We start from the raw sequence: 461,373 nt of genomic DNA, 5'->3' as shown, positions 1-461,373 counted from the left end.
ATTTCCCAGTGAAACCGGATCGCCAGCAGGCGCAGTAGAAAGCCGCTGAACAGGGTCAGCAGAATCGCCTGTTCGCTGGGCAATTGCAGATACAGGCACAGCAAGTAGAACCAGGCGGCCAGGAACGACACGCTGGCGTACAGCTCACGGCGGAAGATCAGCGGGATGTCGTTGCAGAAGATGTCTCGCAGGATGCCGCCAAATACGCCGGTAATCACGCCGCTGACCGACGCCACGAGCATGCCATGCCCCATTTCCAGGGCGGTCATGCAGCCGATCAGGGTGAATGCCACCAGGCCCAAAGCGTCCAGCGCCAGAAACAGCGAGCGCAGGCGGCGCATCAGCGGTGCGATAAAGATGGTCACCAGCGCGGCCACCGAGGTCAGCACCAGGTATTCCGGGTGCTTGACCCAAGTCAGTGGGTAGTGTCCCAACAGCACATCGCGCACCGACCCGCCACCCAGCGCCGTCACGCAGGCAATCAACACCACGCCGAACCAGTCCATGCCGCGTCGACCGGCGGACAAGGCGCCAGTCATGGCTTCGGCGGTGATGGCGATGAGGTAGAGCATCAGCAGCATGATGGCGATCCTTGCAGGGAGGCCGGCAGTCTAATCATTTGCAGATAGCACCAGAAGGGGGCAAGGATAATCGCCGTCCCGCCTCCCCTCCCGCACTTGGGTTTGCAAAACCATTCAAATGTGGGAGGGGCTTGCCCCCGAAAAGGGAGTGTCAGTCCATGCATCCGGGCCTGACACACCGCCATCGGGGGCAAGCCCCCTCCCACATGTCCAGCGGTCGCGCCGATTTCAGGCCTTGATGAAGTGCTTGCGGTAATGCTGCAACTCGGCGATCGACTCGCGGATATCGTCCAGCGCCAGGTGGGTGCTGCCTTTGTGGAAGCTGTCTTTGACCTCCGGTGCCCAGCGCGCAGCCAGTTCCTTCAACGTGGACACATCCAGGTTGCGATAGTGGAAGTAGCTTTCCAGCCCTTTCATGTGCGTATAAAGGAAGCGACGGTCCTGGCAGATGCTGTTGCCACAGATCGGCGACTTGCCCCTGGGCACCCATTTTTCCAGGAAGGCGATGGTTTCGGCTTCGGCTTCGGCCATGCTGATGCGGCTGTCGCGTACCCGCTGGGTCAGGCCCGAGTTGCCATGGGTGCGGGTATTCCACTCATCCATGGTGGCGAGCACAGCATCGCTGTGGTGAATGGCGATCACCGGACCTTCGGCCAAGGTGTTGAGGTTGCTGTCGGTGACAATGGTCGCCATCTCGATGATAACGTCGGTGTCGGGGTTCAGACCGGTCATTTCCAGATCGATCCAAATCAGGTTCTGTGGGTTTTGCATGGCTTGATTCTCTTGGCACCTTGGCGTAGCTGCGCAGTTTAGCAGGCGGGGCCGTGCTAGACTCGCGACCGTTTTACCCAACTTTTGCATTATCGACACGGAACACCAATGGCCAAACGCCAGCTCAATCGTCGCCAAAACTGGCGCATCGAAAAGATTCAAGGTGAACGCGCAGCGCGCGCCGCCAAACGTGAATCCTCCGCCGTGGAAGCGCTCGAGGGCGGCGACCTGGGGCCCGAACAAACGGGCCTGGTGATCGCGCACTTCGGCGTGCAGGTCGAAGTCGAGGCGCTGGAAGGCGAACTCGCCGGCTCTGTGTCCCGCTGCCACCTGCGCGCCAACCTGCCTGCGCTGGTGACCGGCGACAAAGTCGTGTGGCGCGCCGGTAACCAGGGCATCGGCGTGATCGTCGCCCAGTTGCCACGCAGCACCGAACTGCGCCGCCCCGACAGCCGTGGCCAGCTCAAGCCGGTGGCGGCCAACGTCGACATGATCGTGATTGTGTTCGCGCCGCTGCCCGAGCCCCACGCCAACCTGATCGACCGCTACCTCGTCGCCGCCGAGCATGCCGGTATTCGCCCGCTGCTGCTGCTGAACAAATTCGACTTGATCGACGAGCAGAACGCTCCGGCGCTCAATGCATTGCTGGCGGTCTACCGCACCCTGGGCTACCCGGTGCTGGAAGTGTCGGCCCATCACGGCAACGGCATGGAACAACTGCAACAGCAGTTGGACGGGCGCATCAGCGTGTTTGTCGGCCAGTCAGGTGTGGGCAAGTCGTCGCTGGTCAACAGCCTGCTGCCAGAAGTCGACACCCGCGTCGGCCCGCTGTCGGAGCTGTCCGGCCAGGGCACACACACCACCACGACCGCACGGCTGTTCCACTTCCCAGGTGGCGGTGAGTTGATCGACTCCCCGGGTATCCGTGAATTCGGCCTCGGCCATGTCAGCCGCAGCGACGTGGAAGCGGGCTTCATCGAATTCAACGACCTGATCGGCACTTGCCGCTTCCGCGACTGCAAACACGACCGCGAGCCAGGCTGTGCATTGCTCAAGGCGCTGGAGGATGGCCGCGTGCAGCAGCAGCGGATGAACAGCTATCGGTCGATTATTGCGAGCTTGCCTGAGAGCAGTTACTAAGCTGCCTCCACCTCTGTAGGAGCGGGCTTGCTCGCAAAGGCCCCAAGAGCAACGCGGGCATCCTGGATACAGGCGTTTTCGTTGACGTTTTTCGCGAGCAAGCTCGCTCCTACAACGAGACGGGCAGATACAACAAGGCCGCGATAATCGCGGCCTTGCTGTCTTTAGAGCTTACGACCCCGGCACAGGCGCCGTCGGATCCTTCACCCCACCGTCATCAAACAGGTTCAGCTTTTGACGCAGCTCATGGGCCGGCAGCGGCTCCTGGCCTGGCGGCAGCGCATTCGGGTCCGCCGGCACTTCACCGGGGGCGCCCTCGCCCTGTGCAGGCGGTGGCGGCGGCTGATCACCCTCAATCGCTCGCTGGGCTTTTTTGGTCAGCACGACGATATCGATGCGCCGGTTGATCGGGTTGAACGGATCTTTCGGATCAAACAGCTGCGATGACGCAAAGCCCACCACCCGCGCCACTTGCGGGTCCGGATAGCTGCCGGCCACCAGCGCGCGGCGGGCGGCGTTGGCGCGGTTGGCCGAGAGTTCCCAGTTGCCGAAGTCGCCCTGCCCCGCATAGGGCTTGGCATCGGTATGGCCGCTGATGCTGATCTTGTTCGGCACCGCCTTGATAGTGTCGGCCATGGCCAGCAGGATATCTTCGAAGTACGGCTTCAAGCGCGCGCTGCCGGAATCGAACATCGGCCGGTTGGCGGCGTCGGTGATCTGGATACGCAAGCCTTCCGGGGTAATTTCGAAGGAAATCTGATCCTTGAATTTGAGCAGTTGCGGGTTTTCCTCAACCTTGTTCTGCAGCTCTTGCAGCAACAGCTCCAGGCGTTCTTTCTCGACCTGTTCGGCCATGCTTTCGACCCTATCGCGCTCGATCGGGATTTTTTCCTGGGGCGATTCGGTCTGCACTTCCGGATTGATGGTGCGCTCCGGCGCCAGTTGCGGCGAGCCGCCCAGGTCGATCACGAAGGGCGTACCACTTTCCGAAAAACCAATCGGGTCCTTGAAGTAACCCGCAATGGCGATCTTCTGTTCAGGGGTGGCGGTGGACATCAGCCACAGCACCAGGAAGAACGCCATCATTGCCGTGGCGAAGTCGGCAAAGGCGATTTTCCAGGCACCACCATGGTGCCCCGCAGCGAAGCGCTTGACGCGCTTGATGATGATCGGCTGGTTGTTTTCCATGGCTTAGCGACCGCGAACCGCTTGTTCCAGCTCGGAGAAACTTGGGCGATGTTTCGGGTACAGCACCTTGCGACCGAACTCCACCGCCAACGACGGCGGCATGCCCGACGCGGACGCCACCAGGCACGCCTTGATCGCTTCGTAGAGGTTGATTTCTTCCTTGGCGTCATGCGCCAGGGAGGTGGCGAGCGGGCCGAAGAAACCGTAGGCCGCGAGAATACCGAAGAAGGTACCCACCAGCGCCGCACCGACGTGCATGCCGATGGCCGCCTGATCGCCCTCACCCAGGGAGGCCATGGTCACCACGATACCCAGTACCGCCGCGACGATACCGAAACCAGGCATGCCGTCGGCGATGCCGGTCACGGCGTGGGAAGGATGTTCCAGTTCTTCCTTGAGGCTGAACAGCTCCATGTCGAACAGGCCTTCGAGCTCATGGGGCGCCATGTTGCCGGAGGACATGATGCGCAGGTAATCGCAGATATAGGCAGTCATGCGCTCGTCCTTGAGCACGGCCGGGTACTTGGCGAAGATCGGGCTGGCGGCGGCGTCTTCGATATCCCCTTCAATGGCCATCATGCCTTCGCGGCGGCTCTTGTTGAGGATTTCGTAGACCAGCCCCAGCACTTCCAGATAAAACGTGTGGGAGAAGCGCGAGCTGAACATGCCCAGCGACTTCTTGATCACGTGCATGGTCATGTAGCCGGGGTTGGCCTGCAAGAAAGCGCCAAAGGCGGCGCCGCCAATAATCAACACTTCGAAAGGCTGAATCAGCGCGGCAATCTTACCGTGGGACAGGACGTACCCACCGAGCACACTTGCGATGACGACAATGATGCCGATAATTTTAGCCATAGGGGATCTGTACTTGCGCCGTCGGGTTCATGGACATAGTGGGTGCAGCTGAAAAACTCTTGTTCTACTTATCGGCAAAACTGCGCCAGACTATAGCCCGTTAAGGCGAAAAGCCAATTCAGCCCGTTACGGGTGTGTTGAACACATATGATGATCGCGCCCCAATCATGGCTAATGAAACGACAGTCCCAACTGCAAAACCCGCCACCCTCGCCGCCTGGATCAAGTGCCTGGACGACGTGCTGCTGCCCGTTCCCCAGGCCAGCCACGAGCGGGTGTGCAAAGCCATCCGCGGCAGTCGCAGCTCATTGAGGGACATCGCCGAGCTGATGCAAGACAGCCCGGCCCTGGTGCTCAGCGTGATGCGCGAGGCCAACAGCCACACCCACGGCAGCCTGGCGGAACCGGCGGAAAACCTCGAAGTGGCGCTCAATCGCCTCGGCCTTAAACGCGCCGAAGAACTGCTGGTGCGCCTGCCGTCGGTGCCGGCCCGCGAGATTCCCGTCGCGCTGCGCCAACTGCTGCTGGTCAGCCAGCACGCTTCCCAGCAAGCCAACGGCCTGTTCGGCAGCCGCCTGGCGCGCCTGTGGCAGGACATCCATTGGGGCAGCCTGCTGTTTCTGTCACCGTTGTGGCCGATGGCCGTGGCCTACCCCAAGCTGCTTGAGGAATGGGAGCTGCGGGTGATCCACAAGGGCGAGTCGGCGCGCCAGGTCGAGCAGCACGTGTTCGGCGTGCGCCTGCTGGACCTGTGCCTTGGCCTGACTGCGGCGTGGCACCTGCCGATCTGGGTATCCCAGGGCTATAACCTGCTGCTGGGCGAGCGGCGTCTGCTGGTCAAGGCATTGCGTATCGCCCGCGAAGACGACCCGCTGCGCCACCAGCAATTACTCGACGCCGAACCCAACCTGCGCCGCTGGCTGAATCAGCCGGCCAACACGGTGCTGTTGGCCAACGGCCTGGCGCTGTCGGCGCAGGAGTCCTGGACCTGCCCGCACACCGAGCGCTGGCAATACCTCACTGCGCTGTACCTGCAGGAGCCACTGGGCGATGTGCAGCAGCAGGTTCACCAGCAAGCGGTCACCAGCGCCCGCAGCACTTTGATGCCTGATCTCTGGCACCCGGCCCTGTCGCTGATCTGGCCGTGGCACGTGCAAAAGGTCCATCGTGGCCTGCTGCCCGCGCCGCCGCCCACGGCCGAAGCACTGGCACTGTGGCGCAACCGTTGCACGGAGCTGCTGGTCGAACCGAGCCGCTTTGCCAATGCGATGCACCTGACCACGTGCGCCAAGGAAGCCCTGGTCGCCAGCGGCATGCAGCGCGTATTGGTGTTCATGGCGGATCGCGCCTTGAGCACCTTGCGCGTGCATCAGGCCGATGGCTTGCCGAAGGACGCTGCCAACCTGAGCCTGGATGTGGTCAACAGTACATTGCTGCAACGCTTGCTGGAAAAGTCCGCCCAGGTGCGTCTCGGTCCTGACAACCATGCGCAGTTCGCCGCCCTGCTGCCACCGATCCTGCGCCGCCTGTTTACCGGCGAGCACCTGCTGTTGCGCTCGCTGAGCTGTAATGGCCGCGTAGTCATGCTGATGGTGGCTGACCAGGGTGGCGGGCCGTTCTCGGAAACCACCGTGCAAGCCTTTGGCAAAACCGCGCAATGCGTCGAAAAAGCCCTGCACAGCTTTACCAACCGCAGCGCCTGATGCTTGCGCTACAATCGCCCTCCTTTATCGCCAACATTTGTGCCCAGGAGACCTCACATGCCTGACTTCTCTGGCTTGCCGCTGGTGATCGAATCCAGCGACCTGCAAGGTCGCCTTGATGCCGAACACCTGATTCTGGTGGACCTCACCAGTGCCGCCCGCTACGCCGAAGGGCATATCCCCGGCGCGCATTTCGTTGACCCCAAGCGCACCCAGTTGGGCCAACCGCCCGCACCGGGCCTGCTGCCGCACAAGGCTGACCTGGAAAAGCTGTTCGGCGAACTGGGCCACACACCCGATGCCACCTATGTGGTGTATGACGACGAAGGCGGCGGTTGGGCCGGGCGTTTTATCTGGATGCTCGACGTGATCGGCCATCAGAAATACCACTACCTCGACGGCGGCCTGCTGGCGTGGCTGGACGAGAAACACCCGGTGTCCACCGAGGTGCCCACCCCCGCTGGCGGCCCGGTCAGCCTCACCTTGCACGACGGCCCCACCGCCACCCGCGAATACCTGCAAAGCCGGCTCGGCGCGGCCGACCTGGGTATCTGGGACGCACGCGGCCCGCTGGAGTACTCCGGCGAAAAAGTCCTCGCGGCCAAAGCCGGGCACATCCCCGGCGCCGTGAACTTCGAGTGGACCGCTGGGATGGACAAAGCGCGCAGCCTGCGCATCCGCCGCGACATGCCGCAAATCCTCGAAGACCTCGGGCTGACCCGCGATAAAGAAATCATCACCCACTGCCAGACTCACCACCGCTCTGGCTTCACCTACCTGGTGGCCAAGGCGCTCGGTTACCCACGAGTCAAAGGTTATGCCGGTTCCTGGGGCGAATGGGGCAACCACCCCGACACCCCCGTTGAGATTTAAGGTTTAAGGACAGTTATGAAAAAGCAGTTGTTTATCCTCAGCCAGTACTTGCTGCCACACCACTTGCTCTCGCGCCTGGCCGGCTGCATTGCCGAGTGCCGCGTGCGCTGGTTCAAGAATGCCTTCACCCGTTGGTTCGCCAAGCGTTACCAGGTGGACATGTCCCAGGCGCTGGTTGAAGACCTGACCGCCTATGAGCACTTCAATGCCTTCTTCACCCGCGCACTGAAAGACGGCGCGCGCCCACTGGATCAAACGCCGGGCGCCGTACTGAGCCCGGCCGACGGTGCCGTCAGCCAGCTCGGCCCGATCGAGCATGGCCGTGTATTCCAGGCCAAGGGCCACAGCTTCAGCGTGCTGGAATTGCTGGGCGGCGACGCTGCGTTGGCTGCGCCGTTCATGGGCGGCGACTTCGCCACCATCTACCTGTCGCCCAAGGACTACCACCGGGTGCACATGCCACTGGCCGGTACCTTGCGCGAGATGGTCTATGTGCCAGGGCGGATTTTCTCGGTGAACCAGACCACCGCCGAGAACGTACCGGAACTGTTTGCGCGTAACGAGCGGGTTGTCTGCCTGTTCGACACCGAACGCGGCCCGATGGCCGTGGTGTTGGTGGGCGCGATGATCGTGGCATCGATTGAGACAGTGTGGGCCGGGCTGGTAACGCCGCCCAAGCGTGAACTGAAAACCTTCCGTTACGACGAAGCTGCCCGTGCGCCGATCCATCTGGAAAAAGGCGCTGAACTGGGTCGCTTCAAGCTGGGTTCGACCGCTATCGTGCTGTTCGGGCCGGATCAGGTGAAATGGACCGAAGCGTTGCTGGCGGGCTCACCCGTACAGATGGGCCAGGGCATCGCAACACCCAAGGCCTGACGCTGAACCAAATGTGGGAGGGGGCTTGCCCCCGATAGCAGTAGTCCAGTCAGAGCTGTATTGACTGACCCACCGCCATCGGGAGCAAGCCCCCTCCCACATTTTTGCCCGTATTTCTTCAGCTAGAGCTGGCCGTCACGGTCGCGCAAGCCCAGCAGATACAGCACCCCATCCAACCCCAAGGTCGAAATCGCCTGCTTGGCCGATTGCTTGACCAACGGCTTGGCGCGGAATGCCACACCCAGCCCGGCAATCGCCAGCATCGGCAAGTCGTTCGCGCCGTCGCCGACCGCAATGGTCTGTTCCAGGCGCAAGCCTTCTTTATGCGCCAGTTCCTTGAGCAGGTCCGCCTTGCGTTGTGCGTCGACAATCGGCTCCACCGCCACGCCGGTCACTTTGCCATCCACCACTTCCAGCTCGTTGGCAAACACGTAGTCAATGCCCAGCTTGGCCTGCAGTTGCTTGGCAAAATAGGTGAAGCCGCCGGACAAGATGGCCGTTTTGTAGCCCAGGCGCTTGAGTTCGGCGAACAGGGTTTCGGCGCCTTCGGTCAGGCGCAGGGAAGCGCCGATGGAATCGAGCACGCTCACGTCCAGGCCCTTGAGCAGCGCCAGGCGTTCCTTGAAACTGGCGCGAAAATCCAGTTCGCCGGCCATCGCCCGCTCGGTAATCTCGCTGACCTGCTCGCCCACACCCGCCGCTTTGGCGAGTTCGTCGATGACTTCGGCTTCGATCAGGGTCGAGTCCATGTCGAACACCGCCAAACGACGGTTGCGCCGGAACAGCGAATCCTCCTGGAAGGCGATGTCGACATTCAGCTCCTGGGCCACGCTCAGGAATTCGGCGCGCAGCGCTTGCGCATCGGCCGGCTCCCCGCGCACCGAAAACTCGATGCAGCCCTTGCCTTTGTCCGCCGGCGTGTCCAGCGGCATACGCCCCGACAGGCGGTCGATATGGTCGATGTTCAAACCGTAATGCGCCGTGATCGAGCTGACGCGTTGCAATTGTTCGGCCGTGACCTTGCGGGTGAGCAACGTCACGATATGGCGTTTTTTGCCCTGGCCTTCGACCCAATGCTGGTAATCGGCTTCGGACACCGGCGTGAAGCGCACCTGCTGATCGAGTTTGTAGGCCGTAAACAGGATGTCTTTGAGGACCGAGGATGCCTGTTCGGTGCTGGGAATTTCCACCAGGATGCCGAACGACAGGGTGTCGTGGATCACCGCCTGGCCGATGTCGAGAATGTTCACACCACCCTGGGCCAGAACACCGGTAATGGCAGCGGTGAGACCCGGTCGGTCAAGACCTGTGATGTTGATCAGGACAATTTCGCGCAAAGCGCACCCCCAGGCTGGAAAAAAACCGCATTCTACCCACTTTCAGTGACCATCGGGCACAGCCAGCGCTTTGCCGGTCATGGGCCTGTCGCTATACTGCGCGTCAACTTCACGGACCAAGAGCCGAGCGCAAGTGAACCGGCCCACGCCAGTAAAAACCGATAACTTCTTCCTGCTGATCTTCCGGGCACTGCGCCACCGCCGTGTACCGATCGCATTACGCATCGCCAGCCATAACGTGATCCTGGTCGCTCTGGCCCTGGTGATCTACGCCTGCGTGATGGGTTTGCAATTCAAGCAGGCCATGCATGAGCAAGCCGACGCCCTGGGCGAGAGCCTGACCACCCAGACTGCCACCTCGGCGACTGAGTTGCTGGTGTCCAACGACATTCTCAGCCTCAACGTGCTGCTCAACAACCTGACCAAGAACCCGTTGGTGGCCCACGCCGCTATCTATAGCGTGGACAACCGGATCATGGCCGAAGCCGGGCAGCGCCCGAAAAACGGCCTGCTGGGCGAAGCCGAGGGCCTGTACCAGAGCAATATCACCTTTCAGGATGTGAAAGCCGGCCAGTTGCGCATCAGCCTGGACATGCAACAGTTCCAGCAACCGATGACCATCAGCCTGCAGAGCATGGGCATCCTGAGCGCGATCCTGTTGGCCCTGGCCCTGGCCTTGAGCCTGCGCCTGGGGCGGCATATCTCTACGCCGTTGATGCAACTGCGCATCTGGCTGCGCGATATCGACGAACATACCCCGGCCACCGACCGCCAGGACGAAATCGGCGACCTCGCGCGCCAGCTGCATGCCAGCTTCGCCCCGGAGCCGACTGTACCTGAGGTTGAACCTGAGCCTGAGTACGACGACGCCGACTACAACGATGAGCCTGAGTTTGAAGTGCGTGACCTGCGTGACCCAGGCTTCGACGAAAGCGCTCCAGTGGCGGGTTTGAAGCCTGCGCCGCGACATGTAGTCAAGGCCGAAGAAGACGAGCTGGACGACGAAGACCCGTTCGCCGACCTGCGCGATACCGCCGATACCGCGCCCGCCGTAGCGCCGAAACCGCTTGCGGCCAACAGCACCGAGCCCCAGTACAGCGCCGTACTCGCCGTGCAGCTGGGTGCCCAGGACCAACTGCGCCGCCTGCCCCGCGCCCGCTTGACGGAATTGCTGGAACGCTACCGCGACTGTCTCGACCAGGCCGCCTCGCTCTACCAGAGCGAACTGCACACCCTGAACGATGGCAGCACGTTGATGCTGTTCCACAGCGAAGACAGCGGCGAAGACTACCTGACCAACGCCATCTGCTGCGGCGAGTTGCTGCGCGCCCTGGGCCATGCCTTGCAGATCGAAGTGGCGGACAGCGGCATTACGTTGCAATTGCAGTTGGGCCTGACGGTGGGCGATGGCCTGTTCGGCATCAGCCAGATCGACCTCTTGCTGACCGAGATTGCCCAGGACGCCCTGGCCTTGTCGCAGCACAGCCGCAACCTGCTGCTAGTGGAGCGCAAGATCAGTGAAGACACGCTGATCCGCCAGCGCGCACGCATCCGCCCGATTGCCAGCCCTGAGGGCGCCAGCTGTGTGGAGCGCCTGATGGAGCCGTATCCGTCGATGCTGGAGCGCCAACTTGCGCGTATGCATGAGACCCGCAACAAGAATTGAAGAACACCGCTAAACCCAATGTGGGAGGGGGCTTGCCCCCGATAGCGGTAGTCCAGTCAGAGATGCATTAACTGACCCACCGTCATCGGGGGCAAGCCCCCTCCCACATTTGATGTGGGGTGCAGCTTAAATTGCAGCGCAAACAAAAGGCCCGCTTACTCAGCGGGCCTTTTGTTTGTCTGGCATTCAGATCAAAACCTGAACACTTCCAGATCCGTACGAATCGGGGTTGCCATCGGCATCTTCGGCTTTTCCGGCGTTGCGGGCTTGGCTTGTGCCGGTGCCTGCTTGCGCGGTGCCTCGGCAATCGGCGGCTGGTTGGCCAGCGGCTTGAGCGCCACCGACAACTGCTGCGCCAGGTGCTGCAACAATACGCCCTGGGCCTGGACCTGGGACGCCGTGGTGCCGGCATGTTCTTCCTGCAGGTGCACGATACGGTTGTCCCGTACTTGCCCGCGACGGTCGATCAAGCGCCACTGTGCATCCAGGATCGCCGGTTGCGACTTGCCGGAGTCAAGCCGCGTGATAGTCAGCAACACCTGCACATCCGGGGAGAACCCGGATGGGCCTGGCGCCAGGACCACGCGCTGGCTGTCCAACTGACCGGCCACCTGACGCAACATCAATTGATTGATATCGGAAGAAAGGCTGCCCGCCCAACGACCATCCGTGGAACCTTGCAGGCTTCCGTCGTTCTGACGTTGGAGCAGGGTTTCGCGTTGCAGGTAATCAGCAACGATAACCGGACCCAGCAGGACCGCCATGCCGGCGGTTTGTGCCGGCTGAGCTGGACTTCCGCTGTCCAGCTGGTACAGCGACACCGGCTGGTGCGTGCTGCAACCCGCCAGCCCTAACAGGCCAGCGAGCATCAAAAATAGAGGAAGGCGTGGAGCAGTCATCATCCCATCCAGGTGGCTGCCACAAGGCGAACCACAATGTAATACTAAAAATAACCTAAACACGCTCGGCCACGCCGGCGCTGGAAAGGCCATATCATCCGTGAATATGCGCCATGACTCCAGCGCCAAAGCGTCGATCTACGCGTTAAATCGTAGATCGAGGCCTCTAGTTCGCCTTAAGCAGGCGTTTCCACCAACAAAGCATCCACTCGCTGGAAGCCCCGAGGCAGTTTGTTGCCGCGTCGACCGCGTTCGCCCTTGTAGTGCTCAAGGTCGTCAGGGCGCAGCGACAGCGTGCGCTTGCCGGCTTGAAGCACCAGCGTAGCGCCTTCGGGGATGACGGCGATGTCGGTCACGTACTCTTCGCGACTGGCCACCCGCTCTCCCGGGATACCAATGATCTTGTTGCCCTTGCCCTTGCCCAGCTGCGGCAGGTCGCTGATCTTGAACACCAGCAAACGCCCTTCGGTAGTCACCGAGGCCAGCCAGTTGTGCTCACGATCCTCCACCGGGCGCGGCAGGATCACCTTGGCATTGTTCGGCAGGCTCAGCAGCGCCTTGCCCGCTTTGTTCTTGGCCTGCAGGTCTTCACCCTTGACCACGAATCCGTAACCGGCGTCGGAAGCGATGACATACAACGAATCATCGTCCGGCAGCAGCACGCACTCGAAATTCGCCCCCGGTGGCGGCGTGAGGCGCCCGGTCAGCGGCTCGCCCTGCCCTCGTGCGGAAGGCAGCGTGTGGGCCGGCACCGAATAACTGCGCCCCGTAGAATCAATAAACACTGCAAATTGGTTGGAGCGCCCAGCCGCCGCAGTCTTGAAGCCATCACCGGCCTTGTACGAAAGACCGGTGGCGTCAATATCATGCCCTTTGGCGGAGCGAACCCAACCCTTTTCCGACAGAACGACGGTAATTTTCTCGTTGGGCAACAGCTCGGTTTCTGTCAGAGCTTTCGCTTCAGCACGCTCGACAATTGGCGACCTGCGGTCATCGCCGTAGGTTTCGGCGTCCTTGATCAGTTCGCTGCGCACCAGCTTCTTGAGCTTGGCTTCACTGCCCAGCAGCGCTTGCAGCTTGGCTTGTTCCTTGAGCAATGCGTCCTGCTCGTCGCGCAGCTTCATTTCTTCCAGTCGCGCCAACTGGCGCAAGCGGGTGTCGAGGATGTAGTCAGCCTGGATTTCGCTCAGTTCGAAACGCGCGATCAACTCGGCCTTCGGGTGCTCGGCGGTGCGGATGATATGGATCACTTCATCCAGGTTGAGGTAAGCGATCAACAAGCCGTCCAACAGGTGCAGGCGGCGCTCGACCTTATCCAGGCGGAATTGCAGGCGGCGGCGCACGGTCTGCACGCGGAACTCCAGCCATTCCACCAGCAGATTGCGCAGGTTCTTGAGCTGCGGCTTGCCGTCCAGGCCGATGATGTTGACGTTGACCCGGTAGCTGGACTCCAGGTCGGTGCTGGCAAACAGATGCTGCATCAGCACTTCATGATCCACCCGGCTGTTGGTCGGGATGATTACGATGCGGCACGGGTTCTCGTGGTCGGACTCATCGCGCAAGTCGGCGACCTGCGGCAGTTTCGACGGCTTGGCCTGCATCAACGCGGCGATCTGCTCCAGCACTTTGGCGCCGGACACCTGATGCGGCAACGCGGTCACGATAATGTCGCCGTCTTCGACGTGATACACCGCGCGCATGCGCACCGAGCCCTTGCCGGTTTGGTACATTTTCAGCAGGTCGGCGCGCGGCGTGATGATTTCCGCTTCGGTCGGGTAGTCCGGGCCCTGGATATGCTCGCACAGCTGCTCGACCGTGGCTTTGGGCTCATCCAGCAGACGAACGCAGGCGGAGGCGACTTCGCGCAGGTTGTGCGGCGGCACGTCGGTGGCCATGCCGACCGCAATGCCAGTGGTGCCATTGAGCAGGATATTCGGCAGACGTGCCGGCAATACCAGGGGTTCGTCGAGGGTGCCGTCAAAGTTTGGCCCCCAGTTCGCGGTGCCCTGGCCCAGCTCGCTGAGCAGAACTTCGGAGTAGCGCGACAGACGCGCCTCGGTGTAACGCATGGCGGCGAAGGACTTGGGATCATCCGGCGCACCCCAGTTACCCTGGCCGTCGACCAGGGTGTAACGGTAGCTGAACGGCTGGGCCATCAGCACCATGGCTTCATAGCACGCCGAATCGCCGTGGGGGTGGAACTTGCCGAGCACGTCACCGACGGTACGCGCCGACTTCTTGTGCTTGGAGTCAGCGTCCAGGCCCAACTCACTCATGGCGTAGATAATGCGCCGTTGTACCGGCTTCAGGCCGTCGCCGATATGCGGCAGGGCACGGTCCATGATCACGTACATGGAGTAGTTGAGGTAGGCATTTTCGGTGAAGTCAGCCAGCGATCGGCGTTCTACGCCATCTAAGCTGTCTGCGAGGATGTCACTCATGCGGGCCTCATCATTGGGTAAGGCGCAGCGGAACTGCCGCTGCGCTGATTCAATTCAAAAAAGTCGCGGCTCATGGCTGGGCACTCCAGCCACCGGCCGGCGCGGCGAAACGATAGACCACCGGGCGCTTTTCACCGTCGGCACGTGCGCCAAAATTATTGTCGATGCCAATCCAGGCGCCGTCGGCGTCCACCACCAGGGCTTCGGCCAGGCCATAGGGCTGGGGGTAACGCCGTTCGGGCGTCAGGGTGTCGTCGGCAAACGACCAGCACAGCTCAACCTTGGCCGTCACCGTATCGCGTCGGCAAATCTGGAACGCATTGCGCTCCAGGGTAAACAGCTTGCCGTCGAACAGCGCCAGGTCGGCAAAATCCTTGGACACGGCTTTGGCGTTGGTGAACTGCGCCGGCTGCACTTCCAGCCCGGCCTCGCTCAACAATACGCAAGCCCCCTCGCAATCCCACACGCTCTGCCCGCGCTTGATCGAGATCAGGCCACGGCGCTCACGCTCGGCGGCCAGCCAGATCTGATTGCCTTGCGGGTTCACCGTCAGGCCCTCGAACAACGCATTGAAGTGCAGCAACATGCCGCTGGCCCGCGCCTCGCGCACCATGCCCGGGGCGATTTTCAACCACTCGGGCGCACCGGCTGCCGGTACCTGCAACACCGCCGCATGGGCTTCGCTGACGATGTAACGGTTGCCTGCGGCATCACAGCTGATCCCTTCGAAATCCAGGTCCCCACCGCGAATGAACGAAGCCGCCGTGGTGCGCGAGCGCAGCCCCCACGGCAGGCCGGATTCGGGCACGGGGGGGACATTGATCTTCAATACCTCGGCGTTCCAGGTCGGCTCGCGGGTGTCCAGACGATAAATCTGCTCATCATCACGGTCCGATACCGTCCACAGGTCCTTGCCGCACAGCGCCAGGCCCGACAGGTTGCCGCCGCGCATGCCGTCTACCGGATGTTCCGACACCCACTTGAGCTCAGCCACGGGCGCGGCAGCCACATCGGTGGTCGCCAACCCGCACACCATCAGGATCGCCAGGGCGACGCCTGTGCGCATCAGCCCAGCACCTCGGCCAGGTTGCCCTTGGATTCGAGCCAGGCTTTGCGATCCGGCGCACGCTTTTTCGCCAGCAGCATGTCCATCATTTCCGAGGTACCGGCGAAGTCTTCCAGGGTCAACTGCACCAGGCGCCGGGTGTTCGGGTCCATGGTGGTTTCGCGCAATTGCGGCGGGTTCATTTCACCCAGGCCCTTGAATCGCGTGACCTGCGGCTTGCCGCGCTTCTTCTCGGCCACCAGGCGGTCGAGGATGCCATCGCGTTCGGCTTCGTCCAGGGCGTAGAAAATCTCCTTGCCCAGGTCGATGCGGTACAGCGGCGGCATGGCGACGTAGACGTGACCGGCATCCACCAGCGGGCGGAAGTGCTGCACGAACAACGCGCACAGCAAGGTGGCAATGTGCAGACCATCGGAGTCGGCGTCGGCCAGGATGCAGATCTTGCCGTAGCGCAACTGGCTCATGTCCGCCGCGCCAGGGTCGACCCCAATGGCCACGGCGATGTTATGCACTTCCTGGCTGGCGAGGACTTCGCTGCCATCGACTTCCCAGGTGTTGAGGATCTTGCCGCGCAACGGCAGGATCGCCTGGAACTCCTTGTCCCGCGCTTGCTTGGCGGAACCGCCAGCGGAATCCCCTTCCACCAGGAACAGCTCGGAGCGCATCGGGTCCTGCCCGGCGCAGTCGGCCAGCTTGCCGGGCAATGCCGGGCCCTGGGTGATGCGTTTGCGCTCGACCTTCTTGCTGGCCTTGAGGCGACGACCGGCGTTGTTGATCGCCAGCTCCGCCAGGGCCAGGCCCAACTCCGGGTGCTCGTTGAGCCACAGGCTGAAAGCGTCCTTGACCACACCGGAAACAAACGCCGCTGCTTCGCGGGAGGACAGGCGCTCCTTGGTCTGGCCGGAGAACTGCGGCTCCTGCATTTTCATCGACAGCACGAACGCGATGCGCTCCCATACGTCTTCCGGCGCCAGCTTCACGCCGCGCGGCAGCAGGCTGCGGTATTCGCAGAATTCGCGCATGGCGTCCAGCAAGCCCTGGCGCAAGCCGTTGACGTGGGTGCCGCCCTGGGCGGTGGGAATCAGGTTGACGTAGCTTTCCTGCACGCTGTCGCCGCCCTCGGGCAACCACAACAGCGCCCAGTCGACGGCTTCCTTGTTACCGGCCAGGCTGCCGCAGAACGGCGCGTTGGGCAGGCGCTCGAAGTCGCTGACCGAATCTTCCAGGTAAGAGCGCAGGCCGTCTTCGTAGTGCCACTCGACCTTTTCGCCAGTGCCTTTGTCTTCAAAGCTCACCAACAGGCCCGGGCACAGCACGGCCTTGGCCTTGAGCACATGTTTGAGACGGCTGATGGAGAATTTCGGCGAATCGAAGTATTTCGGGTCCGGCGCGAAGTACACGCTGGTACCGGTATTGCGCTTGCCGACGCTGCCGATTACTTCGAGGTCGGTGGCTTTGTAGCCATCGGCGAAGGTCATCTGATATTCGTTGCCGTCGCGCTTGACCTTGACCCTGACCTGCGTGGACAAGGCATTGACCACGGAAATACCCACGCCGTGCAAACCGCCGGAGAACTGGTAGTTCTTGTTGGAGAACTTGCCGCCGGCGTGCAGTTTGGTGAGGATCAGCTCGACGCCCGACACACCCTCTTCGGGGTGAATGTCCACCGGCATGCCGCGACCGTCGTCGGACACTTCCAGGGAGTGGTCGGCGTGGAGAATGACCTGCACCGACTTGGCGTGCCCGGCCAAGGCTTCGTCGACGCTGTTGTCGATGACTTCCTGGGCAAGGTGGTTCGGCCGACTGGTGTCGGTGTACATGCCGGGGCGTTTGCGCACCGGGTCGAGGCCCGAGAGGACTTCGATGGCGTCGGCGTTATAAGAGCTAGCGCTGGGAGTGGCCATGGGGTCTCGTCGTGAGTCGTTCGATTAAAAAGTGACCTGCGATTTTTACAGTGACGAAAAATCGAAGGATTGATACTGATCAGCGCCAATGCCGGCAAAGCACAGCAGTGCCGGCAATTGCTGGGCGAACCCTTGGTAACCGTGGTCGCCACCGGCCTGGATGCGCAAGGCACAGGCACGGTAATACTGCTGGGCCAGGCGATAATCCAGGGTTTCGTCCCCGGTCTGCAACCACACCTGATAACGCGCGGCGTCCTGAGGGGCCGGTACTTCCAGCTCGGCCAACGCCGTGACGTGGTCGAGGGTCAACTCCCAGCTTTCATCGGTGTAGAGGTTCTTCTGGGTCCCCAGGTAGCCGTCAAACATCCGATGGGGGCTGACCGCCGGGTTGACCAGCAGCGCCTTGAGGCCATGGCGTTCGGCAAGATGGGTTGCATAGTAGCCGCCCAATGAACTGCCGACCAGCAGCGGCCTGCCCAGTTCTGCGATGGCCTCCTCCAATTGAGGAATCGCCTGACGCGGATGGTGATGCAGCGCCGGAACACGTAACTGCTCGGACAGGCCAAGCTTGCCCATCACGGTGATCAACTGGCTGGCCTTGTTGGAGGCCGGCGCACTGTTGAAACCGTGGATATAAAGGATCGAAGCAGACATGCCGGGCTCTCCGCGACTCAGGCCAAAGAGGCGCAGTTTACAGGGATCGAGGGCCTGTGTGAGAACCCATGTGGGAGGCGGCTTGCCGCCGATGGCTGAGTGTCAGTCAGCACATGTGGCAGCTGACACAGCGCAATCGGGGGCAAGCCCCCTCCCACATTTTTGCTCAGTGTTTACAGCTATTAATAGCCGTTGCTGCCGTAGTCGACGGTAAAGGCGAAATCCTTGACCCGCTCCACCCCGGTCTCCAACCGCCCGTCGGCATGCAAGCGCAGCCAGCGATAGCCTGGGGCCTGGTCGCTGACCTGGAAGTCCTCACTGCCCGGCGCGAACTGGATGCAGGTGGACGGCGACGCCAGCAGGCGCACGCCGTTGCGCTCGCTGTCGATTTCCTGGTGCACATGCCCCCACAAAACGGCTTTCACTTGGGGGAACCGGTCAAGCACGGCAAACAGCGCGTCCGGATTGCGCAGGCCGATAGGCTCCATCCAGGCGCAGCCGATCGACACCGGGTGATGATGCAGGCACACCAGATGATGCCGGTTCGGTGCTTCACTCAAGGCCTGGACCAGCAGTTGCAGCTGCTGGTCCTGCAAATAGCCGGGCACGGAACCGGGTACGGCGGAGTCCAGCAGGGTGATGCGCCAGTTGCCCACGTCAACCACCGGCTCCAGCAGGTCGCTGTGCACGGCAGCGCTCGCCATGATCTGCGGCTCATCGTGGTTGCCGGGAAGCCAGCGCGCGGGAGCGCCTATAGGCGCAGTCATGTCGCGAAATTGCCGGTATGACGCCAGTGTGCCGTCCTGGGACAGATCCCCCGTGGCCAGTACCAGATCGACAGACGGCTGCTGTTCGCGCACAAGATCAATCACCCGCTGCAGGCTGTCGCGGGTATTCATGCCCAGCAATGTGACGTCTGCCTCGGCAAACAAATGGCTGTCGGACAGTTGCACCAACAGCGCAGCGTCGGGGTTCATGGCGGATACGCTCGGCAAGGCGCTCTCCCTAGCGGTCACAGGAATACACAGGTGAGGCAATTATGCTGGGGCAGGACACAAAGAGGAAACCCAGGGAAACAAACGCAGTTCACATCTAGCGCACGACTTCGAACTCATGGCCCAAGGCCAGGCAGTGGCTCAACCATTCGCCGAGGAACACATTGAGCTGTGCTTTCTCATCGGGCTGGTGCATGAACACATTCGGGTAAGGATAGATGCTGCGAAAGCGTCGCGCGTGTTCGGCGCTGATCACTTCGGCCATGCGTGCATCGTGGTACACCTGCACTTCCAGCTGCGGCACCGGCAGCCAGGGCAGGCTGTGCTCCTGGCGCACGCGCAGGGTGGTGGTGTACGGGCAATTGACGATGACTTCCAGGGTCAGCACGCCCAGCATCTGGTCGCCGTGGGTCACGGCAATGCGCCGCGCCTCTGGCGTGTGGCGCATGTCGGGGAGCAGGCGCATCAGCCGCGCATAGTTGGCCTCGCACGCGGCTTGCAGCCCGATCAGGTCAACCCGGTAACGTTCCCGTGCCTTTACTGCCATAGCCCCCTCACTTCCGCGCGATTAAGCGCAAGCCATTGCAGGGCGATGATGCTGGCTGCATTGGAAATCCTGCCGTCGCGCACAGCCTGAAAGGCATCTTCGAATGCCCAGGTGGTCACGCGGATATCTTCGGCCTCTTCTTCCAATCCATGGATACCACCGGCCTGTGAGCTGTCGCAACGGCCCAGGTACAGGTGGACGAATTCGGTACTGCCGCCAGGCGACGGGAAATATTTGGTGATCGGCCACAGTGCGGAGAATGTCAGCCCAGCTTCCTCCTCGGCTTCGCGGTGTGCAACCTCCTCGGGTTGCTCGTCCTTGTCGATCAGGCCGGCGACCATTTCCACCAGCCACGGGTTGTCGGTTCGGCCCATGGCGCCGACGCGGAACTGCTCGATCAGCACCACTTCATCGCGCTGCGGATCGTAGGGCAGTACGCACACCGCATCATGGCGCACAAAGACTTCACGATTGATCACGCGGCTCATGCCGCCGTCGAACTTCTCGTGGCGCAGTTGCACGCGATCAAGCTGATAGAAGCCCTTGTAGGCAGAGTCGCGCTGGACAATTTCGATGTTCTTCGGCGTCGCCTTCGTAACGTCCGTCATATTCTTCCTCGTCATAAGCCGTGCAATGGGCGCCATCCTAACGCGCCCAAGCGACTCGGCGCAGCCCCTTTCCGGTTGCCGGGATAGACGGCGGGCGTCAAACTCACGCTAATCAGTCTAGTGGCGAACTGGCGGCCCTGTTGGCAGTCCAAGCGCTACTCTTTTCGCTTTCCATCGATTTACGAAGGACACACATGTCGCTTTTAAAAATCGCCTCCATGGCTTGTATTGCCTTGACCCTGGGTGCCTGCCAGAGCCTGTTCCAGCCCGGCCAACTCAAACCGCTGGACGTCACCACCGACAAGTCGGAGCAGATCAAGCCCGGCTGCGGCAGCCCTGATTGTCCGCTGGTGAACATCGACACCGTGCATTTCCCCGCCGATCCGCAACTCGACAACCTGGTCGAGCAGCGCCTGCTGCAGATGACCCGCACCACGCCCGGCGCCAGCGTCCCTGCGACCCTGAATGCCTACCGGGACAAGTTCCTGCGCGAATCCCCCGACCGCCACAGCATGTACTTGCAGGCCAAGGTACGTGAGCAGCATGACGGACTGGTGATCGTTGAAGTGTCCAGCTACCTGGACACCGGCGTGGCCCACGGTGAACCTGGCCGCGGTTTCATCAATTATTCACGGGTGCTGCATAAGGAGTTGAGCCTGGCCGACATGCTGTTGCCCGGCCAGGAGCAGGCCTTCTGGAATACGGCAAAAGTTGCCCACAACAGCTGGTTGATCAACACCAAGATGGACCGCGATCCGGAGTTCGTGAAGAACTGGCCGTTCCAGAAAACCCCGAACGTGGCCTTGACCAGCGGCGGCGTGGTGCTCAAGTACAACGTCACCACCATTGCTCCCTACGCCCAGGGGCTGATCGAAATCACCATCCCCTATGCGCGCCTGACCGGGGTGATCAAGCCCGAGCTGATGCCCGCGCGCCACTGACCGCGCGCCCCAGGATGAACTGCAGCAACCCTGCCAGCAGCAATGCCGGCAGGGTTGCACCCAGATCCGGATAGAAGTGCGCCAGCAGGTGGTAGGTGCCGATGCCGCCCAGCCACGCCAGCAGCGCCGGCCAATGCAGCAGGGTCACTACGCCCTGGCGCCGACGGCGCAGGATGAAGTGATCCACCAGTACCACGCCGAACAGTGGCGCAAACACTGAACCGATCAGCAACAGGAAGTTCTGGTATTGCACCAGGGGCGCCAGGCAGGCGATCACGGTGCAGATCACACCAATGGCCAACGCCAGGTGCTCGACCTTCAAACGCAGCAGCATCCCGCTCGACACTGCCGCCGAGTGAATATCGGCAAACGCGTTTTCCGACTCGTCCAGCAGGATCAGCAACAGCGGAATACCCAGGCCGGCTCCGGCCAGGGCCAACAGCAGTGCATTCACTTCACCGCTGGGCGCAAATGCCAGGGTGTAGGCCACCCCCAGGCTCATCAGCCAGAAATTACCGATAAAGAACCCCAGCGCGGTGCCGCCGAACACGCTTTTCGCGCGTTTGCCAAAGCGTGAGTAGTCGGCGATCAGCGCCAGCCACGACAGCGGCATGGCGATGGCAATGTCAAAGCCCACCGCAAACGGCATCGAACCGTCACCGGCCTGGGCCCACAGCGCGACGAGGTCGGCCTTGGCGAACAGGTTCCAGGTCAGCCACAGACAGGCCGCGAGCAGCAGCCAAATGCCCCATTTGCGCAGGATTTGCCGCACGAACGTCAACGGGCCACTCACCGCCAGCACGGTGGCAAGGCCACCAAAAAACACGGTCCACAACAAGGGGTTCGCCAACAGGCTGCCTTCACTGAACGCGCGCGCGCCCAACAAACTGGCCGCATCGCGCATCACGATAATCTCGAACGCGCCCCAGCCAACCAATTGCAGCAGGTTCAACAGCGCCGGCAGGCTCGCGCCTCGGGTACCGAGGCTGAGCTTGAGCGCGGCCATGGCGGACAGCCCCGTGTCGCTGCCGATCACGCCGACGGCGCCCAGCAACAGCACGCCGACCAGGGTGCCGAGGAAGATGGCCAACAATGAGCCGGACAGCCCCAGACCCGGCGCCAGTAAAGCGCCGGTTTGCAACACCATCAGGCCGATGCCGAGAGAGAACCACAGGGAAAACAGGTCGCGGGCGCCGAAGACGCGCTTGTCAGAAGGCACCGCGATGTCAGGCGAGTAAGTGCTGGGTTGAATGCTCAAGGATGAAATCTCTGAGGGACATTTGTTGTTTGAAAGAATGCTATCGGGGGCAAGCCCCCTCCCACACTTGAATTGTGAACACAGTCAAATGTGGCAGGGGGCTTGCCCCCGATGAGGCCGGTACAGGCGCCTGCAATCCCGGATCAGACCTTTTTGTAGAGCTGACTGCCTTCCTGCCTGAAGCGCTCCGCCTGCTCGGCCAAGCCCTTGGCCACGTCCACATCCACCGCGTCAATGCGCTGGTTGGCCGCGTATTCACGCACTTCCTGGGTGATTTTCATCGAGCAGAATTTCGGTCCGCACATCGAGCAGAAGTGCGCAACCTTGGCCGAATCCTTCGGCAGGGTTTCGTCGTGATAGGCACGCGCGGTGTCCGGGTCCAGGCCCAGATTGAACTGGTCTTCCCAGCGGAATTCGAAGCGCGCCTTGCTCAACGCGTTGTCGCGAATCTGCGCGCCCGGGTGGCCCTTGGCAAGGTCGGCGGCGTGCGCGGCGATCTTGTAGGTGATGATCCCGGTCTTCACGTCATCCTTGTTCGGCAAGCCCAAGTGCTCCTTGGGCGTGACGTAGCAGAGCATGGCGCAGCCGAACCAGCCGATCATCGCCGCGCCGATGCCGGAGGTGATGTGGTCGTAGCCCGGCGCAATGTCGGTGGTCAGCGGGCCGAGGGTGTAGAACGGCGCCTCATCGCAGCATTCGAGCTGCTTGTCCATGTTCTCCTTGATCAATTGCATCGGCACATGACCAGGACCTTCGATCATGGTTTGCACGTCGTGCTTCCAGGCGATCTTGGTCAGCTCGCCGAGGGTTTCCAGTTCACCGAATTGCGCGGCGTCGTTGGCGTCGGCGATCGACCCCGGACGCAGGCCATCGCCGAGAGAGAAGCTGACGTCGTAGGCCTTCATGATTTCGCAGATTTCATCGAAATGCGTGTAGGTGAAGTTCTCCTTGTGGTGGGCCAGGCACCACTTGGCCATGATCGAACCGCCACGGGAAACGATGCCGGTGACGCGTTTGGCGGTCAGCGGTACGTAGCGCAGCAACACGCCGGCGTGGATGGTGAAGTAGTCGACACCCTGCTCGGCCTGTTCGATCAGGGTGTCGCGAAACAGCTCCCAGGTCAGGTCTTCGGCGGCGCCGCCGACTTTTTCCAGGGCCTGGTAGATCGGCACGGTCCCGATCGGCACGGGTGAGTTGCGGATGATCCACTCGCGCGTTTCGTGGATGTGCTTGCCGGTGGACAGGTCCATCACCGTGTCCGAACCCCAGCGGATGCCCCAGGTGAGTTTCGCCACTTCTTCTTCGATGGAAGAACCCAGGGCGCTGTTGCCGATATTGCCGTTGATCTTCACCAGGAAGTTACGGCCGATGATCATCGGCTCCAGTTCGGTATGGTTGATGTTCGCCGGGATGATCGCGCGACCACGGGCGATTTCTTCACGCACGAACTCTGGGGTAATGATCTTCGGTACGCTGGCGCCAAAGCTGTGGCCGGCGTGTTGCTGGTCGAGCAGGCCGCTGGCGCGGGCCTCTTCGAGCTTCATGTTTTCGCGGATGGCGACGTATTCCATCTCGGCGGTGATGATGCCTTTGCGCGCGTAGTGCATCTGCGTGACGTTGGCCCCGGCCTTGGCGCGGCGCGGGTTCTTCACATGGGCGAAGCGCAGCGCGGTCAACTCGGCATCGCTGAGGCGCTGTTGGCCGAAGTGCGAGCTGAGACCCGACAGACGCTCGGTGTCGCCACGGGACTCGATCCAGGGTGAACGCACATCGCCCAGGCCTTTGCGCACGTCGATGATCACGTTGGGGTCGGTGTACGGGCCGGAAGTGTCATAGACCACCACGGGCGCGTTGATTTCACCGCCGAAATCGGTGGGGGTCACGTCCAGGCTGACCTCGCGCATCGGTACACGGATGTCCGGGCGAGTGCCTTGTACGTAGATTTTCTGCGAGCGGGTAAACGGCTGCACCGAGCCTGCGTCGACCTTGGCCGATTCACTCAGGTGCACGGTATCTTTGAGTTTTGTACTTTTTATTTCTGTGCTCATCACGGGCTCTCCAACTTATCCAGGCGGTGGATTTTTGTCGGAGCGAACCTGTGGCGGACGGACGCACTGGAATCAGTGCTGTGCTTGGCGCACGAGGGCTGTTCGATGGTCGAACAACTTCCCGGACGAAGCACAAGAGGACTCGCCGGGTGACGAGAAATCTTGTTCCCTACGCAGGCGTTAACCTGATCAGGTTCAACGGGATCCGGTATTTACCGATCTCAGCCTTCCAACAAGGCACCCCGACAAGAACCTGCCCAGTCTAGACCAGGGCGTGGGCAAATTGCCAATGACGCTGTAGTCAGGATGATAAATGGCGTGATTACAGGATTGTTGTGCCGAGGCCCGGCCACTACACTCCTGAGCTGCCTCAAGGCTTGACGCTCCTGTTTCGTCACCGTAGCCTTGAGCGATAAATTATCATCGTAATATTTACTCAGGGATCGCCTCATGCTGCGCAAACTTTCACTGGCAGTTGCCGTGTCTTGTGCGACCAATGGAATGGTCTGGGCAGCTGAAGCGCCCTTGTCCGCCAGAACCGACCTGGTCAGCGTCTACCAGGAAGCGGTGGACAACAACGCCGATCTAGCAGCGGCCCGCGCTCAATACGGCGCGCAAAAAGAAGTGGTGCCCCAGGCCCGCGCCGGGTTGCTGCCGAACCTGACCGGTGGTGCCGACATCAATAACGTGCGCACCCAGATCGACACGCCGGCCGCCACCGCCAATCGCGATGCGCACTCCTGGCGTGCAACATTGAGCCAGCCGCTGTTTCGTGCCGACCGCTGGTTCCAGCTGCAAGCCGCCGAAGCCACCAACGAGCAGGCCGCACTGCAGCTCTCGGCGACCGAACAGAACCTGATCCTGCAGAGCGCCGAAAGCTACTTTGCCGTACTGCGCGCGCAAGACAACCTGGCCTCGACCAAGGCTGAAGAAAATGCCTTCAGACGTCAGTTGGACCAATCCAATGAACGCTTCGATGTGGGCCTGTCGGACAAGACCGACGTGCTGCAATCCCAGGCCAGCTACGACACGGCACGGGCCAACCGCATCCTCGCGCAGCGCCAGGTGGAAGACGCGTTCGAGGCACTGATCACGCTGACCAATCGCCAATACAATTCGATCCAGGGCATTGTCCACACACTGCCGGTGTTGCCGCCGCTGCCGAACGACGCCAAGGCCTGGGTCGAAACCGCCGGCCGCCAGAACCTGAACCTGCTGGCCAGCAACTACGCCGTCACCGCTGCCGAAGAAACCCTCAAGCAGCGCAAGGCCGGCCACGCGCCCACCCTCGACGCGGTGGCGCAGTACGAAAAAGGCGATAACGATGCTCTGGGTTTCAGCAACCCGAATGCGTTCGGCACGCCCTATCGCGGCGACGTCGAACAGCGCACCATCGGCCTGCGCCTGAACATCCCGATCTACAGCGGCGGGCTGACCAGCTCCCAGGTACGTGAATCCTACTCGCGCCTGGGCCAGACCGAGCAGCAACGCGAAGGCCTGCGCCGCCAGGTTGTGGAAAATACCCGCAACCTGCACCGCGCCGTAAATACCGACGTGGAACAGGTGCAAGCACGCCGCCAGTCGATCATCTCCAACCAGAGCGCGGTGGAAGCCACGGAAATCGGCTATCAGGTGGGCACGCGCAATATCGTCGACGTGCTGGACGCCCAGCGCCGGCTCTACTCATCGGTGCGCAACTACAACAACAGCCGCTACGACTACATCCTCGACAACCTGCGCTTGAAGCAGGCAGCGGGCACGCTGAATCCGGGGGACCTACAGGACCTGACGCGCTATTTGAAAGCCGACTACAACCCGGATAAAGACTTCCTGCCACCGGACCTGGCCAAAGCCGCCGCCGAGCAGCTCAAGGCCCGCCCGGGTTCTTGAAAACACCATAAACCAATGTGGGAGGGGGCTTGCCACCGATGGCAGTGGGCAGCCACCTATTGGGTGACTGACACACCGCTATCGGGGGCAAGCCCCCTCCCATATTCGGATGTATGTTGAATCAGTCCGCGATCAGCCTGTCCAGGCCGTCCAGCAAACGCTCAAGCGCTCCCTGATTGGCCTGCATCACTTTCAATCCCGCCTCTGCCATCCTGCGCGCATCCCGCGGCAGTTCGAACAATTGGCGCACCGCTTCGGCCAAACCTTCTGCGTCATCCACCTCGCGCAACGCCCCGGCCTCGCGCATCATCGCGCTGATTTCCAGGAAGTTGAACAGGTGCGGCCCCATGATCACCGGTTTGCCCAGCGCCGCCGGTTCCAGAGGATTATGCCCACCGGTCGGTACCAGACTGCCGCCGACAAAGGCGCTGTCGGCCAAGGCGTAGAGAAACAGCAACTCGCCCATGGTGTCGCCAAGCAGCACGCAGGTGTCGGCATTGACCGCTTCGCCACTGGAGCGCCGCACCGTGGCAAAGCCTTGCTGCACGCACCGCTCGAACGTCGGCCCGAAGCGTTCCTGATGACGCGGCACCAGAATCAGCAGCGCATTGGGATAGCTGGCCAGCAACTGGCGATGGGCGTCGAGCACCACGTCGTCTTCGCCTTCGTGGGTGCTGGCGGCGATCCATACCGGGCGCTCACCGGCACCCCATTGTTCGCGCAAGGCGGCGGCGCGTGCCGGCAGTTGGGGGTCGATGGTCAGGTCGAACTTGATCGAGCCGGTGACTTCAACGGTGGCAGGACGCGCGCCGAGGCTGCGAAAACGCTCGGCCTCGGTTTCGGTCTGCACGGCGAACCAGCTCATTTCGGCCAGCATCGGCGCGGTCAGTCTGGCGAACCGCGCATAGCCCCTGGCCGAGCGCGCCGACAATCGCGCGTTGGCCAGGGCCACAGGAATACCGCGTTGGGCGCAGGCGTGAATATGGTTAGGCCACAATTCGGTTTCCATGATCACCGCCAGCTTAGGCTGTACGCAATCGAGGAAACGCTTGGCGGCGCAGGGCAAGTCGTACGGCAGATAGCAATGCTGGACGCGCGGCTCATCGGCAAACAGCGCCTGGATTCGCTCGGAACCGGTGGGCGTCATGCAGGTGACGGTCATCGGCAACTGCGGATGACGCTTCAGGAGGGCCCGGATCATCGGCGCGGCGGCAATGCTTTCGCCCACCGACACCGCGTGCACCCAGATCCCGCCGGGCTGCATCACGGGCAAGCCACAGGAAAACCGCTCGCCCACGCGCCTGGCATAGGCCGGCGCCTTGCGCGCGCGCAACCACAGACGTAAAACCACCAACGGCAGCGCCAGGTAAAACAGACAGGTGTAGAGAGTTCTATTCATGGCGGCGGAGTTTATCGGCTTTTTCAGTCGATCGCCTGCAAGCACTCGGCAAAACGTTCAGCCAGAAAGCGTGCGGCAGGCCCAAGGTGCTCATCGCGGCGCCACACCAGCTCCACCACCAGCGCCGGCGGGGTCCATTCGCTGTGCAGTTCAACCATCTGCTGTTGATAGGTGGGGTATTGCACGATGTGCCGTGGCAACCAGGCCCAACCCAGGCCGCTCATCAGCCATTCGGCCAACACATAGAAGCTGTCGGCCCGCCATACCAGCGGGCTGGCGGCTTCACTGCCGGGGTAGACGCTGGTCTGGGTCGACATGAGCAACTGGCGAAACTGCGCCAGGCGTTGGCAGTCCACGTACTGTGCCGTGGCCAAAGGGTGATTCACACCGCACACCGTGACCATCTCCACACTGCCCACCACCCGCCGCTCAAGGGCTTCGGGAATCTGGTCGTGGTAGAACAACAGGCCCAGATCGGCCTGGCGTTCCACCAGCTTGCGCGCCACATCGCCTTGCGCTGCGCTGGACAACTGCACTTCCAGCAACGGATAGCGCACCGCCAGCGCCTCGAGGCTGTCGAGCACCGGCTGGAACAACATCGCCTCGTCCTGGGCCAGGCGCAGACACGCTTCCTCGCCACGGGTCAGCGCCAGTGCCCGCCCCGTCAGGCGCTCGCATTGGCGCAGCACTTCACGCGCTTCCTCCAGCAACACACTGCCGGCTTCGGTCAAGCGCGGCTGGCGGCCACTGCTACGCTCGAACAGGCTGACGCCGAGGTCCGCCTCCAACAGCGCAATCGCGGTGCTGACGGCCGACTGCGCCTTGCGCTGCCCACGCGCCACGGCGGAAAACGAGCGCTGTTCGGCGACGCTGACAAACAGGCGCATCTGTTCCAGATCCCACTGCACGCTCATGGCTGAACCTATCTTCAATTCGGATAGGTAATGACTTTACCGCATCTGTTGAACCTCTAGAATGCCGACCTTATCAAACCCGCTTCACCTTGAGGATCGCACCATGAACGCCGCTTACTGTTACCTGGCCATCGCCATTTGCTCGGAAGTGATCGCGACCGTTTCCATGAAAGCCATCAAGGGGTGGAGCACACCTATCCCGCTGCTGCTGGTGATCGTCGGTTATGGCATCGCGTTCTGGATGCTGACCTTGGTCGTGCGCACCGTGCCGGTCGGCGTGGCGTATGCCGTATGGGCCGGAATGGGCATTGTGATGGTCAGCATTGCCGCGCTGTTCATCTACGGGCAGAAGCTGGATATCCCGGCCATGCTGGGGATGGGCCTGATTGTGCTGGGCGTGGTGGTGATTCAATTGTTCTCGAAAACCGCGGGTCATTGAAGCGCTAGCCCAGCGACAAGTTTCAAGTTACAAGCGGCAAGAAAAAGCAGTACGGTCGGCTGCTAACTTGCCGCTTGCAGCTGATAACTTGCAGCTGCGCGCTATACTAGGCCCCCTTTTCTACCCATGAGGTCCCGCGCGCATGCCTATTTCCACCGACGTTCTGATTGTCGGCGCCGGGGTTGCCGGCCTCTGGCTCAATGCGCGCCTGCGCCGCCAGGGGTTTTCCACGGTACTGGTGGAAAGCGCGACCCTGGGTGGCGGGCAAAGCGTAAAGTCCCAGGGCATCATTCACGGCGGTGCGAAATACGCCCTGCACGGCGCCCTCACCGGCGCCTCCGAAGCGATTGCCGACATGCCGCGCCGCTGGCGTGAAGCCCTGGCCGGCAATGGCGAATTGGACCTGTCCGGCGTGCGCCTGCTTTCTGAAGCCCATTATCTGTGGTCCCCCGGCACCCTCGCCGGCAATCTCACCAGCTTTTTCGCCAGCAAGGCCGTGCGCGGCCGTGTCGATCAGGTCAAGGGCGACGAACTGCCGGTTGCGCTGCAGGATCGTCGCTTCAAGGGCAAGGTCTACCGCCTGGCAGAATTGGTCGTGGATGTGCCCAGCCTGATTGAACGCCTGGCGCACCTGGCCGGTGACGGTCTGCTCGCAGGCGAACACATAGAACCGCTGCGCGAAGGCGACACACTGGTGGGCTTGACGGTCGATGGCCGCCAAATTCGCGCCCAGCGCATCGTATTGAGTGCCGGCGCAGGCACCGCCGATCTGCTTGCGGCCCTGGGCTTGAGCCAGCCGGCGATGCAAACCCGCCCGTTGCACATGATCCTCGCCAAAGGCCCGGGCCTGAAGCCGTTGTATGCCCATTGCCTGGGCGGCGGCACCAAGCCGCGCCTGACCGTGACCACCCACCCGGCCGCGGACGGCAACTGGGTGTGGTACATCGGCGGCGATATCGCCGAGGCCGATGGTGTGGCCCGCACGCCGCAAGAGCAGATCGCCACCGCGCAGAAAGAACTTGCCCAGCTGTTGCCATGGATCGACATGAGCCAGACCCAGTGGGCCACCCTGCGCGTCAACCGCGCCGAGCCACTGCAATCGGGCCTGAGCCGTCCCGACAACGCCTTCCTGGCCGAACAGGGCCGCCTGTTGGTGGGCTGGCCGACCAAGCTGGCCCTGGCGCCGGACTTCGCCGACCGGGTCATCGACAGTCTGGAGCGCGCGGGCATCCGCCCAGGCGCCAGCGAACCGCTGCCCGACCTGCCCAAGCCTGCGATCGGCCAACCCGCCTGGGAGCACCTGTTGCCATGAGCCTGCCAACCCTGCACGAACTGTATCGTCCCCTGGGCAGCACCGGCCTGCTGGTGTCGCCCTTGGGCCTGGGCACCGTCAAGCTGGGTCGCGACCAAGGGGTCAAATACCCCAGTGGCTTCCAGATTCCGAATGACGACGAGGCGCGAATGCTGCTGCGCCAGGCGCGCCAGTTGGGCATCAACCTGATCGATACCGCACCCGCCTACGGCCGCAGCGAAGAGCGCCTGGGGCCACTGCTGCGTGACCAGCGCAAGGATTGGGTGATCGTCAGCAAGGTCGGCGAAGAATTCGAGGACGGCGTGTCCCGTCACGATTTCAGCGCCGCCCATACGCGGATGTCAGTCGAGCGCAGCCTGAAACGACTTGAAACGGATTTTATCGACCTGGTGCTGGTGCACTCCGATGGCAACGACCTGCACATCCTCAACGACTGCGAGGTTTACCAGACCCTGGCGGCGCTGAAAAAAGAAGGCAAGATCCGCGGTTTCGGCTTCTCCGGCAAGACCGTTGAAGGCGGCGTGAAGGCGCTGGAGCAAGGTGATTGCGCCATGGTGACTTACAATCTGAACGAACAGGCCGAAAAAGCCGTCATTGATTACGCGGCGGCCCATGGCAAGGGCATCCTGGTGAAAAAAGCCCTGGCCAGCGGCCACGTGTGCCTGGAACCTGGAATGGATCCAATTCAGGCCAGTTTCACATTGTTGTTTGCGCAAACGGGCGTCGCCAGTGCTATTGTCGGGACCATCAATCCGCTGCACCTGGCCCATAACGTGGCAACCGCTGCCCGAGTCATCCGTCAACTCTGATGCCGCCCACGCGGCCGACCCCGTCGCAAAAAGGAGCCGACATGCCGCGTACGCTCATAAGAAAGAACCCCAGCAACTTCAAGACACTGCCGCTGCACGTAGAAGCCACTCCCGAAGGCCTGAGCTACCAGAGCGTCGGCATGCCGCTCAACTTCGCCCAGACCCTGCAACGGCGCAAGCCGGTCGAGGTGCCGGACGCCGAACGCTTCGCCCTGGAACTGGCGAATCTCGGTGTCTCGGTGCGTTTGACCCTGCACTGGCAAAACAAGGATTACTGGGTGCTGGTACGCCAGCGTCGCCAGGATCGCGGCGATGTAGTGCTCAAGCTGATCTCCGGCTACGTCCCGGCCCATGAACTGAACCTGCCGCTGCATACGGCCATTCAGGAAATTGCCGAGGAATGCCTGCTGGAAACCCCTGAAGGCTGGCTCGGCGGGCGCTTCAACGATACCTGGCTGCCGGCGCCCTACTCCTCCGCGCTGCATTACCGTGAAGCCCTGCCGTTTCGCCTGAGCCCGCTGTCCGGCGCCGCGCGTCCGGTGCGCTGCGCCACCACCCAGTTGATCGAGCGTCCACGGGCCTACGTGCACCTGCCGACGGCGTCACTGCAGCTGATTTACGACTTGCGCCTGGAAGTGCCAAAGGAAGCCAAGTCCCTGAGCCTGTTCCATGTGGATGAGCGCCTGGAAGGTGATCAACTGGTCGCGCGCCTGGATCGCAAGCGTCCGGACCTGTACCTGATGCCGCTCAAGGACGGCGAGCCACTCGCCGAGCTGTACACCGTCAAGAAGGACCAACTGTATCCGGCGAGCACGCGGGGTTTGTACCTGGCCGAGAGCTTCGCCCGGCAGGACGGTTGGCTGGTGCGTGATGAGCGGATTCGCTGGAAGGACTGGCTCAGGCAGCAAGGCCTGGCAGAACCGGAAAAAGAGTCAAAGCTCAAGCGCTTGACCGGCAAGGCGCAGCAGATGCTGCGCAAGATTGTGCCGAAGAAAAAAGCCAGGGGCTGACGCACCAGCGTGCAACTCAGCCCTTCAGCAAGCGCTCCAGACCGACCTTCAACGGCGTAGGTTCAGGCAGGGTGAAGCTTGCCAGCAGGCGCCGATTGTCGGCCCGCGAGTGGCGGATATCTCCCAGGCGCGCCGGTCCGTAGGTGATGACCGGCAACGTGCCCACCACTTGCTCCAGTGCCTGCAGCACCTGCTTGAGCGTCGTGGCGTGGTTCCAACCGACGTTGATTGCCCCTGGTGCAATGGTCGGCAGTTCGATGGCCTGCACCAGCACATCCACCAGGTCCTCCACATACATGAAGTCACGGGTTTGCTCGCCGTCGCCAAACACGGCAATGGGCAGGCCCTGCTGCACCCGCTCGCTGAAAATGCTGATCACACCGGAATACGGCGATGACGGGTCCTGGCGCGGACCGAAGATATTGAAGAAGCGGAAAATGACCGGTTCCAGACCATGCTGACGACGGTAGAAGTCAAAGTAGTGCTCACTGGCCAATTTGTCCGAGGCATAGGGTGTCAGCGGCGCCTTGGTCGTCTCTTCATCGATGGAAGCACCCTCGCCGTTGTTGCCGTAGACCGCTGCGCTGGACGCATATACCACACGCTTCACGCCGGCCTTGCGCATGGCTTCGCAGATATTCAAGGTACCGATGAAATTGCTCTGATGCGTGCTGACCGGATCGTCCACAGACGCCTGGACCGACGCCACGGCTGCCAGGTGAACCACCGCAGACGCACCGATGACGACTTGAGCCAAAAGCTCGGCGTCGGCCACATCGCCTTGCACCAGTTGCACGCGCGGGTTATCCAGAGGCAGGTTGCTGCGCTTGCCGGTAGACAGGTTATCCAGCACCCGCACCGAATAGCCCTTGGCGAGCAGCGCGTCAACCAAATGCGAACCGATGAAGCCCGCGCCTCCGGTGATCAACACCCATTTATCAGCGTTATTCATTGTTACGAATTTTCTCGACGATGGCCGTGGTCGAACTGTTTTCCACCAACCCCAGCACTTTGACGGTGCCGCCGTAGGCGCTGACGATGTCCGCACCGACCACCTGGTCGACGGAATAATCACCGCCCTTGACCAGCACGTCCGGCTTGACCTGGGCCAACAGGTTTTCCGGGGTGCCTTCAGAGAAGCTGATCACCCAATCCACCGCGCCCAACCCGGCCAGCACCGCCATGCGCCGGTCGACGCTATTGATCGGTCGGCCCGGGCCTTTCAAACGGCTGACGGAGGCATCATCGTTGACCGCCACGATCAGGCGATCACCCTGGGCGCTCGCTTGCTCAAGGTAAGTCACATGGCCGGCGTGCAGGATGTCGAAGCAACCGTTGGTGAACACAATGCTTTCGTTGTGGGCGCGAGCGTCGTCAATCGCCAACAGCAATTGCTCGAGCCCCAGCACGCCGCGCTCCGAACCTTCGGAACGCTGGATGGCGCGACGCAATTCGGGGGCGCTGATAGCCGCGGTGCCCAGTTTGCCGACCACGATGCCCGCCGCCAGGTTGGCCAGGGCCACGGCATGGGGCAGTTCCTCGCCGGCCGCGATGGACGCGGCCAGGGTGGAAATCACCGTATCACCGGCACCGGTGACGTCGAACACTTCCCGCGCCCGCGCCGGCAAGTGCATCGGCGGGTGGCCGGGGCGCAGCAGGGTCATGCCGTGCTCGCCACGGGTCACCAGCAGGGCGCCGAGCTCAAGGTCGGCCATCAGCGCCGCACCCTTGCTCACCAGTTCGTGCTCATCGGCGCAACCACCGACGACCGCTTCGAACTCACTGAGGTTGGGCGTGATCAGGCTGGCGCCCCGATAAATCGAGAAGTCCTTGCCCTTGGGATCGGCCAGCACCGGAATGTTGCGGGCCTTGGCGGCCTGGATCAGCACCTGGTGATTCTTCAGGGCGCCTTTGCCGTAGTCGGACAACACCAGCACCTTGATGCCTTCGAGCAACGCGTTGACCTGGTCACCGAGGGCCAGGGCGTCGGTGGCGAAGGGTTCTTCGAAATCGATACGCAGCAATTGCTGGTGACGGCTCATGACCCGCAGCTTGACGATGGTCGGCTGATGGGCGATGCGCTGGAACAACGCGCGCACGCCGGCACCGCGCAGGCTGTTGGCCAGGCTGTCGGCCGCTTCGTCGTCACCGGTCACACCCACCAGGGAAGCCGGGGCGCCGAGCGCGGCAATATTGAGGGCAACGTTGGCAGCGCCACCTGGACGGTCTTCGATTTGCTCGACCTTGACCACCGGTACCGGCGCCTCAGGGGAAATCCGTGAGGTACCACCATGCCAGTAACGGTCGAGCATGACATCGCCGACCACCAAGACAGGGGCTTGATTGAATCGCGGCATGGACAACTTCATGGAGCAACCCACATACAAAATGAACAGGGGCGCGATATTAGCACAGGGTTTGCGATGGCTTGCGCCCACCACAGGGCAAATGTGGGAGGGGGCTTGCTCCCGATAGCGCAGTGTCAGCTTGCAGAAATGCTGACTGACCCACCGCTATCGGGGGCAAGCCCCCTCCCACACTCGAGGCGTGGCGCCCGTTGGATCAGGTGATGTCGGCCGCTACCGGCGCATCCAGGCCCATGGCATGCAGTCGCGCGTAGTAGCCGTTCTGCGCCAACAGTTCGCCGTGGGTGCCGCGCTCGACGATGCGCCCGTCGTCCATCACCAGAATCAGGTCGGCCTTCTCGATGGTGGACAGGCGGTGTGCGATCACCAGTGTGGTACGGCCCTGCATGACCTTGTCCAGCGCGGCCTGGATATGCCGCTCGGACTCGGTGTCGAGGGCCGAGGTGGCCTCGTCGAGAATCAACAACGGCGCGTTCTTGAGCAGGGCACGGGCAATCGCCAGGCGCTGACGCTGGCCACCGGACAACAGCACGCCGTTCTCGCCGACCTGGGTATCGAAGCCCTTGGGCAACTGGTCGATGAAGTCCTTGGCGTTGGCATCCGCCGCCGCCGCTTCAACGTCTTCGCGTGGCGCGCCGGCCAGGTCGCCATAGGCGATATTGTTGGTCACGGTGTCGCTGAACAGGGTCACGTGCTGGGTGACCTGGGCAATGTGCTTGCGCAGGTTGAGCAGCTTGTAGTCCTCGATCTCAATGCCATCAAGCAGGATTTCACCGCTTTCATGGTGATAGAACCGCGGGATCAGGCTGGCCAGGGTCGACTTGCCACTGCCCGAACGCCCCACCAGGGCGATCATCTGCCCGGGTTCGGCGGTAAAGCTGATGTCCTTGAGCACATGGCGTTCGGTACCGGGGTAGGTGAAGTTCAGGTTGCGCACTTCCAGGCGACCGCTGACCTTGTCGCGTTCGAGGGTGCCGTGGTCGACCTCCACCTCTTCGTCCAGCTGTTCGAAAATGCTTTCGGCCCCGGCCACGCCTTTCTGAATGGTCGAGCTGACTTCCGACAGTTGGCGGATCGGCTTGGGCAACAGGCCGGCCAGGGTAATGTAGGCCACCATGTCACCGGCCGACGCATCGCCGCGCAGATACAGCACCAGGAACATCAGCACCGCCATCGCGGAGTAGATCACCAGCTGCAGCGCCGGGGTGTAGATCGCCCCGGTGCGGGTCATGCGCAGTTGCTTGTTGGTATTGCTCTGGCTGGCCTTGAGGAAACGCTTCTCTTCATAGACCTCGCCACCGAAGCTACGCACCACGCGGTAACCCTGGATGGTTTCCGAGGCGACGTGGGTCACGTCCCCCATGGCCACCTGGATCTTCTTGCTCTGCTTGCGGAATTTCTTGCTGGCCGTGCTGACCATGACGGCAATCAACGGCAGGATGGCAATCATGACCAGCGTCAGGCGCCAGTTCATGAACAGCAGCGAGGCGAACAGGAAGATCACCGTCATGCCTTCGCGGATCACCACCTTGATGGCATCGGTCGCCGCCCCCGTGACCATGGTCACGTTGAAGGTGATGCGGGAAATCAGGTGCCCGGAATTGTGGTTGTCGAAGTAACGGTTAGGCAGCGTCAGCAGGTTGTTGAACAGCTGCACCCGCAAATCGTGGACCAGGCCCAGGGAGACCTTGGCCAACAGGTAGTTGCCCAGGAATGAGCCCAGGCCCTGCCAGGCCGCGATCAGAATGATCAGCAGCGGCACCGCCTGCAGCAATTGCAGGTCGCGCAGGAACGGCACGGTCGGAAACAGCACGGCCTCCGGGTTGGAAAGGCCGTCGACGAAGTACTTGAGGATGTAACCCAGCATCGGTTGGGTCGACGCGAAAATCAGAAATCCAAGGATACTCAGCGCGAACAAGCCCATATAAGGCTTAACGTAACTGAGCAGGCGGAAGTATATTTTCAAGCTCGAAGGGCTTGCGCTCGGACTGGAGTCGGTCATATCACGCGGCGTTTTGAAAAAGGAGGCTGACTTTAGCACAGCTTCTCTGTTGTACTTGCACCCGGCGTACGCCGCGGCCCGGTGGGATCACGCGGACGACATTACATAGCCACTACCTTAAGATGGTCGGCTTTCTCTTTCTGGAATGGCTCTATCGTATGCACTCCAAGCGCCTTATCTATGGCTCGAATCGCGTTTTTGACTTCCTGGTCCTGTGGATTTTGCCTGTTGGCTTGCTGTTGCTCTTGAGTGCACTGTTCTTCGTCGGCAACCGCAATGTACTGCACCGGATTGTCTACCTCCTGTTCAGCGTGCCCACCTTGTTCCTGTTGTGCATGCGCCCCAGGGAACTCAAGGATCTCTTGCGCGAACCGATCGCCCTGGCGTTCCTGGCGTTCTCCGCCTGGGCGCTGACCAGCCTGCTCTGGAGCCCTGAGCCCAGCGCCGACACCGACCTGTTCAAACGTCCGCTGAACACCTTCATGCTGTTTGGCGGCTGTGGGCTGCTGTTGCACTACCGCAATGAGTTGTTCAAGCCGATCTTCTTCGGTGCCGCAGTGATTGCGCTGGTGGTGTGCCTGGGCAACCTGGTGGCCTTCGCGAAGGCGTACGAACCTGGCATGCGCATGATCGGCGGCCTTGGCGCCCTCGATAACCCATTGCTCAGCTCCCACCTGTTCGGCTTTTTCACGGTGTACTGGCTGTTTATCTGCCTGACGACCCAGCGCCTGAACGTGTTGTGGTTCAGCGTCCCGGCACTGGCGATCATGGGCGTCACGGTGTTGGCGACGGGCTCTCGCACGCCGTTGGTGGCACTGATGATGGTGATCGTGTGGATGGCCCTGGTCAGTCGCAACCGCCGCTCGGCGCTGCTGCTCGGTGCAATGGTGCTGGCCAGCGCCGGACTGCTGCTTTTGTATCCGGAACTGATCACGGACCGTGGCAACTCGTTGCGTGTCGAGCTGTGGAAAATGTCGTTGAAGCTCATCGCCGACCACCCGTGGATCGGCCACAGCTACGACTCCGAACTGTACCTGACATTCGACAACGGCTACCAGCTGCGCGAGCCCCATAGCTTTGCCCTTGGCGTGCTCTATTACGTCGGCATCATCGGCTTCATCCCCTGGATCTTCATGCTCGGCTATGCCCTGTACAAGAGCATGCAACGACGCGCACAACCGCTGTTCATCCTGGCATCGTCCCTGCTGGTCTACGGCATCGGTGCGGGCCTGACTGAAGGCGGTGGCATCCTGTCGCGACCCAAGGAGCATTGGTTCCTGCTGTGGATCCCGCTGGCGATCATTACCGGCCTGAGTATCGCCCAGCGCCACCGCAGCCTGCTGCGCATACCGGTGCAATCGATCAAGGGCCCGGCGTTTGACCGGCTGAGCAGCAATGCCCAGGTGATTGAAGCCGATGGCCTGGGGCCCAAAGTCCTGCGCCTGGAAGACGGCAGCTTCCTCAAGCTGTTCCGCCCGCGCCGTTGGTACACCTCCGGCAGCTTCAACCCGTACTCCGAGCGTTTTGCCAGCAACAGCGAACAATTGCGCACGCTGGGCATTCCCACCCCGCACATCCTCGGTCTCTACCACTTGCCCGACGCCAGCGGTGCCGTGGCCTATACACCCTTGCCGGGCCTGACCCTGCGCCAGGCCCTGCAAAGCCTGGACAGCAGCCTGCGCGAATCGCTGGTCGAGCGTTTCGGCCGGTTCATGGCGCAATTGCACGAACGCGGTGTGTACTTCCGCTCGCTGCACCTGGGCAACGTGTTGCTGATGGACGACGGCGAGTTCGGCCTGATTGATGTCGCCGACCTGCGCATCTACCCCTCGCCCCTGCGCTACGCCTTGCGCCAGCGTAATTTGCGTCACATGCAGCGCTATCCGCAGGACCGCAACTGGCTGTTCGAAACGCACTTCGAACACCTGGTAAAAGGCTATGCGACGGTTGCCAGCCCAACGGCCACGGCGAAACTCCGCGAACAGGTACACAGCCTGGCCCGCCCGGCCAGCTGACAAAAAAAGGCGACTATCACTGCCGTGATGGTCGCCTTTTTTACATCCTTGGCCTTCAGCCTTTCAACGGCGTCAGATACAGCCGCACCAAGCCACGCAAGGTCTTGCGCCCCCAGAATTTCAGCGGGATCTGCTTGAGAATCTCCCGCGCCAATGGCCGGTCACGGTCGGCGGTCTTGAGGAACATCGAGTTCAGGAAGTTATAGCGCACCGCATCATAGGCCGGGTGGTCGCTGAACTTGGCGTAGGTCTTGAGGATGTTCTGGATCATGTAGCGGTGGTTTTTGTAGGTATTGCTGGCGTGCTGCCGGTACTGCGCCATGACTACGTCAAGCGCATCGATGGTGTAGCCCGCCGCGGTTATCTTCAATTGAATCAGCAGGTCTTCCAGGGGAATCAGCGGATCGAAACCACCGACTTCCTCCAGCGCTTGCCGGCGGATCAACATGGTTGGCGCAGGTGGAAACGGCTTGCGATCCATGAACATGTCGTCGAAGTCGAGACTGCGAAACGGCACATCACGGCGTTGTTTTTTCTCCGGATGCAGGTTGCCATCACCGTCGATCAGCTCGATGTTGCCGGCGCAGATCCCCACCCTCGGCTTGCCTTCCATATAGGCCACCTGGGTCGCGATACGCTCGGGCAGCATAATGTCGTCAGAGCCGAATGGCGCGATCAGGCTGCCTTTGGCGCGGGCAAGCGCGTTGTTCAGTGTGGCGGTCAGCCCCTGGTTCTGTTGCACCTGGAAATCAAACCCGTGCTCAGCCTGCAGCCGCCGGATGCATTCGACGCTGTCATCCTTGGAGCCATCGTCGATCACCAGCAGTTCGATATTCGGGTAAGTCTGGCCGAGCACACTCAGGATGCTCTGCTCGATGTACCGAGCGTGGTTGTAGGACGCGATAATCACCGAGACCAACGGTTGTTGCGCTGTCATGCTCTACCTGCTTCTTTCAAACCGGTTTCGATCAAATCCAGGTACTTGCCCTGGAACTCAGCCAAGGCGTGGTTTGCCTCCAGGTAACGGAACACCTGCTCACCCTTGGCGCGTAACTGTTCATCACTCATGGCCAGGTAAGTGTCGAGCGCCGCGGCCAATTGATCCACGTTGCCGGGCTCATGGGACAAGCCGCCCGCCCCTTCCACCAGCGGCAACATGGCCGGCCCGTTGGAGGCGATCACCGGCAGGCGCCCGCTCATGCCTTCCAGCAGCGCCAGGCCCAAGCCTTCAAGCAGGGACGGCATGGTCCAGATGTCGAAAGCGCGTACGTACTGCAGACCGTCCTCACGAAAGCCCAGCAAATGCGCACGGCCCACGAGCCCAAGACGCTCGATGTCCGCTCGCAGGTCAGCTTCGGCACGACCGGAACCGATGATACCCACCTGAGCCTGAGGATATTTGTCCTTGAGCCGGGCAAACGCCTGCAACAGGTGCGTGTGCCCCTTGATCGGGACCAGGCGCCCCAGGGCACCAATCATCCGGGCGTTCAGAGGCAGGCCAAGGGCCTGCCGCGCTTGCTCGCGCGGCAACTGCAAGGCCTCGGCCTGGGGGATGTCGATAGCGTTGGTGACGAAGGTGGTGTTCTCGTGGGTAAAGCCACAGTTCAGGCCCACCAGATAATCCCTCACCGCCGCCGAAACCCCGACAAACCGCCACGCCGGACTGACCATGCGGCGCATCTGGCGCCGACGATAGGCCCGCTCATACTCGCCGAAACCGTGGGAGATGCCGATGCACAGAGGAGTCTTCAACCAGCGGTTGAGCGCCAGCATCATGTTCACCGACTTGAAGCGGTTACAGATGACCACGTCGAACTTCTGCTCGCGGCAATACTTGTAGATTTCCCACATTGCCCCAAGACGAATGCCCTTCAGGGCTTTCTCGGGGAATTCGAAATATTTGGAATGGTCGGCCACGCTCAGCGGCTGGCCGGGCTGAGGGCGCCCACTGAGGAAGGCCGATGTGACCTCGAACCGTTCAACCGGCAACGACTTGACGATCTGCTCACCGAGGTCAGCAAAATCATGGAGTTTGACGTTGTAGTCCGGCTGTAACTGCAAAACCTTGAAACGAGGCTTCATATTGCTCCATGAGGCAACCAGGCTACTGCGCGCAGCCCGACGTAAAAATCAACTTCAGTCCTGCTTGAGCACCCAAAGCAGTTCGTGACGGCGCACGGCCTTGCGAAAAAACTCATTCTCGCCGTAAGGCGATGGACAACGACCCGCCAGCAATTGTTGCAGCAGACGGCGCATGCGACGCTTGAAAGGCGGCCGGGGTTGCAGGTCATGCATCATCCCCAGCGCCATGGCCTTGTCCTGCTGCTGGCTGACGCTCAACACACGGCAATACGGCTCAAACACCTGGCCGGCATCGAACTGCGGCGGCAACGCCACGCCGGCGCCCGAATCGCCCATGGGCCAGCGGTCGTTATCATGCAGGTGGTTGGCATAGCCGAGCAATGTGTTGGGTTGCCACTCGAGCCCTTGCAACGCTTCGATAACGGCGTTGTAGGCGCAGATATGATCCGGGTGAGGGTCAAGGAGCGGTGTCGGCAACACGATCACCTCGGGCCGCGCCTTGAGCAGCACCGCACGTAGATCGGCAACCAGGTTGACCCACGTCGGAGCACCGTCCCGATCGCCGGGCAGCGCCAGGCTGTTGAACCGGCGAAACAGCCGCGTATCGTCCAATTGCGCTTCGCGGGACGCCTGGGGCTGATCCGGCGCGGCCTGCATGGCCGGCAGTTGCAGGCAGAAGTAACCCAGTTGCACGCACTGTGCCTCGGGAACACCGGCCCAGCGCGGCACGCAAATGCTGTCCCAGGCCCGCAGGCGCCCTTTGAGTCGAGCGGCATCGACCTGCGTCAGGCCCATCTGCTGATAATGCTCGGCTTCGATTTCACCTGCGGTGAGGGTCACGATCCAGGCCTCATCCGCCTGGGCGTACAGGCCAAAGGCAGCCAGTTCGGCGTCGTCGGCGTGAGGGGCGATCACCATCACCCGCTGGCGGGCGTGATCCGGCTGACGGAAAATCCACAGCTTCGGCTGGCCGACCACGCGGCAGAATCGGCCGCGCAACGTCAACTCGCCAGCCGCCAGCGTTGCAGCAGAACCGGTCAGATTGAGGTACCGCTTGCCCGCCACACCGCGCTCAAACGCCTGACGATCCCCCGGCAGCTCGACCGCCGGGTCAAGGAAACGCCCGAGCCAACCGCTCTTGAGCTGCACTTGAAGGATCAGCGTCTCGTCACCTGCCAGTTCCAACGGCGTATCCGGCACCCACCGCCCGTTATCCAGGCGCAGGCCAACCTGCTGGCCGCCCGGGGCGAAGCGGTACTGATAGTCGTCCCTGGGCGAATAAAACAGATGATCGGCAAACCAGGCTTCGTGAGCCACCCACAGCAGCAGCGCAAGGATCAGCGGCAGCCACCAGGCCACCAGCACGCCCGTCACGATCAGTACCAGCAAGCCGATCAGCAGCGCGATGCGCTTGTTGCGCCGATGGCGCTTGAGCAATTGCTGTTTGCGGCTCATACGCTGAACACCGGCACCGGGTTGCACCAGCGCTCTTTATATTCACGGTCGGCACGCCCGAAAGAGAAGCGCAGCGGCAAATCCTGCGCGCGCGCATGCTCCCAGGCACTTTGTGTATTGAGGAAACTCAGCACACTCCCCGGGCTGAACGCACGGGTCTCAGGGTCGACGCCACCGTTGACGTACTCAACGCTTATCCATTCGGGCGCTTGAACGCGATACACCACTTGCACGGCGATCGGCGCGTCATTGAGAAACAGCACCGAACCGATCAGGAACGCCTTGAGCAATTCCAGAACCTCGGCCAGACGCACGGCACCGGTGGCAGGAAAGCCCCAGCGACGCTGGAACAGATCGCAATAAATCGCCGCCAGCTGCGCGCCGGAAAACTCGCTGACCGGGCGCGCCACGCCGCCTGCTTCTTCCAGCAAACGCAATTCACGGCGCTGGTTGTAGCGAAACTTTTTCGACAGGTCTTCGGGAGTACGCGCCATGGCCAATTGCTCGGCCTGGGGCTTGAGGGTGCTCACGCGCCCCTGGTTCAGCGCCGACAAATAACGGCCACGGTGACGCAGCGGCACCTGCGCATCGGCGGCTATCGGCAGGATGATCTCGGCATTGCCCAGGTCAAACAGGCCCTTTTTGCCGGTGCGCTTGAGTACGTCCTTGGACAGGGCCAGGTCGCGTCCCCAGGTGGCTATCGCGCCCTTGAGTTCACCGCCCTGCTCCCAGGCCAGGTAACGCACCGGAATCTGCGCCAACCCCGCCAGGCGTTCGATCACCTGGGGATGGGTCGCCACGCTGCCGCCGTAACGCTGCCAGGCCTGGGCATAAACTTCGGCGTCGACAGGCGTCCAGCCACGTTCACGCCAACCCTGGAAGCGGTTCAGCATTTAAACCACAGCGTCATAAGGGTCCACGCCATCCTTGACCACCAGGATGTCTTCCATGATCAGGTACTGCAGGTCGGAGCCGAAGAACATGTTCAGCGCGTCGGTCGGCGAGCAGATCATCGCTTCGCCACGACGGTTGAGCGAGGTGTTCAGGGACACGCCGTTGCCGGTCAGTACTTCCAGCTCTTTCATCATGTCGTAGTAGCGCGGGTTGTACTCGCGCTTGAGTACCTGGGCACGGGAGGTGCCGTCTTCGTGCACCACTTCCGGCACGCGGGTCTTCCACTCTTCCGACACTTCAAAGGTGAAGGTCATGAACGGCGCCGGATGGTCGACCTTGATCATTTGCGGGGCCACGGTGTCGAGCATCGACGGGCAGAAAGGCCTCCAGCGCTCGCGGAACTTGATCTGGTGGTTGATACGGTCGGCCACGCCGGTGGCGCTCGGGCAACCGATGATCGAACGACCGCCCAGGGCACGCGGACCAAACTCCATGCGGCCCTGGAACCAGGCCACCGGGTTGCCGTCGACCATGATCTTGGCGATACGCTGGGGCATGTTCTCGATCTTGCGCCAGTTCGGCTTGCTCTCGTGCTTGGCGCACGCGGCAATCACGTCTTCGTTGCTGTAGGACGGGCCGAGGTAGACGTGTTCCATCTTCTCGACCGGCACACCACGGGCGTGGGACACATACGCCGCCGCACCGACCGCAGTGCCAGCATCGCCCGACGCCGGCTGCACGAACAGCTCTTTGACGTCGTCACGGGCGATGATCTTCTGGTTCAGCTTGACGTTCAGCGCGCAACCGCCGGCGAAGGCCAGTTTGCCGGTGTCCTTGAGGATGTCGCCCAGGTAGTGGTCGATCATCTGCAGGGCCAGTTTCTCGAACAGCGCTTGCATGCTGGCGGCGTAGTGGATGTAAGGCTCGTCGGCGATATCGCCTTCGCGCTTTGGACCCAGCCACTCGATCAGTTTTGGCGAGAAGTAGAAGCCCTTGCCCTTCTCTTTGTAGCGGCGCAGGCCGATGACGTTGGCGTAGTCGGTGTTGATCACCAACTCGCCGTTCTCAAAGGAGGCCAGGCGCGAGAAATCGTATTTGCTGGCATCGCCGTACGGCGCCATGCCCATGACCTTGAACTCACCGTCGAGCATCTCGAAACCGAGGAACTCGGTGATCGCGCCATACAGGCCGCCGAGGGAGTCTGGATCGTAGAATTCCTTGATCTTGTGGATCTTGCCGTTTTCGCCATAGCCGAAGAACGTGGTGGCGTACTCACCCTTGCCGTCGATGCCCAGGATCGCGGTTTTCTCCTGGAAGCCCGAGCAGTGATAGGCACTGGAAGCGTGGGCCAGGTGGTGTTCGACCGGTTCGATCTTGATCTTCTTCGGATCGAAGCCCAGTTGCTCCAGGCACCAGACAATCTTGTTGCGATAGCGCTTGTAACGGCGATTGCCCATCAGGATCGCGTCGAGCGCGCGGTCCGGGGCGTACCAGTAGCGTTTGGCGTAGTGCCAGCGTGCCTCGCCGAACAGGCTGATCGGGGCGAACGGGATAGCCACCACATCAACGTCGCAAGGTTTGATGCCGGCCTGTTCCAGGCAGAACTTCGCCGATTCGTAGGGCATGCGGTTCTTTGCATGTTTGTCGCGTACAAAGCGCTCTTCTTCGGCGGCCGCAATCAGCTTGCCGTCGATATACAGGGCCGCGGAAGGATCATGGCTAAGGGCGCCGGACAGGCCAAGAATCGTCAATGCCACTGGGGTCTAGCCTCTTTTAGTCTGCATGCAGGCGCATTGCGCCTGAAAAAAGTGTGCCTCCCGCCCGGGCGAGAAACAGCTAAAGGGCGGGATTATAACTTAAAAGCAGCAGGAAGCTGTTAGCGGCAAGGGCTAGCGAATCTCGATGCTGCCATCGACGCTTTGACGGTAGAGCGTATAGGGCAGGAAAAGCGTGTCCATGACACCGGAGAGCGGCACATCAATGAATGTCCAGGGGACGCTATTGACCGCCAGGCTGCTCCCCGCATTCGGCGGCCCATGCAGGACACACAGGTTATACGTCACCCCACTGTAGATACGCGGCACGGACTGGCAATAGGTTTTATCCGCCTTGAGCGCGCGAACGGTGACGGCATCTTCACGCATCACAGTGGTGACGGTCCCGCAGCCAACCGTCATTGACGCAATCCACGCCAGCACCAGCAACTTCATAGGTGTTGTGCACATGCCCAGCTCTTTTTTCAGGAATGAGGTCGAAAATCTAGCATCGCCCCTCCAACAGTCCAGCCGCCTGGCGCCGTCGCTTTGCGTGGGAAACTTCCTGTTCAGCCCAACGGCAATCGGGTTCGGCAAAAATCGAGGGGAATCGTTAAACTTGCGACATTTGCGCCTACGCCACTCAACATGCGTTGCGCCACGGACTCGGCCTCTTCATGACCCTACCCGCTCCCTCCCGCCTCGCCCTGCTCCTGCTGGGCCTGTGCTCCACCGTCCAGGCCGAAGAAACGCCGTTGATGCTTGACCCCAGCGTGGTCACCGGCTCGCGCAGCGCCAGCCCGACCTTCGACCTGCCGTACTCGGTGGACGCTATCAACCGCGAACAGATCAGCGACGGCCAACTGGGCATCAACGCCTCCGAAGCCCTGTCCCGCGTCCCGGGCCTGGTGGTGCAGAACCGCCAGAACTATGCGCAGGACCTGCAGATTTCTTCCCGTGGCTTCGGCGCCCGCTCGGCGTTCGGGGTGCGCGGCATCAAGCTGGTTGCCGACGGCATCCCCGCCAGCACCCCGGATGGCCAGGGCCAGGCAGCAACGTTCAATCTCGACACCGCTGAACGCCTCGAAGTCCTGCGCGGCCCGGCAGCGACGCTGTATGGCAGCAACGCCGGCGGGGTGATCCAGATGTTCTCCCGCGACGGCGAAGGCCCGCCACGCATCGGCGCCGAAACCCTGGTGGGCAGCGATGGACTGAACAAAAACCACCTCACCGCCGAAGGCGCAGCCGAGGGTGCAGGCTTCGTGCTCGACGCCTCGCGCATGGACACCAATGGCTACCGCGACCACAGCAGCGCGCGCCGTGACCAGACGTTCGCCAAGTTCAACTTCCAGCCGGATGACGACAGCAAGCTGGCGTTGATCTATAGCAGCCTGGAACAGAACGGTACGCAGGACCCGCTGGGGCAGACCTGGGCGGCGTACAAAGCTGACCCGCGTTCGGTGAGCGCCAATGCGTTGACCTACAACACGCGTAAAAGTATCGATCATCAGCAACTGGGCATGAACTACGAGCGCTACATCGGTGCTGCGACGCTGCAGGTGAATGCGTATACGGGGCGACGGAGTGTGATTCAGTACCTGTCGATCCCCAGGGGCACACCCGCCAACGAGCGCGGCGGTGGCGTGGTGCAATTTGACCGCACGTTCTACGGTGGCAGCGCGCGCTGGATGCAACCCATCGAGAGCGCACCGGGGGCGTTGACGATCATCGCGGGCCTGGACTTCGACCAGAGCGAAGACAGCCGCCACGGCTACCAGAACTACAGCGGCGCCACCCTGGGCGTGAAAGGCCAGCTACGCCGCGATGAAATCGACACCGCGCGCAGCCTCGATCCTTACCTCCAGGCCAACTGGGCCCTGGACCGCTGGACCCTGCAAGCCGGCATTCGCCACAGCACCATGGAGCTGGAGGTGGACGATCAATTCCTCGGCAACGGCGACGCCAGCGGCAACAAGACCTACCAGAAGAACACGCCGTCGATGAGCGTGATGTACGCCTTCACGCCCGACCTGCACGGTTACGTCAGTGCCGGCAAAGGCTTCGAAACGCCCACCCAGGCCGAGCTGGCCTATGCGCCGGGTAACGTGGAGGGTTTCAACTTTGGCTTGAAGCCGTCTGAAAGCACGCAATATGAAATCGGTGTGAAGGCACAACTGAACAACACCCGCGTCAACGCTGCGCTTTTTCAGATCACCACTGAAGACGAACTGGTCGTGCAGCAATCCATCGGCGGGCGCACCAGCTACCAGAATGCCGGGCGCACGCTGCGCCGTGGCTTCGAACTTGGGGTCGAGAGCCAACTCAGCGAGCATTGGAGCGCCAACCTCGCCTACACCCGCCTGCAAGCGACCTACGACAGCGACTTCGCCAGCGGCGCTAATACCATCGACAAAGGCAACTACCTGCCCGGCGTTCCGCAAACCACACTGTTCACCGAACTGAACTGGAAACCGCGGGACTGGGTCAGTACCGCCATCGAAGGCATGTACCGCAGCAAAGTCTACGTCGAAGACACCAACCGCCAACACGCCGCACCGGGCTACAGCGTATTCAACTGGCGTGCGCGGTTTGAGCAGAAAGTGGAGCACTGGACGTTTCACCAGACCTTGCGCCTGGATAACCTGCTGGATCGTCAGTACGTGGGGTCGGTGATTGTGGGGGACGGCAATGGTCGCTATTACGAAGCGGCGCCGGGGCGCTCCTGGTATGCGGGGGCTGGGGCTGAATACCAATTCTAATGTGGGAGGGAGCTTGCTCCCGATAGCGGTGGGTCAGTTACACATGCATCCACTGACACACCGCATGGGGGCAAGCCCCCTCCCACATTTGACGGTATTTACACATCTGAAGCTGTGAACACAGTCAGTGTGGGAGGGGGCTTGCTCCCGATAGCAGTGGGTCAGTTACACATGCATTCACTGACACACCGCATTGGGGCAAGCCCCCTTCCAGATTTGACTGTATTTACATATCTGAAGGTGTGAACACAGCCAGTGTGGGAGGGGGCTTGCTCCCGATAGCAGTGGGTCAGTTACACATGCATCCACTGACACACCGCATCGGGGCAAGCCCCCTCCCACATTTGACGGTATTTACACATCTGAAGGTGTGAACACAGTCAGTGTGGGAGGGGGCTTGCCCCCGATAGGGCCGCAGGCCCGCTTCACCCGGCGACGCTGACCTCGTTGGGCAACCGCTGATCGATCACCTGATACAACGCACTGTCCTGCGGCCAGTTACGCATGAACCGCGCACGATCCTTGGCATACGCCGCAGCGAAGCTGGCGACCGAGGGGTGCTGGCACATCGCATCCAGATCGATCATCGCCCAGCGTCCTTCGCTCCAGAACAGGTTATGCCCCTTGAAATCCCCATGGCTGATGCGCGCTTCGATCAACTCGGCGAACAACTGGTCCAGCGCCAGCAGTTCATCTTCCGGCGCGTCGCCGCGTTCGACATAGGGCGCAAAGCGCTCGATGATGTCCGGCCCCGGCAGGTATTCGGTGACCAGATAGGCACGGCTGCGCAACCAGAAAAAGCGCTTCTCCAGGACCGCCAGCGGCTTGGGCGTAGCAAAGCCGAGGAACGCCAGGCGATTGCCTTCGCGCCAGGAATGCCAGGCACGGCTCGGACGCCAGAAGCGTTTGAGCCAGTGGGTGAAACCCTTGATGTTGTAGCGCTTGATCACCAGAGGCCGGCCGGCCACTTCGACCCTGGCCACGCTCGCGGCGCCGCCGGTCTTGTACAGATGGCCCTGGTCAAGCAGCGCATCGGCCTTTTCAAGCACTGGCAGCATGGCCGCCTCTTCCTCACGACGGATCGCACGCAGGCCAAAGGCGCCACGCACCACGCTGAACAGGGTGCACTCGCGGCCGACCTTGTTCAGGTAGTCGCGCAAGCGCCAGGCGCTGACTTTGCGCACCTGCTTTTCGAGAGCCTCCAGCGGCAAGGCATGTTCGCCGTTGGCCAGCAGGTAATACACCAGCAATTCTTCGGTAAAAGGCGCGAGGTTTTTCGGCAACTGGGCAAAGAACACCCCGAGGTTTTCCAGCACGCGATTGCGCGACAGCGGCTTGCCCGCCTCTTCGACACGAATCCCCGCGCCATCGATCAGATACAGCCTGCCGCCCTGGCGCAGCAGGTTGTCCAGGTGCAGGTCTTCCTGCCACAAGCCCTTGGCATGCATTTGCGCAATCGCGCCCAGCGCTTCGGCGAGCACGGCGGTTTGTTCGTCGGCCAATGGCGGCAGGCCTTCGACAGCGTGCCAGGCGTCGGCCAGGCTGTGGGCGTCTTCAAGAAACTCGAACAGCAGCCAGCCACCCTCGCCTTCCTGCAAACCGTCGGCCAGCAACAGCGGCGTGGTCAGGCCTTGTTCGGCCAGCACACGCACCCCACTGCGCTCACGCTGGAAATGCCGCGCCGCCGAGCTGCCAACCAGCAGCTTGGCCAGCACCGGGCGACCGCGCCACACCGCGGCGCCGACGTAGCGCTGCCCCGGCAATACCCGCAGCAGGCTGAGCAGTTGCAATTGCCCAGGGCCTGCCGCATCGACCAGGTCGAGGGTCAGCGGCAGGCTGGGAGTACGGCCGGCGTTTTTCAGCTCGGATAAACGCATCAGCGGTTCTCCTTGTGGCTGCGGCGCGCGGTAAGACGCTGATACCAGGTGGCGACCAGTGCACTGTCTTCAGGTTGCTCAAGATACGCCGCCAGGAGTTGTCGCACCTGCGCATCCGACCACTGCGGCGCGCGCCGCAGCAGCGGCTCCAGGTCCTTGACCCGGTCACGCCAGCCGAACAACAGCGGGCGGGTTTTCTCGAGGTCGATCAACTGCGCGGCGTAACCGTCAGCGGTGGCCTGCAGGAAAATATGCTTGGGATAAAAACAGCCGTGCACCTGCCCTACGCTGTGCAAATGACGCGCAAGCCTGCCGCACGCCAGCAGGATGGCGCGTTGCTGGACGTCGCTCGACTGCGACCAGTGCTCCAGCAACGAGTCCAGGTCATTCCAACCGTCCAGGGCGCGGGTAAGCAACATCGCGCGGCGCTCGCCCTTGACCCTGCGCTCGCCGAAGAACGCCGCCTGCAAGGCAGGAATGCCCAGCTTGCGGTACAGGCTGATATTGCGAAACTCACGGGCAAAACTTGGCTCGCCGAACGGCCGGTGCAAGGTACGCGTCAGGTAGTTGCTCTGGCGCTTGAGGTAGTAACCCTGACCTTCAAGTTCCAGGCGATACACGCTGCTCCATCCGTCGCCGCTGGTGTTGGGCTCATCCACCGCATCCAGTTGCTTGGCCCACAACGTGTCGAAGGTAGCCAGGCCGTTGCGCTCAAGCAACGCGCGGTCTTCGGCCGCCAGGAAATCACTCATTCACGCCCCTCGAAAAACTTCACCACATGGCGAATCCGTTGTTTGTCTGACGTCGTCAGGTGCGTGCGTTGGCGGTATTGCATGTAGAAACGCAGGCGCTGGGTGGCCGACAGGTGATACTTGGCGACCTTGTCCAGGCAGGCCAGGTCCTTGGTAATGCGGTATTTGAGCCAGAAGCCGCGCCAGAAGTCACCGTTGGGACAGTCGATCATGTAAAGGGTGCGCTGATCGTCCACCAGCAGGTTGCGCCACTTCAAGTCGTTATGGGTGAAGCGATGATCGTGCATGGTCCGCGTGTACTCGGCGAGCTGACGGCTGATACCGTCAACCCAGCGAGGGTCTTTCAGGCGCGGGTCATTACGCTCGGCCAACAGCGACATATCCTCGGTCCTGGGCAATTCCCGGGTGATCATTGCACCGCGGTCATAGGCCAGGCCCTTGCGATCCAGGCCCCAGGCCACCACATCGGCGGTGGGAATGCCCCATTTGGCGAAGCGCTTGAGGTTCTGCCATTCGGACTTCACCCGCGGCTTGCCCAGGTAGCGGCGCAGGCCTTTGCCGGCACCGACATAGCGCTTGACGTAATAATTGATCCCGCCCCGCTCCACCCGGATCACTTCCGACAGCGGATCGCGGGTCAGGCGCTCACCCTGCAGGGCGAACACCGCTTCCAGGCTGCCAAAGTCGTCCGAGAGCGCAGCGTAGGCCGGTTCCAGCGTCCAACCCGCCATCAGAGCGCATCCCCGTAACGCTGCTTGCGCGCGTAGAGCTTGTCGGCCTTGCCTTGCAGCCACAGCAACAGGGCGCTTTCCTCGGCGATGATCTGGCGCAGCGGCTGCTGGAAATAGCCCTTGAGAAAGCGCAGTTTGTCGCGGCGGGTCAGACCGATGTCCAGCGCCGAGAAGTACAGGGCCGCCAGGTCCTTGTCGCGCCAGCGCCGGCTGATCCGGTCGCGGGTCTGGGCGCGGTGCAGGTCGATGATCGAGAGTTTGAAATTGTCGGCCGTCACCGCTGTATCGGTGTGCAGCAGGAAGTGGCAGATGTAGCAATCACGGTGGTTGACGCCGCCGCGATGCATCATGCCGGTCATGCGCGCCACTTCGGCGATCAGCGCGCGCTTGAGACGCGGCTGCGGCGGCTGCTTGAGCCAGTCGATACTGAAATCTTCCAGGCTGACAGTCGGCGCCAATTCTTCGGTAATGATGAACGAGTGCTGATCAGCCGGGTTACTGCCGCGCTCGCCATAGGCCACGGCGGTCATGGTCGGCACGCCCAGTGCCTGCAAGCGCTGGATCGCCAGCCATTCCTGACCGGCGCCCAGCACTGGCAGCTTGGCGGTGACCAGGTTCTTGACGATCTCGCCCCAGCCGATCCCACGGTGGATCTTCACAAAATAGCCGCGGCCATCCACCTCGGTACGCAGTGTGCGACGCGCCTCCAGTTCACGGTACACCTCGCCTTCCAGGCGCTCGACAGCGGCGAACGCATCGTCCCCGGCCCAGAGGGTTTTGAACGGTTCGGCAAGCATCAATTTCATGGTTTTGGCTCCGCCAGAATCACATCCGCAGCGTGCTGCGGCATGCTGTAGAGGTCGGCCGTCTCGGCGAAGGCCAACCCATTGCGGCCCCAGGCCGCGCGCTGTGCAGAATCAGACAACATCCGCGCCAGGTACCCGTTGAGCTGCGTCTGGTCGAACGGCTCATCCAGCACCAGGCCACTGTCGGCTTCGCCGATGTAATGGGCATAACCACAGACCGCCGAGACCAGCACCGGCAACCCGGCCACCAGGGCTTCGAGCAGAACAGTGCCGGTGTTTTCGTTATACGCCGGGTGGATCAACAGGTCGGCGCCCAGCAGGAAACGCGGGATGTCGCTGCGCCCCTTGAGGAACTGCACGTTATCGCCCAAACCCAATGTGGCGCTCTGCAATTGGAATACTTTGGGGTCGTCCTGGCCGATTACAAACAGACGGGTGCGTTTCTTCAATTCGGACGGTAACGCCGCCAGCGCCTTGAGGCTGCGGTCGACGCCCTTGGTCTTGAAGCCGGAACCGATCTGCACCAGCAGCAAGTCATCCTCGCCCAGGCCGAATTCCTTGCGAAACCCTTCGCGAATCCGGGCCGCATCCGGCGGCGCACGGCGATCCTGGGCAATGCCCGGCGGCAGCAAATGGAAGCGTTCCAGCGGTGTGGCGTAATGCTTGATGAACAGCGGTTGCTGCACCTCGGAAATCATCAGGATTTCGGTCTTGGCGTCCTTGGCAAACACCGCGCGCTCGTAGTCGGCAAAGTGCTTGTAACGAGCAAAATAGCGGTACAGCGAATGACGCAGGTTTTGCGCCTTGTCTTCAAAGCAGCCATCAGCGGCGTAGTACACGTCCAGGTCGGGCATCTTGTTGAAGCCGATCAGGCGATCCACCGGGCGCCTGGCAAGGTCGGCTTTCATCCAGGCGCTGAGCTTTTCGTTGCGCCGATGGTTGAAGAAGGCCTTGACCGGTGCCACCAGCACTTCAAAGCCCGGCGGGATATCACCCTCCCAGATCAAGGTGTACACGCGGATTTTATGTCCGCGTTGCTGGCACTCCAGGGCGATGCGCATGAAGTCGCGCTGCAGGCCACCGAAGGGAAAGTATTTGTACAGTACGAAAGCCAGTTGCATCAGTGCAGCTCCTCAGCCAGTAACAACGTGCTCAGCCGGCTCGCTACACGCTCAGGATTCAGGCGCGTGAAGCACAGCGGCGACTCGCGCTTGATGTCGAACCGCCGCAGGTCATCGGCGGTGGGTTGATAAGTGCATTGCTTTTGCAGGCACGGCGCACACGGCCAGTCGCTGGCCAGGTGGATCTGGGCTTTGCCGTAGGCGCCGGTGAGCCCAGGATTGGTCGGCCCGAACAGCGAAATGGTCGGCACATCCAGCGCAGCCGCCAGATGGCCCAGGCCGGTATCCACCGCCACACAGGCACGGGCACCGGCCAACACACGGGCCACGCCCGCCAGGTTCAGTTTTGGCAGCACTTCGGCATTGGCCAGGCCTTGAGCCAGGCGCTCGGCGCGGGCTTTTTCGACGGCGTTGCCCCACGGCAATTTCACGTCCACGCCCAGGCGGCCCATGCGTTCGGCCAGTTCGCGCCAGTAGGCCTCGGGCCAGTGCTTGGTGTCCCAGGTCGTGCCGTGCAGCAGCAGCACGAAGGGTTTCTTCGGCGGCAGGCCCAGCAGTTTCTCGCCGCTCAGGCCATAGTCGCCCAGGCCCTTGGGCAGGTCGTAACCCAACGCCACGGCAAACAGTTGGCGCAAACGCTCCACCGCATGCTGCCCACGGGCCACGGCCAGGCGGCGGGAATAAAAGTGCGCCGCCAGGGGTTCGCGTGCCGAGCTTTTATCGAACCCGGCTACCGGCGCCCGCACGTAGCGCGTCAGCCAGGCACTTTTCAACAGGCCCTGGGCGTCGATCACCAGGTCATATCGGGTCGACTGCACTGCCTGTTTGAACCGCCGCCATTCGCCGCTCTTGAGGGTTTGCCAGAGGTTCTTGCGCCAGCGACGAATCGCCACCGGGATCACCTTGTCCACCGCCGGGTGCCAGGTCGGGATTTCGGCGAAGCCTTCTTCCACCACCCAATCGAAACGGATGCCGGGGATCGCCCGCGCCGCGTCGGTCAGTGCCGGCAAGGCGTGGATCACGTCGCCCAGGGATGAGGTCTTGATTACCAGTACCCGCAACTCAATGAACCTCGACCACGTCGCCCTGCAATCGCTGCAAGGCATCGTTCACCGGCTGCGGCAGCAATTGGCGCAGGCAATTGTAGTGGCCGAAACGGCAGGTGCGCTCAAAACAGGGGCTGCAATCCAGGCCCAGGCGCACCACTTCGACCTTGTCCGCCAGGGGCGGGGTGAAGCCGGGTGACGTCGAGCCGTACACCGCCACCAAGGGACGATTCAGCGCGGCGGCGACGTGCATCAGGCCGGAGTCATTGGACACCACCGCGTCGGCGCAGGACAGCAAGTCGATGGCCTCGGCCAGGGACGTTTCGCCACTGAGGTTGACCGCCTCTTCGCGCAGGCCCGGAATCAGGCGCTGGCGAATATCCTCACCCACCGAATGATCGTTTTTGGAGCCAAACAGCCACACCTGCCAGCCTTCGCGAATCCTGGTCTCGGCAACGTTGGCGTAGTGCTCCGACGGCCAGCGCTTGGACTCGCCGAACTCGGCGCCCGGGCACAGCGCCAATACCGGGCGATCCAGCGTCAGGCCGAACTTGGCCAACGCCGCAGCACGGGTCACCGGGTCAATCTGCAAGCTGGGGCGCGGGTACGGCTCGGGCAATTGCGCGCCCGGCTCGTAGGCCAGGGCCATGAAACGTTCGATCATCAGCGGGTAGCGGGCTTTATCCAGGGTGCGTACGTCATTGAGCAGCACGTAGCGAAACTCGCCGCGCCAGCCGGTACGCTTGGGGATGCCGGCAAAAAACGGCACCAGCGCCGACTTCAGCGAGTTGGGCAACAAGATGGCCTGGTCGTACTGGCCGGCCATGGCTTTGCCGATGCGACGGCGGGTCGCCAATTCCAGCGCGCCATGGCCGAGCGGAAAGCTCAAGGCCTTGCGCACTTGCGGCATGCGCTCAAGGATCGGCCGGCTCCATTCAGGGGCGAGCACGTCGATCTGGCAGTCCGGATAGCGCAGCCGCAGGCACTGGAACAGTGTCTGCGCCATCACCATGTCTCCGACCCAGCTGGGCCCAACGATCAGAATATTCATGTCATTTCCACAAACGATGCGGGGAGGCTTATGCCTCCCCGCCCTAATAGTGTTTCAGCTCAAGCCCAGCGTTTGCCAGATTCGCATCACCTGTCGCCGTTCGTCGGCGAACTGGTCACCGGGCACCGTACCGGCCTCGTTCTGCAAGGCTTGGCGGTGCGCGGCTGAGCGGTAGGCCTTATACACTTCACGCAACAAGTGAGCATCGGCGGCGGGCATCAGCCCGACCTGCTCCAGGCCCTCGAGGATGCGGATATTGTCGGTGTAGCGCAGCAACGATGGATGTTGCGCAGACCACGCCAAAGCCGCGTATTGCACCATAAATTCAATATCGACGATACCTCCGGCGTCCTGCTTGAGGTCGAACAGCGCCGTGGCTTCAAAGGCATTGGCGCCCCTGCCGGCCGCTGTGGCCCTGGTACCCAGGTTATCGCGCATCTTGGCGCGCATCTCACTGACCTCCAGGCGCAGCTTGGCCAGATCCCGCTCACGCCCCAACACGTTAGCGCGTACCTGCTCGAATGCATGGCCCACATCCTGGCTGCCGACCAGGACACGTGCGCGAATCAGCGCCTGATGCTCCCAGGTCCAGGCTTCATTTTGTTGATAGCGGTCGAACGCGCCCAGCGAACTGACCAACAAGCCGGACGCCCCTGAAGGTCGCAGACGCATATCCACTTCGTACAACTGGCCGGAGTTGGTCTGGGTGGTCAGCAGGTGAATGATGCGCTGGCCCAGGCGCGTGAAGAACTGCGCGCCGTCGATCGGCTTGGCGCCGTCGGTCTCGGCCTGCGGGTCGCCGTCATGGATAAACACCAGGTCCAGGTCCGAACCATGCCCCAGTTCGATACCGCCGACCTTTCCGTAACCGACAATGATGAACCCGGGATCGCACAGGCTGCCGTCCAGCCGTTGCGGCGAGCCATGCCGGGCCACAGTCTGGCGCCAGGCCAGGGCCAGCACTTGCTCGAGAATGGCTTCGGCGAGCCAGGTGAGGTAGTCGCTGACTTTCATCAACGGCAGGCTACCGGCGATTTCCGACGCGGCCACGCGCAGACGGTGCGCCAGTTTGAAATGGCGCAGCGCTTCCATCTGCTGCTCGAGGTCGTCTTCGGGGATACGCGTGAGGCGCTCGCGCAACTCGGCGGCCAGTTCCGGCGCCAGCGGTGGCTTGAACAGGCGCCCTTCGTTGAGCAATTCATCCAGCAACAGCGGAAAGCGCGTGATCTGCTCGGCGATCCACGGGCTCGCGGCGCACAGGGTCAGCAGACGGCGCAGGGCGTCGGGGTTTTCGGTGAGCAGCACCAGGTACGCGGAACGCCGGGCGACGGCTTCCACCAGCGGCAATACGCGCTCCAGTACCAGGTCCGGATTGGCGTGCTCGACCGCCTGCGCCAGCAAGCGCGGGATAAACGCATCCAGCCGCTCGCGACCGAGGCGCTGCATGGCGCGCAGTTGCGGGCTACCGCGCAGGCCGGCCAGGGCTTTGAGCGCCTTGGGCGCGTCAGTAAAGCCGCCTTCGCCCAATTGGCGGCAGGCCGCGTCGTCGTCCTGGGACTCTTCCCACAGCGGCAGCCATTCTCCGCCGACGACCAACTCGCTTTCTTCACCCTCTTCTTCATCAGGGTCGGCAATCACTTGGCGGAAATGCCAATCCACCCGCCCACGCCAATACATCAGGCGCTCGTGGAACGCGGCCCAATCGGCAAAGCCCAGCATGAAGGCAATGCGCGCCTGGTCTTCGGGGCTGTCCGGGAGCATCTGGGTCTGGCGATCGGCAATCGCCTGGATCGCGTGTTCGGTGTAACGCAGGAATTCGTAGCCATTGCGCAGCTCGGCGATCACCGCCGGCGGCAGGTAGCCCTGGCCTTCCAGGGTGCCGAGCACGTTCAACAGCGGGCGTTGCTGCAGGCTGAGGTCGCGACCACCGTGGATCAGTTGAAACGCCTGGGCGATAAATTCCACCTCGCGAATACCGCCCGAACCCAGCTTGATATTGTCGGCCATGCCTTTGCGCCGAACTTCCTGCTGGATCAACTGCTTCATGGTGCGCAGCGCTTCGATGGCCGAGAAATCCAGGTAACGGCGATAGACGAACGGGCGCAGCATGTCGAGCAGTTGCGCGCCGGCCACCTGGTCCCCGGCGACGACGCGGGCCTTGATCATGGCGTAGCGTTCCCAGTCGCGGCCCTGGTCCTGGTAGTACTGCTCCAGCGCATTGAAGCTGAGCACCAGCGCGCCCGCCGAACCGTAGGGGCGCAGGCGCATGTCAACGCGGAACACGAAACCGTCGACCGTCATCGGGTCGAGCGCCTTGATCAATTTTTGACCAAGACGGATGAAAAACTCCTGGTTATCCAGGGAGCGCTTGACCCCCACTGTCTCGCCGCCTTCGGGGTAAGCGAAGATCAGGTCGATATCCGACGACAGGTTCAGCTCCACCGCCCCAAGCTTGCCCATGCCGAGGATGACCATGTGCTGCGCCTCACCGCTGCGCCGCCCGGTGGGCGTGCCGAACTGCACGCAATGGCGCTGGTACAGCCACTGATAGGCCTGGTCGATACAGGCGTCGGCCATGTCGGAGAGATCGCGACAGGTTTGCACCAGGTCAGCCTGGCGGGTCAGGTCGCGCCAGATGATGCGCACCTGCTGGCGCGTGCGCTGGCGGCGCAGTACACGGCCCATCTGGTCTTCTGTTTCAGCCTGTTGCACGGCACCGGCAATCTGCCCGCACAGTTCACCTGGCGCAAAACTGCGGTCCAGCTCACCCCAGGCCACCAGTTCGAGCAACATCAAAGGGTCACGAACACTCTGTTCAATCACGAAATCACTGGCGGCGCACACCCGCGCGAAGTCGGCCCAGCGTTGCGGCGTCCAGCCAGAAAGGCCATGATCGTCATCCAGCGCGGCCACGGCGTCACGAAATGACTGCTCGGCCCGGCTGGCATAAGGCAACAGAATGGCCGGCAGTTCGGCCAGCGTTGGAAGGCTCATGGTCTATCCTTGATCGGCGGGTAAATGGCGGGTAGTTGTGAACGCAGGAGCCCTGCTCGATGAAGGACTGTCGAACAAAAGTTAGAAATAGCTGAAATTAAATTAATCTTGGCAGGCAACATCAAACTTTCACCTTTTCTTGTTCGCAATAGACCAACAATAACGATTATGCTCACCAGACAGACCGAGCCATACGCTCAGTCTTGTGTAGTTTTACTACTCGTATATACATTCGAAAGGCTGAAATGGCCGACGATTTGTAGTAAAACTACAGGACGCCGAAGCAACCTTCGGCCATCCAAGAATTTATGTCGTCTGCCCACAAGGCCAGTCGCAAACTTCAGGCAACCGATTCTGGTAGCCTTTCCGCCCTGGAGCAAGCCATGCAAGACCTCGATCCCGTCGAAACCCAGGAATGGCTGGACGCCCTGGAATCGGTTCTCGACAAAGAAGGCGAAGACCGTGCTCATTACCTGATGACCCGTATGGGCGAACTCGCGACCCGCAGCGGCTCGCAGTTGCCTTACGCCATCACTACGCCATACCGCAACACCATCCCCGTTACCCACGAAGCACGCATGCCTGGCGACCTGTTCATGGAACGCCGCATTCGCTCGCTGGTACGCTGGAACGCCATGGCGATGGTAATGCGCACGAACTTGAAAGATTCGGACCTGGGCGGTCACATCTCCAGCTTCGCTTCCAGCGCAACCCTGTATGACATCGGCTTCAACTACTTCTTCCAGGCCCCGACCGACGAACACGGCGGCGACCTGATCTACTTCCAGGGTCACACCTCGCCAGGCGTCTACGCCCGTGCGTTCATGGAAGGCCGCATCAGCGAAGAACAAATGAACAACTTCCGCCAGGAAGTCGACGGTCAGGGCCTGTCGTCCTACCCACACCCTTGGCTGATGCCTGATTTCTGGCAGTTCCCGACGGTATCCATGGGCCTGGGCCCGATCCAGGCGATCTACCAGGCACGCTTCATGAAGTACCTGGAAGCCCGTGGCTTCATCCCCGAAGGCAAGCAGAAAGTCTGGTGCTTCCTGGGCGACGGCGAGTGCGACGAGCCGGAATCCCTGGGCGCCATCTCCCTGGCCGGCCGCGAGAAGCTGGACAACCTGATCTTCGTCATCAACTGCAACCTGCAGCGCCTCGACGGCCCGGTTCGCGGCAACGGCAAGATAATCCAGGAACTCGAAGGCGTATTCCGCGGCGCTCACTGGAACGTGACCAAAGTCATCTGGGGCCGCTTCTGGGACCCACTGCTGGCCAAGGACGTCGACGGTATCCTGCAACGCCGCATGGACGAAGTCATCGACGGCGAGTACCAGAACTACAAAGCCAAAGACGGCGCGTTCGTTCGCGAGCACTTCTTCAACACGCCTGAACTCAAGGCGATGGTTGCCGACCTGTCCGACGACGAGATCTGGAAACTCAACCGTGGCGGCCACGACCCGTACAAGGTCTACGCGGCGTACCACGAAGCGGTCAACCACAAGGAACAACCGACCGTCATCCTGGCCAAGACCATCAAGGGTTATGGCACCGGTGCCGGCGAAGCGAAGAACACCGCGCACAACACCAAGAAAGTCGACGTCGACAGCCTGAAGCTGTTCCGCGACCGCTTCGACATCCCGGTCAAGGACGAAGAGCTGGAGAACCTGCCGTTCTTCAAGCCCGAGCCGAACAGCGCCGAAGCCCGCTACCTCAGCGAGCGTCGTAGCGCACTGGGCGGTTTCGTGCCGCAACGCCGCGCCAAGAGCATGAGCATCCCGACGCCACCACTCGATACCCTCAAGGCGATCCTGGACGGCTCGGGCGACCGTGAAATCTCCACCACCATGGCCTTCGTGCGCATCCTCGCGCAACTGGTCAAGGACAAGGAAATCGGTTCGCGCATCGTCCCGATCATCCCGGACGAAGCCCGTACCTTCGGTATGGAAGGCATGTTCCGTCAGTTGGGCATCTACTCCTCCGTCGGCCAGCTCTACGAGCCAGTCGATAAAGACCAGGTGATGTTCTACAAGGAAGACAAGAAAGGCCAGATCCTCGAAGAAGGCATCAACGAAGCGGGCGCCATGAGCTCCTTCATCGCTGCGGGTACTTCGTACTCCAGCCACAACCAGCCGATGCTGCCGTTCTACATCTTCTACTCGATGTTCGGCTTCCAGCGCATTGGCGACCTGGCCTGGGCAGCCGGCGACAGCCGTACCCGTGGCTTCCTGATCGGCGGCACCGCCGGCCGCACCACGCTGAACGGCGAAGGCCTGCAACACGAAGACGGTCACAGCCACATCCTGGCTGCCACCATCCCGAACTGCCGCACCTTTGATCCAACCTACGGCTACGAGCTGGCGGTGATCATCCAGGACGGCATGAAGAAGATGACCGAAGAGCAGCAGGATGTTTTCTACTACATCACCGTGATGAACGAGTCCTACCAGCAGCCCGCCATGCCGGCCGGCGTGGAAGAAGGCATCATCAAGGGCATGTACTTGCTCGAAGAAGACACCAGGGAAGCGGCGCACCACGTGCAGCTGATGGGCTCCGGCACCATCCTGCGCGAAGTGCGTGAAGCGGCGAAGATCCTGCGTGACGAATTCAACGTCGGCGCCGACGTGTGGAGCGTGACCAGCTTCAACGAACTGCGTCGCGACGGCCTGGCCGTGGAGCGCAGCAACCGCCTGCACCCTGGCCAGAAGCCAGCCAAGAGCTATGTCGAAGAATGCCTGGCCGGCCGTAAAGGTCCGGTCATCGCCTCTACCGACTACATGAAACTGTTTGCTGAACAAATTCGCCAGTGGGTCCCGTCCAAGGAATTCAAAGTCCTGGGCACCGACGGTTTCGGCCGCAGTGACAGCCGCAAGAAGCTGCGTCACTTCTTCGAAGTCGACCGTCACTTCGTGGTGTTGGCAGCCCTGGAAGCCTTGGCTGACCGTGGTGAGATCGAACCCAAGGTGGTGGCTGACGCTATCGTCAAGTTCGGGATCAACCCGGAAAAACGCAACCCACTGGACTGCTGAGGAGATTTTTTGTGAGCGAACTCATTCGCGTACCTGACATCGGCAGCGGTGAAGGTGAAGTAATCGAGCTGTTTGTGAAGGTTGGCGACACCGTCGAAGCTGACCAGAGCATCCTGACCCTGGAGTCGGACAAGGCGAGCATGGAAATCCCTGCTCCCAAGGCCGGTGTGGTCAAGAGCCTGAAAGTGAAGCTGGGCGACCGCCTGAAAGAAGGCGACGAACTGCTGGAGCTGGAAATCGAAGGCGCTGCCGATGCAGCCCCTGCGGCTGCCGCTCCGGCCGCCGCTGCACCTGCACCTGCTGCTGAACAGCCTGCCGCTGCCGCCGAGGCCCCAGCGGCCCCGGCTGCCGCACCTGCCGCCGCCAGCGTCCAGGACATTCACGTCCCGGACATCGGCTCGTCGGGCAAGGCCAAGATCATCGAGCTGCTGGTCAAGGTCGGCGACACCGTCGAAGCCGACCAGTCGCTGATCACCCTGGAGTCCGACAAGGCCTCCATGGAAATCCCATCGCCGGCTGCCGGCGTGGTGGAAAGCATTGCGGTCAAGCTGGAAGACGAAGTCGGCACCGGTGACTTCATCCTCAAGCTCAAGGTACAAGGCGCCGCGCCTGCCGCCGCGCCAGCGCCGGCGGCTGCTCCGGCTGCCAAGGCTGAAGCGGCTCCGGCCGCTGCCGCTGCAACACCTGCTGCGGCACCTGCTGCAAAAGCCGAGGCCGCACCGACCCCGGCGGCTGCGGCACCTGCGCCAAGCGGTGCCAAGGTTCACGCCGGCCCGGCTGTACGCCAACTGGCCCGTGAATTCGGCGTCGAGCTGAGCGCCGTCTCGGCCAGCGGTCCTCACGGTCGCGTGCTGAAGGAAGACGTGCAGGCTTACGTCAAGACCATGATGCAGAAGGCCAAGGAAGCGCCAGCTGCCGGCGGCGCTACCGGCGGCTCGGGCATTCCGCCGATCCGTACCGTCGATTTCAGCCGTTTCGGCGAAATCGAAGAAGTGCCGATGACCCGCCTGATGCAGATCGGCGCGGCCGGTCTGCACGCGAGCTGGCTGAACATCCCGCACGTGACTCAGTTCGACCAGGCCGATATCACCGACCTGGAAGCCTTCCGCGTTGCGCAGAAAGCCGTGGCCGAGAAGGCCGGTGTGAAACTGACCGTGCTGCCCCTGCTGCTCAAGGCCTGTGCGCACCTGCTCAAGGAACTGCCGGACTTCAACAGCTCGCTGGCGCCAAGCGGTAAAGCGATCATCCGCAAGAAGTACGTGCACATCGGCTTTGCGGTCGACACGCCTGACGGCCTGCTGGTACCGGTCATCAAGAACGTCGACCAGAAGAGCCTGCTGCAGCTGGCTGGCGAAGCTGCTGCGCTGGCCGCCAAGGCCCGCGACAAGAAGCTCACCCCGGACGACATGCAGGGCGCATGCTTCACCATCTCCAGTCTCGGGCACATTGGCGGTACGGGCTTCACGCCAATCGTCAATGCGCCGGAAGTGGCGATCCTGGGTGTGTCCAAGGCAACCATCCAGCCTGTCTGGGACGGTAAAGCGTTCCAGCCCAAGCTGATGCTGCCACTGTCGTTGTCCTACGATCACCGCGTGATCAACGGCGCCGCGGCGGCACGCTTCACCCAGCGCCTGAGCCAGTTGCTGAACGACATCCGCACCATCCTGCTGTAAGCCGCAGCGGCCTCCCCCTGACGGGAGGCCATTGCCGCCTCGATTTCCGAGCGCCACGCTCGTACCTCAACCCCGCCACTTGGCGGGGCTTTTTTTTGGGCTTTTTGTACACACAGGACAGGCTTGTACACCTTCCGTCACTTTGATTGCAGAAATCCCCCGCGTGGCCGATAACAGCCTTATAGCACTTAGCCTTCATCCTCTCTTGTCAGTGCGTGCCGCATGATGCAACCTTGCCGCAAGCAACAGTAAAGAGGGGCGTGAGCCCGGCGTCGTGCGCATTTTCCCAAGCGAGTTTCCCCCATGAAAAGCCAACCCGATGTTGCCCGAATGGCGACCGAGGTAGTGACGCAATTACCGGTGCCTTCGCGCCTCGGTATGCTGCGTTTCGAGCGGCTGAATGAGGCAAGCTGGGCGCTGCTCTACCTCGACCCCAATTGCGAGCGCCAATTCGGCTTGTCGGCGGTCGAACTGTGCGCCCTGCTGGGCACGCCGTACGCCAGCCTGATGGAACCCCAGGCGCGCTATCAACTGCACGACGCGATCCAGCAGCAACTGACCCACAGCGCCCACTACCTGGTGCGCTACACCCTGCACACCAACGATGGCCCGCTGAGCCTGCTCGAAATGGGCGAGGCCTATAAACAACACAACCGTCACCTGCTGCGCGGCTACCTGATGGTGGTGGATGGCTTGTTCAGCGAACTTCCCGTCACGGTGCCGACCGCCGACCTGGAAAACCAGAACAGCCGCCTGCAAATCGCCCTGGAACTCAACCAGCGCGCGCAGCAGGAGCAACTGCAGCACCTGGAGCGGGTGCGCGCCCAGCAGGAGTTGATCCTGCTGCTGGCGCGCCAGCGCTACACCACACCCAATTCGCTGCAAGAAGCCGCCGAATTGATCACCCGCAGCGCCTGCGACATCTATCAGATCGATTGCGCCAGCATCTGGAATCTGGAAGGCCAGCGCCTGGTGCCGATTTCGGCCTATCACCGCGCCGATCAACGCCACCATTTGCCCGAAGCGATCGACGCCAGTTGCTTCCCCGATTACCTCGAAGCCCTGCACAGCAGTCGCGCCATTGATGCCACCAATGCCATGCGCGACCCACGCACCCGGGAAATGGCCGAAAGCCTGATCGCCAAGGATGTCCACGCCATGCTCGACGCGAGCATCCGGGTGGATGGCCAGGTCGTCGGCGTGCTGTGCCTGGAGCAAAGCGGCAGTTCGCGGGCATGGCAGTCCGATGAGATCGCCTTTGCCGGCGAGCTGGCGGACCAGTTCGCCCAAGTCATCAACAACCACAACCGGCGCACCGCCACCAGCGCCCTGCACCTGTTCCAGCGCGCGGTGGAACAGAGCGCCAACGCTTTTCTGCTGGTCAATTGCGATGGCGTGGTGGAGTACGTCAACCCAAGCTTTACCGCCATTACCCAATACAGCGCCGAAGAAGTGCACGGCCACCGCCTGGCGCAGTTGCCGGCCCTGGAGAACCTCAGCGAATTGCTGTTCGACGCGCCGTCGGTCCTGGCCAAAAGCAACAGCTGGCAAGGCGAATTCAAAAGCCGGCGCAAAAACCTGGAACCCTACTGGGGCCAGTTGTCGATTTCCAAGGTGTATGGCGACAACCGTGAGTTGACCCATTACATCGGCATCTACGAAGACATTACCCAGACCAAGCTGGCGCAACAGCGCATCGAACGCCTGGCCTACACCGACAACCTGACCAACCTGGGCAACCGCCCGGCGTTCATCCGCAACCTCGACGAGCGCTTTACCCGCGACAGCGACAGCCCGATCAGCCTGCTGCTGGTGGACATCGACAACTTCAAGCGGATCAACGACAGTCTCGGCCACCAGACCGGTGACAAGTTGCTGATCAGCCTGGCCCGCCGTCTGCGCAACAGTTTGAGCAGCGGCGGCAGCCTGGCGCGCTTTGCCAGTAACGAGTTTGCGGTGCTGCTCGACGACGCCGACATGGAGACCGGCCAGCAGGTCGCCAGCCAGTTGCTGGCCACCCTCGACAAGCCGATGTTTGTCGACAACCAGTTGATCAGCGTGACCGGCTCCGTGGGCCTGGCCTGCGCGCCGCTGCACGGGCGCGACCCGCAGACCCTGATGCGCAACGCCGGCCTGGCCCTGCACAAGGCCAAGGCCAACGGCAAACACCAGGTGCAGGTGTTTACCGAAGCGCTGAATGCCGAGGCGAGCTACAAGCTGTTTGTGGAAAACAACCTGCGCCGCGCCCTGACCCAGAATGAGCTGGACGTGTTCTACCAGCCCAAGCTGTGCCTGCGCAGTGGTCGCCTGCTGGGCATGGAAGCGCTGTTGCGCTGGAACCACCCGGACAAGGGCATGATCCGCCCCGACCAGTTCATCAGCGTGGCCGAAGAGACCGGCTTGATCATCCCCATCGGCAAATGGGTCGCCCGTCAGGCGTGCCGCATGAGCCGTCAATTGACGGCGGCGGGCCTGGGTAATTTGCAGGTGGCAATCAACCTGTCGCCCAAGCAGTTTTCCGACCCGGACCTGGTGGCCTCGATTGCCACGATCCTCAAGGAAGAACAGTTGCCGGCCAATCTGCTGGAGCTGGAGCTGACCGAAGGCCTGCTGCTGGAAGCCACCGAAGACACGCGCCTGCAACTGGACCAGTTGAAAAGCTTCGGCCTGACCCTGGCCATGGACGACTTCGGCACCGGTTACTCGTCGCTGAGCTACTTGAAAAAATTCCCCATCGACATCATTAAGATCGACCGGAGCTTTATCCACGAAATCCCGGATAACCAGGACGACATGGAGATCACCTCGGCGGTTATCGCCATGGCCCACAACCTCAAGCTCAAGGTGGTAGCCGAAGGCATCGAGACCGCCGAGCAACTGGCGTTCCTGCGCCGGCACCGTTGCGACGTGGGCCAGGGCTATCTGTTCGATCGGCCAATCCCCGGTGCAGAGCTGCTGGAAAAGCTTAAACGCTATCCACGCGGGCCAATTGCCTGACAGCGCGGTAACACTCGGGCACACTGGCTGTCTGAAAATTTACTGTAACTCAACCTGACGAGAGGACTGATCATGGTCTTGCGCTCGGAAATTCTGGTGAACAAAAACGTGCTGCCTACTCAAGAACAAGCGTTGCCTGGCCGCGAAACCCCGATGGCATTGCCGGAAACTCACTTCGTCAACGGCAACCCGTTGCTGGGCCCCTTTACCGACGACGTGGGTTTCGCGATCTTCGGCCTCGGTTGTTTCTGGGGCGCTGAGCGCAAATTCTGGGAGCGCGATGGGGTGGTCAGCACCGTGGTCGGCTACGCCGGCGGCTTCACGCCGAACCCGACCTACGAAGAAGTCTGCTCAGGCCTGACCGGCCACAGCGAAGTGGTGCTGGTGGTGTACGACCAGGCCAAAGTGAAATACGAAGACCTGCTGAAGATGTTCTGGGAACTGCACAACCCGACCCAGGGCATGCGCCAGGGCAACGACATCGGCAGCCAGTACCGTTCGGTGATTTATGCCACCACGCCGGAGCAACTGGCGGCCGCCAAGGCCAGTGCCCAGGCGTATCAGCAAGAGCTGACCAACGCCGGCCTGGGTGAGATCACCACCGAAATCGACGAAGCGCCGACGGTGTACTTCGCCGAGGCGTATCACCAGCAGTACCTGGCGAAGAACCCGCAAGGCTATTGCGGGATCGGCGGCACAGGCGTGACCTGCCCGATCTAAAAAACAACGCCGATCAAAATGTGGGAGGGGGCTTGCCCCCGATAGCGGAGTGTCAGTTACAGATGTAATGACTGACACCCAGCCATCGGGGGCAAGCCCCCTCCCACATTGGGTCCGTGCTTGGCTTCAGAGCCGGTTACTCCGCGATAAGCCAATCCATGGATCGGCCGCACTGGCATGACCTCCCCGATCTAAAGCACAACACAGATCAAAAATGTGGGAGGGGGCTTGCCCCCCGATAGGGGAGTGTCAGTTACAGATGTAATGACTGACACCCAGCCATCGGGGGCAAGCCCCCTCCCACATTGGGTCCGTGCTTGGCTTCAGAGCCGGTTACTCAGCGATAAGCCAATCCATGGATCGGCGGCACCGGCATGACCTGCCCGATCTAGAGCACAACACAGATCAAAAATGTGGGAGGGGGCTTGCCCCCGATAGCGGAGTGTCAGTTACAGATGTAATGACTGACACCCAGCAATCGGGGGCAAGCCCCCTCCCACATTGGGTCCGTGCTTGGCTTCAGAGCCGGTTACTCCGCGATAAGCCAATCCATGGATCGGCCGCACTGGCCTGACCTCGCCGATCTAAAGCACAACACAGATCAAAAATGTGGGAGGGGGCTTGCCCCCGATAGCGGAGTGTCAGTTACAGATGTAATGACTGACACCCAGCCATCGGGGGCAAGCCCCCTCCCACACTTGGTTTTGTGTTTGCTTGAAAGCCGGTTACTCCGCGATAAGCCAATCCATCTGCCACCCACCCTGGGTCTGGCCAAGCTGTCTGGACAGCCACGGCAGCAGCTCACGCAATTCCTCTTCCAGGCCCCACGGCGGGTTGGCAATCGCCAGGCCCGAGCCGGTCAGGGTGTTGGGGGTGTCCAGCGGGTGCACCAGCAATTCCACGCGCAACAGTTTCGGCGCGCCGGTGCCGGCCAGGTCCTGGTAAAAGCGGCGCAGCATGCGCTGGTCCTTCACCGGGTACCAGATCGCCGCGACGGTCTGGCGCATGCGGCTGACGGCTTCCTTGAGGGACGCCGCGCAGCGCTGCATTTCATCGAGCTTTTCGAACGGTGGATCGATCAGCATCAGCGCGCGTTTTTCCGGCACTGGCAACAGGGCACGCGGTAGATGCCAGCCTTCGCCCAGGTGCACCTTGACCCGGCGATCGCCCTTCATGTTGTCCTTGAGCAGCACGCCATCTTCCGGGTGTTTTTCGTTGAGCAGCACACGGTCCTGGGGACGCGTCAGGCGCCGTGCCAGCTCCGGCGAGCCCGGGTAGTAGCGCAACTGGCCATCCGGGTTCATCTCGTGCAGCACGCGCATGTAATCGGCGGTGAGCGGCGGCAGGTCGTTTGCGCCCCACAGGCGGGCGATGCCTTCCAGGTATTCACCGGTGCGGTTGGCCTGGTCACCCTGCAGGTCATACAGACCAATGCCGGCATGGGTATCGAGGTAGGCGAACGGCTGCTCCTTGCGCGACATCAGGGCGATGAGGCGGGTCAAGGTCAGGTGTTTGAAGACATCGGCGTGGTTGCCGGCGTGAAAGGCGTGACGATAATTCATGGTTGCTCCTGCGCAGGGGGCGAAGTTTACCTTCTACCGGCACAAAGGTGCAGGGCCGCATGGCGGGTGGCGTCTTTGTCTAACTCAGCTGCGAAGCGAGGTAATCGACCAGTGCAGTATGGCTGGCCCCCGGCCTGCGCACGAACCAGCCGAGTTTGTGCTGCAAGGTGGCCGGCGTGAAGGCCGCATACAGATCAGGACGCTGCTCTTGCAGCCATTGCAACAGGTTGTCGATCAGCACGCCCGGCGCCTGTTCCTCCAGGTGCCTGAGCAACGACGCAGGCACTCGCCACCACGGGCACGCTTGAGCTGGCGTGACCGGGCCAGTTGCCACCGTCAGCGGCTGGCCATTGATCAGGTAACGCCCAAACACCGGCATGACCTCCCCTGCCTGGTCGCCCAAGTGCTGCCACATCGGCTGAAACCGGGCGCCGTCCCAGAAGCGGAAAAACACCGCCTGGTCATTGGGCATCAATACCTTGCTCAAGCCCTGCAGGTGGGCGACCACGCTTTCCAATGGACTGGAGGATACCGCCAGCCACCCCCAATCCGTGGCTTTTGCGGCGGCTACCCACTCGAGAAACGCGCTGCCCGGCTCGACAATGCCCACATAAGGCATCACCTCCTCCCAGTGCGCGTAGGCCGTGCCTGCCCAGATCGCTTGGGGCAGCGGCGCCGCCGCCGTGGCTTGCCAGGCGGCGAGCGGCTTGGCGTCGCTGGCATTGCCGAGTACGGCATAGATTCGCTCATCGGCAAGCAGGGGACGCTGTGCCAGCCAACTGCGGGGGTCCATGGGTGTGCGCATCAGGAAACACTCCGTGCATGCCCGGTGATATCACACTGCCCGGCCCGGCAACGCTCGCATTCTTCGCAAAACGGCGCGCTGCGCTTCAGGTTGGCCACTTGTACAGGGCTCAGAGGGCGCGGGGAAACCGCCTGCACCGCCTCCTTCAAGCCAGGCGTCAACGGCGCCGTCGTAGCTGCCGGCGCCCCGCCCGGCTGGATCGGCACACTGCTGAAAATGCCGCCCGCCGACAGCGTGATCGACTGCCCTCCCGCCTGAATCGTAACGCTGGCCCCTGCATCGATGACAATGCACTGCCCTGCCCCCAGTTCAAGCGTGCGAGCGGCGCGCATGTGCTGCGAACCGCCGACCATCAGGTGGTCATCCTGCTTGAGTTCAGTCAGGCGATTGCCGTGGGTGATGCGTTGCTCTTCGCCCTGCAATTCATGGTGCGACTCGGCGCCCACCGTGACCCGGCGCTGGTTATCGACTTGCACCTGCTGGTCATGCAACACGTGCTGGGTCCAGTCGCGCTGGGCGCGCAGGTAGATCTCCTCGGCGCCCTGGCGGTCCTCGATGCGCAGTTCGTTGTAGCCACCGCCACCGGGGCTGCTCTGGCTGCGGAAGAGACTGCGGGTCTTTTCCGCCGGCAGGTCGAGGGGCAAACGATTCGCCGCGTTGGGCAGGCAGCCCATCACCAGCGGCATGTCCACGTCGCCATCGACGAAGCCCACCAGCACTTCCATGCCGACTCGCGGGGTCAGCACCGCCCCATAACCGTCATGGGCCCAGCCGCTCGCCACGCGCAGCCAACAACTGGAATGTTCGTTGTGTTCCCCGTCGCGGTCCCAGGCCATCTGCACTTTGACCCGACCGTATTCGTCGCAATGCACCTCACTGCCGGCCGGCCCGGTGACCACCGCATTCTGGTAGCCCGACAGGTGGGGCCGGGGCATGATCAAAGGTGTTCGGAACGGCACATCCCAAGGCGTGACTACAAATTCGTTGCTGTAGCCTGCGCGCACGTCATCCCCATAGGTCTCAGGCGCAGACTCCTCCAATACTTGCGGCTGCTGCCCGGTATGGTGCAACTGGGTAACCAGCCACAAATCATTCCATTCCTGACGCGGGTGGTCGGCCATCTTCAGAAACCGCCCGGTGACCAGCGCCGGCTGGTCGCTGATACCGCTGGCCTGGCGAAAGTCGCTGCGGTGACGCTCCAACACACGTTGCGCCAGGTACTTGCCGTGCGCTCGGTCCGTAAAGTCACCCGGGTAGCGCTGTTCGTCGAGGGTCGGGCGTTGCCCGCTGGATGCCGTGCTTTCCAATACCAGGCTGGGCTTTTTGAAGTCGTAGGCCCGCAGGTTCACTCCGGCGGAACGGGTTTCGAGCCGCAGGATGAAGCGCTTGATCGCCGGGGCCCCGGCCACCATCCCGGAACCCGCCAGGTAGGACGTGTCCTGGTCCGGCTGGCTGAACACACTCTGGTCATCACCAAACACCAGCAAGTGACGCTCGGGACTGTGCTGAAAGTGATAGTGAATGCCCGACTCAACGCACAAGCGCTGGATGAACTGCAAATCGGTTTCGTCGAACTGAACACAGTACTCGCGCTCGGGGTATTGACCGCTCAGGCGAAACACGAAGGTATCCGCCTGAATATCCTGAGCCTCCAGCACCCGCGCAATGATCTGCGGGATGGTTTTTTGCTGAAATATCCGCTGGTGAGTGCTGTGTTCCAGATACGCCAACTGCGGTACCAGGGTGATCTGGTAACGGGTCAGGCGCTTGCCCGAATCGCCTTGTGCGACGCGGTAAACCTGGCCATGAATACCGTGACCCTGAGCGTCGAATCCCAGGAATGCCTGACGGTGCAGAAGGCTGTCGAGGTCAAGGTCGGGTTGTTCGCTGACCAACTCAAGGTCAAAGCGAAAGGGCAGGCTGATAAATTCATCGCCCATGAATCCATGAACCTTGAGATCACAAGGCTCCCCATCCAGGGTCAGATTAAAGGCACTTTGATTGGCAGGAGCGAACATCCGGTGTTTCTCTGCGAAGGGTGAGTGAGCGATTCTGCAACAGCCGTTTACCGAGTCGGGCACTGCTCAGGAAAATAAGTAAGGTCCTACATCGGCGAAGCCGGAATCCTCAAGGCCTGATCGTTCAGGCATAAAAAAAGGCCCGCATCCATCGGACGCAGGCCTTCCTTTCCATGACCGGGCGCTCAACGCCCAGCGTTGTTACTTGTTGAGGTTGTAATCGTTTTCCGCCGCATCAAAGCGCTCGACCATACCGGCAGTCGGTGCACCCATCTTGCTCACGAAGTAGATCGCCAGGCTGGCGAAGATGAAGCCTGGGATGATTTCGTACAGGCCCAGCAACTCGAAGTGTTTCCACACAATCACGGTGATCGCGCCCACCAGGATGCCGGCCAATGCGCCGTTGCGGGTCATGTTTTTCCAGATGACCGAGATCAGCACCACAGGACCGAAGGCGGCGCCGAAACCGGCCCAGGCGTAGCTGACCAGGCCCAGTACGCGGTTTTCCGGGTTGGCGGCCATGGCGATGGCGATCAAGGCCACCACCAGCACCATGATCCGACCGACCCATACCAGCTCAAGCTGGGAAGCGCCTTTGCGCAGGAATGCCTTGTAGAAATCTTCGGTCAGGGCGCTGGAGCACACCAGCAACTGACAGCTCAGGGTGCTCATCACGGCCGCAAGGATGGCCGACAGCAAGACACCGGCAATCCATGGATTGAACAGGATCTTGGCCAGTTCGATAAACACGCGCTCGGGGTTTTCGGTCACGGGACCGGCCACCTCAGGATGCGCCGAGAAGTAAGCGATGCCGAAGAAGCCCACCGCCACGGTGCCACCCAGGCACAGGATCATCCAGGTCATGGAGATGCGTCGCGCGTTGGCAATCGACTTCACCGAATCCGCCGCCATGAACCGCGCAAGGATGTGCGGCTGGCCGAAGTAACCCAGGCCCCAGCCCATCAGCGAGATGATGCCGATGAAGGTGGTGTTTTTCAGCATATCGAAGTTGGTCGGGTCCTTGGCTTCGATGGCCAGGAAGGTGGTGTCCACGCCGCCGGTGGCCAGCAGCACAATGATCGGCGTCAGGATCAACGCGAAGATCATCAGCGTGGCTTGTACGGTGTCGGTCCAGCTGACCGCCAGGAAACCGCCGATAAAGGTGTAGGCGATGGTCGCCGCGGCACCGGCCCACAGCGCTGTTTCGTAGGACATGCCGAAGGTGCTTTCGAACAGGCGCGCACCGGCCACGATGCCGGAGGCGCAGTAAATGGTGAAGAACACCAGGATCACCACCGCGGAAATGATCCGCAGCAGGCCGCTTTTATCTTCGAAGCGGCTGGAGAAGTAATCCGGCAGGGTCAGGGCGTCGCCGTTGTGTTCGGTCTGCACCCGCAGGCGACCGGCCACGAACAGCCAGTTGAGGTAGGCACCGACGATCAGGCCGATGGCGATCCAGCTTTCCGACAAGCCCGACATATAGATCGCGCCCGGCAGGCCCATCAACAACCAGCCGCTCATATCGGAAGCACCGGCGGACAAGGCTGTCACCACGCTACCGAGGCTGCGACCGCCAAGGATGTAATCGGAAAGGTTGTTGGTGGAGCGATAGGCCATCAGGCCGATCAGCACCATTGCTGCGATATAGATCACGAACGTGATCAGGGTTGGATTACTAACGCTCATAGAAGTGACGCCCTGGCTTTGTTTTTATGTAGCGACGGTCTGTCAGACCGCTACCGGTAGTAACCCGATAAACGATGCTGAATGCCGCGCATTTATGACTGGCGTTTCCCCAGGAAAGCCGCCAGCCGATGAACCAAACCGTAGAGGTGGTTGCACCTTGGTGCGCGAATGCTATTCAACAATGTAAATAAGGTGCAACCAGTTTCTTGCGAATAAGTTGCACCTGGGCGCATTTCAGGACAAACACCGCGTTTTTGCTCCTTTTCGGAGCAAGAACACTCAATCTCAGAAGCAAATGCACCGACAAGCAGCCGATTCGGTTGAAGGCCGGTTTTTTTCCGATCAAGCGTCGTAAATTTCATGAACAAAAAGGGTTGCACCCGGTTGCACCTCGCCATGGGCAAAGCTAATCTTGCCGCCAGCAGATGCCACTCGGTAGTGGCACCCATGAGGATAAGAATATGGCTACGACCACCCTTGGGGTCAAACTCGACGACCCGACCCGCGAACGCCTCAAGGCCGCCGCGTCCTCCATTGATCGCACGCCGCACTGGCTGATCAAACAGGCAATTTTCAATTACCTGGAGAAACTCGAGGGTGGTGCAACCCTAAACGAGCTCAATGGCTTGAGCAGCAAGGACGCCGACGATGCGGGCGAGGTTCAGGCCGACCACGCGCACCAGTGCTTCCTCGAGTTCGCCGAGAGCATCCTGCCGCAGTCGGTATTGCGTGCCTCGATCACCGCCGCTTACCGTCGCCCCGAGCCGGAGGTGGTGCCGATGCTGATCGAGCAGGCTCGCCTGCCGGCCGACATGGCCGAAGCCACCAACAAGCTGGCTGCCACGATTGCCGAGAAGCTGCGCAACCAGAAGAGCGCCGGCGGCCGTGCCGGTATCGTTCAGGGTCTGCTGCAGGAGTTTTCCCTGTCGTCCCAGGAAGGCGTGGCGCTGATGTGCCTGGCCGAAGCGCTGCTGCGCATCCCGGACAAAGGCACCCGCGATGCGCTGATCCGCGACAAGATCAGCACCGGCAACTGGCACCCGCACCTGGGTAACAGCCCGTCGCTGTTCGTCAATGCCGCCACCTGGGGCCTGCTGTTGACCGGCAAACTGGTCGCCACCCATAACGAAGCCGGTTTGACCTCGTCCCTGAGCCGCATCATCGGCAAAAGCGGCGAACCGATGATCCGCAAGGGCGTCGACATGGCCATGCGTCTGATGGGCGAGCAGTTCGTCACCGGCGAAACCATCGCCGAAGCCCTGGCCAACGCGAGCAAGTTCGAAGCCAAGGGCTTTCGCTATTCCTACGACATGCTCGGTGAAGCCGCGCTCACCGAGCACGATGCGCAGAAGTACCTGGCCTCGTACGAACAAGCCATTCATTCCATCGGCAAAGCCTCCCACGGCCGTGGGATTTATGAAGGCCCGGGCATCTCCATCAAGCTGTCGGCACTGCACCCGCGTTACAGCCGCGCGCAGTACGAGCGCGTGATGGACGAGTTGTACCCGCGCCTGCTGTCGCTGACCTTGCTGGCCAAGCAGTACGACATCGGCCTGAACATCGACGCCGAAGAGGCCGACCGCCTCGAGTTGTCCCTGGACCTGCTCGAGCGCCTGTGCTTCGAGCCGCAACTGACCGGCTGGAACGGTATCGGCTTCGTGATCCAGGCCTACCAGAAGCGTTGCCCGTACGTGATCGACTATGTGATCGACCTGGCCCGCCGCAGCCGCCACCGCCTGATGATCCGCCTGGTAAAAGGCGCGTACTGGGACAGCGAAATCAAGCGCGCCCAGGTCGAAGGCCTCGAAGGCTACCCGGTGTACACCCGCAAGGTGTACACCGACGTTTCCTACATTGCCTGCGCACGCAAACTGCTGTCGGTGCCGGAAGTCATCTATCCGCAGTTCGCCACGCACAACGCCCACACCCTGGCGGCCATCTATCATATTGCCGGTCAGAACTACTACCCCGGCCAATACGAGTTCCAATGCCTGCACGGCATGGGTGAACCGCTGTACGAACAGGTTGTAGGCAAGGTTTCCGAAGGCAAGCTGAACCGTCCGTGCCGCGTGTACGCTCCGGTCGGCACTCACGAAACACTGCTGGCGTACCTGGTGCGTCGCCTGCTGGAAAACGGCGCGAACACCTCGTTCGTCAACCGCATCGCCGACCAATCCATCTCGATCCAGGAGCTGGTGGCCGATCCAGTGGCGAGCATCGAGCAGATGGCGACCGTGGAAGGCGGCTTCGGCCTGCCGCACCCGCGCATCCCGCTGCCGCGTGACCTGTATGGCCGCGACCGCGCCAACTCGGCCGGTATCGACCTGGCCAACGAGCATCGCCTGGCATCGCTGTCCTGTGCCCTGCTGGCCACCGCCCATAACAACTGGAAAGCCGCGCCGATGCTCGGTTGCACTTCCAGCGAACAGCCGGCTGCGGCGGTGCTGAACCCGTCCGACCTGCGCGATGTGGTCGGTCATGTTCAGGAAGCCACTGTCGAAGACGTCGACAATGCCATCCAGTGCGCTATCAGCGCCGCGCCCATCTGGCAGGCCACCCCGCCCGCCGAGCGCGCCGCGATCCTGGAGCGCGCCGCCGACCTGATGGAAGGCGAGATCCAGCCACTGATGGGCCTGCTGGCCCGTGAAGCCGGCAAGACCTTCGCCAACGCCATCGCTGAAGTGCGCGAAGCCGTCGACTTCCTGCGCTACTACGCGGTGCAGGCACGCAACGATTTCACCAACGACGCCCACCGCCCATTGGGCCCGGTGGTGTGTATCAGCCCGTGGAACTTCCCGCTGGCAATCTTCAGCGGCCAGGTCGCTGCTGCCTTGGCCGCCGGCAACCCGGTACTGGCCAAGCCTGCCGAACAAACCCCGCTGGTCGCCGCCCAGGCTGTACGCATCCTGCTCGAAGCCGGCATTCCGCAAGGCGTGCTGCAATTGCTGCCGGGCCAGGGCGAAAGCGTCGGTGCGCGCCTGGTCGGTGATGAGCGCGTCAAAGGCGTAATGTTCACCGGTTCCACCGAGGTTGCACGCTTGCTGCAACGCAGTGTCGCCGGGCGCCTGGATGCCCAGGGGCGTCCGATTCCGCTGATCGCCGAAACCGGTGGCCAGAACGCGATGATCGTCGACTCATCGGCGCTCACCGAACAAGTGGTCATCGACGTGGTGTCGTCGGCCTTCGACAGCGCCGGCCAACGTTGCTCGGCCCTGCGCGTCTTGTGCCTGCAGGAAGATTCGTCAGAGCGCGTCATCGAAATGCTCAAGGGTGCCATGGCCGAATGCCGCCTGGGCAACCCGGAGCGCCTGTCGGTGGATATCGGCCCGGTGATCGACGCCGAAGCCAAGGCCGGCATCGAGAAACACATCCAGGCCATGCGCGACAAAGGCCGCAACGTTTACCAGGTGGCGATTGCCGATGGCGACGAGATCAAGCGTGGCACCTTCGTGATGCCCACCCTGATCGAGCTGGAAAGCTTCGACGAGCTGCAACGCGAGATCTTCGGTCCGGTGCTGCACGTGGTGCGCTACAAGCGTAAAGAGATCGACCAGCTCATCGGCCAGATCAACGCATCCGGCTATGGCCTGACCCTGGGCGTGCACACCCGCATCGACGAGACCATCGCCAAGGTGATCGACAACGTCAACGCCGGCAACGTCTACGTCAACCGCAACATCGTCGGCGCCGTGGTCGGCGTGCAACCGTTCGGCGGCGAAGGCCTGTCGGGTACCGGCCCGAAAGCCGGTGGCCCGCTGTACTTGTACCGCCTGCTGTCGACCCGTCCTACCGATGCGATCGAGCAATCCTTCGTACGTGGCGACGCCTTGACCGCACCCGACCTGCGCCTGCGCGACGCCATGAGCCAACCGCTGACCGCCCTGAAAACCTGGGCCGACAGTCACACGTTCAGCGAACTGAGCAGCCTGTGCACACAATTTGCCGCACAGTCGCAAAGCGGTATCACCCGCCAACTGGCCGGCCCGACCGGCGAGCGCAACAGTTATGCGATCCTGCCGCGCGAACACGTGCTGTGCCTGGCTGACGTGGAAGGCGACCTGCTGACCCAACTGGCCGCGGTATTGGCGGTAGGCGGTTCGGCGGTATGGCCGGAAACCGAGCTGACCAAGGCCTTGTTCCCACGCTTGCCGAAAGACATTCAGGCGAAGATCAAGCGCGTGGCCGACTGGACCAAGGACGACGTGGTGTTCGACGCGGTCCTGCATCACGGTGACTCCGACCAACTGCGCGCGGTGTGCCAGCAAGTGGCGCAGCGTGGCGGTGCGATTGTTGGCGTGCAGGGTCTGTCGCAGGGCGAAACGGCGATTGCGCTGGAGCGCCTGGTGATCGAGCGGGCGTTGAGCGTCAACACCGCTGCGGCAGGCGGTAATGCCAGCCTGATGACTATCGGTTAAACACCAGCTTCAAGTTGTAAGCGACAAGCTGCAAGTGAAAGCGTCCTGCTCTTACTTGCAGCTTGAGGCTCGCAACTTGTGCCGCCCCATCACCCCCATCTATCTTCCTTCCCCATTTTTATTAGCACTCCTAGACTGCGGCATACTTTTAAAAGGTAATCCGCCATGTCCGAGACGCTGCTCAGTTCCCGCAATCTGGCTTTCGAGCTGTACGAAGTCCTCGATGCCGAGGGCCTGACCCAGCGCGAGCGGTTTGCCGAGCACAATCGTGAAACCTTCGATGCCGCCATCAGCACGGCGCGCAACATCGCCGAAAAGTACTTCGCGCCCCACAACCGCAAGAACGACGAAAACGAACCGCGTTACGAAGACGGCAAGGCGATCCTGATTCCGGAAGTAAAGCCGGCCGTGGACGCGTTTCTCGAGGCGGGCTTCCTCAACGCCGCGCGCAGTTTCGACGCCGGTGGCATGCAGCTGCCTACGTTGCTGTCCCAGGCCTGCTTTGCGCACTTCCAGTCGGCCAACGCCGCGTCCACGTCCTACCCATTCCTGACCATGGGCGCTGCCAACCTGATCGAAAGCTTCGGTACCGAGGAGCAGAAACAACGCTTCCTGCAACCAATGATCGACGGACGTTTCTTCGGCACCATGGCCCTCACCGAACCGCATGCCGGGTCGTCTTTGTCGGATATTCGTACACGCGCAGAGCCTGCGGCCGACGGTAGCTATCGACTCAAGGGCAATAAAATCTTTATCTCCGGCGGCGACCACCCGCTGTCGGAAAATATCGTACACATGGTGCTGGCCAAGCTGCCTGACGCACCGGCCGGGGTGAAGGGCATTTCGCTGTTTATCGTGCCCAAATTCCTGGTCAACGATGACGGCAGCCTGGGCGAGCGCAACGACGTGCTGCTGGCCGGGCTGTTTCACAAGATGGGCTGGCGCGGCACTACGTCCACAGCGCTTAACTTCGGCGATAACGGCAACTGTGTCGGCTACCTGGTGGGCAAACCGCACCAGGGCCTGAGCTGCATGTTCCAGATGATGAACGAAGCCCGGATCGGTGTGGGCATGGGGGCGGTGATGCTCGGTTACGCGGGCTACCTTTACTCGCTGGAGTACGCTCGCGAACGTCCGCAAGGCCGCCTGCCGGACAGCAAAGATCCAGGCACCGCGCCGGTGTCGATCATCCAGCACGCCGATATCAAGCGCATGCTGCTGACACAAAAAGCCTATGTCGAAGGCGCCTTCGACCTGGGCCTGTACGCCGCACGGCTGTTCGACGACACCACCACGCTGCCGACCGACGCCGAGCGCAAACAGGCCCACGAACTGCTGGACCTGCTCACCCCCATCGTCAAATCCTGGCCGTCGGAGTTCTGCCTCAAGGCCAACGAACTGGCGATCCAGATCCTTGGCGGTCATGGCTATACCCGTGAATACCCGGTGGAGCAGTACTACCGCGATAACCGCCTGAACCCGATCCACGAAGGCACCCATGGCATCCAGTCCCTGGATTTGCTCGGGCGCAAACTGGCGCAGAACGGTGGCGCCGGGCTCAAGCAATTGATTCGGCTGATCGCCGAGACAGGCGCACGGGCACAGCAATACCCATCGCTGACCGTGCTAAGGGAGCCGCTGGAGCAACTGGTCAATGGCCTGCAACGCGTCACCCTCGGCCTGCTGGGCGATCTCGCCCAGGGCAAGGTCAACAGCAGCCTGGCGAACTCGGCGCTGTACCTGAAGGTGTTCGGGCACACGGTGATTGGCTGGCGCTGGCTGGAACAGGCGATTCGCGCCGAAGAAGGACTGGCCAGGGACAACGCGGCCGATGTGGCCTTCTATAAAGGCAAGCTCCAGGCCGCCCGGTACTTCCTGACCTGGGAAGTACCAGGCTGCCATCATGAACTGGCGATTCTGGAGGCACGTGACGATACGTGCCTGGGCATGCAGGATGCGTGGTTCTAGGGCTGGATCGCCTTGGAAATCACCTCGACCGTGGCGCTGACTTGCTCTTGGTAACGGTCGAGTTCCTGTTGGTGAGCCTGCTGCATTTCGATCTGCTCGGCGCACAGGTTCAGCGCGGCCAGTACCAATAATTTGTCGCCGATCAGGGTCGGGTACTTTTTCTTGGTGGTGGCCAGGGAGGCCTTGAGCATGGTCACGGCGTGCATCAGGGTCTGGTCTTCCCCGGCCGGCGCCTTGATCGAGTAATCCTCTCCGAGAATCGAAACGACCTTTATCCCTTCGTTCATGCGCTGACAGGCCCTGCGCTTACACGCTCAACCAGTGCCTGGATACGGGCGGCGGTGGCGCCGTGTTTTTCTTCCTGTTCCATCAGGTTCAGTTGCAGGCTGTCGTTTTCGTCACTGGCAAGGGCAAGCTCCGCCTTGAGGGATTCGTTGCTGCCCAGCAGGTCTTGATTCTGCTGTACGAGGTCGCTGACCAGTTGTTCCAGTTGGCTGAGGGATGCTTCTAACATTTTGATTTCTCGGGCTTTTAAAAGGGCGGTGACGATAAAGAAAAATCACCTCGGATGCCAGGGTTATCCCTGGCGCGCAGCCCGATTCCAAAGGCCCGGGCCGCACTTTCGAGCCTTAGTGACTGCAATTACCCGATCTGGTTCCTGAATCGCTCAAACCCCCTGGTCAGATGCGACAAAAACGCACAGCCCCTTAAGACTTTAGTCGTAGGGCCGATACACGATGCACACCCCGTCTCATGGCCGCACGGATCGCGCTCCCCCCAGGATTCCAGCATGTCTCTTCGTAATATGAATATCGCGCCGAGGGCCTTCCTCGGCTTCGCGTTTATTGGCGCCTTGATGTTGTTTCTCGGCGTGTTCGCGCTGAACCAGATGAGCAAGATCCGAGCGGCCACCGAAGACATCACCCTGGCCAGCGTACCCAGCATCCGCGCCCTCGACGAGTTCACCCAACTGACATTGCGCCTGCGTGTGTTGTCGTACCGCTTGCTGACCAACCGCGAGCCGGACGTGCAGCAAAAGACCCTGGAAGCCTTCGACCTGCGCAACCAGCAGATCCGCACCGCCCAAGGCGTGTATGAAAAGCTGATCGAAAGCGGCGAAGAGCGTTCGACCTACAATGAATACGTGCGGTTGCTGGCTCAGTACCATCAGATCGAAGAGCGCATGAAGAGCCTGTCACGGGCCAATCAGGTCGACGAATTGCGCAGCCTGCTCAATACCGAACTGCTGACCAACTCCGAGCAGGTCAACGGGGTACTCAACCGCCTGCTGGAAATCAATAACGCCATGGCCCTGGACACCAACCAGCAGGCCGAAGACCAGTACAACCTGGCCTTCAACATGGTCGTGGGCCTGCTGGTGATCGCCACCGCGCTGACCCTGTTGTTCGCCTGGCTGCTGACCCGCAGCATCACCGTGCCGATCTCCCAGGCCCTGGAAGCGGCGGAAGAAGTGGCCGAAGGCAACCTCACACGCCCGATCAAGGTCGATGGCAACGACGAAGCCGGCCGCCTGCTCGCCGCCATGGCCAAGATGCAGGACAAACTGCGCGACACCCTGCAACGCATCGCCGGCTCGGCCACGCAACTGGCGTCGGCCGCCGAAGAGCTCAACGCCGTCACCGACGAAAGCGCGCGCGGCCTGACCCAGCAGAACAACGAAATCGAACAAGCCGCCACCGCCGTCAACGAAATGACCAGCGCGGTCGAGGAAGTCGCACGCAATGCCGTGAGCACCTCTGAAGCCTCGCGCAACGCCACCACCTCCGCCGGCGACGGGCGTGACCTGGTGCAGGAAACCGTCAGCGCCATCGAACGCATGAGCGGCGACGTACAAGCCACCGCGACCTTGATTGGTGAGTTGGCCAATGAATCGCGCGATATCGGCAAGGTACTGGACGTGATCCGTGGCCTGGCCGACCAGACCAACCTGCTGGCCCTCAACGCGGCTATCGAAGCGGCGCGGGCCGGTGAGGCCGGGCGAGGTTTTGCCGTGGTGGCCGACGAAGTGCGCGCATTGGCCCATCGTACCCAGCAGTCCACCAGCGAGATCGAGCGCATGATCGGCAGCATCCAGGCCGGCACCGAGCATGCGGTGGATTCGATGCGCAACAGCACCGAGCGCGCCGAATCGACGCTGAACATCGCCAAGGGCGCGGGGCTGTCGCTGGACACCATCAACACCGCAATTGTCGAGATCAACGAGCGCAACCTGGTGATCGCCAGCGCGGCGGAAGAACAGGCGCAGGTCGCACGGGAAGTCGACCGCAACCTGGTCAATATCCGTGACCTGTCGGTGCAATCGGCCACAGGCGCCAGCCAGACCAGCGCGGCGAGCAACGAGCTGTCGCGCCTGGCCGTGGATTTGAACGGGATGGTCGGCCGCTTCCGCCTCTGACTGGCGGCACGGGATTAAAATGTGGGAAGGGCTTGCCCTAATGCCAGTCTGTAGGAGCGAGCTTGCTCGCGAAAAACGTCAACGAAAACGCGTGCTTCCTGAATGAACGCGGTGCCTGTGAGTTTTTCGCGAGCAAGCTCGCTCCTACACTGGCATCAGGGCCTGCCCCCTCCCACATTTGGAATGGGGTCGGAACCTTCATTATGGGATTCCCCCCACAAAAGCTTTTTGACAGCGCAGCAATTCAACAGGTTAGAATCCCTGGCACGCAGACTGCATGGTCAGTTTGCGCCCTGTCTTCCCTGCTCTGGAGTACTGCCTTTGAATGCGACGACCATCAACAGCCTGTTCTTGATCGGCGCGTTGCTGGTGAGTGCGAGCATTCTGGTGAGTTCTCTGTCGTCGCGCCTGGGCATCCCGATCCTGGTGATCATCCTGGCCGTGGGCATGATCGCCGGCGTCGATGGCGGCGGCATCATCTTCGATAACTATCCGACCGCCTATCTGGTGGGCAACCTCGCCCTGGCCGTGATCCTGCTCGACGGCGGTTTGCGCACGCGGGTGGCGAGTTTCCGTGTGGCGCTCTGGCCGGCGTTGTCCCTGGCCACAGTGGGCGTGCTGATCACCACCGGCCTCACCGGCATGGCCGCAGCCTGGCTGTTCGACCTCAATATCATCCAGGGCTTGCTGATCGGCGCCATCGTCGGCTCCACGGACGCTGCGGCAGTGTTCTCGCTGCTGGGCGGCAAGGGCCTGAACGAACGGGTCAGCGCCAGCCTGGAAATCGAATCGGGCAGCAACGACCCCATGGCGGTGTTCCTCACCGTGACCCTGATCGACATGCTCGCCAGCGGCCAGACCGGCCTGCATTGGAGCCTGCTGACCCACCTGATCCGCGAATTCGGCATCGGCGGCCTGGTTGGCCTGGGCGGCGGCTGGCTGATGCTGCAAATGGTCAACCGCATCAACCTGGCCAACGGCCTGTACCCGATCCTGGTGATCGCCGGCGGCCTGTTTGTCTTCGCCCTGACCAACGCCTTGCACGGCAGCGGTTTTCTCGCCGTGTACCTGTGCGGCCTGGTGATCGGCAACCGTCCGGTGCGCAGCCGCCACGGCATCCTGCATATGCTCGACGGCATGGCCTGGCTGGCGCAGATCGGCATGTTCCTGGTGTTGGGCCTGCTGGTCACGCCCCATGACTTGCTGCCCATCGCCCTGCCCGCCCTGGGCCTGGCACTGTGGATGATCCTGTTTGCGCGGCCGCTGTCGGTGATGGTCGGCCTGCTGCCGTTCAAGGCGTTCCACGGTCGCGAAAAGGCCTTTATCGCCTGGGTCGGCCTGCGCGGCGCGGTGCCGATCATCCTCGCGGTGTTCCCGCTGATGGCCGGCCTGCCCCACGCGCAGCTGTACTTCAACCTGGCGTTCTTTATCGTGCTGGTGTCGCTGCTGGTGCAGGGCACCAGCCTGCCGTGGGTGGCCAAGTTGCTCAAAGTCACCGTACCGCCGGACCCGGCGCCGATTTCCCGCGCCGCCCTGGAAGTGCACGTCACCAGTGAGTGGGAGCTGTTCGTCTACCGCCTGGGTGCGGAAAAATGGTGCATCGGTGCTGCCCTGCGCGAGCTGAAAATGCCTGAGGGCACGCGGATTGCCGCGCTGTTCCGTGGCCAGCAACTGCTCCATCCGTCGGGTAGTACGGTATTGGAAGTCGATGATTTGCTCTGCGTCATCGGCCATGAACACAACCTGCCGGCCCTGGGCAAACTGTTCAGCCAGGCACCGCAACGAGGCCTGGACCTGCGCTTCTTCGGCGACTTCGTTCTGGAAGGCGACGCCCAGCTGGGCGCGGTGTCGGCGTTGTACGGGCTCAAGCTCGAGGGTATCGACCCGGACATGCCGTTGAGCCGCTTCATCACCCAGAAAGTCGGCGGCGCGCCGGTGGTGGGCGACCAGGTGGAGTGGAACAACACCATCTGGACCGTCGCGGTCATGGACGGGAACAAGATTGGCAAAGTCGGCGTCAGATTCCCCGAAGGAAGTCGCCCGGGCCCCGGGCTCTTCCTCTAAACTGCGGGGCGACAACGCCCCGATTCTTCACCTTGCTCGACCGGTCTCTATGCCAACCCTGCGCACTTTTCTCGCTACTGCCCTGCTGGGCCTGACCCTTTGTGTCGGCACCGTCCACGCCGCCGACCCGCCCAGCGCCGACGCTATCCAGCAAACCCTGGACAAGCTGCCCGACCGCAAGCTGCCCGACGCCGACATGAAGGCATTGCAGGGCATCCTGCAACAAACCCTGACGTACCTGGCCAACAAGCAGGATTACGAGCAGCGCCTGGCCGATCTCAAACGCCAGCTTGAGGACGCGCCGCGCCAGACCGTCGAAAACCAGCGCGAGCTGACCCGGCTCAAGGCCACCAAAATCGTCCCGGTGGCCCAACGCTACGCCAGCCTGCCCGTGCCGCAGCTTGAGCAATTGCTGGTGCAGCGCAGCACCCAGCAAGGCGACCTGCAAAAAGAGCTGGCCGACGCCAACAGCCTGACCATCGCCGCCCAGACCCGGCCCGAGCGCGCCCAGACCGAGATCAGCAGCAGCCAGACGCGCATCCAACAAATCAATGCGATCCTCAAGACCGGCAAAGACAACGGCAAAGCCCTCAACGCCGACCAGCGCAACCAGCTCAACGCCGAACTCGCCGCCCTGAATGCGCTGATCCCCCTGCGCCGCCAGGAACTGGCCGGCAACAGCCAGCTGCAAGACCTGGGCAACAGCCAGCACGACCTGATCCAGGAAAAAACCGCGCGCCTGGAGCAGGAAATCCAGGACCTGCAAACCCTGATCAACCAGAAACGCCTGGCCCAGTCCCAGCAGACGGTGACCCAACAGTCCATCGAAGCGCAGAAAGCCGGCGGCAGCAGCCTGCTGGCCACGGAAAGCGCGGCCAACCTGAAGCTCTCCGACTACCTGCTCAAAAGCACCGACCGCCTCAACGACCTGACCCAGAAAAACCTGCAGACCAAGCAGCAACTGGACACCGTGACCCAAAGCGATTCGGCGCTGGACGAACAGATCAACGTACTCAAGGGCAGCCTGCTGCTGTCCAAGATCCTCTACAAACAGAAACAGGCGCTGCCGCGCTTGACCGTCGACCGCGACCTGGCCGACGACATCGCCAACATTCGCCTGTACCAGTTCGAGGTCAACCAACAGCGTGAGCTGATCAGCTCTCCCAGCGCCTATGTGGATAACCTGCTGGCCAACCAGCCGCCGGACGACGTCACCCCGCAATTGCGCCGCACCCTGCTGGAACTGGCGATCACCCGCAGCGACCTGCTGGAGCGCCTGAGCCGTGAATTGAGCGCGCTGCTCAACGAATCCATCACCCTGCAACTGAACCAGAAACAACTGCTCAGCACCGCGACCACCCTGCGCGCCACGCTCGATGAGCAGATGTTCTGGATCCCCAGCAACAAGCCGCTGGACACCGAGTGGCTGGAAACCGTACCGGCGCACCTGAGCAAGCAAGTCACCACCCTGCCCTGGGCCTCCAGCGTCAGCGAGCTGTATGACGGCCTGACCCAGCGCCCGTTGCTGTTCCTGCCGCTGCTGCTGTTGATCGGCGCGCTGCTGTGGCGGCGCAAGGCGTTGTATCAGCGCCTGAACAAGGTTCACCTGGACATCGGTCACTTCAAGCGCGACAGCCAGTGGCACACGCCGCAGGCGATCCTGATCAATATCCTGCTGGCAATGCCAGTATCCCTGGGCCTGGCGCTGTGCGGCTATGCCTTGCAGATCGACGCCCGTGGGCAAAACGCCAACCTGGGCTCGGCCCTGCTGCAGATCGCCCAGGCGTGGCTGGTGTTCTACACCGCTTACCGCATCCTCGCGCCCGGCGGTGTGGCCGAGCTGCACTTTCGCTGGGAAAAGCCCCAGGTCGAATTCCTCCAGGGCTGGGTGCGCAAGCTCGGGCTGGTGGTACTGGCCCTGGTGGCCGTGGTGGCCATCGCCGAGCACCAACCGGCGGCACTCGCCGAAGACGTGCTGGGCATCGCCGTGGTCCTTACGTGCTACGGCCTGATGGCGTGGCTGCTCAGTCGCCTGCTGCTCAATAGCCCAACCCACGAAAAGGCCTCGCTGTTTCGCAAGACCATCGGGCTGGTGTTCACCGCCCTGCCGATCGCGTTATTCATTGCCGTGTGCTTTGGCTACTACTACACCGCGCTGAAACTCAGCGACCGGCTGATCAACACCCTGTACCTGCTGATGTTCTGGCTGGTGATCGAGGCCACCTTTGTACGCTGGCTGAGCGTCGCCGCCCGGCGCCTGGCCTACGCACGAGCGCTGGCCAAACGCCAAGCCGCCAAGGATGCCGGTGAAGGCGAAGCCGTGGTGGAAGAGCCGACACTGGACATCGAAAAGGTCAACGAACAATCCTTGCGCCTGATCCGCCTGGCCCTGCTCGGCGGTTTTATTGCGGCCTTGTACTGGGTATGGTCGGACCTGATCTCGGTATTTTCCTACCTGGATAACGTCACGCTGTACGAATACACCAGCGGCACGGGTGCGAATATCAGCATGGTGCCCATCAGCATCGGCGACCTGCTCGGTGCGTCGATCATCATCGGCATCACCTTCGCCCTGGCGCGCAACCTGCCCGGTCTGCTGGAAGTACTGGTGCTCTCCAAGCTGGACCTGGCCCAAGGCAGCGCCTACGCCACCACCACCTTGCTGTCCTATATCATCGCCGGCGTCGGGTTTGTCACCACGCTGTCCACCCTTGGTGTGAGCTGGGACAAGCTGCAATGGCTGGTCGCAGCGCTGTCGGTGGGCCTGGGCTTCGGCATGCAGGAGATCTTTGCCAACTTCATCTCCGGCATCATGATCCTGTTCGAGCGCCCGGTGCGCATCGGCGACACCATTACTATCGGCAATCTGTCAGGCACGGTGAGCAAGATCCGCATCCGCGCCACCACCATCACCGACTTTGACAACAAAGACATCATCGTCCCGAACAAGACCTTCATTACCGGGCAACTGATCAACTGGTCACTGACCGACACCATCACTCGTGTCACCCTGAAGCTGGGCGTGGACTACGGCTCCGACCTGGACCTGGTGAAGGAATTGTTACTGAAGGCCGCACGGGAAAACCCGCGGGTACTGAAAGAACCTGAACCCCATGTGTACTTCCTCAACTTTGGCGAAAGCACGCTGGACCACGAGCTGCGCATGCATGTGCGCGACCTGGGCGACCGCAACCCGGTGCTGGACGAGGTCAATCGCTTTATCAACCGTGAGTTCAAGAAGCAGCACATCAACATCTCGTTCCGGCAGATGGAGATCTACCTGAAAAACCTCCACGGCCAGGAATACAAACTGGTGCCGGCCGAGGATGAGCGCAAGACCATCACCCCGCCCGAGCAGGATGCCCCCGAGCCGCCCGCCGCAAAGGTCGAAGATGCGCCTGAACCCCCGCCGAGCAAACTCGACTAACGAACTGAGCCCCAGCGAAATGCTGGGGCATCCTGCTGGAGATGCCCGGTGAAAGCCCTCGACGAACTGACCTTCGACAACCGCTTCGCACGCCTGGGCGATGCGTTCTCAACCCACGTGCTGCCCGAGCCCATCGACGAGCCGCGCCTGGTGGTGGCGAGCGACGCCGCCATGGCCCTGCTCGACCTCGACCCGGCCGTGGCCGAAACGCCCGTGTTTGCCGAACTGTTCGGCGGCCATAAACTGTGGGCCGAAGCGCAGCCGCGGGCGATGGTCTATTCCGGGCACCAGTTCGGCGGCTACACCCCGCAACTGGGCGATGGCCGAGGGTTGCTGCTGGGCGAGGTGTATAACCAGGCCGGCGAGCATTGGGACCTGCACCTCAAGGGCGCCGGCATGACGCCTTATTCACGCATGGGCGACGGGCGCGCGGTGTTGCGCTCCTCGATCCGCGAATTCCTCGCCTCCGAATCCCTCCATGCATTGGGCATCCCCACCAGCCGCGCGTTGTGCGTGATCGGCTCCAGCACGCCGGTGTGGCGTGAAAAGCAGGAACGCGGGGCCATGGTGTTGCGCCTGGCACCCAGCCATATCCGCTTCGGGCACTTCGAATACTTCTACTACACCCAGAAGCCCGAGCAGTTGGCCGAGCTGGCCGAACACGTACTGAACCTGCATTACCCCGAGTGCCGCGAACAGCCTGAGCCGTATCTCGCGATGTTCCGCGAAATCGTCGAGCGCAACGCCGAGATGATCGCCAAATGGCAGGCATATGGTTTCTGCCACGGCGTCATGAACACCGACAACATGTCGATCCTGGGCATCACCTTCGACTTCGGGCCATTTGCGTTTCTGGATGATTTCGACGCGCACTTCATCTGCAACCATTCCGATCATGAAGGGCGTTACTCCTTCAGTAATCAGGTGCCGATCGGGCAGTGGAACCTCAGCGCACTGGCCCAGGCGCTCACGCCGTTTATCAGCGTCGACGCACTCAAAGAAGCCCTGGGCCTGTACCTGCCGCTGTACCAGGCGCACTACCTGGACCTGATGCGCCGCCGGTTGGGGCTGACGACCGCCGAAGAAGATGATCAGAAGCTGGTGGAGCACTTACTCAAACTGATGCAGAACAGCGGTGTGGATTACACCCTGTTCTTCCGGCGTTTGGGCGATGAATCAGCGGCGTTGGCCGTGGCGCGTTTGCGTGACGACTTTGTCGACCTGGCCGGTTTCGATGCCTGGGCCGAGCGATACAAGGCCCGTGTTGCAAGGGACGGGGACGACAGCGAGGCACAGCGCCGCGAACGCATGCATGCCGTGAACCCGCTGTACATCCTGCGCAATTACCTCGCCCAGAACGCTATCGCCGCCGCCGAGTCCGGGGACTACAGCGAAGTGCGGCGCCTGCATAAAGTGCTGACCAGGCCGTTCGAGGAACAAGCGGGGATGGAGCAGTATGCACAGCGGCCGCCGGATTGGGGCAAGCATCTGGAGATCAGTTGTTCGTCTTGACCGCTTAGATAAAGGTCTCCACGGACACCCCGAAACGCTCGGCCAGCCAACGAATCTGACGCACGTTGAGCTGGCGCTTTCCGCTCAATATCTCCGAGACGACTGACTGTGCCCCAATCCCCGGAAGGTCGCTCTGGGTGAGATTGTGCTCGCGCATCATGTAGCGCAGCACATCGACCCCGCTGGCGACGGGCATTGGGCGGTGTTCACGGTCATAAGCTTCGATCCAGTCACTGAGAATGTCGACCAGGCTCATCAGCGGGCTGTCCTCGTCTTCACCCACGAGGCTCAACAACTCATCCAGACCGCATACCAGTGCGTCGTAGTCCGCCTCGTTTTCCGGCTTGCGCAGCACCGGCGAAACGAACTGCCAGTGTTCTGCCGCTACTTGCATAAGCGCGCTCATCTGTTTTTTTCCTTCCATTTGTCCTTCTCATAGTCGCGGTGGTCCAGCAGGTGCTTGATGTAAACGCGCTGCATTCGATACTGCACCGACGCGATCAACCTCAGCTTGTTACCGCCGATATCAAACACATGAAATTCACCTACCTTGTCCGTGGCGGGAAACATGGCTTTCATTGCAGCGAAGTCCTTGGGGCGTTGCGCTTGATCACGCGATACCACTGGTCCAAAGCCGTTGCCGAGCGCGGCCATGTTTCCTTTGCTTCCCAGATCCTCTTTTCACTGATGACTCGCATGCAACGTCCCTATCGCATCTTGCTATGGAGGTTAAACCTGATTTCCGACTATCGCAATTTGCTATAGCCGTAAACAGACCAATGGCGCACAACAGCAAGCCTAGACAGACGACTCATTCGGCGCGGGAGAAACTGTGAGCGAATGAGTCTCTGCATCCAGCCTTGATAAATCTCAGCCCCGGCACCAGATACAACCTATTGGCCAGCCCCCAGGAGCCTCCGATGTCTGAACCTCTCGTAATCCCCTGCCCTCATTGCAACGGTCTCAACCGCATCCCCGGCGCACGTCTGGGTGATGCGCCCAAATGCGGGCGCTGCAAGCAGCCTGTTCTGTTGAACAAGCCCTTTGAATTGAAACAGGGCGACTACGCCAGCCAGATCAAGGGTGACCTGCCGTTGCTGGTGGACGTGTGGGCTGACTGGTGCGGGCCGTGCAAGTCGTTTGCGCCGGTATTCGAGCAGGCCGCCGGGCAGCTTGAAGGCAAGTGTCGGTTGGCCAAGCTGGACAGTGAGGCTAACCAGCAGCTGTCGGCGCAGTTGGGGATTCGCTCGATTCCGAGTCTGATTCTGTTCAAGAATGGTCGGGAAGTGGCGCGCCAGAGCGGGGCATTCCCATTGCCACAGTTGATGAGTTGGTTGCGTAGTCAGGGTGTGTAACCCGATCAGGAAAGCACCACAGGACAGTGTGGGAGGGGGCTTGCCCCCGATAGCGGTGTATCAGTGACACATAAGTGCCTGACACTCTGCCATCGGGGGCAAGCCCCCTCCCACATTTTGTCCGTGTTTCAGCCTTGGGACAGTGGGGCTTGGCGGTCCATCATCTGGCTGACCAGCATGACGCCCAGCTCGCTCAGTTGATGGATAGCCAAAGCCACATCGCGGTGTTCACCGGTGAGGTCGTTGGATAGATTGAGCAATAAGGTGCGGACCGAGGAGAAGGTTTCGTAGCTGTTGATGACCAGCGCTTCGGTGGGGAGGTTGGGTGTAACGGTGAATAAATTCATATTTTCGTTCTCTGCCAGGGCCATCGCCTGCTTGCTACTAAACAAGGGGCGGCAGCTGTACGCAGGTTAGTAGACCGGTAGAACGAAAGCAAAACCCGGCGCACCCGAAGGTGCCCTGCGCACAGCTACCATCGACAGGCAAGAAACGCCATGGTTTGGAGCGGTGCACATGCTTTCGTCTGAGCGGGCTACTAAACCCGATCACTGAACATTCAGCGACCGGCAAACCTTAGAGGCCCCCATCCAGACGCACAAGCCGGCGGATTCTGGCGTAGCTGTAGGCAAGGTTACAAGGCCAATCCCCTGCTGCCAGACCGCTCCTACAGCCTTCGTAGGATAAGTCCCAGAAACCCAACTGAAATGCAATCCAAATGTGGGAGGGGGCTTGCCCCCGATTGCGGTATGTCAGCCAGCTTATCTGTAGCTGACACACTGCTATCGGGGGCAAGCCCCCTCCCACATTGGGTCTGTGTAGCCCTTAGGATCAGGCGTTTTCCAGCAGGTTATGCAATTCAACAAACTGCTGCGTCAGCTTGTGCCGTGGGTCCAGGTGAATCAGCGGCTTGCTCTCCTGGTGCGACTCACGCATGCGCACCGAGCTGGCCAGGTACACCGGCAGCACCGGCAGCCCTTCGGCAATCATTTCATCGAGTATCTGCTGCGGCAGGCTTGCCCGGGCCTGGAACTGGTTGACCACGATACCTTCCACTTCCAGGCCCTCGTTATGGTCCTCCTTCAATTCTTCGATTTCAGCCAACAGCCCATACAGAGCCTGGCGCGAAAAGCTGTCGCAATCAAAGGGAATCAGCACACGATCAGCGGCGATCAGCGCCGAAACCGCATAAAAATTCAAGGCCGGAGGCGTGTCCAGATAGATACGGTCGTAGTCCTCGCTCAGCTCATCCAGCAGCTTACGCAGCTTGTTGATCTTGTGCTTGGCCTCAAGCTTGGGCTGCAGGTCCGCCAGTTCCGGGGTGGCGGTGATGACATGCAGGTTGTCAAAGGGCGTCTCGTAGATATCCACCTTGTTCTTCTTGGAAAACGGCCCGGAAGACAGGGTTTGCTTGAAAAAGTCGGCGATCCCCATGGGAATATCGTCACCGGTCAGCCCGGTGAGGTACTGGGTGGAGTTGCCCTGTGCATCGAGGTCCACCAACAGGGTTCGATAACCTTCGCTGGCGCTGACGGCCGCCAGGTTGCAAGCGATGCTGGACTTGCCCACGCCGCCTTTCTGATTGAACACCACGCGCCGCATGGAAAAACCTCCGCGTATCAATGAATAACCCGAGTGTAGAGCGCAAAAGCGCCGGTTAGCTACCTCGTTCATCCATCCGCTGTGTCTGGCTCACAAATGAATGGGAACGCTGCCACAATCCGGTTCGCCCCTCGGTCGCCGACGATCTGTAAATTCCTCCCACTTATTTGTGAACAATCGTGAACAAATTTTAACCAATATTTGCTAGAACCCCGCAGCACCGGGATAATGCGCGCCATTCGGCCATTGTCCTCTGTCCCGGAATCCGGGGCCATTGGCCGCACATGGAAGCCCGCAGGGGCGGGATAACTTCTCAGTGATCAACTTCAACATCGCCCAATGGCGCGCCTGGGCTCCTGGCCTTGAGAGTGCGGACGACTGGCACGCCTGGTGCCGGGACCCGGTGTTGCTGCCTGTCAGCGACGCGTCTCCCGATGTGTCATTTTTGCCAGCTATGCAGCGCCGCCGCCTGAGCCGACTGGCGCGCATGGCGTTCAGCGTCGGCTGGTTGCTGGCCGAAGGCCTTGACGACCTGCCGCTGGTGTTCATTTCCCGCCACGGCGAAACCCCGCGCACCCTCGACATCCTCAGCGACCTGGCCAACGAGCAGCCACTGTCGCCGACCCAGTTCAGCCTGTCGGTGCATAACGCGGTGATTGGCCTGTGGTCGATCCTGCGCAATGAAACCAGCGAGATGACTGCCCTCGCCGCCGCCGGTGATGGCCTCGAACACGGCGTGCTCGAAGCCGCCGCATTGCTCAACGAAGGCGCCCCGGCCGTGTTGCTGGTGCTGACCGAAGAACAACCGCCCCAGGCGTACGCCAGCTGGATCGCTGACGTGCCCTTCCCCTATGCCCTGGGCCTTTTGCTGACGCCGGGCGACGAGTGGCAACTGGAACTAAACAGCAGCGCTGTCCAACTCACTCAAACCCAGTGGCCTCACGCCCTGAACCTGCTGCGCACTCTGTTGACCGAACAGGGCGCCTGCCAACATGCCTGGAAGAACCGAGTATGGAACTGGCGACGCAAGTCCTGAACGACAAACCACGGCAGGCCTATTACTGGCGCCTGTTCGCCACGGCCGCCAGCTTCTTTGTATTCGGCGTCGGCGGGCTGTGCCTGCGCTTGCTGGTGTTCCCGCTGCTCAGTTGCCTGCCGGGCGACGCCAGGCAGCATCAACGACGCGCGCGCCACACCATCAGTTGCCTGTTCTGGTTTTTCATTCGCCTGATGAAAGGGCTGGGCATCCTCACGTACAGCGTCGAGGGCGCGGAAAAGCTCGGCCGCCCTGGCCAGATGATCGTCGCCAACCATCCGTCGCTGATCGATGTCGTGTTTCTGATCGGCCTGATGCGCCAGACCAATTGCGTGGTCAAGCAGAGCCTGTTCCAGAACCCGTTCACCCGCGGCCCGGTGCGCGACGCCGGCTACATCAGCAACGATGGCAGCGCCGACATGCTCGATGCCGCCGCCGATGCCCTGCGCGCGGGGCAAACCCTGATCATCTTTCCCGAAGGCACCCGCACCACGCCAGGCAGCGCGCCGGCCTTTCATCGCGGCGGCGCGGCCATTGCACTGCGCGGTGCGACGATCATCACCCCGGTGGTGATCAAGGTCAGCCCTACCACCCTGACCAAGGCCGAGCCCTGGTATCGCATTCCCAAATGCCGATTTCACTTCAGTTTGCGCGTGGGGGCCGATATAGAACCACACGCGTTTGCCGCACTGGGCCCCGCGCCCCAGGCGTCACGCAAGCTCAACGATTACCTGCATCACTATTTCATTAAGGAGCTCGCCGAAGATGAGCGACCAACACCGCCTTGAGCACGACATAAAGACGCTGATCATCGAGGCCCTGGGCCTGGAAGACATCAGCGCCGACGACATCGGCAGCGACCAGACCCTGTTTGGCGAGGGCCTGGGCCTGGATTCGGTCGACGCCCTGGAACTGGGTCTGGCGATTCAGAAAACGTACGGCATCAAGATCGACGCCGACGCCAAGGACACGCGCAATCACTTCACCAACGTGGCCAGCCTTGCGGCATTCGTCACGGCCAGACAGGCAGCTTGAGACCGGACCATGCAAACTCGTGACGATATTTTCAACACCCTGCGCGACGCCTTGGTGGAACTGTTTGAACTGGAGCCCGAGCGCGTCACACTGGACGCCAACCTGTACCAGGACCTGGAAATCGACAGCATCGATGCCGTGGACCTGATCGACCATATCAAGCGCCAGACCGGCAAGAAGATCGCCGCCGAGGAGTTCAAGGCGGTGCGTACCGTCAATGACGTGGTTGAGGCGGTGTACCGTCTGGTCCAACCCGCCGCATGAGCCGGCTGATCGGCCTTGGCCTGTTGCTGGCGGGGCTGCTGTACCCCTTTGCGGTGTATTACGGCACCGAGCATTTTGCGCCATGGCAATTCGGCCTGCTGTTGGGCAGCCTGTGGTTGCTGCGCGCGTTCACTGCTGCACGACGCCCCGGCAGTCGCTGGATGGCGCTGGTGGTGATCGTGTTTTGCCTGGCGCTGGCCTGGTTCGATAACCCGCAATGGCTGCGCTGGTACCCCAGCCTGGTCAGTGGGTTCATGCTGGCACTGTTCGGCCTGAGCCTGAAATACGGGCCGCCGATGGTCGAGCGCCTGGCGCGCATGACTGAGCCGGACCTGCCGTCGAACGCGGTGCTGTATACGCGCCAGGTCACCGTGGTGTGGAGCGTGTTTTTTCTGTGTAATGGCCTGCTCTCTGCCGCCCTCACCTTGTGGGCGCCGCTGAGCTGGTGGACGTTGTACAACGGCTTGATCGCCTACGGGCTGATGGGGCTGTTGTTTGCCGTGGAATGGCTGGTACGACAAAGGGTTCGAGGCCGCGTATGAAAGGTTTGAAACTTGAGCACCTGCTGCTCGAGCCGCAGGAACAACGCCGGGTCACCACTGAGCCGGCGCTCAATCATGCTCAACTGATGGAGCAGTCCCTGCGCCTGGCGGCAGGCTTGCAGGCGCGCGGCATCCAGCGCCTGGCGGTGCACCTGGAAGACGCCGGCGTGCTGGCGATTGCGTTGCTCGGCGCCTGGCGTGCCGGGGTCAGCGTACTGCTCCCCGCCGACCTGCAGCCGCAAACCCGTCAGCGCTGGGATGCCGTCGTCGATGCCTGGCTGACGCAGGCTGCGGACCTTGAGGCGTTGTACCAGACGCCACTGAGCCCTGCCGCCCTTGACCTCGATCGCTGCCAACTGAGCCTGTGCACCTCCGGCTCCAGCGGTGAACCCAAGCGTATCGACAAGTCCCTGCGCCAGCTGGCCAATGAGGTACAGGCGCTGGAGGCACTGTGGGGCGCCGATCTGCAAGACGCCTGCATCATCGGCAGCGTCGCCACCCAACATATCTACGGGTTGCTGTTCCGCGTGCTGTGGCCACTGTGCGCCGGTCGCACGTTTTTGCGCAGGCAACTGGCATTCCCCGAGGACATGCAGCGCGCCAGTCGCGAGCATTCGCCATTCGCCTGGGTGGCCAGCCCGGCGCTGCTCAAGCGCATGGGCGACAACCTCGACTGGCCGGCGCTGAGCCAGGTCTCACGGGTGTTTTCCTCGGGCGGGGCCTTGCCTGTCGAAGCCGCCGGCAGCCTCTATGACCGCTTGCAGCAGTGGCCGACGGAAATCCTCGGCAGCTCGGAAACCGGTGGCATCGCCTGGCGCCAGGGCGCACAACCCTGGCAGCCGTTTGCCGACGTGCACCTGAGCCAGGATGCCGACGGTGCCCTGCGCATTGCTTCGCCCTACCTGCCCGCCGGGCATATCGAACAGACTGCCGACGCCGCGCGCATCCATGCCGATGGCCGCTTCGAACTGCTCGGCCGCCTGGACCGCATCGTCAAGCTGGAAGAAAAACGCATCGCCCTGCCGATGCTCGAACAGGCATTGATGACCCATCCGTGGGTCGCTGAAACCCGCCTGGGCGTGGTGCAGGAAAACCGCGCGTCACTCGGTGCCCTGGTGGTACTGAGCGCAGAGGGCCTGCATGCTCTGCGCAACCAGGGCCGGCGCACGGTGACCCAAACCCTGCGCCAGCACCTGAGCCAGCATTGCGAAGCCCTGGCCTTGCCCCGCCGCTGGCGTTTGCTGCGCCAACTGCCGCTCAACAGCCAGGGCAAGCTGCCCCAGGCCGATATCGAGGCGCTGTTGCTGGCCCCCCGCCCCAAGGCGCCGGACGTGCTGGCGCAGGTCGAAATCGACGGCGAATGGACATTGCAACTGGGCGTGCCGCCCGACCTGGCCTATTTCAGCGGGCATTTTCCAGTCACGCCTGTGCTGCCGGGCGTGGTGCAAGTGGAATGGGCGTTCAACCTGGGCCAGCAACTGCTCGACTTGCCGAGTACGTTTGCCGGCATGGAAGTGCTCAAGTTCCAGCAACTGGTGCGTCCCGGTGATCGCATCCAATTGCACCTGCGCTTTGACCAAGAGCGCGGCAAGCTGTACTTCGCCTATCGCCACGGGGATGCTGCCTGCTCAAGTGGCCGGATAGTGCTGGAGGCCACGCATGCATAACCCCTGCGCCCTGATCCCGGTGTACAACCACGAAGCCGCCGTGCCCGCCGTGGTCCGCAGCCTGCTGGGCAGCGGCTTGCCTTGCCTGCTGGTGGACGACGGCAGCAGCCCGGCCTGCGCGGCGATACTGGCGCAACTGGCTACCCTCGATAACGTCACCCTGCTGACGCTGCCCCACAACCAGGGCAAGGGCGCCGCCGTCATGGCGGGCTTTCGCGAAGCCGCGCGCCTGGGCTACAGCCACGCCCTGCAAGTGGACGCCGACGGCCAGCATGACCTGCGCGAAGTCGAGACCTTTATCGACACCTCCCGCAGGCACCCCGACGCGATCATCTGCGGCTATCCCGAATACGACGAAAGCGTGCCCAAGGGCCGTCTCTACGCACGCTACCTGACCCACGTGTGGGTATGGATCAACACCTTGTCGTTGCAGATTCGCGACTCGATGTGCGGCTTTCGCGTGTACCCGCTGGCGCCCACGCTGGCGCTGATGGACTCGGCCTACATCGGCACGCGCATGGATTTCGACTCGGACATCCTCGTGCGCCTGGCCTGGCGCAACCAGCCGATGCGCTGGCTGCCGACCCAGGTGCATTACCCCGCCGACGGCCTGTCGCACTTTCGCCTGTTGCACGACAACGTGCGTATCAGCGCCATGCATACGCGACTGTTCTTCGGCATGCTGGTGCGCGCGCCCGCCATCCTGTGGCGTCGGTGGCAGGCATGAGCGGCGGCAGCAAACACTGGGCCGACCGCGAAGAGCGCGGCAGCTTCTGGCTGATGAAACTCACGGCGTTCGCGGCAAAGGTCCTAGGCCGGCGCCTGTTGAGCCCGTTGCTCTACAGCATCGTGTTCTACTTCTTCCTGTTCGGCCGCACCGCGCGCCAGAGCGCCTGGCAATACCAGCAACGCCTGGCGCAGTGGAGCGGGCGTGACGAGCTGCTGCCGACCCACGCCAAGGTGTTCGGCCAGTTCATGGCCTTCGCCGACTCCCTGCTCGACAAGCTGGACGTGTGGAACGGCAAGCTGCGCCTGGAGCAGATCGAAATCAACGACCCCGCGCAATTGCGCGGCCAGTTGCGTGGAGCGCGCGGGCAGATGCTGGTGGGCGCGCACCTGGGCAACCTGGAAGTGTGCCGCGCGCTGGCGGAGATCGGCGAACAGGTCACCATGAACGTGCTGGTGCACACCAAGCACGCCGAGCGTTTCAATCGCCTGCTGGGTGAAGCCGGTGCGACCCATTTGCGCCTGATCCAGGTCAGCGAGCTGGACCCGGCCACCATGCTGCTGCTCAGCCAGCGCCTGGACGACGGCGAATGGCTGGCCATTGCCGGCGACCGCATCCCGCTGCACGGCGGGCGCACGGTGCGCGTGGACTTCCTCGGGCAGCAGGCCGCATTCCCCCAGGGCCCGTGGCTGCTGGCCGGCCTGCTCAAATGCCCGGTCAACCTGCTGATGTGCCTCAAGCACCAGGGCCGCTATCGCCTGACCATCGAGCCCTTCGCGCCGTTGGTCGAATGGAAGCGCAGCACCCGTGAGCAGGTCATCGCCCAGTGGGCCGCCCGCTACGCCGCACGCCTGGGCCAGTTCTGCCTGCAAGCGCCGCAACAATGGTTCAACTTTTACCCTTTCTGGAAGACCGATGACCACGCCTCTTGAGCCGATAACCTTTGGCGAACGCCCCCTGCGCATCGAAGACGTCCTGGCCCTGGCCAACCGTCAGGTGCCCACTCGATTGCAGGACGATGCCGCGTATCGCCAGCGCATCGCCAAAGGCGCGCAGTTTCTTGATTCGCTGCTGGACAAGGAAGGCGTGATCTACGGCGTGACCACCGGCTACGGCGACTCCTGCGTGGTGGCGGTGCCGCTCGAACACGTCGAGGCGCTGCCGCGTCATCTGTACACCTTCCACGGTTGCGGCCTGGGCAAGTTACTCGACGCCCAAGCCACCCGCGCCGTGCTGGCGGCGCGCTTGCAGTCGCTGTGCCATGGTGTTTCCGGGGTGCGCGTGGAACTGCTGGAGCGCCTGCATGGATTTCTCGAACACGACGTGCTGCCGCTGATCCCTGAAGAAGGCTCGGTGGGCGCCAGCGGCGATCTGACGCCGCTGTCCTACGTAGCTGCGACGCTCTCCGGCGAGCGAGAAGTGCTGTTTCGTGGCGAGCGCCGCCAAGCCGCCGACGTGCACCGCGAACTGGGCTGGGAACCACTGGTGCTGCGCCCCAAGGAAGCCCTGGCGTTGATGAACGGCACAGCGGTAATGACCGGCATTGCGTGCCTGGCCTTCGCCCGCGCCGACTACCTGCTGCAACTGGCCACGCGCATCACCGCGCTGAATGTGGTGGCGCTGCAAGGCAACCCGGAACACTTCGACGAGCGCCTGTTCGCCGTCAAGCCCCACCCCGGGCAGATGCAGGTCGCCGCCTGGCTGCGCCAGGACCTGGCCATCGATGCACCGACCGCCCCGCTGCACCGCCTGCAGGATCGCTACTCCCTGCGCTGCGCGCCCCACGTGCTCGGCGTACTGGCCGACAGCCTGAACTGGCTGCGCGCGTTTATCGAAATCGAACTGAACAGCGCCAACGACAACCCGATCATCGACGCCGAGGAGGAGCGCGTGCTGCACGGCGGGCACTTCTACGGCGGGCACATTGCCTTTGCCATGGACAGCCTCAAGACCCTGGTGGCCAATGTCGCCGACCTGCTCGACCGCCAACTGGCGCTGCTGGTGGACGTGCGTTACAACCACGGCCTGCCGAGCAACCTGTCGGGCGCGCCGGCCGACCGCGCAATGATCAACCATGGCTTCAAGGCCGTGCAGATCGGAACCAGCGCCTGGACCGCCGAAGCGCTGAAGAACACCATGCCGGCCAGCGTGTTCTCGCGCTCGACCGAGTGCCATAACCAGGACAAGGTCAGCATGGGCACCATCGCCGCCCGCGATGCGATCCGCGTGCTCGAGCTGACCGAACAGGTCGCCGCCGCCACCTTGCTCGCCGCCAACCAGGGTGTGTGGCTGCGTGCCCAGGCTGAAGAGGCACGAGCGCTGCCACCGGCACTGGCTGCGATGCACGAAGAACTGGCCAAGGACTTCCCGCCGGTCATCGAAGACCGCGCCCTGGAAGGCGAACTGCGCCTGTGCCTGCAACGCATCGCCGAGCAACACTGGAGGCTGCATGCGTAGCCCCGGCGTGTTGCACTGCGACACTCAGATCCTCGTGCCGTTTTTCGATATCGACACCATGCATGTGGTGTGGCACGGGCATTACGTGAAGTACCTGGAAGTGGCGCGCTGCGCGTTGCTGGACAAGATCGGCCATAACTACACCGCGATGCTCGACGCCGGCTATGCCTGGCCGGTGATCGACATGCAGCTGCGCTACGTGCGCGGCGCCACCTTCGGCCAGACCCTCAACGTGCGCGCCAGCCTGGTGGAGTGGGAGAACCGCTTGAAGATCAATTACCTGATTACCGACCTGGCCAGCGGCGAACGCCTGACCCGCGCCAGCACCGTGCAGGTCGCGGTAGAAATCGCCAGCCGCGAAATGCAGCTTGCCTCCCCGACAATATTCACCAACGCCGTCGAAAGGGCCTTGAAATGAGATCCCATGTGGGAGGGGGCTTGCCCCCGATGGACGTCAACGATAACGCAGGTCGCCTGTCACTGCGCAGTGCTCTCAGGTCCTTCGCGAGCAAGCTCGCTCCTACAGTGGCCGCCGCATTGCTGAGCTTCAACGCCCACGCCTTCGACCTGCAGCAACTCAGCGATCAACTGGCCAAACCCAGCGTGATCCACGGCAACTTCACCCAGGAAAAACACCTGCGCGCCCTGCCCCAGCCGCTGGTCAGCCAAGGCACCTTCGTGCTCGCCAAGGACCACGGCCTGTTGTGGTTGCTGAAAACTCCGCTGCAGCAGGACTACCGCATCAGCGCCCAGGGCATCGCCCGGCGCGACGCCAACGGCTGGCAACTGCTGCCGAACAAGAGTGCCGGCGCCGAGCAGAATCGCCTGTTCCTCGCCGTGCTCCAGGGCGACAGCAGCGGCTTGCAGCGTGACTTCGACCTGCAACTGCAAGGCCAGGCCCAGCAGTGGAAGCTCACGCTGATCCCACGCTCACTGCTGCTCAAGCAGGTATTCACCCAAATCAATATCGACGGCGGCGCGCTGGTGAAGACCATCGAGCTGCTGGAAACCCAGGGCGACAGCACCGTACTGCGCATGCAGGACAGCACCGCCCATCAGCCATTGAGCGATGCGGAGCAGCACGACTTTGCCCAGTGAGCGCCTGCTGCCACGCCTGTTCCTGATCCTGCTGGTGGCGGTATTGGCCCTGGCCGGCTGGCAGTGGCGCCAGGGTGCGCCGCTGTCGGCCAACCTGATGGAGCTGGTGCCCGGCAGTACGCCGGACGCTCTGGAGCTGCAAGCCGAGCAGCGCATGCAGGAACCACTGAACCGCGAGATGCTGGTGCTGGTGGGGCATGCCGACCGCCAGCAAGCGCTGGCCATGGCGCAGCAACTGGCCGAGCGCTGGCAGGCCAGCGGTCTGTTTGAAAAGGTGCAGTGGAACCTGCAGGCCGACTTGCCGGCGCTGCGCGAGCAACTGCTGCGCGGCCGACTGGCGATGCTGTCGGCCAGGGACCGCGAGCAACTGATCGAACAGCCTGACGCGTTCATCCAGCAGCGCGTGCAGTCGTTGTTCGACCCCTTTACCGGCTTCAGCCTGGTGCCGAGCCAGGACGACTGGCTGGGCCTGACCGGGCGCATCCAGAACAGCCAGCCGCAACACGGCGCGGTCCAGCTGGATATCGGCAGCGGCGCGTTGATTGCCGACGCCGACGGCAAAAGCTGGGTGCTCCTGCGGGCGCGCACCACCGGCAATGCATTCGACATGAAACTGCCGCTGCACGTGGCGGATCTGCTCCAGGCCAGCCGCGCCCAGGCCGGCGCGCAAGGCGTGCAGCTGCTCGCCGCCAGCGGCTTGCTCTATGCGGCCAACGGGCAGCAGCAAGCCACGCGGGAGATCACCTGGGTCGGCGGCGGCGCAACCCTGGGCATCCTGATATTGCTGCTGCTGGCGTTCCGGCGCTGGCGGGTGCTGCTGGCGTTCGTGCCGGTGGTGGTCGGCATGCTGTTTGGCGCAGTCGCCTGTGTGGCGCTGTTCGGCCATATGCATGTGATGACCCTGGTGCTGGGCTCAAGCCTGATCGGCGTGGCAGTGGATTACCCGCTGCACTACCTGTCCAAAAGCTGGAGCCTGCAGCCGTGGCGCAGTTGGCCGGCATTGCGCCTGACCCTGCCGGGGCTGAGCCTGAGCCTGGCCACCAGCTGCATCGGCTACCTGGCGCTGGCCTGGACGCCGTTCCCGGCGCTGACGCAAATCGCGGTGTTCTCGGCAGCCGGTCTGGTCGGCGCTTATCTGTGCGCCGTGTGCCTGCTGCCCGCGCTGCTCAGCGGTGTCGACCTGCGCCCGGCGCAATGGCCGCTGCGCATCGCCGAACGCTTGTGGCAGTGGCGGGCGGCATTGATCAAACGCGTGCCCGGCGCGGTGTTGCTGGTGTGGGTGCTGTTGTTCTGCGCCGGTGGCCTGTGGCACTTGAACAGTAAAAACGATATCCGCCAGTGGATCGGCGCGCCGCCGCAATTGCTCGAGCAAGCCCAGGCCGTGGCGCGCATTACCGGGTTCCAGCCCACCAGTCAGTTCTTCCTGGTGCGGGCCGACAATCAGCAGCAGTTACTGGAACGCCAGGCCGCCCTGGGCCAGCGCCTGGATCAACTGGTGAATATGGACAAGCTCCAGGGTTACCTGGCGTTGAATCAACTGGTCAACCTGCCCGCCGAGCAGCAGCAACTGCGCGACGCGCTCAATACCCTCGCGCAGCATTGGCAACCGTTGCTGGACCTTGGCGTCCCCGCCGCCGCGTTGCAAGCTGAAGTCGCGCAACTGCAGGCGCTGCCCAGCGAAGACATCGACGCCGCGCTCAAAGGCCCCCTGGCCGAGCCATGGCGCATGCTGTGGCTGGGCCCGGTAGACGGCGGCGTGGCGGCGATGGTCAGCCTGCAGGGCCTGAACAACCCAGCGTTGCTGCGGGTGCAGGCGGTGGATTTGCCCGGCGTACAACTGGTGGATCGCCTGGGTGATTTGAACCGCGTGTTTGCCGACACTCAAATCAGCGCGGCCGAATTGAAATTGCTGTCCTGTGGGCTGATCGTGCTGCTGTTGATGCTGCCCTTCGGCTTCACCGGCGCCGTGCGCGTCGTCGCGCTGCCGTTGCTGGCGGCGCTGTGCAGCCTGGCCAGCCTCGGTTGGCTGGGCCAGCCGCTGACCCTGTTCAGTCTGTTCGGCCTGCTGCTGGTCACGGCCATCAGCGTCGACTACGCGATCCTGATGCGCGAGCAGATCGGCGGGGCCTCCGTCAGCCTGCTGGGAACCTTGCTGGCCGCGCTGACCACTTGGTTATCGTTCGGCCTGCTGGCCGTCTCAAGTACCCCGGCGGTGAGCAATTTCGGCCTGTCGGTCAGCCTCGGCCTGGCCTTCAGCTTTATGCTGGCGCCCTGGGCCGGGCAACAAAAACACGCCTTATGAATGTGAATATCGCCAAAGCGGCAAGGAGCCTTCGTGCCCACAGTTGAAATGGAACGTCGCCAGGTAGTGGTGATCGGTGCCGGGCCATCCGGGGCCATCGCGGCCGCGCTGCTCAAGCGCAAAGGGCATGATGTATTGATTATCGAGCGCCAGTATTTTCCGCGTTTCTCGATTGGCGAAAGCCTGCTGTCGCACTGCATCGACTTTATCGAAGAAGCCGGCATGCTCGAGGCCGTGCAGGCTGCCGGCTTTCAACTGAAAACCGGTGCCGCGTTCGCCTGGGGCGAGCGCTACAGTGCGTTCGATTTCGGTGACACCTTCAGCCACGGCAAACCGACCACCTTCCAGGTGCAGCGTGCCGAGTTCGACAAGCTGCTGGCCGATCAGGCGGCGTTGCAGGGTGTGGAAATCCGCTACGGCGAAAGCATCGTCGGCGTGGATTTTTCCGGCGAGAATCGCTACCTGCACGTACGCCGCGAAAATGGCAGCGAGTACCACCTCAAGACCACCTTCGTGCTGGATGCCAGTGGCTATGGCCGCGTGCTGCCGCGCCTGCTGGACCTTGAAGCGCCGTCCGGTTTCCCGCTGCGCCAGGCCGTGTTCACCCACATCGAAGACCACATCGAACACCCAGGCTTCGACCGTACCAAGATTCTGATAACCACCCATCCCGAGCAGCGCGATATCTGGTTCTGGACCATCCCGTTCAGCAACGGCCGATGCTCGGTGGGCGTGGTCGCGGCCAAGGAGCATTTCGACGGCCGCGATCACGATCTCGACGCCTGCCTGCGCAGCTTTATCGAGCAAACCCCAAGCCTGTCCGGCGTATTGCAGAACGCCGTGTGGGACACCCCGGCGCGCAGCATCGGCGGTTATTCGGCCAACGTCAAAACCCTGCACGGCCCGGGCTTTGCGCTGCTGGGCAACGCGGCGGAATTTCTCGACCCGGTGTTCTCCTCCGGCGTGACCATCGCCATGCGTTCGGCGAGCATGGCCGCCGGCGTGCTGCATCGCCAACTGCAAGGCGACGCGGTGGACTGGCAAACCGAGTTTGCCGAACCGCTGAAGCGCGGCGTCGACACCTTCCGCTGCTACGTCGAGGGCTGGTACGCCGGGACGTTCCAGGACGTGATTTTCCACGCCGACAGTTCACCGCAGATTCGCCGCATGATCAGTTCGATCCTCGCCGGCTACGCCTGGGATGAACGCAACCCGTTTGTCAGCGAGCCCAAGCGGCGCCTGCGGATGTTGTCGCAAATCTGTGCGAGTGAGCCGGTATGAGCAGCCCTGTCGTTGAAAAAAACTACCTGAGTAAAAACTACGTCGAAGAAACCCGCTTCGGCTTCTGGTTCCTGCGCAGCCACACCTGGCAGCATCATGTGTTGCGCGTGGCGATCAATGACCTGCGCAGCCTGTTCAGCGACCCACTGCCGGTGGCGCCGGTATTGCTCGACGCCGGCTGCGGCCAGGGTAAATCGTTCAAGTTGCTGCAGCAGGTATTTGCGCCCGCGCGCCTGATCGGTCTGGATGCCGACCCTCACAGCCTGGCACTGAGCCGCGAGGAAGCCGCGCGCCAGGGCCTGGCCGTGGAGTTGATCGGCAGCGACTGCGCCACCCTCGAGTTACCCGACGCCAGCGTCGATATTGTGTTTTGCCACCAGACCTTTCACCACCTGGTCGAGCAGCATCGCGCCCTCAAGGAGTTCTATCGGGTCCTCAAGCCGGGCGGTTATTTGCTGTTTGCCGAGTCCACCGAAGCCTATATCGACACCTGGGTGATTCGCTGGCTGTTCCGTCACCCGATGCATGTGCAGAAAAGCGCCGAGCAATACCTGGACATGCTGCGCGAGCAGGGCTTTGAATTCGGCGCGCAGAACGTCTCGTACCCTTATCTGTGGTGGAGCCGCTCCAGCGATTTCGGCCTGCTGGAACGTTGGGGCCTGCGCAAGGCGCCGCCGGTGGGCCAGCGCGAGGAAACCCTGGTCAACTGCGTGGCGCGCAAGCCGTCAGAGGCCGCGCGTTCATGATCCGCGGGTTGCTGATGAGTTGCCTGTTGCTGCTCGGCGCGTGCGCCAGCCAGGCGCCGTTGCCGCACACCCTCCCGGCCCTGAACTTGCCGATACAGCTGCATGTGCAACGCCTGGAGGGCGACCGCAGCCAGGATTGGCTGCTGGTGATCCAGCGTGAAGGCGCGGCGATTCGCTGGTCGATGATGGACCCGTTGGGCATTCCCCAGGCCCGGCAGAAGTTGATCGACGGCAAGTGGCAGGCCGATGGCTTGCTGCCGCCCAACCCCCAGGCCCGAACGCTGTTCGCCGCGCTGTTGTTTGCCCTGGCCTCGGCGGATGACCTGCGTGCGCTGTATCCTGCGGCCCAGGCCATGGACCTTACGCGAACGCTGCCGGGCCATTGGCAAATCGTCTATCAGTCTTCAGAGGTATTCAGCGTGAACATGGCGGGCCAACCGTTGAGCTATCGCATTACCCCGCTGGGCGTGGGCAAATGAGCGCCTACCTCAACGCCCTCGGCGTGATCTGTGCCCTTGGTCGCGGCCAGGCCGAGGTCAGCCGCCGCCTGTTTGCCGGCGACTGTGGCGGCATGCGCGCCGAGAGCGGCTGGGTGCCCGAGCGCGTGGTGCCGGTCGCGGCCGTGCGCGGCGAGCTGGCGCCCCTTCCGGCACAGTTGGGCCAGCAGAGCAGCCGCAATAATCAGTTGCTGCTGGAAGCGGCGTTGCAGATCGAAGGCTCGATCCGCCAGGCGATCCACACCTACGGCCCCTCACGGGTTGGCGTTGTGCTGGGCACCAGCACGTCGGGCATCGACGAGGCCAGTCGCGGCATTGCCCACTACCTGCGCGATAACGCCTTTCCTGGCGACTACGACTACCAGCAGCAGGAACTCAGCGCCCCGGCGAATTTCCTCGCCGACTGGCTGCAATTGAGCGGCCCGGCCTATGTGATTTCCACCGCCTGCACCTCCAGCGCCCGCGCGTTGATGAGCGCCCGGCGCCTGCTCGACCTGGGCCTGTGCGATGCGGTGATCTGCGGGGGCGTCGACAGCTTGTGCAGGCTGACGCTGAACGGCTTTACCGCACTGGAAGCGGTGTCTGCCGAGCGCTGCAATCCGTTCTCGGTGAACCGCAACGGCATCAATATCGGCGAAGCGGCGGTGGTGTTCGTGATGAGCCGCGAGGCGGCACCGGTCGCCCTGCTGGGCTGCGGCGCCAGCAGCGACGCGCACCATATCTCCGCACCCGAGCCCACCGGCAAAGGGGCGTTGCAGGCGATGCGCAAGGCCCTGGCCAGCGCCGAACTCGCGCCCGAGCAGATCGGCTACCTGAACCTGCACGGCACCGCCACCCAGCACAACGACGCCATGGAAAGCCTCGCGGTCGCTTGCCTGTTTCCGGGCGGGGTGGCCTGTTCGTCGACCAAACCCATGAGCGGCCACACCCTCGGCGCGGCGGGCGCACTGGAAGCGGCGTTCTGCTGGTTGAGCCTGACGCACGGCCGCGTCCCTCCCCATGTGTGGGACGGTCACGTCGACCCGGCGCTGCCCGCCTTGCAGTGGGCACACAAGGGCGACACCTTGAAAAAACCTTATTTGATGAGCAACTCGTTTGCCTTTGGCGGCAACAACGTCAGCCTGATTATTGGAGAGGCCCCATGATCGCTTGGCCACTCGCCGAACTGCTGCCCCATGCGGGCGACATGATCCTGATCGACCAGGTGCTGTCGTTCGATGAAGAGCAGGTGCACACCCGTCTCACCGTCAAGCCCGGCGGCCTGTTCAGCCAGGCTGACGGCAGCCTGCCGGCCTGGGTCGGTATCGAGCTGATGGCGCAAAGCGTCGCCGCCTATGCCGGATGCCGCGCGCGCCAGCAAGGCCTGGCGGTGGAGCTGGGTTTCCTGTTGGGTACGCGTAAATTCGAATGCAACGTGGCGCACTTTCCCGCTGGCGCCGAGCTGAATATCCACGGCCTGCGCTCGCTGGAGGACGACAATGGCATGGGGGTGTTCGAATGCCACCTCACCGGTGACGGCATCCAGGCCAGCGCACGCTTGAACGTATTTCGACCGCCCCAGGCGGCCAATTATTTAGATGAATCGAAGGACGAAACGCCATGACTGAATCCGTACTGGTCACCGGCTCCAGCCGTGGCATCGGCCGCGCCATTGCCCTGCGCCTGGCCCAGGCCGGGCATGACATCGTGCTGCATTGCCGCAACGGCCGTGCCGAAGCCGACGCGGTACAGCTCGAGATCGAGGCCCTGGGCCGCCAGGCGCGGGTGCTGCAATTCGATGTCGCCGATCGCGCGGCGTGCAAGCAGATCCTGGAGGCCGACGTTGAGCAACATGGCGCCTATTACGGCGTGGTGCTCAATGCCGGCCTGACCCGCGACGGCGCGTTCCCGGCGCTCTCGGAGGACGACTGGGACGTCGTGATGCGCACCAACCTCGACGGGTTCTACAACGTGCTGCACCCGGTGATGATGCCGATGATCCGTCGTCGCGCGGCCGGGCGCATCGTGTGCATCACCTCGGTGTCCGGGCTGATCGGCAACCGTGGGCAGGTCAACTACAGCGCCTCCAAGGCCGGGTTGATCGGCGCGGCCAAGGCGCTGGCCATCGAGCTGGGCAAGCGCAAGATCACCGTCAACTGTGTGGCACCGGGTTTGATCGACACCGCCATGCTGGACGAAAACGTGCCGGTGGAAGAACTGATGAAAATGATCCCGGCACAGCGCATGGGCACTCCGGAAGAAGTGGCCGGCGCGGTGAACTTCCTGATGTCGGCCGAGGCGGGCTATATCACGCGCCAGGTGTTGGCCGTGAATGGGGGCCTGTGCTGATGAAACGCGTTGTCGTCACCGGCATGGCCGGCATGACCTCCCTGGGCAGCGACTGGGACACCATCGCGGCCAACTTTCGCGCCAACCGCAGTGGCATCCGGCGCATGGATGAATGGGACCGTTTCACCGAATTGAATACGCGCCTGGCCGGGCCGATTGACGATTTCGCGGTACCCGCGCACTGGACCCGCAAGCAGCTGCGCAGCATGGGCCGCGTCTCGCGCCTGGCGGTGTGGGCGGCGGAGCAGGCGTTGCAGGACGCCGGCTTGCTTGGCGATGCGTCGATCAAGGACGGGCGCATGGGCGTGGCGTGTGGCTCGTCCACCGGCAGCACCGATGAGATCAAGGCGTTCGGCAATATGCTGCTGAACTCGGTGGCCGAGGGGCTGAATGCCAACTCTTACGTGCGCATGATGCCGCACACTACGGCGGCAAATATCAGCATCTTCTTTGGCCTGACCGGGCGCTTGATCCCCACCTCCAGCGCTTGCACCAGCGGCAGCCAGGGCATCGGTTATGCCTATGAGGCCATCAAGTTCGGCCGCCTGCCGTTGATGCTTGCCGGCGGCGCTGAAGAGCTGTGCCCCACCGAGGCCATGGTGTTCGACGCGCTCTACGCCACCAGCCTGAAAAACGACGCGCCGCAAACCAGCCCGCGCCCCTACGACAGCGGCCGCGATGGCCTGGTGATCGGCGAAGGCGGCGGCATGCTGGTGCTGGAAGCGTTGGAACACGCGCTGGCACGGGGTGCGCATATCCATGCCGAGATCGTCGGTTTCGGCAGCAATGCCGACGGCCAGCACACCACCCGCCCGGAACAGAAAACCATGCGCCGCGCCATGGAGCTGGCGCTGGAAGACGCCGGGCTTGAACCGGCCGCCATCGGCTATGTAAATGGTCACGGCACCGCCACCGACCAGGGCGACATCGCCGAGACCCTGGCCACCAGCAGCCTGTTCGGCAGCCGCATGCCCATCAGTTCGCAGAAGAGTTTCCTGGGCCACACCCTGGGCGCGTGCGGGGCGCTGGAGTCGTGGTTCAGCATCGAGATGATGAACCGCGACCAGTACGTGCACACCTTCAACCTGGACTCGGTCGACCCGCAATGCGGTGAGCTGGACTACCTGCAAGGTGGCTTTCGCCAGATGCACAACGACTACGTGATGAACAACAACTTTGCCTTTGGCGGCGTCAACACTTCGCTGATCTTTCGCCGCTGGTCCTGACTTTTTAATCGATTGGAGAAAACGGAATGTCTTCCCTGCTACGCGCCACCCTGATCGCCCTGGCCCTGTTGACCACTGCCGGTTGCACCAGTAAACCGGTGCTCAACACCCAGCACGAGCTGCCGGCCACGACCCAGCTCAGCGAAGAAAAAATGAAACAGGTGATCGTCGCCGCCCTGCAAAAACGCGAGTGGACGGTACAACGCCTGAGCCCGCAGCTGGTGCAGGCCGACATCACCGTACGCGGCCAGTTCTATGCGGCCATCGACATCCGCTACACCCGCAACAGCTACGCCATCAGCTACCGCGACAGCCGCGAACTGGGCTACAAGGACGGCAAGATCCATCGCAACTACAACCGTTGGGTGAGCATGCTGGATCGGGATATCTTGGCGGGGTTGCGCTCGGCGGGAATGCAATAAAGCCAAATGTGGGAGGGGGCTTGCTCCCGATAGCAGTTTTTCAGTCTCAGCATCTCTAACTGAACCACCGCTATCGGGAGCAAGCCCCCCCCACATGAAATATGCCTTGTTCTGAAGGGCGTTATTCCAACCCCCTACGCGTCAACAACGCCACAAACCCCTTCGCCATCGGTGTTTGCGCGCCCTTGCGCTGCACCAGCCATACCGCCGTCACCGCTTCCGGGTCCAGCAACGTGCGATACACCACGCCATCGATCCGTATCCGCTGATACGACGCAGGCAATACCGATACGCCCAATCCCGCCGCCACCAGACCGATGATGGTCATCGCCTCCCCCGCCTCCTGGGCGACATGCGGGCTGAAGCCGGCGTCACGGCACAGGCTGAGCAGCTGCGCATAGAGACCGCTGCCGTAGGTACGCGGGAAAAACACGAAGGGTTCTTCTGCCAATTGCGCCAGGTGCAAGCCGCGCTCGCTGCCCTGCGCCAAGGGGTGTCCGGCGCTCAATACGGCCACCAATGGCTCGCGCATCAATTCGATCACGCTCAGTGAGTCCGGCAACGGCAGAGGCCGCATCAGCCCCACCTGAATCGACTCATCCACCAGCGACTCGGCCACCTGGGTGCTGCTCATCTCTTGCAGGTTGAGGTGCACGGCCGGGAAAGCCTGGCGAAACGCAAAGATCGCCTGGGGAATGCTGGAATTGAACGGCGCGGAAGACGTGAAGCCGATCTTCAGTTCGCCGAGTTCGCCCAACTGTGCCCTGCGCGCCACATCCGCCGCCTTGTCGACCTGGGCCAGCACCAGCCGTGCCTCTTGCAGGAACAGGCGCCCGGCCTCGCTCAGCTCGACTCGACGATTGGTACGCTCAAATAACCGCGCCCCCACCTCTTGCTCCAATGCCTGGATCTGCTGGCTCAGCGGCGGTTGCGAAATGCCCAGCACTTGCGCGGCGCGGCCAAAATGCAGTTCTTCGGCGACGGCAATAAAGTACCGCAGATGACGTAATTCCATGCACACCTCATTAGGTCGTAAAACCTATCAAACAGGTCGAACAATATATTGGAAAGAATCATTAGCCAGCTATATTCTTTTTCGCATTGTCAGTCCTGGCAGACTTTCCTCCCCGAGGTCCCCCGTGAATCCTGCTGTTGCTCCACTTGCCCAACGCACCCCGCCCTCAGCCCTCGATGATGTGGTTGCGCAGCTTAATGACGAGTACATCGAAAAAGGCACGCCGATGTTCATGCGCACGGTGCTGGCGCTGTTCTCCGGCGGGTTCGCCACCTTTGCCCTGTTGTATTGCGTGCAGCCGATGATGCCGGCGCTGTCCCACGAATTTGCCATCAATGCCGCGCAAAGCAGTCTGATCCTGTCGGTCGCCACGGCGATGCTTGCCTGCGGCCTGCTGATCACCGGGCCGATTTCCGACCGGCTGGGACGCAAACCAGTGATGGTCGCTGCGCTGTTCTGTGCAGCGCTGGCCACCATCGCCAGCGGCTTGATGCCGAGCTGGGAAGGCATCCTGCTCATGCGTGCGCTGGTGGGCTTGTCCTTGAGCGGCCTGGCCGCCGTGGCGATGACCTACCTGAGCGAAGAGATCCATCCGCAGCACATCGGCCTGGCCATGGGCCTGTACATCGGCGGCAATGCGATTGGTGGTATGAGCGGTCGGTTGATCATCGGGGTATTGATCGACTTCGTCAGTTGGCACACCGCCATGCTGATCATCGGCGGCCTCGCGCTGATCGCCGCGACGGTGTTCTGGAAAATCCTTCCCGAATCGCGCAACTTCCGCGCCAGCAGCCTCAAGCCGCGCAACCTGCTGGATGGCTTCGTAATGCACTTCAAGGACGCGGGCCTGCCGTGGTTGTTCCTTGAAGCGTTCCTGTTGATGGGTGCGTTTGTAACGATGTTCAACTACATCGGCTATCGCCTGCTGGCCGATCCGTATGACCTCAGCCAGGCCGTGGTCGGCCTGCTGTCGCTGGTGTACCTGTCAGGCATCTACAGCTCGGCGAAAATTGGCTCTCTGGCCGACCGCCTGGGCCGCCGTCGCGTGCTGTGGGGCACCATTGTGCTGATGCTCGCCGGCATCACCCTGACGCTGTTCACCCCACTATGGCTGGTGGTGCCGGGCATGCTGATCTTTACCTTCGGCTTCTTCGGCGCGCATTCGGTAGCCAGCAGTTGGATCGGCCGGCGTGCGGTGAGGGCCAAGGGACAGGCGTCGTCGCTGTATCTGTTTTGCTATTACGCAGGGTCGAGCATTGCCGGGACGGCGGGCGGGTTCTTCTGGCACTTGGGCGGATGGAACGGGATTGGCGGGTTTATCGTCGCGCTGCTGATTGGCGCGTTGCTGGTGGCCCTGAAGCTGGCGAAGTTGCCGCCGTTGGGGCAGGTCTGAAGGTTTCTGGCTTTTAATGTGGGAGGGGGCAAGCCCCCTCCCACATTTTGCACTGTGTTTTATTCGTGGTACTGCGCCGACAGTTCATGCACCGCGCGCAGGAACGCACCCGCATGCTCCGGGTTCACTTCCGGGGTGATGCCATGGCCGAGGTTGAACACGTGGCCGGTGCCCTTGCCGTAGCTGGCGAGGATGCGGCCGACTTCGGTGCGGATCGCTTCCGGCTTGGCGTACAGCACGGTGGGGTCCATGTTGCCTTGCAGTGCAACTTGACCGCCAACGCGACGGCGGGCTTCGCCGATATCGCAGGTCCAGTCCAGGCCCAATGCATCGGCGCCCGCGTCGGCGATGCTTTCCAGCCACAGGCCGCCGCCCTTGGTGAACAGGATGACCGGCACTTTGCGGCCTTCGTGTTCGCGGATCAGGCCGCTGACGATCTTGCGCATGTAGGCCAGGGAGAATTCCTGGTAGGCCGCCGCCGACAGGTTGCCGCCCCAGGTGTCGAAAATCTGCACGGCTTGGGCGCCGGCCATGATCTGGCCGTTGAGGTAGACGGTGACCGACTGCGCCAGCTTGTCCAGCAACAGGTGCATGGCTTGCGGGTTGTCGTAGAGCATGGCCTTGGTCTTGCGGAAGTCTTTCGACGAGCCGCCTTCGACCATGTAGGTCGCCAGGGTCCACGGGCTGCCGGAGAAGCCGATCAGCGGTACGCGGCCATTAAGCTCGCGGCGAATGGTGCTGACGGCATCCATCACATAGCCAAGGTCTTTGTGCGGATCAGGAATCGGCAGGGCTTCGATGTCGGCCAGGGTACTGACGACTTTCTTGAAACGCGGGCCTTCGCCGGTTTCAAAGTACAGGCCTTGGCCCATGGCATCGGGGATGGTGAGGATGTCGGAGAAGAGAATGGCCGCGTCCAGTTGTGGGTAGCGGTCCAGCGGCTGCATCGTGACTTCGCAGGCGAACGCAGGATTCATGCACAGGCTCATGAAGTCGCCGGCCTTGGCGCGACTGGCGCGGTATTCCGGCAGGTAGCGACCGGCCTGACGCATCATCCACACGGGCGTGACGTCTACGGGTTGCTTGAGCAGGGCACGAAGGAAACGGTCGTTCTTGAGGGCAGTCATGTCGGCATCCGCAAAAAAAGTGCGGGCATTTTCTCAGAGCCAGACGCAAAAGGCACGGAATGCGCCGTGCCTTTTGTCTATCGGGTCAATTTGTCGCGGTGATTGGACGTCGCACCTGAGCCTCTTCGCTGCAATGAGTTGAAACTAAGCGTCACATTTGCTCGCACTCTTGCAACGTCGACTTAACAGCAAATTAACCGCCCATTCCTAGCATCCATGCCTCTTCATGGAGGCGTGTCGATGAATAGAAAACTGCGTTTCGCATCAGGTTCACTGGTGTTGGCGATTGCTGTGAGCGGCTGCACTCCGGCATCCGAGCCGCAGGCATCCGCCCCCGTAAAGGTAAGCACCGAAACCCTGGAAGCCAAACCCCTGCCTATCAGCAGCGAGCTCAGTGGGCGCATTGCGGCACCCCGAACCGCCCAGGTAAACGCACGGGTGGCTGGGGTGGTGCTCAACAGTGTGTTCGAGCAAGGTAGTGACGTGAAACAGGGCGACGTCCTGTTCTACATCGACCCGGCGCCGCTCCAGGCTGACCTGGACAGCGCGCTGGCAGGGCTGAAAAGGTCCCAAGCCGATGCTCTAAGGGCGCGTCAGCAGGAACAGCGTTACCGCCAGTTGATTGCGGGCAATGCGATCAGTGCCCAGGAATATGACAACGTGCGCGCGGCTGCCCGGCAGGCTGAGGCTGACGTCGCGGCCAATGAGGCCATGGTGCAACGCGCTCGTCTTAACTTGGGTTACGCCACCGTTACCGCGCCTATTTCCGGCCGCATCGGGCGTGCCCTGGTGACCGAAGGCGCCTTGGTCGGACAGAACGAGTCGACCCCGCTGGCGCTGATCCAGCAACTGGACCCGGTCCATGTCGACCTCACGCAATCGACCCGTGAACACAACGAGCTGCGCCGCGCATTGCGCTCCGGCCAGTTGCAGCAACTGAGCCAGGGCCAGGCCAGAGCCACCTTGCTCCAGGACGACGGCAGCGCGTACCCGTTGCCCGGCAAGCTGCTGTTCAGCGACATCGCCGTAGACCCTGGCACCGGCCAGATCATCCTGCGCAGCGAATTTCCCAACCCCGACCTCGACTTGCTGCCCGGCAGCTTTGTGCGTGTGCGGCTGGAGCACGCCATTGATCAACGAGGGATCAGCGTGCCGCAGCGCGCCATCCTGCGCAACAGCGCAGGGTTGGCCCAGGTGCTGCTGGTGGATGACGAGCTGCGCGTGAGCCTGAAAACCGTGCAACTGGGCGCGGCGTACCAGAACCGCTGGGTCGTCACCGACGGCCTCACCGCTGGCGACCGCATCATCATCGAAGGCCTGCAGCATGCCCGCCCAGGCGAACACGTGGTGCTCGACAACGCCGCTCTTCCACTCGACCAGGCCATTGGTCAGTCAGCAGGACGCTAGCTTATGCCGCAGTTCTTTATCGACCGCCCAGTGTTCGCTTGGGTGATTGCCCTGTTTATCGTGCTGGCCGGTGTGTTGGCGATTTCGCAGTTGCCCGTGGCGCAATACCCCAACATCGCGCCGCCTAAAATCGAAGTCGTCGCCAACTACCCCGGCGCTTCGGCGCAGGCCATGGACCAAAGTGTCGTCAGCCTGATCGAAGAAGAGCTCAGCGGGGCTGATCACCTGCTGTACTTCGAATCGCGCAGCAGCCAAGGTTCGGCCACGATCACCGCGACCTTCAAACCCGGCACTAACCCTGAGCTGGCACAAGTCGACGTGCTCAATCGCTTGAAGGTCGTCGAGTCACGCCTGCCGCAAGCGGTGATAGAACAGGGCTTGCGCGTGGAGAAAGTTTCCACGGGGTTCCTGCTGTTTATCTCGCTGATTGGCACCAGCGATGACGTCGACAACGTTTCCCTCAGCGATTACCTGGCGCGTAACGTGGTCAATGAGATCAAACGTTTGGACGGCGTCGGCAAGGTGCAGATGTTCGGCTCCGAGCGGGCCATGCGTATTTGGGTCGACCCGCAAAAACTGATCGCCTTCAACCTGACAGTGGCTGACGTGAATGCCGCGATCGTCGCGCAGAACGCCCTGATAGCAGCCGGCAGCCTCGGCGAATTGCCGGTTGCCGGCAGCCAGGAAATCACCGCGAGCATCCTCGTAGACGGCCAACTATCGAGCCCTGAAGCATTCGCCGATATTGTGCTGCGTGCCGAGCCCAATGGGGCCAGCGTACGCATAGGCGATGTCGCCAGGGTCGAGATCGGCAGCCAGGAATACCAGTTCGGCACCCGGCTCAACGGCCAGTCCTCCAGTGAATTGGGCGTGCAACTGACACCCGGCGGCAACGCATTGAGCACTGCGACGCTGGTGCGCGCGAAAATGGATGAATTGACGCGCTACTTTCCGGCAGACATGAAATACCAGATCGCCTACGACACCTCGCCCTTCGTCAAAGTCTCGATCACCAAAGTGGTTTACACCTTGCTCGAAGCGATGGTACTGGTGTTTGCCGTGATGTACCTGTTCTTGCAGAACATCCGCTATACATTGATTCCGACATTGGTTGTACCAGTGGCCCTGATGGGCACGTTTGCACTCATGCAGGTGCTGGGGTTCTCCATCAATGTGCTGACCATGTTCGGCATGGTGCTCTCCATCGGCATCCTGGTGGACGACGCCATCGTGGTGGTGGAGAACGTCGAGCGCATCATGCTCCAGGAGCGCCTTTCACCCAAGGACGCGACGCGCAAGGCGATGACACAAATTGGCGGCGCCATCGTTGGCATCACCCTGGTACTGGTGGCCGTGTTTATTCCGATGGCGTTCATGCAAGGTTCCGTCGGGATCATTTACCAGCAGTTTTCCCTGACTATGGCCGCATCCATTCTGTTCTCGGCGTTCCTGGCCCTGACCCTCACACCGGCGCTGTGCGCCACGCTACTGAAACCCGTTGCGCCGGGTGATCACACGGCCCGCGGATTCTTCGCCGGGTTCAACCGCCGATTCGAACAGCTGACCGAGCGCTATCAGGGCTGGGTCGCACATGCGTTGAAACGCAGTGGCCGCTATTTGTTCATCTATGCCGCGCTGCTGATCGTGCTGGTGGTGAGCTTCAATCGTCTGCCCTCCTCGTTTCTTCCGGTCGAAGACATGGGCTATACGATCACCGATATTCAACTACCTCCCGGGGCGAGCCAAAGCCGCACGATCGAGGTCATCAAGCAGATCGAAGCGCATAACGCCACCGAGCCAGGCGTGGACAACAGCACGTTTGTGCTCGGTTTCAGCTTTTCCGGCAGCGGGCAGAATGCCGGGCTGGGTTACACGGTGCTCAAGGATTGGTCGCAGCGGGGCAGTCATGACACAGCGGCCGCCATCGCCGAACGGGCGAACGCGGTGGCGAGCCAGATCAAGGGCGCCGAAGTGTTCGTCGTACTGCCTGCGCCGATTGACGGTCTTGGCACTTCCAGCGGGTTTGAGTTCCGCCTGCAAGACCGTGGCGGTCTTGGGTACGCGACATTGATGCAGGCGCGCAGCGATTTGCTGGAAGCCGCTCAAGCCAGCCCGATCCTGATCAATGTGCGCGAAAGCGCGCTGGCCGAAGCGCCCCAGGTAAAACTGGAAGTCGATCGCCGACATGCCAATGCCCTCGGTGTCGCCTTTGCCGATATCGGCAACGTCGTGTCCACCAGCATCGGTTCGGCCTATGTCAATGACTTCCCCAATCAGGGACGTATGCAACGGGTGGTGGTCCAGGCTGAAGGCGAGCAACGCAGGCAGGTGGAGGACTTGCTGAAGATGCACGTACGCAACAACGAGGGACGAATGGTACCGCTGTCGGCTTTTGTACAGGCCAATTGGATTAAAGGGCCGGCGCAACTGAACCGCTACAACGGCTACCCGTCGATCAGCATTTCCGGCGAACCGGCGCCCGGCTACAGCACCGGCGCAGCCATGGCGGAAATCGAACGCCTGGTGGCGCAAGGGCCTGCCGGGCTGGGCCAGGAATGGACGGGGCTGTCATTGCAGGAACGTTTGTCGGGCAACCAGGCGCCGATCCTGTTCGGCTTGTCGCTGCTGGTGGTGTTTCTGTGTCTGGCGGCCCTGTACGAGAGTTGGTCGATCCCGACATCCGTCTTGCTGGTGGTGCCTTTGGGCGTGCTCGGCGCCGTGCTGGCGGTGACCTTGCGCGAGATGCCCAACGACGTATTTTTCAAAGTCGGATTGATCACCATTATTGGCCTGTCAGCGAAAAACGCGATCTTGATCATCGAGTTTGCCAAGAGCCTCCACGACGAAGGCCACGACCTGGTCGACGCCACCCTGCAAGCCGCGCGGCAGCGGTTACGGCCGATTGTGATGACCTCCATGGCATTCATCCTTGGCGTGGTGCCGCTGGCCATTGCCACCGGTGCCAGCTCGGAAAGCCAACAGGCCATCGGTACGGGCGTGATCGGCGGGATGATCACCGCGACGTTGGCAGTGGTGTTTGTACCGGTGTTTTTTGTGGAAGTGATGAAGCGAGTGAGAACCCGCCGTCGCTGAAACGTAAAAAGCGGGCTTGTCCGTCAAGAGCAAGCCCGCTTTTGTGTGTTGCTCAGCCGTGCTTAGACGCCCAGGTAATCCAGGATCCCTTCAGCGGCATTGCGCCCTTCGAAGATCGCGGTGACCACCAGGTCAGAGCCACGAACCATATCGCCACCGGCGAAGATTTTCGGGTTGCTGGTCTGGTGCTTGTACTGGCCTTGTTCCGGGGCGACGACACGGCCCTGGCTGTCGGTCTGGATTTCGAACTGCTCGAACCACGGCGCCGGGCTTGGGCGGAAACCGAAAGCGATCACCACGGCGTCGGCCGCAATGATCTCTTCGGAACCCGGGATCGGCTCGGGGCTGCGACGGCCACGGGCATCCGGTTCGCCGAGACGGGTCTCGACCACCTTCACGCCTTCGACGCGGTCTTCACCGACGATCGCGATCGGCTGGCGATTGTAGAGGAATTTCACGCCTTCTTCCTTGGCGTTCTTCACCTCTTTGCGCGAACCGGGCATGTTGGCTTCGTCACGACGGTACGCACAGGTCACCGACTTGGCGCCCTGGCGGATCGAGGTGCGGTTGCAGTCCATCGCGGTGTCGCCACCGCCGAGCACCACGACCTTCTTGCCTTTCATGTCGACGAAGTCTTCCGGCGACTTTTCAAAGCCAAGGTTGCGGTTGACGTTGGCGATCAGGAAATCCAGCGCGTCGTACACACCCGGCAGATCCTCACCGGCAAAGCCGCCCTTCATGTAGGTGTAGGTGCCCATGCCCATGAACACGGCATCGTATTCGGCGAGCAGCTGTTCCATGGTGATGTCTTTGCCGATTTCGGTATTGAGGCGGAACTCGATACCCATGCCGGTGAACACTTCGCGACGATGGCTCAGCACGGTTTTTTCCAGCTTGAACTCGGGGATGCCGAAGGTCAGCAGGCCGCCGATTTCCGGGTTCTTGTCGAACACCACCGGGGTCACGCCGCCACGTACCAGCACGTCGGCGCAACCCAGGCCCGCCGGGCCTGCACCGATAATCGCAACACGCTTGCCGGTCGGCTTGACCTTGGACATGTCCGGGCGCCAGCCCATGGCGAACGCGGTGTCGGTGATGTACTTCTCCACCGAACCGATGGTCACCGCGCCGAAGCCGTCGTTGAGGGTGCACGCACCCTCGCACAGACGGTCCTGCGGGCACACCCTGCCGCAGACTTCCGGCAGGGTGTTGGTCTGGTGCGACAGCTCGGCGGCGGCGAGGATGTTGCCCTCGGCCACCAACTTGAGCCAGTTGGGAATGAAGTTGTGCACCGGGCACTTCCATTCGCAATACGGGTTACCGCAACCCAGGCAGCGGTGGGCCTGCTCGGCCGAGTGCTGGGGTTTGAAAGGTTCGTAGATCTCCACGAACTCTTTCTTGCGTTGACGCAACAGTTTCTTCTTCGGATCTTTGCGCCCGACATCGATGAACTGGAAGTCGTTATTCAGACGTTCAGCCATGTTAAAACCTCGTACACGACAGCTGTGAGCTACAAGCTTCAAGCTGCAAGAAATCGATTGAACCGGCACACCGCGCACTGCTCCTGGCTTGCGGCTTGAAGCTTGCTACTTGCAGCAGCGTCATCATTGCGGACTCGCAAGCGTGCTGGATAGCAGGGACTTCAAACTCGCCGCCTTGGGCTTGACCAGCCAGAAACGACGCAGGTAATCATCGAGGTTTTCGGCGAGGTTACGACCCCATTCGCTGCCGGTCTCCTCAACGTACTCGTCCAGCACGTGCTGCAAGTGGTTCCGGTAGGATTCCATGGCTTCGCCGCTGATCCGCTGGATCTCGACCAACTCGTGGTTGACCTTGTCGACGAAGGTGTTGTCCTGGTCGAGCACGTAGGCGAAACCGCCGGTCATCCCCGAACCGAAGTTGTAACCGGTCTTGCCCAGTACCGCGACAAAGCCCCCGGTCATGTACTCGCAGCAGTGATCGCCGGTGCCTTCCACCACCGTGTGGGCCCCGGAGTTACGCACGGCGAAACGCTCACCGGCGGTGCCGGCGGCGAACAGCTTGCCACCGGTGGCGCCGTACAGGCAGGTGTTGCCGATGATGGCACTGTCCTGGGTCTTGTAGACGCTGCCTTCAGGCGGAACGATCACCAGCTTGCCGCCGGTCATGCCCTTGCCCACGTAGTCGTTGGCGTCGCCATCGAGATACATGTGCAGGCCGCCAGCGTTCCACACACCAAAACTCTGGCCAGCGGTGCCCTTGAAGCGGAAGGTGATCGGCGCTTTCGCCATGCCCTGGTTGCCGTGCTTGCGCGCGATTTCACCGGAGATGCGCGCGCCGATGGAACGGTCGCAGTTGCAGATGTCCAGGGCGAACTCGCCACCGCTGGCATCATTGATCGAGGAACCGGCCATCTCGACCATCTTCTCGGCCAACAGGCCTTTGTCGAACGGTGGGTTGCGGTCCACTTGGCAGAATTGTGGCTTGTCTGCCGGGATGTGATCGCTGCCCAACAGCGGCGTCAGGTCCAAATGTTGTTGCTTGGCGGTCTGGCCTTCGAGCACTTCGAGCAGGTCGGTGCGACCGATCAGCTCTTGCAGCGAGCGCACGCCCAGCCTGGCCAGCCACTCACGGGTTTCTTCGGCGACGTAGGTGAAGAAATTCACCACCATGTCGACGGTGCCGATGTAGTGATCCTTGCGCAGCTTTTCGTTCTGAGTGGCCACGCCGGTCGCGCAGTTGTTCAGGTGGCAGATGCGCAGGTATTTGCAGCCCAGGGCAATCATCGGCGCAGTACCGAAGCCGAAGCTTTCGGCGCCGAGGATCGCGGCCTTGATCACGTCGAGGCCGGTTTTCAGGCCGCCGTCGGTCTGTACCCGCACTTTGCCGCGCAGGTCGTTGCCGCGCAGGGTCTGGTGGGTTTCGGCCAGGCCCAGCTCCCACGGCGCACCGGCGTACTTGATCGAGGTCAACGGCGAAGCGCCGGTGCCGCCGTCGTAGCCGGAGATGGTGATCAGGTCGGCATAGGCCTTGGCCACACCGGCCGCGATGGTGCCGACGCCGGCTTCCGCCACCAGTTTCACCGAGACCAGCGCCTGCGGGTTGACTTGCTTGAGGTCGAAAATCAGCTGCGACAGGTCTTCAATCGAGTAGATGTCGTGGTGCGGCGGTGGCGAGATCAACGTCACGCCCGGCACGGCATAACGCAGCTTGGCGATCAGACCGTTGACCTTGCCGCCTGGCAGCTGGCCGCCTTCACCGGGCTTGGCGCCCTGGGCCACCTTGATCTGCAGCACTTCGGCGTTGACCAGGTATTCCGGGGTCACACCGAACCGGCCGGTTGCCACCTGCTTGATTTTAGAGCTCTTGAGCGTGCCGTAGCGCGCCGGGTCTTCGCCGCCTTCGCCGGAGTTGGAACGCGCGCCCAGGCGGTTCATGGCTTCGGCCAGGGCTTCGTGAGCCTCAGGCGACAAGGCGCCCAGGGAAATACCAGCGGAGTCGAAGCGTTTGAGGATCGACTCCAGCGGCTCGATTTCACTGATGGCCAGCGGCGTGTCCAGGGTTTTCACCTTGAACAGGTCGCGGATCATCGACACCGGGCGGTTATCCACCAACGCGGTGTATTCCTTGAACTTGGCGTAGTCGCCCTGCTGCACGGCGGCTTGCAGGGTGCTGACCACGTCCGGGTTGTAGGCGTGGTATTCGCCACCGTGTACGAATTTGAGCAGGCCGCCTTGCTGGATCGGCTTGCGCGCGCTCCAGGCTTCAGCCGCCAGGGCTTTCTGTTCGGCTTCGATATCGACGAAACGCGCGCCCTTGATGCGGCTCGGCACGCCACGGAAGCTCAACTCACAGACTTCTTCGGACAGGCCGATGGCTTCGAACAACTGAGCGCCGCGATACGAGGTCACTGTGGAAATGCCCATCTTCGACAGGATCTTCAGCAGGCCTTTGGTGATGCCCTTGCGGTAGTTCTTGAACACCTCGTAGAGGTCGCCCAGCACTTCACCGGTACGGATCAGGTCGCCCAGCACTTCGTACGCGAGGAACGGATAAACCGCCGACGCGCCGAAACCGATCAACACCGCGAAATGGTGCGGGTCGCGCGCAGTGGCGGTCTCGACGAGGATGTTGGAGTCGCAGCGCAGGCCTTTTTCGGTCAGGCGGTGATGCACAGCACCGGTGGCCAGCGAAGCGTGGATCGGCAGCTTGCCTGGCGCAATATGACGGTCGGTCAGCACGATCTGGGTACGACCGGCGCGCACGGCTTCTTCGGCCTGGTCGGCGACGTTGCGCACAGCGGCTTCAAGGCCGAGGCTCTCGTCGTAGTTCAGGTCGATGATCTGGCGGTCGAAACCTGGACGTTCCAGGGTCATCAGCGAGCGCCACTTGGCCGGGGAAACCACCGGCGAGCTGAGGATCACACGGGACGCATGCTCCGGCGACTCCTGGAAGATGTTGCGCTCGGCACCGAGGCACACTTCCAGCGACATCACGATGGCTTCGCGCAGCGGGTCGATCGGTGGGTTGGTCACCTGGGCGAACTGCTGGCGGAAGTAGTCGTATGGCGTGCGCACGCGCTGGGACAGCACGGCCATCGGCGTGTCGTCGCCCATGGAGCCGACGGCCTCATAGCCTTGCTCACCGAGCGGGCGCAGGACCTGGTCGCGCTCTTCGAACGTGACCTGGTACATCTTCATGTATTGCTTGAGCTGATCGACGTCGTAGAAAGCCGAGCCGTGGTCGTTGTCTTCCATGGTCGCCTGGATGCGCAGGGCGTTCTTGCGCAGCCATTGCTTGTACGGGTGACGCGACTTCAGGCGGTTGTCGATGGCGTCGGTGTCGAGGATCTGCCCGGTTTCGGTGTCCACGGCGAGGATCTGGCCAGGGCCGACGCGGCCTTTGGCGATGACGTCTTCAGGCTTGTAGTCCCACACGCCGATTTCCGACGCCAGGGTAATGAAACCGTTGGTGGTAGTGACCCAACGCGCCGGGCGCAGACCGTTACGGTCGAGCAGGCACACCGCGTAGCGGCCGTCGGTCATGACCACGCCGGCCGGGCCGTCCCACGGCTCCATGTGCATCGAGTTGTATTCGTAGAACGCCCGCAAGTCCGGGTCCATGGTCTCGACGTTCTGCCACGCAGGCGGAATGATCATGCGCACGCCACGGAACAGGTCGATGCCGCCGGTGACCATCAGTTCGAGCATGTTGTCCATGCTGGAGGAGTCCGAACCCACGCGGTTGACCAGCGGGCCGAGCTCTTCGAGGTCCATCAGATCGTTGGCGAACTTGGTGCGACGGGCCACGGCCCAGTTGCGGTTGCCGGTGATGGTGTTGATCTCGCCGTTGTGGGCAAGGAAGCGGAACGGCTGGGCCAGCGGCCATTTCGGCAGGGTGTTGGTGGAGAAGCGCTGGTGGAACACGCAGATTGCGGTCTGCAGGCGCTCATCGCTCAGGTCCGGATAGAAGGCGGTGAGGTCCGCCGGCATCATCAGGCCTTTGTAAATGATGGTCTTGTGGGAAAAGCTGCAGATGTAATGGTCGGTGTCGGCGGCGTTGAGCACCGACGAACGACGACGCGAGGTGAACAGCTTGATCGCCATGTCCTGGTCGCTCAGGCCGTCGCCTGCGATGAACACCTGTTCGATCTGCGGCAGGCGCTCGTTTGCCAGGCGGCCGAGCACGCTGGTGTCGATCGGCACTTTGCGCCAGCCGATCAGCTGCAGGCCGGCGGCGACGATCTCGCGGTTCATGTTCTCGCGAGCCGCTTGGGCTTTGACCGGGTCCTGGTTGAAAAACACCATGCCCACAGCGTATTGCTTGGGCAGGTCGACGGCGAAATGCTCTTTGGCGACAGCGCGCAGGAACTGGTCGGGCTTTTGAATCAGCAAGCCGCAACCGTCACCGGTCTTGCCGTCGGCGTTGATCCCACCGCGGTGGGTCATGCAGGTCAGGGCCTCGATGGCCGTTTGCAAGAGGGTATGACTGGGCTCGCCCTGCATGTGGGCTATCAGGCCGAAACCGCAGTTATCCTTGAATTCATCGGGTTGGTACAGACCTGCTTTCATAGACACTTTCTCACCAGGCTGCCTCTTTTATCGAGGCAAATTTCTTTTCAATTCAACCGGTTACCTTCCACGCCGAACGTACGCCGGCTTAGCGGGGGCAAAAGGGAGGTCATTGTACACACCGACACAGACGCTCACAAATTTAGCGACGAAATGTCGCAAATCTATGTCGCATTTATGAAAGGTTTAAAGCGATATGCTGTGCTAGTCAAAACTTTTTTAATTCTGACCGCTACGACTCAAAAGCTACCGTGACGCAGACACCACAAAGCGCGCGGCCTGTAAGGGCAGCACGCACTTGCGGATTTTTTGAGGTGCCGGGAGGGCGGCCTGGGTAAGGCCGCCGGATCTTCAGCGAGTTGTCGCGAGTTCTTGTTGAACGCTGGCGACAGTGCGAGGCCAAGGTTTACCAGCCTGAACCTTCGCTGGCAAGGCTTTGATGGCAGAATCGGCTGCGGCGCGGCTTGGGAAGCTGCCGTAGGTGATCACGTAGAGAGGCTTGCCGTTGAGCACTTTCTTGAAATAACGATACTGGCCGCCCTGCTCCTTGACGAATGCCTGGGCGTTGGCCTCGGAGCTGGTGCCAAGGATCTGCACCACGAAGTTGCCGGTGGGCTGGCTGCTGTACCAGCTGCTGCCGGCGGCGCCGGCCTTGGCGACGGTGGCGGCAGGTTTTTCAGCAGGCTTGGCCGCTGGCGCTGGGGCAGGAGCAGGTTTGGCGACCGGCGCAGGCTTGGCCGTGGCAACCGTCGGCGCAGGCGTCGGCTTGGCAACTGGAGCGGCTGGAGCAACCGGTGCAGCCGGCGCCGCTGGCGTGCCGGCAGGGACACCCGCAGGTGGCGCGGTGGTGGTAACGGTCGGCGGCGTGGCGCTGGAGCCTTCCACCGGCACGCCATCGTCGCCTTCGGAGATGCCACCGGCTTCCTCGGCCAACGGGCCGCGCATGACAGGTTGGCCGACCATCGGCAGGTTGGTCGGTTGGCCGGAATTGGCGAACTCGACATTTGGCGTGGGCTTGCCCAGTGGCAACTGCGCCTGTTCGGTTGGCGCGCCGGCGGTGGCCGGGGCCTTGCTGCGGCCTGGAATCAACCAGGCGGCGGCAACGGCGACCACGACAACGGCGGAAATAGCCAATACGTGCTTCTTAGGCATAGTGAACCCCATCTTTGGACGCTTGACCGCAGAGCGGCTGGCAATCATGGCTTCGATCATTGCATCGCGGGCAACCTGATTGATATTGCCAGGCCAGCCATCGGAGCTTTCGTGAATATCAGAGATCTGCGCAGCGGAGAAAAGTTCGATACCGGCCCCTGCACCTTCGAGGCGCTGAGCCAGGTATTCGCGGGTCTCTTCTTCTTCGTACGGCTGCAATTCGATGACGTGAAACAGCTCCTGATCACCGCTGATCTGTTCCAGATCGGCGATCAGCGACGACTCACCGAACAGGAACACATGGGGACGACCTTCCGGCGTACCCGCCGCCAGCGCCAGCAACGCTTCCAGGGCGGACTCGTCGAGTTGCTCGGCGTCATCCACCAGCAGATAGACTTCCTGGCCGGTCAGGCCCAGTTGCACCACCTGCTTGAGGATCGCGTTCGGCTCAGCGTTGGCTACGTCCAACGCCTGCGCCACCTGGCGCAACACGCCGGCCGCATCACCGGCGCCACGGGCCGAGACGACGACGCTCTGCACCGATTGCTTGTTGGTGCTGGCGACCAGCGCCTGGCGCAGCAACGTCTTGCCGCTGCCCAACGGCCCCGTGACCACCAGCAGCAACTGGCTGTAGCGCGCGAGGTGGTGCAATTGCCCCAGTACCGGCTTGCGCTGGGCGGGGAAGAATTTGAAACCAGGCACCCGTGGAGCGAAAGGGTCGTGGCTCAAGTGATAATGGCCGAGGAACGCCTCGTCGGCATGCAAACTAGTCATCGGGATCTTATTAACCTTTAAGCTGGGCCAGGGCGCGGTAATCCGCTCCCAGCGTGGCCTGTAAAATCTCTTTCGGATAATCGTCGGTCACCACCGCTTCGCCCATGTGGCGCAACAGCACCAGCCGCAGCCGACCGTCGATCACTTTCTTGTCTATTGCCATGTGCTCCAGGAAATCCGCCTCGGTCATTTCAGACGGCGGAATCACCGGCAAACCGGCGCGCTGGAACAGACGGATCCCGCGATCACGCTCCTGGGCGCTGATCCAGCCCAGGCGCTGCGACATCTCCAATGCCATCACGGTGCCAGCCGCCACGGCTTCCCCATGCAGCCACACACCATAGCCCATGTGGGTTTCGATCGCATGGCCGAAGGTATGGCCCAGGTTCAGGGTAGCCCGTACCCCGGATTCCCGTTCGTCGGCATTCACCACCAGCGCCTTGGCCGCGCAGGAGCGGGAAATTGCCTCGGTGAGTGCCACCTGGTCGAGGGCGCGCAGGGCGTCCATGTGTGCTTCCAGCCAGGTCAGGAAGGGCTCGTCGCAGATCAGCCCGTACTTGATGACTTCCGCCAGCCCCGCCGACAGCTCGCGCGGTGGCAGGGTGTTGAGGGTCGCAGTGTCGATCAGCACGGCCTGCGGCTGATAGAACGCGCCGACCATGTTCTTGCCCAGCGGATGGTTGATGCCGGTCTTGCCGCCCACCGACGAATCAACCTGAGACAGCAGCGTGGTCGGCACCTGGATAAAGTCCACGCCACGCTGGTAGCAGGCGGCCGCGAAGCCAGCCATGTCGCCGATCACACCGCCGCCCAGGGCGACCACGGTTGTGCGGCGGTCATGCCGTGCGCTCAGCAGGCCATCGAAGATCAGCTGCAGGGTTTCCCAGTTCTTGTGGGCTTCACCGTCGGGCAGGATCACGGAGATCACCGAGTACGCCGCCAGGCTGCGGCTCAGACGCTCCAGATACAGCGGCGCCACCGTTTCGTTGGAGATGATCGCCACTTGCCGACCGGCAATATGCGGTGCGAGCAGCTCGGGCAGGTCCAACAGACCTTCGCCAATATGGATCGGGTAGCTGCGCTCGCCTAGATCGACCTTAAGTGTCTGCATGTGTCCCCGCGTTGAAGATATTTTGACAACCGGTAACGCCTGGATAGGCGTTGCCTGATGGCTCTGCGCCATACCCCGCGAGGTCATGGCGCGCCGCCGAGAATAGCGCATTTGCGGCCAGGCTTTAACGGGGTGGTAGCCGTTGCAGGCGCTCAAGAATGTCGAGCACCACCATTCGGGGCGGCCGTTCATCGGTTTCCACCACCAGGTCGGCGATCTCCCGATACAGCGGATCGCGCAGCGCAAGCAGGTCCCGCAGGGTCTTTTCCGGGTTGGCCGTGCGCAATAATGGGCGATTGCGATCACGGGCGGTGCGGCCCACCTGCTGCTCGACCGAGGCATGCAGGTACACCACCCGGCCACCGGCATGCAGGGCGCGGCGATTCTCATCACGCATCACTGCGCCTCCGCCGGTGGCCAATACCACGCCATCGCAGCCGCACAGCTCGGCAATCATTGCCTGCTCGCGGTCGCGAAAGCCCAGTTCGCCTTCCTTATCGAAGATCCATGGGATATTGGCACCCGTGCGCAATTCAATCTCCTTATCGGAATCTTTGAACGGCAGGCGCAGCTCTTTGGCCAGCAAACGGCCGATGGTGCTTTTTCCAGCCCCCATCGGCCCTACAAGAATCAAATTTCGCACAGAATCAACGACTCACAGCAATCGCCTGGTTATTCATGATACGCGGAGTCAGGAATACCAGCAGCTCGGATTTTTTCTCCGCCCGCACATCGCGCCGGAAAAGGCGGCCAAGATACGGCACATCGCCCAAAAATGGCACTTTATCTAGCACTTTGCTCTGGGTATTGGAGAAAACCCCGCCGATGACAATGGTCTCGCCATCCTTGACCAGGACCTTGGCATTGACCTCGTTTTTCTTGATCGGCGGCACGTCGTTGAGTTTGTTCAAATAGTCGGGTTCGTCCTTGGTGACTTTGACCTCCATGATCACATAATCGTCGGGGGTGATCTGCGGCGTGACCTCCAACGACAGCGAAGCCTCCTTGAACGACACCGAGGTGGCGCCCCGGGACGTGGATTCCTGATAGGGAATCTCGGTGCCCTTGAGGATGCGCGCGGTTTCCTTGTCCGAGGTGACCACCTTGGGCTGTGAGACGATTTCGCCGTTGCCGGACTTTTCCATGGCGGTCAGCTCAAGGTCCAGCAGCAGGTTGTCGGTGATAAAGGCCAGCCCCAGGCCCGAGGTGCCGGTCAGCGAACCCAGGTCCACAAAGGGGGAACTGGGTGGATCCTGCGGTGGCTGCGCGTCATCCGCCACAGGCCTGGCAATACCGCCAGCGCCCCAATTGCCGCGATTGAGCCGCCCGCCCCAGCGCACCCCCAGGCTTTTGTCGTAATCGACATTGGCCTCGACAATGCGCGCCTCGATCATCACCTGGCGCACCGGGACGTCCAACTGCGCCACGATCCGCCGCAGCTCTTCCAGCCGCTCTGCGGTCTGGTAGACGATGATGTTGTTGGTGCGGTCGTCCACCGCCACCGAGCCGCGCTCGTCGGTCGTGCCCTCAAAGCCGCTCACGGACTGGAACAGCTTGGCCAGGTCTGCCGCCTTGGCATAATTGACCTGCAGCAATTCCCGGCGCAACGGCGCCAGCTCGGCCATCTGCTTGCGCGCCTCCAGCGTCAGCAGTTCGCGTGCGGCCAATTCGTCGGCGGGGGCCACCAGCAAGACCCCGGCCTTCACCCGCTTGTCCAACCCCTTGGCTTGCAACACCAGGTCCAGCGCCTGGTCCCAGGGCACGTCCTTGAGCCGCAGGGTGATCGAACCCTGCACCTCGTCACTGGCCACCAGGTTGAGGCCGGCGACATCGGCAATTTGCTGCAATGCCGCGCGCAAATCGATGTTCTGGAAATTAAGGTTCAGTGTGTCGCCCGTATAGCCGGCCGATGACGCGCTTTCGGGCGCAGGCAGGTGGATAAGGTCGACGCGATTGGGTACAGCAGCAGCCAGCGGCACCGTGAACGCTATCCATAGCGCCACGCCGAAGGGCGAGAAAATCCTTTTCATTGGTTGATTCCGTTATGAGTTGACGTCCAGCACCAGCGTTCGCAAGCGTTCCAGCCAAAGGCCCCGTTCATCGGGAAAGCGCTCGACCAGTTCCACATGGCCGTCCTGGATGGACGTGACCTGACCATGATCCGGCCCGAGGTAGTCGCCGACCGCCAGCCGATGCACCGTTGATCCGGCACGCAGCAATGCGAAGGCTTGCCCGCCGCCCGACAGCGTACCGACCATGGCGAACTGGTCGATTGCGATGCCCTCCAGCAGCCCGCGGGGCCGCGTGAGATCCGGAGCAGGGGCGGGCCGCCCAGGCGGGTGATGCGGTTGCAGGGCCGTGAGTTGAAACGGGTCGCGTAGGGATGCCGCGTCATAAACAAAGCGCGGGGCCGGGACGACCGCCCGTAATGCGTTGCCCCCTTGAACGGCACCTCGATAGGCCTTGATCAGCAGTTCCAGACGCAACAAAGCCCCTTGCGACCGCAACGCCAGGTCATGCACCGTGACAACGCGCTGCAAACCACCCAGGGCGCTGACGAACGCCGCCAGGTCGTGATAAGCCCCTGTAAGGCCAACCTTCAAGGGCTGTTCGACATGGAACGGCTGCGACGCCTCATCCAACACCGCAACGCTTTCGACCCACACGCCGTTGGCAATCGCCAGACGAGCGATGTCTTCAAGCAAGGCCGGCACTGCGGCGTCACCGGACAGTTGCCGTTGAAGGTCCGCGACGGTGTCTTCCATCGTCCTGACGTGCTCGGTGGACGCCTCAAGGTCTGCGGCCACACCGGCTTGCTCTTCAAGCTGCTCGCGCAGCACCTGCTCCCGCGCCTCTAACCCGTGCAATCGCTCTCGCGAAGCGCCCAGGTATGACACCTCGGCTATCACCAGCACCAGGCCGCCCAGCGTGCAGCCAAGCAGAACCTTTCCAGGCCAGGGCCATTTTGCAGCGTTGTAGGTGAGTGCGGAAAAGTCGAGCCCGGGCAGGCTCATGGTTGCGCCTCGATGGTTTCCCCCTGGCGCACCATCAACTGAAACTGATGAGCGCCGCGCTCACCTTCTGCCTGAACACGCTCGAGCCGCGCGGAATGGCCGCCTTGCGACGCCTCCAACCGACGCATCAACTGGGCGATGTCCTGGTTGCTGTCTGCACTGCCGCGGATGCTGACGGTATCGCCATTGGCTACCACCTCATGCAGGTGAACGCCATCGGGCATCGTGCGCGCCAACTGATCGAACAGCCGAGCGCCGGAAGAGCGAGCGTCGTGCAGGTCCTGCATCACCTTCATGCGCTGCGCCAATTGCTGGCTTCGTTCCTGCAGGTCGTCGATGGTCTTGATCCGCGAGTCATGCACGGCGACATTCCCGTCCAGGCGGACGTTGCGGGTTACCTGCCGGTCTATCGCCTGGTCGATCACTTGGTCGGCCAGCCACACCGCCGCGAGCGCCAGGCAGGCAAACGCCAGTAGAAGTACCAGCAAATACTTGCGGCGCCGTTCTGCCAGCAGCTGGCGCCAAGGCAAAAGATTGATTCGTGTCATCCAGCGAAACTCCTCAGGGCCAACCCGCAAGCCACTCCCATCCCTTGGGCATCGGCGGCCCATTGTGCGCCATCGACTCGATGACCCGGCGTGAAGCTGGCAAAATCCTGACGGCAAGCGCGCTCCAATGCAAATGCTTCGACATCCACCACCCGCGTCACCAGCCCGGCCAGGCCCAGGACCGCCTCGCGCGCCTCGACCTGTTCGCGCAGACATGCGGCCAACAATACCTCGACCCGCCCCGCTCCCTGGGACGAAGGGCCGCGTACCTGAAAATCGATGGCGACTTCATCCAGAGGATAAGGAATGTACTGGTCGGCCTCCATGTGTATCTGCCAGGCCCTTTGTTCATCGTTGAGGCCTGCGTCCATTTCGATCACCCGCGTAATCACCGACGAGCCCGACACAGCCACGGCTGCGTGCCTGGCGCGGCTGTGCAGCCGCGATAATGCCTGATGCAGCGCCCGCCCTGCGCCTTCGAGGTCGAGCACGGTGCCATCGACCACCGCATGCGCCGGCAATCCCTGTGTCACATACCCTTGAATGCTGAAACCTTGCGCCGAACGGCCCAGCTCGATCAGCTTGATACCTCGGTCATTGATGTCAACGCCGAGAACGCTGTGGTGTTTTCGCCTGAAAAATCCCTTTCCCATAAAACTCCCTAAAGCTTTGCCTGTCTTACCGCCTGATTGCCTCCGGGCAGTGCATTCGGTCGACTTGTTTGAGCCGTACGAATGACGCCCGGAGGCGAAAATGCTTTAATGCCCAGCGTTTTTTCCCGCTTTTTATCTGCTGCCCGGGTCGATCCATCGTTCGCCATGCATGCCCCGACGCGTAACTCTTTCTTTTCTCTGGAAATCCAAAAGCCTTGATTCGTCTGCTGAAGTTTTTCGGGTACTCCATTGTCGCGATCGTCTGCGGGCTGCTGCTCGTACTCAGCGGGGCCTACCTCTACCTTAGTCCGGGTTTGCCGTCGGTAGAGGCCCTCAGAAGTATCCAGTTGCAGATTCCTTTGCGGGTTTACAGCAGCGATGAAAAACTGATCGCGGAGTTCGGCGAAATGCGCCGTACACCGATCCGTTTCGCCGACATTCCGCCCAATTTCATCAACGCGTTACTTTCGGCTGAAGACGATAATTTCGCCAATCACTACGGCGTCGACCCCAGCAGCCTGGTACGTGCAGCCACGCAACTGGTAAAAAGCGGACACATTCAATCCGGCGGCAGCACCATCACCATGCAGGTGGCGAAGAACTTCTTCCTCACCAGCGAGCGCAGTTTTTCGCGCAAAGCCACCGAGATCCTGCTGGCGCTGCAGATCGAGCGCCAGTTGACCAAGGACGAAATCCTTGAGCTGTACGTCAACAAGATTTACCTGGGCAACCGTGCCTACGGCATCGAAGCGGCGTCCCAGGTGTACTACGGCAAGTCGATTCGTGATGCCAGCCTTGCGCAAATGGCGATGATTGCCGGCCTGCCCAAGGCGCCGTCGCGCTTCAACCCGTTGGCCAACCCGGCGCGCAGCAAGGAGCGTCGCGACTGGATCCTGGGGCGCATGTACAAGCTCGGAAAGATCGACCAGACGGCGTACGAAAGTGCCGTGGCCGAACCGTTGAACGCCAGCTATCACGTGCCGACGCCGGAAGTGAATGCGCCCTATATCGCCGAAATGGCCCGTGCGGAAATGGTTGGCCGGTATGGCAGCGAGGCCTACACCGAAGGTTTCCGCGTGACCACCACCGTTCCAAGCAACTTGCAGGAAATTGCCAATCATTCGCTGCACGATGGCCTGATCACCTATGACCAGCGCCACGGTTATCGCGGCCCTGAATCGCGCCTGCCGGGCAAGACCCTGAGCGCCTGGACCACCGAGCTGGGCAAACAACGCTCGATCAGCGGCCTGGAGCCGGCCATCGTCACCCAGGTCAAGAAAGATGGCGTGCAAGTACTGACCCGCACCGGCGAAGCGCATGTGGCGTGGGACAGCATGAAATGGGCCCGTCCATTCCTCAATACCAACAGCATGGGCCCGATGCCCAAGCAGCCGTCCGATGTGGCACAAGTGGGTGATTTGATCCGCGTGCAACGCCAGGCGGATGACAGCCTGAAATTCAGCCAGGTACCGGTCGCCCAGGGCGCCCTGGTGTCCCTCGACCCGCAAAATGGTGCGATCCGCGCCCTGGTTGGCGGCTTCGCCTTCGAGCAGAGCAACTACAACCGCGCCACCCAGGCCAAGCGCCAGCCGGGCTCGAGCTTCAAGCCGTTCGTCTACAGTGCTGCACTGGATAACGGCTATACCGCGGCCAGCCTGGTCAACGATGCACCGATCGTGTTCGTCGATGAGTACCTGGACAAGGTCTGGCGTCCAAAGAACGACACCAACACCTTCCTCGGCCCGATCCGCATTCGCGAGGCGCTGTACAAGTCGCGCAACCTGGTGTCGATCCGCCTGCTGCAGGCGATGGGCGTGGGCAAGACCATCGACTACATGACCCGGTTTGGCTTCGCCAAGTCTGACCTGCCGCCGAACCTGTCCCTGGCCCTGGGCACCGCCACCCTCACGCCGATGGAAATTGCCACCGGCTGGAGCACCTTTGCCAACGGCGGCTACAAGATCTCGCCGTACCTGATCGACAAGATCGAAAGCCGCAATGGCGACACACTGTTCACCGCCAACCCGCCACGGGTACCCGGCGATGTGGTCAATGGCGTGGCGGCAACCGATGGTCTCGCCGCGCCGAGCAACGGCGGCATCACCATTGAGCCGACGCCCGGTACGACGCCTGCCGCAAACGCTCAAGCTCCGGGCGAGCCACAGGCACCGGCGGTGGCTGAACGCATCGTGGATGGCCGCACCACCTATATCCTCAACAGCATCCTGCAAGACGTGATCAAGAAGGGTACCGGTCGGCGTGCATTGGCCCTGGGCCGTGCGGACATCGCGGGCAAGACCGGTACCACCAACGAATCCAAGGATGCCTGGTTCTCCGGCTACAACGGTGACTACGTGACCACGGTATGGACTGGTTACGACCAGCCGGAAAGCCTGGGTCGTCGCGAATTCGGCGGGACCGTGGCGCTGCCGATCTGGATGAGTTACATGGGCGCGGCATTGAAGGACAAGCCGCTGCACACCCAGCCGGAACCGGAAGGCATCCTCAGCCTGCGCATCGACCCGGTCAGTGGCCGCGCGGCCTCGCCAAGCACGCCGAACGCCTACTTCGAACTGTTCAAGAGCGAAGACACGCCGCCGTCGGTCAACGAGCTGGGCAACGGAGCTGTACCGGGCAGCCCGCTGCCGGCGGACGAAGGCGCGCCGATCGATTTGTTCTGACCCGTTGTTGGGCACAACACAGTTCCAATGTGGGAGGGGGCTTGCCCCCGATTGTGGACTTTCAGCCAGTGAATCTGGTGGCTGATACACCGCCATCGGGGGCAAGCCCCCTCCCACATTCAGATGTCCACAAGGCTCAATTAAAACGCCAGGCACAACGCTTTTGAGCGGATAGTTCTTCGGATGATGAAGACGTGCCGATCCATCTCTTCTAACCCAATCCTGGGCGCAACACCGCTTCAATGTGGGAGGGGGCTTGCCCCCGATAGTGGACTTTCAGCCAATGAATCTGGTGGCTGATACACCGCCATCGGGGGCAAGCCCCCTTCCACATTTGGGCCTTCGCCAACCTCGAGATTATTGCCACCCAACAAAAAGCCCCGACTCGCGAGAGCCGGGGCTTTTTGTGGGTGCGCTACAACAGCTTAGCCGTTGAACACATCATCCACGCTTTGCAGCGGGTAGTTCTTCGGATACGGCAGGGTTGCCACGCCGGTCTCGATTGCAGCCTTGGCCACGGCATCAGAGATCAGGGTGATCAGGCGCTTGTCCATAGGTTTCGGGATGATGTACTCACGACCGAATTCCAGCTTGGCGCCACCGTAGGCGTCGCAGACATCCTGCGGCACCGGCAGCTTGGCCAGTTCACGCAGGGCGTTGGCGGCCGCTACTTTCATTTCTTCGTTGATGCGCTTGGCGCGAACGTCCAGGGCACCGCGGAAGATGAAGGGGAAACCCAGCACGTTGTTGACCTGGTTCGGGTAGTCCGAACGGCCGGTGGCCATGATCACGTCGCTGCGGGTGGCGTGCGCCAGCTCAGGCGAGATTTCCGGGTCCGGGTTGGAGCAGGCGAACACGATAGGGTTCGGCGCCATCGACTTCAGGCCTTCGGCGCTCAGCAGGTTCGGGCCGGACAGGCCGACGAACACGTCAGCACCGTCAAGGGCGTCAGCCAGGGTGCGCTTGGAGGACGGGTGGGCGAACATCGCCTTGTACTGGTTCAGGTCGGTACGCTCGGACTGGATCACGCCCTTGCTGTCGACCATGTAGATGTTTTCCAGCCTGGCGCCCATGCTGATGATCAGCTTCATGCAGGAAATGGCCGCAGCGCCCGCGCCCAGGCAGACGATCTTCGCCTCGCCCAGGGTTTTGCCGGCGATTTCCAGGGCGTTGATCATGCCGGCCGCGGTAACAATCGCGGTGCCGTGCTGGTCATCGTGGAATACCGGGATGTCACACTGTTCGATCAGGGCCTTTTCGATCTCGAAGCACTCGGGTGCCTTGATGTCTTCCAGGTTGATGCCACCGAAGGTGATGGAAATGCGTTTGACGGTGTCGATGAAAGCCTGCGGGCTTTCGGAGTCGACTTCGATGTCGAAAACGTCGATGCCAGCAAAGCGCTTGAACAGCACGCCCTTGCCTTCCATGACCGGCTTGGACGCCAATGGGCCGAGGTTACCCAGGCCCAGGATCGCGGTGCCATCAGAAATCACTGCAACCAGGTTGCCCTTGCCGGTGTACTTGTACGCCAGCTCGGGGTCGCGGGCGATTTCACGTACGGGCTCGGCAACGCCAGGGCTGTAGGCCAGCGACAGGTCACGGGCGGTGGCAGTGGCTTTGGTGAGCTCTACACTCAGCTTTCCTGGACGAGGATTGGCATGATATTCGAGAGCGGCAGTTTTCAAATCAGACATATCGGCATTCCGCTTTTACTGTTGGTCGACGGACCGCCGAGGATACGCGTGTCGCAAAGCCCCTACAAGACTGGTCAGTCACAGGTGTCAAGGCCCTGCGGCGGCGTACTTTAGTCTAAAGCCACGGGATACAAGGGCTTGACTGTTCACAATCGCATTAAAAAATGTCTACAATTTTTTATTATGGCGTCGATCCGAGCATGCTCGGATCGGTGAGCGGCAACAGCCAACGTGCCTGAGGTTTTTTCAACCCGCCGCGCCTGGAGCGGTCCTGCACCCAGCCACGCGCCTCGATTGTCTTGCCTTGCAGACCATTGAGCATGGCAGCATCGAATAGACGGACCCGGTCGGGTGCAATGCGTAATACCAGTGAGCCCGGCAACTCAATCCAGACTCCACCGCGATTGCGTTCGACCTTGCTGACCCGTCCGCTGACCAGGGCGAAACCGGACCGCTTGAGTTGCGTCACGCTTTGTACCGGCGATTGCCGCCAGAGCCCCAACCGCGCGTTACGCGCACTGTTTTCAGCAGCCTGCTGACAGGCGACCAGCTCGACATTGGGCGCGACGCCCACCTGAAACCCCAGGCCCTCAGCCAGCAACTGTGCCTCAAGGTTGTTGCCGTCAGCGCCATACAGGTGGGCAAGAGTTCGCCCGTAGCGATCGTTACCCTCGCGCCCCGGCACCAGCCCGAGATGCCCGTCACTGGCATTGACCAAAGCCTGCAAACGCTGGCGGGCGGCAACCGCAAACGGCTCGCCGGAGCGACCCTTCTTACCGGTCTCCGGCGCGTTGATACCGATCATCCGAACGCTGCGGCCATCCTTGAGGCGCACAGTGTCGCCATCCACTACGCGCTGCACGTGCACAGGGGCCACCGAAGCTGGCGCGGGGCAGAACACCTGGGCCTGGGCGGCAGAAAGCCAAATCCCAGGCACAAAAAAGGCGCCCGCAAGGGACGCCTTTTTCAACAGCTGGCAAAAGCCCATAAGGCTTTTGAGCCTTACTCTGCCGGAGTAGCAGCAGCAGGCTTCTTGCCGAAAGCACCAAAGCGATCTGCGAAGCGCTGTACACGGCCGCCGGTGTCCAGAGTCTTCTGCTTACCGGTGTAGAACGGGTGGCACTCGTTGCATACGTCAGTACCCAGTGGCTTGCACAGGTTCGAACGGGTTTCGAACTTGTTGCCGCAGCTGCAGGTGACTTCGATGGTTTCGTACGCTGGATGGATATCGGCTTTCATGGCACTTCCTCGGGCTAGCGTGCCGCCACTCGACACTATTGTCGAATACCGCACGTAATTAGGCCGCGAATTCTAACAGACCTTTTCAATCACGCAAGCCGCACATCCGACTGAAAACCGCCTTTCATCAGAAAACCACGGCATACCCAAGCCCTCCCCTGTCTGCTAGGCTCCCGCCCCTGCGCCACCACCTGCCTAGATGAGACCCTCCGCGTGCCCGACGCCATTTTGCGCCTCGCCCTGCCCTCGCCCCTGCGCCGCCTGTTCGATTACCGGGCGCCGGCGGGTGTGCCGCGTGCGCAGTTGGAGCCCGGCATGCGCGTGCGCGTGCCGTTCGGGCGCAGGGAGATGATCGGCATCCTGGTGGAAGTCACCGACCACAGCGAAGTGCCCGCCGAAAAGCTCAAGCCGGCCATCGCCCTCCTCGACGCCACCGCACCGCTGCCGCCCGCGCTGTTCAAGCTGTGCCTGTGGACCGCGCAGTATTACCAGCACAGCCTGGGCGATACCTTGAGCTGGGCGCTGCCGGTGCTGCTGCGCCAGGGCGAACTGGCCGAAGCGCGCCAGGAACGTTTCTGGTCAATGGTGCCCGGCGCGCGCCTGGACGACCCGCGCATCGCCCGCGCGCCACGCCAGCGTGAAGCCCTGGCCACCCTGGCGCAGCATCCCCATGGCGTCGCCCATCAGCTGTTGAGCAAGCTGATGCTGAGCAAGGACAGCCTCGACCTGTTGCTCGCCAAAGGCCTGGTGCAGGTGGAAATCCGCAAGCACGCCCCCGACCCGCGCCATGAACACTGGCTGGCCCAGCCGGAGCTGCCGCTGAACCCCGAACAACGCGCCGCCTATGAAGCGATCCGCGCCGGGTTCGACAGTTTCCACGCGTTCCTGCTGGCCGGCGTCACCGGCAGCGGCAAGACCGAAGTGTATTTGCAGTTGATCCGCGAAACCTTGCAAGCCGGCAAACAGGCGCTGGTGCTGATCCCCGAGATCAACCTCGGCCCGCAAACCCTGGCGCGTTTCGAACAGCGTTTCAACGCCCGCATCGCCCTGGTGCACTCGGCGGTCAACGACCGTGAGCGCCTGGAGTCATGGCTGGCGGCGCGGGACGGCGAAGCCGACATTATTATCGGCACGCGCTCGGCGCTGTTCACCCCAATGAAAAATCCGGGCCTGATCATCGTCGACGAAGAGCACGACGGCTCGTATAAACAACAGGAAGGCCTGCGCTACCACGCCCGCGACCTGGCCCTGGTGCGCGCGCGCCAGGAAGACATCCCGATTGTGCTCGGTTCGGCCACGCCATCGCTGGAAAGCCTGCATAACGCCTACACCGGTCGTTATGGCCTGCTACGCCTGAATGAGCGTGCAGGTGGCGCCAAGCAACCGCGTTTCCTGCGCCTGGATGTAAAAAGCCGACCGCTGGACAGCGGTATTTCCGGCCCGATGCAGCAAGCCATCGGTCAGACCCTCGCCGCCGGCCAGCAAGTCCTGGTGTTCCTCAACCGCCGCGGTTTTGCGCCGACGCTGCTGTGCCACGACTGTGGCTGGATGTCCGAATGCGAGCGCTGCGATGCGCGCATGACCGTGCATCAGCGCTACGGCGAACTGCGCTGCCACCACTGCGGCCATGTGGAGCCCGTGCCCCGCCACTGCCCACAATGCGGCAAGGTCGACCTGCGCCCGGTCGGTGCGGGCACCGAGCGCGCCGAAGAGCGCCTGGGCATTCTGTTCCCGGATTACCCGGTGCTGCGGGTGGACCGCGACAGTACGTCGCGCAAAGACGCGATGAACCAATTGTTCGCCACCATCCAGAAAGGCCAGCCGTGCATCCTGGTCGGCACGCAGATGCTTGCCAAAGGGCATCACTTTCCACGGGTGACCCTGGTGTCGATCCTGGATGCCGACGGTGGTTTATTCTCCGGCGACTTTCGCGCCAGCGAGCGCATGGCGCAGCTGATCGTGCAGGTCGCCGGCCGCGCAGGGCGTGCCGAAGAGCCGGGCCGAGTGATTATCCAGACGCACCTGGCCGACCACCCGCTGCTGATTCAACTGACCGAGCAAGGTTACTTTGCCTTTGCCGAACAGGCGTTGAGCGAGCGCCGCGCCGCCGGGCTGCCGCCGTTTGCGCACCTGGCGCTGCTGCGCGCCGAGGCACATAAACCGGGCCAGGCCGAGAGCTTTCTGGACGAAGCCTGCAGCGCCGCTGAACGTTTACGGGTAGAGCTGGGTCTGAGCGGCATCGAATTGCTCGGCCCGGTGCCCGCGCCCATGGAACGCCGCGCCGGACGGTATCGCGCTCAGCTACTCTTGCAGGCAACGTCCCGCGCGCCGCTGCATCGGCTATTGAGCAGCTGGTTGCTGGCCCTGGAGCAAATGCCCAGCGGCCGGCAGGTGCGATGGTCACTGGATGTAGACCCGGTCGATTTGTATTGATAGCCAGCCAGCTCACACATTTTGAAATATAAACACCGTAAATGTGGGAGTGGGCGAGCCCGCGATGAGCATAGGTATCTACAAAACGCTGCAGCGCTCAACCGTAACCACGATGCAACGCGAGTCGGTAACCACGATGCGAAGCGAGTCGCCCTTGATCTTGATCTGCTTTTGATCTCAGGCGCCCCGTTAAACCACGCTGGCCGAACGCAGGCTTGAATCCGTGGGTAACCCGGCAGGACGCCGGGTTAGCCGCACTGGGCCATGGATGGCCCATTGCGGCGGCCCACGGATTCAAGCCGGAGAGAGGGCACACCGAGCCTAGGCGAGGTGCCGAGTGGTGGGGCAAGAGCGTTTTGCTTACTTTTGCGCTTTCAAAAGTGAGCCGCCGTAAGGGCGGAAACCGATGGCGGCCGTTACCGCAGAAACGGATATGTACTCGTTCCAATCCAGCATCCTGGTCGGCCCAGAGGCCGCCATCGGGGGCAAGCCCCCTCCCACATTTGAACCTCGGAGCATCAGATAGATAAGCGTTGGCCGTGCGGCCGTCACAAGAGCAAGCGCCCTCGCCACAGCTGCGGTGTCGCACCAAAATTGTGTAGATACCCATGCCGCGATGAGGCCCGCAGGTCTACCAACCCTCTTGAACGGTTGGCAAGCCCGCCCTCGCCACGGATAATGCCCAGTTTTTCCACCTGCGCATCGCGCGCCGCCGCTTGCGGTCGAAAGAGAACACCATGAAAGACACCATTCGCCAGCTGATCCAACAAGCCCTCACCCAACTCGTCAACGAAGGTGTGTTGCCTGAAGGCCTGTCGCCGGCGATCCAGGTGGAGAACACCCGCGACAAGACCCACGGCGACTTCGCCAGCAACATCGCGATGATGCTGTCCAAGCCTGCAGGCATGAAGCCGCGCGACCTGGCGGAAAAAATCATCGCCGCGCTGCCGGCTGACGCCAGTGTCACCAAAGCCGAAATCGCCGGCCCCGGCTTTATCAACTTCTTCCAGAACACCCAGGCCCTGGCCGCGCGCCTGGATGCCGCCCTGGCCGACGCGCACATCGGTGCACGCAAGGCTGGTGACAGCCAGCGCGTGGTCATCGACCTGTCGGCACCTAACCTCGCCAAGGAGATGCACGTCGGCCACCTGCGTTCGACCATCATCGGCGACGGCGTGGCGCGGGTCCTGGAATTTCTCGGCGACACCGTCATCCGTCAGAACCACGTGGGCGACTGGGGCACCCAGTTCGGCATGCTGATGGCCTACCTGCAGGAAAACCCGATCACCAGCAACGAGCTGGCCGACCTGGAAAACTTCTACCGCGCGGCCAAGAAGCGCTTTGACGAATCCGAAGAATTTGCCGACCGTGCGCGCAGCCTGGTGGTCAAGCTGCAAGCGGGCGATAAGGAATGCCTGGAGCTGTGGGGGCGTTTCCGCGATATCTCCCTGTCCCACTGCCAGGAAATCTACGAGCTGCTCAACGTCAAGCTGACCATGGCCGACGTGATGGGCGAAAGTGCCTACAACGAAGACCTGATCAATGTGGTCAACGACCTCAAGGCCGCGGGCCTGCTGGTCGAGAGCAACGGTGCGCAGTGCGTGTTCCTTGAGGAATTCAAGACCGCCGATGGCGAGCCGCTGCCGGTGATCATCGTCAAGGCCGATGGCGGTTACCTCTACGCCACCACCGACCTGGCCGCCGTGCGTTACCGCAGCGGCGTGCTCAAGGCCGATCGCGCGCTGTATTTCGTCGACCAGCGCCAGGCCCTGCACTTCCAGCAAGTGTTCGAAGTGGCGCGCCGCGCCGGCTTCGTCACCCATCCGATGCATATGGAGCACATGGGCTTCGGCACCATGAACGGCGCCGATGGCCGTCCGTTCAAGACCCGCGATGGCGGCACGGTGAAGCTGGTCGACTTGCTGACCGAAGCCCAGGAGCGCGCCTACAGCCTGGTCAAGGAAAAGAACCCGGAACTGGCCGAGGCCGACCTGCGCAATATCGCCCGCGTGGTAGGCATTGGCGCGGTGAAATACGCCGACCTGTCCAAGCATCGCACCAGCGACTACAGCTTCAACTTCGACCTGATGCTCAACTTCGAAGGCAACACCGCCCCATACCTGCTGTACGCCTACACCCGTGTGGCCGGCGTGTTCCGCAAACTGGGCAAGGACTTCAGCGAAGTCGAAGGCCGGATCGTGCTGGACGCACCCCACGAACAGGACCTGGCCGCCAAGCTCGCGCAGTTCGGCGAGGTGCTCAACAGCGTCGGCGAGAAAGGCACGCCGCATATCCTCTGCACCTACCTGTACGAAGTGGCCGGCCTGTTCTCCAGCTTCTACGAGAACTGCCCGATCCTCAGCGCCGACGATGAAGCCCAGAAGCAAAGTCGCCTGCGCCTTGCCGCACTGGCTGGACGGACCCTAAAGCAAGGCCTGGAGCTGTTGGGCCTGGAAACTCTGGAGCGCATGTAAGTTGGCAGCCAAGAAAAAACCTGCACCCAAGCGCGGCGCCAGCCGCTACCAGGCACCGGCCAAGCAGCCGATTCCAGGGTGGCTGTGGATGGCGATCGGCCTCACGGTCGGCGCATTCGTTGTATTCCTGATGAAGCTGGAGCCCGGCCAGGGCGATGACGTCAAGCGCGTCAAACAGGAGCAGCAGAAAGCCACGAAAATCGCCGAGGCCAACAAGACTGCGCCGAGCCCGACGGTTCCGGTGAAACCGAAGTACGATTTCTACACGCTGCTGCCGGAATCGGAAGTGATCGTGCCGCCCGACGCCGTGCCGGAGAAAACCCTGCCGACGCCGCAAGTGCCGACCACACCTGTAACGCCAGCGGAAGCGGCGAAGATCGACACCGCGCGCGCCCAGGCAGCATTGGCCGGCATTACCCCACCGCCAGCGCCTCCAGTGGCAGAGACCAAAGCGGCGCCGGTGACCAAGTTCTTCCTGCAGGCGGGCTCGTTCCCCAAACAGGCGGACGCGGACCGTGTACGCGCGCAGATCATTCTGCTGGGCCAGTCGGTGACGGTGGAATCCGGCACCGTGAAGGAAGCGACCTGGTATCGCGTGCTGGTAGGCCCGTTCAGCAACCGCGAACAGCTGACCGTGGCGCAGAAACAGTTGGCCGGGGCAGGCTTTAGCAACCTGCTGTTACAACAGCGCCAGAGCCGCTGATCTCGGCTCAACCGCAATTAAAATGTGGGAGGGGGCTTGCCCCCGATGACGGTAGACCAGTCCATATATTCAGCGACTGATACACCGCTATCGGGGGCAAGCCCCCTCCCACATTTGGTTTTGCGGTGTTCTTGAATAGGTGTCGGAGCCATAAACACCACTCGTCCGCGCTGCCGTCCTACGGTTGAAATCCCCTCCACCACCCCCATATCAGTTTCCATCAGGGCATTTTCGCCCCGCTGCGTGGAGACTCTCCCCTTGACCACCATCGTTTCAGTACGTCGCCACGGCAAAGTCGTCATGGGCGGCGACGGCCAGGTTTCCCTGGGCAATACCGTGATGAAAGGCAACGCCAAGAAAGTGCGTCGCCTGTACCACGGCCAGGTGCTTGCCGGGTTCGCCGGCGCTACCGCCGACGCCTTCACCCTCTTCGAACGTTTCGAAGGCCAGCTTGAGAAACACCAGGGCCACCTGGTACGCGCCGCCGTAGAGCTTGCCAAGGAATGGCGCACCGACCGCTCCCTCAGCCGCCTGGAAGCGATGCTCGCCGTCGCGAACAAAGACGCGTCCCTGATCATCACCGGCAACGGCGACGTGGTTGAGCCCGAACATGGCCTGATCGCCATGGGTTCCGGCGGTGGCTACGCCCAAGCGGCGGCCAGTGCGCTGCTGAAGAAAACCGACCTGTCGGCGCGTGAAATCGTCGAGACCGCCCTGGGTATCGCCGGCGATATCTGCGTGTTCACCAACCACAACCAGACCATTGAGGAGCAGGACCTCGCCGAATAAGCCCCAGGCTTATTCCCGCTTGAGGCCGCCAGACACTATGTCCATGACCCCCCGCGAAATCGTCCATGAACTCAATCGCCATATCATCGGCCAGGACGATGCAAAGCGCGCCGTCGCCATTGCGCTGCGTAACCGCTGGCGCCGGATGCAACTGCCCGAAGAACTGCGCGTTGAAGTCACGCCCAAGAACATCCTGATGATCGGCCCGACCGGCGTCGGTAAAACCGAAATCGCCCGGCGCCTGGCCAAGTTGGCCAATGCTCCATTCATCAAGGTGGAAGCGACCAAATTCACCGAAGTCGGCTATGTGGGCCGCGACGTCGAGTCGATCATCCGCGACCTGGCTGACGCCGCCTTGAAGATGCTGCGCGAACAGGAAGTGACCAAGGTCAGCCACCGCGCCGAAGATGCCGCTGAAGAGCGCATCCTCGATGCGCTGTTGCCTCCGGCGCGCATGGGCTTCAACGAAGACGCCGCACCGGCCTCGGATTCCAACACCCGCCAGCTGTTCCGCAAGCGCCTGCGTGAAGGCCAGTTGGACGACAAGGAAATCGAGATCGAAGTGGCCGAAGTGTCGGGCGTGGATATTTCCGCGCCGCCTGGCATGGAAGAAATGACCAGCCAGTTGCAGAACCTGTTCGCCAACATGGGCAAGGGCAAGAAGAAAAGCCGCAAGCTCAAGGTGAAGGAAGCCCTGAAGCTGGTGCGCGACGAAGAAGCCGGACGCCTGGTCAATGAGGAAGAACTCAAGGCCAAGGCCCTGGAAGCGGTCGAGCAGCACGGCATCGTGTTTATCGATGAGATCGACAAAGTGGCCAAGCGCGGCAACTCCGGCGGCGTCGATGTGTCCCGCGAGGGCGTCCAGCGTGACCTGCTGCCGCTGATCGAAGGCTGCACGGTCAACACCAAGCTGGGCATGGTCAAGACCGACCACATCCTGTTTATCGCTTCCGGTGCCTTCCATCTGAGCAAGCCAAGCGACCTGGTACCTGAGTTGCAAGGCCGCCTGCCGATCCGCGTGGAACTCAAGGCGCTGACCCCGGGCGACTTCGAGCGCATTCTCAGCGAGCCGCATGCCTCACTGACCGAACAGTACCGTGAATTGCTGAAAACCGAAGGCCTGGGCATCGAGTTCCAGCCGGACGGGATCAAGCGCCTGGCGGAGATTGCCTGGCAGGTCAACGAGAAGACCGAGAACATCGGTGCGCGTCGTCTGCACACCTTGCTTGAGCGCCTGCTCGAAGAGGTGTCCTTCAGTGCCGGCGACATGGCCGGTGCGCAGAATGGCGAAGCGATCAAGATCGACGCGAATTACGTCAACAGCCACCTGGGCGAATTGGCGCAGAACGAAGACTTGTCGCGGTACATTCTGTAAGCCGCAAGCTGTAAGCTACAAGCCGCAAGCTGAATACACTCAACTTGCAGCTTGTAGCTTGCAGCCCAAGGTGTCCCCCATGTCAAAATCCCCCACCGCTGTTAATTTGCACAAAATCTCCAACACCCTGGGCCTCACCTACGGCCCGGACGAAGCCTACCAACTGCCCGCCGAATTCCTGCGCGTGCACTCGCCTTCCGCCGAGGTCCAGGGTCACGGCAAACCTATCCTGCAATTCGGCAAGCTCAACGTCAGGTTGATCAAGCTGGAACCGGCCGGCCAGTACGCACTGAAACTGACCTTCGACGACGGCCATGACAGCGGATTGTTCACCTGGGATTACCTTTATCAACTGGCCGTGCGTCAGGACGCGCTGTGGGCCGATTACCTGGCCGAGCTGAAAGCTGCCGGAAAAACCCGCGATCCGAGTCAGTCGGTCGTGCGGCTGATGCTCTAGTCCAGGCTTCTTGCTCTTTAGAGGGCATTTTCTAATTCCATCTGCTTGAATGCCTTGTCTCGTGGTCAACGATTGGCCCGCTTGCGAAAAAAATTAAACTCGGGTAACCAATGGAGCTGGCAAGTTCCCTGCATTTGACGATGCGGTATCAACGGTCACCCGAGCGCAGTACCAGGCTGGTGTCGTGTATCGAAATGGGTGCGCAGCAATCGCCGGTACTCGTCTTTCGGACAATGGAGCGTCGTAGATGAGTAACAAGAATAACGATGACTTGAAACGGCAGGCCTCGGAAAACACCCTGGGGTTGAACCCGATCATCGCGTTACGCAAAAAGGACTTATTGGCCTCGGCGAAGATGGTGCTGACCCAAGCCATCAAGCAACCGTTACACAGCGTCAAACACGTGGCCCATTTCGGGGTGGAGCTCAAGAACGTCATGTTCGGCAAATCGGCGCTGGTGCCGGAAAGCGATGACCGTCGCTTCCATGACCCGGCCTGGAGCCAGAACCCACTCTACAAACGTTATCTGCAGACTTATCTGGCGTGGCGCAAGGAACTGCACGACTGGATCGGCGACAGCAATCTCTCGGAACAGGACATCAGTCGCGGCCACTTCGTGATCAACCTGATGACTGAAGCCATGGCGCCCACCAATAGCGCAGCCAACCCGGCGGCCGTCAAACGCTTCTTTGAAACCGGCGGCAAAAGCCTGCTCGATGGCCTGTCCCACCTGGCCAAGGACATGGTGCACAACGGCGGCATGCCCAGCCAGGTCAACATGGGCGCCTTTGAAGTGGGCAAGAGCCTGGGCACCACCGAAGGCGCCGTGGTATTTCGCAATGATGTGCTGGAGCTGATCCAGTACAAGCCCATCACCGAGCAGGTGCACGAGCGACCGCTGCTGGTGGTGCCGCCGCAGATCAATAAATTCTATGTATTTGACCTGAGCCCGGACAAGAGCCTGGCGCGCTTCTGCCTGCGCAATGGGCAGCAGACCTTTATCGTCAGCTGGCGCAACCCGACCAAGGCCCAGCGCGAGTGGGGCCTGTCGACCTATATCGAAGCGCTCAAGGAAGCCGTCGATGTGATCACGGCCATTACCGGCAGCAAGGACGTGAACATGCTGGGCGCCTGCTCCGGCGGCATCACCTGCACCGCGCTGCTGGGCCACTACGCGGCGCTGGGGGAGAAAAAAGTCAACGCCCTGACCCTGCTGGTGAGCGTGCTGGACACCACGCTGGACACCCAGGTGGCGCTGTTCGTCGATGAACAGACGCTCGAAGCGGCGAAGCGCCATTCCTATCAGGCCGGTGTACTGGAAGGCCGTGACATGGCCAAGGTGTTTGCGTGGATGCGGCCCAACGACCTGATCTGGAATTACTGGGTCAACAACTACCTGCTGGGCAACGAGCCGCCGGTGTTCGATATCCTGTTCTGGAACAACGACACCACGCGCCTGCCGGCCGCCTTCCATGGCGACCTGATCGAGCTGTTCAAGAACAACCCGCTGGTGCGCGCCAATGCCCTGGAAGTGTGCGGCACGCCCATTGATCTCAAACAGGTCACGGCCGATATCTATTCACTGGCCGGCACCAACGACCACATCACGCCCTGGCAGTCCTGTTACAAGTCCGCACAATTGTTTGGCGGCAAGGTGGAGTTCGTGCTGTCCAGCAGCGGGCATATCCAGAGCATCCTCAACCCGCCGGGCAACCCCAAGTCGCGTTACCAGACCAGTGAGGGCCTGGCGGGCACAGCACTGCAATGGCAGGAAAACGCAACCAAGCACACCGACTCGTGGTGGCTGCACTGGCAGGCATGGCAGGCGGAGCGGGCAGGCAAGTTGAAAAAAGCCCCGACAACATTAGGTAATAAAACCTACGCTGCGGCCGAAGCGGCACCGGGCACCTATGTACACGAACGCTAAATTGAAATGCGGTCAATGTGGGAGGGGGCTTGCCCCCGATAGCAGTGGATCAGCCAAAGATGTACCTCCTGATAAACCGCCATCGGGGGCAAGCCCCCTCCCACACTGACCTCACTCCGGCTGTAGTACTTCACAGGGCTTGAGCATGCCGCAACCGTTCATCTTCCGCACCATCGACCTGGATGGCCAAGCCATCCGCACGGCGGTACGACCGGGCAAGCCGCACTTGACGCCGCTGCTGATCTTCAACGGCATCGGCGCCAACCTGGAGCTGGTGTTTCCGTTCGTCCAGGCCCTGGACCCGGACCTGGAAGTGATCGCCTTCGATGTTCCAGGGGTGGGCGGCTCCTCCACGCCCAACCGGCCCTATCGCTTCCCCGGCCTGGCCAAGCTGACGGCGCGCATGCTCGATTACCTGGATTACGGCCAGGTGAATGCGGTAGGGGTGTCCTGGGGCGGCGCGCTGGCGCAGCAGTTTGCCTATGACTACCCCGAACGCTGCAAAAAATTGATCCTGGCGGCCACGGCGGCGGGCGCGGTGATGGTGCCGGGCAAGCCAAAAGTGTTGTGGCTGATGGCCAGCCCCAGACGCTATATCCAACCGTCCCACGTGGTGCGCATTGCACCGATGATTTACGGCGGTTCGTTCCGCCGCGACGCCAAGCTGGCCGCCGAACATGCCAGCAAAGTGCGCTCGGCCGGCAAGCTGGGCTATTACTGGCAGCTGTTCGCAGGGCTGGGCTGGACCAGCATCCACTGGCTGCACAAGATCCGCCAGCCGACCCTGGTCCTGGCCGGGGACGACGACCCGCTGATTCCGCTGATCAACATGCGCATGCTCGCCTGGCGCATCCCCAATGCGCAGCTGCATATCATCGATGATGGCCATTTATTCCTGATCACCCGGGCCGAAGCCGTGGCGCCGATCATCATGAAGTTTCTCGAAGAGGAGCGCCTGCGCGCCGTGATACATCCGCGACCGGCGGTGTGAAGGACCACACCGCCGCGCAACTTGCCAGGAACCGACTATGGTTCTGAATTGGCGTGCCTCTTGATGGCTTGACGAAGGAGTGTTGGCTCATGCGAGACAGACCCGTGACAAACCCGGCGCCCACCCCCGCTGCGTTCATCAACGCGCAAAACGCGATCACCGGCCTGCGCGGCCGAGACCTGCTGTCGACCCTGCGTACCGTGGCAGCCCACGGCCTGCGCAACCCGGTGCACACCGCACGCCACGCCCTGGCCCTGGGCGGCCAATTGGGCCGCGTGTTGCTGGGGGACACGGTGCACGAGCCCAACCCCAACGACAACCGCTTCACCGACCCCACCTGGACACTCAACCCGCTGTACCGGCGCAGCCTGCAAGCGTACTTGAGCTGGCAAAAACAGACGCGCAACTGGATCGATGACAGCACCCTCAGCGCGGACGACCGGGCACGCGCACAGTTCGCTTTCGCCCTGTTCAACGACGCCGTATCTCCATCCAACACGCTGCTCAACCCGCTGGCAATCAAGGAGTTGCTCAACTCCGGCGGCAACAGCGTGGTGCGCGGCGCGAGCCATTTGTTCGAAGACCTTCTGCACAACAATGGCCTGCCGCGCCAGGTCAGCAAGCATGCCTTCGAAGTGGGCAAGACCGTTGCCACCACTGCGGGCTCAGTGGTGTTTCGCAATGAGCTGCTGGAGCTGATCCAATACAAGCCCATGAGCGAAAAACAATACGCCAAGCCCTTGCTGGTGGTGCCGCCGCAAATCAACAAGTACTACATTTTCGACCTCAGCCCGGCTAACAGCTTTGTGCAATACGCGCTCAAGAACGGCCTGCAAACCTTCATGGTCAGTTGGCGCAACCCGGATGCGCGACATCGCGAATGGGGCCTGTCCACTTACGTTGCAGCCCTGGAGGAAGCCCTCAATGCCTGCCGGGCGATCACTGGCGCGCGCGAGGTCAACCTGATGGGCGCCTGCGCCGGCGGCCTGACCATCGCCGCGCTGCAAGGCCATCTGCAAGCCAAGCGCCAGTTACGGCGCATCGCCAGCGCCAGTTACCTGGTGAGCTTGCTCGACAGCCAGATCGACGGCCCGGCCACATTGTTCGCCGATGAACAGACCCTTGAAGCCGCCAAGCGCCGCTCTTACCAACAAGGTGTGCTGGACGGTCGCGACATGGCCAGGGTGTTCGCCTGGATGCGCCCCAATGACCTGATCTGGAACTACTGGGTCAACAACTACCTGCTGGGCAAGGAACCGCCCGCCTTCGACATCCTGTACTGGAATAACGACAACACGCGCCTGCCCGCCGCGCTGCACGGCGACCTGTTGGATTTCTTCAAGCACAACCCGCTGAGCCATCCCGGAGGCCTGGAGGTGTGCGGCACCCCCATCGACTTGCAGAAGGTCACGGTCGACAGCTTCAGCGTGGCCGGCATCAACGACCACATCACGCCGTGGGACGCGGTGTATCGATCCACCCAGTTGCTGGGCGGCGAGCGGCGCTTCGTACTGTCCAACAGCGGGCATATCCAGAGCATCCTCAACCCGCCCGGCAACCCGAAGGCCAATTACGTCGAGAACCCCAAGCTGAGCGGCGACCCGCGTGCCTGGTACTACGACGCCAGCCACGTCGAAGGCAGTTGGTGGCCGCAGTGGCTGGAGTGGGTCCAGCAACGCTCGGGCGTGCAACGCGAAACCCTCACCGCCCTGGGCAACCAGAACTACCCACCGATGGAAGCGGCGCCAGGCACCTACGTGCGCGTGCGCTGAGCTCAAGAACCACACTAAGAAGGCTGGATGAAGACCCGCGACCGTATCCTTGAATGTGCCCTGCAGTTGTTCAACCACAAGGGCGAGCCGAATGTGTCGACCATGGAGGTGGCCAATGAAATGGGAATCAGCCCCGGCAACCTCTACTATCACTTTCATGGCAAAGAGCCGTTGGTGCTGGGGCTGTTCGAACGCTTTCAATGCGAATTGGCACCGCTGCTCGATCCGCCTGCCGATGCACAACTGGAAGCCGAGGATTATTGGCTGTTCCTGCACCTGATCGTCGAGCGCATGGCCCACTACCGGTTTCTGTTCCAGGACCTGTCCAACCTGGCCGGGCGTCTGCCGAAGCTGGCCAAGGGGATTCGCAACCTGCTCACCGCGCTCAAGCGTACCCTGGCTTCATTGTTGGCGCGGTTGAAGGCGGCGGGGCAACTGGTCAGTGATACCCAGGCGCTGGGGCAACTGGTGGAGCAGATCACCATGACGCTGCTGTTTTCCCTGGATTACCAGCGAATTCTGGATCGCAAGGGTGAGGTGCGGGTGGTGGTGTACCAGGTCATGATGCTGGTGTCGCCGCATCTACTGATGCCGGCACGGCAGGCAACCGAGAGGTTTGCACTGAAATATCTGGATGACCTGGATTGAAGTGTGGGAGCGGACAAGCCCGCTCCCACACTGGAAATGCAGCGTTTTCAGGATTTCCATAAAAAACGCCCGACCTTCGCAGGCCGGGCGTTTTTGTGTCCTGTAAAAATCAGGACTGACTGGATGGCGTCGGAGTGACCGGCGTTGCAGTCGAGGTGGCGGCCGTGTGCGACGGTGCGGACACTGAATTGGCTGTCGAAGCGGCCGGTGCTGCCGCCGTGGCTGGCTTAGCCGACGCAGCAGGCTTTGGCGCTGCTGGCTTTTTCGCTACCGCGGGCTTTTTGGCCGCTGCAGGTTTAGCCGCAGGCTTGGCTGCTGATTTCGCAGCGGCGGGTTTGGCAGCCGGTTTAGCCGCAGGTTTTGCGGCGGCTTTAGCGGCCACTGGCTTCGCGGCAGGCTTGGTGGCCGGTTTGGCGGCAGCGGTGTTGGCTGCTGGCTTGGCGGCGGATTTTGCAGCAGCTTTGGCGGGCGCCTTGGCCGCAGGTTTTGCCGCCGGTTTGGCGGCCGCTTTAACCACAGGCTTGGCGGCAGTTTTTGCGGCGGGTTTCGCTGCTGCGGTTTTAGCCGCAGGTTTGGCGGCCGGTTTTGCCGCAGGCTTGGCTGCAGCAGTCTTGGCCGGCGCCACTTTGGCGCCTGTGAGTTTTTCGATTTGCTTGGTCAGGGTATCGACCTTGCTGTGCAGCGTTTTCAGTTCCGCCTTGCTCGGCACGCCCAGTCGCGAAATGGCACTGTTGAGGCGTTTGTCGAAGGTTTCTTCCAACTTGTTCCAGGTGTCGGAAATGCTCGACTTGGCCGAGCCTGCGCTCGCCTTGGCCGCATCCACTTTTTTACCCACAGTGCTCTTGGTCAGCTTCTCGGCCTTCTCGCCGTCCTTGACCAGCGTCTCGAAGTACTTGCCGCCGTCACTGCTCACCTTCGAGTACACGCCTAAACCAGCAAGCCAGATCTTTCGGGAATATTTTTCAACTTCCCCGACCCACGAGCTGCCTTCTTTCTGAGTAGTTTTTTTAACAGCCATCCCGATGTCTCCTTAGTGTTTACGCGCGACACGTTCGAGCAATGCCGTCAGCTCTTCGAGCTTAGCAGAGAGTGTCTCCACGTCATGTTTAGACGCAATGCCGATTCGATTCAAGGCACTTGCAACACGCGAGTCAAACGCTTTTTCAACTTTATCCAGTTGAACTTCAACCCGGCGGCTGACACTCGAGACGTTACTCTTTACTTGATCAATCTGACTGTTAGCGGCATCAAGTTGTTCAATGGCAACTTTTTTGCTTTTACTTTCAATATGTTGACCGCTCTTAACCAGCTCATTGAAGTATTCTCCACCCTCGCTGCCGACCTTGGCGTAGGCACCAAGACCCGCCAGCCAGATCCTGCGGGCATAGCGTTTGACCTCACTCAGGGCAGTGGTCTGACTGTCGATTTTTTTCTGCAAAATAACGTTGGCCATGGTGCACCTCACATAGAACCGGGTGGAGGAACCGCCCGCCGGAGTTGGGGGCTTGGGCACAACGTAGGGGGAAAAATTAGAATCGGCACCCTAAGAGCGTCGAATCAGGCCAGCGCTTTATCCAGGGCTTTTTCGATTTCGGACTTGAGGGTACCGCTCATGGCCGACATCAACAGGCCCAGTTCAACATCGATACGCAATGCATCATCAAAGACCTGAACGGTGCCTTTAACGCCCGACCGCTTGAGGTTCAGGGTATCGCCGGACCACGACGACTCCACGCCATATTTATCCTTGAGTTTCTGCGCCAGCGTCTCGGCCTTTGCCCGTGCGGCTGCTTTACCCAGGGAATGCTCACGCTCAACGGTGATACGCGCCATTGCAATGACTCCTTTCTATAAGGGCTTGGAAACCTTCCATGCGGCAAAAGGTCTCGATAAGCACCTATCTTACCTTCAGCCTTGCCAAGACAAAGCAGGCCCCGGGGATTATCATGTCCCGCATTCTCTTTTGGTGACAGCGATATGACTGATCAGCGCAAAGGCAGCGATGCCGAACCCACCACTCACTTCGGCTTCAAGAACGTCCCGGAAAGCCAGAAAGCGGAAAAAGTCGCTGAGGTGTTCCACTCCGTAGCCGCCAAGTACGACTTGATGAACGACGTGCTCTCCGGTGGCATGCACCGCCTGTGGAAGCGTTTCACCATCGAACTGTCGGGCGTACGCACCGGCAATCGCGTGCTGGACATCGCTGGCGGCACGGGCGACCTGGCGGCCAAGTTTTCCAAGTTGGTAGGGCCTACCGGCCAAGTGGTACTGGCCGATATCAACGGCTCGATGCTCAAGGTCGGTCGCGACCGCCTGCTCGACAAGGGCGTGGCCGGCAACATCGAATTCGTCCAGGCCGACGCGGAAAAACTGCCGTTCCCGGACAACCACTTCGATTGCGTGACCATCGCCTTCGGCCTGCGCAATGTCACCCACAAGGAAGACGCAATCCGCTCGATGCTGCGCGTGCTCAAGCCGGGTGGCCGCCTGCTGGTGCTGGAATTCTCAAAGCCCACCAACGCACTGATGTCCAAGGTATACGACACCTATTCGTTCGCCTTCATGCCGTTGATGGGCAAGCTGATCACCAACGATGCCGAGAGCTACCGCTACCTGGCCGAATCGATCCGCATGCACCCCGACCAGGAAACCCTGAAGTCCATGATGGTGGAAGCCGGTTTCGACCGAGTGACCTACCACAACATGACCTCGGGCATCGTTGCCCTGCACCGCGGCATCAAGCCCTGATGTTGCTCGCAGGCCTTATCGCAAGCGTCGAGCACGGCCTCAACCGTGTCTTGCGCCTGGACAGCACCGCCCTGGCGCGGCTTGCGCACCTGACCGGCAAAGTCATCGCCGTCGATTGCCGCAGCCCCGCCTTGCAGCTGTTTATCCTGCCCAGCGATGAAGGCCTGCTGCTCGCGACGCAATGGGCCGCCGAGGCCGACTGCACCCTGCGTGCACCCGCCGCAAGCCTGTTGCACCTGGCGCTGAGCCGCAACAAGACCGCTATCCTGCACAGCCCCGAAGTGGCGCTGGAAGGCGACAGCGCGGTGCTGATGGACCTGGCCGCCGTGCTGCAGGACCTGGAGCTGGACTGGGAATACGAACTCTCGCGCTGGATCGGCCCCGTCGCCACTCAGCTGCTCAGCGGGCACCTGCGCAGCCGTTCGCGCTGGTATCAGCAAGGGTTCGCCAGCCTCAACCAGAACCTCGCCGAATACCTGAGCGAAGAATCGCGCACCCTGGTCGGGCAACGGGAAGCGCAAGCGCGCTTTCGTGAGCTCGACAAGGCCAAAATCGACCTGGAACGCCTCGAGGCCCGCTTCGAGCGCTTGAGCCGTTCCCTTGATCCAAGCGATAACGCATGAAGCTGCTCGCCGTCCGCCGTTTGTTTCGTATCCAGCGCGTCGTAATCCGCTACCGCCTCGATGACCTGCTGTTTGCCCTGCCCCTGCCATGGTTCCTGCTCGCGGTGCGCTATGTGCTGCCGTGGCGCTGGTTGCCGCGCAGAAAACTGGAACTGAGCCGAGGTGCCTGCCTGCGCCTGGCGTTGCAGGACCTGGGGCCGATCTTCATCAAGTTCGGGCAGATCTTATCGACGCGCCGCGACCTGCTGCCCGAAGACATCGCCGATGAGCTGATGCTGCTGCAGGACCGCGTGCCGCCGTTCGATTCGCAGTTGTCGATGAAGCTGATCGAAGAGCAATTGGGCAGGAAGATCAGCGAGGTGTTCAGCCGCTTCGATGTCGAGCCGCTGGCGTCGGCCTCGGTCGCGCAGGTGCATGCCGCGCAGCTCAAGAGCGGTGAAGAAGTGGTGGTGAAAGTCATCCGCCCGGGCCTCAAGCCGATCATCGGCCAGGACCTTGCGTGGCTGTTCATCCTGGCCCGCGCCGCCGAGCGCTTCTCTGCCGATGCGCGCCTGCTGCATCCGGTGGATGTGGTGGCCGACTACGAAAAAACCATCTACGACGAACTCGATCTGCTGCGCGAAGCCGCCAACGCCAGCCAGCTGCGCCGCAACTTCGAAGGCTCGCAGCTGCTGTACGTGCCGCAAGTGTACTGGGACTGGTGCCGCCCCAAAGTGCTGGTGATGGAGCGCATCTACGGCGTGCAAGTCACCGACCTCGCGACCCTGGCCGACCAGCGCACCGACATGAAGATGCTCGCCGAGCGCGGCGTGGAGATTTTCTTCACCCAGGTGTTCCGCGACAGTTTCTTCCACGCCGACATGCACCCGGGCAACATCTTCGTCAGCACCGTCAACCCGTGGAGCCCGCAGTACATTGCCATCGACTGCGGCATCGTCGGCAGCCTCACGCCGGAAGACCAGGACTACCTGGCGCGTAACCTGTTCGCCTTTTTCAAGCGTGATTATCGCCGCGTGGCGCAGTTGCACATTGATTCGGGCTGGGTGCCGGCGGAAACCAAGCTGAATGAATTCGAAGCGGCGATCCGCACCGTGTGCGAGCCGATCTTTGAAAAACCATTAAAAGATATTTCCTTCGGTCAGGTGCTGATGCGCCTGTTCCAGACCGCACGGCGCTTCAATATGGAAGTGCAGCCGCAGTTGGTGCTGCTGCAAAAAACCCTGCTCAACATCGAAGGCCTGGGCCGCCAGCTGTACCCGGACCTCGATCTGTGGAACACCGCGCAACCGTTCCTGGAGCGTTGGATGCGTGAGCGGATGAGCCCGAAGACCATGCTGGGCAACCTGCACAGCCAGATGGAACAGCTGCCGCACCTGGCCAATATGACCCGCGACTTGCTCGAGCGCATGTCCCAGCCTCATGCCAGGGACCCCGAGCCGCCATGGCGCAAGCGCAAGGACGACTGGTTCCTGCGCCTGCTCGGCGCCGCGCACCTGGTGGGTGGGGTCATGCTGGCGATAGGCGGACCCTTGAATCAACTGGGCCACTGGCCGGCCGGAATCATGGTCGCCGTGGGCGTTTATCTGATCGTGCGTCGATAACCCATCCGGTTATACACTGTCGCAAATTGCCGGAGCCGAACATGAAAGACTGGCTGGACGAGATCAAGTGGGACAGTGACGGCCTGGTGCCGGCCATTGCCCAGGACTACAAGACCGGGCGCGTGCTGATGATGGCCTGGATGAACCGCGAGGCCCTGAGCCTGACCGCCGCTGAGCAGCGCGCCATCTACTGGTCACGTTCGCGTGGCAAACTGTGGCGCAAGGGCGAAGAGTCCGGGCATGTGCAGACGCTGCATGAGCTGCGCCTGGATTGTGATGGCGACGTGGTGATCCTCAAGGTCGAACAGATCGGCGGCATCGCCTGCCACACCGGCCGTCACAGTTGCTTCTATCGCGTGTTCGAGAACGGCGAATGGAAGGTGGTGGAACCGGTGCTCAAAGACCCGCACGCCATTTATTCGGCAGGACACTGAACATGAGCGATACCCTCAACCGCGTGGCCCAGGTGCTGGAAGAGCGCAAGAGCGCGGATGCCGACAGCTCCTATGTCGCCAGCCTGTATCACAAGGGTTTGAACAAGATCCTGGAAAAACTCGGCGAAGAATCCATCGAGACGATCATTGCCGCCAAGGATGCTCAGATCAGCGGCGATTGCAGCGATGTCATCTATGAGACCGCCGACTTGTGGTTCCATAGCCTGATCATGCTCGCCCAACTGGGGCAGCATCCACAGGCCGTGCTGGATGAACTGGACCGTCGCTTCGGTCTGTCGGGGCACGCCGAGAAGGCCGCACGCCCGTCCACCTGAATAACTTTTATCGAGGATTTGCAGCATGGGTATTTTTGACTGGAAACACTGGATCGTCATTCTGGTGGTCGTGGTACTGGTGTTCGGCACCAAGAAACTCAAGAACCTGGGTACCGATGTCGGCGAGTCGATCAAGGGCTTTCGTAAAGCCATGAACGACGACGAAAAGCCGGCCGAACCGACTGCAAACCCGGTTCCACCGGCCCAGCCTGTGCACCCGCAGGCCGCCCAGCCGATCACCCAGCGTCGTACCTTCGACGTGCAGGCTGAAAAAGTCGAAGAGCCGACCCGCAAAGACTCGTGAGCACTGACTAATGTTTGGTATCAGCTTCTCTGAACTGCTGCTCGTCGGCCTCGTGGCCCTGCTGGTATTGGGGCCCGAACGCCTGCCCGGCGCGGCACGCACGGCCGGCCTGTGGATCGGGCGCCTGAAACGCAGCTTCAACGCGATCAAACAGGAAGTTGAGCGGGAAATCGGTGCCGACGAGATCCGCCGGCAACTGCACAACGAACACATCCTGTCGTTGGAGCAGGAAACGCGCAAGATTCTGTCGCCCGTGCAGGAGCCCGCCAAACCGGTGGAACCTGTGGCCCAGAACAGTATCGCGCCTGCGCCTGAAGCTGCCCCCCCGGCACCGACCGCGCCAACCGAGCCTGCGCCGACGCCCGTTGCGTCGCCCGCGCCCCATGACCCTACATTGCCGCCGCGAGCCCCATGAGCGCTGATAAACCGGAAAACGACCAGCACATGCCGCTGGTCTCGCACCTCACCGAGCTGCGTACCCGCCTGCTGCGTTGCGTAGCGGCCATCTTCATCATCTTTGCCGGGCTGTTTGCCTTCACCCAGCAGATCTATACCTTCGTCTCCACGCCGCTGCGCCAGTACTTGCCGGCCGGCGCGACGATGATCGCCACCGACGTGTCGTCGCCGTTCCTGACGCCGTTGAAGCTGACCATGATGGTTTCGCTGTTCCTGGCGATCCCGGTCATCCTGCATCAGATCTGGGGCTTCATCGCACCGGGGCTGTACAAGCATGAGAAGCGCATCGCCGTGCCGTTGCTGGTGTCGAGCATTCTGCTCTTCTATACCGGCATGGCCTTCGCCTACTTCCTGGTGTTTCCGCTGATCTTCAAATTCTTCGCCGCCGCCACCCCGGCCGGCGTGGAAATGATGACCGACATCACCAGCTACCTCGACTTCGTGATGACGCTGTTCTTCGCCTTTGGCGTAGCCTTCGAAATTCCGGTGGCGGTGGTGTTGCTGGTGTGGATCGGTGTGGTCAACGTGGCTTACCTGAAGAAGATCCGCCCCTATGTGATCATCGGCTGCTTCGTGGTCGGCATGATCCTTACCCCGCCGGATATCTTCTCCCAGACGTTGCTGGCTGTGCCGATGTGGATGCTGTTCGAGATCGGCATCCTGTTCAGCGGCTTGATCAGCAAGCGTGGCGAACACCCGGACGACCAGACTGCCGACGACGACCAGCCGCCAGCGACCCAGCCGTGAACCTGCTGCTGCTGGAAGACGCCGACTTTATCGCGGCCGACCGGGTGGTGCTGCGTGATCGGCGTCTGGTGCATATGCAGGAGGTCCACCGCGCCGTGGTGGGCGACAACCTGCGTGTGGGCCGCATTGGCGGGCTGATGGGTAATGCCCAGCTGCTGCGCCTGGAAGCTGGGGAAGCCGAGCTGCACGTCAGCTTCGACCAGACGCCGCCGAGCAAACTGCCGCTGACCCTGCTGCTGGCCCTGCCCCGCCCGAAGATGCTGCGTCGGGTGCTGCAAACGGTGGCCGCCATGGGCGTGCCGAAGGTCGTACTGATCAACAGCTACCGCGTGGAAAAAAGCTTCTGGCAAACCCCATTCCTGGAGCCTGAAGCGATTCGCGAGCAGCTCATCCTCGGCCTGGAACAGGCGCGGGACACGGTATTGCCCGAGATCATTATCGAGAAGCGCTTCAAGCCGTTCGTTGAAGATCGCCTGCCGGCCATGGCCGCGGGCACGCTTGGCCTGGTCGGCCACCCCGGCGATTACCCGCCCTGCCCCCGCGGCCTGGATGAACCGGTGACCCTGGCGATCGGGCCGGAAGGTGGCTGGATTCCCTATGAAGTCGAAATGCTGGCCAAGGCCGGCCTGCAGCCGGTGCAACTCGGCGCGCGCATCCTGCGCGTAGAGACCGCCGTGACCGCCCTGCTCGCCCGCTTGTTCTGACACCGATCCAGTGTGGGAGGGGGCTTGCCCCCGATGACAGAGTATCAGTCGGCACATTCAGTGGCTGATACACCGCTATCGGGGGCAAGCCCCTCCCACAGGTGTAATGCGTCGCTTCAGAATCTCATACACATGCCGATAAACCCGGAATAAGTCCAAGCCTTGTTCCAGGGGAGTTTGCAGCATGTATCGTTGGTTAGCCGAAAAGCTGGGGAATGTCAGCGTCAAAACCAAGCTGGGCGTCGGCTTCGGCCTGGTGTTGCTGCTTACCTTAATCATCACACTCACCGGCTGGGCCGGGCTTTCGGGCGTGATCAGCCGTGGCGACAAACTGGGCTACATCGCCAGCCTCAACGACTTGAGCAAGGACTTGCGCATCGCGCGCCTGGACTTTGAAATGCGCCGTGGCGAACAGGGCCCGGCGGCAGTCAATGGTTTTCTGGGCCAACTGGAAAGCGGCCTGAAAACTGCGCGGGCGCTGATTGAACAACCCGCCGACATCGCGTTGATCGATGACCAGCTCGCCGCCGTCGACCAGTACAAGCGCGCCTTCGACGCCATGGTCCAGGCGGGCGCCAATCGCGAAAACGCGCGCAGCAAGCTCGGCGATACAGCTGACAACGCGGTACTCAAAGTCCGTGAAGTGGAAACGAGCCTGCTCCAGGGCGACAGCGTCAGCCAGTTCAACAGCATCGTCGACCTGAGCAAGCTGATCCAGCAGGCGCGTTTCCAGGTTCGCGGCTACACCTATAGCGGCAAAGTCGAGGCCGAGCAGCCCGCGCTGGATGCCATCGATAATGCCCTGAAGAAAATCGCCGCGCTCAGCGGCCAGCTACCTGATCAATTTTCGACCAACCTGCAACAGGCCGGTGTTTCACTGCAAGCCTACCGCGCCGCTGTCAGTCAGTACCGCGACTCACAGGTGGCCAGCGCCGCTGCGCTGAAAATCATGAGCGACCAAGGCGACATTCTGCTGGACCGCAGCAACAAGCTCACCGCCTCGCAAACCGTGGTCCGCGACAGCGACGCCGCGCAAGCCAAACAGCTGTTGCTGCTGGCTACCCTGCTGGCACTGTTGTTTGGCCTCGTCGCCGCCTGGGCCATCACCCGCCAGATCATCATTCCGCTCAATCAAACCCTCAAGGTCGCCGAGCGCGTGGCCTCGGGCGACCTGAGCCACAACCTGGAGTCCGCCCGCCAGGACGAATTGGGCCAACTGCAACGCGCCATGCAAAGCATGACCGTGGGCCTGCGCGAGTTGATTGGTGGCATCAGCGATGGCGTCACCCAGATCGCCAGCGCCGCCGAGCAACTGTCGGCGGTGACCGAACAGACCAGCGCCGGGGTCAACAGCCAGAAGATCGAGACCGACCAGCTGGCCACGGCCATGAACGAAATGGCCGCCACCGTGCAGGAAGTGGCGCGCAATGCCGAAGAAGCGTCGGAAGCCGCCGTGGCCGCCGATTTGCAGGCCCGCGAAGGCGACAAGGTGGTCGGTGAAGCCATCGCCCAGATCGAGCGCCTGGCCACCGAAGTCGGCAATTCGACGATCGCCATGGGCGATCTGAAGCGTGAAAGCGACAAGATCGGCAGCGTGCTTGACGTCATCAAGTCCGTGGCCCAGCAAACCAACCTGCTGGCGCTCAACGCAGCCATTGAAGCGGCGCGCGCCGGTGAAGCCGGGCGCGGCTTCGCCGTGGTGGCCGACGAAGTGCGCAGCCTGGCCCAGCGCACACAGAAGTCCACCGAAGAGATCGAGGAGCTGATCGTGGGCCTGCAAAACGGTACTCAGCAGGTGGCGACCATCATGGACAACAGTCGCGGCCTGACCGACAGCAGTGTCGAACTGACGCGCCGAGCCGGCAGCGCGTTGGAGAGCATCACGCGCACCGTTTCGACCATCCAGGCGATGAATTCGCAGATTGCCACGGCCGCCGAGCAGCAGAGCGCTGTCGCCGAAGAGATCAACCGTAGCGTGTTGAATGTGCGCGATGTCTCCGAGCAAACTTCTTCGGCCAGCGAAGAAACGGCGGCGTCCAGTGCTGAGCTCGCACGCCTGGGCATCTATTTGCAAACCCTGGTCGGACGCTTCCGCATCTGACCGGTCTGCGCGGCGGCCGATTGCGGCTGCCGCATCTTGTGAAATTTCCTACACAGTTATCAGCCCGCCCTCACTCCAATTCGAATTAGCGTTCATCTGTCGCGAAACGCTTTTTCTGAAATCGGAGGTGCGCCATGTTTTCTCGGCTGACCCGCATGCTGGTGAACGCCAGCGTACGCCTCAAGCTCGCGCTGAGTTTTGGCCAAGTGCTGATGCTCAGCTTCATCATTGCTGCAACGGGCTGGCAGGCCTTGAACGCCGTCCTCTATCGCTCCGACAGCCTGACGAGCCTGGGCGAGCTGGCCGTCTATGCGGAGGCCATGCGCGCCGATCGCATCGTGTACCGCACCCTGGCGGACAAAGCCAGCCTGGACCAGATGGCGCAGAAGATCGAAAAAATCGACCAGCATCTGGCAGACCTTTCACACCGCCTGATAGACCCGGTCGATGTGCAACGCAATAGCGAGGCGGTACGCCTGGTAGCCGACTTCAAGACGGCGCTGGCGCAGCTACCCGCCTTGATCGAGCAGCGCGAGAATATACGCCCGGCGCTGAAGACATCCGCCCTGCAAGCCAGTGACACCCTGGCCCAATTCGCCAGCGACTTGCCCGACCAGAATGACGAAAAGGCACTCGATGCCATCGAGCAATTGCGCCAAGCCATGGAGCAGGCTGAGGATCGCGCCCAGAACCCCGCCTGGGCGGCCGACTCGTTGCAGGCCTATGCCGAGGCTGCCAGCCAGACGCTGGACGCATTGGATGGCGCACAGGCCGCCGTGACCACGCTGCCGGTGGACTCAGCGCTGCTCAAAACCGACCTGGCCAATTATCGCGCACAACTGGTCAAGCTCAAGCAAGCCCAGCTCAACGTCGAGACCGTGCAAAACCGCTTCGAGCAGCAGCTCAACGAGTTGCGCGAGAAGAGCAACCTGTTGAGCCAGAGCCAGAACACCAAGCGCAATCACGAGGCCGACCAGACTCGCACACTGCTGATCGGCGTCACGGTGGCTGCACTGGTACTGGGAGCGCTGGCCGCGTGGTGGATTGCCCGGCAGATCGCCTCGCCGTTGCGTGACATCCTTATCGCTGCCAACCGTGTGGCCCAGGGCGACTTGAGCCACGACACCCAAGTGGAGCGCCGCGACGAACTGGGCCAACTGCAACACAGCATCGGGCAAATGACCCGCAGCCTGCGCAGCCTGATCAGCAGCATCGGTGAAAGCGCCCGCCAGATCGCCGGTGCCGCGACGCAGTTGTCCACCGTCACTGAACAGACCCGTAACGGGCTCAATAACCAGAAAGATGAAACCGACCAAGTGGCAACAGCGATGAATGAAATGCTCGCCACCGCCCAGGAAGTTGCGCGCCATGCCGAACGCGCGTCCGTTGCCGCCAACGAAGCAGATCAGCAGGCCGGCGCCGGCGAGCAGGTGGTCGCTCAGGCCGTTGAGCAGATCGGCAACCTGGCCAGTGAAATGGCATTGTCCGGTCGCGCGATGCTGGCCCTGCAGCAGGAAAGCCAGAAGATCGCCAGCGTGCTCGACGTTATCAAGTCCGTGTCCCAGCAGACCAACCTGCTGGCCCTGAACGCCGCGATCGAAGCGGCGCGCGCGGGCAGCGCCGGGCGAGGGTTCGCCGTGGTCGCCGACGAAGTACGCAGCCTGGCCCAGCGCACGCAGGAATCGGCTGAAGAAATCGAAGGGCTGATCCTCGGCCTGCATAACGGCACCCAGCAGGTAGCCGACATCATGGACAGCAGCCGCAACCTGACCGACAACAGCGTTGCCCTGACCCGCGACGCCGGCGACGCCCTGGCGGCGATTGCCCGCACGGTGTCGGTGATCCAGGAAATGAACCCGCAGATTGCCGCCGCCGCCGAGCAGCAAAGCGCGGTGGCCGAGGAAATCAATCGCAGCGTATTGAAGGTACGGGATGTGTCGGAACAGACCGCCGCCGCCAGCGAGGAAACAGCGGCGGCGAGTGTTCAATTGACGAGGTTGAGCGTGGATTTGCAGACGCTGGTCGGCAAATTCAAACTCTGAAATGTGGGAGGGGGCTTGCCCCCTCCCACATTTATAAGACCTGGCGCAGGAAAGCCTGGGCCCGCGGGTCTTTGGGCGCATCGAAGAACTCGGCCGGCGCCGCGTCCTCGAGCAATTTGCCGTGATCGAAAAACAACACCCGATCCGCCACCTCGCGGGCAAAGCCCATCTCGTGGGTGACGCAGACCATGGTCATGCCTTCCAGGGCCAGGGTCTTCATGACGTCGAGCACTTCGCCGACCATTTCCGGGTCCAGCGCCGAGGTAGGTTCGTCAAACAGCATCACCTTGGGCTCCATTGCCAGGGCGCGGGCAATCGCTACACGCTGCTGCTGGCCTCCGGAGAGGCGCGACGGAAACTCATTGGCTTTCTGGGCGATACCGACCTTTTCCAGCAACGCCAGCGCCTTGGCCTCACGTTCTCGCTTGCCGCGCTTGCGCACGACCTTTTGCGCCAGGCACAGGTTTTCCAGCACGGTCATGTGGGGGAACAGGTTGAAATGCTGAAACACCATGCCGACTTCACGGCGGTAGGCATTCACATCGGTCTTCGGGTCGGCCAGTTGCAGGCCGTCGATGCTGACCGAACCTGAATCGAATTCCTCCAGCCCATTAAGACAGCGCAGAAAGGTGGACTTGCCGGAACCGGACGGGCCGATCACCACCAGCACTTCGCCCTTGGCGACCTGGGTGGTGACATGGTCCACGGCGCGCACGACATGGCCACGGGTATCGAAGACTTTTACCAGATCGCGGACTTCAATCACTTTGCGCGAGCCTCCGCTCAAGCCGGCTGGCCATCTTCGACAGCGGCAGGTTGATCAGCAGGTACAGGCCTGCCACACAGAACAGAATTTCAAAGGGCGAAAACGAGGTGGTGATCACTTCGCGCCCGCTCTTGAGCAGCTCGGTGATCGCGATCACCGAGACCAGCGAGGTGTCTTTCACCAGGCTGATGAATTGACCGGCCAGCGGCGGCAGGACGCGCTTGAACGCCTGCGGCAGCACCACATGCCGCATCGACTGGCTGGCGCTCAAGCCCAGGGAGCGCGCGGCCTCGTTCTGGCCACGGGTGATCGATTGCACACCGGCACGCACGATTTCCGCCACGTAGGCACCGGTGAACAGCGACAGTGCCGCGATCCCGGCAAACTCGCGGGACAGGTTGAGCACCGTGCCGATAAAGAAATAGAAAATGAAGATCTGTACCAGCAGCGGCGTACCGCGCACCAGCTCGACGTAGATCGTCGACAGGTCGCGCAAGGTCGGGTTGCTGGACAGCCGGCACAAACCGGTGGCCAGGCCAATCGCCAGGCCCAGGATGCCGGACACCACCGACAACCACAGCGTGGTCCACAGGCCCCACATCAGCGGGCCCAGTGCCCAATGACGGTTGACACCGATGACGTCACCTTCAGCCACATCATCGCCGCGCGCCACTTGCAGGCTGTTGTCGGCGACCGTCACCTTTTGCTCGGCACCGGCATCAGTGCGCAGCGTTACCTCGGCCACATCGCCTTTGCGTACCAGCTCAATGACGGTGGAAATATCGGCTGCACGCTGCGCTTCTTCGGCCTGATAGGCGAAGTACTGCGGCACGCGGTTCCAGCGCCATTCGTAGGACATCAACGAGGTGGCGTAGTACAAGGCGCCGGCCAGGCCGACCAGCACGACCACGGTCAGCAGGTGCCAGGGCCATTGGGCTTTTTTCTGTTTCATTTCACTGTCCGCATAGGTGTTGCCTGGTAGGCCGCCATCGGGGGCAAGCCCCCTCCCACAGGCAAGCGCATTCCAAATGTGGGAGGGGGCTTGCCCCCGATACAGGCAACTCGGTCTTAAGCCTTATTCCATGTCCTTGAGCCACTCGGAGCTCTTGAACCACTTGTCATGGATGCGATCGTAGGTGCCGTCGTTCCTGATCTGGTGCAGGAAGTTATTGATGAAGTTGACGCTGTCGTAGTCGCCTTTCTTCAAGCCGAACGCCAGGGGCTCAAAGGTGAAGGGTTCTTCCAGGAATACCAGCTTGTCATTGCCGACTTTCTTCTCGGCCACCACGTTGTAAGGCGCGTCGTAGACAAAGGCGTCGGCCTTGCCGTTGACCACGTCCAGCACGCCTTCCTGCTCGTTGTCGTAGCCGTGGTACTTGGCTTTGGCGATCAGCTTTTTGGCAACCATCTCACCGGTGGTGCCCAGCTTGGAGGTCAGGCGGTATTTTTCGTCGTTCAGGTCTTTGTAGGACTTGATGGTGCCTTCCAGCTCCTTGCGAATCAGCAGGGTCTGGCCGACCACGATGAAGGGTTCGCTGAAGTTCAGGCGCAGGTTGCGCTCCTGGGTCAGGGTCATGCCGCTGCCGATCATGTCGAACTTGCCGGTCAGGAAGGCCGGGATGATACCGTCGTAGCCGGTGGACACCAGCTCCAGCTTGACGCCCATGGACTTGGCCATGGCCTTGAGGATGTCGACTTCGAAACCGATGATTTCACCGCGTTTGTCGGTCATTTCGAACGGCATGTAGGTCGGGTCCATGCCGACTTTCAGCGTGCCGCGCTTGACCGCATCATCGATGGCGCCAGCCTGTGCCGCAGTCGCCGCCACCAGTGCGGTGACGCCGAGCATCAGCATCGAAAGATACTTTTTCATCATCAAGACCCCTGAACGTTTTTTGTAAGGTCGGCGCAGTATGGGCTGCGCCATTTCGGGGTGCGATCCTAACCCACTCGTTGCCCGTCACAAAGGCTTCACGGCTAAATGTTATCGGCCTCTGCAACAGAACCCTTTCGGCACCGCGCCTGACCAAAGGCCTAGACATGCCAGCGTATGGGCTCATTGATGAGTTGATGTGTAAGTAGTTATGACGATCACTCAATTTCCGCGATCCAGGCAGTGTCCCTGAACCACTTGTCATGCAGTTGATCGTAAGTGCCGTCCTGGGCCACTTGGTTGAGGAAATGATTGATCCAGTTGACGCTGTCGTAGTCACCCTTCTTCAGGCCGAACGCCAGGGGCTCAAAGGTGAAGGGTTGCTCCAGCGTCAGTAGTGCGCTGTTCTCGGGCCGGGCCATCGCGATCAGGTTGTAGGGCGCATCGTAAATAAACGCGTCGGCCTTGCCTTCCACCACTTGGCGCACGCCCTCCTCCGGCGTGGTGAAACGCTTGAGCCGGGCCGCCCCCAGGAAACGCTGCGCCGCTGCCTCGCCGGTGGTGCCTTCGGTGACTGCGATCAGATAGCCTGACTCGTCCAGGTCTTCGATACTCGATGCTTTGCCGGCCAGGCGCGGATGCAGCAGGACCGACTGGCCCACCACGATAAAAGAGTCACTGAAGTTGAGGTACAGGTTGCGCTCCTGGGTGACCGTCATGCCGCTGCCGATCAGGTCGAACTTCTGCGCCATCAGCCCCGACAGCAACTCCGTGTAGGGCACCGCGACCAGTTCGAGTTCAACCCCCAGCGCGCGGCTCATCGCCTGGAGCAGGTCGATCTCGAAGCCGACGATGCGTCCCTGCTTGTCCGTCATTTCGAACGGTACGTAGGTCGGCGTAGTGCCTACTTTCAGCACGCCACGGCGCACAGCGTCGTCAATCGCCCCGGCAGAGAGCAAGCCGGTGTAAATCAATGCGACAACACCCATCAACAGTGCCGAACAATACCTTTTGAACATGTGTGCCCCCGTGGCGCGTCAAATTTGGGGGGCGATGCTACCCCAGCCACAGGCACGGCAATACGCCTCGCACGAAGGTCTTTTGTTTCGAAATAACAAGGAGTTAGCGAGGAAAGGAAGAGGCGCTAAACGCTGTAGGACCAGCGCTTGAAACACCCCCGAGGTGGGCCCTCGGGGGCGTCTGAATCAGGCCGGTTGAGCCTGGGACGACAGCGGTTGCAGCGGCAGCAATGGCGCGTGCGGATCAGCCTTGATCGACGCACGCCAAGCGTCCAGCCACTCGGCATGGCCTTCGCTCCACACCTGTTCATGCAAGCGAGCCAGTGCCACCGGGTCGCTGAGCAGGGCCAGGCGTTCGCTGTTGTTGAGGCCGGCCGGGCCGACTTTCAACGCGTGGCGAACACGCTCCACGCGCAGGTACTCGATCGGCTCCGCCTCGCGGTGGCGCGAGGTCGCCAGGGCACAGGCCAGGGCGTTCTGCTGCGGGTCGACCACCGAACGCACAAAGCCGTCATTGAGCGCGTGCCAACGGTTTTCATGGGTGTACTTCTCGGTCGACAGCAGTGCCTGCGGCGGATTGTATTCCTCGGGGATCAGGAACAGGCTCTCATCGCGGGACTTGAGGCCCAGCTTGACCCGGCTGGAGATCACCGACACCGGGATCGACAGCATCAGCGAACCGACGATCGGGATCAGCCACCACAAGAAGCTCGGGTTCAGCCACACCACCAGCAACGCCCACAAAAAGCCCAGCAAGGTCTGCGGACCGTGACGCTTGACCGCTTCGCTCCAGGGCGTTGAGTCGTCGTCGCGCTGCGGCGAGTTCCAGGTCGCGGCCCAGCCGAGGAACGCGGCCAGTACGAAGCGGGTGTGGAAGATCATGCGCACCGGCGCCAGCAGCATGGAGAACAGCATCTCCAGCAGCATCGACAAGGTCACCTTGAACTTGCCGCCGAACTCTTTCGCGCCCTTGGCCCAGATCAGGATGATGCTCAGCAGTTTAGGCAGGAACAGCAGCACGATCGTGGTGGAGAACAGTGCCACCGCCTTGTCCGGATGCCATTGCGGCCACAGCGGGTACAACTGGCGTGGCGCCATGAAGTACTGCGGCTCCATCAGGGTGTTCACCGCCAGCAACGCCGTGGACAGCACCAGGAAGAAGAACCACAACGGCGCCGACAGGTAGGACATCACGCCGGTCAGGAACACCGCACGGTGCACCGGGTGCATGCCCTTGACCAGGAACAGGCGGAAGTTCATCAGGTTACCGTGGCACCAGCGACGGTCACGCTTGAGTTCGTCCAGCAGGTTCGGCGGCAGCTCTTCGTAGCTGCCCGGCAGGTCGTAGGCAATCCACACGCCCCAGCCGGCGCGGCGCATCAGCGCTGCTTCAACGAAGTCGTGAGAGAGGATCGCACCGGCAAACGCGCCTTTACCCGGCAACGGCGCCAGGGCGCAGTGCTCGATAAACGGCTTCATGCGGATGATTGCGTTGTGGCCCCAGTAATGGGATTCACCCAACTGCCAGAAGTGCAGGCCGGCGGTAAACAGCGGACCATAGACGCGGGTGGCGAACTGCTGCATGCGCGCATACAGGGTGTCCATGCCCGACGCACGCGGCGCGGTCTGGATAATCCCGGCGTCCGGCGTGGCTTCCATCAGGCGTACCAGGCTGGTCAGGCATTCGCCGCTCATCACGCTGTCGGCGTCGAGCACCACCATGTACTTGTAGTCACCGCCCCAGCGACGGCAGAAGTCGTCGAGGTTGCCGCTCTTGCGCTTGACGCGACGACGACGGCGGCGATAGAAAATCTTGCCGAAACCACCGGCTTCGCGGCACACGTCGAGCCAGGCTTGCTGTTCGGCAATGCAGATATCCGCTTCATTACTGTCGCTGAGCACGAAGAAGTCGAAACGGTCCAGGTCGCCAGTCGCGGCCACCGATTCGAACGTGGCGCGCAAACCGGCGAATACCCGCGGCACGTCTTCGTTACAGATCGGCATCACCAGCGCGGTACGCGCATCCTTGGGAATCGGCTCATCGCCGGCACTTTTACCGGAGATACGGTATTTGTCGTGACCGGTCAGCAGCTCGAGGAAGCCCATCAGCGCGGTCCAGAAACCGGCCGACACCCAGCAGAACAGAATCCCGAACATGATCAGGATGCTGGTCTGCAGTGCGTAAGGCAGTACCTGGGTAGCGGTTTGCAGCAGGGTCTGGTTGCGGATCTCGTCGAAGTCGACCAGCGACCAGCCCTGGTACGGCATGATGCCTTTCATGTACCAGCCGGCCACGATGGTCTGGCCCAGCATCAGCACCAACAGGATATAGCGGCGGATCGAACCCACGGTACGCCAGCGCGCGGCGGGCAGTACCCGTTCGTCCTTCGGCGGCTTCGGCGGGTTGGTGCGCCCGGTCATCCGGCGCCAGCCGCGTACCAGGATGTTGGTGCGCCAAGGCTCGGGCACCACTTTGGTCCGACGGATCGGCGGCGTGGCCTTCAGGCAGACGCGGCCGCTGGCGTCGAGCGCCAGCATCTCCGCGTCCTGCAGCTCTTCGGCCGTGCTGAGCGTCAGCCGGCGGCCCACCGACGCCTGGGCAGCGTCGGTGGGTGCGTCGAAGGTGGCGGACGACAGGCGTTCGTGCAGCTCGCTGAAAGAGCTGCAGCCCGCCAGCTCGGCGCGCTGCTCAGCCGTCATGGGGAGATGCGCCAGGTACTCGCTCAGAGTTTCCGGCTTGACTTGTGAATTACTCATCGGCAGGCAACTGGTAGCTCCAGGTTTCGGTCAGGACTTGCTCGGTCTTGGCCGGCTCGGGCGTGACAGGGGCCGGTGCAGCTTCTGGCTGCTTGGCGTCCTTGTCCTTCGCCTCTTTGGCGTCTTTCTTGGCCTGTTTTTCGTGTTGCTTGGCCAGGACCTTGTCGGCCTTGAGCACGTGGGTCGAGACCTGTTCAGGCTCGGCCTGTGCAATTTCCTGCACCAGCGCCGCACGCATTTCAGTCGGCTTGCTGGCGTCCTTGATCTTCATGCGCAGGGTCAGGCGCCAGCCTTTGGTGTGCTCGTTGTAGCGCACGCTGTTTTCAACCAGTTCGGCGTTGTCGCCAACGCTCACCTGGCTGCGCACCGGTGCGTCCGGCAGCAGTTTCTTCAGGGCCGGGCCCTCGAAGTCCACCAGGTAAGCCACGCTGCCGTCCGGCTGACGGATCAGGTTGGATTGCTTCACGTCACCGGTGGAACGCAGGGTCTGCTTGACCCAGGCGCTGTCCGGCGAATGGAAGGCGGCATCGTCCAGCGTCCAGTGCAGGCGGTAGGACACGTCCAGCGGCTTGCCGACTTCCGGCAGTTCGGCCGGGCTCCAGAAAGCAACGATGTTGTCGTTGGTTTCGTCAGCGGTCGGAATCTCTACCAGGTCGACGCTGCCTTTGCCCCAGTCGCCCTCAGGTTCGATCCAGGCGCTTGGGCGCTTGTCGTAGTTGTCGTCCAGGTCTTCGTAGTGGCTGAAGTTGCGACCGCGTTGCAGCAGGCCGAACCCACGCGGGTTTTCCACGCTGAAGTTGCTGACCGACAGGTGTTTAGGGTTGTTCAACGGGCGCCAGATCCACTCGCCGTTGCCGGCATGGATCGACAGGCCGCTGGAATCGTGCAGCTCACGACGGTAGTTGAGGACCTTGGACGGCTGGTTGGCGCCGAACAGGAACATCGAGGTCAGCGGGGCCACGCCCAGCTTGCTCACTTTGTCGCGCAGGTACATCTGGGACTTGACGTCGACCACGGTGTCGGTGCCCGGACGCAGGATCAGGCGGTAGGCACCCGTCGCACGCGGCGAATCCAGCAGGGCGAAGATCACCAGGTGCTTGTCGCCCGGCTTCGGACGCTCGATCCAGAACTCGGTGAAACGCGGAAATTCTTCACCGGACGGCAACGCCGTGTCGATCGCCATGCCACGGGCAGACAGGCCATACACCTGGTCCTTGCCAACGACGCGGAAATAGCTGGCGCCGAGCATGGTCATGATTTCGTCTTGCTTGTCGGCCTTGTTGATCGGGAACAGCACCCGGAAGCCGGCATAACCCAGCTGTTCGGTGGCTTTCGGATCAAACTTTACGTCGCCAAAATCGAAACGATTCGGGTCGTACTTGATTTCCTGGACGCTGTCGGCGGTGACTTCATTGATTTTCACCGGCGTATCGAAGTGCATACCCTGGTGATAGAAGGACAGCTTGAACGGGGTGTTCTGATCGGCCCACTCGGCTTTTTCATTGCGGAAACGAATCTTCTGGTAATCAGCGAATTTCATTTCGCGGAATTCGTTCGGCAGATTGCTGCGCGGAGCTTCGTATTTCTGCCCAGCCAGCTCTTTTGCCTTGGCCGATACATCGTCCAGACTGAATGCCCACAGTTGACCCGCGCCGAACAGGCAAAACAGGGCAGAGCCCGTCACCAGTGCGTTTCGTAACCGTTTGGCAGACAATTTTGGTGCATTACAGGGACTAACAATCACGAGCAACCCTCGCCGAAAACAGATCAAAAAACCAACGGCCAGCTATCTATATGCCAGGTTGGCGAGCATTGTTCCGACTCCGCAGGGGCAAAATGATTCCCCACTGGTTTGTCGGACAAGTCTCTACCTAAGTCAAAAATGGACCAAACAACGCTGATCCCCGTAGCGCGCGATTATCTAGCAGCCCGCGAGACAACGCATCAGGGACAACGAAGTATTTGTAGCGAAACCCTGCGTTTTTAGGCATTAAAGTCGTTTTTCATGCATTCAGGTCTGTAACAGAAAGGTCACAGGGCCATCATTGACCAAATGCACCTGCATATCTGCGCCAAAACGCCCTGATGCCACCTTGCCATGCAATTGTTGCGCTTGTAACAACACGTGATCAAAAAGCGTCGCTCCGAGGGCCGGCGGGGCCGCCGTGGAGAAGCTCGGCCGCAGCCCGCTTTTGGTGTCCGCCGCCAGGGTGAACTGCGACACCAGCAGCAAACCGCCGTCGATGTCTTTCAACGACAGGTTCATCTTGCCCTCATCGTCGCTGAACACCCGATAGTTAAGCAGCTTATGCAGCAGTTTGTCGGCGCTTTCAGGCGTATCTGAAGGTTCGACGGCCACCAGCACCAGCAAACCCTGATCAATTGCCCCGACTATTTCGCCAGCCACCTCGACACGGGCGCCGCGCACCCGTTGCAACAAGCCCTTCATGCTTCCTCAGGCGGCAAATCAAGCAGGCGTCGTGCCATTTCGCCGGTTGCGCGGACCAGCGCATCGGTAATGCCAGGCTCGGACGCGGCATGCCCCGCCTCGCGGATCACCTGCAGCTCACTGTTCGGCCAGGCCTGATGCAGCTCCCAGGCGTTATCCAACGGGCAAATCATGTCGTAGCGGCCGTGGATGATGACCCCGGGCAAATGGGCGATCTTGTGCATATCGCGAATCAGCTGGTCAGGCTCCATGAACGAGTTATTGGTGAAGTAATGGCATTCGATGCGGGCGATGGACAAGGCACGCTGCGGCTCGGAGAAGCGCTCGACATGCTGCGGGCTTGGGCACAGGCCCAGCATGCGCCCTTCCCAGCCGGACCAGGCCTTGGCCGCATGCATCTGGGCGATCTGGTCGTTGCCGGTCAGACGCTTGTGATACGCCGCGATCATGTCGTGACGCTCTTCCACCGGGATCGGTGCCAGGTAGTCCTGCCAGTAATCCGGGAACAGCCGGCTCGCGCCCTCCTGGTAGAACCAGCGGATGTCCTGAGGGCGCGCCAGGAAAATGCCGCGCACGATCAAGCCATGCACACGCTCGGGGTGGGTTTGCGCGTAAGCCAGGGACAGCGTCGACCCCCAGGAGCCACCGAACAGCACCCATTTGTCGATACCCAGGTGCTCGCGGATGCGCTCAAGGTCGGCGACCAGGTCCCAGGTGGTGTTGTTTTCAAGGCTGGCGCGGGGAGTGGAGCGTCCGCAACCGCGCTGGTCGAAGGTGACGATGCGGTACAGGTTCGGATCGAAGTAGCAACGGCTCTGCGCGTCGCAACCGGAGCCGGGGCCGCCATGGATGAACACCACAGGCAGGCCCTCGGGGGAGCCGCTTTCATCGACGTACAGGGTGTGAACATCATCGACTGCCAGATCGTGCCGGGCATAGGGTTTGATCTGCGGGTACCAAGTCTGCATTGCGCGCTCCGTGGGGTGTCGGGTTCATCCCTGGGGGGACGTCTATTATTCTGCCGTCAGGCATCATAAACCCGAATTGTGCAATGAGCATGTCCTTGAACGCTTAGACCTGTGTCAGCAGCTCGCCATCCAGGTAATCCAGCAGATAACGGTACAGGTGGTCGACTTCTTCCACTTGGCCGCGTGCACGCAGGCAGCCATGGACCAGCCCCTTGCCGGGGTACAGAACGGTGTCCACGCCCGCCGCTTGCAGACGCTCGGCGTAAAGCCTGCCATCGTCGCGCAGCGGGTCGAACTGGGCCACGGCGATCAGGGCCTTGGGTAATCCACTGAACACCTCGGCCAGCAGAGGCATGGCGTATGGTGAGGGTTTGCCCGTGCCACACAGGTACAACGCCAGGTAGTCATCGGTGTCGGCACTGCTGAGCAAGGGTGCATCCATGCAGTCACGGCGCGAAGGCAAGTCGGCGGGGCCACCCAGGCCTGGATAAACCAGCACTTGGGCGCGGGGCATTGGTTGTCGGTCGTCTCGTAGCCCCAGGCACAACGCCGCCGCCAGGTTACCGCCGGCGCTGTCGCCCATCACCACCAGCCTTTTCAGATTGATGACATGCGGCCCCTCGCCGGCCTGGATCGCCTTCCATACCGCCCGGCAGTCCTCGTAGGCCGCCGGAAACGGATGCTCTGGGGCCAGCCGGTAGTCGATGGCGATCACCAGCACGTGGAGCTTTTCAGCCAATTCACAGCAGATGAAGTCATGGGAGTCCAAGCCACCGACGACCCAACCGCCACCGTGCATATAAAGCAGACATGGCCAGCCGCCGGTTGGCGTGGGGTTGCTCGATTGATAGCTGCGCACCCACACCCCACCAAGATTGAAGTCCGACAGCTGCTGCCCGCGCGGGCGGGGCGGCGTGAAGGCCTGGCACATGCGCTCATAAGCCTGGCGCAGACTGGCCAAGGAAGAGTCGTCGCTGGTGAACGACTCGGTTTTCTCGACGAAGGCCGCCAGCTGCGGAGAAATCGGGTACATGCGCTGCCTCTCTCACAGTGAAGATCAAGTGTGGGAGGGGGCTTGCTCCCCGATAGCGGGATAACGCTATATCAGCCAGCACCTGTGTCGACTGGCCCGACGTCATCGGGGGCAAGCCCCCTCCCACATTTTGATTTTCATTTGACTTAGGGTTTCAGGTACGCCTGGACGGCCGCTACTCCATCGCGGCCATCGAACGCCGTGACTCCAGCCAGCCAACGCTGCAGATCCTCGGGATGGTCGCGCAGCCATTTCCTGGCGACGTCCTGCGGCGACTGACGCGCCATGATCGGCACCATCAACTGGCTTTCCTGAGCGGCGGTGAAGCTCAGATTGGTGAGCAACCGGTTGGCATTCGGGCAACGCTCGGCAAAATCCGGAGCGGTCACGGTAGACACCGTGGCGCGACCTTCATCAGGGCCGAACACATCTTCACTGCCGGTGAGGTAGGCCATGTTCATGTTGATGTTCATCGGGTGAGGCGTCCACCCCACAAACACCACGAACTCCTTGCGATTCACCGCCCGCTGCACGGCGGCGAGCATGCCCGCCTCGCCAGAGGCCACCAGCTTGAAGCCGCCCAGGCCAAAGCGATTGGTGTCGATCATCTTCTGGATATCGGTATTGGCGCCGCTGCCGGGCTCGATGCCATAGATCTTGCCACCCAGCTTGTCCTTGAAACGGGCGATATCGGCAAACGTCGTCAACCCGGCATCGGCCACATACTGCGGCACCGCCAAGGTAGCCTGGGCATCGGCCAGGCTCGGTGTGCCGAACACCTTGACCTGCTTGGCCGCCAGGAACGGCGAAATATTGTTGTCCATCGCCGGTTTCCAGTAGCCGAGGAAGATATCCAGGCGCTTGTCGCGGATACCGGCAAAGATGATCTGCTGCACGGCGCTGGTCTGTTTGCTGTCGTAGCCCAGGCCGCTGAGCAACACGTCGGCCATGCCGGAGGTGGCGACCACGTCGGTCCAGCTGACCACGCCCATGCGCACGGTTTTGCAGGAGGCCGGTTCAGCGGCCGTGGCATAGCTGCTCACATAGCCACTGAGCAAGGCGGCACCGCAGAGGATCAACGAAAGTCGTTTCATGAAAGAGGTCTCACGCGGCAGCTTATTGTGGGGAGTGGCGTCTGGTGCGCCCTACTCACCACCTTACCCAGCCGGCCCCCGATCAAAGCGACCTGTGGCGACCGGCAATTGCACTGAGACGACTGTCAGCGCGTCATCGGGGTAGAGACGCTCCCACATTTGGAAGGCTGAACGCGGTCAACCATGTGCGAGCGGGCTTGCTCGCGAAAGCTATTGCAGAAGCCCCAAAGATTACGGGTAGTGCTTCCGCCCCCAAGCCACGAACTCTTCCAGCAACTGCCTCAACACCACCCGCGTCGGCGCGGCCAAGTCCTCGCGATAGCGAAACGGCTCGAACTCCTCCATATACGTGCTCTGGCACAACTCCAACTGCACCGCATGGATATCCTGCGCCGGGTCGCCGTAATGCCGGGTAATGTGGCCGCCCTTGAAGCGCCCGTTCAGCACATGGGTGTATTGGGGATGCTGGGCGCAGATGGCTTCCAGCTGGCCGGCCAATTCTGGATCGCATGCAGCGCCATTGAAGGTGCCGAGGTTGAAGTCCGGCAATTTGCCGTCGAACAGGTGCGGGATCACCGAGCGGATCGAATGCGCGTCGAACAGCAACGCGTAGCCGAATTCGGCCTTGAGGCGCGCCAGTTCTTCCTGCAGCGTGCGGTGATACGGGCCCCAGATTTTTTGCAGATAAGTGGCGCGCTCGGCCTCGGACGGTGTCTGCCCTTCGCGGAACAACGGCACGCCATCGAACAGCGTCTCCGGGTACAGGCCGGTGGTGGCGCCCGCATAGAGCGGCGTGTTATCGGATGGCCGGTTCAGGTCGATGACGAACCGCGAGTACTCGGCCGACAACGTGCTGGCGCCCAATGCTTCGGCAAAGTCATACAGCAAGGGGATATGCCAATCGGTGTCGGGCAGGCTTTGCGCCTCGGGGATCAACCCGGCTTCGACCGCAGGCGTCAGAAGCAGGCCGGCGTGGGGCATGCTGATCAGCAGCGGTACGCGGCCTTGTTTGAATGTCAGAACCTTCTCCACAACAATGCTCCCTATTCACAAAGGCAGTTAAACAGTGACATCGACGCCATGGCGTACGACGCGTTTATCCAGCTCGCCGCCCAGCCAATAGGCCAGGTCGGCGGGGCGATCGATCTGCCAGGCGACAAAATCGGCGACCTTGCCCACTTCCAGCGAACCATGGGTGTCGCCCATGCCCAGCGCGGTGGCCGCGTGTTGCGTGGCGCCGGCCAGGGCTTCTTCCGGGGTCATGCGGAAGAGGGTGCAGGCCATGTTCAGCATCAGGCGCACCGACAGGGCCGGCGAGGTGCCGGGGTTGAGGTCGCTGGCGATGGCAATCTTCACACCGTGCTTGCGCAGGGCGTCCATCGGCGGCAATTGGGTTTCGCGCAAGAAGTAGAAAGCGCCTGGCAGCAACACGGCAACGGTGCCGGCAGCGGCCATGGCGATGGCATCTTCCTCGGTCATGAACTCCAGGTGGTCCGCCGACAACGCCTGATAACGCGCGGCCAGGCTGGAACCGTGCAGCGACGAGAGTTGCTCGGCGTGCAGCTTCACCGGCAAGCCCAGTTGCCGGGCAACTCTAAACACGCGCTCGACCTGCTCGGTGGAGAACGCCAGGTATTCACAGAACGCATCCACCGCATCCACCAGCCCTTCCGCCGCCAGGGCCGGCAGCATTTCATTGCAGATGTGCTCGATGTAGTCATCGGCGCGGTCCTTGTACTCCGGCGGCAGCGCATGAGCCGCCAGGCAGGTGGCGCGCACACTCACCGGCAGCGCTTCACCCAGGCGCCGCGCCACGCGCAGCATCTTGCGTTCGTTGGCCAGGTCCAGGCCGTAGCCGGACTTGATCTCTACCGTGGTCACGCCGTCGCGCAAAAGACTGCGCAGGCGCTTTTCGGCACTGGCAAACAATTCATCCTCCGTCGCGGCACGCGTGGCCCGCACGGTGCTGGCAATACCACCGCCCTGGGCCGCGATGTCGGCGTAGCTGACGCCTTCAAGGCGCTGCTCGAATTCGCCGCTGCGGTTGCCGCCGAACACGGTGTGGGTGTGGCAGTCGATCAGTCCAGGCGTGACCCACGCGCCTTGCAGGTCATGCACCTGGGCGTAATCGGCTGTCGGCGCTTGGCTGCGCGGGCCGATCCACTCGATGAGCGAACCCGCAGTCACCATGGCAGCATCCTCGATGATCGAGTATTTGCCCTGGGCCATGGTTGCGACGTGACAGTGTTGCCAAAGGGTTTTCATCAACGCCTCCCTAAGTTATCGATGAGACAAGGCCGGTTCGTAATGAACCTTGGCCGCTTGCCCGGCAGCGGGCTTGACCCACAGCAGGTAGGCAACGATCAGCAGCACGATCCATACCGCACCGACCATCAAGGCCGCCTGGGTGTCGGGGAAGTAACCGAGCACGCCAAACACAAACAGCATGAACACAATGGCCGCTGCCGGCGCATAGGGCCAGAACGGCACCGGGAATTTCAGTTCGGCGACCTGCTCCTTGCTCATCGAGCGGCGCATGGCGACCTGGGTGAACAGGATCATCAGCCACACCCACACAGTGGCGAAGGTGGCAATCGAGGCGATCAGCAGGAACACGTTTTCCGGGATCAGGTAGTTGAGCACCACGCCGCCAAGCAGCGCAGCCCCCATCACCAGCACAGTCATCCACGGCACGCCATGCCTGGACAATTGCGCGAACCCTTTGGGCGCCTGCCCTTGCTGGGCCAGGCCGTACATCATGCGGCCGGCGCCGAAGATGTCACTGTTGATGGCCGATACCGCCGCCGAGATCACCACGATATTGAGGATGGTCGCCGCCGAGCCGATCCCCAGGTTACTGAAAATCTGCACAAACGGGCTGCCCTGGCTGCCAATCTGCGGCCATGGGTAGATCGCCATCAGCACCAACAGGGTCAGCACGTAGAACAGCAGGATGCGCAGCGGTACGGCGTTGATTGCCTTGGGGATCACGCGCTGCGGGTCTTTGGCTTCCCCGGCGGTGATGCCGATGATTTCGATACCGCCGAAGGCAAACATCACCACGGCGAAGGACGCGATCAAGCCGCCGATGCCGTTGGGCATGAAACCGCCATGCGCCCACAAATTGCTCAGGCCGGCAGCCTGGGTTTCACCGGCCGAATGAATACCGAACAGCATGATGCCGAAGCCGCCGAGGATCATCGCCACGATGGCGCCGACTTTAAGCAGCGACAGCCAGAACTCCATTTCGCCAAACACTTTGACGTTGCACAGGTTCAGGCCACCGATCAGAAACACGATGCCCAGCACCCAGACCCAACGGGCGACCTCGGGAAACCAGAAGCCCATGTAGATACCGAAGGCGGTGACGTCGGCCAGGCAGACGATGATCATTTCAAAGGCGTAGGTCCAGCCGAGGATAAACCCGGCCATGGGCCCCAGGTAGGTGCTGGCGTAGTGGCCGAAGGAGCCGGATACGGGGTTGTGCACGGCCATTTCGCCGAGGGCGCGCATCACCATGAAGACTGCGGCGCCGCCGATCAGGTAGGCCAGCAGCACGGCGGGGCCGGCCATCTGGATGGCGGAGGCGGAGCCGTAGAACAGCCCGGTACCGATCGCGGAACCGAGTGCCATGAAGCGAATATGTCGGGCGTTGAGCCCGCGTTTCAAACCTTTTTCTGGCTGGTGCATTTCTCTTCCCTAGTTATTTTTATCCCGAGAAAAAACGACCTCTCCCGTAGGAGCGAGCTTGCTCGCGAAAAACCTGAGAACGCCCAGGGGTGTCAGGTTTCTCGCGTCATCGTTGGTGATTTTCGCGAGCAAGCTTGCTCCTACAGTGGGGCGGCGGTGGGTTACAGGCTTGGCAGCAACCTGGCCGGCACCAGCTCGTTCAGGCAGCGGCTGGCGAGCAGTTCGCTGGCGGCGATGATGTCCGGGGCGAAGAAGCGGTCCTTGTCGTAGAACGCCACTTTGTCGCGCAGCAGGCCACGGGCTTTTTCAAGCGCTGGCGAGGTTTTCAAGCCGTCGCGCAGGTCCAGGCCCTGGCAGGCGGCGAGCCACTCCACAGCAAGAATGCCACGAGTGTTCTCGGCCATTTCCCACAGGCGCTTGCCCGCAGCCGGGGCCATGGACACGTGGTCTTCCTGGTTGGCCGACGTCGGCAGGCTGTCGACGCTATGGGGATGGGCCAGTGCCTTGTTCTCGCTGGCAAGCGCCGCAGCGGTGACCTGGGCGATCATGAAGCCGGAGTTGACCCCGCCGTTACCCACCAGGAACGGCGGCAGTTGCGACATGTGCTTGTCCATCATCAACGAGATACGGCGCTCACTGAGCGAGCCGATTTCGGCAATCGCCAACGCCATGTTGTCGGCCGCCATGGCCACCGGCTCGGCGTGGAAGTTACCGCCGGAAATCACATCGCCTTCAGCGGCAAACACCAGCGGGTTGTCCGATACGGCATTGGCCTCGACCACCAGCACCTCGGCGGCCTGGCGGAACTGGGTCAGGCAGGCGCCCATCACTTGCGGCTGGCAGCGCAGGGAGTAAGGGTCTTGCACCTTGTCGCAGTTCTGGTGCGACTGGGACACCTGGCTGCTTTCTCCGAGCAGATCGCGATAGGCCGCAGCGGCATCGATCTGCCCACGCTGGCCGCGTGCGGCATGAATCCGCGCGTCGAACGGCGAGCGCGAGCCGAGCACCGCTTCCACGGTAAGGCCACCGCACGCGAGGGCGCCGGCGAACAGGTCTTCGCCTTCAAACAGGCCGCGCAAGGCATAGGCGGTGGACACCTGGGTGCCGTTGAGCAGGGCCAGGCCTTCTTTGGCGGCGAGGGTCAGCGGCGTGAGGCCGGCGACTTTCAGCGCGTCGCTCGCCTCCAGCCATTCGCCCTTGTAGCGCGCCTTGCCTTCGCCGAGCAGCACCAGGGACATATGGGCCAACGGCGCCAGGTCACCGGATGCACCGACCGACCCTTTAAGCGGAATGTGCGGGTACACCTCGGCGTTGATCAGCGCGATCAGCGCGTCGATCACCTGCCGACGAATCCCGGAGAACCCACGGCTCAAGCTGTTGACCTTGAGCACCATGACCAGCCTGACCAGCGCATCGCTGATGGGCTCACCCACCCCGGCGGCATGGGACAGCACCAGCGAACGCTGGAGGTTTTCCAGGTCTTCACTGGCGATGCGGGTCGAGGCCAGCAGGCCGAAACCGGTGTTGATGCCATACGCGGTGCGGTTCTCGGCGAGAATCTGCTCCACGCAGGCAACACTGGCTTCGATCTGCGCCGTGGCGCTGTCATCCAGGCTGAGGGTTACCGGCTGCTGGTAGATGGCCCGCAGTTGGGCAAGGCTCAGGTGGCCTGGAATCAGGGTTAGCGCAGTCACATTCGTTCTCCTTGTGAATTGTTCTACTTCTTTTGAGTAAGTGCTCAGTGCAAATTCGGTAGTGCAGTGTCTTTGAGCAGCGTGGCAGCCGCAGCAATATCCGGCGCCAGCCAGCGGTCCTGCTCATACGCGGGGACCACTTCGCGCAGCAAACGCCAGGCGCGGTCGGTGCCGACGCCGAAGCGCTGGCCCTTGAGGAACTCGAACGCCTGGGCCGCCAGCAGGTATTCGATGGCGAGAATCTGGGTAACGTTGAGCAACACCTGATGCAGCTTGAGCGCGGCATTGGTGCCCATGCTCAAGTGGTCTTCCTGCAGGCCCGACGTGACGAAATTATCGAGCACCGCCGGTTGCGCCAACTGACGGTTCTGCCCACACAAGGACGCGGCGACGTACTGCACGATCATCATTCCGGAGTTGACCCCGGGGTTGCTCACCAGGAACGCCGGCAGGCCGCTGACGTGCGGGTTGATCAGGCGGTCCAGGCGGCGTTCGGCCACTGAGCCGATCTCGGCCATGGCGATGGCCAGCATGTCGGCCGCCAGCGCTACGGACTGGCCGTGGGGGTTGGCCTGGGACACCACGCGGTAATTGTCCGGCGTGCCGAGCACCAGCGGGTTATCCGTGGCGCTGTTGAGTTCGGTCTCGATCTGACGGGTGGCGTGCGCCACCTGGTCGCGCGCCGCGCCATGGATCTGCGGGATCGAGCGGATGCTCAGGGCGTCCTGGGTACGGATGCCTTTGCTGCCAGCGATCACCTCGCTGCCGTCGAGCAACGCACGCAGATTGTTGCCCACTTGCTGCATACCGGGGTGCGGCTTGAGGGCAATGATCTCTGCGTCGAACGCATCGATCTGGCCACGCTGGGCTTCGAAGCTCATGGCGCCGATCACGTCGGCCCATTGCAGCAAGTGGTGCGCATCGGCCAGGGCCAGGCAGCTCAGGCCGGTCATGCACGGCGTACCGTTGACCAGGCACAGGCCATCCTTGGCGCCGAGTACCACCGGCTGCAAACCTTCAGCGGCCAAGGCTTCTTGCGCGGTCACAACCTGGCCGCGATAGCTGACGTTGCCGACACCGAGCAGCGCCACGCCGACATGGGCCATGTGGGTCAGGTAGCCCACCGAGCCCTGGGACGGTACCTGTGGCGTGATGCCGTGATTGAGCAGTGCCAGCAGCGCCTGCACCACTTGCCGATGCAGGCCGGATTTGCCGTGGCTGTAGTTGATGATGGCGGCGCAGATGATCGCGCGCGTCTGCTCGTCGCTCAATACCGGGCCGACGCCGCAGGCGTGGCTGAGCAAGGTATTGCGCGACAACTGGCTCAGTTGCGCGCCCTCAAGCGACACGTTGCACAGCGCGCCCAGGCCGGTGTTCACGCCATACGCGCGTTCGCCGCTGGCGACGATGCACTGCACGACGGCCTGGGCATTGTCGATGCGCGCCCAGGCGTGGCTCGAGAGCTCGAGCACTGCGCCGTGGCGGGCGACGGCGGCGACGTCCTGCCAGCGCAGTGGGGTGTCGGCGATGATGATTGTTGTTGCCTGGGGCATCTTTGTACCTTCTTCAATTCTTTTGCAGCCTTACCGGCCCTATCGGGGGCAAGCCCCCTCCCACATTTTGATCTGTGAATACTTTCAAGTGTGGGAGGGGGCTTGCCCCCGATGAGGCCAGCAGCCTCAGCACCAAACCCGGATCAGACCACCGCCGCCCGCCGCTGAACAAACCGGTCCACATACTCATCCGCCGGCGAGTGCAAAATCTCCCGCGGCGTGCCGACCTGAATCAACTTGCCGTCCTTGAGGATCGCAATGCGGTTACCGATACGCACGGCCTCGTCGAGGTCATGGGTAATAAACACGATGGTCTTGTGCAGGGTCTTTTGCAGCTCGAGCAACTGGTCCTGCATCTCGGCGCGGATCAGCGGGTCGAGGGCGCTGAAGGCTTCGTCCATCAGGATGATGTCGGTGTCGGCGGCCAAGGCGCGGGCCAGGCCCACACGTTGACGCATGCCGCCGGAGAGCTGGTGCGGGTATTTGTTTTCATAGCCTTTGAGGCCCACGGTTTCGATCCAGTGCAGGGCGCGTTCGGCGCAGACCTGCTTGGTCTCGCCACGCACTTTCAGGCCATAGGCGACGTTGTCGAGCACGCTCTTGTGGGGCAACAGGCCGAAGCTCTGGAACACCATGCTGATCTTGTGGCGACGGAATTGACGCAGGGCTTCCATGTCCAGCTGCAGGATGTCTTCGCCATCCACCAGGATCGCGCCGCTGGTGGGGTCGATCAGGCGGTTGAAGTGACGCACCAGCGTGGATTTGCCGGAGCCCGACAGCCCCATGATCACGAAGATTTCACCGGTAGCGATGCTCAGGGACAGATCGTTCACGCCGACCACGCAGCCGGTCTCGGCCAATACCTGGTCCTTGGTCTTGCCCTGGCCGATCAGCGCCAGCGCTTCCCTGGAGCGGTTGCCGAAGATCTTGAAGACGTTTTTGACTTCGATTTTGCTGACGCTAGTCATTTGCTCGCCTCATGCCGTGGACGACCATAGGCCTGGGTAATGCGGTCGATGACCACTGCAAGAATCACGATCGCCAGACCGGCTTCCAGGCCTCGCCCGACGTTGAGGGTCTGGATGCCGACGAGTACGTCCTCACCCAAGCCACGGGCGCCGATCATCGAGGCGATCACCACCATCGACAACGCCATCATGGTGGTCTGGTTGATACCCGCCATGATGCTCGGCAGCGCCAACGGCAGTTGCACGCCGAACAGTTGCTGCCAGCGGTTGGCGCCGAAAGCGTTGATGGCTTCCATGACTTCGCCGTCGACCTGGCGAATGCCCAAGTCGGTCAGGCGGATCAGCGGCGGCGCGGCGTAAATGACCGTGGCGAAAATCGCCGGCACCTTGCCCAGGCCAAACAACATCAGCACCGGGATCAGGTACACGAAGCTGGGCATGGTTTGCATGATGTCGAGCAACGGCATCAGCACCGAGCGCAAGCGATTGCTGCGCGCGGAAAGGATGCCCAGGGGAATGCCGATCAGCACCGAGATCACCGTGGCGACCATCATCAGCGCCAGGGTCTGCATCAGTTTGTCCCACAGGCCGACCGCGCCGACGAGGAACAACAAACCGACGATCACGGCCGTGGTCACCACCTTGCGGGTGGCATGCCAGGCGATGACGCCGACGATGGCCAGCATCAGCCACCAGGGCGCCGCGCGCAGCAGCCCTTCCAGATTGACGATGGCCCACAGCAGGGTGTCGGAGATGTGCCGGAACACATCGCCGTAGTTGGTGACCAGCGAGTCCACCCAACCGTTGACCCAGTCGGCGATGGAAAACGTAAAACTCTCGGGAAACATAGCGTGCTCTCGATCCAGTGGGTTGAGGCCAGGCGTCCGGCTGCCTCTCAGGGTAGCCGGACACGCTTTACCTACAAGGCCGCGTCGATTTTCCTGGCGGCGTCTTCGCTCACCCAGGCGTGCCAGACTTCAGGATGTTCCTTGAGGAAAATTTTCGCCAGCTTCGGCGACTCGATCCGTTCCTTGGCCATGCGGCCCAGGTTCTGGTTCAGCAGGTCGATGGGCAGGTTGACCTTTTCCAGCACGGCCACCAGTTCCGGCGCTTGCTCGTGGAAGGTCTTGGACAGGCCGACCTTGATGCTCACGCTTTTATCCACACCGGGCTTTTCTTCCAGCTTGACCAGGTCCACCTGGCCCATCAGCGGCGTCGGCGACCAGTAGTAGAACAGGATCGGCTCGCCGCGCTTGTAGCTCGACAGTACCGCCGCATCCAGCGCCGGGCCGGTGCCTGGGCGGAAGTTGGTGTAGGTGCTTTCCAGGCCGTAGCTCTTGAGCATTTCGCTGTTGTCCAGCTCACAGGTCCAGCCGGCCGGGCAGTTGTAGAAGCGCCCCTTGGACGGTTCTTCCTGGTCCTTGAACACGGCGGCGTATTTGGCCAGGTCAGCGATATTCTTCAGGTCCGGGGCCTTCGCTTCCAGCTTGCGCTTGGCGTCGCCTTCGATCACATAACGCGGCACGTACCAGCCTTCAACCGCGCCAACCACCGGCGCGCCGACGCCGACGACCTTGCCGGCCTTCTCGGCCTTGTTCCAGACTTCGCTGCGGCCCACCCACTCCTCGGCAAACACCTGGATGTCGTTACTGCTCAGGGCGTTTTCCATGGTGATGGAGTTGCCCGGCAGGCTGTCGGTTTTGCAGTCGTAGCCTTTCTCCAGCACGGTTTGCAGGATGTCGGTGAGCAACATGCCGCTTTCCCAGTTCAGCCCGGCGAATTTCACCGGCTTGCCGGATTCGCACCAGCCGGCCGCCTGGGCACCGGCGCTTGCCAGCAAGCCCGCAGACAGCAACGTGGTCAGCAGGGTCTTATGCATTTTCATTATGTGACGCTCCCAATCATGAAATGGATTACGGCAGTCAAAAGGCATCCTGCCTTGTCCACGTCCCGTCAGGCCTGCGCAGCCAGCCCGTCTGTTGTGAGTAAAGCGCCCTGCTCTTTCGGCAGGATCAGATGATCGGGCACCGTGCCGTGCCATTTTTTCGCACACACGTAATACACGGCTGCAGGCAGCACCAGGCCGATGATCCAGGAAACATCCACGCCCCCCAGCGCAGCCACCAGGGGCCCCGTGTAGAACTTGGTTGAGATGAACGGCAACTGCACCAGCACGCCGAACACATAGACGCTGATCCCCAACAGGTTCCAGCGACCGTAGCGACCGTTCGGGTCGGCCAGTGCCGGCACGTCGTAGCGTTCGCGGGTGATGCAGTAGTAATCCACCAGGTTGATCGCGCTCCACGGCGTGAAGAACGCCAACAGGAACAGGATGAACGACTTGAACGCACCGAGGAACGAGTGCTGGCCGAGCAATGCGATCAGGGTTGCCGTACCGACGATGACGAGCACGAACACCAGGCGCTGCAGACGCGTGACCTCCAGGCGGCCACGGAAACCGCTGATGATGGTCGCAATGCACATGAAGCTGCCGTAGGAGTTGAGCGTGGAGATGGTGACCTTGCCGAACGCGATGCTGAAGTACAGCAACGCCGCGGTGGCCCCCGTACCGCTCAAGCCAACGATGTAGGCCACTTCATGCCCGGCGAATTGGCCGTTGGACATGGCGGCGGCAAACACACCGAGCACCATCGCCACCTGTGCACCCATCACCGAGCCCGCGCCCGCGGCGAAGAAGGTTTTCACCGATGACGTCTGGCTCGGCAGATAACGCGAATAGTCCGCCACGTAGGGGCCGAAGGCGATCTGCCAGGAAGCCGCGAGCGACACGGCCAGCAGAAAACTGCTCCAGCTGAAGTGACGGATCTGCAGGAGCGCGCCAACATCGGTCTGGCTCATCAGGCGGCTGAACAGGTAGACAAAGGCAATCACGCCGATGACGCTGGCGACACGCCCGATGAAATGGATCACCCGGTAACCGAGCACCGTGACCAGCACGATGACACTGGCGAAAATCAGGATGCCGACGCTGTCGCTGACCCCGAACAACTGGCCCAGCGCCTGCCCCGACAGCACGGTGCCGGTGGCGGTGAAACCCAGGTACATCAGGCACACCAGCACGATCGGGATGGCCGCGCCATACACGCCGAACTGCACCCGGCTGGAGATCATCTGCGGCAAACCAAGCTTGGGCCCTTGCGCCGCATGCAACGCCATGACGCCGCCGCCGATCAGTTGACCGACCAGCAGGCCGATCAACGACCAGAACACATCACCGCCCAGCACCACGGCCAGGGCCCCGGTGACAATCGCGGTGATTTGCAGGTTGGCGCCCATCCACAGGGTGAACTGGCTCAATAGACGACCATGTCTTTCCGCTTCCGGGATGTAGTCGATCGAACGCCTTTCGATCAACGGGGTGGTGTCGTTCGCAGCCATGTTGTTCAACCTCTGATGGATTGTCTTGGGTTTGCCGCCGATCCAATGTGGGAGGGGGCTTGCCCCCGATAGCAGTGGTTCAGTCACCTGACCTGCTGGCTGATACATTGCCATCGGGGGCAAGTCGAATCGTCGCACCGCCCCTCCCACATGGGTTACTTGATCATCGGCAGATTCAGGCCCTGTTCCTTGGCGCAATCGATAGCGATCTGGTAACCCGCATCCGCGTGACGCATCACCCCGGTCGCCGGGTCGTTATGCAGCACGCGCGCAATGCGTTCGGCCGCTTCGTCGGTACCGTCACACACGATCACCATGCCAGAGTGCTGCGAGAAGCCCATGCCGACGCCGCCGCCGTGATGCAACGAAACCCAGGTCGCGCCACTGGCGGTGTTGAGCAAGGCGTTGAGCAGCGGCCAGTCGGACACGGCGTCGGAACCGTCCTGCATGGATTCGGTTTCGCGGTTCGGGCTGGCGACCGAGCCGGAGTCGAGGTGGTCGCGGCCGATCACGACCGGTGCCGACAATTCGCCGCTGCGCACCATTTCGTTGAAGGCCAGGCCCAGCTTGGCGCGCTGGCCCAGGCCCACCCAGCAGATACGCGCCGGCAGGCCCTGGAAGCTGATGCGCTCGCGCGCCATGTCCAGCCAGTTGTGCAGGTGGGCGTCGTCGGGGATCAGCTCTTTGACTTTGGCGTCGGTCTTGTAGATGTCCTGCGGGTCACCGGACAGCGCCGCCCAGCGGAACGGGCCGATGCCACGGCAGAACAGCGGGCGGATGTAGGCCGGTACGAAACCCGGGAAGTCGAAGGCGTTTTCCACGCCCTCTTCCTGGGCCATCTGGCGGATGTTATTGCCGTAGTCGAACGTCGGGATGCCCTGCTTCTGGAACTCAAGCATGGCTTTGACGTGCACGGCCATCGACTGCTTGGCGGCCTTGATCACGGCAGCGGGCTCGGTCTTGCCGCGGGCGCGGTATTCGTCCCAGGTCCAGCCGGCCGGCAGGTAGCCGTTGAGCGGGTCGTGGGCGCTGGTCTGGTCGGTGACCATGTCCGGGCGCACGCCACGCTTGACCAGTTCCGGCAGGATTTCGGCGGCGTTGCCCAGCAGGGCGATGGAGATGGCTTTGCCTTCCTGGGTGTACTTGGCGATGCGCGCCAGGGCGTCGTCGAGGTCGGTGGCTTGCTCGTCGACATAGCGGCTGTTCAAGCGGAAATCGATGCTGACCTGCTGGCACTCGATGTTCAGCGAGCAGGCGCCGGCCAGGGTCGCGGCCAGCGGTTGTGCGCCACCCATGCCGCCCAGACCGGCGGTGAGCACCCAACGGCCCTTGAGATTCGAGTCGTAATGCTGGCGACCGGCTTCGACGAAGGTTTCGTAGGTGCCCTGGACGATGCCCTGGCTGCCGATATAGATCCAGCTGCCGGCGGTCATCTGGCCGTACATGGCCAGGCCCTTGGCATCCAGTTCGTTGAAGTGTTCCCAACTGGCCCAGTGCGGCACCAGGTTGGAGTTGGCGATCAACACGCGCGGGGCGTTGCTGTGGGTCTTGAACACGCCGACCGGCTTACCGGATTGCACCAGCAGGGTTTCGTCATCGTTCAGATGGGTGAGGCTCTCGACGATCTGGTCGTAGCACTCCCAGTTGCGCGCCGCGCGACCGATACCGCCGTATACCACCAGTTCCTTGGGGTTCTCGGCCACTTGCGGGTCGAGGTTGTTCATCAACATGCGCAGCGGCGCTTCGGTCAGCCAGCTTTTGGCGGTGAGCGTGTTACCGCGGGCGGCGCGGATTTCGACGTCACGGTATTTTGTAGGCTTGGTCACTGCTAGGACTCCTCGGCAATCGATGCGCGGACTTGAAGGGTGCGAAGGAGACTCTTACGCACACATCTTTACTTGTATGTACAAGCATATGCAATCGAGCGGCCAACTTTTCGGGAGAGTGGTTTGGATTTTTTTGCACAATGCGTGCGAGCCTTGAAAATCAAGGCTTTCAAGCATGATGAAATTTCTTACGGAAGAATTTGCGGCGGGGAAAATGTGTCACGACAGCATGGCTTTGCGTCACGCTGGGGCATTCGGTAACAATTTGGTGCATAGCCTGGAAACGCCGCAGAAACAAATGTGGGAGGGGGCTTGCCCCCGATTGCAGAGTGTCAGCCACCCAATCGTTGGCTGATACACCGCTATCGGGGGCAAGCCCCCTCCCACATTTTTAACCGCGCTGTGTCAGTTCGATCAGGCAGCAGCGACCACTGACCGAGATATCCAGCAAGCCGGTGTTACCGTCTACTTGCAGGCAATCGTGATGGCCGAGCTTCTCGCCCAGCACGGTCACTTCATCCGCCACGCTGAACACCAGCACCGTCCGGGCCGTGCTGAAAAAGCGCTGCACGCCATCCACCCACTGCAAGCGCGCATGGTAACGCTCGGGCGAGTAGATCAGGTTGAAATCGCGAATCGGCCCGGTGATCAGGCGGCATGACACCTGGCTGTCACCGGCAAAGGCGAACGGCTGCAGCGGTAACAGACCACGCTGTTCCTCACCGTCGACGGTCAACACCATGCCCGCGCCCTTGATCACCGTAATCACGCGCTGGTAGCCGGCGAAGGTGGAGAAACCGCCTGACTCGGCAATATCGGCAATCGACAGGCGCCAGCCGAAACCATCCAGGCCGGTGCCGGCGTCGCGGGTGATTTCTTCGGTACTGCCGCCGCCGTTCTTCCACGGCATGCGCACGTAGTCGGCGGCGCGCCAGACGTTGACTGAACTCATTTGCTGAAGCGTCCTTCGAGGCTGTGGCGGGAACCGGGGTGAATCAAGCGCGCAGCCGTGACCGGCTGGCGGCCGGACCAGGTGCGCCGGCGAATCAACAGGCAGGGCTCGCTCGGCTCGATCTGCAGCAGCTTGCATTCGGCAGCATCGGCGAGGATCGCTTCAACCACGTGCTCGCCTTCGGTCAGCGGTGCGACCTGATTGAGGTAGGCGTAGGGCGTTTGCTGGGTGAAATCCTGCTGCAAGTATTCCGGGGCGACCAGGGCGTTGACGAAACGGTCTTCGATCTGCACCGGGATGTCATTTTCGAAATGCACGATCAACGAATGAAACACCCGCCCGCCTTCGCGCATTTCCAGAGCGACGGCACGTTCGGAACCTGCCGCTTCCTCGCCCAGGGTGATGACTTGGCACGTATGGCGATGGCCCCTGGAGGCGATCTCATCGGCAATGTTGTGCACTTCAAACAGCGCCGACTGACTCTTGGGCTCGGCGACGAACGTACCCACACCCTGCATGCGCACCAGCAACCCTTCGGCCGTCAGCTCGCGCAACGCGCGGTTGATGGTCATGCGGCTGAAGCCCAGTTGGCTGACCAGCTCGCTCTCCGACGGCACGCGATAATGGGGCGGCCAGTTGCCGCTGAGGATCTGCTGGCTGATCATCTGTTTGACGCGGGCATACAAGGGCGCCGGACTTTCGTCCATGTGGGCAGCCAGCGAGGAGTTGGCGGGCGGAGTCGGCACAGGGAATCCTTGCAGGAGGAAAAGATGCATAGATTGCCGGAGTTTACCGAGCAGGCAAACGTCTGTATATGTATATACAAATAAACACACGACCGGGGTGACTTGATCATGTCCGCATTTTTTGCCGAACGCGCGCTGCTGCCTGATGGATGGGCCAATGATGTACGTCTTGAAACCGGCGCCGATGGCCGGCTGACGAAGGTAGAGGCCAATGCCACGGCAGACGGCGCCGAGCGGCTGAGGGGCCCGGTACTGGCCGGCATGCCGAACCTGCATTCCCACGCCTTCCAGCGCGCCATGGCGGGCCTGGCCGAAGTGGCAGGCAACCCGAACGACAGTTTCTGGACCTGGCGCGACCTGATGTACCGCATGGTCGGCAAAATCAGCCCGGACCAGTTGCAGGTCATCGCCCGCCAGCTGTACATCGAAATGCTCAAGGCCGGCTACACCTCGGTGGCCGAGTTTCACTATGTACACCACGACGTCAGCGGCCAGCCCTATGCCGACCGCACAGAGCTGTCGCGCCAGATCAGCCAGGCAGCCGCCAGCAGCGGGATCGGCTTGACGCTGCTGCCGGTGCTTTATACGCATTCGGGGTTCGGTGGCCAGGCCCCCAACGACGGGCAGCGCCGGTTTATCAACAGCACCGAACACTACCTGGATTTGCAGGCGCGCTTGCAGCCGATACTCGCTGCACAACCAGCGCAGCAGCTGGGCCTGTGTTTCCACTCCCTGCGGGCAGTTACGCCCGAGCAGATCAAGCAAGTGCTGGCCGCCAGCGACAAGGCTTGTCCAGTGCACATCCACATTGCCGAACAGCAGAAGGAAGTCGACGACTGCCTGGCCTGGAGCGGCAAACGCCCATTGCAGTGGCTGTATGACCATGTCGACGTGAATGAACGCTGGTGCCTGGTGCATGCCACGCACGCCGACCCCGACGAAGTGACGCGTATGGCCAGGAGTCAGGCGATTGCCGGATTGTGCCTGACCACCGAAGCCAACCTGGGCGATGGGATTTTCCCGGCCGTGGATTTCCTCGCCCAGGGTGGGCGCATGGGTATCGGCTCCGACAGCCATGTGTCACTGAGCGTGGTGGAAGAATTGCGTTGGCTGGAATACGGCCAACGTTTGCGCGATCAGCGGCGCAACCGTCTGTATCGCGACAACCAGCCGATGGTGGGCCGCACGCTGTTCGATGCGGCACTGGACGGTGGTGCACAAGCGCTGGGGCAGCCGATTGGCCGCCTGGAAGTGGGCAAGCGTGCGGACTGGATCGTGCTGGACGGTAACGATCCGTACCTGGCCACGGCCAGTGAGGACGGGATTCTCAATCGCTGGCTGTTTGCCGGTGGTGATCGGCAAGTGCGCGATGTACTGGTCAACGGCCGGTGGGTGGTGCGCGATGGGCATCATGCTGGCGAAGAAGACAGCAGCCGGGCGTTCACTCAGGTCTTGAGGGATTTGTTGAGCTGACAAGCGACACATAACAAATGTGGGAGGGGGCTTGCCCCCGATTGCTGTGTGTCAGCCAGCTCATCTGATACTGACACATCGCTATCGGGGGCAAGCCCCCTCCCACATTTTGATTTGTGTGATTCCGGGTTACTGCGACGTCTTCGCCATCTGCTTGTCCGACGTACGCCAGATCAACCGCGTAGTGTCATACCCCTGCTGCCGCGCCCTGCTCAGCAGGTCTTCACGGGTTTCGGCGCTTACCGTCGGCGTACGCGACAGGATCCACATATATCGCCGGCTCGGGCTGCCGACAATGGCGGTCTTGTAGTCATCGCTGACATACAGCACCCAGTAATCGCCCTTGGCGACGCCGGGCAGTAACGAGGTAAACCAGTTGTCGAATTCCACCCAGAGCTTGTCGGTCTTGCCCGGCACCTGCGGCGTGGCCGTGCCTTTGGCTTCCTGCCATGTCCATTCAGGCGTCAGGCAGCGGTTGAACACCGACATGTCGCCATCGGGCAGCAAGGTGTAGCGCGCTTCGGACTGCGCACAGTTGCGCTGGAAATACATCGGCAAGCGGGCCAGCTCATACCAGGTGCCCTGGTAACGCTTGAGGTTGACGTGACTCGCGGTCTTGGGTTGCAGATCATCGCCAGAATGGCTGGCACAGCCCGCCAAAAACAGGCTGGCGCAAAGGAACACAACAAAACGCATCATTCTTCTTCTCCCGCAGGCTCGCGCCCCGGTTTACTTCAGGCCTTGCCCGGAAAACATCAGAACCTTGTCACCGGCATACTGCACGCTGATAAAGCTGTTTTTATCGCCCCAGGTGCAGCTGGACATGCCCAGTGCGCCGGAACAATCGGTCGGCTTGCCCAGCAACGACTCCACCTCGGCCTTGGCCATGCCAGCCGACAGCTTCTGGTAATTTTCTTGGTTGACCTTGCTGCAAGCGGCTAGCAGCACGCAAAAAGCCAGCAGGGCGAGACGGCGTAAAGACATGGAAAAGCTCCTGGAGAGACAAAGCAGCTGGGGTATCTGCCAGAAGCTTAGAAGGGAAAAGAGGTGTCTGGTTCCCGACGAGCGAAAACAAAAAAGCCCCGAAAACGCTGAAACGTTTCGGGGCTCAGGGTAGGAGTGATCTTGCTCGCGAAGAACGTTAATGATGACGCGGGCTGTCTGGATATCCGCGTTGTCTGTCAGCTTTTCGCGAGCAAGCTCGCTCCTACTTGTGATAAGCCGTCACACGCTCGACTTCTTCCTTCGAACCCAGGAAAACCGCCACCCGCTGGTGCAGGCCTTCGGGCTGGATATCGAGGATGCGCTGGTGGCCGTCAGTGGACGCACCGCCCGCCTGCTCAACCAGGAACGACATCGGGTTGGCTTCGTACATCAGGCGCAGCTTGCCCGGCTTGGACGGCTCGCGGCTGTCACGTGGGTACATGAACAGGCCGCCACGCGTCAGGATGCGGTGCACATCGGCCACCATGGCCGCGACCCAGCGCATGTTGAAGTTTTTCTTCAACGGGCCTTCTTCGCCTTCCATCAATTCGTTGACATAGCGTTTCACCGGCTCTTCCCAGTGACGCTGGTTGGACATGTTGATCGCGAATTCCTGGGTGGAGGCAGGAATCGAGATGTCTTCATGGGTGAGTACGAAGCTGCCCATTTCGCGGTCCAGGGTGAACCCCTTGACGCCATCGCCCAGGGTCAGGACCAGCATGGTCTGTGGGCCGTAGATGGCGTAACCGGCGGCGACCTGCTCGGTGCCGGGCTGCAGGAAGGCCTTTTCGTTCAGGGCTTCGTTCTGGCTCAGGTATTCGTTCGGGCAACGCAGTACCGAGAAGATGGTGCCGACGGGAGCGTTGATGTCGATGTTGGACGAGCCGTCCAGTGGGTCGAATACCAGCAGGTACGCGCCTTTCGGGTATTTACCCGGGATCTGATAGGCATTGTCCATTTCTTCGGACGCCATGCCGGCCAGGTGACCGCCCCATTCGTTGGCTTCGAGCAGGATTTCGTTGGAGATGACGTCGAGCTTCTTCTGCACTTCGCCCTGCACGTTTTCAGTGCCCATGCTGCCCAGGACACCACCCAGTGCGCCTTTGGACACGGCGTGGCTGATTTCCTTACAGGCACGCGCCACCACTTCGATAAGGAAGCGCAGATCGGCAGGCGTGTTGTTGCTGCGGGTCTGCTCGATCAAATAGCGACTCAAGGTAACGCGGGACATGGAAGGCTCCGGAGAATGGGGGGGGCTTAAAACCCGCGCAGTTTAACGCGAGTCGGGGCGTATTTCCTCTAATCAGAGGATTTAACGCCAAGAGAGTTCACGGCTTGGCGCAACGGCTATCTCCAATCACGCGACGTGTCACGCTGCATATATGCAGAACCCAATGTGGGAGGGGGCTTGCCCCCGATAGCGGTGTGCCAGTCGACACCTCTGTAAACTGACACTGCGCAATCGGGCGCAAGCCCCCTCCCACATGTTGTACTGCGGTGGTTAGTCGAGGGCTTTCCAAATTTCGGTGGCGTATTCGCGGATGGTACGGTCCGAGCTGAACCAGCCCATCCGCGCCGTGTTCAACACCGCCGAGCGCCACCAGGCCTTGGAGTCGTGCCAATGCGCCTCGACCCGCGCCTGGGCGTCCCAGTAAGAGTCGAAGTCGGCACACACCAGGAAGCGGTCGTAGTCGATCAGCCCGTCGATCAAGCCCACATACCGACCCGGATCGTCTGGTGAGAACACCCCGCCACGGATTGCTTGCAGCACATCATTCAAGCGATGGGACGCCGCAATTTCCGGCCCGGCATTGAACTCACCGGCATGCTTGCGCGCTTCTACCTGCTGGGCACTGAGACCGAAGATAAACATGTGCTCGGCGCCCACGCGCTCGTGCATCTCCACGTTGGCGCCGTCCATGGTGCCGATGGTCAGCGCGCCGTTGAGGCCGAACTTCATGTTACTGGTACCCGACGCCTCGAAACCGGCGGTGGAAATCTGCTCCGACAGATCCGCCGCCGGAATGATGCTTTCTGCCAGGCTGACGTTGTAGTTGGGCAGGAACACCACCTTGAGCAAGCCGCGCACGGTTGGGTCGTTGTTGACGGTGCGGGCGATGTCGTTGGTCAGCTTGATGATCAGCTTGGCCTGGTGATAACTCGCCGCCGCCTTGCCGGCAAAGATTTTCACCCGCGGCACCCAATCGACTTCCGGCTCGGCGCGGATCGCCTGATACAGCGCCACGGTGTGCAGCAGATTGAGCAGCTGGCGCTTGTACTCGTGGATCCTTTTGACCTGCACGTCGAACATCGCCGCCGGGTTCACCGAAATGCCCAGGCGCTCATGGATGATGTCGGCCAGCGCCCGCTTGCTGTGCAGACGTTGGTCGGCAAAGGCTTTGCGGAAGGTCTGTTTCTCGGCGAAGGTTTCCAGCTCGCCCAGGCGCGTTTCCATGGTGTCGAGAATGTCCGGGCCCAGCGCGCCTACCAACATATTGGTGAGCTGGGGGTTGGCCTGGTACAGCCAGCGACGGAAGGTGATGCCGTTGGTTTTGTTGTTGATGCGCTCCGGGTAGAGCTTATGCAGTTCGGAAAACACCGTGCTGCGCATCAGCTGGGTGTGCAGTCCGGACACGCCGTTGACGCTGTGGGAACCGAGGAATGCCAGGTTGCCCATGCGCACGCGACGGCCGTTGTCTTCTTCGATCAATGACACCGCGCGCAGCACGTCGAAGTCATGAACCCCCTTGGCGCGCAGCGAGTCGATGTGCTGGGCGTTGATCAGGTAGATAATCTGCATGTGCCGCGGCAGCATGCGTTCCATCAAGCCGACAGGCCAGGTTTCCAACGCCTCGGGCAGCAAGGTGTGGTTGGTGTAGGAAAGCGTTTCGACGGTGACGTCCCACGCGGCCTCCCAGGGGATGTCGTGCAGGTCAACTAATTGGCGCATCAACTCGGCCACGGCGATGGACGGGTGGGTGTCGTTGAGCTGGATGGCGGCGTGTTCGCCCAGGCTCAGCACCGAGCCGTGCATGTTCTTGTGGCGGCGCAGCAAGTCTTGCAACGAGGCGGAAACGAAGAAGTATTCCTGGCGCAGGCGCAGTTCCTGCCCCGCTTCGGTGCTGTCGGCCGGGTAAAGTACGCGGGAGATGCTTTCGGCGCGGGCCACCTCGGCAACGGCGCCCAAGTGGTCACCGGCGTTGAAGCGCTCCAGGTGCAGGTCTTCCACCGCGCGGGCACGCCACAGGCGCAGCGTGTTGACGCTGGCGCCACGCCAGCCGACTACCGGGGTGTCATAGGCCACCGCACGTACGGTTTCGCTGGGCGACCACACCTGAATCATCTTGCCGGACGCGTCCGCCAGGGTTTCCACGCTGCCGCCGAAACCGATCGGGTAGATCACTTCGGCGCGCTCGAACTCCCACGGGTTGCCGAAATCCAGCCAGCGTTCGGTCTGCTCCTGCTGCCAGCCATCGACAATCGCCTGGCGGAACAAGCCGTGCTCGTAACGAATGCCATAACCGTGACCGGCAATGCCCAGGGTCGACATACTTTCCATGAAGCACGCCGCCAGGCGGCCCAGGCCACCGTTGCCAAGCGCCGCATCGGGTTCGAGCAGGCGGATGCGCTCAAGGTCGACGCCGAGCTCGGACAGGGCTTCGCGAGCGATCTCCAACACGCCAAGGTTGCTCAGGCTGTCGTAGAGCAAGCGGCCGATAAGAAATTCCAGTGAGAGGTAATAGACCCGCTTCTGGCCTTTGCGGTAGATGCGCCGCGTATGGTCCATCCAGTGATCGACCATCTGGTCGCGCGCGGCCAGGGCAATGGCCTCGAACCAGTCATGGTCGAAGGCGTGGTCCGGGTCCTTGCCCACCGCGTAGGTGAGTTTGGTCAAGACGGCATCGCGAAATGCGGCGACCTCTGCTTCTCGTGCAAGTGGTTCCTGAGACATCAATTGCGACCTCGGGCGAGATAGAAGGAGTTGCTAGAGCCTAGACGGTCTGACAGACGGTAGACGCTCTGGTTCGTCAGTTTTTTAACTCATTCACGGTTGCGTGAATTTGATGCAGAGGTCGTGCCCGATCGCCGTTCGCGCAGAAACCCTGAAAAGATTGTTCAAAAAACCACCAATCCCGGTATGATCGCGCGCCCGGATACAGCCCCACCTTTTGGAACCCCGATGAAGCCTCAACTGATCGCCGCCGCGGAACTCGACCGTCTCGAGACCTGGCAGAAATATTCCGCCCACATGTGCGGGGGCTGCGTGTCCAGCTGCTGCACGCTGCCGGTCGAAGTGAAGATCAAGGACCTGATCCGCATCGGCATCGTCGATGAGTTCGAGCGCGGCGACCCACCGAAGAACATCGCCAAGCGTTTGCAGAAGGAAGGCATCGTCGAGCGCTACAACAACAAATCCGAGATTTTTACCCTGCAGCGCATGAGCAACAATGATTGCCTGTACCTGGATCGTAAGACGCGCTTCTGCACTATTTATGACAAGCGCCCGGATACCTGCCGCAATCACCCCAAGATCGGGCCACGGCCGGGGTATTGCGCGTACAAGCCCAAGGAAGTGGTGCGCGAGACCAATTTCAAGACTCTCGATAAGTTCTGAGCCGGGTTTTGTGGCGCTCTTGAGGGCCTCATCGGGGGCAAGCCCCCTCCCACATTTTGATCTGTGAACACATTCAAGTGTGGGAGGGGGCTTGCCCCCGATAGGGCCGGCACAGCCACCACACAAACAGCAGGCATAAAAAAACGCCCCCGGCCTTTCGACCGGGGGCGTTTTTCATTCAGCCTGAGTTAACTCAGTTCTTGGCTTTCTTGGCAGCGCGAGTACGCTCGCCTTCGTCCAGGATCTTCTTACGCAGGCGGATCGACTTAGGCGTGACTTCACACAGCTCGTCGTCCTGGATGAATTCCAGGGCCTGTTCCAGGGTGAAGCGAACAGGTGGAACCAGAGCGATGGTTTCGTCTTTACCCGAAGCACGCATGTTGTCGAGCTTCTTGCCTTTGGTTGGGTTGACGCCCATGTCGTTGTCACGGCTGTTCAGACCAACGATCTGACCGTTGTAGATCTCTTGACCGTGTTCAACGAACAGCTTGCCACGCGCCTGGAGAGTTTCCAGGGAGTAGGTCAGCGCCTTGCCGGTTTCTACCGATACCAGAACACCGTTCTGACGACCGGACATGTCGCCGGACTTCATGGTGTCGTAGCGATCGAAGATCGAGGTCAGGATGCCAGCACCGTTGGTCAGGGTCAGGAACTGGTTACGGAAACCGATCAGACCACGCGCAGGGATGTTGTATTCCAGACGTACACGGCCTTTGCCATCCGGCACCATGTTGGTCAGGTCGCCCTTACGCAGGCCCATCTCTTCCATGACCTTGCCCTGGGATTCTTCAGGGGTGTCGATGGTGACGTTTTCGAACGGTTCCTGCTTCACGCCGTCAACCTGACGGATGATCACTTCCGGACGACCAACACCCATTTCGAAGCCTTCGCGACGCATGGTTTCGATCAGTACCGAGAGGTGCAGCTCACCACGGCCGGAGACCTTGAACTTGTCGGCCGAGTCGCCTTCTTCAACGCGCAGGGCAACGTTGTACAGCAGCTCTTTGTCCAGACGCTCCTTGATGTTACGGGAGGTCACGAACTTGCCTTCCTTACCGCAGAACGGCGAGTCGTTTACCTGGAAGGTCATGGAAACGGTTGGCTCGTCGACGGTCAGAGGCTTCATCGCCTCGACGGTGTCCGGCTGGCACAGGGTGTCGGAGATGAACAGCGAGTCCATACCGCTGACGCACACGATGTCGCCGGCGAAGGCTTCTTCAACGTCGATACGGTGCAGGCCGTGGTGACCCATCAGCTTCAGGATGCGACCGTTGCGCTTCTTGCCGTCGGCGCCGATGGCAACAACCGGGGTGTTCGGCTTGACGCTGCCACGCGCGATACGACCAACGCCGATAACACCCAGGAAGCTGTTGTAGTCCAGTGCCGAGATTTGCATCTGGAACGGACCGTCACGGTCAACCTTCGGTGGTGGAACGTGGTCAACGATGGCCTGGTACAGCGGGGTCATGTCTTCAGCCATGGCGGTGTGTTCCAGACCGGCAATGCCGTTCAGGGCCGAGGCGTAGATAACCTGGAAATCCAGTTGCTCTTCGGTAGCGCCGAGGTTGTCGAACAGGTCGAAGATCTGGTCCAGAACCCAGTCCGGACGCGCGCCTGGACGGTCAACCTTGTTGATGCACACGATCGGACGCAGGCCGGCTTCGAACGCCTTCTTGGTCACGAAACGGGTTTGCGGCATAGGGCCGTCTTGAGCGTCAACCAGCAGCAGAACGGAGTCGACCATCGACATTACGCGTTCAACTTCGCCGCCGAAGTCGGCGTGGCCCGGGGTGTCCACGATGTTGATGTGGTAGCCGTTCCAGTTGATGGCGGTGTTTTTCGCCAGGATGGTAATACCGCGCTCTTTTTCCTGGTCGTTGGAGTCCATCACGCGCTCGTCGTTGAGCTCGTTGCGCTCCAGGGTGCCGGATTGACGCAGGAGTTTGTCTACCAGGGTGGTTTTACCATGGTCAACGTGAGCAATGATGGCGATGTTACGTAGATTTTCGATCACTTGTGTATCTCGATCAGAGGATTCGGTGTGCTGACAGGTCGTGGCAGCGATTAACAGTAGAGTCAGGCCTTGCCGTTACAGCTTGACGGCAGAGTCGGGGGGCCGGTGACGCAGGCCACAGGCAAACAGCCCCGGGCTCTTAGCTCGGTCGATAAACGCGCACATTGGCATGTCCCTCACTGAGCAAATGGTGGGCATGCAGGCGACTCATCACGCCTTTGTCGCAATACAGCAGGTACTGACGGCTGTCATCCAGTTCCTTGAAACGCGCGTTCAATGCATAAAACGGCAGCGTTTGTACGTCGATGCCAGGAATCTCCAGCGGCTCGTCTTCGGCGGCATCCGGGTGACGGATGTCGACGATGATCTGGCCGGCCAGGGCTTCGCTGACTTCTTCGATCTGCACATCCTGGCCCAGCTCGTCGATGACGCGATCGATCGGGACCAGTTTGGCGTTCTCGAGCGCACGCTCCAGAATCGCCATGTCGAACTGTTGTTCTTCATACTCCACGCGGTTGCGCTTGGCGTGGGTCTTGGGGTTCACCGAAATGACCCCGCAATACTCGGGCATATGCTTGGCAAAGTCGGCGGTGCCGATTTCTTCTGCCTGGTCGATGATGTCCTGCTTGTGGCTGGCGATCAGCGGGCGCAGCACCAGCTTCTCGGTCACGCAGTCGATCAACGACAGGTTCGGCAACGTCTGGCTGGACACTTGGGAGATCGCCTCACCGGTCACCAGCGCATCGATCTGCAACTGGTCGGCGATCCGGGACGCAGCGCGCAACATCATACGCTTCAATACCACGCCCATATGACTGTTATCGACTTTGCCGAGAATTTCGCCCAGCACTTCCTCGAACGGCACGCTTACAAATAGCACGCGTTGGGAGCTGCCGTACTTCTTCCAGATAAAGTGCGCCACTTCCATCACGCCCAATTCGTGTGCACGACCGCCCAGGTTGAAGAAGCAGAAGTGGCTCATCAGGCCGCGCCGCATGATCTGGTAGGCCGCGACCGTGGAATCGAAACCGCCGGACATCAACACCAGGGTCTGTTCCAGGGCGCCCAGCGGGTAGCCGCCGATGCTGTCGTGCTGGCTGTGGATCACAAACAACCGTTGGTCGCGAATTTCCATGCGCACTTCGATTTGCGGCGCTTTGAGGGAAATTCCGGCGGCGCCGCATTCGCGACGCAGCTTGCTGCCGACGTATTTCTCCACATCCATGGAGCTGAACGGATGCTTGCCGGCGCGCTTGCAACGCACCGAAAAAATCTTGCCGGCAAGCTCACCACCAAAGTGCAGCTTGCACTTCTCGGTGATGTCGTCGAAGTCGCCCAGCGGGTACTCGTCCACTTGCAGGAAATGCGCGATACCCGGCATGCAGCTCAGGCGCTCGGTCATGTCCTTCAAGGCTTTGGCGTCGGTCAGGCGGGTTTCCAGCTCGAGATTGTCCCACACGCCGTTCACCACCACAGCCGGGTCCAGATCGCGGAGCACGGCACGGATGTTCTTGGCCAACTGACGGATGAAACGCATCCGTACCGGTCGGCTCTTGATGGTGATCTCGGGGAAGACTTTAACGATTAATTTCATGGAAACAGCGCGCGCCGGGCCTGCTGAAAAAGGGGGGCGCGGATTATAGCGGAAATCGCTCAAGGTTTAACCAGTTAATATGCATCGCATGTGCAGCGCACCAAAACAGGTCATTTTCGCCAAATAACGCTACATTGCGGTGCGCTATTTATCGCCCATTGGCCGTTTGCACCGTTATAGGGGCCATTTTGAAGCAAAAAGACCATGTTGGCGCACTGGCATGCAATTTGCTCTCTTGTGAGGCAGGTTGCCTTGGCGGAGTATCCGCGCCGGCATCACCCAAATTCTAAGGGCTAACTCCACTACCAAGCCCGAAGCCACCCGGAGGACACCATGTCGAAGTCGGTTCAACTCATCAAAGATCATGACGTTAAATGGATTGATCTGCGCTTCACGGACACCAAAGGTACTCAGCACCACGTGACCATGCCGGCTCGCGACGCGCTGGATGATGCTTTCTTCGAAGAAGGCAAGATGTTCGACGGTTCCTCCATCGCTGGCTGGAAAGGCATCGAAGCCTCCGACATGATCCTGATGCCGGACGACAGCACTGCCGTCCTCGACCCGTTCACCGAAGACCCAACCCTGATCATCGTCTGCGACGTGATCGAGCCTTCGACCATGCAAGGCTACGACCGCGACCCACGTGCGATCGCCAAGCGTGCCGAGGAATACCTGAAGTCGACCGGTATCGGCGACACCGTATTCGTGGGCCCGGAGCCTGAATTCTTCATCTTCGATTCGGTCAAGTTCAAGTCCGACATCTCCGGTTCCATGTTCAAAATCTTCTCCGAACAAGGCTCGTGGATGTCCGACCAGGACATCGAAGGCGGCAACAAAGGCCACCGTCCAGGTATCAAAGGTGGCTACTTCCCGGTTCCGCCATTCGACCACGACCACGAAATCCGTACCTCCATGTGCAACGCCATGGAAGAGATGGGCCTGGTCATCGAAGTTCACCACCACGAAGTGGCGACTGCCGGCCAGAACGAAATCGGTGTGAAGTTCAACACCCTGGTCGCCAAGGCTGACGAAGTCCAGACCCTGAAGTACTGCGTACACAACGTGGCGGATGCCTACGGCCGTACTGCTACCTTCATGCCCAAGCCGCTGTACGGCGATAACGGTTCGGGTATGCACGTTCACCTGTCCATCGCTAAAGAAGGCAAGAACACCTTCGCTGGCGAAGGTTATGCCGGCCTGTCCGACACCGCCCTGTACTTCATCGGCGGCATCATCAAGCACGGTAAGGCCCTGAACGGCTTCACCAACCCGTCGACCAACTCCTACAAGCGTCTGGTGCCAGGTTTCGAAGCGCCGGTCATGCTGGCTTACTCGGCCCGTAACCGTTCCGCCTCGATCCGTATTCCTTACGTGTCCAGCCCGCGTGCTCGCCGTATCGAAGCCCGCTTCCCGGACCCGGCAGCCAACCCGTACCTGGCCTTCGCTGCGCTGGTCATGGCTGGCCTGGACGGTATCCAGAACAAGATCCACCCTGGCGACGCCGCCGATAAAAACTTGTATGACCTGCCGCCTGAAGAGGCCAAAGAGATCCCACAAGTGTGCGGCAGCCTGAAAGAAGCCCTGGAAGAGCTGGACAAGGGCCGTGCGTTCCTGACCAAGGGCGGCGTATTCAGCGACGACTTCATCGATGCCTACATCGAGCTCAAAAGCGAAGAAGAAATCAAGGTTCGCACCTTCGTACACCCACTGGAATACGAGCTGTACTACAGCTGCTGATCCGGTAGCGCTGCTTAAGGTGGCGTGATGAAAAAGACCTCCTGCGGGAGGTCTTTTTTTTGCCTGGCGTTAGCCGGCCGGGGCGTGGCGTGGCGTTGCGGTCGAGCATTTTGCCGACCACCGAGGTGCCCAGACCACTGTAGAAGCGAGCTTGCTCGCGAAAAACTCCAAGACACCGCATTTCTTCAACATTTACGCGTTATCGTTAGCGACCTTCGCGAGCAAGCTCGCTCCTACAGGGGGACCTCCTTTGAAATGTCGATTCGTATTTGCCTTGATGCTTGTCAGCGTCACCGCCAGCGCTGCGCCGCCGACGCTCGAACCCTTGCTCAACAGCATCGCCGAGCGCCTGGAGATTGCCGACCAGGTCGCCCTGAGCAAATGGGACAGCCACAAGCCTGTGGAAGACAAAAAGCGCGAGCAGGAAGTGATCGCCAGCGTCATCGCCCAAGCCCCGAGCTACAAGCTTGAGCCCGCCGCGGCCGAGCAGTTTTTCTCAGCGCAGATCGAGGCAAACAAACTGGTGCAATACACCCACCTGTCCGACTGGCAGTTCCAGGGCAAGGCCCCCGACGATCCGCGCCCTGACCTGGTCAAACAGATTCGCCCGCAGCTGGATGAACTGCAAAAACGCCTGCTGCAACAACTGGCCGACTTCACCCCGCAGCGTACCGACTCGCAATGCCCGCAGTGGCTCGCCGAGGCGGTGCATGAGCCACTGAATGACCCGCTGCGCCAACTGGCGATGATCCGCGCCACCGCCGAGTTGTGCATATACAAAGGCTAGCCCTGTAAACCCAATTAAAAGTGTGGGAGGGGGCTTGCCCCCGATGGCAGTGGTTCAGTTGATGGATAGGCTGACTGACACCCTGCTATCGGGGGCAAGCCCCCTCCCACATTTGGATCGCATCCATCCCTGACAGCCTGCCCCAAGTCGCACTATATTGGTGCGACAGGTTGCACCCCTACTGCAGCCACAGCCCATTTTGGTTCGATTCTTCCCGAGCAGACTGGCAGAACGCCACAGTTTCGCGCCTCAATCCCCTATTTCATGGGTTTAACGCTTCTTTTCGGAGCCTTGGTTTGTTTTTTGCATTTTCCTTGTATCAGCGTGTGCCTCAAGCCTGCGCCTTGCTCCAAAAGAGGTCCCGATGACCATCAGCGATGCACTGCACCGTTTGTTACTCGACAACCTGACCACCGCGACCATCCTGCTCAACGCCGACTTGCGCCTTGAGTACATGAACCCCGCGGCGGAGATGCTCCTGGCGATCAGTGGCCAGCGCAGCCATGGGCAGTTCATCAGCGAATTGTTCACCGAGTCGGCCGAAGCCTTGAGCTCGTTGCGCCAGGCCGTGGAGCAGGCGCACCCGTTCACCAAGCGCGAAGCAATGCTCACCGCCCTGACCGGGCAGACGCTGACCGTCGACTATGCGGTGACGCCGATCCTGAGCAATGGCGCCACCCTGCTGCTGCTCGAAGTGCACCCTCGCGACCGCCTGCTGCGCATCACCAAGGAAGAGGCGCAACTGTCCAAGCAGGAAACCAGCAAGATGCTGGTGCGTGGCCTGGCCCATGAGATCAAGAACCCCCTGGGCGGCATTCGCGGCGCGGCGCAGTTGCTGGCCCGCGAGCTGCCGGAGGAGCATCTCAAGGACTACACCAACGTCATCATCGAAGAGGCCGACCGCCTGCGTAACCTGGTGGACCGCATGCTCGGCTCCAACAAGCTGCCGTCCCTGGCCATGACCAACGTGCACGAAGTGCTGGAGCGCGTCTGCCAACTGGTCGACGCCGAAAGCCAGGGCTGCATCACCCTGGTGCGCGACTACGACCCGAGCATTCCCGACGTCTTGATCGACCGCGAGCAAATGATCCAGGCGGTGCTCAACATTGTGCGCAACGCCATGCAGGCCATCAGCAGCCAGAACGAGTTGCGCCTGGGCCGTATCAGCCTGCGCACCCGCGCGCTGCGCCAGTTCACCATTGGCCACGTACGCCATCGCCTGGTGACCAAGGTCGAGATCATCGACAACGGCCCGGGCATCCCGGCCGAACTGCAGGAAACCATCTTCTTCCCCATGGTCAGCGGCCGCCCGGACGGTACCGGGCTGGGCCTGGCCATTACCCAGAACATCATCAGCCAGCACCAGGGCCTGATCGAATGTGAGAGCCATCCCGGCCACACCACGTTCTCGATCTTCCTGCCATTGGAACAAGGAGCCCCCACGACATGAGCCGTAGTGAAACTGTCTGGATCGTCGATGACGACCGTTCTATCCGCTGGGTCCTGGAGAAAGCCTTGCAACAGGAAGGCATGACCACCCAGAGCTTCGACAGCGCCGACGGCGTGATGAGCCGCCTGGCTCGCCAGCAGCCGGACGTGATCATCTCCGATATCCGCATGCCCGGCGCCAGCGGCCTGGACTTGCTGGCGCGCATTCGCGAACAGCACCCGCGCCTGCCAGTGATCATCATGACGGCGCACTCGGACCTGGACAGCGCCGTTGCGTCCTACCAGGGCGGCGCCTTTGAGTACCTGCCCAAGCCGTTCGATGTGGATGAGGCGGTGGCGCTGGTCAAGCGCGCCAACCAGCACGCCCAGGAGCAACAGAACCAGGAAGCCCCGCCGGCCCTGACCCGCACCCCGGAGATCATCGGCGAAGCGCCGGCGATGCAGGAAGTGTTTCGTGCCATCGGGCGCTTGAGCCATTCCAACATCACCGTGCTGATCAACGGCGAATCGGGTACCGGTAAAGAACTGGTGGCCCACGCCCTGCACCGTCACAGCCCTCGGGCAGCCTCGCCGTTCATTGCGCTGAACATGGCCGCTATCCCGAAGGACTTGATGGAGTCCGAGCTGTTCGGCCATGAAAAAGGTGCGTTCACCGGCGCGGCCAACCTGCGCCGTGGGCGCTTTGAACAGGCCGACGGCGGCACCTTGTTCCTCGACGAAATCGGCGACATGCCGGCCGATACCCAGACCCGCCTGCTGCGGGTGCTGGCGGACGGCGAGTTCTATCGGGTGGGCGGCCACACGCCGGTCAAGGTGGATGTACGCATCATCGCAGCCACGCACCAGAACCTGGAAACCCTGGTGCACGCCGGCAAATTCCGTGAGGACTTGTTCCACCGCCTCAACGTGATCCGCATCCATATCCCGCGCATGTCGGACCGCCGCGAAGACATCCCCACCCTCGCCCGCCACTTCCTCAGCCGCGCCGCCCAGGAACTGGCCGTGGAGCCGAAGCTGCTCAAAAGCGAGACCGAGGAATACCTCAAGCACCTGCCATGGCCCGGTAACGTACGCCAGCTGGAGAACACCTGCCGCTGGATCACGGTGATGGCGTCCGGGCGCGAAGTGCACATCAGCGACCTGCCGCCGGAGCTGCTGAGCCTGCCGCAGGACTCGGCCCCCGTGACCAACTGGGAACAGGCGCTGCGTCAATGGGCCGACCAGGCCCTGGCACGCGGCCAGTCGAACCTGCTCGACAGCGCTGTACCGGCGTTCGAGCGGATCATGATCGAGACCGCGCTCAAGCACACCGCCGGCCGCCGTCGCGATGCCGCCGTGCTGCTGGGTTGGGGGCGTAACACCCTCACGCGCAAGATCAAGGAACTGGGGATGAAGGTGGATGGCGGGGATGACGACGACAGCGACGACGCCTGATCATCGCTCTCTGAGCCACTGAAAATCCAATGTGGGAGGGGGCTTGCCCCCGATGGCGGTGGGTCAGCTACAGATAGGCTGGCTGATGCACCGCTATCGGGGGCAAGCCCCCTCCCACATTTGGATCTTCACAAGATTTGAGGGTTGTGCACTGCTTCAATGCACCATGAACCGGCATTGGGCACTGACTTGAGACCTGAAAGATCGCTATCGCTAAAAAATTCTTGAAAGCTGAAACCACCAAAGCCCCGGATTCCGGGGCTTTGCGCTTTCTTGCAAGCTTTTATGGGGCTAATTGCAAACTCTGGCACGCCCCCTGCAATAACCCTGGTACTACCCAGTTTCGGGGACCTTGGTACAGGCAGGCCGAGAATCCCCTCTTTAACACCGAAGCCCTTGGCTTCACCCCGTTTTGGGAGCCCTGGTACAGGCAGGCCGGGAACTCCCTCTTTTATTGCTCATGGAGATGGATCTCCAGCCGCCAGCGGTCATCGACCTCCTGGCCCTTCCACTCGCCACGCAATGGCCGGGCCGCCACCAGGTTGAGCAGCAAACCGCCGTCGGTCTTGCGCACCCGCCAGTTCACATCCTTGTCATTGACCTTGAGTCGCCCTGCGGTGACCTTGCCTTGCGCGTCGAACAGCAGCGCCACGGTGCCGTCGATATGCTCGCCGTGCAGCTTGGGCTCGCGGTTGAACCACACCACCACACCGTCCGCCACAGGCTCTACCTGTTGCAACTCGACCGGTTGCGGGGTGGTCAGGCGCCCGATCATCAAGCCCACCATCAAGCCGACGATCGCCAGTGAGCCCAATACCCTGGGCAATAGCTTCGGCCTTGGGTCGTCTTCGGGGGTAGAATGCAGCGCATCTTTGCCTTCGGAGCCGTGCATGTTTCACGTCATCCTTTTTCAACCAGAAATTCCGCCGAATACCGGCAACGTTATCAGGCTGTGCGCCAACAGTGGCTGCCACCTGCATTTGATCGAACCGCTGGGCTTCGACATGGACGATAAACGCCTGCGTCGCGCCGGACTGGATTACCACGAGTACGCCACCCTCCAGCGCCATGCCGACCTGGCCAGTTGCCTGGACAGCCTGGGCCAGCCACGTGTGTTCGCGTTCACCACCAAGGGCTCGCGGCCTTTTCATGATGCCAGCTTTGCCGAGGGCGACGCGTTTCTGTTCGGCCCGGAGAGCCGGGGCCTGCCGGCCGAGGTACTCGATGCCCTGCCTGATGGCCATCGCCTGCGCTTGCCGATGCGCGAGGGCTGCCGCAGCCTGAACCTGTCCAACACCGTCGCCGTCGCCGTCTACGAAGGCTGGCGTCAACTCGGTTTCAAGTAACACACATAGCAAATGTGGGAGGGGGCTTGCCCCCGATGGCGGTGTATCAGCCAGCATACCTGTAGCTGACCCACCGCCATCGGGGGCAAGCCCCCTCCCACATTTTTTTACCGCATCGACTTACTGAACCGTCGGCGCACCTTCCTGTTGCATGCGCTGCAGCTCTTGGGCGTACAGGGCATCGAAGTTCACCGGCGCCAGCATCAGCGCCGGGAACGAGCCACGGGTGACCAGGCTGTCCAGGGTCTCACGAGCATACGGGAACAGGATGTTCGGGCAGAACGCGCCCAGGGTGTGGCTCATGGACGCTTCGTCCAGGCCCTGGATCAGGAAGATACCGGCCTGCTGCACTTCAGCGATGAAGGCCACTTCTTCGCCGTTCTTGACGGTGACCGACAGGGTCAGCACGACTTCGTGGAAGTCACCTTCCAGGGATTTCTGGCGAGTGTTCAGGTCCAGCGCGACACTTGGGGTCCATTCCTGGCGAAAGATCGCCGGGCTTTTCGGCGCTTCGAAAGACAGGTCACGCACGTAGATGCGCTGCAGCGAAAACTGTGGGCCTTGGTCTTGCGCTGCTTCGGGGTTCTGTTGGTCAGTCATCGCAGATCCTTCTTTATCTTGGGGTCTTTTAGGGGTTAGGCGGACAGCAGCGCGTCGAGTTTACCGGCGCGCTCCAGGGCGAACAGGTCATCGCAACCACCGATATGCCGGCTGCCGATCCAGATCTGCGGGACCGACGTGCGGCCAGCCTTCTGGGCCATTTCAGCGCGCACTTGAGGTTTGCCGTCGACCTTGATTTCTTCGAAGGCCACCTTCTTGCTCTGGAGCAACTGCTTGGCTCGGATGCAAAAAGGGCAATAATCGCTGGAATACACGACAACCTGGCTCATATCACTTCACCAACGGCAGGTTATCGCCACGCCAGCTGCTGATACCACCGGACAGCTTGGCAGCGGTGAAGCCGGACTTGAGCATCTCGCGGGCGTGAGTGCCGGAGTGCTGGCCTTGGGCGTCGACCAGGATAATAGTCTTGGCCTTGTATTTCTCCAGTTCGGCCAAGCGCGCGATCAGCTTGTCCTGGGGAATGTTCAGGGCGCCGACGATATGGCCGGCGGCGAAATCCTTGGCCGGGCGAATATCCACGACAACGGCCTCATCCTTGTTGACCAGCGCGGTCAGCTCCGATGTACTCAGGCTGCGGCCACCACGGCTCAATTCGTGAGCGATCAGCAGCGCCAGCAGGATGACGAAGGCACCCACGAGCAGATAGTGGGCAGTGGCAAATGCAATCAGGTGATCAACCATCAAGGAGGTTCCAGGGCGTTAAAATGGCGGTAAGTATACACAGCCGTCGGGGGCGGCCAACCCCCGTAAAGCGGTGACGCGGTTGGAACTTCGCTTTAAACTGCCACTCACTTTTCCATTGCCTTCCTTTATTAACGCCGCGAGAGGATCTATGACTACCACGCCTAAACCTTTGGTCCTGATAATTCTCGATGGCTTCGGACACAGTGAAAGCCACCACGACAACGCGGTGTACGCCGCCCGCAAGCCTGTGCTGGACCGCCTCACCGCCACCGTGCCCAACGGCCTGATCTCGGGTTCCGGCATGGACGTGGGCCTGCCGGACGGCCAGATGGGCAACTCGGAAGTCGGCCACATGAATCTCGGCGCCGGACGAGTGGTCTATCAGGACTTCACCCGCGTGACCAAAGCGATCCGCGATGGCGAGTTCTTCGAGAACCCGACCATTTGCGCGGCGGTGGATAAAGCCGTCGCCGCCGGCAAGGCCGTGCACTTCATGGGCCTGCTCTCGGATGGCGGCGTACACAGCCATCAGGACCACCTGATCGCCATGGCCGAACTCGCCTTCAAGCGTGGTGCCGACAAGATCTACCTGCACGCCTTCCTTGATGGTCGCGACACCCCGCCCAAAAGCGCGCAGTCGTCCATCGAACTGCTGGACGCCACGTTCGCCGCCCTGGGCAAAGGCCGCATCGCCAGCCTGGTAGGCCGTTACTTTGCCATGGACCGCGACAACCGCTGGGACCGCGTGGCCCAGGCCTACAACCTGATCGTCGATGGCCAGGCCGAATTCAACGCCGCCACCGCCCAGCAAGGCCTGGAAGCCGCCTACGCGCGTGGCGAGAGCGATGAATTCGTCAAGGCCACCACCATCGGTGAGCCGGTGAAAGTCGAAGACGGCGACGCCGTGGTGTTCATGAACTTCCGCGCCGACCGTGCCCGTGAACTGAGCCATGTGTTTGTCGACGACGGTTTCAAGGATTTCGACCGCGCGCGCCAGCCGAAAGTCGAGTTCGTCATGCTCACTCAATACGCCGCCAATATCCCGGCCCCGTCGGCATTCGCGCCGGGCAGCCTGGAAAACGTGCTGGGCGATTACCTGGCGAAAAACGGCAAGACGCAACTGCGCATCGCCGAAACCGAAAAATATGCCCACGTGACCTTCTTCTTCTCCGGTGGCCGCGAAGAGCCGTTCCCGGGTGAAGAGCGCATCCTGATCCCATCGCCAAAAGTCGCCACCTACGACCTGCAGCCAGAGATGAGCGCGCCGGAAGTCACCGACAAAATCGTCGATGCCATCGAGCACCAGCGTTACGACGTCATCGTGGTCAACTACGCCAACGGCGACATGGTCGGCCACAGCGGCAACCTGGAGGCTGCCACTAAGGCCGTGGAATGCCTGGACCTGTGCGTGGGCCGCATCGTCGATGCCCTGGACAACGTCGGTGGCGAAGCGCTGATCACCGCCGACCACGGCAACTGCGAGCAGATGTCCGACGAGTCCACCGGCCAGGCCCACACAGCCCACACCACCGAGCCGGTGCCGTTCATCTACGTCGGCAAGCGCGATTTCAAAGTGCGTAACGGCGGCGTATTGGCGGATGTGGCGCCGACCATGCTGATGCTGATGGGGCTGGAAAAGCCGAAGGAAATGACTGGCACTTCAATCCTGGTCTGATTTAAACAACACGGTAGATCCAATGTGGGAGGGGGCTTGCCCCCGATGACGGAGTGTCAGTCAACACTTATGTGACTGGTCCACCGCTATCGGGGGCAAGCCCCCTCTCACATTGGCCCTTCGGTGTTTGGAAGATATCTTTTTGCCATACCACCACCACTCGGCACCTATCTTGCCCGCCCGCCCCAATTGGACGTTTTTTTTGCGGCGCTTGGCGGGCATACTAGAGCGTCCCTTTCCCCTGGTGTCGCCCGCCTCTATGCTTCGCGCCTTGATTACCCTCGCTCTTGTCTGCCTGCTCCAACCGGCATTTGCCGATGAGCGTGCACAAACCCAACAACAGTTGGACGCTACGCGTCAGGACATTACCGAGCTGAAAAAACTGCTCGGCAAGCTCCAGGAAGAAAAGTCCGGCGTGCAGAAAGACCTGCGCGGCACGGAAACCGAAATGGGCAAGCTGGAGAAGCAGGTCCAGGAGCTGCAAAAAGAACTAAAGAAGAGCGAGTCGGAACTGGAGCGACTCGACGCTGAGAAAAAAAAACTCCAGAGCGCACGCGTTGAACAGCAACGCCTGATCGCGATCCAGGCCCGCGCCGCCTACCAGAGCGGCCGCCAGGAATATCTCAAACTGCTGCTCAACCAGCAGAACCCGGAAAAATTTGCTCGCACCCTCACCTATTACGATTACCTGAGTCAGGCGCGCCTGGCGCAGTTGAAGGGCTTTAACGAAACGCTGCGCCAGTTGGCCAATGTCGAGCAGGAGATCAATGATCAGCAGGCCCAACTGCTCGACCAGAAGACCGCGCTCGACACCCAGCGCAACGAGTTGGACAAGGTCCGCAAGGAACGCCAGCAAGCCCTGGCCAAGCTCAACGATGACGTAAAAGCCCGCGACGCCAAGCTCCAGGCCCGCGAGCAGGATCAGGCCGACCTGGCCAAAGTGCTCAAGACTATCGAAGAAACCCTGGCGCGCCAGGCACGCGAGGCCGAAGAAGCGCGGCAAAAAGCGCTGATCGCCCAGCAGGAAGCCGAAAAAAAGCGCCAGCGTGAGGCCGAACTGGCTGCCACCAGCGATGCGCCGGCCCCGCGCAAACCGGCGCATGCAGCGCCTGGCCCGCTGGTTTCCAGCAGCGGCGAGTCATTCGGCGGGCCTTTTGCTTCAGCCCGCGGCAAACTTCCATGGCCGGTTGATGGTCGACTGTTGGCACGCTTCGGTGAAACCCGCGGCGATGATACCCGTGCCAAGTGGGATGGTGTGATGATCAGCGCCTCTGCGGGCAGCCAGGTCCACGCCGTCCACGGCGGGCGCGTGGTGTTTGCCGATTGGCTGCGCGGGGCCGGTTTGCTGGTGATTCTTGACCACGGTAATGGCTATTTGAGCCTTTACGGCCACAATCAGACGTTACTCAAGTCGGCAGGTGATGTGGTAAAAGCCGGTGAATCCATCTCCACTGTCGGTAACAGTGGTGGCCAGGACACCCCGGCGCTGTACTTCGCTATTCGTCAGCAGGGCCGCCCGAGCGACCCTGCACAATGGTGCCGATCCCAAGGATAGGGTCGCATCTACATTAGGAGTTCGTTCGACATGCTGCATTTGTCCCGCCTCACATCGCTGGCCCTGACGATCGCCCTGGTGATCGGCGCGCCTCTGGCTTTTGCCGACCAGGCTGCACCCGCTGCAATGGCCGCGACCACCAAGGCGCCGTTGCCGCTGGACGAGCTGCGCACCTTTGCCGAGGTCATGGACCGGATCAAGGCTGCCTATGTCGAACCCGTAGACGACAAGACCCTGCTGGAAAATGCCATCAAGGGCATGCTCAGCAACCTCGACCCGCATTCGGCCTACCTGGGCCCCGAAGACTTCGCTGAACTGCAGGAAAGCACCAGCGGTGAATTCGGTGGACTGGGTATCGAAGTGGGCTCCGAAGACGGCCAGATCAAAGTGGTCTCGCCCATCGACGATACCCCGGCGTCCAAGGCCGGCATCCAGGCCGGTGACCTGATCGTCAAGATCAACGGCCAGCCGACCCGTGGCCAGTCCATGACCGAAGCCGTCGACAAAATGCGCGGCAAGCTCGGCCAGAAAATCACCCTGACCCTGGTGCGCGACGGCGGCAACCCGTTTGACGTGACCCTGGCCCGCGCGACCATCACGGTCAAGAGCGTGAAGAGCCAGTTGCTGGAGTCGGGCTATGGTTACATCCGCATTACCCAGTTCCAGGTCAAGACCGGCGACGAAGTGGCCAAGGCCCTGGCCAAGCTGCGCAAGGACAATGGCAAGAAGCTCAACGGCATCGTGCTCGACCTGCGTAACAACCCGGGTGGCGTGTTGCAATCGGCGGTGGAAGTGGTCGACCACTTCATCACCAAGGGCCTGATCGTCTACACCAAGGGCCGCATCGCCAATTCCGAGCTGCGCTTCTCGGCCACCGGCAACGATCTGAGCGAGAACGTGCCGCTGGCCGTGCTGATCAACGGCGGCAGCGCCTCGGCCTCGGAGATCGTTGCCGGTGCCCTGCAGGACCAGAAGCGCGGCGTGCTGATGGGCACCACCAGCTTCGGTAAAGGCTCGGTGCAAACCGTGTTGCCGCTCAATAACGAGCGTGCGTTGAAGATCACCACGGCGCTGTACTACACGCCTAATGGTCGCTCGATCCAGGCGCAGGGCATCGTGCCGGACATCGAAGTGCGCAAGGCCAGGATCACCAACGAGATCGACAGCGAGTACTACAAAGAGGCGGACCTGCAAGGCCACCTGGGCAATGGCAACGGCGGCGCCGACCAGCCGACCGGCAGTGGCGCCAAAGCCAAACCGATGCCGCAGGACGACGATTACCAGTTGGCCCAGGCGCTGAGCCTGCTCAAGGGCCTGAGCATCACGCGCAGCCGTTGATATGCGCTTTGCCCTGACCATCGCCTTGCTGTGCAGCCTGGCCGGATTCGCGCAAGCGACGCCGGCCGGCGAGCCGCACAAGGCCTATCTCACCCTGATCATCGACGACCTCGGGCAAAACCTGCCCAGGGATCGTCGCGTGCTGGCCCTGCCTGGGCCGGTCACCACCGCGATCATGCCTGACACCCCTCATGCCGCCGAATTCGCCCGCGAGGCCCACAAGGCCGGCAAGATCGTCATCCTGCACATGCCCATGGATCCGGCCACCGGTCCGTTTGCCTGGCACCCCGAGCTGTCGATCGAAGAGCTGGGCAAGCGCCTGGACGCCGCATTCGCGGCCGTGCCCTACACCGCCGGCATCAATAACCATATGGGCAGCCGCATGACGGCGCAGCCACAGGCAATGGCGTGGTTAATGGGCGAGCTGCAGCGGCGCCACAAGTTCTTTGTGGACAGCCGTACCAGCGCACAGACCGTTGCCGCCGCCGAGGCGCAGAAGATCGGGCTGGCGCATGTTTCGCGGGATGTCTTCCTGGATGACGAGCGCACCGAGGCAGCAATTACCACGCAACTGCAGACCGCAATCAAGCTGGCGCATAAACAGGGCTCGGCGGTGATGATCGGACACCCTTACCCACAGACCCTGGCGGTGCTGGAGCGCGAATTGCCCAAGCTCAAGGCGCAGGGTGTGGAGTGGATCGATATCAAGTTGATGATCAGCGTGCGCAGTAACCGGGCGATGGCCGGGCACGGCAAAGACGGCATTTACCGCTAAATCAAGTGGCGAAAATCCAATGTGGGAGGGGGCTTGCCCCCGATAGCGGTGTGTCAGCTGAACATGTATTGGCTGATCTGCTGCCATCGGGGGCAAGCCACCTCCCACATTTTTGACCGCGTTTATTCTTCGGAACTGCCCACTTCAGAGGTAACGCGCCATGATTTCGTCTACACGACCACTCTTGCGTAATTCATCCAGCGCAGCCTGGAGCCTGGCAACCACTTCGTCCGGCACATCCTTGTTCAACGCCAGGTAAAGCTGCGCGCTGTTGAACCGCAACACCGTCCTGAGCCCGTTCACCCCCACCTGGCGCGCCAGGTAACGGCCAGCAGGATCGCCGGTGGCCCACAGGTCGATCTGGCCCTCCATGAGCTTTTGCGCATTATCCTGGTCACGTAAGGCGACAACCGGCTTGAGCCCCTGCTTGTCCAGGCTCTCGGCAATGGCATCGCCTTTGTAGGCGCCAATCCTGTAGCGGCGCGCCTGCTGCAGGCCTTCCAACTGGATCTTGCTGTCAGCCTTGGCCAGCAGCACCCAATCGTCCGGGCCGATGGGGCCGACCCATTTGAACAAGGCTTCACGGTCCGGCAAACGGGCCATGACGAACACACCATAGCCAGGCTTTTCCAGGGCGAGTTTGTAGATTCGCTCCCAAGGAAAACGCAGGGTGAGGTTGTAGGCAATGCCGGCGCGCTTGAAGGTTTCCCGCACGATATCCACGGCGATGCCTTCGATGTTCTCGTCCCTGGCGAAATTCTTGCCGTTTTTCGCCATGTTGTAAGGCGGGAAATTTTCCGTCAGCAGCACCAGGGAGGTGGCAGGCGATTCGTCGGCGTGCGCCGTAGCCGCCATGAGCATGGAGGAACTGACGAGGACGAGCAGCAGGTGTTTGAACATGAAGGCTACCGGAATCCATGGCAAGCGCAGAGAGTGCCGCGACCCCGCCATGCTGTCCAGCAGCGTTTACCGAACGACGAACCCGCGCGCTTGCAGTGCCTACATAACGACTACATCCCCGGCGCTCTGTGCTCAATAGTGGAGTCTTGAGGCTTGTCCGTTCGGAACGCGCTGACCGTCTGATACAGAGGGACCAGATCACGCCACGACGGCCGGCCCTCCCCAACTCTACTTCTGCGAAAAGGACATCCCCATGGAGTCAATAAAATATGGAAATCTGTTAATCAATTTCACCTCCCAATTCCAATGGCTTTGGGATAGCAATGGTTCAACGAATGCGAGCCCGGGTGCATTTTGGCGCCCGGTGCCAAATCCCGAGTTTCTCAAAGGCTATTTTCCGCTGGGCGATGTGGTGATCGGTCAGTATGGCAACCACCAAATCAGCGGAAAGAAAGTGGTCGCGGTAGTTGGCGAAGGTGATCCGAACAGCGAAGGAGCCCGGGTTAAAGGCAAAGCACTCAGCCCGCCTGATGAATACGAGCTGGTCTGGAACGATATAGGTTCCAAAGCCTACGAGGACGGTGCAGTGTGGCGCCCGGTAGCGCCTGAAGGTTATTTGGCGCTCGGCTTTGTGACCACCCGGGGTTACCAGAAGCCCTCGCGCAACGCCATTCGCTGTGTCAGAGCTGACCTGGTCATAGCCTCCTACATCAGCGACCTTATCTGGAACGACAGAGGCAGCAACGCCGCGATGAGCTTCAGTGCCTGGAACATCACACCACCTGGCGCCGCACAGGGCGAAATTTACCTTTCGCCAGGTACCTTTGTCGGGGCCGACAGCTATGCAAGGCCGGACCAGCATATTGCGGCCTACTCGTTACGAATGCGTATCCCGCTTCAGGTCAACCCTTCCCCGCCAGCCCCACACTTGACTGACCACTCCATTCCCTCGCCCCATGAAAAGGCCGAGGTCACTCATATGTCCACACTCCCGTGGTTCACAGTCAAAGATCCCCACCTGAGCCCCGTCGAACAACTGCGCTCATCGCCGACTTATCGTCTGGAAAGAACCGATAAGTATCTGCGCGTCGGATTTGGTCGGAACGAAAGCTCCGCAACGCAGACCCTGAAGTGGGTCGCGACCAACGGGCAAAACGGATCACAGCTTGAAACCTTTACTCGTACCACGGCCATAGAGATCGGGAGCGAATGGCAGTTCAGCATCACTCCACTGGCCTCCTCAATCAAATTTTCGGCAAAGTTCAACAAAAGTCTCACTCACACCGAAACCTCCACGCAGGGGTGGACAAGCTCGACGTCCATTGAGATCAGCGCGACGGTGCCAGCCCACAAAACCATTGCGGTGTACTTGATACAAAGTGAGTACCGATTGTTGCGTGAGAACAACACGCAAATCTCTTCCAGCATCAGCTACACCGATGGCAACAGCGTGTACTGGAGTGAATACCCGCCAGCACGAGAATGCCAAATCAATTGCAGGCCCCTGTCCGCGCTGGAGTCCAAAGCCCGCGAAGCGGTTATCACGTCGTCCGTTTAACGAACGACGATACCGCGCGCCGCCATGTAAGCCTTGGCCTCGGGGACGGTGTATTCGCCAAAATGGAAAATACTCGCCGCCAGCACCGCGCTGGCATGCCCTTCGATGACGCCATCGGCCAAGTGCTGCAGGTTGCCGACACCGCCGGAGGCGATCACCGGGATGCCCAGGGCATCGCTGATGGCGCGGGTTACGCCCAGGTCGAAGCCGTTTTTCATGCCGTCCTGGTCCATGCTGGTCAGCAGGATTTCACCGGCGCCGAGGGCTTCCATCTTCATCGCCCACTCCACCGCGTCCAGCCCGGTCGGTTTGCGCCCGCCGTGGGTGAAGATCTCCCAGCGCGGGGTTTCTCCGGGGCCGGAAACTTTCTTGGCGTCGATGGCGACCACGATGCATTGCGAGCCGAAGTGCTGCGCGGCTTCGCCGACAAACTCAGGGTTGAACACCGCAGCGGTGTTGATCGAGACCTTGTCCGCGCCGGCATTGAGCAGGTTGCGGATGTCTTGCACGGTGCGCACGCCGCCGCCCACGGTCAGCGGGATAAACACCTGGCTGGCCATGCGCTCGACGGTGTGCAAAGTGGTATCGCGGCCGTCGACGCTGGCAGTGATGTCGAGAAAGGTAATTTCATCGGCACCCTGTTCATCGTAGCGACGGGCGATTTCCACCGGGTCGCCGGCATCACGGATGTTCTCGAACTTGACGCCCTTGACCACGCGACCGTTGTCGACGTCCAGGCAAGGGATGATGCGTCTGGCTAAAGCCATAGGCTTATCTCCGATAAGAGTTGCAAGCTTTGAGCTACAAGCTGCAAGTAGAAGCAGATCGGCTTTAACTTGCAGCTTGCAGCTTACGACTTGGAGCTGGCCGCGTAGCCATCACAGAAGGCTTGTGCTTCGGCTACATCCAGCGTGCCCTCATAAATCGCGCGGCCTGTAATGGCGCCAATGATGCCAGGTGCCTTGGCGTCCAGCAGCGACTTGATGTCACCCAGGTTGTGGATACCGCCAGAGGCGATCACCGGGATTTTCGTCGCAGCGGCCAGCGCGGCGGTGAACGGCACGTTGCAGCCCTGCATCATGCCGTCTTTGGCGATGTCGGTATAAACGATGGCGGACACACCATCAGCTTCGAACTGCTTGGCCAGGTCGATCACCTGCACCGTGCTGATTTCAGCCCAGCCGTCGGTGGCGACAAAACCGTCCTTGGCATCCAGGCCGACGATCACCTTGCCCGGGAACGCGCGGCAGGCTTCGGCGACGAAGGCTGGGTCTTTTACCGCCTTGGTGCCGATGATCACGTAGCTCACGCCGGCTTTGACGTAATGCTCGATGGTTTCCAGCGAGCGGATACCGCCGCCGATCTGGATCGGCAGGTTGGGGTAGCGTCTGGCGATCGCGGTGACCACCTCGCCATTGACTGGCTGGCCTTCGAAGGCGCCGTTCAAGTCCACCAGATGCAGACGACGGCAGCCCCCTTCCACCCATTTGGCGGCCATGCTCACCGGGTCATCGGAGAACACCGTGGAATCTTCCATACGGCCCTGGCGCAGACGGACGCAGGCGCCGTCCTTGAGATCGATAGCGGGGATAATCAGCATGCTTTTCCTTCGTCAAAGAGCTGCAAGCTGCAAGCTATTAGCTGCAAGCAAGCACGCGTATCAATTCTTGCAGCTTATGGCTTGAAGCTTTCAGCTGCTCTTTTCAAGCGACCACAAGTCGCTTTCGATGCTTTCGAACCTTTCTTTAAGGAGCGTCTGCGTGTCGAAAACCGCCCTGTTGTAATAATGCGGCGCCACTTCGGTGGTGAACAGCTCAAGAATCTCGGCGACTTCAAACGAGCCCAGCTTGAGCTCGAAGCGGTCCTCCATGAACCGCTTGATCTTGTCGATAGCCGCACGCTCCTGCTCGGGCGTGAGGTTCAAGATCGGCGGTTTCAGTTTCTTGGCCATTTACCAGTGACCGTCCCACGCGGCGAAGTTCTGCAGCAATTGCAGGCCATGGGTATGGCTCTTCTCCGGGTGGAACTGCACGGCAAAGCGCGAGCCGTCGGCCAGCGCTGCGGCGAAGTCGACGCCGTAGTGCCCGCCCCCCACCACCTGGCGCGGGTTACCGGCGGCGATGTAGTAGCTGTGCACAAAGTAGAAACGCGCCATGTCCGGAATTTCATGCCACAGCGGGTGATCCACCGCGCGACGCACTTCGTTCCACCCCATGTGCGGCACCTTGAGGTGTTCGCCGTCTTCATGCAGGTCTTTGCCGAAGAACTTCACCTGGCCGGGAAACAGACCAATGCAGTCGACACCGCCGTTCTCTTCACTGCTGTCGAGCAAGGCTTGCATGCCCACGCAGATGCCGAGGAACGGACGGTCCTGGCTGACTTCGCGCACCAGGCTGTCAAAGCCCAGGCGGCGGATCTCGGCCATGCAATCGCGAATCGCGCCAACGCCTGGAAACACCACGCGGTCGGCTTCGCGAATCACGTTTGCATCGCTGGTGATCAGCACCTTGCCGGCACCCACGTGCTCGAGCGCCTTGGCCACCGAGTGCAGGTTGCCCATGCCATAATCGATAACCGCGACCGTCTGCATTACAGAACGCCCTTGGTCGAAGGCATTTGCCCGGCCATGCGCTCATCCAGCTCCACGGCCATGCGCAGCGCGCGGCCGAAAGCCTTGAACACGGTTTCGATCTGGTGGTGGGTGTTGGTGCCGCGCAGGTTGTCGATGTGCAGGCTGACCAGTGCGTGGTTGACGAAACCCTGGAAGAATTCCTGGAACAGGTCGACGTCAAAGCCACCCACGGTGGCGCGGGTGTAGGGCACGTGCATCTGCAGGCCCGGGCGGCCGGAGAAGTCGATGACTACGCGCGACAGCGCTTCGTCCAGCGGGACATAGGCGTGGCCGTAGCGACGGATGCCTTTTTTGTCGCCGATGGCCTTGGCAAAGGCCTGGCCGAGGGTGATGCCCACGTCTTCCACCGTGTGGTGGTCGTCGATGTGCAGGTCGCCCTTGCTGACGATATCCAGGTCGATCAGCCCGTGACGGGCGATCTGGTCCAGCATGTGCTCAAGAAAAGGCACACCGATATCAAATCGGGCCTTTCCGGTGCCATCCAGGTTGATCGAGGCTTTGATCTGGGTTTCCAGAGTGTCGCGCTCGACGGACGCCATACGTTCGACCATCACCAGCTCCGCAAATCATTGGGCGAAAAAGGCAGCCATTATAGGGGCGCGGGCGCTAAACAGAAACATCGAAGGGGATAAGACTGACGAGTTGAAGCGGGGAATGTCGGGGATAGACATGTGCATACATGTGGGACCCAGCCCACCAGAACACTAACAATCAATGTGGGAGGGGGCTTGCCCCCGATAGCAGTGGGTCAGTCAACAATGCATTGACTGATGCGCCGCCATCGGGGGCAAGCCCCCTCCCACACGGGTTTTGCCGTGTTAGTGGAACAGTACTGCGGTCTTCTGCAGAGTCACCCACACACCCCATGCCAACGGAATGCCCACCACCAGCCAGGCGGCGACCGCCAATGGCTTGCTGCCAGGGGAGGCTTTCCACTCCAGCACGGTGCTGGCGTCAGCGCCTTTGTCATGGCCCAGCGCCTGCTCGGCGGCGAGTTCGGCATCGGTCATGAAGTACTTGTCGGCCACCGGACGCACCAGCAGGTTGCAGATGAAGCCCAGCACCAGCAGGCCAGCGAGAATGTACAAGGTGATGTCGTAGGCCGCAGCGCGTTCAACGCCGATGCTCAACTGATATTCACGCAGGTAGTTCACCAGCACCGGGCCCAATACGCCGGCAGCGGCCCAGGCGGTCAGCAGGCGACCATGAATGGCGCCGACCATTTGCGTACCGAACAGGTCGGCCAGGTAAGCCGGGACCGTGGCAAAACCACCGCCGTACATCGACAGGATGATGCAGAACGCCGCCACGAACAGTGCCACGTTGCCCAGGTGCCCCAGGTTCGGGATCAGCGCGTACAGGGCAAAGCCCAGGGCGAAGAACACGAAGTAGGTATTTTTGCGCCCCAGGTAGTCGGAGAACGACGCCCAGAAGAATCGGCCACCGATGTTGAACAGGCTCAACAGGCCGGTGAAGCCTGCCGCGATCGCGGCAATCGATGCGAGTTGCCCGGCGTCCAACTGACCAAACGGTACGTCCAGCCCCAGCAATTTGCCGCCGAACACTTCCTGCAGCAGCGGCGAAGCCATGCCGAGGATGCCGATACCGGCTGACACGTTCAGGCACAGCACCAGCCATACCAGACGAAATTGCGGGGTTTTCCACGCCACGTTCACATGCACATGACGGTGCGTGATCATCGCGTTGCTGGCTTTTTTCGCCGGTGCGGTCCAGCCCTCAGGCTTCCAGCCGGTTGGCGGAACGCGATAGGACAAGGCGCCGCCGATCATGAACACGAAGTAGATCGCAGCCATCACCAGGAAGCTCTGCCATACGCCCACGCTGGTCGGCGAGGCGAAGTGGCCCATCAGTGCTGCCGCCAGCGGTGCACCGACCATCGCGCCGCCGCCGAAGCCCATGATCGCCATGCCGGTCGCCATGCCGCGTTTGTCCGGGAACCACTTGATCAGGGTCGATACGGGCGAGATATAGCCCAGGCCCAGGCCGATACCGCCGATGACCCCGGAGCCGATCCACATCAGCCAGATCTGGTGGGTATAGATACCCAACGCCGAGATCAGCAGGCCGCCGCACCAGCACAACGCCGAGACGACACCGGCCTTGCGCGGCCCGGCATGTTCCAGCCAGCCGCCCCAGATCGCTGCCGAGCAGCCCAGGAAGATGAAGAACAGGGTGTAGATCCAGCCCAGCATGGAGATGGGCCAGTCGCATTGGGACGAGAAGACCTGGGCGATAAAGCTCATGTCCGGCGCACAAGCGACCGGCGCCGTGATGCCCAGCGCCTTGGACAGCGGCAGCCAGAACACCGAGAAGCCGTAGGCCATGCCGATGCACAGGTGGATGGCCAGCGCGGCCGGTGGAACCAGCCAGCGGTTGAAGCCGGGCTTGGCGATAATGCGTTCCTTGGACAGGAACGCAGGCGGTGCGGCGTTGATACCCGCCGCAGTGCTAGTGCTCATTGGTGTTTCCCCCAGTTATTGGTATGCGTCCGTCAGGCGCTCTCCCCCTCGGCCTTGCACGCAACGCGTGGCCGTTTTTTGTGAGTGAAGCTCCATTTTGGCGCGACGATACGTCGCAGAAGGCGGACGAACGCGCAGAGATTAGCACCTGCAGATGCGAGAAAAACCAAATTGACATCACTTTTTTCAGCCCATCTGTTTTATTTGACGCCAAAATCCTGTTTCGCCGGTCGTAGATACAATGTAACGATCCACGAACTGATGCAGGCCTTCGGGCGTTATACTCTGCGGCTAAATTTTGAAATCGACATACAAGGACTCGCCCATGAAAGCGTTCGGCAAAATCCTGGGTCTGGTATTTCTCGGGCTGTTGCTGATCATTGTGGCTCTCGGCTTTGCCCTGACCCATCTCTTCGATCCCAACGACTACAAAGAAGAAATTCGCCAGATTGCCCGCGACAAGGCCCACATCGAGCTGACGCTCAATGGCGACATCGGCTGGAGCCTGTTCCCCTGGCTGGGCCTGGAGCTGCACGAAGCCGGTGTGGCAACCCTGACCAATCCGACCCAACCGTTCGCCGACCTGCAAATGCTCGGCCTGTCGGTACGCGTGCTGCCGCTGCTGCGCCGCGAAGTGCAGATGAGCGATGTGCGGGTCGAAGGCCTGAACCTGCGCCTGAACCGCGACAAGAACGGCCACGGCAACTGGGAAGACATCGGCAAGAACCTGCCTGACGAAACCCCGGATGCTGCCGCCCCCGCGCCGGCCGAACCGGTGGCTGAAGCCAAGCCGGAGAAACCGCCGCAGCCGATCCGCCTGGACATCGACAGCCTGACCATCAACAACGCCCGCGTTGAATACAACGATGAACAGACCGGCAAGCAATTGAGCGCCGAAAGCATCCAACTGAGTGCCGGCGCCATCCACGAAGGCGCCAACATTCCGCTGAAACTCACCGCTTTCCTGGGCAGCAACCAGCCGGTCATGCGCCTCAAGACCGAGCTGAACGGCAACTTGCGCATCCAGCGCGCCCTCAAGCGCTACCAGTTCGAAGACATGCGCCTGAGCGGCGAAGCCACTGGCGAACCCTTGCAGGGCAAGACGCTGACCTTCTCCACCCAGGGTCAATTGCTGGTCGATCTTGCCGCCAACATCGCCGAATGGACCAACCTGAAACTCTCGGCCAACCAATTGCGCGCACTGGGCGAACTCCGGGTTACTGACCTGAGCAATACCCCGCAGATCAGCGGCGCGCTGTCGGTCGCGCAGTTTGACCTGGCCAAGTTTCTCGAGAGCGTCGGCCACCCTCTGCCGGCGATGGCACCGGGCAGCCTGAGCAAAGTCGAACTGGTCAGCCGCCTCAAAGGCACGCCGACCAATGTCGCGCTGGAGGACCTGAACCTGAAACTCGATGGCAGCACCTTCACCGGTCGTGTCGCCGTGGATGATTTCGCCAAGCAGTCACTGCGCGTGCAGCTCAAGGGCGACACCTTCAATGCCGACAATTACCTGCCGGCCAAATCCGAAGCCGCCAAAGGCACGGCGGCCGCACGCCAGGCCGAAGTGCAGAGCAGCGAGGCCGGTGCAATGGCCGCCGGCGGTAACAGCCCACTGCCGGAAGCGCCGACCAAAGCCGCCTGGAGCAGTGACAAACTGCTGCCGCTGACCCGCCTGCGCAGCCTGGATATCAACGCGGACCTTGCGTTCGGCCAACTCACCTTGAGCCAGCTGCCGATCCAGAACGCGGTACTGAAAGCCTCGGGCGTCGATGGCCAGCTCAGGCTCGACGCGCTGAGCGGTGGCCTCTACAACGGTACGTTCCAGGCCAACGGCACCCTCGATGTACGCCAGGACACCCCGCTCCTGGCGCTGCAAACCCATATCAAGCAGGTACCGGTAGAAAAAATCCTGCAGGCCCAGGGGAAAACCCCACCAGTCAAAGGCCTGGTCACCCTGGACAGCAACCTGACCGGGCGTGGCAACAGCCAGAAGGCCTTGATCGACAGCCTCAACGGCACCGCCGGCATCGTCATCAACAATGGTGTGCTGCTCAACGCCAACATCGAGCAACAACTGTGCACCGGTATCGCCCTGCTCAACCGCAAAACCCTGAGCACCACGCCGCAAGGCAAGGACACGCCCTTCCAGGAACTGCGCGGCAACCTGACGTTGCGCAACGGCGTGGCCAGCAACCCTGACCTGAAAGTGCGCATTCCGGGGCTGACCCTCAACGGCAATGGCGATGTCGACCTGCGCGTACTGGGCATGGACTACCGGGTGGGCATCATCGTCGAAGGCGACCAGCGCGACGTGCCGGACCCGGCCTGCCAGGTCGGCGCCAACTTCCAGGGTATCGAAGTGCCGCTGCGTTGCCGTGGCCCGCTGGAACTGGGCGCCAAGGCCTGCCGCCTGGACAAGGACGGCCTCGGCCAGGTCGCCATCAAAGCAGCGGGCAATCGTCTCAACGAGAAACTCGAAGAGAAGCTCGACAAGGTCAATCCCAAGCTCAAAGACGCATTGAAAGGCCTGTTCAACCGATGAGAAACGAGCAGTTTTCACAGGCGGTGCTGGACTGGTACGACCGCCACGGTCGCCACGACCTGCCCTGGCAACAGGGCATCACGCCGTATCGGGTGTGGGTGTCGGAGATCATGCTGCAACAGACCCAGGTCAGCACCGTGCTCAATTACTTCGACCGGTTCATGGCGTCCTTGCCGACAGTCCAGGCGCTGGCCGCCGCGCCGGAAGACGAAGTGCTGCACCTGTGGACCGGCCTGGGTTACTACACCCGGGCGCGTAACCTGCAAAAGACTGCAAAGATCGTGGTCGCCGAATACGGCGGCGAGTTTCCCAGGGATGTCGAAAAGCTTACCGAACTGCCCGGCATCGGCCTGTCGACTGCCGGCGCCATTGCCAGCCTGAGCATGGGCCTGCGCGCGCCGATCCTCGACGGCAACGTCAAACGCGTGCTGGCACGCTTTACCGCGCAAGAGGGCTACCCGGGCGAACCCAAGGTCGCCAAGCAGCTGTGGGCGACCGCAGAGCGCTTTACGCCACACGACCGCGTCAACGCCTACACCCAGGCGATGATGGACATGGGCGCCACGCTATGCACCCGCAGCAAACCCAGCTGCCTGCTGTGCCCGCTGGAAAAAGGCTGCGAAGCCCACATGCTCGGCCTGGAGACGCGCTACCCGATCCCCAAGCCGCGCAAGACCATCCCCCAGAAGCGCACGCTGATGCCGATGCTGGCCAATGCCGAGGGTGCGATCCTGCTTTACCGTCGCCCCTCCACGGGCCTGTGGGGCGGTTTATGGAGCCTGCCGGAGCTGGACGACCTGGAAGACCTGGATCATCTGGCCAACCAGCACGCGCTGGCACTGGGCAAACATCAGGAACTGCCGGGGCTGATCCACACCTTCAGCCACTTCCAGCTGGCCATCGAACCCTGGCTGGTCCAGGTCGAGGAAAGCGCCCATCACGTGGCCGAGGCCGACTGGCTCTGGTATAACCTCGCCACCCCACCGCGCCTGGGCCTTGCCGCCCCGGTGAAAAAACTGCTGAAGCGCGCGGCTGAAGTAATGAACGCAGGAGAGTCGTCATGACCCGCACCATCATGTGCCGCAAGTACCACGAAGAACTGCCCGCCCTCGAACGCGCCCCTTTTCCGGGCGCCAAAGGCCAGGACATCTACGATAACGTCTCCGCCCAGGCGTGGGCCGACTGGCAAAAACACCAGACCCTGCTCATCAACGAAAAACGCTTGAACATGATGAACGCCGAAGACCGCAAATACCTGCAGGGCGAAATGGACAAGTTCTTTTCCGGCGAGGATTACGCCAAGGCCGACGGCTACGTACCACCTGCTCAATAATTGATCAAAAACCGGGGTCTGCACGTAAGCGACGGTAATAATTAAATATTTTTTGAAAACTTGCTTGACGACCCCCTGAAAAACCCGTTTAATGCGCCCCGTTGCCCAGATAGCTCAGTCGGTAGAGCAGGGGATTGAAAATCCCCGTGTCGGCGGTTCGATTCCGTCTCTGGGCACCAAAATACCGAGAAACCCCAAGGAACAATGTGTTCCTTGGGGTTTTTTATTGTCTGCGATTTAATGGGGGCCGGCTGCGTGCGGTCACGATGTCGCAGCAGCACGATTGAGGGTTGTTTTTCGCTGGACTCAATCGTCCAGCCTTTACCCAATTCCCAGCTGTAAGGTTTTTTCCATGACACGCTTCTTGCTCTGCACGCTCTGGCTACTGACCGCAATGCTCAGTGGATGCGCCACGCAAATGGACGTAGCGCTCAACGCAACGCCTGACCCCGACTACCACTTCGACCGCCAGGCAACGGTACTGGTGACGTCCACCGGCGGCAGCGATGAAAACGCGCTCAACGCTCGCTACTACCTGCGCGACATGGTCAGCGCCATGAAAGACCAGGGCTTTCGCAATGTGTTCACCGACACCACCCTGCCCAAAGACCATGCACCGATCAAAATGACCGTCAGCCTGGACGTCGACAGCAAGCAGGTCACCTACCGCTATACCGCCACCGAATACGGCCAGGTAGCAAACAGCACCACCACGCAGTGCAAGAAGAACAAAAAGAAAACCGACCAGCTGACCTGCACCAGCACCCCAAACACCACCTACGGCCCCGTAGGCACCTCTGAACGCACCGGTTACACCACCCTCACCACGTTCAGGGCCACCGCGCGGGATGAGGCGAGCAAGCGCGCGGTGTACGTGCTGCGGGCATCGTCGTACAACGACGACTGCCAGGCCGCGAAGGTGGAAGCCTTTTTGGTGGAACAGGGGCTGCGCAATCTGAATTTCCAGGATCGGGTACAGCGTAATTACACGGTTACGATGCCGGAGGGGTTTCGTTGTAAATAAGTGCTTTCCAAAGAGCCATCTCAGTTGAGCAAAAACACCATCAACGCATTGTCATTCAACCGCCCCTGAAAGCTCGGCGCCAACGGCTCAACCGGCGAGCCCTTCAACAGCGCCGTGTCCTTGCGCGGCACAATCACCCAGGATGGCCGGGGCAATGTGGCGAGCTTTTCCAGTTCGTCACGCCCGACGAAAAACGGCTGTTCATCGTGGTCCAGGTTCATCATGTAGCGCACCGCCCAGGTGTCCCGGCCCAGGTCGACAAATACCAGAGGGCCCGGCTGCGCGTCCCGCAACGCCTCCACCTGGCTGACAAACTGCCGGGTATCGAACTGAAGATCCTTGGCCGGCTCGATTACAGTGACCAGCAGCAACCACTGCGCCGCCAGGGCGAGCATGCTCAGCCACACCAACCGCCCGGCCCGACGCCACGCCACCAGCGCCGCCGCTTGCATCAGTACGAGCACGCCGATCAATAACGGCATCGAAACATCAGGCCAATAGCCGTGCTTGTGCCAGGCATACCGACACGCAAACACCACCACCACGCCCAGAGCCGGCAGCGCGACGACGAGCCCTTCGTAGCAGCGGCGCACGCCAACGAGCCAGCCTTGCGCCTGAAGCAGCCCATAGGCCGCCACAGCGGCAAACATCGGCACCATGGGCAGGATGTAATAGGCACGCTTGAAGTGCGGTACTGACAGGCCGAGCAAAATCATCAAGCCGCACGCGCCGAGGCGTATCAGCAACTGCACATCATCATTGATCCAGCGCTGCGCCCAGCGATGACGTAGCGCGATCAACGTCGCCAGGGCCAACGGCACCACCGGGAAGTACCGGTACAAACTCAGCTGGAAGTAGAAATAAAACGGCTCGCCGGACTCATCCAGGCGCCCGCCGACCTGCATCTTGAACACCTCATCGGCAAAAGCATCACCCCCGCTGATTCGGGCGAGTTTCATCAGCACCCACCAGCACGCCGCCAGCAACACCAACCCGACCACACCGTGAACCAACACCTGCCTGACCCGCTCCCCCGGCCGGCCCAACGCCCAGTACACACATGTGACGCCACACACCTCGATCAACCCCAGCGGCCCACGAATCGCGAAGGCCAGGACAAACAAGGGGAAAACCGCAAGTTGCCTGAACCGCGAGCCCAGCTGTTCACCACTGTGCAGCAGGTAGAAACTGCCGACGCACAGCAGCGCGACCATCTGGTCCAGGCACACCGAGCGCGACTTTTCGAGCAGTTGGGTGGTGAGCAATGTCAGCAGCACCGTCAGTAATGCCCAAGGCCGGCTGGACGGTGCCAGCAGGCGATAGATCAGGGCGACTCCCCCCGCCGAAGCGAGCGCGGTGGGCAGCACATTCGCCAAGTGGTTCGGCGCGTCAAACAGCCGGGCGAAGACAAAACTGAAGAACGTCGCGGTGCCGGGATAATCCGCGTATGGCTGGCCGTAAGTGGTAGGGAAAAGACTCGCGCCGTGGCGAAACATTTCCTGCAGGAACAATGCCCAGCGCCCGTCGAAGCCCTGAGGCTGCTGATCCCAGATACCCAAAGTGAACAGCAGTAAGGCGATCAGAAAGATGCCCAGCGACTCCAGGCGAAAGCGGTTGCGATGATCCATCGGGTGACCTGTCAGGTGGGAAGCGCGGGCTTATGGTGCCGACTGCCCCCCTGAACAGCGTCTGAACGAACCTGCACATTCATGCATTACCGACTGGCGGGCCATACCAGGGCCGGGATCAGGCGGATGTAGATCAACTGCGCCACCAGTTCGACCAATGTTTGCAGGATGACCGCCGTCGCGGCCAGCCCGCGCACGCCTTCAGGCAATGCCAGCGCCAGGGGCAACACCACCAGGGAATTGCGGGTGGATGCGCTGAACGTTACCGCACGCGCCGTTGCCGCCGGCAGCGCGAATACCCGCGCAGCCAACATCCCCATCAGCGGCGCCAGCAGCACGAAGCCTGCGTAGATGGGCAGCACCGGCAGAAGCAGGCGGATGTCCCGAATCACCGATGTGATCTGCGATCCGATCACTACAAACAGCACGAGGGCCATCGCCGGCACCGGCAACCAGGCCCAGGCGCTGTTCCACCGGTTGATCAGCATTGATCGTCGCGCGTAAAAGGCCGTCAACGCGGCCAGCAACATTGGCAGCGCGATCAACAACAGGAACGCTTCGATAAACGGCGCGACCGCGATCACCACCTCCGAGTGCGCTCCCAGCATCGAACCCAGGTACACCGGCAGCAGGGCCAATTGCACCAGTAACAGTAACGGCGTGGCCGCCAGCATCAACCGCGAATCACCTTTGCCGATGTGGGTAAACACCACCACGTAATCGATACACGGCGTCAGCAATACCAGCAACGCGCCCACCAACAACGCGGGGTACTCCAGCAGGCCACGGGTCAGCGCCCATACCAGCAAGGGCACCAGGATGAAATTGGCCAACAGCAACGCCAATATAAAGCGCGGGCTGCCCCAGCCACGGCGCAGGTCGAGAAAAGGGATTTGCAGGAACATCGCATACATCAATACCGCGATGGCGGGCGTGACCAGTACGCTGAGGCCCTGAGCAAAAGACGGCGCGAATGCACCACAGAGCGCGGCCAGCAGGGTGGCGACAAAGTAGAGGGGAATCTGGTTGTGCTCAAGGGTGTCGCGGGTCATGAAGACGCTCTGGCAGGTTGCGAAGGCCAAGCCTATTCATCTATTGCCCGGTGGTCGAGTTGGATGAGCGACCAAACCTGCTTGGGATTTCCCCCAACCTGCGCTTCAATACCTGCCCCAACCCCAAGGACGTTACGCCCATGGCCTCGCCAAACAAGCAGCAAAAACGTGCCCAGCGGGCAAAAACCAAGGCCAAGCAAAACCGTACCCAACGTGCCGTCGCCACCAAGCCGGATGCGTTCGCCGGCGACGACAGCCGTATCGACCTTGAGTCGGTGGACTTGACCGAGCTGTTCGTGGAGATGCGCACGGCGGGCGAAACCAGCCAGCAGGCGCTGTGTGCGGTATTCCTGGCGCACCCGCTGCTGGCGTTGGTGCTGGAACAGGAAGGCGAAGAGGAAGCGACCGACTTTATCCTGGCCGCGCTGATTGAATATCGGCAATGGGCCACTGACAGCGATGACGAGGCCGGCGCATTGGCGTGGATCGAATCGCCGCAGTTCCAGGCGGACTACGTGGCTGCATCCCAGGCCCTGACGAACTCAACAGACTGACACACACACAATGTGGGAGGGGGCTTGCCCCCGATGGCAGTGCGTCAGTCACTTGTTTGTTAACTGACCCACCGCTATCGGGGGCAAGCCCCCTCCCACATTTTGATCTGCATTTCGTCAGTTCAGTACGGCAGCGCCACCAGCATGTTCAGAATGCCCGTCGCGATGATTTCGACCCGATGGGCTTCCCGGACCGTACATGGCGTGGATCGAATCGCCGCAGTTCCAGGCGGACTCCGTGGCATAGTCCCAGGCCCTGACGAACCCAACAGACTGACACATACACAATGTGGGAGGGGGCTTGCCCCCGATGGCAGTGCGTCAGTCACTTGTTTGTTAACTGACCCACCGCTATCGGGGGCAAGCCCCCTCCCACATTTTGATCTGCATTTCGTCAGTTCAGTACGGCAGCGCCACCAGCATGCTCAGAATGCCCGTCGCGATGATTTCGACCCGATGGGCTTCCTGGACCGTACATGGCGTGGATCGAATCGCCGCAGTTCCAGGCGGACTCAACAGACTGACACACACACAATGTGGGAGGGGGCTTGCCCCCGATGGCAGTGCGTCAGTCACTTGTTTGTTAACTGACCCACCGCTATCGGGGGCAAGCCCCCTCCCACATTTTGATCTGCATTTCGTCAGTTCAGTACGGCAGCGCCACCAGCATGCTTAGGATGCCCGTCGCGATGATTTCGACCCGATGGGCTTCCTGGACCGTACATGGCGTGGATCGAATCGCCGCAGTTCCAGGCGGACTCCGTGGCATAGTCCCAGGCCCTGACGAACTCAACAGACTGACACACACAATGTGGGAGGGGGCTTGCCCCCGATGGCAGTGCGTCAGTCACTTGTTTGTTAACTGACCCACCGCTATCGGGGGCAAGCCCCCTCCCACATTTTGATCTGCATTTCGTCAGTTCAGTATGGCAGCGCCACCAGCATGCTCGAATGCCGGTCGCGATGATTTCGAACCGATGGGCTTCCTGGACCGTACATGGCGAGGATCGAATCGCCGCAGTTCCAGGCGGACTACGTGGCCGCATCCCAGGCCCTGACGAACTCAACAGACTGACACATACACAATGTGGGAGGGGGCTTGCCCCCGATGGCAGTGCGTCAGTCACTTGTTTGTTAACTGACCCACCGCTATCGGGGGCAAGCCCCCTCCCACATTTTGATCTGCATTTCGTCAGTTCAGTACGGCAGCGCCGACTCTCTGGGCCTTGCGACGACTGGCAACAAACAGCCCCGCCAACACCACCAGCAAGCTCAGAATGCCCGTTGCGATAATTTCGACCCGATGGGCTTCCTGGAACAGCATGATGGTCAATGTACCGACGATAAACACCATCACCGCGTAGGTCAGGCCCGGAAACAGCCACATCTTGAAGACAATCTTCTCACCCGCCGCCGTACGCTTCTGACGCATGCGCAGTTGCGACACTGCGATCACCAGGTACACCAGCAAGGCAATCGCGCCGGAACTGGCCAGCAGGAATTCAAAGACCGCCGCCGGTGCCACATAGTTGGCAAATACCGCCAGGAACGCAGCGCCGGTGGACAGCAGCACCGCCCAGTAAGGCGTACCGCTTTTATTGGTGCGCTTGGCCACAGCCGGGGCATCGCCACGACGGCCCAGGGAGAACAGCATGCGCGAGGCGGTGTACAGGGCCGAGTTAAGGCAGCTGGTCACGGCAACCAATACCACCAGGTCGACGATCAGCTTGGCATTCGGGATGCCCATGCGCTCGAGCACGGTCTGGTAGGAACCCACGGCAGCCAGTGTCGGATCATTCCACGGCACCAGGGACACGACGATGAAGATCGACAAGAGATAGAACAAACCAATCCGCCAGATCACCGAGTTGGTAGCCTTGGTGATTTGCTGGCCAGGATTCTTCGACTCCGCGGCGGCAATGGTGACGATCTCAGTGCCCATGAACGAGAACATGGTGGTCAGGATCGCTGCCAGCACCGCGCCCATGCCGTTCGGCATAAAGCCTTGGGTGTCGAACAGATGCGATACGCCGCTGACCTGGCTGGTAGGCAGAAAGCCGAAAATCGCCGCCAGGCCGAGAATGACAAAGCCTACGATTGCCACGACTTTGATCAGTGCAAACCAGAACTCGAACTCACCGTAGTTCTTCACACTGAACAGATTGGTCGCGGTCAGCAGCAAGGTAATGATCAAGGTAAAGGCCCAGATCGCCACATCGGGGAACCAGGCATGCAGGATGGTCGCCGCCGCATTGGCTTCCAGCGGAATCACCAGCACCCAGAACCACCAGTACAACCAGCCGATGGTGAAACCGGCCCAGTGGCCGATTGCTCGGTCGGCGTAAGTCGAGAACGAACCCGTATCAGGCGACGCAACCGCCATCTCGGCCAGCATGCGCATCACCAGTACCACCAGCGTACCGGCAGCCGCATAGGCCAGCAGTACGGCCGGGCCGGCGGCGGCAATCGCGTGGCCGGAGCCGACAAACAACCCGGCACCGATCACGCCGGCAATCGACAGCATGGTGACATGCCGCGGTTTGAGCCCCTGTTCGAGGTCATTGGAGCTTTGCGTACTACTCATTGACACACCTTTGCGAGGAATTGCGAAAACGGTTCGCCGGGCCTGCGGTGTTTCTCGTGAAAAGAAACCAACAGGGCGTTCTTTATTTTTTACGCAAGATTTGCGCCAAAATGTAACAGAGGCACAGTTGACGCGGGCTGTAGGAAAGTTCAGCAGTGATCGCAAGTCTTTGAGAACAATGGCATTCCGCTATAGCGTTACCGAGCGACTCACCCTGCGGACGAACAGGTGCACCAAAAGCACACACAAAAAGTGCGTGACGCTCCATAAAAGCGCTGATACGCGCCGTTTGCCCGGTTAACCCTTCCAACACCTGCCCAAAGCTGGCACCATCGCGCCTTTTTTTACGCGAAGCCTGTAGATGCTCCGGTTTCAAACGTCTGTTCGGTTGTAGATGGCGCGACACGCCGCTGCGCCGATGCGACACCCTGCCGCAGACCACCCGTTAACCGTCCGCAGCGCTGTTGGCTGTCATCCAAACGCTATGCTAGCTTGGCGCCTCGCCAGGAAGGCGGCCCAACAGCGAAGATCGCAACGAACACAATGAGGACCGCACATGGCCGAGGCCACGCCCGCGCTTGAAATCCGCAACTTGCATAAACGCTATGGTGAGCTGGAGGTACTCAAAGGTATCTCGCTGACCGCTCGCGACGGCGATGTGATCTCGATCCTGGGTTCCTCCGGCTCCGGCAAGTCCACCTTCCTGCGCTGCATCAACCTGCTCGAAAACCCGCACCAGGGGCAGATCCTGGTGGCCGGTGAAGAACTCAAGCTCAAGGCTGCGAAAAACGGCGAATTGTTTGCCGCCGACGGTAAGCAGATCAACCGCCTGCGCAGCGAAATCGGTTTTGTGTTTCAAAACTTTAACCTGTGGCCGCACATGAGCATCCTCGACAACATCATCGAGGCGCCCCGCCGTGTACTCGGCCAGAGCAAGGCCGAAGCGATAGACGTGGCCGAGGCCCTGCTGGCCAAGGTCGGCATCGCTGACAAGCGCCACGCCTACCCGGCCCAACTCTCCGGTGGCCAGCAACAACGCGCCGCCATTGCGCGTACGCTGGCAATGCAGCCTAAAGTCATTCTGTTCGATGAGCCGACGTCGGCGCTTGACCCGGAAATGGTCCAGGAAGTACTTAATGTGATCCGCGCGCTGGCCGAAGAAGGCCGCACCATGCTGCTGGTCACCCACGAAATGGGCTTCGCCCGCCAAGTGTCCAGCGAAGTGGTGTTCCTGCACCAGGGCCTGGTCGAAGAGCAAGGATCGCCACAGCAGGTGTTCGACAACCCGCTTTCGGCGCGCTGCAAACAATTCATGTCCAGCAACCGCTAACGGAGCAACATGCATGCAGACCTATAAAAAATTCCTTCTGGCCGCGGCCGTCTCGATGGCGTTCAGCGCCACGGCCATGGCAGAAACCTTGAAGATGGGGATCGAAGCGGCCTACCCGCCCTTCAACAATAAAGACGCCAGCGGCAATGTCGTCGGTTTCGACAAGGACATCGGCGACGCCCTGTGCGCCAAGATGAAAGTCGAGAAGTGCGAAGTGTATGTGTCCGACTGGGACGGCATCATCCCGGCCCTGAACGCCAAGAAGTTCGACTTCCTGGTGTCCTCGCTGTCCATCACCGATGAACGCAAGCAGGCTGTCGACTTTACCGACCCGTACTACTCCAACAAGCTGCAGTTCATCGCGCCAAAAGCCACCGCCGACTTCAAGCCCGACGCCGCCTACCTCAAAGGCAAGGTGATCGGTGCACAACGTGCAACCCTGGCTGGCACCTACCTGGAAGACAAGCTGCCGGACACCGAGGCCAAGCTGTATGACACCCAGGAAAACGCCTACCTCGACCTGACGTCCGGCCGCCTCGACGGCATCCTGGCCGACAAGTACGTGCAGTACGAGTGGCTCAAGAGCAAAGACGGTTCGGCCTATGAGTTCAAGGGCGACCCGGTTGTAGAGAGCGACAAGATCGGCATCGCCGTCCGCAAAGGCGACCCGCTGCGCGAGCGCCTGAACAAAGCCCTGGCAGAGATCAAGGCAGACGGCACCTACAAGAAGATCAACGACAAGTACTTCCCGTTCAGCATCGAATGATCTGAACGGCCTGCCCGGCGCGCTCACCTGAGCGCGTCGGCTTTCAGCAATGCCTGCCGCGATATGAAAACACCATGAATTTCGATCTCTACGGATTCGGCCCGGCGCTTGCCGCCGGCGCGCTGATGACCGTCAAACTGGCGCTCACGGCCCTGTGCCTGGGGCTGGTGCTGGGTCTGGCCGGTGCCCTGGCCAAGACTTCACCGTACAAGCCGTTGCAGTGGCTGGGCGGTGCCTATTCGACCATCGTTCGCGGCATTCCCGAATTGCTGTGGGTGCTGCTGATTTATTTCGGCACCGTCAACCTGATGCGTGCCCTCGGGGAGTTCTTTGGTAACCCCGACCTTTCCTTGAGTGCCTTTGCCGCCGGGGTCATCGCCCTGGGCCTGTGCTTTGGCGCCTACGCCACGGAAGTGTTTCGCGGCGCGATCCTCGCCATTCCCAAGGGCCACCGCGAAGCCGGTGTGGCATTGGGGCTGTCGAGATTCCGGATTTTCACGCGACTGATCATGCCGCAGATGTGGCGCATCGCCCTGCCCGGCCTGGGCAACCTGTTCATGATCCTGATGAAGGACACGGCGCTGGTGTCAGTGATCGGCCTGGAAGAAATCATGCGCCACGCGCAGATCGGCGTAACCGTGACCAAGCAGCCGTTCACCTTCTTCATGGTCGCCGCATTCATGTACCTGGGTCTGACCGTACTGGCCATGACCAGCATGCACCTCCTGGAAAAACGCGCCGCCCGCGGCTTTGCAAGGAGCGCCCAATGAGCGGTGATTACAGCTGGCTGTCGCATTTCGACCTGGGCCTGAACTGGGCCGTGATCATCAAGTGGCTGCCCAAATTGGCCCAGGGCGCAACCCTGACCCTGGAGTTGGTGGCAATCGCCGTGATTGCCGGTCTGTTACTGGCGATCCCGCTCGGTATCGCTCGCTCGTCGCGCCGCTGGTATGTGAGCGCCCTGCCCTATGGCTACATTTTCTTCTTCCGTGGCACGCCATTGCTGGTGCAGTTGTTCCTGGTCTATTACGGCCTGGCGCAGTTCGACGCCGTGCGCAACAGCTTCATGTGGCCCTACCTGCGCGATCCGTTCTGGTGCGCCACGGCCACCATGACCCTGCACACCGCCGCCTATATCGCTGAAATCCTGCGCGGTGCGATCCAGGCCATTCCCCCGGGCGAGATCGAAGCCGCTCGCGCCCTGGGTATGTCCAGGCCCAAGACACTGTTCTACATCATCCTGCCCCGCGCCTCGCGTATCGGCCTGCCGGCCTATAGCAACGAAGTGATCCTGATGCTCAAGGCCAGCGCCCTGGCCAGTACCGTGACCTTGCTGGAACTGACCGGCATGGCCCGGACCATCATCGCCCGCACCTACCTGCCGGTGGAAATCTTCTTCGCGGCTGGGCTGTTCTACCTGTTGATGGCCTATGTGCTGGTGCGCGGTTTCAAACTGCTGGAGAAATGGCTGCGCGTCGATGCGTGCCAAGGACGTTGAGGCACGCTTCCAGGCACTGGATGCGTTTCTGATCGAGCACCAAGGGCTGTGGCGACCACGGCCCTTTACCCATCTGCGATTACCCTGGGAAACCGAGCATTGCGCGTTATCGCAGTGGCTACGCCAGCGCTCGCTGGACGACGCCGAAGCCTGTCACAATGCCCCCCACGACCTGCCGGCGCCCGCGCCTTTTCCACAACTGGCGGCACAGGCCCTGCGCCTGGGCACTGTGGGTAAGTTGCCGACACACGCGCTTGCATCCGCTCACCATCGCCTGAATGTCGACGTTCCGGGCCGTAAATGGCAACAGATCGAAGCCTTCGGCGCCGCCCTGAATTTTGCCGCAACGCCCCACCACTGGCTGGACTGGTGCGCCGGCAAAGGCCACCTCGGCCGCCGCCTGCTGCAACCCGGCCAACAGCTGACCTGCCTGGAATATGACCCGGCCCTGATTGCCTCAGGCAAAGCCTTGAGCGATCACCACGGCTTGCCCGTCACCCATCGCCTGCAGGACGTGATGGCAGACGTAGCAATCAGCTCCGAGCACACCCCAGTCGCCCTGCACGCCTGTGGCGACCTCCACGTGCGCATGCTGCAAGTGGCCAGCGCTGCCGGCTGCAAACAACTGGCGCTGGCGCCGTGCTGCTATAACCGTATCAACGCCGATCGCTATACAGCGCTGTCCGCGACCGGGCGCGGCTCCCCCCTGCACCTGTCAATCGATGACCTGGGCCTGCCGCTGAGCGAAACCGTCACCGCCGGCAAACGCGTACGCCAGCAACGCGATACGTCCATGGCTCGGCGCCTGGGCTTCGACCGCCTGCAACGGCAACTGCGCGGATGCGACGACTACCTGCCCACGCCCTCCCTGCCCACCAAATGGCTGGATAAATCCTTCGCTGAATATTGCCGGGAGCTGGCAAGCCTCAAGGGCTTAGCCACAGGTGAACAGGATTGGCTCGCCCTGGAAGCCCATGGCTGGCGTCGACTGGCCGAAGTACGAAACCTGGAGTTGGTCAGAGGCCTGTTTCGTCGCCCGCTGGAATTGTGGCTGGTGTTGGATCGGGCACTGTTCCTGATGGAGCAGGGCTACAACATCGAGTTGGGCAGCTTCTGTGAACCGACCCTCACGCCACGCAACTTGATGGTGCTGGCCCAGCGCGATTAAGGGGCGAAAATTCCTACAGCGCCCTGTGGATAACTCTGTTGATGAATTCTTTACGGAGGCTGTAACCATCAGCGCTACAGACCAAAAGCAGCACTGGTCATTTTTTGTTCACACAATAAAACGCACACAAAACAGGCAGTTGCGGCGTGTTGAGAACGCCTCCACAAAATGGCTGTTATGTGACGCCTGTTACTAACGGATTGTGCATAAGCATCTGAGCCAAACCATATAAACCGCGCTTCACGCGGTTTTTTTCAGCCCCTTCAGCAGCAGGCACAGCGCATTGATATCGTCACTGGTGAGACGCTTCGTCACGTTATCCAACGGGTCTGCCGCAAAGGCCAACGCCTCGTTGATCGCCATGTCGCGATGAACTTCAAGCGGCTCTTTGCCAAGCCGATGTTTGAACGCCTCGACCATGTCCAGGCTGAACGCATTGCTTTCATCCACCTGGTTAACCACCACGTGCACGGCAGGTGGGCACTGGCCCTCAAGATGCGGCGCGAGCAGCGCGTTCAGATGATCCAGCGTGCCAAGGCACGCCGCGTCCGGCTGCACGACGACCAACACCACATCGGCAACGTTCAGCGCCTGGTGGCAATACACGTTATTGCCGGCCGGCGTATCGATAATCACCGTCTGCCGCTCGCTCAAGCCCAATGACCCAAGACGTCGCGCCAGCCAATCGGGCTCCTGCTTGAGCCAACGCTCCAGGTTCTCCTGCTGCTGGACATCGATATCACCGAAGGTAATCACCCGACACCCGGCAAAACCCGACTGCTGCAGCGGGCCCCATTGTCCATGCTCCAGGCTGGTGCGCCCGATACCCGGCAATGTACAACTGACGCCAAAGTGGTGATGCAAGGCATTCTGCGGGTCCAGATCCAGCGCCACCACCGACGCCCCATGGCGCTGCAAACCGCTGCTCAACGCCGTCACCAGCGTGCTGCGACCGACACCACCATTGATAGACACCAGCGCCACTATTTTTGGACGCAACACAGGGGTCTCCACAGGCTGGAGAGATTGATGAGATGATTCAGGAATACTGCCGAAAAAGCGCATTCGCGCATTGATGCCATCGGCACCATGGGTGACGTCCTTGCCGAATAACGCCAGGATTTCCCTGCCAAGACCCATAGCCTGCTCCTCACGACGCAACTCAAGACGTGAAGCTCGGCAAGCGCGGGTACTTACCGCAGGTCTTATTATTAGGCGCCCTTGTATGGGGCATTCTGTGACAACAGGGTGGCGAGTGTCATTATTTTGGTGCTATTGGCGATCGAATTTTGGATGAACGGTAAGTAGTCAATTTTATGACCCTCTTTGATGCGTTATCTGTACGGGCTTTCGAGCGGTGAACATGTGGAAAAAACACGGCGATCGCAAAAAACCACAGGGTTTGCAAAAATAGTCAGAATTCAGGGGTTTACAGAACCTTTTCAGTCGCTATAATCGTCGCCCTAACACGCCGGTATAGCTCAGTTGGTAGAGCAACTGACTTGTAATCAGTAGGTCCCGGGTTCGACTCCTGGTGCCGGCACCATACAAGGTTCCAGAGAAGGCTTTCAAAATCTCTGGAACCCCCGAAAAACCCGCCTAATGGCGGGTTTTTTCGTTTTGGCGCTCCATCGGTTTCCGTCAGAAACTGGTGGATTCCAACCGTTTTAAGGGTAGAGTTTGGGATACAGGTCACTTCGATAAAAGGGAGTACCCTTATGTCGCGCACCACAGCTCCGCTCTCCGACGCAGCTTGCCGCCTGGCAAAACCTACAGACCGCGCCTACAAGCTTTTCGACGGCGATGGCCTCTACCTCCTAGTCCAACCCAATGGCCGCAAAGGCTGGCGGCTCCGTTACGTCAAACCTGACGGACGGGAAGGACTGACCTCGTTCGGCAACTACCCCGTCATTGGCCTCGCCGATGCGCGCCGCAAGCGCTTGGAGGTCAAGCGAATGCTGGCGGATGGCATTGATCCCATAGAGACCAAGCACCAAGCCAAGGCGGAAGCTGTGATCAAAGGCAGAACCTTTGAAAGCGTTGCGCTGGACTGGCACACGGAAATGTCGGCCAAGTGGGCACCAGGCCACTCCAAGACTGTGATGAGCCGCCTCAAAACCCACGTATTCCCGCTGATTGGCGCACGCGCCATTGTTGATCTCGACACCCATGACCTTATGCAGCCCTTGGAAGCGATCAAGAAGCGCGGAACGATCGACGTTGCTTTAAGGGTACAAAACTACCTGCAGAGCATCATGCGCGAGGCAAAGCGCCTCCGGCTTATCACCGTAAACCCTGCTTACGATCTCGAAGGCTCGATCAAGGCCCCGCGGGTGGTCCATCGCCCCGCTCTACCCTTATCGCGACTGCCGGAACTGCAGGAGCGGATCGACACCTATAAAGGCCGGGCACTTACCCGTCTGACGGTGATGCTGTCGCTGCATGTGTTTGTACGCTCCAGCGAGCTGCGCTTCGCCCGCTGGAGCGAGTTCGACCTCAAGCGCGGCGTCTGGGAAATCCCGGACACTCGGCCAGCGTTGGAGGGAGTACCCTTTTCCACAAGGGGTACGAAGATGGCAGGGGATATCCATTTAGTACCCTTATCGCCGCAAGCAGTGGCGCTACTCGAAAAAATCCATGCACTCACAGGCAAATTCGCATTGGTCTTCGCAGGGGATGCCAAACCCTGGAAGCCCATGTCCGAAAATACCGTGAACAACGCGCTTCGGACGATGGGATACGACACCAAAACCGATATCTGCGGACATGGGTTTCGTTCGATGGCCTGCAGCGCACTGATCGAGTCAGGATTGTGGTCCGAGACAGCCATTGAAAGGCAGATGAGCCACAAGGAGCGCAATAACGTCCGTGCCGCTTACATCCACAAGGCCGAGTTCATCGAGGAGCGCAGGCTGATCATGAACTGGTGGAGCCGGTACTTGGAGGCCAACCGGCAGGAGCATGTCACTCCACACGAATTCGCCAACCAGATTGGAGATAACGTTACTCGGATAAAGGCGAAGCCTGGCATTGGCGCAGAGAGGAGGAATTGATATGGATATCTCAACCGCACAAAGCATCAAGCTCGCCATTGTGTCGGCAACCGGACTGTCAAAAGACGCGTTGCATATCTATTTGGGCATGGCGGTCTATTTAACGCTGACCGTTGGTACCCGAAGATTCAGGCCATACATTGGCTGGCTGGTTGTTTTCATCATTGCGTGCGCTGGTGAGTGGGTAGATCGGCGAGACGATATTGGAAGCTTCGGATACTGGCGCTGGCAGGCAAGCGCTCACGACGTTCTCAACACATTGTTTTGGCCGACGGTGCTAACACTGCTTTGGCTTTTAAAGTGCCGCAGTAAAATAAGCGTACATCCGTAAGACTCTCGCAATCTGCTCTGCCACGCGGGTCCATCCAAACAGGGCTGCAAAGCCGCCCTGCTTGGATGGACCTCACTTAAAAAATCTAAAGACCACACAACTGTCTGTGGAAAACCACTGATTTCCACCGGTGGATAATTTCATCCACAGCCGCAGAAACCCCGACAACTCGAGCCTTGACCCGAATTATCCACAGGCGTAGAAAAGATCGGGCAAAGCGCTGTCGTTGACAGCAACCCAAGTAGCCAGAACCTTTAAGGCTACGCCACACCGTGGTGGTTCTCCCAAAGTGCGATTAGCGTCCGGCGGCTCGCACGGTCACAGCGATGTGATGGATGCCTACTTTTACCAGTGTGCCCACTGCGGCAACTTCCCCCTTTCATAGCTGCCCTGCAGCAACGTATCCGCTTTGGCCATTTCATTGAGCCAACCTGCGCCCGTCTCTTTCTCCCGGAAAGAGACGGGCGCTCCTACCGCTGCTGCAGCCCAGCTCGTACAAGGCTTTGCGGCATTCCCCCTCGTGACAATCGGCGTGACAAACACCGGAGTCACCAGCAACAGCGATGCAGATGATGGTGCCGCAGCCCATGGGATGGACTGCACCTGACTGACAGTCAGGCATACCCCAATCATCGCATCACTGCCTTCACCTGACTCAGGATCTCGCGGCGCTGGTCTCGTCAGCCAGCGCAGCCTCCACCCGCCCACTTCTTCGGAAGTGCTCAGGAGGCCAGATCATGAGATGCCCAAGCTCCTGGTCGTAAGGAGCCGCAAGTCCCGCGTTAGTGGATAACCCTCACAGGTCGCAGGGGCCTTGATCCCTGATAACACTCAACATTCTTGGCGGGATGACGTGAGGAAGGTTTGAAACGTTATGGCTTAGAGCGGAGTTTGATCATGGCATTGGTAGGCAGACAGGATGGGCGGAATTTTGGCTATGGCCGCCAATTGAGTTATGCCGGGCCCCAGGCGTTGCGGGACATGTTTGGCGGCGGGCATTACGGCACGGTCAAAGCGCACAGTGATCGATGGCAGGCATTTGTACGTTGGTGCCGCTCGAAGGATGGGCCGGGGTTTAACGATGCGCGGCAGATTGATCGGAAGACTTTGTTGGACTATGCCGGACATCTGCGCCAACAAGTTGAACAAGGTGAGCTCGCCATCGCCACTGCGCAAAACCGGTTGTCCAGTGTGAATCGGACCATGGCCGCGCTTCGCGGTGATCAGTATGTGAAAGTGCCGAGTCCGAGCAAAACGCTAGGAATGCGGCGGAACAGTGTTCGTCGCTCGGTGCCGGAAGGCCAAGACCCCGTACAGGTAAAGCAGATCTTCGATGCGCTGTGTGGCAGCGATCAGTTGAGGGCCGCAGCGATTGTTCAATTAACACGGGCTACCGGCATGAGATTGCGGGAGGCGATCTTGGCTGATCTGCCACGGCTCATCCACGAGGCTAAAGACCTCGGCAAGATCAACATCCAGGAAGGCACAAAAGGTGGCCGGGCAGGCGCTTCGGCGCCACGTTGGATTGTTGTGAATGAGCATATTCTTAGCGCACTTGAATTTGCACAGCAGGTTTCGCCTGCGGGTAGCCGCAACCTGATTGCGCCAAGCGAAAGTTACCGGAGCGTCCTGCAGGAAGTCGTCCGTCCTGCTCGGAACACCGTTCATACCTCTAATATCAAGGGCTTTCATGAGCTCAGGGCGGCGTTCGCCTGCGAACGCTATGAACAGATCACCCAGCACCGTGCACCTATCAACGGTGGTGAATGCTGCCATGTAGATCGGCGCCTTGATCGTGAGGCCCGAAGGCAAGTCAGCTATGAGCTGGGGCACGGTCGGATCGACGTTACAGCTGCCTACATTGGTGGGCGGACATGAGCAAGCCATTCGATATGGAACTGTTTTTGGGTGGCGTGCTGACCGGATCGTACGCGACGAGGCAACGCCATTTGCGGCAGGCGAAGTTTATCCAAGCTGAAATTGCAAAGCGTTGGCAGCGAGAGACGCCGTGGGCTTGGCAGCGAAAGCATGTGGCTTGGTTTCTCGAACATCGCATGAGCCAGCACAGTGAAGCGGCGCGGTATTACTACTTGCTGACGGCGCGGCTGCTCACTCGACGGTTAGAAACGTCATGGGTTTTCAATCTCTGAGTGGGACCTGATGCTGATAATCACGACCGACGACAATCGGCCAGAAGCAACCGCTCAATAGGGCGCACGCGGCTTAATACATTCAACACGGCTCAATAGCCTCAAAAAACTGCAGGGATGTTCATCGCTTTATTCCGCAAACATTGCCTCTGCAATCCGATAGCAAATCATCCAGCAAATATACTTATCCATAGATTTTTATTAGTATTTGTTTTAAACCTCCCCACAATAAATATGACTTATAGCAATCGTATACACATGGGCCGGTCCTAAAATCAATACTACGCGAGCTGGTCTTGACTGCTTACCTGTCGCACGCTTGCTTGATGAGAAAGTGACGCCTTATGATACGCACGGTTCTTCAAATATAAATCCGACGCAGCGATGAACTCTCGAAGGATTATACTTACCGAATCCGATGCGCGCCGAAGGTCAAGGGTTTTCAAACCCTGCCCTCCGTCAGACATAGATTGCTCTCCATGCGCAATCTTATTTCTCTTGTTTTTAACCCACAACATATGTTCCGCGTTGAATTTTGAAAACAATAGCTTCGGCATACCATAAGATATCCCTATTACGTTCAATTTTCTTGCGTCGACATTTCCAGAAAACAAGGATTGCCGACGTAGATAGTCTGAAAGCGTTGGGAATCGCGCATTCGAAGATCTTAAGGCATGCTCCTCTAGAACGACCCTCTGGGGATCCAGCATAAACGCACCGGCTGTTTTACCAAAGGAATACCGAAGAGTTTTAGTTTTCAAAGGCTGTATAAGCTCATCGTACTCAAGAGACGATGCAAGGTCATGTATTTTTTCAATAACAGCATACACCGTCGCTTCCACATTATTGTACAGAGATATAAAAACCGTTGACTTAAGAACCACTATAACATCAATTTTCCCCCGGACTTCCGAAACCTCATCAACATGATCAAGAAGGCGCCGAATTGAATACTCTCTATCTTCAAGATCTGCGATAATCGCACGCATGATTAAGCGCTCAAGGATAAAATGTGGTCTCTGACATAGTTAATTCTTTTCTGCAAACTGTCAGCGGCATGCGTTCTATTACCGCCATTCACTGACCTACCAAAATCACGATCCCGCAGCCAATATTGGACGTCAATTTTTTTCCTCAGAGCCAAACCAGGGGACTCCCCAAGAGCCAGATGAGATCCCACTGCAATCGCTTCAAAGAAAATCCGAGAAGCATCTTTATTTGGCCCTTTAAGAAATCCATACTCGAAATTATTCATAACAAATTCGACCATCGCATTGAACTCGCGAAGCTTTACCTTTTTTTCTTCCTCAGTGAAAGTTTCTAATTTTTCAACCATGTAGCGATCAAGGGTCTTGCTTACGCTACGAGAGAAGTCAGAGTATTTAGGATAAGTATCAATCAAAGCAAAAAATCTTAATACAAGCTCTTCATACTCTTGACGTTTTTGGACTGTTTTAGATAGCTTGAGCGACTGTCTGAATCCAACATGAGTAGCGCACTCATTATAGATGAAATCAGTGAACGCCCCCCTATAGATACCTTTTCGGGTCTCCATATTTCTCAGAATGTCACTACCCTTATTTATTCTCTCAAAAAGGTCGTTTTTTACTTCATCTGTAGCACTTTCAGAAAGTACAATTACAGTGAGTGTAGTATTATTGAATTTTCTTTTCCGTGAAACATCAAAACCGTCAAATTTCATACCATTCAGCAGGGTTACTTTTTCAAGACCATGCAGTTTCAAATCATTATTCAAGAAGGCGCTCAACGTGCGAACTCGTTGAGAACCATCAACTATTTCTAAACGACCATCTGTATTTTCCGCTACAAATATTGGCGGTATAGGCAAGCCAAGAACTATTGACTCAATTAGTTTTGATTGGCGAGATTCGTCCCACACAAAATCTCGCTGATAATCTGGAACGAACATTTCGTTCTCTTCATCATCGATCCCTTCAATATATTTTTTTACCAAGATCTCGATAGTGAAATCTTTACTGTCATATGCAACAGTCTTTTTTAGCTCAATAATTTGTTCTTCGACATCTAGCATATTTTATATTCCTTTTTTAAATAATCTCTTCCAAATCTGATGCCTTGCACTGATTTAATACCATGGCGGCATTATGATATCAACCAATTTTGTCGCATAACCGCCTTAGGACGCAGCAGAACGAAACAGCTAAACACTGTCGACTGGGTGTTTCTCGGTATTATTGGATGCTTACTTTGAGCGGTCAGCTAGGATCCTCGATCAACTTGCCGTGCGGCAGCGGCAAGCCCCTCCTGAGTCACCGCCGCGACTGCCGAAAAGCGAACGATAGTTCATGCTTCGGAAACGCCTGGCCTAGCCAGACCAGCTAAAAGGGCCTCGCCCATACCCATCAGCTGTTTGTGAGCCATCCACAGATTTGACAGGTTAAATAGCTCGACGCACCAAGCAATCTGGGTCGGCATGAGCCTGTTGGAACCTCGTATTTGGCAGCAACGCTAGACTCGACCTAAGACCGCAACCCGCTTCATACCCGACTAAAATCAAGCCATGGCATATAGTGGCGCAACGATAGCGCTCCACCCCGAGGTTTTGATACATTACGCGTACCTTTCGTCCTTCAGAATGATGGTCATCCATGGATATCTTGCCAGCAGGGAACAGCAAAAAAACGCTTAAGCTTCTCGACAACAAGCAAACCAAAATCAGTTCCATACTTGGCATCTCCATCCAGCATTTCAGATCGATTAAAGACCAATCCCTACAGCTTGGCAGTGTCATGACGCTTCTCGCCGGAAGGAACGGAACGATGAAAACCTCAATGATGGGGTTGGTAGCACAACTTTTTGATAGCCCAGCTAAAGACGTATTTGATCGCCCCTTAAAAACAACTTTAAGTGAAGTCTTCAAACTATCACCCAAGTACGATAACGAAAAATATCGCTACGATATCGTTCTGAAGCTAGGCGATGGATCCATCATGCGGGAGCCGGTAAACTTCTATTACGTTGCACAAGATACAAATCGACACCGCGTCGTAGTGTCAGGCTCAGCGAGAGGAGACGGAACATTTAACTACAATACTAGCTTCCTTAATCTGCAGCGACTGTATCCCCTCGCCGACACCGATGCAAAGGAGTCTTCCTCACGAAAGGTCACTCTTACAGTCGATGAAGCTGCTGGACTGAAGGACTTTTATGAAACGGTGTTCCCGAGTACTGAGTATGAGGATTTCACCCCTATCGTCGCAACGTCAAACAATAAAACGACCAAAACGACCTTTGGACCAGCCACCAGCAGCATAAAATATGACTGGTCAACGATATCCTCTGGCGAGGACAACCTGGGTTCTATTTATAATCGCCTGATTGGATTTGAGCGATCACTTCACAATTCAAAAAGCGGCGAAGGGAATGGCGTACTCTGCATTGATGAGTTCGAGAGCACGTTACACCCAGTCGCACAACTGCGTCTATTTGACTACCTTTACAAGTGGGCCAGAAAAAATAAAATTCAGGTAGTTATTACTACTCATTCGCTGCATTTGATTTCTCACGTCTACTTAAAGTATCTTCAACAAGAAAACAGCGAAAATGTTGTAGTTAATTTCGTGAGCAGCTCAAGCGCTGATGATGGCGCCTACCCTATCCTACACAACCCGCCGTTCAGCGTGGCATATAAGGAGCTCACATTTGAAGACCCCATTGCGGCGGCGGCTGCGAGAAAAATCAAAGTTTTCTGCGAAGACAAAGTTGCTATTCATTTCATAAAGAAAATTGTCAGAACGCAAGACGTTTTGCGTGCCGTAGAATTTCACTGCTCACTAGACCCGTCTTCTGACAACCCAGGCACTTCTTTTACAAGCCTTGCTTCTGTATGCGCAAAGTTTCCGCTTTTGCTGAAAAATTGTATCGTAGTCTTCGACGCGGACATTCCGGCTTCAGCCTTAAAAAAAATAAAACAATCCGACTTATATTTGACGTTGCCCGACCCGGACAATGTCGCTCTTGAGCGCAGGATCATTGTATTTATAATGAATCTTAAAAATTCAGATAAGTTTTTCACAAAATTTAAAATAGAGCGCACCGCCTTTTTAGATTCGTTTAAAAGCTTTGGAATAACGTCGCTAAAAGCAGACGTAATATTTGATGAAAAACTGACAGACATCAAGAAATGCAAAGCTTGGGCAACTAAACAGGGCGCAAAATTTAACCAATACGTCACCTATTACTGCGACTATCTCCCAGACCGTGATGGATTCAGGACAAACTTCATCGCTTCGATCAATAAGATAAATTCGGGTCTAGGCGTGCCTGAAGCATTTTGAGCTGTAGCAATATACGTGAGTAGGAGGTAAACCTGCTCACACATACCATCTGCAATCACCTATTGGGAGACGTCATCAGCCGGTATTCCGCACTAAAGCATTTGCAGGAGGGACTATGTTCGGGCCATAAATCATGACCTCAGAGCCTTTCTTTTTCAGCTGCGCGGTGTAGCTAAGAAAATACTCATCCTGCCGGTAGCTAGAGTATATTTCTTTAATCTCGGGAACGTTGTCGTATGAAACGATCCACGGATGCTTTACGGAGCTGAGCGCGCCTGCGATTTGGACATGGTCTTCATGGTTATAAAAATTTCGATACAAGCCCGAGCCTTTAACATAGTAAGGTGGGTCAAGATATACTAGGGACTTGAGTGGCAAGCCAGGCACGACCTCGTCCAGAAAAAGCTTAGCATCCTTATTATAAACTTTAATTCTATTCCTAAATCTACCAATCAAATCTATACGCCGAATCAAATCGACTTTGTTAAATCTAACATCCAGCTTCCATTTTCCCTCTTGATTCTTACCACCAATAACACCCGCCTTCAGAATTCCTGAGCGGTTGGTTCTATTCAGGAAAAAGGTCGCCATGGCCAACTCTAAGGTAGAAAACTCTTGGGAATTATCCATAATCGCTTTATACCGATGCCAATTTTCCATATTCACTTCGGTTTCCGAGATCAGCTGACAGAGTTTGTCAGTATGATTCACAGCAGCGTCCCAAAACGCGTGTACGGCTGGATCGAAGTCGTTGATATGGATCGTAGACGCGTACTCGTGGAAAAGCAGCTCTAAAGCAACGCCGGCTCCACCCGCATAGGGCTCGGCATAATGCCCATCGAGGAGGTCGTTCGACTCAAACACCTGCTTGATGAAGTGGCAAAATTTTCCCTTACCTCCAGGGTAGCGCAGAGGAGTGGAAAAAATTTTTGATACGCCCATCTAAAAAATACCTACCGGATTGGCTTTATGCTCAAGGCCAGCACCGACACCTGAATTCTCAGCATGCTCAATTCCAAATCGCCTCAAGCAACGGCCTGTACTCGTCTGCAATATCCTTGAGCTCCGAGGGCACCGGCGCGCTCGCTGAGCTATGGACGAATAGGTTGAAATGGTCAACAGAGCCTACGGAGTCAAACGATGTCGCGCGTTTGAAAATAGCTTTGGAAGCGGGGGTAGCTAAGCCACCGTTCGATTCGAGGTGCTTAGCAATAGACTGAATCTTCATTGAGAGCTTATCACCACCCATCCCATCTCTGACAGGCTTTTGGGTATCTACCCTCAATACAGGATTATTTCGCTGAGTCTGTCGGAGGATAAAGTCATCACAGCTAACCTCAAGGAACACGCGAAAAGTCACGGCAACAGCGTTAGGACATTCGTCGACAACCAAGGTTTTCCGGAGATCGCGGTATATGGCATTGATCCGGTTGTTTGAAATATCCAGTGTCCAAGGCACTAGGTACTTACGAGCTCTGGACAACGGCTTTGCCCTAATTCCAAGCTTTCCTTGAGGCTCTGGCTTAGCCGGAGGAGCCGGAGAACCTGGTGCCGCGCCCACAGGAGACGTACCTGCATCACCCGCCGGAGGAGACGTTGGCAATTGTGGAAGGCCCGGAGATGTGCCCGCCACGGGACTATTAGGGGGTAAAGGATTGATTGGAGCCGCAATAGGCGCAGCTGTAGGCGGTTTTATGCTTCCGCCAAATAGCCTTTGAGGCGAGAGCTCTGGTGGTATATGGGACACGAACCTTGTACGATTTTCATCGCTACGGATATCGTTGACGTTGTATCCCTCGTTCACGAACATATCGAGTGCAAACTCGACAGAAGGCGCAATAAACTCAAGAGGCAGGAGCGGGGTTAACTCTTTGTTTTCAACCCTGAGCTGAAAGGTTTTCTGCGCAGGGGCAGAGGAGAACAAACGAGTCAAGGTCGTGACTGGAATTTGGTAGACGTCCGTAATCGATTTCGAGCTGAACACCTGAGGGTTGTCCTTGACTAGGTTTCTTACCTGTCGGCCAATCGACTCTACCCCTGTCTGTCTGGCACGACGCTCGTCTCGAATGTCACTGTCCCACCCAACGCGGCCCACGCCATTATTCTGGCCGGTGTGCTTCAGCTCAATCCACATATCGCCTTCAGCGCGAGAATTCACGACGCTGCACTGAAGCTCCTGAGGCAGGTCAAACCCTAGCTGTTCATGTGCAGCCATGAAACCTTTGAAAAGCTTTTCCACAGGGCACAGATCCGGCTTTTGAAGCAGTTTTACAGCGGTCAGGCGCCGGTTCCCTTCGAGAACGATAAAGCTACCAGTACCGTCTGGCGCGACCAGTTGAAGCTCAGTAGGGTCGAACCCATTCTCAGCTATGTGCTGCGCCAGCCTTAGCAGCTTCCTGGCGTCCTCTGGATCAGCCATGAGGAGATCAATTGCTTCTCGCTGGTTTTGCGCAACGTCGTTACCGAACCGAACATTTTCCTGATCAAGTTTGATGAGATCTAACGGGATAGATCTGATATCCCGGCTCATTTTGTCCACTTTCATTGACTCGTCCGTTCGGCTCGGTTGTTGGTAGTGGATCATACAGACATAGCCACACTGCCACCATCGCATGCCATTGGTGCGGACGACGCATCTCCTCGGCGCCTAGCTCTTACGTGATCACATGCTTAGCACCTCTGAAACCGTATCCGAGGCCGGTTTACGACCTTGTGTGGCTCCTGCGCCGGTGAAGGATCGGCTGAATGCCTGAGGGTAGTATTAGAGATATGAGAATTCACATAGATTAATAAAGCATTGTAATTCATATGCTTATGATATTTTTCGACTCCTGGTGCCGCACCATATCTCAAAGCCCCGCAATGCGGGGCTTTGTGGTTTCCGGGGTTTGGAAATCTCAAAATTTTAATGAGCCGTTTTCTTCAAAACGTCCAAAAAACATCCACACTTCGTTTTCAGCCTGCTACGTAGCGTCGGCATGAAGAACCCGCAAACTAATGAGTAACGATGCCGCCTTGAGCCGGGCCGCCGCTCCCGGTGACATATTGCTGCTCTGCGGCAAAAGCAAAAGTCGCCCCCTCAACCTCGGCTATCAATCGCTGGCGCGAGACAGTCGTGCGTTGTACACGCATGTCGCATTGGTTATCAGCCCTTTCCGCGTCATCCACGCCACCCCAGGCAAGGGTGTAGAAATCCGGGTGAAAACATGGGGCCAGGGTTGACAACCTGGACCACCTATTGGGTTGGACGCAAAACTTATCTGACGATTTCACCCTGGATTTTCCTGCCATCCTTGCATCAGGCATCTACGAATCCGAAGAAGAAATAACCTCAGCAAGTCGATGCTTGTTGAATATTGCTGACTTCGCCAATGCCATAAGCAGTTGGGACGCTATGCGAACAGCAGTGCTGGCTACCTTTGAGGAACGGCCTTCTCTGGAGTTGACAACGCCCCCCCCATCCGCGCCCTGCACACCTCCAAAATCTCATCCGCCAACGCCGAATCATCCGGACAGGCGCGCGACAACATGATCGCGCCCACCGCACGCGCCAGCAGATCAATCATTTTCCCCCTCGCCTCTTCCGGTGCCTCATCCGAACCGGTCGGGCATTTTTCGCCGAGCGTCTGCAACATGTGCTCAATGCCCTGCGCAAAGGCCGACTTCAACTCCCCCGACTGACGCGCCGCGTCGCCGCATAGCGCCGCCATGGGGCAACCCGTGGCGCGGCCGTCGCGATGTTCCCTGGATACGTATAGATCGATGAAGTCCTTCACGCTGAGTTTTTCGGCGCTGGCCAAGGATTGCGCGAGGCTGTTGGCCGAGGCTTCGGCCATCAGGTCCGCCTTGGAACCGAAATGTTTGTAGAAGCCGCCATGGGTGAAGCCGGCGGCAGCCATCAGGTCGGCCACGCCGACCCCGTCAAAGCCGCGCTCGCGAAACACCACTGAAGCCGCTTCGACAATGTGCTCCCGGTTTGCCTGGGCCTGGGCCTTGGATACGCGCATGTTCGCTACCTCGCTACCGCTGAATTCATTGGCTAATGATACATAGATGTCGTTCATAATCAAAACCATTGACAGTTTAGATTTCGATCATCATCCTAATCACAAGCGTCATGACTTTCACCCACGGGCACGGAACAAACACCCATGAGCGATCTGAATCTGTTTACTCCCTACACACTGGGCACCCTGACGCTGTCGAACCGTGTGGTTCTCGCGCCACTGACGCGCAACCGCGCCGGCGAGGGTCTTGCCCCGAGTGAGTTCGCAACTGCCTATTACAGCCAGCGGGCCAGCGCGGGCTTGCTGATTTCCGAAGCCTCGCAGATCTCGCAGCAGGGCCAGGGCTATCAAGACACGCCGGGCATTTACACGCAGGCGCAGATAGAAGGATGGCGCCAGGTGACCGATGCCGTGCATGCCAAGGGTGGGAAAATGTTCCTGCAGCTGTGGCATGTGGGCCGTGTTTCCCATGTGGATCTGCAACCCCAAGGCGCGGCGCCGGTCGCGCCTTCCGCGCTTCGGCCCGCGACCAAAGTGTTCGTCAATAATCGCTTCGAGGACGTTTCCGAGCCGCGAGCATTGGAGACTGACGAACTGCCGGGCATCGTCAATGATTTCCGCCAAGCAGCGGCAAACGCGATTGCCGCAGGCTTCGATGGCGTGGAGATCCACGGTGCGAACGGCTATTTGCTGGATCAGTTCATCAAGGACGGCGCCAACCAGCGTACGGATGCCTACGGCGGTTCGATCGCAAACCGGGCGCGGCTGTTGCTTGAAGTGACGGCTGCGGTGGTTGCCGAGGTTGGTGCCGATCGCACGGGCATCCGCCTTTCGCCGGTGTCGCCGGCCAATGGTGTATCGAGCAGCGACCCACAAACGCAGTTCGACTACATCGTCGACCAACTCAATGCGCTGGACATCGTTTATCTGCACGTCGTCGAAGGCGCGACCGGTGGGCCACGCGACGTGGCGCCCTTTAATTTCGACGCCTTGCGTCAGCGCTTCAGGAACACCTACATCGCCAACAACGGCTATGACCTGGACCTGGCCGAGGCGCGCCTTGCGCATGACAAGGCCGACCTGATCGCCTTTGGTCGCCCTTTTATCGCCAACCCCGATCTGGTGGAGCGGTTCAAGGCCGGTGCGTCACTGTCCGCCTTCGACCCCGCCACGCTCTACGGCGGCGGTGCGACGGGCTACATCGACTACCCGACGCTGGCCGAATCAAGCGCTGCCGAGAACCGATAGAGCCTGGTTTTATCCGCATCAATCCCACTCCCTGTTCCTGATAAAGAGCTGACATCATGACTACTCGCCCTACCGTTCTCATCACTGGCGCCTCCACTGGCATCGGCGCGGTTTATGCCGAGCGTTTCGCCCAACGCGGGCATGATCTGGTGTTGGTCGCCCGCGATCACTCACGTCTGGAAACGCTTGCCGCCACCTTGCGTGGCGAACACAACGTCGCCATCGAAGTGCTCCAGGCCGACCTGACGCAACTCGGCGACCTGCACACCGTCGAAGCGCGCCTGCGCGATGATGCGCGCATCGGCATCCTCGTCAACAATGCCGGCGCCGCACAATCGGGCACTTTTATCGAGCAAAGCACTGACAGCGTTGCGCAACTGGTGGCCCTCAACACCACCGCGCTGGTGCGGCTCGCAAGCGCCATTGCACCGCGCCTGGCCAAGGCAGGTGAAGGCGCAATCATCAACATCGGTTCGGTGGTGGGGCTGGCGCCTGAGTTCGGCATGTCGGTGTATGGCGCGACCAAGGCGTTTGTGCTGTTCCTGTCCCAAGGCCTGAGCCTGGAACTGTCGCCTCAGGGTGTTTACGTGCAAGCCGTGCTGCCCGCCGCGACCCGCACGGAGATCTGGGATCGCGCCGGTATCGACATCAACACCTTGAGCGAAATCATGGAAGTGGGTGAGCTGGTGGATGCCGCACTGCTTGGCTTCGACCGTCGCGAACCGGTGACCATTCCTGCGCTGCAGGAAGGCGAGCGTTGGGATGCGCTGCAAACCGCGCGCCAGGGACTGTTGGCGCAGATCAAGCAATCCACCGTGGCGCAGCGCTATCTACCATGAAGGCATTTTTTATCGATCGCTACGGCAAGCAGAATGGAGTGATTGGCCAAGTGCCTGACCCTGTGGTCGGTGTGCATGACGTGCTGATCCAGGTACATGCAGCGAGCGTGAACCCGCTGGACGCGAAGATCAGCACGGGGGAATTCAAACTGATCCTGCCCTATAGGTTTCCATTGATATTGGGCAATGATCTGGCCGGGGTGGTGGTTCGCACAGGTGCGGCGGTCACGCGATTCAAGCCGGGAGACGAGGTCTATGCACGTCCTCCCGAGTCACGGATCGGGACCTTTGCCGAGCTGATCGCCGTGCATGAAAACGCGCTGGCGTTCAAACCCTCGAACCTGAGCATGGCCGAAGCGGCGGCCATGCCCTTGGCCGCCTTGACGGCCTGGCAGGTGCTGGTTGAAACCGCCCAGGTAAAAAGAGGCCAGAAGGTGTTGATTCACGCCGGTTCCGGCGGCGTCGGCACGCTTGCCATCCAGCTCGCCAAACACCTCGGCGCCTTCGTTGCGACCACCACCAGTAGCGCGAATGTCGAATGGGTGAAAGCACTTGGGGCGGATGTGGTCATCGATTACAAACAGCAGGATTTTGCCAACGAGTTGCGCGATTTCGACGTGGTATTGAACAGTCTCGGCAGCGATGTATTGGAGAAATCACTCAAGGTGCTCAAGCCTGGCGGACAGCTTATTTCTCTGTCAGGACCGCCGACCGCGCAATTTGCCCAAGCGCAAGGCTTGCCCTGGGTGCTGGGGCAGGTCATGCGCCTGCTGAGCAGCGGCATTCGCAGGAAAGCCCGCAAGCGCGGGGTGAGCTATGCCTTTTTGTTCATGCAGGCCGATGGAATACAACTGCAGAAAATAACTGCGCTGATCGAGGCGGGCGTTATCAAACCGGTCATCGATCGCTCCTTCCCTTTCGAATCGACCGCAGAGGCGTTGCGGTACGTCGAGCAAGGCAGGGCAAAAGGCAAAGTCACCATCACCCTCCAATAAGCATGCTTTTCAAGCATAAAAAAACCCCGAGCCAGTCGGGGTTTTTATTGCCTGGCATCAGGCACGACGTGCGATCAATCAGAAAACATTGATCGGGTAGTCGGCGAACAGGCGCAGCTCGTTACCGCCTACGTTGTAGTTGCTGGCGTTGTTGGAAACGCGCAACCACGAGGCACGCGCACGCAGGCTCAGGTCTTTGGCCGGGCCGCTCTGGACCACGTACTTGAACTGGTTCCAGATTTCACGCTCGGTGCCATCGCCACGGCCGGTGCCGTCGTCGATGTTGGTACCGCGCACGTAGGCAACGTTGTAGGTCAGGCCCGGTACGCCGAAGGTAGTGAAGTCGATGCCGTAGCCGGCCTGCCAGGAGCGCTCGTCCTTGCCGTTGAAGTCGGACCAGTAGGAGTTGGCCAGCAGGATGGTATTGCCGCCATCGCCGATGCCGCCGGCGTTGCGGTAGCCGCCGTACAGGTAGCCGGTGTCGCCGGTGCTGCGCTGGTGAGCGATGGTGAAGCTGTGCGGACCAACAGCCCAGGTAGCGCCCAGGCTCCAGATTTTGTTGTCGCGGGCGTCCGCATCACCTTGGTTTTCCAGGGCGAAGCTGCGGTCCAGCTTGGTTTTGTAGCCGTTGAAGTCAAAGGTCAGCGACTGTTTCTCTGGCAGCGCCAGCACGTAGTTGACGTTGACGTATTGCTTCTTCAGCACGTCCTGCATATCGGAGGCGTACAAGGCAGCCGACAGGCTTTCGGTGAATTTGTAGCTGCCACCGATGTAGTTGATGCTCTTCAGGCGGCCGCTGTCGCTGCCTTCGGCGCTCTTGCGCGCTTCCTTGGTGAAGTGACCGGCGTCCAGTTGCAGGCCGGCGATTTCCTTGGAAACGATCGAGGTGCCCTCGTAGGTTTCCGACAACAGGCGCGAGTTGTCGTACTGCAGGACCGGCACGGCTGGCATCTGCTGACCGTATTTGATCACGGTGTTGGAAATACGCGCCTTGACGGCTGCGCCGCCCTTGGCCAGGTCGTTGGCCGCTTCGCCGCTGTCGCCTTGCTTGAAGAAGTCGATACCGCCGGCGCCGCTGCGACCTTTACCGCCGTCCAGACGGATGGCGTATTGGCCGATCACGTCCACACCCACCCCTACAGTGCCCTGGGTGAAGCCGGACTCGAACTTGCCGATGAAGCCCTGGCCCCACTCTGCTTTGTCCTGCTTGCCGTTTTTGTAATCACGGCTGATGTAGGCGTTGCGTGCTGCAATGTTCAGGTGGCTGTCTTCAACGAAACCCTTGGATTGCTCCTGGTCGTTCGCCATGGCTGTCGATGCGCTCAAAATCCCCAGAGCGATCAGACTCATCCGTTGCTTCAACATTTTTTTATATTCCTTATTACTGGTTGAGTACGCGCTATGACACCAGGCCCCTATCACTTTCCGGTGTCGACCTTCTCCAGAAAAAACAAGGCCCGCGGACGACTGAACTGCCGCGGGCCTTTTCTTATTGGATGAGTCATGGCTGTCAGCCACAGGCGTTGGACGCAATCCTATGCGCGGGTTGAACTATGTGTCAATTTCGTGAACCACCTGTATTTAGGCTAAATAATTCTAAGCACAGACCTATTGCACTTGGGTAAACGTCCAAAAACCCCATCGCCCCCCGCAAAAAAACACACTATGTAACAAATTAGTAGGCGATACGTTTGGGAATAGATCACGCAAGCGAATGCAAAGCATTACCATTCGCGCACTTTCTCTTCCCTGACAATTCGGACACATTTTCCCATGCCTGCCCCTCGCCTGATGCCGTTTTTCCTTGGGCTTTCTACTGTGCTGTCTGCCGGTTTTGCCTGTGCCACCACGGTGTTGCCCGCCACCTCGATCAGCGCAGAAATCGACGAAGACGACCCACGCACCCAGCAAAGCAACACCGCCACGCGCACTGCGACTGCCGTGCGTTACGTACCCCAGGCGATCGATTCGGTGAAAACCGACAGCCTGCGCGCCTATGGCACCAACGATCTGGGCCAGGCGTTGAGCGGTATTCCCAACGTCAGCAGCGGCGCCGACACGCGCTTCGACAGCCTGCGTATCCGCGGTTTCGATGCGAGCAATGACTTCTACCTGGACGGCATCCGCGACGACAGCCAATACGTACGCGACCTGCATAACATCGAGCGTATCGAGGTGCTAAAGGGCCCGGCAGCGGTGCTCTACGGGCGCGGCGGCCAGGGCGGGATCGTCAACCGTGTGAGCAAACTGCCAACCCCCGGCCGCGTATCCAGCCTCGAAGCCCAGGGTGGCAGCAACGATCTGCGCAGCGTGTACGCTGACCTGAGTACCGATCCCACCGACAACATCAGCCTGCGCCTGAACATGGGCAACCAGGACAACAACAGCTTTCGCGATGGCGTCAATGGCAACCGCCAGTTGTTCGCGCCGTCGATGAGCTGGCAACTCACGCCCGAGCTGAACTGGCTGGTGCAATACGAATACAGCCGCTACAACCGCACGCCGGACCGCGGCATTCCGGGCGTCAATGGGCGCCCTGCGGATGTGAGTCGCAGCACCACCTATTTCTCCAGCGGCGATTACATCGATGACACCTCCCAGTCCCTGCGCTCAAAGCTTGCCTATGAGCTCAACGACAACTGGCAACTGCGCCACACCCTGGGCGTGTTCAAGCTCGACAGCGATTTCGACAACACCTACCAGACCGGCTACGACGCGAGAACCAACACCGTCAGCCGCCAGCACTGGCAGCAGGACCTGACCACCCGCAACGTGTTCAACAACCTCGAACTGGAAGGGGGGTTCGATACCTTCGGGCTGGAGCACCGCCTGCTTACCGGGATTGAACTGGGCAGCCAGCGCCGCGACCCGAAACTCTACTCGGCCACCGCGCCCAATCGGGGCGGCCAGGCTGTGCCGAGCCTGGACCTCACCCAGCCCAACCGTCACCTGCGCCACACCGGGCGCATGAGCGTTTCGAGCGACAACCACACTGAAGTCGAAAGCCGCGCCTTGTACGTGCAGGATCAATTGCGCCTGAACGATCAGTGGCAACTGTTGGGCGGGCTGCGTTATGACCGCTTCGAAGTGGACACCACCAACAAGCTGCTCAACACTCAGCAGGACGTCAAAAGCCACAGCACCAGCCCCCGCGTCGGCCTGGTGTGGACGCCGCTGGAGCATCACTCCTTCTATGCCTCGTGGAGCAAGACGTTCTCCCCGGCAGGCGGCGGTTTGATCGGCATCACACCGAACGCTGCCGGCAGCGTCAACGACCTGAGCCCCGAGTTGACCAAACAGAAGGAAATCGGGGTGAAAAGCGATTGGCTTGACGACCGTTTGAGCACCACCCTGGCCGTGTACGAACTTGAACTCTACAACCGTCGCACCAGCGACCCGCTGGACCGCACCATTACCCTGCTGACGGGCAAGCAACGTTCGCGCGGCATCGAGCTGACCGCCACCGGCAAGGTCGTCGGCAATTGGTACGTGCGCGGCGGCGTCGGCCTGCAGGATGCCAAGGTCGAGGAGGACAACAATGGTTTCGAAGGCAAGCGCATCAGCGACGTGGCCAAGCGCAATGCCAGCATGTTCATCACCTGGAAACCCGAGATGGGCTGGTATGCGGAAACCGGCCTGACCCTGGTCGGTGACCGCTATGCCGACAACCTCAACACCGTGGTGTTACCCGGTTATGGTCGCTGGGACGCGCTGGCCGGGTTCCGTCAGAAAGAATGGGACGTGAGGGCAGCGCTGAACAATATCGCCGACAAACACTATTACGCTTCAGCCACCAGCGCCGCGCAGATTCAGCCGGGTGAGCCGCGTAGCGTGGTGGTGACAGGCACCTACAGTTTCTAGTGTTTCTCCAGGGCAACGCAGTTGGCGTGGCGGCTTTTTAGTAACTCATCAGCTCGCACAATACCCGCACCTCATCCTCCGTGAACAAACCCGCCGGGTAGCGTTCACTCATCACGCTGCGCAAGTCAGGCTGTTGCCTGACTTGTCGCGAGCCGTTTTCCTTCAACCAGAGCCCCAGCGCGTGGATCGCATCGCCATCGACCCGCACCGGGTGGAACGTGCGCGTGAACATCGGGTTGATTTGTGCATTCATTTCAGCGCTCTCTCCTGCTGCGTGAGCGGCTAACTTACTCAAGGTATGTGACAGAACAATGCGGTCTTGGGCTGAGTCTCTGTCGTTTATCTGCGATACAAGAGCTATGCCAATATCCCGTATTTACGGGTATTGAGCCGCAAAAAAGCCCGCGACCTTGCCGGGCCGCGGGCTTGCTTGGAACGCTGCGATTGCGCAGTACTCACTCGCCATCAAGGCGCTGTTACAACTGCACTCAATTTCTCTGTGGGGCGGGTTGCTGCTGGGTCAGGCAGTGAATATTGCCGCCCCCCAGTAACAGTTCGCGGCCCGGCACCATCACCACTTCGTGTTGTGGGAACAGGTTCTGCAGGATCTGCTTGGCCTGGTGATCCAGCGGGTCATCGAAGCTCGGCGCGATGATGCCGCCGTTGACGATCAGGAAGTTGACGTAGGAACCGGCCAACCGCACGCTCGGATTACGTTCCTGGCTACCGTCCACCGGATCGACACCGGCACATTCTTCCTCGGTGGCATACAGCGGCCCTGGGATCGGCATCTTATGCACCGTGAACGAGCGGCCCTGGGCGTCAGTGCTGCTTTGCAGTACGTCCATGGCGGCATGGCAGCGCGCGTAGTTCGGGTCTTGCGGGTCATCGGTCCAGGCCAGCAGCACTTCACCTGGGCGCACGTAGCAACAGAAGTTATCTACATGGCCGTCGGTTTCATCGTTGAACAGTCCATCCGGCAACCAGATGATCTTGTCCACAGCCAGGTTGGCGCTGAGGACTGCTTCGATGGCCGCACGGTCCAGGTGCGGATTGCGGTTGCGATTCAACAGGCACTCTTCGGTGGTGATCAGGGTGCCTTCGCCGTCGACGTGAATCGAACCGCCCTCCAGCACAAAGCCTTCGGTGCGATAACGTGAGGCGCGCTCGATCTCGAGAATCTTGCCGCCCACTTGTGAGTCACGGTTCCACGGCGCATACAAACCGCCGTCAAACCCGCCCCAGGCGTTGAAATCCCAATTCACACCGCGCACTTCGCCACTGTCGTTGATCACGAACGTCGGGCCGGTGTCCCGTACCCAGGCGTCGTCGCTGGACATCTCCACCACGCGGATATTCGGCACGTCGAGGCGACTGCGGGCGTTTTCGTACTGGCCGGCGGAAACCGCAACGGTCACCGGTTCAAACCGTGCAATGGCCTTGGCCACGGCCACGTGGGCCGCCTGCGCCGGCTTGCCGCCCAGGCGCCAGTTGTCCGGGCGCTCGGGCCAGATCATCCAGGTCTGGGTCTGTGGCGCCCATTCGGCGGGCATATGAAAGCCATCGGCGCGAGGCGTGCTGTGCAAGGTGGTCATGACGATCAGGGCTCCGAATGGGGTGAAAGCCGACTTTATAACGGATAAATATCGGCGTTAGTAGCTATAAAACAGGACGTGCAATAAATTCAATCGATTACAACCGATAACAATCGGCTTGTTACAACTGTTCGTCGAGCACTTTGGACAGCATGTCGACGAAAAAATCCACACTGCGCCGGGTAGTGACCATCGGCGGCTTGATCTTGAGGATGTTCAGATAGTCGCCGGTCGGCTGCATGAAAACGCCCAGCTCACGCAGACGGTGACATAACAGCGCCGTCTCCTGCGTCGCGGGCTCCAGGGTGTGTCGGTCACGTACCAGCTCCAGCCCCAGATAGAAGCCGGAACCGTGTACCGCGCCGACTAACGGATGACGCTCGATCAGCGCTTGCAGGCGTGTCTTGAAATATCCCCCCACTACCTGGGCGTTTTCCCACAGGTTTTCTTCCTCCATCACATCCAGTACCGCCATGCCGATACGGCAACTGACCGGGCTACCGCCCGATGAGGAGAAGAAGTAGCCCTCGGCTTCCAGGGCTTCGGCAATTTCGCGACGGGTGATCACCGCACCCAGCGGCTGCCCGTTGCCCATGCCCTTGGCCATGGTAATGATGTCCGGCACAACGCCCTGCTCTTCAAAGCCCCAGAAAAAATGCCCCATGCGGCCATAGCCCACCTGCACCTCATCGGCGATACACACGCCGCCCTGGGCGCGGACCAACCCATAGACCTGCTGCAAGTAGCCCGGCGGCAGCGAAATACCACCGGCGTTGCCATACACCGGCTCGCAGATGAAACCCGCCAGCTGACGTTGGCTCGCGGCGATTTTCGCCAGGTTGTGTTCCACGCTTCGTACATAGTCAGGCGCACTGTCCGGCCCGCGAAACTCACCACGGTAGGTATTCGGCGCCGTCACCGGGTGCACCCAGTCCGGGCGGCTGCTCAGCGCCTGGGGATTGTCGGCAATCGAGGTCGACACCGCGTCCGCCGCCACCGACCAGCCGTGATAAGCCTCCAGCACACTGAGCATGTCGCGCCCGCCGCTGTAGGCCCAGGCCAGGCGAATCGCCAGGTCATTGGCCTCGGTGCCGCTGTTGACCAGGAACACCCGGTCCATACCCTGCGGCGCCAGCGCCAGCAGGCGTTCGGAAAACTCGGCAATCGCCGCGTAGTGAAATCGCGAGTTGGTGTTGAGCAGTGACCATTGCCGCGCCGCCACCGCCGCCATCCGCGGGTGACCGTGGCCCAGCACGGCCACGTTGTTGAGCATGTCCAGGTAGGAGCGGCCCTGCATATCGATCAAGTGGTTGCGCCAGCCCCGTTCGATACGCGGCGGGTCGACGTAATAATGCTTCTGCGAGCGGGCAAAGCTGGCGTCGCGCCGGGCCAGCAGCGCCTCGGGGTCCAGCTCCGGTTCGGCGTCGCAGGCCAACCCGAGCAGCGCCGCCGGTGACGGGCACAACGCGCGCCACGCCGCCGCCCTGGAGGGGGCACAGAACAACGGCGGCTCAAGGTCGGCACGACACAGTTGCACGATCAACGGCCCGTGGACCTCACCGAGTACCTGCCCTTTCACGACCACTGCACCGGGATTGTGCGGCGTTTTCACGCCCCATACGCGCAGACTCAGGCGCTCGTCATGCACACACAGCACGCCGTCAGCGCCCTCGCGCAGGGTCCCGGCAAAAGGGGCTTCAACCACTGTGCCAGGGGGCAGATGCAATTCGACGTGCAGGGGAAAAGTGTCCGGCTCCACAGCGCTGTCCGGACGGGTACGCGACAATCGATATTGCCCATAACGGCTGGCCGCCTGCCCATGCACCGCTGCGGCGTCGTCCAGCAATCGCCGATCGATGCCAGGCGTCTCCCAGTTGCCCGCCTCGAAATGCGGGCTGAGCACGCCCAGGTCGATCAATGCGAATTCCCGCCCGACCAGCCCTGGCAGCAATGGGGCGAAATCCTGGCTGGCCAAGGCCGGCAAGGCCTCGCCGACAGCACTGAGGATTGCCGCCTCCATCAATTCGAACGGCACCGATGTCGCAACGTGGAAAATTTCCCACTCGTGTTCGGCGTTCTTCAACAGGTAGGCGTTATCAGGGTCCAGGCGTCGCTGCTGCTCGCTGCTCAGCACCAACACCGCTGCGCGGGCGACGATCAACGGCCACAGCGCGCGCAACTCTTCACGCTGCAACGGCGTAACCGCGTGACACGCCCGGATCGCCGGCAGGATGGCAAACGGGTCGCCCTCGGCGTGGTGCAGCAGCGCGGCGCAGGTGACGGACAGGTCGGCAATGCGCCAGGTATGCACCAGGTCGCCGAAATCGATGACGCCCTGGACCTGCCAGTGCCGCCCCGCATCACGCAGCCAGACCACGTTGTCGTCGGTGATGTCCATGTGCACGGCCTGCCAGGGCAAGTGCGCAGCCAAAGGCCCGATATGCGCGTCGATCTGCCCGGCGACCTGTTCCAGCGCGGCGCGATGGGCAAGGTCGGGCAAGGCCGCCAGCAAATGCTTGATCAACGCCTGCGCGTGGCGCGGGTCCCATTGCAGGGTGCGGTCCAGGCCGGGATGGGTGAACGTGGCCAGCGCCAGGCTCATGCGCCCGCACAGGTCGCCAAAGCCTGCAATCACGTCGCGGCCCAGGTGAGGCAAACGGGTCAGGGGTTGGCCGTCGATGTAGTCCAATAGCCGCAGGTGCAGGGTCTGTCCATCGACGCTGATGGTCAGCAGTTCATCGCCATTGAGGGCCTTGATCACCTTGGGCACACGCACCTCTGCCTGCGCCTGCAGCGCATTGAGGGCGGCATGCTGGGCCTGGAGCTCAATTGCAGCGTAGTCACCCCGGCAGATTTTCAGAACGAAGCGGCCCAGGGCGCTGTCAATCCTGAAGTTGAGGTCTTGTTGACTGCCCAATGACTGCAATGCGCCACTAAGGCCGTAATGTTGCTCAAGCAGATGGGCCGCCTGTTCCAGGCTCAACTGGGGGCACGGCAGGCTGGCACGATGGATCAATGTGGCGAGCAACATTGTGACGACCTCGGTTTTATCAGACGTCTATATCGCCATTGTTCGGGGGCGTTAATCAACCCCTCCTGCTCGCCGCGCTTGCGCCCGCTCGATTCACAACTCAAGCTATGCTTCTTTCGCTTAATGTCCGTCTAAGGAAAAGGCCCTCGACATGCGCATTCTCATCACCGGCGGTGCCGGATTTATTGGCTCGGCCCTGATCCGGCATCTGATCCAGCACACTGAGCACGACGTGCTCAACCTGGACAAGCTCACTTACGCCGGCAACCTTGAGTCGCTGGCCAGCATTGCGTCCAACAGCCGCTACGAGTTCGTCCAGGCCGACATCATCGACCAGGCCACCGTCAGCGCCGTACTGGCGCGCTTTGAGCCAGACGCGATCATGCACCTGGCGGCCGAGTCCCATGTGGACCGCTCCATCGACGGCCCGTCGGATTTTATCCAGACCAACATCGTCGGCACCTACAGCCTGCTCGAAGCCACCCGTGCCTATTGGCAGAAGCTGGCTGAACCGGCCAAAAGCGCGTTCCGTTTCCATCACATCTCCACCGACGAGGTGTATGGCGACCTGCACGGCGTGGACGATCTGTTCACCGAAACCACGCCCTACGCCCCCAGCTCGCCGTACTCGGCCAGCAAGGCAGCCTCCGACCATCTGGTCCGCGCCTGGCAGCGTACCTACGGCCTGCCGGTGCTGTTGACCAACTGCTCGAACAACTACGGGCCGTTCCACTTCCCTGAAAAGCTGATCCCACTGGTGATTCTCAACGCCCTCGCAGGCAAACCGCTGCCGGTGTATGGCGATGGCTTGCAAGTGCGCGACTGGCTGTTCGTCGAGGATCACGCCCGTGCGCTGCTCAAGGTGGTGACGACTGGGGTGGTGGGCGAGACCTACAACATCGGCGGCCACAACGAACAGAAGAATATCGACGTCGTACGCGGCATCTGCGCCCTGTTGGAAGAGCTGGCGCCGCAGCGTCCGGCCGGCGTGGAAAAATTCACCGACCTGATCACGTTCGTCAAGGATCGTCCGGGCCACGACCAACGCTACGCGATCGACGCCAGCAAAATCGAGCGCGAGCTGGGCTGGGTCCCGGAAGAAACCTTTGAGACCGGACTGCGCAAGACCGTGCAGTGGTACCTCGATAACCTGGAATGGTGCCGCAGGGTCCAGGATGGCAGCTATCAAGGTGAACGACTTGGCAACACTGACGTAAAGGATCTGATCGCATGATGAAGGGAATTGTATTGGCCGGCGGTTCCGGCACCCGTTTGCACCCCATTACCCTGGGCGTGTCCAAACAACTGTTGCCGGTGTATGACAAACCGATGATCTACTACCCGATCTCGGTGCTGATGCTGGCGGGGATCAAGGACATCCTGGTGATTTCCACGCCGGTGGACCTGCCGCAATACCGCAACCTCCTGGGTGACGGCAGCCAGTTCGGCGTGCGCTTCAGCTATGCGGAACAGCCTTCGCCGGATGGCCTGGCCCAGGCGTTCATCATTGGCGAGGAGTTCATCGGTGATGACCCGGTGTGCCTGATCCTGGGGGACAACATCTTCCACGGTCAGCACTTCGGTGATCAATTGCGCAACGCCGCGAAACGCCCATCCGGCGCCACGGTGTTCGGCTACTGGGTCAAAGACCCGGAGCGTTTCGGCGTGATCGATTTCGACAAAGAAGGCCGCGCCCTGTCGATTGAAGAGAAACCGGCAAAGCCTAAATCGAGCTATGCGGTGACCGGCCTGTATTTCTACGACAACGACGTGATCAAGATCGCCAAGGCCGTCCAGCCTTCGCCACGCGGCGAGCTGGAGATTACCGACGTCAACAACGCCTACCTCAAGCGCGGCGACCTGCACGTTGAACGTTTTGGGCGCGGCTTCGCCTGGCTCGACACCGGCACCCATGACAGCCTGCTGGAAGCGTCCACTTACGTGCAGACCATCGAGCACCGCCAGGGCCTGAAAGTCGCCTGCCTGGAAGAAATCGCCTACGACAACGGCTGGATTGATCGTGACTATTTGCTGGAGCGCGCTAAATATTTCGGCAAAACCGGCTATGGTCAGTATTTGTACATGCTGGCCGGGACCCCTAAATGAATGTGAGCGCCACTGAGCTGCCTGGTGTATTGGTCATCGAACCGAAGGTATTTGGCGATGACCGCGGCTTTTTTTATGAGAGTTTCAACGCCCGCGAGTTTGAAAATGCCAGCGGGTTGAAACTTCAGTTTGTGCAGGACAACCACTCACGCTCGTTGAAAGGCGTGCTGCGTGGCCTGCACTACCAGGTCGAACACGCCCAGGGCAAACTGGTGCGTGTGACGGCTGGGGAAGTCTTGGATGTGGCGGTGGATATCCGCCGCAGCTCTCCTCATTTCGGTAAATGGGCCAGCGTGCGCCTGTCTGCCGAAAACAATCGGCAGCTGTGGATACCGCCGGGCTTCGCCCACGGTTTCCTTGTGCTGAGCGATTACGCCGAATTCCTCTACAAGACGACGGAGTACTACACGCCGTCGGCAGAGCGTTGTATTCGCTGGGACGACCCGGACCTCAATATCGATTGGCAGCTCGATGGCCCACCGACCCTGTCCGCCAAGGATCAGGTCGGTAAAAGCCTGAGGGATGCGGACCTGTTCCCGTGACAGCGCCCCTGAAGATATTGATCACCGGTCAGCACGGCCAGGTCTCCCAGGCGCTGCAGCAGCGCCTCCAGGGCCTGGGCGAGCTCATCGTACTGGGCCGCGACCAGCTTGATCTGGCTAACGCCGACCAGATTCGCCAACACGTGCGCGCTCACCGTCCCGACCTGATCATCAACGCCGCCGCCCACACTGCGGTCGATCAGGCCGAAAGCGAACCGGACGCAGCCTTCGCCATCAACGCCACCGCCCCCGGCATTCTCGCCGAAGAAGCCAAGGCCCTTGGCGTCCCGCTGATTCATTACTCCACCGATTACGTGTTCGACGGCAGCAAACCTGCCGCCTATACCGAAAATGACCCGCCCAACCCACTGGGTGTCTACGGCCAGAGCAAACTGGCGGGTGAACAGGCGATTGCGGCCGTGGGCGGCAAGTACCTGATTCTGCGCACCAGCTGGGTGTATTCGAGCCACGGCAAGAACTTCCTGCTGACCATGCAGCGCCTGCTGCAGGAGAAACCGCAGATGCGTATCGTCGCCGACCAGATCGGCGCGCCGACGTGGGCCGGGACCATCGCCGACAGTACGCGTGCACTGATCGAGCGCTGGCAAGCCGGTGACGCCGGGGATTGGGGTGTTTATCACCTGACTGCCCAGGGTGAAACATCGTGGTTCGGCTTTGCCCAGGCCATTGGCGAAGCCCTGCGCGTGGCAGGCAAACCCTGCGCCGAACTGGAAGCGATCCCGTCGAGCGCCTATCCAACACCCGCCAGGCGCCCGCTGAACTCACGCCTCGATTGCAGCCACCTGCAGCAGCAATGGCACGTCAGCCAGCCGCAATGGCAAGACGCATTGCACGAGTGTCTTGCCAGGCAGCACTAGGCATAATGCGCCTGTACCCACAGGCGCACGATTCCCATGACCCCACCTCTTCCGCGAAGACCCCGCTGGCGTAGCCTGGCCCTGTTGGCGTTGTGCCTGGCGCCGCTGCTATGGCCGCTGGAACACTTGGCCGAGCGCTACTACCGCAGCGAGCTGGCCGGGCAGAACCGTCAGACCCTGGACCTGTACGTCGCCAACCTGTTGGGCACCCTGCATCGCTATGAAGTGCTACCGCAGATCCTCGGTGACCTGCCGGCCCTGCGCACCGCGCTGGATGCGCCGCAGATCAGCACCCACCTGGTCAACGCCAACCTGCTGCTCAAGGACGTCGCCGCCCAGGCCGGGGTGGAAGTAATGTACCTGATGGACACCACCGGCAAGACCCTCGCCGCGTCCAACTGGGATAAACAAGACAGCTTTGTCGGGCGCAATTTTTCCTTTCGCCCCTATTTCAGCGAAGCCATGGCCGGGCGCCTGGGGCGCTTTTTCGGGCTGGGCACCACCTCGGCCAAGCGCGGCTATTTCTTCGCCGCCGCCGTGCGCGATGGTGAGAACATCATCGGCGTACTGGTGGTCAAGGTCGACCTGGACCACACCGAGAGCCTGTGGGGCAACACCCCTGAACAACTGCTGGTGACCGACCACAATGGCGTGGTGATCCTCACCTCGCGCCCGCAATGGCGGTTCCGCGCCACACGCCCGCTGACCGCCGAAGAACGCCAGGCCATTATTGCCATCCAGCCCTACCCGACCCGTGATCCGCAGCCACTGAACCTCAGCAGCAGCGCCTGGCTGCGCCAATCCACCGCGATCGCCGAAACCGGCTGGAACGTGGAAATTCTCGCTCCCCAGTCCTTGATCAACCGCCCGGTGCGTACCGTGGTGGCCGTCGGCGGCGCGACATTGCTGGTGCTGATGCTGCTGCTTGGCTTGATGATGCAGCGCCGTCGCCATTACCTGGAGCGCATCGCCTTCGAAGCCAAGGCCCGCCGCGAGCTGGAAATGCGCGTGGCCGAGCGGACCAGCGACCTGGAAGGCCTGAACCGGCGCCTGAAACAGGAAGTGCTGGAGCGCGAACACGCCCAGCAGGAGCTGGTACGCGCCCAGGACGATCTGGTACAGGCCGGTAAACTCTCGGCGCTGGGCACCATGTCGGCCAGCATCAGCCATGAACTGAACCAACCCCTGGCGGCGATTCGCAGCTACGCGGAAAACGCTGAAGTGCTGCTCGACCATGAACGCACCGCCGATGCCCGCGGCAACCTCAAGTTGATCAGCGAACTGACCGGGCGCATGGCGTCGATCATCGCCCACTTGCGCGCGTTCGCCCGCCGCGACCGCCACGCGCCGGAAAGCGTGGCGTTGCAACCGGCGCTGGACGATGCGCTGGCGTTGTTGGGCAAGCGGCGGCGTTCGATGGAAGTGGAATTGATCCGCGACCTGCCCGAGGCGACCTTATGGGTACAGGCCGGTGAAACCCGTCTACGCCAGGTGCTGGGCAACCTGCTGGCCAATGCCCTCGACGCCCTCACCGAAAAAGGCCCGCCACGCAAACTGTGGCTGAGTGCCCAAACCACCGACCAGGGCGTCAACCTGTACATCCGCGACAACGGCCCGGGCTTTTGCATGGAAGCCCTGGGCCGCGCCAGCGAGCCGTTCTACACCACCAAGACACGCACCCAGGGCCTGGGCCTGGGCCTGGCCATCTGTGACACCCTGATGCGTGCGTTCGGCGGCGAACTGCTGTTCGCCAACCACAAGGAAGGCGGCGCGCTGTTAACCTTGAAATTGCGTGCCGGCTCGCCGGGCGTCAGTGTGCAACCGTCCGAGGACCGCAGTGTATGAGTATCGATAACCAGATTCAGGTGGTGCTGATCGACGATGATCCCCATTTGCGTCAGGCGCTATGCCAGACCCTGGACCTGGCCGGACTGAAAGTGCTGCCCCTGGGCGAAGCCAGCGGCCTCACCGCACGCCTGTCGCGGGACTGGCCGGGCGTAGTGGTCAGCGATATCCGCATGCCCGGCATGGACGGCCTGGAGCTGCTCGCCGAACTGCACGGCCAGGACCCCGACCTGCCGGTGCTGCTGATCACCGGCCACGGCGACGTGCCGCTGGCAGTGCAGGCGATGCGCGCCGGCGCCTACGACTTCCTCGAAAAGCCCTTCGCCAGCGACGCCTTGCTCGACAGCGTACGCCGCGCCCTGGCCCTGCGCCGCCTGGTGCTGGACAACCGCAGCCTGCGCCTGGCCCTCAGCGATCGGCAGCAACTGAGCACACGCCTGGTCGGGCATTCGCCGCAGATGCTGCGCCTGCGCGAGCAAATCGGTGCGCTGGCGGCGACCAGGGCCGATGTGCTGATCCTCGGCGAAACCGGCGCCGGCAAGGAAGTGGTCGCCCGCGCCCTGCATGATCTGTCGAACCGTCGCAGCGGCCCGTTCGTGGCGATCAATGCCGGGGCACTGGCCGAGTCTGTGGTGGAAAGCGAACTGTTCGGCCATGAACCCGGCGCGTTTACCGGCGCGCAGAAGCGCCGTATCGGCAAGTTCGAATTCGCCAACGGCGGCACGCTGTTTCTCGATGAAATCGAAAGCATGAGCCTGGACGTGCAGGTCAAGCTGCTACGGTTGTTGCAGGAACGCGTGGTGGAACGCCTGGGCGGCAACCAGCTGATCCCGCTGGACATCCGCATCATCGCCGCCACCAAGGAAGACCTGCGCCAGGCCGCCGACCAGGGCCGCTTCCGTGCCGACTTGTATTACCGTCTCAACGTCGCGCCGCTGCGCATTCCACCGCTGCGCGAACGTGGCGAAGACGCGCTGATGCTGTTCCAGCACTTCGCCGACGAAGCCAGCAGCCGCCACGGCCTGCCGCTGCACGAGCTGCAACCGGGACAACGCGCCCTGCTGTTGCGCCACAGTTGGCCGGGCAATGTACGCGAGCTGCAAAACGCCGCCGAGCGCTTCGCCCTGGGCCTGGAACTGGCCCTGGACAGTGCGCCGGACGATCCATCCGCCAGCACCCTGACCTCCACGCCTGGCGGTTTGAGCGAGCAAGTCGAACAATTCGAAAAAAGCCTGATCGCCGCCGAACTGACCCGCCCCCACAGCTCCCTGCGCAGCCTCGCCGAAGCCCTCGGCGTGCCACGCAAAACACTGCACGACAAACTGCGCAAGCACGGCCTGAACTTCGCCGACAGCGCCAGCCACAGCGCAGACGACGAATGATCCTGTCCACCCGCCAAGAGACCGCCATGAGCCGCGACAGCCGTTACCTGGAATCCATCCTCCATCACGACATCCCCCTCACTCGGGAAATGGGGCTCAGGGTGCTCGACTGGCAACACGACCAGCTGCAACTGCATCTGCCCTTGCAAGCCAATATCAACCACAAGAGCACCATGTTTGGCGGCAGCCTCTACTGCGGCGCCGTGCTGGCAGGCTGGGGTTGGTTGCACCTGAGACTGCGCGAAGACGGCATTGAAGACGGGCACATCGTGATTCAGGAAGGACAGATCAGTTATCCGTTGCCGGTGACGCAGGATGCGACGGTGATGTGCGCGGCGCCTGAAGAGAAGGTGTGGAAGCGCTTTGTGGCGACCTACAAACGCCATGGCCGGGCGCGGTTGGCGCTGCAGACGTGGGTGGTGAATGAGGGCAGCGAAGACCGCGCCGTAACCTTCACCGGCCAGTACGTCCTGCACCGCTAACCGCCATCACCGAAAACCAATGTGGGAGGGGGCTCGCCCTCGATAGCAGTGTGTCAGGCAACCAACTTCTGACTGTCACACCGCAATCGGGGGCAAGCCCCCTCGCACATTTTTAATTTGCGCAGGGCTTAAGATCTGGCCAGGCTCAACAAGCGTTCACGCCATGCAGCCTTGGCCGGCAGCGCCAGAAAGAACGGGTTCAACAACGATTCCCGCGCCGGGTAGCTGAACGGCTTGCCGCTCAACTCCAGCACCTCGCCCCCCGCCCCTTCCAACACACCTTGCGCCGCCGCCGTGTCCCACTGCGACGTCGGCGCCAGGCGCGGGTAGCAGTCGGCACTGCCTTCGGCCAACAGGCAGAACTTCAAGGAGCTGCCGATATTCGCCAGTTTCAACTCCCCCAGGCCTTGGCTCAGCCCGTCCAGCAGACGCTCCTGCTCCGGGCTGGTATGGCGACGGCTGGCAACCACGGTAAAGGCTTCACCCGCAGCCGGAGTCTGGCGCACCTGGATCTGCCTGGGCGCGGCATTCACATCCGAGCGCCAAGCGCCCAGGCCTGCGCCGCCGAAGTAGCAACGACCGCTGGTGGGTATCGAGACCACGCCGAAGACCACACGGCCCTGCTCGATCAAGGCAATATTGACCGTGAACTCTTCACTGCCACTGATGAATTCCTTGGTGCCATCCAGTGGGTCCACCAGCCACCAACGCTGCCAGCCGGCGCGCACGCTCTGGTCGATGTCGGCGTCTTCTTCGGACAGCACCGGAATGCTCGGGTCCAGCGCCGTGAGACCCGCAAGAATCAGATGGTGCGCGGCCAGATCGGCGGCCGTCACCGGCGAATCATCCGCTTTGCAGGTCACTGCCACATCGGCACGCCAGTACGGCAGGATGGCTTCACCAGCCTGGCGAGCCAATTCAATGACAGGCGCGATAAACGGATGGCCGAGGAACAGTTCGCTCATAAGGTGAACACTCCACGCTGGGTCAGCAGGTCTCGTACCAGATACAGCGCGGCCAGCGCCCGGCCCTCGCTGAACTGCTCGTTCTGCGCCAGCGCCGACAGTTCACGCAGGTTGACCCGCTCCACGCGCATAGGCTCGGGTTCATCGCCTTCCAGGCGCTCTTCGTACAGATCAGTGGCCAGCACCACCTGGATTTTCTGGCTCATATAGCCGGGCGACAGCGACAGCTCGGTGATATGTTCCAACTGGCGTGCGCCATAGCCGGCCTCTTCCTTGAGCTCGCGGTCCGCCGCCGCCAGCACATCTTCGCCGGGCTCGATCAGGCCCTTGGGCAAGGACAACTCGTATTCATCGGTGCCACCGCAGTACTCTTCCACCAGCAATGCATGATCTTCGTCGATCATCGCCACGATCATCACTGCGCCGTAACCGGCACCACGGCCCACCAGACGTTCGTAGGTGCGCTCAACGCCATTGGAAAAGCGCAATTGCACTTCCTCCACGCGGAACAAACGGCTACTGGCGACTATTTCGCGGGCGAGGACGGTGGGTTTCTGGCGCATAAACGGCTCCTTGACGTGATCGGGTTACTATACCGTGGCTTTTCCGATTGTCTGTGTCGGATATCTTTACTTACATGAGAACGCCCCATGCCCTCTTTGCCCTGGCACGCCATCGACACCGTCCTGCTGGACATGGACGGCACCTTGCTCGACCTGCATTACGACAACCACTTCTGGATGGAGCACCTGCCGCAACGCTACGCCGAGCTGCACGGCGTGAGCCTGGCCATGGCGCAGATGGAATTGCAGCCGCTGTTCGAGCGTAACGCCGGACAGTTGCAATGGTATTGCCTGGATTTCTGGAGCGCCGAGCTTGCAATCCCGGTGCGCGAACTCAAGCTGGAAACCGCCCACCTGATTGCCCTGCGCCCGGACGCCGATACTTTTCTGGCAGCGATCAAACAGGCCGGCAAACGCGTGATCATGATCACCAACGCTCATCGCGATTCGTTGTCCTTGAAGTTGGAGCGCATCGAGTTGGCACCGTACTTCGAACAACTGATCAGCTCCCACGATTACGGTTTTCCCAAGGAGAACCCGCAGTTCTGGGAAGCGCTGCAAGCAGACATCGACTTCGACCCGGCCCGTAGCCTGTTTATCGACGACACCTTGCCCATTCTGCGCAGTGCCAGGGATTTCGGGGTAGGCCATTTGCTGGCAGTCAAAGAGCCTGACAGCAAAAAGGGGCCAAAGGACACTGCAGAGTTCGCGGCTGTCGAGGATTACCGCGATCTCATTGTCGGTATCTAAATCTATGTGGGAGGGGGCTTGCCCTCGATAGCGGTACATCAGAAATACATCCAGTGACTGACACACTGCCATCGGGGGCAAGCCCCCTCCCACAGGGTTGTTGTGCGTATTACTCAGGGATACGCAGCGTCTGGCCTGGGTAGATCTTGTCCGGGTGCGACAACATCGGCTTGTTAGCCTCGAAAATCTTGTTGTACTGATTGGCGTTGCCGTACACCGTCAGGGAAATCGCGCTGAGGGTGTCGCCTTTCTTCACCACCACGAAACGCGCAGCGGCAACCGCCGGGCCGGAGACGGTGATCTTGTCTTCAACACTGCCGACACCTGCGATGTTCCCGGCCGCCAGGATGATTTTTTCTTTCTCTTCCTGAGTCGCGACTTCGCCCGTTACGGTGACTTTGTCACCCTCAACGGTGGCCTGCACATTCGGATTTCCAAGGCCGACCTTGGAGATGTGGTCCTTCAACTGCTCACTCGCGTTCGCATTACCCGGCGTCAGCAGATCAATCAATTTCTCGCCTGCTTCCTTAACAAAACTGAAAATACTCATGGTGCGCTCTCCTTGGGTTTAAGTGCCTGATGCCCAAGACTAGACCAGTCCCAGGGATTTGGGTTCCAGGCCATCCCTACCCGCAAACCGAGCCCTGATCGACGCCATCTATCAATACATCAATACTGGCAATTAGACGCGACGCTTTGTCGCGCCTAGTCTGAACACTGATCAATCCGCCGGTGGTAACTGCCTCATGAACGCCAAGCGCCCCACCTGCGCGGCGCCCGCCCTCGAAACGCCAGCGCCCGCCGCCAGCCAGAGCTATCAGTACAGCAATCTCGAACACACCGACGTCGGCCGTACTGCGCTGGCCGAAGAGGTGGCGTTGGCGATTGCCTATAACGACATCAGCCAGGCAGTCATGCTGGTAACGCCGACCGACCTGGAAGATTTCATTGTCGGTTTCAGCCTTGGCAGCGGCATCATCAGCGACGTTAGCGACATATACGACCTCAAGCTCAGTGGCGCGGGCTCCGCCCAGTATGCCCAGGTACAGATTTCCAGCCGTGCATTCTGGAACCTCAAGCAGCAGCGCCGCCAATTGGCTGGTACCAGCGGCTGCGGCCTGTGCGGTGTCGAAGCGGTGGAGCAGGCCTTGCCCGACCTTCAGGTGCTGCCCGGCGCGCCCTTGCCACCGGCCGAATGGCTTGATGGCCTGCGCCAGCGCATCAGTGCATTCCAGCCACTGGGCCAGCACAGCGGCGCGGTGCATGCGGCGGTGTTTATGAATGATCAGGGCGAATTGCTGATGGGCCGCGAAGACATCGGCCGGCATAACGCTCTGGATAAATTGATTGGTGCCTTGATCCGCCAAAAGATTCCGACCGACGGCGGCCTGGCGATCGTCACCAGCCGCTGCAGTCTCGAATTGATCCAGAAAGTCCTGCGCGCGGGCATCCAGACCCTGGTCAGCCTGTCGTCGCCCACCGGCCTGGCCCTGCAATGGGCGCGCCGGCATAACCTCAATCTCATCCACCTGCCGCAGAAAAGCGCGCCGCGGGTCTACAGCCCTGCGATGGAGTACCAGCCATGAGCCTTCACCACCAAGCCGACCAGACCCCAACCCCACGCTACAAGCCCTATAAGGGCCCGGCCGGCGGCTGGGGCGCGTTGATCAGCGTGGCGCAAGCCTGGCTGACCAGCGACAACGCGCTGAAAAACCTGCGCATGATGCTCAAGACCAACCAGAACGGCGGCTTCGACTGCCCGGGCTGTGCCTGGGGCGACTCGCCGGAAAGCGGCATGGTCAAGTTCTGCGAAAACGGCGCCAAGGCCGTCAACTGGGAAGCTACCAAGCGCCGCGTGGACGCGGCCTTCTTCGCCAAGCACAGCGTTACCGCGCTGCTGGAACAAAGCGATTACTGGCTCGAATACCAAGGCCGTCTCACCGAGCCCATGCGCTACGACGCCGAGACCGACCGCTACCAGCCCATCAGTTGGGAAGCCGCGTTCGACCTGGTCGGCAAGCACCTCAATGCCCTGCCCAGCCCGGACATGGCCGAGTTCTACACCTCGGGCCGCGCCAGCAACGAAGCCGCCTACCTGTATCAGCTGTTCGTGCGCGCCTACGGCACCAATAACTTCCCGGACTGCTCGAACATGTGCCACGAAGCCAGCGGCGTCGCCCTGGCACAGAGTGTGGGCGTGGGCAAAGGCACCGTGACCTTTGATGACTTCGAACACGCCGACGCGATTTTCGTCTGGGGCCAGAACCCCGGTACCAATCACCCGCGCATGCTTGAGCCGCTGCGCGAAGCGGTGAAACGCGGCGCCCAGGTGGTGTGTATCAACCCCCTGAAAGAACGTGGCCTGGAGCGCTTCCAGCACCCGCAACATCCGCTGGAAATGCTCACTAACGGCGACAAGCCGACCAATACTGCCTATTTTCGCCCGGCGCTGGGCGGCGATATGGCCATCCTGCGCGGCATGGCCAAGTTCCTGCTGCTGTGGGAGCGTCAAGCGCTGGCCGAAGGCAAGGAAGCCGTGTTCGACCATGGCTTCCTCAATGAGCACACCGTTAACGTACTGGACTATCTGGGCCAGATCGATGACACCTCCTGGGAGGAAATCGTCGAGCAGTCCGGCCTGACACTGGTGGAGATCGAGCAAGCCGCGCGCATGTATGCCAAAGGCAAGAACGTGATCATGTGCTGGGCGATGGGCATCACCCAGCACCGTCACTCGGTGCCGACCATCCAGGAAATTGCCAACCTGATGTTGCTGCGTGGCAACATTGGCCGCCCAGGTGCGGGCCTGTGCCCGGTACGCGGCCACAGCAACGTGCAGGGCGACCGCACCATGGGCATCAACGAGCGCCCACCGATGGCGTTCCTCGACTCACTGGAGCGCCGCTTCCAGTTCCAGGTGCCGCGTACCAATGGGCACAACGTGGTCGAAGCCATCCACGCAATGCTCGAAGGTCGCGCCAAGGTGTTTATCGGCCTGGGCGGCAACTTCGCCCAGGCCACGCCCGACAGTACCCGCACCTTCGAGGCGTTACGCAACTGCGACCTGACCGTGCAGATCAGCACCAAGCTCAACCGCAGCCATCTGATGCACGGTAAAGACGCCCTCATCCTGCCGTGCCTGGGCCGTACCGACATCGACATTCAGGCCGACGGCCCGCAAGCGGTGACGGTGGAAGACTCGTTCAGCATGGTCCACGGCTCCAATGGCCAGTTGCAGCCGCTGTCGAAACTGATGAAATCGGAGCCTGCGATCCTGGCCGGCATCGCGGCCGCGACCCTGGGCAGCAAACCCGTGGACTGGAACTGGCTGGTCGCCGACTACGGCCGCATCCGCGACCTGATCGCCGATACCATTCCAGGCTTCAAGGACTTCAACGAGAAGATCAAACATCCCGGCGGCTTCTATCTGGGTAATTCCGCTGGCGCACGCCGCTGGAACACCCCATCGGGCCGCGCCAACTTCCGGCCGAACGTCCTGCCCAAGGACCTGATTCACGAGCGCACCCATGCCACAGGGCGGGTGCCGGACCTGATCATGCAGTCGATGCGCTCCCACGATCAGTACAACACCACGATCTATGGCCTGGACGACCGTTATCGTGGGGTCAAGGGGCAACGGGATGTGCTGTTCGTCAACGAAGCCGACATCATCCGCCTGGGCTTCAAGCCGGGGCAAAAGGCAGACATCATCTCGTTGTGGGAAGACGGCCGTGAACGCCGTGTGAAAGGCTTTACCCTGCTGGCGTTTGATATTCCGGCTGGGCAGGCGGCGGCTTACTATCCGGAAGTGAACCCTCTGGTGCCATTGGAAAGCACGGGCGACGGGAGCCATACGCCAACGTCGAAGTTCGTCGCGATTCGTTTGGAAGCAGCGAGCGACACTGGCTTGATCATGGCGCGCTCGGCCTGATTCGGTTCGGCAGACAAGCCACCTTCCATACTTGAAATGCATTTCAAATGTGGGAGCGGCTTGCCCGCGAAGAGGCCAGCATCCTCAACACACATTTTACGGGCACAAAAAAAGGCCGCTTTTACATAAAAGCGGCCATTGCTAAGTAACTAAAGACTCGTAAAAACGACTTAAGTTCCCTATACAAAACAGCAACTTAGCAAATTGTATACAACTGCTGCCACCGGTCGGATTTCGATTGTCAGCGTCTCGATACAACCTCAGGATCGCGCCGTCATCCCCTTGAGGTTTCCCTGAATGAAGTTCTCCTCGATTCTCTTGTTGTCCCTTGGCCTGGTCAGTGGCGCAGCCATGGCCGGTGGCACCACCGAAGCCGGTGTGGGCGGCGCATTGGGCGGGGTGCTAGGCTCGGTCGTCGGCCAGCAGTTGGGCGGCAACACCGGTTCGGCCATTGGCGCTGCGCTGGGCGGCGCGGGCGGTAGTGCGGTCGGCGCCGACAAGCGCAGCCGTGGCGAAGCAGCCATTGGCGGCGCACTGGGCGCAGCCGGCGGCAACGTGGTCGGCCGCAGTGTCGGCGGCGGCACCGGTGCACTGATCGGTTCGGCGGCCGGCGGTGGCGCAGGTGGCGCGCTGGGCAACTACATGGGCAACAAGAGCGATGACGATGACCGCCGTTACCGTGGCCGTGACGACCGTCGCTACTACCGCGATGATCACCCGGGCCGCGGTCATGCCTATGGTCATCGCAAGAACAAGCACAAGCGCCATCATCGCTATGATGACTAAGGCCTGACGAAAATCCCATGTGGGAGGGGGCTTGCCCCCTCCCACATTTGGTTCTGCAGCGTTTGCGGGACCGAGTCAGGCTACCAACCGCTGCAACGCCTCGCGCAACAGCCCCGGAATCGTCACCGGCTGGTTCGACGCTCTATCCACAAACACATGCACAAAGCGCCCCGCCGCGCAGGCCTCTTGCTCGCCAGCCTTGAACACCGCCAGCTCATACTGCACCGAACTGTTGCCCAGCTTGCCCACCCGCAAGCCGATTTCGACGCGCTCGGGAAAAGCGATCGACGCAAAATAATCACACGCCGAACTCACCACAAACCCAACCACTTCACCGTCATGGATATCCAACCCGCCTTGTTCGATCAGGTAGGTATTCACCGCCGTGTCGAAGAAGCTGTAGTAGGTCACATTGTTTACATGGCCATACACATCGTTATCGTGCCAGCGCGTGAGGATCGGCTGGAAGTGGGGGTAATCGGCACGTTGTGGCACTGAGTCAGGCATGGGCACCTCGGGTGAAAGTGGGTTTACAGCTCATTCAAATGGGCCTCGGCCCACTCGCGTACATCGGCGTAGGGGTAGTCCTCCAGTGCGGCGAAACCGGGAATGCCCCGCGCCTTCAACTTGGTGAACAACGGCACGCTGATCCCGCCCAGAAAGCGCGTCAGCCGTTCCGCACCCGGTAATTGGCCGGTGTGCTCATGATGCCTGTGGATAAAATCATCGCACAGGCCCATGAAGTTTTTATCCACAAGCGGCGGCAAGCTCGGCGGCGCCGGCAAGTGCGCGACATGCCCGTGGCACACCGAGCAGTGCCCACAACGCTGCGGCGCGTTTTCATCGCCAAAATACTGCGCCAGGCGTTGCCCAAGGCAGCGCTCGGTGGCGAACAGATCGAGCATGGCGTGAATTCGCGCCACCTCCGTCACCTCGTGTTGCTTGAAGCCTGTGTATAACGCGGTGCTCAGCACCTGTGCGTCGAAATCGGTATTCAGCAAGCTGTAAACCTCGGTCATCTGCTTGCTTTCCAGCTCGATCAGGCCCTGCTCCTGGAAGTAATCCAGCGCCTTCACCACTCGGTTGCGCTCGGCATTGTGCTGCTGATACAGCGCGTCGAAATCCACCGTTGCCCAGGTTTTTGCACGCTTGCACACCTGGATGATCGCCGCGACAAATTGCTGCCGCTCGCCGGAGAAACGCGCGAGCAAGGCCTCGGGTTCGATCAGGTACTTGAAACGGTATTCGGCATAAAACGCGTAGCGCGGCGCGATCACGCTCTTGAGCTCCAGCTGTACCAGCAGCGTCTTCAACGGCAGCTCGCGAATATTGCTGTGGTCCGACAAAGACCTCAGCAAAAACTCCCACTGGCCCTCGCCCCGTGCGGCTTGCAACTCCTCCAGCACTCGACGGATACCCTCCTGCTCCGGCGTATCGCCGTACACGAAGTTCTCCAGCACATTGAGGCTGTCGCGGTTGGCCAGCACCAGGCAGTCGGAGGGCCGCCCATCACGACCGGCCCGGCCGATTTCCTGGCTGTAGTTCTCGATGGATTTGGGCAGGTCGAAGTGCACAACGTTGCGGATGTCACTTTTGTCGATGCCCATGCCAAACGCGATGGTGGCGACGATGCAATTGGAGCGCCCGCCCATGAAACGCTGCTGGATGCCCTCGCGTTTATCGTGGGGCAGACCGGCATGATACGCCTCGGCCTGGATGCCATTGCGGTTCAGGTGCTCGGCAATCTGCTCGGCGGTTTTCTGCAGGGTGACGTACACGATGCTCGGCTGATCGGCCCGCTCGCTCATCCATTGCACAAGGCGACGGCGCTTGTCCGCGCCGCTTACCGGCCCCACCAGCAAGTTGAGGTTGGGCCGGTAAAAGCCGGTGGTAATCACATCCTGCGGCGCAATCGCAAACTTGGCCTGCATATCGGCAATCACGTTGGGTGTGGCCGTAGCCGTCAGCAGCAGCGCTTGCGGGATCTTGAACTGGCGCTGGTAGTCCGGCAGCTTCAGATAGTCCGGACGGAAATTGTGCCCCCATTCGGAAATGCAGTGCGCCTCGTCCACCACCAGCAAGGAGATCTGCACGCTTTGCAGGAAGTTGCGAAAGCGCTCGTTCTTCAAACGCTCCACGGAAATCATCAGGATTTTCAGTTCGCCCGAACGCGCACGGGCCATCACCTCGTTGGCATCATCGCGGCTCTGGGCCGAATCGATACTGCCCGCTGAAATGCCGTGGCGCTTCAGGAAACCCAACTGGTCCTGCATCAACGCCAACAGCGGCGACACCACCAGCGTCAGGTGCGGCAGCAGTACGGCCGAAAGTTGATAACACAGCGACTTGCCAGACCCGGTCGGGAAAATGGCCGCTGCCGAACGACCGGCCAATACGGCGCTGACCGTTTCTTCCTGGCCCGGACAAAACTGCGGATAACCGAAGACCTGCTGGAGGGTGTCGTGCATAGGCTGTCACTCCATTGACCGTTGAACATGGCTTAAAAACGTAGCCCGGAAAGCTCAGCGGATCGAGAAAGGTCGCATGGAAAAAAGAGACAGGATGATACACAGGCTGGGAGATGGCCCAGGGCCGAAGTAGGAATATTCCAAAGTAATAGCAGGAAAACACAGATCCAAATGTGGGAGCGGGCTTGCTCGCGAAGGCGGTGATCAGTCAGCATATTTGATACTGACGGACCGCGTTCGCGAGCAGGCCCGCTCCCACAGTTTAGAGCTTCACTCAGGCAGGATCAGCGATTCTGCACCCGCTCGATCGCCGTGTCGTACACCGGATTGGCTTTCTGTTCCTTGGCCAACTGGTAGTGACGCAACGCATCGGCAAACTGCCCTGCCGCTTCGTAGATCCGTGCAATGTTGTAGTAGGCACCCGCGCGTACGGTTGCCGCATTGGCACCCGTCGCCAGGGCAATGGCCTTGCGGTTGGCCCAGATCGACTCCGCGGTATTGCCTGCCTTCTGATATGCCAGGCCCAGATTGCCGTAGGCCTTGCCGAAGCCATTGTCCAACTCGATGGCCTGGCGGAACAGGTCGATGGCCTGGTCAAGGTTCCCGGCCTGATAGGCCGCTTCGCCTTGAACGTTCAGACGCTTGGCATCGGTTTGGGCCGAAGAGCTGACCGCGACAGCCGCCACCGCAACACTGTCATCCAGTAACGGTTTGACTTCATTGAGCACATTCGCAGCATCCACCATCACGCCGTTGAAGGTGTTGATGTCCTGGAAGTCGCCGCTGCCGGTCATGCGAAACACGGTCCACAGGTTACCGCTGCGGTTTTTCGGCACGTAGTAGGTGCGCACCAGGGATTGGCCCATGTACACAAACACCTTGGCTTCACTGTTGGACAACTGGCGCGAACCTGGATTGCCGCCGTTGCTGTAGTCATGCACGGCGTAAACGTAGCTTTCGCCGTAGTGCTTCTTCTGCAGGGTGATGGTTTCCGGGCCGTAGCTGTCGGTGTCGTCCACGTCCAGCTCGGCGTCGGTGCCAGTCTTGTTCTCGAAGTAGATATTGTTGCCGGGGAAGATCATATGGGAGTCGAGATCGTCCGGCGTCTGGCCCCAGGTCAGCACCACGCGCAGACCATCGAGGTTTTCCATGACCGGGCTGACGGCATAGGTCATGCCCTTGCACGGGCATTTCACCACCAGGTTGGAGTAGCCCGGTTTCTTGATGATCAATAGATTGCTGGCGTCGTCAGCCGCCTCGCTGGTCAGCGTCACCTGCCCCTGGGCGTTGGTGCGGCCTACAACGTTCTGCGCACCGTTGCGTTGCAACAGCACCTCGGCATCGGCGATCTTCTGGTCCTTGACCACCGCGCTGAGCACCTCGATCGGCAACTGCTCGGCCTGGATCGAAAAAGCCACCGCACACAATGACATCGCCGAAGCGACACGAAGCAAACCCATGCTTAACTCCCTTTAAGTAGAAGGCGGAATCGCCCTACAAGATTTTGCGGTGAAACATACGCTGAATTCAGCGCGCTGGCGGATTTTTTATAAGGAATGTGACGTGGTTTTTATCCTGCCTTTCCCTTGATGCATTGCGCTACAATCAAAGCCTTGCTAACCAGGAGTACGCTGCAATGAGCGAACTGACTTTTGAGCAAAAACAGGATCACTATCACAAGATCCGCCGTTCCAATTACCTGGCCAGCCTGCGCCTGGAAGGGTTCGACACCCAACCGGCCGACGTCGACAAACCCTTGCCGACCCGCGAAGCCGTGCTTGCCAAGTACCGCAATACCCCGCGCTGATGCTCGACAAATACGGGGTGGGCCAGGACCCATACTGCTACCCCGGTAGCAGCGTCCTGTGCAACCGCCTCGATTTGCTTGACGAAACCAGCCTGCACGAGGCGGAGCGGGAATTATCTGAAATCGCCGCAGGTAATCTCGCCCTCTTCCCGCCGCCTTATGACCTCAACCGCTTGCAACACATCCACCGCATCCTGTTCGGCGACATTTACGACTGGGCCGGCGAACTGCGCAGCGTCAACCTCCAGAAAGGTGACACCCTTTTCTGTACCCCAGAACGCATCCTGCCGGAAGCTGCGAAGATCATTCGGCGTATGGAGGAAGCAAACTGGTTTATCGCCATTAGCCAGGCCGAACTGGTAAAGCAGGTTGCCGAGGCTTACGGCGACCTCAACGTCATTCACCCCTTCCGCGAAGGCAACGGCAGAGCGCAACGGATTTTGTTTGAACAAATCATCGTAAATGCCGGATTTTCGGTGAACTGGTGGCTGGTGAAACACGCGTCGTGGGTACCCGCGAATATTGATGCGGTGGCGTGTGATTATCGGGGGTTGGAGGCGATTTTTGAGCGGTGTATCAGCAAGCCTGTCAGTGGGTGATTGCATCACGAACGATTAAACCATCTGTTTATTGCCCAATAACACACTCACTTCTAAGGTTCGTTCCGTCGCTGCCAAATCAGCGACCGGGTTTGGTCACCCAGAAAACAGCACACATAAGTGCCATTGTCTGCTCTGCGTACGTCTATCGTCTCGTATTGCAGTGCTATGGCGGCTGTGTGGGGGACGTCTTCGGACGTGCCGGTGCTGTTTCCGGTTGGCCAACCCGCGCACAGTCCGCCACCCACCGTTTGGCCACGGTGATGTCGGTTACCTAACAGCAAACCGAGTACCTCCAAATGCAAACACCTGAAACGATGGAGCGCTATCGTCAGCTACGCACCAACTTCACCGACACCCACCCACTTCTTATCGACACCGAAGCCAACGCCGAAGACATCCAGTCCGCCGCCCATCAACGCATCCGCGCAGCCACGGACTTGCTCGAAACTTTCTCCTGCCTGACCTTCGAACACGCCGACCTCAAAGACATTTCACACATTATCAATGCCCTGTACCTGCTCGTTCAGGACGGCTGTGATTTGCTGGAAGCCGCGCAACACGTACAACTGCAACCTGAACAAGCGCAAATCTAAGCAACGCCCTATGTAGGGGCGAGCTTGCTCGCGAAAATCGTCAACGATGACGCGGTAAATCAGAAAGAACGCGGCGTCCTTGAGTTTTTCGCGAGCAAGCTCGCTCATACAATTGAGCAGTTTCGCCTGTTAAATCACTGCCAAGCCATAAATGCCGGAGTCCACTGTAGGAAACCACCAAACGTTGCGCCATCCCTTTCCCAAACTGCTTCAAATACCCGCCCAACCCTCTATAGAAGTTACGCGTAGCTGAATGAAAATAGCGCGGTCTCAACTGCTCGGCAGAACCCCGTGAACATCGAAAGGACTCAACACATTGGCCACTATGGCGTCATCTTCACAGTGATTCGCTTCACTGTTTTACCTGAAAATCGCCACGCCTTGGTCGACCTATGCCCGCTGGAAGCAGGAGACTCCGCAAACGAGGTACGCAATCACCTCAGGGATCTTTACGAAAAAATGCTTGCCCGTGACTTGCCCTGCAAAATAACAGTCGCGATTTCAAAGCCGCTGAGTCGACAGCAGGCAGACTTGCTTAACACACGAGGGGAAATCCTTGCAGGGTTGATAGGCAGCGCTTTGGCAGCGCCTGTCAGCTTGGTATCTCGACCCATCGGAGGCATCGTAGGGACGACCGCCAGCCTGATAGTCAAAGGGATCATTCGCAGCTATCACGCCGGCGATGTCATTATCGGTCTCGACGCGCAGGTCAACGGCGGTATCGGCCCTCAGCGATCACTGTCGGCCATGGTCCGACAGTTTCAGGGTGGCTAATACGATGACCGATTACACCCAGTGGATCAATCTGCTGTTCCTCCTTGTACTCGCTGCAATAATTGAGAGGACAATAAAGCTGTCAGTACTCAGAAAATGGCTTGGACTTTGCCTTCTTATAACGGGACCAGCGCTTCTGTTCCATGCCACCAATTGGATCAAAGAAACGCACCTGGAAAGCCTGCCGATAGTTGCCCTTGTGACAGGAATCGGGTTATTGAGCACCCAGAATCTTTATTGCAAAGCACAAAACACTCACCCTTTATTCATAGCCGCAACCATGAACCTCGCCCCCGACTTCCCCGAAGACCCCGTCATGCAGCAGCTCCTGCAATTGCTGCACGAAGAAATTGGCCTGCCGAAGCACAGGACCATCCGCCTGCAAACCTCACTCAACTTCGACCTGGGCTGTGATGGCAGTGAGGCCAAGCAGCTGATGGAAGCGCTGGAGCAGGAGTTTGCGCTCGACCTGGGCGACTTCGACACTTATCGCTACTTCAACCCGCCGGTGTTTGATGTGTTTCTCAAGCGTCGAGCCAAGGGGCGTGGCGAAAAAGTACCGCTGACCATCGGTATGCTTTATTTGGCGATCAAGACCCATAGCTGGGATACGCAAACACTGGAAAACCTGAGCTGACCTGAAGTACACCGAGAATCAAGTGTGGGAGGGGGCTCGCCCCCGATAGCAGTGTGTCAGGCGGCCCACCTTTGACTGGGACACCGCAATCGGGGGCAAGCCCCCTCCCACATGGGATCTGCGCAAATCCGGCGAGTGGGATACAACCTGTCGCGCACAAAAAAGCCGCCCACGAGGGGCGGCGTTTTCACAACTTAGGAATCTTACAACTTAGGCCCGGCAGCCTTGATCGCATCACTCACTTCAAACTTCTTGAAGTTCTCGACGAACAACCCGGCCAGCGCCTTCGCTGCTTCATCGTAGGCCGCCTGGTCAGCCCAGGTGTTGCGTGGGTTCAACAGGCCGGTCTCAACGCCCGGTACGGCCAATGGCACGTCGAGGTTGATGGTGTCGAGGTGCTCAGTCTCGGCACCGATCAACGCGCCGCTCTGGATCGCTGCGATCACGCCGCGAGTGGTCGGGATGTTGAAGCGTTTGCCGACACCGTAGCCGCCGCCGGTCCAGCCGGTGTTGACCAGGTAGACCTTGGAGCCGAAGCCGCGGATGCGCTTGATCAACAGCTCAGCGTATTCACCGGCCGGGCGTGGGAAGAACGGTGCACCGAAGCAGGTGGAGAAGGTCGACTTGATGCCGCTGCCCGAACCCATTTCGGTCGAGCCCACCAGTGCGGTGTAGCCGGACAGGAAGTGGTAGGCCGCTTGTTCTTCGCTGAGGATCGACACGGGCGGCAGTACACCGGTCAGGTCGCAGGTCAGGAAGATCACCGCGTTGGGCTCGCCGCCCAGGTTCTTCTCGGAACGCTTGGCAACGTGCTCCAACGGGTAGGCGGCGCGGCTGTTCTGGGTCAGGCTGACATTGGTGTAGTCAGCATGCCCGGCTTCGTCGATAACGACGTTTTCCAGCACGGCGCCGTGCTTGATGGCCTTCCAGATAACCGGCTCGTTCTTCTCGGACAGGTCGATGCACTTGGCATAGCAACCGCCTTCGATGTTGAACACCACGCCTTCGCCCCAACCGTGTTCGTCGTCACCGATCAGGTAGCGGCTTTCGTCGGCGGACAGGGTGGTTTTACCGGTACCCGACAGGCCGAAGAACAGGGTCACGTCGCCTGCTTCGCCGATGTTGGCGGCGCAGTGCATCGGCAACACGTCGGAGGCCGGCAGCAGGAAGTTCTGCACCGAGAACATGGCTTTCTTCATTTCACCGGCGTAACGCATGCCGGCGATCAGCACTTTTTTCTGGGCAAAATTGAGGATCACGCAACCATCGGAGTTGGTGCCGTCACGCTCTGGCACGCACTCGAAGTTGGCCACGTTGAGCACTTGCCACTCGTCACGACCGGCCGGGTTGTACTGGGCCGGGTTGATGAACAGGCAACGACCGAACAGGTTCTGCCAGGCAGTCTGGGTGGTCATTTTCACGGCCAGGTAGTGGTCTTCGGAAGCCCCTACGTGAACGTGGGAAACAAAGTGTTCCTGCGCGTTGTTGAAGGCTTCTACGCGGTTCCACAGGGCATCGAACTTGTCGGCCGGGAACTTGCGGTTGATCGGGCCCCAGGCGATTGCGTCCTGGGTAGTAGGCTCTTCAACGATGAAGCGGTCGACCGGCGAACGGCCAGTGCGGTGACCCGTTTCTACGACCAGCGCGCCAGTATCGGCAAGCACGCCTTCACCGCGCTGCAGGGCTTCTTTGACCAGATCGTCAACACTCAGATCGGTGTATACGGCGTTATTGGCTTGCGTCATGAGGTTCCCCGTCGGCCTATGGCCGAGTGCTCCAAACGTTTTGTAGTAGAAAGTTGCGCACTACTACCGCGAAAAAAGTGGGCCGGATTATGCCAGAAAAGCCCAAAAAGAGTAGGGCCCTCCCGTCAGAACGCCTCTAATCCGGCATTTGGCAGGTGATTTACCTGTGCTTAAACGTTTTAGTGACGGGTGTCGGAAGGGGTGTCGCTGCCTGCACCGGCGAATAATTGAGCAACATCGGCGGCATCGAACAGATAACGCTCGTTGCAGAACTGGCAGTCGATCTCGATATGGCCACCGTGTTCCACCACCAGATTTTGCGCATCTTCCAGGCCAAGGCTGACCAGGGCGTTGGCGGAACGCTCGCGGGAGCAGCTGCAATTGAAGCGCAGGGACTGCTCGTCGAACAGGCGCACCGCTTCTTCGTGGTACAGGCGATGCAGGATGGTCTCGTTGTCCAGGCCCAGCAATTCTTCAGCAGTCAGGGTGCCAGCCAGGGCGGTCAGCTTGCGCCAGCTATCGGTGCGCTCATCCTCGTCCTTGATACGGTCAGCCGGCAACTGCTGCAACAACAGGCCGCGAGCACGCTTGCCGTTGGCGTTGAGCCAGAACTTGGTGCCGACCTGCTGGGACATGACGAAATAGTTGGTAAAGCAGTCCGACAGGGTCTCGCCGTCCAGATCAACGATGCCCTGGTAGCGCTGGCCCTCGGTCGGGTCAACGGTGATCGCCAGCACGCCATCGGCCATCAGCTCGGAAAATGTCGCGTCCGGGGTGATCCGGTCGACGTCATAGCGAGCCAGGCCACGGATTTCGCGCTCGCTGGAACACTCGATCATCAGCATCGGGATCGGACCTTCGGAACGCGCCTGCAGGATCAGCAAGCCGTCGAATTTCATCGTGCCCACCAGCAGCGCAGCCGCCGCCATCAACTCACCGAGCAATTGCGCGACCGGCTCCGGATACGCGTGTTTGGCAAGGACTTCGGCATAGCTGAGCTCCAACGAGACCAGCTCGCCGCGGGCGTCGTTCTCATCAAAGATAAAGCGTTGGGTGAAGTCGGTGTCCGGTAGATCAGTCATAGGTCTGGGTATCTGAAGTGATGACAAAATGATTACAACGTTTATAAAATTAAACGCTTTAGCACCACATTGGTGCGGTTTCTCCTGAAACAAGGAGCCAACGAGCGATGAGGGACAGTTTATGAACAATCCGGGTTTGTTCCAAGCGAACTGGAACCTCCGGCGATGGGCTCTTTGCAATCTAGTCGCTATCGGGCTGCTGTGTTTCTGGCTGTGGCCCACGGGCCAGATGCTGTGTGTGATTTTCGACGAGTGGCTGTTTCACCTGCTCAATGGCCCGCTGGCCAGCAACTCCACCTGGCTGCACGTGTGGGCTGTGGCGAGCCTGCGGCCATTCGACGCGATCGTCGGGGTGATTCTGCTGGCCCTGCTGATTCGCGGCGACTGGGTATTCAAGGCCGTACAGGTGCGCCAGGCGTTCTTTGGTTTCCTCGGGATTCTGCTGCTGTTGCTGTTTATCCGGATGCTGTTTTCCAAGCTCGCGGCGCACATGGGTTGGCAGCACAGCAGCCCGTCGATGGTGATCGATGGCGCGATTCAGATGAGCGATTTTTTTCCCGGACTGGAGAAAACCTGGGAATTGAAAGACCGTTCGAGCCAGAGCTTCCCCGGCGATCATGCTTCGGTGTTGTTGATCTGGGCGATGTTCATGACGGTCTTCGCCAGACGCATCGGGCAAATCCTGGTGATCTGGGGCCTGGCGCTGTTGTTCATGATGCCGCGGCTGGTGGCGGGCGCGCATTGGGGGCAGGACGATTACATCGGCGGGGTATTGCTGGCGCTGTTGGCCCTGGGCTGGGGTTACTACACGCCGTTTGCGGCGAAGGTGTCGGGGTTTCTGTTGCGGGTAACAGCGCCGGTGTTCGGGTTGCTTGGCAAACTGCCGGTGATCGGGCGCTTGAGCGTCATGCGCACGAATCCTTAACGACGCAGACCAAATGTGGGAGGGGGCTTGCTCCCGATAGCAGTGGGTCAATCAGCTGATCTGTGGCTGACACTGCGCAATCGGGGGCAAGCCCCCTCCCACATTTTTGATCTCCTTATGGATGGAGATTGTGCAATCAATCATCATTGCCGCTGCCGCGGAATTTGAACAGATCGCGACGCTGCTTCTTGCTCGGCTTGCCGTCGGTGGTCAGGCCTGAAGCCCCCGCCTTGCGCATGGCTGCGGCATTTTCACGCTTGGCAATACTGGCTTCGGTTTCCGCGTACAACGTCTGCGCTTCAGGCGCGCCACGGCGCACGATAGAGAGCGCTTGCACCACGACAGTCTTTTCATCAAACCCTGTACGAATCTGAAACTCATCGCCGACGCGCGGTTCCTTCCCCGGCTTGCAGCGCTCGCCGCGATGGTGCACCTTGCCGCTCTCGATGGCGGCCTTGGCCAGGGCACGGGTCTTGTAGAAACGCGCGGCCCACAGCCACTTGTCCAAACGGACTTTTTCTTCCTCTTCCTGCTTTTGAGCCACTTGAATTCCTCGCTCTGAAAAATGTCGCAACCTTACCGTTGAAACCCTTCGACGCATTAACCCCAAGGCTCACCTAAGATACGCCAGGTAGCACCCTGTTTTCGCGAGGATACGCCGTGACCGACTTTCCCGTTTCACTCACCTCGCCCAACCAGCGGTGCGTGGGTTGCCAGCAAAGCGAGCCGCTGGGGTTCGATTTTGCTTTCGCCTACCAGCCTATCGTAGACCTGCGTGACCGTTCGATATTTGCCAATGAAGCCTTGGTGCGCGGCACTCAGGGAGAAGGCGCGTTGTCGGTGCTGGCACATGTCAACGAAACCAATCGCTACCGCTTCGACCAGCGCTGCCGCACCCAGGCCATTGCCGGCGCCGCCGCCTTGGGCATGCAAACGTATCTTTCCATTAACTTCATGCCCAATGCCGTCTACCGTCCCGAATTGTGTATCCGCAGCACCCTCGAGGCCGCCCGCGCGCACAATTTCCCGCTGGACCGCCTTATTTTCGAGACCCTGGAAAGCGAGCATGTAGATAACTATCGCCATTTGACGAATATTCTGCGTGAATACCGCGAATTCGGTTTCAAGACCGCCATCGACGATTTCGGCGCGGGCTATTCGGGGCTGAATCTGCTGGCCGATTTCCAACCTGATCTGATCAAGCTCGACATGGCGCTGATTCGCGATGTCGACCAAGACCGTGTCCGCCAGGTGATCGTCCGGGGGATTGTCACAATCTGTGAGCAGTTGGGGGTTACTGTCATCGCCGAAGGCATCGAAAGTGCCGGCGAGCGAGACTTCCTCTCCGACTGTGGAATATTTCTAATGCAAGGCTACTGGTTCGCCAAGCCCGCATTCAATGCCCTGGCCAAGGTTGCACCTCAAGCCTGGGCAAAATGACGGTAACCCTATTTGAAGACATTTGACCATTTGACCGTTGTGGGTCTGCGTGAGTGGGTGGCCCTTCCCGACCTGGGAGTGGCGGGCCTGCGCGCCAAGATCGACACCGGTGCCAGCACCTCGAGCCTGCACGCCACCGAGATCGAGCCGTTCGAGCGCGACGGCGAGAAGTGGGTGCGCTTTACCGCGCACCTGGGCAGCGTGGTGCAATTGCGCCACCGGCGTTGCGAAGCGCCCCTGGTGACGATGAAAACCATCAAGAGCTCCAACGGCCATGCGCAGGTGCGCTACGTGATCAGCACCACCCTGGCGTTGGGCGATCGGGTATGGCGAGTGGAATTCACCCTGGCCTGCCGCAAAGCCATGCGTTACCGCCTGTTGCTGGGCTCCAAGGCGCTGATTGACGGCCAGTTGGTCGTCAGCCCGGCCGTAAAATACGTACAAGACAAGCCGGTGTTCCCGGTCTCCACTATTTCTGCCCCAGGTGCTGCATGAAGATTGCTGTGCTGTCGCGAAACCCGCGTCTGTATTCCACCCGCCGCCTGGTCGAGGCCGGCACCGAACGTGGCCATGAAATGGTGGTGATCGACACGTTGCGGGCCTACATGAACATTGCCAGCCACAAGCCGCAGATCCACTACCGTGGCAAACCGCTGGAAGGCTTTGATGCGGTGATCCCACGCATCGGCGCCTCGGTGACCTTCTATGGCTGTGCGGTACTGCGCCAGTTTGAAATGATGGGCGTTTTCCCGCTGAACGAGTCCGTGGCCATCGCACGTTCGCGGGACAAGCTGCGCTCGCTGCAACTGCTGTCGCGCCGGGGTATTGGCCTGCCGGTGACCGGCTTCGCCCACTCCCCGGATGACATCCCCGACCTGATCGAAATGGTCAATGGCGCGCCGCTGGTGATCAAGGTGCTCGAAGGCACCCAGGGCATCGGCGTGGTGTTGTGCGAAACGGCAACGGCCGCGGAGTCGGTGATCGAGGCGTTCATGGGCCTCAAGCAGAACATCATGGTGCAGGAGTACATCAAGGAAGCGGGTGGTGCGGATATCCGCTGCTTCGTGGTGGGCGACAAGGTGATTGCCGCCATGAAACGCCAGGCCAAGCCGGGCGAGTTTCGCTCCAACCTGCACCGTGGCGGCAGCGCCAGCCTGATCAAGATTACCCCGGAGGAGCGCATGACCGCACTGCGTGCGGCCAAGGTCATGGGGTTGGCCGTGGCAGGTGTGGATATCCTGCGCTCCAATCATGGCCCCCTGGTCATGGAGGTCAACTCATCGCCGGGCCTGGAAGGGATCGAGACCACCACCGGCAAGGATGTGGCGGGAATTATCATTCAGCACCTGGAAAAAAATGGCGGGCCGAATATGACTCGGACCAAGGGCAAGGGCTAAAAAGCAGCTATGAGCTTCAAGCTATCAGCTGCAAGAAAGGGCAAACACAGCCTGCCTTACTCTTGCAGCTTTTAGCTTGAAGCTTGAAGCTTGAAGCTTATGGCTGCCTCTATACCGCATCTCTAGGCAACATCAACCCAAGCGGCAAGCGCACCCGAGCTTCCAGCCCGCCCCCTTCACGGTTGCGCAACTCAACATTGCCGCCATGCATCGAAGCAATCCGCCGCACAATCGCCAACCCCAAACCGGTACCTTTACCGCCTCGGGCGCGGTCGCCACGGGTAAACGGGTTGAAGATGGCTTCGAGTTCAGCCGGGTCGATACCCGTGCCGCGATCCATCACGCTCAGTACGACATAGGGCGCTGCGCTGTCACCCGACACGTACGCCGCCACCTCCACATCCGAACCGGCATGATGCAAGGCGTTGCCGATCAGGTTGTTCAACAGGCGCTTCATCGACACCCTGCGCAAGGCAAACGGCTGAATCGGCTCCAGGCGCATGCGCACCTGCTCACCGCTCTGGTTGTAGGGCGCGACCACTTCACGTACCAGATCGGTCAGGTCAACCTCCTCCACAACCTCATCACGCCCATCACGGATGAACGCCAGGAACTGGTCAAGAATCGCGTCCATATCCTCGATGTCACGCACCATGTCATCGGTGAGGTCGGTAGGGTTGCCCATCAACTCCAGGGACAAGCGTAATCGCGTCAACGGCGTGCGCAGGTCATGGGACACCCCCGCCAGCATCAGTTCGCGCTCGCGTCCGGCCTGCTCGACATCCTCCGCCATCTGGTTGAATGCGCCGTAAACCTCGGTCATCTCACTGGGTGTATCGCTGACCGGCAGGCGCACGCTGCGCCCCTGGCCCAGTTGGCGGGCGGCAAATACCAGGCGCTTGAGCGGTTGGTTGAGCTGGCGCACAAAAATCCATGCGGACGCGGTTGAAAGCAGGCCGATGGCGAGGAACCAGCCCAATACGTTCCAGATTTTTTGCCCGCGCAACGGATGCGGATACAGCGGGACCTTGATCCAGGCATCGCCCAGACTGGGCGCCCTCACCCACAGCGCAGGCGAAACGTGCATGCGCAGCCGCACCTCGGTGTCGTCACCCAGCTCCGCCTGCATCTGGCGCTGGTAGATCTCACTGTAGGGCCAATGCTGCTCGCCCTCAGGCACGCCGGCACCATCGACCCGGATCAGCGTTGAGGCCTTGGCTACCTTTTCACGGTTCTCGGGGTCGACGGCCCAGTAGGCACGCAACGTCAAGGCGACGCCGTGGCTGTACTGCCGATCCACCAGCACATCCTCGTTCATCAACAGATAAACCAGGGTGAGTGCCTTGGAAAACAGAACGACGATCAGCACCAGCCAGAGGGTGCGGGAAAAGAAACTTTGCGGGAACCACAGCGGGGTTTTCATAGGAGACAGCTAGACACCTTGCAGGAACGAGCGGCGCTCGCAGAATTGCAGACGCCGAGCACCCCGTCGACCCTCATGGAATCAAACGCCGGATGCCCGTCCCTGCAAATCATCGGTCACTTGGTTGCGGTGCCATCCGGCACAAACACATAACCCACACCCCACACCGTCTGGATATACCGCGGCTTGGAAGGGTCCGGCTCGATCATCCGGCGCAGTCGGGAGATCTGCACGTCAATGGAGCGCTCCAGGGCGTCCCATTCGCGGCCACGGGCCAGGTTCATCAGCTTGTCGCGGGTCAGCGGCTGGCGAGCGTTCATCACCAGGGCCTTGAGCACCGCGAATTCGCCGGTGGTGAGCATGTGCACTTCGTCGCCACGCTTGAGCTCGCGGGTCGCCAGGGACAACTCGTAGTCGCCGAAGGTCACGCTTTCGTCTTCGCTGCCTGGCGCACCCGGTACCGGCGGTGCCTGGCGACGCAATACGGCCTTGACCCGCGCCATCAACTCGTCTGGGTTGAACGGCTTGGCCAGGTAGTCATCGGCGCCCAGTTCGAGGCCCTTGATGCGACTCAGCTCATCGCCCTTGGCAGTGAGCATGATGATCGGGATCTGGTTGTTCGCGCCACGCAGACGCTTGCAGGCGGTCAGGCCGTCTTCGCCAGGCAACATCAGGTCGAGCACGACCAGATTGAACACTTCGCGCCCCAACAGGCGGTCCATCTGCTCGGTGTTCGGCACCGCGCGCGCCCGGTAGCCTTTGGAGTTGAAAAAACGCTCCAGCAGGCTGCTCAGCCCCGGATCGTCGTCAACGATGAGAATTTTTTCGCCTTCAGCAGTTTGTGCAGTGCTGCTCATTAGATGCTCCTCTTATCTCGGCGCGCATTATGGCCTAGCTGCCGTTATACGCACCGTGTGCATTGTTAGCAGATTTTTCCTCTACTACCAGCTAAGCCGTGTCCTACAACCAGCGGCGCAGTAGCCCCCAAGGGCAGAACGCTGGTTATAATGCGGCGCCTTCGTGCAGGGCAACGTCAGATCGTTACCGTTTACTGCCGGGCTTTTTTTTACCCGCTTGTCGTGTTTTTTCGATTTCGAGGGTCAATAGGCTGCCTCTTGACCCAGGCAGCGGTGCCGGTCGGGCCGCTCAACCAGCCTCGCAAGGCCTTGTTTTCCGGGCCTGCGAGCTGCTTTTCAGAATTTCAGGTGGTTTTATGGACAGCATCAACAGCCGCATCGCCGAGGAACTCGGTGTACGCCCACAGCAGGTCGAAGCGGCCGTCGCGCTACTGGATGAGGGCTCCACGGTGCCTTTCATCGCCCGTTACCGAAAAGAGGTCACCGGCAGCCTTGACGATACCCAACTGCGGCACCTGGAAGAGCGCCTGCGCTACCTGAGAGAACTCGACGAGCGGCGTATCAGCATCCTTGCCAGCATCGAGGAACAGGGCAAGTTGACCCCGCAACTGGAACGCGACATCAAGCTGGCCGACACCAAGACCCGCCTCGAAGACCTTTACCTGCCGTATAAACAGAAACGTCGTACAAAGGGCCAGATTGCCCTGGAAGCCGGCCTGGGCGACTTGGCCGACGGCCTGTTCAACGACCCGTCGCTGACGCCTGAAACCGAAGCTGCGCGCTTTATCGACGCGCAAAAAGGCGTCGCCGATGTCAAGGCCGCCCTCGACGGCGCCAAGTACATCCTGATGGAGCGCTTCGCGGAAAACGCCAGCCTGCTGGAAAAACTGCGCACCTACCTGAAACAGGAAGCCATTCTCAGCGCCCGCGTCATCGCCGGCAAAGAGGAAGAGGGCGCCAAGTTTCGCGATTACTTCGAACACGACGAACCGCTCAAAAGCATGCCGTCCCACCGCGCACTGGCGATATTCCGTGGCCGCAACGAGGGCATTCTCAGCTCCGCGTTGAAAGTCGGTGACGAGCTGCCGGGCACCATGCATCCGTGCGAAGGCATGATCGGTCAACAATTCGGCATTCAGAATCAGAACCGTCCTGCAGACAAGTGGCTCGGTGAGGTCGTGCGCTGGACCTGGAAGGTCAAGCTCTACACCCACCTGGAAACCGACCTGCTCGGCGAGCTGCGTGAAGGCGCTGAAACCGAGGCGATCAACGTATTCGCCCACAACCTGCATGACCTGCTGCTGGCCGCACCGGCGGGCCCACGCGCGACCCTGGGCCTGGATCCGGGGCTGCGCACCGGGTGCAAGGTTGCGGTGGTCGACGCCACCGGCAAGCTGCTGGACCACGCCACCGTCTACCCGCACGTGCCGCATAACAAGTGGGACCAGACCCTGGCTGTCCTGGCCGCCCTCTGCGCCAAGCACGCCGTGGACCTGATCGCCATCGGCAACGGTACCGCCAGCCGCGAAACCGATAAGCTGGCCGCCGAGCTGATCAAAAAGTACCCGGCGATGAAGATGACCAAGGTCATGGTCTCCGAGGCGGGCGCTTCGGTGTACTCGGCTTCGGAGCTGGCGTCCAAGGAGTTCCCGGACCTCGACGTGTCCATCCGCGGCGCCGTGTCCATTGCCCGTCGCCTGCAGGACCCGCTGGCCGAGCTGGTGAAGATCGATCCCAAATCCATCGGCGTCGGCCAATACCAGCACGACGTGTCGCAGCTCAAGCTGGCGCGTGGACTGGATGCGGTGGTGGAAGACTGTGTGAACGCCGTGGGTGTGGACGTGAACACCGCGTCCGTGGCGCTGCTGGCACGTATCTCCGGCCTGAACGCTACCCTCGCGCAGAATATCGTCAACCACCGCGACGAGAACGGCGCCTTCAAAACCCGCGCCGCGCTGAAAAAAGTCGCGCGCCTGGGCGAAAAAACCTTCGAGCAAGCCGCAGGTTTCCTACGCGTAATGAACGGTGATAACCCGCTGGACGCCTCGGCGGTTCACCCGGAAGCGTATCCGCTGGTACAGCGGATTGCCGCCGAAACCGATCGCGACATCCGCTCGCTGATCGGCGATGCCGCGTTTCTCAAGCGCCTGGACCCGAAAAAGTACACCGACGAAACCTTCGGCGTGCCTACCATCACCGACATCCTGCAGGAGCTGGAAAAACCCGGCCGCGACCCGCGCCCCGAGTTCAAGACCGCCGAGTTCCAGGACGGCGTCGAAGACCTCAAGGACCTGCAACCGGGCATGATCCTCGAAGGCGTGGTGACCAACGTGACCAACTTCGGCGCATTCGTGGATATCGGCGTGCATCAGGACGGTTTGGTGCATATCTCCGCACTTTCGGAGAAGTTCATCAAGGACCCGCGCGAAGCGGTGAAGGCCGGTGACGTGGTCAAGGTCAAGGTGATGGAAGTCGACATCCCGCGCAAACGCGTTGGCCTGTCGATGCGCATGAGCGACACCCCCGGCGAGAAAATCGACGGTGCCCGCGGCGCTCGCCCTGGGTCGGCACCGCGTCCGTCGCAGAACACTGCGCCGCGCAAGGACACCGCGACAGCCGCACCGAGCAACAACGCAATGGCCTCGCTGTTCGCCAACGCCAAGCAGTTGAAGAAGCGTTGATGGATATTCCGGCCGGTTTGACCCAGAGCGCGTTCAGCGAACTGATCGGTTGCCGCCTGCAGCGCCTGGATGCAGGCGTTGCCGAGGTGGCCCTGAGCCTTGCGCCGCATTTACGCAATCGCGGGGGCAAGTTGCACGGCGGGGCGATTTTCAGCCTGGTGGACATCACCATGGGGCTGGCATGTTCCAGCGCCCACGGGTTCGACCAGCAGAGCGCGACCATCGAGTGCAAGATCAACTATATCCGCGCCGTTGAAGAGGGTGACGTGCTGTGCACCAGCCGGGTGATCCACGCCGGCAGGCGCACCCTGGTGGTCGAAGCCGACGTGTACCAGGACGAAAGACTTGTCGCAAAAGCACAGGGCACGTTCGCTGTCCTATAGCTCCCTGCCCCTGATTTGAGTTAATTTCGGCGCTGTGACAACAGCGTCGGAATTTTCTCGCTGCGCTGTAGCCCAATTCATGGAGTGAAGTAGGCATATTCAGAGCGGGTCAAATCGACTCAGAACCAGGCGATCACGCCAGTTTCAACTTCACCCTTGTAGACCGTCTTGCCCACCCCCATATTGGGGCGACTGACGCGTGAAGGAATCCAACTTGAGCGAACTTCTCAACCGCCGCCTGGCTCTGCTCGGCAAGCGCGAACACCTCTCCCTGCTAGAGCACTGCCTGCATGGCATCGAGCGTGAATGCCTGCGCGTCACCAGTGAGGGTCGCCTGGCCCAGACGCCGCATCCGGAAGCCCTGGGCGCCGCGTTGACGCACGAACAGATCACTACCGACTACTCGGAGTCGCTGCTGGAGTTCATTACTCCCGCGCTGCCCAACCCGGCCGATACCCTGAGCAGCCTGGACAAGATCCATCGCTTTGCCTACACCAAACTGGGCAGCGAATACCTGTGGAGCCCCTCGATGCCGTGCCCGTTGCCGGCCGAGGAAGATATTCCGATTGCCTACTATGGCACCTCCAACATCGGGCAGCTCAAGTACGTTTACCGCAAGGGGCTGGCCCTGCGTTATGGCAAGACCATGCAATGCATTGCCGGCATCCATTACAACTTCTCGCTGCCGGAACAGCTGTGGCCGTTGCTCAAGGAAGCCGAAGGCTTTGTCGGCACCGACCGCGACTATCAATCCACCGCGTATATCGCGCTGATTCGCAACTTCCGCCGCTACAGCTGGCTGTTGATGTACCTGTTTGGCGCCTCGCCGGCCCTGGACGCAGGCTTCCTGCGCGGCCGTTCGCACCAGCTTGAAGTGCTCGACGCCGATACCTTGTACCTGCCGTACGCCACGAGCCTGCGCATGAGCGACCTGGGTTACCAGAGCAACGCCCAGGCCGGCCTCACGCCGTGCTACAACGACCTGGCCAGCTACACCGACAGCCTGCGCGAAGCGGTGGCAACGCCCTACGCGCCCTATGTCGAAGTCGGCACGCACAAGGATGGTGAGTGGGTGCAGCTCAACACCAATATCCTGCAGATCGAAAACGAGTACTACTCCAACATCCGCCCCAAGCGTGTGACCTACACCGGCGAGCGGCCGATCCAGGCGCTGATGGCGCGCGGCATCCAGTACATCGAAGTGCGCTGCCTGGACATCAACCCGTTCCTGCCGATGGGCATCGATCTTGCGGAGTCGCGTTTTCTCGACGCGTTCCTGCTGTATTGCGCGCTGAACGACAGCCCGCTGTTCGCCAATAACGAGTGCGGCAACGCCACGTCCAACTTCCTCAGCGTGGTCAAGGAAGGTCGCCGTCCGGGCCTGCAATTGCAGCGTCAAGGCCAGACGGTGGAGATGAAAGAGTGGGCCGCCGAGCTGCTGGAGCAGATTGCGCCTCTGGCCGCCCTGCTCGATGAGAGCCATGGCATCACTGAACACAGCCAGGCGCTGGACGCTCAATTGGCCAAGGTCAACGACCCGTCACTGACGCCCTCGGCCCAGGTGCTGGCCGCGATGGCCGAGCGTAAGGAAAGTTTCGCGCAGTTCTCGCTGCATCAGAGCGAGGTGCATGCCGAGTACTTCCGCAAGGAACCGCTGCCAGCCGAGGAACAAGCGCGCTTTGAAGAACTGGCGCGTACGTCGCTGGCTCAGCAGGCCGAGCTTGAGCAGAACGAAGTGGGCGATTTCGATGTGTTCGTCGGGTCGTACCAGGCGAGCATCCTGGCCATCAGCAACTAAACCTTATGTGGGAGGGGGCTTGCCCCCGATAGCAGTGTGTCTGCCACTCAGTCAGTGACTGAACCACCGCCATCGGGGGCAAGCCCCCTCCCACATTTGCCCTGCATCAGGCTCAGGAATCGCTGCAACCCTTCTCCTCATAAGCTAATTCGAAAATGTTATTTATTTTCGGATTCTTAGATCATTTAGTCTCCTCACACGCCGCCCTCCTGGCTGCTTGATTGAGGAGCCTCCCTTTGAAACTGCCTACCCCACTGCGCTTGCTGGCGGCGTTATCCCTGGCCGGTGCCAGCCTGTTTGCCCAGGCGGCAGATGTGACCGTCGCTTACCAGACCACCGTAGACCCGGCAAAAGTCGCCCAGGCCGACGGCGCCTATGAAAAAGCCACCCACGCCAGGATCGACTGGCGCAAATTCGACAATGGCGCCGATATCATCGCCGCCATCGCCTCGGGTGACGTGCAGATCGGTTACCTCGGTTCCAGCCCGTTGACCGCTGCGATCACGCGCAAGGTGCCGGTGCAAACCTTCCTTGTTGCCACCCAGATCGGCGGCGCCGAAGCCCTGGTGGCGCGCGATGGTTCGGGGATCAACAGCCCTCAGGACCTGGTCGGCAAGAAGATCGCCGTACCGTTCGTGTCCACGGGGCACTACAGCCTGCTAGCCGCGCTGAAGCACTGGAACATCGACCCCTCGAAGGTGACCATCCTCAACCTCGCACCACCGGCCATCATCGCCGCCTGGAAACGCGGTGATATCGACGCCACCTATGTGTGGGACCCGGCCCTGGGCGTGGCCAAGGAAAACGGCAAGGTGTTGATCACGTCCGGCGAACTGGCCAAGTTCGGTGCACCGACCTTCGATGCCTGGATTGTGCGTAAGGACTTCGCCGAGAAGCATCCGGAAATCGTCACGGCCTTCGCCAAAGTCACGCTGGATGCCTACGCCGCTTACCGTAAAGACCCACAAGCCTGGCTCGCCGACAACGCGAACGTCGACAAGCTGGTGAAGCTCTCCGGCGCCAAGGCCAGCGACATCCCGCTGCTGCTGCAAGGCAATGTCTACCCGCTGGCCGCTGACCAGGTCACCCTGCTGGGCGCACCGACCACCCAGGCTGTCACCGATACCGCAGCGTTCCTCAAGGAGCAAGGCAAGGTCGACGCGGTGCTGCCGGACTACGCCCCTTACGTCAGCGCCAAGTTCATCACCCACTGATCCAAGGAGTTCATCGCAATGGCCTTGCTACAGCTGGAGCGCATCAGCGCACAGTACCCAGGCGCCCCGGAACCGGTACTGGCGGATATTTCACTTGAGCTTGGTCCCCGGCAATTGCTGGTGGCCCTGGGCCCCTCCGGCAGTGGCAAGACTTCGCTGTTGAACCTGATTGCCGGCTTTGTCGAACCGTCGGCCGGGCGTATCACCCTCGATGGCGTGCCGGTCAAAGGTCCCGGCGCCGAACGTGGCGTAGTGTTCCAGGACGATGCCCTGCTGCCCTGGCAGGACGTGCTGGCCAACGTCGCCTTCGGCCTGGAACTGGCCGGCGTGCCGAAGGCGCAACGTGAAGCGCGCGCCCGGGAAATGCTCGCGCTGGTGGACCTGAGCGGTTTCGACAGCCGGCGCATCTGGCAACTCTCCGGCGGCCAGAAGCAACGCGTCGGCCTCGCTCGCGCCCTGGCGGCCGACCCTCGCGTACTGCTGATGGACGAGCCGTTCGGCGCCCTCGATGCCTTCACCCGCGAACAGATGCAGGAACTGCTGCTGCAAGTCTGGCGGCGCACGGCCAAGCCGGTGTTTCTGATCACCCATGACATCGAAGAAGCGGTGTTCCTCGCCACGGACTTGATCCTGCTGGCGCCCAACCCCGGCCAGATTGTCGAGCGCCTGCAGCTGGATTTTGGCCAACGCTACGCGGCCGGCGAATCGGCACGGGCGATCAAGTCCGACCCGCGTTTTATCGAAACCCGCGAACACGTACTGGGCAAAGTGTTCTCGCAACGGCAGGTGTGCGCATGAGCAGCTATGAACTTCCCGCCACAGCGGCCAAGCCGCTGACGCGTGCGGCTATTCCGGCACGCCGCAGCCTCGGCACACGGTGGATCAGCGTACTGACACTGGTGGCCTTGCTCGCTATCTGGTGGGCGGTAACCGCCACCGGCTTGATCGAGCCCCTGTTCCTGCCGCCGCCCTCTGCCGTGCTGCAAAAAGGCTGGTTGCTGGCGACATCCGGCTACATGGATTCGACCCTTTGGCAGCATCTGGGCGCGAGCCTCAGCCGCATCGGCCTGGGCCTGGGTTTCGCGGTGCTGACGGCCGTACCAGTAGGGATTGCCATCGGCGCCAACCGTATCGCCCGCGGCATTCTCGACCCGCTGATCGAGTTTTACCGGCCAATCCCGCCGCTGGCCTATCTGCCGCTGATCGTGATCTGGTGCGGCATCGGCGAGTTGTCCAAAGTGCTGCTGATTTACCTGGCGATCTTTGCACCGATTGCCATCGCCACCGCGACCGGCGTACGCACTGTCGACCCGGCCAAGTTGCGCGCCGCGCAGTCGCTGGGCGCCACCCGCGCCCAACTGATTCGTCATGTGATCCTGCCAAGCGCCCTGCCCGACATCCTCACCGGGGTACGTATCGGCCTGGGCGTAGGCTGGTCGACCCTGGTCGCCGCCGAATTGATTGCCGCCACCAGCGGCCTGGGCTTCATGGTGCAGTCGGCGGCGCAGTTCCTGGTCACCGACGTCGTGGTCCTGGGCATCCTGGTGATCGCACTGATCGCCTTCGCCATGGAAATGGGCCTGCGCGCCCTGCAGCGTAAATTAGTGCCGTGGCATGGCCAGGCACACTGAGTGATGAACAAATGAGCAGCCTGACCATTACCCCTTTAAGCACTGCGCTTGGCGCCCAGATCAGTGGCGTCGATATCACCCGGGCGCTGAGCACCGAACAGCGCGACGCGATCGAACAAGCACTCCTCAAGCATTCGGTGCTGTTCCTGCGCGACCAGCCGCTCACCCCGCAACAGCAGGCACGGTTTGCGGCGAATTTCGGCGATCTGCACATCCACCCGATCTACCCCAACGTGCCGGAACAGCCCGAAGTGCTGATCCTCGACACCGCCGTGACCGATGTGCGCGACAACGCCGTGTGGCACACCGACGTGACCTTCCTGCCCACACCTGCCCTCGGCGCGGTGCTCAGTGCCAAGCTGTTGCCGGCGTTTGGTGGCGATACCTTGTGGGCCAGCGGGATTTCGGCCTATGACGCGCTGTCCGAGCCACTCAAGGCGTTGCTCAATGGGCTCACCGCCACCCACGATTTCACCAAGTCCTTCCCGCTGGAGCGTTTTGGCAACAGCGCCGACGATCTGGCGCGCTGGGAAGAAACCCGTCGGAAAAACCCGCCGCTGTCACACCCGGTGATCCGCACACACCCCGTCAGCGGCCGCAAATCGCTGTTCGTCAACGACGGCTTCACCACCCGCATCAATGAACTGGAACCGGCCGAAAGCGAGGCGATTCTCAAGCTGCTGTTTGCTCACGCCACCCGCCCAGAGTTCACCATTCGCTGGCGCTGGCAGGAAAATGACGTGGCGTTCTGGGACAATCGCGTGACCCAGCATTACGCGGTGGATGACTACCGTCCACAGCGCCGCGTCATGCATCGGGCAACCATCCTGGGCGATGCGCCGTTTTAATCCAACCGCCTCGGATGGCGATTCGCGTCGCCCCTGCACCGTTGCGTTCGAATGGCGAAAACCTCGTTAATTTCAAGATTTTTCCTATGGAAAAACGTGGCTCACGAAACGCTCTGTAACTCGTCAAGCGCTCACGTTCAGGAACGCACAAGGTAAGGCTCACCACTGACATCATGCGTCTAAAACGCCTGCGCAGTGACCCCTTAACGTGAATCCATTGAGTGCTTAAATGAATATCTCAACCCTATCGCCGTGGCTGACAGCTTTTGCGCCACAGCCTCATGAATCGACAAATAAACCACCTGCTGAACCCGCCCCTTCAGCCACAGGCACAACACTTGAAACACTGACACCGTCCACCGCCGCGCCCTACCGACGTGAAGATTTGCTCGCCATGTTAAGCGAGCTGACAAAGTTGATGAATACGCTCCAGAAGGCCCAGGACGCCCAGGACGCCAAGCCCGTCAAGCCTGACAGGCCAGCAACCGTTGCAGCGACGACCCACTCGACGGTGCGCACTGACAGCACGGAGTACCTTTCAAATAAAAAGGACAAACAAAAACCCGACGACGTGTTAGGTGGCCTGTTTTTCTCCCCCCATGTTACTTACCGCTCACTGACCACACCACACAGTTCCCATGTCGCGGGGATCAAGTTGGCCATGCAGCACTTTGGTCAAAGTCCAACCGATATTTACGCTCAAGTCACCCCTCTGGACACCGGGTTCAATGTGACGATGAAAGATGGCTTCAAATTATTCATCACGCATAAAGAGCTGGACCTTGCGAAGGCCGGTTCACAACTGCTGGGCAACGAGGACATGTTGAAAGACGCCAACTTTCTGTACGCGACCCTGGTCAAGCGAAAACAGCTCGAAAGTCGTGACCCCGCAGAACAGGCGAGTTATCCCATGGCCATGCGCAATACAAACAAGGGCGAACATGCCAGCAGCGTGTTGAAGCTCATGGGCCTGGAACACCATATGAAAGAGGTTAAGTCTGAGTCACTTGGCACGGGTCAGAAACTGGGTGTAACGGTTGTCTCGAATGGGGAATCCATGCTGGTTGTCGATGGTCACGAGGATTTCCACGGGACACCTTCCAGGTTAAGGCTGAAAAAGCAGGCCTACGTGCTATCGGATTCACCCGTCACCAACAGACGGGATGACATGAAGGATCCATCCATTGACTCACGCCCTGCACAGGTTCCGCCTTCCCCCCCGCAAACCAACGTCAAACCCCTTGCGGCACCGCCCGGCCCTCCCTCGCCTGAGGCGATGCCGGATATCTCTTCGAAGAGAAACGGTGAACGTCCAGTCAATATATTGACTGGCTTCAGTGACACACCCCGGGACTTTGGCGAGTTTCGCGAAACGGCAGCCTATGTTGACGCAATAAAACTGATGATGATGAAGTTCGGACAAAGCCCCACCGATTGCTTTCAACGGGTTGCCGCTGCCGGTGACGGCTATGACGTGACCATGAAAGATGGTTATGAAGTGCATGTTTCTCGCCAGGAGATACAGCGGGCCGGGCAAGCCTTGAAACTGTCAGGTGACGACAGCGAGATGATAAAGGACGCCAACTTCATGTTTGCGGCTTTTACCAAACGTCACCAGTTGGAACATGAAGATCCGGAGGTAATGTCCGACTTCGAGACGGCCCTCAGTGATGCGGTCCAGAATGGCCGGCATATCAAACCTATCCTGGAAAATATCGGCATGATCGGCCATATGCGCCATGTCCATGTGAGCGAACTGGAAGACCAGGATAGCGTCGGGTTTCTGTACGGTTTTGGCTTGGTCCTGGGCAATGAAAAAGCGCATCAATACCTGCCTTATGACGGGCACGGCTACGTACTCGACCATCACTGAATCGCTCACTCACACTGACTGAATACGAGGCGGCCTATGTTACTCAACACTGCCAGCGGCACTGCAGCGCTTAATCCTTCAATACCTTCCAGTCTCTACGCCGGTGCAGGCGTGAAGCCGAACGTCAAGGCACCGATGGAAACACCCGTCGCGGCCGGCCCGGAAAACAACCGAGACCTATACACGTCTATCGTTCAACAACTGAACTCACTGACCACCCTTCTCAACACCCTCATACAGCGCGCCAGCCCTGTTGCGCCTGCGGTTGACGCAGTGCCTCATCAGGTTGATCGCGATTCGCCAGCCCCTTTTCCCAATATCAACCCTCTGAACAAGCCACACTCTGACGAGAGCCCATTTATATCTTCGGTGCCGATCGGTACCAAGCCCAACGATATCTGGCGAGGTTTCTGGCAGGGCGCCGAAGGCAATTGTGTCACGGTGTCGGCGATCAAGCTGGCGATGATGAAATACGGCCATAACCCGCAGGGCATTTTCAAACAGATAACGCCTACAAAAACGGGGTTCGACGTGACCATGCAGGACATGTTCAAACTGCACATATCGCACGAAGAGTTAAAGCTGGCGAGGAACGGCAGCAACTTTGAGGGCGATGACCCGGACGTACTCAAGGACGCAGTTTTCCTGTATGCCGCCAGCGCCAAGCGAGCTCAGATGAAAAACCACGAAGGCACCGCCAGGCGCAGCTTCGAAGATGCAATGGCTTCATTGAATGACGGCGAGATACCGGGGGATGCCACTATGCGCCTGGGCTTAAATGCCAAACGGCGCTGGACCAACCCGGCTCAACTGGCAAAAGGGGGCCTGGGTACCGTAGCAGACGCGACACATTCAGTCGCCGTGATTGACGGTTATGCAGACCTTTACGGAAATAAGGTCAAGTTGTCTGAGTCGGGCTTCCAACATGCGCGGCGAGTGCTAACCCTGCGATGAGCGAAAAGCTGCAGTGTGCCTGCCACGATAAAGGTCAGCACCCCTAGCGAGCAGGCACGCTGCCATTACTCAGCCATTGACGGTTTTTCCCACAGATTGATCCCGCCTTCCTGGGCGAACCGATCGATTTGCGCCAGCTCTTCAGCGCTGAAGCTCAGGTTCTTCAACGCGCCGACGTTCTCGATGATCTGCTCCGGCCGGCTGGCACCGATCAGCGCGCTGGTCACCCTTGGATCCCGCAGGGTCCAGGCCAACGCCAATTGCGCCAGGCTCTGGCCGCGACGCTGAGCGATCTCATTCAGGGCGCGAACGTGGGCAATGTTCTCCTCGGACAGGTGTTGGGCCTGCAGCGAGCCTCCCCCCGGCCGATTCACCCGGGCATCGGCCGGTATGCCGTTGAGGTATTTATCGGTGAGCAAGCCCTGAGCCAGGGGCGTGAAGGCAATCACGCCGGCGCCGAGCTCTTCGGTGGTGTCGAGCAGGTCTTTTTCCACCCAACGGTTGAGCAGGTTGTAGGCCGGCTGGTGAATCAACAGCGGCACTTTCCACTCTTTGAGCAGCGCTGCCATCTCACGGGTTTTTACGCCGGAGTATGACGAAATACCGATGTACAACGCCTTGCCCTGCTGAACAGCGGTAGCCAGCGCACTGGCGGTCTCTTCCAATGGGGTGTCGGCGTCGAAACGGTGTGAGTAGAAGATATCCACATAATCGACACCAAGGCGCTGCAGGCTCTGGTCCAGGCTGGCCAGCACGTATTTGCGCGAACCGCCACCCTGGCCATAAGGACCGGGCCACATGTCCCAGCCGGCCTTGCTGGAGATGATCAGCTCATCGCGGTAGTGCTTGAAATCTTCGCGCAGCAAACGGCCGAAGTTGATCTCGGCGCTGCCGTAGGGAGGGCCGTAGTTATTGGCCAGGTCGAAGTGATTGATGCCCAGGTCGAACGCGGTGCGCAGCAGAGCGCGCTGGGTGGCGATCGGGGTGCTGTCGCCAAAGTTGTGCCACAGCCCCAGGGACAGTGCCGGCAGCACCAGCCCACTGCGGCCTACGCGGCGATAAGGAATAGATTCATAACGGTTTTCGGCAGCAATGTACGTCATCGAGTCCTCTCTGGGCTTGGGGCAAATAAGGCCTGGGAATAAGGTTATTCCCAGGCCTTTCAACCCGCTTAATCGCTTAAGTCTGCCTTTCCCTTTTACAGCAAAGACCTGCTTGAGAGGAACGCTATTGCCTACATTTGCTCAGCCGAATCAGCGCACCAGATGCAGGAACTGCAGGTGCCGCTCGTACTGGTCGAGAATGTCGTTGATGATCTGCTCCTTGGTGTAGCCCACCAGGTCGTAATCCTGGCTGCCCTCACGCAGGTGCACTTCGGCGCGATAGTAACGGCGGTTGTTGATCTCTTTGGAACCCATGCCGCCACGGGCGAACGACGGCGTGAAATAGCCACGCATCTGCACCTGGTAGATGAACGGATGCTCCTCGCCATGGCCGATTTCCAGGCTGACACTGTCGTTGGCCGGGTCCGGCTGGGTGACCACGTTCAGGCCCTTCTCGACAAACACAGCCGTCACTTCTTCGATCGCCGGGCGCACCGTCGACTCGAGGAAGCGGTACACCTCATCCCGCGAGGGGAAGTGCACGGCCTGGCTCAAACGCTGTCGCCAGCCGCCACGGCCTTTGCGCGACGCTGAAATCGGCGCCAGCGAATGCAACTGGGCGATCTGCTTTTGCGATTCGAGATAGAACGCCTTGTGCAGCCCCCACATCATCAGCAACAGGATCAGCGAGAACGGCAGCGAGGTCAGCACGACCGCTGATTTCAACGAATCGATACTGCCGGCAAACAGCAAGGCGCTGGTGACCAGGGCGGTCATCGCGCCCCAGAACACGCGCAGCCATTTCGGCCCGTCTTCATCGGCGTTGCCGCCTTTGGACGACAGGGTCGACAGCACCACCGTGCCTGAGTCCGCCGAGGTCACGAAGAACACAAAACTGATAAACACCGTGACCGCAATCACGGTTTTACTCCACGGGTAGGTTTCCAGCAGCAGGTACAGGCTCATCGACGGTTCATCAATGGCCGACTGGCCCAAGGCGGTCATGCCATGGTTAAGCACCTGGTCGATGGCGCTGTTACCGAAGATCGACATCCACGCCAGGGTGAAACCCAGCGGGATCAGCAGCACGCCAAACACGAATTCGCGGATGGTGCGACCACGGGAAATCCGCGCGATGAACAGGCCCACGAACGGCGACCATGCGATCCACCAGGCCCAGTAGAACACCGTCCAACCGCCCAGCCAGTCACTGGGTTTGTCGTAGGCGTATACGTCGAAACTCTTGGTCGGCAGCGCACCGAGGTAGTCGCCGATGTTCTGGATCAAGGTATTGAGCAGGTGCTGGGTGGGCCCGGCAAACAACACGAACAGCAGCAGCGCGCAGGCCAGCAGCATGTTGATGTCGGACATCACCCGCACACCCTTGTCGACACCGGCCACCGCAACGATGATCGCCGCGCCCATCATCAAGGTGATCAAGCCCACCTGGATCCACTGCGTATGGGCGATGCCGAACAGGTAATCCAGGCCGGAGTTGAGGTGCAGCACGCCAAAGCCCATGTCGGCGCCCAGGCCGAACACCGTGGCAATGATGCCAAAGCCATCCACCGCGTAACCGATCGGGCCATTGATGCGCTTGCCGATCAACGGGTACAACGCCGAGCGCAATGCCAGCGGCAGGTTATGCCGGTAGGCGAAATATGCCAGGGCCATGCCGACAAACGCGAACACGCCCCAGCCGTGCAGGCCCCAGTGCAGGAACAGGATCTGCATGGCCTGGCGCGCCGCATCGGCGTTCATCGCCTCGCCCTGGGGCGGTTGCACCAGGTGAGTCAGCGGTTCGGACACACAAAAGAAAAACAGCGTGATGCTGATCCCGGCGGCAAACAGCATGCCGGCCCAGGACAGGTAACTGAATTCGGGCTCGTCGTGGTCGGCACCGAGTTTTATCTTGCCGTAGCCCGATAGCGCGGTGACCACCACGAAGACCAGATACAGGGTCATCGCCAGCATGTAGTACCAGCCGACCGTATTGGCCGCCCAGTTTTGCGCCGCCAGCAGCCAGGCACCGGCCTGCTGCGGGATAGCGATGACAGTGATGCCGAACAGCAGAATGGCCGTGGCGGCAAAGTAGAAAACGGGCGCATTCATGCGCACCAGACCGCTGGGTGGGGTGGACGATGCACTCATGAACGATGCACCCCCGAGGTGTGAAATGTGGCTGTCAATAACGGACTCAGCAAAGGTAAGCCTCCTGTTGTGAGCGGGCAGCGAACCACCGGTTTAACTTGAACGAACGTTCAAGTTAAACATGAATGGGCGGTCTGGGACTAATTTCGGGGCTGAGTGGTAGACAATTCTTACACTAGCTCAAGGACTGGTATGACGGGTGGAGATCGGAAATCGTTCAGCGCTAGCAGGGAGAAATCCGGTAGGAATCTGGAATGCAATCAAAATGTGGGAGGGGGCTTGCCCCCGATAGCGGTGGATCAGTCAACTTATCTGTAGCTGACACACCCTAATCGGGGCAAGCCCCCTCCCACAGGGGATTTGTGCAGACGCTTTACTTCTGCGCCCCATCATCGTGCTGCAAATTCGCCTGGGTAATATTTGCCCCCGCCGGCACGTTGCGGGTCAGCCATACGTTGCCGCCGATGGTCGAACCCTTGCCGATGGTAATCCGCCCCAGGATCGTGGCGCCGGCGTAAATCACCACGTCATCCTCAACAATAGGATGACGCGGGTGTCCTTTTTGCAACTGCCCATCCTCATCCGCCGGGAAGCGCTTGGCACCCAGCGTCACGGCCTGGTAGATGCGCACCCGCTCACCAATGATCGCCGTCTCGCCAATCACTACACCGGTCCCGTGGTCGATAAAGAAACTCGGGCCGATCTGCGCGCCGGGGTGGATATCGATTCCCGTAGCCGAGTGGGCGATTTCCGCGCTGATCCGCGCCAACAACGGCAAACCGGCGCGGTACAGGTGGTGGGCCAGGCGGTGGTGAATCACCGCCAGGATGCCGGGGTAGCACAGCAGCACCTCATCCACGCTGCGCGCGGCCGGGTCACCGTGGTAGGCGGCCAGTACGTCGGTGTCCAGCAGGCTGCGCAAGGCAGGCAATGCCAGGGCGAAATCCTGGATCAGGCGAATGGCATGGGCGTCGACCTGGCTGTCATCCTGGCCGCCCTGACGCGCGGCGTAGCGCAGCTCCAGCCGGGCCTGGGCAAGCAGAGCGTTGAGGGCGACGTCAAGGGTATGCCCGACGTAAAAGTCTTCACTTTCTTCGCGCAGGTCCACCGGGCCCAGCCGCATCGGGAACAGTGCACCGCACAACGCTTCGAGAATCTGCGCCACGGCCTCGCGGGACGGTAATTCGCGACCACCATGCTCGCCGCTCAAGCGACCGTTGCGCGTTCGCCACTGGTCCCGGGCGCTGCGCAGTTGGCTGACGATGGTCTGCAATTGCCAATGGCTGGAACGCTCACTCACGGTATTCACTCCTGACGAAATGGCCATCACTTTACGGTATGCGCCCCGGCAACCCTTAAGAACCAATGGTATGAGGCTAAGAACCTTCCGACATAAGCGATTTGCCGTTGCCCGATGAAAAGTGCCTGCCTATAGTCGTCCGATTACTCAGCCACCGTGCGTAGCCATGATCAGACAACAACTTGACCGCTTTAACCGTCTGGACCTGTTGGGCGGCGTCACCGCCCTGGAAAAACTCGAGCGGCTGTCGGCCTGGTTGGGCAGGGACATCTACGTCAAGCGCGATGACACCACCCCGCTGGCCATGGGTGGCAACAAATTGCGCAAACTTGAATACCTGGCCGCCGACGCCATCGCCCAGGGCGCCGACACCCTCGTCACCGCCGGCGCTATCCAGTCCAACCATGTGCGCCAGACCGCCGCACTGGCCGCCAGGCTCGGCCTGGGCTGCGTCGCCCTGCTGGAAAACCCTACCGGCACTGACGACCCCAACTACCTGGGCAACGGTAACCGTCTGTTGCTCGAACTGTTCGACGCCAAGGTGGAGCGGGTCGAGAACCTCGATAATGCCGACGACCAGCTCAACGCCCTCGCCGACCGCCTGCGCAGCAACGGCAAGAAGCCCTATCTGGTGCCTATCGGCGGCTCGAATGCCCTCGGCGCGCTGGGTTATGTGCGTGCAGGCCTGGAGCTGGCAGCGCAGATCGAAGACAGCGGCCTCGACTGTGCGGCGGTGGTACTGGCCTCCGGCAGCGCAGGCACTCACAGCGGCCTTGCGCTGGCGCTGAGCGAAGCGCTGCCGAACCTGCCAGTGATTGGCGTCACCGTGTCGCGCACCGACGAAGCCCAGCGCCCGAAAGTCCAGGGCCTGGCCGAGCGTACCGCCGAGCTGCTCGGCGTGGCGGTGCCCGAGGCATTCAAAGTGATCCTGTGGGACGAATACTTCGGCCCGCGTTATGGCGAACCGAACGCGGGCACGTTGTCGGCGATCAAACTTTTGGCCAGCCAGGAAGGTCTGTTGCTCGACCCGGTCTACACCGGCAAGGCCATGGCAGGCTTGCTGGACGGCATCGGGCGTCAGCGGTTCGGGGACGGTCCGATTATTTTCCTGCATACGGGCGGGGCACCGGCGCTGTTTGCCTATGACTCAGTATTCAGCTGACTGAATGCGGACTGACTGTGGGAGGGGGCTTGCCCGCGATAGCGGTGGGTCAGGCACAGATGAATTGACTGACACTGCGCCATCGGGGGCAAGCCCCCTCCCACATCGGACCTCTTTCATATTCAAAAATAGAATATGAAGTTGTATTTTTATTATTTTCAAGTCTTAAAAACCCGCCTTATCATCGCGCCGCAGGCGAAGACGCGGTTCTCGCTTTAAGGCAGGATACGGCTACTGCGTCACCGGCTTCGCTCACCATAAAAAACCATAGGGGCTCTTCATGACTATTTCTGTATTGCGTCGCACATTGCTGGTCGGCACATTGGGCCTGGCGCTCGGCGCAGGCATGCTCGGCCAGGCGGTTGCCGGCGAACAACTGGACGCCATCAAGAAAGCCGGCGAGATCAAGATCGGCCTGGAAGGCACCTATCCACCGTTCAGCTTTGTCGATGAAAGCGGCAAGCTCAGCGGCTTCGAGGTGGAGCTGTCCGAGGCGCTGGCCAAGGAGCTGGGCGTCAAGGTCAAGCTGCAGGCCACGCCATGGGACGGCATCCTCGCCGCCCTCGATTCCAAGCGCCTGGACGCCGTAGTCAACCAGGTGACGATCTCCGAAGAGCGCAAAAAGAAGTATGACTTCTCCAAGCCCTACACCATCTCCGGTATCCAGGCGCTGACCCTTGAGAAGAACGTCGACACCATCAAGACCGCCGGCGACCTGGCCGACAAGAAAGTCGGTGTGGGCCTGGGCACCAACTACGAACAATGGCTCAAGGACAACCAACCCAAAGCCATCATCAAGACCTACAACGACGACCCGACCAAATTCCAGGACCTGCGCATCGGCCGCATCGACGCGATCCTGATCGACCGCCTGGCCGCTCTGGAATACGCCAAAAAAGCCAAGGACACCGCCGCTGCGGGCGAGGCGTTCTCTCGCCAGGAATCGGGTATTGCCCTGCGCAAAGGCGAACCCGAGCTGCTCGACGCGGTGAACAAGGCCCTCGACAAGCTGCGCGCCGACGGCACCTTGAAGAAGCTGTCCGAGAAGTACTTCAACGCTGACGTCACTCAATAATGGAAGCAGGTTTGCAACTCGCACTGGACTCCGCGCCCTTTCTGCTCAAGGGCGCGTATTACACGGTGATCCTCAGCCTGGGCGGGATGTTCTTCGGCCTGCTGCTGGGTTTCGGCCTGGCATTGATGCGCCTGTCGCGCTTCAAGCTGCTGAGTTGGACGGCGCGGGTCTACGTGTCGTTCTTTCGCGGCACGCCCTTGCTGGTGCAGTTGTTCCTGATCTACTACGGCTTGCCGCAAGTGGGTATCGAGCTGGACCCGATCCCGGCCGCCATGATCGGCTTTTCGCTGAACATGGCCGCCTACGCCTGTGAAATCCTGCGGGCCGCCATCGCGTCCATCGAGCGGGGCCAGTGGGAAGCCGCCGCGAGTATCGGCATGACCCGCGCGCAGACACTGCGCCGCGCCATCCTGCCGCAGGCAATGCGCACCGCACTGCCGCCGCTGGGCAACAGTTTTATTTCGCTGGTCAAGGACACGGCGCTGGCCGCCACCATCCAGGTGCCCGAGCTGTTCCGGCAGGCCCAACTGGTCTCGGCGCGCACCTTCGAAATTTTCACCATGTATCTGTCCGCCGCCCTGATCTACTGGATCCTGGCGAGCATCCTGGCGCATCTGCAAAATCGTCTGGAAGACCGGGTCAACCGGCATGACCTGGAGTCTTGAAGCATGATCGTGGTTGAAAAACTGACCAAAAAATTCAACGGTCAGGTGGTGCTCAACGGCATCGACCTTGAGGTCAAGGCCGGCGAAGTCGTGGCCATTATCGGTCCCAGCGGCTCCGGCAAGACCACCTTCCTGCGCTGCCTGAATTTTCTCGAAGAACCCACCAGCGGCCGTATCAAGGTGGGCGATATCGAAATCGACAGCAACAAGCCGCTCAACCAGCAACAAAGCCTGGTGCGACGTCTGCGCCAGCACGTGGGTTTTGTATTCCAGAACTTCAACCTGTTCCCCCACCGCACCGCACTCGAAAACGTCATCGAAGGTCCGATCGTGGTCAAGAAGATGCCACGCGACGCGGCGACCGATCTGGGTCGCAAGTTACTGGCCAAGGTCGGCCTGGCAGGCAAGGAGGCGGCTTATCCACGGCGCTTGTCCGGCGGCCAGCAACAGCGTGTGGCGATCGCTCGGGCCCTGGCCATGGAGCCTGAGGTGATTCTGTTCGACGAACCCACCTCGGCCCTCGACCCGGAACTGGTCGGTGAAGTGCTGGCGACCATCCGCAGCCTGGCCGAAGAAAACCGCACCATGGTGATCGTCACCCACGAGATGAGCTTTGCCCGGGATGTAGCCAACCGCGTGATCTTTTTCGACAAGGGCGTGATCGTTGAGCAGGGTGAAGCCAAGGCGCTGTTCGCCAACCCCAGGGAAGAGCGCACCCGGCAGTTCCTGAGCAAATTTCTCGCCCATTGAATCGGTCTTCTGTGGCCGGCGCACACGCTCGCTCGCCACAGAAGCGGTTCCTACAAAGAATCGCCGCTGCTGCTTGTAAAACACTCTGCCAGGCCCCTCCTGCAATACCCCTTCCAGTCAGACCCTTCTGAATCTACTCCAACCCGCCGTTTAGCCCTTTGCCGCCATTGACGCCCCCGGCGCAACCCTCTTATCTAGCGTCCAGAGGATTGGATCCTATCCCGGCTACTCACTGAATCGTTCTTTCGGCCCCTTTGCGCACCCGCGCCCAAGGCCCGGAACGATTGCTGCTGGCTGCATCAAGGAGATCACATATGACGCACACTACTATCCCAGCCATGCTGACCGCACCCACCCTGCCCCAGGCCGTTCGAAACGGCATCAGTGCCCACGCGGCCGCTCAACTGCAGGTCGACATCGCACCTTACCCCGGCATGGAGGAAGGCGACCTGATCGAGCTGTTCTGGAACAACTGCTTTGCCGCTTCACGCCGGGTGACGGCCGGCAAAATCGGTACCCCGACCCACCTGCGGGTGCCGGAAAGCTTTGTACAGGATGGCCCGGCCCGGGTTCACTACCAGATCATGCAGATCGGTCACGGCCCCGCGCGCTCTGCCACCACCCAGGTACGGGTCAAGACCAACTACCCTGGCGGGCAGCCGTCGAATCTGTACAGCGACGAGAACCAGAACCTGGCACCCGTCAGCCTGCCCGAGACCATCCGCCGCCACGGCGTCAACAGTCGCCAGGTGCAACGCGGTATTCCGCTGTCCATCGAGCCTTACGCGAACATGGCCAGCGGCGACGCCATCACGCTGCGCTGGGGTGACGTACGCATGGATCTGCCGAAAATCCAGGCCGGGAGCGTGGGCATGCCCGTTCAGGTCTGGGTGCCTTCGGCGGTCATTATCGAAGGCGGTGACGACTGCCGCCTGGAGGTGACGTACTGCATCCTGGATCGCGTCGGTAACAATTCGCGCTGGGCACCGGCCCGTACCTTGCGCATTGCCGCCTGGATTCCCATGGGCTCGGACGCGGCCAAGGCCACGTATCAACCTCGCCCGTTCGGCTCCCCCTGCGAACCGGGGTGACGACCCTTCTATGCATATTCCTAAAAGTTAGTTTATTTAAAAAATAAACACGCTTAGGGTATATGCACCGGACCACCGGACATTCCTGAATTTTCTGTTTTCATTTCATTGAATGCGAGGTCGGTATGGTCAGAATTACCCCGGTGCATAACGCCAGGGCATTACGTGCAGCCAAGGAGCGGCGCTGATGTCTAATTTGGCTCTAACACCCCCCCAGAGTGATCTGGACGTGGCACCACTGTTGTTGCCGGCCACCGTGCTGCGCAACGACGCCCAGGCGTTGAGCGCCGCCCATGAACTGGCTGACGCCGCGCGCCTGCAAGCCGCCAGGCGCGACCAGCAACGGCAATTGCCATGGGCGCAGATCGAACAGTTCACCCGCAGCGGGTTGGGCAGTATTTCCATTCCTCGAGAATACGGCGGTCCACAGGTTTCGTTCGTGACCCTGGCCGAGGTCTTCGCCATCATCAGCGCGGCCGACCCGGCTCTCGGACAAATCCCGCAGAACCATTTCGGCATCCTGCACCTGCTGCAGAGCACCGCCAGCGAGCGCCAGAAAAAACACCTGTTCCAAAGCGTGCTCGAGGGTTGGCGCATCGGCAATGGCGGCCCGGAACGCGGCACGAAAAACACCCTGGAACTCAAGGCACGGATCACCGCCGAGGGCGACGGCTATGTGGTCAGCGGCCAGAAGTTCTACTCCACCGGCGCGCTGTTCGCCCATTGGGTGGCCATCAAGGCCCTCAATGAGGACGGCAAGCAAGTCATGGCGTTTGTGCGCCGTGGCAGCGAGGGGCTGCGCATCGTGGATGACTGGTCGGGCTTTGGCCAACGCACCACCGCCAGCGGCACCGTACTGCTCGACCGGGTACCGGTGGACGCGCAGTGGGTAGTGGACAACTGGCGCCTGGGCGAAAGCCCGAATATCCAGGGTGCCGTATCGCAACTGATCCAGGCCGCCATCGACGCCGGCATCGCCCAGGGCGCCCTGGAAGAAACCATCGCCTTTGTCCGTGAACGTTCACGCCCCTGGATCGATGCCAAGGTCGAACGGGCCAGCGACGACCTGTATGTCATCGCCGATATCGGCAAGTTGAAGATTGAGCTGCATGCCGCGCAGGCGCTGCTGCGCAAGGCCGGCCAGGTACTGGACCAGGTCAGCGCCGCACCGATCACCGCGCAGTCTGCCGCGCGCGCGTCGATCGCAGTCGCCGAGGCCAAGGTCCTCACCACCGAGGTGTCATTGCTGGTCAGCGAAAAGCTCTTCGAGTTGGCCGGCAGCCGCGCCACCCTCGCCGAATTCAACCTTGACCGGCACTGGCGCAATGCGCGGGTCCACACGCTGCATGACCCGGTGCGCTGGAAGTATCACGCCATCGGTGCGTACCGCTTGAACGGCACGTTGCCGGCTCGACATTCCTGGATCTGACCGCCCAGAACACTTTTTCCACGAGCTTCTGGAGAACACATGACGCTTTCCAATCACGTCGCGGTCATTACCAGCGATGAACAAGCCCTTATTGTCGCCAGCGACCTGGCCGAAGACCTGCGCCGCGACAGCGCCCAACGCGACCGCGAACGCCGCCTGCCGTTGCCCGAGCTGGATGTCTTTTCCCGCTCCGGCCTGTGGGGCATCAGCGTGCCCAAGGCCTACGGCGGTGCCGGCGTGTCCAACGTCACCCTGGCCAAGGTCATTGCGCTGATTGCCCAGGCCGACGCCTCCCTGGGCCAGATTCCGCAAAACCATTTCTATGCCCTTGAAGTGCTGCGCGTCAACGGCAACCCCGAACAACAGCAGCGCCTGTACGCAGAAGTGCTGGCCGGCCAGCGCTATGGCAACGCCTTGGCGGAACTGGGCACCAAGACCGCCCACGACCGCGTCACCCGCCTCAGCCGCGACGGCGAGGGTTTTCGCATCAGCGGGCGCAAGTTCTACGCCACCGGCGCGATCTATGCCCAGCGCATCCCCACATCGGTGGTGGATGAACACGGTGTCCAGCAACTGGCCTTCGTGCCCCGCGACAGCGCCGGCCTGACGGTGATCGACGACTGGAGCGGCTTTGGCCAGCGCACCACCGGCAGCGGTTCTGTGGTGTTCGACAACGTCTGGGTGGACGCCCGGGACGTGATCCCGTTCCAGAGCGCCTTCGAACGCCCGACCACCGTCGGCCCCCTGGCGCAGATTCTTCACGCCGCCATCGACACCGGCATCGCCCGCGCCGCCTTCGAAGATGCGCTGCATTTTGTGCGCACCAAGACCCGCCCCTGGATCGACTCAGGCAGCGACAAGGCCACCGATGACCCGTTGACCTTGAAAAGCTTCGGCCACCTGAGTATCCGCCTGCACGCCGCCGAGGCGTTGCTGGAGCGCTCGGGCGAATTCCTTGATCGCGCCCAGGCCGACAGCACGGCCCAGACCGTCGCGGCCGCCTCCATCACCGTCGCCGAAGTGCGCGCCCTGAGCACCGAAATCTCCCTCGCCGCCGGCAGCACGCTGTTCGAACTGGCCGGCAGCCAGGCGACCCTGGCCGAGCACGGGCTGGACCGCCACTGGCGCAACGCACGGGTTCACACCCTGCACGACCCGGTGCGCTGGAAATATCACGCCGTGGGCAATTACTACCTCAACGCCGAAAACCCGCCGCTGCGGGGGACGATCTGATGAGCAAGAAAAAGATCCTGCTCAATGCGTTCAACATGAACTGCATCGGGCACATCAACCACGGCTTATGGACCCACCCACGGGACACGTCCACCCAGTACAAGACCCTCGAGTATTGGACCGAATTGGCGCAAACCCTGGAGCGCGGGCTGTTCGACGGCTTGTTTATCGCCGATATCGTCGGCGTGTATGACGTGTACCAGAAGTCTGTCGACGTGCCGCTCAGGGAATCGATCCAGTTGCCGGTCAACGACCCGCTCCTGCTGGTCTCGGCCATGGCGGCCGTCACCCGCAACCTCGGCTTCGGCCTCACCGCCAACCTGACCTACGAGCCGCCCTATCTGTTCGCCCGGCGCATGTCCACCCTCGACCACTTGAGCCGCGGCCGAGTGGGCTGGAACATCGTCACCGGCTACCTCGACAGCGCCGCCAAGGCCATGGGCCTGAACGAACAGGTCGAGCATGATCGCCGCTACGACCAGGCCGATGAATACCTGCAGGTGCTGTACAAGCTCTGGGAAGGCAGCTGGGAAGATGACGCGGTCGTCAACGATCCCAAGGCGCGGGTGTATGCGCAGCCAGCCAAGGTGCACAAGGTCGAGCATCACGGCGAGTTCTACCAGGTCCAGGGTTATCACCTGTGCGAACCCTCGCCGCAGCGCACGCCGGTGCTGTTCCAGGCCGGCAGTTCGGACCGCGGCCTGCAGTTCGCCGGACGTCATGCCGAGTGCGTATTCATCAGCGGGCAGAACAAGGCCTCGACCAGGATCCAGGTGGACAAGGTGCGTGCCAGCGCAGTGGCGGCCGGGCGTAATCCGCATGACATCAAAGTGTTCATGGGCCTCAACGTCATCGTCGGCGCGACCGAAGAACTGGCCTGGGCCAAGCACGCCGAGTACCTCAGCTATGCCAGCGCCGAGGCCGGCGTGGCGCACTTTGCGGCGTCCACGGCAATCGATTTTTCCGAGTACGAACTGGACGAGCCGATCCAGTATGTGAAGAGCAATGCGATCCAGTCGGCCACCAAAAACCTGCAGAACAACGACTGGACCCGGCGCAAATTGCTGGAGCAGCACGCCCTCGGCGGGCGCTATATCACGCTGGTGGGCTCGCCTGAGCAGGTTGCGGATGAGCTGGAATCCTGGATCAGCGAAACCGGGCTTGATGGGTTCAACCTGACGCGCATCGTCACGCCGGAAAGCTACGTGGATTTCATCGACTGGGTGATACCGGAATTACAACGACGCGGCTCGTACAAGACTGAGTATGAGCAGGGCACGCTGCGCGAAAAAGTCTTCCACGGCTCCGCTCGCCTACCCGAACAACACACCGGCTCTACCTACCGACACTGAACCAAAAAGTGTGGGAGGGGGCGTGCCCCCGATGGCGGTGAATCAGTCACCGGATTGGTTCGCTGACACACCGCTATCGGGGGCAAGCCCCCTCCCACATGGATCTGCATTGTTTGTCCTAATACCTTATGACTGGAAATTGATGATGAAAAAAATACTGCTCACCCACCCAGTCAAAGCACTGGCCCTGGCCTTCGGATTATTCAGCACAGCCGTATTCGCCGCCGATGCGCCGTTGAAAGTCGGCACCACCGCCGCCTTCGCCATCCCGCTGGAAGCGGCAGTTGAAGAGGCCGGCAAACAAGGCCTGAACGTCGAGCTGGTGGAATTCACCGACTGGATCGCCCCCAACGTCAGCCTCGCCGCCGGCGATATCGACGTGAACTACTTCCAGCACATTCCGTTCCTGGAAAACGCCAAGGCCGCTGCCGGGTTTGACCTGGTGCCTTACGCGCCGGGCATCATCAACAACGTCGGGCTGTATTCGAAAAAGTACAAAAGCTTCAACGACCTGCCCGAAGGCGCCAGCGTGGCCATCGCCAACGACCCGATCAACAGCGGTCGCGGCCTGCAGCTGCTGGCCAAGGCCGGGCTGATCAGCCTCAAGCCGGGCGTGGGCTACAAGGCCACCGAAGAAGACATCGTCAGCAATCCGAAAAAAATCAAAATTCTGCAAGTGGAAGCCGTGCAACTGGTGCGCGCCTATGACGACGCCGACCTGGTGCAGGGCTACCCCGCGTATATCCGCCTGTCCAAGACCTTCGATGCGCAATCGGCGCTGCTGTTCGACGGCCTGGACCACCCGGAATACGTGATCCAGTTCGTGATTCAGCCCAAGAGCAAAACCGACCCACGGCTGATCAAGTTCGTCGACATCTACCAGCACTCGCCAGTGGTACGCGCCGCCCTGGATAAATCCCTCGGTACGCTTTACCAAGTCGGCTGGGAAGCTAAAAAATGACCGCGACCAATGCCCGACTGCGCGACCTGGACACACCGCCCAGGGACGCCTGGCAGACCGAACTGCATGCGGATTTGCACCGAGCCCACGTGCGGTTCATCAACCTGGGTAAAACCTATGACGGCACGGTGCATGCCTTGCACGGCATCGACCTGGCGATCCAGCGTGGCGAAGTGTTCGGCATCATTGGCCGCAGCGGCGCCGGCAAGTCGTCGCTGATTCGCACCATCAATCGCCTGGAACAACCCAGCAGCGGGCGGGTGCTGATCGATCAGGTGGATATCGGCGGCTTCGACGAGGACCGCCTGGTCGTACTGCGCCGACGCATCGGCATGATCTTCCAGCACTTCAACCTGATGTCGGCCAAGACCGTGTGGCAGAACGTCGAGCTGCCCCTCAGGGTCGCCGGCGTGCCCAAGCCGCAGCGTGAACAAAAGGTGCGCGAGCTGCTGGAACTGGTGGGTTTGCAGGACAAGCACACAGCGTATCCGGCGCAGCTTTCCGGGGGGCAGAAACAGCGCGTGGGCATCGCCCGTTCGCTGGTGCACGACCCCGAAATTCTGCTGTGCGACGAGGCCACATCGGCCCTGGACCCGGAGACCACCCAATCGATCCTCGGCCTGCTGCGCGAGATCAACCAGCGCCTGGGCCTGACCATCGTGTTGATCACCCATGAGATGGCGGTGATCCGCGACATCTGCGACCGCGTGGTGGTGCTGGAACACGGGCGTATCGTCGAGCAAGGCCCGGTGTGGCACGTGTTCGGCAATCCGCAGCATGACGTCAGCAAAACCCTGCTCGCCCCCTTGCAACACGGGCTACCGCCTGAATTGCAAAGCCGCCTGCAACCCACTCCCCCATCGGCCGACGCCGCGCTGGTGCTGCGCTTGCAGTTCACCGGCAGCGACGCCGATGAGCCCGACCTGGCCGCCCTGTTCAAGGCCCTCGGCGGCCGCGTGCGCTTGCTCCAAGGCGGGGTGGAACGCATCCAGGGCCATGCCCTGGGGCAATTACTGCTGGCGGTGAATGGATCGCCGCACAGCGCCGAAGAACTGCGCAACCGCGCCGCGAACTGGGCGCAACAGGTGGAGGTGCTGGGCCATGTGGTTTGATCGTTTAGTACAGGGCGCCATCGACACGTTGTTGATGGTGGGCGTGTCGTCGTTGATCGCCCTGCTGGTGGGGATTCCGCTGGCCGTGTTTCTCGTCACCAGCGACAAAGGCGGCATCTACCAGGCGCCGACGCTGAATCGGGTGCTGGGCGCCTTCGTCAATCTGTTCCGCTCCATTCCCTTTCTGATCCTGATGGTGGCGCTGATCCCGTTCACCCGCCTGATCGTGGGCACCACCTATGGCGTGTGGGCGGCAGTCGTCCCGCTGACCATTGCAGCCACGCCGTTCTTTGCGCGTATCGCCGAAGTCAGCCTGCGCGAGGTCGACCATGGACTGATCGAAGCGGCGCAGGCCATGGGTTGCCGCCGCTGGCACATCATCTGGCACGTGCTGTTGCCGGAAGCGCTGCCGGGGATCGTCGGCGGGTTCACCATCACCCTGGTGACCATGATCAACTCATCGGCCATGGCCGGTGCGATTGGCGCCGGTGGCTTGGGCGACATTGCGTACCGCTATGGCTACCAGCGTTTCGATACGCAGATCATGCTGACGGTGATTGTGCTGTTGGTGGTGCTGGTGGCGGTGATTCAACTGGGCGGGGATCGGTTGGCGCGGGTACTGAACAAGCGGTGAGGTATAGTCAGGCATTTCAGCGCCCGGTATTGCCTGTCATGACCCTCAAGCCCGACGACCTCAACCAGATCACCGCCACCACCCTCGGCCATTACAACAACGTGGCCGAAGACTTCCGTGAAGGCACCCGCGATCACGATGTGAGCCAGAACATCGACGCGCTGCTGCGGCATATCCAGGGCGCGGCGCCGTTTACCGTGCTGGATTTCGGCTGCGGGCCGGGGCGCGATTTGCAGACGTTTACACGCATGGGGCATATCGCCGTGGGGCTCGACGGTTCCGAGCGGTTTGCGCAGATGGCGCGCGAAGACAGCGGTTGCGAGGTGTTGCAGCAAGACTTCCTGAAACTGGACCTGCCTGCCGAGCGCTTTGACGGGATCTTCGCCAATGCGGTGCTGTTTCACATACCCAAGCAGGAATTGCCACGGGTGCTCAAAGAGCTGCATGGAACGTTGAAAGCTGGCGGAGTGCTGTTCAGCTCCAATCCTCGGGGTGACAACCGGGAAGGTTGGAACGGGCCGCGGTATGGGTCTTATCACGATCTGGAGGCATGGCGGGGGTTGCTGGTTGAGGCCGGGTTTGAAGAGCTGGAGCATTATTATCGACCGGCCGGGTTGCCTCGCGAGCAGCAGCCTTGGTTGGCCAGTGTATGGCGCAAGGTTTGAGTGATTTATCGCCTGGGCTGAAGCTATCGGGGGCAAGCCCCCTCCCACAGGGGAACGCATTCCAAATGTGGGAGGGGCGGTGCGACGATTCGACTTGTCCCCCGATGATCTCAAGGGCGACGTCGATCCACCTGATACACCACCGGTTTCTCACCCTCCACCAGCGCCGTCACACTGCGTCCGGCATACCCTTCTTTTTGCGCGCGCGAAAAATTCGCCACCAACCGCGTCCCATCGGCGAACGTCGTTTGCTGCAACAGTTTGTCCACCGTCAGCCAGCGAAAACCCGTCATCGCCTGAGTCGCCAAGCGCTCATGCAGCGGGCGGAAAAACCGCTCCTGGCGCTGAATCACCGGCAGCCGTTCCTTGAGCGTTGCTGCACTCACGTGATACAGCGGCGGCACGTTGTAGAGCAGTTGGGCCAGCTCATTCTCCGCCTGCACATTGCTTAACTTCAGGCTGTCGAACAACCAGTGATGGGTGGTAATCACCGAGCCATGGAACACCGTCTGATACAGCGGCAGGCGCATTGTCGGATCGAGATACACCGTGCGCAGCGACGCTTTCAAGGGCACCGGTTTGAAGAACACGGCCGGTTGCTCCGGCGGGTACCAGTTGCCGACGTAGTAGGCTGACTGTGGGTCCTGGGTCATGTCGCGGTCCCCCCAGCCCATCACCGGTGTTTGCATGCCATGGGCGAACAGGATGCCCTGGGCAGTGATGGCGTTGCCGTCCTCGGAGCCTGCGGGCAGTTTGAGCGAGGTGTTGATCCAGCGCGACGCGTCGATACTGCCTTGGGCGTTTTGCGCCTGGGTCATTGGCGCACTGTCGCGGTAACTGTCAAAAACCATTCCGGCGGCATAGGCATCGAGAAACCAGGCGTTGAAACCGGCTGCGGCCTGTACCGCTTTCACCCGTGTCTGCAACAAAGGTCGCACACAGCGTGGATCGGTGTAGTGGCCGGATTGCTGGAAGCCGACCTTGAGCGCGCCGCCTTTCAACATGATTGCGCAGTCGCGATAGGCCTTGCCGCCCAGATGAGCAGTGGTCCAATCGGCGTTTTCAGCTGCGGACAAAGCCGTTTCATACGAATCATAAGGCGCCACCAGATAACCGGCATCCACCCCCGCACGAATCGCCTCGGGATGCCACAGGCCGCCTTCCCAACCTTCGCCCAGTGTCAGCAGCAGACGCTTGAGCCCAGCGTCGCGCAAGGCCTGGATGCTCGAATGACCCCAGGTTTCGGGGCGATCCCCCAAGGCCCCGGCGAAATCCAGGGCCAGCTCGCGACGCAACTCGCCGTAGCGAGCGGCAAGGCGATTCATGTCGGGCTCTTCTACCTGCCAAGCCTGCCGAACCTTCGTGTTGATGGCCGCATTGAAGCCACGCAACAGCAGGGTTTGCTCATAGCGATTCAATGCACGTGTCTGCGCGAGCACCTGCGCAGGCTCCTTGTCCATCAGCCCACTGAGCTCATGCGTGCGCAACCGTTTGATCAACGCGGGCCAATCAACCACATCATCGAGCTTCAGCAAGCCGTTGCCCCAGAGGTAAACGTGACTGGCACCGAGCAATTTTACCGCCTCCGGCGTTTGCCGCAGCTTGTCCGCCAGCGACTCGTAACGGCCCTGCTCGACCAGCCACTGACGATAGTGTTTGGCGCCGGCCAACGGGTCGGCATCGCCCAGGTGCAACAGCAGCGTCATCGGCGCCTGCGGCTCGAGCGAGGTGAATTCATGGGACACGGACAGCGCCACGCCCTGGCCGTCCGCTTGCCATTGGAGGCGATTGTGATAGGGGTTGGTCAGCAGCCAGTTGAGCGTGAAGCGCCCGTGATCCAGCCCCCATAGCGGCAAGCTGAGGTCCTGGGTCGTATTGAGCTCGCCCCGCCCGATCAGAAAATCTTTCCACACGGCATTATCGGCCGGCACGTAATGCCCCTCGGCCAACGGCCAGATCAGCCCTTGACCCATGGCCCTGGCCGGCTGGCGCAGCAGGGCCAGCTCACCCGCTTCACGGGCATTGATTGTCAGGGTCAATTCGCGCTGCTCAAGCCGGGCCGTCAGGCGATAGGCGCCGCTGTCCCACTGCCAGGAAACCTGTTCGGCGTCGGCCTGCAGCGCGTTGACCGCATGCGCGGTGACACCGCTGGAAGCTTGTACCGAGGCCTCGCCCGCGGGGGTGACGCGCAGCGCCAGGGTGGCGGGGTCGAGGTCAACCCGCCACAGGGCATTTTCCAGCACGGTGGAGGCCAAGACTGAGGGCGCGAGGAGAAGCGCGCCGAGTAAAAAGAGCGGACGCAGGCACTGCATGGGAATCGACCTGAATGAGAAGAAGGCCGAAAGAGTAAAACATGCGCAGTCTCGCCGGGACGGCAAGCGGCGGTTTAGGAAGCTTCCCACAGCCTCAATCGAGATGAAGACCCAAATGTGGGAGGGGGCTTGCTCCCGATGGCGGTGGTTCAGTCACCTGATGCTTGGCTGACATACCGCTATCGGGGGCAAGCCCCCTCCCACAGTTTTTAACTGCGTTGTTCCTGTTGATCCTGCTTGGGTTCGCGGATTTTGTACCAGGCCACGTACAGCGCCGGCAGGAACAACAGCGTCAGCAACGTAGCGATAATGATCCCGCCAATCATCGCGTAAGCCATCGGCCCCCAGAACACTTCCCGGGCAATCGGGATCATGCCCAGGCTGGCTGCCGCAGCCGTGAGCAGGATCGGCCGGCGCCGATGCTCGGTGGCTTCCACCACCGCATCCCACGGCGTATAACCGGCCACTTCGTACTCATGGATCTGCGTCACCAGAATCACCGAGTTGCGGATGATGATGCCGATCAGCGCGAGGATACCCAGGATCGCCACGAAGCCCATGGGCGTGCCCGTGGGAATCAGCGCCAGCACCACGCCGATCAGCCCCAGCGGCGCAACGCTGGCCACCAGGAACATCTTCTGCACGCTGTGCAACTGGATCATCAGGAAGGTCGCCATCAGGAACAGCATCAACGGCACCACGCTGGCAATCGGGCCCTGGGCCTTGCCGCTTTCTTCCACGGTACCGCCGGTGGCGACTTTGTAGCCCACCGGCAGGCCGTCGTTGAACTTCTGGATAGTCGGCGCCAGCTGCTTGACCAGGTCGGTCGGCTGCATCTCGTCACGCACCGCAGCCTTGATGGTAATCGTCGGCTTGCGATCACGACGCCACACCAGCGGTTGCTCCAGTTCGTAACGCACCGTGGCGAAGGCCAGCAACGGAATCGAGGTGCCGTTGGGTGTGACGATCTGCAGGTTCTGTAGGGTTTCCGGCGTACCGCGCTCGGCGTCTTCGGCGCGGCCGACCACATTGATCAGGTAAATATCGTCATGCACCTGAGTGACCGACGCGCCGCTGACCACGCTGTTCATCAACTGCGCCACGTCTTCGGACGACAGCCCCAGTTGCCGCGCCTTGTCCTGGGCGATGTCGATGCGCAAGACTTTGCCCGGCTCGTTCCAGTCGTAGATGATTTCGCCCAAGTGGGTGTTCTGATCGAGCAAGGTTGCCAGTTCGATGGCGTGCTTGCGCACCTGGTCGGTGTCTTTGCCGGACACGCGGTACTGGATCGGCCGGCCCACCGGCGGGCCCATTTCCAGCGGCTGTACAAAGCTGCCGATGCCGACGAAGTCATCGCGCAGGCGCTTCTGCAGACGCGTAATCAACTCGCCGCGCTCTTCCAGGCCTTTACTCACAATCACAAGCTGCGCGTAGTAGGGGTTCTCCAGCTGCTGGTCCAGCGGCAGGTAGAAACGGATCGCGCCCTGGCCGATGTAGGTGCTCCAGCGCGCGATGTCCGGGTCGTCCTTGATGATGGCTTCGAGGCGGTCGACCGCCTTGCGCGTCTCGTTGATCGAGGCGTTCTGCGGCAGGTTCAGGTCAACCAGGATTTCCGGGCGATCCGACGACGGGAAGAACTGGTTCTGCACGAACTGCATGGAAAATACCGAGGCCACGAACAGCGCCACCGTGATGCCAATCGCCCACCAGCGGTTGCGCATGGCCCAGAGCATGCCACCGTTGAAGGCGCGACCAATGCGCCCCGGTTCGGCGTCGTGCGGCTTCACCTTGGCGCTGAGGATATGCACGCCGATCACCGGCGCAAACAGCACCGCCACGACCCACGACACCAACATGGCCACGGCGATGACCGCGAACAGCGTGAAGGTGTACTCGCCCGCCGAACTGGCGTTAAGACCAATCGGCACAAAACCGGCCACGGTCACCAGCGTGCCGGTGAGCATCGGAAACGCCGTGGAGGTATAGGCGTAGGTCGCGGCCTGCTCCTTGGTTTCGCCTTTTTCCAGGCGTGTGATCATCATCTCCACGGTAATCATCGCATCGTCCACCAGCAGGCCGAGGGCGATGATCAAGGCGCCCAATGACACCCGCTGCATGGTGATACCGCTGTATTCCATAAACACGAACACCAACGCCAGCACCAGCGGAATCGAGCAAGCCACCACCAGCCCGGCGCGCATGCCCAGGCTGATAAAGCTCACCACCAGCACGATGATCACCGCTTCGAACAGCGCACTGGTAAAGCCGCCGACGGCCTCTTCCACCACTTCGGCCTGGTCCGAGACTTTGTGCACACCAACGCCCACCGGCAGGTCGGCGGTCAGCTCATCCATGCGCCCGTGCAGCGCCTTGCCGAACGACTGGATATTGCCGCCCTTCTGCATCGCAATCGCCAGGCCGATCGCCGGCTTGCCGTTGAAACGGAACATCGGCCGCGCCGGGTCGACGTAGCCACGGCTGATGTCGGCAATGTCAGCCAGGCGATAGAAGCGGTCATTGAGGCGCAGGTTGACGTTGGCCAGGTCCTTCTCCGAGGCGAACTGCCCGGAGGTGCGCACCGAAATCCGCTCCGGCCCGGCCTCGATCACCCCGGCGGGCGTGACTGCGTTCTGCGACTGCAGGCTTTGCACGACCTGGCGCTGATCAATGCCCAGTGCCGCCAGTTTGCGCGTGGAAAAATTCAGGTAAATCACTTCGTCCTGCTGGCCGATCATCTCGACCTTGCCCAGCCCCGGCACCGAGCGGATCTCGGCGCGCACCTGCTCCACGTAGTCGCGCAACTGGCGCATCGACAGGCCGTCGCCGGTAAAGGCGTATACCGAGCCGAACACATCACCGAATTCGTCGTTGAAGGACGGCCCCTGCAAGCCTTGGGGGAAGGTGCCGCGAATATCGTCGATCTTCTTGCGAACCTGGTACCAGATCTCCGGGATAGCCTTGGCGCTGGTGGTGTCCTTGAGGAACACGAACACCGTGGACTCGCCCGGCCGGGTATAGCTTTTCACGTAGTCGAGGGAGTCGAGTTCCTCGAGTTTTTTCTCGATGCGGTCAGTGACCTGCTTGAGGGTTTCTTCCTGGGTCGCGCCCGGCCAGCGGGTCTGGATCACCATGGTCTTGATGGTGAACGAGGGGTCTTCCTCGCGCCCCAGGTTCATGTACGAAAACACGCCCATCAAAAGCGCGACGAACATCAGGTACCACACGAAGGACTGATGCTTGAGGGCCCAGTCGGATAAGTTGAAGCTCCCTTTCATCGCGGGCTGTCCTCGTCGATTTTGACTTTTTGCCCGGGTTTCAGGCTGTTCACACCGGCGGTGACAATGCGTTCGCCAGGTTTGACGCTGCCGTTGAGCACGGCGCTGTCGGCATCCCGGCTGACGACTGTGACGTCACGCGGTTGCACCGTCTGGCTCTGGGTGTCGAGCAGCCAGATGCGGGTCTTGCCGTCGACGTCCTGCAACGCGCTCAGGGGCAGTTCGATGCGCGGCGCGATGGCGCTGCTCAGGGTGACGCTGATGGCGGTGCCCAGGCGGAACGCGGCGGGGGTTTCGGTCAGGCTCAGGCGTGCGCGACGGGTGCGCGTGGCGCTTTGGGCCTGGGGCTCGATCTCGCGCACGATGGCGGTGGTCTGCACGCTGGGGTCCAGTTGCCCGGCGACAAGGAACACCACATCTGCGGGCAAGCGCTCGGCTAGCCCGGCGGGCAGGTCGATCACCGCTTCCTTGATATCCGGGCGAGCCAGGGTCACCACTTGCTGGCCGGCGCTGACCACTTGACCGGCCTCGGCATTCCAGGCGGTGACGATGCCGGCGTGGTCGGTGCGCAATTCGGCGTAGTTGAGCTGGTCCTTGGCCTGGTTGACCGAGGCGCGCGCCTGATCGAGGGTGGCCTGGGTGGTTTTCAGGTCAGTCTGGGCCACGTCGAGCTGAGCCTGGGCACCGACGCCACGGTTGAACAGTTCCTGCTGGCGGCGGGCATTGGCCTGGGCATTGATGAACTGCGCCTGCACGCGTGCCAGGTCGCCCTGGGCGGCGCGCAATTGGTTCTGCTGGTCGGTGGGGTCGAGCACGGCAAGCAAGGCGCCCTTCTCCACCTCAGCGCCCACGTCCACGGCGCGACGTGCAATACGGCCAGGTACACGGAAACCCAGGTTACTTTCGTAGCGCGCCTGAATGGTGCCGGCAAAGCGACCGAGGTTTTCCTGGTCTTCGGCCTTAACCTCCATGGACAGTACCGGGCGCACCGGTTCGGGCGGTGCTTCTTCTTTGGAGCAGGCCATCAGCAACAGGCTGGCGGCGACGATGACCGTCAGTTGCTTCATGGTTGGGCTCCTTGCTCGGCGATTTCAACAGGCATGCCGGGGTGCAGCAGTTGCCCACCGGCCACCACGACTTTTTCGCCGCCTTTGAGGCCATCGCCGATGATCACTTTGCCGGTGAGGTAACGCGCCACCGTGACCTTATGCAAGTGCGCCTTGCCGTCACCGTCCACCAGCCACACGGCGGGTTCACTGAGGTCTTTGGTCAAGGCCGACCACGGCAACTCGATGCTGGCCCTGGCCGGGCCATTGGCGGTGGCGCTGACCACCGAGCCCAACTCCATGCCATTGGGCAGGCTTTGCAGGGCGATCTTCACCTGCACGGTGCCGGTATTGGCGGCCACGGCCGGGGTGACTTCACGGACCTTGCCCACGGCCTTGATGCTCGGGTTGTCCAGCAGGCTGACGGTAATCGGCGCATCCGACGGCGGTTCCACCAGCAGGGATTCATAGACGTTGAACACCGCATCGCGTTCGCCGTCACGGGCCAGGCTGAAGATCGGCATGGTGGCTTGTACCACCTGGCCGACTTCGGCCTGGCGCGCCGTGATAATGCCCGGCGCGTCGGCGATCAGCGCGGTGTAGCCCAGTTGTTCACGGGCGTTGGCCAACTGGGCCTGGGCGGCGGCGAGGGCGCTCTGGCTGCCGCGCAGCGCGGCCTGGGCGGAATCGTATTCGCTGCGGCTGGTGTAGCCCTTGGGCAAGAGTTTTTCCTGGCGCACGAACGCAGCGGCGGTCTGCTTGACCCGTGCCTGCTCGGCCACGACCTGGGCCTGGGCGGAGTCGACGTTGGTCTGCAGGTCCTTGGGGTCGAGCCTGGCCAGCACTTGCCTGGCCGTCACCCGGTCGCCCACATCGACCATGCGCTGGATGATCTTGCCACCCACGCGAAAGGACAAATCGGTTTGCACCCGCGCCTGGATATCCCCCGTCAGCGTGACCGCCGCGGCGAAATCCGCTGGCTGCACGGTTTGCACAAACACCCGGGAATGGGCTTTGGGCTCGGTCTTTTCCTGACCACAGCCGCCAAGCAGCGTCAGTAAGCCAAATCCGAGTAAAAATGTCGAAATGCGACCGCCCATGCAGGCTCCTTTTGCGTGATGCCGACTTGCCAGTGTGTATGCGACTGTGAGCGTAGTTCAGGGTTCCTTATCTGCATGGAGGATCCCATACTCCAATGGTTCCCATGCCGACTAAATGCATATGCTCAAAACCCTCGCGGTGGCCAATTACCGCTCGATCAATAAATTGGTGGTGCCCCTGGACCGGCTGAATCTGATCACCGGTCCCAATGGCAGCGGCAAGTCCAACCTGTACCGCGCCCTGCGCCTGCTCGCCGAAACCGCCCAGGGCGGGGTGATCAACGCCCTGGCCCGCGAAGGCGGGCTGGACTCGACCTTCTGGGCCGGGCCGGAAACCATCAGTCGGCGTATGCGCAGCGGCGAAGTGCCGATCGAGTCCACCGTGCGCCAGGGCGTCAAGCGCCTGCGCCTGGGGTTTGCCGCCGAAGATTTCAGCTACGCCATTTCCCTGGGATTGCCGGAACCCTCCAAGTCGTTTTTCAGCCTTGATCCGCAAGTGAAGAAGGAGTGCATATGGGCCGGGCACCTCTACCGCCCGGCCAGCCTGCTGGTGCAACGTTGCGGGCCGATGGTGCGCGCCCGCGAAGGCCGCGCCTGGGATGTGCTGGCCCAGCACACGCCCAATTACCACAGCCTGTTCGACCAGGTCGGCAGCCTGCGTGGCTCGCCGGAAGTGCTGCTGCTGCGCGAGAGCATTCGTGGCTGGCGCTTTTACGATCACTTTCGCATCGACGTCGACGCGCCCGTGCGCCAGCCACAGTTGGGCACCCGCACACCCGTGCTGCACCACGACGGGCGTGATTTGGCGGCGGCCCTGCAGACCATTCGCGAGATTGGCGACCCCGAGGCGTTACAGCGCGCGGTCAGCGATGCGTTCCCCGGCGCGCGCCTGAATATCCAGCCGCTGCAGGGCGGGCGCTTTGCGATTGAGTTCTATCAGGAAGGCTTGCTGCGGCCGTTGTCGGCGGCCGAATTGTCGGACGGCACCTTGCGCTACCTGCTGCTGATTGCCGCGCTGCTGACACCACGGCCGCCCACCATGATGGTGCTGAACGAACCGGAAACCAGCCTGCATCCGGACCTGTTGCCCGCGTTGGCGCGCTTGATCATCGAAGCGTCGAAGCAGTGCCAGGTGTGGGTGGTGTCCCATGCCAGCCGCTTGATTGCGGCGTTGCAGCAGGATGAAGGGTGCAATTCGATTGTGCTGGAGAAGGTGCTGGGGGAGACGCGGATTGTCGGGCAAGGGATGCTGGATGCGCCGGCGTGGCATTGGCCGGAGTAGGTGGTAGCTGTACCGGCCCTATCGGGGGCTTGCCCCCTCCCACATTGGACTGTATTCACACGTCAGAATTTGTGAATCCGATGCAGTGTGGGAGGGAGCTTGCCCCCGATGAGGCCAGTACAGTCAGCACAAAAATCAGGTTTCAGCCCTGCCACTTCCCGCCTTCAACAATCACACTCTCAGGCTTGGTGTCATCGCTCAGCTCTTTACGCACATAGTGGTCATACAGCTTGAGCAAAAATTTCTCCTCACCCAACTTCGCCAACTCCGCATTCACCCAGTCGCGCAGTTCGATATTGCCCTTCTTCACCGCCGGGGCAATCGGTGCTTCATCACCGAGTTTCTGCTCCAGCACACGGTAGCCGGGGTTCTGCTTGGCCCAGCTGAACAGCACCAGGTTGTCCTGCGCGTAGGCATCGCCACGGCCGGCCGACAGCGCCTGCAGCGACTCGGAGTTTTTCTCGAACTTGAGCAGTTTCCAGTCCGGGTGGTTCTTGGTCAGCCAGATATCGGCGGTAGTGCCAGTGGTGACGATGGTGGTGCGGGTCGCCAAATCATCCAGGCTCTTTACCGCGCTGTCGTTCGGCACCAATGCCTGTACCGCGACTTTCAGGTTGGGATTGGTGAAGTCCACCGCTTCCTTGCGCTCCGGCGTGACCGTCATGTTGGCGAGGATCAGGTCGACCTTGTCGCTCTGCAGGAACGGGATGCGGCTGGCGGGCTCCACGGCGACGAATTCGACTTTGTTTTCATCGCCCAACAGGTCCTTGGCAAATTGGCGGCCGAGGTCGGTATCGAAGCCGACGTAACGCCCGGCCTCATCCACAAAACCGAACGGCGGCTTGTCGGTGAAGACGCCGACGATCAGCTTGTCCCGCGCCTTGATTTTGTCGATGTAGCTGACAGCCGCAGGTTTGGTGGGCTCTTCGGCCTTTTTATCGCAGCCGGCCAGTAACGCGACGGCCAACAGTGGCAGCAGTAACTTTTTCATATCAGCTCCGGTTCCTTGCGCTTTTTGGGCAGTGTTGAAACAAAGGAGAACTTCTCCAGGAACTGCTGCGCGCGTGCGGTTTGCGGGTTCGTAAAGAATGCCTCGGGGGTGTTGTGTTCGAGGATGCGACCGGCCTCCATGAACACCACGCGGTCGGCGACGGCGCGGGCGAAGGCCATTTCGTGGGTGACAATCAGCAGGGTCATGCCATCGCGGGCCAGGCCCTGGATGACTTCCAGCACTTCCTTGACCATCTCCGGGTCGAGGGCGGCAGTGACTTCATCAAACAGCATGACCTGTGGGTTCATGCACAACGAACGGACGATGGCGATGCGTTGCTGCTGACCGCCGGAAAGCTGGCGTGGGAAGGCATCGCGCTTGTCGGCCAGGCCCACGCGCTCGAGCAACTTTTCAGCTTGCGCGCGGGCTTCACGCGGGTCGCGTTTTTGCACCTTGAGCGGGCCGAGCAGAATATTGTCGAGCACGCTCATGTGCGGGAACAGGTGGTAGCTCTGGAACACCATGCCAATGTCCTGGCGCACCTGGCGCCAGTCGGTGTGCTTGTCCAGAAGCTCCCTGCCGGCGAATCGCAAGTGCCCGCTGTGAGCCACTTCCAAGCCATTGAGGCAGCGCAGCAAGGTGCTTTTGCCGCAACCGCTGGGGCCTAGGATCACCACCACTTCGCCGCTTTGCACACTCAGGTCGATACCCTTGAGCACCTGCGCCTGGCCGAAGAATTTGTTGAAACCCTGAAACTCGATCAATGCGCTCATGCTTGGGCCCAGCGCCGTTCCAGCACCTTGGAGGCGGCCGACAACGGGTAGCAGATAAAGAAGAAAAACAGGAACAGCGCGCCGTAGATCAATACCGACTCGTAGGTGCGCTCGATGATTTGCTGGCCGACCTTGATCACATCCACCACACCGATCAGCACCGCCAGCGAACTGGTCTTGATGATGCGCGTGTAGACGTTGATGGTCGGCGGCGTCATGCGTTTAAGGGCTTGGGGCAGCAGTACATAGCCGTACAACTGCGGGGCGGACAGCCCGATCGACAAGCCCGCTTCACGCTGGCCACGCGGCAGTGAATGCAATGCGCCACGCACCACTTCACCGACCTCACTGGCACCCCACAGCGACAACACCCATACCGCGCACCAGAAACTCGGCAGGCTCAAACCAAAGAAGATCGGCAGGCCGAAGAACAGCAGGTACAACCACACCAGCACCGGTATCGCCCGGAACAGCTCCAGGTACACCCGCAGCACAGCGTTGATCACCGTGTTGTTCAGAGTCCGCAGCACGCCATACAGCACGCCGCCGACCGTACTGAAGGCGATGCTCAAAAATGAAATCGACAGGGTTTGCGCAGCGCCCTTGCCCAGTTGCGGCAACGACACCCACAACAACTCAAGACCCGAACTGGCCATGCTGGAGCCTCCGTTCCAGGCGGCTGAGCAGCAGCGACAACGGCAGGAACAGCAGCACGCAAATCAGTGTCAGCACGGCGAGCATTTCGTAGGTCTTGTAGTAGAGCGCGATGTAGCTCTTGGTGGTGTAGAGAATCTCCGGCACCGCCACGGCGGAAACCACCGTGGTCTCCTTGAGCAGAAAGATGAAATTGGCGAACAACGCCGGCAGGCTGAGAATGCCTGCCTGGGGCAAAATCACATGGCGCAGCAGTTGCCAGTCGGACAGGCCGATGGACTTGCCCGACTCGATCTGCGCCTGTGGTACCGCCTCCACGCCGGCGCGCAGCACCTCGGTGAGATACGCGCCGCCGAGAAAGGTCATGGTGATGATCGCCGCCCAGAACCCGGAGATATTCACGCCCAGGGCCGGCAGCGCGAAGTACACGAAGAACAGTTGGATCAGCAGCGGGGTGTTACGCGCCAGCTCCACGTACAGAGCGACCAGCGGCGACAGAAAGGGTGTGCGAAACACCAGCAGCGCCGCATTGATCAGCGCCACCAGCATGGAGCTGGCAATCGCAATCAAGCCGACTTGCAGCGTTACCCCGACCGCCTTGAGAAACGCGGGCAAGGTGCTGAGGATAAAAGCCAAATCGAAGGTCATGTGCAGTCCATATCGCCGCATGGGTAATGCCGCGAGCGCAGTCCGTTCCGGCGTGGATAACGTCGGGTAGCGCGAACTTTAAAGGTATAAAAAGTAAAATTTAAATACCGAAATTACATATAGATATCACTCAAAAAGCTAACCTGTGGATTTCTGGTTCGCAGCGCACCCAATGTGGGAGGGGGCTTGCCCCCGATGGCAGAGTGTCAGTGACAGATATGCCGGCTGACACACCGCTATCGGGGGCAAGCCCCCTCCCACATTTCTGGTTGTGTTACAAATCTCCGGCAAAAAAAACGCCGACGCTGTAGTAGCCGTCGGCGTTGAAACCTTGAAGGGAGTGTTGGCTTACATCAGAACGCCGGCACCACCGCGCCGTTGTATTTCTTCTCGATGAAAGCTTTGACTTCCGGGCTGGTCAACGCCTTGGACAGCTTCTGGATAGCGTCGCTGTCCTTGTTGTCCGGGCGAGCAACCAGGAAGTTCACGTAGGGGGATTTGGCGTCTTCGATGATCAGCGCATCCTTGGCCGGGTTCAGGCCGGCTTCCAGTGCGTAGTTGGTATTGATCACGTCCAGGTCAACCTGGTCGAGTACGCGCGGCAGCAGAGCCGATTCCAGCTCTTTGAATTTGAGGTTTTTCGGGTTGTCCTTGATGTCCTTCGGCGTGGACAGCGCGTTGGTCGGATCTTTCAGGGTGATCAAACCGCTCTTCTGCAGCAGCAACAGGGCGCGGCCACTGTTGGAGCCTTCGTTCGGAATGGCCACGGTGGCGCCATCTTTGAGCTCGGAAATATTTTTGATTTTTTTCGAGTAACCACCGATAGGCTCGACGTGCACGCCGACCACCGTCACCAGGTTGGTGCCTTTACCTTTGTTGAAGTTTTCCAGGTACGGCAGGGTCTGGAAGTAGTTGGCGTCCAGGCGCTTCTCGGCCACTTGCACGTTCGGTTGTACGTAGTCGGTGAAGACTTTGATCTGCAGGTCCACGCCTTCCTTGGCCAGGGTTGGCTTGATCAGCTCGAGGATTTCGGCGTGGGGGATCGGGGTGGCGGCCACCACCAGTTTCTCGTTGGCCTGGGCGAAGCTGGCCGTCAGGGCAGCCGCCAGTGCGGTAAACAACAGAACCTTTTTCATGCAATGTCCTTCTAACGACCGTTTTTATGTGAGGTGCCAGCGAAGTGCTATCGCGGCGTGGGGTGGACAATACCTAGATTTTTTATTCCCGAACAATATCTTTTATTCACGTTGATATTCCATTTTGCTCATACAGGAATTTTCGCAGGGCCTCCTGTTCCGCGGGACTGGCGCTCGCGAAAATCCGCCGCACCTGCTCCAGCGGCGAACCGGCGCTGGGCAGGTTCAGATGCTCCGGCAGAATTTCATCGCCGCTGCTCACCAACAGCGCAAAGTGAATGACGTTTTCCAGCTCGCGGGTATTGCCCGGCCAGCTGTGGTGCTCCAGCACGCGCTGGGCGGCGTCGCTGATCAGCGGCACCGGCAGGTCCAGGCGCTGGCTGTAGATACCCAGGAAGTATTCGGCCAGGGACAGGATGTCGCCGACCCGCTCGCGCAGCGCCGGCAGGTCCAATTGACCTTCGCTCAAGTAATGGAACAGGCGCTCATGAAACTTGCCCGCCGCCACTGCCTGGGCCAGGTCGATACTGGTGGCTGCCACCAGGCGCACGTCCACCGGGCTTGGCTGCTGGGCACCGACACGGGTGACTTCGTGGTTTTCCAGGGCGGCGAGTAACTTGACCTGGATCGGCAACGGCAAATCGCCGATTTCATCCAGGTACAAGGTGCCGCCATTGGCCGAACCGAACCACCCGGCCCGGCTGCTCGCCGCGCCGCTGTGGCTGCCGGCGGCATAGCCGAACAATTCCGCGTCAGCGTACGTCGGGCTGATCGCACCGCAGTTGACCGACACAAACAGGCCCGTGCGGTCACTGCCCCGGTGGATATGCCGCGCCAGCAGCTCCTTGCCGCTCCCCGTCTCGCCACGAATCAACACGGGCAACGCACGCGGTGCCAGGTTTTCCAGGTCCTCGCGCAGCTGCCGCGAACGTGGGTCGACGAACACCAACGCTTTGGCGCGGATGCTCAGCGGGCTTTTTTCGGCGTCGGGGAAGGTCAGCAACGGCTGGCCGTAGGTTTCATGCAGACTCATGGCAGGCTCCCGCCCCATCCACTCAAGGGACGGGGCGTTGAAATATTTTATGCGCGGCGTCGCGCGTGATGCTCAAGGCGGCTTTGCAGGCGATAGAGGTAGGCGAAGCCTTGCTCCCAGCGCTGGTGGCCGGACTTCACATTGATGTGCCCGGCGCCCGACAATATTCCGGCTTCGGCGCCCCAATGACGCGCCAGCTCCAATGCCCGTGGCGCACTGACGGCACTGTCGTTGTCGGAACTGACCACCTGGCTGGGAAACGGCAGCAGGTCGGTAGGAATCGGCGCAAAGTTGCGCAGGGCAGGGGCACAGGCCGGACGTTCGACATCCGCCGGAGCCACCAGCAACGCACCACGTACCTGGCGCAGGAAATGCACAGGCGCAGTGGCCGCCCAGTGCGCCACGGTGATGCAACCCAGGCTGTGGGCGATCAGGATCACCGGCGTGCTGTCGGCGGCGATGGCCTCAGCCAACGCGGCCACCCAGTCTTCGCGGCGCGGGGTCAGCCAATCGTCCTGCTCCACGCGCGCACTGTTGGGCAGGCTGTTCTGCCAGTGACTTTGCCAATGTTCTTCTGGCGATCCTTGCCAGCCCGGCACGATCAGGTAACGAATCGACTCGCTGTGCATGGGTGTGCCCTCCTGCAGCGTTTAACGTTGCTGATCAGTATAGGGATGCGGTTTATATTCGTTAAGGAATAAGAAGCTATTTATTAATAACCAAAAAAAGATTCACGTGGTTAGCTGCAAGCTGCAAGTTAGAGGCAAAAAAAAGGCCGCACCCTGCCAAGGAGACGGCCTGAAAAACGGCATCGCGCTATGCGTTGCAAACAAACCTGCTTTTACTTGCAGCTTGAAACTTGCCGCTGCGCCCTACCGCGCCGTTATCACCGACAGCCTGGTAATCCCCGCGCGCTCGATAGACGCCATGGCGCGCGCCACTTCGCCGTAATTCACTCCATCGTCAGCTTGCAGTTGCACCCGCACATCGGGGTCCTTGGCCTTGGCCGCCTGCAGGTTGAATTCCAGCAGGTCCGGCTGGATTTCGTCCTTGTTGATAAACAGTTTGCCGGCACCGTCGATGCTCACCACCAGCGGGTCTTTCTGCTCGACCGGCGCCACGGCCTCGGTCTTGGGCAGGTTGATCGGGATCGAGTTGGTCAGCAGCGGCGCGGTGACGATAAACACCACCAGCAACACCAGCATCACGTCCACCAGCGGCGTGACGTTGATCTCGCTCAGCACCTCATCACTGTCTTGCGTGGAAAAGGCCATCTCAGGACGCCTCCTTCACTTTCTGCGGGTTGCCGACACTGGCCTTGTTCAGCGCCGGATGCAGCAGCACGCGGAAGGCGTTCTTTTGCGCCAGGCTGTAGAAGTCGTGGGCAAAGTCGTCAAGGTCGGCAGCCGTCAGCTTCAGGCGGCGCAGGAAATAGTTGTAGACCAGCACCGCCGGCACCGCGACGGCAATCCCCACCCCCGTCGCGACCAGTGCTGCACCGATGGGCCCCGCCACGGTTTCCAGGCTGGCTGAACCGGCGGCGCTGATGCCCTTGAGCGCCTCCATGATGCCCCACACGGTGCCGAACAGGCCGATAAACGGCGAGGTACTGCCGATACTGGCGACCACCGCCAAGCCGGTTTCCAGGGAGCGGCGCTCACGCACGATCTGCTGGCGCAAGGCGCGCTCGAGGCGGTCCTGATGATTGATGGCCTGGCTCAGGTCAGCCGCGTGCGGGGTATCGCCCACCTGGATCGCGGCATACCCGGCCTGGGCCACCCGTGCCGCCGCACCCGGCTGGGTGTCGGCCAACTCGGCGGCGGCGTCGAGGCTCGATGCGGCCCAGAACTGTTTGTGAAACTTGCGATCCTGGGCCTTGAGACGCCCGAACTGCACGCCCTTCAACAATGCCAAGCCCCAGGTGGCGACTGAAAAGACCACCAGCAACCAGATCACCGCGCTTTCGATGGATTCAAGTGGAGATGCCAAAGCCATGATGTTTTCCCTCTGTGCCGCTGAATAATTAATGAATCTTGAAATCGATCGGTACGCTGACCCAACCGTCCTGGGCCACCTCACCCTGCTTGGCCGGCACGAAGCTCCAACGCTTCACGGCGGCCAATGCGGCGTCATCGAGTTGCTGGCGACCGCTGCTTTTCTGGAGCTGGATCTCACCGGGTTTGCCGCTGGCCAATACGTGTACCCGCAGCAACACGGTGCCCTCCCAACCACGCCGCTGAGCCAGTGACGGGTATTCCGGCGCCGGATTCTTCAGGTACGCGGCGTTGGCCGAAGCGGGCGTCACCGGCGCCGGCGCGGGTGCAGCAACCGGTGCCGGGGGCGCCGGTACAGGCGGCGCGGGCGGCTGTTCGATGGCCTTGGGTGCTGGCTTGGGCTCAGGTTTTGGCAGCGGCTTGGGTTTGGGCTTGACCACCGGTTTGGGCGGCGCCGGCTTGGCGGCCAACTCATCCACCACCGGCGGCGGTGGCTCGAGCACCGGAGGTGGCGGCGGCACCGGCGGCGGTGGTTCAACCACCGGCGGCGCCGGCCGGGAAAACTCGATGGTCATCGGCGGGATTTCCGGCGGCACCACCGGCAGCACCGGGGTGGGCTTCTGGCTCACCCAGTAGATCACCGCGCCGTGCAAGGCCAGCACCAACAATCCCAACAGCACGCCTTCGCGCCGGCTGGAAAAACGCTTGGGGGTCTGCTGCAGGCGCGACTGCCCCAACGGCGCGCGGTGCGGCCGGCCAAGGTCGACCAACTCACCGCTCGGTGCCAGGCGCCCTTGCGCCTCGGAGGCACGGGCGGCGGTCTGGACATTGCCCATTGATTCACTCCCTACGGTCTTCAACCAAAAAACCGGCGGACCTGCGTGGCAGGCCGTCCAGGGTTGAATCATCGGGCTGGGCGCTTATCTCTTAAAGTAATCTTTAAAGTTATGCTTATGCCTAATTTGAATAAATAAAACTGACTCATGCGCCAAAGCCACGGTCTGCGCGGCCTGGCGCCGAGGTCGAATTTTCCAATGCGTTTCAGGCATGCAAAATATTCAGTAGAGGCATGGCCCAACGGGGCTGTTTGCGCACAAATCGAACAGTTCAGCCTGCAAACACTGCCCTGCCGCACTCAGGCCGCTGCGGGCATACAACGCCAGGCGCACGCCTTGCACCACGGGCAAACCGCTTTCCGCGCCCAACACCACATGCCCGGCCTGCACCACCCTCAGCGGCAACAGACTCACGCCCAACCCCGCCGCCACGGCCGAACACACGCTGGCCAGGCTTGCGCTGGAATAGCCGATACGCCAGCGCCAGCCGCCCACTTCAAGGTGGTGCAGCATTTCATTGCGGTACAGGCCGCCCACGGGAAACGCCACCAGTGGCAACGGATCGCGTCCCAGGCACGGCGTGCTGCGGCTGTCCACCCAGCACAGCGGCTCGGGCCACGAGGCCAGGCAGTCATCGCTGCTGCCCATCTGCTTGACCAGCAACACGTCGAACTCACCGCTACGGTATTGGTGCTGCAACTCGGGGCCCAGGCCGCTGGTGACCTCCAGGCGCACCCGTGGATAGGCCAGCACAAACGCCGACAGCAGCGGCATCAACCGCTGCGCCGCAAAATCTTCCGGCACACCCAGGCGCAGCACCCCGTCACTTTGCTGGCTGATCATCACATCGGCGGCCTCTTCATGCAGCGCCAGGATGCGTCGCGCATAGGCCAGCAAGCGCTCGCCTTCGGCAGTGGCGACGACACGCCGTTGATCGCGGTCCAGCAACTGACACGCCACGGCATCTTCCAGGCGGCGGATCTGCTGGCTGACGGTGGACTGGGTCAAATGCAGGCGCTCGGCGGCGCGGGTGAAGTTGCCGCAGTCCACCACGGCGACAAAGCTGCGCAGCAATACCGGATCGAACATGATCATTCTCTTTGCCACTGATAGGCATGGTTATATTTAATTTCAGAATACTCGGGACGCTGGCCATACTCACGCCTCTTTTACCGAGTGCACAGGCGCTGCATGACCCTCAATAAATCCTTTGCCGGCTGGGGCCTGCTCGTAGTGCTCGGCCTCAACCTGCGGCCGATCCTCAGTTCCATCAGCCCATTGCTCGGTGAAATCCGCCAGGCCACCGGCCTGAGCTTCCAGAGCAGCGCCCTGCTGACCAGCCTGCCGGTGATCTGCATGGGGTTGGTGGCGCTGGTGGGCGTGCGCGTGGAAGCGCGGCTCGGTGAACGACGCGGCATCGCCCTGGGCCTGGTGATGATTCTGCTGGCGTGCCTGGCGCGCTGGCTGATGGGCCAGGCGTCGGCGCTGCTGGTCACCGCGTTGCTCGGCGGCGCGGGCGTGGCGCTGATCCAGGCGCTGGTGCCGGCGATGATCAAGCGCGAGTTTCATCACCGCGTACCGGTGGCGATGGGCGTGTATTCGGCCTCACTGATGGCCGGCGGCGGGCTGGCCGCGCTGCTCAGCCCGGTGGTGGCGACGCACTTCCAGCAGTGGCAGGCCGGGTTGGGTGTGTGGCTGTTGCCGGCCCTTGGCGCCTTGTTGCTCTGGGCGTGGTTGCCGCTGGGCGCCGCGAGGAACCCACACGTCGCCCCCGCCTTCAAGGGTTTGCGCAACCGCCGCGCGTGGTTGCTTGCGCTGTATTTCGGCCTGGTCAACTGCGGCTATATGAGCATGGTGGCCTGGCTGCCCGCCTACTATCAGCAGCTCGGGTGGGGCGTGCTGCCCAGCGGCTCGCTGTTGGCGTTCATGACCATTTTCCAGGTGATCGCTGCGCTGCTGATGCCGGTGCTGGCGCAACGCGGCATCGACCGTCGACCGCTGCTCGGCATCAGCCTGGTGGCGCAAACCCTCGGCTACCTCGGCCTGATCATCGCGCCGCAGGCCTTTCCCCACGTGTGGGTGGCCCTGTGCGGCTTCGGCCTGGGCGCGTGCTTCGCCCTGAGCCTGCTGCTGACCCTCGACCATCACCGCGACCCGCGCCAGGCCGGGCAACTTGCCGCCTTTGTCCAGGGCGTGGGCTTTTTGATCAACGCCGTTTCGCCGTGGCTGACCGGTTGGCTGCGCGAACTGACCGGCAACTTTGTCAGCGCCTGGATCGTGCTGACACTGACCGTGCTGGCCATGCTGCTGGTGACGCGGGTGTTCAGCCCGGCCACCTACCGCAGCGGGCTAGAAGTCGTAGCGCCCGGTCACGCCTAGGGTACGCGGGGCGCCCAGCAGGCCTTCGTATCCGCCGTTGCCGCCGGTCCACAGGGTGGTGTAGTAGGTTTTGTCGAAGGCGTTTTTCAGCCACAGCGACACGTCCCACTGGCCCTGTTGGTAGTTGCCGCGCAGGCCGGTGGAGAGGTTGACCAGCGCATAGGCCGGGATCTGCCCGTAGTCGGAGTCCTCCACGGTGCCCACTGCCTTGGAGCGGAAGGCATAACTGGCGGTGACGTAGGGTTCAAAACCGTTATCCAGGTTCCACTTGTACTCGCCGTTGGCGTTGGCGATCCATTTCGACGCGCCCACCACCTGGTGGCCGGTGAGGTCGCAGGACGTCGGTGCGCCGGGGCGCAGGCTGACTTCCGGCGGGCATGGCGCGTCCTTGTAAGACTGGTAACTCACATCGTTGAAGGAGCCGTTGAGGTTCAGCGTCAGGCCCTTGATCGGCACCAGCGTACTTTCCACTTCCACCCCCCGCGAGCGCACGGAGCCGGCGTTGGTGAGGTACTGCACACGGTTGTCCTGGTCGTAGGCGTTGGTCTGGTAGCCATTGACCTGGGTCCAGAACAGGTTGGCATTGAGCTGCAGGCGGCGATCCCACAACGTGCTCTTGAAACCCAACTCGGCGTTGTTGGCGCGCTCGGTGCCGATCAACAGCGAGTCGGCCCCCGCCGTCGGCGCCGAGCCCACCGCCAGGTTGACGCCGCCGGACTTCTCGCCGTGGGACAGCGTGGCGTAGCCCAGCAGGTTGTCATTGAAGTGATAACTGAGGTTGAGCAGCCCCGACGGGGTGGCGCTGTACTGCGTCAGGTCACCCGAGTCATACGCCCCGGTACGCCCGCGTCGCGCCGTGGCTGCGGCGCCGCTGACCGCAGCGCCGCCAAGCGGCGCATTGCGTGTCACCCAGGCACTTTTTTCTTCATAGGTGCCGCGCAGGCCGGCGGTGAAATCCAGGCGTTCGGTCAGGTGCCAGGTGCCTTGGGCGAACAGCGCAAAACTGTCGGTGCGGATATGCCCGTTGCCGATGCTGCTCACGTTGCTCAACGCGCCGCTCGGCGTGCCGTTCCAGATGTCGGCCTGGGGGCCGTAATAGGCGAAGGACTTGTTATCCAGGTCAGAGCCGAAGTAGTAGGCGCCGAGCACGTAATCGAAAAACCCGCCCTGGGGTGAAGCCAGGCGAAATTCCTGGGACCACTGCTTGTCCTCCACCGATACGCCGGCGTTATACGAGGCCGGCACGTTAAGACCGTCATCGTTGCGCGGGGTGAAATTCCACCAGCGATAGGCAATGACCGACGTCAGGGTGAAATCGCTCGGCAAGGTCCAGTTGGCCTCCAGCGAGGTGCCGCCCTGGAACACGGTGACGTGCTGGTCGTTGTCCAGGTTGACCTTGCGGTGTGTGCCATCGACCAGGGTCGCACCCGCGGCGTTGGCCCGGGACTGATAGAGGTTGGTGCCGTTGATGGTCGGCCCGGTGCTGTAGAGCACGCGCGTACCGGCGCTGGAGTCCTCCTCGTTGTAGTCGCCGATCCAGCGCAGGTTGAAGGCCTCATTGGGCTTGTACAGCAGTTGCCCGCGAAAGCCCTGGCGCGAACCGCCATTGAGGTCGTGGCCGTCATGTTCATTCTTGATGTCGCCGTCGCTGCGCGTGCGATAGGCCGAAAAACGCCCGGCCAATTCATCGGTAAGCGGCCCGGAAATCGTGCCCTTGGTCTGGAAATAACCGTCCTCGCCCAACGAGGTTTCGATGCTGCGCTCCGGGGTGAAACTCGGCGCGCGGGTGCTGATATTGATCACCCCCGCCGTGGTGTTCTTGCCGAACAGGGTGCCCTGCGGGCCGCGCAATACCTCAAGCTGCTCGATGTCCATCAGGTCGAACACCGCCATGCCGGGGCGCCCGAGGTAGACGTTGTCGATATACAACCCCACGCTGCCCTCCAGGCCGTCGCTGGCCGGGTTGTTGCCCAGGCCGCGAATCGACACGCTGGACTGGCGCGCATGCATATAGGCGACGTTGACGCTGGGCACCAGCTGCTGCAGGTCCTGAATGCGATACACCCGCTGGCTCTCCAGCGCCTGGCCGCCGACCACGCTCATGGGCGTCGGTACCGCCTGGGCGCTCTCGGTGCGCCGCCGCGCGGTGACCGTGACGGTTTCCAACTGGCCACTGGCGCTCTCGCCTGCCGGAGCCGGCTCGGCAGCATGACTGGGGGTCCAACTGGCACTGCCCGCCAGCAGCATCGCCAGGGGCAGGCGCTTGAAGGGTACAACGGGCTTGAACAGACTCATGGGCGGCTCCGGAACCCAGGAATATCCAGCAAGGCATATTCCTTAAGGTTATTTATTTATGGTTTTAAGAACATTTACTGCATAAGAGATAGCCTTTATAAGGAGTCGACCTAATGCATAGCCAATGCATTTCCCGGATATTTTTGATGTGAAAAATGCATATCGACCTGCGCCAACTTCGCCACTTCATCGCCCTCGCCGAACAGCGCAGTTTCGTCGCGGCGGCGTTGACGGTGAACCTGTCGCAATCGGCCTTCAGCCGCAGCATCCAGGCGCTGGAACACAGCACCGGCTGCCAGTTGGTCGACCGTGGGCGCAAAGACCTGGCGCCGACCAAACAAGGCCAGGTGCTGCTCGAACATGCCCGGCGCCTGGTCAGCGGCGCGCAGCAACTGGCCAATGAGATCAGCCAGTTCAACGGCCTGGAGGCCGGCGAGTTGCGCTTCGGTTGCGGCCCGGCGCCGGCCGGTGGCTTGATCCCCCGCGCCATCGGCAGTTTTATCGGGCGCTACCCCAAGGCACGCGTGCAGTTCCAGGTGGACGACTGGGAAAGCCTGAGCAAACGCCTGCTCAGTGAAGAGTTCGAGTTTTTCGTCGCCGACACCCGCCACTTCGAAGCCAACCCCGACTACCACACCCACCGCCTGCGCCCGCGCCGCTGGTATTTCTGCTGCCGCATCGGGCACCCCCTCGCCACCCACGACAGCGTCAGCCCCGCCGAACTGATGAGCTACCCCCTGGCCGTGACCATCCGCCCGCCGAACCTGCGCAAAGTCATCGTCGACCTCAGCGGCCGACCGGATTACCAGCCCAACGTCGAATGCGAAAACGGCTACAGCCTGCTGGGCGTGGTACTGCGTTCGGACGCCATCGGCATCGTCAGCGCCAACAGCGACGTGCTGCACATGGCCCGGGGCGAGTTGGTGTGTTTGAAGATCGAAGGACTGGATGAAAATCTGGAGGAGCGCTACACCCGCTACGGGATTGTCAGCCGTGCGGGGTATCGGCTGTCGCCGTTGGCGGAGGCGATGATTGAGCAGATCAAGGAAGTAGATGAGTTGGATGAAGATATTTGTACGCTTGAGAATATCGCGGTCTGAACCGGCGCCATCGGGGGCAAGCCCCCTCCCACATTTGGAAGGCATTTGAAGTGTGGGAGGGGGCTTGCCCCCGATGGCAACACCCATGCATTCACTGCATGAAACCCAGTCCCCAAATGCACTTGCCAGCGCCCCACCCAAACAGCGAAAAAACCTCACCTATCTTCCATCCGGTGAGCCTCCATGTCCCAACCCCAACCCGTACGCAACGTGCTCTACATCATGTGCGACCAACTGCGCCGCGATTACCTGTCGTGCTACGGCCACGCCCACTTGCACACCCCGAACATCGACCGCCTCGCCGCAGCCGGCGTGCGTTTCAGCCGCGCCTACACCCAGGGCACCATCTGCGGCCCGTCGCGGATGTCGGCCTACACCGGGCGCTATGTCAGCAGCCATCAGGTGGCGTGGAACGCCGTACCGCTGCCCCTGGAAGAGCTGACCATCGGCGACTACCTGCGTCCCCACGGCATCCGCACCGCGCTGGTGGGCAAGACCCACGCCACGCCAAACCTGGACGCCCTGCAGCGCTTGAATATCGACCCTGAAAGCGCCCAGGCCGAGGTGCTGAACGAAGTGGGCTTCGACACCTATTTCCGTCACGACGGCATCTACCCCGACAGCCCGCTGTTCGAGGACAAACGCGAGTCCGCACCCTACACCCATTACCTGCGCGAGCAGGGCTACAGCGGCAGCAACCCGTGGCATGAATGGGCCAATGCCGCGCAAGGTGAAAACGGCGAAGTGCTCAGCGGCTGGCACATGCGCAACGCCGGGTTGCCGGCGCGGGTTGCCGAGCAGCACTCGGAAACCGTCTACACCACCGACCGCGCCATCGACTTTATCCAGGAGCAGGCCGAACAACCCTGGTGCCTGCACCTGTCCTACATCAAGCCGCACTGGCCCTATATCGCCCCGGCGCCTTACCACGCGCTGTATGGCGCCGAGCATATCAAGGCGCCGATTCAACCGGCGCACACCAGCGATCACCCGGTGTACCAGGCGTTTCGTCAACACCAGGAGAGCCTGAACTTCTCCCGCGACGAGGTGCGGCTCACGGTGATTCCAACCTACATGGGGCTGATCAAACAGATCGACGACCAGCTCGGGCGGCTGTTCGATTTCCTGCAAAGCAACGGGCGCTGGAATGACACGCTGATTGTGTTCACCAGCGACCACGGCGACTTCCTCGGCGACCACTTCCTCGGTGAAAAGGAATTCCTGCTCGAACCTGCCGTGGGCATTCCCCTGATCGTGCGCGACCCGCGTGCCAGTGCCGATATCAGCCGTGGCTCGGTGGATGCGCGCCTGGTAGAGACCATCGACGCACTGCCGACCTTCCTCGACGCCCTGGGCCTGCCCGCCGCCGAGCACCGCCTGGAAGGCCGCTCGCTGATCCCGCTGCTGCACGGTGAACCGACCCCTTGGCGTGACTATGCGATTGCCGAGTACGACTACGCCTTCCAGGCCCCCGCCCGCGAGCGCCTGGGCCAGCCGATCGACCGTTGCCGCATGACCATGGTGCGCAGCGAGCGCTGGAAATACCTGGCGTATGATGGCTTCCGCCCGCAGCTGTTCGACCTGCACAACGACCCGCAGGAAGTACACGACCTGGGCGCCGACCCGGCCTATGCCGACGTGCGCGAGGTGCACCTGGGTTATCTGTTCGACTGGCTGCGCGGGTTGAAGCGGCGAACCACCATCAGCCACACCGAGATCGAAGTGCGTGGCCAGTGGTTTCGCTACGGTGAGCCGGAGGCGGAGAAGGTGGTGCAGATCGGCGTCTGGTAGACGATGCAAATCACTGTGGGAGGGGGCTTGCCCCCGATGGCGGTGTGTCAGCCACCGAAAGGTTGACTGACACTCAGCTATCGGGGGCAAGCCCCCTCCCACATTTGGATTTGTGTTTGCTTAGCGGCCTTTGGTGGTTTTGCTGGATTGTCCGTGCACACCCACCGGCACATCGCCCTTGAGCGTCACCCGGCGCACGATACGCTCCTGGGTGCCGTAGTCGTCCACCGCGTAATGCTGGGTGGCGCGGTTGTCCCAGATCGCTACGTCGCCGCTGTTCCAGCGCCAGCGCACGGTGTTTTCCAGGCGGGTGACGTGGCTTTGCAACAGGTTGAACAGTTGCGTCGAGTCGGCCTGGGAATAGCCTTTGAGGCGCTTGACGAAGTGCCCCAGCAGCAGGGTTTTCTCACCGCTGACCGGGTGCACGCGCACCACCGGATGCTCGGTTTCATACACCGTCGAGGTGAACACCTTGCGGTACTCCTCGAGCCGCTCCGCCGCCACATCCGGCTTGAGCGCGGCGTAGTCGTATTCGTTGCTGTGGATGGCCCAGAGGTTATCCGCCAGGGCGCGTAGCTCGACGCTGAGGTCGTTGTAGGCCGCCGAGGTGTTGGCCCACACGGTGTCGCCACCGGATGCGGGCGCCAGCACCGAACGCAGGATCGAGGCTTTGGGGTAGGCATCGACGAAGGTCACGTCGGTGTGCCAGGAGTTGGCGCGCTGGCCGCGCGTGCCGTCCAGCTCCATCAGGAAACGCGTGCCGTCACGCACCGGCACGGTCGGGTGGGCAATCGGTTCGCCGAGCAGGTGGGCAAAGGCTTCCTGGCTCTGGTCGTCGAGGTGGGACTGTTCGCGAAAGAAGATCACCTTGTACTGCACCAGCGCTTGCTGGATGGCGTCGACAGTGGCGGCATCGAGATGACCCGACAGCTTGATGCCACGGATCTCGGCGCCGATGCGGCCGGCAACCGGATGAATGTCCAGTGCCTGGGCGATGGGTTGAACAGCTAATGCGGCGTTGCTCATTGTGGTGACCCTCATGTGCCTGCGGATGGTGGAACGCTCGCCGGCAACGCTCTATTCATATGCATTTTAGATCTAGCAAATGAACTAATGATTCGTTGACGGAATAAGAGCTTGCATTTAAAACCTCAGCTCCGTCGCTCGCAAATGCCTTCGACCTATTTTTCAAATGCCGGGAATGCATATGGATCTGCGTCAACTGCGCTACTTCATTGCCCTCAACGAACACCGCAGTTTCGTACGCGCGGCGGACGCCATGGGCATCACTCAACCGGCGTTCAGCCGCAGTATCCAGGGGCTGGAACAGGAGTTCGGCTGCGTGCTGGTCGACCGTGGCCACAAGGACCTGCGCCCCACACCCGAAGGCCAGGTGGTGTTGCAACACGCCCTGAGCCTGGTGCACGGCGCCGCCTTGCTGAGCAGTGAAGTCACGCGCATGACCAAACTCGATGCCGGGGACCTGCGCTTCGGCTGCGGCCCGGCGCCGGCGGTGAAACTGGTGCCGGATGCGGTGGCGCGGTTTATCAGCGCGCACCCGAAAATCCGCACCAGTTTCCAGGTGGATAACTGGGAAAAACTCAGCCGCGCCCTGAGCCGCGAGGAGATCGAATTCTTCATTGCCGACATCCGCCAGTTCGAAGCCGACCCGAACTTCCAGACCCGTGCGCTGACCGCCAAGCGCGGCGTGTTTTTCTGCCGCCCGGGGCACCCGCTGCTGGCCAAGGACAGCCTGTCGACCAATGACATGTTCGACTACCCGCTGGCGGCGCCGCTGATCTCCCAGGGCATTCGCAAACTGCTGGCAAACCTGAGCGGGCGCATGGATTTTTCGCCGAGCATCCAGACCGAACACTTCCCGGCGCTGGTGAAAATCGTGCTGCAGTCCAACGCCATCGGCGTGGGCACCGAGGAAGCGTTCGCCGAGGACATCGCCAGCGGCGCGCTGGTGCTGCTGCACTGGCGCAATCTGCCGCAGAACATGGAGACCCTGAGTGCGCGGTGCGGAATCGTCAGCCGCACGGGGGCGCGGTTGTCGCCGGCGGCCAAAGCGATGATTGAGGTGTTGGTGGAGGTCGACAGGCAGGAGGTGAGTGTGGCGGTCTGAACGGCCTCATCGGGGGCAAGCCCCCTCCCACATTTGAACTGTGAATACCTTCAAAGTGTGGGAGGGGGCTTGCCCCCGATAGCTATAGCCCAGGCACCACCAGACTCAAAGCCCCGCCGCCGCCAACCCAGGCGCCACCCAATCACTCACCTGAAACGAGCGGCGAATCAACTTCTCCCTGGAAGCCAGATCCACCGCATCCTGCAATTTGCCCAGGAACACCGGGTCCAGCGTCGCCGGGAAAATCTGGCTGAGCTGCTGGTCCTTCAAATCATTGCCCAGGATCACTGGCGGATAACTGGCCAGCCCCGACACCAGCTCGATGTAGGCCTGTTTGTTGTTGTCATCGGTCAACCATTGCACCGCCTGCTGCTGGGCCTTGAGCAACTTGGCCACCGCGTCGGGATGCCCGTCGACAAACTGTTTGCTACCCACCAATACCGCCTGGATGCTGCCGGCGCCGTTCAGGTCCTTGGTGGTCAGGGCGATCTCGGCCAGCCCCTTGGCTTGCAGCGCCGTGAGGTTGGAGCCGCCCCAGGTCGCGTCGATCTGCTTGGCGGCCAACGCCGCACCGGCAGCGTTGTAATCCAGGTTGATGACTTTCAGGTCCTTTTCACTCAGGCCCTGGCTGGCCAATGCGCTGTCGAATGACAATTGGCTGGCCGTGCCGCGAAACACCGCGACGCGCTTGCCCTTGAGGTCGTGCAGGGTCTTGATGCCCGAGCCCGGCACCACGCCCAGATACTGCTTGATGTCACGCGCGGTAGCGCTGAGCAGGCGGGTATCCAGCCCATTGGAACGGCCGATGATGGCCGCCAGGTCGCCGAGATAAGCGAGGTCCACCTGGCCATTGGCGAAGGCTTCATTGATCACCGGGCCCGCGCCCTTGAAGTAATTCCATTGAATCGTGATGCCCTGGTCGGCAAAGGCCTTTTCGAAGATCTGCTGTTGGCGTAATACATCGGTGATGCCGCCGCCGCTGTGTTGGCTCCCGGCGCTGAGGTCTGGCACGGCAATGCGGATTTCCTTGAGCTCGGCGGCCTGCACCAGACCCGCCAGCGCGGTAGCGGCGAACAGCGTGATCAGACGTTTGAAGGGCAGTTTCATAAGGGCAGCTCCTGGTGGGCGACGGTCGCCTGGGGAGCTGAAAGTAGACATAGGCAGATAGAAACTTTAAATACTATAAATTCACAATTTAATAACCTTTTGAACTATGCGAGACAAACCGCAGGCTGCAGCGGGCTATGCATAAACAGCATCGAAAATATTCTCCGAATGCATTGGATGCGTGCCGGGCACGGGCTTTAAATGGACTCTCTTATCGCACAATCATCTTTATTACGTTTTTATAAGATCGGAATCACATAACGAAAGGAAGGTCCCCGATGGCCCGGACCGCACGGTTAAGCCCGCCTCTGACCACCCCCACACTGCGTTGGCCGGCGCTCAGCCCCTGGCTGTTACCGCTGACGCTATTAACCTTGTGGTGGCTGGCCAGCCGTCATCAGTGGATGAGCGAACAAATCCTGCCGCCGCCTGCACTGGTGTGGAGCAGCGCCGTGGAATTGGCGGGCGGCGAGCTATGGAGCCATCTGGCGATCAGTGTGCAGCGCTTGTTCTGGGGCTTGCTGGCGGGAATCGGCGCCGGTGCGTTGCTGGGCGCCTGGCTGGGCTTCAGTGCGCGCGCCGAGCGCCTGGTGTTTCCCACGTTCAGCGCGCTGGCGCAAGTGCCGACCCTGGCGTGGATCCCGTTGTTCATGGTGTTTTTCGGCATCGGCGAAACCCTGAAACTGGTGGTGCTGGTCAAGGCCATCGTGGTACCCGTGACCTTGCATACGCTGGTCGGCGTGCGCGATGCCCAGCCGCAGTTGCGTGAGGCCGCGCGCGTGCTGCGCCTGCCCACCCACCTGCTGATTCGCCGACTGATCCTGCCCGCCGCACTGCCGGCGTTCATGGCCGGTGTGCGCCTGGCCCTGGCGGCCGGTTGGACGTCGCTGCTGGCGGTGGAGTTGCTGGCCTCCAGTGAAGGCATCGGCTACCTGATGGTGTGGGCACGCCAGTTGTTCATGCTCGATATTGTCTTTGTGTGCATCGTGGTCATCGGCGTGCTGGGCGTGGTGATGGACCGTGGCGTCGGCTGGCTGGACCGCAAATGGGTGCACTGGCCGCATCCGGCCACCGCGCACATCCGGCGCGGCCCGCGTTACCAGGGCTGGCAGCGCCTGCAGCCGTGGCTGCTGCCGCTGGGGTTGCTGGCGCTGTGGCAAGTGGCGACGCAGCAGGGCTGGGTCGACGCGAATATCCTGGTGAGCCCATGGACTGTGCTGCAGACCACCGCCACGGGCGTCGTGGATGGCACGCTGTCGGGCGCGCTGGGCAAAAGCCTGGGGCGCACCCTGGGTGGCCTGGCATTGGGCGCCAGCCTGGGGTTTGCCATCGGCTTATGGCTGGGCTTGTCACCGCGCAGCGAGCGGGTGCTCGGCCCTACCCTGGCGGCTTTGCGCCAGATCGCAATCTTTGCCTGGGTGCCGTTGCTCACGGCCTGGTTTGGCCTGGGGGAATTGGCCAAGTGGGTGTTCATTGGCCTGGCGGCGTTTTTCCCGCTGTTTATCGCCACCCAGCGCAGCGTGTTGAACCTGTCACCGCAACTGAACGAAGCCGCGCAGGTGCTGCGCCTGAACCTGTTCCAACGGCTGCGCCGCCTGATACTGCCGGGCGCGGCACCGGGCATTTTCGCCGGGCTGCGCCTGAGCCTGATCTACGCCTGGCTGGGCACCATCGGCGCGGAATACTTCATGCCGTCCAATGGCGGCATCGGCAGCCTCATGATCGGCGCCCAGCAGTTGCTGCGCATGGATTTGATCATGAGCGGCATGCTGCTGGTCGGCCTCACCGGCGCCACCCTCAACCTTATCGGCCAACGCCTTGAAAGCCGCGTCACCGGCTGGAGACACGCATGAACGCACCGATTGTCAGCTTCAACCATGTGGGCAAGTCCTTCGATGTGGATGGCGTCGAGCTGGAAGCCATCCGCGAATTCAACCTGGAGATTGCCGAGGGCGAATTTGTGGCGATTGTCGGTTCGAGCGGCTGCGGCAAGTCCACGCTTTTACGCTTGCTGGTGGGGCTGGATACGCAGTTTCGCGGGCAGATTCAGGTCGATGGCAAAGCCGTGAGCGGCATCGGCAGCGAACGCGGCATCGTGTTCCAGGAACACCGCTTGTTCCCCTGGCTGACGGTGGCGCAGAACATCGGCCTGGGCCTGGTCAATGAGCCCTTGAGCGAGGCCGAGCGCAGCCGACGCATTGGCGACTTTATCGAACTGGTGGGCCTCGCCGACTTCACCCGCGCCTATCCCCACCAACTGTCCGGCGGTATGGCGCAACGGGTAGCGATCGCCCGTGGCCTGGTGGCCAGCCCACGGATTCTGCTGCTGGACGAGCCGTTCGGCGCACTGGATGCGCTGACCCGCCAGCAGATGCAGGACGAACTGCTGGCGATTCGCGCCCGCGCCAAAATCACCACGGTGCTGGTGACCCACGATGTGGAAGAGGCGATCTTCCTCGCCGACCGCGTGGTGGTGATGGAGCCCCGGCCCGGGCGGATCAAGCAGGTGGTCGAGATCGCCCTGCCCCACCCGCGCCAGCGCAGCAGCTTTGAATTCCACCAATTGCGCGAAGAACTGCTGCATGAACTGATCAGCGACGATCACTACCAGCCGCCGGTGCGCGAACAGATCCGCGACCTGCCGCTGGCATTCATTGCTTGCTGAACGCGAGTTCGCTGTCCGGTTGCTCCTCGCGTTCAAACCGATTGGCCCGCGCAAAGGTGCCGAAATCATTGAAGCGCACGCCCATCTCGGCCATGACCTTATGCGCCACCCTGACCGTCATCTGGCGGATATAGAACGGCTCCTTCACCACAAAATGGTGGATGCCGTGGGTGCTGCCGAAATTGAAACAAAACGCCTGCAACGGCCACATCCACCAGGGGTTGAGCACCTGGGTCTGCTGGATCACATTGCCCGGTTCCACATCGCCGTAGTAATGCATGTTGGAGCTGACGAAGTGCAGGCAAAAGGTGCGCAGCACGTTGGGGCCGATGATCACCACCGCCGCGATATCGATCACCTGCATCATCTGCAGCGTCCCGGCTGACCAGTCGATAGGCGCGCCCACCAGGCCGGCGATGCCGTTGGCGGCATGAAAGCCGAGGAAGATGTACCACGCGCCCCAATGCAGCAGCGCCAGCGGTGCGTACACCAGCAACACGCGCTTGAGGATGCTGAACTTGTGCGGCCAGGTCCTGGCGCGCAGCAGGCGGATCATGGCCGACATCATGTTGTCCCCCACCATCAGCAACCGCGCGATGCCCCAGGGCTCGCCGTTGGTGATCGCACGCTCTTCCATATCGGCCTCGGTGCCGGAGACCTTGTGATGATTGAGGTGCAGGTGCCGGCGAATCCACGGGTTGATCGTGCTCGGCCGCGCCAGCCACACCAGGCCCATCATCAGGTTGTGGGGCACGCGCTGCTTGCGAAAGTACATGCTGTGGATCAGGTCGTGCTCCAGCTCATGGGTGAGTGAGGCGAAGAAGGCATTGAGCAGCAGGCACACCCACCAGGCCATGTGACCGCTGATATAGAGCGCCGCCGAACCGATCATGCCGACCAACGCGAGCGCCAGGATGCCCGCGCCCAGCGCATCCTGATGCAGCAGCCAGGGGTGCCGTCGGCGCAGGCGCGCGCCCTCGGCCAGCACCACCTCGCGGATATGCGCCGAACGCTGTTGCGCGTTCATCTGCTGGGGACTTGCACAAGTACCGTCCATGCTTCCATTCTCTTGTGGAGTGATGCCTGCATCCTGCACCCAACCCTGGCGCAGGCCGCTAGCTCCGCACGCCAACCTGTTGACCGCAAGCGCCAATCGCCATGACTGAACCCACCTCCCTCGCCAGCTGGACCCGCGCCCTGCGCAAACAACTCGATGCCCTGGGCCTGGACAGCGCCGCGCTGTGCCTTGAGGCCGGGCTCGACCCGCTGCTGATGGACGACCCGAACGCACGCTACCCGTTGTCGGCCACCACACGCCTGTGGGCACTGGCGGTGCAGGCCAGTGGCGATCCGGCGATTGGTTTGCGGGTGTCGCGGTTTGTCAGCCCCACGACCTTTCATGCGTTGGGTTATGCGCTGGTGGCCAGCGGCAGTTTGCGCGAAGTGTTCGAACGAATCGTGCGCTATCACCAGGTGGTCAGTGATGCGCTGAGCCTGGAGTTGAGCCGACACGGCGACTGCTACCGTTTTCGCCTGCTGCAACCCGAAGGCAGCCCGGCACCGGCGCTGGAAGCCATCGATGCATTTGCGGCGATCTATGTGCGTACCTGCCGCAATCGCCTGGGGCGCGACTACGCACCGCTGGCGGTTTACCTGCGGCGCCCGGCGCCGGCCGACCCCGCGCCCTGGCACAGGGTGTTTCGCGCACCGGTATTCTTTGGCGCCGAGGAAGACCGCCTGGAGTTCGCCGCCCGCGACTTCGACAGCCACCTGGACGATGCCAACCCGGAGTTGGCCGAACACAATGAAACCGTGCTCAAGCGCACCCTGGCGCAACTGCAACCGCTAACCTGGGAGCGCAAGGTGCGCGCCGCCATCGAGGCGCAACTGCCCGACGGCGAACCCGGCGCGGAGCGGATCGCCCAGGCGTTGCATTTGAGTCTGCGCAGCCTGCAGCGGCACCTGGCGGATGAAGGGTGTCGGTTTGATGCGTTGCTCAATGAATGCCGGCAGAACCTGGCGCTGTTGCACCTGCGCGACCCGCAGTGTTCATTGGCCGAGATCAGTCATTTGCTGGGGTTTGCCGATACCAGCAGTTTCAACCGGGCGTTCAAGCGCTGGACGGGGATGACGCCGGGGCAGTTCAGGGAGGGGTTGCGCTAGGTGAATGGGGGTGTTTTTGAGGGCCTCATCGGGGGCAAGCCCCCTCCCACACTTGAAGGTATTCACAGTTCAAATGTGGGAGGGGGCTTGCCCCCGATAGCGGTGTCACTGGCAATCACCGCCCCCGATCACGCCGCAACAATTTCCTCACCCGCGCCACCAACGCCTTGGCGTCAAACGGCTTGAGCAAGTAATCATCCTCATGCAATTCCAACCCTCGCAGCCGATCTTCAATGCCATCCGGTGTGGTCAGGAACAGCACGGGCGTTTCTCCTCGCTGGCGAATCGCCTGCTGCAACTTCCACGCATTCAGGCCCGGCAGCATCACGTCCAGGATCACCAGGTCGTACTCGGTGCTTTCCACAAAGCGCTGCGCCGCCATGCCGTTGGCCGCGACTTCCACGCCGAAACCGGCTTCGCTCAGGCCCTGGGCCATGCGTTGCGCCAGTTGCGGCTGGTCTTCCACTAACAACACCTGCATGCCTTACCTCTGGGTTTGATTACAAACCTGTCATCAAATTGTGCGGCTTTTGACCACGTCCACTGGCTACCGTGACGGCCTGCCATCTGGAGCCCTCACCATGTTTCGCACTGCCTTGTTCCTGAGCCTCGCCGTGGCGACTGCCGCCCAGGCCACGCCGCAACTGCCACGCCACGCCGAGCTGGATCTGCGTACCGCGCGCCAATTGGCCGATGCCGGCCTGGCGCACTGCACCGCCGCGCTGACCGTACTCGACCGTGGCGGCAACCTGTTGCTGAGCCTGCGCGCCGACGGCGTCGGCCCACACAACAGCCTCGCCAGCCAGCGCAAGGCCTACACGGCGTTGTCGAGCAAAACCCCGACCCGACTGTTCGCCGAGCGCGCGCGCAACAACCCCGAGGCCGCCAACCTTAACAGCTTGCCCGAGTTGCTGTTGCTCGGCGGTGGCGTGCCGCTGTTTGCCGACGCCGAGCTGGTCGGCGCGCTGGGCATTGCCGGTGCCGGCGGCGCCGCGCAGGACGAAGCCTGCGCGGTACAGGCGGCCGAGCAACTGGGCCTGAAAATCACCCCTTGATTCCACCCCTGTCAAAAAGGAATTCTCGATGAAAACCCTCAGCATGACCCTCGCCGCCCTCAGCCTGAGCGGCCTGTGCACCCTGGCCATGGCCGCCGGCAACCCGCTGAGCGTGCATGTGCTCAACCTGGAAAACGGCCTGCCCAGCGCCGGCGTCAACGTCACCCTGGAAGAACACGTGGGCGACCAATGGCAATCGCTGTCCCGGGGCGTGACCAATGAACAGGGGCGCATCGCCGAACTGTTTCCCGCTGATCGCAGCATGAAACCGGGCGAGTACCGCGTGGTGTTCAAGACTGGCGACTATTACAAGAAAGCCAACCGCGAAACCTTCTTCCCCGAAGTGCCGGTGATTTTCCAGGTCAAGCAGGCCGACCAGCACTACCACATCCCGCTGCTGCTCAGCCCTTACGGCTTCTCCACCTATCGCGGTTCATAGGCCGGCAGCCAGCCGCAGGCCATTGAGGTCGAGAATCTCGATGGCCCCGTAGCTCAGGCCAAGGACGCCCTGTTGCTCCAGCGCCCTGAGCAGGCTGTTGGTGGTCTGGCGCGACAGGCCGAGCATCGCCGCCAGGTCCTCCTGCGGCAGTTGCAACACCCGGCGTGCTTGCGTTCGCTCACCGTAGCCTTGAGCAATCATCAGCAGCCGATGGGCCAGCCGCGCCGACGCGGGCATCAGGCTCATCTGTTCGATATTGATCAACGACAGGCGCAGCTTGTGGCTCATCAACAGGGCCACATCGCGCCAATACGCCGGATGCCGCTCGAGCATGCCGAGCATCGCCGCCTGCGGCACCTGCGCCAGCGTGCAAGGGCCCGTGGCGAGCGCATCGTGGGTGCGCGGCAGGTTGTCGAACAGGCAGATCTCGCCGAACCAGTAAGGCGTCTCCACCAGGCTCAGCACCGCCTCCTTGCCCTGGGCATTCACCGCGCTGATGCGCACCGCCCCTTCCAGCACCGCATACAGGCCACACGGCGGATCGCCGCGCTTGAACAGAAACTGCCCCGCCGTCAGCGCGCGCACCCGCGCCGCCGCCAGCAGGCTATGCTGCAAGTCTGCTGGCAGATGGCCAAACCAGTGGCCGCTGAGCAGATGCGCGTGCCATTTGCCTGTGTCCATGGGAACTCCGAAGATTGTCGCCCAGTTGACAGTTAGGCGCCGACTGACAGGGCATGATCAAACATCCTACAGGAGGAACAACAATGAAAAGCCTCGTCGACCGCCTCAGTCAATACGCCGCCTACCACCGCGACCCACGCAATATCGCCAGTCATTTCATCGGCATTCCCTTGATCGTGGTGGCGGTCGCCGTGCTGCTGTCACGTCCCGAATGGGCGGCGGGCGCGCTGTGGGTTTCTCCGGCGGTAGTGCTGGCGCTGTTTTCGGCGTGGTTTTACTTGCGCCTGGAACTGGCCCTGGGATTGTTGATGACGCTGTTGATGGGCTTGTCGGTATGGGCCGGGCACGTGCTGGCGGCGCAGAGCACGATGGTGTGGTTGAGCAGCGGTATCGGGATGTTTGTGGTGGGCTGGGTGATTCAGTTTGTCGGGCATTACTACGAAGGCCGAAAGCCGGCGTTTGTGGATGATGTGTCGGGGCTGATTGTGGGGCCGTTGTTTGTGGTGGCGGAGTTGGCGTTTCTGCTGGGGTTGCGGCAGGCGCTGAAGCAGCAGATTGAGCACCGCTCAGGCCCGGTGGCGCGCCGCGATCTCAAGCCCAGTGGAATCTAAATGTGGGAGGGGGCTTGCTCCCGATCGCGGTGGATCAGTCAGAATATGTGTGACTGACACACCGCTATCGGGGGCAAGCCCCCTCCCACATTGGTCCCGTTTTCACATGGGGTTCTGGGGCGTGCTCAGGCTTTTTGCCAGACCTTGGGTTTGAAGAACAGGGTCTCGCCACGGGCCAGGCCGGTCAGGCTGTCGTGGTCCTTCACCACTTCGGCTTCGATCAGCTCGGGCTGGCCTTCGACCTTCAGGGTCACGCGAGTAGTCGCACCCAGCGGCCGGATGTCCCGCACCTCAGCCGCGTGGTGATCCTCCAGCTCATGCCGCGACAGCGACACCTCATGCGGGCGGAACAGCAGGTGTTTGTCCTCGCCCAGGTGCAAGCGGTTGGAGTCACCCAGAAAGTGGTACACAAAATCGCTGGCCGGGTTTTCGTAGACGTCGCCCGGTGAACCGATCTGCTCGATCACGCCCTTGTTCATCACCACGATACGGTCGGCGACTTCCATGGCTTCCTCCTGGTCATGGGTCACGAACACCGAGGTCAGGTTGATATCCTCGTGCAAGCGCGCCAGCCAGCGCCGCAGTTCTTTGCGCACCTTGGCATCGAGGGCGCCGAAGGGCTCGTCCAGCAGCAGCACCTTGGGCTCCACCGCCAGGGCCCGGGCCAGGGCGATACGCTGGCGCTGGCCGCCGGAGAGTTGTTCCGGGTAGCGATCGGAGAGCCAGTCGAGCTGCACCATGTTCAGCAGTTCGTGAACCTTGCTCGCGATCTGGCTTTCAGTCGGGCGCTGGTTTTTCGGCTTCATGCGCAGGCCGAAAGCAACGTTGTCGAACACGGTCATATGGCGGAACAGCGCGTAGTGCTGGAACACAAAGCCCACATTGCGATCACGCACATCGTGACCGGAGACGTCCTCGCCGTGGAACACGATGCTGCCGGCGTCCGGGGTTTCCAGGCCTGCAATGATGCGCAGCAAGGTGGTCTTGCCGCAGCCGGAGGGGCCCAGCAACGCCACCAGCTCGCCACTCTGGATATCCAGGTTGATGCTGTCCAGGGCCTTGAAGGCGTTGAAGTTCTTGCTGACATTACGGACTTCGATCGACATGACTTATTCCTCACCGGCGCTGTTGCGCAGGCGGTTGATTCGGTTCTCGCTCCACTGCTTGAGCAGCAGGATGAAGAGCGCCAGGATCAGCAACAGGCTGGCCACCGCAAAGGCGGCGACGTGGTTGTATTCGTTGTAGAGAATCTCGACGTGCAGCGGCAGCGTGTTGGTCACGCCGCGAATATGGCCGGACACCACCGACACTGCGCCGAACTCCCCCATGGCCCGCGCCGTACAGAGCACCACGCCGTAGATCAGGCCCCACTTGATGTTCGGTACGGTGACATGCCAGAACATCTGCCAGCCGTTGGCCCCGAGCAGGCGCGCGGCTTCTTCTTCCTGGGTGCCCTGCTCCTGCATCAGCGGGATCAGCTCACGGGCCACGAACGGCACGGTGACGAAGATGGTCGCCAGCACGATACCGGGCAAGGCGAACACGATCTGGATGTCATGTTCCTGCAGCCAGGGGCCGAAAAAGCCCTGGGCGCCGAACATCAGCACGTAGACCAGGCCTGCGATCACCGGGGACACCGAGAACGGCAGGTCGATCAGCGTTACCAGGATGCTTTTGCCACGGAATGAATATTTGCTCACGCACCACGCGGCGCTGACGCCAAACACCAGGTTGAGCGGCACCGAGATCACCACGGCGATCACCGTGAGTTTCAGCGCCGACAGCGCGTCCGGTTCAAGGATCGCGGTGAAGAACGCGCCGAGGCCATTCTTCAGGCCCTGGGACACCACGATCAACAACGGCAGTAGCAGGAACAGGGCGAACACCAGCCAGCCGAGGCCAATCAGGATACGGCGCGAGGTGGCGCTGCCACGCCGGGCGGCGTTGGCCGAGGACGCGGCGGAGATAGACGATTGGGACATGTTCCGCGCCTCCTTATGGACGTTCGATGCGCCGCTGCAACAAGTTGATCAGCAGCAGCAGGACAAAGGAAACCACCAGCATCAGCACACCGATAGAGGTGGCGCCGCGGTAGTCGTACTGGTCGAGCTTGACCATGATCAGCAACGGCAGGATTTCGGTTTTCATCGGCATGTTGCCGGCGATGAAAATCACCGAGCCGTACTCACCGACGCCACGGGCGAAGGCCAGCGCGAAACCGGTCAGCCAGGCCGGCAACAGGGCCGGCACGAGGATGTGGCGGAACACTTGCAAAGGCTTGGCGCCCAGGCAGGCGGCGGCTTCTTCGACTTCCCGGGGGATATCGGCCAGTACCGGCTGCACCGTGCGCACCACGAAGGGCAAGGTCACGAAGGTCAGCGCCAGGGTAATGCCCAGCGGGGTGTAGGCGATCTTGAAGCCCAGGTCGGCGGCGAACTGGCCCACCAGACCGTTGGGCGCATACAGCGCGGTCAGCGCGATACCGGCCACAGCGGTGGGCAAGGCGAACGGCAAGTCGATCATCGCATCGATGATCTTGCGGCCGGGGAAGGTGTAGCGCACCAACACCCAGGCCAGCAGCGTGCCGATCACGCCGTTGATCAGCGCGGCGTACAACGCGGTGCTGAAGCTCAGTTTCAACGCCGCCAGCACGCGGGGTGCGGAGATGATGTTCCAGAACTGATCCCAGGTGAGTTGAGCGGCGTGTACAAACATCGCCGCCAGGGGGATGAGTACGATCAGGCTGAGGTACACCACGGTGTAGCCCAGCGTCAGCCCGAAGCCGGGTATGACGGGGGAAATACGACGCGACATAAGAGTCCTTGGTTAAAGGGTAGAAACCACTGTAGGAGCGAGCTTGCTCGCGAAAGAATCAAGGGCACCGCGCTCATTCAGAATGTACGCGTTATCGTTGACGACCTTCGCGAGCAAGCTCGCTCCTACAGGTACTTTGGCTTACTGCGCCGTGTAGATCTGGTCGAACACGCCACCGTCGTTAAAGAATTTCGGTTGGGCAGTTTTCCAGCCGCCGAAGTCTTTGTCGATGGTGACCAGGTCCAGTTCAGGGAACTGTTGGGCGTATTTGGCGGCGACTTTCTCATCGCGTGGGCGGTAGAAGTTTTTCGCCGCAATCTCCTGGCCAGCCGGGCTGTACAGGTGCTTGAGGTATTCGGTAGCGATCTCGGTATTGCCCTTTTTCTCGGCGTTCTTGTCGACCACGGCCACCGGCGGCTCCGCGAGGATCGACAGGGACGGCACGACGATGTCGAACTTGTCGGCGCCGCCGTCTTCCTTGAGCGCCAGGAACGCTTCGTTTTCCCAGGCCAGCAGCACGTCGCCCTGACCGTTGTTGACGAAGGTGATGGTGGAACCGCGTGCGCCGGTGTCGAGGATCGGCACGTGCTTGAACAACGCTTGAACGTATTCCTGAGCCTTGGCTTCGCTGCCGCCGGTCTTCAGGCCGTAGGCCCAAGCGGCGAGGAAGTTCCAGCGCGCACCGCCGGAGGTTTTCGGGTTAGGCGTGATCACCGATACGTCTTTCTTGATCAGGTCGCCCCAGTCCTTGATGCCTTTGGGGTTGCCCTTGCGCACCAGGAACACGATGGTCGAGGTGTACGGGGTGCTGGCGTCCGGCAGGCGGGTTTGCCAGTTTTCCGGCAGGGTCTTGCCCAGCTTGGCGATTTCGTCGATGTCACCGGCCAGGGCCAGGGTCACTACGTCGGCGCGCAGGCCGTCGATCACCGCGCGACCTTGCTTGCCCGAACCACCGTGGGATTGCTGGATCTTGACGTTGTCGCCCGGGTGGGACTGCTTCCAGAAGGTGGTGAACTCAGCGTTGTAGTCCTGGTACAGCTCACGGGTCGGGTCGTAGGAGACGTTGAGCAACTCGTAGTCCTTGGCAACGGCGGTACCGGCAAACACGGCACTGGCCAGCGCGGCCAGGGCATAACGGCGAATCGACGACATAGAAGCTCCTGAAATTCTTATGTTGGCGCAACCTTGCAGGAGCGAGCTTGCTCGCGAAAAAACCAGGAGCACCGCGTTAAACCTGATGCGCTGCGTTATCGTTGGCGTTTTTCGCGAGCAAGCTCGCTCCTACTCGTGGCTTATTCTTAGGCGGGTTTGTTACCCGGGTTCTGCAGGCGGAATTTTTCCTTGCGTTCGATCTGCACCACTTGAGCGTTGTGTACGGTGATTTCCACCGCGCCAAACCGCAGATCGCGCAGGGCGCTCTGGATCTCACGCAAAATGGCTGCTTCGTCCTGGCCGTCGACGCTACGTAGAGATGCGCTCATGGTCTCGCTCCTGAAATGAATAGTGCCTGGCAGTGGCGGCACTGCTTGCGGCGTGAGAGCGATAGTAGATAAGCGGGGATATTCTTAAAAATACTATTTAAGAATGTTTATATAACCAGAAAGAATTTTCTGCTGGGGCGTGGGGTTGCGCGTGGGTTTTGAACCACAGCACTGAAATAAAGCCTTGTGCAGTTCCAATGTGGGAGGGGGCTTGCCCCCGATAGCGGTGTGTCAGGTTAGTGACTCTTGGCTGACCCACTGCCATCGGGGGCAAGCCCCCTCCCACACCTGGACTGCATTTCAAGCTCGGATGGCGGGTGCTTGTGCCCAATTGATCTCGTCAGCCGGCACCGGCTTTCCAAACCAGTACCCCTGCCCCATGTCGCATTCCTGGTCCAGCAGGAAGCGGGCCTGCTCCACCTGCTCGATCCCTTCGGCATGCACCTGCATGCCCATGCTTTTGGCCAGGGCGATGACCACGCGCACGATGGCGGCGTCGTCTTCATCCCACGGCAAGCCGGCGACAAAGCCCTGGTCGATCTTGAGTTTCTGCACCGGCAGGCGCTTGAGGCGCAACAGCGAGGAATAGCCAGTGCCGAAGTCGTCGATGGCCAGGCGCAAACCCAGCTCGCGCAGGCGGTGCAGTTGTTCAAGGGCGACTTCCGGGTCGTCCATCACCGCGCTTTCGGTGACTTCCAGCTCAAGGAAGGCTGGATCCAGCCCTGTATCGTGAAGCACCTGGCCCACGTGGTCGTAGAGTTCGCGCCGGGCAAACAGCCGGCTGGACACGTTGACCGCGATAAACCCCAACGGCGCGCCGTCCGCCAGCCATTGGCACATCTGGCGGCAGGCCTGGTTCATCACCCAGGCGTCGATGTCGGCGATCAACCCGGTGCGCTCGGCGATGGGGATAAATTCGCCCGGCGGCACCAGGCCGCGTTCCGGGTGCTGCCAGCGCACCAGCGCTTCGACGCCAATCAGGCGGCTGTCCTGCAGGCCGTGCACCGGCTGGTAGTAGACGCGCAGCTCCTGCTGGTCGAGGGCGCGACGCAGTTCGCTGGCGATTTCCACACGGTTCTGCGCGTGAGCCGTCAGTTCCTCGGTGTACAAGGCGTAGCCCTCACGGCCCGCGTGCTTGGCCTTGAACAGGGCCGAGTCGGCGTTGCGCAACAACTGCTCGGCGCTCAGCGCATCGCTGGGGAACAGGCTGATGCCGATGCTGGCGCTGATAAACAGCTGGTTGCCGTCAAACACAAACGGCTCCTTCATGGCATCGAGCATGCGCTGCGCCAGGGCCGCAGCCTGCATCACCTGGGGGCAACTCTCCGCCAGCACGGCGAATTCGTCGCCGCCCAGGCGCGCCAGGGTCACCCCAGGCCCGAACAGCCCCGTCAGACGCACGGCCACCAGCTTGAGCAGTTGATCGCCCACATTGTGGCCCAGGCTGTCATTGATGATCTTGAAGTGATCCAGGTCCAGCAGCAGCAATGCACAGCCACGTTTGTGCACTTGTGCCGAGGCCAGCGCCTGCTCGGCGCGGTCGGTGAACAGCAGACGGTTGGGCAGGTCGGTCAGCGGGTCGTGATGAGCCAGGTGCGCCAGTTCGTGTTCGGAGTCCTTGATGGCGCTGATGTCCGAAAACACCGCGACATAGTGGCTGATGTGGCCTTGCTCATCGCGGATGACGCGGATGGTCTGCCACTGTGGGTAAACTTCTCCGCTCTGGCGTCGGTTCCAGATTTCGCCGCTCCACTCACCGCTGCGTTCGAGGGTCTGGAACATCTGCTGATAAAAACGCGACGAATGGCGCCCGGACTTGAACAGGCTGGGTGGCTTGCCCATGACGTCTTCGCGCCGATAGCCGGTGATCTCCATGAATGCCCGATTGACGTGCACGATCAGGCCCCGGGCATCGGTGACCAGCACCCCTTCGCGGGTGCAATCAAAGACCGCAGCGGCTTGTTGCAGGCGCTCACGGTTTTCCTTAATGGGCAATTGCAGCTGGTGGGCCCGGGCGAAACGCACGCCCATCACGTAGATAGCCAGCGCGCTCAGGCCCACCCAGACATAGCCGCGCAGTTGCAGCCAATGCGCCAACGCCTGGGGTTCATCGATAAAGTTGATCAATAAGTGGTGGCTGAGCCTGAGCCATACAATGGAAATCAGCAGGTATACCAGCCCCGTACGTAGGGCTCCTCGGTATGAAAACAGCATATGGTCAGTAATCCTTACCAAAAAAACAGAATCGCCCTACGAAGGCTGAGGATTATAGAATAAGAAACATCCAGTCACTCCTATCTGAAAGGGTGGCTGGTTTTCTCTGTAGGCTTAGTGATAATGCATGAGCTGTTCTTTACTTTATCTGAGGGCCATACAGCCTATGTGGTACAACGGTTTTCTTGACCTGTCAGCCTGGCAACTGGTGGCAGTCACGCTGTTGATGACCCACGTGACCATTATTGGGGTCACGGTCTATCTGCACCGTTATTCAGCCCATCGCTCGCTCGAGCTCAATGCCGGCCTGAAACACTTCTTCCGCTTCTGGCTGTGGCTGACCACGGCGCAGAACACCCGCGAGTGGACCGCTATCCACCGCAAGCACCACGCCAAATGCGAAACCGTCGATGACCCGCACAGCCCGGTGATCAAGGGCCTGTCCACCGTGCTGCGCAAAGGCGCCGAGCTGTACCGCGCCGAGGCGGAAAACCCCGAGACCCTGCGCATCTACGGCAAGAACTGCCCGGACGACTGGATCGAACGCAACCTCTACACGCGCTTCCCGCTGCTGGGCGTGGCGCTCATGGGCGTGATCGACCTGCTGCTGTTCGGCACCATCGGCATCACCATCTGGGCGATCCAGATGATGTGGATTCCATTCTGGGCCGCCGGTGTGATCAACGGCCTGGGCCATGCCGTGGGCTATCGCAACTTCGAATGCCGCGATGCGGCGACCAACCTGGTGCCGTGGGGCATCATCGTGGGGGGCGAAGAGCTGCACAACAACCACCACACCTACCCCAACTCGGCCAAGTTGTCGGTCAAGAAATGGGAGTTCGACCTGGGCTGGGCCTGGATCAAGGTGTTCAGCTTCCTGCGCCTGGCCAAGGTGCAGCGCGTCGCGCCGATCGCCCACCGCGTCGAAGGCAAGGGTCACCTGGACATGGACACCGCCATGGCGATCCTCAACAACCGCTTCCAGATCATGGCCCAATACCGCAAATTGGTGATCGGCCCGCTGGTCAAGCAGGAGCTGGAGAAAGTCGATCACTCGGTCCGCCACCAGTTCCACCGCGCCAAGCGTCTGCTGTCGCGGGAAACCAGCCTGCTGAGCGATCGCCACCACGTGCGCATTCAAAGCATGCTGGAGCACAGCCAAGCGCTGAGCGTGATTTACGAGAAGCGTCTGGCGCTGCAGCAGATCTGGCTCAAGACCAGCACCAATGGCCACGACATGCTGGCGGCGATCAAGGAATGGGTACACGAAGCCGAAGCCAGCGGTATCCAATCCCTGCGCGATTTTGCCCATCAATTGAAGACCTATTCACTGCGCCCCGCAGGGGTCTGACACGACTGCGGGAGGGCTCGCCCTCCCGCACACTGGCTTTCTGACGCCATTTTACGGGCACCGCCAATCCAGCCCGATCACGGAACTTCACTGCAATTCCCCTCTCTCAAAGAACACTTCGCCATCATGGTGACCCCTTGTAGTGACCGCTGTTCCATCCTGCGGCGCGCCCAGAGAGAGTTGTTCCGATGGTTCACGAAAAGCCCTGCACGCCTGATGTGTCCTCTGCCCAGCCACCGCGCCCGGCGGCGGCGTCGACGCTGTTGGCGCTGATGCATGCCCAGGGTGAGGTCGAGCGCCTGAGTGAGCGTGAGCATCTGCTCAGCTCGCTGCTGGTGAGCGTGAATGCCGTGCTGTGGGCCATCGATTGGGAAACCCGTCGCGTGCTGTACGTCAGCCCCGCCTACGAACGCATATTCGGCCGCAGCGCCGGTTTGCTGCTGGCCGACCATCGGGAGTGGCGCAACAGCATCCACCCCGAAGACCTCGACTATGCCGAACACAGCCTGGCCCGTGTATTGGACCAGGGCGCCGTGGAAGACCGCGAATACCGCATCGTCACCCTCGACGGGCAGATTCGCTGGCTCAGCGACAAATGCTATATCAACCAGCAGGCCGAGCCGGGCAAGCCGATGATCGTCGTGGGCATGGCCGAGGACATTACCGAAAAAAAGCACCTGGAGCTGGAACTGCATCGCCTGGCCACCACCGATGTGCTGACCCAGAGCAGCAACCGCCGGCACTTCTTCGAGCTCGCCAATCAGGCCTTTGAGAGCGCCTGTGCGCAGGGCACGCCGCTGGCGTTCCTGCTGCTGGACATCGATGACTTCAAAGACATCAACGACACCTACGGCCATCTGGAAGGCGACCAGGTGCTGCGACGTATCGCCGAAAGCGGGCGTGGGGTGTTGCGCCGTGGCGACCTGTTCGGGCGTATCGGTGGAGAAGAGTTTGCCGCCGTACTGCCCGGCTGCGCCCCGGAGATGGCCCTGCAGGTGGCCAAGCGGCTGGGCAGGGAAATCCAGGCGCTGAGTTTCAGCGTCGAAGGCCACGGGTTTACCGTGACGGTCAGCCAGGGTTTGACCAGCCTGCGCGAAGATGACTCAACGCTCGACAGACTGTTCGGTCGCGCCGATGCGGCGATGTATGAGGCCAAGCGCCAGGGCAAGAACCGCGTGATTGCAGCCTGACACCGTTCGAAATGTGGGAGGGGGCTTGCTCCCGATGGCGGTGGGTCAGCCGATATATTCATCAACTGACACACCGCTATCGGGGGCAAGCCCCCTCCCACAGGGGTTCAGCGCTTAAAGCTCGGCAAAGCACTCTTCAATGATTGCCAGGCCCTTGTCCAACTGCTCGTCCGGCGAGGTCAACGGCACCAGTACGCGCAACACATTGCCGTAGGTGCCACAGGACAGCAGGATCAGGCCCTTGTCACGCGCCTTGGCCACCACCGCGGCAACGGCAGCGGCGTTCGGCTTGTGGCTGTCGCCATCTTCAAACAGCTCCACCGCGATCATCGCGCCCAGGGCACGCACTTCGCCGATCACCGGGTATTTGGCCTGGATGGCCTTGAGGCCGGTCACCAGGCGCTCGCCGACGGCCTTGCAGCGGTCCAGCAGGTGCTCTTCTTCGAACACTTCCATCACCGCCAATGCGGCGGCGCAAGCGATCGGGCTGCCGGCATAGGTGCCGCCCAGGCCGCCCGGGGCGATGGCGTCCATGTACTCGGCCTTGCCGCACACACCGGCCAGCGGGAAGCCGCCGGCGATGGATTTGGCAAAAGTGGTCAGGTCGGCGGCAACGCCCATCTGTTCCATGGCGAAGAACGTGCCGGTACGGCCGGCACCGGTTTGCACTTCGTCGGCGATCAGCAGGATGCCGTGCTTGTCGCACAGTTCGCGCAGGCGCTTCATGAACGATTTAGGCGCGACGTAGAAACCGCCCTCGCCCTGCACCGGCTCGATGATGATCGCAGCGATATCACGCGGCTCGGCATCGTTCTTGAAGATGCGCTCGATGCTGGCGATGGCGTCGTCGTCGCTCACACCGTGCAGTTCGTTCGGATACAGCGCACGGAACACGCCGCCCGGCATCAGGCCCATGCCGGCCGAGTACGGCACGACTTTGCCGGTGAGGCCCAGGGTCATCATGGTGCGGCCGTGGTAAGCGCCGGTGAAGGCGATCACACCAGCACGGCCAGTGGCGGCGCGGGCGATTTTCACGGCGTTTTCCACCGCTTCGGAACCGGTGGTGACCAGCAGGGTTTTCTTGGCGAAATCACCTGGCACCTTGGCCGCGACTTTCTCGCACACTTCCACATAGGGCTCGTAAGCCAGTACCTGAAAGCAGGTGTGGGTCAGTTTGTTCAGTTGCTCGGTCACCGCCGCGATGATTTTCGGGTGCACGTGGCCGGTGTTGAGCACGGCGATACCGCCGGCGAAGTCGATGAACTCGCGACCTTCAACGTCGGTCACGGTGGCGTTCTTCGCCGATTCGGCGAAGATCGGGTGAATCTGGCCGACACCGCGCGGTACAGCGGCTTCGCGGCGTTTCATCAGGGATGCGTTGGTCTTGCTCATAAAGTCCTCATTCGCCGCTCATCGGGCGGCGTGGCTCAAGGATAGGTGGCGGAGAGGCAACTACGGCAGCATGCGATGATCGACTGCCACAGCTTTCCCGGCCACTGCGAATAACGGTGTGAAACACGCAAAGGGACAGCGCTCTCGTGCCCTCTGCGTTTGCTGCAATCGCGTGCCGGTCAGATGCCCAGGCAGAGGTATTTGATTTCCAGGTAGTCCTCGATCCCGTACTTGGACCCTTCACGACCCAGGCCCGAGGCCTTGATGCCGCCGAACGGCGCCACTTCGTTGGAGATCAACCCGGTATTGACGCCGACCATGCCGTATTCCAGCGCTTCAGCCACGCGGAACACACGGCCCAGGTCACGCGCATAGAAGTACGAGGCCAGGCCGAACTCGGTGTCGTTGGCCATCGCGATCACGTCGGCTTCGTCTTTGAAACGGAACAACGGCGCCAGTGGGCCGAAGGTTTCTTCCTTGGCCACGGCGGCGTTTTTCGGCACGTCGGTGAGGATGGTCGGCTCGAAGAAATTGCCTTCCATCGCCTTGCCGCCGGCCAGCAGCTTGGCGCCTTTGCTCAAGGCGTCGGCAATGTGCTCCTGGACCTTGGCCACGGCTTTTTCGTCGATCAGCGGGCCAGTGGTGGTGCCCTCCTCCAGACCGTTGCCGATCTTGAGCTTGGCCACGGCCACCTTGAGTTTTTCGGCAAACGCGTCGTACACCGAATCCTGGATATACAGGCGGTTGGCGCACACGCAGGTTTGGCCGTTGTTGCGGTACTTGGAAATGATCGCGCCTTCGACGGCCTTATCCAGGTCGGCGTCATCGAACACGATGAACGGCGCGTTGCCGCCCAGTTCCAGGGAGACCTTCTTGATGTCCTTGGCGCATTCGGCCATCAGCTGGCGACCGATCTCGGTGGAGCCGGTGAAGGACAATTTACGCACGATCGGGTTGCTGGTCAGCTCGCCGCCGATATCGCCGGCGCTGCCGGTGACCACGCTCAGCACGCCTTTGGGGATACCGGCGCGGTGCGCCAGCTCGACCAGGGCCAGGGCCGAAAACGGGGTTTGCGACGCGGGCTTGATCACCATGGTGCAGCCGGCAGCCAGGGCCGGCCCGGCTTTACGGGTAATCATCGCCGCAGGGAAGTTCCACGGGGTAATGGCAGCAGTCACGCCGATCGGCTGCTTGATCACGATCAGGCGCTTGTCGGGCTGGTGGCCGGGAATCACGTCACCGTAGATGCGCTTGGCTTCTTCGGCAAACCACTCGATAAAGGACGCGGCGTAGACGATTTCGCCCTTGGCTTCGGCCAGCGGCTTGCCTTGTTCGAGAGTCATCAGGCGGCCGAGGTCGTCCTGGTTTTCGATCAGCAGTTCGAACCAACGACGCAGCTTGTTGGCGCGTTCCTTGGCGGTGAGTGCACGCCAGGCCGGCAGAGCCTTGTCGGCCGCTTCGATGGCACGGCGGGTTTCCGCAGCGCCCATCTTTGGCACGGTACCGAGAATCTCGCCCGTGGCCGGGTTGTTGACCTTGATGGTCTGACCATTGTCCGCATCGACCCAAGCGCCATCGATAAAGGCTTGTTGGCGGAACAACTGGGTATCTTTGAGCTGCATGTCGGCTTTCCTTAACAGCACCGCGCGCACGCGGAGCAAATTAGAGTTGTTGAAAGGCGCCTGGTGGGCTGCCGTCAGGGAAATCAGCCCCAGCGCGCATGAGAAATGAAAGAGCACGCGGGAGACAGAGCGTTTGAAATCTCAAACGAATCCTAGGATCAATGGGGGTACAGGGCAATAGGATGTTCGAAAAAAAGAACAAAATCGACGCATCTGTCAGAGTTTTCTGATCAGGGTAGTTGCGCTGGGTTTCACCGCACTGATCGGTGGTACCCGGCCCAGAGCCTGCGCACGGCAGACTCCTACACTTAAAGGCCCAAAGACCGGCATGGACGCCCAAGGTCGACATGGGTATGATGTCGCCCGCACAAGCATCCGTAGCTCAGCTGGATAGAGTACTGCCCTCCGAAGGCAGGGGTCGTGGGTTCGAATCCCGCCGGGTGCACCATATACGAACGAAAAAGCCCCAGGCCGAAAGACCTGGGGCTTTTTTGTGGGTGATTTTTGTAAGCCCTGGGTTCAACTATTGGAAATTGCCAGATCGTTGTCTCACAGGGTCTTGGATCTCAAGGCGATGGCTGGGTCCACACTTAGGCTGCAAACTGCCCACTCCTTCGTGAGGCGCGGTGGCATACAGTAAATGGGCGCTGGATTGACACGTAAATAAATCTGTCCCCATTTTCCAGAACGGAAAGGGAACGGAACCATTTTCAAATGAATCCGTGCCCTTTTTACTGCGGCTTCTGGCCAAGGATTGGAATCCCTGCATCCCTTCAACCCATCTGCTCGAACCGCCGCCGCTTCAGGAACAACCCCACCCCCAGTGCGACGGCAAAGATCGACAGCAGCCCCAGGTCAAGCCCAAACAAGCGGATTTGGCTCGCAGCCACGCAGCCGACCGCACCCATCGCTATCAGCACCACCCCGAGCCATTTGCGAAGCGGGTACGACTTAACAAACCGGTCGAGCAAAAAGAACAGCACCAGGGCAATGACCAGCTGGGTAATGTCAGCCATGTGTTTCTCCCGTCAGGTCTTGATGATCAGTGTCGAGGCAGTACGTTGCGGGCCGATGCCGCCATTCACCTGCGCCTCGATGCCGACCAGTACATCGCCTGCATGATAGGTGGGCAGGGTTTCGTTCACATACATGCGCACACCGGCGCCGACAGGGGCACCCACGTAGGGGGAGGCGACATAAGAGGTGGCACCAGCGAAGGCCGAGGCCGCGAGGTTAGCGATTCTGGTGCGTTGGGCGTTGAGCACATCGCCCTGTTGCCGGGTCAGCGGCTTGGAGATGCCGATCATCATCAGGCACGGCAGGTTCTTGGCCAGCATCTTGTCGTACACCTCGACGACCTTGCGGTTGACCTCGTAGTGGGCGCTTTTCGCTTCGCCAAAATGCAACTCGCTGAGGCGCCCGCGTTCGCTGTCGGTGAGGGTGATCTGCGAGACGTTGAACACGATCCCATGGCTACCCATGTATTGGAAAGTCCCGTCGAACTTCATTGCACGCATCCTTTCGAGCCAAAGGCGGGCATTGTCTAGAAGGAGCGAGATGGATTCAAATCATTTAACCGGGCTGGCAAGGTGCGTTGCCCGTCGTAAGGTGCTGACGGAAATAATAATTGTCGAACTCACTGCTTTCGACGAACTGGAAGCCATGGCGGGTGTAAAAACGGTTGGAGGCACTTTTTCTTTGAGGGCACTTACTTTAAGCGGGAGCGCAGCCGCATTCGCCGCTTTGAAAATCTGAGTGAGTACGGCAGCGCCGATCCCTGAACCTTGCGCGCTGGGCCTCACGTATAAGTGGTCGAGCACGAGTTCATCGGGTGATGCTTGATCACTACAAAGCCAAACCTGTCTCCAGATACCTCAAAGTAATGGGTGTTATGGACTTCAAAACCGCTAACAAACCGCTCGCGCGCCCCGTACTGGATCAAATCGCCCGTGCTCGAGACTTTCGCGCAGGGCTTCGATTCGGATAGCGAAAAGATCGTCCTGGTCACTTTGTCAGGTGCGGTTTGACATTACTGGGGAGTTTTGATTAAGCGTAACCGGCGTATTTTGGCGCTCTACGTACCCTCCTGGGAGGGCCAGTATAGAAAGATCGGACCAGATCACGGGCCACTATTTCCTATTGTGGTCTGACCCCAGTTTTTACAACCTAGGAGGTCGCGGCTCTCTATGAATATCCATGTGGCTGGTTGGTAGGGTTCAACGCTATTTTATGGCTGCAGGGGGTAACCGTCATGGGTCAAAAGCTGCCAGTATCCACCCAGGTATCCACGGGTTGGCACTGGCCCAATGCTCTACACACCTCGGTAGGCCCCAATAATGGACGTGCAACTGATCTCGAATTCAAGCCGGTACTGATGCGGTCTAAGGCAACTTCATCTTGGTGCTGAAGTTTACGTAGGAACCACCTACACCAAGGGTTTTCACATATCGCCCTTTGAGATTCTGGCCCTCGCTACCAATAACCGATTGAACGCTTTCTGGCTGAACTGCCGCCATCCCTGCACTCACCTCGATTGTGTAAAGGCCTGGAGTTAAGGCGGCATCAGCATCAGAGAATTTTCCGGCCGAAAACTTGCCGCCCTTAACGGTTGCGTCAGATTGCGCGAAGTACTCCCCATCAACCAGCTGAATACCAACTATCAATTCAGTCTCATCAGGCAGGTTAGTTTGCCCGGAGATAGTTGGCTTTCCGCCACCGTCAGAACTCACACTCATCGCCACATTTAAGGCAGATGCGCTAAACGACAAAAGTGCTAAAACACAGCCCGCTACGGCTATCTTCATTCTCATGACTGCTCCCTGCAAATTTTGCTCGTATGCACTGGCGATATGCCGTGCTGACCTGCTTCCAATTGATCATATAACTACACAGCACGCTACCAGTTGATGATACGAGCTCTGGAGCAGCTCGCTGCCCCATCAGAAAAATCCCGCGCGCGCCAATTTGCAAAGCCTTCCTCGGAAGGTTTCACACCGTATACCCATGAATTGGGGCCGCTTGAAGACCGGCGCTATGTAGATGATCTAATGCCAACTATCGCCTACTTGGTTGCGCAGTGACTGCGCAGAATACGCACAGGAAGTACAACGCTCAGTACGCACGGTTGCGTACGCATTCTGAGTGCGTACCGGCAGTAGGTTCGCACTTCTGGTTCGCAACCTCTTACGCGAGCCTGGTGCGAACCAGAGCCGCAGCCTGTTATCAAAAGCCATGGTTTTCATATGCCGGTTTCCACTTTTGTTTCCACCAAAAGAAGGCGTTCTGACTGGCAACCTCGGAAAATAGCGGCACATTGTCTGGAGGCACTCGCGGTAAGCGTCCTCCCCCCATTGGGGAAACACGCTGCACACGAACACGCCCCGTCTATTCAGCTACATTCATTCGCATCACCGGAAGGGAGAAGGCTATGCCATCAATGGAAGTAGCTCTTGTGAGCGGAGAGCGAGCTGCGCCAGCGCCAGGCCTTAAAGGCGAGTGTCCGTTATGCGGAAAACCCGCTCAGGCGAAATGCGGGCCAATTATTCGTTGGCACTGGGCACACGCTGGCCGAAGGCACTGCGACCCATGGATGGAGAACGAAGGCCCCTGGCATCGCGCCTGGAAAGCTATGTTTCCGTTCGAGTGGCAAGAGGTTGTGGCCTACGACCGTGCTGGCGAGAAGCATATCGCTGATGTGAAGCGCCCAGACGGCACAGTGATTGAGCTCCAGAACTCTCCGATGAGCATTGAGGAGATGAACAGCCGCGAGGCGTTCTACGGGGAGCGTATGATCTGGATCGTAAACGGGGAGAAGTTCAAGAACCACATCCGGATCAGTGATTCGTTGCCTGATCCACATCATGAGCGAATGCGTGATTTTAAACTGGGAATACCGACCTATACAAAATGGGCCAAGCACGTTAGGCAACCATGTCACGACGGCAGCGCCTTTGGATACTTTCTTAAAAGCGATATCGCCGCAGACCCGTCGCGCGGTGCAATGTATGAGTTGCATCACGGCAAGGCGTTCGAAAGTGTCGTAGCTAATTCGTACCGAGGCCAACATGCGTGGTCTTGGAAGAATCCCCGGGAAGGGTGGCTTTTGTCCCGGCGCACTGTTGTCTTTGATTTGGGGCAGGGAGATATGTGGGCGCTAGCTAAGTACGGAGACGATGGGGATCTATGCCTTCAGCGCGTGTCGATCAAAGCGCTTATGGATTCTCTGCTATCGGGAGCTGTACCCGATCTTAGCTATGCTGTGAGGCCTACCCACGATCTGATCGATCCTGCCGCACTTTGACCACACTTTGACGGATTGCGAGACAGGCATCAGACCAAAACCATGCCGGGTGGGTGTCGGAGGCTTATTGCGTGACCCGCCCGTCAAACAAGCGCACCGTGGCCACTGATACCCCTGACAGACCCCAGACGGATACGGCGCTTTCGGACCTTCCACTTTTACCTGGCCTTTACCGAATCGCTGGCGAATGTGAGACGGGCATGAGACGGATTCGGCGAGCGTGGCCACCTGAGAACGCGCATCGGCCAATGCGGGCGAGGCTCACGCTTAGATGCGGGGAAATCCCGTATCACATCGCCAGGACACTTTGCCGCCGGCAGACGCAACCACGTAAAGGTGATTCCGGGCATTCACGGCGCCGATGCTACGCTTTCTCGAAACACGGAGAGCCAACATGACGGATACCAAACTGATCGCCAACCTGTTCAACCGCCTCAATCAAAACCAGTTCGCCCTGGGCGCCGCGGTGGAGGAGCTTTCCAACTGGGTCGAACAGCGCGGATCGGCGGACATTGCCGACAACGTGCGAGGCGCGCTGAAAACGCTCGATGAGAACCTGGTGTTCATTCGCCAGCGCATTGCTGAGCTGACTGTCGCCGGCAGTCTGGGGCAGCGGTGACGCATTGTAGGATTCTGGACTAATTCTGGACGGCTGGAGCGGCCGCTGCTCATCCAGCCCGGCCCGCGCGCCAAAGCCAGCAAAGGCTCGCGGCAGATCGGACATACGGCTGGATAGCTACTTCGTCCAGAAACAGGTGCCAGCCGCGACAGTCAATTGCGGAACAAGTGGCTCACAGTGGAACCAGCCAAACGCGGCCATAATCCTTGACCAGCCTTGACGAAATTCTTGACAGGTCTTGACGGATTTATCCGGCGCCATCAGCGGTTGGAGCGTTGAAAGCCAAGCAGGTCAAGGCTTTGCGAGCATTCGGGCTGCCTGACCAGCATCCGCCCCGTCTAAAATTCGAGAAGCGGCCGTCAAGGTGGATGCTCGATCAATATCCTGGCGGGATGGGGTGGTGAAATACCGGGCCAGACAAATCCTTAGTGCGCCAGGCAATACTAGACAGGCCCTAGACGGATTTTCGCCGATGGGTCTCGTCTGAATTTCCCCCAGCGCAAGCAATACGCTGCCCCCAGCGTAAAAGGCTGCGTGCTGACGACTGATGCTCGTCAAATATTTACCAGAGCGGACGACTAGGTAACTCTGGACCAGAAACTGTTCGCCTTGCCACCTCGCCAAACTGCCGGTTGCAAAACCCAGCCAGACTGGCTTTTTGCCACCCATGGGCTAGCATCAATGATTGCCACGCAGGGCGTAACGATAAAACAAGTTATTCAAAAAAAACAAACACCTCTCAGCATCCATTGGGGCACGCTGGAATTTTAATTAATGCCTCCGATAGTCCAATTTTCCTAATAAAATGCAAGGAGCGCGACATGCAATACGTAGCATGCTTAAGGGTAGGGCAAAACGATATAAAAGCTCTCATCAATCTGGAGCCTGAAAGGAGAGATGTATTTACTCCTCTCTTGGATATGAGAGGAGATGACGACCGACACTTACAGACATTTTTGGCAAACTGGACTGATCACCCGTTTTTCCTAGATGTATCTAGAGTAAGAAAAGATGTCGGAGAGGACTTCGTTGGAGACAACGACCTTCACAACGCTAGTGAGGCATTTGAAAATAAGCAGCAGTTTTTTCTAAACACCCAACAAACAAATAACCATATAATCCCAGTAATATCATGGACCGACGATGATCCGCAAAGAGAAGTTATTCAGCTGGCTCTTTCTACAGAGCGAAATTTCAACCAAATTGCAATTCGAGTTTTTTGCCCTGAAAAACCGACCTCTGCATCTTGGGCCAGACTGTTATCAATCCTAGACTCTCTAAATCTGCCTAACTTCGCGCATGTGATACTGGATTTCGGGGCAACCTCACCAGCAAGTACGGCTGCAGGCTCTGAATTCAACCATTTTTTGAAACAGCTTAATGCTTACAACTTACAAAGCGTAGTACTGCTTAGCACTTCATTCCCTATCGACAAACCAGCGTCTAATACCTCTCGATCTTCTGCTTGTTATGACGTCGCTTGGCAGTCAAACATTGACCGCAACGGCATAAATCCTAGCCCCACATACGGCGACTACGCGGCAACCAACCCGACCGCACCTATGGAGTACATTCCAGGGATGCCAGTGCTACCATTCGGCTGTTATTACACTCCAGCGGAATGGTGGCAAAGACGGAAAGGAGGAAATAAAGAATTTGTAAACTATATCGAAATAGCACAAGAGGTTAGAAACCTACCAGGTTATCATGGTGATAATTTCTGTTGGGCCACTCGTGAGTACTCCCGAATTGTCGCAACCTCTACTGGATACGGCAACAATGGAACATGGAACGGTTATAGAATCAATCAGCATATCTGCGCAATGATTTTATCTATAACCGACGATGCTAATGAAGAGTTTGACGAATTAGATTTTGACGATCTCGTCTAAGAATATCGACTCTTAAGAGTTCGCAAAACGCAAGCTCTAATATCTGCCAGAGGAAGTGCGTCGCTAACTTTACGGCGCACATCCTTAATCAGGTCCTTCCCACGGACATTGATACCGAAGCTCTTAGCCAGAGAATCGAGCTCGTCCCGCCATAAAAAACCAGTCAAATGGAATTTATCCTGCGATCTATTCGACTTGGCGCTTCTTACCATCGCCATCCCTGAATAATCGTCTACTACCAGTATTCCTACAGTGGGGATAGAGACTTCAAGCGCCTTAATTAAGTGTTTCGAATGACAGCAAAGCCATACCTCATCAAAACAGGCTAAATAAGCTTCTTGCTGACCTCCCCACCTACTCAAAGTATCCGCGTGAGACTTTATCTCAAATGCGCTCAACTTCCCGTTGGCATGAACGAGGTCAGCCCGACGAGCCTTATCAATAAAGCAAAGCTCTTCAATGAAGACATCCTGAGCATCATGGGGCATCACTCTCGTGATCCACTGCTTAAGGAGAGGTCGTATTTCGGTTGGATTTAGCATGAAGCGATTATAGCCTTCGATTTTGAAGTCTTCACAGTAGATCTGAAGGGTGCTCGACGAGAGGATGACGGCCCCCTTCCAAGCCGAGGACCTATAGCATCACCAAATCTTATCGCGCCTCAGCAGGAGCCAAACCCTAGCATCGAGAAAGTCTGTTCCGGTAATACTCATCTGGTCGGGATGATACGTAAAATGAAAGCACCCGAATGACCACTACCCTGATCCGGGGTGGTGCTGGGGCGGGGGAATGGCAAGAACACCTCAGTGTGGTGGAAGTACTACGCGACGCCAGCACCATCGCCGCAAAAGTGGCGATGGCTCCTCAAAAGTGAGGAACGAGATAATCGGGCCACTTACGAACTGATCCATCAACGGAGTGGTGGTGATGACCACACCTTTGCACTTGGGACGGGCTTATCAAGCTGGCATTACCGTTCGTCGGGGATAGAGCAACGAACCTCGACGGCTTTTCAGCCGGTGTGAGGGCCAAAAACATCCCAGCAGCAAGCGCCGTGTATCCCCTGGTGTATCCCTTGGGAACGCGCAGAAGACCAAGCCCTCTAAAAACGGGAACATCACCTCCAGGTTCAAACGGCGCCGGGCCATATACGAACGAAAAAGCCCCAGGTCGAAAGACCTGGGGCTTTTTTGTTCTCTAGGTTTGCCAGATGAAGCCCCTCCAGAAATATGCACAAATGCATATTTTTCTTTGCCTTAATGCTGTGTTTATGTACAGTGTGGGTGTGATGGCTTCTGCCTCACACCGTTTGCCCTCCCCTGCAATCGTCAGGAAGGTGGGCATTCTCAAGGAAGCTAAATATCAAGGAGATATTTCATGACAGACATTACTCTACCCCCAATTATCGTAACGCCAGAGCCGCCACTGCCCCTTCCTCCTGGGCCGCTGCCAGGGGGAGGTTTTATTGCCAAGCCTTTGCCGTGGGATGGGAAAATCGTTGATTTTTCAGACATCGATGCGCTCATGCGAAAGATGAACTTCAGCCATCCTGACAGTACGATGACGAAGGTGGCGCTGGCGGTCAGGGCGCAAAAGCAGATTGCAGATTCTTACGCTGCCAACCTGCCAAACCTGCTGGCCGAGATCGACTCGGAGGTTGCCGCAGCCGTTGGGGCGGATGCTCTTTCGGCACTGGAAAAATCCAGGAAAGAAAAAGCCGTCGTTGATGCTCTAATCAACACCTCACAGGCTGACCTTACTGCCAGTCTTGCGGCGGCCAACGCTTACTTCGGCAGGGATCCTCTACTAAAAGATATACCGCACAATGCGGTAGATTTCGTCAATCTTGAATATAAAGATCGGTTGGGCTTCAAACACGCGTATCAGGCACTTGCCGACTCCTATAGCGCGGCCTATAAAAGCAGATACCTGTCTGAAAAGATTCGATTGTTGACTGAAAAATCTAACGCCTTGACGGGTTTGATCGCTACCGCTCAAGCAGAGGAAGATGCACGTCTTGCGGCGCAGGCAGAGGCTGAACGCCTGGCTGCCGAAGCCGCAGCAAAAGCTGAAGCGGAGCGTCTTGCCGAAGAGCAGGCAAAGGCCGATGCGCAAATCAAAGATGCCATTAAATTCACTGCTGATTTTTACAAGGAGATCGGAGGAAAATTTGGGCAGCAAATGTCTACGCTCTCAGCAGAATTGGCCGAAAGTGCGAAGGGCAAAAAGCTTCGCAGCGCACAAGAGGCCCTGAATGCCTTTGAGCAATACAAGGGCGCTCTGGATAAGAAATTCAGTGCGGCTGACCGCGCGGCCATCGTCAATGCCCTGGATTCGCTTGATAGCGCTGAACTGGGAAAAAACCTGAACAGGTTTGCCAAAGGCTTTGGCTATGTGGGCAAAGCCGTTGATGCCTATGACTTGCATAATGAAGTGAGTAAAAGCTACGCGACAGGCGATTGGAATAACACTGCACTGAAAGTGGAAACACTGTTTGCAGGTGCTGCAGCAACAGGCCTGATTGCTTTCGCGTTCGGCGTGACTGTTTCGTCACCCGTCGGGATTGTAGCGTTTGCGCTGATCATGGCATTTGTCAGTGCATTTATTGACGATAAACGTGTTAAGCAATTTAACGATGCACTCGACGCGGTGCTTCCTTTCTAAAAACACGAAGTGGCCTTTTCAGGCCACTTTTTTTAGTGCTGAATAGAATAGATACCCAAGCACGGCCGGAATAGCAAAAGCGATGCAAACCATATAAAAAATCACATACAGCCCGTTTTTCCCAGACGACTCCGTCAATAAGCCGGTCGTCCAGAATTCACGACGTGTGAATCGAAGCGCTGTCTGCTCGATTATAAACCGAGAGAACGGAAACAGGAAAATACTGCCTGCTCCTAACATCAGAGCAGTGAAGCTAATATCCTCCAGAAAAGTGCTCTCTCCAAAAATGTCGGTAAAGAAGAGAACAAATATGAAAATGGAGATCATAAAATTCTCAATAAGATATTTTTTACTCATATCAACTCGTACTTTAAATTCACTTTAAACTTCTGGGCTACCATGCTCGACGAATGATAGCAAATAGCATCCATGGCATTGGGCTATTGCGTAATAGGTTCAGTGCAAGATGAGTGAACAGGGGCGATGGTATCGCGCGATACCATCGCCACGGGGTCAGTGAGGCTGCAATGCCTTGAGCCGCTCCTCAAGATTTTGCGCAGGAAAGCGTTTTTGCAACTCGGCCAGTTTCACCGTCGCGGCACCCTCATCGCCTGCCGCGCGCAGGCGCAACACTTCCTGCAAGCCCTGCTCCAGCGGGTCAGGCACTGCGCGCTTGGCCAGCTTGCCTTGGGGCAAGGCATCACTGTTCATTTCGGCGCTGAACGACTCGACCCGCGGCGGCGCGCTCATGGGCGCAGGCGCGGATAAAGTTGCCGGGGCGGCGAGGCGCGTGTTTTGTACCGGGGCAAGCTCGGGGCTGCGCGTGATCACGCCCGCCAGCAGCGCCACACCGGCCACGCTGGCAAACGCCATCTGCCAACGCGGTTGCTGGCACAGCCGCAGCCAGCGTTGCCACAGGCTGAGCTTGGGGGCAGGCGCTTCGCGGCGGGCGGCGTTCAGAATGAATGCGTCCAGGAATGCGGGCGGTTCGCCGGCGCTGTTCTGGCGATAGTGTTGGATCAGCGCTTCGTCGCGCGGATCGTTCGGGTCTCGGGCGTCGGTCATACAGTTACCTCGTCAGCCAGCAAGCGCCGCAATTTCTGCAGGGCATAGCGCAAGCGGCTTTTAACGGTTTCCAGCGGGGCACCGGTGAGGGTGGCGATTTGCGGGACTTCGAGGTCGCCGTGCAGGCGCAGCAGGAAGACTTCGCGCTGGTCTTCGGGCAAGGCTTGCACGGCGGCGTCGAGGCGCGCCTGGTCGCGGTTCAGGCTCAGTTGCTGTTCGGGGCCAGCGCTGTCGTCGGGCTGGGCGTGCAGCAACTCGTCGTAGCTGTCATGCAGCGGGTTGTGCAGGCCGTGCTTGCGCCAGTGGTCGATCAGGCGGTTGCGCGCAATCTGGAACAGCCAGGTGCGAAAACTCGCCCGGCCTTGTGGCTGGGTGGTGCTGCGGATCAGGCTGAGCCAGGTGTCCTGGTAGATTTCTTCGGCCAGTTCGGGTTTGTTGCACAGGGATACGAGGAAGCGATACAGGCCCTGGCGGTGCCGGGCGTACAAGGCTTCGAACGCAGCAGCGTCGCCGGTGCGGTAGCGGGCCAGCAGCGATTCGTCGCTGGGTGGATCGTCTGGAACGGCCATGTAGTGGGCGAACTCCTTCTGTCAGATCGAAGCAGATCTAAGTGTGGGAGGGGGCTTGCTCCCGATGGCGGTGGGTCAGTCAGCACATTTGGTAATGATAGGCCGCTATCGGGGGCAAGCCCCCTCCCACATTTGATCCTCATTGTGCTCGGGATCAGGGTTTTAGGCTTTGGGCCAGTTCGACCAGTTGCACGAATTCATTGCGCAGGCCGAACGGGTCGTCGCCTCGGGCCGAGCGGGCCAGGGCGGCGGTGTCCTGCAAGCTCATGTTGCCAGTGTAGCGGCCTTCGCCCTTGAGCTGTTGGGCGAAGGCGGCTACGGCGGCACTGAAGCGCAGGTCGTCGCTGGGCTCGGTGGACGTTTTACCGACGGCCCGTTCGATCAACTGGCTGTCACCGCCCGCAGCCGGTTTATAGCGTACGCGCACCGTCGCCAGTTCGGCCGAGGTGGATTCAGCCGCAGGCGCTCTGGCATAGCGCAACGGCTCCAGCCAGCCCTTCTCGCCCTTCGGCACGATTTCATACAACGCAGTCACCGTGTGCCCTGCGCCGATTTCGCCGGCATCGACTTTATCGTTGTTGAAGTCCTCACGTTTCAAGGCGCGGTTTTCATAGCCGAGCAGGCGGTATTCGCTGACCTGGGCCGGGTTGAATTCCACCTGCAATTTCACATCCCGCGCCACCACCGCCAGGGTCGAACTGAGTTGCTCCACCAGCACCTTGCGTGCCTCACGCAAGTTGTCGATGTAGGCGTAGTTGCCGTCACCGGCGTCAGCCAGTTGTTCCATCAGGTGTTCGTTGTAGTTGTCCACACCGAACCCCAAGGTGGTCAGCGATATGCGGCTTTTACGCTGGTCGACCGCCATTTGCTTGAGGCTGTCGAAGTCGCTGATGCCCACGTTGAAGTCGCCGTCGGTGGCCAGCAGGATGCGGTTGATGCCCTGGTCGATGAAGCCTTCGCGGGCCATCTGGTAGGCCAGTTCGATACCGGACGCGCCAGCGGTGGCGCCACCGGCGGTGAGTTGGTCGATGGCGTTGCGGATTGTGGTTTTGTCACGGCCGGAGGTGGGCTTGAGCACCACGCGGGACTCACCGGCGTAGACCACCAATGACACCCGGTCCTGATCACGCAGTTGATCCACCAGTAATTTCAGGGTGCTTTTGACCAGCGGCAAGCCTTCGCGACGGTCCATGGAGCCGGACACATCCACCAGGAACACCAGATTGGCCGGGGCCAGTTCTGCCACGGTTTTGTCGCAGGCCTTGATGCCGATGCGCAAGAGTTTCGTGCGCGGGTTCCACGGCGTGGCGGCGACTTCAGTGGTGACGCCAAAGGGTGAGCCATCGGTAGCCAGCGCGTAGTCGTAAGGGAAATAGTTGACCATTTCCTCCAGCCTTACAGCGCCTTCGGGCGGCAGGCGGCCCTGGTTGAGGAAGCGTCGTACGTTGGCGTAGCTGCCGGTGTCGACATCCACGCTGAAGGTGGAGACCGGGGTTTCGGCGACGCGATGCACGGGGTTGTCGGGCAGGTTGGCGTATTGCTCGCGGGGTTCGCTGCGCTCAGCCAGGGTCGCCGTCTCCCGCATCATCATTGGGGCAGGCATGACCATGCGTTTGACCACTGCGCCCTGGGCCGGCGCGCGTTGAAGCGTTGCGATGGGCTCCGCTGGTTTCGCCAGGTCGGGGGACGACGACAGCCCGCATCCGGCCAGCGCTACCAGCAGGGTAACGGTGAAGCCTTGGGCAGCAGGACGCAGGGAGAGCAGAGGGCGGGACATGGGCTGGGCCTCGTGAATGAATGAGCCGTTCACAAGGTCAGACGCGAGGTGGGCGAGGTTCGGGTTAAACCCAATTTATCTGACAGCAGAAAACAATGTGGGAGGGGGCTTGCCCCCGATAGCTGTGGGTCAGTCAGCACATTTGATACTGATAGACCGCTATCGGGGGCAAGCCCCCTCCCACAGTTGATCTTCAGTGTTTGAAGAATGTCAGTCTGTGCCGTACTTGGGGTTACGCGGGCCGTACAGGATGCCGGTGCGTTGCCCTGCCGACAGCAGGCGCGCACTGGTGATACCGGCAATCGGGTGCGCGGCATCGGTGGAGCTGTTGATCACCTGCTTGACCGCCGCCGTGATCAGCATGCCCACCAGGCCGCCGCCGTTGTTGTTGCCTTCCTCGCTGGACGCCCGCGCCGCGCCGGTCCACAGGGTGGTGCCGGTGCGCAGGTCCACCAGCTTGGCCGAGGCCGTCACTGAGGTGTCGCTGGAGATCAGCATGTACTTGGTGCCGTATTCACTGACCGTGATGTACAACGCCGCGTCCGCACCAAAGATGTCATGCAGCTTGGCCGGCAGTACCGCCTGGATATCGTTGGCGGTGGTCAGGCCGTTCTGGCGGAAGGTTTCGTCCACTAGGGCAATCGGCAACACGTAGTAGCCGGCTTCGGCCAGCGGGTAGGTGACTTGCGACACCAGGCTGTAGGACGCCTGCACTTCCGGCGATTCATTGATCGGCGGCAGTACCAGGATCGACTTGGGCCGCGCCTGTTTGTACGCCGAGTAGTCGACTGTCTTGGGCGCCGCGCAACCGCCGAGCAACGCCAGGGCCAGCAAGGCGCCGGTGAGTTTTAACAGGCTCATTTGGTGGCGACTCCGGTCTTGGCGTTTTTCAGCAGAAAGTCCATGTACGCAGCGGACTCGGGGAACAGGGCTTTCTCGGTGCGAAACTCCTGCACCATCTGATCATCCTTGCCCATGTTCATGTACAGCATGCCCAGGTGCGCGTGGTAACCCGGCGGCGCCTTGCGGCCACTGGCGTTGATCTTCTGCAGATCGCGCTCCAGTGCTTCCACCTGCGCTTCCTTGGGCTCGCCCTTGAAGTATTCGTAAACCTGCGGCTGGTAGCTCTCCCATTGATACAGGGGCTGGGGCGCCGTCTGGCACCCGGCTACCGTCGCGATTGCTGTCAGCATCAGCGCCAACTTCACTGCCTTGCTCATCCGTGTACTGCTCCTTGTGGTGTGGCTGATCAGTTACGCGGGTTCCAGGCGCCGGCGTTGATGCCGTCGACCAGGCGGTTGATCGCTTCGCGCATGGCCAGGTCGAGCACCTTGCCATTGAGGGTGGAGTCGTAGCTGGCGGTGCCACCGAAGCCGACCACTTCACGGTTGGACAGCGCGTATTCACCGGCGCCCTGGGTGGAATACACCACTTCGGAGGTGTTGATGTTGACGATATTCAACGCGACCTTGGCGTAGGCCACTTGGGTCTTGCCACGGCCGAGGATGCCGAACAGCTGGCGGTCGCCGGTTTCCTTGCGGCCGAACTCGGTCACATCGCCGGTCACCACGTAGTCAGCGCCCTTGAGCTTCTGCACGGTGCCCTTGATCTTGGCTTCCTGGGAGGTTTCGCCCATGTTGTCGCGGTCCAGCACGCTGAAGCGGTTGGTCTGCTGCAAGTGGGTGATGAGGATGGTCTTGGCCTGGCCGCCGAGACGGTCAACGCCATCGGAGAAGATGCCGCGCATGTAGCTGGAGCGGTTATCGAACTTGCCCACGGCAATCGGCACACGCACGCCGGAATAGGCGACATGGGCGCTGGCGACTTGCTCCACCGGCATTGCGCGGTTGCTCTCGGTGGCGCAACCGGCCACGGTCAACAGCGCCGCGGCGGTGAGGCCCGACAGCAGGATTTTGGACAGTGTCTTCACAGGGTGCTCCTTGGGTGAGGAAATCAGCGTTGCTGCGTTTTCCAAGGAGATAGGCCGCTGGAAAACACGCAGGCCTGAATTCTTCCCTGAAAGACTGTGATGCAACGGCTGCGGCATTTTACGGGGTTGAGAGCCGTTCTCAAGGTGTTTCGCCCCGAGTAGTGAAATCCAACACAAACCTTTAGAACATGGAGATCCGATGTGGTCAGTCAACCCTATCACTGACTGGTCTACTGCTATCGGGAGCAAGCCCCCTCCCACACCGGTATCAGAGGCATCACCCTCTGCGTAAGCAGGTTGAGACAGTGCAAGCTGCCCCGGCCCCGCTGCTCCGGATTCACGCAAACCCAATGTGGGAGGGGGCTTGCCCCCGATGGCGGCGGGCCAGCCAACATATCCATAGACTGACCCACCGCTATCGGGGGCAAGCCCCCTCCCACACGGGTATCAGAGGCATCACCCTCTACGTGAGCAGGTTGAGACAGTGCAAGCTGCCCCGGCCCCGCTGCTCCGGATCCACGCAAACCCAATGTGGGAGGGGGCTTGCCCCCGATGGCGGCGAGCCAGCCAACACATCATTGACTGACCCTCCGCAATCGGGGGCAAGCCCCCTCCCACACGGGTATCAGCGGCATCACCCTCTGCGTAAGCAGGTTGAGACAGTGCAAGCTGCCCCGGCCCCGATGCTCCGGATTCACGCAAACCCAATGTGGGAGGGGGCTTGCCCCCGATGGCGGCGAGCCAGCCAACACATCATTGACTGACCCACCGCTATCGGGAGCAAGCCCCCTCCCACAGTTGTTTTGCGGTGTTGCTTAGAAGGCGTAGCGGGCCTTGAGCATCACGCCGTCGGCGTCAAAACCGCTGCGCGCCTGGCGGGTGTAGCTGGCGCCGACGGTGAAGTCAGACACTTGGTAGTTCACGCCCACGCTGGCCTCGTAGCTGTCACGCGCCACCGATGCGCCGGTCACGGTAAACGCCGAACCGCCAGCCACGAAGCTGGAGGTTTGCGCCACGCGATCGCCCATCAGGTCGTGGTAGGCCATCAAGGTCGCTTCCGGTTGCAGGCTGCCCGCGCCCATCGGCAAGTTGCCCGCCAAACGCACACCAGCACCCAACTCACCCACTTCATAACGCTGCGAAGACGTGCTCAAGGCCGCCGACGAACCTTTCTCGGTGTAGCCATCCATGCGCACGTTGGCATAGCGCGCGGCCACACGCGGCTCGATCACCACCGCCTGGGTCGGCTTGAAGCTGTAGCCGCCGATCACGCTGGCAGACAGCACATTGCTGTCGTAACTGCCCTTGGCCGTGGTGCCCGCGACGTGGCGTTTGCTGTCATTGTCGTTATGGCCGTAGCTGAGGCTGCCATCCACGAACCAGTTCTGCAGCGCCCAGTTGCCGTACAGCGACAGCGCGTGGCCCTCGACGTCGGTCTTGTTGCCCAGGTCGGAATGGATGTTGGAATTGAGGTAGCTGTAGGCCACGCCCAAGGTGGTGGTGTCGTTCACACGACCGTCCACGCCCACCGCCATGCCGCTGCTGTTGGCCGAGTAACCGTTGTTGCCGCCACGGCCATCCTGGTCCATGTTGCTGCTCAGGCCCTGCACCCACACGCCGCCGACCTGGTGACTTTCACGCTGGTCGGTGAGGCGATTGAAGATCGCGCCGTTGACCACGGTTTGCCCCGACAGCGCCACGTCGAGGGCGCCACGGTTGACGTCCGGGGTGAGTTGATCGGCGAGCTGCGCCAGTTGCTGGGCAGTCCCGGCGTTGGCCAGGCTCTGGAACACCGGGTCGTTCTGGTTGAGCCCGCCGAGCACATCGTTTTTCACCACATTGACGGCGGTCGCCGCCGACGCACCCGCGCTCACACCCGCCAGTTCCTGCTGAACTTGCTGGTCGCTTTTCACCGCCACCACGGCCTTGACCGTCTGCGCATCGGCCGAGTAGCTGAGCACGTTGAGCAACGACGAGGCGCTGGCGACGGCCACGCCGTTGTTCTGCACGTTGGTGGCTTGCAGCAAGGTGTATTGCGTGCCGGCTTTAGGCGCCGCGAAGTCGCCCGGGTTGGCGCTGACCGTCAGCTTGGAAGCTTGAGCCAGATTGGCCGTGCCGTTGACGGTGAGGTACGGCGTGGTCGGCACCACACTGTCGGTCAGGTGCATATCAATGCCCGCACCGCTGGCCACATTGAGGTCGCCGGTGATAGCAGTGCCGGGCGCCGAGAGGTTCAGCGAACCCGAGTTGACCGACACCGGCGCGATGATACGGCTACCGCTGAAACCCGCCTGACCGCCGATGTTGACGGCGCTGAGGTTGAGCAGGTCGCCGGTGATTTTGCCGCCGGTCCAGTTCAGGCTGGCGAGGTTGTTGGCGTCGACGGCGATACCGCTGTTGCTGCGAATTTCGCCGGCTTGCTGGTTGATTTCAAACGCTGCGACCTGCCTGGCCGCATCCACCTGGATCGCCGTGCCGTCCGCCGCGATGAGCCCACGGTTGACGATACCCCGTGCGCCCGTGGCGCTGTTCTGCGCAAAGCTGGCGCCGGAAAGGTCGAAGGCATTGGCCGACGCGCCCTTGGCTTCAATGGTGCCGGTGTTGAGAATGTAATCGACGGTGCCGGAGTAAAAAAACAGCCCCTTCGACTCATTGCCATTGGCGGAAATCAGGCCGCTGTTTTCAATACGCAGGGGGTTGGTGTCGGTTTCCACTTCCATGCCCCAGGCGCCTTCACCGGTGGCGATAATCGAGCCCGAGTTCAGCAGCTTGCCGCCGATGGTGGTCGGCGTGTCGCCGCTGACGTCAAGGATCAAGCCAATCGCATCCGGACCGGCCATGTCGATCACACCGGTGTTGGAAACGTCGCCCGCAATGGTGGTGCCGTGCAGGTAAATGCCTTCGCCGCCGCCCAGATAGCCTGGAAAAGGCTCGGCGCTCACCGGCGGCGTGGAACGGATGGTGCCGGAGTTGATAACGCTGCCGCCGATGGTCGTGGCACCGATTTCAAGCCCTTCGTAGGCGCCATGGTTCATCAGGATATTGCCCGCCTGAACCACATCCCCGGTGATGGTGCCGGGTGTCAGATTGGAAGGGCCAGACCAGAACATCGGGTCGATGGCAATCGCACGAATGGTTTTGCCCTGTGAGTCCAGCGTGATGTCTGCGCGGTTGATCAGCGAACCTTGAATGTTGGTGTTCACAAAGCCGAGACCGGCGGGATCAGTGGTGTTGGAATCGACCACCCGGGAAAACTTGCCGTTAATGGTGACCGGCTCGTTGAACGTCTCATTGGCCCAAATATTCTTGCCCTGACCCAGGTCGAACTCGACTGCCAGCACCTGCGTGCTGATTGCGCCGACCATGATTGCCAACAGACTTTTCTGGAACTGCTTGCGCTTCATTTCAAACTCCATGAACTACAGTCAAAGCCGCCAATACGCCCGGCAGCAGTAGGTGTGCTGTACGAAAGGATCAATCGATCCGAATGAGGCTCTCTCGACGTCCTTGGGAATCGCAGGCGCGAGCCAGTGCACCGCAGGCGGTGGCAGACAGGAGGCCGTAATAGGGAGAGGTTCACATCAATCCTTAATGTCATTTGAAAACGCTGCAGTCCATGCAGCCCGACCGGTTGCGGGTGGGCGGGGTAAAGACATCGAGATAAACAAAATGTTCAAGATGAAATGTGCGCTGAGTCGCAAATGCGCAATGACGCATTGTTGGCGCAAGCATCTGATCCTCAAGTACGCAGGCAAGCAGTTTAGAGTGGAGCAAAATGATTGATGCACGCTCAAGCGTCTTCGCATCAAACAGTACTGATGATAGAAAAGACAGGGAGGGTTGTTATTCAATGAAAATGCTCATACTCACCGCAGGCGCACTGCTTCTCATAGGCTGCAGCTACGACAAGGCCACCCTGCGTAACGAAGCTGAAGCAGCCAAATACGACCCCGCTACCAGCGCACGTATTCGCATCTACTCCGCACCGGAAAAGCATGCGCGCTATATACCTGGCAAAACCTGCGAGGCCTACTACAACCATCCGGAAAATGGTCGATTACAGGGTGATATTCCTACACGTACCTACGATCCCAAACAGCGTTACATCCTTTGGCGCAACTCCAATGTCCTCGACATGAAGGCCGAGGATTACCAGAACCGCGTGATCGGCATCCCCGCCACAGCCCATACAGAAGCAGTGAAAACCGACCGGCTGGGCTACGACGAATTCGTCATTCCCGCCAACCAGCCAGTGCTGGTCGAAATCGACTATAAGACCGATAAAGGATACTGCTACCCACCCACCGTCCAGTTCGTCCCGCAAGCAGGGAAGGATTACGAAGCGAGCATTGAATTTCACAAGCCGTACTTCTACGCCTCCAATTGCTCTATCGATCTGGTGGCACTCAGCGGCACCGGATCCCCACAAGAAACCCACCCCGTCTCAACCAACATCTGCCGCTCCGACGGCCACGGACGCTACTCCACCGTTACGCCCTGAGGCGCTCAGCGGGAAACAGTAAGGGAAATAACGAACGCAATACTCAACGCAACGAAGATCAAATGTGGGAGCTGGCTTGCCTGCGAAAGCGGCAAGCCTTTGCACAGACTTACTTGAGCTCCCTCACCAGATACTGCGCCGAAATCTGCGTAATCCCGGTCAACGCCCGACGCAATGCCTCCGGGTCTGTGCGATAGGTGAGCGGCGTATAGCCATAAACGTTCTGGCCATTGAATGGCGTCACCGTTTCAAAGGTGCGCCAGATCATTTCATCGCCGCGATTCATCTGCGCCACCACGCTGAGGGTCGGGTAAATCACGCTGCTGAAACCCTGGGTCAGGCGAAAGCCCCACTCGGACACGGTCAACTGGATCTGCGCATCGGCCGGTTCATCGTCGCCGACCACCTTGAGCGTCGAAGTCTTGCCCAGCGCATCGACAAAGCCCTGCTTGAGCAACACGCCTACATCGAGTTTTTCCGCCTCCATCACCGTCAGGATGGCCACCGGCGTCGGCATCTCGGCCAACTGCCCAAGCTTCATCCCGGCCGCAAACCCGGCACCGCTCAACGCCGCAGTGCCGACCTTGGACGCCCCGCTGGCCATGCCGGCACCCGCACCCAGCCCGGCACCCAGGGCAGCGCCCCAAGCCTGTTCGCGGCCGAAATACACCATGTTCTTTTCCCACTTCACGGGCAGGACGTTGACGGTCTTGATCTGCGCACGGTTTTCGGGAGTGAGGGGGTGGCTGACGCAACCGCCCAGGATGAGGGTGGTGAAGAGGATCAGGAGGAGGTTTTTCACATTGGTCCTTTAATGTTTGGGGTGGGGCTTATGGATTGGCGTATTAGTGATGCGTTTGCTCGTCGGCAGTATGTCGGCAATGAGTGGGAAGGCATTAGGAGTCGTGGTGGCACTCTTCGACGGGGCGGCATTTTGATGCCTTGCGTGGGTTTGGTGGTGCGGCTTATAGTCCGGCGGTCGCCCAAAAGGCGACCGGGTTTGGCGACCCGAAGAACGAGCCCTCAATAATCCAGAGAGCTTAATGATGAATCGATACATGCCCCTAACCGGCCACGACTGCACCATCCCAGCCCTGATCATCGACACCCAGGCACCTCTCGACGTCCTTCACGACGCCGCCGTGCACCGCATTCGGGCAGTCACCCAACTGCTGGAAAACCTGGCCTTCCGCGAACACCTCAGCAGCGATGCCGTAGTGCTTTCAGACTTCGCCCACTTGCTGGCCATTCCGCTGCGCGATGGGTGCGATTTGCTGGATGTCATCAGTCGCAGGCTTAATGCCGATCCGTCCTGAGTGAAAATCGCGCGGCTTTGGTGTCGCCCGCTTTGTGCGCTAACTGTAGGGCTAAATGAATCTGTGGGTCGCGCTCCTTCATCACTTAATGCAGCACACCTGATCCTCGGCGAGATAATAAAGCCCTTCGAGTTTTCCGCGAAGTGAAGGAAGATTAACAAATGGCTCCGACATATAAGAAATCGGCAAGTCCGCTCTAAGCGAAGCGGAAAACTCCGAACCATTCCATTGAGGCTTTATTATTCCATTCCAAAAACTGATAGCTTCGCCGCCTTCCGACAAAATAACTGGCTTAACATATTCAACCAGGGCAATAGAGTTCCAATACAAAAACCCTAGATATACAGAGCCGCGCGCTCCAACAAAACTGGTTCTCACAAGAACTTGAAAAGCCGTGCAGGCTTCTTTTTCAGTAAGCGGCCGGACTGTTAACTCATCCTCAACGGTCGCGTCCATCGGAAAAAACCAAGCGCTAAAATTAATGAGATCTTCCCTTGTCAGTTCATACGCTTGCTTATCTGACATTACTATTGCGCCTTATAATTTTAACGATGGGGACAGATTTATTTAAATGGCTTTTCGCTTCCGCGTCGAGTTCAAATAAAACTGCCCCCATTTCTCGGTCCTGTTTTAGTCCTTCGCAATTACCCAAAATACCCTAGCGTCTATTTTCCTGTTTTTGGCAAAAAACGTTGCTTCAGCGCTTCGATAACTTGTCGCATAGCCAGAAGCGGAGGAATGGTGCTCTGTGAATATATACTGCACGAAGCCATATCTTCGGGATAATCAAAGTTTGCATAAACCTCTTGAAGCGCCTTCGTTTTACTCTCGTCGCTCGTATCTGAACTCTCTATACAAAATAGAAACGCCAAGCGCCACTTATCAATATCAGCGACTAAATCGAATTGCTTAACTTGCTTCGATACAATATCAATCAATTCTTCGTCGCTTAAATACTCACCTCCCGCTAAAACTGCGACACTCTCGTTTTTCGGGTCCACCAAAAGCTGTTCAAGAGCAAAATTAAAAATATCCCGCCGATCAACCCAACATCTTTCAAAACCGACCAATAGGATTGACCAACAAACCAGCCTCAAATCCATCAATATATTAAAAGGAGACATATTACTTCCTAGGAATTTGATTAGGCGATCCCGTCAAAATAGGCAAAATAGGGGTCAGACCACTATTCTTCTCAGATTTCACTCACGACCATATAAACCTTACTGCCTTTGCAAATTCAACTATGAGAATATTTCGGAAAAGCCCAATAAGATAACATCCCGGTGATTAATGCGCCTCCAAAAAAAGCAATTGAAGCAGGAAGCATGCTGTCCACAAAGCTGTAATCAGAACTATTACGAAGCAAATAACAGTCCGCCAAAAACATCCACAACGAAGCAACCACAGCTCCGCAGATCGAAACATTTCGGCAAGCTTTAAACGTTTTAGTTGGCTTAACAAAACTGATACAACATGCAAATACAAGGGATGGAATAAAAAACACTAACTGCGTAAAAAACGGAGCAGTCAACAGGATTGAAAACGCTTCTCCCCCTCTGACTTGCCCCAGCAAACGAGCATTACTAAACAGACCTATCAGCATAATGATAAGAGAAATTGGCCCTATGATTAGACCTGCGAGAAAAGGACAAAATAAAAATACGAAAAATATTTTTATTGTCGGGTATTTCTTGACATTCATGGCGCGCACCCTTGGCTTGCTGAATAACCGAGCAACTTACATCCAAACTTAACTTTTGACTTATAATCCAAGATATCAATACTACCCTCTATGCGCTGGGTTTCCACAAAAGGGATATATTTCATAAAACCATCGACCCTGGTGGCTTCCTGAAAAATAGGGGTCAGACTATTCTTCTCATGCCCCTAACCGGCCACGACTGCACCATCCCAGCCTTGATCATCGACACCCAGGCACCTCGCGACGTCCTTCACGACGCCGCCGTGCACCGCATTCGGGCCGTCACCCAACTGCTGGAAAATCTGGCCTTTCGCGAACACCTCAGCAGCGATGCCGTAGTGCTTTCAGACTTCGCCCACTTGCTAGGCCATTCCGCTGCGCGATGGGTGCGATTTGCTGGATGTCATCAGTCGCAGGCTTAATGCCGATCCGTCCTGAGTGAAAATTGGGCGGCCTTTGTGTCGCCAGCTTTGTGCGTGAGCAATCCAACTAAATAAATCAGTCCACTTTTTTTGTCATTTCACGCAGCAAACGTGATCACCAGAAAGATAATAAAGCCCCTGCAGTTTTCCGCAAATGGAAGAAAGGCCAAACACCGGTTCTGAGGCATAAGAAATAGGCAACTCGGATCTAATCGAACCGGCGAACTCCGAACTTTCCCACGCAGGAGTTACTATCCCGTTCCAAAAACTTACGGCATCTCCCTTATCAGACAATACAACAGGCTTTAAGTATTCAATTGCTGAATTGGTGTCCCAATACAAATAACCGCGATACACAGAGCCCCTTTCACCAAAAAAATCAGCTCGAACGATAATCTGAAAGTCTGAGCACGTTTCCTGTTCGGCGCGGCGTACAGTTAATTCATCCTCCACGGTGTCGCCCATCGGAAAAAACCAAACACCACAACTATCAAGATCATCAATCGTTAGTTCGTATACATGTTTATCCGATATAACTTTCCATCACTATTTGATTCGCTTCTCTACTGCCTCTATGGCCCTTATTCAGTCGGCTTTCATTGCGCGGCTCTAGCCCTCACACTTTAAATAAAATTTTTCTCAGCATGACTTGCCTCTCAGCCTGGATTCCTACATCAGCTGTGAAACAGTGCTCGCAGGCAACAATCTTCAAAACATCACCCAAATCTTCCACGAAAAAACCGTCGACATTCATTAACTCTTTTTCGTCAACACCTAATGAGTTAAGCAAAGACTTACTAATCCACATTGGCGAACCGACAGCCTCTATATAACCTTTCCTCAAAACCCAGCGCCCAGGATTATTTGATATATCTACAATCTCTTGGGTAAGCGGAAAGGGTAATCCATTGCTTTTTTTAGGCAGATGGGAGTGCTCAACATGGGCCACTTCAAAGAGTTTGATATTCTCGGCATTTTGCCACCGATCATATTCAGCATCGTAAACTCGAGCCTGAACGAAAGCTGGCTCATCTATTAATGCAGCAATCAACGAGTGCGCCATCTCAAGAGAATCTGCGATATTCTTTATATCTAATCGGCACAGTTCTTTATCCGCCACAAGCGAAAATTCTACAGAGCCACCAGCTAACTCAACAAAAAAACTCTTGCTCTTATTCTGTTTCAAGTAGTGCGAAACTTTGGCAAGCAACATTTTTTCACCGGTGAATCCATCGTTCACCTCGGAGCCTTTAAAGTCATTGAGCTGTTGCTCTAAACGCGTCCATACATCTTGAGAGCTATCGTACAAGCCCTCACTAAAAACAATTTCAACCTCAAACATATGATTAGCTGCCAAATTCTTTAATGATGACAGCAATATTCCATTGCTTACCATACTCTATAATTTTACTCGAATCAGACAACCCGCCAGGCTGAACTCGGATATCCAGAATCTTCGTCACTACGATACCATCCACAGTAATTTTCGAGCTTTGCAACAGAAAAGCGCACAAATTTATTAATAGGCTTTTCACTGCTATCTCGAATTAAAATGCCCCCCTCTCTCGCCCGCTCTTCTCAAGTAATTTTCTATGGAGATGAAAAGGTAGAAAAAATTACTGGCTAGCATTCAACGGAACCGCTCAATCAAATCCGCCTCGATCTGACCGAGCAAGTTATCCTTATCTTCACCATTTTCCACAACTAAATAATTCCCTATCTGACTGTCGTGATAAACAGTTAACTTGACCCCATTACATATCAATACCCAACGTCGAGAATAAATATTATCAGCAAGTTGAACTGGGCTTGCCTGCCAATATTTTTTTAAATATTTTACAATCGAGTCAAAACCATCCCAATCAGAAGAAAAGCCTAAATGACACTCGACTTTTCCTTCAGAGTTAATTCTTCTAGTTACAGTTGTCAACGACTCATCCATTCATTCAACCCCAAGACATTTATTAACCACTCTAGTTATTTTTTTATTTTAGGGAGGCACCAGTAAGCAGCAGCCCAAGTAGAGATTCCGCCTAACAAAAAACTCAAAAACACGGGAAACATATTTCTCATCACATGATAATTTTCAACCTCACTTATGAAGAAAAAAACCACACCAAACATCCATGCAGTAGAAACAACTGCGCCGACAACTGAAATCATTAAGTACACTTTAAAACTGCCCACAGGCTTTACAAAAACCAACATTAGAGAAAAAACTAATGCAGGAAGAAAAAAAATCAACTGCGCCATTAAGGGAATGGTAATAAATAACGAAAAAACCTCACCCCCTCTCACCTCCCCAATTAATGATGAGTTCTTAAACACCGTTATCAATATCGAAATCAAAATTAAGGGCACAGCGGCCACCCCCGAAAAAAAGGGGCACAACATGAATGCGAAAAAAACTTTTATTCGGGGATATGTATTCAACGTCATGGTTTACACCCTTGACTGACACCATAGCCTAGTAACTTACAACCAAACTCAACCCTAGACTTATAATCCAAGACATCTACACCACCACTAATACTGGGCACGTCAAGTGGCAATTTTTTTGCACCTTTGTCAGCGAAAAATAGGGGGCAGCCCACTATTCTTCCTGAGGTGTATACGCATGAGTATTCCCCTCAGTGAAAGCTGTGATAGTTTCGAAATTCCTCCACACTGCCACGCCCCCACGCTTCACGGTCTATAAGCGTTTAGCGATGAACGGGCGATATAAAATAAGGAGGAAGATAAATCTACTTTGAAAGCAGCATACTTAGAGCGTCCTTAGATGCATTAACCACCCACAACCACTCATTTTTCTCCAAATATTCCCTATCAGAAAGTTCAGTGCCATATTTATCAAAAATCACATTAAGAGCACTTACCACGTTTTCAATGGACCTTGCTTCTTTTTCATCCCTGAGGACCAAACCTATCCAGTCGGAAGCGTTTTCAGCCAAACTCGTATCATCGTATAAAAAATGTACTGTGTAATTAAACTCGTCATAATCTAAACTCGGCGATGACCTCTCTACCCAAGCCTGGTACTGATAGTCAAGGTCAGACAACCCACTCAAGTATGAGATAAGCTCCTCTCTCATACTAGGAAATTTCAGTTCGGAGAGTTCCAATTTTTCCATTTCTTATATTCGCTCAGAGGTATATGGACTTGTTCCGCATGTTCCTTAATCGATCCACTAACAGGCTTGCCGTCCCTACCTATCACCCGGCCATTGGACCTCACAATAACATGATCCACTTGCTGAGTAGGCTGGCTAATATCAGGTTCGCCCTTATCTATCCGTACGCCATTACCTTGATTTTTTGGATCTTGCCATCTAAATCCTACCCCCTTCTTATTTGGCGTTACTGCCCAAGTATCTGGAAATTTGGCAATCGTGGTGTCTGGAACATCCCAAATTTTCGGCAATTCGCTCTGCGTTGGTTCAGAGTCTGTCTTGGCACTCGTAGGATTATGATTTTTCGTCGGAGCATCTTTTCCTGCGCTAGCAACCGCGCGTTTGTATGCCAAGGCTCCAGCGGCTGTACCTAAGCCAACCGCAAGAGCGATTTTCAAATCGTTGGTGATCTCTTGCGCCTGCGCATCACTAAGGTTCCATTTCGCTTTAAGCGTATCGACCATAGCTCCTACAGTATGCTCAGTCGTCGCTGTTGCTAACATCTCCTGGAATTCAAAGTTTGAATTAATTAGGTTCTGTACTGCTTCTCGAGCCTTCGGCGAGCCATATTCCACAATATCTTTGATGGGGTTCAGGTCTGCCATGGTATTGGCGACTTCTTTCGACCGTGCCGCGCAAGTCGAAGGATCAGCCTTACAGCCCGCTATCGCTTCAATATCCTGCTGAAGACTCAACTCTTTAAATTTACGAGTGGTGTCTTCAATGCAGGAGGTATCCGTGCACGCGGCTATTTTCTTGGCGGCTCTTTCAAGCTGATTGTGGTTTAGATAGTTGTATTGCGTTCCGTTCTGAGCGACCCAACTGCCCTTCTCCAGCTTGGACGCATCGACATCCCCTTGCGCTGCAGCAGCTAGCACACCGACGATTTGCGAACTCATCGTAAGCAAGTCATCGTCGCCTTTGACCAAGGAATCGAGATGAGTGACTAGAGCCTCACTCGCACCTGCTGCCAATGCGCCGGTTTTAAAGTCTCCACCAGTGGCCTCCGCTAACAGCCCGCCTACCATGGCATGAATCGCGACCTTTGGTGCCGAACCATCTGCGAACACATTTTTCGTGTAATTACCCAACAAATTGAAACTGGCTGCCGCCAAAGTATTAAACAACGCATTTTTAAGCGCATCGCTGGCACTACCACCTTGCCCGAGCGCTTTGCTCAACAACATGGAAGTACCACTTTGCAGCGTTTGGTTAGCCGCAAATTGGCCGACACCCCGCCAGCTATTCAGTATTCCTGGCGTTGTGATTTTCCCAGTTGCCGTGTTTGTCTCGGTTCCAGTCCAATCACCAAAATATTCCGCCGTCAGACCTGCTGTAGCGCCGGCAATGACATACCCCTTCATAGCATCCGAAGAAGTAACATCCTTGAGCACAGCGCCAAGGTTGCCCCGATTGTTGACTACGCTGACAGTCGCGTTCGTAGACGCGCCCGCCGCTACAGCACCAGCGACAGCGCCCACAGTGCCACCACCTGCCGCGACTGCCGCTAGAGGCCCAACCACTGCCGCCATCACAATCGCAATAATGATCTGCGAAGCAGGCCCCAGGCCCGAGTTGCTGTACTTGAAGCTGTCGTGGATTTCCTTGACCTGCCTCCAGTCCACATCGCCACGCTTCTCGGCATCCTTGATCCAAGCCAACTGTGGATCGGCCTTAACCATCGCATCAATGGACTGGCTGACTGTCTCCTGATTGACTTGGTTAATGTCGATCTTCAAACCGGCGACAGCTTTGATTGCCACATTGCCTTCGGCGATCAGCTGACTCTGGCGGACGGTCTCGTCGGTGTTGCCCTTGCCCTTGGAAGAAACCCAAAACGCGTTGTTATTGCTCTTCTCATGGCTCTCCTGATGCAGGTCTTTGACCGCTTCAAAAGTAATCGCGCCACCACTGTCCAGAGTGATGTCATTGCCGCTTTGAAGCTTGGCAAGTTGATAGGTCTGATCTCCTTCACTCTTGAGTATCAGGTCGCCGCCGGTCTTGATTTCAGTACCGACGTTAGTAATACGAGTGACCTCGTCGCGCTGGGTTTTCTTGGAACCCCAGCCGCTGTTTTTCTTCATGTCATACAACGTATGCGTACTGTTCTCAGCCGCCAACAAACTCAACTTATCCCCGCTATACAGATAAGCCTCATTCCCCGCACTGATCCTGCTCGCCACAATCGTGGTATCACGCCCAGCCTGGCTGACAAAATCCCCACCCGCCGTCAGCACGCTTGCCACTTGGGTGGTCTGGTCGTCCGAGGTCTTGATGCGTTTTTTGCCGTGTTTTTCCTTGCCTTCGACGTTGTGCATGTCGCTGACCGAGGCAACGTTGAGGTCGCGGCCGGCGGCGATGTTGAGGTCTTTGCCGGCGGTGGCGGTGCTGCCGATGATGTTGACGTCTTGCCCGGCCTGCAGGTTGAGGTTGCCGCCCGCCGTGACGCTGGCGGCGAGGTTTTTGACGTCGGTGGTGATGCTGGATTTGTGCCCGCCGTCGCTGAATTCGTGCTTCACGCGAGTATCACTGGCGGCGACTAAATTGAGGTCGCGGCCGGCGGTGAGGTTGGCGTCGTTGCCCGCTACCAGCGCACCTCGGTTGGTGAGGTCGCGGCCGGNGCCGGCGCTGGTGTCGGTGAGGGTGCGCATGCCGACGCCGTCACGCACCTGGATGGCGGTGGTGTCGTTGGTGACGTCGCCTTTGAGGGCCGTGAGGCTGACTTGCTTGCCGCGAATTTCGCCGGCCATGGCGTTGCGGATGCTGTCCTGGGCCAGCAGGCTCAGGTTGTTGCCGGCCTCGACCAGGCCGCCGGTGTAGATACTGCCGCTGCTGATGGCGGTAAGGTTGTTGCTGGCGCGCAGGGTGCCGACGTTGATCAGGTCGCCGCCGGTGACGAGGTTGAGGTCGCGGCCCTGGATCAGGCTGTTGCCGCGCACGTTGCGCGAGTCGGCCTGGGCCAGGTAGAGCACCGGGACGAGCACGGTCTGGCCGTCGATGACGCGGTTTTCCATCCACACGATGTCGTGGGTCAGGGCGCCGACTTGCTGGCCGGTGAGGGCCACGCCGAGGCTCAGGCGCAGGGCGTCTTTGCTGGCCAGCGCGTTGTCCATCAGGTAGCGGAACTGGTCGGCGTCGCTGTACAGGCCGCCGGCGAGGAAGCGTTGGCCTTTTGATGCCTTGCGCGTTTTTGTGCGAAGGACTTATAGTCCGCCGGTCGCCCCCATGGCGATTCAGGTTTGGCGACCTGACGGTAGAGAATGCGCAAGCTGGTGGCTTTTTTGCAGCCACTTGCGCGCCTGCAAAGTCGTTTTATGACGGCTGTGCGCGGGAGACCTTCGGGTCTGCCGGTTTTCTCTACTGCCGGTTCGCCAACCCGCGTACAGCTGTCACCCATGCGTTTGGCGACGTTTGAGTGATGGCATTCATCACTTAAGTAGAGAGCTTAAACATGAACCGATACATGCCATTAACAGGTCACGACTCAACCATTCCCGCGCTGGTGATCGACACACAGGCGCCCCTCGATGTCCTCTATGAAGCCGCCGCGTATCGTATTCGTGCGGTGACGCAGTTTTTGGAGAATCTGGCGTTTCGGGAAGAAATTAGCAGTGATGCGATTGTGCTGCATGATTTTGCGCTTTTGCTGGCTATTCCGCTGCGGGACGGGTGTGATTTGCTGGATGTGGTTGGAAGAAAGTTGAATACACACATTCTGTAAAAATGGGGGCGGTTAATCGATAACCGCCCTACTTAACACATCAAAAATAAAAACTAAATTTTTAAAGAGCTCTTTCATACCAGCCTTATAAACTCTAAAAACAAAAATATATCCTATATTCGACTCTTCACCGAAACGGCTCCATGCAAATGGATCTGCCCACTTAGATCGCAGCTCCATTCGAAACAGATTTATTTTTTACTTAGCCATTTAAATAAATCCGCCCCCTTTTCTCTTCCTTTTCTCTCTCGTCCCCTTTTCTCTCTTTTCTTTTTCCTTAAAACAGCAGTTAAAAGACATAACATCCTTTTACATTAGAAGTTTCGTATCTCCATGACTTTATTAGCCGATCCGCAGCGACAAAAACCGAATATCGGCAATCTCTAATCCAAGTTATGTAATACCGCCTGCCTCCGTTTTCATCAACAACCTTATCAAAGGTCTTATTCTTATTTACAGGCGACCAATATGAGTCGCCACATCCTCGAGTGCAGTCTTTGTAAAGGTGGGAATCGAAATGAGTACCTACCCATAGATTCATTCCATTTTCCCAATTGGAATGGGAAGGTGCGCAGCCAGCCAAGGCCGACAATAACACTACCAAAAGCCATTTATTAATTTTCACGCTTTTTCTCCGACTCAATTGCTGGGCGGTACTTATCGTACAGTGCTCCATAATTTACAAGCAGAGCAGGCGGCATGCTGCCCAAATTTTCAAAAAGCGACATATCAGCTTGTTTGTAAGCTTCCAAGTTAATCATCCAACCATCGTGCAATGTAGCAAACCCATTAAACCCTGGAATTTGGTTTAATATATTGCTGACTGGAGTACCGTGACAGACAGAATAAAAGCTATCACAGTCTGTCGTACGGTTAAGACCAATATTTTTCCCTTCCCTTATAACGCCATCCTCATCAATTTGTGGAACATAGCCGCCGTCAAGCGGTTCATATTTTGCCCCTCCGTCTCTGTCCACTCCTGGTCTTACATCAGGCCCACGACCAGCAGAAAACTCATAGACCTCGGTCATCGCCCCCGTACCCGCGATTGTCAGCCACGACTTTTTATCTGAACCGCTCAACACACCTTTCAACGCGGTATTCGCGGTATATGCCTTGACTCGTTCAGCGTAGCTCACAGTTTTGTAGTTACCGTCGGACGTCAACTCACGTCCCCAGCCATTGGTAAATGCCGCACCAAAACCTGCAATTGCCGCTCCCGTTGCATAGCCTTTCAATGCATCAGCACTGGTTACATCTTCCAATACCTTCCCAAGGTTGCCCTTGTTATTGATTGTGCTGGCAGCTGCAGTGCCGGCCATTGAAGAAAGCGCGGTTGTGACCATGACGTTGCCCCAACCTGCTGCGGCCACGCCCGTCGCTGTGCCCGCCGTCACCATCGCCGAACTACCAGCCGCCGCCATGGCAGTACCGGAGCCCGCACTGGCGCCCGCCGCTGCGCCTAGTGGACCGCTTGCTGCGCCTGCCGTCAGTGCCGTCACGACGATAATGATAGCCAGCATCGCGCCCTGCCCGAGGCCCGAGTGGCTGTATTTGAAGGAATCGTGGACCTCCTGAACCTGACGCCAATCAACATCACCACGCTTCTCGGCGTCCTTCAACCAAGCCAGCTGCGGGTCCGCTTGGACCATTACATCAATGGTTTGAGCAACAGTTTTTTGGTCGATATGGTGGAGGTCTACCTTCAGACCATTGACGGCTTGGATCGCGAACTTGCCCTGTGCAACAACCTGAGTCTGGCGGAGAGTTTCATCGGTGCTTCCTCGCCCGGAAGAACTCGTCCAGGCCAAATCGTTCTTGCTTTTGGTGTGACTTTCCTGATGCAGGTCTTTTACCGCCTCGAATGTCACAGATCCCCCACTGAGGATGTTGACATCCTTGCCGCTGGTTATATTGGCGCGCTGGTATAGCTGGTCACTGCCGCTGATCAAGCCTATGTCGCCACCGGCTGTGATTTGAGTGCCAACGTGCGTAACCTGCGTCACCTCATCACGACGGGTCTGTTTATTGCCCCAACCACTATTCTTCTTCATGTCATAGAGGGTATAGGCGCTATTTTGCCCAGCCAGCAGACCCAGCCGGCGGTCGCTGTACAGGTACGCCTCATTTCCCGCGCTGATTTTGCTCGCCACCAGTGTCGTGTCACGTCCGGCCTGACTGGTGAAGTCCCTCCCTGCCGTCAATACACTAGCCGCTTGCGTTGTCTGCTCGTCCGACGTTTTGATGCGTTTCTTACCGTCCTTTTCTCTGCCCTCAACCTTATGCGCCTCCCCAACGGACGCAACGTTGAAATCGCGAGCAGTCTGGATGTTGATGTCCTTACCCGCCGTGGCATTGCTGCCGATGATGTTGACGTCTTGCCCGGCCTTCATGTTCAGGTTGCCGCCCGCCGTGACGCTGGCGGCGAGGTTTTTGACGTCGGTGGTGATGCTGGATTTGTGCCCGCCGTCGCTGAATTCGTGCTTCACGCGAGTATCACTGGCGGCGACTAAATTGAGGTCGCGGCCGGCGGTGAGGTTGGCGTCGTTGCCCGCTACCAGCGCGCCTCGGTTGGTGAGGTCGCGGCCGGCGTCGATGGCGAGGTTTTCGCGGGCGACGATGGTGCCGGCGCTGGTGTCAGTGAGGGTGCGCATGCCGACGCCGTCACGCACCTGGATGGCGGTGGTGTCGTTGGTGACGTCGCCTTTGAGGGCCGTGAGGCTGACTTGCTTGCCGCGAATTTCGCCGGCCATGGCGTTGCGGATGCTGTCCTGGGCCAGCAGGCTCAGGTTGTTGCCGGCTTCGACTAGGCCGCCGGTGTAGATACTGCCGCTGCTGATGGCGGAAAGGTTGTTGCTGGCGCGCAGGGTGCCGACGTTGATCAGGTCGCCGCCGGTGACGAGGTTGAGGTCGCGGCCCTGGATCAGGCTGTTGCCGCGCACGTTGCGCGAGTCGGCCTGGGCCAGGTAGAGCACCGGGACGAGCACGGTCTGGCCGTCGATGACGCGGTTTTCCATCCACACGATGTCGTGGGTCAGGGCGCCGACTTGCTGGCCGGTGAGGGCCACGCCGAGGCTCAGGCGCAGGGCGTCTTTGCTGGCCAGCGCGTTGTCCATCAGGTAGCGGAACTGGTCGGCGTCGCTGTACAGGCCGCCGGCGAGGAAGCGTTGGCCGGTTTGCGCGAGGACGGCGTCGCGGATCAGGCGGGTTTCGTACTGGCCGTCACCGAGGCGGCGCCAGGCGTTGTCGGCGTTGAAGCCGAGTTTGCCGAGCATGTAGTCGGAGCTGAAGAAACCGGACACCGAGGTGAATTCGGGGTTGGTCTCGATCAGGTAGTGGCTGGTGGGGTCGGCGTTCTTGACGAACAGGCCGTACTCGCCCTTGGGCAGTTGGAAGGTGGGCGAGGTGGTGGGGTCGACCGGGGCGAAGGCGGTGCCGGTGTAATCCACCGGCACGAAGCCGCCGCCGGGGGCCACGCCCACGACGGGCAAGACGCTGCCGGGGGCCTGGGCGCTCGGGTCGTTGGCGTGTTTGCTCAGGTTGATGCTGATGCCGCCGACGGGGATGCCGGTCTGGTCGTCGCCGAGTCGGCCGGTGAGTTGCGCCAAGGTGTTTTCGTGCAGGGTGCCGTTTTGCAGGGTGCGAGCAACGTTGAGGTTGACCGTGCCGCCGGCTTGCAGCGTGGCCGCGTAGCCTGGGCCACCGTTGTCAGTCCAAGTGGTGACATTACTGACCTCGGCAAAACGGTCATCGGAAGACCGCGCCTTGAGCGCTTCAAACCGCGCCAGATCGAAGTTGCCCGCAGCGACGGCGGCGTTGAACGCTGGGATGTCGCGAAACTCCATCTGGTCCCAGTAGTCGATGTCGATCCTTTTGGGAGTCCCCACGACGATGGTGTTTTGGCCGGTGCGGCTGCCCGCGCCTTGATTGAGCAGGTCATTGGCGCTGATGCTCAGGTTGCCATTGGCAGCCAACAGGCTGTAGCGGTTCTGAACGTTGTCGCCCTGGATGACCAGGTCTTTGCCGGAGACCAGGCGAGCAGGCGCCGAGTCCTTGATCGCCGACTCAAGGTAGGTCTGGTAGATGTTGATTTGTCCGCGCTTGAACGAGTCATGGCCGCCGCAATGCTGGCCACACACCCACTCTATACGACCAGTGGTCAGTGTCTGGCCCAGTTCGAACGCTGCCTTGGCGTTTTCCACGAATGCGGCATTGATGCCGATATTGCCTTCGCTTTCCACAGTACCCGAAAGGTTACTGAAACCTGCCGCGCGCCCGCCATTGACGGCGGAAAAGGTCAGGCTGCCCTTGCTGTAGGCATCACCGTAAAGGTTGCTGAAGCTGTTACTGCGCAAGGTCATGTCGCCGCCGCTGAACAGCAGCGAATCGGCGGCATTGGTGATGCCGTTGACCGCCGTGAGGTTCACCGCGCCCTGGGCACCGAGGGTGCCACGGTTGTTGATTTGCGCGGCGGCGATATCCAGTTGCTGGCGGGCGGTGAGGAAGCCGAGGTTGTCCAGGGTGCCGCCCAGGGTCAGGCGGGTATTGGTGGCGGCCAGGCGGCCGCCGTTCTGGCTGAGGTTGTTGGCGGCGACCGTGAGTGTTTGCAGGGCCGAGACGCGGCCGCTGTTGTTCATATCGCCGGTGGTGATGCTGATGTCACCGTCGCTGAGCAGTTCGCCGCCGTTGTTCAGGCTGGCCACGTTGAGGAACAAGCCCTTGGCGCTGGCCATGCGGTCACCGGCCTTGAGGGCCAGCGCCTGGTCGCTGTTGTAGGTGAGCACGTCGTTGAGTTGCACGCGGCCCAGGCCGTCGACGTTGCCGAAGGCCCAGTCGGCGCTGCCCATGCCCTGGATATTGCCCTGGCTGCCGGAGAGGCTGGCAGTGTTGAGGTGGAACAGGCCGGTGCCGGCGTGTTGCAGCATGCCGTTCTGGTTGTTGAGGCTGGCGGCGTCAAGGCTGAAGGCCTGGCTGCCGAATTCGAGGGTGCCGTTCTGGTTGTTCAACGCACCGCTGAGGTTGATGCTGCTGCTGGCGCCGCCCAGCGCACGCAGTTGCCCGCTGGCGCTGTTATCCAGGTTGCCGCCGGTGAGGGTCAGGCCCTGGTTGGCTTCGATCAGGCCGCCCTGGTTGGTGAGGGTGTCACGCGAGGTCAGGCTGATCTGATTGCCGCTGACCTGGCCGCCCGCGCTGTTGTCGAGGGTCGCGCCGCTGACGGTCACGTGTTCTTTGCCGAACAGTTTGCCGCCACGGTTGGCTAGGGCTTCGACAGTCAATTGCAGGTTGCCGACCAGGCTTGCCATCAGGCCGCCGCTGCCGTTATCGACGCTGTTGGCCGTGACGCTCAGGCTGTCGCCCTGCACGGTGCCGCCCTGGTTGTGCAGGCTGGCGGTGGTGAGCACGGTGGGGGCGCCGCTGCTGAGGATCAGGCCCTTGCGGTTGCTCAGGTCCTGGCCGCTGTAGGTCACGCCTTCGGCACCGGCCAGCAGTTGGCCGTTGTCGTTGTTCAGCTGCTGCGCGGCGATGTCCAGGCGCTTGCCGCGCAGGGTGCCGCCGTCGTTGTTGAGGGTGGTGAGTTGCTTGACCAGCACGCTGCGTTCGCCCGCGTCGATCTGGCCGCCGGCGTTGGTGAGCAGGTCGCTGACCTTGAGCACCACGTCGCCGCCATCGCTGACCAGCGCGCCTTTGTTGCTGTTGGTGAAGGTCTGCGCGGTGACGTCGACGGTCTGGCCCAGCAGGATGCCGGCGCTGTTGTCCAAGCGCTCGCCATGCAGTTGCAGCAGGCCTTCGCTCTGGATGCGGCCCTGGGCATTGAGCAACTGGCCCGGGCCTTTGAGCAGCAGGCTTACGCCCTGGGCGCCACCGGCGAGCAGGCCGGCATTGCGGTTGTCGAGGCCGGAAGCGCGTAGGTCGAGGCGGTCGCCCAACACGCGCCCGGCACGGTTGTCGATGTCGCCACCAGCCACGTCGAGCAGCAGTTGCTTGCCGACAATCACGCCGCTCTGGTTATCCAGGTGGGCGGCGTGCAGTTCGATATCGCCCTGCCCGGCCTGCAAGCGGCCCTGGGCGTTGTTGAGCTGTTGCGCGGCGGCCAGCGTGAGCTTGCCGGTGTCGGCGCTCAGTACGCCGTCTGCGTTGCTGCTGAGGGTGCCGGCCGTAACGTTTAGGTCGGTGCTGGCCTGGGCGAAACCCTGGTTGTTGTTGAAGGTGTTGGCGATGGCCAGGTTGAGCGCGCCGCCGTCGGCCTGGATCAGGCCCTTGAGGCTGTTGTCGAGGTCGCTGGCATTGACGGTCGCGGTTTTGGCTACCAGTACGCCGTTCTGGTTGTTCAGGTTGCCGGCGTTGACGCTCAGGTCGTTGGCGATGACTTGCCCGCCGCTGTTGTTCAGGTCAGCGCTGGTCAGCGCGAGGCTGCCGCCAGCCATTTCGATACGGCCCTGGCGGTTGTCCAGGGAGGCGCTGTTGAGCGTGGCGGCCTGGCCTTCGCCGAAGCGGATCAGGCCACCGAGGTTGACGATGGCCGGCGAGCTGATCACCAGGCTCTGCTCGCCGAACAGGCGCGCGGTGGCGCCCTGGTTGGCGAGCTTGGCGCTGCTGACCTCGATGTTCTTGGCCTGGATGATCGCGCCCTGGTTGGTCAGCGCTTGCGCGGCGGTAATCGCCAGGCCTCGGCTGGCCAGCAGGTCGCCGCTGGTGGTGACGGTTTGCGCGCTCACCACCAGATCGCCGGTGGTGTTGCGGGTGTTATCGGCAGCGACGCCGGCTTCGATGATGCCGGGGTTGTTCACGCTGGCCGCGTTGATCTCGATGCGCTGGCCGGCGGCAATGCTCTTGCGGTTGACCAGGTCCTGGGCGCTGCTCAGTCGCACGTTGCCGTTGGCGTAGACCTTGTCGGTGAGGTCGACGGTCTGTGCGCTGACCTTGACGTTACCGGTGGCCGCCGCCTGCGCCATGCTCAGGCGGCCGTTGGCGTCGAGCTGGATATCGCCACCACTGGCTGCGAGCGTACCGTCGAGCTTCACGCCCACACCGGCCTCGGTGCCCACCAGCTTGATCGCGCCGGCGTACATGCCGCCCAGGGCCGACGAGTCGATCGCCAGCTCGGGTTTGGCGCTGCCGTCATCGGCGCGCACGGTGGTTTTCAGGCTTTGCGCATCGACGTCGTTACGCCCGGCGATGACGTTGAGTTCGCGGGCGTTGATTTGTGCGTTGATTTTGGCCGAGCGGGTGATGATGTCGAAGCGTTCGACGTTGCTGGCGTTCAAGCCTTCGCCGTCGATGGTCACGGCACCGCCATCGACCTGGTAGCTTTTCAACTGGCCGGTCGGGTCGATGACCGGCTTACCCGTGGTCAGGGTCACGTTGGGCGTATTGATAAAGCCGCAACCGCTGCACGTCACACCGTACGGGTTGGCCACGATGACCTTGGCCGACTGCCCCGCCACTTCGGTATAACCGCGCAACTGACTGGCGCTGCCGCCGTTGACTTCGTTGAGGATGACGTTGGCCGCGCCGCCCTTGAGGTTGGGGTTGCCGACAATGATCCCGCCCAGTTGGGTGTTGACCATAGGGCCGTTGCCATTGTTAAGGATCACGCCGTTGGGGCCGACGTTGTAGTCCTTGAACTGGTTATGAGACAGACCCGCGCCGTTCGGCGTGGCGATGTTCACCACCGGCACGCCATTGCCCGCCGCGCCCACCGTGGTACCCGGCGCACTGACCACGATGCCCTCGGCCTGGGCCAGCAACGGCTGCCAGAACAGCGCGTTGGCGAGGATCAACGCCAGCCCGCGCTTGGGCAGGCCGAAGAATGCGTTTCGCGGCTTCAGGACAGCAGAAGGTTGGCGGGCCAGGAAGGCGAATTGTCGAACATCCATTTTCGTAGTCTCGTTGCAGCGGGCATTAAGGACATGCGGCAGTAACCTGCGCTGGGGGCTCGCTCATTACTGTCGACATGCGATCGTCAGGCTGGCTGGAGATAGAACGTCAGCTCTTATTGCCATATCGGGAAAATGCCATTACTTAGCCATCAGATCGCCGAATAAGTTAGTACAAGGAACGGGGGAAAAGTTCGCGAGGGATGTGTGAATTGGATCCCACTTATCGGAATTTAGGGGTGGGTTTGGTTTTAATAGCGTTGGCGCAGCGGGCGAGTGGGATTGACTCAGTTGCTGCCACGTCAGTGGAGGCCTACCTGAGCTCGGGAGAAGCGGCCGAAGCTCAGGGAGGATATCTATTGTTTTGCGCAACTAGTCGATGGGACTTCTGCGACAGGGCCGGGCGTCTCTAAACTGGAGTGCTCTCATTGTGGCGACCAGGCCTGGAATACTGGCGATTCTGCACAGATTTTGGAGGACGAGGTGCGCCATCAAAAGCAGAGCTTAGGATGAATTTGTCGGGATCCCTCAGGGTCCGACCCATAATAATTTCGCTTTTAATGTATCAGGAACCAGTTCAAAAAGAGCCCGAATTAATTTCAGATGCTCCCAGTAATTTGGTGAAATATCATCACTACAATTATCAAAGTAATACTTAGCCTGATGGTTTAAAAACCATATATCATGCTCGAAAAACTCTGAACTCAAAAAACTACTGGAAAGGTTATGCACTAACTCTGCTTCAAAATAACAAGACCTATCTTTACCCTTTATTCTTTCATCCAAAGTCTGAGTATTTCTTATATAAGACAACGCTAAAGAAAGCATCTTGATGTATATTTCATTTTTTTTAATATGTGCAATCATCATTTTCTCACCGGCATGGACTGGGCCCCAGCTGGGGAAATAGGGGTCAGACCACTATTTTTCAAACCGTGGTCTGACCCCTATTTCTCCTGCACAAGCGTGACAGCTTGCCCTCGAATATCAATAACGACTTGCTGCTGCATTCCTTGCGGTAAATTTTCAGCTCGCTGGAGGGCTTGGTTGGAAACATTACTAATCAATCCGCTTTGATTTTTTACAATTTTGTAGTTTTTCACTTCAACGCTGCATACGTTACCCACACACCAGTCTGGACGGACACTACCTGAAGTGCCATAAGGGACTTCTTGCCCATTTTTATAACTGACTTGTGGGCGAGCTCCCGCACCAAGATCAGCGCCAACATCAATCTCAGATTTTTGGGGTGTAGGACGAACAGCTGTCCCGGTAGAGGCGAGATCATCTGCCTTTCCAGCAGCACCGCCAGTAGCTTTTGCATCAAGAGCGCACCTTTTGCATCAAGTGAACTGCTATTCAGCCACATCAACATCTACGAAAAACGTGGTCTGTCCCCTATCGCTTATCAGGGTCGTTCCCGATTGTTCTATTTGTGCTTTAGCTGAAGAAATTTCTATAGGCTGTCTCAACCCTTACAGAAATGTCATCAGGCGTGAAAGCCAGATTCTCCAATGCAGCCACTTCAATAGATAACAAGGGATTCGCAACTGCAAGTGACTTCAACCCGCACTGTTGGCGAACCTTAAAAATTGCGAAAACCTCCAAAGGCAGCAAATCAAAAGGTGGGTTTTTGAACTCCGGGTCCCAAGCCCCGCCCTTATCTTCGGAGTTAGCTAAGTGATATTGGCATACCTCGTCCAGTACACCGGCAAGCCTTTGCTCATCTGCCCAACTGTCTATCACTTTCTTGTAAATGCCGAGATCCATAGACTCAATCAGGGCAGGTGCATTCCCACCCGAATAGACAGAATAGAGCCACAGCATGAAAGGTTCGAATCGACGCTCTTTGAGATAGCCGGGATCAACAGCTCCATCAACTGTTAACATCCCAACAAGCACATCGGCGACCGACTCCGCTAGATCATGCCTATCCGCAGCAATGAAACCTGCAAGTAAGCAACCTGCATTGCTCAACTGATTGGTCAGATTCGGGGCGTTTCTAATGCCTTGAAGAAAGCTCGTATTAGAAAAGGTCTTAGCTCTGAGCATTAGCACCCAATAGCGGTAAATCATCGCGCGGGATACTTCCTCCCAGCCAGAAATATCACCGGCACAAATAGAAACCTCTCCCTGTATACCGTGACAAACTGCAAGTATCCCCAATGAATCAGATACATTGCCCAACCCCTCCAAGGAGTCACAGGCAAGATCCTCTTCAAGGTACTCAAGCTCTTGAGCCAGCATCCCATCCGACTGAGACAGCCAGTGCCGATGCTGCTCTAGGATTTCTTCTATTTTTTTCATTCTGGTACGCCCCATCAGTCAATTACGCGCCCAAGGTGAGACCCGCAATACTTCACCCTGTAGGTCAACGCCGATCAAATTACCACTCAAATTTTCAGGGGCACGCCTGAACTCCCGAAGCATCTGCCTAGCCTGCTGCTGCTCTGCCACGCTGATGATCTTGTAACGACCTTGTCGACTAGCTGCCTGACCCAGAACATCCTCGGTTTGGATGATTTGGTGTTCGCTGAAGGAGAACGCGGGCCGTCCGACGATTTGCGCCTCCGCTTTGAGGCCGTCAGCCATATGCCCGAAGCCAAGAAATCAGTGATCAAGGCACTGCTCGACGGGATGGTTCTTAAGTACCTGGCATCAAAAATCATGGAGGCGGATAACAGCAGCCGACCACCCAGTGCGTAATCAGAAAAAAGGGCCGATCTGAAAGAGTAAACCGGCCCCCCATACTTCGCTGCTGCGTATAGCAAAAGCTATACGCCATACGTCAGTGTTTATTGAGGGGAAATAGGGGTCAGACCACTATTCTTCTATTTAAAAGAGCAACTCCACTAAACTCTAAAAACGCAAAACCGTGGTCTACCCTATTTCTCCAAAAATAAACCATATTTTTAAAGAGCAACTTCACTGAACTCAAAAAAACGCAAAACGTTGTCTGACCCCTATTTCCCTAACAACATAAATATCACCTTTTCCAGGAATGGTGCGAGGAGAAGGTAGTACAAAATAGGGGTCACAAAATAGGGTCAGGCCACTATTCTTAGTCAGCTTAGCCGCACATCAACAAGCCAACCGAATAAAATAATAACAAAAAATAAATAATATTTCTAAAGGGTAATTCTGCTGAACTTTAAAACACAAAACCGTGGTCTGACCCCTATTCCCTTTCCAAAAATAAACCATATTTTTAAAGAGCAACTTCACTGAACTCTAAAAAACGCAAAACGTGGTCTGACCCCTAGTTCCCAAGTGTATAGCAGCACCTAGAAGACAGAAACCGGATAACTAATTGATACATATAGAAAATACCCACCTCGCGAGAGATGCGTGTTGTGTATTGAGATTTTGCTCCTGTTAAGGAGCGAAAATTCATGCTGAAAAAGGGCGTATTGAGCAGGTAGACCGTAGGTCGTCAGGTTGGTAGACAAAAAGGAGACAAAAGGACTACAAAAAGGGTACAGCTTGAGTACAAGAAGACTACAGGATGAGTGCAGGAAGGCGGCAAAAAGGGTGCACATAGGGTGCAAAACACCGGCGCAAGGCCGGTGTCGATAGTGCCTGATCAAGTTGGGTATATTGGAAACTACATCTGTCGAATATTAGATAAAAAATCATAAAATTCTTTTTCTGTCATCTCAAACTCTGGCCCTTCGACCATTGCCATTAGTGACAACAACGCAATGTCTAAATCTTTTGTGAAAGAAAGGTTTGGATCTTGGTAAATATCAAGTGCCTCTTTTGATATTTTAAAAATATCAAATCCATCAGCAACCACTCTTCCAAGTCTGTCAGCCACTATGTCTTCCATGCTCATTGCTGCCCCCAACTCTTTAGCTCTGCTCCGGTCGGAGGGTAGTGCTGAGCATCAACCGGCTGCCCATTAATACTTTTCGGGTGGACACGGATTACTTCTCCTGCATGGTCATAGCTTTCCATCCATTGCCTCGTACTGCCCGTTTTAGGATCAAACTCCGTGGCGAAAGAAGCACCCCGAGTAGGTCCTTCTGTCCTTGCAGGAACCTCTTGTGTGTAGTAACGAATACGGCCATCAGGCAGTGTTCTAGCGGAAATAGGGGTCATACCACTATTTTTCAAACCGTGGTCTGACCCCTATTTCTCCACTGCGTGATGAGGTGCGCCATCAAGCGCTGAGCTTAGGGTAAATTTGTGGGGATTGCTCAGGGTCTGCCCCCTATTTCTCCCAGCCTAGCACTCATCAGAAAGTCTTTACTCTTCATCCCAAAAATCTCCGGGAGGCGCATACTCCCCACCCCGTAAGACAGCGCACCAGCCATAACTTCTATAAAACATCTCAAGATCAAGGATCTTGTAAACGCCTTCATTAATTTTATGCAATGTAATCAAACCATTAGCGAAATGCGTATATCGACCGCCCGCCCCCGCAACGGCTCTTAACTCCAGCTCTCTACGATCCCATTCTGATACCACCCCAGATGACTCAGGAACCGTATCCGAAAACGAAATTTCAAATTCTTTTGAGACCTTGCAAAAGCAGGGTATTCGTTCCTGCCTGAGTAATTCATTCGTGATCATGTTCTCAGGGAAGTCGATAATTAATTTCACTTAAGTGCACTCCGAGGAACAACAACCTCACCTGAAAAGTTTCTTTGAAAGGTACTGACGGGACTGAAATATTGGGCCCCGTGCGGATCGCGAATAGCTACAACGGAGATTCCATTTCTAGTTGTAACCCCATCCACCACAACAAAATGGGAAAAGTCCGTACCTTTCGTGTTGTCAACAATGCGGACAACCACCGGAGCTCCATCACCGGTGTACCTAGCCAAATCAGCAATATTTCTGTTCCCAAAGGCACTTGCAGGAACGCCTTCAGAAGTCATCAGGCTCGGGGAAATAGGGGTCAGACCACTATTCTTCTATTTAAAAGAGCAACTCTACTAAACTCTAAAAACGCAAAACCGTGGTCTACCCTATTTCTCCAAAAATAAACCATATTTTTAAAGAGCAACCTCACTGAACTCTAAAAAACGCAAAACGTGGTCTGACCCCTATTTCCCTCAGATAAATGCGCGCCTTTTCCACTTTTTTAGGCTCAGCACGCTTTTATGCCTAATCCGATAGGGTGTAAGAAACATCTCCCGAGTCGCGCCAAACTCCATTCGCAAAGCTTATCGGCCGCTGTGGATAACATACCAACACCCCTTCGACGAACTGACGAAACGACAAGTCAAGTCGCGTTATCCAACGCATATTGTCGATTTCCAACAATCGCCAGTTGTCTCCACTGTCGAAGCCGAAAGCAGTCCCGGTGCTATCCCAGCCGAACAGCCACACCTCGCCCTTAGCACCCGATTCATAGGGTCCGTCTTTATAAAACCCATCATCACCAAAGTACTCTACCGCGGGACATAATGTGTGCCTGCGGAAATAGGGGTCAGACCACTATTTTTCAAACCGTGGTCTGACCCCTATTTCTCCACCATCTCTAAACGCATAATTATTGTTTAGTCTCTGGCAGAGGTTTTAATGGCGCGGACACATCCTGTGCGCTCTTTAAACTACGGCTGCCAGAATGTCAGACAGACGCCATATTCATCGAGAAGATCGTCAGCAATTTCAAACTGAAATACCTTCTCTGGAAAGGCATCGGATAACGCGCGCTTCCAATATCTAGTGATCTGTTCAGCAAATAAATGACAAAGACGATAATCTTCTTCCGACAGGCCCACTTTAAATACGGGTCGGCCCGGTGCATCCTCCCACTTTGAAAAGAACTGATTTATTGAAAAAATATTTCTGTATCGTTCAACGTCTCTACGCGATGTACTTTGTTCCAACATACTAGATTCGGTCTCAACCAGCCCGTTCAAATGAAATTTTTGCGGATCGTGTTGCTGAGCGTTAGGCAGCCAGAAAATGTGACCACTGACCTCAATAAAATCAGGAGAGAGCAAACCTAGAACAGAAATTGCCTGTTCTAATGAAACCAAGTGCCCTACATATGAAAAAAACTCCCCGGAGCCAATATCTGAAACAAACAGATTCAACGACTCTTTAGAAATATTACCCTGATAAACTTTCATCATTTCAACCCTAAGCTATCAAGAACCGACTGAGGAACATTTCCCTCAAAAGCTTTTGTATCACTTCCCTTCTTGGGGAAATATGTTCCATTCGGAGCTTGGTTCCATTCGACTACCTTAATCCGAGAGCTAGACACATCATATAGCGCACGCCCCTCAGGACCGTAGACAACAACATGCCCATTTCCAAGATTCGCATAAGAATCGGGAGTTTGCCCTTGCAACGGATACTGAACACCACCACGCGTTCCCGTGACCGTCACATTCGTTTCCCTGAGTCCCTTGGTATAATCTAAATCAATAGTATTACCGGCAGAGTCCGTAATGAACCTGGGTGTATTTGGAGCGCTAGTAGTTGCTTTTGCACCCGCGAAATCCGCATCGTTAGCAGCAGCCTTACCAGCATCTACAAAGCCAGTTTCTCCAGAAACCAGCCCTGAAGGAGTTGCTTTCGCGCCACCCAACTCTACTCGAGCAGCAACCTTAGCCGTAACCTTCTCCGCCAACAAGGCGCCACCCTTCACAAGCCCACCGCCAACTGAAAGGACCGCAGCCATATCGCTGATCAGCCTTCCAGTTTCAACCCCGGCGTTAAAGGAGCCACTGGGCCCGGCTTCTTCATACTGCGCTTGCAGTCGGTCTATGCGATCAATATACGGCTGCTTGACCGCGTCCCAAACACCACCGCTCTCCACTACAGCTTTGAGCGCCGCATAGGTCTCCTTGAGGCTGCCTGCAGTGTGCACGATACCGTCAACAGTGTCGTTCAGCCCCAGAACAGCACCAGCGGCAGCACCGACTGTAAAACTCGCATCCTGTGCGATGTCGATCGCTGTCCACTTCGTAGCTGTGCCTGTACTGCAGACCAACGTCGGACACTCCCTCATTTCCTTGTCTCTCTGAGCCTTCTGCGCCTTGCTCAGATAGTTGTTCTGGACGGCATTAGTGCCCGCTTGCGCGCCGGTCACTGCCCCACTCAGGTCACCGCCCGCAATCCCCCCAGCCAGCCCAGCGGCCAAACCGGACAGCGCAACCACCGTCTCTCTCTGCTCCTGCGTCAGATCCGCCGTTTTAGTGTTTGGGTACAGTTGATGGGCGATCAATTCGCCCGTCGCTGCCCCGGCACCGCCTGCCAGCGCCGAGTTGCCTTGGGCCTGTGCCACCACGGCACCCAATACCGCATGCGCCATGGTATTCAGCGCATCGTTGTCTCCGGTGGTTTTCTTGATCACTTGTGCCAAGTAAGGAGACGACGCCCCCGCAATAGCGGAGCCAATATCGCCCCCCACCAGCCCTTGCAATGCTGCTGTCACCGCCTGTGCTACACGCGGGTAATTACCGCCGACCCCGTAGTCGGCCATGATTCGTTTATAAGCGTCAGTGGCGATCAGTTTTTTCTTGTAGGCGTCGACGTCCTCTTTTTTGGCATCTTTTCCAGGCTCTTTGATGCCACGCTTATCAAGTTCAGCACGCGCTTCTTTATCGGCATCGATCTGACCCTGAGTCCGAACGATGTCTACCGTCTGAGTGCCAATATCCGCAATCAACTGCACCTGCCGCAGCCGTTTCTGCTCTTTCTCCTTATCGAAGATGGGGCTGATGGCACCGTTGGCGTGTTCAACATCGTGACTCAGCGTTGCTACGTCCTGCTGCTGTTTGGCAGGGTCGCGTATATCGAGACTGCCATTGGAAATAGCCGATGAGGTCGTGCCGCTGTCACTGTCGCCATGATTGAACGCGATCAAGGTGCCGCTGGGCATGTTGCTGATGAACGCGTTGGTGCCATCGCTGCCACTGCTGACGCTGGCGCTCTGCAACTGGCTTGTGTAGTCAGCCTTGTTCTTTAAAACGCTCCAGCCCAGGGTGCCGGTGTTCAGGCGGTTTTTGTCCGGCGTGGCCGTGCTGGCGATCACGCTGCCATCGAGTTGGGTATGGTTGCCCACATCGATCTGGTAGCCGCCCTTGCCGCCGAACAGGCCGGTTTGCTCCTGCACGCTCTGGTATTTGGAGTCGATCTTGCTTTTGCTGATGCTCAGGTTGGCGCTGGCGCCGCTGCCGATGATGGCAAAACTGACGCCCCCACTGACATCCGTTTGCTTGGACTTGTAGTTATCGGTGTCCTGCAGGCTTTGCAGCGTGAAGTCGCGACCCACGGTGGCGGTGATTTTGTCTGCGCTGACTTGCGCGCCTTTGAGGGCGGTGTCTCGTCCGCTGATCAGGCTGACCTGTTTGCCCGCGTCCAGCGTTGTCTCCGTCCAGGTGGTGCCGGTGCCCTTCTCGTTGCCGGTGCCCTTGTTCGCATTGGCGAAGATACTCAGGCCACTTTCTCCGGAACCCACGCCCAGACTGATGCCAATCGCTCCACCGCTGCTGCTGTTTTTGCCATCGAGCTTTTGATTGTTGGCCGCAGCCTCCAGGCGAATATCACGCTCCGCAGCCAGCGTCATTTCATTGCTGGCCTGGAGCTTGCTGCCTTGAACGCGGATATCACCGGCGTCTCCCGGCGTGCCATTCCCCTGCGCCACGATGGTGAGGTTATTGCCCGCCGTCAGGTTGCTGCCCTGGCTGAGGGTTTGTTCCTGCGTCTGTCTGGAGTCGGACTTCTGCGACCCCAGGGAGATGCTGATACCTACAAACTGCCCAGCGTTGGCGCCGGTCATGCCGCCATCCTGCTGCGCCGCTTGCCACGCCTGCACCCCCGTCAAACCCGCCTTCACACCTTGCAGCGCCGAGAGGCGGCCGTCGTCCTCGCTTTTGGCTTGCTTGGCAGTTCGGTAAGCGGAGTCCACCGCGCTACCCACGGTGCCGGAGAGTGCCAGGGTCAAACCACTGGTTTTGCTTTTGGCCGTCTGTTCGCTGCGGTTGTTGTTTTCGGACGCCAGGATGCTGACATTTTGCCCAACCAGGCTGATGTCTTTACCGGCAACCACGTCAGAGCCTTTGATGGTGAGGTCTTTGCCCGCCCGGATATCCACGCTGCCCAGCACGCTGCCGATGTTGCTGGCCCGGGTGGTTTCGGTGCTGCTGGTGAGGGTGTTTTTATTGCTGCTTGAACCCAACGTAACGCCGATGCCGCCGCTGCTCATCAAGCCCGATTTTTTGGTCGAGGACGAATGGCTTTGTTCAAAGGTTTCCGTTGCCCCATCAATCACCACATTACGCCCGGCAATCAGGCTGGTGGCGTTCGTGGACACCACGTCACTGGCGCTCGTGCCGATGTCGCGACCGGCACGCACGACCACCGTGTCGGCGCTGATGGATGAACCCTGTTGGGTAATCTGGTTACTGCTGTCGATGCGCGTTTTCTGGCTGCTGGACAGCAACCCTTTGCTGGTTTTGGTCTTGCGGTAATAGCTGTAGTCGCTGTCTTGGGCGGCCTTCAGCGTCAGATCATTGCCCGCATAGAGGAAGGCTTCCTTGCCCGCGCTCGCGCGACTGGCGCTGACGGCGAGGTTGTTGCCTGCACTCAGGGAGAGGTTTTCGCCGGCCACCAATGAGGTGCCTACCTGCTGAACGTGATCCTCTTTGCTGGTGACCTTCTTGGAATTGAACGCCGAATGCTGTTCATTCGCCGCCGAAGCCAGGTTCACATTGCCCTTGGCCACCAACGCCAGATCACGCGTTGCATTCAACTGGCTGCCGATGGCGCTGATGTCCCGTGCCGCCACAATCTGGAAGTCCCGCCCGGCTTCTACCACCGTGCCGTACTGGGTCACGTTGCTGCTGCGTGAGTAGGTGCTGACGCTATTGGCGTTACGTTGTTCGGCAGTGACGAGGTTCACGTCACGCCCGGCCTGGATACGGGTGTCGGTACCGCTCTTGAGTACACCGCCGGTGCTGTTGATGTCGCGACCGGCTTGCAGGGTCAGGCTGTTGGCGGCTTCGATGCGCGCGGCGTTGTCGACGAAGTCGGTGCGTTCGGTGCGATAGCCGCTGCTGCTCTGGTGGCTGGTGACGGTGCGTTCGTTGAGCACATCGCCATTTACCGCAGCGGCGCTGACGTCGCGCCCGCTGATGATGCCGCCGGCGCGGTTGGTGAGGCTGTTGCCGGCCAGCAGGTCGAGACGGTTGCCCGCTGCGATGAGGCCACTGTTGACCATGTTGCGCCCGGCGCTGGCGGCCAGGTTATTGGTGGCGCGCAGGGTGCCGACGTTGGTCAGGTCTGTGCCGCTGACCAGGCTCAGGTCGCTGCCGGTGATCAACGCGCCATTGGGCGCCAGGCGGTTGTTGGCCTGGGCCAGGTAGAGCACCGGCACCAGCACTTGCTGGCCGGCGACGGTGGCGTTTTCCATCCACACGATGTCGTGGGTCAGGGCCGCGACTTGTTCGGCGGTGAGGCTTACACCGACCGACAAATTGAGCGCCTGACGGCTGCCGATGGCGTTGTCCATCAGGTACTTGAACATCGCCGTGTCGCTGGTTTGACCGTCGATGAAGCGCTGGCCGGTGCGGGCAATGACCGCTTGCTGAATCAGGCGCTGTTCATAGAGGCCATCGCCCAGGCGTTTTTGCGCCTGGTCGGGGTCGTAGCCGAGCTTGGACAGCATGTAATCGGAACTGAGGAACTGGCCGAGATTGGTCAGCTGCGGGTTGGTTTCGATCAGGTATTTCTGTGGGTTGGAGACGAACTGGCTGTCCGGCAGGCCTTGCACGCGGTTGATGGTGACACCGTCGGCCGAGGTGCCTGCGGCGGGTACGACCGGCCCGGAAGCCGGGGCTCGGTCTACGCTGCCGCCGCCCAGGCTCCAGCCTTGCGGGCCGGTACTGGCCGGCGCACTGGCGCTTTGGCCGCTGAGGCGGAACAGACCGCCCTGGCCGCTGGGCAAGGTAAAGCCGGGCAAGCTCAGCGGGTTGATCTGCTGCTGGGCCAGGTCCGGAGGCAATTGCGCGTTGAGGGTGACGCGGGTCGAGTAACCGTTGGCGGCACTGGCGCCGGTCGCGCCGGTGGTGGTTTTTGCACCCGCCCCGATGTAGGTGTAACCCGGGCGCACCACGCTGTTGTCGATACCGGCCTGCGCCTTGACGTCCACCGCGCCGGCAGCCTGAATCACGGCAGCATAACGCTGATCATCGCTGGCGATTTTGGTGACCTTGCCGAACTGCGTGCGCTCGATCTCCATCATGCCGATGAAGTTGGCCACGGTGGCCTCAAGGCCGCCGAGGTCATTGGGGTTGTAACCGGCGCTTTTGAACCAGTATTTGTTGGTGAGTGCGGCGGCTGCATCGAACCAGCGTCCAGGGTGCTTGGTGCGCTCTGACGTGAACAGACGATAGGTCTCGGTCTCGCCGGTTTCGATGCCGGTGTTGACCAGGTTGTTCAGGCGCGCCGTGAAGTTACCGCCGGCCGCGATCGAGCTGCTGCTGTTGAGCAGGTCGCCGCCCGCCAGGGTCATGTTGCCGCCGGCGGTGATACTCGAACCGGCACTGGCGGCGGTCACTTCCAGCTTGTCGCGGGTCAGCAACTCCCACACGTAGTTGCGCGGGGTGCCGCCTGCTTTGCAGTCACCGGCGTTGACGTACTTGATGCACGCGCCCTCGGTGGCCGAGGCGGTGTAGACACCCGCGTCGTTGACGGTCAGTACCGCACGTTCGTTTTTGATCGTGGCGGCGGTGAGGGTCAGGTCACCATCACTCTGCATGCTCGATGAGCTGTTGATAATGCTGTCGGCCAGGCCGCCCTTGCCGTCGCGATCGACACTCAGGTTGCCCATGCTGTAGAGGTCGCCGTAGCTGTTGTTCAGCGACGCCACGCGCAGGCTCATGTCGGCGCCGCTGAAGATCAGGCCGTGGTCGTTGAGCAATGCGCCGGTGTTGACCGTGAGCGTTTGCCCGCTGCCGAGCGTGGCGTAGTTGTTGAGCGCGCCCGCGTTGATCAGCAGGTCGGTGGCCGAGGTCAGGCGGCCGCGGTTGTTCAGGGTGCCGCTGAGGGTGGCGCGGGTCACGCCACCGCCGGCGATGCTGGCGGTGTCACTCAAGTTGGCCTGGGCGGCGGTCAGGTTCAGTTTGCCCAGGCTGCTGATGCGCCCGCTGCTGTTCAGCGCGCCGCTCAGGCTCAGGTCAAGGTCGCCGTCGCTGGCGATCAGGCCGTTGGTGGACCAGTTGCCACCGCTGCCGATAAAGCGCCGGGCGCCGAGCAATTGACCGGTCGCGGTCTGTTCGAGGCTGTTGACGTTGACGGTCAGTTGCCCGGCCTGGATCACGCTGCTGTTGGTCCAGGTGTCCTGGGCGATGGTCAGGTCGCCACGGGTGACCAGGCTGCCGCCTACATCATTGAGATTGCGCGGCGCGATGCCGAAGGTGCCGGTGCCCACATGCAGCACATTGCCGCCGAGGTTCTGCAGGCGGTCGGCGTCCAGGCTCAGGTTGGTGTTGGCTGTTTCCAGCACGCCGTCGCGGTTGTCGAACAGCCCGCCAATGGCGAACTCGGTGGTGCCGCTGTTACCCAGTGCGCGCAGGCGGCCGGTCTGGTTGTCCAGGCTGGCGGCGCGGACCTTGAGGGTGGATTCGCTTTCGATGATGCCCAGGCGGTTATTCAACGCGCCGCTGAGGTCCAGGTCGATCTGGCGGGCGGCAATCTGGCCATCGTTGTCGCCGCTGTTATCGAAATCGTGACCGACCACGCGCATCAGGCCTTTGGCATAGAGCCCGCCGTTGCGGTTGTCGAAGTTGCCGGTGGTGACCAGGCCGTCGCCGGCCTGGGCGGAAATGCGTCCGCCGTAGTTGTCTACGCCACCGGCCTGCAGGTCCAGGGTCTGGCCCTGCATCACGCCGCCCTGGCGATTGTTGGTGAGGTCATAGCCGTTGCGCAGCACACCGACCACTCGGGTCTGCAGCAAGGCCTGGAGGCTGGCGAGGGTGCCGCCCCGGTTGTCGAGGCTGGCCGCGCCGGCCTTGAGGTTGCCGGCCTGGGCGATCAGTTTGCCGCTCTGGTTATCGACCGCATCGACCACATCGAGGGTCAGGCCGCCCTGGCTTTGCACCGCGCCTCTGGCGTTGTCGAGACGGTTGGCGCTGAGCGTGAGGTCAGCGTTCTGGCTGTAGATCAAGCCGTCGTTGCCGTTCTGTACCAGACCGCTGGCGGTGATGCTCAGGCGCTCGTTGGCCGCCAGCGTGCCGCGATTGCGGTTATCCAGGCCGCCGGTCAGCAGCGTCAACAGGCCTTGGCTGGCGAGTTGCCCACCCTGGTTGTCGATCTGCGCGGCACGGCTGATCAGCAACGGGCCAGCGCTGGCCAACTTGCCGTTGGTGTTGGTCAGGGTCGCCAGCAGGTCCAAGCGAGTGGCAGCGCCGCCGCTGATGGTGCCGGCAGTGTTGTCCAGGTTCTGCGCGGTCAGGTTCAAGGCCGTGCCGCTGTCGATGGCGCCGCCGTTGGCATTGTTCAGCAGCCCGGTGACGTTGAGGGTTTGCTCGGCAGCGCTGGAAAGCGCGCCTTTGTCGCTGTTATCCAGCTCGGCGGCACTGACCGTCAGCGCTTTCTGGCTGACCAGCGCACCCGCGCCGCTGTTGAGCAGGCGGCCGGTGAGCGTGGCATTGAGGTCGCCGTAGCGGCTCGAGAGGGTGCCGCCGTTGCGGTTGTCCAGGCTTGCGGCAGTGGCGTCCAGGCCTTGCCAGCCGGACATCAGCCCGTTCTGGTTGATCAGCGTCTCGGCGTTGAGCACCAGCAGGTTATTGCTGATCAGCTTGCCCGCGCTGTTGTCGAGGGTACGACCACTGAGGGTCAGGGTCTGCGCGCTGGAGAGTTCGCCGCCCTGGTTGCTGAGGTCACGCAGGTGATTGATGCTCAGGTTGCCGGCGGTGGTGATCAGGCCACCGGTGTTATTGAGGTCGCCGGTGGCACTGCCGAAGTCCACGGCAATCGCGCTGCCCAGCAAGGAGCCGCCCTGGTTATCCAGGCTCGCGGTATTGATGCTCAGAAGGTTGGCCGCGTTGATCAGGCCCTGGGCCTGGTTGGTCAATGGGCCGCTCACGTTGAGCAGGGTGTCGCCACGGCTGGTGAGGGTGCCGCCGCTGTTGTCCAGGCTGGCAGCGCTTGCGTCAACCGCAGCGGCGGCAATCATGCCCTTGACGTTGGCCAGGGCCTGGCCGATGCGCAGGGTCAGGGCGGCGTTGCTCAGCAGTTTGCCGCTGCTGTTATCGAGGTTGTCGGCGGTGAGTGTGAAGGCCTGGCTGCTGGAAATCTCGCCGCCCTGGTTATTAACGTCCTTGAGGTTGTTGAGCATCAAGAGCGGGCCGTTGATCAGCCCGCCCTGGTTGTTGAATTGGCCGCGATTGAGTTCAAGGGTCAGGCCGGTGGCGCTGGTCACCTGACCACCTTGCTGATTGTTCAGGTCGCGAGTGTCGATGCGCAGCGCATTACGCGCGCTGAGGGTGCCCTGCTGGCTGTTGTCGACGGCTGCGCTGGTCAAGGTCAGGGTGCCGTCCGTCACCAGGCGGCCGCCCTGGTTGTCCACCGCGTCACGGGCGGCGATGCTCAGCGGGCCGGCGCTGGAGAGCGCGCCACCACGGTTGACCAGGGTGCCCGTGGTCACGGTGAGCAGCCCTTCGCTGCTGATCAGGCCTAGGTTGCGGTTGAGCAATTGATCGACGTTCAGGTTCAGGCCAGTGCCAGCCACTACCAGGCCGCCATCGCTGTTATCCAATTGCGTGCCGTTCACCGCCACGCCCGCACGGCTGGACAGCTCGCCGTTGCGGTTGTCGATGTTGGCGACGTCGACCTGCACGCCGCCGGTGCTGGCGACCAGGCCTTTCTGGCGGTTGTCGAGGCGATTACCGGTGAGGTGAAGAACGCCCTGGCTGGTGACGCGCCCGTTCTGGTTGTCGAGCGTGCCGGCGCTGAGGCTCAACGCGTTGCCCGCCGTGACCAGGCCCGCGACGTTGTCCAGGGTGGTCACCGTCAGGTTGGCAGTGTCCAGGCTGGAGATTTCGCCGCCGGTATTTTGCACCGTGCCCAGCGTGGCAGTCAGCGGGCCGTTACTGGCGATCAATCCGCCCTGGCCGTTCTGCAGCGCGCCGGCGTCGATAGCCAGCGCGGTGTTGCTGAGGACTCGTCCGTTGTTGCGGTTATCGAGGGCAGCCGCCGTGACGCGAGTGCCTTGCCGGGCGCTGAGGGTGCCGCCCTGGTTGTTCAAGGCCTGGGAATCGACGCTCAAGCTGCGGCTGGCGATCACGCTGGCGCCATTGTTGTTGACGGCCTGGCCGCGCAGGCTGACATCACCTGTGGAGTTGCGGGTGTTATCGGCGTTGACGCCGGCTTCGATGATGTCTGCGTTGGTCAGCGTGCCGCCGCTGGACAGTGCAATGCGGTCGCGTGCGGCCAGGCTTTTGCGACTGTTGAGATCGCCCTGGGTTTGCACCTCCAGCGCGGTACCGGCATACATCGGTCCCTGGGCGTCAAGGCTGGCGGCTTTGACATTGATCGCGCCGCTGGCAGCGGTCTGCGCCAGGCTCAAGCGCCCATTGGCATCGAGCTGGATATCACCACCACTGGCCGCCAGGGTGCCGTCGAGCTTCACGCCCACGCCGGCTTCGGTGCCTACCAGTTTGATCGCGCCGGCATACATGCCACCCAGGGCCGACGAGTCAATCGCCAGCTCGGGTTTGGCGCTGCCGTCATCGGCGCGGGCGGTGGTTTTCAGGCTTTGTGCATCGACGTCGTTGCGCCCGGCGATCACGTTGAGTTCGCGGGCGTTGATTTGTGCGTTGATCTTGGCCGAGCGGGTGATGATGTCGAAACGGTCGATGTTGCTGGCGTTCAGGCCTTCGCCATCGATGGTCACCGCGCCGCCCTCGACCTGGTAGCTTTTCAGCTGGCCGGTCGGGTCGATGATGGGTTTGCCGGTGGTGAGGGTGACGTTGGGCGTGTTGATGAAACCGCAACCGGCGCAGGTCACGCCGTACGGGTTGGCGACGATAACTTTGGCCGACTGCCCCGCCACTTCGGTATAGCCGCGCAACTGGCTGGCGCTGCCGCCGTTGACTTCGTTGAGAATGACGCTGGCCGCGCCGCCCTTGAGGTTGGGGTTGCCGACGATGATCCCGCCCAGTTGGGTGTTTTGCAGCGCGCCGTTGGCGTTGTTGAGGATCACGCCGTTGGGGCCGACGTTGTACTGCTGGAACTGGTTATGGGACAAGCCTGCGCCGTTGGGCGTGGCGATGTTCACCACCGGCACGCCATTGCCCGCCGCGCCCACCGTGGTACCCGGCGCACTGACCACGATGCCCTCGGCCTGGGCCAGCAGCGGTTGCCAGAACAGCGCGTTGGCGAGGATCAACGCCAGCCCGCGTTTGGGCAGGCCGAAGAACGCGTTTCGCGGCTTCAGGGTGGCGGAAGGTTGGCGGGCCAGGAAGGCAAATTGTCGAACGTCCATTTTCAGTTTCTCGCTGCGGCGCAACGTTGAATTACAGGAACAAATCCAGGCGGAAGTAGATCGGCGCTTCGCGCTCGGTGACGACGCCGGGTCTTTCCAGCGAGTGGGCAAAGGTCACGCTGGTGCTGACGTTCTTGCCTCGGGCGAACAGCTCCAGGGAGTTGCTGGACACGCGGCCATGAACGTTGTCGTTGTAGCGGTCGTTGCGGATCACGCCCTGGTCGTAGCCGACGCTGGCGCCGTATTCGAAGAAGGCCGGGCGCATCCAGTCGAGGGTCACCGGGCGCGCCCAGCGCACTTCGTTGCGCCAGTAGCCGCCGCTGTCGCCGGTCAGCAACTGATCCTTGAAACCGCGCACCGAAGCCGAGCCGCCGAGGCTCATGCGCTGGGGCGAGAACAGCGGGTCTTCACTGCGCTGGCCGGTGGCCAGGCTGCTGAAGCTGAACGACTCGCCCCACAGGCTGAACGGTTGCAGGTAGCTGACGGTGGCGGTGTATTTGCGGTAGCGCGAGTTCGGCTGGCGGCGGCCGAAGGCGTCGCGCTCGTCCTGCGACTGGGCGTCGAGCAGGCCGATACCGCTTTGCATGCCCAGGTCCAGGTTGACGAAGGCCGTGCCGATACGCCGCCCGTGGTTGACGCCCAGTTGCAGTTCGCTGAGGCGGTTGCTGCTGGGCGCGGTGCGCACGTCGAGGATGTAGTTGTTGGTGCGCAGGTGCGCCAGGCCGACGTTGACCGAGGTCTTGCTCACGTCATCGCGGTGGATTACCCGTTCGGCGCGCAGTTGGTGGTTCTGGTTGTCGCCGTCCTGCTTGTATTTGAAGTCGTCGGTCACGCCGAAGGTGCGGTAGTCGCTCTCGCTGTAGGTGTAGCTGAAGTTCCACCAACCCCACGGCACGTTGTAATAGAGCATGGTGTTTTTCGAGGTTTTCTGGTGGTCGCTGATGGCGTCGTGGCCGCCGCGCAGAATCAACTGGTCGCCCAGGCCCAGCGGGCTGTCCCATTCAAGGCCGGCGCCCCATTGCTGTTCGCCGGTGCTTTTCTGGCCGTCGTTATTGCGCGACAGGCTGGCGCGCCAGGGCTTTTGCGCGGTGTTCTTGACCACCACGTCGCTGCCGCCCACCTGGCTGCCGGGGGTCAGTTCCATCTGCGCTTGTTTGGACGGCAGGCGGTTGAGCTGGTCCACCAGTTGCTCGATTTCACGCAGGTTCAGCGCTTCGCCGACCTTGCCAGGAAACGCCATGGCCAGTTCGCGTTCGGTCACGGTGCTGCCTTCGGCGCTGCGCAAGGCTTCGAGCTTGCCTTCCACCACCAGCACTTGCAGGTGGCCGGTGGAGAGGTCTTGCTGCGGCAGGTAGGCGCGGCTGGTGACGCGGCCTTTGCCGAGGTAGTAATCGGTGATGGCCTTGAGCAGGTCGTTGAGCTGGGACACGCCCAGGCATTGGCCGACGTAGGGCTTGAGCAGGCGCTCGCGCTCGGAGGCCGGCAGGCTGTCGGCGCCTTTGAGTTCGATGTCCTTGATCGGGAAGCAACGGGTGTCGGCGGGCGCGGTGGGCGCCTCGGGTTTGGCCGCTTTGCCGGGCAGGTCCTTGAGTTCTTCAAGGCGCCGCTGTTGCTCTTCGAGCAGGCGGTTCTGCCGATCGCGGATCAGGTCCTGGTCCCCGGGCGTGGGGGCAGCGAATGCAGTGTTCAGGCTCAGGCAAGCGAGCAGGAAAGTGCATAGAAGAAACCGAGTCCGTGGCATTGGCAGAGGCATGTTCGATCCGTCGAAAATCAAAGGCCGGCAAGCTAACATCGAACGTTCAGCAGACCAAGACGCGGGGGCTGTCGGGTGTTCGAGCGTGTTTGCGGTCAACCTAATGATTAGTAACAAAAAATAATTATCGAACAGTTTCCGGCCTGACTACTGACACGTTTAATCCGACCGGCGGCAACTGTTTCGAGCGTGATTCGACTAACAAGCCGCGATCGCCATTATTTAGCCATCAGGTGTTATCGAGTTAGGGTTAGTACCGGGGAGGGGAGGAAAGTTCGCGGCGGTTTTGTGATTTGGATCCCATTTATCGGAAATCCAATCAGTTTTTTTGAACCCGTGCGCATTCACAGCACTGGAGATCTGAATGTGGGAGGGGGCAAGCCCCCGATAGCGGTGAATCAGTCAGCCAATGTTTAGCTGACACACTGCTATCGGGGGCAAGCCCCTCCCACATTGGGTAGTGCAGCACTGAAGATATCAGCCAAGGCCTTTGTCTTTTTCCGAGCCGGGCACCAGGGCCAGGCCAGGGCGTTCGACATCGCGGGACACGTGGGATTTCACTTCCCCCACGCCGCCCTCTTCGTCGTTGTGAATCACCAGCACGCCGGGGCGGCGCAGTTGTTCCAGGTCGCCCTCGCCCAGCTTGAAGCTTTCACTCAAGTGCTGGTCGCTCAGGGCATTCGCCTCGGCGCGACGCTGGGCGAATTTGCGCCCTTTGCGTTGCTGGTAGCGTGCCCAGGCAATCAGGATCACGGCGTTGAACAGCGCGATCCACAGGTAGGTTTGCAAGGTGTTGAGCGCGGCGAAGATCGGCGCTTCCAGGCGCGGGCCGCCGTGGGTTTCGAGCATGGCGTTCATGCCCCGGGCCAGCAGCCAGACCAGGCCGGCCCAGGCCAGCAGGGTGAGCACCACATCGATAATCCACATCACCAGGTTCTGGCGGGTTCTGACCAGTTTCATCGTCACGCCTCCTCTTGGGCAGGTTTGATACCACGGTCCGGGCTGACCCAGCGGGCGCGTTTCTGGTGCTGGTTGAACAACACCTTGGGAAAGCTGACCAGGGTGGTGAACAGGCTCACCAGCCAGAACACCATCGGGTACCACACGGTCCAGAACAGGGTTTTCCACAGGTCTTTTTCGTAGCGCCGGTCAATCAGGATGCTCACCGCGAACTGCAGCAGGCACACCATCGCCAGCACCAGTCCGGTAAACGCCGGCGGCACCAGGGAGTCGACGGTAATCGCCTGCGGCAACACCATGAATTTGCCCAGGCCCCAGAACACCACCGAGAGCAGGAAGGTGAAGGCCCAGCCGGTGGACAGGCAGTATTCGAACAGCAGCGGCCACAGGTAGCGATGGCGCCATTGCCAGATGCCACGGATATTCTTGAACAGCACTTCAGCGCCGCCCTGGGCCCAGCGCAGGCGCTGTTTCCACAGGCCGCCGACGGTTTCGGGCATGAGAATCCAGCACAGCGCACGCGGCTCGTAGAAGATCGCCCAGTGATCGAGTTGCAGCTTCCAGCTGACATCGATGTCTTCGGTGATCATGTCGGTGCTCCAGTAGTCGATGCGGTCCAGCGCCTTCTTACGGAACGCCACCACCACACCCGACACCGTGAAGATGCGCCCGAACACGCGCTGGGTTCGCTTGATCAGGCCGATGATCGAGGAAAACTCGCCCACTTGTACCCGGCCGATCAGGGTCGAGCGTGTGCGCACACGCGGGTTGCCGGTGACGGCGCCCAGGCGCGGGTTGTCGAGCATCGGCGCGACCATATAGGCCGCCGCGTTTTTGTCGAGCAACGCATCACCGTCGATGCACACCAGGTATTCGCTGCGCGCCGCCACCGCGCCCATGCGCAGGGCCACGGCCTTGCCCTGGTTCTGCGCCAGGTGCAGCACGCGCAGGCGTGGGTGTTGCAGCGCCAGCGCGTCGAGTACTGCGGCGGTGTTGTCGCTGGAGCCATCGTTGACCGCGATCACTTCGATGTTCGTGTACACCTGGGCCAGGGCGGCCGCCATGGTGTCGGCGACGTTATCGCCTTCGTTGTAGCAAGGGATGATGATCGAGATCAGCGGGTTGCCGGCCAGGGTCGGCGCCGGCGTGTCTTCCTGCCATGGCCAGTGGCGTTCCCAGTGCAGCCAGAAGTACAGGCCGCCGGCGATCCACAGCGCGGACATGAACAGCGGGTAGAAAAACACGAAGTCCATCAGGAACTGCCCGGTGACCAGGAAGATCAGGCCCAGGGGCACACCCAATACCAGTGCCAGCACGAATATAGCCAGGATTCTGTCGAACATGATCAAGGGTTCCACTGGTTGGAAAGGGCCGGACGTATCGTCTTCAAGTCCGGGGAGTTTTCCAGGAAGTTGTCCGGGTAATAGCCAAAGCTCTTGACCCCCTGGCGTTTGAGCACGCCCATCCATTGCGCCAGTTGCTCTGCGCTGATATCCGGTGCGGCTTTGGTGCGCCAATCTTTGGCTTGCAGCTCGAAAACGGTTTTTTCCATAGCGCCGGGGCGTGCCTTGACCGTGGCCACCAGTTTTTCCAGCCAGGCGTTGGAGTCTTGCAGCGATTGGCCTTCCATCAGCGGCATGGCCATCGGCGCGGTCCAGTCGTAGGCCTGCAGGAAGTCATCGAGGTTCTGCGCGAACCAGGCTTCGCTGGCCGGGTTGAGCATCGGTTCGGCGAAGATATTGCGCGCGGTCAAGATCTGCGGGCCGCGTATGGCGCGGAACTTACCGGTCAACTCGTGGGTGAAGTCGATCAGGTAGCGGCTCTTGAAGCGGGTCCAACGCTGCATCACGGCGGGGTCGGCGCGCAGCGCGGCGATGTTGTCCGGCAGGCCCTGGGCGGCGTACGCCTTGAGGGCTGCGGGGCTGGCGTCTTCAAAGTCGCTGAGCACCGCGTCATCGTGATACAGCACGCCATCGATGCCGCTGTTGCTGGTGCGTGCGAGGTCTTCGTAAATTTCGCCGATGACCTGCCGCACTTTCGGGTCAAAGGGCGACAGGCGCTGATATTGATCGGGATCGGGCGCCACCTTGCCGGTCTGCGGGTCCCAGCGGGTAACGCGCGGCAACTTGGAGTCGAGGGCGAAACTGAGCACCGGCATCCACGCAAACACACTGGCATGGGCACGGGTATGCAGCTGCCAGGAGACGCGGTTGAACAGGTCGGCACGCATCGGCAAGTGGCGGTTGGGGAAGTACAGCGAATGCACCAGGCCGTCGCCTTTGGGGTCGGCGTAGGCTTGCAGGAATACCGTGACAGCTCCCATGTCCACCACGCGCTGAACCAATACATCCAGATTGCGCGCCTGTTGGGCCGGGTCGGGATCGTAGACGTGATCCAGGTCCACATGCAGTACGCGCAACGGCGCCTTGGCCTGCACCGAAACCATGCTGCTGGCGAAGTGTTCGCCGTCCGGATCGGAAGCTACCAGAAAGCGCGGGCTGTTCATCAGCTTGTTCGAGTCATCCAGACCGTCGTCCAGGGTCAGCGCCATCTCATAGCCGTGCTCTCCCACCACGGCCAGGGTAGTGCCGTCGGCCGCACCATATGGCCATACCCACACACGAGGTGCCTTGCCGGTGACGGTTTTGATCTTGTTGGAGATCCCCACCACATCAGCGCGCATCCGTGCCTTGAACTGGGCTTCGGTTTCATAGCGTTGGGTCGCCGGGTCAAAGCGACGCGTGGTGGCGGCCGGCTCGAGATTGCCTTGAGGGTTGGCGAGTATGCCTTTGTGATTGGCGTCGGTATGGGCGGCGATTTCCACCAGTCCCGACTGGGACACTTCACGAATCTGCTGCCAGGTCAGGAAGTCTCCCCGCGGACGCGGCGTACCGGCAAAGTCCACCGGCTGGTTCAGCGGGGTGTCGATCCAACTGCCGACCGGCGCCAGCACAGCCGGCCAATTGTAAGCCCGCAGAATCGGCATCACGCGGGTGTAGAAGCTTGCGTAGCCGTCGTCGAAGCTGAGCATCACGGCTTTGGGTGGCAGTGTCGGCCCACCTCGGCGTGCGGCGAGGACCTGGTTCACGCTGACCGCCTGGTAACCGTTCTCGCGCAGCCACGCCAACTGCTCGACCAAACGTTCGGTACGCACTGCCACCACCGCCTGGTCGGGATCGTTGTCCGAGACATCGTGGTAGGCAATGCCCAGGAAGTGGTTCTTCGGCCACGGCGCTTCGCTGGCCAGGGTCGGCCGCTCGGCAGGTGGGACGAATGGCGCGGGTTGCTGGGCACAGGCGGCAGCCAGCATTACACCCAGAACCAAAAAACAACGGCTGAGGAAGGTCATGGTCAGGCTCTTTTAGAAACGGTAAGTGAGGTCGAGGAGCAGGCGCAGGTCGCGCTCGCGCTCTGCGTCATAAGGTCGGCTGACCAGACTCAGGTTGGCGCCGGCTTCCAGTACGTCATTCCAGCGAAAGCGCTGGCCATAGCCGATCAAACCGACACCGCCAGTGGAGTAATCCTTCTGGCTGTAGGTACCCGCACCCAGCTGGAACTGCTGACTCCACTGGGTTTCGTAGCGGTGATAGAGCACATGGTTGACGGTAACGGTGGGCAACACGCTGAAGTCGGACTTGGGGTTGAAGTAGATCGTGTCTTCCTTGCTGTTGCGGCTGGCGCCGACTTCCAGGCCCAGCTCCACTTGTACTTTCGGCGAGCTGTAGATGCCTTCGCGGCCCGTGAGCATGGCCTCGACGCGGTCGTTACCGTCGCTGAAGTGGGAGGGGCTGACGGCCAGTTTCCACTCGCGGCTTTCGTTGGCGCGCCAGCGGATAAAGCCGCTGCCGCCGTTGGCGGTGACGCCTTCATTCAACGCCCGCAGCGGCGTGGTGCTCAGGAGATAGCCAAGGCTGGCGCCGTACTGCCAATGATCGTTGATATCACGGGCAATCGACACGCTTGCGCCTTGTTTTGCGCCATCGCCATAAGAATGGTTGGACACTTCGGCTTCGATGGTCATGTCGCGGGTACGCCGCTCCACGCCCACGCGCTGCCAGCGGTGATGGCCGGTGCCTTCGGCAAAATCGGCAGTGCCGTAGCCAACCCCGGCGAACAGGCGCCAGTCTTCGTCGATGGGCGGGGTGTAGACCACGGTTTCCAAGCCCCAGTCACGGCTGCCCGAAACCGCACCGGCCTCCTGGTTATCGCCGCCGCCGAAGCTTTTACCGGTGTAGGCTTCCACGCGGACTTCGGCCATGTCGTGCACGTCGCGCAGGCGTTTGAGGCGCTGTACCTGGCGGTTGTCCGGGGCACGCGCGACGACGTCATCGGTGAGCAGATCAAGTTGCCGCCATTCCTGCAGGTCCAGCGCGGTAAAGCCCTGGGACATTTCCACACCGATGTCACGGGGGCTCTGGTTTTCAGTCTCCTTGAGGGACTCTTCAGCGCGTCTTGGCCAGTCCCGGGCGCGGTACATCTCGGCCTGCGCCAAACGCACGCCGATACTCCCAGGTGCTTTGCTGCCCAGGGCTTCCAAGGTGGCTTCGCTGGCGTTCAGGTCGGCGCCATAAGTACCGGCCTGGGCCGCCAGTTGCTGGGCGTCCATCCATTCATCGTTGGGGTTGCCGATGGGCAAGCCCTTGAGTTCCACCCGAGGTTTCTCGGTGTTTGCCAGTTGAGTGGCAACGGCGCGCGCCTCCTCCACCTGGTCGTTTTCCAACAAGGCGTAGAACAAGGCGGTGCTGTCTTTTACATGATCGCCGACGTCGGCGTCCGCCGCGTCAAGTGCCTGGCGGTACAGCGGCGCGGCCTTTTCCGGTTGGCGCAGGTCCAGATAAGACGCTGCCACCCAGCGCACGGCGTAGGTCGGCAACTGTACACGTTGGGCCGTGAGGGCTTCGTATTCGCGGATCACTTCTGCGGTGCGCGCACGGGCCTTGAGCGCGCCCAGGCGGTCAATGCGCCAGCGCACTACGTCATCGTGGGCAGTGGCGTCGGGGGTCCAGCGGCTGATCAGTTTGTCGTAATCCTGCAGGGCCCGATCGGCGATGACGTAGCGCTCTTTTTCGGTGCGCGTGGCGAATTCGGCCATGCGTACACGCTCGGCGGCCAGGTCGCCTTCCAGGCGGCGCTGGGTGACCGCGTCCACCAGGCCCGGACGCCTGGCCGACAGGCGCAGCGCGGCTTCCGGCAGGCGGGCTTTTTGCAGCGCGACGATGTATTCACGCGCCACGTCGGGCTTGTCGCCGGCACGGATAAAGGCCTGGTCGAACTCGAACAGCGCGTCATAGTTCTGGCCGGCGCGGGTCAGCGCGTAGCCCAGGGCCATGCGGCGGTTGGGGTCATTCGGTTGCGCCGCCACCAGCGCGCGCAAGCGTTGCACCGCCTCATTGGCCTTGCCGCCATCGGCCTGGGTGAGCGCCAGGCCCAGTTGCAGGTCGGTATTATTCGGTTCGCGCAGCAACGCCTGGCGATAGACCGCTTCGGCCTGGGCCCACTGCTTTTGATTGCGATAGGTGCGCGCCACCGTGGCCAGTGCCTGGGTGGTCAGGTTGCGATGCTTGCCCTGTGCCTCATACACCTTCAACACTTCGGCGTCTTGCCCGGCCCAGCCGGCAATCACCAGGTGATCGCTGACCTGGCCTGGGGTCTGGCGCTCGGCGGACAGCTGGCGCAGCTGGGTCAGTGCCGGCGTGAAATGACCGTTGCGGGCCTGGATGATCAGGGCGTCATAGGCGGGATCGGCCACGGCATAGGCGGGCATCAGCAATTGGCTGCACAGGGCTGCTGCGATGAGCAGCCGCAACCGGCCTGAAGCGCTGAGTGGAGGGATTGGCAACATGTCGTCGGCTTCCTTACAAGGAAAGCTGCAACGATGGGTGATCCTGAGCGATGTGCATCAGGGTGTCGGCGTCTCGGGACCCGACCTAGCTTTCCTGGGGGGAACTATCCCTTAGCCAGGCAGGGGCAAGGGCAATTCGGAACAATTGTTCAGAATTGGCTGACACAGACTCTTTGCCAGGCACAAAACAACTGTGGGAGGGGGCTTGCCCCCGATGGCAGAGTGTCAGTCAGTACATTCTTGACTGACCCACCGCCATCGGGGGCAAGCCCCCTCCCACATTTTCAACTGCATTTCAGGGTTACTGCACGCCGCTCATGGCACCGGCTTTGGACATCACGAAGCTGAGGCCACACCGCTGTCCGGCTGACAGGGACTTTGCCAGGCACAAAACAAAATGTGGGAGGGGGCTTGCCCCCGATTACGGTGGGCCAGCCACAGATAAGTTGACTGACCCACCGCTATCGGGAGCAAGCCCCCTCCCACATTTTCAACTGTATTTCAGGGTTATTGCGCGCCGCCCATTGCGCCGGCTTTGGACATTACGAAGCTGATGAACTGCTCGACGGTCATCTTCTGGCCATTGAAGGTCACTTCGTTGTTGGCGTAGTGCAGCTTGGACACCACGTCGGTGCCCACCAGGGTTGCCAGTTGAGTGCCCACGGCCACACCGCTGACCATCTCGGCCGCCATTTGCGATTGCTGTTCGATGGCTTTCGGGTCGGTTACGCCGCCAACCTGGGCTTGCAGCGCGGCCACGTCGCTGATCATCGGCTTGGACAGGGTGAGGTTGGTGTCCAGCAGCGAAATCATCTGCTTGCCCAGCTCAACCGGTGGCAGTTCCATGGAGGCCGGCTTGGCCAGGTCCAGTACAAGGTTGAACTTGCTCTCGCCATGGGTGGTTTTCAGCGACAGGTTTTCCACGGCCAGTTGCGGCTTGGCGGCCAGCACCTGATTGACGTTGGCTTCGGCCAGGGTCTGTTCGGCTTCGGTCAATTGCAGCTCGGGCGCAGGTTGGCCGGCAGCGGCGGCGGCTTGCACCGGCTGCATCTTGTCCTGGTAGAGCTTGGTCAGCACCAGCATTGCCGGGATGTCGACGTTTTTCATGCTGACGGCCATGGCGGCCGAGCCCACAGGCTTACCCTGGTAACCGATCTCGTCGACCTTGTAGTCGACGCGGCCGGCCAGGTTGTTGTCCTTGGTCTCGCTGGAATCTTTCTGCTCGAAGCCCTTGAGGGTCAGCACAGACTTCTGCGGGCCGAAGGTGACCTTGGTGTCGGTCAGTTCGATGGTGTTCTGGCCGGTGTAGAAACCAAACGTGGATTTGGCCAGGTTGCTGGCAACGGTGAGGCCGGCCAGTTCGGCTTCGAACGCGTCGCCATTGGCATCGACGGCCGCGACCTTGAGGCTGTTCATGTAGCCGTCGGCCTTGACCTTCTGGCCTTCGGCGCTGCTGTCGAAGTCCAGGTTGGCGCCGGAGAAGCTCACCGAGGACTTGTCGTCCTTGAATTCCAGGGGCAGCAGTTCGACGTTGCCGTTGACCGAACGGCTGTAACCGATATTGGCCACGCCTTTGAGCGGCGACACGTCTTTGGCGGCAGCAAACCATTGTTCGGTGGTGGCGTTCTTTTCCAGTTCGTAGTGACTGGTGGCCATTACCGGCAACCATTTCAGGGTGACCAGACGCGAGAACGGCAGCGGGCCGTGTTCGATATGGTCGACGAACAGCAGCTCGGGGTTCGGGTTTTGCTCACCGAACACACTGCCCTGGCCTTTGAGGCGGTAATGGGCGGTGCTGCTGAACACGCCACGGTCCAGGGAGACCAGCTCCAGGGACACGGTACCGTCCACGCCGGCCATGGAGGTCTGCAGTTCCTTGTTGGCGTTCTGGATCGCGGTTTGCAGAACCGGCTCCAGTTGTTTACCGGTGTACCAGGCGCCGCCTGCACTGACGACGCCAACGGCGACAACGAAACCCAAAAGAACGACTGCTGGCTTATTCATGAAGTGACCTGATCAAATCCTGTGAGAAGTGGGCTGTCTTCCTTGAACCCCGGAGGGGTCCTTGTAGGAGCGAGCTTGCTCGCGAAGAACTCATAGGCACCGCGCTTATTCAGAATGCACGCGTTATCGTTGACGTTTTTCGCGAGCAAGCTCGCTCCTACAGTAGTGGCCCGTGTGGCCGAAAGGCTGGGGAAGATTAGCACTGGCGGGCGCAAACGGCCCAGCCTTTCAGAGGGATCAGTTCATCAGGAGTTCAGGAGTACTCCAGCTCTATTTCATCCAACTGGTGGTCGAAACTCTTCAGGCGCGCCGTCCAGGTGTAGACCAACACCTCAAACTCACGGTGTATCACCGCGTTGCCGGGGGTGTCGGTCTTGGGGTCGCAGAAGTCCAGCTGGTAGCGCTCACGGGCCATTTGCGTGGCGACATCGGACAATTCCCGCGCGTTATTCAGCCAGTGCCTGCCGTCAGCGACCTGCCGATCCAGCGCGACACATTGCGTCTTCAGCACGTCGAGGCTTTTTTCCAGGGGCGTGCCGGTGAGGTCGCCCATGACTTCCTGGAACGTGCGACCGGGTTGCCAGTAGCTGCCCCAGAAATAGCGGTCAAACACGGTTTCGACACGGCGCAGGGCCACCTTGGTGTCCCAGATTGCGACGCGGGTCTTGCCTTGCTCCAGCAACTTGCGCTTCACGCGTTGGTTTTGATAGGAGGCCCAGGCCACCACGCCGATGGACAGGGTGCCGATCACCAGGCAGGCACTGTCGAGAAAGACCATGGCCTTGTCGAGTTGGTGGGCGAGCATGACCCCGTAGAAATACGCGGCCGATAACAGCACCAGTGCGAAGAGCACGCACCAGAAAGCGGGAGCATAAGGGTTTTTCATTATTGGAATCCCCATGAGCAAACGCGAGCAGTGTCGAGTGAGGCTTCACGACGCCTCACCTGACAAAGCATAGCTATCACCTCACGGTTTGCCGGGTTTTACCCCTTGCGTTCGTCCGCTTTCCCAACCGCCGCCCAGGGCCAGGAACAGGTCGATCTGGCTCATCGCAACCTGGGTGTTGGCCGCCGCCAATTGCGCGCGCATGGCGGTGTAGGTGCGCGTGGCTTGCAGGTCGGCAAGAAACGACTCGCGCCCGGCCTGGAAGAAGCGGTGGGTCTGGTCCGCCGCCTCGTGGGCCGAGCGCTCGGCATCGGCCAGCGCTTCACGGCGCTGCAGCATGGCGGTGTACTGCGCCAGGCCGGTCTGGGTTTCGCGGATAGCGTTGAGTACCACCCCGTCGAAATGCGCCAGGGCGCCCTGGGTCGCGGCTTCGGCTTCGTGAATGCGCGCGCGGGCACCGTTGGTCGGCACCGTCCAGCTGATCATCGGGCCAAAGCCCCAGCGATTGGTCGCAGGCTGGCCGAGGTTGTCGAGCAGGCCCACTGTGCCTACCGTGGCACCAATGGCGATGTCCGGGTACAAGGCGCCCGTGGCCACGCCGATGCGCGCGGTCGCAGCGGCCAGTTGGCGTTCGGCCTGGCGCACATCCGGGCGACGCTTGAGCAACGCCGCACCGTCGCCCACCGGCAACAGCTGAGCGATGTGCGGCAACTCGGCGCAACTGGCCGTGCCGGCCGGCAATTGATCGAGGGGCTTGGCCAGCAGCATCGACAGACGGAACAACCCGGCCTGACGCGCCGCTTCGTAGCGCGGCATGTCGGCGCGCAGGGATTTGTATTGGGTTTGCGAGCGCGTGACCTGGGTTTCATCGCCACGGCCGGCGTCGCGCAGGCGTTGGGTCAGCTGGGTGCTTTGGGCTTGCAGGTCGAGGGACTCGTTGGCGATGGCCAGTTCTTCGTTGGCGGCGCAGACCTGGGTATAGGAGCGCACCACATCGGCCACCAGGGTAATGCGCGCGATATCGGCGGCCGCCTGGGCCGCATCCGCGCTGGCCTGGGCGCTTTCGATGCCGCGTTGCAAGGTGCCGAACAGATCGAATTGGTACGAGGTGGTGATGCCCACGCTGCCGATGTTGCCCACCGGGACTTTGTCTGCCAGCAGGAAGGCTTCGCCGGACTCCTGCAACCGCTGCGCTTCGGCCTTGGCCCCGGCACTCCAGCCGCCGGCGGATTCGGCCTGCTGGGTCTGGTAGCGCGCGCGTTGCAAGTTGGCGGCGGCCACGCGCAGGTCGGTGTTGGAGGCCATGGCCTGGCGCACCAGTTCATCCAGGCGCGGGTCTTTGTACAGCTTCCACCAGTCGGTCGGCACGGGCGCCGACACCACGTTATTGCCCTCCCCCGCGATGGCCCCTTGCAAGTCGTCACGGTTGACGGCAGCCGTGTCCGGCACTTGGTAGTCCGGGCCTACCGCCTGGCAGGCCGACAGCAACACCCCCAGGGCAGCGGTGGCCAGCAGTTGCTTCATGGCGGGTCTCCGGCGTTGGCCTTGTCATCGATGATCGACACGGTCGCCGTACGCCCGGCGATCATGCGGAAGTCCGCCGGCACGTCATCGAAGGCAATGCGTACCGGAATCCGCTGGGCCAGGCGCACCCAGCTGAACGCCGGGTTGACGTTGGGCAGCAGGTTGGAACCGCTGCTGCGGTCGCGGTCCTCGATACCGGCGACGATGCTCTGCACATGCCCATGCAGGCGGGCGTTGTCGCCGATTACGCGGATATCCACGCCCATGCCAACGCGAATGCCGTCCAGTTTGGTTTCTTCGAAATAGCCGTCGATATGGAAGGAGTTGCTGTCCACCACCGACAGCACCGGCCGCCCGGCGGTGACGAATTCCTGGGCACGCGGCGCGCGGTCGTTGACGTAGCCGTCCACCGGGCTGCGGATCACCGAGCGGTCGAGATTGAGCTGGGCGGAATCCACCGTCACTTGTGCCTCGGCCAGGGCCGATTGGGCACGGGCCACGCGGGACTGGCTTTCTTCCAGTTGCTCGCTGGGCACCAGGTTGCCCAGGCCACGGTTACGCTTGTACTCGCGCTGGGCCTGGGCCAGGGTTTCCTGGCGGTCGGCCACGGCGGCCTGGGCCTGGCGCAGGGCCAGCTTGAAACGATCCTGGTCGACAGCAAACAGCACCTGGCCTTTGGTCACCAGCTGGTTGTCGTGCACATCGACGCGCTGGATCAGCCCGGACACGTCCGGGGCGATCTGCACGATGTCGGCGCGGATGTGGCCGTCACGGGTCCAGGGCGCAAACATGTAGTACATGACCATGCGCCACACCACGACGACCGCGAAGCTCACGATCAACAGCGTCAGGACGACACGGCCGATAGTCAAAAAAGGTTTTTTCATGTCATCAGATATCGACTGAGTGAGTCCACCGCGCCCAGCAACAGCGCGTACAGCCCCACATTGAACAATGCCCGGTGCCAGACCAGACGATAGAAGTGCATGCGCGTCAACAGCCCGTGCACCACCAGAAACAACACATAGGTAATGCCCATCAGCACCAGCAGCGTGGGCAGGAAGACGCCGCTGATATCCAGGTCACCGATCATAAAGGCGCTCCATCAGGTAACGGCGCTTCGATTTCCGTGCCGCCGATGAACTCCACGCCGGGCAACAGCGCCAGGCGCAGGCCGGCCAGGGCATGCAGCAGGTGCAGGCGCGTGTCATCGGCGTCTTGCAGGTCCTGGCCGTTGAGGGCGCGGCGCGTGCGGTCCAGGGTCATCAGCAGACCGCTGGGCGCGGGCAAGCGTTCACCGGCCTTGAGGCAGGCCTTGAAATAACCGCCCACGCCTTCCACCACCTGGTTGAGCAACACGCGCGGCACGCCAAGGATACGCGGCGAATACGCGAGCAGATCGAGCAGGTTCAGCGCCACGCGCAGGTCGCGCAGGGCGGTGCCAGTGTCCTGGCCCGTGAGGCCCAGGCGCGGCAGGTGCTGCATGAGGCGATCAAGCATCTGTGCGGCCATGTGCCGGTGTTCGGCCAGGGTGGCCGGCTCGGTGAGGCTGACGATGTCGCGCCAGCTGAAACGGGTCAGGCGCTTGGCCGCCAGTTCGGCACCGAAGGGCCGGGCGATCAGGGTCCATACAAAGGCAAACAGCAGGCCCACGGGCCCGGCCAGATTGACGTTGGCGAAGTTGAGAAAATCCGCGTCGTAGGCGCCCTGGATGCTGATGAACGACGAGGTGTTGACCAGCGTCAGCAACATGCCCAGGTAGAACCGTGGCTGCACGGTCAGGGTGCCGATGCAGATGAACGGCACGGCGAACGCCAGCACCAGCATGGGGAAATCGTGCAGGTTGGGCAGCACCAGGAACAGGTACAGGCTGGCGAACAGCACCGACATGGCGGTCCAGAAAAAGAACCGGTAGATCTGCGGCGCGGGGTCGTCCATCGAGGCGAAAAAGCTGCACGCCACCGCCGCCAGGATCACCGCACTGCCGCCGTCGGTCCAGCCCAGCAAAATCCACAACACCGAGGCGACGATGATCGCGGTGACGGTGGAAAACGCCGAGTAGAACATCAGGCCACGATCAAGAAATGGCGTGAGCCGGCCCAGGCGCCAGTGGCGGTAGACGGCGCGCCAGGTGTCCTGGCTTTCGCATTCAATGGCGGCTTGCAGGCTGCGGCAGTCCTGCCACAGATCGACCCACTCGCCCAGGCGGTACAGGGCGTTGGAGAACAGCAGCGTGTGACGATCATCCAGCGCTTCGCCCTGGGGTTGCGCGGCGTCGATCTTGTCACGCAGCACGCGCCAGCGTTCCAGGGGGGCGGCTTCGGTGGTGCTTTGCAGCCAGGCGTTGGCCTCCTCCAGCAACGGCGTGAGCTGATCGAGAAATTCCGGCGCGCGATGTTCGATGGCGTACACCGCATCGTCCAGGGCATCGATCACCGGCAGCAGGTGAATCATGCGCCCGCGCAATTCCTTGGTGTTGCGCACCGTCTGCGGCCGCGCGCCTTCGTGGGGCAATTGGCCGATCATCAACTCGAGGGTGTTGAAGGTGGCGACCATGCCACCGCGCAGGCCGCTGATGGCTTCAGGCTCCACATCGCGGGTGAGAAAACGCTGGCTGTAGACCTGGGCGTCGGTAAACCACTTGGCCACCGAGCCATCGAACACCGGCATCAGGCGACGCGGCCAGAACATGGCACCCACCACGGCAGCCACGGCAATGCCGAGGAAGATTTCCTCGGTACGCGCCTCGGCCACATCCCACACCGCCAGCGGGTTGTCCACCACTGGCAGGGCAATCAGCGGCAAGGTGTAGCCGGCCAGCATCAGGGCGTAGCTGTTGGCGGTGCGCAGATGCAGGGAAAGGAACAGCAAGGTGCCCGTCCACAGGGCGATCACCACCACCAGAATGTAGGGTGACTGCACGAACATCGGTACAAAGAACACCGCCGCCGCCGCGCCCATCAAGGTGCCGATAGCGCGGTACAACGCTTTGGAACTGGTGGGGCCGACAAACGGGCTGGAGACGATATACACCGTGGCCATGGCCCAATACGGACGCGGCATTTGCATGAGCATGGCGATGTACAGCGCGATCATCGACGCGGCGAAGGTACGCACCCCGTAGAACCAGTCGCGAGCAGGCGGAAAACCGGTAAAAAATCCGTTCAAGGCGCTACCGCCTCGGCCGCCTCGAAGGCGCGCAGTACGCGCAGCGCGGCTTCCAGATCGGTGGCGGCGATGTCCACCAGGACTTCCTTGCGCAGGCGCACCAGTTGCGCTTCCACCGCCTGCACCAGCTCACGGCCGCGTGCGGTGAGGCTCAAGGCCTTGGCGCGACGGTCATGGATGTCTTCGGTGCGGCACACATAGCCGTCATTGCAGAGACGGTCGAGCAGGCGCACCAGCGACGGGCTTTCCATACCCGAAGCCTGGGCCACTTTGACCTGATGCACACCGTCGCCCAGGCGGCCGATCATCAACAGCGGCACGGCGCAGGCTTCGGAGATGCCATAGCTCACCAGCGTGGCCTGGCAGATTTTGCGCCAGTTACGGGCGCCCACCACCATGCTGCTGCTGAGGTTCATCTGGAGTTGTTCGAGGGATTGGGACACTGGATAGTTCGCATACAGTTAGTTTGCTAACTATTAATATGGTGGAGGGATGAGTTGTCGTCAAGTTTTGAAACAATTTCTCGATGGGTGGAGCGATTCAGCGGCGGCACTGCAGGGCGAATGTGGGAGGGGGCTTGCCCGATGGCGATGGGTCAGCCACTGATGCATTTACTGACACACCCTCATCGGGAGCAAGCCCCCTCCCACATTTGGATCAGCGTCGGATGCCCGGGCTATTTTTCAGCCTGACCATCCAGGCGACGCTGGATCTCGCCCAGCATGTCCAGGCCATCGCGCAGTGAGACCAATGCGGCAGTGACCAAGTGATGGAGGTTTGGGTTGTCGCTTGATGAGGCGAGGGTCGCCAACAGCTCAGTACCGATACGCACGCGACTGCGAGCTGTTTCGTGGAGCAAATGCGAGGGGGCAAAGGTGTTGAAAGCCAGGACGGGAACGCTGGTGGGGTTGGTTTGAAGCGGCTTGTATTGGTCCATCGATAAACCTCACAGATAAGGATTTGAACCACCTTCTCCCGTCGCCAAACGAATAAGGGTGGCAGCTGTACGCAGGTTGGCGAACCGGTTATCTGTGAAACCCGGCAGATCCGAAGATCTCCCGCGCACAGCCGCCATAGAACCCAATGCCTTCATCCAAGGAAAAACGCACGGGGTAGGAACGCTGTAACGCGTCACAGAATTTCGGATCGCCAAATCCGATCGCCGATGTGCGGCGACGGGGCGAACTATAGGGGGATGGTTGAGGCTGTGCAACCAACATATTGATCTCTACCGTCAGTCGTCTCAGCTTTTTCCAAACGCCATTCGGTAATGATGATGTATATACTTTGTTCATACCATTCCGGAGGAATCGCTGATGTCCAAATTAGCCGTTTTTACAATGAAGCTTGAACCAGAGCTTCGCGACCAGTTCATGGCTGAATGCGAAGCCTCTCATCGTCCTGCATCGCAAATCGTACGCGAAATGATGCGTGAATTCGTTCAGGCCCAGCAGCACTCGCGAGAGTACGATGAGTTTTTGCAACGCAAAGTTGATGCTTCTCGTGCATCCATTCGCGCAGGCCGAGAGGTTTCCAATGAAGATTTGGAAGCTGAATTCGCAGCCAGGCGCGCTCAAGTAGATAGTCAGGGATGAGGGTCGCGTGGACGCCCGAGGCAGGGCAGGATCGTAGAGATATCTGGGATTTTCTGTTTGAGAAAAACCCACAAGCCGCAGCCGACATGGACCGGCGCTTCAGCATGGCAGCACTTGGATTAGCACATAACCCCGAAATTGGCCCAATAGGCCGGATTGCGGGAACACGCGAAATCATTCCGCACCCGAGCTACCGCCTTGTTTATCAAGTTGAGCCCGACGTAGTGAGGATTGTGGCTCTGGTGCATACAGCTCGCCACTGGCCACCAGAAAGTTACATCCCACATTGATGCCTCAGATGGGCGAGGGCTGATTGCCACATTCCTCAATCACCCGCCCCACCTCCTCCTCAATAAACCCAAACACCTCCTCCGCCACGCTGTACTGAAACTGCTTGCGCCGATACTTGGAAAGCTTGCCCTCGTTATCCAGGCACATCATCACCAGCTTCGACAAATCACTGCCACGCACGTCGTAGCGTTGATTCACTGCCTTGATCACACGGTCGTAGCGGTCGAGGAATTCGGTTTCTTCGCGCAGTTCGACTTCCAGTGCGCGGCGGGCCATTTGCAGGGTGAATTCGACGCAGCGGGTGGCGTCCCAGTAGCGGTAGATCGAGGGGTGACCGATGAAGTCGAACGCCATGTGGTCGGCGTCCAACCAAGTAACGTTCCAGAATTCCCGCGTCGGCTGGGAGAAGGTCTTGAGTGCCTCCAGATAGGCTTGCTCTTCGTGCTTCATGGCGACGGAGACCGGTAGCAACAAGCCATTTCCCAGTGCGCCATAGTGGCAAAGCGTCTGGTGGATCAGGAAGCGAGACAGGCGGCCATTACCGTCCATGAACGGGTGCAGGAACACGAAGCCGAAAGCGGTGACCGCCGCCGCAACCAAAGGATCGACGTCTCGCACGGGCTGGTTGGCGAAGGCCATCAGCTCTTCCATCAATTCCTGGCAAAGCGCGGGGGCTGGCGGTACGTAGCTCACACCGGCTGCGCCGCGCAGCCCGTTGTGCAGGTGGTTCTGTTCGTGGCGAAACGCGACGGCTTTGTCGAAGGGGTTGGAGACGGTGCTGTTTTGCAGCTCGACCAAGTAGTCCTCGGTGAGCAAACGGCCTTCGTGAGCCTGGCGCAGGAGTTGAACGAAGCGACGGGATTTTTCTTCGCTGGGTTGTTCTTTTTCGATGGCAAATGAATCGCGGGTTTCGTGCAGGTACGCCCACTGGATGGCGCGGTCCATCATTTCGGGTGGGAGGGTGGCCATGAAGGATTTGGCGCGGCCCAGTATGTCGAGACTCAATAAGGCGTCAATTTCAGACGTACGCTCGACTGTCACGCAATAGGCCAATGAGCCCAAACCGTTGAAGTCGATACGCCAGCGGGAATTGCGTGTAGACGGCCCCGTTACGTAGCGTTGCGGATCAAACAGGGGAGAAACTCGGCTGTTGATAGGCTTGCTGTAATCGAGCCGTTGCAGCGTCAGGCCTTCCCACAAATAGCAGGCCTTGCGGATGAATACGCCGTTAGGTGCTTTATCCAGCTCTTGCAGCAATTGATCTGCGCTGACCGAGTCAAGTGCCTGAGCGAGAATTGCGAGATTTATACCTTCGTGCTTGAGGGCAAAAAGAATATGGTCGAGCACCGAATCGGCTGCAGGCGCAACCGTTTGGGGAACAGCAAGGCAATCGCCAATCAACGAGATGCGAGTGACGGGCTTGACCATCGCTGAACGAGCAGGCGCAATGGCTTTCAACCCGAGGAGTTGGTGAAGATGGGCATAGCCGACCAAAGACATCGCGCAACCTCATAAAAAGTTCACTTGCGCGATTAAAGCCTAGATTTTTTCAAGCCTCATCACTTTTTTTCAAGTTTTGGCCTTTCTGCTCAGTTTTTTACACCCCTCGCCCACCCCGCAACATCACATTCAATTCATCCACCACCACCGCCCATCCGCATCCTCCAGTATCTCCTCACGCAAAAACGCCTTCTGACCCTCGCTCCAGAAAAACGCATCCGCCAGTTTCAGCTCGGGCTTGAGCGGTGAATGCACGGCGACGAATTTCTCGATGCTGACCGGGTCATCTGCCAGGCCAAGCTGTTTGAACAAGGCCGGCAGGTTGTGCACTGGCGATTCCATGTGGGTTCCTCATAGGCGTGTTCAAGACAGTCTAGCGGCAACCCTCGGGTTGTGGCGCCGGCACATTGCACAGCACGAACAGACGCGCTCGTGCACCGCCGCCGTCCTGACGGCTGAGTTCGCGCCAGCCTTCGGGCAACGGGGCAAAGTCGTCGGGTGCTTCGTTGCTGCTGATCAGCCACACGCGACGGGTGGTGGCCGGCAATGCGGATAGACGTTCGAGGTAGATGCGTCCGCCATCCTGATCCACCAGCGTACCGAAACCGTAGGCATTCGGTCGCGTCGGGGTGCCGTCGGGTTTGGGCGGTGTGTAGAGTTGAAGTTGAGCGTCGGTCTGGTCGTAATACACGTAGCTGAGGTACCACATCATGTCGCTGAGGACGATACGGTCATCCTCCTGGTAATTGCGATTGACGAACTCTACCGGCACGTTGAATTGATCCTGCTCATCCACCTCGAAGTTGTTCTTCAGGCCCAGCAATTCCATGCCGACAAACAGCACTAACAGCGCTGCGCCCAACCATGACAGGCGTGACGGCAAGCGGTCGATGGCAAGCGCAAGGGTGATTGGCAAACCCAGGGCATACACCGTGAGGTAGCGCTCGATAAAGACCGGCGAGATAAACGACACGCCGTACACCAACAGCAATGGCAGCAAGAAAAACAATGCAGGCAAATGGGCCCCGGGGTTGCGCCATGCCGTCACCAGAACCACCGCGACCAACAACAGCGGAAAGATCCAGAACAGCGGCGCCCAGAAATCAACGCCTTCATCCTGCAACACGAACTGCCAGATCATCGAGGGCAAGGACAGCAGGTTGACCGGCTCTTCCCAACCAATGTCCCCGCCTACCTTGAGCTGTTCAACGTGCTGCACCAGGTCCAGAAGGTTCGGCAGCCAGGGCAGGTACAACAACACAATCGTGGCGTTGGCCACCCACCACGCCGGGCGCGTGATCAGACGCTGGCCTGGCGGCTGCAGCCCCAGGTACGCCCAGTGCACCAGCACACACAACGCGGTGAAGTAATGGGTGTAGAAACCGGCGCTCATCAACAGCACATAAGCGGCCAGGTAACGTGTGCGCGCGGGTTGGCGCATCCAGTAGACCAGCGCCAGCGTAGCCCCCAACAGCCATACGCCGAGCAGCGAATACATGCGCACTTCCTGGCTGTAGCGCACCGCCGTCGGCAGCAGCGCCAGCAGGATGCCGGCCAGCAGTGCGGCGCGACGGGTGGACAGTTGCCGCGTCAGCCAGATCCCCAGGCCCACCACGACGGCACCGGTGATGGCGCTCATGCTCCTGATCGACCAGATGCTGTCGCCAAACACTTCGATCCAGCCGCGCAGCAGCACAAAATACAGCGGCGGATGCACATCGTGGCCGGCGTGAAACCACAGGTCGGCCAGCGCATATTCGCTGAGCAGGAGGCTCGAGCCTTCATCACCCCAGATCGCCGCCGACGTCAGGTGGTAGAACCGCAGGGCCATGGCCAGCGCCAGGATCGGCACCCACCAGAGGCGGCTGAGCCAGCCGGCGCCCTCCCGGGTCAGGCGATTGAACGCAGGCAAGGCCCGGACTTTTTCATTTTGCTCTACCGCAGACCGACGCATATCGACTCCGTTACGACTGCCCTCTACAGGACAAACACTGCGCATGCGCAAACCCCGCCACTTTAGGCCAAAAGCCAAGGGCCCGTTGCTGGAATCAGACAAATCAACAATTTGCGTAGGCCTTCACCGAAGCACTCGTAGGATCAGGCTATGATTGCCCTCCTCCACGGACTCAGGATCAAGGAAACGTTATGCGCATCGGTTTGCTGTCACCTCTGGCTCTGGCCCTGCTGGCCGGTATTCCCCTGGCGGCCCAGGCCAGCTCCGACGACTCGTGCTACCCCGACTGGCGGGTCTCGCGTGACAGTCTCGAACCCTGCAGCAACCAACCCTTTCTCAGCCCGGGCAACGATAGCCGGGTCAACCTGCGCCTGTTGCTGGCCGACAAAAAAGCCGCGCCGCTGACGCCCAATGCCTTGGGCGAGGACGATTTGGCCCAAGGCTTCGGCCCGGTGCCGTTTCCGGTGTATCGCCTGGTGCCGATTCCAGCCGCGAGCGGTGAGCCGGATAACCAGGCGGACGATTCACGCACTGCCGAGCTCGACACCCTGCTCCAGCCGCTGGGCGTCAAGCGCGAGGAATACAAGACCGCCGGCGAAGCCTTCCTCAACGGTGAAGGCAGCCGTTGCCGCAGCAACGATGACGACAGCGCCACGGCGTTTATCAGCCAGGTGATCAAAGCCGATATGCCGCCGGCTGAGCGCGACGTATTGGTCAAAGCACGTTTGCAGCTGCTGACAACCTGTGACTGGGACGGCCAGGTGGTGGACGCGCAGTTGACGCCCTCGGCCAACGCCCAACGGTTTCGCACTTATTTGCAGGCCGCCGCTGACTTCTACAGTGGCCGCTTCGGTGACGCCGAGCGCGGTTTCGCCGCCGCCGCGAGCAGCGATGCGCCCTGGCTGAAGGAAACTGCGCTGTACATGACCGCGCGCACCTCGCTGAACCAGGCCCAGGCCCAAGCCTTCGACGAATACGGCATGCCGCAGCGCGAGCATGTGGACAAGCCCGCGTTGAACGACGCCGAACAAGGCTTTCTCGCTTACCTGAAAACCTATCCACAAGGCGATTACGTTGCCTCCGCCCGTGGCCTGCTGCGCCGTGTGCACTGGCTGGCAAACGACGATGCCCGGCTTGCCGAAGACTTCACCTGGCAACTGACCGAGGCCACCGACGCCCAGCGCAATGTGAGCGTGGACGAATTGGTCGAAGAAGCCGACCTCAAGTTACTGATGGCCGGCAACACGTCGACGAACAGCCCGATGCTGCAAGTGGTCAGCGACCTGATGGCGATGCGTGCCCACACCCCGCCCCTGTTGAGCCGCGCAGACCTCGACAAGCAAAAGAGCACCTTCGTCAACGAGCCGGCGTTGTTCGACTACCTGCAAGCGGCGTATGCGCTGTATGTCGAGCATCAACCCGACACTGCCCTCAAGCATCTGCCGGCGGACGTGCCGTCAACCCTGGACTATTTCGCCTTCAGCCAGCAAACCCTGCGCGCCCTGGCCCTGGAAGCCAAACAAGACTGGGCAGGTGCGCAAGCCCTGTGGCTGCAATTGCTGCCGCTGGCCACGCAACCGCTGCAACGCGACCAGCTGGAGCTGGCCCTGGCGATGAACTACGAGCGCAGCGGCCAACTGGCCAAGGTATTTGCCGCCGACTCGCCGATCAGCGCCAAACAGGTGCGCTACATCCTGCTGCGCAACGTCGCCGGCCCCGACCTGTTGCGCCAGCAGATCGCCAACGCCAGCGACCCGACGGAACGCCAGAGCGCGCAATTCGTGCTGCTCTACAAAGACCTGCTGCACAACCAGTTCGCGACCTTTGCCGACGACCTCAAGCAAGCCTCGTTGTCCGAAGACAAGCTCGGCACCAGCCTGGGCTACACCTACACCAGCGGCCAGACCTTGAAGCTGTTCCAGTGGAACGGTGACAAGGCCGAATCCGGCTACGCCTGCCCAAGTATCGCGCAAACCGCCGCGACCCTGCAGCAGGATGCAAAAAACCCGCACGCCCTGAACTGTTTCGGTGAGTTCATCCTGCGCAACGGCCTGGACGGCATGCCGCTGGAACACCCCCGCGCAGCCGGCAGCCTGGGCAGCACCGCCTCGGACTTCAAGGGTGAGACCTTCTCGCGCCTGGACGGCTACAAGCAGGTGATCGCCAACGCCAAGGCACCGAAAACCGACAAGGCCTACGCACTGTTTCGCGCCATCAACTGCTACGCGCCGGCCGGCTACAACAGTTGCGGCGGTGAAGACGTGGCGCCGGCCGTGCGCAAAGGCTGGTTCCGCCAGCTCAAGAGCGGTTACGCCGACACGCAGTGGGGCAAATCGCTGCAGTACTACTGGTGAAGTCGCTGTGGCTGGGCGTGCTGTTGCTGGCGAGCCCGGCCTTCGGCGCCGTCGACGCCCGTGACTACGACGCCTTCTGGTTGTGGAGCGGCGTCACGCCCCAGCCGGTGATCAAGCAGGCCAAAACCCTGTACATCCTCCAGGGCCAGATCAACTCCACGCGCCGCGCACCGCAACGTGGCGTGCAACTGATCGCCCAGGGCATGAGCGTGCCGCGTATCACCCAGGGCACTATCTGGGTGGTCTACCGCGCCCACACCTTGCACTGGCCGGAGCCGGTCTACACCCAACTGCTCGGCCAGGTGCAACGCTGGCGTGACGCGGGCAACCCGGTGATCGGCATCCAGATCGACTTCGACGCCCGCACCCAGTACCTGCACGAATACGCCGCCTTCCTGCGCGATCTGCGCCAGCGTTTGCCGGCCGACCTGCGCTTGAGCATCACCGGCCTGATGGACTGGAGCAGCAACGCCGACCCGGCCGCCATCGCCCAGCTCAAGGGCGTGGTGGATGAAGTGGTGGTGCAGACGTATCAGGGACGCCACAGCATCCCCGACTACGCGGCCTATCTGCCACGGATGAACCGGATGGGCGTGCCGTTCAAGGTCGGCTTGATTCAGGGTGGAGAGTGGGAGGCGCCGGGGTATTTGCAGGAAAGTGAGTGGTTTCGGGGGTATGTGGTGTTTTTGCAGAATCGTTGAGTGTTCCGGCTCGATAAAACCAGTGTTGAGCCGGATTTATGGCATAGCTACCCGAAGATGATATAAGTTACTCTAACGGCATTAATGAGTGATATATCATGCAAAGCACTGGCAGACCCAACCCTCATAAAGGGTACCTCTCAGAAAGAAGCGACGAGCTGATAAAAGGTATCGGAAACGGTATCGAAATAGCCCGCCTTCGTCGTCGACTGAAAATTTCCACAATATGCAGTCGTGCGGGCATCACAAGGCAGACGTATCAGCGGCTGAGACAGGGCGAGGCAGGCGTATCCCTCGGTGTGCTGATGAATGTGCTTAGCGCGATGGACCTGGAGGAAGGTATGGCGAGCATCGCGTCGCCGGAACTCGACCAAGTTGGGATGACCATGAGCCTCGCCCGTGAGCCTGAGCGAATTCGCACTGAAGGAGACCCTGATGTCCTGGAAGCCGATTGGTAATGCCTTTGTTTTTTCAGCTCACTCAGTCGGTGATCCGGTCCCTGTGGGCGAAGTGGCCATGCACGCCGGTGGGTTCGTTTTTCGCTACGCCAATAGTTGGCTCGCGCGGTCCGACGCATTCGCGATTGACCCGCTGAACGTGCCCCTGACCCGTAATCAGTATTCCTCGACGCGCATGTTCGGGGTGCTTGACGACGCAACGCCGGACAATTGGGGGCGGTGTGTTCTGCTGGCGACCCACAAACAGCATCCACAAAACGAAGTTGAATGGCTGCTTGCCTCGCGGGGTGCGGGAGTGGGTTGCCTGCTGTTCAGTGCTTCAAGAAATCTGTTGCCGACCCTGCACCAGCCACCGCAATTCGAAGATCTTGAGAAGATCATGGTAGGCCTTGATCGAGTCGAGAAGGGTGAGGTGGACCTGCCCGTGGAAATCGCACGGCTATTTGAGTTTGGCAGCTCCATGGGCGGCGCCAGGCCAAAGGTCACGGTGACTCATGAAGGCAAGGAATGGATTGCCAAACTCGGCCGTAGCGATGATGTTTTCGATCAGCCACGTGCGGAATTTGCCAGCCTTCAAATGGCGGATGCGGCGGGGCTGCCCGCAGCCGGGCACAAGTTGGTAGAGGTCGCCGGCAAACCGGTTTTGATGGTCGAGCGTTTTGACCGGCATGAAGGCGCTGGTCGCGAACACTATGTCAGCTGCAATTCTTTGGTAAGTACCGAGAAGCCGAGAATGCGAGTTGACGCGGTTGACGGTGCCGCTTCCTATTCCAGAATCGCCGACGTTTTGAAGAAGGTCAGCGACGATGCAACGTTGGACATGCGTGAGCTTTACAGGCGTATGGCGTTCAATGTGCTCATCGGCAATAGCGACGACCACCTGAAACAAACCGGACTGCTGTTGACCAGCGCTTCGGGCTATTCCCTCGCACCGGTATTCGACATATTGCCGCACCCCACGCAGCTAGGCTTGCAGGCGCTCATCATCGGGAATGAGGGCAGGGTATCGTCGGTCAGCAATTTGCTCAGTACGCCCGAGCGTTTTGGGTTGGGAATGGATGAAGCAAGATCCATCGTCACTGACGTCTATGCGGTCGTGCGGGAGGCTTCCGGGTTTTTTGAAGCGGCGGGCTGTAGCGGTGCCGATGTGCGCATGCTGTCTAATGTATGCACCCGGTTTGAATCGCAACTGATGGCAGCACCACCCGCCGGCAACAGAGCGCACCCTTGACGGGTGCGCAACTGAAAACGACGTCACGTTCAAGGCTCGCTCGACTTCCCACCGTCATCAGTGAAGCGCTTGCAACGGATACACCGACTCCCACCCTCCTCCCAACGCCTTGTACAAGCCAACCATGGCCAAGGAAACGCCCGTAGAGCTTTCCACCCATTGTTCCTGGGTCGCCAGCAGCGCGCTTTGTACGGTGAGCACATTGACGAAATCGGCCACGCCTTCGACGTATTGGTGTTGCGCGGTGGCGAGCGCGATCTGGTTCTGGTGCACGGCTTCGGCCAGGCTGTCGCGGCGCAGTTGGCTGGCGTTGTAGCGGGTCAGTTGGTCGTCGATTTCATGCCAGGCGCGCAGCACGGTTTGCTGGTAGGAAATCGCCGCTTCCTGTTGCTGGGCTTCACGCAAATCCACCATGCCTTGCAGGCGCCCGCCGTTGAACAGCGGCAGGCTCAATTGCGGGCCGAAGGCGAAGGCGCGCGAGCCCCAGGAGCCGAAGTCCGAGAGTTGCATGGCCTGGGAGCCTAGGCTGCCGGACAGGGTGATGCGCGGGTAGAAATCACCCTTGGCCACGCCAATGCTGGCAGTGGCGGCGTGCAAACGGGCTTCGGCCTGGCGGATGTCCGGGCGGCGCTCGGCCAGTTCCGACGGCAGGCCGATGGCGACCTGGCGCTGGGTCTGCGGCACGGCGGCGTCCTTGGACAGTTGCGCGTGCAGGGCTTGCGGCGGCTCGCCCATCAGCAGGCTCAGGGCGTTGATCAATTGATCCTGGCGCTGCTGCAGATCAGGCAGGCGCGCTTCGATGGCGGCCACCTGGGCGGCGGCTTCGGCCACGTCCAGGTCGGTCGCCACGCCGTCGGCCAGGCGCAGTTGCGAGAGCTTGAGGCTGTGGCGGGCGACGTCGAGGTTTTGCTCGGTGACAGCGCGGGTGTTCTGTACGCCGCGCAGTTGGATGTAATCCTGTGCGGTCTCGGCCAGTACCGACAGCAGCACGGCGCGACGGTCGTTTTCGGCGACGTCCAGGGTGGCGTCGGCGGCTTCGGTCTCGCGCCTGACCCGGCCCCAGAAGTCCAACTCCCAGGCAGCGGAAAAGCCCATGTCCCATTGGCTGAAGGCCGAGCGGCCGTTCTCGCCGGAGGGGTCGTTCAAACCTTTGGCGCTGTTGCGCTTGCGCTGGTAACCGCCGCCCGCATCGACGCCGGGGTAACGTTCGGCGGTAGTCACCTGACGCACGGCGCGGCTTTGTTGCAGGCGGCTGCTGGCCAGTTTCAGGTCGAGGTTATCGCTGAGGGCACGACGTGTGAGCGCTGACAACTGTTCGTCGTGGAACACGTCCCACCAGCGCTCCTGCAACGGGTCGCTGCTGGCACGACTGGCCGCCTGACGCCCCTGGGGCTCACTCCATTGGGCGACTTGCGGGCCTTGCGGCCGTTGGAAATCCGGGCCGACGGTGCAGGCACTCAGGCTGATGAGGCTCAAGGTGAGCCAGGCGACATGTTTCATTGCTGGGCCACCTCATGGTGTGGCGCGACCGCCTGTGTGTCGACGCTGGCCTCCACCGACATACCGACGCGCAGGCGCTCGGTCAGCGGCTGATTGGGCTCAAGCACGATCTTCACCGGAATGCGCTGCACCACCTTGGTGAAGTTGCCGGTGGCGTTGTCCGGCTTGACCGAGGCGAAGGTCACCCCGGTGGCCGGCGCCAGGCTCTCCAGGTGACCGTTGAGCAACTCGCCATCGAGGCTGTCGACACGCACTTGCACGGCTTGGCCGGCATGCATGTGCGACAGTTGCGTCTCCTGGAAATTGGCCACGACATAGGCCTCGGCCAGCGGCACGACCGCGAGGATCTTGCTGCCCGGTGTCACATAGGCGCCGACCCGTACCGCCCGCTCACCGACCATGCCGTCCACCGGCGCGACGATGCGCGTGTAGGACAGCTGATAGCTGGCCATTTCCAGCGCGGCCTGGGCGCGCTTGAGCCCGCCGTCGGCGGCATCGCGCTGAGCCGTGAGGATTTCCACTTGCTTGCGTTCGGCGGCCAGCACCGCTGTGGATTTGGCCAGGCGCGCGGTGGCCTGGTCGATGCGGGTCTTGGCTTGCTGGGCGTTCTGCACGGTGCCCGCGCCGACGCCGGCGAGGTGGTTGTAGCGGTTCAGCTCGTGTTCGGCAAACGCCACTTCGGCACGGTCCGCCGCCACGGTGGCCTGGGCCTGGGCGATCACCGAGCTTTGGCGCTCCAGCGTCGCGGTGGCGTTTTTCAGTTGGGCCTGGGCGACCAACGTGTCGGCGTCGGCGGCCTGGGCGGCGGCGCGAAAATCCCGGTCGTCGATCAGCGCCAACAGCTGGCCGGCTTTGACGCGCTGGTTGTCTTCTACCAACACTTCCTTGATGAACCCGGCCACGCGGGGGGCGACCAGGGTGAAATCGGCGGCGACGAAGGCGTCGTTGGTGGTCTGGCTCCGGCTGCTCAGAAGGCCTGGCGCAACCAGGTACACCAGCACGCCGACGGCAAACACAGCGATAACGGAGACGGCTATTTTGTCTTTGCGTTTCATGAGAAATCCTTGGGTTCAGGTCGGTGCGCGAGGCGGAAAAATCCGCGTGGGCATCCAGAAGATCAGCAGGATCAGCGCCACCGCGACACCGGCCATGACGGCATACAGATCCGAAGAGGTGAGCACCACGACTTGCTCGTGCAGGCGGTGCGCCAGGCCCGGCGCGTCGCCGTCGGCCAGGGGCGAGTTGCCCAGGCGGTCCACCAGCATGGTCGAGTGAAAATGCCCGCGCTGGGTGGTCAGCGTATCCAGCACAGCGGTGGCGATCACGGCGGACAGGCCCTTTACGGTGTTGAACCACGCCGAGGCGAACGGCCCTTCGATGGGCTGGATACTGCCGGTGGACAGCATCAGCAGCGGCAACACGGCCATCGGCTGGCCGAAAATCTGCAGCAGGTACCAGCCATAAAAATCATCGCGAATCCACGCCGAGGTGAGGTGCGAACTGCCGATACAGCACAGCACCAACATGCCGAGACCGATGCCCAGCACCCAGCGGCAATCGACCCGGCGCAGGTTGCACAGCGCGGCCACCAGCGGCAGCGCGATCAGCTGCGGCACGGCCATCAGCAGCATCACCGGCGCGGTTTGCAGGGGGCGGTAACCCTGGACCTGAGCGAGAAAACTCGACGGGATGATGATGACCGAGGTCAACACCATCAACACGCCGGCCAGCACGATCAACGCAAACGACAGGTTGCGCAGGCCAAGCATCTGCAACTTGAAGAATGGCAGCGGCTGCGACCATTCATTGAGCATGAACAACACCATGAGCACCGACCCACCACTGAGCAGGAAGGTGATCAGGCCCGACTCGAACCAGTCCAGACGGTTGCCTTGCAACAGGCCGATGACCAGCATGCAGATTGCCGGGAAGCCCAACAGCAGACCGCGCCAATTGAACTGTTTGAAACGCTCCAGGCGCAACGGATCCTGCGGCAAGCCGTAGGCCACGGCGGCCATCGCCAACAGGCAGGGCCCGACGATCTGCCAGAACGCCCATTGCCAGCCGACGTATTCGGTCCACAGCGCCGCCAGCGGCGTACCCAGGCTCGGGCCGAAGGTGGCCGTCAGGGCATACCCGGCCAAGCCGTATAACTTGACGTTGGCTGGCAGGAACCGCAGCGCCACGGTCATCAGCATCGGCGGCAACGCGCCACCGGCCAAGCCTTGCACCGTGCGCAGGAGCAGCAGGCTTTCGTAGTTCGGTGCGAACGGGCAGAGGATGCCGAGCAGGGTAAACAAGCCGATGGCACACAGGGTAAAACGGCGCAGCGAGAGCGTCACCGCACACCACGGTGCGAACGCCATCGCGGCCACGGAGGTGGCGGTGTAGGCCGCGACCAGCCAGGTGCCTTCGTCAAAACCGATGTACAGCGCACCACGGATATCAGCGAGGGCGACCTTGGTGACCATCTCGTTGAGGCCGGACACCAGCACCGCCAGCAACACGCCGACCAGGCCGATAATGATGCGCGGACCGAACACCGGTGGGCTGGGCGCAGTGGGTTTGGCTGCGGCCTCGAGGGCGGGAGCAGCGAGGGATGTCATGGACAGGTAACTCGGAATGGGAAATACCCGAGCAGTTTAATCAGGCTCTACCATGACAAAAAGTTACTTGTTGTCAGCTTATAAGTGCGTCAGACGCAATCCACATAATACCGCAGGGCTTAAAATGTGGGAGGGGGCTTGCCCCCGATAGCGGTGTATCAGGTTCATATGGGGTAGCTGTCATACCGCAATCGGGGGCAAGCCCCCTCCCACATTTGACCCGGCATGGCTTGGGATTTCAGCTGGGCTGGGCTTCGAGCCAGGTGGCGTGGCAGCTTTCGCGCATGGTTTCGCGCAGCCATTTGTGCGCCGGGTCTTTGTCGAAACGTGGGTGCCAGGATTGGGCCAACACCAGCGTCGGCAATGAGATTGGCAGGGGGAATGCGCGCAGCGGCAGATTCAGGCGCCTGGCGCTGAGGAGCGCTTCCTTGGGCACCGGCAGCAGCAGGTCGGAGTCGGGCAGCATGAACATTGCACCGTGGAAGCCTGGGGCGATCATAGCCACGCGGCGCTCCAGGCCCTGGGCATTCAACGCGGTATCGATGGGCCCACGGGCGATGCCGCGCCGCGAGATACTGATGTGGGAATAGCTGGCAAACCGCGCGGCGGTGATCTCTGCGTCGAACAGCGGATGATCTTCCCGCGCCAGGCCGACGAAGGTGGTGGAGAACAGGTTCTGCACCTTCGCTTCGGGGCTCGCCGGCAGGGTATTGCTCACCCGCAAGTCCAACCGCCCTTCGCGCAGCGCTTCGTCGTCGGTATCGCCTTCGGGCACGAAGCGCAGCTCGCAGAGCGGCGCCACTCTTTGCATGGTGTCGAACAGTCGCCCGCCATACACGCCGATGAAAAAGTCATTGGCGCGCACGCTGAAGCGGCGGCGCAAGGTGCTCAAGTCCACCTGGTCGGCCGAGCGAAACAGCAACGCTGCCTGCTCCACCACGTTGCGCACCTGGCCTTGCAGCTCAAGCGCCTTGGGCGTCGGCACCAGGCCGCGGCCGGCGCGGACCAGGATCGGATCGCCGACCGCATCGCGGATCCGCGTGAGGGTGCGGCTCATGGCCGCCGGGCTCAGGTTCATCCGCCGCGCCGCGCCCACCACGCTGCCTTCATCGAGCAAGGCGTCGAGGGCGACCAGCAGGTTCATGTCCGGTAGTTGCATGCCAAGCACTCGTGGTTGATGGGGAGTGAACTGGGCGCAATCCTAGCAGGCTTCACCGTTTCAGAAAGGCGCATCGCCCTGGATGGTGGTGCGCAACAATTTGCGGCGCAGATGGCTCGGGCAACCGGCGGCCAGGTGAATCAGCGAGCGATTGTCCCAGAACACCAGGTCGTGGGGCTGCCACTGATGGCGGTAGATGTTTTCCGGCAGCACGCTGTGGGCATAGAGCTGGGCCAGCAGGTCGCGGCTTTCGTCATCCGGCAGGCCGACGATGCGGGTGGTGAAGCCTTCGCTGACGAACAGCGCCTTGCGGCCGTTTTCCGGGTGGGTGCGCACGATGGGGTGCACCACTTCGGCCACCTGGGCGAGCTGTTCCGGGGTCAGGGTCGGGCGCCAGTTGCCTTCGAATTTGGTTTCGCTGTAACGCGCAGTGTAGGAATGCGCGGCGCGGCGCCCTTCGACGGCGTTGCGCAGGTGCTCGGGCAGTTGCTCCCAGGCTTTGTGCATGTCGGCAAACAGGGTGTCGCCGCCTTCGGACGGCAGTTCCTGGGCATGCAGCATCGAGCCCAGGCTGGGCAGTTCCTTGTACGACAGGTCCGAGTGCCAGAACTTGCCCGCATCGCCCAGGCCGATGGACTGGCCGTTTTCGATGATGTTGGAGACGATCAGGATTTCCGGGTGGTTGGCCAGCAGGAACTGCTTGAGCACGTGGATTTGCAGCACGCCGAAGCGCCGGCTGAAGGTGATCTGTTGTTCAGGGGTGATGCGCTGGTCGCGAAACACGATGACGTGGTGGTCCAGGTGCGCGCGGTGGATGCGGGCGAAGTCCTGGTCGTTGATAGGTTGGGATAGATCCAGGCCGATGATTTCGGCGCCGACACTGCCGGGGAAGGGGCGGATGTCGAAGGGTTGGGGGGTGGCGGACATTGGGTTCACTTCCGGCGGACGGGGGAGTGAATTTATAGGCCTGGGAATGGAAGTTTAAATACTGTTAGGGCATATCCATATGCATGGGGTGATGCTGATGGCCCTATCGGGGGCAAGCAGCCTATAGAGATTACCGCTCGTGCAACGCCTCCGCCCGCGCCTTGATGATCGGCTTGAGCAGGTAGCTGAGGATGCTTTTCTTGCCGGTGATGATGTCTACCGAGGCGACCATGCCGGGGATGATCAGCAGCGGCTTTTCATCGGTGCCCAGGTGGCTGCGGTCGGTGCGCAGGGTGATCATGTAGTAAGTGGTTTTCTTGTCTTCATCGGTGATGGTGTCGGCGCCGATGCGTTCGAGCTTGGCCTTCAGGCCACCGTAGATGGTGTAGTCATAGGCGGTGAATTTGACCACCGCTTCTTGCCCAGGGTGCAGGAAGGCGATGTCTTGCGGGCGGATCTTGGCCTCCACCAGCAGGGTGTCGTCCAGCGGCACGATTTCGACCATGTCGCTGCCCGGCTGGATCACGCCGCCGACGGTGTTGACCAGCAGTTGCTTGACGATGCCGCGCACCGGCGAGGTGACCAGGGTGCGGCTGACGCGGTCTTCCAGGGCGCGGCCGGTGGATTCGGCCTTGTTCAGTTCGGTGCGCGCTTCATTGAGTTGGGTCAGGGCTTCGCTGCGGAACTTGCCGCGGGTTTCGTCGATCTTGCGCTGCACTTCCTTGATCGCCGATTCGGCGCGGGGGATCGCCAGGGTGGTGGCGTCCAGCTGGCCTCGGGTTTCCATTTCAGCGCGCTTGAGGCGCAGCACTTCCACCGGCGACACCGCGCCCTGGGCCACCAGCGGCTCGGACATGTTGATTTCCTGGCGTTGCAGGGACAACTGGCTGCGGTACTGGCTTTGTTTGGAGGTGAACTCACGCAACTCCTGTTGGCGCTGCACCAGTTGCTCCTGCAAACCGCCAACTTCGTCTTTCAACTGCTGGCGGCGGCTTTCGTACAGTGAGCGCTCGTTGGCGGCCTGGCTGGGCGCGGCCTTGAGTACATCGTCGGGAATGTTCAGCGGGCGGTCGTCCACCTGCGCACTCAGACGCTCGACGCGCAGTTGCATGGCCAGGCGCAGCGCTTCGGTTTCCCCGGCGTTGGACACGAACCGCGTATCGTCCAGGCGAATCAACGGCGCACCGGCCTCGACGATCTGACCTTCCTTGACGTACAACTCGGCGACGATACCGCCTTCCAGGTTCTGGATTTTCTGCAGCTTGGACGACGGAATCGCCTTGCCGTCGCCTCGGGTCACTTCGTCGATTTCGGAGAAACCTGCCCACACCACCAGGAATACAAAGAACGCGATGATGGCCCAGATGGTCAGGCGGATGACCCGCGGCGCATCTTCGATCAGCGCTTTGTTGACCTCGGGCAGCGGCTGGCCCTGCAGCGAGTCGGAACCTTTGAAGTAGCGCCCGACCGCGCTCTTGATGGCGTTAAGCGACACTGATCTGCCCCTTCTTCAACGCTTCCATGACCACGGCTTTCGGGCCGTCCGCGAGGATCTGCCCACGGTCGATCACCAGCAGGCGGTCCACCAGGGACAGCAGCGAGGCACGGTGCGTCACCAGGACGACGGTCTTGTTTTGCACCACGGCATGCAGGCGTTGTTTCAAGCGTTCTTCACCGGTGTTGTCCATGGCGCTGGTGGGTTCGTCCAGCAGCAGGATGGGCGGGTTGAGCAGCAGCGCACGGGCCAGGGCGACGTTCTGTCGCTGGCCACCGGACAGGTTCTGCCCACGCTCGCCGACCTGCAGTTCATAGCCTTGCGGATGCAGGCGGGCGAATTCGTGCACACCGGCCAGTTCGGCGGCTTGCAGGACCATCTCATCTTCGACGTAGCGCGCACCGCTGACCAGGTTGTCACGCAGGGTGCCGGCCAGCAGTTGGATGTCCTGGGCGACGTAGCCGATGTTATGGCGCAGTTCGCTGACGTCGATCTGGCGCACGTCCACGCCGTCCACCAGCAACGCGCCGGAGTCGGGTTGATACAGGCCGACGATCAATTTGGCCAGGGAGCTTTTGCCCGAGCCGCTGCGACCGATGATGCCGATCTTTTCCCCTGGCTTGATCACCAGGTTGATGTTTTTCAGCGCCGGATTCTGTTGGTTCGGGTAGGTGAAATTCAGGCCCCGGCACTCGATGGCGCCTTGCAGGGTGCGACGGCTCATGGGGCGCTCTTCGAAATTGCGCTCCTGGGGCAGTTCCATCATCTGGTCGACCGAGGTCATGGTGACCTTGGCTTGCTGGTAGCGCGTGAGCAGGCCCGACAGCGAGGCCAGCGGGCTCAAGGCACGGCCGCTGAGCATGTAGCAGGCGATCAGGCCGCCCATGCTCAGGTTGCCGTCGATGATCTGGTACACGCCGAACACGATCATGATCACGCCGGCCAGTTGCTGGATCAGCAGGGTCATGTTCATCGACAGGCCCGACAGCAGCTTCACCCGCAGCTCGAGCCGGCTCAAGGTGCCGATGGTCTGTTCCCAGCCGTACTGGCGTTCGCTCTCGGCATTGTTGACCTTGACCGCATCCAGCCCGGCGAGGGTTTCGATCAGGCTCGACTGGCGTTCGGCGGCGAGGGCCATGGTGCGTTCCATGGTCGCGACCAAAGGTTTTTGCAAGGCGTAGCCGATCCCCAGGGCAATCGGGAACGCCAGCACCGGAATCCACACCAGGTGGCCACCAAGCAGGGCGATCACCAGGAAGATCAGCAGCGTGAACGGCAGGTCGATCAGGCTGGTGAGGGTCAGCGACGCGAGGAAGTCGCGCAGGCTCTGGAACTCATGGATGTTCTGCGCAAAGCTGCCGACGCGCGCCGGGCGGTACTTCATCGACATGCCGACGATGCGCTCGAACAAGGTGGCGGAGATGATCAGGTCGGTTTTTTTACCGGCCAGGTCCAGGCACAGACTGCGCAGGCTCTTGAGCACCAGGTCGAACAGATACGCACCGCAGATGCCCACGGCCAGCACCCACAGCGTAGAAGTGGCCTGGTTCGGCACCACGCGGTCGTATACGTTCATCACGAACAGCGGCGCGGCCATGGCGATGATGTTGATCAGGAAACTGGCGGCGATGGCATCGGTATACAGCCAGCGCGAACGCTTGAGCGTGTCACGAAACCAGGATCGCGCTCGGGGAATCAAGGTGCCGTGATTGACGTCGAACTTGTGCTGCGGCTGGGCAAAGAAGACCTTGCCGGTGTAGTCGTCGACCAGCAACTCGCGCTTGATCAGCACTTCACCGCCATCGCTTTCGCTGAGCAGCACCCGCGCCTGATCGTCGCCCTCCCAGCCGACCAGCACGGTACTGCGCCCGTCCTTGAGCAGCAGCAGCGCCGGTAACGCGATGGTCGGGATCTGTTCGAGCCTGCGTTGCAGCAGCCGTCCCTGCAGCCCGGCGCGCGCCGCTGCACGTGGCAGCAACTCGGCACTCAGGCGCTGCGAAGGCAGCGGCAGGCCGGTGGTGAGCATGGCCGCGCTGGCCGGTTTCTGATGCAGGGCGCAGAGTGCCAACAAGCCGTCGAGTAACGGGTCGTCGTGCAGCGTGCGTGGATCATGACTGAGATGAACTCGACTGACTTCGGATTCCACGCGGTGCACTCTCGACTAACAGATGGGGCTATGGGGTGACTCAGTTCATTCCAGGCAGTTGGACTTTGGGCTTCACATCGTTTTGCACGATGGAGGCCATGGGAGCGACGACGCCTTGGCTTTTGAGCAATTCGCCCATGGTCGCCTTGATTCGGTACTGAGTAAATAACTGAATGTTCTTGATCTCTTCCAGGCGACGCGAAGCGGTGAACAATTCGTTCTCGCTGTCGAGCAAGTCCAGCAGGGTACGTTGGCCCAGGCTGAACTGTTGCTGGTAGGACGTGCGCACGCGGGTGCTGTGGTCCACGTACTGCTGGGCCACCGGCAGTTGCGCGTTGGCGTTGTTCAAGGCGTTCCAGGCCAGGCCCAGTTCTTCATTGAGCTGGCGCAAGGCGTTGTTGCGGATGTCCAGGGCCTGGTTGGCCTGGTACGACTTCGATTGCAGGTCGGCCTTGTTGCTGCCGCCGGCGAACAGGTTGAAGCGCATGCGCACCATGGCTTCCCAACCGTTGCTGTGGTTGGCGTCGCCGGAGACATTGTTGTCGGCATTGGTGCCAAGCTCGGCGTCAAAGCGTGGATAGAAGCTGGATTTGGCGGCCGCGTACTGCTGCTCGGCGGCGGAGATGTCCGACTCCGCCGAGCGCAGCACCGGGCTGTTGTCGAGCATCTGGCGCCGCGCTTCATTCAGGTCGGCCGGGAGCATGGCCATGAACGGCGCTGGGCGCTCGAGCTGGTCGGGCATCTGGCCAACGGCGCTGAGGTAGTTGGTTTGCGCATCCGCCAGGTTGGTCTGCTCGGTGATCAGGTTGTTGCGGGCCTGGGCCAGACGCGCTTCGGCCTGGTCCTGGTCGGCGCCGTTACCGACGCCGCGCTGGGTGCGCAACTTGATCTGATCGTAAATGCGTTCGTGGTTGCGCAGGTTGTCTTCGGCCAGGCGCACGAACTCACGACGGGTCAGCACTTCCAGGTAGACCTGGGCAACGGTCAACGCGGTGCGCTCGGACGTACCGAGCAGCGAGTAGGCGCGGGAGTTGACGTTGGCCTGTTGACGCCCGACTTCGCTGGAAGTGGCGAAACCGTCAAAGATCATTTGCTGCAGGCGCAGGCTGGACTCGCCGCGATTGAGGGTTTCCCAGTGGTTGCCGCCCGTGCCATTGGTGGCGCGGGTGGACGCGTTGTCGGTGCCTGCACGGCCATAGCCGGCATTCAAATCGACACGCGGCAGATACCCACCCTGCGCCGCACGCAATTGGTAATCGGCGGCGATGCGACTGTTTACACCCGCCTGAATTTCAGGATGCACATCCAGTGCCTGCTGCATGGCTTGGGGCAGCGTCTGGGCTTGTACAAAGCTGGCGGCGAGAACGAACGGTATTGCCTTGAACAGGTGCAGACGCATTAAAAAATTCCCCAGGACTTCTTGTCTCAAATCACAGCGATTGGCGCCGCCGCGTCGGATAATGGCTAGCGTAATGACCGTACGTCGGAAAGTTCAAAAAGCGGAACTGCTTCACACATGTAGGACGGTTCGCCGCATAAATATCAATGTGACATTACGGGGGCGATTGTTTAGGATGGCGACCATAAGGTCAATAGTTTGGCATAAACTAGATAGCTAAAAATTCTAGCCAATAATTTGACGCCAGTAAGTATTCAGACTACGCCCCCTCCTGTTTGGCCCTCCCTCTTGAGCGGCCACATGGAATCATCAGAAACGGATCGCCGGAGAAATATTTAATGAGCAATGTTGTTGCCATCGTCAAAAGCATTGTTGGTCAAGTGTTCGTTATTTCTCCGGAAGGGACACGCCGTGTTCTGGTTGAGGGTGATCGCCTGTTCGCGGGCGACCAGATTGATACAGGCCTGTCGGGCGCAGTGAGCCTGGAACTGGCGGATGGGCGCACGCTGGACCTGGGTCGCGACACCCAGTGGAGCGCCGACATGCCGGACTCCACCGCCGACCTGGCCGCCGCCACCGAACAGGCCGCGCCGTCGGTGGCCGAGCTGCAGCAAGCCATCGCCGCCGGCGCCGACCCGACCACCGAACTGGAAGCCACTGCCGCCGGCGCCACCGCTGCCGGTAATGGCGCGGCGGGCGGCGGCCACAGCTTTGTAGTGCTGGACGCGACCGCCGGGCGTGTCGATCCGACCATCGGCTTTCCCACCGCCCCTATCGGCCAGGGCACAGCAACGCTGAATACCTTTAATGGTGCTCAAGCTTCTGCAGGTAACGGCAACCTGGCGCTGCAGCCTTCGACCCTGAGCCTGAGCGCCACCCCAAGCATCACCGAAGCCGGGGGCGTACTGACTTACACCGCCACCGTGACCCAGGCCTCGACCAGCGACTTGACCGTCACCTTGTCCAACGGCGCGGTCATTACCATCCCGTCCGGCCAACTGACCGGTACCGTCAACGTGCCCCTGGCGCCTAACGACAGTCCGTACCTCGACGCCAGCCAGATCAGCGTCAACGTCACCGGCACCACCGGCGGCAACAACCTGGTGCTGACCCTCGACCCTAACCCGGCCGTGACGCAGATTACCGACACCATCGACACCACCACCGTCACCTTGACGGCCGGTTCGACCGTGACCGAAGGCGGTCAGATCACCTACACCGCGACCCTGACCAACCCGGCGCAAACCCCGGTAAACGTCACCTTGAGCAATGGCTCGGTGATTACCATCAAGGCGGGTGAGTCGACAGGTACGGTGGTAGTCGATACCCCGGCCAATGACGTCTACGTCAACGGTTCGACCGTGAGCACCACTATTACCGGCGCCACCGGCGGCAACTTTGAAAACCTGGTGCCGAGTACGACGCCTGCGGTCACCACCATTACTGATTCGGTCGATACCACCACTGTCACGCTGACGGCCGGTTCGACCGTGACCGAAGGCGGTCAGATCACCTACACCGCGACTCTGACCAACCCTGCGCAAACCCCGGTAAACGTCACCTTGAGCAATGGCTCGGTGATTACCATCAAGGCGGGTGAGTCGACAGGTACGGTGGTAGTCGATACCCCGGCCAATGACGTCTACGTCAACGGTTCGACTGTGAGCACCACTATTACCGGCGCCACCGGCGGCAACTTTGAAAACCTGGTGCCGAGCACGACGCCTGCGGTCACCACCATTACTGATGTGGTCGATACCACCACTGTCACGCTGACGGCCGGTTCGACCGTGACCGAAGGCGGTCAGATCACCTACACCGCGACCCTGACCAACCCGGCGCAAACCCCGGTAAACGTCACTTTGAGCAATGGCTCGGTGATTACCATCAAGGCGGGTGAGTCGACAGGTACGGTGGTAGTTGATACCCCGGCCAATGACGTCTACGTCAACGGTTCGACCGTGAGCACCACTATTACCGGCGCAACCGGCGGCAACTTTGAAAACCTGGTGCCGAGCACGACGCCTGCCGTTACTACGATCACCGATTCGGTCGATGCTACCGCCGTTACGCTGACAGCCGACGCGACCGTGACCGAAGGCGGTCAGATCACCTACACCGCGACCCTGACCAACCCGGCGCAAACCCCGGTAAACGTCACCTTGAGCAATGGCTCGGTGATTACCATCAAGGCCGGCGAGTCCGTGGGCAGCGTCATCGTCGACACACCGCCGAACGATGTCTACGTTAATGGCAGCACCATCAGCACCACCATTACCGGTGCAACCGGCGGCAATTTCGAAAACCTGGTGCCGAGCACGACGCCGGCACTCACTACCATTACCGATTCCGTCGATACCACGACCGTCACGCTGACCGCGCCGGCTGAAGCAAGCGAGGGTGGGCAGATTACGTACACCGCGACGCTTTCCAATAGAGCGGGCAGTGACATCACGTTGAAGCTGGATAACGGCTCATCGATCACCATCAAAGCTGGCGATACTGTCGGCACCGTGACCGTGCCAGCGCCTACCGATGATGTGTTTATCGACAAGAGCACTCAGACTGTCCAGATCACTGAGACCACTGGCGGCAACTTCGAGAAGCTGGAAGTTGCAGGCAACGGCGCGACCACTACGATCAATGACACCATCGACAAAGTTGATGTAGTCCTGACCGCCACTCCTACCGTTGGTGAAGGCGGCAACATCGTTTACACCGCCAGCCTTGTGGATAAGAACGGTACGCCGGTGACTAACATCACCAATCCGTTGACCGTCACGCTCGATAACGGCCAGAGCATCACTATCGGTGTGAATCAGTCGAGCGGTAGCGTTTCGGTTGTTGCGCCGGATGATGTGTACAAGGGTGATCAAACCGTCACCGCTGCTATTCAGACCGTCACGGGTGGCGAGCACTTCGAGAATTTGGTGCCTGGCACCGCGCCGGTTAATACCACCGTTACTGATACTCCGGGCACCGACAACACCACTACCGTTACCCTGACGGCTCCGGCCCAGGCGAATGAAGGTGGTCAGATTACCTACACCGCGACCTTGAGCAACAAGGCCGGTACTGACGTCACGCTGAAACTCGATAACGGCTCGTCGATCACCATCAAGGCTGGCGACACCGTCGGCACCGTGACCGTGCCTGCGCCTACCGATGATGTGTTTATCGACAAGAGCACGCAGACCGTTCAGATCACCGAAACCACTGGTGGTAACTTCGAAAAACTGGAAGTTGCGGGTAACGGTGCGACCACCACGATCAACGACACCATCGACAAAGTCGACGTAGTCCTGACCGCTACCACCACCGTTGGCGAAGGCGGCAACATCGTTTACACCGCCAGCCTTGTGGATAAAAACGGCGCGCCGGTGACCAACATCACCAATCCGTTGACCGTCACGCTCGATAACGGCCAGAGCATCACTATCGGTGTGAATCAGTCGAGCGGTAGCGTTTCGCTTGTTGCGCCTGATGATGTGTACAAGGGTGATCAAACCGTCACCGCTGCTATTCAGACCGTCACGGGTGGCGAGCACTTTGAGAATTTGGTGCCTGGCACCGCGCCGGTTAATACCACCGTTACTGATACTCCGGGCACCGACAACACCACTACCGTCACGCTGACCGCGCCAAATGCTGTTAACGAAGGTG

Annotated in this window: 378 protein-coding genes, 3 tRNA genes, 8 pseudogenes and 1 riboswitch (1 of these 390 only partly in view); of the genes and pseudogenes, 176 read left to right on the top strand and 213 right to left on the bottom strand. The window is 60.6% G+C overall.

Annotation, left to right across the window (positions count from 1 at the left end):
- Positions 1 to 584, bottom strand: partial view of a trimeric intracellular cation channel family protein gene (locus PspCFBP13528_RS08690; protein ID WP_170827587.1) — the 5' portion only. The gene continues 34 nt to the left of window position 1, outside the view; the window shows 584 of its 618 coding nt (coding positions 1–584); it begins with the start codon at positions 582 to 584; its stop codon lies beyond the left edge, outside the window.
- A 225-nt stretch (positions 585 to 809) separates the two neighbouring features.
- The gene (orn, locus tag PspCFBP13528_RS08685; protein ID WP_065886529.1) at positions 810 to 1,352 is read right to left on the bottom strand and encodes an oligoribonuclease; all 543 of its coding nucleotides are present in this window, start codon (positions 1,350 to 1,352) and stop codon (positions 810 to 812) included.
- Between the two features lie 108 nt (positions 1,353 to 1,460).
- On the opposite strand from orn, the gene rsgA reads away from it, so the two are divergent.
- Positions 1,461 to 2,492: a small ribosomal subunit biogenesis GTPase RsgA gene (gene rsgA / locus PspCFBP13528_RS08680; RefSeq protein ID WP_005784215.1), complete on the top strand. Its 1,032-nt coding sequence runs from the start codon at positions 1,461 to 1,463 to the stop codon at positions 2,490 to 2,492.
- A 171-nt stretch (positions 2,493 to 2,663) separates the two neighbouring features.
- Here rsgA and motB read toward each other — a convergent pair whose 3' ends face one another.
- Together motB and motA are read right to left on the bottom strand one after the other, a co-directional pair.
- Positions 2,664 to 3,680 (bottom strand): flagellar motor protein MotB, encoded by a 1,017-nt coding sequence (gene motB, locus PspCFBP13528_RS08675; protein ID WP_065951521.1) that lies wholly within the window; start codon positions 3,678 to 3,680, stop codon positions 2,664 to 2,666.
- A gap of 3 nt (positions 3,681 to 3,683) precedes the next feature.
- Entirely contained in the window at positions 3,684 to 4,535 is an 852-nt protein-coding gene (motA, locus tag PspCFBP13528_RS08670; protein WP_065951522.1) for a flagellar motor stator protein MotA, read from the bottom strand.
- A 167-nt stretch (positions 4,536 to 4,702) separates the two neighbouring features.
- Between motA and PspCFBP13528_RS08665 the strand changes: the two genes are divergently transcribed.
- From PspCFBP13528_RS08665 to asd, 3 genes are read left to right on the top strand one after another with little or no spacing between them, the layout of a single operon-like run.
- Positions 4,703 to 6,238: an HDOD domain-containing protein gene (locus tag PspCFBP13528_RS08665; RefSeq protein WP_137199998.1), complete on the top strand. Its 1,536-nt coding sequence runs from the start codon at positions 4,703 to 4,705 to the stop codon at positions 6,236 to 6,238.
- Positions 6,239 to 6,295: 57 nt separating this feature from the next.
- Entirely contained in the window at positions 6,296 to 7,111 is an 816-nt protein-coding gene (locus tag PspCFBP13528_RS08660) for a rhodanese-like domain-containing protein (protein ID WP_101218946.1), read from the top strand.
- Between the two features lie 15 nt (positions 7,112 to 7,126).
- Positions 7,127 to 7,987 carry an archaetidylserine decarboxylase gene (asd, locus tag PspCFBP13528_RS08655; RefSeq protein ID WP_065934815.1) on the top strand — a complete coding sequence of 287 codons (861 nt, stop codon included), beginning with the start codon at positions 7,127 to 7,129 and terminating at the stop codon, positions 7,985 to 7,987.
- A 122-nt stretch (positions 7,988 to 8,109) separates the two neighbouring features.
- Here the strand turns inward: asd and serB are convergent, their stop codons facing one another.
- A complete protein-coding gene (gene serB, locus PspCFBP13528_RS08650) occupies positions 8,110 to 9,324 on the bottom strand; it encodes a phosphoserine phosphatase SerB (protein WP_065951525.1) in 1,215 nt (404 codons plus the stop codon).
- A 133-nt stretch (positions 9,325 to 9,457) separates the two neighbouring features.
- Between serB and PspCFBP13528_RS08645 the strand changes: the two genes are divergently transcribed.
- Complete coding sequence (locus PspCFBP13528_RS08645) at positions 9,458 to 10,990, top strand: AhpA/YtjB family protein (protein ID WP_065951526.1); 1,533 nt, start codon at positions 9,458 to 9,460, stop codon at positions 10,988 to 10,990.
- A 191-nt stretch (positions 10,991 to 11,181) separates the two neighbouring features.
- On the opposite strand, the gene PspCFBP13528_RS08640 is transcribed toward PspCFBP13528_RS08645, so the two are convergent.
- The 8 genes from PspCFBP13528_RS08640 to PspCFBP13528_RS08605 form a co-directional block, all read right to left on the bottom strand.
- A complete protein-coding gene (locus tag PspCFBP13528_RS08640; protein WP_065894482.1) occupies positions 11,182 to 11,892 on the bottom strand; it encodes an ABC-type transport auxiliary lipoprotein family protein in 711 nt (236 codons plus the stop codon).
- A gap of 173 nt (positions 11,893 to 12,065) precedes the next feature.
- The gene (gene parC / locus PspCFBP13528_RS08635) at positions 12,066 to 14,330 is read right to left on the bottom strand and encodes a DNA topoisomerase IV subunit A (protein ID WP_065951527.1); all 2,265 of its coding nucleotides are present in this window, start codon (positions 14,328 to 14,330) and stop codon (positions 12,066 to 12,068) included.
- A 70-nt stretch (positions 14,331 to 14,400) separates the two neighbouring features.
- Positions 14,401 to 15,396 (bottom strand): esterase-like activity of phytase family protein, encoded by a 996-nt coding sequence (locus tag PspCFBP13528_RS08630; protein WP_137199997.1) that lies wholly within the window; start codon positions 15,394 to 15,396, stop codon positions 14,401 to 14,403.
- On the bottom strand, positions 15,396 to 17,300 hold the full coding sequence (parE, locus tag PspCFBP13528_RS08625) for a DNA topoisomerase IV subunit B (RefSeq protein WP_065951529.1): 1,905 nt from the start codon (positions 17,298 to 17,300) through the stop codon (positions 15,396 to 15,398). Before parE ends, PspCFBP13528_RS08630 begins: the two co-directional genes overlap by 1 nt.
- Before the next feature lie 45 nt (positions 17,301 to 17,345).
- Positions 17,346 to 17,954, bottom strand: coding sequence for a YqiA/YcfP family alpha/beta fold hydrolase (locus PspCFBP13528_RS08620; protein WP_065951530.1), 609 nt, complete (start codon positions 17,952 to 17,954; stop codon positions 17,346 to 17,348).
- 182 nt (positions 17,955 to 18,136) lie between these two features.
- Positions 18,137 to 18,949 (bottom strand): 3',5'-cyclic-AMP phosphodiesterase, encoded by an 813-nt coding sequence (cpdA, locus tag PspCFBP13528_RS08615; protein ID WP_065951531.1) that lies wholly within the window; start codon positions 18,947 to 18,949, stop codon positions 18,137 to 18,139.
- A 97-nt stretch (positions 18,950 to 19,046) separates the two neighbouring features.
- Complete coding sequence (locus PspCFBP13528_RS08610; RefSeq protein ID WP_003209507.1) at positions 19,047 to 19,496, bottom strand: DUF1249 domain-containing protein; 450 nt, start codon at positions 19,494 to 19,496, stop codon at positions 19,047 to 19,049.
- A complete protein-coding gene (locus PspCFBP13528_RS08605) occupies positions 19,487 to 20,104 on the bottom strand; it encodes an NUDIX domain-containing protein (protein ID WP_065951532.1) in 618 nt (205 codons plus the stop codon). The genes PspCFBP13528_RS08610 and PspCFBP13528_RS08605 overlap by 10 nt, the downstream gene beginning before the upstream one ends.
- Positions 20,105 to 20,298: 194 nt before the next feature.
- Here PspCFBP13528_RS08605 and PspCFBP13528_RS08600 point away from each other — a divergent pair, with 194 nt between their 5' ends.
- On the top strand, positions 20,299 to 21,045 hold the full coding sequence (locus tag PspCFBP13528_RS08600) for an RsiV family protein (protein WP_065951533.1): 747 nt from the start codon (positions 20,299 to 20,301) through the stop codon (positions 21,043 to 21,045).
- Here the strand turns inward: PspCFBP13528_RS08600 and cytX are convergent.
- Together cytX and thiC are read right to left on the bottom strand one after the other, a co-directional pair.
- Positions 21,014 to 22,303: a putative hydroxymethylpyrimidine transporter CytX gene (gene cytX / locus PspCFBP13528_RS08595; RefSeq protein ID WP_137199996.1), complete on the bottom strand. Its 1,290-nt coding sequence runs from the start codon at positions 22,301 to 22,303 to the stop codon at positions 21,014 to 21,016. The two genes, PspCFBP13528_RS08600 and cytX, sit on opposite strands and share 32 nt — an antisense overlap.
- A gap of 143 nt (positions 22,304 to 22,446) precedes the next feature.
- On the bottom strand, positions 22,447 to 24,351 hold the full coding sequence (thiC, locus tag PspCFBP13528_RS08590) for a phosphomethylpyrimidine synthase ThiC (protein WP_065951535.1): 1,905 nt from the start codon (positions 24,349 to 24,351) through the stop codon (positions 22,447 to 22,449).
- 149 nt (positions 24,352 to 24,500) lie between these two features.
- Positions 24,501 to 24,606: riboswitch (TPP riboswitch) on the bottom strand.
- 195 nt (positions 24,607 to 24,801) lie between these two features.
- Between thiC and PspCFBP13528_RS08585 the strand changes: the two genes are divergently transcribed.
- Complete coding sequence (locus tag PspCFBP13528_RS08585; protein WP_137199995.1) at positions 24,802 to 26,241, top strand: TolC family outer membrane protein; 1,440 nt, start codon at positions 24,802 to 24,804, stop codon at positions 26,239 to 26,241.
- A gap of 121 nt (positions 26,242 to 26,362) precedes the next feature.
- Here the strand turns inward: PspCFBP13528_RS08585 and waaA are convergent, their stop codons facing one another.
- Entirely contained in the window at positions 26,363 to 27,640 is a 1,278-nt protein-coding gene (gene waaA / locus PspCFBP13528_RS08580) for a lipid IV(A) 3-deoxy-D-manno-octulosonic acid transferase (protein WP_101218958.1), read from the bottom strand.
- Between the two features lie 23 nt (positions 27,641 to 27,663).
- The gene (locus PspCFBP13528_RS08575) at positions 27,664 to 28,554 is read right to left on the bottom strand and encodes a LysR family transcriptional regulator (protein ID WP_065951538.1); all 891 of its coding nucleotides are present in this window, start codon (positions 28,552 to 28,554) and stop codon (positions 27,664 to 27,666) included.
- Positions 28,555 to 28,657: 103 nt separating this feature from the next.
- On the opposite strand from PspCFBP13528_RS08575, the gene PspCFBP13528_RS08570 reads away from it, so the two are divergent.
- The 4 genes from PspCFBP13528_RS08570 to PspCFBP13528_RS08555 all read left to right on the top strand — a co-directional run bounded on the left by PspCFBP13528_RS08570 (position 28,658) and on the right by PspCFBP13528_RS08555 (position 32,124).
- Positions 28,658 to 28,993: a multidrug efflux SMR transporter gene (locus PspCFBP13528_RS08570; RefSeq protein ID WP_057724331.1), complete on the top strand. Its 336-nt coding sequence runs from the start codon at positions 28,658 to 28,660 to the stop codon at positions 28,991 to 28,993.
- A 142-nt stretch (positions 28,994 to 29,135) separates the two neighbouring features.
- Positions 29,136 to 30,305, top strand: a complete 1,170-nt coding sequence (locus PspCFBP13528_RS08565) for an FAD-dependent oxidoreductase (protein WP_101218960.1) — start codon at positions 29,136 to 29,138, stop codon at positions 30,303 to 30,305.
- Positions 30,302 to 31,114, top strand: coding sequence for an aldo/keto reductase (locus PspCFBP13528_RS08560; protein ID WP_065951540.1), 813 nt, complete (start codon positions 30,302 to 30,304; stop codon positions 31,112 to 31,114). The genes PspCFBP13528_RS08565 and PspCFBP13528_RS08560 overlap by 4 nt, the downstream gene beginning before the upstream one ends.
- Before the next feature lie 41 nt (positions 31,115 to 31,155).
- On the top strand, positions 31,156 to 32,124 hold the full coding sequence (locus PspCFBP13528_RS08555) for a metal ABC transporter ATPase (RefSeq protein ID WP_065951541.1): 969 nt from the start codon (positions 31,156 to 31,158) through the stop codon (positions 32,122 to 32,124).
- 16 nt (positions 32,125 to 32,140) lie between these two features.
- Here PspCFBP13528_RS08555 and PspCFBP13528_RS08550 read toward each other — a convergent pair whose 3' ends face one another.
- From PspCFBP13528_RS08550 to msbA, 3 genes are all read right to left on the bottom strand, one after another.
- A complete protein-coding gene (locus PspCFBP13528_RS08550; protein WP_101218964.1) occupies positions 32,141 to 33,076 on the bottom strand; it encodes an NAD-dependent epimerase/dehydratase family protein in 936 nt (311 codons plus the stop codon).
- Complete coding sequence (gene hldE / locus PspCFBP13528_RS08545; RefSeq protein WP_065951543.1) at positions 33,069 to 34,493, bottom strand: bifunctional D-glycero-beta-D-manno-heptose-7-phosphate kinase/D-glycero-beta-D-manno-heptose 1-phosphate adenylyltransferase HldE; 1,425 nt, start codon at positions 34,491 to 34,493, stop codon at positions 33,069 to 33,071. Before hldE ends, PspCFBP13528_RS08550 begins: the two co-directional genes overlap by 8 nt.
- A 193-nt stretch (positions 34,494 to 34,686) precedes the next feature.
- Entirely contained in the window at positions 34,687 to 36,492 is a 1,806-nt protein-coding gene (msbA, locus tag PspCFBP13528_RS08540; protein ID WP_065951544.1) for a lipid A export permease/ATP-binding protein MsbA, read from the bottom strand.
- Between the two features lie 158 nt (positions 36,493 to 36,650).
- Here msbA and PspCFBP13528_RS08535 point away from each other — a divergent pair, with 158 nt between their 5' ends.
- Positions 36,651 to 38,507 (top strand): bifunctional O-antigen ligase/aminoglycoside phosphotransferase family protein, encoded by a 1,857-nt coding sequence (locus PspCFBP13528_RS08535; protein ID WP_065951545.1) that lies wholly within the window; start codon positions 36,651 to 36,653, stop codon positions 38,505 to 38,507.
- A 55-nt stretch (positions 38,508 to 38,562) separates the two neighbouring features.
- On the opposite strand, the gene PspCFBP13528_RS08530 is transcribed toward PspCFBP13528_RS08535, so the two are convergent.
- The 6 genes from PspCFBP13528_RS08530 to PspCFBP13528_RS08505 all read right to left on the bottom strand — a co-directional run bounded on the left by PspCFBP13528_RS08530 (position 38,563) and on the right by PspCFBP13528_RS08505 (position 45,163).
- Positions 38,563 to 39,444: a glycosyltransferase gene (locus tag PspCFBP13528_RS08530; RefSeq protein WP_137199994.1), complete on the bottom strand. Its 882-nt coding sequence runs from the start codon at positions 39,442 to 39,444 to the stop codon at positions 38,563 to 38,565.
- Positions 39,441 to 40,589, bottom strand: coding sequence for a glycosyltransferase family 4 protein (locus PspCFBP13528_RS08525; protein WP_137199993.1), 1,149 nt, complete (start codon positions 40,587 to 40,589; stop codon positions 39,441 to 39,443). The genes PspCFBP13528_RS08530 and PspCFBP13528_RS08525 overlap by 4 nt, the downstream gene beginning before the upstream one ends.
- A 54-nt stretch (positions 40,590 to 40,643) precedes the next feature.
- Entirely contained in the window at positions 40,644 to 42,044 is a 1,401-nt protein-coding gene (locus tag PspCFBP13528_RS08520) for a PIG-L family deacetylase (protein ID WP_137199992.1), read from the bottom strand.
- The gene (locus PspCFBP13528_RS08515; RefSeq protein WP_137199991.1) at positions 42,041 to 42,937 is read right to left on the bottom strand and encodes an antimicrobial resistance protein Mig-14; all 897 of its coding nucleotides are present in this window, start codon (positions 42,935 to 42,937) and stop codon (positions 42,041 to 42,043) included. Before PspCFBP13528_RS08515 ends, PspCFBP13528_RS08520 begins: the two co-directional genes overlap by 4 nt.
- Entirely contained in the window at positions 42,938 to 44,695 is a 1,758-nt protein-coding gene (locus tag PspCFBP13528_RS08510) for a carbamoyltransferase (RefSeq protein WP_101218976.1), read from the bottom strand.
- A 132-nt stretch (positions 44,696 to 44,827) separates the two neighbouring features.
- Positions 44,828 to 45,163, bottom strand: a complete 336-nt coding sequence (locus tag PspCFBP13528_RS08505; RefSeq protein WP_137199990.1) for a YceK/YidQ family lipoprotein — start codon at positions 45,161 to 45,163, stop codon at positions 44,828 to 44,830.
- Between the two features lie 206 nt (positions 45,164 to 45,369).
- Between PspCFBP13528_RS08505 and PspCFBP13528_RS08500 the strand changes: the two genes are divergently transcribed.
- A complete protein-coding gene (locus PspCFBP13528_RS08500; protein ID WP_137199989.1) occupies positions 45,370 to 47,451 on the top strand; it encodes a TonB-dependent receptor in 2,082 nt (693 codons plus the stop codon).
- A 425-nt stretch (positions 47,452 to 47,876) separates the two neighbouring features.
- On the opposite strand, the gene PspCFBP13528_RS08495 is transcribed toward PspCFBP13528_RS08500, so the two are convergent.
- From PspCFBP13528_RS08495 to glnE, 8 genes are read right to left on the bottom strand one after another with little or no spacing between them, the layout of a single operon-like run.
- Positions 47,877 to 49,328, bottom strand: coding sequence for a lipopolysaccharide kinase InaA family protein (locus PspCFBP13528_RS08495; protein ID WP_137199988.1), 1,452 nt, complete (start codon positions 49,326 to 49,328; stop codon positions 47,877 to 47,879).
- Positions 49,328 to 50,080: a lipopolysaccharide kinase InaA family protein gene (locus PspCFBP13528_RS08490; RefSeq protein ID WP_101218982.1), complete on the bottom strand. Its 753-nt coding sequence runs from the start codon at positions 50,078 to 50,080 to the stop codon at positions 49,328 to 49,330. The genes PspCFBP13528_RS08495 and PspCFBP13528_RS08490 overlap by 1 nt, the downstream gene beginning before the upstream one ends.
- The gene (locus tag PspCFBP13528_RS08485; protein WP_065951555.1) at positions 50,077 to 50,811 is read right to left on the bottom strand and encodes a lipopolysaccharide kinase InaA family protein; all 735 of its coding nucleotides are present in this window, start codon (positions 50,809 to 50,811) and stop codon (positions 50,077 to 50,079) included. Before PspCFBP13528_RS08485 ends, PspCFBP13528_RS08490 begins: the two co-directional genes overlap by 4 nt.
- The gene (gene rfaP / locus PspCFBP13528_RS08480; protein ID WP_137199987.1) at positions 50,811 to 51,617 is read right to left on the bottom strand and encodes a lipopolysaccharide core heptose(I) kinase RfaP; all 807 of its coding nucleotides are present in this window, start codon (positions 51,615 to 51,617) and stop codon (positions 50,811 to 50,813) included. Before rfaP ends, PspCFBP13528_RS08485 begins: the two co-directional genes overlap by 1 nt.
- Positions 51,614 to 52,738, bottom strand: coding sequence for a glycosyltransferase family 4 protein (locus PspCFBP13528_RS08475; RefSeq protein WP_137199986.1), 1,125 nt, complete (start codon positions 52,736 to 52,738; stop codon positions 51,614 to 51,616). The genes rfaP and PspCFBP13528_RS08475 overlap by 4 nt, the downstream gene beginning before the upstream one ends.
- The gene (gene waaC / locus PspCFBP13528_RS08470) at positions 52,738 to 53,799 is read right to left on the bottom strand and encodes a lipopolysaccharide heptosyltransferase I (RefSeq protein ID WP_101218985.1); all 1,062 of its coding nucleotides are present in this window, start codon (positions 53,797 to 53,799) and stop codon (positions 52,738 to 52,740) included. Before waaC ends, PspCFBP13528_RS08475 begins: the two co-directional genes overlap by 1 nt.
- A 1-nt stretch (position 53,800) precedes the next feature.
- Entirely contained in the window at positions 53,801 to 54,835 is a 1,035-nt protein-coding gene (gene waaF, locus PspCFBP13528_RS08465; RefSeq protein ID WP_065951559.1) for a lipopolysaccharide heptosyltransferase II, read from the bottom strand.
- A 54-nt stretch (positions 54,836 to 54,889) separates the two neighbouring features.
- Entirely contained in the window at positions 54,890 to 57,829 is a 2,940-nt protein-coding gene (glnE, locus tag PspCFBP13528_RS08460; protein ID WP_065951560.1) for a bifunctional [glutamate--ammonia ligase]-adenylyl-L-tyrosine phosphorylase/[glutamate--ammonia-ligase] adenylyltransferase, read from the bottom strand.
- Positions 57,830 to 58,212: 383 nt separating this feature from the next.
- Between glnE and aceE the strand changes: the two genes are divergently transcribed.
- The 4 genes from aceE to msrA all read left to right on the top strand — a co-directional run bounded on the left by aceE (position 58,213) and on the right by msrA (position 66,248).
- Positions 58,213 to 60,858, top strand: a complete 2,646-nt coding sequence (gene aceE, locus PspCFBP13528_RS08455; RefSeq protein WP_065886576.1) for a pyruvate dehydrogenase (acetyl-transferring), homodimeric type — start codon at positions 58,213 to 58,215, stop codon at positions 60,856 to 60,858.
- A gap of 11 nt (positions 60,859 to 60,869) precedes the next feature.
- A complete protein-coding gene (aceF, locus tag PspCFBP13528_RS08450) occupies positions 60,870 to 62,531 on the top strand; it encodes a dihydrolipoyllysine-residue acetyltransferase (protein WP_137199985.1) in 1,662 nt (553 codons plus the stop codon).
- A 303-nt stretch (positions 62,532 to 62,834) separates the two neighbouring features.
- A complete protein-coding gene (locus tag PspCFBP13528_RS08445; protein WP_065951562.1) occupies positions 62,835 to 65,528 on the top strand; it encodes a GGDEF and EAL domain-containing protein in 2,694 nt (897 codons plus the stop codon).
- A gap of 72 nt (positions 65,529 to 65,600) precedes the next feature.
- Positions 65,601 to 66,248, top strand: coding sequence for a peptide-methionine (S)-S-oxide reductase MsrA (gene msrA / locus PspCFBP13528_RS08440; RefSeq protein ID WP_101218987.1), 648 nt, complete (start codon positions 65,601 to 65,603; stop codon positions 66,246 to 66,248).
- 725 nt (positions 66,249 to 66,973) lie between these two features.
- Here msrA and rlmJ read toward each other — a convergent pair.
- From rlmJ to putP, 4 genes are all read right to left on the bottom strand, one after another.
- The gene (rlmJ, locus tag PspCFBP13528_RS08435) at positions 66,974 to 67,810 is read right to left on the bottom strand and encodes a 23S rRNA (adenine(2030)-N(6))-methyltransferase RlmJ (RefSeq protein ID WP_137199984.1); all 837 of its coding nucleotides are present in this window, start codon (positions 67,808 to 67,810) and stop codon (positions 66,974 to 66,976) included.
- A gap of 79 nt (positions 67,811 to 67,889) precedes the next feature.
- On the bottom strand, positions 67,890 to 68,615 hold the full coding sequence (locus PspCFBP13528_RS08430) for a DUF4123 domain-containing protein (RefSeq protein WP_137199983.1): 726 nt from the start codon (positions 68,613 to 68,615) through the stop codon (positions 67,890 to 67,892).
- Entirely contained in the window at positions 68,615 to 70,633 is a 2,019-nt protein-coding gene (locus tag PspCFBP13528_RS08425) for a type VI secretion system tip protein VgrG (protein ID WP_137199982.1), read from the bottom strand. The genes PspCFBP13528_RS08430 and PspCFBP13528_RS08425 overlap by 1 nt, the downstream gene beginning before the upstream one ends.
- 201 nt (positions 70,634 to 70,834) lie before the next feature.
- Complete coding sequence (gene putP, locus PspCFBP13528_RS08420) at positions 70,835 to 72,319, bottom strand: sodium/proline symporter PutP (RefSeq protein ID WP_137199981.1); 1,485 nt, start codon at positions 72,317 to 72,319, stop codon at positions 70,835 to 70,837.
- Between the two features lie 461 nt (positions 72,320 to 72,780).
- On the opposite strand from putP, the gene putA reads away from it, so the two are divergent.
- Together putA and PspCFBP13528_RS08410 are read left to right on the top strand one after the other, a co-directional pair.
- On the top strand, positions 72,781 to 76,734 hold the full coding sequence (gene putA, locus PspCFBP13528_RS08415; protein ID WP_065950173.1) for a trifunctional transcriptional regulator/proline dehydrogenase/L-glutamate gamma-semialdehyde dehydrogenase: 3,954 nt from the start codon (positions 72,781 to 72,783) through the stop codon (positions 76,732 to 76,734).
- A 165-nt stretch (positions 76,735 to 76,899) separates the two neighbouring features.
- Positions 76,900 to 78,702, top strand: coding sequence for an acyl-CoA dehydrogenase (locus PspCFBP13528_RS08410; protein WP_137199980.1), 1,803 nt, complete (start codon positions 76,900 to 76,902; stop codon positions 78,700 to 78,702).
- Here PspCFBP13528_RS08410 and PspCFBP13528_RS08405 read toward each other — a convergent pair.
- A complete protein-coding gene (locus PspCFBP13528_RS08405) occupies positions 78,699 to 78,989 on the bottom strand; it encodes a cell division protein ZapA (protein ID WP_057724383.1) in 291 nt (96 codons plus the stop codon). The two genes, PspCFBP13528_RS08410 and PspCFBP13528_RS08405, sit on opposite strands and share 4 nt — an antisense overlap.
- Positions 78,986 to 79,216, bottom strand: a complete 231-nt coding sequence (locus PspCFBP13528_RS08400) for a hypothetical protein (RefSeq protein ID WP_137199979.1) — start codon at positions 79,214 to 79,216, stop codon at positions 78,986 to 78,988. Before PspCFBP13528_RS08400 ends, PspCFBP13528_RS08405 begins: the two co-directional genes overlap by 4 nt.
- A gap of 276 nt (positions 79,217 to 79,492) precedes the next feature.
- Here PspCFBP13528_RS08400 and PspCFBP13528_RS08395 point away from each other — a divergent pair, with 276 nt between their 5' ends.
- The 4 genes from PspCFBP13528_RS08395 (at position 79,493) to PspCFBP13528_RS08380 (ending at position 88,121) form a co-directional block, all read left to right on the top strand.
- Entirely contained in the window at positions 79,493 to 81,118 is a 1,626-nt protein-coding gene (locus PspCFBP13528_RS08395) for a methyl-accepting chemotaxis protein (protein WP_101218993.1), read from the top strand.
- A 321-nt stretch (positions 81,119 to 81,439) separates the two neighbouring features.
- The gene (locus tag PspCFBP13528_RS08390; protein ID WP_065950170.1) at positions 81,440 to 83,182 is read left to right on the top strand and encodes a potassium/proton antiporter; all 1,743 of its coding nucleotides are present in this window, start codon (positions 81,440 to 81,442) and stop codon (positions 83,180 to 83,182) included.
- A 49-nt stretch (positions 83,183 to 83,231) separates the two neighbouring features.
- Positions 83,232 to 86,609 (top strand): mechanosensitive channel MscK, encoded by a 3,378-nt coding sequence (mscK, locus tag PspCFBP13528_RS08385; RefSeq protein WP_101218995.1) that lies wholly within the window; start codon positions 83,232 to 83,234, stop codon positions 86,607 to 86,609.
- A 48-nt stretch (positions 86,610 to 86,657) separates the two neighbouring features.
- Positions 86,658 to 88,121 (top strand): YdiU family protein, encoded by a 1,464-nt coding sequence (locus tag PspCFBP13528_RS08380; RefSeq protein WP_137199978.1) that lies wholly within the window; start codon positions 86,658 to 86,660, stop codon positions 88,119 to 88,121.
- Between the two features lie 4 nt (positions 88,122 to 88,125).
- Here the strand turns inward: PspCFBP13528_RS08380 and PspCFBP13528_RS08375 are convergent, their stop codons facing one another.
- Both PspCFBP13528_RS08375 and PspCFBP13528_RS08370 read right to left on the bottom strand, forming a co-directional pair.
- The gene (locus PspCFBP13528_RS08375) at positions 88,126 to 88,527 is read right to left on the bottom strand and encodes a transcriptional regulator (protein WP_065950167.1); all 402 of its coding nucleotides are present in this window, start codon (positions 88,525 to 88,527) and stop codon (positions 88,126 to 88,128) included.
- Positions 88,524 to 88,819, bottom strand: a pseudogene (locus tag PspCFBP13528_RS08370) (type II toxin-antitoxin system HigB family toxin). Before PspCFBP13528_RS08370 ends, PspCFBP13528_RS08375 begins: the two are co-directional and overlap by 4 nt.
- 222 nt (positions 88,820 to 89,041) lie before the next feature.
- On the opposite strand from PspCFBP13528_RS08370, the gene trxC reads away from it, so the two are divergent.
- A complete protein-coding gene (trxC, locus tag PspCFBP13528_RS08365) occupies positions 89,042 to 89,476 on the top strand; it encodes a thioredoxin TrxC (RefSeq protein WP_057724391.1) in 435 nt (144 codons plus the stop codon).
- Between the two features lie 128 nt (positions 89,477 to 89,604).
- Here trxC and PspCFBP13528_RS08360 read toward each other — a convergent pair whose 3' ends face one another.
- Together PspCFBP13528_RS08360 and PspCFBP13528_RS08355 are read right to left on the bottom strand one after the other, a co-directional pair.
- Positions 89,605 to 89,823: a DUF6124 family protein gene (locus PspCFBP13528_RS08360; protein WP_178084422.1), complete on the bottom strand. Its 219-nt coding sequence runs from the start codon at positions 89,821 to 89,823 to the stop codon at positions 89,605 to 89,607.
- Between the two features lie 484 nt (positions 89,824 to 90,307).
- A complete protein-coding gene (locus PspCFBP13528_RS08355; RefSeq protein ID WP_065950164.1) occupies positions 90,308 to 91,078 on the bottom strand; it encodes a ParA family protein in 771 nt (256 codons plus the stop codon).
- Between the two features lie 316 nt (positions 91,079 to 91,394).
- Here PspCFBP13528_RS08355 and PspCFBP13528_RS08350 point away from each other — a divergent pair, with 316 nt between their 5' ends.
- From PspCFBP13528_RS08350 to PspCFBP13528_RS08255, 20 genes are read left to right on the top strand one after another with little or no spacing between them, the layout of a single operon-like run.
- On the top strand, positions 91,395 to 92,114 hold the full coding sequence (locus PspCFBP13528_RS08350; RefSeq protein ID WP_137199977.1) for a beta-ketoacyl synthase chain length factor: 720 nt from the start codon (positions 91,395 to 91,397) through the stop codon (positions 92,112 to 92,114).
- Positions 92,090 to 92,902 (top strand): lysophospholipid acyltransferase family protein, encoded by an 813-nt coding sequence (locus tag PspCFBP13528_RS08345; RefSeq protein ID WP_065950162.1) that lies wholly within the window; start codon positions 92,090 to 92,092, stop codon positions 92,900 to 92,902. The genes PspCFBP13528_RS08350 and PspCFBP13528_RS08345 overlap by 25 nt, the downstream gene beginning before the upstream one ends.
- On the top strand, positions 92,880 to 93,149 hold the full coding sequence (locus tag PspCFBP13528_RS08340; protein ID WP_065886594.1) for a phosphopantetheine-binding protein: 270 nt from the start codon (positions 92,880 to 92,882) through the stop codon (positions 93,147 to 93,149). Before PspCFBP13528_RS08345 ends, PspCFBP13528_RS08340 begins: the two co-directional genes overlap by 23 nt.
- A 9-nt stretch (positions 93,150 to 93,158) precedes the next feature.
- Positions 93,159 to 93,413 carry an acyl carrier protein gene (locus PspCFBP13528_RS08335; protein ID WP_003209389.1) on the top strand — a complete coding sequence of 85 codons (255 nt, stop codon included), beginning with the start codon at positions 93,159 to 93,161 and terminating at the stop codon, positions 93,411 to 93,413.
- The gene (locus tag PspCFBP13528_RS08330) at positions 93,410 to 93,955 is read left to right on the top strand and encodes a hypothetical protein (RefSeq protein ID WP_137199976.1); all 546 of its coding nucleotides are present in this window, start codon (positions 93,410 to 93,412) and stop codon (positions 93,953 to 93,955) included. Before PspCFBP13528_RS08335 ends, PspCFBP13528_RS08330 begins: the two co-directional genes overlap by 4 nt.
- On the top strand, positions 93,952 to 95,622 hold the full coding sequence (locus PspCFBP13528_RS08325; RefSeq protein ID WP_137199975.1) for an AMP-binding protein: 1,671 nt from the start codon (positions 93,952 to 93,954) through the stop codon (positions 95,620 to 95,622). Before PspCFBP13528_RS08330 ends, PspCFBP13528_RS08325 begins: the two co-directional genes overlap by 4 nt.
- Positions 95,615 to 96,349, top strand: coding sequence for a glycosyltransferase family 2 protein (locus PspCFBP13528_RS08320; RefSeq protein ID WP_065950160.1), 735 nt, complete (start codon positions 95,615 to 95,617; stop codon positions 96,347 to 96,349). The genes PspCFBP13528_RS08325 and PspCFBP13528_RS08320 overlap by 8 nt, the downstream gene beginning before the upstream one ends.
- The gene (locus PspCFBP13528_RS08315) at positions 96,346 to 97,281 is read left to right on the top strand and encodes a glycosyl transferase (RefSeq protein ID WP_137199974.1); all 936 of its coding nucleotides are present in this window, start codon (positions 96,346 to 96,348) and stop codon (positions 97,279 to 97,281) included. Before PspCFBP13528_RS08320 ends, PspCFBP13528_RS08315 begins: the two co-directional genes overlap by 4 nt.
- Positions 97,265 to 98,806 (top strand): aromatic amino acid ammonia-lyase, encoded by a 1,542-nt coding sequence (locus tag PspCFBP13528_RS08310; protein ID WP_137199973.1) that lies wholly within the window; start codon positions 97,265 to 97,267, stop codon positions 98,804 to 98,806. The genes PspCFBP13528_RS08315 and PspCFBP13528_RS08310 overlap by 17 nt, the downstream gene beginning before the upstream one ends.
- Positions 98,799 to 99,224 (top strand): acyl-CoA thioesterase, encoded by a 426-nt coding sequence (locus PspCFBP13528_RS08305; RefSeq protein WP_065950157.1) that lies wholly within the window; start codon positions 98,799 to 98,801, stop codon positions 99,222 to 99,224. Before PspCFBP13528_RS08310 ends, PspCFBP13528_RS08305 begins: the two co-directional genes overlap by 8 nt.
- A 29-nt stretch (positions 99,225 to 99,253) precedes the next feature.
- On the top strand, positions 99,254 to 99,904 hold the full coding sequence (locus tag PspCFBP13528_RS08300) for an outer membrane lipoprotein carrier protein LolA (RefSeq protein WP_137199972.1): 651 nt from the start codon (positions 99,254 to 99,256) through the stop codon (positions 99,902 to 99,904).
- The gene (locus PspCFBP13528_RS08295) at positions 99,876 to 102,206 is read left to right on the top strand and encodes an MMPL family transporter (protein WP_137199971.1); all 2,331 of its coding nucleotides are present in this window, start codon (positions 99,876 to 99,878) and stop codon (positions 102,204 to 102,206) included. The genes PspCFBP13528_RS08300 and PspCFBP13528_RS08295 overlap by 29 nt, the downstream gene beginning before the upstream one ends.
- Before the next feature lie 33 nt (positions 102,207 to 102,239).
- Positions 102,240 to 103,487, top strand: a complete 1,248-nt coding sequence (locus PspCFBP13528_RS08290; protein WP_137199970.1) for an NAD(P)/FAD-dependent oxidoreductase — start codon at positions 102,240 to 102,242, stop codon at positions 103,485 to 103,487.
- Positions 103,484 to 104,233 (top strand): class I SAM-dependent methyltransferase, encoded by a 750-nt coding sequence (locus PspCFBP13528_RS08285; RefSeq protein WP_065950153.1) that lies wholly within the window; start codon positions 103,484 to 103,486, stop codon positions 104,231 to 104,233. The genes PspCFBP13528_RS08290 and PspCFBP13528_RS08285 overlap by 4 nt, the downstream gene beginning before the upstream one ends.
- The gene (locus PspCFBP13528_RS08280; RefSeq protein WP_137199969.1) at positions 104,230 to 104,712 is read left to right on the top strand and encodes a hypothetical protein; all 483 of its coding nucleotides are present in this window, start codon (positions 104,230 to 104,232) and stop codon (positions 104,710 to 104,712) included. The genes PspCFBP13528_RS08285 and PspCFBP13528_RS08280 overlap by 4 nt, the downstream gene beginning before the upstream one ends.
- Positions 104,709 to 105,875 carry a beta-ketoacyl-[acyl-carrier-protein] synthase family protein gene (locus tag PspCFBP13528_RS08275; protein WP_137199968.1) on the top strand — a complete coding sequence of 389 codons (1,167 nt, stop codon included), beginning with the start codon at positions 104,709 to 104,711 and terminating at the stop codon, positions 105,873 to 105,875. Before PspCFBP13528_RS08280 ends, PspCFBP13528_RS08275 begins: the two co-directional genes overlap by 4 nt.
- Complete coding sequence (locus PspCFBP13528_RS08270) at positions 105,872 to 106,333, top strand: hotdog family protein (protein ID WP_065950150.1); 462 nt, start codon at positions 105,872 to 105,874, stop codon at positions 106,331 to 106,333. Before PspCFBP13528_RS08275 ends, PspCFBP13528_RS08270 begins: the two co-directional genes overlap by 4 nt.
- The gene (fabG, locus tag PspCFBP13528_RS08265; RefSeq protein ID WP_065950149.1) at positions 106,330 to 107,058 is read left to right on the top strand and encodes a 3-oxoacyl-ACP reductase FabG; all 729 of its coding nucleotides are present in this window, start codon (positions 106,330 to 106,332) and stop codon (positions 107,056 to 107,058) included. The genes PspCFBP13528_RS08270 and fabG overlap by 4 nt, the downstream gene beginning before the upstream one ends.
- Positions 107,058 to 108,284 (top strand): beta-ketoacyl-ACP synthase, encoded by a 1,227-nt coding sequence (locus PspCFBP13528_RS08260; protein WP_137199967.1) that lies wholly within the window; start codon positions 107,058 to 107,060, stop codon positions 108,282 to 108,284. The genes fabG and PspCFBP13528_RS08260 overlap by 1 nt, the downstream gene beginning before the upstream one ends.
- 26 nt (positions 108,285 to 108,310) lie before the next feature.
- The gene (locus tag PspCFBP13528_RS08255; RefSeq protein ID WP_065950147.1) at positions 108,311 to 108,706 is read left to right on the top strand and encodes a hypothetical protein; all 396 of its coding nucleotides are present in this window, start codon (positions 108,311 to 108,313) and stop codon (positions 108,704 to 108,706) included.
- Positions 108,707 to 108,827: 121 nt separating this feature from the next.
- On the opposite strand, the gene PspCFBP13528_RS08250 is transcribed toward PspCFBP13528_RS08255, so the two are convergent.
- Positions 108,828 to 109,721 (bottom strand): LysR family transcriptional regulator, encoded by an 894-nt coding sequence (locus PspCFBP13528_RS08250; protein WP_137199966.1) that lies wholly within the window; start codon positions 109,719 to 109,721, stop codon positions 108,828 to 108,830.
- Between the two features lie 124 nt (positions 109,722 to 109,845).
- Between PspCFBP13528_RS08250 and PspCFBP13528_RS08245 the strand changes: the two genes are divergently transcribed.
- The gene (locus PspCFBP13528_RS08245) at positions 109,846 to 111,114 is read left to right on the top strand and encodes an MFS transporter (RefSeq protein WP_101219023.1); all 1,269 of its coding nucleotides are present in this window, start codon (positions 109,846 to 109,848) and stop codon (positions 111,112 to 111,114) included.
- Positions 111,115 to 111,173: 59 nt separating this feature from the next.
- Here PspCFBP13528_RS08245 and hemE read toward each other — a convergent pair whose 3' ends face one another.
- Positions 111,174 to 112,241, bottom strand: coding sequence for a uroporphyrinogen decarboxylase (gene hemE, locus PspCFBP13528_RS08240; RefSeq protein ID WP_137199965.1), 1,068 nt, complete (start codon positions 112,239 to 112,241; stop codon positions 111,174 to 111,176).
- Between the two features lie 240 nt (positions 112,242 to 112,481).
- On the opposite strand from hemE, the gene PspCFBP13528_RS08235 reads away from it, so the two are divergent.
- Together PspCFBP13528_RS08235 and PspCFBP13528_RS08230 are read left to right on the top strand one after the other, a co-directional pair.
- Positions 112,482 to 113,648: an efflux RND transporter periplasmic adaptor subunit gene (locus tag PspCFBP13528_RS08235; protein ID WP_137199964.1), complete on the top strand. Its 1,167-nt coding sequence runs from the start codon at positions 112,482 to 112,484 to the stop codon at positions 113,646 to 113,648.
- A 3-nt stretch (positions 113,649 to 113,651) separates the two neighbouring features.
- A complete protein-coding gene (locus tag PspCFBP13528_RS08230; protein WP_137199963.1) occupies positions 113,652 to 116,741 on the top strand; it encodes a multidrug efflux RND transporter permease subunit in 3,090 nt (1,029 codons plus the stop codon).
- 62 nt (positions 116,742 to 116,803) lie between these two features.
- Here the strand turns inward: PspCFBP13528_RS08230 and PspCFBP13528_RS08225 are convergent, their stop codons facing one another.
- The 9 genes from PspCFBP13528_RS08225 to pilM all read right to left on the bottom strand — a co-directional run bounded on the left by PspCFBP13528_RS08225 (position 116,804) and on the right by pilM (position 130,043).
- Positions 116,804 to 118,222 carry an FAD-dependent oxidoreductase gene (locus PspCFBP13528_RS08225; protein ID WP_065950141.1) on the bottom strand — a complete coding sequence of 473 codons (1,419 nt, stop codon included), beginning with the start codon at positions 118,220 to 118,222 and terminating at the stop codon, positions 116,804 to 116,806.
- A gap of 123 nt (positions 118,223 to 118,345) precedes the next feature.
- Positions 118,346 to 122,791 carry a glutamate synthase large subunit gene (gene gltB / locus PspCFBP13528_RS08220; protein ID WP_101219027.1) on the bottom strand — a complete coding sequence of 1,482 codons (4,446 nt, stop codon included), beginning with the start codon at positions 122,789 to 122,791 and terminating at the stop codon, positions 118,346 to 118,348.
- A gap of 351 nt (positions 122,792 to 123,142) precedes the next feature.
- Positions 123,143 to 124,717: an AAA family ATPase gene (locus PspCFBP13528_RS08210; RefSeq protein WP_137199962.1), complete on the bottom strand. Its 1,575-nt coding sequence runs from the start codon at positions 124,715 to 124,717 to the stop codon at positions 123,143 to 123,145.
- A 10-nt stretch (positions 124,718 to 124,727) separates the two neighbouring features.
- Positions 124,728 to 125,828 (bottom strand): 3-dehydroquinate synthase, encoded by a 1,101-nt coding sequence (gene aroB, locus PspCFBP13528_RS08205; protein ID WP_137199961.1) that lies wholly within the window; start codon positions 125,826 to 125,828, stop codon positions 124,728 to 124,730.
- Positions 125,829 to 125,952: 124 nt separating this feature from the next.
- Complete coding sequence (gene aroK, locus PspCFBP13528_RS08200; RefSeq protein ID WP_003171222.1) at positions 125,953 to 126,471, bottom strand: shikimate kinase AroK; 519 nt, start codon at positions 126,469 to 126,471, stop codon at positions 125,953 to 125,955.
- 4 nt (positions 126,472 to 126,475) lie between these two features.
- The gene (locus PspCFBP13528_RS08195; protein WP_101219041.1) at positions 126,476 to 127,801 is read right to left on the bottom strand and encodes a type IV pilus secretin PilQ family protein; all 1,326 of its coding nucleotides are present in this window, start codon (positions 127,799 to 127,801) and stop codon (positions 126,476 to 126,478) included.
- Positions 127,802 to 127,870: 69 nt separating this feature from the next.
- Positions 127,871 to 128,842, bottom strand: coding sequence for a pilus assembly protein PilP (locus PspCFBP13528_RS08190; RefSeq protein ID WP_137199960.1), 972 nt, complete (start codon positions 128,840 to 128,842; stop codon positions 127,871 to 127,873).
- Positions 128,839 to 129,390 carry a PilN domain-containing protein gene (locus PspCFBP13528_RS08185; protein WP_065950136.1) on the bottom strand — a complete coding sequence of 184 codons (552 nt, stop codon included), beginning with the start codon at positions 129,388 to 129,390 and terminating at the stop codon, positions 128,839 to 128,841. The genes PspCFBP13528_RS08190 and PspCFBP13528_RS08185 overlap by 4 nt, the downstream gene beginning before the upstream one ends.
- A complete protein-coding gene (gene pilM, locus PspCFBP13528_RS08180; protein ID WP_101219035.1) occupies positions 129,387 to 130,043 on the bottom strand; it encodes a type IV pilus assembly protein PilM in 657 nt (218 codons plus the stop codon). The genes PspCFBP13528_RS08185 and pilM overlap by 4 nt, the downstream gene beginning before the upstream one ends.
- 215 nt (positions 130,044 to 130,258) lie before the next feature.
- Here pilM and PspCFBP13528_RS08175 point away from each other — a divergent pair, with 215 nt between their 5' ends.
- The gene (locus PspCFBP13528_RS08175) at positions 130,259 to 132,724 is read left to right on the top strand and encodes a penicillin-binding protein 1A (protein WP_065950134.1); all 2,466 of its coding nucleotides are present in this window, start codon (positions 130,259 to 130,261) and stop codon (positions 132,722 to 132,724) included.
- 425 nt (positions 132,725 to 133,149) lie between these two features.
- Here PspCFBP13528_RS08175 and PspCFBP13528_RS08170 read toward each other — a convergent pair whose 3' ends face one another.
- From PspCFBP13528_RS08170 to rpmE, 3 genes are all read right to left on the bottom strand, one after another.
- Positions 133,150 to 134,418, bottom strand: coding sequence for a malic enzyme-like NAD(P)-binding protein (locus PspCFBP13528_RS08170; protein ID WP_065950133.1), 1,269 nt, complete (start codon positions 134,416 to 134,418; stop codon positions 133,150 to 133,152).
- A gap of 181 nt (positions 134,419 to 134,599) precedes the next feature.
- Complete coding sequence (locus PspCFBP13528_RS08165; protein ID WP_137199959.1) at positions 134,600 to 135,406, bottom strand: thermonuclease family protein; 807 nt, start codon at positions 135,404 to 135,406, stop codon at positions 134,600 to 134,602.
- A gap of 14 nt (positions 135,407 to 135,420) precedes the next feature.
- Entirely contained in the window at positions 135,421 to 135,657 is a 237-nt protein-coding gene (gene rpmE / locus PspCFBP13528_RS08160; protein WP_003237330.1) for a 50S ribosomal protein L31, read from the bottom strand.
- A 213-nt stretch (positions 135,658 to 135,870) separates the two neighbouring features.
- Between rpmE and PspCFBP13528_RS08155 the strand changes: the two genes are divergently transcribed.
- From PspCFBP13528_RS08155 to PspCFBP13528_RS08105, 10 genes are all read left to right on the top strand, one after another.
- Positions 135,871 to 138,090: a primosomal protein N' gene (locus PspCFBP13528_RS08155; RefSeq protein WP_065950131.1), complete on the top strand. Its 2,220-nt coding sequence runs from the start codon at positions 135,871 to 135,873 to the stop codon at positions 138,088 to 138,090.
- 737 nt (positions 138,091 to 138,827) lie between these two features.
- A complete protein-coding gene (gene argS / locus PspCFBP13528_RS08145; RefSeq protein WP_137199958.1) occupies positions 138,828 to 140,564 on the top strand; it encodes an arginine--tRNA ligase in 1,737 nt (578 codons plus the stop codon).
- Between the two features lies 1 nt (position 140,565).
- On the top strand, positions 140,566 to 141,267 hold the full coding sequence (locus PspCFBP13528_RS08140) for an SPOR domain-containing protein (RefSeq protein WP_065885706.1): 702 nt from the start codon (positions 140,566 to 140,568) through the stop codon (positions 141,265 to 141,267).
- Positions 141,268 to 141,525: 258 nt separating this feature from the next.
- A complete protein-coding gene (gene hslV / locus PspCFBP13528_RS08135; RefSeq protein WP_003171209.1) occupies positions 141,526 to 142,056 on the top strand; it encodes an ATP-dependent protease subunit HslV in 531 nt (176 codons plus the stop codon).
- Positions 142,057 to 142,093: 37 nt separating this feature from the next.
- A complete protein-coding gene (gene hslU, locus PspCFBP13528_RS08130) occupies positions 142,094 to 143,431 on the top strand; it encodes an ATP-dependent protease ATPase subunit HslU (RefSeq protein ID WP_065950129.1) in 1,338 nt (445 codons plus the stop codon).
- Positions 143,432 to 143,510: 79 nt separating this feature from the next.
- Positions 143,511 to 143,888: a DUF971 domain-containing protein gene (locus tag PspCFBP13528_RS08125; RefSeq protein ID WP_065950128.1), complete on the top strand. Its 378-nt coding sequence runs from the start codon at positions 143,511 to 143,513 to the stop codon at positions 143,886 to 143,888.
- A 247-nt stretch (positions 143,889 to 144,135) separates the two neighbouring features.
- On the top strand, positions 144,136 to 145,815 hold the full coding sequence (gene phaC, locus PspCFBP13528_RS08120) for a class II poly(R)-hydroxyalkanoic acid synthase (RefSeq protein WP_065950127.1): 1,680 nt from the start codon (positions 144,136 to 144,138) through the stop codon (positions 145,813 to 145,815).
- Positions 145,816 to 145,960: 145 nt separating this feature from the next.
- Positions 145,961 to 146,806: a poly(3-hydroxyalkanoate) depolymerase gene (gene phaZ, locus PspCFBP13528_RS08115; protein WP_065950126.1), complete on the top strand. Its 846-nt coding sequence runs from the start codon at positions 145,961 to 145,963 to the stop codon at positions 146,804 to 146,806.
- Positions 146,807 to 146,895: 89 nt separating this feature from the next.
- Positions 146,896 to 148,578: a class II poly(R)-hydroxyalkanoic acid synthase gene (gene phaC / locus PspCFBP13528_RS08110; protein ID WP_137199957.1), complete on the top strand. Its 1,683-nt coding sequence runs from the start codon at positions 146,896 to 146,898 to the stop codon at positions 148,576 to 148,578.
- Between the two features lie 27 nt (positions 148,579 to 148,605).
- Positions 148,606 to 149,226 carry a TetR/AcrR family transcriptional regulator gene (locus tag PspCFBP13528_RS08105; RefSeq protein WP_137199956.1) on the top strand — a complete coding sequence of 207 codons (621 nt, stop codon included), beginning with the start codon at positions 148,606 to 148,608 and terminating at the stop codon, positions 149,224 to 149,226.
- A gap of 109 nt (positions 149,227 to 149,335) precedes the next feature.
- On the opposite strand, the gene PspCFBP13528_RS08100 is transcribed toward PspCFBP13528_RS08105, so the two are convergent.
- The 3 genes from PspCFBP13528_RS08100 to PspCFBP13528_RS08090 form a co-directional block, all read right to left on the bottom strand.
- Positions 149,336 to 150,244 carry a phasin family protein gene (locus PspCFBP13528_RS08100; protein WP_137199955.1) on the bottom strand — a complete coding sequence of 303 codons (909 nt, stop codon included), beginning with the start codon at positions 150,242 to 150,244 and terminating at the stop codon, positions 149,336 to 149,338.
- 12 nt (positions 150,245 to 150,256) lie between these two features.
- Positions 150,257 to 150,679 (bottom strand): phasin family protein, encoded by a 423-nt coding sequence (locus PspCFBP13528_RS08095; RefSeq protein WP_101221097.1) that lies wholly within the window; start codon positions 150,677 to 150,679, stop codon positions 150,257 to 150,259.
- A 104-nt stretch (positions 150,680 to 150,783) separates the two neighbouring features.
- A complete protein-coding gene (locus PspCFBP13528_RS08090; RefSeq protein WP_065950121.1) occupies positions 150,784 to 151,059 on the bottom strand; it encodes a polyhydroxyalkanoic acid system family protein in 276 nt (91 codons plus the stop codon).
- A gap of 144 nt (positions 151,060 to 151,203) precedes the next feature.
- Here PspCFBP13528_RS08090 and ubiE point away from each other — a divergent pair, with 144 nt between their 5' ends.
- The 11 genes from ubiE to PspCFBP13528_RS08035 all read left to right on the top strand — a co-directional run bounded on the left by ubiE (position 151,204) and on the right by PspCFBP13528_RS08035 (position 161,321).
- Positions 151,204 to 151,974, top strand: coding sequence for a bifunctional demethylmenaquinone methyltransferase/2-methoxy-6-polyprenyl-1,4-benzoquinol methylase UbiE (ubiE, locus tag PspCFBP13528_RS08085; protein ID WP_003171186.1), 771 nt, complete (start codon positions 151,204 to 151,206; stop codon positions 151,972 to 151,974).
- Entirely contained in the window at positions 151,974 to 152,597 is a 624-nt protein-coding gene (locus PspCFBP13528_RS08080) for an SCP2 sterol-binding domain-containing protein (protein WP_101221098.1), read from the top strand. Before ubiE ends, PspCFBP13528_RS08080 begins: the two co-directional genes overlap by 1 nt.
- Positions 152,594 to 154,198: a ubiquinone biosynthesis regulatory protein kinase UbiB gene (ubiB, locus tag PspCFBP13528_RS08075; protein WP_065950119.1), complete on the top strand. Its 1,605-nt coding sequence runs from the start codon at positions 152,594 to 152,596 to the stop codon at positions 154,196 to 154,198. The genes PspCFBP13528_RS08080 and ubiB overlap by 4 nt, the downstream gene beginning before the upstream one ends.
- 41 nt (positions 154,199 to 154,239) lie before the next feature.
- Positions 154,240 to 154,632, top strand: a complete 393-nt coding sequence (gene hisI, locus PspCFBP13528_RS08070) for a phosphoribosyl-AMP cyclohydrolase (protein ID WP_057008528.1) — start codon at positions 154,240 to 154,242, stop codon at positions 154,630 to 154,632.
- Between the two features lie 2 nt (positions 154,633 to 154,634).
- Positions 154,635 to 154,967: a phosphoribosyl-ATP diphosphatase gene (locus tag PspCFBP13528_RS08065; protein ID WP_065950118.1), complete on the top strand. Its 333-nt coding sequence runs from the start codon at positions 154,635 to 154,637 to the stop codon at positions 154,965 to 154,967.
- Positions 154,968 to 154,992: 25 nt separating this feature from the next.
- Positions 154,993 to 155,271, top strand: coding sequence for a twin-arginine translocase TatA/TatE family subunit (locus PspCFBP13528_RS08060; protein ID WP_137199954.1), 279 nt, complete (start codon positions 154,993 to 154,995; stop codon positions 155,269 to 155,271).
- Between the two features lie 10 nt (positions 155,272 to 155,281).
- Positions 155,282 to 155,686, top strand: coding sequence for a Sec-independent protein translocase protein TatB (tatB, locus tag PspCFBP13528_RS08055; protein ID WP_065950116.1), 405 nt, complete (start codon positions 155,282 to 155,284; stop codon positions 155,684 to 155,686).
- The gene (tatC, locus tag PspCFBP13528_RS08050) at positions 155,683 to 156,474 is read left to right on the top strand and encodes a twin-arginine translocase subunit TatC (protein WP_065885722.1); all 792 of its coding nucleotides are present in this window, start codon (positions 155,683 to 155,685) and stop codon (positions 156,472 to 156,474) included. The genes tatB and tatC overlap by 4 nt, the downstream gene beginning before the upstream one ends.
- Positions 156,471 to 157,178, top strand: a complete 708-nt coding sequence (locus PspCFBP13528_RS08045; RefSeq protein ID WP_137199953.1) for a 16S rRNA (uracil(1498)-N(3))-methyltransferase — start codon at positions 156,471 to 156,473, stop codon at positions 157,176 to 157,178. Before tatC ends, PspCFBP13528_RS08045 begins: the two co-directional genes overlap by 4 nt.
- A 184-nt stretch (positions 157,179 to 157,362) precedes the next feature.
- The gene (locus PspCFBP13528_RS08040) at positions 157,363 to 159,279 is read left to right on the top strand and encodes a methyl-accepting chemotaxis protein (protein WP_101221099.1); all 1,917 of its coding nucleotides are present in this window, start codon (positions 157,363 to 157,365) and stop codon (positions 159,277 to 159,279) included.
- 134 nt (positions 159,280 to 159,413) lie between these two features.
- Positions 159,414 to 161,321 (top strand): methyl-accepting chemotaxis protein, encoded by a 1,908-nt coding sequence (locus PspCFBP13528_RS08035; protein ID WP_137199952.1) that lies wholly within the window; start codon positions 159,414 to 159,416, stop codon positions 161,319 to 161,321.
- Positions 161,322 to 161,352: 31 nt separating this feature from the next.
- Here PspCFBP13528_RS08035 and PspCFBP13528_RS08030 read toward each other — a convergent pair whose 3' ends face one another.
- From PspCFBP13528_RS08030 to hutC, 23 genes and pseudogenes are all read right to left on the bottom strand, one after another.
- Complete coding sequence (locus PspCFBP13528_RS08030) at positions 161,353 to 162,087, bottom strand: amino acid ABC transporter ATP-binding protein (protein ID WP_065950112.1); 735 nt, start codon at positions 162,085 to 162,087, stop codon at positions 161,353 to 161,355.
- Entirely contained in the window at positions 162,080 to 163,039 is a 960-nt protein-coding gene (locus tag PspCFBP13528_RS08025) for an amino acid ABC transporter permease (protein WP_065950111.1), read from the bottom strand. The genes PspCFBP13528_RS08030 and PspCFBP13528_RS08025 overlap by 8 nt, the downstream gene beginning before the upstream one ends.
- 123 nt (positions 163,040 to 163,162) lie before the next feature.
- Positions 163,163 to 163,960: a transporter substrate-binding domain-containing protein gene (locus tag PspCFBP13528_RS08020; RefSeq protein WP_137199951.1), complete on the bottom strand. Its 798-nt coding sequence runs from the start codon at positions 163,958 to 163,960 to the stop codon at positions 163,163 to 163,165.
- A 218-nt stretch (positions 163,961 to 164,178) separates the two neighbouring features.
- Positions 164,179 to 164,979: a transporter substrate-binding domain-containing protein gene (locus tag PspCFBP13528_RS08015; RefSeq protein WP_065950110.1), complete on the bottom strand. Its 801-nt coding sequence runs from the start codon at positions 164,977 to 164,979 to the stop codon at positions 164,179 to 164,181.
- A 184-nt stretch (positions 164,980 to 165,163) separates the two neighbouring features.
- Positions 165,164 to 167,736: pseudogene (gene mdoH / locus PspCFBP13528_RS08010) on the bottom strand (glucans biosynthesis glucosyltransferase MdoH); the annotation flags it as partial.
- Entirely contained in the window at positions 167,729 to 169,480 is a 1,752-nt protein-coding gene (locus PspCFBP13528_RS08005) for a glucan biosynthesis protein G (RefSeq protein ID WP_065950185.1), read from the bottom strand. The gene PspCFBP13528_RS08005 and the pseudogene mdoH, both read right to left, overlap by 8 nt.
- A gap of 267 nt (positions 169,481 to 169,747) precedes the next feature.
- Positions 169,748 to 170,185, bottom strand: a complete 438-nt coding sequence (gene dtd, locus PspCFBP13528_RS08000) for a D-aminoacyl-tRNA deacylase (protein WP_065950108.1) — start codon at positions 170,183 to 170,185, stop codon at positions 169,748 to 169,750.
- Entirely contained in the window at positions 170,182 to 171,153 is a 972-nt protein-coding gene (gene pip, locus PspCFBP13528_RS07995) for a prolyl aminopeptidase (protein WP_137199950.1), read from the bottom strand. The genes dtd and pip overlap by 4 nt, the downstream gene beginning before the upstream one ends.
- A gap of 103 nt (positions 171,154 to 171,256) precedes the next feature.
- Complete coding sequence (locus tag PspCFBP13528_RS07990; protein ID WP_065950106.1) at positions 171,257 to 172,186, bottom strand: alpha/beta hydrolase; 930 nt, start codon at positions 172,184 to 172,186, stop codon at positions 171,257 to 171,259.
- A gap of 146 nt (positions 172,187 to 172,332) precedes the next feature.
- On the bottom strand, positions 172,333 to 173,280 hold the full coding sequence (locus PspCFBP13528_RS07985) for a choline ABC transporter substrate-binding protein (RefSeq protein WP_101221102.1): 948 nt from the start codon (positions 173,278 to 173,280) through the stop codon (positions 172,333 to 172,335).
- Between the two features lie 231 nt (positions 173,281 to 173,511).
- Positions 173,512 to 174,312 carry an N-formylglutamate deformylase gene (gene hutG / locus PspCFBP13528_RS07980; protein ID WP_137199949.1) on the bottom strand — a complete coding sequence of 267 codons (801 nt, stop codon included), beginning with the start codon at positions 174,310 to 174,312 and terminating at the stop codon, positions 173,512 to 173,514.
- Positions 174,313 to 174,339: 27 nt separating this feature from the next.
- On the bottom strand, positions 174,340 to 175,545 hold the full coding sequence (gene hutI / locus PspCFBP13528_RS07975) for an imidazolonepropionase (RefSeq protein ID WP_137199948.1): 1,206 nt from the start codon (positions 175,543 to 175,545) through the stop codon (positions 174,340 to 174,342).
- A 15-nt stretch (positions 175,546 to 175,560) separates the two neighbouring features.
- A complete protein-coding gene (locus PspCFBP13528_RS07970; protein ID WP_065950102.1) occupies positions 175,561 to 176,970 on the bottom strand; it encodes an amino acid permease in 1,410 nt (469 codons plus the stop codon).
- Between the two features lie 45 nt (positions 176,971 to 177,015).
- Positions 177,016 to 177,102 (bottom strand): annotated as a pseudogene (locus PspCFBP13528_RS27770) (outer membrane lipoprotein carrier protein LolA); the annotation flags it as partial.
- Between the two features lie 29 nt (positions 177,103 to 177,131).
- Positions 177,132 to 178,664, bottom strand: a complete 1,533-nt coding sequence (gene hutH, locus PspCFBP13528_RS07965; protein ID WP_137199947.1) for a histidine ammonia-lyase — start codon at positions 178,662 to 178,664, stop codon at positions 177,132 to 177,134.
- A gap of 44 nt (positions 178,665 to 178,708) precedes the next feature.
- Entirely contained in the window at positions 178,709 to 180,217 is a 1,509-nt protein-coding gene (gene hutH / locus PspCFBP13528_RS07960; protein WP_137199946.1) for a histidine ammonia-lyase, read from the bottom strand.
- Positions 180,218 to 180,360: 143 nt separating this feature from the next.
- On the bottom strand, positions 180,361 to 181,185 hold the full coding sequence (locus PspCFBP13528_RS07955) for a glycine betaine/L-proline ABC transporter ATP-binding protein (protein WP_057724461.1): 825 nt from the start codon (positions 181,183 to 181,185) through the stop codon (positions 180,361 to 180,363).
- Positions 181,182 to 182,033 (bottom strand): proline/glycine betaine ABC transporter permease, encoded by an 852-nt coding sequence (locus PspCFBP13528_RS07950; RefSeq protein WP_065885736.1) that lies wholly within the window; start codon positions 182,031 to 182,033, stop codon positions 181,182 to 181,184. Before PspCFBP13528_RS07950 ends, PspCFBP13528_RS07955 begins: the two co-directional genes overlap by 4 nt.
- 71 nt (positions 182,034 to 182,104) lie before the next feature.
- A complete protein-coding gene (locus PspCFBP13528_RS07945; protein WP_065885737.1) occupies positions 182,105 to 183,070 on the bottom strand; it encodes an ABC transporter substrate-binding protein in 966 nt (321 codons plus the stop codon).
- 68 nt (positions 183,071 to 183,138) lie between these two features.
- The gene (locus PspCFBP13528_RS07940) at positions 183,139 to 184,584 is read right to left on the bottom strand and encodes a cytosine permease (protein WP_065950099.1); all 1,446 of its coding nucleotides are present in this window, start codon (positions 184,582 to 184,584) and stop codon (positions 183,139 to 183,141) included.
- 155 nt (positions 184,585 to 184,739) lie between these two features.
- A complete protein-coding gene (gene hutU, locus PspCFBP13528_RS07935) occupies positions 184,740 to 186,410 on the bottom strand; it encodes a urocanate hydratase (RefSeq protein WP_137199945.1) in 1,671 nt (556 codons plus the stop codon).
- A 391-nt stretch (positions 186,411 to 186,801) separates the two neighbouring features.
- A complete protein-coding gene (locus PspCFBP13528_RS07930) occupies positions 186,802 to 187,362 on the bottom strand; it encodes a HutD family protein (protein WP_065950096.1) in 561 nt (186 codons plus the stop codon).
- The gene (hutC, locus tag PspCFBP13528_RS07925; RefSeq protein WP_178084421.1) at positions 187,359 to 188,138 is read right to left on the bottom strand and encodes a histidine utilization repressor; all 780 of its coding nucleotides are present in this window, start codon (positions 188,136 to 188,138) and stop codon (positions 187,359 to 187,361) included. The genes PspCFBP13528_RS07930 and hutC overlap by 4 nt, the downstream gene beginning before the upstream one ends.
- 78 nt (positions 188,139 to 188,216) lie before the next feature.
- Between hutC and PspCFBP13528_RS07920 the strand changes: the two genes are divergently transcribed.
- Positions 188,217 to 189,581 (top strand): formimidoylglutamate deiminase, encoded by a 1,365-nt coding sequence (locus PspCFBP13528_RS07920; RefSeq protein WP_137199943.1) that lies wholly within the window; start codon positions 188,217 to 188,219, stop codon positions 189,579 to 189,581.
- A gap of 129 nt (positions 189,582 to 189,710) precedes the next feature.
- Here the strand turns inward: PspCFBP13528_RS07920 and PspCFBP13528_RS07915 are convergent, their stop codons facing one another.
- The 4 genes from PspCFBP13528_RS07915 to PspCFBP13528_RS07900 form a co-directional block, all read right to left on the bottom strand.
- The gene (locus PspCFBP13528_RS07915) at positions 189,711 to 190,280 is read right to left on the bottom strand and encodes a lipocalin family protein (protein ID WP_065950093.1); all 570 of its coding nucleotides are present in this window, start codon (positions 190,278 to 190,280) and stop codon (positions 189,711 to 189,713) included.
- A gap of 30 nt (positions 190,281 to 190,310) precedes the next feature.
- Entirely contained in the window at positions 190,311 to 190,565 is a 255-nt protein-coding gene (locus PspCFBP13528_RS07910; protein ID WP_033897714.1) for a lipoprotein, read from the bottom strand.
- Positions 190,566 to 190,788: 223 nt separating this feature from the next.
- Positions 190,789 to 191,796, bottom strand: coding sequence for a class 1 fructose-bisphosphatase (locus PspCFBP13528_RS07905; RefSeq protein ID WP_065885744.1), 1,008 nt, complete (start codon positions 191,794 to 191,796; stop codon positions 190,789 to 190,791).
- 270 nt (positions 191,797 to 192,066) lie between these two features.
- Positions 192,067 to 194,517: a glycogen/starch/alpha-glucan phosphorylase gene (locus tag PspCFBP13528_RS07900; RefSeq protein WP_065950092.1), complete on the bottom strand. Its 2,451-nt coding sequence runs from the start codon at positions 194,515 to 194,517 to the stop codon at positions 192,067 to 192,069.
- Between the two features lie 228 nt (positions 194,518 to 194,745).
- Between PspCFBP13528_RS07900 and PspCFBP13528_RS07895 the strand changes: the two genes are divergently transcribed.
- A complete protein-coding gene (locus PspCFBP13528_RS07895) occupies positions 194,746 to 195,180 on the top strand; it encodes a YkgJ family cysteine cluster protein (protein WP_003187815.1) in 435 nt (144 codons plus the stop codon).
- A 193-nt stretch (positions 195,181 to 195,373) separates the two neighbouring features.
- Here the strand turns inward: PspCFBP13528_RS07895 and typA are convergent, their stop codons facing one another.
- On the bottom strand, positions 195,374 to 197,194 hold the full coding sequence (typA, locus tag PspCFBP13528_RS07890) for a translational GTPase TypA (RefSeq protein WP_034117299.1): 1,821 nt from the start codon (positions 197,192 to 197,194) through the stop codon (positions 195,374 to 195,376).
- 139 nt (positions 197,195 to 197,333) lie between these two features.
- Complete coding sequence (thiI, locus tag PspCFBP13528_RS07885) at positions 197,334 to 198,788, bottom strand: tRNA uracil 4-sulfurtransferase ThiI (protein WP_101219835.1); 1,455 nt, start codon at positions 198,786 to 198,788, stop codon at positions 197,334 to 197,336.
- 333 nt (positions 198,789 to 199,121) lie between these two features.
- Between thiI and glnA the strand changes: the two genes are divergently transcribed.
- From glnA to ntrC, 4 genes are all read left to right on the top strand, one after another.
- Positions 199,122 to 200,528: a glutamate--ammonia ligase gene (gene glnA / locus PspCFBP13528_RS07875; protein WP_034117297.1), complete on the top strand. Its 1,407-nt coding sequence runs from the start codon at positions 199,122 to 199,124 to the stop codon at positions 200,526 to 200,528.
- 250 nt (positions 200,529 to 200,778) lie between these two features.
- Positions 200,779 to 201,315: a chorismate mutase gene (locus tag PspCFBP13528_RS07870; RefSeq protein ID WP_065950089.1), complete on the top strand. Its 537-nt coding sequence runs from the start codon at positions 200,779 to 200,781 to the stop codon at positions 201,313 to 201,315.
- 364 nt (positions 201,316 to 201,679) lie between these two features.
- A complete protein-coding gene (gene glnL / locus PspCFBP13528_RS07865) occupies positions 201,680 to 202,765 on the top strand; it encodes a nitrogen regulation protein NR(II) (RefSeq protein ID WP_057724492.1) in 1,086 nt (361 codons plus the stop codon).
- Positions 202,762 to 204,198 carry a nitrogen regulation protein NR(I) gene (gene ntrC / locus PspCFBP13528_RS07860; RefSeq protein WP_065950088.1) on the top strand — a complete coding sequence of 479 codons (1,437 nt, stop codon included), beginning with the start codon at positions 202,762 to 202,764 and terminating at the stop codon, positions 204,196 to 204,198. Before glnL ends, ntrC begins: the two co-directional genes overlap by 4 nt.
- Before the next feature lie 451 nt (positions 204,199 to 204,649).
- Here the strand turns inward: ntrC and PspCFBP13528_RS07850 are convergent, their stop codons facing one another.
- Positions 204,650 to 205,090 carry a hypothetical protein gene (locus PspCFBP13528_RS07850; protein ID WP_101219834.1) on the bottom strand — a complete coding sequence of 147 codons (441 nt, stop codon included), beginning with the start codon at positions 205,088 to 205,090 and terminating at the stop codon, positions 204,650 to 204,652.
- Between PspCFBP13528_RS07850 and PspCFBP13528_RS07845 the strand changes: the two genes are divergently transcribed.
- Positions 205,089 to 205,544: a tRNA (cytidine(34)-2'-O)-methyltransferase gene (locus tag PspCFBP13528_RS07845; RefSeq protein WP_065950086.1), complete on the top strand. Its 456-nt coding sequence runs from the start codon at positions 205,089 to 205,091 to the stop codon at positions 205,542 to 205,544. The two genes, PspCFBP13528_RS07850 and PspCFBP13528_RS07845, sit on opposite strands and share 2 nt — an antisense overlap.
- Positions 205,545 to 205,664: 120 nt before the next feature.
- On the opposite strand, the gene secB is transcribed toward PspCFBP13528_RS07845, so the two are convergent.
- Genes secB through PspCFBP13528_RS07830 form a run of 3 tightly spaced genes read right to left on the bottom strand, consistent with a single transcriptional unit; the run spans position 205,665 to position 206,849 of the window.
- A complete protein-coding gene (gene secB, locus PspCFBP13528_RS07840; RefSeq protein WP_065950085.1) occupies positions 205,665 to 206,144 on the bottom strand; it encodes a protein-export chaperone SecB in 480 nt (159 codons plus the stop codon).
- 35 nt (positions 206,145 to 206,179) lie between these two features.
- Positions 206,180 to 206,434, bottom strand: a complete 255-nt coding sequence (gene grxC / locus PspCFBP13528_RS07835; protein ID WP_065950084.1) for a glutaredoxin 3 — start codon at positions 206,432 to 206,434, stop codon at positions 206,180 to 206,182.
- Between the two features lies 1 nt (position 206,435).
- Positions 206,436 to 206,849 carry a rhodanese-like domain-containing protein gene (locus PspCFBP13528_RS07830; protein WP_057025458.1) on the bottom strand — a complete coding sequence of 138 codons (414 nt, stop codon included), beginning with the start codon at positions 206,847 to 206,849 and terminating at the stop codon, positions 206,436 to 206,438.
- A 151-nt stretch (positions 206,850 to 207,000) separates the two neighbouring features.
- On the opposite strand from PspCFBP13528_RS07830, the gene gpmI reads away from it, so the two are divergent.
- The 4 genes from gpmI to PspCFBP13528_RS07810 all read left to right on the top strand — a co-directional run bounded on the left by gpmI (position 207,001) and on the right by PspCFBP13528_RS07810 (position 212,195).
- Positions 207,001 to 208,527 (top strand): 2,3-bisphosphoglycerate-independent phosphoglycerate mutase, encoded by a 1,527-nt coding sequence (gene gpmI / locus PspCFBP13528_RS07825; protein ID WP_065950083.1) that lies wholly within the window; start codon positions 207,001 to 207,003, stop codon positions 208,525 to 208,527.
- A gap of 259 nt (positions 208,528 to 208,786) precedes the next feature.
- Positions 208,787 to 210,082 (top strand): murein hydrolase activator EnvC, encoded by a 1,296-nt coding sequence (locus PspCFBP13528_RS07820; RefSeq protein ID WP_065950082.1) that lies wholly within the window; start codon positions 208,787 to 208,789, stop codon positions 210,080 to 210,082.
- Positions 210,083 to 210,112: 30 nt separating this feature from the next.
- The gene (locus tag PspCFBP13528_RS07815; protein ID WP_065950081.1) at positions 210,113 to 211,420 is read left to right on the top strand and encodes a S41 family peptidase; all 1,308 of its coding nucleotides are present in this window, start codon (positions 210,113 to 210,115) and stop codon (positions 211,418 to 211,420) included.
- Between the two features lies 1 nt (position 211,421).
- On the top strand, positions 211,422 to 212,195 hold the full coding sequence (locus tag PspCFBP13528_RS07810; RefSeq protein WP_065950080.1) for a divergent polysaccharide deacetylase family protein: 774 nt from the start codon (positions 211,422 to 211,424) through the stop codon (positions 212,193 to 212,195).
- A 144-nt stretch (positions 212,196 to 212,339) separates the two neighbouring features.
- On the opposite strand, the gene PspCFBP13528_RS07805 is transcribed toward PspCFBP13528_RS07810, so the two are convergent.
- Complete coding sequence (locus PspCFBP13528_RS07805) at positions 212,340 to 213,095, bottom strand: ABC transporter substrate-binding protein (RefSeq protein ID WP_101219830.1); 756 nt, start codon at positions 213,093 to 213,095, stop codon at positions 212,340 to 212,342.
- Positions 213,096 to 213,348: 253 nt separating this feature from the next.
- On the opposite strand from PspCFBP13528_RS07805, the gene PspCFBP13528_RS07800 reads away from it, so the two are divergent.
- A complete protein-coding gene (locus PspCFBP13528_RS07800) occupies positions 213,349 to 214,653 on the top strand; it encodes a Vps62-related protein (RefSeq protein WP_137199942.1) in 1,305 nt (434 codons plus the stop codon).
- On the opposite strand, the gene hisF is transcribed toward PspCFBP13528_RS07800, so the two are convergent.
- The 6 genes from hisF to PspCFBP13528_RS07770 all read right to left on the bottom strand — a co-directional run bounded on the left by hisF (position 214,650) and on the right by PspCFBP13528_RS07770 (position 219,765).
- Complete coding sequence (hisF, locus tag PspCFBP13528_RS07795; RefSeq protein WP_065950077.1) at positions 214,650 to 215,420, bottom strand: imidazole glycerol phosphate synthase subunit HisF; 771 nt, start codon at positions 215,418 to 215,420, stop codon at positions 214,650 to 214,652. The two genes, PspCFBP13528_RS07800 and hisF, sit on opposite strands and share 4 nt — an antisense overlap.
- Before the next feature lie 83 nt (positions 215,421 to 215,503).
- Positions 215,504 to 216,253 carry a 1-(5-phosphoribosyl)-5-[(5-phosphoribosylamino)methylideneamino]imidazole-4-carboxamide isomerase gene (gene hisA, locus PspCFBP13528_RS07790; RefSeq protein WP_101219828.1) on the bottom strand — a complete coding sequence of 250 codons (750 nt, stop codon included), beginning with the start codon at positions 216,251 to 216,253 and terminating at the stop codon, positions 215,504 to 215,506.
- Positions 216,254 to 216,343: 90 nt separating this feature from the next.
- On the bottom strand, positions 216,344 to 216,604 hold the full coding sequence (locus tag PspCFBP13528_RS07785; RefSeq protein WP_065950075.1) for a DUF2164 domain-containing protein: 261 nt from the start codon (positions 216,602 to 216,604) through the stop codon (positions 216,344 to 216,346).
- Entirely contained in the window at positions 216,605 to 217,243 is a 639-nt protein-coding gene (hisH, locus tag PspCFBP13528_RS07780; RefSeq protein WP_065950074.1) for an imidazole glycerol phosphate synthase subunit HisH, read from the bottom strand.
- Positions 217,243 to 217,836 (bottom strand): imidazoleglycerol-phosphate dehydratase HisB, encoded by a 594-nt coding sequence (hisB, locus tag PspCFBP13528_RS07775; protein ID WP_065885762.1) that lies wholly within the window; start codon positions 217,834 to 217,836, stop codon positions 217,243 to 217,245. The genes hisH and hisB overlap by 1 nt, the downstream gene beginning before the upstream one ends.
- Before the next feature lie 267 nt (positions 217,837 to 218,103).
- Positions 218,104 to 219,765, bottom strand: coding sequence for an OFA family MFS transporter (locus tag PspCFBP13528_RS07770; protein ID WP_065950073.1), 1,662 nt, complete (start codon positions 219,763 to 219,765; stop codon positions 218,104 to 218,106).
- Positions 219,766 to 220,090: 325 nt separating this feature from the next.
- Between PspCFBP13528_RS07770 and PspCFBP13528_RS07765 the strand changes: the two genes are divergently transcribed.
- The 5 genes from PspCFBP13528_RS07765 (at position 220,091) to PspCFBP13528_RS07745 (ending at position 224,664) form a co-directional block, all read left to right on the top strand.
- A complete protein-coding gene (locus PspCFBP13528_RS07765) occupies positions 220,091 to 222,307 on the top strand; it encodes an AsmA family protein (RefSeq protein ID WP_137199941.1) in 2,217 nt (738 codons plus the stop codon).
- Positions 222,304 to 223,371 carry an A/G-specific adenine glycosylase gene (gene mutY / locus PspCFBP13528_RS07760; protein ID WP_137199940.1) on the top strand — a complete coding sequence of 356 codons (1,068 nt, stop codon included), beginning with the start codon at positions 222,304 to 222,306 and terminating at the stop codon, positions 223,369 to 223,371. The genes PspCFBP13528_RS07765 and mutY overlap by 4 nt, the downstream gene beginning before the upstream one ends.
- The gene (locus tag PspCFBP13528_RS07755; protein ID WP_057724507.1) at positions 223,368 to 223,640 is read left to right on the top strand and encodes an oxidative damage protection protein; all 273 of its coding nucleotides are present in this window, start codon (positions 223,368 to 223,370) and stop codon (positions 223,638 to 223,640) included. Before mutY ends, PspCFBP13528_RS07755 begins: the two co-directional genes overlap by 4 nt.
- A gap of 103 nt (positions 223,641 to 223,743) precedes the next feature.
- Positions 223,744 to 223,819: transfer RNA gene (locus PspCFBP13528_RS07750), tRNA-Phe, on the top strand.
- Between the two features lie 173 nt (positions 223,820 to 223,992).
- Positions 223,993 to 224,664, top strand: coding sequence for a hypothetical protein (locus PspCFBP13528_RS07745; RefSeq protein WP_137199939.1), 672 nt, complete (start codon positions 223,993 to 223,995; stop codon positions 224,662 to 224,664).
- A 20-nt stretch (positions 224,665 to 224,684) separates the two neighbouring features.
- On the opposite strand, the gene PspCFBP13528_RS07740 is transcribed toward PspCFBP13528_RS07745, so the two are convergent.
- Both PspCFBP13528_RS07740 and PspCFBP13528_RS07735 read right to left on the bottom strand, forming a co-directional pair.
- The gene (locus PspCFBP13528_RS07740; RefSeq protein WP_137199938.1) at positions 224,685 to 226,292 is read right to left on the bottom strand and encodes a glycosyltransferase family 39 protein; all 1,608 of its coding nucleotides are present in this window, start codon (positions 226,290 to 226,292) and stop codon (positions 224,685 to 224,687) included.
- 86 nt (positions 226,293 to 226,378) lie between these two features.
- On the bottom strand, positions 226,379 to 227,344 hold the full coding sequence (locus PspCFBP13528_RS07735; RefSeq protein WP_065950068.1) for an arsenic resistance protein: 966 nt from the start codon (positions 227,342 to 227,344) through the stop codon (positions 226,379 to 226,381).
- A 140-nt stretch (positions 227,345 to 227,484) separates the two neighbouring features.
- Between PspCFBP13528_RS07735 and PspCFBP13528_RS07730 the strand changes: the two genes are divergently transcribed.
- Positions 227,485 to 227,898 carry a hypothetical protein gene (locus PspCFBP13528_RS07730; RefSeq protein ID WP_137200062.1) on the top strand — a complete coding sequence of 138 codons (414 nt, stop codon included), beginning with the start codon at positions 227,485 to 227,487 and terminating at the stop codon, positions 227,896 to 227,898.
- A gap of 1,192 nt (positions 227,899 to 229,090) precedes the next feature.
- On the opposite strand, the gene gabP is transcribed toward PspCFBP13528_RS07730, so the two are convergent.
- Positions 229,091 to 230,482 (bottom strand): GABA permease, encoded by a 1,392-nt coding sequence (gene gabP, locus PspCFBP13528_RS07725; RefSeq protein ID WP_101219820.1) that lies wholly within the window; start codon positions 230,480 to 230,482, stop codon positions 229,091 to 229,093.
- Positions 230,483 to 231,038: 556 nt separating this feature from the next.
- On the opposite strand from gabP, the gene PspCFBP13528_RS07720 reads away from it, so the two are divergent.
- The 5 genes from PspCFBP13528_RS07720 (at position 231,039) to PspCFBP13528_RS07700 (ending at position 235,244) form a co-directional block, all read left to right on the top strand.
- The gene (locus PspCFBP13528_RS07720) at positions 231,039 to 231,812 is read left to right on the top strand and encodes an ABC transporter ATP-binding protein (protein WP_137199937.1); all 774 of its coding nucleotides are present in this window, start codon (positions 231,039 to 231,041) and stop codon (positions 231,810 to 231,812) included.
- 13 nt (positions 231,813 to 231,825) lie between these two features.
- A complete protein-coding gene (locus PspCFBP13528_RS07715; RefSeq protein ID WP_057725474.1) occupies positions 231,826 to 232,578 on the top strand; it encodes an ABC transporter substrate-binding protein in 753 nt (250 codons plus the stop codon).
- Positions 232,579 to 232,652: 74 nt separating this feature from the next.
- Positions 232,653 to 233,348, top strand: a complete 696-nt coding sequence (locus tag PspCFBP13528_RS07710; protein WP_137199936.1) for an ABC transporter permease — start codon at positions 232,653 to 232,655, stop codon at positions 233,346 to 233,348.
- A 38-nt stretch (positions 233,349 to 233,386) separates the two neighbouring features.
- On the top strand, positions 233,387 to 234,076 hold the full coding sequence (locus tag PspCFBP13528_RS07705; protein WP_065950184.1) for an ABC transporter permease: 690 nt from the start codon (positions 233,387 to 233,389) through the stop codon (positions 234,074 to 234,076).
- A complete protein-coding gene (locus PspCFBP13528_RS07700) occupies positions 234,057 to 235,244 on the top strand; it encodes a methyltransferase (RefSeq protein ID WP_137199935.1) in 1,188 nt (395 codons plus the stop codon). Before PspCFBP13528_RS07705 ends, PspCFBP13528_RS07700 begins: the two co-directional genes overlap by 20 nt.
- Positions 235,245 to 235,484: 240 nt before the next feature.
- On the opposite strand, the gene bcsQ is transcribed toward PspCFBP13528_RS07700, so the two are convergent.
- Entirely contained in the window at positions 235,485 to 236,384 is a 900-nt protein-coding gene (gene bcsQ, locus PspCFBP13528_RS07695) for a cellulose biosynthesis protein BcsQ (RefSeq protein WP_137199934.1), read from the bottom strand.
- A gap of 330 nt (positions 236,385 to 236,714) precedes the next feature.
- Here bcsQ and PspCFBP13528_RS07690 point away from each other — a divergent pair.
- The 5 genes from PspCFBP13528_RS07690 to PspCFBP13528_RS07665 all read left to right on the top strand — a co-directional run bounded on the left by PspCFBP13528_RS07690 (position 236,715) and on the right by PspCFBP13528_RS07665 (position 240,778).
- Positions 236,715 to 236,790 (top strand) — tRNA-Thr (locus tag PspCFBP13528_RS07690).
- 172 nt (positions 236,791 to 236,962) lie between these two features.
- Entirely contained in the window at positions 236,963 to 238,297 is a 1,335-nt protein-coding gene (locus PspCFBP13528_RS07685) for an integrase arm-type DNA-binding domain-containing protein (RefSeq protein ID WP_137199933.1), read from the top strand.
- 1 nt (position 238,298) lies between these two features.
- Positions 238,299 to 238,628, top strand: a complete 330-nt coding sequence (locus tag PspCFBP13528_RS07680) for a hypothetical protein (protein WP_137199932.1) — start codon at positions 238,299 to 238,301, stop codon at positions 238,626 to 238,628.
- An 897-nt stretch (positions 238,629 to 239,525) separates the two neighbouring features.
- Positions 239,526 to 240,506: an integrase domain-containing protein gene (locus PspCFBP13528_RS07670; RefSeq protein WP_137199931.1), complete on the top strand. Its 981-nt coding sequence runs from the start codon at positions 239,526 to 239,528 to the stop codon at positions 240,504 to 240,506.
- Positions 240,503 to 240,778 carry a hypothetical protein gene (locus tag PspCFBP13528_RS07665; RefSeq protein ID WP_137199930.1) on the top strand — a complete coding sequence of 92 codons (276 nt, stop codon included), beginning with the start codon at positions 240,503 to 240,505 and terminating at the stop codon, positions 240,776 to 240,778. Before PspCFBP13528_RS07670 ends, PspCFBP13528_RS07665 begins: the two co-directional genes overlap by 4 nt.
- Before the next feature lie 281 nt (positions 240,779 to 241,059).
- On the opposite strand, the gene PspCFBP13528_RS07660 is transcribed toward PspCFBP13528_RS07665, so the two are convergent.
- Positions 241,060 to 241,767 carry an MAE_28990/MAE_18760 family HEPN-like nuclease gene (locus tag PspCFBP13528_RS07660; RefSeq protein WP_137199929.1) on the bottom strand — a complete coding sequence of 236 codons (708 nt, stop codon included), beginning with the start codon at positions 241,765 to 241,767 and terminating at the stop codon, positions 241,060 to 241,062.
- A 2-nt stretch (positions 241,768 to 241,769) separates the two neighbouring features.
- Positions 241,770 to 242,831, bottom strand: a complete 1,062-nt coding sequence (locus PspCFBP13528_RS07655) for a DUF262 domain-containing protein (RefSeq protein WP_137199928.1) — start codon at positions 242,829 to 242,831, stop codon at positions 241,770 to 241,772.
- A gap of 577 nt (positions 242,832 to 243,408) precedes the next feature.
- Here PspCFBP13528_RS07655 and PspCFBP13528_RS07650 point away from each other — a divergent pair.
- Positions 243,409 to 245,097: an AAA family ATPase gene (locus PspCFBP13528_RS07650; protein WP_137199927.1), complete on the top strand. Its 1,689-nt coding sequence runs from the start codon at positions 243,409 to 243,411 to the stop codon at positions 245,095 to 245,097.
- A gap of 75 nt (positions 245,098 to 245,172) precedes the next feature.
- Here the strand turns inward: PspCFBP13528_RS07650 and PspCFBP13528_RS07645 are convergent, their stop codons facing one another.
- Both PspCFBP13528_RS07645 and PspCFBP13528_RS07640 read right to left on the bottom strand, forming a co-directional pair.
- A complete protein-coding gene (locus tag PspCFBP13528_RS07645) occupies positions 245,173 to 246,039 on the bottom strand; it encodes a DNA adenine methylase (RefSeq protein WP_137199926.1) in 867 nt (288 codons plus the stop codon).
- A 67-nt stretch (positions 246,040 to 246,106) separates the two neighbouring features.
- Positions 246,107 to 247,642 carry a ParB/Srx family N-terminal domain-containing protein gene (locus PspCFBP13528_RS07640; protein WP_206666792.1) on the bottom strand — a complete coding sequence of 512 codons (1,536 nt, stop codon included), beginning with the start codon at positions 247,640 to 247,642 and terminating at the stop codon, positions 246,107 to 246,109.
- A gap of 452 nt (positions 247,643 to 248,094) precedes the next feature.
- Here PspCFBP13528_RS07640 and PspCFBP13528_RS07635 point away from each other — a divergent pair, with 452 nt between their 5' ends.
- Positions 248,095 to 248,319, top strand: a complete 225-nt coding sequence (locus tag PspCFBP13528_RS07635; RefSeq protein ID WP_137199925.1) for a hypothetical protein — start codon at positions 248,095 to 248,097, stop codon at positions 248,317 to 248,319.
- A gap of 191 nt (positions 248,320 to 248,510) precedes the next feature.
- On the opposite strand, the gene PspCFBP13528_RS07630 is transcribed toward PspCFBP13528_RS07635, so the two are convergent.
- Positions 248,511 to 249,104, bottom strand: a complete 594-nt coding sequence (locus PspCFBP13528_RS07630) for a TetR family transcriptional regulator (RefSeq protein WP_137200060.1) — start codon at positions 249,102 to 249,104, stop codon at positions 248,511 to 248,513.
- A gap of 144 nt (positions 249,105 to 249,248) precedes the next feature.
- On the opposite strand from PspCFBP13528_RS07630, the gene PspCFBP13528_RS07625 reads away from it, so the two are divergent.
- Genes PspCFBP13528_RS07625 through PspCFBP13528_RS07615 form a run of 3 tightly spaced genes read left to right on the top strand, consistent with a single transcriptional unit; the run spans position 249,249 to position 252,186 of the window.
- Complete coding sequence (locus PspCFBP13528_RS07625) at positions 249,249 to 250,352, top strand: alkene reductase (RefSeq protein WP_137199924.1); 1,104 nt, start codon at positions 249,249 to 249,251, stop codon at positions 250,350 to 250,352.
- A gap of 56 nt (positions 250,353 to 250,408) precedes the next feature.
- A complete protein-coding gene (locus PspCFBP13528_RS07620; protein ID WP_065950055.1) occupies positions 250,409 to 251,191 on the top strand; it encodes an SDR family oxidoreductase in 783 nt (260 codons plus the stop codon).
- Positions 251,188 to 252,186, top strand: coding sequence for an NADP-dependent oxidoreductase (locus PspCFBP13528_RS07615; RefSeq protein ID WP_137199923.1), 999 nt, complete (start codon positions 251,188 to 251,190; stop codon positions 252,184 to 252,186). Before PspCFBP13528_RS07620 ends, PspCFBP13528_RS07615 begins: the two co-directional genes overlap by 4 nt.
- 78 nt (positions 252,187 to 252,264) lie before the next feature.
- Here the strand turns inward: PspCFBP13528_RS07615 and PspCFBP13528_RS07610 are convergent, their stop codons facing one another.
- Positions 252,265 to 253,551, bottom strand: a complete 1,287-nt coding sequence (locus PspCFBP13528_RS07610) for an OprD family porin (protein ID WP_065932609.1) — start codon at positions 253,549 to 253,551, stop codon at positions 252,265 to 252,267.
- Between the two features lie 408 nt (positions 253,552 to 253,959).
- On the opposite strand from PspCFBP13528_RS07610, the gene PspCFBP13528_RS07605 reads away from it, so the two are divergent.
- Positions 253,960 to 256,047 carry a TonB-dependent siderophore receptor gene (locus PspCFBP13528_RS07605; protein WP_137199922.1) on the top strand — a complete coding sequence of 696 codons (2,088 nt, stop codon included), beginning with the start codon at positions 253,960 to 253,962 and terminating at the stop codon, positions 256,045 to 256,047.
- A gap of 37 nt (positions 256,048 to 256,084) precedes the next feature.
- On the opposite strand, the gene PspCFBP13528_RS07600 is transcribed toward PspCFBP13528_RS07605, so the two are convergent.
- The 3 genes from PspCFBP13528_RS07600 to PspCFBP13528_RS07590 form a co-directional block, all read right to left on the bottom strand.
- Positions 256,085 to 256,300 carry a hypothetical protein gene (locus tag PspCFBP13528_RS07600; protein ID WP_065950052.1) on the bottom strand — a complete coding sequence of 72 codons (216 nt, stop codon included), beginning with the start codon at positions 256,298 to 256,300 and terminating at the stop codon, positions 256,085 to 256,087.
- A 235-nt stretch (positions 256,301 to 256,535) separates the two neighbouring features.
- Positions 256,536 to 257,642 (bottom strand): agmatine deiminase, encoded by a 1,107-nt coding sequence (aguA, locus tag PspCFBP13528_RS07595; RefSeq protein WP_057725458.1) that lies wholly within the window; start codon positions 257,640 to 257,642, stop codon positions 256,536 to 256,538.
- Between the two features lie 121 nt (positions 257,643 to 257,763).
- Positions 257,764 to 260,673 carry an aminotransferase gene (locus PspCFBP13528_RS07590; protein ID WP_137199921.1) on the bottom strand — a complete coding sequence of 970 codons (2,910 nt, stop codon included), beginning with the start codon at positions 260,671 to 260,673 and terminating at the stop codon, positions 257,764 to 257,766.
- A 151-nt stretch (positions 260,674 to 260,824) separates the two neighbouring features.
- Here PspCFBP13528_RS07590 and rfbB point away from each other — a divergent pair, with 151 nt between their 5' ends.
- From rfbB to PspCFBP13528_RS07555, 7 genes are read left to right on the top strand one after another with little or no spacing between them, the layout of a single operon-like run.
- Positions 260,825 to 261,907: a dTDP-glucose 4,6-dehydratase gene (rfbB, locus tag PspCFBP13528_RS07585; RefSeq protein ID WP_065950050.1), complete on the top strand. Its 1,083-nt coding sequence runs from the start codon at positions 260,825 to 260,827 to the stop codon at positions 261,905 to 261,907.
- The gene (rfbA, locus tag PspCFBP13528_RS07580; RefSeq protein ID WP_065950049.1) at positions 261,904 to 262,779 is read left to right on the top strand and encodes a glucose-1-phosphate thymidylyltransferase RfbA; all 876 of its coding nucleotides are present in this window, start codon (positions 261,904 to 261,906) and stop codon (positions 262,777 to 262,779) included. Before rfbB ends, rfbA begins: the two co-directional genes overlap by 4 nt.
- On the top strand, positions 262,776 to 263,321 hold the full coding sequence (gene rfbC / locus PspCFBP13528_RS07575; RefSeq protein WP_065950048.1) for a dTDP-4-dehydrorhamnose 3,5-epimerase: 546 nt from the start codon (positions 262,776 to 262,778) through the stop codon (positions 263,319 to 263,321). The genes rfbA and rfbC overlap by 4 nt, the downstream gene beginning before the upstream one ends.
- On the top strand, positions 263,318 to 264,199 hold the full coding sequence (rfbD, locus tag PspCFBP13528_RS07570; protein WP_101219804.1) for a dTDP-4-dehydrorhamnose reductase: 882 nt from the start codon (positions 263,318 to 263,320) through the stop codon (positions 264,197 to 264,199). Before rfbC ends, rfbD begins: the two co-directional genes overlap by 4 nt.
- Positions 264,200 to 264,235: 36 nt before the next feature.
- Complete coding sequence (locus PspCFBP13528_RS07565) at positions 264,236 to 266,044, top strand: ATP-binding protein (RefSeq protein WP_065950046.1); 1,809 nt, start codon at positions 264,236 to 264,238, stop codon at positions 266,042 to 266,044.
- Positions 266,041 to 267,426: a sigma-54 dependent transcriptional regulator gene (locus tag PspCFBP13528_RS07560; RefSeq protein WP_065950045.1), complete on the top strand. Its 1,386-nt coding sequence runs from the start codon at positions 266,041 to 266,043 to the stop codon at positions 267,424 to 267,426. Before PspCFBP13528_RS07565 ends, PspCFBP13528_RS07560 begins: the two co-directional genes overlap by 4 nt.
- A 26-nt stretch (positions 267,427 to 267,452) precedes the next feature.
- The gene (locus tag PspCFBP13528_RS07555) at positions 267,453 to 267,908 is read left to right on the top strand and encodes a thioesterase domain-containing protein (RefSeq protein WP_137199920.1); all 456 of its coding nucleotides are present in this window, start codon (positions 267,453 to 267,455) and stop codon (positions 267,906 to 267,908) included.
- Between the two features lie 128 nt (positions 267,909 to 268,036).
- On the opposite strand, the gene cysQ is transcribed toward PspCFBP13528_RS07555, so the two are convergent.
- Positions 268,037 to 268,873 carry a 3'(2'),5'-bisphosphate nucleotidase CysQ gene (gene cysQ, locus PspCFBP13528_RS07550; protein ID WP_101219802.1) on the bottom strand — a complete coding sequence of 279 codons (837 nt, stop codon included), beginning with the start codon at positions 268,871 to 268,873 and terminating at the stop codon, positions 268,037 to 268,039.
- Positions 268,870 to 269,436 carry an ADP compounds hydrolase NudE gene (gene nudE, locus PspCFBP13528_RS07545; RefSeq protein ID WP_065883206.1) on the bottom strand — a complete coding sequence of 189 codons (567 nt, stop codon included), beginning with the start codon at positions 269,434 to 269,436 and terminating at the stop codon, positions 268,870 to 268,872. The genes cysQ and nudE overlap by 4 nt, the downstream gene beginning before the upstream one ends.
- 87 nt (positions 269,437 to 269,523) lie before the next feature.
- On the opposite strand from nudE, the gene yrfG reads away from it, so the two are divergent.
- Positions 269,524 to 270,186 carry a GMP/IMP nucleotidase gene (yrfG, locus tag PspCFBP13528_RS07540; RefSeq protein WP_101219801.1) on the top strand — a complete coding sequence of 221 codons (663 nt, stop codon included), beginning with the start codon at positions 269,524 to 269,526 and terminating at the stop codon, positions 270,184 to 270,186.
- Positions 270,187 to 270,295: 109 nt separating this feature from the next.
- Here the strand turns inward: yrfG and lysM are convergent, their stop codons facing one another.
- Positions 270,296 to 270,736: a peptidoglycan-binding protein LysM gene (gene lysM, locus PspCFBP13528_RS07535; RefSeq protein ID WP_101219800.1), complete on the bottom strand. Its 441-nt coding sequence runs from the start codon at positions 270,734 to 270,736 to the stop codon at positions 270,296 to 270,298.
- 196 nt (positions 270,737 to 270,932) lie between these two features.
- Here lysM and fdhD point away from each other — a divergent pair, with 196 nt between their 5' ends.
- The 3 genes from fdhD to PspCFBP13528_RS07520 all read left to right on the top strand — a co-directional run bounded on the left by fdhD (position 270,933) and on the right by PspCFBP13528_RS07520 (position 274,903).
- Entirely contained in the window at positions 270,933 to 271,772 is an 840-nt protein-coding gene (fdhD, locus tag PspCFBP13528_RS07530) for a formate dehydrogenase accessory sulfurtransferase FdhD (protein WP_065950041.1), read from the top strand.
- Positions 271,769 to 274,117: an FdhF/YdeP family oxidoreductase gene (locus tag PspCFBP13528_RS07525; RefSeq protein ID WP_065950040.1), complete on the top strand. Its 2,349-nt coding sequence runs from the start codon at positions 271,769 to 271,771 to the stop codon at positions 274,115 to 274,117. Before fdhD ends, PspCFBP13528_RS07525 begins: the two co-directional genes overlap by 4 nt.
- A gap of 297 nt (positions 274,118 to 274,414) precedes the next feature.
- Complete coding sequence (locus tag PspCFBP13528_RS07520) at positions 274,415 to 274,903, top strand: YMGG-like glycine zipper-containing protein (protein ID WP_065950039.1); 489 nt, start codon at positions 274,415 to 274,417, stop codon at positions 274,901 to 274,903.
- 75 nt (positions 274,904 to 274,978) lie between these two features.
- Here the strand turns inward: PspCFBP13528_RS07520 and PspCFBP13528_RS07515 are convergent, their stop codons facing one another.
- The 3 genes from PspCFBP13528_RS07515 to PspCFBP13528_RS07505 form a co-directional block, all read right to left on the bottom strand.
- On the bottom strand, positions 274,979 to 275,410 hold the full coding sequence (locus PspCFBP13528_RS07515; protein ID WP_137199919.1) for a thioesterase family protein: 432 nt from the start codon (positions 275,408 to 275,410) through the stop codon (positions 274,979 to 274,981).
- A gap of 23 nt (positions 275,411 to 275,433) precedes the next feature.
- Entirely contained in the window at positions 275,434 to 277,371 is a 1,938-nt protein-coding gene (locus tag PspCFBP13528_RS07510; RefSeq protein WP_137199918.1) for a RecQ family ATP-dependent DNA helicase, read from the bottom strand.
- A 284-nt stretch (positions 277,372 to 277,655) separates the two neighbouring features.
- The gene (locus PspCFBP13528_RS07505; protein ID WP_101219796.1) at positions 277,656 to 278,831 is read right to left on the bottom strand and encodes a tetratricopeptide repeat protein; all 1,176 of its coding nucleotides are present in this window, start codon (positions 278,829 to 278,831) and stop codon (positions 277,656 to 277,658) included.
- A 176-nt stretch (positions 278,832 to 279,007) separates the two neighbouring features.
- Here PspCFBP13528_RS07505 and PspCFBP13528_RS07500 point away from each other — a divergent pair, with 176 nt between their 5' ends.
- The 5 genes from PspCFBP13528_RS07500 (at position 279,008) to PspCFBP13528_RS27765 (ending at position 281,784) form a co-directional block, all read left to right on the top strand.
- On the top strand, positions 279,008 to 279,178 hold the full coding sequence (locus tag PspCFBP13528_RS07500) for a YhfG family protein (protein WP_003236014.1): 171 nt from the start codon (positions 279,008 to 279,010) through the stop codon (positions 279,176 to 279,178).
- Entirely contained in the window at positions 279,178 to 279,777 is a 600-nt protein-coding gene (locus tag PspCFBP13528_RS07495; RefSeq protein WP_065933407.1) for a putative adenosine monophosphate-protein transferase Fic, read from the top strand. Before PspCFBP13528_RS07500 ends, PspCFBP13528_RS07495 begins: the two co-directional genes overlap by 1 nt.
- Positions 279,778 to 280,076: 299 nt before the next feature.
- Positions 280,077 to 280,373, top strand: coding sequence for a hypothetical protein (locus PspCFBP13528_RS07490; protein WP_065933408.1), 297 nt, complete (start codon positions 280,077 to 280,079; stop codon positions 280,371 to 280,373).
- 291 nt (positions 280,374 to 280,664) lie between these two features.
- Positions 280,665 to 281,147, top strand: coding sequence for a hypothetical protein (locus PspCFBP13528_RS07480; RefSeq protein ID WP_065933409.1), 483 nt, complete (start codon positions 280,665 to 280,667; stop codon positions 281,145 to 281,147).
- 4 nt (positions 281,148 to 281,151) lie between these two features.
- Positions 281,152 to 281,784, top strand: a complete 633-nt coding sequence (locus PspCFBP13528_RS27765) for a DUF1493 family protein (RefSeq protein ID WP_232790543.1) — start codon at positions 281,152 to 281,154, stop codon at positions 281,782 to 281,784.
- Positions 281,785 to 281,987: 203 nt separating this feature from the next.
- On the opposite strand, the gene PspCFBP13528_RS07470 is transcribed toward PspCFBP13528_RS27765, so the two are convergent.
- Positions 281,988 to 283,529, bottom strand: coding sequence for a phosphoenolpyruvate carboxykinase (locus PspCFBP13528_RS07470; protein WP_065893786.1), 1,542 nt, complete (start codon positions 283,527 to 283,529; stop codon positions 281,988 to 281,990).
- A gap of 179 nt (positions 283,530 to 283,708) precedes the next feature.
- Entirely contained in the window at positions 283,709 to 284,611 is a 903-nt protein-coding gene (hslO, locus tag PspCFBP13528_RS07465; protein WP_065884633.1) for an Hsp33 family molecular chaperone HslO, read from the bottom strand.
- A gap of 121 nt (positions 284,612 to 284,732) precedes the next feature.
- On the opposite strand from hslO, the gene PspCFBP13528_RS07460 reads away from it, so the two are divergent.
- Positions 284,733 to 285,536: a phosphatase PAP2 family protein gene (locus PspCFBP13528_RS07460; RefSeq protein ID WP_065950033.1), complete on the top strand. Its 804-nt coding sequence runs from the start codon at positions 284,733 to 284,735 to the stop codon at positions 285,534 to 285,536.
- A gap of 136 nt (positions 285,537 to 285,672) precedes the next feature.
- On the opposite strand, the gene PspCFBP13528_RS07455 is transcribed toward PspCFBP13528_RS07460, so the two are convergent.
- Complete coding sequence (locus PspCFBP13528_RS07455; RefSeq protein WP_065950032.1) at positions 285,673 to 286,080, bottom strand: S4 domain-containing protein; 408 nt, start codon at positions 286,078 to 286,080, stop codon at positions 285,673 to 285,675.
- 116 nt (positions 286,081 to 286,196) lie between these two features.
- Here PspCFBP13528_RS07455 and PspCFBP13528_RS07450 point away from each other — a divergent pair, with 116 nt between their 5' ends.
- From PspCFBP13528_RS07450 to rimK, 3 genes are read left to right on the top strand one after another with little or no spacing between them, the layout of a single operon-like run.
- The gene (locus PspCFBP13528_RS07450) at positions 286,197 to 286,976 is read left to right on the top strand and encodes an EAL domain-containing protein (RefSeq protein ID WP_065950031.1); all 780 of its coding nucleotides are present in this window, start codon (positions 286,197 to 286,199) and stop codon (positions 286,974 to 286,976) included.
- 45 nt (positions 286,977 to 287,021) lie between these two features.
- Positions 287,022 to 287,471 carry an ATP-dependent zinc protease gene (locus PspCFBP13528_RS07445; RefSeq protein ID WP_170827547.1) on the top strand — a complete coding sequence of 150 codons (450 nt, stop codon included), beginning with the start codon at positions 287,022 to 287,024 and terminating at the stop codon, positions 287,469 to 287,471.
- Positions 287,468 to 288,373, top strand: coding sequence for a 30S ribosomal protein S6--L-glutamate ligase (gene rimK / locus PspCFBP13528_RS07440; RefSeq protein ID WP_003171022.1), 906 nt, complete (start codon positions 287,468 to 287,470; stop codon positions 288,371 to 288,373). Before PspCFBP13528_RS07445 ends, rimK begins: the two co-directional genes overlap by 4 nt.
- A gap of 109 nt (positions 288,374 to 288,482) precedes the next feature.
- Here rimK and PspCFBP13528_RS07435 read toward each other — a convergent pair whose 3' ends face one another.
- Both PspCFBP13528_RS07435 and ompR read right to left on the bottom strand, forming a co-directional pair.
- Positions 288,483 to 289,796: an ATP-binding protein gene (locus PspCFBP13528_RS07435; protein ID WP_065950030.1), complete on the bottom strand. Its 1,314-nt coding sequence runs from the start codon at positions 289,794 to 289,796 to the stop codon at positions 288,483 to 288,485.
- 116 nt (positions 289,797 to 289,912) lie between these two features.
- On the bottom strand, positions 289,913 to 290,653 hold the full coding sequence (gene ompR / locus PspCFBP13528_RS07430) for a two-component system response regulator OmpR (RefSeq protein WP_015373500.1): 741 nt from the start codon (positions 290,651 to 290,653) through the stop codon (positions 289,913 to 289,915).
- Positions 290,654 to 291,009: 356 nt separating this feature from the next.
- On the opposite strand from ompR, the gene PspCFBP13528_RS07425 reads away from it, so the two are divergent.
- From PspCFBP13528_RS07425 to PspCFBP13528_RS07385, 9 genes are all read left to right on the top strand, one after another.
- Positions 291,010 to 293,334, top strand: a complete 2,325-nt coding sequence (locus PspCFBP13528_RS07425) for a Tex family protein (RefSeq protein WP_065950029.1) — start codon at positions 291,010 to 291,012, stop codon at positions 293,332 to 293,334.
- Positions 293,334 to 293,717, top strand: coding sequence for a PaaI family thioesterase (locus tag PspCFBP13528_RS07420; protein ID WP_065950028.1), 384 nt, complete (start codon positions 293,334 to 293,336; stop codon positions 293,715 to 293,717). Before PspCFBP13528_RS07425 ends, PspCFBP13528_RS07420 begins: the two co-directional genes overlap by 1 nt.
- A 214-nt stretch (positions 293,718 to 293,931) precedes the next feature.
- Positions 293,932 to 295,515: a glutamate--cysteine ligase gene (gshA, locus tag PspCFBP13528_RS07415; protein WP_065950027.1), complete on the top strand. Its 1,584-nt coding sequence runs from the start codon at positions 293,932 to 293,934 to the stop codon at positions 295,513 to 295,515.
- Positions 295,516 to 295,751: 236 nt separating this feature from the next.
- Positions 295,752 to 296,729 (top strand): taurine ABC transporter substrate-binding protein, encoded by a 978-nt coding sequence (gene tauA, locus PspCFBP13528_RS07410; RefSeq protein ID WP_137199917.1) that lies wholly within the window; start codon positions 295,752 to 295,754, stop codon positions 296,727 to 296,729.
- An 18-nt stretch (positions 296,730 to 296,747) separates the two neighbouring features.
- On the top strand, positions 296,748 to 297,527 hold the full coding sequence (gene tauB / locus PspCFBP13528_RS07405) for a taurine ABC transporter ATP-binding subunit (RefSeq protein WP_101219790.1): 780 nt from the start codon (positions 296,748 to 296,750) through the stop codon (positions 297,525 to 297,527).
- Positions 297,524 to 298,360 (top strand): taurine ABC transporter permease TauC, encoded by an 837-nt coding sequence (gene tauC, locus PspCFBP13528_RS07400; RefSeq protein ID WP_065950024.1) that lies wholly within the window; start codon positions 297,524 to 297,526, stop codon positions 298,358 to 298,360. The genes tauB and tauC overlap by 4 nt, the downstream gene beginning before the upstream one ends.
- Positions 298,361 to 298,371: 11 nt before the next feature.
- Complete coding sequence (gene tauD / locus PspCFBP13528_RS07395; protein ID WP_101219788.1) at positions 298,372 to 299,208, top strand: taurine dioxygenase; 837 nt, start codon at positions 298,372 to 298,374, stop codon at positions 299,206 to 299,208.
- Between the two features lie 229 nt (positions 299,209 to 299,437).
- Positions 299,438 to 301,081, top strand: a complete 1,644-nt coding sequence (locus tag PspCFBP13528_RS07390) for a hypothetical protein (protein WP_137199916.1) — start codon at positions 299,438 to 299,440, stop codon at positions 301,079 to 301,081.
- Positions 301,082 to 301,117: 36 nt separating this feature from the next.
- Positions 301,118 to 302,035 (top strand): hypothetical protein, encoded by a 918-nt coding sequence (locus tag PspCFBP13528_RS07385; protein WP_241669071.1) that lies wholly within the window; start codon positions 301,118 to 301,120, stop codon positions 302,033 to 302,035.
- Between the two features lie 65 nt (positions 302,036 to 302,100).
- On the opposite strand, the gene mgrA is transcribed toward PspCFBP13528_RS07385, so the two are convergent.
- The 3 genes from mgrA to epsC form a co-directional block, all read right to left on the bottom strand.
- Positions 302,101 to 303,138, bottom strand: coding sequence for an L-glyceraldehyde 3-phosphate reductase (gene mgrA / locus PspCFBP13528_RS07380; RefSeq protein ID WP_065950020.1), 1,038 nt, complete (start codon positions 303,136 to 303,138; stop codon positions 302,101 to 302,103).
- A gap of 150 nt (positions 303,139 to 303,288) precedes the next feature.
- Complete coding sequence (gene betT, locus PspCFBP13528_RS07375; RefSeq protein ID WP_164484677.1) at positions 303,289 to 305,250, bottom strand: choline transporter BetT; 1,962 nt, start codon at positions 305,248 to 305,250, stop codon at positions 303,289 to 303,291.
- Positions 305,251 to 305,662: 412 nt separating this feature from the next.
- Positions 305,663 to 306,589 (bottom strand): serine O-acetyltransferase EpsC, encoded by a 927-nt coding sequence (gene epsC, locus PspCFBP13528_RS07370; protein ID WP_101219784.1) that lies wholly within the window; start codon positions 306,587 to 306,589, stop codon positions 305,663 to 305,665.
- 166 nt (positions 306,590 to 306,755) lie between these two features.
- On the opposite strand from epsC, the gene PspCFBP13528_RS07365 reads away from it, so the two are divergent.
- The 12 genes from PspCFBP13528_RS07365 (at position 306,756) to PspCFBP13528_RS07310 (ending at position 318,718) form a co-directional block, all read left to right on the top strand.
- A complete protein-coding gene (locus tag PspCFBP13528_RS07365; RefSeq protein ID WP_137199915.1) occupies positions 306,756 to 307,751 on the top strand; it encodes a D-cysteine desulfhydrase in 996 nt (331 codons plus the stop codon).
- A 280-nt stretch (positions 307,752 to 308,031) separates the two neighbouring features.
- Positions 308,032 to 308,826 carry a cystine ABC transporter substrate-binding protein gene (gene tcyJ, locus PspCFBP13528_RS07360; RefSeq protein ID WP_101219782.1) on the top strand — a complete coding sequence of 265 codons (795 nt, stop codon included), beginning with the start codon at positions 308,032 to 308,034 and terminating at the stop codon, positions 308,824 to 308,826.
- Positions 308,826 to 309,491, top strand: coding sequence for a cystine ABC transporter permease (tcyL, locus tag PspCFBP13528_RS07355; protein WP_032878420.1), 666 nt, complete (start codon positions 308,826 to 308,828; stop codon positions 309,489 to 309,491). Before tcyJ ends, tcyL begins: the two co-directional genes overlap by 1 nt.
- Before the next feature lie 3 nt (positions 309,492 to 309,494).
- Positions 309,495 to 310,241, top strand: coding sequence for an L-cystine ABC transporter ATP-binding protein TcyN (gene tcyN, locus PspCFBP13528_RS07350; protein WP_065950015.1), 747 nt, complete (start codon positions 309,495 to 309,497; stop codon positions 310,239 to 310,241).
- 314 nt (positions 310,242 to 310,555) lie between these two features.
- The gene (locus PspCFBP13528_RS07345; protein WP_065950014.1) at positions 310,556 to 311,332 is read left to right on the top strand and encodes a hypothetical protein; all 777 of its coding nucleotides are present in this window, start codon (positions 310,556 to 310,558) and stop codon (positions 311,330 to 311,332) included.
- 187 nt (positions 311,333 to 311,519) lie between these two features.
- Positions 311,520 to 312,761, top strand: coding sequence for an SfnB family sulfur acquisition oxidoreductase (locus PspCFBP13528_RS07340; protein WP_137199914.1), 1,242 nt, complete (start codon positions 311,520 to 311,522; stop codon positions 312,759 to 312,761).
- Positions 312,762 to 312,800: 39 nt separating this feature from the next.
- Positions 312,801 to 313,994: an SfnB family sulfur acquisition oxidoreductase gene (locus tag PspCFBP13528_RS07335; RefSeq protein ID WP_137199913.1), complete on the top strand. Its 1,194-nt coding sequence runs from the start codon at positions 312,801 to 312,803 to the stop codon at positions 313,992 to 313,994.
- Positions 313,994 to 315,346, top strand: a complete 1,353-nt coding sequence (locus tag PspCFBP13528_RS07330; RefSeq protein WP_101219780.1) for an LLM class flavin-dependent oxidoreductase — start codon at positions 313,994 to 313,996, stop codon at positions 315,344 to 315,346. The genes PspCFBP13528_RS07335 and PspCFBP13528_RS07330 overlap by 1 nt, the downstream gene beginning before the upstream one ends.
- A 145-nt stretch (positions 315,347 to 315,491) precedes the next feature.
- A complete protein-coding gene (locus PspCFBP13528_RS07325) occupies positions 315,492 to 316,307 on the top strand; it encodes a MetQ/NlpA family ABC transporter substrate-binding protein (protein WP_065950010.1) in 816 nt (271 codons plus the stop codon).
- A complete protein-coding gene (locus PspCFBP13528_RS07320) occupies positions 316,304 to 317,419 on the top strand; it encodes an ATP-binding cassette domain-containing protein (RefSeq protein ID WP_137199912.1) in 1,116 nt (371 codons plus the stop codon). Before PspCFBP13528_RS07325 ends, PspCFBP13528_RS07320 begins: the two co-directional genes overlap by 4 nt.
- Positions 317,409 to 318,053 carry a methionine ABC transporter permease gene (locus PspCFBP13528_RS07315; protein WP_065893807.1) on the top strand — a complete coding sequence of 215 codons (645 nt, stop codon included), beginning with the start codon at positions 317,409 to 317,411 and terminating at the stop codon, positions 318,051 to 318,053. Before PspCFBP13528_RS07320 ends, PspCFBP13528_RS07315 begins: the two co-directional genes overlap by 11 nt.
- 38 nt (positions 318,054 to 318,091) lie before the next feature.
- Complete coding sequence (locus PspCFBP13528_RS07310) at positions 318,092 to 318,718, top strand: class I SAM-dependent methyltransferase (RefSeq protein WP_137199911.1); 627 nt, start codon at positions 318,092 to 318,094, stop codon at positions 318,716 to 318,718.
- 110 nt (positions 318,719 to 318,828) lie between these two features.
- Here PspCFBP13528_RS07310 and PspCFBP13528_RS07305 read toward each other — a convergent pair whose 3' ends face one another.
- The 4 genes from PspCFBP13528_RS07305 to PspCFBP13528_RS07290 form a co-directional block, all read right to left on the bottom strand.
- Positions 318,829 to 321,030, bottom strand: a complete 2,202-nt coding sequence (locus tag PspCFBP13528_RS07305) for a glycoside hydrolase (protein ID WP_137199910.1) — start codon at positions 321,028 to 321,030, stop codon at positions 318,829 to 318,831.
- Positions 321,031 to 321,239: 209 nt separating this feature from the next.
- Complete coding sequence (locus tag PspCFBP13528_RS07300; RefSeq protein ID WP_137199909.1) at positions 321,240 to 324,305, bottom strand: efflux RND transporter permease subunit; 3,066 nt, start codon at positions 324,303 to 324,305, stop codon at positions 321,240 to 321,242.
- A complete protein-coding gene (locus PspCFBP13528_RS07295; protein ID WP_137199908.1) occupies positions 324,302 to 325,372 on the bottom strand; it encodes an efflux RND transporter periplasmic adaptor subunit in 1,071 nt (356 codons plus the stop codon). Before PspCFBP13528_RS07295 ends, PspCFBP13528_RS07300 begins: the two co-directional genes overlap by 4 nt.
- A complete protein-coding gene (locus PspCFBP13528_RS07290) occupies positions 325,369 to 326,451 on the bottom strand; it encodes an efflux RND transporter periplasmic adaptor subunit (protein WP_101219774.1) in 1,083 nt (360 codons plus the stop codon). The genes PspCFBP13528_RS07295 and PspCFBP13528_RS07290 overlap by 4 nt, the downstream gene beginning before the upstream one ends.
- A 121-nt stretch (positions 326,452 to 326,572) precedes the next feature.
- Between PspCFBP13528_RS07290 and PspCFBP13528_RS07285 the strand changes: the two genes are divergently transcribed.
- Complete coding sequence (locus PspCFBP13528_RS07285) at positions 326,573 to 327,733, top strand: AAA family ATPase (RefSeq protein WP_137200058.1); 1,161 nt, start codon at positions 326,573 to 326,575, stop codon at positions 327,731 to 327,733.
- Positions 327,734 to 327,875: 142 nt separating this feature from the next.
- Here PspCFBP13528_RS07285 and PspCFBP13528_RS07280 read toward each other — a convergent pair whose 3' ends face one another.
- The 11 genes from PspCFBP13528_RS07280 to PspCFBP13528_RS07230 form a co-directional block, all read right to left on the bottom strand.
- Positions 327,876 to 328,724 (bottom strand): transporter substrate-binding domain-containing protein, encoded by an 849-nt coding sequence (locus PspCFBP13528_RS07280; protein WP_065950003.1) that lies wholly within the window; start codon positions 328,722 to 328,724, stop codon positions 327,876 to 327,878.
- Positions 328,721 to 329,497, bottom strand: a complete 777-nt coding sequence (locus tag PspCFBP13528_RS07275; RefSeq protein WP_137199907.1) for an amino acid ABC transporter ATP-binding protein — start codon at positions 329,495 to 329,497, stop codon at positions 328,721 to 328,723. The genes PspCFBP13528_RS07280 and PspCFBP13528_RS07275 overlap by 4 nt, the downstream gene beginning before the upstream one ends.
- Complete coding sequence (locus PspCFBP13528_RS07270; RefSeq protein WP_065950001.1) at positions 329,494 to 330,153, bottom strand: amino acid ABC transporter permease; 660 nt, start codon at positions 330,151 to 330,153, stop codon at positions 329,494 to 329,496. The genes PspCFBP13528_RS07275 and PspCFBP13528_RS07270 overlap by 4 nt, the downstream gene beginning before the upstream one ends.
- Positions 330,134 to 330,799: an amino acid ABC transporter permease gene (locus PspCFBP13528_RS07265; protein WP_137199906.1), complete on the bottom strand. Its 666-nt coding sequence runs from the start codon at positions 330,797 to 330,799 to the stop codon at positions 330,134 to 330,136. The genes PspCFBP13528_RS07270 and PspCFBP13528_RS07265 overlap by 20 nt, the downstream gene beginning before the upstream one ends.
- Positions 330,800 to 331,152: 353 nt before the next feature.
- Complete coding sequence (locus tag PspCFBP13528_RS07260) at positions 331,153 to 331,935, bottom strand: MetQ/NlpA family ABC transporter substrate-binding protein (RefSeq protein WP_065949999.1); 783 nt, start codon at positions 331,933 to 331,935, stop codon at positions 331,153 to 331,155.
- A gap of 106 nt (positions 331,936 to 332,041) precedes the next feature.
- The gene (locus PspCFBP13528_RS07255) at positions 332,042 to 332,968 is read right to left on the bottom strand and encodes a sigma 54-interacting transcriptional regulator (RefSeq protein ID WP_065949998.1); all 927 of its coding nucleotides are present in this window, start codon (positions 332,966 to 332,968) and stop codon (positions 332,042 to 332,044) included.
- 47 nt (positions 332,969 to 333,015) lie between these two features.
- The gene (locus tag PspCFBP13528_RS07250; RefSeq protein ID WP_101219772.1) at positions 333,016 to 333,597 is read right to left on the bottom strand and encodes an alpha/beta hydrolase; all 582 of its coding nucleotides are present in this window, start codon (positions 333,595 to 333,597) and stop codon (positions 333,016 to 333,018) included.
- 243 nt (positions 333,598 to 333,840) lie between these two features.
- Positions 333,841 to 334,242, bottom strand: coding sequence for a biopolymer transporter ExbD (locus PspCFBP13528_RS07245; RefSeq protein ID WP_065949996.1), 402 nt, complete (start codon positions 334,240 to 334,242; stop codon positions 333,841 to 333,843).
- A gap of 1 nt (position 334,243) precedes the next feature.
- Positions 334,244 to 334,966, bottom strand: coding sequence for a MotA/TolQ/ExbB proton channel family protein (locus tag PspCFBP13528_RS07240; protein WP_101219837.1), 723 nt, complete (start codon positions 334,964 to 334,966; stop codon positions 334,244 to 334,246).
- Positions 334,967 to 334,991: 25 nt separating this feature from the next.
- A complete protein-coding gene (locus tag PspCFBP13528_RS07235; RefSeq protein WP_137199905.1) occupies positions 334,992 to 335,798 on the bottom strand; it encodes an energy transducer TonB in 807 nt (268 codons plus the stop codon).
- A 222-nt stretch (positions 335,799 to 336,020) separates the two neighbouring features.
- Entirely contained in the window at positions 336,021 to 336,887 is an 867-nt protein-coding gene (locus PspCFBP13528_RS07230) for a LysR family transcriptional regulator (protein WP_137199904.1), read from the bottom strand.
- Between the two features lie 102 nt (positions 336,888 to 336,989).
- On the opposite strand from PspCFBP13528_RS07230, the gene PspCFBP13528_RS07225 reads away from it, so the two are divergent.
- Positions 336,990 to 338,177, top strand: a complete 1,188-nt coding sequence (locus PspCFBP13528_RS07225; protein WP_065949992.1) for a CynX/NimT family MFS transporter — start codon at positions 336,990 to 336,992, stop codon at positions 338,175 to 338,177.
- Here the strand turns inward: PspCFBP13528_RS07225 and PspCFBP13528_RS07220 are convergent.
- Entirely contained in the window at positions 338,148 to 340,472 is a 2,325-nt protein-coding gene (locus tag PspCFBP13528_RS07220) for a TonB-dependent receptor (RefSeq protein ID WP_137199903.1), read from the bottom strand. The genes PspCFBP13528_RS07225 and PspCFBP13528_RS07220 overlap by 30 nt on opposite strands.
- Before the next feature lie 155 nt (positions 340,473 to 340,627).
- On the opposite strand from PspCFBP13528_RS07220, the gene PspCFBP13528_RS07215 reads away from it, so the two are divergent.
- Together PspCFBP13528_RS07215 and PspCFBP13528_RS07210 are read left to right on the top strand one after the other, a co-directional pair.
- The gene (locus PspCFBP13528_RS07215) at positions 340,628 to 341,572 is read left to right on the top strand and encodes a LysR family transcriptional regulator (protein WP_101219769.1); all 945 of its coding nucleotides are present in this window, start codon (positions 340,628 to 340,630) and stop codon (positions 341,570 to 341,572) included.
- Between the two features lie 183 nt (positions 341,573 to 341,755).
- On the top strand, positions 341,756 to 343,363 hold the full coding sequence (locus PspCFBP13528_RS07210) for an alkaline phosphatase family protein (protein WP_137199902.1): 1,608 nt from the start codon (positions 341,756 to 341,758) through the stop codon (positions 343,361 to 343,363).
- Positions 343,364 to 343,483: 120 nt separating this feature from the next.
- Here the strand turns inward: PspCFBP13528_RS07210 and PspCFBP13528_RS07205 are convergent, their stop codons facing one another.
- Positions 343,484 to 344,389, bottom strand: a complete 906-nt coding sequence (locus PspCFBP13528_RS07205; protein WP_137199901.1) for a TauD/TfdA family dioxygenase — start codon at positions 344,387 to 344,389, stop codon at positions 343,484 to 343,486.
- A 181-nt stretch (positions 344,390 to 344,570) separates the two neighbouring features.
- Between PspCFBP13528_RS07205 and PspCFBP13528_RS07200 the strand changes: the two genes are divergently transcribed.
- On the top strand, positions 344,571 to 345,491 hold the full coding sequence (locus PspCFBP13528_RS07200) for a LysR family transcriptional regulator (RefSeq protein ID WP_137199900.1): 921 nt from the start codon (positions 344,571 to 344,573) through the stop codon (positions 345,489 to 345,491).
- Between the two features lie 105 nt (positions 345,492 to 345,596).
- Here the strand turns inward: PspCFBP13528_RS07200 and PspCFBP13528_RS07195 are convergent, their stop codons facing one another.
- Positions 345,597 to 346,598 (bottom strand): ABC transporter substrate-binding protein, encoded by a 1,002-nt coding sequence (locus tag PspCFBP13528_RS07195; protein WP_065949987.1) that lies wholly within the window; start codon positions 346,596 to 346,598, stop codon positions 345,597 to 345,599.
- Between the two features lie 278 nt (positions 346,599 to 346,876).
- Between PspCFBP13528_RS07195 and PspCFBP13528_RS07190 the strand changes: the two genes are divergently transcribed.
- On the top strand, positions 346,877 to 348,451 hold the full coding sequence (locus tag PspCFBP13528_RS07190) for an ABC transporter permease (protein ID WP_137199899.1): 1,575 nt from the start codon (positions 346,877 to 346,879) through the stop codon (positions 348,449 to 348,451).
- Positions 348,448 to 349,263: an ABC transporter ATP-binding protein gene (locus PspCFBP13528_RS07185; protein ID WP_137199898.1), complete on the top strand. Its 816-nt coding sequence runs from the start codon at positions 348,448 to 348,450 to the stop codon at positions 349,261 to 349,263. The genes PspCFBP13528_RS07190 and PspCFBP13528_RS07185 overlap by 4 nt, the downstream gene beginning before the upstream one ends.
- On the opposite strand, the gene PspCFBP13528_RS07180 is transcribed toward PspCFBP13528_RS07185, so the two are convergent.
- Positions 349,250 to 350,320, bottom strand: a complete 1,071-nt coding sequence (locus PspCFBP13528_RS07180) for a fatty acid desaturase (protein WP_137199897.1) — start codon at positions 350,318 to 350,320, stop codon at positions 349,250 to 349,252. The genes PspCFBP13528_RS07185 and PspCFBP13528_RS07180 overlap by 14 nt on opposite strands.
- Positions 350,321 to 350,421: 101 nt before the next feature.
- On the opposite strand from PspCFBP13528_RS07180, the gene PspCFBP13528_RS07175 reads away from it, so the two are divergent.
- The gene (locus PspCFBP13528_RS07175; protein ID WP_137199896.1) at positions 350,422 to 351,426 is read left to right on the top strand and encodes an AraC family transcriptional regulator; all 1,005 of its coding nucleotides are present in this window, start codon (positions 350,422 to 350,424) and stop codon (positions 351,424 to 351,426) included.
- Positions 351,427 to 351,541: 115 nt separating this feature from the next.
- On the opposite strand, the gene PspCFBP13528_RS07170 is transcribed toward PspCFBP13528_RS07175, so the two are convergent.
- Complete coding sequence (locus PspCFBP13528_RS07170; protein ID WP_065949982.1) at positions 351,542 to 351,907, bottom strand: response regulator; 366 nt, start codon at positions 351,905 to 351,907, stop codon at positions 351,542 to 351,544.
- Between the two features lie 100 nt (positions 351,908 to 352,007).
- On the opposite strand from PspCFBP13528_RS07170, the gene PspCFBP13528_RS07165 reads away from it, so the two are divergent.
- Together PspCFBP13528_RS07165 and uraH are read left to right on the top strand one after the other, a co-directional pair.
- Positions 352,008 to 352,481: a heme-binding protein gene (locus PspCFBP13528_RS07165; RefSeq protein WP_057725353.1), complete on the top strand. Its 474-nt coding sequence runs from the start codon at positions 352,008 to 352,010 to the stop codon at positions 352,479 to 352,481.
- Positions 352,482 to 352,509: 28 nt separating this feature from the next.
- On the top strand, positions 352,510 to 352,920 hold the full coding sequence (gene uraH / locus PspCFBP13528_RS07160; protein ID WP_065949981.1) for a hydroxyisourate hydrolase: 411 nt from the start codon (positions 352,510 to 352,512) through the stop codon (positions 352,918 to 352,920).
- On the opposite strand, the gene PspCFBP13528_RS07155 is transcribed toward uraH, so the two are convergent.
- Positions 352,915 to 353,601: a Crp/Fnr family transcriptional regulator gene (locus PspCFBP13528_RS07155; RefSeq protein WP_137199895.1), complete on the bottom strand. Its 687-nt coding sequence runs from the start codon at positions 353,599 to 353,601 to the stop codon at positions 352,915 to 352,917. The two genes, uraH and PspCFBP13528_RS07155, sit on opposite strands and share 6 nt — an antisense overlap.
- Positions 353,602 to 353,684: 83 nt before the next feature.
- Here PspCFBP13528_RS07155 and PspCFBP13528_RS07150 point away from each other — a divergent pair, with 83 nt between their 5' ends.
- A complete protein-coding gene (locus PspCFBP13528_RS07150) occupies positions 353,685 to 354,212 on the top strand; it encodes an Mpo1-like protein (protein WP_137199894.1) in 528 nt (175 codons plus the stop codon).
- A gap of 125 nt (positions 354,213 to 354,337) precedes the next feature.
- Here PspCFBP13528_RS07150 and PspCFBP13528_RS07145 read toward each other — a convergent pair whose 3' ends face one another.
- The 6 genes from PspCFBP13528_RS07145 to dibA form a co-directional block, all read right to left on the bottom strand.
- A complete protein-coding gene (locus PspCFBP13528_RS07145) occupies positions 354,338 to 355,318 on the bottom strand; it encodes a sulfate ABC transporter ATP-binding protein (RefSeq protein WP_065949978.1) in 981 nt (326 codons plus the stop codon).
- Between the two features lie 3 nt (positions 355,319 to 355,321).
- The gene (gene cysW / locus PspCFBP13528_RS07140) at positions 355,322 to 356,194 is read right to left on the bottom strand and encodes a sulfate ABC transporter permease subunit CysW (protein ID WP_101219760.1); all 873 of its coding nucleotides are present in this window, start codon (positions 356,192 to 356,194) and stop codon (positions 355,322 to 355,324) included.
- 13 nt (positions 356,195 to 356,207) lie between these two features.
- On the bottom strand, positions 356,208 to 357,026 hold the full coding sequence (gene cysT, locus PspCFBP13528_RS07135; protein ID WP_065949976.1) for a sulfate ABC transporter permease subunit CysT: 819 nt from the start codon (positions 357,024 to 357,026) through the stop codon (positions 356,208 to 356,210).
- A gap of 141 nt (positions 357,027 to 357,167) precedes the next feature.
- Positions 357,168 to 358,178, bottom strand: coding sequence for a sulfate ABC transporter substrate-binding protein (locus PspCFBP13528_RS07130; RefSeq protein ID WP_137199893.1), 1,011 nt, complete (start codon positions 358,176 to 358,178; stop codon positions 357,168 to 357,170).
- 146 nt (positions 358,179 to 358,324) lie between these two features.
- Positions 358,325 to 358,507, bottom strand: coding sequence for a sulfur starvation response protein OscA (gene oscA, locus PspCFBP13528_RS07125; protein WP_010565387.1), 183 nt, complete (start codon positions 358,505 to 358,507; stop codon positions 358,325 to 358,327).
- A gap of 300 nt (positions 358,508 to 358,807) precedes the next feature.
- A complete protein-coding gene (gene dibA, locus PspCFBP13528_RS07120) occupies positions 358,808 to 360,721 on the bottom strand; it encodes a phosphodiesterase DibA (protein ID WP_137199892.1) in 1,914 nt (637 codons plus the stop codon).
- 166 nt (positions 360,722 to 360,887) lie between these two features.
- Here dibA and desA point away from each other — a divergent pair, with 166 nt between their 5' ends.
- Both desA and PspCFBP13528_RS07110 read left to right on the top strand, forming a co-directional pair.
- Positions 360,888 to 362,072 (top strand): delta-9 fatty acid desaturase DesA, encoded by a 1,185-nt coding sequence (gene desA / locus PspCFBP13528_RS07115; protein WP_057725344.1) that lies wholly within the window; start codon positions 360,888 to 360,890, stop codon positions 362,070 to 362,072.
- Between the two features lie 188 nt (positions 362,073 to 362,260).
- Entirely contained in the window at positions 362,261 to 363,262 is a 1,002-nt protein-coding gene (locus PspCFBP13528_RS07110; protein WP_137199891.1) for a sensor domain-containing diguanylate cyclase, read from the top strand.
- A 114-nt stretch (positions 363,263 to 363,376) separates the two neighbouring features.
- Here the strand turns inward: PspCFBP13528_RS07110 and gabT are convergent, their stop codons facing one another.
- Together gabT and gabD are read right to left on the bottom strand one after the other, a co-directional pair.
- Positions 363,377 to 364,654, bottom strand: coding sequence for a 4-aminobutyrate--2-oxoglutarate transaminase (gene gabT, locus PspCFBP13528_RS07105; protein WP_065949967.1), 1,278 nt, complete (start codon positions 364,652 to 364,654; stop codon positions 363,377 to 363,379).
- A gap of 179 nt (positions 364,655 to 364,833) precedes the next feature.
- Positions 364,834 to 366,276 carry an NADP-dependent succinate-semialdehyde dehydrogenase gene (gabD, locus tag PspCFBP13528_RS07100; RefSeq protein WP_057725341.1) on the bottom strand — a complete coding sequence of 481 codons (1,443 nt, stop codon included), beginning with the start codon at positions 366,274 to 366,276 and terminating at the stop codon, positions 364,834 to 364,836.
- A gap of 371 nt (positions 366,277 to 366,647) precedes the next feature.
- Here gabD and PspCFBP13528_RS07095 point away from each other — a divergent pair.
- Positions 366,648 to 366,724, top strand: a tRNA-Arg gene (locus tag PspCFBP13528_RS07095).
- A 325-nt stretch (positions 366,725 to 367,049) separates the two neighbouring features.
- Here PspCFBP13528_RS07095 and PspCFBP13528_RS07090 read toward each other — a convergent pair.
- From PspCFBP13528_RS07090 to PspCFBP13528_RS07075, 4 genes and pseudogenes are all read right to left on the bottom strand, one after another.
- Entirely contained in the window at positions 367,050 to 367,292 is a 243-nt protein-coding gene (locus PspCFBP13528_RS07090) for a hypothetical protein (protein WP_137199890.1), read from the bottom strand.
- Between the two features lie 12 nt (positions 367,293 to 367,304).
- On the bottom strand, positions 367,305 to 367,784 hold the full coding sequence (locus tag PspCFBP13528_RS07085; protein ID WP_137199889.1) for a hypothetical protein: 480 nt from the start codon (positions 367,782 to 367,784) through the stop codon (positions 367,305 to 367,307).
- 64 nt (positions 367,785 to 367,848) lie between these two features.
- Positions 367,849 to 368,261, bottom strand: a pseudogene (locus tag PspCFBP13528_RS07080) (GNAT family N-acetyltransferase).
- Positions 368,262 to 368,657: 396 nt separating this feature from the next.
- On the bottom strand, positions 368,658 to 369,086 hold the full coding sequence (locus tag PspCFBP13528_RS07075) for a hypothetical protein (RefSeq protein ID WP_137199888.1): 429 nt from the start codon (positions 369,084 to 369,086) through the stop codon (positions 368,658 to 368,660).
- 617 nt (positions 369,087 to 369,703) lie between these two features.
- On the opposite strand from PspCFBP13528_RS07075, the gene PspCFBP13528_RS07070 reads away from it, so the two are divergent.
- The 3 genes from PspCFBP13528_RS07070 to PspCFBP13528_RS07060 all read left to right on the top strand — a co-directional run bounded on the left by PspCFBP13528_RS07070 (position 369,704) and on the right by PspCFBP13528_RS07060 (position 373,087).
- Positions 369,704 to 370,576 carry a competence protein CoiA family protein gene (locus PspCFBP13528_RS07070; RefSeq protein ID WP_342671440.1) on the top strand — a complete coding sequence of 291 codons (873 nt, stop codon included), beginning with the start codon at positions 369,704 to 369,706 and terminating at the stop codon, positions 370,574 to 370,576.
- Positions 370,577 to 370,970: 394 nt separating this feature from the next.
- The gene (locus PspCFBP13528_RS07065; RefSeq protein ID WP_137199887.1) at positions 370,971 to 371,195 is read left to right on the top strand and encodes a hypothetical protein; all 225 of its coding nucleotides are present in this window, start codon (positions 370,971 to 370,973) and stop codon (positions 371,193 to 371,195) included.
- 821 nt (positions 371,196 to 372,016) lie between these two features.
- Positions 372,017 to 373,087, top strand: a complete 1,071-nt coding sequence (locus PspCFBP13528_RS07060; protein WP_137199886.1) for a hypothetical protein — start codon at positions 372,017 to 372,019, stop codon at positions 373,085 to 373,087.
- On the opposite strand, the gene PspCFBP13528_RS07055 is transcribed toward PspCFBP13528_RS07060, so the two are convergent.
- The gene (locus PspCFBP13528_RS07055; RefSeq protein WP_137199885.1) at positions 373,084 to 373,629 is read right to left on the bottom strand and encodes a sce7726 family protein; all 546 of its coding nucleotides are present in this window, start codon (positions 373,627 to 373,629) and stop codon (positions 373,084 to 373,086) included. The two genes, PspCFBP13528_RS07060 and PspCFBP13528_RS07055, sit on opposite strands and share 4 nt — an antisense overlap.
- 206 nt (positions 373,630 to 373,835) lie before the next feature.
- Between PspCFBP13528_RS07055 and PspCFBP13528_RS28035 the strand changes: the two genes are divergently transcribed.
- Positions 373,836 to 373,961, top strand: coding sequence for a hypothetical protein (locus tag PspCFBP13528_RS28035; RefSeq protein ID WP_275113124.1), 126 nt, complete (start codon positions 373,836 to 373,838; stop codon positions 373,959 to 373,961).
- 503 nt (positions 373,962 to 374,464) lie between these two features.
- Positions 374,465 to 375,751, top strand: coding sequence for a colicin-like pore-forming protein (locus PspCFBP13528_RS07050; protein ID WP_137199884.1), 1,287 nt, complete (start codon positions 374,465 to 374,467; stop codon positions 375,749 to 375,751).
- A gap of 18 nt (positions 375,752 to 375,769) precedes the next feature.
- On the opposite strand, the gene PspCFBP13528_RS07045 is transcribed toward PspCFBP13528_RS07050, so the two are convergent.
- The 8 genes from PspCFBP13528_RS07045 to PspCFBP13528_RS07005 form a co-directional block, all read right to left on the bottom strand.
- On the bottom strand, positions 375,770 to 376,108 hold the full coding sequence (locus tag PspCFBP13528_RS07045; RefSeq protein ID WP_137199883.1) for a colicin E1 family microcin immunity protein: 339 nt from the start codon (positions 376,106 to 376,108) through the stop codon (positions 375,770 to 375,772).
- A 156-nt stretch (positions 376,109 to 376,264) separates the two neighbouring features.
- The gene (locus PspCFBP13528_RS07040; RefSeq protein WP_101219752.1) at positions 376,265 to 376,816 is read right to left on the bottom strand and encodes a hypothetical protein; all 552 of its coding nucleotides are present in this window, start codon (positions 376,814 to 376,816) and stop codon (positions 376,265 to 376,267) included.
- On the bottom strand, positions 376,813 to 377,385 hold the full coding sequence (locus PspCFBP13528_RS07035; RefSeq protein ID WP_065893850.1) for an RNA polymerase sigma factor: 573 nt from the start codon (positions 377,383 to 377,385) through the stop codon (positions 376,813 to 376,815). Before PspCFBP13528_RS07035 ends, PspCFBP13528_RS07040 begins: the two co-directional genes overlap by 4 nt.
- 154 nt (positions 377,386 to 377,539) lie before the next feature.
- The gene (locus PspCFBP13528_RS07030) at positions 377,540 to 379,162 is read right to left on the bottom strand and encodes a VWA domain-containing protein (protein ID WP_101219751.1); all 1,623 of its coding nucleotides are present in this window, start codon (positions 379,160 to 379,162) and stop codon (positions 377,540 to 377,542) included.
- A 210-nt stretch (positions 379,163 to 379,372) separates the two neighbouring features.
- Complete coding sequence (locus PspCFBP13528_RS07025; protein ID WP_065949945.1) at positions 379,373 to 380,023, bottom strand: DUF799 domain-containing protein; 651 nt, start codon at positions 380,021 to 380,023, stop codon at positions 379,373 to 379,375.
- On the bottom strand, positions 380,020 to 380,382 hold the full coding sequence (locus PspCFBP13528_RS07020) for a DUF4810 domain-containing protein (protein WP_057010471.1): 363 nt from the start codon (positions 380,380 to 380,382) through the stop codon (positions 380,020 to 380,022). The genes PspCFBP13528_RS07025 and PspCFBP13528_RS07020 overlap by 4 nt, the downstream gene beginning before the upstream one ends.
- Before the next feature lie 29 nt (positions 380,383 to 380,411).
- Positions 380,412 to 381,092 (bottom strand): CsgG/HfaB family protein, encoded by a 681-nt coding sequence (locus tag PspCFBP13528_RS07015; RefSeq protein ID WP_065883139.1) that lies wholly within the window; start codon positions 381,090 to 381,092, stop codon positions 380,412 to 380,414.
- Positions 381,093 to 381,907: 815 nt separating this feature from the next.
- Entirely contained in the window at positions 381,908 to 384,496 is a 2,589-nt protein-coding gene (locus PspCFBP13528_RS07005) for an autotransporter outer membrane beta-barrel domain-containing protein (protein WP_137199881.1), read from the bottom strand.
- 446 nt (positions 384,497 to 384,942) lie between these two features.
- Here PspCFBP13528_RS07005 and PspCFBP13528_RS07000 point away from each other — a divergent pair, with 446 nt between their 5' ends.
- The gene (locus tag PspCFBP13528_RS07000) at positions 384,943 to 385,593 is read left to right on the top strand and encodes a hypothetical protein (RefSeq protein ID WP_137199880.1); all 651 of its coding nucleotides are present in this window, start codon (positions 384,943 to 384,945) and stop codon (positions 385,591 to 385,593) included.
- Positions 385,594 to 385,702: 109 nt separating this feature from the next.
- Here the strand turns inward: PspCFBP13528_RS07000 and PspCFBP13528_RS06995 are convergent, their stop codons facing one another.
- Positions 385,703 to 386,395 carry a hypothetical protein gene (locus tag PspCFBP13528_RS06995; RefSeq protein ID WP_065949940.1) on the bottom strand — a complete coding sequence of 231 codons (693 nt, stop codon included), beginning with the start codon at positions 386,393 to 386,395 and terminating at the stop codon, positions 385,703 to 385,705.
- 256 nt (positions 386,396 to 386,651) lie between these two features.
- On the opposite strand from PspCFBP13528_RS06995, the gene PspCFBP13528_RS06990 reads away from it, so the two are divergent.
- Positions 386,652 to 386,909 carry a hypothetical protein gene (locus PspCFBP13528_RS06990; RefSeq protein ID WP_065883145.1) on the top strand — a complete coding sequence of 86 codons (258 nt, stop codon included), beginning with the start codon at positions 386,652 to 386,654 and terminating at the stop codon, positions 386,907 to 386,909.
- Between the two features lie 81 nt (positions 386,910 to 386,990).
- Here PspCFBP13528_RS06990 and PspCFBP13528_RS06985 read toward each other — a convergent pair whose 3' ends face one another.
- From PspCFBP13528_RS06985 to PspCFBP13528_RS06975, 3 genes are all read right to left on the bottom strand, one after another.
- Positions 386,991 to 387,434, bottom strand: a complete 444-nt coding sequence (locus PspCFBP13528_RS06985) for a hypothetical protein (RefSeq protein ID WP_137199879.1) — start codon at positions 387,432 to 387,434, stop codon at positions 386,991 to 386,993.
- Positions 387,435 to 387,574: 140 nt separating this feature from the next.
- Positions 387,575 to 388,033 (bottom strand): DUF2247 family protein, encoded by a 459-nt coding sequence (locus PspCFBP13528_RS06980; protein ID WP_137199878.1) that lies wholly within the window; start codon positions 388,031 to 388,033, stop codon positions 387,575 to 387,577.
- A gap of 116 nt (positions 388,034 to 388,149) precedes the next feature.
- Complete coding sequence (locus PspCFBP13528_RS06975; RefSeq protein ID WP_137199877.1) at positions 388,150 to 388,614, bottom strand: hypothetical protein; 465 nt, start codon at positions 388,612 to 388,614, stop codon at positions 388,150 to 388,152.
- Between the two features lie 179 nt (positions 388,615 to 388,793).
- On the opposite strand from PspCFBP13528_RS06975, the pseudogene PspCFBP13528_RS27760 reads away from it, so the two are divergent.
- A pseudogene (locus PspCFBP13528_RS27760) lies at positions 388,794 to 389,052 on the top strand (hypothetical protein).
- A 77-nt stretch (positions 389,053 to 389,129) separates the two neighbouring features.
- Here the strand turns inward: PspCFBP13528_RS27760 and PspCFBP13528_RS06965 are convergent.
- The 3 genes from PspCFBP13528_RS06965 to PspCFBP13528_RS06950 all read right to left on the bottom strand — a co-directional run bounded on the left by PspCFBP13528_RS06965 (position 389,130) and on the right by PspCFBP13528_RS06950 (position 390,978).
- A complete protein-coding gene (locus PspCFBP13528_RS06965; protein WP_241669069.1) occupies positions 389,130 to 389,501 on the bottom strand; it encodes a hypothetical protein in 372 nt (123 codons plus the stop codon).
- Between the two features lie 151 nt (positions 389,502 to 389,652).
- Positions 389,653 to 390,378 carry a hypothetical protein gene (locus PspCFBP13528_RS06960; RefSeq protein ID WP_137199875.1) on the bottom strand — a complete coding sequence of 242 codons (726 nt, stop codon included), beginning with the start codon at positions 390,376 to 390,378 and terminating at the stop codon, positions 389,653 to 389,655.
- Positions 390,379 to 390,666: 288 nt separating this feature from the next.
- Complete coding sequence (locus PspCFBP13528_RS06950; protein WP_137199873.1) at positions 390,667 to 390,978, bottom strand: hypothetical protein; 312 nt, start codon at positions 390,976 to 390,978, stop codon at positions 390,667 to 390,669.
- Positions 390,979 to 391,134: 156 nt separating this feature from the next.
- Between PspCFBP13528_RS06950 and PspCFBP13528_RS06945 the strand changes: the two genes are divergently transcribed.
- Entirely contained in the window at positions 391,135 to 391,494 is a 360-nt protein-coding gene (locus PspCFBP13528_RS06945; RefSeq protein WP_137199872.1) for a hypothetical protein, read from the top strand.
- A gap of 286 nt (positions 391,495 to 391,780) precedes the next feature.
- Here PspCFBP13528_RS06945 and PspCFBP13528_RS06940 read toward each other — a convergent pair whose 3' ends face one another.
- From PspCFBP13528_RS06940 to PspCFBP13528_RS27755, 3 genes and pseudogenes are all read right to left on the bottom strand, one after another.
- Complete coding sequence (locus PspCFBP13528_RS06940) at positions 391,781 to 392,167, bottom strand: hypothetical protein (protein ID WP_137199871.1); 387 nt, start codon at positions 392,165 to 392,167, stop codon at positions 391,781 to 391,783.
- Between the two features lie 791 nt (positions 392,168 to 392,958).
- Positions 392,959 to 394,826: pseudogene (locus PspCFBP13528_RS06935) on the bottom strand (DUF637 domain-containing protein); the annotation flags it as partial.
- 1 nt (position 394,827) lies between these two features.
- A pseudogene (locus PspCFBP13528_RS27755) lies at positions 394,828 to 395,376 on the bottom strand (hypothetical protein); the annotation flags it as partial.
- A 281-nt stretch (positions 395,377 to 395,657) separates the two neighbouring features.
- On the opposite strand from PspCFBP13528_RS27755, the gene PspCFBP13528_RS06925 reads away from it, so the two are divergent.
- Positions 395,658 to 395,927: a hypothetical protein gene (locus PspCFBP13528_RS06925; protein WP_137199869.1), complete on the top strand. Its 270-nt coding sequence runs from the start codon at positions 395,658 to 395,660 to the stop codon at positions 395,925 to 395,927.
- Between the two features lie 614 nt (positions 395,928 to 396,541).
- Here the strand turns inward: PspCFBP13528_RS06925 and PspCFBP13528_RS06920 are convergent.
- The 5 genes from PspCFBP13528_RS06920 to PspCFBP13528_RS06905 all read right to left on the bottom strand — a co-directional run bounded on the left by PspCFBP13528_RS06920 (position 396,542) and on the right by PspCFBP13528_RS06905 (position 406,111).
- Positions 396,542 to 403,804 carry a filamentous hemagglutinin N-terminal domain-containing protein gene (locus PspCFBP13528_RS06920; RefSeq protein WP_137199868.1) on the bottom strand — a complete coding sequence of 2,421 codons (7,263 nt, stop codon included), beginning with the start codon at positions 403,802 to 403,804 and terminating at the stop codon, positions 396,542 to 396,544.
- A 528-nt stretch (positions 403,805 to 404,332) separates the two neighbouring features.
- Positions 404,333 to 404,674, bottom strand: a complete 342-nt coding sequence (locus tag PspCFBP13528_RS06915; RefSeq protein WP_137199867.1) for a zinc ABC transporter substrate-binding protein — start codon at positions 404,672 to 404,674, stop codon at positions 404,333 to 404,335.
- A 77-nt stretch (positions 404,675 to 404,751) separates the two neighbouring features.
- Positions 404,752 to 404,907, bottom strand: coding sequence for a hypothetical protein (locus tag PspCFBP13528_RS27495; RefSeq protein ID WP_161594756.1), 156 nt, complete (start codon positions 404,905 to 404,907; stop codon positions 404,752 to 404,754).
- On the bottom strand, positions 404,904 to 405,128 hold the full coding sequence (locus tag PspCFBP13528_RS06910) for a hypothetical protein (protein ID WP_137199866.1): 225 nt from the start codon (positions 405,126 to 405,128) through the stop codon (positions 404,904 to 404,906). Before PspCFBP13528_RS06910 ends, PspCFBP13528_RS27495 begins: the two co-directional genes overlap by 4 nt.
- A gap of 116 nt (positions 405,129 to 405,244) precedes the next feature.
- Positions 405,245 to 406,111 (bottom strand): hypothetical protein, encoded by an 867-nt coding sequence (locus tag PspCFBP13528_RS06905; RefSeq protein WP_232790584.1) that lies wholly within the window; start codon positions 406,109 to 406,111, stop codon positions 405,245 to 405,247.
- 171 nt (positions 406,112 to 406,282) lie between these two features.
- Here PspCFBP13528_RS06905 and PspCFBP13528_RS06900 point away from each other — a divergent pair, with 171 nt between their 5' ends.
- Positions 406,283 to 406,510, top strand: coding sequence for a hypothetical protein (locus PspCFBP13528_RS06900; RefSeq protein WP_137199865.1), 228 nt, complete (start codon positions 406,283 to 406,285; stop codon positions 406,508 to 406,510).
- A gap of 898 nt (positions 406,511 to 407,408) precedes the next feature.
- Here the strand turns inward: PspCFBP13528_RS06900 and PspCFBP13528_RS06895 are convergent.
- From PspCFBP13528_RS06895 to PspCFBP13528_RS06810, 17 genes are all read right to left on the bottom strand, one after another.
- Positions 407,409 to 407,639 carry a hypothetical protein gene (locus tag PspCFBP13528_RS06895; RefSeq protein ID WP_137199864.1) on the bottom strand — a complete coding sequence of 77 codons (231 nt, stop codon included), beginning with the start codon at positions 407,637 to 407,639 and terminating at the stop codon, positions 407,409 to 407,411.
- A 413-nt stretch (positions 407,640 to 408,052) separates the two neighbouring features.
- A complete protein-coding gene (locus tag PspCFBP13528_RS06885) occupies positions 408,053 to 408,409 on the bottom strand; it encodes a hypothetical protein (protein WP_164420254.1) in 357 nt (118 codons plus the stop codon).
- 956 nt (positions 408,410 to 409,365) lie between these two features.
- On the bottom strand, positions 409,366 to 409,890 hold the full coding sequence (locus PspCFBP13528_RS06880; RefSeq protein WP_137199863.1) for a hypothetical protein: 525 nt from the start codon (positions 409,888 to 409,890) through the stop codon (positions 409,366 to 409,368).
- Positions 409,890 to 420,257 carry a hemagglutinin repeat-containing protein gene (locus tag PspCFBP13528_RS06875; RefSeq protein WP_137199862.1) on the bottom strand — a complete coding sequence of 3,456 codons (10,368 nt, stop codon included), beginning with the start codon at positions 420,255 to 420,257 and terminating at the stop codon, positions 409,890 to 409,892. Before PspCFBP13528_RS06875 ends, PspCFBP13528_RS06880 begins: the two co-directional genes overlap by 1 nt.
- A gap of 31 nt (positions 420,258 to 420,288) precedes the next feature.
- Positions 420,289 to 422,010 (bottom strand): ShlB/FhaC/HecB family hemolysin secretion/activation protein, encoded by a 1,722-nt coding sequence (locus tag PspCFBP13528_RS06870; RefSeq protein WP_065949933.1) that lies wholly within the window; start codon positions 422,008 to 422,010, stop codon positions 420,289 to 420,291.
- Between the two features lie 477 nt (positions 422,011 to 422,487).
- Positions 422,488 to 422,970: a poly-beta-1,6-N-acetyl-D-glucosamine biosynthesis protein PgaD gene (gene pgaD, locus PspCFBP13528_RS06865; RefSeq protein ID WP_137199861.1), complete on the bottom strand. Its 483-nt coding sequence runs from the start codon at positions 422,968 to 422,970 to the stop codon at positions 422,488 to 422,490.
- 2 nt (positions 422,971 to 422,972) lie between these two features.
- Positions 422,973 to 424,313, bottom strand: coding sequence for a poly-beta-1,6-N-acetyl-D-glucosamine synthase (gene pgaC, locus PspCFBP13528_RS06860; protein WP_065949931.1), 1,341 nt, complete (start codon positions 424,311 to 424,313; stop codon positions 422,973 to 422,975).
- Between the two features lie 2 nt (positions 424,314 to 424,315).
- Positions 424,316 to 426,319, bottom strand: coding sequence for a poly-beta-1,6-N-acetyl-D-glucosamine N-deacetylase PgaB (gene pgaB / locus PspCFBP13528_RS06855; RefSeq protein WP_137199860.1), 2,004 nt, complete (start codon positions 426,317 to 426,319; stop codon positions 424,316 to 424,318).
- A gap of 12 nt (positions 426,320 to 426,331) precedes the next feature.
- Positions 426,332 to 428,812 carry a poly-beta-1,6 N-acetyl-D-glucosamine export porin PgaA gene (pgaA, locus tag PspCFBP13528_RS06850; protein WP_065949929.1) on the bottom strand — a complete coding sequence of 827 codons (2,481 nt, stop codon included), beginning with the start codon at positions 428,810 to 428,812 and terminating at the stop codon, positions 426,332 to 426,334.
- 507 nt (positions 428,813 to 429,319) lie between these two features.
- Complete coding sequence (locus tag PspCFBP13528_RS06845) at positions 429,320 to 430,816, bottom strand: YdgA family protein (protein ID WP_065949928.1); 1,497 nt, start codon at positions 430,814 to 430,816, stop codon at positions 429,320 to 429,322.
- A gap of 253 nt (positions 430,817 to 431,069) precedes the next feature.
- Positions 431,070 to 431,702, bottom strand: a complete 633-nt coding sequence (locus PspCFBP13528_RS06840) for an NADH:ubiquinone oxidoreductase subunit N (RefSeq protein WP_101220791.1) — start codon at positions 431,700 to 431,702, stop codon at positions 431,070 to 431,072.
- An 81-nt stretch (positions 431,703 to 431,783) separates the two neighbouring features.
- On the bottom strand, positions 431,784 to 433,226 hold the full coding sequence (locus PspCFBP13528_RS06835) for an efflux transporter outer membrane subunit (protein ID WP_137199859.1): 1,443 nt from the start codon (positions 433,224 to 433,226) through the stop codon (positions 431,784 to 431,786).
- Positions 433,223 to 434,113, bottom strand: coding sequence for an efflux RND transporter periplasmic adaptor subunit (locus PspCFBP13528_RS06830; RefSeq protein WP_065949925.1), 891 nt, complete (start codon positions 434,111 to 434,113; stop codon positions 433,223 to 433,225). The genes PspCFBP13528_RS06835 and PspCFBP13528_RS06830 overlap by 4 nt, the downstream gene beginning before the upstream one ends.
- Positions 434,110 to 434,319, bottom strand: coding sequence for a DUF1656 domain-containing protein (locus PspCFBP13528_RS06825; protein WP_003187469.1), 210 nt, complete (start codon positions 434,317 to 434,319; stop codon positions 434,110 to 434,112). Before PspCFBP13528_RS06825 ends, PspCFBP13528_RS06830 begins: the two co-directional genes overlap by 4 nt.
- A complete protein-coding gene (locus tag PspCFBP13528_RS06820; protein WP_137199858.1) occupies positions 434,316 to 436,394 on the bottom strand; it encodes an FUSC family protein in 2,079 nt (692 codons plus the stop codon). Before PspCFBP13528_RS06820 ends, PspCFBP13528_RS06825 begins: the two co-directional genes overlap by 4 nt.
- Positions 436,391 to 436,810, bottom strand: a complete 420-nt coding sequence (locus PspCFBP13528_RS06815) for a MarR family transcriptional regulator (protein ID WP_065949923.1) — start codon at positions 436,808 to 436,810, stop codon at positions 436,391 to 436,393. Before PspCFBP13528_RS06815 ends, PspCFBP13528_RS06820 begins: the two co-directional genes overlap by 4 nt.
- Positions 436,811 to 437,070: 260 nt before the next feature.
- Positions 437,071 to 437,331 (bottom strand): hypothetical protein, encoded by a 261-nt coding sequence (locus tag PspCFBP13528_RS06810; protein WP_065949922.1) that lies wholly within the window; start codon positions 437,329 to 437,331, stop codon positions 437,071 to 437,073.
- A gap of 379 nt (positions 437,332 to 437,710) precedes the next feature.
- Between PspCFBP13528_RS06810 and PspCFBP13528_RS06805 the strand changes: the two genes are divergently transcribed.
- Both PspCFBP13528_RS06805 and PspCFBP13528_RS06800 read left to right on the top strand, forming a co-directional pair.
- Complete coding sequence (locus tag PspCFBP13528_RS06805) at positions 437,711 to 437,989, top strand: antitoxin (protein WP_032878500.1); 279 nt, start codon at positions 437,711 to 437,713, stop codon at positions 437,987 to 437,989.
- Complete coding sequence (locus tag PspCFBP13528_RS06800) at positions 437,986 to 438,279, top strand: type II toxin-antitoxin system RelE/ParE family toxin (RefSeq protein WP_083217921.1); 294 nt, start codon at positions 437,986 to 437,988, stop codon at positions 438,277 to 438,279. The genes PspCFBP13528_RS06805 and PspCFBP13528_RS06800 overlap by 4 nt, the downstream gene beginning before the upstream one ends.
- Positions 438,280 to 438,283: 4 nt before the next feature.
- Here PspCFBP13528_RS06800 and PspCFBP13528_RS06795 read toward each other — a convergent pair whose 3' ends face one another.
- From PspCFBP13528_RS06795 to PspCFBP13528_RS06785, 3 genes and pseudogenes are all read right to left on the bottom strand, one after another.
- Positions 438,284 to 439,780: a Fic family protein gene (locus tag PspCFBP13528_RS06795; RefSeq protein WP_137199857.1), complete on the bottom strand. Its 1,497-nt coding sequence runs from the start codon at positions 439,778 to 439,780 to the stop codon at positions 438,284 to 438,286.
- A 97-nt stretch (positions 439,781 to 439,877) separates the two neighbouring features.
- Positions 439,878 to 440,122: pseudogene (locus tag PspCFBP13528_RS06790) on the bottom strand (DUF2789 domain-containing protein).
- A gap of 31 nt (positions 440,123 to 440,153) precedes the next feature.
- A complete protein-coding gene (locus tag PspCFBP13528_RS06785; protein ID WP_137199856.1) occupies positions 440,154 to 441,734 on the bottom strand; it encodes a glycosyltransferase family 39 protein in 1,581 nt (526 codons plus the stop codon).
- Positions 441,735 to 441,925: 191 nt separating this feature from the next.
- Here PspCFBP13528_RS06785 and PspCFBP13528_RS06780 point away from each other — a divergent pair, with 191 nt between their 5' ends.
- The 4 genes from PspCFBP13528_RS06780 to PspCFBP13528_RS06765 all read left to right on the top strand — a co-directional run bounded on the left by PspCFBP13528_RS06780 (position 441,926) and on the right by PspCFBP13528_RS06765 (position 446,478).
- Complete coding sequence (locus PspCFBP13528_RS06780; RefSeq protein ID WP_137199855.1) at positions 441,926 to 444,088, top strand: outer membrane assembly lipoprotein YfiO; 2,163 nt, start codon at positions 441,926 to 441,928, stop codon at positions 444,086 to 444,088.
- Positions 444,085 to 444,789, top strand: a complete 705-nt coding sequence (locus PspCFBP13528_RS06775) for a DUF3142 domain-containing protein (RefSeq protein WP_065949917.1) — start codon at positions 444,085 to 444,087, stop codon at positions 444,787 to 444,789. Before PspCFBP13528_RS06780 ends, PspCFBP13528_RS06775 begins: the two co-directional genes overlap by 4 nt.
- A gap of 98 nt (positions 444,790 to 444,887) precedes the next feature.
- Positions 444,888 to 445,247 (top strand): helix-turn-helix domain-containing protein, encoded by a 360-nt coding sequence (locus PspCFBP13528_RS06770; RefSeq protein ID WP_065949916.1) that lies wholly within the window; start codon positions 444,888 to 444,890, stop codon positions 445,245 to 445,247.
- Positions 445,225 to 446,478 (top strand): type II toxin-antitoxin system HipA family toxin, encoded by a 1,254-nt coding sequence (locus PspCFBP13528_RS06765; protein ID WP_137199854.1) that lies wholly within the window; start codon positions 445,225 to 445,227, stop codon positions 446,476 to 446,478. The genes PspCFBP13528_RS06770 and PspCFBP13528_RS06765 overlap by 23 nt, the downstream gene beginning before the upstream one ends.
- A 57-nt stretch (positions 446,479 to 446,535) precedes the next feature.
- On the opposite strand, the gene PspCFBP13528_RS06760 is transcribed toward PspCFBP13528_RS06765, so the two are convergent.
- The 8 genes from PspCFBP13528_RS06760 to PspCFBP13528_RS06725 all read right to left on the bottom strand — a co-directional run bounded on the left by PspCFBP13528_RS06760 (position 446,536) and on the right by PspCFBP13528_RS06725 (position 457,710).
- A complete protein-coding gene (locus PspCFBP13528_RS06760; RefSeq protein WP_137199853.1) occupies positions 446,536 to 447,978 on the bottom strand; it encodes an efflux transporter outer membrane subunit in 1,443 nt (480 codons plus the stop codon).
- Positions 447,975 to 449,033, bottom strand: a complete 1,059-nt coding sequence (locus PspCFBP13528_RS06755; RefSeq protein ID WP_101220783.1) for an HlyD family secretion protein — start codon at positions 449,031 to 449,033, stop codon at positions 447,975 to 447,977. The genes PspCFBP13528_RS06760 and PspCFBP13528_RS06755 overlap by 4 nt, the downstream gene beginning before the upstream one ends.
- Positions 449,034 to 449,048: 15 nt before the next feature.
- Positions 449,049 to 450,584 carry an MFS transporter gene (locus PspCFBP13528_RS06750; protein ID WP_137199852.1) on the bottom strand — a complete coding sequence of 512 codons (1,536 nt, stop codon included), beginning with the start codon at positions 450,582 to 450,584 and terminating at the stop codon, positions 449,049 to 449,051.
- A 238-nt stretch (positions 450,585 to 450,822) separates the two neighbouring features.
- Complete coding sequence (locus tag PspCFBP13528_RS06745) at positions 450,823 to 451,743, bottom strand: LysR family transcriptional regulator (RefSeq protein ID WP_065949912.1); 921 nt, start codon at positions 451,741 to 451,743, stop codon at positions 450,823 to 450,825.
- Between the two features lie 60 nt (positions 451,744 to 451,803).
- Positions 451,804 to 452,670: a TauD/TfdA family dioxygenase gene (locus PspCFBP13528_RS06740; protein WP_065949911.1), complete on the bottom strand. Its 867-nt coding sequence runs from the start codon at positions 452,668 to 452,670 to the stop codon at positions 451,804 to 451,806.
- Positions 452,671 to 452,800: 130 nt separating this feature from the next.
- Entirely contained in the window at positions 452,801 to 454,165 is a 1,365-nt protein-coding gene (locus PspCFBP13528_RS06735) for an HlyD family type I secretion periplasmic adaptor subunit (protein WP_065949910.1), read from the bottom strand.
- Positions 454,155 to 456,311 carry a type I secretion system permease/ATPase gene (locus tag PspCFBP13528_RS06730; RefSeq protein WP_137199851.1) on the bottom strand — a complete coding sequence of 719 codons (2,157 nt, stop codon included), beginning with the start codon at positions 456,309 to 456,311 and terminating at the stop codon, positions 454,155 to 454,157. The genes PspCFBP13528_RS06735 and PspCFBP13528_RS06730 overlap by 11 nt, the downstream gene beginning before the upstream one ends.
- Before the next feature lie 40 nt (positions 456,312 to 456,351).
- Positions 456,352 to 457,710 carry a TolC family outer membrane protein gene (locus tag PspCFBP13528_RS06725; protein WP_065949908.1) on the bottom strand — a complete coding sequence of 453 codons (1,359 nt, stop codon included), beginning with the start codon at positions 457,708 to 457,710 and terminating at the stop codon, positions 456,352 to 456,354.
- Between the two features lie 338 nt (positions 457,711 to 458,048).
- On the opposite strand from PspCFBP13528_RS06725, the gene PspCFBP13528_RS06720 reads away from it, so the two are divergent.
- The coding region (locus tag PspCFBP13528_RS06720; protein ID WP_137199850.1) for a retention module-containing protein at positions 458,049 to 461,373 on the top strand (3,325 nt) is incomplete at its 3' end.

Source organism: Pseudomonas sp. CFBP13528 (assembly GCF_005233615.1).
Classification (GTDB): domain Bacteria; phylum Pseudomonadota; class Gammaproteobacteria; order Pseudomonadales; family Pseudomonadaceae; genus Aquipseudomonas; species Aquipseudomonas fluorescens_AM.
The sequence above is the reverse complement of the archived record's forward strand: the minus strand, read 5'-3'. Positions and strand labels throughout refer to the sequence as shown.

Excerpts from the sequence above, each read along its gene's own strand:
- orn (WP_065886529.1), bottom strand. The coding sequence starts at position 1,352 with ATGCAAAACCCACAGAACCTGATTTGGATCGATCTGGAAATGACCGGT.
- rsgA (WP_005784215.1), top strand. The coding sequence starts at position 1,461 with ATGGCCAAACGCCAGCTCAATCGTCGCCAAAACTGGCGCATCGAAAAG.
- motB (WP_065951521.1), bottom strand. The coding sequence starts at position 3,680 with ATGGAAAACAACCAGCCGATCATCATCAAGCGCGTCAAGCGCTTCGCT.
- motA (WP_065951522.1), bottom strand. The coding sequence starts at position 4,535 with ATGGCTAAAATTATCGGCATCATTGTCGTCATCGCAAGTGTGCTCGGT.
- PspCFBP13528_RS08665 (WP_137199998.1), top strand. The coding sequence starts at position 4,703 with ATGGCTAATGAAACGACAGTCCCAACTGCAAAACCCGCCACCCTCGCC.
- PspCFBP13528_RS08660 (WP_101218946.1), top strand. The coding sequence starts at position 6,296 with ATGCCTGACTTCTCTGGCTTGCCGCTGGTGATCGAATCCAGCGACCTG.
- asd (WP_065934815.1), top strand. The coding sequence starts at position 7,127 with ATGAAAAAGCAGTTGTTTATCCTCAGCCAGTACTTGCTGCCACACCAC.
- PspCFBP13528_RS08640 (WP_065894482.1), bottom strand. The coding sequence starts at position 11,892 with ATGATGACTGCTCCACGCCTTCCTCTATTTTTGATGCTCGCTGGCCTG.
- parC (WP_065951527.1), bottom strand. The coding sequence starts at position 14,330 with ATGAGTGACATCCTCGCAGACAGCTTAGATGGCGTAGAACGCCGATCG.
- PspCFBP13528_RS08630 (WP_137199997.1), bottom strand. The coding sequence starts at position 15,396 with ATGCGCACAGGCGTCGCCCTGGCGATCCTGATGGTGTGCGGGTTGGCG.
- parE (WP_065951529.1), bottom strand. The coding sequence starts at position 17,300 with ATGGCCACTCCCAGCGCTAGCTCTTATAACGCCGACGCCATCGAAGTC.
- PspCFBP13528_RS08620 (WP_065951530.1), bottom strand. The coding sequence starts at position 17,954 with ATGTCTGCTTCGATCCTTTATATCCACGGTTTCAACAGTGCGCCGGCC.
- PspCFBP13528_RS08610 (WP_003209507.1), bottom strand. The coding sequence starts at position 19,496 with ATGGCAGTAAAGGCACGGGAACGTTACCGGGTTGACCTGATCGGGCTG.
- PspCFBP13528_RS08605 (WP_065951532.1), bottom strand. The coding sequence starts at position 20,104 with ATGACGGACGTTACGAAGGCGACGCCGAAGAACATCGAAATTGTCCAG.
- PspCFBP13528_RS08600 (WP_065951533.1), top strand. The coding sequence starts at position 20,299 with ATGTCGCTTTTAAAAATCGCCTCCATGGCTTGTATTGCCTTGACCCTG.
- thiC (WP_065951535.1), bottom strand. The coding sequence starts at position 24,351 with ATGAGCACAGAAATAAAAAGTACAAAACTCAAAGATACCGTGCACCTG.
- PspCFBP13528_RS08585 (WP_137199995.1), top strand. The coding sequence starts at position 24,802 with ATGCTGCGCAAACTTTCACTGGCAGTTGCCGTGTCTTGTGCGACCAAT.
- waaA (WP_101218958.1), bottom strand. The coding sequence starts at position 27,640 with ATGAATAGAACTCTCTACACCTGTCTGTTTTACCTGGCGCTGCCGTTG.
- PspCFBP13528_RS08575 (WP_065951538.1), bottom strand. The coding sequence starts at position 28,554 with ATGAGCGTGCAGTGGGATCTGGAACAGATGCGCCTGTTTGTCAGCGTC.
- PspCFBP13528_RS08570 (WP_057724331.1), top strand. The coding sequence starts at position 28,658 with ATGAACGCCGCTTACTGTTACCTGGCCATCGCCATTTGCTCGGAAGTG.
- PspCFBP13528_RS08565 (WP_101218960.1), top strand. The coding sequence starts at position 29,136 with ATGCCTATTTCCACCGACGTTCTGATTGTCGGCGCCGGGGTTGCCGGC.
- PspCFBP13528_RS08560 (WP_065951540.1), top strand. The coding sequence starts at position 30,302 with ATGAGCCTGCCAACCCTGCACGAACTGTATCGTCCCCTGGGCAGCACC.
- PspCFBP13528_RS08555 (WP_065951541.1), top strand. The coding sequence starts at position 31,156 with ATGCCGCGTACGCTCATAAGAAAGAACCCCAGCAACTTCAAGACACTG.
- PspCFBP13528_RS08550 (WP_101218964.1), bottom strand. The coding sequence starts at position 33,076 with ATGAATAACGCTGATAAATGGGTGTTGATCACCGGAGGCGCGGGCTTC.
- hldE (WP_065951543.1), bottom strand. The coding sequence starts at position 34,493 with ATGAAGTTGTCCATGCCGCGATTCAATCAAGCCCCTGTCTTGGTGGTC.
- msbA (WP_065951544.1), bottom strand. The coding sequence starts at position 36,492 with ATGACCGACTCCAGTCCGAGCGCAAGCCCTTCGAGCTTGAAAATATAC.
- PspCFBP13528_RS08535 (WP_065951545.1), top strand. The coding sequence starts at position 36,651 with ATGCACTCCAAGCGCCTTATCTATGGCTCGAATCGCGTTTTTGACTTC.
- PspCFBP13528_RS08530 (WP_137199994.1), bottom strand. The coding sequence starts at position 39,444 with ATGACAGCGCAACAACCGTTGGTCTCGGTGATTATCGCGTCCTACAAC.
- PspCFBP13528_RS08525 (WP_137199993.1), bottom strand. The coding sequence starts at position 40,589 with ATGAAGCCTCGTTTCAAGGTTTTGCAGTTACAGCCGGACTACAACGTC.
- PspCFBP13528_RS08520 (WP_137199992.1), bottom strand. The coding sequence starts at position 42,044 with ATGAGCCGCAAACAGCAATTGCTCAAGCGCCATCGGCGCAACAAGCGC.
- PspCFBP13528_RS08515 (WP_137199991.1), bottom strand. The coding sequence starts at position 42,937 with ATGCTGAACCGCTTCCAGGGTTGGCGTGAACGTGGCTGGACGCCTGTC.
- PspCFBP13528_RS08505 (WP_137199990.1), bottom strand. The coding sequence starts at position 45,163 with ATGTGCACAACACCTATGAAGTTGCTGGTGCTGGCGTGGATTGCGTCA.
- PspCFBP13528_RS08500 (WP_137199989.1), top strand. The coding sequence starts at position 45,370 with ATGACCCTACCCGCTCCCTCCCGCCTCGCCCTGCTCCTGCTGGGCCTG.
- PspCFBP13528_RS08495 (WP_137199988.1), bottom strand. The coding sequence starts at position 49,328 with ATGCGTTTATCCGAGCTGAAAAACGCCGGCCGTACTCCCAGCCTGCCG.
- PspCFBP13528_RS08490 (WP_101218982.1), bottom strand. The coding sequence starts at position 50,080 with ATGAGTGATTTCCTGGCGGCCGAAGACCGCGCGTTGCTTGAGCGCAAC.
- PspCFBP13528_RS08485 (WP_065951555.1), bottom strand. The coding sequence starts at position 50,811 with ATGGCGGGTTGGACGCTGGAACCGGCCTACGCTGCGCTCTCGGACGAC.
- rfaP (WP_137199987.1), bottom strand. The coding sequence starts at position 51,617 with ATGAAATTGATGCTTGCCGAACCGTTCAAAACCCTCTGGGCCGGGGAC.
- PspCFBP13528_RS08475 (WP_137199986.1), bottom strand. The coding sequence starts at position 52,738 with ATGCAACTGGCTTTCGTACTGTACAAATACTTTCCCTTCGGTGGCCTG.
- waaF (WP_065951559.1), bottom strand. The coding sequence starts at position 54,835 with ATGAATATTCTGATCGTTGGGCCCAGCTGGGTCGGAGACATGGTGATG.
- glnE (WP_065951560.1), bottom strand. The coding sequence starts at position 57,829 with ATGAGCCTTCCAACGCTGGCCGAACTGCCGGCCATTCTGTTGCCTTAT.
- aceE (WP_065886576.1), top strand. The coding sequence starts at position 58,213 with ATGCAAGACCTCGATCCCGTCGAAACCCAGGAATGGCTGGACGCCCTG.
- PspCFBP13528_RS08445 (WP_065951562.1), top strand. The coding sequence starts at position 62,835 with ATGAAAAGCCAACCCGATGTTGCCCGAATGGCGACCGAGGTAGTGACG.
- msrA (WP_101218987.1), top strand. The coding sequence starts at position 65,601 with ATGGTCTTGCGCTCGGAAATTCTGGTGAACAAAAACGTGCTGCCTACT.
- rlmJ (WP_137199984.1), bottom strand. The coding sequence starts at position 67,810 with ATGAATTATCGTCACGCCTTTCACGCCGGCAACCACGCCGATGTCTTC.
- PspCFBP13528_RS08430 (WP_137199983.1), bottom strand. The coding sequence starts at position 68,615 with ATGCGCACACCCATGGACCCCCGCAGTTGGCTGGCACAGCGTCCCCTG.
- PspCFBP13528_RS08425 (WP_137199982.1), bottom strand. The coding sequence starts at position 70,633 with ATGTTCGCTCCTGCCAATCAAAGTGCCTTTAATCTGACCCTGGATGGG.
- putP (WP_137199981.1), bottom strand. The coding sequence starts at position 72,319 with ATGAGCGTTAGTAATCCAACCCTGATCACGTTCGTGATCTATATCGCA.
- putA (WP_065950173.1), top strand. The coding sequence starts at position 72,781 with ATGGCTACGACCACCCTTGGGGTCAAACTCGACGACCCGACCCGCGAA.
- PspCFBP13528_RS08410 (WP_137199980.1), top strand. The coding sequence starts at position 76,900 with ATGTCCGAGACGCTGCTCAGTTCCCGCAATCTGGCTTTCGAGCTGTAC.
- PspCFBP13528_RS08405 (WP_057724383.1), bottom strand. The coding sequence starts at position 78,989 with ATGAACGAAGGGATAAAGGTCGTTTCGATTCTCGGAGAGGATTACTCG.
- PspCFBP13528_RS08400 (WP_137199979.1), bottom strand. The coding sequence starts at position 79,216 with ATGTTAGAAGCATCCCTCAGCCAACTGGAACAACTGGTCAGCGACCTC.
- PspCFBP13528_RS08395 (WP_101218993.1), top strand. The coding sequence starts at position 79,493 with ATGTCTCTTCGTAATATGAATATCGCGCCGAGGGCCTTCCTCGGCTTC.
- mscK (WP_101218995.1), top strand. The coding sequence starts at position 83,232 with ATGCCAACCCTGCGCACTTTTCTCGCTACTGCCCTGCTGGGCCTGACC.
- PspCFBP13528_RS08375 (WP_065950167.1), bottom strand. The coding sequence starts at position 88,527 with ATGAGCGCGCTTATGCAAGTAGCGGCAGAACACTGGCAGTTCGTTTCG.
- trxC (WP_057724391.1), top strand. The coding sequence starts at position 89,042 with ATGTCTGAACCTCTCGTAATCCCCTGCCCTCATTGCAACGGTCTCAAC.
- PspCFBP13528_RS08360 (WP_178084422.1), bottom strand. The coding sequence starts at position 89,823 with ATGAATTTATTCACCGTTACACCCAACCTCCCCACCGAAGCGCTGGTC.
- PspCFBP13528_RS08355 (WP_065950164.1), bottom strand. The coding sequence starts at position 91,078 with ATGCGGCGCGTGGTGTTCAATCAGAAAGGCGGCGTGGGCAAGTCCAGC.
- PspCFBP13528_RS08345 (WP_065950162.1), top strand. The coding sequence starts at position 92,090 with ATGGAACTGGCGACGCAAGTCCTGAACGACAAACCACGGCAGGCCTAT.
- PspCFBP13528_RS08340 (WP_065886594.1), top strand. The coding sequence starts at position 92,880 with ATGAGCGACCAACACCGCCTTGAGCACGACATAAAGACGCTGATCATC.
- PspCFBP13528_RS08335 (WP_003209389.1), top strand. The coding sequence starts at position 93,159 with ATGCAAACTCGTGACGATATTTTCAACACCCTGCGCGACGCCTTGGTG.
- PspCFBP13528_RS08330 (WP_137199976.1), top strand. The coding sequence starts at position 93,410 with ATGAGCCGGCTGATCGGCCTTGGCCTGTTGCTGGCGGGGCTGCTGTAC.
- PspCFBP13528_RS08325 (WP_137199975.1), top strand. The coding sequence starts at position 93,952 with ATGAAAGGTTTGAAACTTGAGCACCTGCTGCTCGAGCCGCAGGAACAA.
- PspCFBP13528_RS08320 (WP_065950160.1), top strand. The coding sequence starts at position 95,615 with ATGCATAACCCCTGCGCCCTGATCCCGGTGTACAACCACGAAGCCGCC.
- PspCFBP13528_RS08315 (WP_137199974.1), top strand. The coding sequence starts at position 96,346 with ATGAGCGGCGGCAGCAAACACTGGGCCGACCGCGAAGAGCGCGGCAGC.
- PspCFBP13528_RS08310 (WP_137199973.1), top strand. The coding sequence starts at position 97,265 with ATGACCACGCCTCTTGAGCCGATAACCTTTGGCGAACGCCCCCTGCGC.
- PspCFBP13528_RS08305 (WP_065950157.1), top strand. The coding sequence starts at position 98,799 with ATGCGTAGCCCCGGCGTGTTGCACTGCGACACTCAGATCCTCGTGCCG.
- PspCFBP13528_RS08300 (WP_137199972.1), top strand. The coding sequence starts at position 99,254 with ATGGACGTCAACGATAACGCAGGTCGCCTGTCACTGCGCAGTGCTCTC.
- PspCFBP13528_RS08295 (WP_137199971.1), top strand. The coding sequence starts at position 99,876 with ATGCGGAGCAGCACGACTTTGCCCAGTGAGCGCCTGCTGCCACGCCTG.
- PspCFBP13528_RS08285 (WP_065950153.1), top strand. The coding sequence starts at position 103,484 with ATGAGCAGCCCTGTCGTTGAAAAAAACTACCTGAGTAAAAACTACGTC.
- PspCFBP13528_RS08280 (WP_137199969.1), top strand. The coding sequence starts at position 104,230 with ATGATCCGCGGGTTGCTGATGAGTTGCCTGTTGCTGCTCGGCGCGTGC.
- PspCFBP13528_RS08275 (WP_137199968.1), top strand. The coding sequence starts at position 104,709 with ATGAGCGCCTACCTCAACGCCCTCGGCGTGATCTGTGCCCTTGGTCGC.
- PspCFBP13528_RS08270 (WP_065950150.1), top strand. The coding sequence starts at position 105,872 with ATGATCGCTTGGCCACTCGCCGAACTGCTGCCCCATGCGGGCGACATG.
- fabG (WP_065950149.1), top strand. The coding sequence starts at position 106,330 with ATGACTGAATCCGTACTGGTCACCGGCTCCAGCCGTGGCATCGGCCGC.
- PspCFBP13528_RS08260 (WP_137199967.1), top strand. The coding sequence starts at position 107,058 with ATGAAACGCGTTGTCGTCACCGGCATGGCCGGCATGACCTCCCTGGGC.
- PspCFBP13528_RS08255 (WP_065950147.1), top strand. The coding sequence starts at position 108,311 with ATGTCTTCCCTGCTACGCGCCACCCTGATCGCCCTGGCCCTGTTGACC.
- PspCFBP13528_RS08250 (WP_137199966.1), bottom strand. The coding sequence starts at position 109,721 with ATGGAATTACGTCATCTGCGGTACTTTATTGCCGTCGCCGAAGAACTG.
- hemE (WP_137199965.1), bottom strand. The coding sequence starts at position 112,241 with ATGACTGCCCTCAAGAACGACCGTTTCCTTCGTGCCCTGCTCAAGCAA.
- PspCFBP13528_RS08235 (WP_137199964.1), top strand. The coding sequence starts at position 112,482 with ATGAATAGAAAACTGCGTTTCGCATCAGGTTCACTGGTGTTGGCGATT.
- PspCFBP13528_RS08230 (WP_137199963.1), top strand. The coding sequence starts at position 113,652 with ATGCCGCAGTTCTTTATCGACCGCCCAGTGTTCGCTTGGGTGATTGCC.
- PspCFBP13528_RS08225 (WP_065950141.1), bottom strand. The coding sequence starts at position 118,222 with ATGGCTGAACGTCTGAATAACGACTTCCAGTTCATCGATGTCGGGCGC.
- gltB (WP_101219027.1), bottom strand. The coding sequence starts at position 122,791 with ATGAAAGCAGGTCTGTACCAACCCGATGAATTCAAGGATAACTGCGGT.
- PspCFBP13528_RS08210 (WP_137199962.1), bottom strand. The coding sequence starts at position 124,717 with ATGACTAGTTTGCATGCCGACGAGGCGTTCCTCGGCCATTATCACTTG.
- aroB (WP_137199961.1), bottom strand. The coding sequence starts at position 125,828 with ATGCAGACACTTAAGGTCGATCTAGGCGAGCGCAGCTACCCGATCCAT.
- PspCFBP13528_RS08190 (WP_137199960.1), bottom strand. The coding sequence starts at position 128,842 with ATGAGCCTGCCCGGGCTCGACTTTTCCGCACTCACCTACAACGCTGCA.
- PspCFBP13528_RS08185 (WP_065950136.1), bottom strand. The coding sequence starts at position 129,390 with ATGACACGAATCAATCTTTTGCCTTGGCGCCAGCTGCTGGCAGAACGG.
- pilM (WP_101219035.1), bottom strand. The coding sequence starts at position 130,043 with ATGGGAAAGGGATTTTTCAGGCGAAAACACCACAGCGTTCTCGGCGTT.
- PspCFBP13528_RS08170 (WP_065950133.1), bottom strand. The coding sequence starts at position 134,418 with ATGTCTGATTTGAAAACTGCCGCTCTCGAATATCATGCCAATCCTCGT.
- PspCFBP13528_RS08165 (WP_137199959.1), bottom strand. The coding sequence starts at position 135,406 with ATGGGCTTTTGCCAGCTGTTGAAAAAGGCGTCCCTTGCGGGCGCCTTT.
- rpmE (WP_003237330.1), bottom strand. The coding sequence starts at position 135,657 with ATGAAAGCCGATATCCATCCAGCGTACGAAACCATCGAAGTCACCTGC.
- argS (WP_137199958.1), top strand. The coding sequence starts at position 138,828 with ATGAAAGACACCATTCGCCAGCTGATCCAACAAGCCCTCACCCAACTC.
- hslU (WP_065950129.1), top strand. The coding sequence starts at position 142,094 with ATGTCCATGACCCCCCGCGAAATCGTCCATGAACTCAATCGCCATATC.
- PspCFBP13528_RS08125 (WP_065950128.1), top strand. The coding sequence starts at position 143,511 with ATGTCAAAATCCCCCACCGCTGTTAATTTGCACAAAATCTCCAACACC.
- phaC (WP_065950127.1), top strand. The coding sequence starts at position 144,136 with ATGAGTAACAAGAATAACGATGACTTGAAACGGCAGGCCTCGGAAAAC.
- phaZ (WP_065950126.1), top strand. The coding sequence starts at position 145,961 with ATGCCGCAACCGTTCATCTTCCGCACCATCGACCTGGATGGCCAAGCC.
- phaC (WP_137199957.1), top strand. The coding sequence starts at position 146,896 with ATGCGAGACAGACCCGTGACAAACCCGGCGCCCACCCCCGCTGCGTTC.
- PspCFBP13528_RS08105 (WP_137199956.1), top strand. The coding sequence starts at position 148,606 with ATGAAGACCCGCGACCGTATCCTTGAATGTGCCCTGCAGTTGTTCAAC.
- PspCFBP13528_RS08100 (WP_137199955.1), bottom strand. The coding sequence starts at position 150,244 with ATGGCTGTTAAAAAAACTACTCAGAAAGAAGGCAGCTCGTGGGTCGGG.
- PspCFBP13528_RS08095 (WP_101221097.1), bottom strand. The coding sequence starts at position 150,679 with ATGGCCAACGTTATTTTGCAGAAAAAAATCGACAGTCAGACCACTGCC.
- PspCFBP13528_RS08090 (WP_065950121.1), bottom strand. The coding sequence starts at position 151,059 with ATGGCGCGTATCACCGTTGAGCGTGAGCATTCCCTGGGTAAAGCAGCC.
- ubiE (WP_003171186.1), top strand. The coding sequence starts at position 151,204 with ATGACTGATCAGCGCAAAGGCAGCGATGCCGAACCCACCACTCACTTC.
- PspCFBP13528_RS08080 (WP_101221098.1), top strand. The coding sequence starts at position 151,974 with ATGTTGCTCGCAGGCCTTATCGCAAGCGTCGAGCACGGCCTCAACCGT.
- ubiB (WP_065950119.1), top strand. The coding sequence starts at position 152,594 with ATGAAGCTGCTCGCCGTCCGCCGTTTGTTTCGTATCCAGCGCGTCGTA.
- hisI (WP_057008528.1), top strand. The coding sequence starts at position 154,240 with ATGAAAGACTGGCTGGACGAGATCAAGTGGGACAGTGACGGCCTGGTG.
- PspCFBP13528_RS08065 (WP_065950118.1), top strand. The coding sequence starts at position 154,635 with ATGAGCGATACCCTCAACCGCGTGGCCCAGGTGCTGGAAGAGCGCAAG.
- PspCFBP13528_RS08060 (WP_137199954.1), top strand. The coding sequence starts at position 154,993 with ATGGGTATTTTTGACTGGAAACACTGGATCGTCATTCTGGTGGTCGTG.
- tatB (WP_065950116.1), top strand. The coding sequence starts at position 155,282 with ATGTTTGGTATCAGCTTCTCTGAACTGCTGCTCGTCGGCCTCGTGGCC.
- tatC (WP_065885722.1), top strand. The coding sequence starts at position 155,683 with ATGAGCGCTGATAAACCGGAAAACGACCAGCACATGCCGCTGGTCTCG.
- PspCFBP13528_RS08040 (WP_101221099.1), top strand. The coding sequence starts at position 157,363 with ATGTATCGTTGGTTAGCCGAAAAGCTGGGGAATGTCAGCGTCAAAACC.
- PspCFBP13528_RS08035 (WP_137199952.1), top strand. The coding sequence starts at position 159,414 with ATGTTTTCTCGGCTGACCCGCATGCTGGTGAACGCCAGCGTACGCCTC.
- PspCFBP13528_RS08025 (WP_065950111.1), bottom strand. The coding sequence starts at position 163,039 with ATGAAACAGAAAAAAGCCCAATGGCCCTGGCACCTGCTGACCGTGGTC.
- PspCFBP13528_RS08020 (WP_137199951.1), bottom strand. The coding sequence starts at position 163,960 with ATGAAAAAGTATCTTTCGATGCTGATGCTCGGCGTCACCGCACTGGTG.
- PspCFBP13528_RS08015 (WP_065950110.1), bottom strand. The coding sequence starts at position 164,979 with ATGTTCAAAAGGTATTGTTCGGCACTGTTGATGGGTGTTGTCGCATTG.
- dtd (WP_065950108.1), bottom strand. The coding sequence starts at position 170,185 with ATGAAGGGCTTGTTGCAACGGGTGCGCGGCGCCCGTGTCGAGGTGGCT.
- pip (WP_137199950.1), bottom strand. The coding sequence starts at position 171,153 with ATGCAGACTTGGTACCCGCAGATCAAACCCTATGCCCGGCACGATCTG.
- PspCFBP13528_RS07990 (WP_065950106.1), bottom strand. The coding sequence starts at position 172,186 with ATGTACCCGATTTCTCCGCAGCTGGCGGCCTTCGTCGAGAAAACCGAG.
- PspCFBP13528_RS07985 (WP_101221102.1), bottom strand. The coding sequence starts at position 173,280 with ATGAAACGACTTTCGTTGATCCTCTGCGGTGCCGCCTTGCTCAGTGGC.
- hutI (WP_137199948.1), bottom strand. The coding sequence starts at position 175,545 with ATGAAAACCCTTTGGCAACACTGTCACGTCGCAACCATGGCCCAGGGC.
- PspCFBP13528_RS07970 (WP_065950102.1), bottom strand. The coding sequence starts at position 176,970 with ATGCACCAGCCAGAAAAAGGTTTGAAACGCGGGCTCAACGCCCGACAT.
- hutH (WP_137199946.1), bottom strand. The coding sequence starts at position 180,217 with ATGCCCCAGGCAACAACAATCATCATCGCCGACACCCCACTGCGCTGG.
- PspCFBP13528_RS07955 (WP_057724461.1), bottom strand. The coding sequence starts at position 181,185 with ATGACTAGCGTCAGCAAAATCGAAGTCAAAAACGTCTTCAAGATCTTC.
- PspCFBP13528_RS07950 (WP_065885736.1), bottom strand. The coding sequence starts at position 182,033 with ATGTTTCCCGAGAGTTTTACGTTTTCCATCGCCGACTGGGTCAACGGT.
- PspCFBP13528_RS07945 (WP_065885737.1), bottom strand. The coding sequence starts at position 183,070 with ATGAAAATGCATAAGACCCTGCTGACCACGTTGCTGTCTGCGGGCTTG.
- PspCFBP13528_RS07940 (WP_065950099.1), bottom strand. The coding sequence starts at position 184,584 with ATGGCTGCGAACGACACCACCCCGTTGATCGAAAGGCGTTCGATCGAC.
- PspCFBP13528_RS07930 (WP_065950096.1), bottom strand. The coding sequence starts at position 187,362 with ATGAGTTCAGTCAACGTCTGGCGCGCCGCCGACTACGTGCGCATGCCG.
- hutC (WP_178084421.1), bottom strand. The coding sequence starts at position 188,138 with ATGCATCTTTTCCTCCTGCAAGGATTCCCTGTGCCGACTCCGCCCGCC.
- PspCFBP13528_RS07920 (WP_137199943.1), top strand. The coding sequence starts at position 188,217 with ATGTCCGCATTTTTTGCCGAACGCGCGCTGCTGCCTGATGGATGGGCC.
- PspCFBP13528_RS07915 (WP_065950093.1), bottom strand. The coding sequence starts at position 190,280 with ATGATGCGTTTTGTTGTGTTCCTTTGCGCCAGCCTGTTTTTGGCGGGC.
- PspCFBP13528_RS07910 (WP_033897714.1), bottom strand. The coding sequence starts at position 190,565 with ATGTCTTTACGCCGTCTCGCCCTGCTGGCTTTTTGCGTGCTGCTAGCC.
- PspCFBP13528_RS07905 (WP_065885744.1), bottom strand. The coding sequence starts at position 191,796 with ATGTCCCGCGTTACCTTGAGTCGCTATTTGATCGAGCAGACCCGCAGC.
- PspCFBP13528_RS07900 (WP_065950092.1), bottom strand. The coding sequence starts at position 194,517 with ATGTCTCAGGAACCACTTGCACGAGAAGCAGAGGTCGCCGCATTTCGC.
- PspCFBP13528_RS07895 (WP_003187815.1), top strand. The coding sequence starts at position 194,746 with ATGAAGCCTCAACTGATCGCCGCCGCGGAACTCGACCGTCTCGAGACC.
- thiI (WP_101219835.1), bottom strand. The coding sequence starts at position 198,788 with ATGAAATTAATCGTTAAAGTCTTCCCCGAGATCACCATCAAGAGCCGA.
- glnA (WP_034117297.1), top strand. The coding sequence starts at position 199,122 with ATGTCGAAGTCGGTTCAACTCATCAAAGATCATGACGTTAAATGGATT.
- glnL (WP_057724492.1), top strand. The coding sequence starts at position 201,680 with ATGACCATCAGCGATGCACTGCACCGTTTGTTACTCGACAACCTGACC.
- ntrC (WP_065950088.1), top strand. The coding sequence starts at position 202,762 with ATGAGCCGTAGTGAAACTGTCTGGATCGTCGATGACGACCGTTCTATC.
- PspCFBP13528_RS07845 (WP_065950086.1), top strand. The coding sequence starts at position 205,089 with ATGTTTCACGTCATCCTTTTTCAACCAGAAATTCCGCCGAATACCGGC.
- PspCFBP13528_RS07850 (WP_101219834.1), bottom strand. The coding sequence starts at position 205,090 with ATGCACGGCTCCGAAGGCAAAGATGCGCTGCATTCTACCCCCGAAGAC.
- secB (WP_065950085.1), bottom strand. The coding sequence starts at position 206,144 with ATGACTGACCAACAGAACCCCGAAGCAGCGCAAGACCAAGGCCCACAG.
- grxC (WP_065950084.1), bottom strand. The coding sequence starts at position 206,434 with ATGAGCCAGGTTGTCGTGTATTCCAGCGATTATTGCCCTTTTTGCATC.
- PspCFBP13528_RS07830 (WP_057025458.1), bottom strand. The coding sequence starts at position 206,849 with ATGGTTGATCACCTGATTGCATTTGCCACTGCCCACTATCTGCTCGTG.
- gpmI (WP_065950083.1), top strand. The coding sequence starts at position 207,001 with ATGACTACCACGCCTAAACCTTTGGTCCTGATAATTCTCGATGGCTTC.
- PspCFBP13528_RS07820 (WP_065950082.1), top strand. The coding sequence starts at position 208,787 with ATGCTTCGCGCCTTGATTACCCTCGCTCTTGTCTGCCTGCTCCAACCG.
- PspCFBP13528_RS07815 (WP_065950081.1), top strand. The coding sequence starts at position 210,113 with ATGCTGCATTTGTCCCGCCTCACATCGCTGGCCCTGACGATCGCCCTG.
- PspCFBP13528_RS07810 (WP_065950080.1), top strand. The coding sequence starts at position 211,422 with ATGCGCTTTGCCCTGACCATCGCCTTGCTGTGCAGCCTGGCCGGATTC.
- PspCFBP13528_RS07805 (WP_101219830.1), bottom strand. The coding sequence starts at position 213,095 with ATGTTCAAACACCTGCTGCTCGTCCTCGTCAGTTCCTCCATGCTCATG.
- PspCFBP13528_RS07800 (WP_137199942.1), top strand. The coding sequence starts at position 213,349 with ATGGAGTCAATAAAATATGGAAATCTGTTAATCAATTTCACCTCCCAA.
- hisF (WP_065950077.1), bottom strand. The coding sequence starts at position 215,420 with ATGGCTTTAGCCAGACGCATCATCCCTTGCCTGGACGTCGACAACGGT.
- hisA (WP_101219828.1), bottom strand. The coding sequence starts at position 216,253 with ATGCTGATTATCCCCGCTATCGATCTCAAGGACGGCGCCTGCGTCCGT.
- PspCFBP13528_RS07785 (WP_065950075.1), bottom strand. The coding sequence starts at position 216,604 with ATGGCCAAGAAACTGAAACCGCCGATCTTGAACCTCACGCCCGAGCAG.
- hisH (WP_065950074.1), bottom strand. The coding sequence starts at position 217,243 with ATGCAGACGGTCGCGGTTATCGATTATGGCATGGGCAACCTGCACTCG.
- hisB (WP_065885762.1), bottom strand. The coding sequence starts at position 217,836 with ATGGTCGAACGTATGGCGTCCGTCGAGCGCGACACTCTGGAAACCCAG.
- PspCFBP13528_RS07770 (WP_065950073.1), bottom strand. The coding sequence starts at position 219,765 with ATGAGCACTAGCACTGCGGCGGGTATCAACGCCGCACCGCCTGCGTTC.
- PspCFBP13528_RS07765 (WP_137199941.1), top strand. The coding sequence starts at position 220,091 with ATGAAAGCGTTCGGCAAAATCCTGGGTCTGGTATTTCTCGGGCTGTTG.
- mutY (WP_137199940.1), top strand. The coding sequence starts at position 222,304 with ATGAGAAACGAGCAGTTTTCACAGGCGGTGCTGGACTGGTACGACCGC.
- PspCFBP13528_RS07755 (WP_057724507.1), top strand. The coding sequence starts at position 223,368 with ATGACCCGCACCATCATGTGCCGCAAGTACCACGAAGAACTGCCCGCC.
- PspCFBP13528_RS07745 (WP_137199939.1), top strand. The coding sequence starts at position 223,993 with ATGACACGCTTCTTGCTCTGCACGCTCTGGCTACTGACCGCAATGCTC.
- PspCFBP13528_RS07740 (WP_137199938.1), bottom strand. The coding sequence starts at position 226,292 with ATGGATCATCGCAACCGCTTTCGCCTGGAGTCGCTGGGCATCTTTCTG.
- PspCFBP13528_RS07735 (WP_065950068.1), bottom strand. The coding sequence starts at position 227,344 with ATGACCCGCGACACCCTTGAGCACAACCAGATTCCCCTCTACTTTGTC.
- PspCFBP13528_RS07730 (WP_137200062.1), top strand. The coding sequence starts at position 227,485 with ATGGCCTCGCCAAACAAGCAGCAAAAACGTGCCCAGCGGGCAAAAACC.
- gabP (WP_101219820.1), bottom strand. The coding sequence starts at position 230,482 with ATGAGTAGTACGCAAAGCTCCAATGACCTCGAACAGGGGCTCAAACCG.
- PspCFBP13528_RS07720 (WP_137199937.1), top strand. The coding sequence starts at position 231,039 with ATGGCCGAGGCCACGCCCGCGCTTGAAATCCGCAACTTGCATAAACGC.
- PspCFBP13528_RS07715 (WP_057725474.1), top strand. The coding sequence starts at position 231,826 with ATGCAGACCTATAAAAAATTCCTTCTGGCCGCGGCCGTCTCGATGGCG.
- PspCFBP13528_RS07710 (WP_137199936.1), top strand. The coding sequence starts at position 232,653 with ATGAATTTCGATCTCTACGGATTCGGCCCGGCGCTTGCCGCCGGCGCG.
- PspCFBP13528_RS07700 (WP_137199935.1), top strand. The coding sequence starts at position 234,057 with ATGCGTGCCAAGGACGTTGAGGCACGCTTCCAGGCACTGGATGCGTTT.
- bcsQ (WP_137199934.1), bottom strand. The coding sequence starts at position 236,384 with ATGGGTCTTGGCAGGGAAATCCTGGCGTTATTCGGCAAGGACGTCACC.
- PspCFBP13528_RS07685 (WP_137199933.1), top strand. The coding sequence starts at position 236,963 with ATGTCGCGCACCACAGCTCCGCTCTCCGACGCAGCTTGCCGCCTGGCA.
- PspCFBP13528_RS07680 (WP_137199932.1), top strand. The coding sequence starts at position 238,299 with ATGGATATCTCAACCGCACAAAGCATCAAGCTCGCCATTGTGTCGGCA.
- PspCFBP13528_RS07670 (WP_137199931.1), top strand. The coding sequence starts at position 239,526 with ATGGCATTGGTAGGCAGACAGGATGGGCGGAATTTTGGCTATGGCCGC.
- PspCFBP13528_RS07665 (WP_137199930.1), top strand. The coding sequence starts at position 240,503 with ATGAGCAAGCCATTCGATATGGAACTGTTTTTGGGTGGCGTGCTGACC.
- PspCFBP13528_RS07660 (WP_137199929.1), bottom strand. The coding sequence starts at position 241,767 with ATGCGTGCGATTATCGCAGATCTTGAAGATAGAGAGTATTCAATTCGG.
- PspCFBP13528_RS07655 (WP_137199928.1), bottom strand. The coding sequence starts at position 242,831 with ATGCTAGATGTCGAAGAACAAATTATTGAGCTAAAAAAGACTGTTGCA.
- PspCFBP13528_RS07650 (WP_137199927.1), top strand. The coding sequence starts at position 243,409 with ATGGATATCTTGCCAGCAGGGAACAGCAAAAAAACGCTTAAGCTTCTC.
- PspCFBP13528_RS07645 (WP_137199926.1), bottom strand. The coding sequence starts at position 246,039 with ATGGGCGTATCAAAAATTTTTTCCACTCCTCTGCGCTACCCTGGAGGT.
- PspCFBP13528_RS07640 (WP_206666792.1), bottom strand. The coding sequence starts at position 247,642 with ATGAAAGTGGACAAAATGAGCCGGGATATCAGATCTATCCCGTTAGAT.
- PspCFBP13528_RS07635 (WP_137199925.1), top strand. The coding sequence starts at position 248,095 with ATGAGTAACGATGCCGCCTTGAGCCGGGCCGCCGCTCCCGGTGACATA.
- PspCFBP13528_RS07630 (WP_137200060.1), bottom strand. The coding sequence starts at position 249,104 with ATGCGCGTATCCAAGGCCCAGGCCCAGGCAAACCGGGAGCACATTGTC.
- PspCFBP13528_RS07625 (WP_137199924.1), top strand. The coding sequence starts at position 249,249 with ATGAGCGATCTGAATCTGTTTACTCCCTACACACTGGGCACCCTGACG.
- PspCFBP13528_RS07620 (WP_065950055.1), top strand. The coding sequence starts at position 250,409 with ATGACTACTCGCCCTACCGTTCTCATCACTGGCGCCTCCACTGGCATC.
- PspCFBP13528_RS07615 (WP_137199923.1), top strand. The coding sequence starts at position 251,188 with ATGAAGGCATTTTTTATCGATCGCTACGGCAAGCAGAATGGAGTGATT.
- PspCFBP13528_RS07610 (WP_065932609.1), bottom strand. The coding sequence starts at position 253,551 with ATGTTGAAGCAACGGATGAGTCTGATCGCTCTGGGGATTTTGAGCGCA.
- PspCFBP13528_RS07605 (WP_137199922.1), top strand. The coding sequence starts at position 253,960 with ATGCCTGCCCCTCGCCTGATGCCGTTTTTCCTTGGGCTTTCTACTGTG.
- PspCFBP13528_RS07600 (WP_065950052.1), bottom strand. The coding sequence starts at position 256,300 with ATGAATGCACAAATCAACCCGATGTTCACGCGCACGTTCCACCCGGTG.
- aguA (WP_057725458.1), bottom strand. The coding sequence starts at position 257,642 with ATGACCACCTTGCACAGCACGCCTCGCGCCGATGGCTTTCATATGCCC.
- PspCFBP13528_RS07590 (WP_137199921.1), bottom strand. The coding sequence starts at position 260,673 with ATGTTGCTCGCCACATTGATCCATCGTGCCAGCCTGCCGTGCCCCCAG.
- rfbB (WP_065950050.1), top strand. The coding sequence starts at position 260,825 with ATGCGCATTCTCATCACCGGCGGTGCCGGATTTATTGGCTCGGCCCTG.
- rfbA (WP_065950049.1), top strand. The coding sequence starts at position 261,904 with ATGATGAAGGGAATTGTATTGGCCGGCGGTTCCGGCACCCGTTTGCAC.
- rfbC (WP_065950048.1), top strand. The coding sequence starts at position 262,776 with ATGAATGTGAGCGCCACTGAGCTGCCTGGTGTATTGGTCATCGAACCG.
- PspCFBP13528_RS07565 (WP_065950046.1), top strand. The coding sequence starts at position 264,236 with ATGACCCCACCTCTTCCGCGAAGACCCCGCTGGCGTAGCCTGGCCCTG.
- PspCFBP13528_RS07560 (WP_065950045.1), top strand. The coding sequence starts at position 266,041 with ATGAGTATCGATAACCAGATTCAGGTGGTGCTGATCGACGATGATCCC.
- PspCFBP13528_RS07555 (WP_137199920.1), top strand. The coding sequence starts at position 267,453 with ATGAGCCGCGACAGCCGTTACCTGGAATCCATCCTCCATCACGACATC.
- cysQ (WP_101219802.1), bottom strand. The coding sequence starts at position 268,873 with ATGAGCGAACTGTTCCTCGGCCATCCGTTTATCGCGCCTGTCATTGAA.
- nudE (WP_065883206.1), bottom strand. The coding sequence starts at position 269,436 with ATGCGCCAGAAACCCACCGTCCTCGCCCGCGAAATAGTCGCCAGTAGC.
- yrfG (WP_101219801.1), top strand. The coding sequence starts at position 269,524 with ATGCCCTCTTTGCCCTGGCACGCCATCGACACCGTCCTGCTGGACATG.
- lysM (WP_101219800.1), bottom strand. The coding sequence starts at position 270,736 with ATGAGTATTTTCAGTTTTGTTAAGGAAGCAGGCGAGAAATTGATTGAT.
- fdhD (WP_065950041.1), top strand. The coding sequence starts at position 270,933 with ATGAACGCCAAGCGCCCCACCTGCGCGGCGCCCGCCCTCGAAACGCCA.
- PspCFBP13528_RS07525 (WP_065950040.1), top strand. The coding sequence starts at position 271,769 with ATGAGCCTTCACCACCAAGCCGACCAGACCCCAACCCCACGCTACAAG.
- PspCFBP13528_RS07520 (WP_065950039.1), top strand. The coding sequence starts at position 274,415 with ATGAAGTTCTCCTCGATTCTCTTGTTGTCCCTTGGCCTGGTCAGTGGC.
- PspCFBP13528_RS07515 (WP_137199919.1), bottom strand. The coding sequence starts at position 275,410 with ATGCCTGACTCAGTGCCACAACGTGCCGATTACCCCCACTTCCAGCCG.
- PspCFBP13528_RS07510 (WP_137199918.1), bottom strand. The coding sequence starts at position 277,371 with ATGCACGACACCCTCCAGCAGGTCTTCGGTTATCCGCAGTTTTGTCCG.
- PspCFBP13528_RS07505 (WP_101219796.1), bottom strand. The coding sequence starts at position 278,831 with ATGGGTTTGCTTCGTGTCGCTTCGGCGATGTCATTGTGTGCGGTGGCT.
- PspCFBP13528_RS07500 (WP_003236014.1), top strand. The coding sequence starts at position 279,008 with ATGAGCGAACTGACTTTTGAGCAAAAACAGGATCACTATCACAAGATC.
- PspCFBP13528_RS07495 (WP_065933407.1), top strand. The coding sequence starts at position 279,178 with ATGCTCGACAAATACGGGGTGGGCCAGGACCCATACTGCTACCCCGGT.
- PspCFBP13528_RS07490 (WP_065933408.1), top strand. The coding sequence starts at position 280,077 with ATGCAAACACCTGAAACGATGGAGCGCTATCGTCAGCTACGCACCAAC.
- PspCFBP13528_RS27765 (WP_232790543.1), top strand. The coding sequence starts at position 281,152 with ATGACCGATTACACCCAGTGGATCAATCTGCTGTTCCTCCTTGTACTC.
- PspCFBP13528_RS07470 (WP_065893786.1), bottom strand. The coding sequence starts at position 283,529 with ATGACGCAAGCCAATAACGCCGTATACACCGATCTGAGTGTTGACGAT.
- hslO (WP_065884633.1), bottom strand. The coding sequence starts at position 284,611 with ATGACTGATCTACCGGACACCGACTTCACCCAACGCTTTATCTTTGAT.
- PspCFBP13528_RS07460 (WP_065950033.1), top strand. The coding sequence starts at position 284,733 with ATGAACAATCCGGGTTTGTTCCAAGCGAACTGGAACCTCCGGCGATGG.
- rimK (WP_003171022.1), top strand. The coding sequence starts at position 287,468 with ATGAAGATTGCTGTGCTGTCGCGAAACCCGCGTCTGTATTCCACCCGC.
- PspCFBP13528_RS07435 (WP_065950030.1), bottom strand. The coding sequence starts at position 289,796 with ATGAAAACCCCGCTGTGGTTCCCGCAAAGTTTCTTTTCCCGCACCCTC.
- ompR (WP_015373500.1), bottom strand. The coding sequence starts at position 290,653 with ATGAGCAGCACTGCACAAACTGCTGAAGGCGAAAAAATTCTCATCGTT.
- PspCFBP13528_RS07425 (WP_065950029.1), top strand. The coding sequence starts at position 291,010 with ATGGACAGCATCAACAGCCGCATCGCCGAGGAACTCGGTGTACGCCCA.
- PspCFBP13528_RS07420 (WP_065950028.1), top strand. The coding sequence starts at position 293,334 with ATGGATATTCCGGCCGGTTTGACCCAGAGCGCGTTCAGCGAACTGATC.
- tauB (WP_101219790.1), top strand. The coding sequence starts at position 296,748 with ATGGCCTTGCTACAGCTGGAGCGCATCAGCGCACAGTACCCAGGCGCC.
- tauC (WP_065950024.1), top strand. The coding sequence starts at position 297,524 with ATGAGCAGCTATGAACTTCCCGCCACAGCGGCCAAGCCGCTGACGCGT.
- tauD (WP_101219788.1), top strand. The coding sequence starts at position 298,372 with ATGAGCAGCCTGACCATTACCCCTTTAAGCACTGCGCTTGGCGCCCAG.
- PspCFBP13528_RS07390 (WP_137199916.1), top strand. The coding sequence starts at position 299,438 with ATGAATATCTCAACCCTATCGCCGTGGCTGACAGCTTTTGCGCCACAG.
- PspCFBP13528_RS07385 (WP_241669071.1), top strand. The coding sequence starts at position 301,118 with ATGTTACTCAACACTGCCAGCGGCACTGCAGCGCTTAATCCTTCAATA.
- mgrA (WP_065950020.1), bottom strand. The coding sequence starts at position 303,138 with ATGACGTACATTGCTGCCGAAAACCGTTATGAATCTATTCCTTATCGC.
- betT (WP_164484677.1), bottom strand. The coding sequence starts at position 305,250 with ATGAATGCGCCCGTTTTCTACTTTGCCGCCACGGCCATTCTGCTGTTC.
- PspCFBP13528_RS07365 (WP_137199915.1), top strand. The coding sequence starts at position 306,756 with ATGATCAGACAACAACTTGACCGCTTTAACCGTCTGGACCTGTTGGGC.
- tcyJ (WP_101219782.1), top strand. The coding sequence starts at position 308,032 with ATGACTATTTCTGTATTGCGTCGCACATTGCTGGTCGGCACATTGGGC.
- tcyL (WP_032878420.1), top strand. The coding sequence starts at position 308,826 with ATGGAAGCAGGTTTGCAACTCGCACTGGACTCCGCGCCCTTTCTGCTC.
- tcyN (WP_065950015.1), top strand. The coding sequence starts at position 309,495 with ATGATCGTGGTTGAAAAACTGACCAAAAAATTCAACGGTCAGGTGGTG.
- PspCFBP13528_RS07345 (WP_065950014.1), top strand. The coding sequence starts at position 310,556 with ATGACGCACACTACTATCCCAGCCATGCTGACCGCACCCACCCTGCCC.
- PspCFBP13528_RS07340 (WP_137199914.1), top strand. The coding sequence starts at position 311,520 with ATGTCTAATTTGGCTCTAACACCCCCCCAGAGTGATCTGGACGTGGCA.
- PspCFBP13528_RS07335 (WP_137199913.1), top strand. The coding sequence starts at position 312,801 with ATGACGCTTTCCAATCACGTCGCGGTCATTACCAGCGATGAACAAGCC.
- PspCFBP13528_RS07330 (WP_101219780.1), top strand. The coding sequence starts at position 313,994 with ATGAGCAAGAAAAAGATCCTGCTCAATGCGTTCAACATGAACTGCATC.
- PspCFBP13528_RS07325 (WP_065950010.1), top strand. The coding sequence starts at position 315,492 with ATGAAAAAAATACTGCTCACCCACCCAGTCAAAGCACTGGCCCTGGCC.
- PspCFBP13528_RS07320 (WP_137199912.1), top strand. The coding sequence starts at position 316,304 with ATGACCGCGACCAATGCCCGACTGCGCGACCTGGACACACCGCCCAGG.
- PspCFBP13528_RS07315 (WP_065893807.1), top strand. The coding sequence starts at position 317,409 with ATGTGGTTTGATCGTTTAGTACAGGGCGCCATCGACACGTTGTTGATG.
- PspCFBP13528_RS07310 (WP_137199911.1), top strand. The coding sequence starts at position 318,092 with ATGACCCTCAAGCCCGACGACCTCAACCAGATCACCGCCACCACCCTC.
- PspCFBP13528_RS07305 (WP_137199910.1), bottom strand. The coding sequence starts at position 321,030 with ATGCAGTGCCTGCGTCCGCTCTTTTTACTCGGCGCGCTTCTCCTCGCG.
- PspCFBP13528_RS07300 (WP_137199909.1), bottom strand. The coding sequence starts at position 324,305 with ATGAAAGGGAGCTTCAACTTATCCGACTGGGCCCTCAAGCATCAGTCC.
- PspCFBP13528_RS07295 (WP_137199908.1), bottom strand. The coding sequence starts at position 325,372 with ATGAAGCAACTGACGGTCATCGTCGCCGCCAGCCTGTTGCTGATGGCC.
- PspCFBP13528_RS07290 (WP_101219774.1), bottom strand. The coding sequence starts at position 326,451 with ATGGGCGGTCGCATTTCGACATTTTTACTCGGATTTGGCTTACTGACG.
- PspCFBP13528_RS07285 (WP_137200058.1), top strand. The coding sequence starts at position 326,573 with ATGCTCAAAACCCTCGCGGTGGCCAATTACCGCTCGATCAATAAATTG.
- PspCFBP13528_RS07280 (WP_065950003.1), bottom strand. The coding sequence starts at position 328,724 with ATGAAAAAGTTACTGCTGCCACTGTTGGCCGTCGCGTTACTGGCCGGC.
- PspCFBP13528_RS07275 (WP_137199907.1), bottom strand. The coding sequence starts at position 329,497 with ATGAGCGCATTGATCGAGTTTCAGGGTTTCAACAAATTCTTCGGCCAG.
- PspCFBP13528_RS07270 (WP_065950001.1), bottom strand. The coding sequence starts at position 330,153 with ATGGCCAGTTCGGGTCTTGAGTTGTTGTGGGTGTCGTTGCCGCAACTG.
- PspCFBP13528_RS07265 (WP_137199906.1), bottom strand. The coding sequence starts at position 330,799 with ATGACCTTCGATTTGGCTTTTATCCTCAGCACCTTGCCCGCGTTTCTC.
- PspCFBP13528_RS07260 (WP_065949999.1), bottom strand. The coding sequence starts at position 331,935 with ATGAAAAAGGTTCTGTTGTTTACCGCACTGGCGGCTGCCCTGACGGCC.
- PspCFBP13528_RS07255 (WP_065949998.1), bottom strand. The coding sequence starts at position 332,968 with ATGAGTCTGCATGAAACCTACGGCCAGCCGTTGCTGACCTTCCCCGAC.
- PspCFBP13528_RS07250 (WP_101219772.1), bottom strand. The coding sequence starts at position 333,597 with ATGCACAGCGAGTCGATTCGTTACCTGATCGTGCCGGGCTGGCAAGGA.
- PspCFBP13528_RS07245 (WP_065949996.1), bottom strand. The coding sequence starts at position 334,242 with ATGGCCTTTTCCACGCAAGACAGTGATGAGGTGCTGAGCGAGATCAAC.
- PspCFBP13528_RS07235 (WP_137199905.1), bottom strand. The coding sequence starts at position 335,798 with ATGGGCAATGTCCAGACCGCCGCCCGTGCCTCCGAGGCGCAAGGGCGC.
- PspCFBP13528_RS07230 (WP_137199904.1), bottom strand. The coding sequence starts at position 336,887 with ATGTTCGATCCGGTATTGCTGCGCAGCTTTGTCGCCGTGGTGGACTGC.
- PspCFBP13528_RS07225 (WP_065949992.1), top strand. The coding sequence starts at position 336,990 with ATGACCCTCAATAAATCCTTTGCCGGCTGGGGCCTGCTCGTAGTGCTC.
- PspCFBP13528_RS07220 (WP_137199903.1), bottom strand. The coding sequence starts at position 340,472 with ATGAGTCTGTTCAAGCCCGTTGTACCCTTCAAGCGCCTGCCCCTGGCG.
- PspCFBP13528_RS07215 (WP_101219769.1), top strand. The coding sequence starts at position 340,628 with ATGCATATCGACCTGCGCCAACTTCGCCACTTCATCGCCCTCGCCGAA.
- PspCFBP13528_RS07210 (WP_137199902.1), top strand. The coding sequence starts at position 341,756 with ATGTCCCAACCCCAACCCGTACGCAACGTGCTCTACATCATGTGCGAC.
- PspCFBP13528_RS07205 (WP_137199901.1), bottom strand. The coding sequence starts at position 344,389 with ATGAGCAACGCCGCATTAGCTGTTCAACCCATCGCCCAGGCACTGGAC.
- PspCFBP13528_RS07200 (WP_137199900.1), top strand. The coding sequence starts at position 344,571 with ATGGATCTGCGTCAACTGCGCTACTTCATTGCCCTCAACGAACACCGC.
- PspCFBP13528_RS07195 (WP_065949987.1), bottom strand. The coding sequence starts at position 346,598 with ATGAAACTGCCCTTCAAACGTCTGATCACGCTGTTCGCCGCTACCGCG.
- PspCFBP13528_RS07190 (WP_137199899.1), top strand. The coding sequence starts at position 346,877 with ATGGCCCGGACCGCACGGTTAAGCCCGCCTCTGACCACCCCCACACTG.
- PspCFBP13528_RS07185 (WP_137199898.1), top strand. The coding sequence starts at position 348,448 with ATGAACGCACCGATTGTCAGCTTCAACCATGTGGGCAAGTCCTTCGAT.
- PspCFBP13528_RS07180 (WP_137199897.1), bottom strand. The coding sequence starts at position 350,320 with ATGGACGGTACTTGTGCAAGTCCCCAGCAGATGAACGCGCAACAGCGT.
- PspCFBP13528_RS07175 (WP_137199896.1), top strand. The coding sequence starts at position 350,422 with ATGACTGAACCCACCTCCCTCGCCAGCTGGACCCGCGCCCTGCGCAAA.
- PspCFBP13528_RS07170 (WP_065949982.1), bottom strand. The coding sequence starts at position 351,907 with ATGCAGGTGTTGTTAGTGGAAGACCAGCCGCAACTGGCGCAACGCATG.
- PspCFBP13528_RS07165 (WP_057725353.1), top strand. The coding sequence starts at position 352,008 with ATGTTTCGCACTGCCTTGTTCCTGAGCCTCGCCGTGGCGACTGCCGCC.
- uraH (WP_065949981.1), top strand. The coding sequence starts at position 352,510 with ATGAAAACCCTCAGCATGACCCTCGCCGCCCTCAGCCTGAGCGGCCTG.
- PspCFBP13528_RS07155 (WP_137199895.1), bottom strand. The coding sequence starts at position 353,601 with ATGGACACAGGCAAATGGCACGCGCATCTGCTCAGCGGCCACTGGTTT.
- PspCFBP13528_RS07150 (WP_137199894.1), top strand. The coding sequence starts at position 353,685 with ATGAAAAGCCTCGTCGACCGCCTCAGTCAATACGCCGCCTACCACCGC.
- PspCFBP13528_RS07145 (WP_065949978.1), bottom strand. The coding sequence starts at position 355,318 with ATGTCGATCGAAGTCCGTAATGTCAGCAAGAACTTCAACGCCTTCAAG.
- cysW (WP_101219760.1), bottom strand. The coding sequence starts at position 356,194 with ATGTCCCAATCGTCTATCTCCGCCGCGTCCTCGGCCAACGCCGCCCGG.
- cysT (WP_065949976.1), bottom strand. The coding sequence starts at position 357,026 with ATGTCGCGTCGTATTTCCCCCGTCATACCCGGCTTCGGGCTGACGCTG.
- PspCFBP13528_RS07130 (WP_137199893.1), bottom strand. The coding sequence starts at position 358,178 with ATGTCGTCGATTCGCCGTTATGCCCTGGCCGCGCTGGCCAGTGCCGTG.
- oscA (WP_010565387.1), bottom strand. The coding sequence starts at position 358,507 with ATGAGCGCATCTCTACGTAGCGTCGACGGCCAGGACGAAGCAGCCATT.
- dibA (WP_137199892.1), bottom strand. The coding sequence starts at position 360,721 with ATGCTGTTTTCATACCGAGGAGCCCTACGTACGGGGCTGGTATACCTG.
- desA (WP_057725344.1), top strand. The coding sequence starts at position 360,888 with ATGTGGTACAACGGTTTTCTTGACCTGTCAGCCTGGCAACTGGTGGCA.
- PspCFBP13528_RS07110 (WP_137199891.1), top strand. The coding sequence starts at position 362,261 with ATGGTTCACGAAAAGCCCTGCACGCCTGATGTGTCCTCTGCCCAGCCA.
- gabT (WP_065949967.1), bottom strand. The coding sequence starts at position 364,654 with ATGAGCAAGACCAACGCATCCCTGATGAAACGCCGCGAAGCCGCTGTA.
- gabD (WP_057725341.1), bottom strand. The coding sequence starts at position 366,276 with ATGCAGCTCAAAGATACCCAGTTGTTCCGCCAACAAGCCTTTATCGAT.
- PspCFBP13528_RS07090 (WP_137199890.1), bottom strand. The coding sequence starts at position 367,292 with ATGGCTGACATTACCCAGCTGGTCATTGCCCTGGTGCTGTTCTTTTTG.
- PspCFBP13528_RS07085 (WP_137199889.1), bottom strand. The coding sequence starts at position 367,784 with ATGAAGTTCGACGGGACTTTCCAATACATGGGTAGCCATGGGATCGTG.
- PspCFBP13528_RS07075 (WP_137199888.1), bottom strand. The coding sequence starts at position 369,086 with ATGAGAATGAAGATAGCCGTAGCGGGCTGTGTTTTAGCACTTTTGTCG.
- PspCFBP13528_RS07070 (WP_342671440.1), top strand. The coding sequence starts at position 369,704 with ATGCCATCAATGGAAGTAGCTCTTGTGAGCGGAGAGCGAGCTGCGCCA.
- PspCFBP13528_RS07065 (WP_137199887.1), top strand. The coding sequence starts at position 370,971 with ATGACGGATACCAAACTGATCGCCAACCTGTTCAACCGCCTCAATCAA.
- PspCFBP13528_RS07060 (WP_137199886.1), top strand. The coding sequence starts at position 372,017 with ATGCAATACGTAGCATGCTTAAGGGTAGGGCAAAACGATATAAAAGCT.
- PspCFBP13528_RS07055 (WP_137199885.1), bottom strand. The coding sequence starts at position 373,629 with ATGCTAAATCCAACCGAAATACGACCTCTCCTTAAGCAGTGGATCACG.
- PspCFBP13528_RS28035 (WP_275113124.1), top strand. The coding sequence starts at position 373,836 with ATGACCACTACCCTGATCCGGGGTGGTGCTGGGGCGGGGGAATGGCAA.
- PspCFBP13528_RS07050 (WP_137199884.1), top strand. The coding sequence starts at position 374,465 with ATGACAGACATTACTCTACCCCCAATTATCGTAACGCCAGAGCCGCCA.
- PspCFBP13528_RS07045 (WP_137199883.1), bottom strand. The coding sequence starts at position 376,108 with ATGAGTAAAAAATATCTTATTGAGAATTTTATGATCTCCATTTTCATA.
- PspCFBP13528_RS07040 (WP_101219752.1), bottom strand. The coding sequence starts at position 376,816 with ATGACCGACGCCCGAGACCCGAACGATCCGCGCGACGAAGCGCTGATC.
- PspCFBP13528_RS07035 (WP_065893850.1), bottom strand. The coding sequence starts at position 377,385 with ATGGCCGTTCCAGACGATCCACCCAGCGACGAATCGCTGCTGGCCCGC.
- PspCFBP13528_RS07030 (WP_101219751.1), bottom strand. The coding sequence starts at position 379,162 with ATGTCCCGCCCTCTGCTCTCCCTGCGTCCTGCTGCCCAAGGCTTCACC.
- PspCFBP13528_RS07025 (WP_065949945.1), bottom strand. The coding sequence starts at position 380,023 with ATGAGCCTGTTAAAACTCACCGGCGCCTTGCTGGCCCTGGCGTTGCTC.
- PspCFBP13528_RS07020 (WP_057010471.1), bottom strand. The coding sequence starts at position 380,382 with ATGAGCAAGGCAGTGAAGTTGGCGCTGATGCTGACAGCAATCGCGACG.
- PspCFBP13528_RS07005 (WP_137199881.1), bottom strand. The coding sequence starts at position 384,496 with ATGAAGCGCAAGCAGTTCCAGAAAAGTCTGTTGGCAATCATGGTCGGC.
- PspCFBP13528_RS07000 (WP_137199880.1), top strand. The coding sequence starts at position 384,943 with ATGAAAATGCTCATACTCACCGCAGGCGCACTGCTTCTCATAGGCTGC.
- PspCFBP13528_RS06990 (WP_065883145.1), top strand. The coding sequence starts at position 386,652 with ATGCCCCTAACCGGCCACGACTGCACCATCCCAGCCCTGATCATCGAC.
- PspCFBP13528_RS06985 (WP_137199879.1), bottom strand. The coding sequence starts at position 387,434 with ATGTCAGATAAGCAAGCGTATGAACTGACAAGGGAAGATCTCATTAAT.
- PspCFBP13528_RS06980 (WP_137199878.1), bottom strand. The coding sequence starts at position 388,033 with ATGTCTCCTTTTAATATATTGATGGATTTGAGGCTGGTTTGTTGGTCA.
- PspCFBP13528_RS06975 (WP_137199877.1), bottom strand. The coding sequence starts at position 388,614 with ATGAATGTCAAGAAATACCCGACAATAAAAATATTTTTCGTATTTTTA.
- PspCFBP13528_RS06965 (WP_241669069.1), bottom strand. The coding sequence starts at position 389,501 with ATGGGCGACACCGTGGAGGATGAATTAACTGTACGCCGCGCCGAACAG.
- PspCFBP13528_RS06960 (WP_137199875.1), bottom strand. The coding sequence starts at position 390,378 with ATGTTTGAGGTTGAAATTGTTTTTAGTGAGGGCTTGTACGATAGCTCT.
- PspCFBP13528_RS06950 (WP_137199873.1), bottom strand. The coding sequence starts at position 390,978 with ATGGATGAGTCGTTGACAACTGTAACTAGAAGAATTAACTCTGAAGGA.
- PspCFBP13528_RS06945 (WP_137199872.1), top strand. The coding sequence starts at position 391,135 with ATGAAGAAAAAAACCACACCAAACATCCATGCAGTAGAAACAACTGCG.
- PspCFBP13528_RS06940 (WP_137199871.1), bottom strand. The coding sequence starts at position 392,167 with ATGGAAAAATTGGAACTCTCCGAACTGAAATTTCCTAGTATGAGAGAG.
- PspCFBP13528_RS06925 (WP_137199869.1), top strand. The coding sequence starts at position 395,658 with ATGAACCGATACATGCCATTAACAGGTCACGACTCAACCATTCCCGCG.
- PspCFBP13528_RS06920 (WP_137199868.1), bottom strand. The coding sequence starts at position 403,804 with ATGGATGTTCGACAATTCGCCTTCCTGGCCCGCCAACCTTCTGCTGTC.
- PspCFBP13528_RS06915 (WP_137199867.1), bottom strand. The coding sequence starts at position 404,674 with ATGATGATTGCACATATTAAAAAAAATGAAATATACATCAAGATGCTT.
- PspCFBP13528_RS06910 (WP_137199866.1), bottom strand. The coding sequence starts at position 405,128 with ATGCAAAAGCTACTGGCGGTGCTGCTGGAAAGGCAGATGATCTCGCCT.
- PspCFBP13528_RS06905 (WP_232790584.1), bottom strand. The coding sequence starts at position 406,111 with ATGAAAAAAATAGAAGAAATCCTAGAGCAGCATCGGCACTGGCTGTCT.
- PspCFBP13528_RS06895 (WP_137199864.1), bottom strand. The coding sequence starts at position 407,639 with ATGAGCATGGAAGACATAGTGGCTGACAGACTTGGAAGAGTGGTTGCT.
- PspCFBP13528_RS06880 (WP_137199863.1), bottom strand. The coding sequence starts at position 409,890 with ATGAAAGTTTATCAGGGTAATATTTCTAAAGAGTCGTTGAATCTGTTT.
- PspCFBP13528_RS06875 (WP_137199862.1), bottom strand. The coding sequence starts at position 420,257 with ATGGACGTTCGACAATTTGCCTTCCTGGCCCGCCAACCTTCCGCCACC.
- PspCFBP13528_RS06870 (WP_065949933.1), bottom strand. The coding sequence starts at position 422,010 with ATGCCTCTGCCAATGCCACGGACTCGGTTTCTTCTATGCACTTTCCTG.
- pgaD (WP_137199861.1), bottom strand. The coding sequence starts at position 422,970 with ATGAAACTGGTCAGAACCCGCCAGAACCTGGTGATGTGGATTATCGAT.
- pgaC (WP_065949931.1), bottom strand. The coding sequence starts at position 424,313 with ATGTTCGACAGAATCCTGGCTATATTCGTGCTGGCACTGGTATTGGGT.
- pgaB (WP_137199860.1), bottom strand. The coding sequence starts at position 426,319 with ATGACCTTCCTCAGCCGTTGTTTTTTGGTTCTGGGTGTAATGCTGGCT.
- pgaA (WP_065949929.1), bottom strand. The coding sequence starts at position 428,812 with ATGTTGCCAATCCCTCCACTCAGCGCTTCAGGCCGGTTGCGGCTGCTC.
- PspCFBP13528_RS06845 (WP_065949928.1), bottom strand. The coding sequence starts at position 430,816 with ATGAATAAGCCAGCAGTCGTTCTTTTGGGTTTCGTTGTCGCCGTTGGC.
- PspCFBP13528_RS06840 (WP_101220791.1), bottom strand. The coding sequence starts at position 431,702 with ATGAAAAACCCTTATGCTCCCGCTTTCTGGTGCGTGCTCTTCGCACTG.
- PspCFBP13528_RS06835 (WP_137199859.1), bottom strand. The coding sequence starts at position 433,226 with ATGAAGCAACTGCTGGCCACCGCTGCCCTGGGGGTGTTGCTGTCGGCC.
- PspCFBP13528_RS06830 (WP_065949925.1), bottom strand. The coding sequence starts at position 434,113 with ATGAAAAAACCTTTTTTGACTATCGGCCGTGTCGTCCTGACGCTGTTG.
- PspCFBP13528_RS06825 (WP_003187469.1), bottom strand. The coding sequence starts at position 434,319 with ATGATCGGTGACCTGGATATCAGCGGCGTCTTCCTGCCCACGCTGCTG.
- PspCFBP13528_RS06815 (WP_065949923.1), bottom strand. The coding sequence starts at position 436,810 with ATGAACCTCAGCAGCAGCATGGTGGTGGGCGCCCGTAACTGGCGCAAA.
- PspCFBP13528_RS06810 (WP_065949922.1), bottom strand. The coding sequence starts at position 437,331 with ATGGACCAATACAAGCCGCTTCAAACCAACCCCACCAGCGTTCCCGTC.
- PspCFBP13528_RS06805 (WP_032878500.1), top strand. The coding sequence starts at position 437,711 with ATGTCCAAATTAGCCGTTTTTACAATGAAGCTTGAACCAGAGCTTCGC.
- PspCFBP13528_RS06800 (WP_083217921.1), top strand. The coding sequence starts at position 437,986 with ATGAGGGTCGCGTGGACGCCCGAGGCAGGGCAGGATCGTAGAGATATC.
- PspCFBP13528_RS06795 (WP_137199857.1), bottom strand. The coding sequence starts at position 439,780 with ATGTCTTTGGTCGGCTATGCCCATCTTCACCAACTCCTCGGGTTGAAA.
- PspCFBP13528_RS06785 (WP_137199856.1), bottom strand. The coding sequence starts at position 441,734 with ATGCGTCGGTCTGCGGTAGAGCAAAATGAAAAAGTCCGGGCCTTGCCT.
- PspCFBP13528_RS06780 (WP_137199855.1), top strand. The coding sequence starts at position 441,926 with ATGCGCATCGGTTTGCTGTCACCTCTGGCTCTGGCCCTGCTGGCCGGT.
- PspCFBP13528_RS06770 (WP_065949916.1), top strand. The coding sequence starts at position 444,888 with ATGCAAAGCACTGGCAGACCCAACCCTCATAAAGGGTACCTCTCAGAA.
- PspCFBP13528_RS06765 (WP_137199854.1), top strand. The coding sequence starts at position 445,225 with ATGTCCTGGAAGCCGATTGGTAATGCCTTTGTTTTTTCAGCTCACTCA.
- PspCFBP13528_RS06760 (WP_137199853.1), bottom strand. The coding sequence starts at position 447,978 with ATGAAACATGTCGCCTGGCTCACCTTGAGCCTCATCAGCCTGAGTGCC.
- PspCFBP13528_RS06755 (WP_101220783.1), bottom strand. The coding sequence starts at position 449,033 with ATGAAACGCAAAGACAAAATAGCCGTCTCCGTTATCGCTGTGTTTGCC.
- PspCFBP13528_RS06750 (WP_137199852.1), bottom strand. The coding sequence starts at position 450,584 with ATGACATCCCTCGCTGCTCCCGCCCTCGAGGCCGCAGCCAAACCCACT.
- PspCFBP13528_RS06745 (WP_065949912.1), bottom strand. The coding sequence starts at position 451,743 with ATGCAACTACCGGACATGAACCTGCTGGTCGCCCTCGACGCCTTGCTC.
- PspCFBP13528_RS06740 (WP_065949911.1), bottom strand. The coding sequence starts at position 452,670 with ATGTCCGCCACCCCCCAACCCTTCGACATCCGCCCCTTCCCCGGCAGT.
- PspCFBP13528_RS06725 (WP_065949908.1), bottom strand. The coding sequence starts at position 457,710 with ATGCGTCTGCACCTGTTCAAGGCAATACCGTTCGTTCTCGCCGCCAGC.